The sequence below is a fragment of the Exiguobacterium sp. NPDC077395 genome, assembly GCF_050269125.1.
GTDB classification, from domain to species: Bacteria; Bacillota; Bacilli; order Exiguobacteriales; family Exiguobacteriaceae; genus Exiguobacterium; species Exiguobacterium aestuarii_A.
This window is the reverse complement of sequence record NZ_JBNNHU010000001.1, coordinates 337,588-798,960: the sequence shown is the minus strand read 5'-3', so window position 1 is coordinate 798,960 and position 461,373 is coordinate 337,588. Positions and strand designations below refer to the sequence as shown.

The 461,373-nt window shown below is 49.1% G+C and carries 437 protein-coding genes, 1 tRNA gene, 1 other RNA gene, 3 pseudogenes, 5 riboswitches and 1 other annotated feature (2 of these 448 cut by a window edge); of the genes and pseudogenes, 117 read left to right on the top strand and 325 right to left on the bottom strand.

What is annotated here, in order from left to right:
- Positions 1-501: the 3' portion of a hypothetical protein gene (locus ACQKD4_RS04070; protein WP_427372541.1), read on the top strand. The gene continues 21 nt to the left of window position 1, outside the view; 501 of the gene's 522 nt are visible here — the last part of the coding sequence; the start codon falls outside the window, past its left edge; its stop codon occupies positions 499-501.
- A gap of 43 nt (positions 502-544) precedes the next feature.
- On the opposite strand, the gene metK is transcribed toward ACQKD4_RS04070, so the two are convergent.
- Entirely contained in the window at positions 545-1,753 is a 1,209-nt protein-coding gene (metK, locus tag ACQKD4_RS04065) for a methionine adenosyltransferase (RefSeq protein WP_214746335.1), read from the bottom strand.
- Between the two features lie 132 nt (positions 1,754-1,885).
- A riboswitch (SAM riboswitch) is annotated at positions 1,886-2,005 on the bottom strand.
- Between the two features lie 322 nt (positions 2,006-2,327).
- On the opposite strand from metK, the gene pckA reads away from it, so the two are divergent.
- Positions 2,328-3,899, top strand: coding sequence for a phosphoenolpyruvate carboxykinase (ATP) (pckA, locus tag ACQKD4_RS04060; protein WP_214782095.1), 1,572 nt, complete (start codon positions 2,328-2,330; stop codon positions 3,897-3,899).
- A 23-nt stretch (positions 3,900-3,922) separates the two neighbouring features.
- Here the strand turns inward: pckA and ACQKD4_RS04055 are convergent, their stop codons facing one another.
- The 12 genes from ACQKD4_RS04055 to ACQKD4_RS04000 all read right to left on the bottom strand — a co-directional run bounded on the left by ACQKD4_RS04055 (position 3,923) and on the right by ACQKD4_RS04000 (position 13,892).
- A complete protein-coding gene (locus ACQKD4_RS04055; protein WP_074033491.1) occupies positions 3,923-4,687 on the bottom strand; it encodes an alpha/beta hydrolase family protein in 765 nt (254 codons plus the stop codon).
- Complete coding sequence (ytkD, locus tag ACQKD4_RS04050; protein WP_074033492.1) at positions 4,668-5,141, bottom strand: RNA deprotection pyrophosphohydrolase; 474 nt, start codon at positions 5,139-5,141, stop codon at positions 4,668-4,670. Before ytkD ends, ACQKD4_RS04055 begins: the two co-directional genes overlap by 20 nt.
- A gap of 99 nt (positions 5,142-5,240) precedes the next feature.
- Entirely contained in the window at positions 5,241-6,593 is a 1,353-nt protein-coding gene (locus ACQKD4_RS04045; protein WP_427372540.1) for a glucose-6-phosphate isomerase, read from the bottom strand.
- A 106-nt stretch (positions 6,594-6,699) separates the two neighbouring features.
- Complete coding sequence (locus tag ACQKD4_RS04040; protein WP_427372539.1) at positions 6,700-7,863, bottom strand: iron-containing alcohol dehydrogenase; 1,164 nt, start codon at positions 7,861-7,863, stop codon at positions 6,700-6,702.
- 74 nt (positions 7,864-7,937) lie between these two features.
- On the bottom strand, positions 7,938-8,930 hold the full coding sequence (locus ACQKD4_RS04035; protein ID WP_427372538.1) for a Gfo/Idh/MocA family protein: 993 nt from the start codon (positions 8,928-8,930) through the stop codon (positions 7,938-7,940).
- Between the two features lie 101 nt (positions 8,931-9,031).
- Positions 9,032-9,424, bottom strand: coding sequence for a S1 domain-containing post-transcriptional regulator GSP13 (yugI, locus tag ACQKD4_RS04030; protein ID WP_074033496.1), 393 nt, complete (start codon positions 9,422-9,424; stop codon positions 9,032-9,034).
- A gap of 197 nt (positions 9,425-9,621) precedes the next feature.
- Positions 9,622-10,866, bottom strand: coding sequence for a lysine N(6)-hydroxylase/L-ornithine N(5)-oxygenase family protein (locus tag ACQKD4_RS04025; RefSeq protein ID WP_427372537.1), 1,245 nt, complete (start codon positions 10,864-10,866; stop codon positions 9,622-9,624).
- Positions 10,867-10,924: 58 nt separating this feature from the next.
- Positions 10,925-12,109, bottom strand: a complete 1,185-nt coding sequence (locus tag ACQKD4_RS04020; RefSeq protein ID WP_427372536.1) for an aminotransferase — start codon at positions 12,107-12,109, stop codon at positions 10,925-10,927.
- Positions 12,106-12,600: an Lrp/AsnC family transcriptional regulator gene (locus ACQKD4_RS04015; protein WP_074033499.1), complete on the bottom strand. Its 495-nt coding sequence runs from the start codon at positions 12,598-12,600 to the stop codon at positions 12,106-12,108. The genes ACQKD4_RS04020 and ACQKD4_RS04015 overlap by 4 nt, the downstream gene beginning before the upstream one ends.
- Positions 12,601-12,602: 2 nt before the next feature.
- The gene (locus ACQKD4_RS04010) at positions 12,603-13,403 is read right to left on the bottom strand and encodes a glycosyltransferase family 2 protein (protein WP_427372535.1); all 801 of its coding nucleotides are present in this window, start codon (positions 13,401-13,403) and stop codon (positions 12,603-12,605) included.
- Entirely contained in the window at positions 13,400-13,648 is a 249-nt protein-coding gene (locus ACQKD4_RS04005) for a NifU N-terminal domain-containing protein (protein ID WP_012726804.1), read from the bottom strand. Before ACQKD4_RS04005 ends, ACQKD4_RS04010 begins: the two co-directional genes overlap by 4 nt.
- Positions 13,649-13,661: 13 nt before the next feature.
- A complete protein-coding gene (locus ACQKD4_RS04000; RefSeq protein ID WP_214693397.1) occupies positions 13,662-13,892 on the bottom strand; it encodes a DUF1871 family protein in 231 nt (76 codons plus the stop codon).
- Positions 13,893-14,438: 546 nt separating this feature from the next.
- Here ACQKD4_RS04000 and ACQKD4_RS03995 point away from each other — a divergent pair.
- The 3 genes from ACQKD4_RS03995 to ACQKD4_RS03985 are packed head-to-tail and all read left to right on the top strand — an operon-like array spanning position 14,439 to position 18,231.
- The gene (locus ACQKD4_RS03995) at positions 14,439-16,679 is read left to right on the top strand and encodes a ribonucleoside-diphosphate reductase subunit alpha (protein WP_427373265.1); all 2,241 of its coding nucleotides are present in this window, start codon (positions 14,439-14,441) and stop codon (positions 16,677-16,679) included.
- Between the two features lie 48 nt (positions 16,680-16,727).
- Positions 16,728-17,234, top strand: coding sequence for a flavodoxin domain-containing protein (locus ACQKD4_RS03990; RefSeq protein WP_427372534.1), 507 nt, complete (start codon positions 16,728-16,730; stop codon positions 17,232-17,234).
- Positions 17,191-18,231, top strand: coding sequence for a ribonucleotide-diphosphate reductase subunit beta (locus ACQKD4_RS03985; RefSeq protein ID WP_074033504.1), 1,041 nt, complete (start codon positions 17,191-17,193; stop codon positions 18,229-18,231). Before ACQKD4_RS03990 ends, ACQKD4_RS03985 begins: the two co-directional genes overlap by 44 nt.
- A gap of 85 nt (positions 18,232-18,316) precedes the next feature.
- On the opposite strand, the gene ACQKD4_RS03980 is transcribed toward ACQKD4_RS03985, so the two are convergent.
- Positions 18,317-20,230: an N-acetylmuramoyl-L-alanine amidase gene (locus ACQKD4_RS03980; protein ID WP_427372533.1), complete on the bottom strand. Its 1,914-nt coding sequence runs from the start codon at positions 20,228-20,230 to the stop codon at positions 18,317-18,319.
- A 126-nt stretch (positions 20,231-20,356) separates the two neighbouring features.
- Positions 20,357-21,139, bottom strand: a complete 783-nt coding sequence (locus tag ACQKD4_RS03975) for a MazG nucleotide pyrophosphohydrolase domain-containing protein (protein ID WP_427372532.1) — start codon at positions 21,137-21,139, stop codon at positions 20,357-20,359.
- Positions 21,140-21,224: 85 nt separating this feature from the next.
- On the opposite strand from ACQKD4_RS03975, the gene ytvI reads away from it, so the two are divergent.
- Positions 21,225-22,358 (top strand): sporulation integral membrane protein YtvI, encoded by a 1,134-nt coding sequence (gene ytvI, locus ACQKD4_RS03970; RefSeq protein ID WP_427372531.1) that lies wholly within the window; start codon positions 21,225-21,227, stop codon positions 22,356-22,358.
- A 10-nt stretch (positions 22,359-22,368) separates the two neighbouring features.
- Here ytvI and ACQKD4_RS03965 read toward each other — a convergent pair whose 3' ends face one another.
- Positions 22,369-23,028 (bottom strand): DUF429 domain-containing protein, encoded by a 660-nt coding sequence (locus tag ACQKD4_RS03965; protein WP_427372530.1) that lies wholly within the window; start codon positions 23,026-23,028, stop codon positions 22,369-22,371.
- A 132-nt stretch (positions 23,029-23,160) separates the two neighbouring features.
- Entirely contained in the window at positions 23,161-24,603 is a 1,443-nt protein-coding gene (locus tag ACQKD4_RS03960) for a leucyl aminopeptidase (RefSeq protein WP_427372529.1), read from the bottom strand.
- 325 nt (positions 24,604-24,928) lie between these two features.
- On the opposite strand from ACQKD4_RS03960, the gene ptsP reads away from it, so the two are divergent.
- Positions 24,929-26,647 carry a phosphoenolpyruvate--protein phosphotransferase gene (gene ptsP, locus ACQKD4_RS03955; protein WP_074033510.1) on the top strand — a complete coding sequence of 573 codons (1,719 nt, stop codon included), beginning with the start codon at positions 24,929-24,931 and terminating at the stop codon, positions 26,645-26,647.
- A 50-nt stretch (positions 26,648-26,697) separates the two neighbouring features.
- On the opposite strand, the gene ACQKD4_RS03950 is transcribed toward ptsP, so the two are convergent.
- From ACQKD4_RS03950 to ACQKD4_RS03925, 6 genes and pseudogenes are all read right to left on the bottom strand, one after another.
- Positions 26,698-27,531 carry an aldo/keto reductase gene (locus tag ACQKD4_RS03950; RefSeq protein WP_427372528.1) on the bottom strand — a complete coding sequence of 278 codons (834 nt, stop codon included), beginning with the start codon at positions 27,529-27,531 and terminating at the stop codon, positions 26,698-26,700.
- Between the two features lie 127 nt (positions 27,532-27,658).
- Positions 27,659-29,698: a glucose-specific PTS transporter subunit IIBC gene (gene ptsG, locus ACQKD4_RS03945; protein ID WP_427372527.1), complete on the bottom strand. Its 2,040-nt coding sequence runs from the start codon at positions 29,696-29,698 to the stop codon at positions 27,659-27,661.
- A gap of 136 nt (positions 29,699-29,834) precedes the next feature.
- A pseudogene (gene ptsG, locus ACQKD4_RS03940) lies at positions 29,835-31,334 on the bottom strand (glucose-specific PTS transporter subunit IIBC); the annotation flags it as partial.
- A gap of 221 nt (positions 31,335-31,555) precedes the next feature.
- The gene (gene glcT / locus ACQKD4_RS03935) at positions 31,556-32,401 is read right to left on the bottom strand and encodes a glucose PTS transporter transcription antiterminator GlcT (RefSeq protein WP_214746281.1); all 846 of its coding nucleotides are present in this window, start codon (positions 32,399-32,401) and stop codon (positions 31,556-31,558) included.
- 103 nt (positions 32,402-32,504) lie between these two features.
- Positions 32,505-32,822, bottom strand: coding sequence for a YuiB family protein (locus ACQKD4_RS03930; RefSeq protein ID WP_012726819.1), 318 nt, complete (start codon positions 32,820-32,822; stop codon positions 32,505-32,507).
- A 127-nt stretch (positions 32,823-32,949) separates the two neighbouring features.
- A complete protein-coding gene (locus ACQKD4_RS03925; RefSeq protein ID WP_214746276.1) occupies positions 32,950-34,161 on the bottom strand; it encodes an NAD(P)/FAD-dependent oxidoreductase in 1,212 nt (403 codons plus the stop codon).
- 263 nt (positions 34,162-34,424) lie between these two features.
- Between ACQKD4_RS03925 and ACQKD4_RS03920 the strand changes: the two genes are divergently transcribed.
- On the top strand, positions 34,425-35,402 hold the full coding sequence (locus tag ACQKD4_RS03920; protein WP_074033516.1) for an NAD(P)/FAD-dependent oxidoreductase: 978 nt from the start codon (positions 34,425-34,427) through the stop codon (positions 35,400-35,402).
- Between the two features lie 39 nt (positions 35,403-35,441).
- Here ACQKD4_RS03920 and ACQKD4_RS03915 read toward each other — a convergent pair whose 3' ends face one another.
- Together ACQKD4_RS03915 and ACQKD4_RS03910 are read right to left on the bottom strand one after the other, a co-directional pair.
- Positions 35,442-36,296, bottom strand: coding sequence for an NAD-dependent epimerase/dehydratase family protein (locus tag ACQKD4_RS03915; protein WP_214874594.1), 855 nt, complete (start codon positions 36,294-36,296; stop codon positions 35,442-35,444).
- A gap of 112 nt (positions 36,297-36,408) precedes the next feature.
- Positions 36,409-36,765, bottom strand: a complete 357-nt coding sequence (locus ACQKD4_RS03910; RefSeq protein ID WP_074033519.1) for a HesB/IscA family protein — start codon at positions 36,763-36,765, stop codon at positions 36,409-36,411.
- Between the two features lie 98 nt (positions 36,766-36,863).
- A riboswitch (FMN riboswitch) is annotated at positions 36,864-37,006 on the top strand.
- Positions 37,007-37,169: 163 nt separating this feature from the next.
- Between ACQKD4_RS03910 and ACQKD4_RS03905 the strand changes: the two genes are divergently transcribed.
- Both ACQKD4_RS03905 and ACQKD4_RS03900 read left to right on the top strand, forming a co-directional pair.
- A complete protein-coding gene (locus ACQKD4_RS03905) occupies positions 37,170-37,757 on the top strand; it encodes an ECF transporter S component (protein ID WP_214693438.1) in 588 nt (195 codons plus the stop codon).
- Positions 37,758-37,827: 70 nt separating this feature from the next.
- Positions 37,828-38,400, top strand: a complete 573-nt coding sequence (locus ACQKD4_RS03900; RefSeq protein WP_214874595.1) for a nucleotidyltransferase family protein — start codon at positions 37,828-37,830, stop codon at positions 38,398-38,400.
- Positions 38,401-38,440: 40 nt separating this feature from the next.
- On the opposite strand, the gene ACQKD4_RS03895 is transcribed toward ACQKD4_RS03900, so the two are convergent.
- Both ACQKD4_RS03895 and ACQKD4_RS03890 read right to left on the bottom strand, forming a co-directional pair.
- The gene (locus ACQKD4_RS03895; protein ID WP_427372526.1) at positions 38,441-39,652 is read right to left on the bottom strand and encodes a NupC/NupG family nucleoside CNT transporter; all 1,212 of its coding nucleotides are present in this window, start codon (positions 39,650-39,652) and stop codon (positions 38,441-38,443) included.
- A gap of 202 nt (positions 39,653-39,854) precedes the next feature.
- Complete coding sequence (locus tag ACQKD4_RS03890; RefSeq protein ID WP_074033523.1) at positions 39,855-40,091, bottom strand: YuzB family protein; 237 nt, start codon at positions 40,089-40,091, stop codon at positions 39,855-39,857.
- 98 nt (positions 40,092-40,189) lie between these two features.
- Between ACQKD4_RS03890 and ACQKD4_RS03885 the strand changes: the two genes are divergently transcribed.
- The gene (locus ACQKD4_RS03885; protein WP_427372525.1) at positions 40,190-41,245 is read left to right on the top strand and encodes an NAD(P)/FAD-dependent oxidoreductase; all 1,056 of its coding nucleotides are present in this window, start codon (positions 40,190-40,192) and stop codon (positions 41,243-41,245) included.
- A 242-nt stretch (positions 41,246-41,487) separates the two neighbouring features.
- Positions 41,488-42,918, top strand: coding sequence for a S8 family serine peptidase (locus tag ACQKD4_RS03880; protein ID WP_427372524.1), 1,431 nt, complete (start codon positions 41,488-41,490; stop codon positions 42,916-42,918).
- A gap of 226 nt (positions 42,919-43,144) precedes the next feature.
- Here the strand turns inward: ACQKD4_RS03880 and ACQKD4_RS03875 are convergent, their stop codons facing one another.
- A complete protein-coding gene (locus tag ACQKD4_RS03875) occupies positions 43,145-43,432 on the bottom strand; it encodes a YuzD family protein (protein WP_427372523.1) in 288 nt (95 codons plus the stop codon).
- A 128-nt stretch (positions 43,433-43,560) separates the two neighbouring features.
- On the opposite strand from ACQKD4_RS03875, the gene ACQKD4_RS03870 reads away from it, so the two are divergent.
- Entirely contained in the window at positions 43,561-43,788 is a 228-nt protein-coding gene (locus ACQKD4_RS03870) for a NifU family protein (RefSeq protein WP_012726833.1), read from the top strand.
- A 19-nt stretch (positions 43,789-43,807) separates the two neighbouring features.
- Here the strand turns inward: ACQKD4_RS03870 and ACQKD4_RS03865 are convergent, their stop codons facing one another.
- Positions 43,808-44,587, bottom strand: a complete 780-nt coding sequence (locus ACQKD4_RS03865) for a TIGR01457 family HAD-type hydrolase (protein WP_214693457.1) — start codon at positions 44,585-44,587, stop codon at positions 43,808-43,810.
- A gap of 4 nt (positions 44,588-44,591) precedes the next feature.
- Complete coding sequence (locus tag ACQKD4_RS03860) at positions 44,592-45,035, bottom strand: DUF86 domain-containing protein (protein WP_427372522.1); 444 nt, start codon at positions 45,033-45,035, stop codon at positions 44,592-44,594.
- Positions 45,036-45,194: 159 nt separating this feature from the next.
- On the opposite strand from ACQKD4_RS03860, the gene glpX reads away from it, so the two are divergent.
- Complete coding sequence (gene glpX, locus ACQKD4_RS03855; RefSeq protein WP_047795127.1) at positions 45,195-46,175, top strand: class II fructose-bisphosphatase; 981 nt, start codon at positions 45,195-45,197, stop codon at positions 46,173-46,175.
- A 44-nt stretch (positions 46,176-46,219) separates the two neighbouring features.
- Here glpX and ACQKD4_RS03850 read toward each other — a convergent pair whose 3' ends face one another.
- From ACQKD4_RS03850 to ACQKD4_RS03815, 8 genes are all read right to left on the bottom strand, one after another.
- The gene (locus tag ACQKD4_RS03850) at positions 46,220-46,891 is read right to left on the bottom strand and encodes a DUF975 family protein (protein WP_271304489.1); all 672 of its coding nucleotides are present in this window, start codon (positions 46,889-46,891) and stop codon (positions 46,220-46,222) included.
- A 103-nt stretch (positions 46,892-46,994) separates the two neighbouring features.
- Positions 46,995-47,300, bottom strand: a complete 306-nt coding sequence (locus tag ACQKD4_RS03845) for a hypothetical protein (protein WP_074033530.1) — start codon at positions 47,298-47,300, stop codon at positions 46,995-46,997.
- 163 nt (positions 47,301-47,463) lie between these two features.
- Positions 47,464-47,832 (bottom strand): YutD family protein, encoded by a 369-nt coding sequence (locus tag ACQKD4_RS03840; protein ID WP_074033531.1) that lies wholly within the window; start codon positions 47,830-47,832, stop codon positions 47,464-47,466.
- Between the two features lie 48 nt (positions 47,833-47,880).
- Complete coding sequence (locus ACQKD4_RS03835) at positions 47,881-49,227, bottom strand: bifunctional metallophosphatase/5'-nucleotidase (protein WP_427372521.1); 1,347 nt, start codon at positions 49,225-49,227, stop codon at positions 47,881-47,883.
- Positions 49,228-49,236: 9 nt separating this feature from the next.
- Complete coding sequence (locus tag ACQKD4_RS03830; RefSeq protein ID WP_214746239.1) at positions 49,237-50,082, bottom strand: DUF72 domain-containing protein; 846 nt, start codon at positions 50,080-50,082, stop codon at positions 49,237-49,239.
- Positions 50,083-50,093: 11 nt separating this feature from the next.
- Positions 50,094-51,275 carry an MFS transporter gene (locus ACQKD4_RS03825; protein WP_214782026.1) on the bottom strand — a complete coding sequence of 394 codons (1,182 nt, stop codon included), beginning with the start codon at positions 51,273-51,275 and terminating at the stop codon, positions 50,094-50,096.
- Between the two features lie 105 nt (positions 51,276-51,380).
- Positions 51,381-52,700, bottom strand: coding sequence for a branched-chain amino acid transport system II carrier protein (gene brnQ, locus ACQKD4_RS03820; protein ID WP_214746231.1), 1,320 nt, complete (start codon positions 52,698-52,700; stop codon positions 51,381-51,383).
- A 204-nt stretch (positions 52,701-52,904) separates the two neighbouring features.
- A complete protein-coding gene (locus tag ACQKD4_RS03815) occupies positions 52,905-53,177 on the bottom strand; it encodes an acylphosphatase (RefSeq protein ID WP_427372520.1) in 273 nt (90 codons plus the stop codon).
- Positions 53,178-53,269: 92 nt separating this feature from the next.
- On the opposite strand from ACQKD4_RS03815, the gene ACQKD4_RS03810 reads away from it, so the two are divergent.
- A complete protein-coding gene (locus ACQKD4_RS03810) occupies positions 53,270-54,652 on the top strand; it encodes an alanine/glycine:cation symporter family protein (RefSeq protein WP_214760106.1) in 1,383 nt (460 codons plus the stop codon).
- A gap of 36 nt (positions 54,653-54,688) precedes the next feature.
- On the opposite strand, the gene ACQKD4_RS03805 is transcribed toward ACQKD4_RS03810, so the two are convergent.
- From ACQKD4_RS03805 to ACQKD4_RS03745, 13 genes are all read right to left on the bottom strand, one after another.
- Complete coding sequence (locus ACQKD4_RS03805; RefSeq protein ID WP_214741547.1) at positions 54,689-55,672, bottom strand: L-lactate dehydrogenase; 984 nt, start codon at positions 55,670-55,672, stop codon at positions 54,689-54,691.
- 104 nt (positions 55,673-55,776) lie between these two features.
- Positions 55,777-56,199 carry a DUF6678 family protein gene (locus ACQKD4_RS03800; protein WP_427372519.1) on the bottom strand — a complete coding sequence of 141 codons (423 nt, stop codon included), beginning with the start codon at positions 56,197-56,199 and terminating at the stop codon, positions 55,777-55,779.
- Positions 56,196-56,630 carry a hypothetical protein gene (locus ACQKD4_RS03795; RefSeq protein WP_427372518.1) on the bottom strand — a complete coding sequence of 145 codons (435 nt, stop codon included), beginning with the start codon at positions 56,628-56,630 and terminating at the stop codon, positions 56,196-56,198. Before ACQKD4_RS03795 ends, ACQKD4_RS03800 begins: the two co-directional genes overlap by 4 nt.
- A 69-nt stretch (positions 56,631-56,699) precedes the next feature.
- On the bottom strand, positions 56,700-58,097 hold the full coding sequence (sufB, locus tag ACQKD4_RS03790; protein ID WP_047795116.1) for a Fe-S cluster assembly protein SufB: 1,398 nt from the start codon (positions 58,095-58,097) through the stop codon (positions 56,700-56,702).
- Positions 58,098-58,116: 19 nt separating this feature from the next.
- Entirely contained in the window at positions 58,117-58,551 is a 435-nt protein-coding gene (gene sufU / locus ACQKD4_RS03785) for a Fe-S cluster assembly sulfur transfer protein SufU (RefSeq protein WP_026825487.1), read from the bottom strand.
- Positions 58,541-59,761, bottom strand: a complete 1,221-nt coding sequence (locus ACQKD4_RS03780; protein ID WP_031422927.1) for a cysteine desulfurase — start codon at positions 59,759-59,761, stop codon at positions 58,541-58,543. Before ACQKD4_RS03780 ends, sufU begins: the two co-directional genes overlap by 11 nt.
- Position 59,762: 1 nt before the next feature.
- Complete coding sequence (gene sufD, locus ACQKD4_RS03775) at positions 59,763-61,031, bottom strand: Fe-S cluster assembly protein SufD (RefSeq protein WP_214693478.1); 1,269 nt, start codon at positions 61,029-61,031, stop codon at positions 59,763-59,765.
- A gap of 12 nt (positions 61,032-61,043) precedes the next feature.
- The gene (sufC, locus tag ACQKD4_RS03770; protein WP_143180266.1) at positions 61,044-61,805 is read right to left on the bottom strand and encodes a Fe-S cluster assembly ATPase SufC; all 762 of its coding nucleotides are present in this window, start codon (positions 61,803-61,805) and stop codon (positions 61,044-61,046) included.
- 178 nt (positions 61,806-61,983) lie between these two features.
- Positions 61,984-63,198, bottom strand: coding sequence for an MDR family MFS transporter (locus ACQKD4_RS03765; RefSeq protein ID WP_427372517.1), 1,215 nt, complete (start codon positions 63,196-63,198; stop codon positions 61,984-61,986).
- Positions 63,199-63,298: 100 nt separating this feature from the next.
- Positions 63,299-64,132, bottom strand: a complete 834-nt coding sequence (locus ACQKD4_RS03760) for a MetQ/NlpA family ABC transporter substrate-binding protein (protein WP_427372516.1) — start codon at positions 64,130-64,132, stop codon at positions 63,299-63,301.
- 30 nt (positions 64,133-64,162) lie between these two features.
- Entirely contained in the window at positions 64,163-64,825 is a 663-nt protein-coding gene (locus tag ACQKD4_RS03755; RefSeq protein ID WP_427372515.1) for a methionine ABC transporter permease, read from the bottom strand.
- A complete protein-coding gene (locus ACQKD4_RS03750) occupies positions 64,815-65,843 on the bottom strand; it encodes a methionine ABC transporter ATP-binding protein (RefSeq protein WP_214693486.1) in 1,029 nt (342 codons plus the stop codon). Before ACQKD4_RS03750 ends, ACQKD4_RS03755 begins: the two co-directional genes overlap by 11 nt.
- Positions 65,844-65,920: 77 nt before the next feature.
- Positions 65,921-66,027: riboswitch (SAM riboswitch) on the bottom strand.
- A 450-nt stretch (positions 66,028-66,477) separates the two neighbouring features.
- Positions 66,478-66,735, bottom strand: a complete 258-nt coding sequence (locus tag ACQKD4_RS03745; RefSeq protein ID WP_214785793.1) for a thioredoxin family protein — start codon at positions 66,733-66,735, stop codon at positions 66,478-66,480.
- A gap of 180 nt (positions 66,736-66,915) precedes the next feature.
- Here ACQKD4_RS03745 and ACQKD4_RS03740 point away from each other — a divergent pair, with 180 nt between their 5' ends.
- The gene (locus ACQKD4_RS03740) at positions 66,916-67,971 is read left to right on the top strand and encodes a PTS transporter subunit IIC (protein WP_427372514.1); all 1,056 of its coding nucleotides are present in this window, start codon (positions 66,916-66,918) and stop codon (positions 67,969-67,971) included.
- Positions 67,972-68,015: 44 nt separating this feature from the next.
- Here ACQKD4_RS03740 and gcvH read toward each other — a convergent pair whose 3' ends face one another.
- The 6 genes from gcvH to ACQKD4_RS03710 all read right to left on the bottom strand — a co-directional run bounded on the left by gcvH (position 68,016) and on the right by ACQKD4_RS03710 (position 75,070).
- Complete coding sequence (gene gcvH, locus ACQKD4_RS03735) at positions 68,016-68,399, bottom strand: glycine cleavage system protein GcvH (RefSeq protein WP_012726861.1); 384 nt, start codon at positions 68,397-68,399, stop codon at positions 68,016-68,018.
- Between the two features lie 48 nt (positions 68,400-68,447).
- On the bottom strand, positions 68,448-68,801 hold the full coding sequence (locus ACQKD4_RS03730; RefSeq protein WP_214693491.1) for an arsenate reductase family protein: 354 nt from the start codon (positions 68,799-68,801) through the stop codon (positions 68,448-68,450).
- A gap of 47 nt (positions 68,802-68,848) precedes the next feature.
- Positions 68,849-69,580, bottom strand: coding sequence for a hypothetical protein (locus ACQKD4_RS03725; RefSeq protein ID WP_427372513.1), 732 nt, complete (start codon positions 69,578-69,580; stop codon positions 68,849-68,851).
- Positions 69,581-69,669: 89 nt separating this feature from the next.
- The gene (locus ACQKD4_RS03720) at positions 69,670-71,454 is read right to left on the bottom strand and encodes an acyl-CoA dehydrogenase family protein (protein WP_427372512.1); all 1,785 of its coding nucleotides are present in this window, start codon (positions 71,452-71,454) and stop codon (positions 69,670-69,672) included.
- Positions 71,455-71,467: 13 nt separating this feature from the next.
- The gene (locus ACQKD4_RS03715; RefSeq protein ID WP_012726865.1) at positions 71,468-72,640 is read right to left on the bottom strand and encodes an acetyl-CoA C-acetyltransferase; all 1,173 of its coding nucleotides are present in this window, start codon (positions 72,638-72,640) and stop codon (positions 71,468-71,470) included.
- 18 nt (positions 72,641-72,658) lie between these two features.
- Entirely contained in the window at positions 72,659-75,070 is a 2,412-nt protein-coding gene (locus tag ACQKD4_RS03710) for a 3-hydroxyacyl-CoA dehydrogenase NAD-binding domain-containing protein (RefSeq protein ID WP_427372511.1), read from the bottom strand.
- A gap of 214 nt (positions 75,071-75,284) precedes the next feature.
- On the opposite strand from ACQKD4_RS03710, the gene ACQKD4_RS03705 reads away from it, so the two are divergent.
- From ACQKD4_RS03705 to ACQKD4_RS03695, 3 genes are all read left to right on the top strand, one after another.
- Positions 75,285-76,187 (top strand): SDR family oxidoreductase, encoded by a 903-nt coding sequence (locus ACQKD4_RS03705; RefSeq protein WP_214820570.1) that lies wholly within the window; start codon positions 75,285-75,287, stop codon positions 76,185-76,187.
- A gap of 123 nt (positions 76,188-76,310) precedes the next feature.
- The gene (locus ACQKD4_RS03700; protein WP_214760095.1) at positions 76,311-76,859 is read left to right on the top strand and encodes a YcxB family protein; all 549 of its coding nucleotides are present in this window, start codon (positions 76,311-76,313) and stop codon (positions 76,857-76,859) included.
- A gap of 70 nt (positions 76,860-76,929) precedes the next feature.
- Entirely contained in the window at positions 76,930-77,502 is a 573-nt protein-coding gene (locus ACQKD4_RS03695; protein WP_427372510.1) for a YcxB family protein, read from the top strand.
- A 15-nt stretch (positions 77,503-77,517) separates the two neighbouring features.
- Here ACQKD4_RS03695 and ACQKD4_RS03690 read toward each other — a convergent pair whose 3' ends face one another.
- From ACQKD4_RS03690 to secA2, 6 genes are all read right to left on the bottom strand, one after another.
- Complete coding sequence (locus tag ACQKD4_RS03690) at positions 77,518-78,435, bottom strand: proline dehydrogenase family protein (protein ID WP_214795503.1); 918 nt, start codon at positions 78,433-78,435, stop codon at positions 77,518-77,520.
- 157 nt (positions 78,436-78,592) lie between these two features.
- Positions 78,593-79,264 carry a PAQR family membrane homeostasis protein TrhA gene (trhA, locus tag ACQKD4_RS03685; RefSeq protein WP_051829405.1) on the bottom strand — a complete coding sequence of 224 codons (672 nt, stop codon included), beginning with the start codon at positions 79,262-79,264 and terminating at the stop codon, positions 78,593-78,595.
- A 95-nt stretch (positions 79,265-79,359) separates the two neighbouring features.
- Positions 79,360-80,802 (bottom strand): carbon starvation CstA family protein, encoded by a 1,443-nt coding sequence (locus ACQKD4_RS03680; protein ID WP_427372509.1) that lies wholly within the window; start codon positions 80,800-80,802, stop codon positions 79,360-79,362.
- A 175-nt stretch (positions 80,803-80,977) separates the two neighbouring features.
- Positions 80,978-83,263: a bifunctional 2',3'-cyclic-nucleotide 2'-phosphodiesterase/3'-nucleotidase gene (locus ACQKD4_RS03675; RefSeq protein ID WP_427372508.1), complete on the bottom strand. Its 2,286-nt coding sequence runs from the start codon at positions 83,261-83,263 to the stop codon at positions 80,978-80,980.
- A 129-nt stretch (positions 83,264-83,392) separates the two neighbouring features.
- Complete coding sequence (locus tag ACQKD4_RS03670) at positions 83,393-84,199, bottom strand: SLAP domain-containing protein (RefSeq protein ID WP_427372507.1); 807 nt, start codon at positions 84,197-84,199, stop codon at positions 83,393-83,395.
- Complete coding sequence (gene secA2 / locus ACQKD4_RS03665) at positions 84,199-86,565, bottom strand: accessory Sec system translocase SecA2 (RefSeq protein ID WP_427372506.1); 2,367 nt, start codon at positions 86,563-86,565, stop codon at positions 84,199-84,201. The genes ACQKD4_RS03670 and secA2 overlap by 1 nt, the downstream gene beginning before the upstream one ends.
- 252 nt (positions 86,566-86,817) lie before the next feature.
- Here secA2 and ACQKD4_RS03660 point away from each other — a divergent pair, with 252 nt between their 5' ends.
- Positions 86,818-88,113: a DNA polymerase thumb domain-containing protein gene (locus ACQKD4_RS03660; protein ID WP_427372505.1), complete on the top strand. Its 1,296-nt coding sequence runs from the start codon at positions 86,818-86,820 to the stop codon at positions 88,111-88,113.
- Positions 88,110-88,439, top strand: a complete 330-nt coding sequence (locus tag ACQKD4_RS03655; RefSeq protein WP_214746123.1) for a YolD-like family protein — start codon at positions 88,110-88,112, stop codon at positions 88,437-88,439. The genes ACQKD4_RS03660 and ACQKD4_RS03655 overlap by 4 nt, the downstream gene beginning before the upstream one ends.
- On the opposite strand, the gene ACQKD4_RS03650 is transcribed toward ACQKD4_RS03655, so the two are convergent.
- From ACQKD4_RS03650 to ACQKD4_RS03620, 7 genes are all read right to left on the bottom strand, one after another.
- Complete coding sequence (locus tag ACQKD4_RS03650; RefSeq protein WP_427372504.1) at positions 88,436-89,992, bottom strand: SulP family inorganic anion transporter; 1,557 nt, start codon at positions 89,990-89,992, stop codon at positions 88,436-88,438. The genes ACQKD4_RS03655 and ACQKD4_RS03650 overlap by 4 nt on opposite strands.
- A 228-nt stretch (positions 89,993-90,220) precedes the next feature.
- On the bottom strand, positions 90,221-90,862 hold the full coding sequence (locus ACQKD4_RS03645) for an ATP-binding cassette domain-containing protein (RefSeq protein WP_427372503.1): 642 nt from the start codon (positions 90,860-90,862) through the stop codon (positions 90,221-90,223).
- 11 nt (positions 90,863-90,873) lie between these two features.
- A complete protein-coding gene (locus ACQKD4_RS03640; protein ID WP_427372502.1) occupies positions 90,874-92,367 on the bottom strand; it encodes a hypothetical protein in 1,494 nt (497 codons plus the stop codon).
- Positions 92,368-92,379: 12 nt separating this feature from the next.
- Positions 92,380-93,159 (bottom strand): ABC transporter permease, encoded by a 780-nt coding sequence (locus tag ACQKD4_RS03635; RefSeq protein WP_427372501.1) that lies wholly within the window; start codon positions 93,157-93,159, stop codon positions 92,380-92,382.
- 3 nt (positions 93,160-93,162) lie between these two features.
- Positions 93,163-93,903, bottom strand: coding sequence for a permease prefix domain 1-containing protein (locus ACQKD4_RS03630; RefSeq protein ID WP_427373263.1), 741 nt, complete (start codon positions 93,901-93,903; stop codon positions 93,163-93,165).
- Positions 93,896-94,252, bottom strand: a complete 357-nt coding sequence (locus ACQKD4_RS03625) for a PadR family transcriptional regulator (RefSeq protein ID WP_427372500.1) — start codon at positions 94,250-94,252, stop codon at positions 93,896-93,898. The genes ACQKD4_RS03630 and ACQKD4_RS03625 overlap by 8 nt, the downstream gene beginning before the upstream one ends.
- Before the next feature lie 182 nt (positions 94,253-94,434).
- Entirely contained in the window at positions 94,435-95,847 is a 1,413-nt protein-coding gene (locus tag ACQKD4_RS03620; RefSeq protein WP_427372499.1) for an NAD-dependent epimerase/dehydratase family protein, read from the bottom strand.
- Positions 95,848-96,221: 374 nt separating this feature from the next.
- On the opposite strand from ACQKD4_RS03620, the gene ACQKD4_RS03615 reads away from it, so the two are divergent.
- Complete coding sequence (locus ACQKD4_RS03615) at positions 96,222-96,722, top strand: hypothetical protein (protein ID WP_427372498.1); 501 nt, start codon at positions 96,222-96,224, stop codon at positions 96,720-96,722.
- Positions 96,723-96,860: 138 nt separating this feature from the next.
- On the opposite strand, the gene ACQKD4_RS03610 is transcribed toward ACQKD4_RS03615, so the two are convergent.
- The 21 genes from ACQKD4_RS03610 to ACQKD4_RS03510 all read right to left on the bottom strand — a co-directional run bounded on the left by ACQKD4_RS03610 (position 96,861) and on the right by ACQKD4_RS03510 (position 119,553).
- Positions 96,861-97,898 (bottom strand): hypothetical protein, encoded by a 1,038-nt coding sequence (locus ACQKD4_RS03610; protein ID WP_427372497.1) that lies wholly within the window; start codon positions 97,896-97,898, stop codon positions 96,861-96,863.
- Positions 97,895-99,706 (bottom strand): AAA family ATPase, encoded by a 1,812-nt coding sequence (locus tag ACQKD4_RS03605; protein WP_427372496.1) that lies wholly within the window; start codon positions 99,704-99,706, stop codon positions 97,895-97,897. The genes ACQKD4_RS03610 and ACQKD4_RS03605 overlap by 4 nt, the downstream gene beginning before the upstream one ends.
- Before the next feature lie 854 nt (positions 99,707-100,560).
- The gene (locus ACQKD4_RS03600; RefSeq protein ID WP_427372495.1) at positions 100,561-100,704 is read right to left on the bottom strand and encodes an alcohol dehydrogenase; all 144 of its coding nucleotides are present in this window, start codon (positions 100,702-100,704) and stop codon (positions 100,561-100,563) included.
- A gap of 114 nt (positions 100,705-100,818) precedes the next feature.
- Positions 100,819-101,174, bottom strand: a transfer-messenger RNA (tmRNA) gene (ssrA, locus tag ACQKD4_RS03595).
- A gap of 49 nt (positions 101,175-101,223) precedes the next feature.
- On the bottom strand, positions 101,224-101,694 hold the full coding sequence (smpB, locus tag ACQKD4_RS03590; RefSeq protein ID WP_214693541.1) for an SsrA-binding protein SmpB: 471 nt from the start codon (positions 101,692-101,694) through the stop codon (positions 101,224-101,226).
- Positions 101,695-101,748: 54 nt separating this feature from the next.
- On the bottom strand, positions 101,749-104,154 hold the full coding sequence (rnr, locus tag ACQKD4_RS03585; RefSeq protein WP_214746085.1) for a ribonuclease R: 2,406 nt from the start codon (positions 104,152-104,154) through the stop codon (positions 101,749-101,751).
- A gap of 15 nt (positions 104,155-104,169) precedes the next feature.
- Positions 104,170-104,910 carry an alpha/beta hydrolase gene (locus ACQKD4_RS03580; protein ID WP_214746082.1) on the bottom strand — a complete coding sequence of 247 codons (741 nt, stop codon included), beginning with the start codon at positions 104,908-104,910 and terminating at the stop codon, positions 104,170-104,172.
- Positions 104,911-105,012: 102 nt separating this feature from the next.
- Complete coding sequence (secG, locus tag ACQKD4_RS03575; RefSeq protein ID WP_012726902.1) at positions 105,013-105,237, bottom strand: preprotein translocase subunit SecG; 225 nt, start codon at positions 105,235-105,237, stop codon at positions 105,013-105,015.
- 73 nt (positions 105,238-105,310) lie between these two features.
- Entirely contained in the window at positions 105,311-106,198 is an 888-nt protein-coding gene (locus ACQKD4_RS03570) for a YitT family protein (RefSeq protein ID WP_083600113.1), read from the bottom strand.
- A 48-nt stretch (positions 106,199-106,246) separates the two neighbouring features.
- The gene (locus ACQKD4_RS03565) at positions 106,247-107,587 is read right to left on the bottom strand and encodes a glycosyltransferase (RefSeq protein WP_427372494.1); all 1,341 of its coding nucleotides are present in this window, start codon (positions 107,585-107,587) and stop codon (positions 106,247-106,249) included.
- Positions 107,584-108,792: a glycosyltransferase family 4 protein gene (locus ACQKD4_RS03560; RefSeq protein ID WP_427373262.1), complete on the bottom strand. Its 1,209-nt coding sequence runs from the start codon at positions 108,790-108,792 to the stop codon at positions 107,584-107,586. Before ACQKD4_RS03560 ends, ACQKD4_RS03565 begins: the two co-directional genes overlap by 4 nt.
- A gap of 21 nt (positions 108,793-108,813) precedes the next feature.
- On the bottom strand, positions 108,814-109,695 hold the full coding sequence (galU, locus tag ACQKD4_RS03555) for a UTP--glucose-1-phosphate uridylyltransferase GalU (RefSeq protein WP_214693547.1): 882 nt from the start codon (positions 109,693-109,695) through the stop codon (positions 108,814-108,816).
- Between the two features lie 231 nt (positions 109,696-109,926).
- Complete coding sequence (locus ACQKD4_RS03550) at positions 109,927-110,724, bottom strand: phosphotransferase enzyme family protein (RefSeq protein ID WP_427372493.1); 798 nt, start codon at positions 110,722-110,724, stop codon at positions 109,927-109,929.
- A 294-nt stretch (positions 110,725-111,018) separates the two neighbouring features.
- Positions 111,019-112,311: a phosphopyruvate hydratase gene (eno, locus tag ACQKD4_RS03545; RefSeq protein ID WP_224861713.1), complete on the bottom strand. Its 1,293-nt coding sequence runs from the start codon at positions 112,309-112,311 to the stop codon at positions 111,019-111,021.
- A 33-nt stretch (positions 112,312-112,344) separates the two neighbouring features.
- Positions 112,345-113,886, bottom strand: a complete 1,542-nt coding sequence (gpmI, locus tag ACQKD4_RS03540; RefSeq protein ID WP_427372492.1) for a 2,3-bisphosphoglycerate-independent phosphoglycerate mutase — start codon at positions 113,884-113,886, stop codon at positions 112,345-112,347.
- Positions 113,887-114,639, bottom strand: a complete 753-nt coding sequence (gene tpiA, locus ACQKD4_RS03535) for a triose-phosphate isomerase (protein WP_034778525.1) — start codon at positions 114,637-114,639, stop codon at positions 113,887-113,889.
- A gap of 18 nt (positions 114,640-114,657) precedes the next feature.
- Positions 114,658-115,842 carry a phosphoglycerate kinase gene (locus ACQKD4_RS03530; protein ID WP_337874583.1) on the bottom strand — a complete coding sequence of 395 codons (1,185 nt, stop codon included), beginning with the start codon at positions 115,840-115,842 and terminating at the stop codon, positions 114,658-114,660.
- A 97-nt stretch (positions 115,843-115,939) separates the two neighbouring features.
- On the bottom strand, positions 115,940-116,947 hold the full coding sequence (gene gap, locus ACQKD4_RS03525) for a type I glyceraldehyde-3-phosphate dehydrogenase (protein ID WP_012726912.1): 1,008 nt from the start codon (positions 116,945-116,947) through the stop codon (positions 115,940-115,942).
- Positions 116,948-117,006: 59 nt separating this feature from the next.
- Positions 117,007-118,035, bottom strand: coding sequence for a sugar-binding transcriptional regulator (locus ACQKD4_RS03520; protein ID WP_012726913.1), 1,029 nt, complete (start codon positions 118,033-118,035; stop codon positions 117,007-117,009).
- A gap of 109 nt (positions 118,036-118,144) precedes the next feature.
- Entirely contained in the window at positions 118,145-118,402 is a 258-nt protein-coding gene (locus tag ACQKD4_RS03515; protein WP_074033610.1) for a glutaredoxin family protein, read from the bottom strand.
- Between the two features lie 5 nt (positions 118,403-118,407).
- A complete protein-coding gene (locus tag ACQKD4_RS03510; protein ID WP_427372491.1) occupies positions 118,408-119,553 on the bottom strand; it encodes a Fis family transcriptional regulator in 1,146 nt (381 codons plus the stop codon).
- 118 nt (positions 119,554-119,671) lie between these two features.
- Between ACQKD4_RS03510 and ACQKD4_RS03505 the strand changes: the two genes are divergently transcribed.
- Together ACQKD4_RS03505 and clpP are read left to right on the top strand one after the other, a co-directional pair.
- Positions 119,672-119,744: transfer RNA gene (locus tag ACQKD4_RS03505), tRNA-Arg, on the top strand.
- Positions 119,745-119,895: 151 nt separating this feature from the next.
- On the top strand, positions 119,896-120,471 hold the full coding sequence (gene clpP, locus ACQKD4_RS03500) for an ATP-dependent Clp endopeptidase proteolytic subunit ClpP (RefSeq protein WP_012726916.1): 576 nt from the start codon (positions 119,896-119,898) through the stop codon (positions 120,469-120,471).
- A 43-nt stretch (positions 120,472-120,514) separates the two neighbouring features.
- Here the strand turns inward: clpP and ACQKD4_RS03495 are convergent, their stop codons facing one another.
- The 13 genes from ACQKD4_RS03495 to hprK all read right to left on the bottom strand — a co-directional run bounded on the left by ACQKD4_RS03495 (position 120,515) and on the right by hprK (position 131,376).
- The gene (locus tag ACQKD4_RS03495; protein ID WP_427372490.1) at positions 120,515-121,210 is read right to left on the bottom strand and encodes a MerR family transcriptional regulator; all 696 of its coding nucleotides are present in this window, start codon (positions 121,208-121,210) and stop codon (positions 120,515-120,517) included.
- 54 nt (positions 121,211-121,264) lie between these two features.
- The gene (locus ACQKD4_RS03490; RefSeq protein ID WP_427372489.1) at positions 121,265-121,708 is read right to left on the bottom strand and encodes a hypothetical protein; all 444 of its coding nucleotides are present in this window, start codon (positions 121,706-121,708) and stop codon (positions 121,265-121,267) included.
- A gap of 89 nt (positions 121,709-121,797) precedes the next feature.
- A complete protein-coding gene (locus ACQKD4_RS03485; protein WP_074033625.1) occupies positions 121,798-122,313 on the bottom strand; it encodes a DUF2179 domain-containing protein in 516 nt (171 codons plus the stop codon).
- 90 nt (positions 122,314-122,403) lie between these two features.
- Complete coding sequence (locus ACQKD4_RS03480; protein WP_074033629.1) at positions 122,404-122,643, bottom strand: CopG family transcriptional regulator; 240 nt, start codon at positions 122,641-122,643, stop codon at positions 122,404-122,406.
- A gap of 84 nt (positions 122,644-122,727) precedes the next feature.
- Positions 122,728-123,681 carry a DNA-binding protein WhiA gene (gene whiA / locus ACQKD4_RS03475; RefSeq protein WP_074033630.1) on the bottom strand — a complete coding sequence of 318 codons (954 nt, stop codon included), beginning with the start codon at positions 123,679-123,681 and terminating at the stop codon, positions 122,728-122,730.
- Positions 123,682-123,715: 34 nt separating this feature from the next.
- Complete coding sequence (locus ACQKD4_RS03470) at positions 123,716-124,711, bottom strand: gluconeogenesis factor YvcK family protein (protein WP_224861729.1); 996 nt, start codon at positions 124,709-124,711, stop codon at positions 123,716-123,718.
- Position 124,712: 1 nt separating this feature from the next.
- On the bottom strand, positions 124,713-125,585 hold the full coding sequence (rapZ, locus tag ACQKD4_RS03465) for an RNase adapter RapZ (RefSeq protein ID WP_074033636.1): 873 nt from the start codon (positions 125,583-125,585) through the stop codon (positions 124,713-124,715).
- A 120-nt stretch (positions 125,586-125,705) separates the two neighbouring features.
- Entirely contained in the window at positions 125,706-126,659 is a 954-nt protein-coding gene (gene trxB / locus ACQKD4_RS03460) for a thioredoxin-disulfide reductase (RefSeq protein WP_074033640.1), read from the bottom strand.
- Positions 126,660-126,727: 68 nt separating this feature from the next.
- Positions 126,728-128,200 carry a tetratricopeptide repeat protein gene (locus ACQKD4_RS03455; RefSeq protein WP_427372488.1) on the bottom strand — a complete coding sequence of 491 codons (1,473 nt, stop codon included), beginning with the start codon at positions 128,198-128,200 and terminating at the stop codon, positions 126,728-126,730.
- Between the two features lie 294 nt (positions 128,201-128,494).
- Positions 128,495-128,977 (bottom strand): acyltransferase, encoded by a 483-nt coding sequence (locus ACQKD4_RS03450; protein ID WP_214746036.1) that lies wholly within the window; start codon positions 128,975-128,977, stop codon positions 128,495-128,497.
- Positions 128,970-129,620 carry a pyrophosphatase PpaX gene (gene ppaX, locus ACQKD4_RS03445; RefSeq protein ID WP_427372487.1) on the bottom strand — a complete coding sequence of 217 codons (651 nt, stop codon included), beginning with the start codon at positions 129,618-129,620 and terminating at the stop codon, positions 128,970-128,972. Before ppaX ends, ACQKD4_RS03450 begins: the two co-directional genes overlap by 8 nt.
- Positions 129,620-130,438, bottom strand: a complete 819-nt coding sequence (lgt, locus tag ACQKD4_RS03440; RefSeq protein WP_074033649.1) for a prolipoprotein diacylglyceryl transferase — start codon at positions 130,436-130,438, stop codon at positions 129,620-129,622. The genes ppaX and lgt overlap by 1 nt, the downstream gene beginning before the upstream one ends.
- 2 nt (positions 130,439-130,440) lie before the next feature.
- A complete protein-coding gene (gene hprK / locus ACQKD4_RS03435) occupies positions 130,441-131,376 on the bottom strand; it encodes an HPr(Ser) kinase/phosphatase (protein ID WP_214693573.1) in 936 nt (311 codons plus the stop codon).
- A gap of 148 nt (positions 131,377-131,524) precedes the next feature.
- Here hprK and ACQKD4_RS03430 point away from each other — a divergent pair, with 148 nt between their 5' ends.
- Positions 131,525-131,881 (top strand): hypothetical protein, encoded by a 357-nt coding sequence (locus ACQKD4_RS03430; protein ID WP_427372486.1) that lies wholly within the window; start codon positions 131,525-131,527, stop codon positions 131,879-131,881.
- Between the two features lie 36 nt (positions 131,882-131,917).
- Here ACQKD4_RS03430 and ACQKD4_RS03425 read toward each other — a convergent pair whose 3' ends face one another.
- From ACQKD4_RS03425 to uvrB, 3 genes are all read right to left on the bottom strand, one after another.
- Entirely contained in the window at positions 131,918-133,087 is a 1,170-nt protein-coding gene (locus ACQKD4_RS03425) for a DUF4097 family beta strand repeat-containing protein (protein ID WP_214693575.1), read from the bottom strand.
- Positions 133,088-133,152: 65 nt separating this feature from the next.
- Positions 133,153-136,026, bottom strand: coding sequence for an excinuclease ABC subunit UvrA (gene uvrA, locus ACQKD4_RS03420; protein ID WP_427372485.1), 2,874 nt, complete (start codon positions 136,024-136,026; stop codon positions 133,153-133,155).
- Positions 136,027-137,997: an excinuclease ABC subunit UvrB gene (gene uvrB, locus ACQKD4_RS03415; protein ID WP_214693580.1), complete on the bottom strand. Its 1,971-nt coding sequence runs from the start codon at positions 137,995-137,997 to the stop codon at positions 136,027-136,029.
- Between the two features lie 452 nt (positions 137,998-138,449).
- Between uvrB and ACQKD4_RS03410 the strand changes: the two genes are divergently transcribed.
- The gene (locus ACQKD4_RS03410; protein WP_214746002.1) at positions 138,450-139,157 is read left to right on the top strand and encodes an MIP/aquaporin family protein; all 708 of its coding nucleotides are present in this window, start codon (positions 138,450-138,452) and stop codon (positions 139,155-139,157) included.
- Between the two features lie 28 nt (positions 139,158-139,185).
- On the top strand, positions 139,186-140,703 hold the full coding sequence (gene glpK / locus ACQKD4_RS03405; RefSeq protein ID WP_214786928.1) for a glycerol kinase GlpK: 1,518 nt from the start codon (positions 139,186-139,188) through the stop codon (positions 140,701-140,703).
- A gap of 67 nt (positions 140,704-140,770) precedes the next feature.
- On the opposite strand, the gene ACQKD4_RS03400 is transcribed toward glpK, so the two are convergent.
- From ACQKD4_RS03400 to cspD, 12 genes are all read right to left on the bottom strand, one after another.
- Positions 140,771-141,910 carry a PDZ domain-containing protein gene (locus ACQKD4_RS03400; protein WP_427372484.1) on the bottom strand — a complete coding sequence of 380 codons (1,140 nt, stop codon included), beginning with the start codon at positions 141,908-141,910 and terminating at the stop codon, positions 140,771-140,773.
- 43 nt (positions 141,911-141,953) lie between these two features.
- A complete protein-coding gene (locus tag ACQKD4_RS03395; RefSeq protein ID WP_427372483.1) occupies positions 141,954-143,357 on the bottom strand; it encodes a S41 family peptidase in 1,404 nt (467 codons plus the stop codon).
- A 101-nt stretch (positions 143,358-143,458) separates the two neighbouring features.
- Entirely contained in the window at positions 143,459-144,790 is a 1,332-nt protein-coding gene (locus tag ACQKD4_RS03390) for a murein hydrolase activator EnvC family protein (protein ID WP_427372482.1), read from the bottom strand.
- A 23-nt stretch (positions 144,791-144,813) separates the two neighbouring features.
- Entirely contained in the window at positions 144,814-145,716 is a 903-nt protein-coding gene (gene ftsX, locus ACQKD4_RS03385; protein WP_214760056.1) for a permease-like cell division protein FtsX, read from the bottom strand.
- Positions 145,706-146,392 (bottom strand): cell division ATP-binding protein FtsE, encoded by a 687-nt coding sequence (ftsE, locus tag ACQKD4_RS03380; protein ID WP_427372481.1) that lies wholly within the window; start codon positions 146,390-146,392, stop codon positions 145,706-145,708. The genes ftsX and ftsE overlap by 11 nt, the downstream gene beginning before the upstream one ends.
- A gap of 353 nt (positions 146,393-146,745) precedes the next feature.
- Positions 146,746-148,353 (bottom strand): BCCT family transporter, encoded by a 1,608-nt coding sequence (locus tag ACQKD4_RS03375; protein ID WP_214693593.1) that lies wholly within the window; start codon positions 148,351-148,353, stop codon positions 146,746-146,748.
- A 113-nt stretch (positions 148,354-148,466) separates the two neighbouring features.
- Entirely contained in the window at positions 148,467-148,802 is a 336-nt protein-coding gene (cccB, locus tag ACQKD4_RS03370) for a cytochrome c551 (protein WP_012726941.1), read from the bottom strand.
- 108 nt (positions 148,803-148,910) lie between these two features.
- The gene (locus ACQKD4_RS03365) at positions 148,911-149,768 is read right to left on the bottom strand and encodes a YitT family protein (protein ID WP_214693594.1); all 858 of its coding nucleotides are present in this window, start codon (positions 149,766-149,768) and stop codon (positions 148,911-148,913) included.
- Positions 149,769-149,829: 61 nt separating this feature from the next.
- A complete protein-coding gene (gene prfB / locus ACQKD4_RS03360) occupies positions 149,830-150,930 on the bottom strand; it encodes a peptide chain release factor 2 (protein WP_214693596.1) in 1,101 nt (366 codons plus the stop codon).
- A 55-nt stretch (positions 150,931-150,985) separates the two neighbouring features.
- Entirely contained in the window at positions 150,986-153,508 is a 2,523-nt protein-coding gene (secA, locus tag ACQKD4_RS03355) for a preprotein translocase subunit SecA (protein WP_214760051.1), read from the bottom strand.
- Positions 153,509-153,647: 139 nt separating this feature from the next.
- Positions 153,648-154,211, bottom strand: coding sequence for a ribosome hibernation-promoting factor, HPF/YfiA family (gene hpf / locus ACQKD4_RS03350; protein WP_214687196.1), 564 nt, complete (start codon positions 154,209-154,211; stop codon positions 153,648-153,650).
- A 304-nt stretch (positions 154,212-154,515) separates the two neighbouring features.
- Positions 154,516-154,713, bottom strand: a complete 198-nt coding sequence (gene cspD / locus ACQKD4_RS03345) for a cold-shock protein CspD (protein WP_012726946.1) — start codon at positions 154,711-154,713, stop codon at positions 154,516-154,518.
- Positions 154,714-154,985: 272 nt separating this feature from the next.
- Between cspD and ACQKD4_RS03340 the strand changes: the two genes are divergently transcribed.
- The 9 genes from ACQKD4_RS03340 to ACQKD4_RS03300 all read left to right on the top strand — a co-directional run bounded on the left by ACQKD4_RS03340 (position 154,986) and on the right by ACQKD4_RS03300 (position 161,135).
- Complete coding sequence (locus ACQKD4_RS03340; protein WP_214745974.1) at positions 154,986-155,480, top strand: competence protein ComK; 495 nt, start codon at positions 154,986-154,988, stop codon at positions 155,478-155,480.
- A gap of 74 nt (positions 155,481-155,554) precedes the next feature.
- On the top strand, positions 155,555-157,270 hold the full coding sequence (locus ACQKD4_RS03335) for a hypothetical protein (protein ID WP_427372480.1): 1,716 nt from the start codon (positions 155,555-155,557) through the stop codon (positions 157,268-157,270).
- Positions 157,271-157,279: 9 nt separating this feature from the next.
- Positions 157,280-157,570: an EscU/YscU/HrcU family type III secretion system export apparatus switch protein gene (locus ACQKD4_RS03330; RefSeq protein WP_074033686.1), complete on the top strand. Its 291-nt coding sequence runs from the start codon at positions 157,280-157,282 to the stop codon at positions 157,568-157,570.
- Positions 157,567-157,947 (top strand): flagellar export chaperone FliS, encoded by a 381-nt coding sequence (gene fliS / locus ACQKD4_RS03325; RefSeq protein WP_224861752.1) that lies wholly within the window; start codon positions 157,567-157,569, stop codon positions 157,945-157,947. The genes ACQKD4_RS03330 and fliS (ACQKD4_RS03325) overlap by 4 nt, the downstream gene beginning before the upstream one ends.
- Positions 157,931-158,833: a flagellin gene (locus ACQKD4_RS03320; RefSeq protein ID WP_427372479.1), complete on the top strand. Its 903-nt coding sequence runs from the start codon at positions 157,931-157,933 to the stop codon at positions 158,831-158,833. The genes fliS (ACQKD4_RS03325) and ACQKD4_RS03320 overlap by 17 nt, the downstream gene beginning before the upstream one ends.
- 24 nt (positions 158,834-158,857) lie before the next feature.
- Entirely contained in the window at positions 158,858-159,301 is a 444-nt protein-coding gene (locus ACQKD4_RS03315) for a YaaR family protein (RefSeq protein ID WP_214693607.1), read from the top strand.
- A 9-nt stretch (positions 159,302-159,310) separates the two neighbouring features.
- Entirely contained in the window at positions 159,311-159,976 is a 666-nt protein-coding gene (locus tag ACQKD4_RS03310) for a DUF2225 domain-containing protein (protein WP_224861756.1), read from the top strand.
- A gap of 105 nt (positions 159,977-160,081) precedes the next feature.
- Positions 160,082-160,582, top strand: a complete 501-nt coding sequence (locus tag ACQKD4_RS03305; protein ID WP_427372478.1) for a DUF1572 family protein — start codon at positions 160,082-160,084, stop codon at positions 160,580-160,582.
- Positions 160,545-161,135 carry a DUF998 domain-containing protein gene (locus ACQKD4_RS03300; RefSeq protein WP_427372477.1) on the top strand — a complete coding sequence of 197 codons (591 nt, stop codon included), beginning with the start codon at positions 160,545-160,547 and terminating at the stop codon, positions 161,133-161,135. Before ACQKD4_RS03305 ends, ACQKD4_RS03300 begins: the two co-directional genes overlap by 38 nt.
- A gap of 104 nt (positions 161,136-161,239) precedes the next feature.
- Here the strand turns inward: ACQKD4_RS03300 and ACQKD4_RS03295 are convergent, their stop codons facing one another.
- Positions 161,240-161,860 carry a hypothetical protein gene (locus ACQKD4_RS03295; protein ID WP_427372476.1) on the bottom strand — a complete coding sequence of 207 codons (621 nt, stop codon included), beginning with the start codon at positions 161,858-161,860 and terminating at the stop codon, positions 161,240-161,242.
- 134 nt (positions 161,861-161,994) lie between these two features.
- Positions 161,995-162,180, bottom strand: coding sequence for a hypothetical protein (locus ACQKD4_RS03290; protein WP_214693614.1), 186 nt, complete (start codon positions 162,178-162,180; stop codon positions 161,995-161,997).
- Positions 162,181-162,339: 159 nt separating this feature from the next.
- Between ACQKD4_RS03290 and ACQKD4_RS03285 the strand changes: the two genes are divergently transcribed.
- Complete coding sequence (locus ACQKD4_RS03285) at positions 162,340-162,717, top strand: DUF3021 family protein (protein ID WP_427372475.1); 378 nt, start codon at positions 162,340-162,342, stop codon at positions 162,715-162,717.
- A gap of 36 nt (positions 162,718-162,753) precedes the next feature.
- Here ACQKD4_RS03285 and ACQKD4_RS03280 read toward each other — a convergent pair whose 3' ends face one another.
- Genes ACQKD4_RS03280 through ACQKD4_RS03265 form a run of 4 tightly spaced genes read right to left on the bottom strand, consistent with a single transcriptional unit; the run spans position 162,754 to position 165,556 of the window.
- Positions 162,754-163,104 carry a flagellar protein FliT gene (locus ACQKD4_RS03280; protein WP_427372474.1) on the bottom strand — a complete coding sequence of 117 codons (351 nt, stop codon included), beginning with the start codon at positions 163,102-163,104 and terminating at the stop codon, positions 162,754-162,756.
- Positions 163,104-163,478 (bottom strand): flagellar export chaperone FliS, encoded by a 375-nt coding sequence (gene fliS / locus ACQKD4_RS03275; protein ID WP_214758342.1) that lies wholly within the window; start codon positions 163,476-163,478, stop codon positions 163,104-163,106. Before fliS (ACQKD4_RS03275) ends, ACQKD4_RS03280 begins: the two co-directional genes overlap by 1 nt.
- A gap of 14 nt (positions 163,479-163,492) precedes the next feature.
- Complete coding sequence (gene fliD / locus ACQKD4_RS03270; RefSeq protein WP_427372473.1) at positions 163,493-165,187, bottom strand: flagellar filament capping protein FliD; 1,695 nt, start codon at positions 165,185-165,187, stop codon at positions 163,493-163,495.
- A gap of 12 nt (positions 165,188-165,199) precedes the next feature.
- Positions 165,200-165,556 carry a flagellar protein FlaG gene (locus ACQKD4_RS03265; RefSeq protein WP_427372472.1) on the bottom strand — a complete coding sequence of 119 codons (357 nt, stop codon included), beginning with the start codon at positions 165,554-165,556 and terminating at the stop codon, positions 165,200-165,202.
- 177 nt (positions 165,557-165,733) lie between these two features.
- Between ACQKD4_RS03265 and ACQKD4_RS03260 the strand changes: the two genes are divergently transcribed.
- Positions 165,734-166,606: a DNA endonuclease gene (locus ACQKD4_RS03260; protein ID WP_427372471.1), complete on the top strand. Its 873-nt coding sequence runs from the start codon at positions 165,734-165,736 to the stop codon at positions 166,604-166,606.
- 57 nt (positions 166,607-166,663) lie between these two features.
- On the opposite strand, the gene ACQKD4_RS03255 is transcribed toward ACQKD4_RS03260, so the two are convergent.
- From ACQKD4_RS03255 to ACQKD4_RS03235, 5 genes are all read right to left on the bottom strand, one after another.
- Positions 166,664-167,830, bottom strand: a complete 1,167-nt coding sequence (locus ACQKD4_RS03255) for a flagellin (protein ID WP_214820652.1) — start codon at positions 167,828-167,830, stop codon at positions 166,664-166,666.
- A 245-nt stretch (positions 167,831-168,075) separates the two neighbouring features.
- Entirely contained in the window at positions 168,076-169,368 is a 1,293-nt protein-coding gene (locus tag ACQKD4_RS03250) for a methyl-accepting chemotaxis protein (RefSeq protein ID WP_427372470.1), read from the bottom strand.
- A 123-nt stretch (positions 169,369-169,491) separates the two neighbouring features.
- Complete coding sequence (locus ACQKD4_RS03245; RefSeq protein WP_214760022.1) at positions 169,492-169,815, bottom strand: hypothetical protein; 324 nt, start codon at positions 169,813-169,815, stop codon at positions 169,492-169,494.
- A 10-nt stretch (positions 169,816-169,825) separates the two neighbouring features.
- Complete coding sequence (locus tag ACQKD4_RS03240; RefSeq protein WP_427372469.1) at positions 169,826-170,653, bottom strand: GNAT family N-acetyltransferase; 828 nt, start codon at positions 170,651-170,653, stop codon at positions 169,826-169,828.
- 66 nt (positions 170,654-170,719) lie between these two features.
- Positions 170,720-171,205, bottom strand: coding sequence for a hypothetical protein (locus tag ACQKD4_RS03235; protein WP_074033732.1), 486 nt, complete (start codon positions 171,203-171,205; stop codon positions 170,720-170,722).
- Positions 171,206-171,361: 156 nt separating this feature from the next.
- On the opposite strand from ACQKD4_RS03235, the gene ACQKD4_RS03230 reads away from it, so the two are divergent.
- Entirely contained in the window at positions 171,362-171,862 is a 501-nt protein-coding gene (locus ACQKD4_RS03230; RefSeq protein WP_427372468.1) for a hypothetical protein, read from the top strand.
- Between the two features lie 31 nt (positions 171,863-171,893).
- Here ACQKD4_RS03230 and ACQKD4_RS03225 read toward each other — a convergent pair whose 3' ends face one another.
- The 3 genes from ACQKD4_RS03225 to ACQKD4_RS03215 form a co-directional block, all read right to left on the bottom strand.
- The gene (locus ACQKD4_RS03225; RefSeq protein WP_427372467.1) at positions 171,894-172,829 is read right to left on the bottom strand and encodes a DMT family transporter; all 936 of its coding nucleotides are present in this window, start codon (positions 172,827-172,829) and stop codon (positions 171,894-171,896) included.
- Between the two features lie 106 nt (positions 172,830-172,935).
- Positions 172,936-173,223 carry a putative quinol monooxygenase gene (locus ACQKD4_RS03220; RefSeq protein ID WP_074033738.1) on the bottom strand — a complete coding sequence of 96 codons (288 nt, stop codon included), beginning with the start codon at positions 173,221-173,223 and terminating at the stop codon, positions 172,936-172,938.
- A 131-nt stretch (positions 173,224-173,354) separates the two neighbouring features.
- Entirely contained in the window at positions 173,355-174,215 is an 861-nt protein-coding gene (locus tag ACQKD4_RS03215) for a YitT family protein (protein WP_224861781.1), read from the bottom strand.
- Between the two features lie 179 nt (positions 174,216-174,394).
- Here ACQKD4_RS03215 and ACQKD4_RS03210 point away from each other — a divergent pair, with 179 nt between their 5' ends.
- Positions 174,395-175,309, top strand: coding sequence for a YitT family protein (locus tag ACQKD4_RS03210; protein WP_427372466.1), 915 nt, complete (start codon positions 174,395-174,397; stop codon positions 175,307-175,309).
- Between the two features lie 56 nt (positions 175,310-175,365).
- On the opposite strand, the gene ACQKD4_RS03205 is transcribed toward ACQKD4_RS03210, so the two are convergent.
- From ACQKD4_RS03205 to ACQKD4_RS03155, 11 genes are all read right to left on the bottom strand, one after another.
- Positions 175,366-176,421 carry a GGDEF domain-containing protein gene (locus tag ACQKD4_RS03205; protein WP_427372465.1) on the bottom strand — a complete coding sequence of 352 codons (1,056 nt, stop codon included), beginning with the start codon at positions 176,419-176,421 and terminating at the stop codon, positions 175,366-175,368.
- A 93-nt stretch (positions 176,422-176,514) separates the two neighbouring features.
- A complete protein-coding gene (gene csrA / locus ACQKD4_RS03200) occupies positions 176,515-176,742 on the bottom strand; it encodes a carbon storage regulator CsrA (RefSeq protein WP_214785909.1) in 228 nt (75 codons plus the stop codon).
- Positions 176,742-177,179 (bottom strand): flagellar assembly protein FliW, encoded by a 438-nt coding sequence (gene fliW, locus ACQKD4_RS03195; RefSeq protein WP_074033745.1) that lies wholly within the window; start codon positions 177,177-177,179, stop codon positions 176,742-176,744. The genes csrA and fliW overlap by 1 nt, the downstream gene beginning before the upstream one ends.
- A 15-nt stretch (positions 177,180-177,194) precedes the next feature.
- The gene (locus ACQKD4_RS03190) at positions 177,195-177,749 is read right to left on the bottom strand and encodes a DUF6470 family protein (RefSeq protein ID WP_251125723.1); all 555 of its coding nucleotides are present in this window, start codon (positions 177,747-177,749) and stop codon (positions 177,195-177,197) included.
- A 27-nt stretch (positions 177,750-177,776) separates the two neighbouring features.
- Complete coding sequence (flgL, locus tag ACQKD4_RS03185; RefSeq protein WP_427372464.1) at positions 177,777-178,712, bottom strand: flagellar hook-associated protein FlgL; 936 nt, start codon at positions 178,710-178,712, stop codon at positions 177,777-177,779.
- A 6-nt stretch (positions 178,713-178,718) separates the two neighbouring features.
- Positions 178,719-180,239 (bottom strand): flagellar hook-associated protein FlgK, encoded by a 1,521-nt coding sequence (flgK, locus tag ACQKD4_RS03180; protein ID WP_427372463.1) that lies wholly within the window; start codon positions 180,237-180,239, stop codon positions 178,719-178,721.
- Between the two features lie 14 nt (positions 180,240-180,253).
- Entirely contained in the window at positions 180,254-180,610 is a 357-nt protein-coding gene (gene flgN / locus ACQKD4_RS03175; RefSeq protein WP_074033757.1) for a flagellar export chaperone FlgN, read from the bottom strand.
- Between the two features lie 114 nt (positions 180,611-180,724).
- Positions 180,725-180,976 (bottom strand): flagellar biosynthesis anti-sigma factor FlgM, encoded by a 252-nt coding sequence (locus ACQKD4_RS03170; RefSeq protein ID WP_074033759.1) that lies wholly within the window; start codon positions 180,974-180,976, stop codon positions 180,725-180,727.
- A gap of 23 nt (positions 180,977-180,999) precedes the next feature.
- Positions 181,000-181,386, bottom strand: a complete 387-nt coding sequence (locus ACQKD4_RS03165; RefSeq protein ID WP_074033761.1) for a flagellar protein — start codon at positions 181,384-181,386, stop codon at positions 181,000-181,002.
- 18 nt (positions 181,387-181,404) lie between these two features.
- Positions 181,405-182,073, bottom strand: coding sequence for a ComF family protein (locus tag ACQKD4_RS03160; protein ID WP_427372462.1), 669 nt, complete (start codon positions 182,071-182,073; stop codon positions 181,405-181,407).
- Positions 182,070-183,227, bottom strand: coding sequence for a DEAD/DEAH box helicase family protein (locus ACQKD4_RS03155; RefSeq protein ID WP_427372461.1), 1,158 nt, complete (start codon positions 183,225-183,227; stop codon positions 182,070-182,072). Before ACQKD4_RS03155 ends, ACQKD4_RS03160 begins: the two co-directional genes overlap by 4 nt.
- A gap of 168 nt (positions 183,228-183,395) precedes the next feature.
- Between ACQKD4_RS03155 and ACQKD4_RS03150 the strand changes: the two genes are divergently transcribed.
- A complete protein-coding gene (locus ACQKD4_RS03150) occupies positions 183,396-184,130 on the top strand; it encodes a hypothetical protein (protein WP_427372460.1) in 735 nt (244 codons plus the stop codon).
- Positions 184,127-184,855 (top strand): hypothetical protein, encoded by a 729-nt coding sequence (locus tag ACQKD4_RS03145; protein ID WP_427372459.1) that lies wholly within the window; start codon positions 184,127-184,129, stop codon positions 184,853-184,855. The genes ACQKD4_RS03150 and ACQKD4_RS03145 overlap by 4 nt, the downstream gene beginning before the upstream one ends.
- A gap of 55 nt (positions 184,856-184,910) precedes the next feature.
- Here the strand turns inward: ACQKD4_RS03145 and treC are convergent, their stop codons facing one another.
- The 6 genes from treC to ACQKD4_RS03115 all read right to left on the bottom strand — a co-directional run bounded on the left by treC (position 184,911) and on the right by ACQKD4_RS03115 (position 191,821).
- Complete coding sequence (treC, locus tag ACQKD4_RS03140; RefSeq protein ID WP_271305323.1) at positions 184,911-186,545, bottom strand: alpha,alpha-phosphotrehalase; 1,635 nt, start codon at positions 186,543-186,545, stop codon at positions 184,911-184,913.
- An 82-nt stretch (positions 186,546-186,627) separates the two neighbouring features.
- Complete coding sequence (gene treP / locus ACQKD4_RS03135) at positions 186,628-188,076, bottom strand: PTS system trehalose-specific EIIBC component (RefSeq protein WP_274665489.1); 1,449 nt, start codon at positions 188,074-188,076, stop codon at positions 186,628-186,630.
- Positions 188,077-188,278: 202 nt separating this feature from the next.
- Positions 188,279-188,986, bottom strand: coding sequence for a trehalose operon repressor (gene treR, locus ACQKD4_RS03130; protein WP_214693692.1), 708 nt, complete (start codon positions 188,984-188,986; stop codon positions 188,279-188,281).
- Between the two features lie 51 nt (positions 188,987-189,037).
- Positions 189,038-189,886: a DegV family protein gene (locus ACQKD4_RS03125; RefSeq protein ID WP_427372458.1), complete on the bottom strand. Its 849-nt coding sequence runs from the start codon at positions 189,884-189,886 to the stop codon at positions 189,038-189,040.
- Between the two features lie 95 nt (positions 189,887-189,981).
- Positions 189,982-190,674, bottom strand: a complete 693-nt coding sequence (locus ACQKD4_RS03120; RefSeq protein WP_271305325.1) for a response regulator transcription factor — start codon at positions 190,672-190,674, stop codon at positions 189,982-189,984.
- Positions 190,675-190,696: 22 nt separating this feature from the next.
- Entirely contained in the window at positions 190,697-191,821 is a 1,125-nt protein-coding gene (locus ACQKD4_RS03115; RefSeq protein ID WP_427372457.1) for a sensor histidine kinase, read from the bottom strand.
- A 180-nt stretch (positions 191,822-192,001) separates the two neighbouring features.
- Between ACQKD4_RS03115 and ACQKD4_RS03110 the strand changes: the two genes are divergently transcribed.
- Together ACQKD4_RS03110 and ACQKD4_RS03105 are read left to right on the top strand one after the other, a co-directional pair.
- A complete protein-coding gene (locus tag ACQKD4_RS03110) occupies positions 192,002-192,643 on the top strand; it encodes a YigZ family protein (RefSeq protein ID WP_214693697.1) in 642 nt (213 codons plus the stop codon).
- Positions 192,644-192,684: 41 nt separating this feature from the next.
- The gene (locus ACQKD4_RS03105) at positions 192,685-193,692 is read left to right on the top strand and encodes an LCP family protein (protein WP_214693705.1); all 1,008 of its coding nucleotides are present in this window, start codon (positions 192,685-192,687) and stop codon (positions 193,690-193,692) included.
- A 40-nt stretch (positions 193,693-193,732) separates the two neighbouring features.
- On the opposite strand, the gene ACQKD4_RS03100 is transcribed toward ACQKD4_RS03105, so the two are convergent.
- The 5 genes from ACQKD4_RS03100 to ACQKD4_RS03080 form a co-directional block, all read right to left on the bottom strand.
- The gene (locus tag ACQKD4_RS03100) at positions 193,733-194,785 is read right to left on the bottom strand and encodes a glycosyltransferase family 4 protein (protein WP_214693706.1); all 1,053 of its coding nucleotides are present in this window, start codon (positions 194,783-194,785) and stop codon (positions 193,733-193,735) included.
- A gap of 123 nt (positions 194,786-194,908) precedes the next feature.
- Positions 194,909-195,316, bottom strand: coding sequence for a hypothetical protein (locus ACQKD4_RS03095; RefSeq protein ID WP_214693715.1), 408 nt, complete (start codon positions 195,314-195,316; stop codon positions 194,909-194,911).
- A 218-nt stretch (positions 195,317-195,534) separates the two neighbouring features.
- Entirely contained in the window at positions 195,535-196,200 is a 666-nt protein-coding gene (gene pgmB, locus ACQKD4_RS03090) for a beta-phosphoglucomutase (RefSeq protein WP_074033782.1), read from the bottom strand.
- 200 nt (positions 196,201-196,400) lie between these two features.
- Entirely contained in the window at positions 196,401-196,736 is a 336-nt protein-coding gene (locus tag ACQKD4_RS03085; protein ID WP_074033784.1) for an Asp23/Gls24 family envelope stress response protein, read from the bottom strand.
- A gap of 74 nt (positions 196,737-196,810) precedes the next feature.
- Positions 196,811-197,866, bottom strand: coding sequence for an acyltransferase family protein (locus ACQKD4_RS03080; protein ID WP_214693722.1), 1,056 nt, complete (start codon positions 197,864-197,866; stop codon positions 196,811-196,813).
- A gap of 329 nt (positions 197,867-198,195) precedes the next feature.
- Here ACQKD4_RS03080 and ACQKD4_RS03075 point away from each other — a divergent pair, with 329 nt between their 5' ends.
- Positions 198,196-198,684 carry a hypothetical protein gene (locus ACQKD4_RS03075; RefSeq protein ID WP_214693723.1) on the top strand — a complete coding sequence of 163 codons (489 nt, stop codon included), beginning with the start codon at positions 198,196-198,198 and terminating at the stop codon, positions 198,682-198,684.
- A 5-nt stretch (positions 198,685-198,689) separates the two neighbouring features.
- Here the strand turns inward: ACQKD4_RS03075 and ACQKD4_RS03070 are convergent, their stop codons facing one another.
- Together ACQKD4_RS03070 and ACQKD4_RS03065 are read right to left on the bottom strand one after the other, a co-directional pair.
- On the bottom strand, positions 198,690-199,289 hold the full coding sequence (locus tag ACQKD4_RS03070; RefSeq protein ID WP_214693725.1) for an alpha/beta hydrolase: 600 nt from the start codon (positions 199,287-199,289) through the stop codon (positions 198,690-198,692).
- Entirely contained in the window at positions 199,286-200,230 is a 945-nt protein-coding gene (locus ACQKD4_RS03065) for a ring-cleaving dioxygenase (protein WP_427372456.1), read from the bottom strand. Before ACQKD4_RS03065 ends, ACQKD4_RS03070 begins: the two co-directional genes overlap by 4 nt.
- A 116-nt stretch (positions 200,231-200,346) precedes the next feature.
- On the opposite strand from ACQKD4_RS03065, the gene ACQKD4_RS03060 reads away from it, so the two are divergent.
- The 3 genes from ACQKD4_RS03060 (at position 200,347) to ACQKD4_RS03050 (ending at position 202,910) form a co-directional block, all read left to right on the top strand.
- On the top strand, positions 200,347-201,237 hold the full coding sequence (locus ACQKD4_RS03060) for an ABC transporter ATP-binding protein (RefSeq protein WP_214693728.1): 891 nt from the start codon (positions 200,347-200,349) through the stop codon (positions 201,235-201,237).
- The gene (locus ACQKD4_RS03055) at positions 201,227-202,420 is read left to right on the top strand and encodes an ABC transporter permease (RefSeq protein ID WP_427372455.1); all 1,194 of its coding nucleotides are present in this window, start codon (positions 201,227-201,229) and stop codon (positions 202,418-202,420) included. Before ACQKD4_RS03060 ends, ACQKD4_RS03055 begins: the two co-directional genes overlap by 11 nt.
- Positions 202,421-202,484: 64 nt before the next feature.
- Positions 202,485-202,910: a hypothetical protein gene (locus ACQKD4_RS03050; protein ID WP_214693732.1), complete on the top strand. Its 426-nt coding sequence runs from the start codon at positions 202,485-202,487 to the stop codon at positions 202,908-202,910.
- A gap of 54 nt (positions 202,911-202,964) precedes the next feature.
- On the opposite strand, the gene ACQKD4_RS03045 is transcribed toward ACQKD4_RS03050, so the two are convergent.
- A complete protein-coding gene (locus tag ACQKD4_RS03045; RefSeq protein ID WP_427372454.1) occupies positions 202,965-203,570 on the bottom strand; it encodes a helix-turn-helix domain-containing protein in 606 nt (201 codons plus the stop codon).
- Between the two features lie 90 nt (positions 203,571-203,660).
- On the bottom strand, positions 203,661-204,161 hold the full coding sequence (locus ACQKD4_RS03040) for a PTS sugar transporter subunit IIA (RefSeq protein WP_012727005.1): 501 nt from the start codon (positions 204,159-204,161) through the stop codon (positions 203,661-203,663).
- Between the two features lie 208 nt (positions 204,162-204,369).
- Between ACQKD4_RS03040 and ACQKD4_RS03035 the strand changes: the two genes are divergently transcribed.
- On the top strand, positions 204,370-206,064 hold the full coding sequence (locus ACQKD4_RS03035) for a M3 family oligoendopeptidase (protein WP_427372453.1): 1,695 nt from the start codon (positions 204,370-204,372) through the stop codon (positions 206,062-206,064).
- A gap of 33 nt (positions 206,065-206,097) precedes the next feature.
- Here ACQKD4_RS03035 and ACQKD4_RS03030 read toward each other — a convergent pair whose 3' ends face one another.
- The 4 genes from ACQKD4_RS03030 to ACQKD4_RS03015 form a co-directional block, all read right to left on the bottom strand.
- Positions 206,098-207,165, bottom strand: coding sequence for a DUF389 domain-containing protein (locus ACQKD4_RS03030; RefSeq protein WP_427372452.1), 1,068 nt, complete (start codon positions 207,163-207,165; stop codon positions 206,098-206,100).
- A 135-nt stretch (positions 207,166-207,300) separates the two neighbouring features.
- Positions 207,301-208,194, bottom strand: coding sequence for an aldo/keto reductase (locus ACQKD4_RS03025; RefSeq protein WP_427372451.1), 894 nt, complete (start codon positions 208,192-208,194; stop codon positions 207,301-207,303).
- Positions 208,191-208,694 (bottom strand): cupin domain-containing protein, encoded by a 504-nt coding sequence (locus ACQKD4_RS03020; protein WP_427372450.1) that lies wholly within the window; start codon positions 208,692-208,694, stop codon positions 208,191-208,193. The genes ACQKD4_RS03025 and ACQKD4_RS03020 overlap by 4 nt, the downstream gene beginning before the upstream one ends.
- A gap of 82 nt (positions 208,695-208,776) precedes the next feature.
- Positions 208,777-209,103 carry a winged helix-turn-helix transcriptional regulator gene (locus ACQKD4_RS03015; RefSeq protein ID WP_012727011.1) on the bottom strand — a complete coding sequence of 109 codons (327 nt, stop codon included), beginning with the start codon at positions 209,101-209,103 and terminating at the stop codon, positions 208,777-208,779.
- Between the two features lie 264 nt (positions 209,104-209,367).
- Between ACQKD4_RS03015 and ACQKD4_RS03010 the strand changes: the two genes are divergently transcribed.
- The 3 genes from ACQKD4_RS03010 to ACQKD4_RS03000 all read left to right on the top strand — a co-directional run bounded on the left by ACQKD4_RS03010 (position 209,368) and on the right by ACQKD4_RS03000 (position 212,722).
- Positions 209,368-210,570, top strand: a complete 1,203-nt coding sequence (locus ACQKD4_RS03010; RefSeq protein WP_224861817.1) for an MFS transporter — start codon at positions 209,368-209,370, stop codon at positions 210,568-210,570.
- Positions 210,571-210,580: 10 nt separating this feature from the next.
- Positions 210,581-211,528 carry an LLM class oxidoreductase gene (locus tag ACQKD4_RS03005; RefSeq protein WP_427372449.1) on the top strand — a complete coding sequence of 316 codons (948 nt, stop codon included), beginning with the start codon at positions 210,581-210,583 and terminating at the stop codon, positions 211,526-211,528.
- 84 nt (positions 211,529-211,612) lie between these two features.
- Positions 211,613-212,722, top strand: a complete 1,110-nt coding sequence (locus ACQKD4_RS03000) for a low temperature requirement protein A (protein WP_427372448.1) — start codon at positions 211,613-211,615, stop codon at positions 212,720-212,722.
- Between the two features lie 37 nt (positions 212,723-212,759).
- Here the strand turns inward: ACQKD4_RS03000 and ACQKD4_RS02995 are convergent, their stop codons facing one another.
- The 15 genes from ACQKD4_RS02995 to ACQKD4_RS02925 form a co-directional block, all read right to left on the bottom strand.
- On the bottom strand, positions 212,760-213,188 hold the full coding sequence (locus ACQKD4_RS02995; RefSeq protein WP_074033810.1) for a CBS domain-containing protein: 429 nt from the start codon (positions 213,186-213,188) through the stop codon (positions 212,760-212,762).
- 257 nt (positions 213,189-213,445) lie between these two features.
- Positions 213,446-214,249 carry an alpha/beta fold hydrolase gene (locus tag ACQKD4_RS02990; RefSeq protein ID WP_274664509.1) on the bottom strand — a complete coding sequence of 268 codons (804 nt, stop codon included), beginning with the start codon at positions 214,247-214,249 and terminating at the stop codon, positions 213,446-213,448.
- Between the two features lie 75 nt (positions 214,250-214,324).
- Complete coding sequence (locus tag ACQKD4_RS02985) at positions 214,325-215,437, bottom strand: M14 family metallopeptidase (protein WP_427372447.1); 1,113 nt, start codon at positions 215,435-215,437, stop codon at positions 214,325-214,327.
- Positions 215,438-215,523: 86 nt separating this feature from the next.
- Positions 215,524-215,922: a hypothetical protein gene (locus ACQKD4_RS02980; RefSeq protein WP_214874696.1), complete on the bottom strand. Its 399-nt coding sequence runs from the start codon at positions 215,920-215,922 to the stop codon at positions 215,524-215,526.
- 114 nt (positions 215,923-216,036) lie between these two features.
- On the bottom strand, positions 216,037-216,504 hold the full coding sequence (locus ACQKD4_RS02975) for a flavodoxin family protein (protein WP_427372446.1): 468 nt from the start codon (positions 216,502-216,504) through the stop codon (positions 216,037-216,039).
- A 55-nt stretch (positions 216,505-216,559) separates the two neighbouring features.
- Entirely contained in the window at positions 216,560-216,988 is a 429-nt protein-coding gene (locus tag ACQKD4_RS02970; RefSeq protein WP_427372445.1) for a hypothetical protein, read from the bottom strand.
- 8 nt (positions 216,989-216,996) lie between these two features.
- Positions 216,997-217,647 carry an SIMPL domain-containing protein gene (locus ACQKD4_RS02965; RefSeq protein WP_427372444.1) on the bottom strand — a complete coding sequence of 217 codons (651 nt, stop codon included), beginning with the start codon at positions 217,645-217,647 and terminating at the stop codon, positions 216,997-216,999.
- Between the two features lie 33 nt (positions 217,648-217,680).
- Positions 217,681-218,430, bottom strand: coding sequence for a hypothetical protein (locus ACQKD4_RS02960; protein WP_427372443.1), 750 nt, complete (start codon positions 218,428-218,430; stop codon positions 217,681-217,683).
- On the bottom strand, positions 218,427-218,969 hold the full coding sequence (locus tag ACQKD4_RS02955; RefSeq protein WP_427372442.1) for an RNA polymerase sigma factor: 543 nt from the start codon (positions 218,967-218,969) through the stop codon (positions 218,427-218,429). The genes ACQKD4_RS02960 and ACQKD4_RS02955 overlap by 4 nt, the downstream gene beginning before the upstream one ends.
- 114 nt (positions 218,970-219,083) lie before the next feature.
- Complete coding sequence (locus ACQKD4_RS02950) at positions 219,084-219,254, bottom strand: hypothetical protein (RefSeq protein WP_224861835.1); 171 nt, start codon at positions 219,252-219,254, stop codon at positions 219,084-219,086.
- 23 nt (positions 219,255-219,277) lie between these two features.
- The gene (locus tag ACQKD4_RS02945; RefSeq protein WP_427372441.1) at positions 219,278-219,814 is read right to left on the bottom strand and encodes a DUF2812 domain-containing protein; all 537 of its coding nucleotides are present in this window, start codon (positions 219,812-219,814) and stop codon (positions 219,278-219,280) included.
- Entirely contained in the window at positions 219,811-220,134 is a 324-nt protein-coding gene (locus ACQKD4_RS02940) for a PadR family transcriptional regulator (protein ID WP_214745790.1), read from the bottom strand. The genes ACQKD4_RS02945 and ACQKD4_RS02940 overlap by 4 nt, the downstream gene beginning before the upstream one ends.
- Positions 220,135-220,250: 116 nt before the next feature.
- Positions 220,251-220,886 carry a GNAT family N-acetyltransferase gene (locus ACQKD4_RS02935; RefSeq protein ID WP_427372440.1) on the bottom strand — a complete coding sequence of 212 codons (636 nt, stop codon included), beginning with the start codon at positions 220,884-220,886 and terminating at the stop codon, positions 220,251-220,253.
- Positions 220,887-220,947: 61 nt separating this feature from the next.
- Complete coding sequence (locus ACQKD4_RS02930) at positions 220,948-221,940, bottom strand: tRNA dihydrouridine synthase (RefSeq protein WP_427372439.1); 993 nt, start codon at positions 221,938-221,940, stop codon at positions 220,948-220,950.
- Between the two features lie 84 nt (positions 221,941-222,024).
- On the bottom strand, positions 222,025-222,639 hold the full coding sequence (locus ACQKD4_RS02925) for a TetR/AcrR family transcriptional regulator (protein WP_214745787.1): 615 nt from the start codon (positions 222,637-222,639) through the stop codon (positions 222,025-222,027).
- A 201-nt stretch (positions 222,640-222,840) separates the two neighbouring features.
- Between ACQKD4_RS02925 and ACQKD4_RS02920 the strand changes: the two genes are divergently transcribed.
- Positions 222,841-223,785, top strand: a complete 945-nt coding sequence (locus tag ACQKD4_RS02920; protein WP_427372438.1) for a DUF5692 family protein — start codon at positions 222,841-222,843, stop codon at positions 223,783-223,785.
- A 104-nt stretch (positions 223,786-223,889) separates the two neighbouring features.
- On the top strand, positions 223,890-224,417 hold the full coding sequence (locus ACQKD4_RS02915) for an AAA family ATPase (RefSeq protein ID WP_427372437.1): 528 nt from the start codon (positions 223,890-223,892) through the stop codon (positions 224,415-224,417).
- Here the strand turns inward: ACQKD4_RS02915 and ACQKD4_RS02910 are convergent.
- From ACQKD4_RS02910 to gatC, 9 genes are all read right to left on the bottom strand, one after another.
- On the bottom strand, positions 224,409-224,849 hold the full coding sequence (locus ACQKD4_RS02910) for a hypothetical protein (protein WP_427372436.1): 441 nt from the start codon (positions 224,847-224,849) through the stop codon (positions 224,409-224,411). The genes ACQKD4_RS02915 and ACQKD4_RS02910 overlap by 9 nt on opposite strands.
- Complete coding sequence (locus tag ACQKD4_RS02905) at positions 224,850-225,467, bottom strand: hypothetical protein (RefSeq protein WP_427372435.1); 618 nt, start codon at positions 225,465-225,467, stop codon at positions 224,850-224,852.
- Between the two features lie 10 nt (positions 225,468-225,477).
- Positions 225,478-226,011 (bottom strand): GNAT family N-acetyltransferase, encoded by a 534-nt coding sequence (locus tag ACQKD4_RS02900; RefSeq protein WP_427372434.1) that lies wholly within the window; start codon positions 226,009-226,011, stop codon positions 225,478-225,480.
- Positions 226,008-226,601: a dihydrofolate reductase family protein gene (locus ACQKD4_RS02895; RefSeq protein WP_427372433.1), complete on the bottom strand. Its 594-nt coding sequence runs from the start codon at positions 226,599-226,601 to the stop codon at positions 226,008-226,010. Before ACQKD4_RS02895 ends, ACQKD4_RS02900 begins: the two co-directional genes overlap by 4 nt.
- Positions 226,602-226,673: 72 nt before the next feature.
- Positions 226,674-228,035, bottom strand: coding sequence for a 23S rRNA (uracil(1939)-C(5))-methyltransferase RlmD (gene rlmD / locus ACQKD4_RS02890; protein WP_427372432.1), 1,362 nt, complete (start codon positions 228,033-228,035; stop codon positions 226,674-226,676).
- A gap of 55 nt (positions 228,036-228,090) precedes the next feature.
- Positions 228,091-229,089, bottom strand: a complete 999-nt coding sequence (locus ACQKD4_RS02885) for a diacylglycerol kinase (protein WP_214786002.1) — start codon at positions 229,087-229,089, stop codon at positions 228,091-228,093.
- Between the two features lie 63 nt (positions 229,090-229,152).
- Positions 229,153-230,583, bottom strand: coding sequence for an Asp-tRNA(Asn)/Glu-tRNA(Gln) amidotransferase subunit GatB (gene gatB, locus ACQKD4_RS02880; RefSeq protein ID WP_214745758.1), 1,431 nt, complete (start codon positions 230,581-230,583; stop codon positions 229,153-229,155).
- Positions 230,584-230,595: 12 nt separating this feature from the next.
- Positions 230,596-232,038 carry an Asp-tRNA(Asn)/Glu-tRNA(Gln) amidotransferase subunit GatA gene (gene gatA, locus ACQKD4_RS02875; RefSeq protein ID WP_427372431.1) on the bottom strand — a complete coding sequence of 481 codons (1,443 nt, stop codon included), beginning with the start codon at positions 232,036-232,038 and terminating at the stop codon, positions 230,596-230,598.
- 11 nt (positions 232,039-232,049) lie between these two features.
- Positions 232,050-232,340 (bottom strand): Asp-tRNA(Asn)/Glu-tRNA(Gln) amidotransferase subunit GatC, encoded by a 291-nt coding sequence (gene gatC, locus ACQKD4_RS02870; RefSeq protein ID WP_012727041.1) that lies wholly within the window; start codon positions 232,338-232,340, stop codon positions 232,050-232,052.
- Between the two features lie 215 nt (positions 232,341-232,555).
- On the opposite strand from gatC, the gene ACQKD4_RS02865 reads away from it, so the two are divergent.
- On the top strand, positions 232,556-234,259 hold the full coding sequence (locus ACQKD4_RS02865) for a methyl-accepting chemotaxis protein (protein WP_427372430.1): 1,704 nt from the start codon (positions 232,556-232,558) through the stop codon (positions 234,257-234,259).
- A gap of 39 nt (positions 234,260-234,298) precedes the next feature.
- Here the strand turns inward: ACQKD4_RS02865 and ACQKD4_RS02860 are convergent, their stop codons facing one another.
- Complete coding sequence (locus ACQKD4_RS02860) at positions 234,299-235,660, bottom strand: alanine/glycine:cation symporter family protein (protein WP_427372429.1); 1,362 nt, start codon at positions 235,658-235,660, stop codon at positions 234,299-234,301.
- 1,388 nt (positions 235,661-237,048) lie between these two features.
- Here ACQKD4_RS02860 and ACQKD4_RS02855 point away from each other — a divergent pair.
- Positions 237,049-238,083: a GTP pyrophosphokinase gene (locus ACQKD4_RS02855; protein ID WP_427372428.1), complete on the top strand. Its 1,035-nt coding sequence runs from the start codon at positions 237,049-237,051 to the stop codon at positions 238,081-238,083.
- Positions 238,084-238,893: 810 nt separating this feature from the next.
- Complete coding sequence (locus ACQKD4_RS02850; RefSeq protein WP_427372427.1) at positions 238,894-240,384, top strand: PIN-like domain-containing protein; 1,491 nt, start codon at positions 238,894-238,896, stop codon at positions 240,382-240,384.
- Between the two features lie 106 nt (positions 240,385-240,490).
- Here the strand turns inward: ACQKD4_RS02850 and ACQKD4_RS02845 are convergent, their stop codons facing one another.
- The 3 genes from ACQKD4_RS02845 to ACQKD4_RS02835 all read right to left on the bottom strand — a co-directional run bounded on the left by ACQKD4_RS02845 (position 240,491) and on the right by ACQKD4_RS02835 (position 242,815).
- Positions 240,491-240,724, bottom strand: coding sequence for an IS3 family transposase (locus ACQKD4_RS02845; protein WP_427373261.1), 234 nt, complete (start codon positions 240,722-240,724; stop codon positions 240,491-240,493).
- Positions 240,725-241,560: 836 nt separating this feature from the next.
- Positions 241,561-241,998, bottom strand: coding sequence for a thioredoxin-dependent thiol peroxidase (gene bcp / locus ACQKD4_RS02840; protein WP_427372426.1), 438 nt, complete (start codon positions 241,996-241,998; stop codon positions 241,561-241,563).
- Between the two features lie 13 nt (positions 241,999-242,011).
- The gene (locus tag ACQKD4_RS02835) at positions 242,012-242,815 is read right to left on the bottom strand and encodes a hypothetical protein (RefSeq protein ID WP_427372425.1); all 804 of its coding nucleotides are present in this window, start codon (positions 242,813-242,815) and stop codon (positions 242,012-242,014) included.
- Positions 242,816-242,986: 171 nt separating this feature from the next.
- Here ACQKD4_RS02835 and pruA point away from each other — a divergent pair, with 171 nt between their 5' ends.
- Positions 242,987-244,531, top strand: coding sequence for an L-glutamate gamma-semialdehyde dehydrogenase (pruA, locus tag ACQKD4_RS02830; RefSeq protein ID WP_074036480.1), 1,545 nt, complete (start codon positions 242,987-242,989; stop codon positions 244,529-244,531).
- A 36-nt stretch (positions 244,532-244,567) separates the two neighbouring features.
- On the opposite strand, the gene ACQKD4_RS02825 is transcribed toward pruA, so the two are convergent.
- The 6 genes from ACQKD4_RS02825 to ACQKD4_RS02800 all read right to left on the bottom strand — a co-directional run bounded on the left by ACQKD4_RS02825 (position 244,568) and on the right by ACQKD4_RS02800 (position 250,468).
- Positions 244,568-245,803 (bottom strand): GAF and HD-GYP domain-containing protein, encoded by a 1,236-nt coding sequence (locus tag ACQKD4_RS02825; protein WP_214693833.1) that lies wholly within the window; start codon positions 245,801-245,803, stop codon positions 244,568-244,570.
- A gap of 126 nt (positions 245,804-245,929) precedes the next feature.
- Complete coding sequence (gene ribH, locus ACQKD4_RS02820; protein ID WP_074036560.1) at positions 245,930-246,394, bottom strand: 6,7-dimethyl-8-ribityllumazine synthase; 465 nt, start codon at positions 246,392-246,394, stop codon at positions 245,930-245,932.
- Between the two features lie 5 nt (positions 246,395-246,399).
- Positions 246,400-247,575, bottom strand: coding sequence for a 3,4-dihydroxy-2-butanone-4-phosphate synthase (ribB, locus tag ACQKD4_RS02815; protein ID WP_427372424.1), 1,176 nt, complete (start codon positions 247,573-247,575; stop codon positions 246,400-246,402).
- Positions 247,575-248,216 (bottom strand): riboflavin synthase, encoded by a 642-nt coding sequence (gene ribE, locus ACQKD4_RS02810; RefSeq protein ID WP_427372423.1) that lies wholly within the window; start codon positions 248,214-248,216, stop codon positions 247,575-247,577. Before ribE ends, ribB begins: the two co-directional genes overlap by 1 nt.
- A complete protein-coding gene (gene ribD, locus ACQKD4_RS02805; RefSeq protein ID WP_427372422.1) occupies positions 248,216-249,280 on the bottom strand; it encodes a bifunctional diaminohydroxyphosphoribosylaminopyrimidine deaminase/5-amino-6-(5-phosphoribosylamino)uracil reductase RibD in 1,065 nt (354 codons plus the stop codon). Before ribD ends, ribE begins: the two co-directional genes overlap by 1 nt.
- A gap of 153 nt (positions 249,281-249,433) precedes the next feature.
- A riboswitch (FMN riboswitch) is annotated at positions 249,434-249,575 on the bottom strand.
- 80 nt (positions 249,576-249,655) lie between these two features.
- A complete protein-coding gene (locus ACQKD4_RS02800) occupies positions 249,656-250,468 on the bottom strand; it encodes an undecaprenyl-diphosphate phosphatase (protein WP_214693843.1) in 813 nt (270 codons plus the stop codon).
- A gap of 453 nt (positions 250,469-250,921) precedes the next feature.
- On the opposite strand from ACQKD4_RS02800, the gene ACQKD4_RS02795 reads away from it, so the two are divergent.
- On the top strand, positions 250,922-251,563 hold the full coding sequence (locus tag ACQKD4_RS02795; RefSeq protein WP_074036465.1) for a homing endonuclease associated repeat-containing protein: 642 nt from the start codon (positions 250,922-250,924) through the stop codon (positions 251,561-251,563).
- A 45-nt stretch (positions 251,564-251,608) separates the two neighbouring features.
- Here the strand turns inward: ACQKD4_RS02795 and ACQKD4_RS02790 are convergent, their stop codons facing one another.
- Positions 251,609-253,288 (bottom strand): GGDEF domain-containing protein, encoded by a 1,680-nt coding sequence (locus tag ACQKD4_RS02790; protein ID WP_427372421.1) that lies wholly within the window; start codon positions 253,286-253,288, stop codon positions 251,609-251,611.
- Between the two features lie 297 nt (positions 253,289-253,585).
- Complete coding sequence (locus ACQKD4_RS02785) at positions 253,586-254,416, bottom strand: DegV family protein (protein WP_427372420.1); 831 nt, start codon at positions 254,414-254,416, stop codon at positions 253,586-253,588.
- A gap of 160 nt (positions 254,417-254,576) precedes the next feature.
- Between ACQKD4_RS02785 and ACQKD4_RS02780 the strand changes: the two genes are divergently transcribed.
- The 3 genes from ACQKD4_RS02780 (at position 254,577) to ACQKD4_RS02770 (ending at position 258,419) form a co-directional block, all read left to right on the top strand.
- Positions 254,577-255,275, top strand: a complete 699-nt coding sequence (locus ACQKD4_RS02780; protein WP_427372419.1) for an ABC transporter ATP-binding protein — start codon at positions 254,577-254,579, stop codon at positions 255,273-255,275.
- Between the two features lie 12 nt (positions 255,276-255,287).
- The gene (locus ACQKD4_RS02775; RefSeq protein ID WP_427372418.1) at positions 255,288-257,609 is read left to right on the top strand and encodes an FtsX-like permease family protein; all 2,322 of its coding nucleotides are present in this window, start codon (positions 255,288-255,290) and stop codon (positions 257,607-257,609) included.
- Between the two features lie 84 nt (positions 257,610-257,693).
- On the top strand, positions 257,694-258,419 hold the full coding sequence (locus ACQKD4_RS02770; protein WP_214693859.1) for a DUF4261 domain-containing protein: 726 nt from the start codon (positions 257,694-257,696) through the stop codon (positions 258,417-258,419).
- A 38-nt stretch (positions 258,420-258,457) separates the two neighbouring features.
- Here ACQKD4_RS02770 and ACQKD4_RS02765 read toward each other — a convergent pair whose 3' ends face one another.
- The 16 genes from ACQKD4_RS02765 to ACQKD4_RS02690 all read right to left on the bottom strand — a co-directional run bounded on the left by ACQKD4_RS02765 (position 258,458) and on the right by ACQKD4_RS02690 (position 275,487).
- Complete coding sequence (locus tag ACQKD4_RS02765; RefSeq protein ID WP_427372417.1) at positions 258,458-258,730, bottom strand: GNAT family N-acetyltransferase; 273 nt, start codon at positions 258,728-258,730, stop codon at positions 258,458-258,460.
- Complete coding sequence (locus tag ACQKD4_RS02760) at positions 258,731-259,624, bottom strand: DUF5996 family protein (RefSeq protein WP_427372416.1); 894 nt, start codon at positions 259,622-259,624, stop codon at positions 258,731-258,733.
- A 14-nt stretch (positions 259,625-259,638) separates the two neighbouring features.
- Positions 259,639-260,040, bottom strand: a complete 402-nt coding sequence (locus tag ACQKD4_RS02755; protein ID WP_214874723.1) for a (4Fe-4S)-binding protein — start codon at positions 260,038-260,040, stop codon at positions 259,639-259,641.
- Positions 260,041-260,127: 87 nt separating this feature from the next.
- A complete protein-coding gene (locus ACQKD4_RS02750) occupies positions 260,128-260,454 on the bottom strand; it encodes a thioredoxin family protein (RefSeq protein WP_074036441.1) in 327 nt (108 codons plus the stop codon).
- 19 nt (positions 260,455-260,473) lie between these two features.
- Positions 260,474-261,325, bottom strand: coding sequence for a DegV family protein (locus tag ACQKD4_RS02745; protein ID WP_427372415.1), 852 nt, complete (start codon positions 261,323-261,325; stop codon positions 260,474-260,476).
- Between the two features lie 125 nt (positions 261,326-261,450).
- A complete protein-coding gene (locus ACQKD4_RS02740) occupies positions 261,451-261,870 on the bottom strand; it encodes an RDD family protein (RefSeq protein ID WP_214693873.1) in 420 nt (139 codons plus the stop codon).
- A gap of 14 nt (positions 261,871-261,884) precedes the next feature.
- Positions 261,885-262,961, bottom strand: coding sequence for a nitric oxide synthase oxygenase (locus ACQKD4_RS02735; protein WP_427372414.1), 1,077 nt, complete (start codon positions 262,959-262,961; stop codon positions 261,885-261,887).
- A gap of 95 nt (positions 262,962-263,056) precedes the next feature.
- A complete protein-coding gene (locus ACQKD4_RS02730; RefSeq protein WP_427372413.1) occupies positions 263,057-265,888 on the bottom strand; it encodes an EAL domain-containing protein in 2,832 nt (943 codons plus the stop codon).
- 146 nt (positions 265,889-266,034) lie between these two features.
- The gene (gene pulA / locus ACQKD4_RS02725; protein WP_427372412.1) at positions 266,035-268,956 is read right to left on the bottom strand and encodes a type I pullulanase; all 2,922 of its coding nucleotides are present in this window, start codon (positions 268,954-268,956) and stop codon (positions 266,035-266,037) included.
- Between the two features lie 175 nt (positions 268,957-269,131).
- A complete protein-coding gene (locus ACQKD4_RS02720) occupies positions 269,132-269,701 on the bottom strand; it encodes a hypothetical protein (RefSeq protein ID WP_427372411.1) in 570 nt (189 codons plus the stop codon).
- A 60-nt stretch (positions 269,702-269,761) separates the two neighbouring features.
- Positions 269,762-271,420 carry an FAD-dependent oxidoreductase gene (locus tag ACQKD4_RS02715; protein ID WP_427372410.1) on the bottom strand — a complete coding sequence of 553 codons (1,659 nt, stop codon included), beginning with the start codon at positions 271,418-271,420 and terminating at the stop codon, positions 269,762-269,764.
- 12 nt (positions 271,421-271,432) lie between these two features.
- On the bottom strand, positions 271,433-272,719 hold the full coding sequence (locus tag ACQKD4_RS02710; RefSeq protein ID WP_427372409.1) for an arsenic transporter: 1,287 nt from the start codon (positions 272,717-272,719) through the stop codon (positions 271,433-271,435).
- A gap of 32 nt (positions 272,720-272,751) precedes the next feature.
- A complete protein-coding gene (locus ACQKD4_RS02705) occupies positions 272,752-273,030 on the bottom strand; it encodes a Fe-S cluster assembly protein HesB (RefSeq protein ID WP_427372408.1) in 279 nt (92 codons plus the stop codon).
- The gene (arsA, locus tag ACQKD4_RS02700) at positions 273,027-274,793 is read right to left on the bottom strand and encodes an arsenical pump-driving ATPase (RefSeq protein WP_427372407.1); all 1,767 of its coding nucleotides are present in this window, start codon (positions 274,791-274,793) and stop codon (positions 273,027-273,029) included. Before arsA ends, ACQKD4_RS02705 begins: the two co-directional genes overlap by 4 nt.
- A 4-nt stretch (positions 274,794-274,797) precedes the next feature.
- Positions 274,798-275,157 carry an arsenite efflux transporter metallochaperone ArsD gene (arsD, locus tag ACQKD4_RS02695; RefSeq protein ID WP_427372406.1) on the bottom strand — a complete coding sequence of 120 codons (360 nt, stop codon included), beginning with the start codon at positions 275,155-275,157 and terminating at the stop codon, positions 274,798-274,800.
- Positions 275,158-275,169: 12 nt separating this feature from the next.
- Positions 275,170-275,487 (bottom strand): ArsR/SmtB family transcription factor, encoded by a 318-nt coding sequence (locus tag ACQKD4_RS02690; protein ID WP_427372405.1) that lies wholly within the window; start codon positions 275,485-275,487, stop codon positions 275,170-275,172.
- Between the two features lie 199 nt (positions 275,488-275,686).
- On the opposite strand from ACQKD4_RS02690, the gene ACQKD4_RS02685 reads away from it, so the two are divergent.
- The 8 genes from ACQKD4_RS02685 to ACQKD4_RS02650 all read left to right on the top strand — a co-directional run bounded on the left by ACQKD4_RS02685 (position 275,687) and on the right by ACQKD4_RS02650 (position 283,721).
- Positions 275,687-277,168, top strand: a complete 1,482-nt coding sequence (locus tag ACQKD4_RS02685) for a SulP family inorganic anion transporter (RefSeq protein ID WP_427372404.1) — start codon at positions 275,687-275,689, stop codon at positions 277,166-277,168.
- A gap of 69 nt (positions 277,169-277,237) precedes the next feature.
- Positions 277,238-277,651, top strand: coding sequence for a universal stress protein (locus tag ACQKD4_RS02680; RefSeq protein WP_214693889.1), 414 nt, complete (start codon positions 277,238-277,240; stop codon positions 277,649-277,651).
- A 111-nt stretch (positions 277,652-277,762) separates the two neighbouring features.
- On the top strand, positions 277,763-277,969 hold the full coding sequence (locus tag ACQKD4_RS02675) for a PLD nuclease N-terminal domain-containing protein (RefSeq protein ID WP_078147432.1): 207 nt from the start codon (positions 277,763-277,765) through the stop codon (positions 277,967-277,969).
- Positions 277,966-278,814 (top strand): ABC transporter ATP-binding protein, encoded by an 849-nt coding sequence (locus ACQKD4_RS02670; protein WP_427372403.1) that lies wholly within the window; start codon positions 277,966-277,968, stop codon positions 278,812-278,814. Before ACQKD4_RS02675 ends, ACQKD4_RS02670 begins: the two co-directional genes overlap by 4 nt.
- A complete protein-coding gene (locus ACQKD4_RS02665; protein WP_427372402.1) occupies positions 278,814-279,572 on the top strand; it encodes an ABC transporter permease in 759 nt (252 codons plus the stop codon). The genes ACQKD4_RS02670 and ACQKD4_RS02665 overlap by 1 nt, the downstream gene beginning before the upstream one ends.
- A 93-nt stretch (positions 279,573-279,665) precedes the next feature.
- Positions 279,666-281,300, top strand: coding sequence for a C39 family peptidase (locus tag ACQKD4_RS02660; RefSeq protein WP_427372401.1), 1,635 nt, complete (start codon positions 279,666-279,668; stop codon positions 281,298-281,300).
- 175 nt (positions 281,301-281,475) lie between these two features.
- Entirely contained in the window at positions 281,476-282,711 is a 1,236-nt protein-coding gene (locus ACQKD4_RS02655) for an exo-beta-N-acetylmuramidase NamZ family protein (protein ID WP_427372400.1), read from the top strand.
- 110 nt (positions 282,712-282,821) lie between these two features.
- The gene (locus ACQKD4_RS02650; protein ID WP_427372399.1) at positions 282,822-283,721 is read left to right on the top strand and encodes a CAP domain-containing protein; all 900 of its coding nucleotides are present in this window, start codon (positions 282,822-282,824) and stop codon (positions 283,719-283,721) included.
- A gap of 81 nt (positions 283,722-283,802) precedes the next feature.
- Here the strand turns inward: ACQKD4_RS02650 and ACQKD4_RS02645 are convergent, their stop codons facing one another.
- Positions 283,803-284,198 carry a hypothetical protein gene (locus ACQKD4_RS02645; protein WP_214693899.1) on the bottom strand — a complete coding sequence of 132 codons (396 nt, stop codon included), beginning with the start codon at positions 284,196-284,198 and terminating at the stop codon, positions 283,803-283,805.
- A 144-nt stretch (positions 284,199-284,342) separates the two neighbouring features.
- Here ACQKD4_RS02645 and ACQKD4_RS02640 point away from each other — a divergent pair, with 144 nt between their 5' ends.
- Genes ACQKD4_RS02640 through ACQKD4_RS02630 form a run of 3 tightly spaced genes read left to right on the top strand, consistent with a single transcriptional unit; the run spans position 284,343 to position 287,507 of the window.
- A complete protein-coding gene (locus ACQKD4_RS02640) occupies positions 284,343-285,275 on the top strand; it encodes an ABC transporter ATP-binding protein (RefSeq protein WP_427372398.1) in 933 nt (310 codons plus the stop codon).
- Between the two features lie 11 nt (positions 285,276-285,286).
- Positions 285,287-286,420, top strand: coding sequence for an ABC transporter permease (locus tag ACQKD4_RS02635; protein WP_427372397.1), 1,134 nt, complete (start codon positions 285,287-285,289; stop codon positions 286,418-286,420).
- Positions 286,407-287,507 carry an ABC transporter permease gene (locus ACQKD4_RS02630; RefSeq protein WP_427372396.1) on the top strand — a complete coding sequence of 367 codons (1,101 nt, stop codon included), beginning with the start codon at positions 286,407-286,409 and terminating at the stop codon, positions 287,505-287,507. Before ACQKD4_RS02635 ends, ACQKD4_RS02630 begins: the two co-directional genes overlap by 14 nt.
- A gap of 39 nt (positions 287,508-287,546) precedes the next feature.
- On the opposite strand, the gene ACQKD4_RS02625 is transcribed toward ACQKD4_RS02630, so the two are convergent.
- Entirely contained in the window at positions 287,547-290,231 is a 2,685-nt protein-coding gene (locus ACQKD4_RS02625) for a sensor domain-containing diguanylate cyclase/phosphohydrolase (RefSeq protein WP_427372395.1), read from the bottom strand.
- Between the two features lie 200 nt (positions 290,232-290,431).
- Here ACQKD4_RS02625 and ACQKD4_RS02620 point away from each other — a divergent pair, with 200 nt between their 5' ends.
- The 3 genes from ACQKD4_RS02620 (at position 290,432) to ACQKD4_RS02610 (ending at position 293,904) form a co-directional block, all read left to right on the top strand.
- Positions 290,432-290,740, top strand: a complete 309-nt coding sequence (locus ACQKD4_RS02620; RefSeq protein WP_074036378.1) for a PadR family transcriptional regulator — start codon at positions 290,432-290,434, stop codon at positions 290,738-290,740.
- 4 nt (positions 290,741-290,744) lie between these two features.
- On the top strand, positions 290,745-291,929 hold the full coding sequence (gene chrA, locus ACQKD4_RS02615; protein WP_427372394.1) for a chromate efflux transporter: 1,185 nt from the start codon (positions 290,745-290,747) through the stop codon (positions 291,927-291,929).
- A gap of 154 nt (positions 291,930-292,083) precedes the next feature.
- Positions 292,084-293,904 carry an acyltransferase family protein gene (locus tag ACQKD4_RS02610; protein WP_427372393.1) on the top strand — a complete coding sequence of 607 codons (1,821 nt, stop codon included), beginning with the start codon at positions 292,084-292,086 and terminating at the stop codon, positions 293,902-293,904.
- Positions 293,905-293,924: 20 nt separating this feature from the next.
- Here ACQKD4_RS02610 and ACQKD4_RS02605 read toward each other — a convergent pair whose 3' ends face one another.
- Complete coding sequence (locus ACQKD4_RS02605) at positions 293,925-294,422, bottom strand: YdcF family protein (RefSeq protein ID WP_427372392.1); 498 nt, start codon at positions 294,420-294,422, stop codon at positions 293,925-293,927.
- A gap of 185 nt (positions 294,423-294,607) precedes the next feature.
- On the opposite strand from ACQKD4_RS02605, the gene ACQKD4_RS02600 reads away from it, so the two are divergent.
- Both ACQKD4_RS02600 and ACQKD4_RS02595 read left to right on the top strand, forming a co-directional pair.
- On the top strand, positions 294,608-294,901 hold the full coding sequence (locus ACQKD4_RS02600) for a hypothetical protein (protein ID WP_074036371.1): 294 nt from the start codon (positions 294,608-294,610) through the stop codon (positions 294,899-294,901).
- A gap of 134 nt (positions 294,902-295,035) precedes the next feature.
- Complete coding sequence (locus tag ACQKD4_RS02595; protein ID WP_427372391.1) at positions 295,036-296,307, top strand: DHHW family protein; 1,272 nt, start codon at positions 295,036-295,038, stop codon at positions 296,305-296,307.
- A 34-nt stretch (positions 296,308-296,341) separates the two neighbouring features.
- On the opposite strand, the gene ACQKD4_RS02590 is transcribed toward ACQKD4_RS02595, so the two are convergent.
- The 17 genes and pseudogenes from ACQKD4_RS02590 to ACQKD4_RS02510 all read right to left on the bottom strand — a co-directional run bounded on the left by ACQKD4_RS02590 (position 296,342) and on the right by ACQKD4_RS02510 (position 327,362).
- Positions 296,342-297,772, bottom strand: coding sequence for an MBOAT family O-acyltransferase (locus tag ACQKD4_RS02590; protein WP_427372390.1), 1,431 nt, complete (start codon positions 297,770-297,772; stop codon positions 296,342-296,344).
- A gap of 58 nt (positions 297,773-297,830) precedes the next feature.
- Positions 297,831-298,940 carry a non-hydrolyzing UDP-N-acetylglucosamine 2-epimerase gene (wecB, locus tag ACQKD4_RS02585; RefSeq protein WP_214874749.1) on the bottom strand — a complete coding sequence of 370 codons (1,110 nt, stop codon included), beginning with the start codon at positions 298,938-298,940 and terminating at the stop codon, positions 297,831-297,833.
- A gap of 80 nt (positions 298,941-299,020) precedes the next feature.
- Positions 299,021-299,794, bottom strand: a pseudogene (gene tagH / locus ACQKD4_RS02580) (teichoic acids export ABC transporter ATP-binding subunit TagH); the annotation flags it as partial.
- 13 nt (positions 299,795-299,807) lie between these two features.
- A complete protein-coding gene (locus tag ACQKD4_RS02575) occupies positions 299,808-300,605 on the bottom strand; it encodes an ABC transporter permease (RefSeq protein WP_427372389.1) in 798 nt (265 codons plus the stop codon).
- Positions 300,606-300,622: 17 nt separating this feature from the next.
- Positions 300,623-301,912, bottom strand: coding sequence for a nucleotide sugar dehydrogenase (locus tag ACQKD4_RS02570; protein ID WP_074036359.1), 1,290 nt, complete (start codon positions 301,910-301,912; stop codon positions 300,623-300,625).
- 145 nt (positions 301,913-302,057) lie between these two features.
- Complete coding sequence (locus ACQKD4_RS02565; protein ID WP_427372388.1) at positions 302,058-303,356, bottom strand: glycosyltransferase family 2 protein; 1,299 nt, start codon at positions 303,354-303,356, stop codon at positions 302,058-302,060.
- A complete protein-coding gene (locus ACQKD4_RS02560) occupies positions 303,353-303,706 on the bottom strand; it encodes a hypothetical protein (protein ID WP_214761556.1) in 354 nt (117 codons plus the stop codon). The genes ACQKD4_RS02565 and ACQKD4_RS02560 overlap by 4 nt, the downstream gene beginning before the upstream one ends.
- 11 nt (positions 303,707-303,717) lie before the next feature.
- Complete coding sequence (locus ACQKD4_RS02555) at positions 303,718-305,679, bottom strand: hypothetical protein (RefSeq protein ID WP_427372387.1); 1,962 nt, start codon at positions 305,677-305,679, stop codon at positions 303,718-303,720.
- A gap of 60 nt (positions 305,680-305,739) precedes the next feature.
- Positions 305,740-307,905 (bottom strand): glycosyltransferase, encoded by a 2,166-nt coding sequence (locus tag ACQKD4_RS02550; RefSeq protein WP_427372386.1) that lies wholly within the window; start codon positions 307,903-307,905, stop codon positions 305,740-305,742.
- Positions 307,902-310,985 carry a CgeB family protein gene (locus tag ACQKD4_RS02545; protein ID WP_427372385.1) on the bottom strand — a complete coding sequence of 1,028 codons (3,084 nt, stop codon included), beginning with the start codon at positions 310,983-310,985 and terminating at the stop codon, positions 307,902-307,904. The genes ACQKD4_RS02550 and ACQKD4_RS02545 overlap by 4 nt, the downstream gene beginning before the upstream one ends.
- Positions 310,986-311,540: 555 nt before the next feature.
- Positions 311,541-313,607 carry a bifunctional metallophosphatase/5'-nucleotidase gene (locus tag ACQKD4_RS02540; protein WP_427372384.1) on the bottom strand — a complete coding sequence of 689 codons (2,067 nt, stop codon included), beginning with the start codon at positions 313,605-313,607 and terminating at the stop codon, positions 311,541-311,543.
- Positions 313,608-313,848: 241 nt separating this feature from the next.
- Entirely contained in the window at positions 313,849-315,960 is a 2,112-nt protein-coding gene (locus ACQKD4_RS02535; protein ID WP_427372383.1) for a heparinase II/III family protein, read from the bottom strand.
- A gap of 171 nt (positions 315,961-316,131) precedes the next feature.
- Positions 316,132-318,696, bottom strand: coding sequence for a hypothetical protein (locus tag ACQKD4_RS02530; RefSeq protein WP_427372382.1), 2,565 nt, complete (start codon positions 318,694-318,696; stop codon positions 316,132-316,134).
- 193 nt (positions 318,697-318,889) lie between these two features.
- The gene (locus tag ACQKD4_RS02525; protein ID WP_427372381.1) at positions 318,890-321,934 is read right to left on the bottom strand and encodes a hypothetical protein; all 3,045 of its coding nucleotides are present in this window, start codon (positions 321,932-321,934) and stop codon (positions 318,890-318,892) included.
- A gap of 633 nt (positions 321,935-322,567) precedes the next feature.
- Complete coding sequence (locus ACQKD4_RS02520) at positions 322,568-323,884, bottom strand: Ig-like domain-containing protein (RefSeq protein WP_427372380.1); 1,317 nt, start codon at positions 323,882-323,884, stop codon at positions 322,568-322,570.
- Between the two features lie 215 nt (positions 323,885-324,099).
- Positions 324,100-326,829 (bottom strand): S8 family serine peptidase, encoded by a 2,730-nt coding sequence (locus tag ACQKD4_RS02515; protein ID WP_427372379.1) that lies wholly within the window; start codon positions 326,827-326,829, stop codon positions 324,100-324,102.
- A 161-nt stretch (positions 326,830-326,990) separates the two neighbouring features.
- On the bottom strand, positions 326,991-327,362 hold the full coding sequence (locus ACQKD4_RS02510) for a nuclear transport factor 2 family protein (RefSeq protein WP_427372378.1): 372 nt from the start codon (positions 327,360-327,362) through the stop codon (positions 326,991-326,993).
- Between the two features lie 118 nt (positions 327,363-327,480).
- Positions 327,481-327,712, top strand: a binding site (T-box leader).
- A gap of 54 nt (positions 327,713-327,766) precedes the next feature.
- On the opposite strand from ACQKD4_RS02510, the gene trpE reads away from it, so the two are divergent.
- The gene (gene trpE, locus ACQKD4_RS02505; RefSeq protein ID WP_427372377.1) at positions 327,767-329,098 is read left to right on the top strand and encodes an anthranilate synthase component I; all 1,332 of its coding nucleotides are present in this window, start codon (positions 327,767-327,769) and stop codon (positions 329,096-329,098) included.
- Positions 329,095-329,670 (top strand): anthranilate synthase component II, encoded by a 576-nt coding sequence (locus tag ACQKD4_RS02500; protein ID WP_427372376.1) that lies wholly within the window; start codon positions 329,095-329,097, stop codon positions 329,668-329,670. The genes trpE and ACQKD4_RS02500 overlap by 4 nt, the downstream gene beginning before the upstream one ends.
- A gap of 3 nt (positions 329,671-329,673) precedes the next feature.
- Here the strand turns inward: ACQKD4_RS02500 and ACQKD4_RS02495 are convergent, their stop codons facing one another.
- The 9 genes from ACQKD4_RS02495 to ACQKD4_RS02455 all read right to left on the bottom strand — a co-directional run bounded on the left by ACQKD4_RS02495 (position 329,674) and on the right by ACQKD4_RS02455 (position 336,882).
- Positions 329,674-330,894, bottom strand: a complete 1,221-nt coding sequence (locus tag ACQKD4_RS02495) for a hypothetical protein (RefSeq protein WP_427372375.1) — start codon at positions 330,892-330,894, stop codon at positions 329,674-329,676.
- 83 nt (positions 330,895-330,977) lie between these two features.
- A complete protein-coding gene (locus ACQKD4_RS02490; RefSeq protein WP_427372374.1) occupies positions 330,978-331,673 on the bottom strand; it encodes a ferredoxin--NADP reductase in 696 nt (231 codons plus the stop codon).
- 75 nt (positions 331,674-331,748) lie between these two features.
- Positions 331,749-332,501, bottom strand: coding sequence for an ABC transporter ATP-binding protein (locus tag ACQKD4_RS02485; RefSeq protein ID WP_427372373.1), 753 nt, complete (start codon positions 332,499-332,501; stop codon positions 331,749-331,751).
- Positions 332,498-333,556: an iron chelate uptake ABC transporter family permease subunit gene (locus ACQKD4_RS02480; protein WP_427372372.1), complete on the bottom strand. Its 1,059-nt coding sequence runs from the start codon at positions 333,554-333,556 to the stop codon at positions 332,498-332,500. Before ACQKD4_RS02480 ends, ACQKD4_RS02485 begins: the two co-directional genes overlap by 4 nt.
- Positions 333,553-334,557 carry an ABC transporter permease gene (locus tag ACQKD4_RS02475; protein ID WP_427372371.1) on the bottom strand — a complete coding sequence of 335 codons (1,005 nt, stop codon included), beginning with the start codon at positions 334,555-334,557 and terminating at the stop codon, positions 333,553-333,555. The genes ACQKD4_RS02480 and ACQKD4_RS02475 overlap by 4 nt, the downstream gene beginning before the upstream one ends.
- Before the next feature lie 9 nt (positions 334,558-334,566).
- The gene (locus tag ACQKD4_RS02470) at positions 334,567-335,577 is read right to left on the bottom strand and encodes a siderophore ABC transporter substrate-binding protein (protein WP_427372370.1); all 1,011 of its coding nucleotides are present in this window, start codon (positions 335,575-335,577) and stop codon (positions 334,567-334,569) included.
- Between the two features lie 230 nt (positions 335,578-335,807).
- A complete protein-coding gene (locus ACQKD4_RS02465; protein ID WP_427372369.1) occupies positions 335,808-336,029 on the bottom strand; it encodes a hypothetical protein in 222 nt (73 codons plus the stop codon).
- A 2-nt stretch (positions 336,030-336,031) separates the two neighbouring features.
- Positions 336,032-336,319, bottom strand: coding sequence for a hypothetical protein (locus ACQKD4_RS02460; RefSeq protein ID WP_427372368.1), 288 nt, complete (start codon positions 336,317-336,319; stop codon positions 336,032-336,034).
- Positions 336,316-336,882, bottom strand: a complete 567-nt coding sequence (locus ACQKD4_RS02455) for a zinc dependent phospholipase C family protein (protein WP_427372367.1) — start codon at positions 336,880-336,882, stop codon at positions 336,316-336,318. The genes ACQKD4_RS02460 and ACQKD4_RS02455 overlap by 4 nt, the downstream gene beginning before the upstream one ends.
- A gap of 117 nt (positions 336,883-336,999) precedes the next feature.
- Here ACQKD4_RS02455 and ACQKD4_RS02450 point away from each other — a divergent pair, with 117 nt between their 5' ends.
- The 6 genes from ACQKD4_RS02450 (at position 337,000) to ACQKD4_RS02425 (ending at position 339,478) form a co-directional block, all read left to right on the top strand.
- The gene (locus ACQKD4_RS02450) at positions 337,000-337,527 is read left to right on the top strand and encodes a TetR/AcrR family transcriptional regulator (protein ID WP_214784249.1); all 528 of its coding nucleotides are present in this window, start codon (positions 337,000-337,002) and stop codon (positions 337,525-337,527) included.
- 1 nt (position 337,528) lies between these two features.
- Positions 337,529-337,837 carry a DMT family transporter gene (locus tag ACQKD4_RS02445; RefSeq protein ID WP_214820898.1) on the top strand — a complete coding sequence of 103 codons (309 nt, stop codon included), beginning with the start codon at positions 337,529-337,531 and terminating at the stop codon, positions 337,835-337,837.
- Positions 337,838-337,848: 11 nt separating this feature from the next.
- A complete protein-coding gene (locus tag ACQKD4_RS02440) occupies positions 337,849-338,181 on the top strand; it encodes a DMT family transporter (RefSeq protein WP_427372366.1) in 333 nt (110 codons plus the stop codon).
- 118 nt (positions 338,182-338,299) lie between these two features.
- A complete protein-coding gene (locus ACQKD4_RS02435; RefSeq protein ID WP_427372365.1) occupies positions 338,300-338,899 on the top strand; it encodes a short chain dehydrogenase in 600 nt (199 codons plus the stop codon).
- Between the two features lie 119 nt (positions 338,900-339,018).
- The gene (locus ACQKD4_RS02430) at positions 339,019-339,201 is read left to right on the top strand and encodes a hypothetical protein (protein WP_427372364.1); all 183 of its coding nucleotides are present in this window, start codon (positions 339,019-339,021) and stop codon (positions 339,199-339,201) included.
- A gap of 85 nt (positions 339,202-339,286) precedes the next feature.
- Positions 339,287-339,478, top strand: a complete 192-nt coding sequence (locus ACQKD4_RS02425) for a hypothetical protein (protein ID WP_427372363.1) — start codon at positions 339,287-339,289, stop codon at positions 339,476-339,478.
- 41 nt (positions 339,479-339,519) lie between these two features.
- Here ACQKD4_RS02425 and ACQKD4_RS02420 read toward each other — a convergent pair whose 3' ends face one another.
- The 5 genes from ACQKD4_RS02420 to ACQKD4_RS02400 form a co-directional block, all read right to left on the bottom strand.
- The gene (locus ACQKD4_RS02420) at positions 339,520-339,882 is read right to left on the bottom strand and encodes a VOC family protein (protein WP_427372362.1); all 363 of its coding nucleotides are present in this window, start codon (positions 339,880-339,882) and stop codon (positions 339,520-339,522) included.
- 3 nt (positions 339,883-339,885) lie between these two features.
- Entirely contained in the window at positions 339,886-340,653 is a 768-nt protein-coding gene (locus ACQKD4_RS02415; protein ID WP_427372361.1) for an ABC transporter permease, read from the bottom strand.
- Positions 340,653-341,354: an ABC transporter ATP-binding protein gene (locus ACQKD4_RS02410; protein WP_427372360.1), complete on the bottom strand. Its 702-nt coding sequence runs from the start codon at positions 341,352-341,354 to the stop codon at positions 340,653-340,655. The genes ACQKD4_RS02415 and ACQKD4_RS02410 overlap by 1 nt, the downstream gene beginning before the upstream one ends.
- 98 nt (positions 341,355-341,452) lie before the next feature.
- The gene (locus ACQKD4_RS02405) at positions 341,453-341,608 is read right to left on the bottom strand and encodes a hypothetical protein (RefSeq protein ID WP_427372359.1); all 156 of its coding nucleotides are present in this window, start codon (positions 341,606-341,608) and stop codon (positions 341,453-341,455) included.
- A 125-nt stretch (positions 341,609-341,733) separates the two neighbouring features.
- On the bottom strand, positions 341,734-342,450 hold the full coding sequence (locus tag ACQKD4_RS02400; protein WP_214694104.1) for a GntR family transcriptional regulator: 717 nt from the start codon (positions 342,448-342,450) through the stop codon (positions 341,734-341,736).
- Between the two features lie 174 nt (positions 342,451-342,624).
- On the opposite strand from ACQKD4_RS02400, the gene ACQKD4_RS02395 reads away from it, so the two are divergent.
- The 5 genes from ACQKD4_RS02395 to ACQKD4_RS02375 are packed head-to-tail and all read left to right on the top strand — an operon-like array spanning position 342,625 to position 346,567.
- A complete protein-coding gene (locus tag ACQKD4_RS02395; RefSeq protein ID WP_427372358.1) occupies positions 342,625-343,944 on the top strand; it encodes a 6-phospho-beta-glucosidase in 1,320 nt (439 codons plus the stop codon).
- Positions 343,941-345,260, top strand: a complete 1,320-nt coding sequence (locus ACQKD4_RS02390; protein ID WP_427372357.1) for a PTS sugar transporter subunit IIC — start codon at positions 343,941-343,943, stop codon at positions 345,258-345,260. The genes ACQKD4_RS02395 and ACQKD4_RS02390 overlap by 4 nt, the downstream gene beginning before the upstream one ends.
- 29 nt (positions 345,261-345,289) lie before the next feature.
- A complete protein-coding gene (locus ACQKD4_RS02385) occupies positions 345,290-345,589 on the top strand; it encodes a PTS lactose/cellobiose transporter subunit IIA (RefSeq protein WP_427373260.1) in 300 nt (99 codons plus the stop codon).
- Positions 345,586-345,879 carry a PTS sugar transporter subunit IIB gene (locus ACQKD4_RS02380; RefSeq protein WP_214694114.1) on the top strand — a complete coding sequence of 98 codons (294 nt, stop codon included), beginning with the start codon at positions 345,586-345,588 and terminating at the stop codon, positions 345,877-345,879. Before ACQKD4_RS02385 ends, ACQKD4_RS02380 begins: the two co-directional genes overlap by 4 nt.
- Positions 345,848-346,567, top strand: a complete 720-nt coding sequence (locus ACQKD4_RS02375) for a carbohydrate deacetylase (RefSeq protein ID WP_427372356.1) — start codon at positions 345,848-345,850, stop codon at positions 346,565-346,567. The genes ACQKD4_RS02380 and ACQKD4_RS02375 overlap by 32 nt, the downstream gene beginning before the upstream one ends.
- A 34-nt stretch (positions 346,568-346,601) precedes the next feature.
- On the opposite strand, the gene ACQKD4_RS02370 is transcribed toward ACQKD4_RS02375, so the two are convergent.
- Positions 346,602-347,162: an AAA family ATPase gene (locus ACQKD4_RS02370; protein ID WP_427372355.1), complete on the bottom strand. Its 561-nt coding sequence runs from the start codon at positions 347,160-347,162 to the stop codon at positions 346,602-346,604.
- A 133-nt stretch (positions 347,163-347,295) separates the two neighbouring features.
- Between ACQKD4_RS02370 and ACQKD4_RS02365 the strand changes: the two genes are divergently transcribed.
- Entirely contained in the window at positions 347,296-348,477 is a 1,182-nt protein-coding gene (locus ACQKD4_RS02365; RefSeq protein ID WP_427372354.1) for a hypothetical protein, read from the top strand.
- A gap of 11 nt (positions 348,478-348,488) precedes the next feature.
- On the opposite strand, the gene ACQKD4_RS02360 is transcribed toward ACQKD4_RS02365, so the two are convergent.
- Together ACQKD4_RS02360 and ACQKD4_RS02355 are read right to left on the bottom strand one after the other, a co-directional pair.
- Positions 348,489-348,653: a hypothetical protein gene (locus ACQKD4_RS02360; protein ID WP_214816856.1), complete on the bottom strand. Its 165-nt coding sequence runs from the start codon at positions 348,651-348,653 to the stop codon at positions 348,489-348,491.
- A gap of 19 nt (positions 348,654-348,672) precedes the next feature.
- Positions 348,673-348,897 carry a hypothetical protein gene (locus tag ACQKD4_RS02355; protein WP_427372353.1) on the bottom strand — a complete coding sequence of 75 codons (225 nt, stop codon included), beginning with the start codon at positions 348,895-348,897 and terminating at the stop codon, positions 348,673-348,675.
- Positions 348,898-349,015: 118 nt separating this feature from the next.
- Here ACQKD4_RS02355 and ACQKD4_RS02350 point away from each other — a divergent pair, with 118 nt between their 5' ends.
- Positions 349,016-349,891, top strand: coding sequence for a tetratricopeptide repeat protein (locus ACQKD4_RS02350; protein ID WP_214759628.1), 876 nt, complete (start codon positions 349,016-349,018; stop codon positions 349,889-349,891).
- Between the two features lie 35 nt (positions 349,892-349,926).
- Here ACQKD4_RS02350 and ACQKD4_RS02345 read toward each other — a convergent pair whose 3' ends face one another.
- The 7 genes from ACQKD4_RS02345 to ACQKD4_RS02315 all read right to left on the bottom strand — a co-directional run bounded on the left by ACQKD4_RS02345 (position 349,927) and on the right by ACQKD4_RS02315 (position 355,551).
- Positions 349,927-350,676 carry an SDR family NAD(P)-dependent oxidoreductase gene (locus ACQKD4_RS02345; RefSeq protein ID WP_427372352.1) on the bottom strand — a complete coding sequence of 250 codons (750 nt, stop codon included), beginning with the start codon at positions 350,674-350,676 and terminating at the stop codon, positions 349,927-349,929.
- Positions 350,677-350,795: 119 nt separating this feature from the next.
- Positions 350,796-352,502, bottom strand: coding sequence for a methyl-accepting chemotaxis protein (locus ACQKD4_RS02340; RefSeq protein WP_427372351.1), 1,707 nt, complete (start codon positions 352,500-352,502; stop codon positions 350,796-350,798).
- A 182-nt stretch (positions 352,503-352,684) separates the two neighbouring features.
- The gene (locus ACQKD4_RS02335; protein WP_427372350.1) at positions 352,685-354,529 is read right to left on the bottom strand and encodes a methyl-accepting chemotaxis protein; all 1,845 of its coding nucleotides are present in this window, start codon (positions 354,527-354,529) and stop codon (positions 352,685-352,687) included.
- A gap of 124 nt (positions 354,530-354,653) precedes the next feature.
- Positions 354,654-354,866, bottom strand: coding sequence for a DUF2922 family protein (locus tag ACQKD4_RS02330; protein WP_074036279.1), 213 nt, complete (start codon positions 354,864-354,866; stop codon positions 354,654-354,656).
- A 26-nt stretch (positions 354,867-354,892) separates the two neighbouring features.
- Positions 354,893-355,105: a hypothetical protein gene (locus ACQKD4_RS02325; protein ID WP_074036277.1), complete on the bottom strand. Its 213-nt coding sequence runs from the start codon at positions 355,103-355,105 to the stop codon at positions 354,893-354,895.
- Between the two features lie 27 nt (positions 355,106-355,132).
- Positions 355,133-355,273: a YvrJ family protein gene (locus ACQKD4_RS02320; RefSeq protein ID WP_214694127.1), complete on the bottom strand. Its 141-nt coding sequence runs from the start codon at positions 355,271-355,273 to the stop codon at positions 355,133-355,135.
- Between the two features lie 68 nt (positions 355,274-355,341).
- Positions 355,342-355,551: a hypothetical protein gene (locus ACQKD4_RS02315; RefSeq protein ID WP_214784309.1), complete on the bottom strand. Its 210-nt coding sequence runs from the start codon at positions 355,549-355,551 to the stop codon at positions 355,342-355,344.
- Between the two features lie 317 nt (positions 355,552-355,868).
- Here ACQKD4_RS02315 and ACQKD4_RS02310 point away from each other — a divergent pair, with 317 nt between their 5' ends.
- Positions 355,869-356,312 (top strand): MerR family transcriptional regulator, encoded by a 444-nt coding sequence (locus ACQKD4_RS02310; protein WP_427372349.1) that lies wholly within the window; start codon positions 355,869-355,871, stop codon positions 356,310-356,312.
- A 48-nt stretch (positions 356,313-356,360) separates the two neighbouring features.
- Here the strand turns inward: ACQKD4_RS02310 and ACQKD4_RS02305 are convergent, their stop codons facing one another.
- Genes ACQKD4_RS02305 through ACQKD4_RS02295 form a run of 3 tightly spaced genes read right to left on the bottom strand, consistent with a single transcriptional unit; the run spans position 356,361 to position 359,299 of the window.
- Positions 356,361-356,705, bottom strand: coding sequence for a YxeA family protein (locus tag ACQKD4_RS02305; protein ID WP_427372348.1), 345 nt, complete (start codon positions 356,703-356,705; stop codon positions 356,361-356,363).
- A 13-nt stretch (positions 356,706-356,718) separates the two neighbouring features.
- Positions 356,719-358,551: an FtsX-like permease family protein gene (locus tag ACQKD4_RS02300; RefSeq protein WP_427372347.1), complete on the bottom strand. Its 1,833-nt coding sequence runs from the start codon at positions 358,549-358,551 to the stop codon at positions 356,719-356,721.
- On the bottom strand, positions 358,538-359,299 hold the full coding sequence (locus ACQKD4_RS02295; RefSeq protein WP_427372346.1) for an ABC transporter ATP-binding protein: 762 nt from the start codon (positions 359,297-359,299) through the stop codon (positions 358,538-358,540). Before ACQKD4_RS02295 ends, ACQKD4_RS02300 begins: the two co-directional genes overlap by 14 nt.
- Positions 359,300-359,406: 107 nt before the next feature.
- On the opposite strand from ACQKD4_RS02295, the gene ACQKD4_RS02290 reads away from it, so the two are divergent.
- Positions 359,407-360,093, top strand: a complete 687-nt coding sequence (locus ACQKD4_RS02290; protein ID WP_214784321.1) for a response regulator transcription factor — start codon at positions 359,407-359,409, stop codon at positions 360,091-360,093.
- A 12-nt stretch (positions 360,094-360,105) separates the two neighbouring features.
- Entirely contained in the window at positions 360,106-361,479 is a 1,374-nt protein-coding gene (locus ACQKD4_RS02285; RefSeq protein ID WP_427372345.1) for a sensor histidine kinase, read from the top strand.
- A 41-nt stretch (positions 361,480-361,520) separates the two neighbouring features.
- On the opposite strand, the gene ACQKD4_RS02280 is transcribed toward ACQKD4_RS02285, so the two are convergent.
- Both ACQKD4_RS02280 and ACQKD4_RS02275 read right to left on the bottom strand, forming a co-directional pair.
- Positions 361,521-362,894 carry an MFS transporter gene (locus tag ACQKD4_RS02280; protein WP_427372344.1) on the bottom strand — a complete coding sequence of 458 codons (1,374 nt, stop codon included), beginning with the start codon at positions 362,892-362,894 and terminating at the stop codon, positions 361,521-361,523.
- 421 nt (positions 362,895-363,315) lie between these two features.
- Positions 363,316-365,175, bottom strand: coding sequence for a sensor domain-containing phosphodiesterase (locus ACQKD4_RS02275; RefSeq protein WP_427372343.1), 1,860 nt, complete (start codon positions 365,173-365,175; stop codon positions 363,316-363,318).
- A 279-nt stretch (positions 365,176-365,454) separates the two neighbouring features.
- On the opposite strand from ACQKD4_RS02275, the gene ACQKD4_RS02270 reads away from it, so the two are divergent.
- A complete protein-coding gene (locus tag ACQKD4_RS02270; RefSeq protein ID WP_427372342.1) occupies positions 365,455-367,266 on the top strand; it encodes an SH3 domain-containing protein in 1,812 nt (603 codons plus the stop codon).
- Positions 367,267-367,377: 111 nt separating this feature from the next.
- On the top strand, positions 367,378-370,074 hold the full coding sequence (locus tag ACQKD4_RS02265; protein WP_427372341.1) for an EAL domain-containing protein: 2,697 nt from the start codon (positions 367,378-367,380) through the stop codon (positions 370,072-370,074).
- A 12-nt stretch (positions 370,075-370,086) separates the two neighbouring features.
- Here ACQKD4_RS02265 and ACQKD4_RS02260 read toward each other — a convergent pair whose 3' ends face one another.
- Positions 370,087-370,815, bottom strand: a complete 729-nt coding sequence (locus ACQKD4_RS02260; protein ID WP_427372340.1) for a DUF3784 domain-containing protein — start codon at positions 370,813-370,815, stop codon at positions 370,087-370,089.
- Positions 370,816-370,914: 99 nt separating this feature from the next.
- Positions 370,915-372,156, bottom strand: coding sequence for a UDP-glucose dehydrogenase family protein (locus ACQKD4_RS02255; RefSeq protein WP_427372339.1), 1,242 nt, complete (start codon positions 372,154-372,156; stop codon positions 370,915-370,917).
- A gap of 104 nt (positions 372,157-372,260) precedes the next feature.
- Here ACQKD4_RS02255 and ACQKD4_RS02250 point away from each other — a divergent pair, with 104 nt between their 5' ends.
- Entirely contained in the window at positions 372,261-372,521 is a 261-nt protein-coding gene (locus tag ACQKD4_RS02250) for a hypothetical protein (RefSeq protein WP_427372338.1), read from the top strand.
- A gap of 98 nt (positions 372,522-372,619) precedes the next feature.
- Here the strand turns inward: ACQKD4_RS02250 and ACQKD4_RS02245 are convergent, their stop codons facing one another.
- The 22 genes and pseudogenes from ACQKD4_RS02245 to ACQKD4_RS02140 form a co-directional block, all read right to left on the bottom strand.
- Positions 372,620-373,627 (bottom strand): WxL protein peptidoglycan domain-containing protein, encoded by a 1,008-nt coding sequence (locus tag ACQKD4_RS02245; protein ID WP_427372337.1) that lies wholly within the window; start codon positions 373,625-373,627, stop codon positions 372,620-372,622.
- 11 nt (positions 373,628-373,638) lie between these two features.
- Complete coding sequence (locus ACQKD4_RS02240) at positions 373,639-374,346, bottom strand: WxL domain-containing protein (RefSeq protein WP_427372336.1); 708 nt, start codon at positions 374,344-374,346, stop codon at positions 373,639-373,641.
- A gap of 17 nt (positions 374,347-374,363) precedes the next feature.
- Positions 374,364-375,698 carry a hypothetical protein gene (locus ACQKD4_RS02235; RefSeq protein WP_427372335.1) on the bottom strand — a complete coding sequence of 445 codons (1,335 nt, stop codon included), beginning with the start codon at positions 375,696-375,698 and terminating at the stop codon, positions 374,364-374,366.
- Positions 375,699-375,847: 149 nt separating this feature from the next.
- Positions 375,848-376,486 carry a sugar transferase gene (locus tag ACQKD4_RS02230; protein WP_427373259.1) on the bottom strand — a complete coding sequence of 213 codons (639 nt, stop codon included), beginning with the start codon at positions 376,484-376,486 and terminating at the stop codon, positions 375,848-375,850.
- Positions 376,483-377,538 carry a dTDP-glucose 4,6-dehydratase gene (gene rfbB / locus ACQKD4_RS02225; protein WP_427372334.1) on the bottom strand — a complete coding sequence of 352 codons (1,056 nt, stop codon included), beginning with the start codon at positions 377,536-377,538 and terminating at the stop codon, positions 376,483-376,485. Before rfbB ends, ACQKD4_RS02230 begins: the two co-directional genes overlap by 4 nt.
- The gene (gene rfbA / locus ACQKD4_RS02220; RefSeq protein ID WP_214874795.1) at positions 377,444-378,415 is read right to left on the bottom strand and encodes a glucose-1-phosphate thymidylyltransferase RfbA; all 972 of its coding nucleotides are present in this window, start codon (positions 378,413-378,415) and stop codon (positions 377,444-377,446) included. Before rfbA ends, rfbB begins: the two co-directional genes overlap by 95 nt.
- On the bottom strand, positions 378,412-379,569 hold the full coding sequence (locus tag ACQKD4_RS02215; RefSeq protein WP_427372333.1) for a DegT/DnrJ/EryC1/StrS family aminotransferase: 1,158 nt from the start codon (positions 379,567-379,569) through the stop codon (positions 378,412-378,414). The genes rfbA and ACQKD4_RS02215 overlap by 4 nt, the downstream gene beginning before the upstream one ends.
- A gap of 10 nt (positions 379,570-379,579) precedes the next feature.
- A complete protein-coding gene (locus ACQKD4_RS02210; protein ID WP_427372332.1) occupies positions 379,580-380,296 on the bottom strand; it encodes a WbqC family protein in 717 nt (238 codons plus the stop codon).
- A 12-nt stretch (positions 380,297-380,308) separates the two neighbouring features.
- On the bottom strand, positions 380,309-381,439 hold the full coding sequence (locus ACQKD4_RS02205; RefSeq protein WP_427372331.1) for a glycosyltransferase family 4 protein: 1,131 nt from the start codon (positions 381,437-381,439) through the stop codon (positions 380,309-380,311).
- 3 nt (positions 381,440-381,442) lie between these two features.
- Entirely contained in the window at positions 381,443-382,594 is a 1,152-nt protein-coding gene (wecB, locus tag ACQKD4_RS02200) for a non-hydrolyzing UDP-N-acetylglucosamine 2-epimerase (RefSeq protein ID WP_427372330.1), read from the bottom strand.
- Complete coding sequence (locus ACQKD4_RS02195) at positions 382,521-383,696, bottom strand: NAD-dependent epimerase/dehydratase family protein (RefSeq protein WP_427372329.1); 1,176 nt, start codon at positions 383,694-383,696, stop codon at positions 382,521-382,523. Before ACQKD4_RS02195 ends, wecB (ACQKD4_RS02200) begins: the two co-directional genes overlap by 74 nt.
- On the bottom strand, positions 383,693-384,718 hold the full coding sequence (locus tag ACQKD4_RS02190; RefSeq protein WP_214784377.1) for a polysaccharide biosynthesis protein: 1,026 nt from the start codon (positions 384,716-384,718) through the stop codon (positions 383,693-383,695). Before ACQKD4_RS02190 ends, ACQKD4_RS02195 begins: the two co-directional genes overlap by 4 nt.
- Before the next feature lie 183 nt (positions 384,719-384,901).
- Positions 384,902-386,434, bottom strand: coding sequence for an oligosaccharide flippase family protein (locus tag ACQKD4_RS02185; protein WP_427372328.1), 1,533 nt, complete (start codon positions 386,432-386,434; stop codon positions 384,902-384,904).
- A 15-nt stretch (positions 386,435-386,449) separates the two neighbouring features.
- Positions 386,450-387,514: an EpsG family protein gene (locus tag ACQKD4_RS02180; protein WP_427372327.1), complete on the bottom strand. Its 1,065-nt coding sequence runs from the start codon at positions 387,512-387,514 to the stop codon at positions 386,450-386,452.
- 17 nt (positions 387,515-387,531) lie between these two features.
- Positions 387,532-388,449 (bottom strand): glycosyltransferase family 2 protein, encoded by a 918-nt coding sequence (locus ACQKD4_RS02175; RefSeq protein WP_427372326.1) that lies wholly within the window; start codon positions 388,447-388,449, stop codon positions 387,532-387,534.
- Positions 388,392-389,663: a glycosyltransferase gene (locus tag ACQKD4_RS02170; RefSeq protein ID WP_427372325.1), complete on the bottom strand. Its 1,272-nt coding sequence runs from the start codon at positions 389,661-389,663 to the stop codon at positions 388,392-388,394. The genes ACQKD4_RS02175 and ACQKD4_RS02170 overlap by 58 nt, the downstream gene beginning before the upstream one ends.
- 23 nt (positions 389,664-389,686) lie before the next feature.
- Entirely contained in the window at positions 389,687-390,388 is a 702-nt protein-coding gene (locus tag ACQKD4_RS02165) for a CpsD/CapB family tyrosine-protein kinase (RefSeq protein ID WP_427372324.1), read from the bottom strand.
- Between the two features lie 175 nt (positions 390,389-390,563).
- Positions 390,564-391,118, bottom strand: a pseudogene (locus ACQKD4_RS02160) (YveK family protein); the annotation flags it as partial.
- A gap of 137 nt (positions 391,119-391,255) precedes the next feature.
- Entirely contained in the window at positions 391,256-392,413 is a 1,158-nt protein-coding gene (locus tag ACQKD4_RS02155) for a glycosyltransferase family 4 protein (protein ID WP_427372323.1), read from the bottom strand.
- Between the two features lie 13 nt (positions 392,414-392,426).
- Positions 392,427-393,479, bottom strand: coding sequence for a glycosyltransferase family 2 protein (locus ACQKD4_RS02150; RefSeq protein WP_427372322.1), 1,053 nt, complete (start codon positions 393,477-393,479; stop codon positions 392,427-392,429).
- Between the two features lie 189 nt (positions 393,480-393,668).
- Positions 393,669-394,580 carry an NAD(P)-dependent oxidoreductase gene (locus ACQKD4_RS02145; protein WP_427372321.1) on the bottom strand — a complete coding sequence of 304 codons (912 nt, stop codon included), beginning with the start codon at positions 394,578-394,580 and terminating at the stop codon, positions 393,669-393,671.
- Positions 394,577-395,422 (bottom strand): aldolase/citrate lyase family protein, encoded by an 846-nt coding sequence (locus ACQKD4_RS02140; protein WP_427372320.1) that lies wholly within the window; start codon positions 395,420-395,422, stop codon positions 394,577-394,579. Before ACQKD4_RS02140 ends, ACQKD4_RS02145 begins: the two co-directional genes overlap by 4 nt.
- Before the next feature lie 231 nt (positions 395,423-395,653).
- Here ACQKD4_RS02140 and ACQKD4_RS02135 point away from each other — a divergent pair, with 231 nt between their 5' ends.
- The 9 genes from ACQKD4_RS02135 (at position 395,654) to ACQKD4_RS02095 (ending at position 407,129) form a co-directional block, all read left to right on the top strand.
- Positions 395,654-396,301 (top strand): acetyltransferase, encoded by a 648-nt coding sequence (locus ACQKD4_RS02135; RefSeq protein ID WP_427372319.1) that lies wholly within the window; start codon positions 395,654-395,656, stop codon positions 396,299-396,301.
- A 230-nt stretch (positions 396,302-396,531) separates the two neighbouring features.
- Positions 396,532-398,655 carry an NAD-dependent epimerase/dehydratase family protein gene (locus ACQKD4_RS02130; protein ID WP_427372318.1) on the top strand — a complete coding sequence of 708 codons (2,124 nt, stop codon included), beginning with the start codon at positions 396,532-396,534 and terminating at the stop codon, positions 398,653-398,655.
- A complete protein-coding gene (locus ACQKD4_RS02125; protein WP_427372317.1) occupies positions 398,645-399,514 on the top strand; it encodes a hypothetical protein in 870 nt (289 codons plus the stop codon). The genes ACQKD4_RS02130 and ACQKD4_RS02125 overlap by 11 nt, the downstream gene beginning before the upstream one ends.
- A gap of 10 nt (positions 399,515-399,524) precedes the next feature.
- Entirely contained in the window at positions 399,525-401,159 is a 1,635-nt protein-coding gene (locus ACQKD4_RS02120) for a DUF2194 domain-containing protein (protein ID WP_427372316.1), read from the top strand.
- On the top strand, positions 401,159-402,598 hold the full coding sequence (gene pelF, locus ACQKD4_RS02115) for a GT4 family glycosyltransferase PelF (protein WP_427372315.1): 1,440 nt from the start codon (positions 401,159-401,161) through the stop codon (positions 402,596-402,598). The genes ACQKD4_RS02120 and pelF (ACQKD4_RS02115) overlap by 1 nt, the downstream gene beginning before the upstream one ends.
- The gene (gene pelG, locus ACQKD4_RS02110; protein ID WP_427372314.1) at positions 402,561-403,997 is read left to right on the top strand and encodes an exopolysaccharide Pel transporter PelG; all 1,437 of its coding nucleotides are present in this window, start codon (positions 402,561-402,563) and stop codon (positions 403,995-403,997) included. Before pelF (ACQKD4_RS02115) ends, pelG (ACQKD4_RS02110) begins: the two co-directional genes overlap by 38 nt.
- 15 nt (positions 403,998-404,012) lie before the next feature.
- Positions 404,013-405,740, top strand: coding sequence for a CotH kinase family protein (locus ACQKD4_RS02105; protein ID WP_427372313.1), 1,728 nt, complete (start codon positions 404,013-404,015; stop codon positions 405,738-405,740).
- Positions 405,737-406,435 (top strand): polyphosphate polymerase domain-containing protein, encoded by a 699-nt coding sequence (locus tag ACQKD4_RS02100; protein WP_214874817.1) that lies wholly within the window; start codon positions 405,737-405,739, stop codon positions 406,433-406,435. The genes ACQKD4_RS02105 and ACQKD4_RS02100 overlap by 4 nt, the downstream gene beginning before the upstream one ends.
- Positions 406,436-406,448: 13 nt before the next feature.
- Positions 406,449-407,129: a DUF4956 domain-containing protein gene (locus ACQKD4_RS02095; RefSeq protein WP_214793289.1), complete on the top strand. Its 681-nt coding sequence runs from the start codon at positions 406,449-406,451 to the stop codon at positions 407,127-407,129.
- 70 nt (positions 407,130-407,199) lie between these two features.
- Here the strand turns inward: ACQKD4_RS02095 and ACQKD4_RS02090 are convergent, their stop codons facing one another.
- Both ACQKD4_RS02090 and ACQKD4_RS02085 read right to left on the bottom strand, forming a co-directional pair.
- Complete coding sequence (locus ACQKD4_RS02090) at positions 407,200-407,397, bottom strand: hypothetical protein (protein WP_427372312.1); 198 nt, start codon at positions 407,395-407,397, stop codon at positions 407,200-407,202.
- Positions 407,398-407,514: 117 nt separating this feature from the next.
- Positions 407,515-409,641, bottom strand: coding sequence for a Mur ligase family protein (locus ACQKD4_RS02085; protein ID WP_427372311.1), 2,127 nt, complete (start codon positions 409,639-409,641; stop codon positions 407,515-407,517).
- 317 nt (positions 409,642-409,958) lie between these two features.
- Here ACQKD4_RS02085 and ACQKD4_RS02080 point away from each other — a divergent pair, with 317 nt between their 5' ends.
- The 3 genes from ACQKD4_RS02080 (at position 409,959) to ACQKD4_RS02070 (ending at position 414,778) form a co-directional block, all read left to right on the top strand.
- Positions 409,959-412,310 (top strand): adhesive domain-containing protein, encoded by a 2,352-nt coding sequence (locus ACQKD4_RS02080; protein WP_427373258.1) that lies wholly within the window; start codon positions 409,959-409,961, stop codon positions 412,308-412,310.
- 75 nt (positions 412,311-412,385) lie between these two features.
- The gene (locus ACQKD4_RS02075; protein ID WP_427372310.1) at positions 412,386-414,041 is read left to right on the top strand and encodes a hypothetical protein; all 1,656 of its coding nucleotides are present in this window, start codon (positions 412,386-412,388) and stop codon (positions 414,039-414,041) included.
- Between the two features lie 170 nt (positions 414,042-414,211).
- Positions 414,212-414,778 carry a class D sortase gene (locus ACQKD4_RS02070; RefSeq protein WP_427372309.1) on the top strand — a complete coding sequence of 189 codons (567 nt, stop codon included), beginning with the start codon at positions 414,212-414,214 and terminating at the stop codon, positions 414,776-414,778.
- A 58-nt stretch (positions 414,779-414,836) separates the two neighbouring features.
- On the opposite strand, the gene ACQKD4_RS02065 is transcribed toward ACQKD4_RS02070, so the two are convergent.
- From ACQKD4_RS02065 to ACQKD4_RS02015, 11 genes are all read right to left on the bottom strand, one after another.
- Positions 414,837-415,799 (bottom strand): aldose epimerase family protein, encoded by a 963-nt coding sequence (locus tag ACQKD4_RS02065; RefSeq protein ID WP_427372308.1) that lies wholly within the window; start codon positions 415,797-415,799, stop codon positions 414,837-414,839.
- Positions 415,800-415,813: 14 nt separating this feature from the next.
- The gene (locus tag ACQKD4_RS02060; protein WP_427372307.1) at positions 415,814-417,343 is read right to left on the bottom strand and encodes a UDP-glucose--hexose-1-phosphate uridylyltransferase; all 1,530 of its coding nucleotides are present in this window, start codon (positions 417,341-417,343) and stop codon (positions 415,814-415,816) included.
- Entirely contained in the window at positions 417,340-418,344 is a 1,005-nt protein-coding gene (galE, locus tag ACQKD4_RS02055) for a UDP-glucose 4-epimerase GalE (protein ID WP_427372306.1), read from the bottom strand. The genes ACQKD4_RS02060 and galE (ACQKD4_RS02055) overlap by 4 nt, the downstream gene beginning before the upstream one ends.
- Positions 418,341-419,525, bottom strand: coding sequence for a galactokinase (locus ACQKD4_RS02050; protein WP_427372305.1), 1,185 nt, complete (start codon positions 419,523-419,525; stop codon positions 418,341-418,343). The genes galE (ACQKD4_RS02055) and ACQKD4_RS02050 overlap by 4 nt, the downstream gene beginning before the upstream one ends.
- A gap of 22 nt (positions 419,526-419,547) precedes the next feature.
- On the bottom strand, positions 419,548-421,614 hold the full coding sequence (locus ACQKD4_RS02045; RefSeq protein WP_427372304.1) for an alpha-galactosidase: 2,067 nt from the start codon (positions 421,612-421,614) through the stop codon (positions 419,548-419,550).
- Entirely contained in the window at positions 421,611-423,599 is a 1,989-nt protein-coding gene (locus tag ACQKD4_RS02040) for a beta-galactosidase (protein ID WP_427372303.1), read from the bottom strand. Before ACQKD4_RS02040 ends, ACQKD4_RS02045 begins: the two co-directional genes overlap by 4 nt.
- 18 nt (positions 423,600-423,617) lie before the next feature.
- Positions 423,618-424,403 (bottom strand): carbohydrate ABC transporter permease, encoded by a 786-nt coding sequence (locus ACQKD4_RS02035; RefSeq protein WP_214694276.1) that lies wholly within the window; start codon positions 424,401-424,403, stop codon positions 423,618-423,620.
- A 12-nt stretch (positions 424,404-424,415) separates the two neighbouring features.
- Positions 424,416-425,369: a carbohydrate ABC transporter permease gene (locus tag ACQKD4_RS02030; protein WP_214694278.1), complete on the bottom strand. Its 954-nt coding sequence runs from the start codon at positions 425,367-425,369 to the stop codon at positions 424,416-424,418.
- 67 nt (positions 425,370-425,436) lie between these two features.
- Entirely contained in the window at positions 425,437-426,738 is a 1,302-nt protein-coding gene (locus ACQKD4_RS02025) for an ABC transporter substrate-binding protein (RefSeq protein ID WP_427372302.1), read from the bottom strand.
- Between the two features lie 24 nt (positions 426,739-426,762).
- The gene (locus ACQKD4_RS02020; RefSeq protein WP_427372301.1) at positions 426,763-427,209 is read right to left on the bottom strand and encodes a hypothetical protein; all 447 of its coding nucleotides are present in this window, start codon (positions 427,207-427,209) and stop codon (positions 426,763-426,765) included.
- Between the two features lie 166 nt (positions 427,210-427,375).
- Complete coding sequence (locus ACQKD4_RS02015) at positions 427,376-428,527, bottom strand: ROK family transcriptional regulator (RefSeq protein WP_427372300.1); 1,152 nt, start codon at positions 428,525-428,527, stop codon at positions 427,376-427,378.
- 348 nt (positions 428,528-428,875) lie between these two features.
- Between ACQKD4_RS02015 and ACQKD4_RS02010 the strand changes: the two genes are divergently transcribed.
- Positions 428,876-429,328 carry a sigma factor gene (locus ACQKD4_RS02010; protein WP_427372299.1) on the top strand — a complete coding sequence of 151 codons (453 nt, stop codon included), beginning with the start codon at positions 428,876-428,878 and terminating at the stop codon, positions 429,326-429,328.
- Positions 429,329-429,333: 5 nt separating this feature from the next.
- Positions 429,334-430,254 (top strand): tyrosine-type recombinase/integrase, encoded by a 921-nt coding sequence (locus tag ACQKD4_RS02005; protein WP_427372298.1) that lies wholly within the window; start codon positions 429,334-429,336, stop codon positions 430,252-430,254.
- 323 nt (positions 430,255-430,577) lie between these two features.
- Here the strand turns inward: ACQKD4_RS02005 and ACQKD4_RS02000 are convergent, their stop codons facing one another.
- The 14 genes from ACQKD4_RS02000 to ACQKD4_RS01935 form a co-directional block, all read right to left on the bottom strand.
- The gene (locus tag ACQKD4_RS02000; RefSeq protein ID WP_427372297.1) at positions 430,578-431,078 is read right to left on the bottom strand and encodes a serine O-acetyltransferase; all 501 of its coding nucleotides are present in this window, start codon (positions 431,076-431,078) and stop codon (positions 430,578-430,580) included.
- Positions 431,079-431,100: 22 nt separating this feature from the next.
- Positions 431,101-432,267 carry a nucleotide sugar dehydrogenase gene (locus ACQKD4_RS01995; RefSeq protein ID WP_427372296.1) on the bottom strand — a complete coding sequence of 389 codons (1,167 nt, stop codon included), beginning with the start codon at positions 432,265-432,267 and terminating at the stop codon, positions 431,101-431,103.
- Between the two features lie 62 nt (positions 432,268-432,329).
- A complete protein-coding gene (locus ACQKD4_RS01990) occupies positions 432,330-433,730 on the bottom strand; it encodes an oligosaccharide flippase family protein (protein ID WP_427372295.1) in 1,401 nt (466 codons plus the stop codon).
- Positions 433,731-433,793: 63 nt separating this feature from the next.
- Positions 433,794-435,101 (bottom strand): O-antigen polymerase, encoded by a 1,308-nt coding sequence (locus tag ACQKD4_RS01985; protein WP_427372294.1) that lies wholly within the window; start codon positions 435,099-435,101, stop codon positions 433,794-433,796.
- Positions 435,102-435,105: 4 nt separating this feature from the next.
- The gene (locus ACQKD4_RS01980) at positions 435,106-436,212 is read right to left on the bottom strand and encodes a glycosyltransferase (protein WP_427372293.1); all 1,107 of its coding nucleotides are present in this window, start codon (positions 436,210-436,212) and stop codon (positions 435,106-435,108) included.
- A gap of 354 nt (positions 436,213-436,566) precedes the next feature.
- Positions 436,567-437,733 carry a glycosyltransferase gene (locus tag ACQKD4_RS01975; RefSeq protein WP_427372292.1) on the bottom strand — a complete coding sequence of 389 codons (1,167 nt, stop codon included), beginning with the start codon at positions 437,731-437,733 and terminating at the stop codon, positions 436,567-436,569.
- Positions 437,727-438,371: an acetyltransferase gene (locus tag ACQKD4_RS01970; protein ID WP_427372291.1), complete on the bottom strand. Its 645-nt coding sequence runs from the start codon at positions 438,369-438,371 to the stop codon at positions 437,727-437,729. Before ACQKD4_RS01970 ends, ACQKD4_RS01975 begins: the two co-directional genes overlap by 7 nt.
- A 3-nt stretch (positions 438,372-438,374) precedes the next feature.
- Positions 438,375-438,998 carry a sugar transferase gene (locus ACQKD4_RS01965; RefSeq protein WP_427372290.1) on the bottom strand — a complete coding sequence of 208 codons (624 nt, stop codon included), beginning with the start codon at positions 438,996-438,998 and terminating at the stop codon, positions 438,375-438,377.
- On the bottom strand, positions 438,995-440,134 hold the full coding sequence (locus tag ACQKD4_RS01960; protein WP_427372289.1) for a DegT/DnrJ/EryC1/StrS family aminotransferase: 1,140 nt from the start codon (positions 440,132-440,134) through the stop codon (positions 438,995-438,997). The genes ACQKD4_RS01965 and ACQKD4_RS01960 overlap by 4 nt, the downstream gene beginning before the upstream one ends.
- Before the next feature lie 18 nt (positions 440,135-440,152).
- A complete protein-coding gene (locus ACQKD4_RS01955) occupies positions 440,153-442,033 on the bottom strand; it encodes a polysaccharide biosynthesis protein (RefSeq protein ID WP_427372288.1) in 1,881 nt (626 codons plus the stop codon).
- 15 nt (positions 442,034-442,048) lie between these two features.
- Complete coding sequence (galU, locus tag ACQKD4_RS01950) at positions 442,049-442,948, bottom strand: UTP--glucose-1-phosphate uridylyltransferase GalU (protein ID WP_427372287.1); 900 nt, start codon at positions 442,946-442,948, stop codon at positions 442,049-442,051.
- 211 nt (positions 442,949-443,159) lie between these two features.
- A complete protein-coding gene (locus ACQKD4_RS01945) occupies positions 443,160-443,927 on the bottom strand; it encodes a tyrosine-protein phosphatase (protein WP_427372286.1) in 768 nt (255 codons plus the stop codon).
- A 15-nt stretch (positions 443,928-443,942) separates the two neighbouring features.
- Positions 443,943-444,656, bottom strand: a complete 714-nt coding sequence (locus ACQKD4_RS01940; RefSeq protein WP_427372285.1) for a CpsD/CapB family tyrosine-protein kinase — start codon at positions 444,654-444,656, stop codon at positions 443,943-443,945.
- On the bottom strand, positions 444,649-445,371 hold the full coding sequence (locus ACQKD4_RS01935) for a YveK family protein (RefSeq protein ID WP_427372284.1): 723 nt from the start codon (positions 445,369-445,371) through the stop codon (positions 444,649-444,651). Before ACQKD4_RS01935 ends, ACQKD4_RS01940 begins: the two co-directional genes overlap by 8 nt.
- 195 nt (positions 445,372-445,566) lie before the next feature.
- On the opposite strand from ACQKD4_RS01935, the gene ACQKD4_RS01930 reads away from it, so the two are divergent.
- Positions 445,567-446,811, top strand: coding sequence for a hypothetical protein (locus ACQKD4_RS01930; RefSeq protein WP_427372283.1), 1,245 nt, complete (start codon positions 445,567-445,569; stop codon positions 446,809-446,811).
- A gap of 13 nt (positions 446,812-446,824) precedes the next feature.
- A complete protein-coding gene (gene galE / locus ACQKD4_RS01925) occupies positions 446,825-447,841 on the top strand; it encodes a UDP-glucose 4-epimerase GalE (RefSeq protein WP_427372282.1) in 1,017 nt (338 codons plus the stop codon).
- Positions 447,842-447,915: 74 nt separating this feature from the next.
- On the opposite strand, the gene ACQKD4_RS01920 is transcribed toward galE (ACQKD4_RS01925), so the two are convergent.
- The 4 genes from ACQKD4_RS01920 to ACQKD4_RS01905 all read right to left on the bottom strand — a co-directional run bounded on the left by ACQKD4_RS01920 (position 447,916) and on the right by ACQKD4_RS01905 (position 452,090).
- Positions 447,916-449,103 carry a hypothetical protein gene (locus ACQKD4_RS01920; protein ID WP_427372281.1) on the bottom strand — a complete coding sequence of 396 codons (1,188 nt, stop codon included), beginning with the start codon at positions 449,101-449,103 and terminating at the stop codon, positions 447,916-447,918.
- An 84-nt stretch (positions 449,104-449,187) separates the two neighbouring features.
- Entirely contained in the window at positions 449,188-450,111 is a 924-nt protein-coding gene (locus ACQKD4_RS01915; RefSeq protein ID WP_427372280.1) for an LCP family protein, read from the bottom strand.
- A 104-nt stretch (positions 450,112-450,215) separates the two neighbouring features.
- Positions 450,216-451,061 carry a YihY/virulence factor BrkB family protein gene (locus tag ACQKD4_RS01910; protein ID WP_427372279.1) on the bottom strand — a complete coding sequence of 282 codons (846 nt, stop codon included), beginning with the start codon at positions 451,059-451,061 and terminating at the stop codon, positions 450,216-450,218.
- 72 nt (positions 451,062-451,133) lie between these two features.
- Complete coding sequence (locus ACQKD4_RS01905; protein ID WP_427372278.1) at positions 451,134-452,090, bottom strand: LCP family protein; 957 nt, start codon at positions 452,088-452,090, stop codon at positions 451,134-451,136.
- A gap of 430 nt (positions 452,091-452,520) precedes the next feature.
- Here ACQKD4_RS01905 and ACQKD4_RS01900 point away from each other — a divergent pair, with 430 nt between their 5' ends.
- Together ACQKD4_RS01900 and gnd are read left to right on the top strand one after the other, a co-directional pair.
- Positions 452,521-452,733 carry a hypothetical protein gene (locus tag ACQKD4_RS01900; protein ID WP_427372277.1) on the top strand — a complete coding sequence of 71 codons (213 nt, stop codon included), beginning with the start codon at positions 452,521-452,523 and terminating at the stop codon, positions 452,731-452,733.
- 60 nt (positions 452,734-452,793) lie between these two features.
- A complete protein-coding gene (gnd, locus tag ACQKD4_RS01895; protein WP_427372276.1) occupies positions 452,794-453,678 on the top strand; it encodes a phosphogluconate dehydrogenase (NAD(+)-dependent, decarboxylating) in 885 nt (294 codons plus the stop codon).
- Between the two features lie 34 nt (positions 453,679-453,712).
- Here the strand turns inward: gnd and ACQKD4_RS01890 are convergent, their stop codons facing one another.
- From ACQKD4_RS01890 to ACQKD4_RS01865, 6 genes are all read right to left on the bottom strand, one after another.
- Positions 453,713-454,327 (bottom strand): flavodoxin family protein, encoded by a 615-nt coding sequence (locus ACQKD4_RS01890; protein ID WP_427372275.1) that lies wholly within the window; start codon positions 454,325-454,327, stop codon positions 453,713-453,715.
- Positions 454,328-454,435: 108 nt separating this feature from the next.
- Positions 454,436-455,899 (bottom strand): exopolysaccharide Pel transporter PelG, encoded by a 1,464-nt coding sequence (gene pelG / locus ACQKD4_RS01885; RefSeq protein ID WP_427372274.1) that lies wholly within the window; start codon positions 455,897-455,899, stop codon positions 454,436-454,438.
- Positions 455,880-457,298, bottom strand: coding sequence for a GT4 family glycosyltransferase PelF (pelF, locus tag ACQKD4_RS01880; protein WP_427372273.1), 1,419 nt, complete (start codon positions 457,296-457,298; stop codon positions 455,880-455,882). The genes pelG (ACQKD4_RS01885) and pelF (ACQKD4_RS01880) overlap by 20 nt, the downstream gene beginning before the upstream one ends.
- Positions 457,295-459,139: a DUF2194 domain-containing protein gene (locus ACQKD4_RS01875; protein WP_427372272.1), complete on the bottom strand. Its 1,845-nt coding sequence runs from the start codon at positions 459,137-459,139 to the stop codon at positions 457,295-457,297. Before ACQKD4_RS01875 ends, pelF (ACQKD4_RS01880) begins: the two co-directional genes overlap by 4 nt.
- Entirely contained in the window at positions 459,136-460,050 is a 915-nt protein-coding gene (locus ACQKD4_RS01870; protein ID WP_427372271.1) for a hypothetical protein, read from the bottom strand. The genes ACQKD4_RS01875 and ACQKD4_RS01870 overlap by 4 nt, the downstream gene beginning before the upstream one ends.
- Complete coding sequence (locus ACQKD4_RS01865) at positions 460,047-461,273, bottom strand: hypothetical protein (protein WP_427372270.1); 1,227 nt, start codon at positions 461,271-461,273, stop codon at positions 460,047-460,049. Before ACQKD4_RS01865 ends, ACQKD4_RS01870 begins: the two co-directional genes overlap by 4 nt.
- A gap of 75 nt (positions 461,274-461,348) precedes the next feature.
- Positions 461,349-461,373: riboswitch (cyclic di-GMP riboswitch) on the top strand; it runs 62 nt beyond the window's last position.

Sequence of the window (461,373 nt, the reverse complement as noted above, 5' to 3'; positions counted from 1 at the left end):
GACCCGAAAATCGAACAAACAGAGAATCCGAACCGTCAATTTGATCAATTGGATGCAGGGGGTCCAAAAATCAGCGTTGTGACCGGGATGCTACTCGGTGCCCTCGTCGGTGGTCTCCTCGCCTTACTTAGCTCCTCGAATCGGGAGCAGACGAAACAATCGCTTACGAATGCAAAATCTTCGGTCGGTGGCATCGTGAATGAAGTCAAGCAAGATCCAGCCGGGAAAGCATCTCAAGTCATTGAACAAGTAAAGACCGCTTCCGGCAAGATACAGGAAGTCTCCACAGACGTCCAAAACGTATATGAAAAAGTCGTCGGAGAAGTCGATACGGTCAAAGAAGACGTCAATAAAATCGTCGAGACGGCTCAAGAAGCCAAATCAGATTTACAAGACATCGGTGAAAAAGTCGTCGAAGCGAAGGATACCGCGCTTGGACAAGAAACCACTTCAACTGATTCGTCATCGAATGACAATAAACAGACACCACCAACGACTTGAACATAAAAAAACGACCTTTCCGCGGAAAGGTCGTTTTTGTTGATTACGCGAAACGCTTCGCGCCTTCTTCAAGAACTGCTGCTTTATCTGTTTGCTCCCATGGGAGTTCGATATCTGTACGACCGAAGTGACCGTAAGCTGCTGTTTGCTTGTAGATTGGACGACGAAGGTCAAGCATCTTGATGATGCCTGCTGGACGGAGGTCGAAGTTCTCACGAACGAGTTCAACGAGCTCTGTTTCGCTCAATTTACCAGTGCCGAACGTGTCGACAGCGATTGATACTGGATGTGCTACCCCAATCGCGTAAGCGAGTTGAACTTCTGCTTTATCCGCAAGTCCTGCTGCAACGATGTTTTTCGCTACATAACGAGCTGCGTATGCTGCTGAACGGTCAACTTTTGTAGGATCTTTACCAGAGAATGCGCCACCGCCGTGACGAGCGTATCCACCGTACGTATCGACGATGATTTTACGTCCTGTAAGACCTGCATCTCCTTGTGGTCCACCGATTACGAAGCGACCAGTCGGGTTGATGAAGTATTTTGTTTCAGCATCGATGAGTTCAGCCGGGATGACTGCTTCGATGACATACTTTTTCAAGTCTTCTTGAATTTGCTCGAGTGTGATCTCTTCTGCGTGTTGTGTCGAGATAACAATCGTGTCGATGCGAACAGGGTTGTTGTCCTCATCGTACTCAACCGTTACTTGCGTCTTACCATCCGGACGGAGGTAATCAAGCGTACCGTTCTTACGAACTTCAGCAAGACGACGTGATAATTTGTGCGCCAATGAGATTGGAAGCGGCATGAGTTCAGGTGTCTCGTTTGTCGCGTATCCGAACATGAGACCTTGGTCACCTGCTCCGATTGCATCGAGTTCCTCTTCAGTCATCTGACCTTCACGTGCTTCAAGAGCTTGGTCAACACCTTGTGCGATGTCTACTGATTGCTCGTCAATCGACGTCAAGACTGCACATGTTTCTGCATCGAAACCATATTTCGCGCGTGTGTATCCGATTTCACGGATTGTTTCACGGACAACTTTCGGGATATCCACGTAAGTTGACGTTGTGATTTCACCAGCTACGAGTACAAGACCCGTTGTGACAGACGTTTCTGCCGCAACACGGGCATTCGGGTCTTCCGCTAAAATGGCATCCAAAATCGAGTCAGAGATCTGATCACAAATTTTATCTGGATGTCCTTCAGTAACCGACTCTGAAGTAAAAAGTCGACGGTTCAATTTTGACATTCAAAAAACCTCCTATAATAAGGGTGATATGTGGACGGTACTCGTTCCCCTTACGCGTTGCTTTGGGACGGTAATGAAAAAAACCTCCCCCGATGACATACATGGGGAAAGGTTGAATCGTTCTTCCTTACCCTCTTATCGTTCGAAGCTAATGGCTTCGCTTCAGGATAGCACCTTTTCCGCACAAGACTTCATGTCGGACGGTTGCTGGGCTTCGTAGGGCCTTGTTCCCTCCACCGCTCAGAATAAGAGTATCCGTTACGAAAACCATCATATAAATGACGCTCGATTATGTCAAGGGAATCGGACGAATTCGTTAAAGTTTTCACTGACTTGCAAAACATTTCTGTTTGTGAATCGTCAAACATTTTTTAAATTCGTTTCTGTTTTTTAACACCTTGTGATAAGAGAATGTGATAAACTGTCTTTGTAAGAAAGCGCTTACTTAGAGAGAAGAAACGCTTGTGTTTAATTAGTGTGTCACATATAATTAAAAATGTCATACTGATTAATCGTAATCGCGGAAGTATGCGGATTTCATCCACATCTATTTAGGGGAAAGGTGGGATTCAGGATGGCGACAACGCTCCTGAAAATCGAAGAATTAATTAATGGTGCCGACATGAAACGGAACTTGACGGTTCCAGAACTGGTGGAAGAAGCCATTCAAAATGGGGAAGGTGTACTGACAAAAGACGGGGCTTTATCTGTCAGCACCGGTGCTTTTACCGGACGGTCACCGAAAGACAAATTCGTCGTCCAAGATGAAGTCAGCAACAACCTTGTCGATTGGGGAAAAGTGAACCAACCGATCGCGGAAGAGAAGTTTTCAGCACTTCTCGACAAAGTACTGAACCATTTAGAAAAGAAAGACAAACTTTATTACCTCGAAGCGTCTGCTGGTGCCGATGAGCACTATACGTTACCGGTCCGTGCCATTACAGAATATGCATGGCATAGTCTGTTCGCAAAACAGCTGTTTTTACGCGAATGGCCAACGAAAGGTGCGTTCGACCCGTTCACTGTGATTTATGCACCAAGTTATAAAGCAGACCCTGCAGTAGATGGCACGAACTCAGAGACATTCATTCTCGTTTCATTCGCCAAGCGCACGATTCTGATCGGGGGAACAGAATACGGTGGCGAAATTAAAAAATCAATTTTCTCCGTCATGAACTTCTTGTTACCTGAGCAAAACGTCTTATCGATGCATTGTTCGGCAAACGTCAACGATGCAAACGAAACGGCACTCTTCTTCGGGTTGTCGGGAACTGGGAAGACGACACTTTCAGCTGATCCACAGCGCCACTTAATCGGAGACGATGAGCACGGATGGTCACCGGATGGGGTCTTCAACATCGAAGGCGGTTGCTACGCGAAGACGATCAACTTGTCGCGTGAGAACGAACCACAAATCTATGATGCAATCCGTTTCGGTTCATTGATTGAAAACGTCGTATTGAATGAAGATCGTACGCCGGACTACAAGAACATTTCCTTGACTGAAAATACGCGTGCAGCATATCCGATCGAATTCATCGACAACGCGATGCTCCCATCACGTGCCGGTCATCCGAATACGATCGTCTTTTTGACGGCCGATGCATATGGTGTCTTGCCACCAATCAGCAAACTGACGAAAGAACAGGCGATGTACCACTTCTTGTCTGGTTATACGTCTAAGCTTGCCGGTACAGAGCGTGGTGTCACAGAACCACAAGCGACGTTCTCGACTTGCTTTGGTTCACCGTTCCTTCCGCTCGCTCCAGAGCGTTATGCGGATATGCTCGGTAAATTGATTGAAGAGCACGATGTAGATGTCTACCTCGTCAACACGGGCTGGACAGGTGGAGCATACGGCGAAGGTTCACGCATGAAACTCGCCTATACGCGTGCGATGGTCAATGCCGCCGTCAACGGCCAGCTCCGTGATGTCGAAACGATGAAACATGACATTTTCAATGTCGAGATTCCTGTAGCCATCGATGGTGTACCGAGCGACGTGCTCAATCCGCGAGATACGTGGAGCGACCCAGCTCGTTACGACGTCGAAGCAAAAGCACTCGCCATGAAATTTAAAGAAAACTTCACTCGCTTCACGAAAGCAAGTGAGTCCGTCATCGCAGCCGGACCACTCGTCATCTAACACAAAAGCACTGACTCGATTTTTTATCGAGTCAGTGCTTTTTCCTGTCGCAACATCCAATCCATCGCTTGTTCGGTCGTCTCCCATTTATCCCAAAACGGGAGCTGGTGACCGAACGGGAGCACCCAAAACTCTGCCTGTTCTCCTAATTTCTCGGCGACGGCTGTCGCATGACGTAAGCGAACTTGTTCATCGTCCGTACCGTGGATGAGCAGTGTCGGGGCGACCCATTCCTTGTAAAGCGGAGAACGGTCGACATACGCAGATTCTGCAGACTCGGGGTCCCCACCCGTCATCCGACGTAACATCTTCCGCATCGAACGCTGTTCTTCATACGTCCACTCGAGGTTTGTCACGCCAGCCCATGAAGTAACCGTCGTGACCGGTCGTTCGGAAGCGAGCGAGAGGGCCATCATGCCCCCTCTTGAAAAGCCGAGGACGTGAACCGGTCGTCCACTCATGTGGACACGGTCGAATAGCGAGAGCACATCCTCTAAGTCTTCTCCTCCAAAGTCTTCTTTTCCCGTCCCGCCGTGATTGCCACGATAGACCGGGGCGACGACATGAAAGCCCCGCGATGCAAACTGCATGAGACGTGGTAAACGAACATCCCCGATTCGCGCCGTTCCTCCTCGTAAGTACATCAACACTTGGCCATTTGATCGTTTCGGCTCAATCGAATACGCCACGACCTCTTCCCCATCTGTCGTCGTGTACCATCCTCGTGTCACTCGGTAACCCGCATAGGGTGGTAACACATCGATTCGGTCAAACCAGTTTTTGATCATAGAGAACCCTCATCGTTTCTGGTAGGACACGGTCTTTCATCATGAAGCTGTAGCGTGGATTGCGCAATAAGTTATCCGGCAAGGCATCGATCAGGACAGCCCCATCTGTCTCGTCAATGGCAGGATGATCCTCGAATCGCTCAATCTCCGCATAATAAATGTTTTTGATGACCGTATCACCTCTACCTAACACACGGTACTGTCCCAAATAGCGCAACGTTTTGACGACTCCACCGGTCTCTTCGTACACTTCCCGGATAGCGGCATCGTCCTCGTGTTCTCCTGGCTCGACTTTCCCTCCTGGAAACTCGAGTCCGCGCTGTTTATGCTTCGTCAATACCCACTTGTCTTCATATCGGGCGACGACCCAGACGTGGAGCGGCGTGTCTGAGAACGGATAATGGGTGAAGCTTAACTCGACTTGATTATGATAGTAATCCTTGAATGTCTTCATAGTCCATCCCTTTCTTTCCCCTGTCTACTCTCACTTTACCTTGTCTTCACCCAGTTTCAAACAAAAAAATCGATCCGACGCGCGGACCGATTCGTTTTCTTATTGATTCAAACGTTTTTCGAGCTCTGCTTTTTGTTCTTCATACCCTGGTTTACCGAGTAACGCGAACATGTTCGCTTTGTAAGCTTCGACGCCTGGCTGGTTGAACGGGTTCACCCCGAGGATGTATCCGCTCATCGCACATGCTTTTTCGAAGAAGTAGAACAAGTAGCCGAGGTGATACGGTGTCATCTCTGGCAATTCGACGACCAAGTTCGGTACATCGCCGTCAGTGTGTGCGAGAAGTGTTCCTTCTGTCGCTTTGTCGTTCACGAACTGAATCGTTTCGCCTGCGAGGAAGTTCAAACCGTCCAAATCTTGAGCGTCTTCTGGGACGTTCATCGAGTGACGGACTTCTTTCACACGAATGACCGTCTCGAACAAGTCACGACGACCTTCTTGGATGTATTGCCCCATCGAGTGGAGATCCGTCGAGAAGTCGACAGCCGCTGGGAAGATTCCTTTGTTGTCTTTTCCTTCTGACTCACCGTAAAGTTGTTTCCACCATTCTGACACGTAGTGAAGAGCTGGCTCATAGTTGACGAGCATCTCAATCGATTTGCCTTTCGCGTAAAGGGCGTTACGTACGACTGCATACTGATACGCTTCGTTTTCAGCCAATTCTGGTGAGCTGTAAGCGTTTTGCGCGTCACGTGCCCCTTCCATCAATGCATCGATATCAATTCCAGCAGCGGCAATCGGAAGAAGTCCGACTGGCGTGAGGACAGAGAAACGTCCACCGACATCATCTGGAATTACGAACGTCTCGTATCCTTCTGCGTCCGCAAATGTCTTGAGTGCACCACGGGCACGGTCTGTCGTTGCATAGATCCGCTCACGCGCTCCATCTTGACCGTACTTGTCTTCCATGAACTGCTTGAGGACACGGAATGCAATCGCAGGTTCTGTCGTCGTTCCTGATTTTGAGATGACGTTGATTGAGACCTCTTTGCCTTCAAGTACTTGAAGCAACTCTCTCATATACGTTGAAGAGATATTGTGGCCCGCATAGAATACTTGTGGTGCCTTGCGCTCTTCTTTTGACAATACGTTGAAGAACGAATGTTGAAGCATTTCGATCGCTGCACGGGCACCGAGGTAAGATCCTCCGATTCCGACGACGACGAGAACGTCTGAATTCTCGCGAATTCGTTCCGCCGCAGCTTTGATTCGTGCGAACTCATCTTGATCGTATTCGGTCGGAAGATCGACCCACCCAAGAAAATCACTTCCGGCACCGCTCCGCTCGTGAATCACCGAGTGAAGGGTTTTTACCGTTTCTTGCATTTGGTCGATTTCGTGCTTCCCTACGAATGAGAGCGCGTTTGAATAATCGAAACGTACAGTTGACATGTCATTTCCTCCTTTAAATCGCTCGTAAAAGAGCCATACATGACCCATCATAAACGGAAACGCTAGATTCGTTCAATCATTATTGCAAAATAGGCAATAAATTGCCTTATTTGCTGAGTTCGAGGATGTGCGCGACATCTTCGCGTTCGAGTGTACGGAAACGACCGAATGCGCCACGTTTCATCGCAGAATCGAGAATCGCATCGAATGTCGACTCATCGATATCGTAGTCACGGAGTGAGTTTGGCGCACCGAGTTGGTCGAAGAATGCACGAATCGCTTCGATTGTACGTTTTCCAGTCTCCAAGTCGTTTTCACCTGGCTCTACATCGAATACCTCCGTACCGAGTCGCGCGAAACGGGCAGCATTGTCTTCATCCAATACATGCTCCATCCAACGTGGGAAGAGGATCGCGAGACCACCAGCGTGCGGGATATCGTGGACAGCCGATACGGCGTGCTCGATGTTGTGCGATGCCCAGTCCCCAGCAGCACCCATTTGAAGGACGCCGTTCAACGCCATCGTACCTGAGAACAAGATGATGGCACGTAAATCGACGTTTTCCAAATCGTTCACGAGTTTCGGTGCCGATTCAACGACTGCTTTCAAGACACCTTCTGTCATGCGTTCCTGTACCGGCGCATGGTTCGGGTGGAAGTATTGTTCGAAACAGTGGCTCATCATGTCGACAATACCGTAAATCGTCTGGTTTTTTGGAACCGAGACTGTATAACGTGGGTCAAGGATTGAGAATGTTGGGAAGACGAGTGGATGACCCCAACCGAACTTCTCTTGTGTTTCCCAGTTTGTGATGACCGAGCCTGAGTTCATTTCTGATCCTGTTGCCGCGAGTGTGAGGACCGTCCCAAATGGTACCGCCTCTGTCGGGATATGTTCACGGAGCACGATGTCCCATGCATCCCCTTCATAAGGAATCGCTGCTGAAATCAGTTTCGTACAGTCGATGACGGAACCTCCACCGACTGCGAGCAACGCATCGATGTTTTCTTCACGTGCAAATTTGACCGCACGACGTACTGTCTCAATACGCGGGTTCGGTTCGACGCCAGAGAAGTCTACGTATGAGATGCCTGCCTTTTCAAGCTCAGCCACGACTTCATCGTACGTTCCGTTCTTTTTGATGCTTCCGCCACCATAGACGAGCATCACTTTCTTCGCGTCGAGCGCGTCAAGTTCTTTCGATAATGTTTCGACCTGATGTGTACCGAAGATCAGTTTCGTCGGATTTTTGTATTCAAAGTTGTGCATGATTCATCCTCCTCGTAGAAATATGTAACACCTACACTATATACCCTGTTTTCAAAGAATGAAAAGTATCGTGCTTATGCGTAAATGCGATCGATGATGCGATGTAGGATGACCGCTTCCTCTGCTTGCCGATAGTTCGGTTCCTTTCGGCACGCTTCGAGAAACAGCTGAATTTGACGTTCATACGGATCATATTCAGTCAAATAGGCAGGTCGTTCGTCAAACAGTGCCCCATGTTTTTCAGTATGGAGTGTGAGCGGGAATAGACTTGCCCCAGCGTTCGTCCCTCGGCACTCGACACGCATCGTATCTTCTGCTTCGACATTGGCCATGTAACTGACGTCGAGCAACAAAGAAGCACCCGTATCGAAGGTGATCATCGCTCTCGCCGTGTCTTCGACAGACAGCGATTCATGGTCCCATTTGCCCATCAATCCTACACCCGGACGGTTCCCTAAATATTGCCCGACGTGACCGACAACCTCTTTCGGTTCCGGATAATCCATCAAGTGAAGCGCGAGATCTAACATATGGACGCCGATATCGAGTAGTGCCCCTCCACCCTGAAGCTCTTTGTTCGTAAACACGCCCCATCCAGGAATGCCGCGTCGGCGAAGGGCAAGTGCCGTTGCCGCATAGATGTCCCCCATCTCTCCTGCGTCAATCATTCGTTTTAGGAGAACCGTGTCGGCACGATGCCGATAATGAAATCCATAATGGAGCGTCTTTCCCGCTCGTTTCGCTGCTTCTAACATCTCCACCGCTTCATTTTCCGATATGCCCGGAGGCTTCTCACAAAGCACATGGCATCCCGCTTCTAGTGCAAGAAGCACTTGCTCTTTATGTAAGGCGTTCGGCGTACAGATGCTGACCGCATCGAGCTGTTCGTGCGTGAGCATCTCGTCGACCGTTTCATAGACGTTCGGAATGTTAAACTGTCGTGCGACACGTTCACCGTTCGCCCGTGTCCGATTCATGACCGCTACCACATCCACCCCTGCTTTTACATAATTCGGAATGTGAGCACTCGTTGCAATCCCGCCTGTTCCAATGATGCCAATCTTCATCTAATCTCCCCCTATTCGAAATACAGTTTCGTCACAAGCCCCATCGATTCCTGTAAAACACAAAAAAGGTGACCCGTTTAGAACGGGTCACCTTGGAACACTTACTTCTTGAAGTTTGTGTTTTTGATCCAGTCTTCAAGTTTGTCTTTAAGGACTGTGAATCCTGGAGCTTCTTCTTGCTTGAAGTTTGAAGATGCTTCGTTGCGGCGTGGCGCACGACGAGCTGGCTTCGCAGACTTCTCGCGTTTTGGAGCTTCTTGAGTCGCTTTCATTGAAAGCTTGATCTTTTTAGAAGCTTCGTCCACTTCAAGGATTTTCACTTCAACTTCTTGACCAACTTGAACGTAATCGTTTACGTCTTTTACGTAGTCGTGTGAGATTTCTGAAATGTGTACAAGACCTTGAGTCTCGTCATCGAGTGCTACGAAAGCACCGAAAGGTTGAATTCCTGTTACTTTACCTGTTAATACTTGATCTTTTTCGTATTTTGCCATTACAAACAACTCCTATGCTAAATTCATCAACTTACTATAACATACTTTTTTCGATAAAGTGTACAAATTAGTAAAAAAGATTATTTTTGACGTGTTGATATGTTTTAAAGTCGAAGCGCGGGGTAAATACAAATCAAGCAAGACTTCAAGTATTCCCCCCTGATTCCGCTAGGCGACTCGCCTAGCCCTTTTTTTGTTCAAAAGGTCGTGAACGGCTTTTGATGGCGAATCGGATAGACCGTTTCTCCAGCCATTTCGTTCAACATCACCGCATTTCGATAGACGGCCATCCCTAGATTCGTCGCAGCGGGTCCGTGGGAATGCTCCAAATTCGTGTGCGTGAATAGTTTCCCTTTTATTGATTCGCTCATGACCACTTCGTACGTATCATGAACAGCCCACTCACTCTCTGCTTCCCAGACAATCGGGAGCTTCTCGACCCACGCCGGAATGACTGGACGATATCCCGTTGCCACGACAACAAGGTCATACTCCTTTTCGACCGCTTCGTTTGTATATTGTTGTGTCCCTTTCAAGCGATGTTTCAACCAGTCATATGAAATGGATTCCACCTCGACTTGCGTCAGCATCTCTGCTCGCTTCGGCTCACCTTCTGCAGTCCTGTGATAGAGCGCCTCATAAATCGCCGTCATCGTCTCAGGGTTGACGCCATGGCGGAAACGTTCAAATGACTGAAGCAATTTTTGACGTGCTTCGTAAGACAAACCATGAAAATATTCGACGTAGTCCACACTAAAAATCTCGTCCCCGAGCTTTCCTGCTTCTAGTGACTCGAAATGATCGGAACGTGTGATCCAGTCGACACGTTGTTCATCCGTCGCTTCACGAAACAGATCAAGAAACACTTCTGCCGCACTCTGTCCACTCCCGACGACCGCGACGCGATAACGATTTCGAAGGACGTCCCGATAGGTCAAATACTCGCTCGTATGGATCACTTGTTCAAAACCTTTTGGCACAAACGGTTCTGCCCCAGTTCCAAGTACGACATGTTTAGCTTGAACTTGAGTCGTTTCACCGTTTGATTCGACCGTCACGAGAAAACCATTTTCCTCGACCAACACATCCGTCACCTCATGATTGAAGTGGATGGTCGACAGCTGTTCGGCGACCCAACGCAAATACCGATTGTATTCCGTCCGAGGAATCTTATCCTGTTCTTGCGTGATGAACGTCTGGAGACGCCCCGTCTCACTCAAGTAGTTCAAGAAACTCGATGGGTTCGTCGGATCCGCGAGCGTGACGAGATCTTGTAAGTAATGTGTTTGCATCGTCATCCCTTCGATGAGCATCCCTTCATGCCACATCATTTCCTTCCGCTTTTCAAAGCAAATCCCGCGTAGTGATGTTTTTTCCGCGAGAATCATTAATCCAAGATTATAAGGACCACATCCGATTGCAACAAAGTCAACTTGTTTCATTTTCTTCACCTCGCCCATCTTTTCCCTTTCATTATATCGCTAAAACGGCAAAAGACTCTCACGAATGAGAGTCCTTGACCGCTGTGACTTCGAATTGCTGCATAAATCGATGGATGCGTCGAATCGCTTCTTGTAACTGTTCGAGCGACGTCGCATAGCTCGCTCGCACGAACCCTTCCCCACTCTCACCGAAGGCATTCCCCGGGACGACGGCTACCCGTTCTTCAAGCAAGAGACGTTCCGCAAATTCTTCACTCGTCAACCCCGTGTGTCGAATCGACGGGAAAGCATAGAAAGCCCCACCCGGCACGTGTGTCGGGAGACCTGCCTCGTTCAGCGCCTGAATGAAATAGTTCCGACGTTGACGATAGCTCTTCACCATGTTCGGTACGTGTTGATGACGTGAACGAAGTGCCTCGAGTCCGCCGAATTGAACGAGCGTCGGGGCACACATCATACCGTATTGATGCACCTTCAACATTTCCCGTGTCACGACTTCAGGGGCACAGGTGAAACCGAGGCGCCATCCCGTCATCGCGAACGCTTTTGAGAAACCATTAATGACGATTGTCCGATCCCGCATATCGTGAAGTGTCGCGAAACTCGTGAACGGATCGTCATAGCAAAGTTCCGCATAAATCTCGTCACTGACAACCCAAAGGTCATACTTGGTCGCGAGTTCTGCGATTTGCGCGAGCTCGTCGGCGTTCATCGTTGCTCCCGTCGGGTTGGACGGGAAGCAGAGGAGAATTGCTTTCGTCCGCTCGGTGATGACGCGCTCGACATCATCACGGTCGAGGCGAAAACCCTTTTCAGGACGACAGGCGACAGGAACAACTTTCCCACCCGCCATCTCGATGAGCGGTCCGTAAGATACGAAAGCAGGTTCGACGACGATGACTTCATCTTCTGGGTTCAGGAGGGCACGGAATGCGATATCGAGCGCCTGAGAGGCACCAGTCGTCACAATTAATTCCGATGCCGGATCGTATTTGACTGAAAATCGTTCTTTCATATAAGTAGCAATCTCTTCGCGTAACTCGATGAGTCCTGCATTGGCACTATACGCCGTATATCCTTGTTCGAGTGCGACATAGCTCGCTTCCCGAACGTTCCAAGGCGTGATGAAATCCGGTTCTCCCACCCCGAGAGAGACCACGTTTTCCATCGTTTGCGCCAAATCAAAGAAACGACGGATGCCTGATGGCTTCATCGAGACAACTTGATTGGATAATGACTTCATGGCGTGATGTTCAACCGCTTGTCTTCAGTTTGTGGGGTGAACAAAATCCCGTCGTGCTTGTACGTCTTCAATTTGAAGTGTGTCGTCGTCGATAAGACCGAGTCAAGCGGTGACAACTTGTCAGAGACGAATGAGGCCACGTCTTGGAGCGAGCTCGCTTGAATGACGACTTGGAGATCGTAGGCACCTGACATCAAATAAAGGGCCGTCACTTCCGGGAAGCGATAAATACGCTCGGCCACATCATCAAATCCACGTCCTCGTTTCGGCGCAACTTTGACATCGATAAACGCCGTGACATCATGCCGGTTGATTTTTTGCCAATTGACCATCGCCCGGAAACCAAGCAAAATCCCATCTTGTTTGAACTTCTCGAGCATCGACTCAATCGTCTCTTCATCGAGCGCCAACAAATCAGCCAACATCTTCGTCTCCAGATAGCCCTTTTCTTCTAACAACTCTAATAGTTCAAGTTCTTTTGATGAATACATACTTATTCTCCTTCCGTCCGACCAGGTAACACGCCTGTGAACGTTCTCTCTGTCTGCCTCACATATGGACGTCGTTCCTCTTGGACCATATGGAAATTCTTCATCCCCATGTCTGTCAGCCCATGCTTCTGACAAAAGCGGTCAAAGTAACGACGTCTCGTTTCGTCTTGTTTCGCTGATAAGTTGTCCGTCCCGTTGAATGCGTAGAGAACCGTTGCTCGAGCGGGGTGGGACACGGTGAACGTCTCCATGACCCTCAAGAAGAAATCCCAGTCCCAATAATTATAGACGTCTTCATCGAAGAGACCGATTGTGTCATGGATTGATTTGCGATACATCGTACCGGACGGGATGAACGTCGAGTCCTTTCGCATTCGCTCACGGTCGAAGTCATATGCGAACGGTTCCCAGTCCGTCACTACCCGACGACCGCCTTCCCATGTAAAACGGAATAGCTCGGCATCCGTATAGACGAAGTCCGCTTCTTGAAGATCGTGCAAACCGTCCTCGATGTGAGTCGGCATGAGCAAATCATCATCGTCTAACAGTAAGATGACGTCCCCTTTCGCTTCGAGTACGCCACGATTCCGCGCACGGACGTGATGGTTCTCCCCGACCTCAATGACATGCACATCCAATTGATTCAAAAAAGGCGCCAAAATATGCTGTTTTGGCGGCCCTTCATTATTCATGACCAAGACTTCGAACTGCTGAAACGTTTGGACCGTTAAGCTTTCAAGCAGCTCCGTCAATTCCGTTTCGCGCTTATACGCTGGAATGACGATTGAGACAGTCAGGGTCATCCGCGATATGCCGTCTCAACGTGTGGAAGGATTGCTTCCCAACTCACGCCATTCTCTTTTGAAACGGTTACGAAGTCGCCGTATGCGAATACACTCTCGACACCTTCAATCTCGACAAGTTTCGCAAGGAGCGGCTGATCTGTCGCTTCTCCTGCTTTCACACTTTGGCTTTTTGCGCCGAATACGTTTTCTGGAAGTGTGACTTTCATAGCATTCGGGTTTGGTGTTGGATCAATTCGTAACATTAATTCTTCCTCCTTATAGTTGGCAAGATGACGACGCGAATAGTTGCTGCGCCATCTTTATGATTTCTTCTTCAGGGGGACACTCATCGAACGCTTCAAGAAGCGTACGGCGAATCACATCGGTCAATTGTTCTGAAGATTCGACATAGGTTAATGCCACCATCACCTCATCGAACTCTGGTCCGTATGAACCTGTTCCATAACCGAGCGGGTCCCATGTTAATAATAAGTCTTCTGTACGCACTTGTTAAACCCTTCTTTTCGTTGAAATCCATGTCCTACCTCATCAATCTACCTTACTTTTTGTTCGGATACCAGCCTTGACAAATGGATTCGCCCATCACGATTTCTTGGAACACTATATCTAGTATCAATCGATTCAAGCAGGTATTTTGATAAGCGGCGTCAAATACAATACATTCGTGCCTACATATAGCATTCAAATATCCTTTTTTTGCTGATGAAGTCGAATACATTTTTTGTGAAGAAACGCGCAATTAGAATCCATAAAAATTTTTCATCTCATTTCTTCGTCTCAAATCGGGCCATAAAGCCCTTTTCGAACAAAAGCAAAAGAGCGACTCGCACATTCGCGAATGTCAAGGATTGAAAAACTAAATATAGGTGTTTTATGATTAAAAAGATTAAAATGTGTCAATATATAGTTAACAGCTATTTTGGTCGTTGACACATTATTGTGACAGGTTAGGAAGTTCTTATTATACTTTCATAACGTCTACATCTATTAAAGGAGTGATCGATTTTGACATCCCCTATCCACCACGAGACGATGTTACCAGCGGCACCAACGCTTGCTGATGTCTCTTCTCTTATTCAATCTATCCAAACACGGTATCCTCATTTAAGTGTACAGCGTTACGAGGAACGCGCGATTCGGGCGCTCGAGACGAAGACGCTGACACAAGATGTAGTATATGACTTATTGACGATGCATGCGCTCGATATGTTGAAAGCCGAAGAACCGGACTGGACGTTCGTGGCGACAGAGATGTATCTGAACCGTCTCTATCTCGAGGCGGCACGCAATCGTGGCTATGATGCGTCGATGCGCTACGGCAACTTCCATCACTTGATCGAGACGTTGACATCAAAACGCATCTTTACTTCAGCACTGATGGATACGTATTCAAAAGAAGATATGGACCACCTCGAGACGTTGATTGACCCGTCTCGCGACCGTCTCTTCACCTACATCGGACTTCGCACGTTATCGGACCGTTACCTCGGCCGCGACCATGTGAAGAATTTATACGAGCTTCCGCAAGAGCGCTTCATGGTCATCGCGATGACCCTCATGCAAAAAGAGGATGAGAAAACACGCCTCAAACTCGTCGAAGAAGCGTACTGGGCGCTCTCAAACCTTTATATGACCGTCGCGACACCGACGTTATCGAACGCCGGTAAGTCATACGGTCAGCTTAGCTCTTGCTTCATCGATACAGTCGACGACTCACTTCGCGGCATTTACGACTCTAACACCGACGTGGCGACCCTTTCAAAAGGCGGTGGCGGAATCGGTGTCTATCTCGGTAAAATCCGCTCACGCGGAAGTGACATCAAAGGATTCAAAGGCGTCTCGAGCGGTGCCCTTCCTTGGATGAAACAATTGAACAACACGGCCGTCTCTGTCGACCAACTCGGCATGCGCCAAGGTTCAATCGCCGTATATCTCGACATCTGGCATAAAGATATCTTCGAATTCTTAGATGCGAAGTTGAACAACGGGGACGAGCGTCTTCGGACACATGACTTGTTCACAGGAGTCTGTTTACCGGACCTCTTCATGCGTACGGTCGAGGCACGTGGTGAATGGCACTTATTCGACCCGCATGAGATTCGCACGGTGATGGGATATAGCCTTGAGGACTACTTCGACGAAACGGAAAACGGCGGTAGCTTCACCGAAAAATACATGGAGTGCGTCAATACACCTGAGCTATCACGTGTGACTGTACCTGCTATCGACCTCGTGAAGCGTTACATGCGCTCACAGCTTGAGACAGGTACGCCGTACATGTTCTTCCGTGACGCTGTGAACCGGGCAAACCCAAACAAACACGCCGGTATGATTTATAGCTCGAACCTCTGTTCAGAGATTGCACAAAACATGTCAGCAACGACGATTGAAGAAGAGTACACACAAGACGGAAAAATCGTCATCACGAAAACACCAGGTGATTTCGTCGTCTGTAACTTGAGCTCAATTGCACTCGCCCGTGCGGTGAAAGCAGACGTGCTCGAACGCCTCATCCCGATTCAAATGCGTATGCTCGACAACGTCATTGACTTGAACACCATTGAAGTGCCACAAGCGATGATTACGAACCAGAAGTATCGCGCGGTCGGTCTCGGCACGTTCGGATGGCATCATCTACTCGCCCTCGAAGGAATCCGCTGGGAATCGGTCGACGCCGTTCAATACGCGGAGAAACTCTACGAGAAGATTGCCTACCTCACGATCCAAGCTTCGATGGAGCTCGCGAAGGAGAAAGGCGCGTTCGGCGTCTTCGAAGGATCAGAATGGCATACAGGTGAATACTTCAAGCGCCGGAACTATCGCTCGCACGACGAGTTGGATTGGGATGGTCTTGCAGAAGCCGTCCACCAAAACGGTGTCCGTAACGCCTATATGATGGCTGTTGCACCGAACTCGTCGACTGCTATCATCGCGGGTAGTACCGCGTCGATTGACCCGGTCTATAAGAAAGTCTACTCAGAAGAGAAGAAAAACTACAAGATTCCGGTCACGGTGCCAGATTTGACACCTGAGACGAACTGGTTCTACAAATCAGCTTTCGAAGTCGATCAACTATGGAGCATCCGTCAAAACGCATCGCGCCAACGTCACATCGACCAAGCAATCAGCTTCAACTTGTACGTGAAGAACGATGTGAAAGCGACAGAGCTTCTCGCGATGCACTTAGAAGCTTGGTCTCTCGGTATGAAATCGATTTATTACACACGTTCAACGACCGTTGAAGTAGATGAATGTGAGTCTTGTGCCTCATAACTTGTTCGATTCATCATTAGTCCGTTTTAATGAAAGGTGGTTAACGACATGAACATTGCAATCATTTGTCATTCGATGAGCGGAAACACAGAAGAAGTGGCGACGCTCATCGAGTCGACCCACCATCATCGTGGTGACCACGTTGTCCGCTACGACGCGGATCGGGTCGGATATCAGGAAGCCCAGTCTCTCGCATCGTGTGACCTCGTCTATTTCGGGTCTTACACATGGGCAGATGGCATCTTGCCGGATGAAATGAAAGACACGTTCCGTCTCGTGCTAAAAGAATTGAATGTACCGATTCGTCAGGCAGCCGTATTCGGAACGGGTGACAAAATGTTTGTTCATTTCTGTCGAGCGGTCGATGAGATGGCGTACCACCTTTCAAAATACGGAATCCCACTAGCCGGTGAACTGCTTAAAATCGAGCAGTCGCCTCGCAACCAACCGTTCAACGTCCAGCACTGGGCAGAACGGATGGCTCAGAATGTAGAAGAAGGAGTCATGCACCATGTCGATTCAGAAAATCAAATTATTGTCGCCCAAACATCCTAACCGGGCAACCGCCATCATCGGTGGCGAAACAAGCTCAATCGTGAACTGGAACGATATCGCATATCCTCAGTTTTATACGATTTATAAGCAGTTGCTTTCAAACTTTTGGATCCCAGATGAGATCTCGATGTCGAAAGACATGCAACAATGGCCACAGTTAACGGAACGTGAACAAGATGCGTTCAAACGGATCATCGGGCTGTTATCGATTCTCGACTCTGTCCAGACACGATACATCCTTGAATCATCGATGTTCTCGTCAGATTCATCCGTACACGCCGTACTTGCCGTTATCGCGCAACAGGAAGTCGTACACAATCAATCGTACAGTTACGTTTTATCAAGCCTCGTCCCACTCGCTGAACAAAATCGTATTTTTGATATTGCGAAAGATGACGAGATGGTCATGAAACGTAACCAATTCATCCTGGACTTATATGAAGAGTTCCGCGACACGCCAAATGCAGAGAATTTCGCAAAATCACTTGTGGCCTCGGTCATTTTGGAAGGCATCAACTTCTATTCTGGCTTCGCCTACTTCTATAACTTGGCCCGTCATCAAAAAATGGTCGGGACGTCAACGATGATCAGTTATATCCAGCGTGACGAGATGCAACATTCTTACTTCATCAGCCAGTTGCTCCGTGCCGTATTGACTGAAAATCCAAAGATTGATGCGGACGGACAGTTCAGCCAATTCGTATACGATACGATGGCAGAGGCCGTCGACCTTGAGATCGAGTGGTGTGAATACGTCCTTCGCGATCTCGATGGACTCGACGTCAGTGAGATGCGTGACTACGTCAAATACTTGGCAAACAAACGTTTACGTGTAATCGGTCTGAACGACTTGTACGAAGGATATGACGAAGATGTCATGCCTTGGATCCGTGCATACTCAGACGATTCGCTCAACGCAACAAAATCTGATTTCTTCGAACAAAAATCGCGTTCGTATGCGAAAGTGACAGACGCGAACGGTTTCGATGACTTATAAGATTTTTGATCAACCGAACCTTCATATGGTTCGGTTTTTTATTGCATCAAAAAACCTTAGACAAAATTTGTCTAAGGTTTAAGGATTAATGATAAGTCTGTACGTATTTAGCGATTCCTTCTGCAACACCTTCTGCCATACGCTGGCGAGATGCGTCACTGCGAAGATACGTCAAATCCGTTGGAGAAGAAATGAATCCGAGCTCAACGAGAGCCGATGGCATCGTATTATACGTGATGACGTAATAGTTTGCCGTCTTCACACCTCGGTTTGACATCCCACTCATCTTCCCGACTAGGTTACTTTGAATGTTCGAAGCCAACACGCTACTACGTGCACTGTGAGCCGAACGTGTCGAATAGAATGTTTCCAATCCTTTTGCTGCTGATGAACCTGCTGCGTTGACATGCATACTGACGAACAAGTCACCACGCAACGACTTCGCTGCAGCGACACGTTGATCAAGTGTCAAGTAAACGTCTGTCGAACGTGTTAGACGAACTGTATACCCGTATTTCGAACGAAGATAAGCTTCTACACGTTGTGATACATCTAATACAATCGTCTTTTCGTAAAGCGAACCGTTCAGTGCCCCTGGGTCTTTCCCGCCATGTCCAGGATCAAGAACGATGACAGCTCCAGAAGATTCACTCGGTTTCGATGCTGTGACGAAAGCTGAAGAAACGTAAGCATCTTTTCCATTGTATTTGATTTTGTGGAAACCATTTACCGTCCCATAATGAGGGACAGCCGTGCCATGATCGAGTTTCCCTACTACGCTTGAGTTAAGACTCGCTTGAGAACGAACATTCAACACATCACCTGGCGTGTTAATATATACCGTTCCTTTCGGTGCCGCTTCAGGCTCAGCCGGAGCTTTCCCAGCAGTCAACCATGAGCTTGCCGTGTAGTAGACTTTCGACCCAATGTGAACCGTCGACCAGCTTCCATTATACGATTTGTATGATACAGCTGTGTATTTCGGAAGCACAAGTTGAACTGGCGAACTTTGGTGCGTTCTTCCGAACAAGTTGACGTTTCGGTTAGCATATCCTTGAGTCAATCCGTCGTTTGGTTCCGTTGTTGTAGGTGGTTGTGTTTCCGTTTTAGAAGTTGAGATCCAAGCTGTCGGTGTATAATATGTCGCATTCCCGATATATACGGTCGACCAACTTGAATTGTACTTACTTGAAACGACTGCAGTATTGATTGGCAATACTTTCGCTACGCTAGAACTTTGGCTTCGCATCACGAAAAGTTTTAACTCTCGGTTTGCGTATCCATTCTCTTTGACAATCTGTGGTTTGAGCGATCCAGGCGTAATCCACGCTGTCGGCGTATAGTATGTCGCGTTTCCAATATACACGGTCGACCAGCTCGAGTTGTATTTGCTAGAAGTGACGACTGTATGTTTCGGTAACACCTTCTGCACAACCGAACTTTGACTCCGCATCGCAAACAATTTCATTTCACGGTTTGCGTAACCTTCCGTTCGGTTCACTGTTGCATCTGTCAATTTTGGTGCAATGTACATCTTCGCAGCATAGTATGTCTTTCCGTTCAAATAGACTTTCGCCCACGAAGAGTTATGAACGGCATACTTGACTTCTGTCCCTTTTTTCAACGTCGTGACAATGCTGGCTGCACGATGTGATGTGACACGGATGTTTAAGTTTTCGGTTGTCACACCTGTTGAAGTTGCTGACTGAGTCGTCAACGAACTCGAAGGAGAAGAAAGTTTGCGGATGTATTGAGCCGATGCATAATATGTACGACTATCGACATACACTTTATGCCAGGACTGATTATACGTCCCGTATTTCACTTTCGTGCCTTTCGGCAATGTCTTGACGACTGTCCCGCTCAAACTTGGTGTTGAACGAATATTCAAATTCACAGTCGTCTCCCCATCGTACGTTGCGGCTTCAACTGAAGGAAGTTGCATTCCAAATAAGAGAACCGTTAAGATGAGTGCGATTTTTACAAGCTTCATTTTCATCCAAAATATTCCTTTCTTCTAGCGGCATTTCCTACTAACAACAACTTCATATTAGCATAATGCTTTTTTAAAAAAAGTAAATATTTGAAAAAAAGATGAATGTTTTTGATAAAAAGGTAAATGTTTTTATTGTTGGGGTTTGATGACTAAGAATTGATGATTTTCGTAAGTTTCTTCTACAATATGAAAGGTTTCAGGAATCCGATATTCATAACCATCTTCATATAAAAGACCATCTTTTGATTGTTGAATCACAAATCCATCAAGCCCCTCAATATGAGCAATTTTCAAAAAACGTTCTACATGTTTCTCTCTCTCCATATATCGGTCAAATCGCTCAAAAGGTTTAGGATCAATTCCACCCCAATAGCGTCCAGACTGATACGTGACATAGGTTCTGACGGAAGCTTCCGTAATCGGATCCGGTGTATGATCGAAACGCCCAAAGTCACGTGTCGATTTTTCATCAATCAATACATACAATGAGTCAAACAATTCATAGTTGCACTGTTCCCCTAAAGAAATCACAGCACGTTGCAGTTGCTCGATATGAAGCTGTAACGACTCTCCTTGGCGATTTGACTTCAGCTTTTTATCTCCTTCGTAAGCATTCAATATCCTCGCCACTTCGCCGGCCTCTTCTACGATTTGAAAATATAACTGTTCTTTCGTCACTTCTCTTACATCCGCTTCTTGTTGTTGAAGTGAAATGGCGTACTGGTTCGCGAGACACGTGGAGATGACGAGCACATCGAGCAGTTCTTCTTTTAGCTCCTCCGCTGATCCTCTCCGCATCGCCCCTCCCACTTCTCCTACTTCTTCTAACAATCGTGCCAGCCCCGATAACGGTCTCCAGTAGCCTCCCAAATGAAGAATCATCGTATCAATTTTTTGTTGAATCTCTCTCATGTTCATTCACCTATCTTTCTGCTTTATTTACCGTCTACATGATATACTATGCTCAATCTAACTGTCCGGAAAGGGTGGGTTTTTCATGTCTTCGGTAAGACTTTGGCAACTGCTTCGGTTCGTACTTGTCGTAATCGGCTTATTTTTGATCACATGGGTACTGAACATCCTCTTCGAATATACGTATCCTTTCGTGTTTGCCCTACTCTTATCACTCTTGACCGTTCCACTCGTCAATTTTTTCGAACGAAAAACCAACATGCCGCGTGCACTCGGGACGCTGATCTCGTTGTTGATCGTCCTCAGTATCGTCGTCGGCATCATCACCATCGTCATCATCCAATTGATTCATTATGCGACAATCGCAGCGGAGCGACTTCCTGAACAAATCCAAACGTTCACTGAATATGTCCAGCGCTTGTTCAACGAAAAGATTGCACCACTCGTCAACGATGCGTACGAGAGCTATCAACAATTGAATCCTGGACAGACGACTTCATTAGAAGGCGGCATCACAGAGCTCGGTGTCCAACTCGCGGCCGCAATCGGTGTTTTATCCCGTAGTGTGGCAAGTGTCCTACAAGGCATGTTGGCAGCACTCCCACTCGTCCTGCTGCTTGTCGTCGTCATTGTGCTCGCCTGGTTCTTTATTACAAAAGACTGGCCCTCTTACGTGACGTCTCTAAATCGCCTGAATAAACGCAAAGGATTTAAAGAGTTCGAGGAAGTCATGATCAACCTGAAGTCCGCTTTATTCGGTTACGTTCGAGCACAACTGACGCTCATTTCCATCACCTTCGGAATCGTACTGGTCGGTATGTTCATTCTCCGAGTCGACAATCCGCTCTCATTCGCTTTACTCGCAGGGTTCTTCGACCTTTTACCTTATTTAGGTGTCGGTACACTACTCATTCCATGGGCCGCCTATGCCGCAGTATCGGGCGATTGGTTCGTCGCCATCGGATTGATTGTCCTATACATCATCGTCATCGTTCAACGAAACTTGGCTGAACCGAAGATTGTTGGTTCCCACATCGGGTTGAATCCGCTTGCCGCACTCATTTCGATTTTCGTCGGTCTAAAACTATTCGGTGTATTCGGCTTCATCTTAGGTCCCGTACTCGCCGTTCTGCTGAAGGCTTTATACAACGCCAAAGTCTTTCACTATATGTGGCGGTTCGTCGTCGGTCCGACCGCTACGACAGCAAAAGAGCGATGAAATCAACATTTCATCGCTCTTCTTTCATTTGAGGTACAGCTACTTTCGGCTCATTCGCTTCAGCCGGGTGTAACGAAAGACCACTCGTCCCCGCTTCATAGGCGGCTACTGCTAAGATGCAAGCATCGATAATGTCATCGATTTGGACGTTCGACATTTTCCATTTCCACGGAGTGCTTTTCGAGTATTTTCGAAGTAACTCGATTCGTTCATCCTGCCCTTCGACTGTCTTTTTCGAATGACTTGCCTCATGCCCCATCATGACCGAGAAGCATACTTCTGGGTGAGATTCGTAAACGTCCTCCGCTAACACCTGCTGGAACTCACGGATACGCGGAACCAAATGCCAAGCCTGTTTGCTAATCCCTTTATCGATCAACAATCGACTTCGTTTGTTCGCTTCCTCATATGTCGCTTCATGAAGCACTTCTTGAATCGGCGGGGTGAAGACGGACGATTTCCGCTCGACGAGTTGGCTCCGCATCCACGCGTCACACGCTCGACTCGGATGGTCGACCGTCCCTAAATCTTTCGGCATATCCACGAAATGCATCGCGCCGTCAATGAGCAACTCCTCTAGCGTTTCCGAAATCGTCAAACATAAGGAAATGCTATCGTATGTGATGCGCACCCAGCCTCCGCGTGCGCCGTCAATTCCTACTCCTACCATGTCGTACCTCCTGTAACATCATCAACACGCCGAACACGGCGAAAAATACTGTACATCCTAACCAGATCCGGTTCGGCCAAACCGTGTACGCAAAGCCACACAGAATCGCCAAACCGATCAAGAGGAGTGCTCTTAGCGCTCCCACGTTTCAATCATCCGGGCAAGCGTTCGGACCATGACACCAGTCGGGCCTTTCGGGCCGAGGTCGTTCGCTGCCGCACGTTCGCTCGTTCCTGCGATATCGAGGTGAAGCCACGGTGTATCGCCGACAAACTCGCCGACAAACGCGCCACCGAAAATCATGTGACCGAACCGACCAGGTGAGTTGTTCAAGTCGGCTACTTCTGATTTTCTCACTTTGTCGATGAACACATCAAAGTATGGCATTTGCCAAACGAGCTCATTCGTCTCGCGACTCGCTTCTTCGAGTGAGCGATAGAGGGTATCATCGTTCGTCAGACAGCCCGTCACGTCCGTACCGAGCGCGACGAGTACACCACCTGTAAGTGTAGCCACATCGATGATTGCTGTTGGCTCATACGTTTTCGCGAACGTGACAGCATCCGCTAGAACGAGGCGCCCTTCCGCATCTGTGTTGAGTACTTCGATCGTTTTGCCGTTCATCGCCGTGATGACATCATCCGGCTTGAAGGCATCGCCTGAAATCATGTTGTCTGTTGCACCGATGATTCCGATGACGTTTTTATTCGGTCGTGTGCGTCCGAGTGTCTCGAATAGTCCAAGGACAGTAGCCGCACCACCCATATCGCCTTTCATTCCGACGATGCCGTCTTTCGGCTTGATTGAATAGCCACCTGTATCGAACGTGACGCCTTTTCCGACAACCGCAATCGGAGCTTCTTCCTCTGCACCACGATATTCCAACACGATCAATTTCGGCGGGATCATCGAGCCTTGGTTTACGGCGAGGAGTGCACCCATTCCGAGCCCTTCCATTTCTTCTTTTTCTAACACTCGGTATTTGAAATCATGGCGTTTCGCTAATTCTACCGCATAATCCGCCAACGTCTCTGCTGTCAAAATATTAGCCGGCATCATCGTCAACGTTCGAGCGACATTGACCCCTTTCCCATAAGCGACACCTGCATCGATGTCTTCTTGTGACACATCCCCAAGAAGTGTGATGTTTGGCTCTTCGACCGTTTGTTTCGGCTCTGACTTGTATGTAGGATGAGCATACGTCGCCATTTCAAATGCTTCTGCGAAAATGCGAGCCGCGTCGTTTGTGAACGTGTCGAGTGCGACTGCAACGTCCTTTAATCCACGCGCGTGGACGAGCTTCGCCACTTTTCCGAACCAGTTCCGTACATTCTCTGTCGTGATGTCGTTTCGTTGACCAAGTCCGACAAACAAGACGCGTGCCGTTTCCCCGGCGAACGTCGGCAATAACGTCACTTCTCCTGTTTTCGTCGAAAGGTCTCCTGATTGAATGAGTGCTTTCACTCGTCCACCGAACAATGTGTCGAGCCCTTCGTCGATTGAATCGGCCGCACCGATTCCAACGATCATCGTGTCATATGAATCTGTCCAATTTAATTGAGCAATTTGATACATCTTGCCACTTCCCTTCTTTATATATGGTAAGCATAGCGAACTTCTCCAAAATAATGAAATAGTATGCGTAAGAGTCAAGAAATCTTCGAATTCATGGGCTATCTCCTCGTTGTGACGTTGTTTTATTTTATGATAGGATAAGAAAGTACGCAATCGGGCTTCTCTTCATCGTGAAGTGAGGCCAATTTGACTGGTCGAGGCTTCCCCTAGTCGTAGACCGTTGCTACTTTAACTTTCTTCGTTCTCGTTAATTCTTTTTTCTTTTCGGGTATGAAGTAACGAGGCAGGAAAGTACACTATTTCTTTGAAAAGAGGGACTACGCTTATGTCACACATTAAAGGTATTGGTGCATCTGCAGGGATTGCAGTTGCAAAAGCATTCGTCATGGAGACACCTTCATTCGATATCCCAACACACAAGATTGAAGATGTCGCTGCAGAAAAGGCACGTTTCCAAGATGCAATCGCACAATCTAAAACGGAGCTTGAAGAAATCCGCGAGCACACGCTTCGTGAACTTGGTCCAGACAAAGCCGAGATTTTCTCAGCTCACCTTTTAATCGTTGAGGACCCAGAAATCGTTTCGCAAGTGAACGATAAAATTGAAAGCGAAAACATGAACGCGGCGAAAGCACTTGATGAAGTCGCACAGACAATGATCATGATTTTCGAATCGATGGACAACGAATACATGCGCGAACGTGCAGCTGACGTTCGTGACGTGACAAAACGTGTTTTGGCACACATTCTTGGGGTGACATTCGTGACACCTGCATCGATCTCAGAAGAAGTGATCATCATCGCTGAAGACTTGACGCCTTCAGACACGGCACAACTCAACCGTAAATACGTCAAAGGGTTCGCGACAAACATCGGTGGACGTACATCACACTCTGCCATCATGTCACGTTCACTCGAAATTCCAGCGGTCGTTGGTACGAAAGTGGCCCTTGAAGAAATCAAAAACGGTGACCTCGTCATCATCGACGGTACGGAAGGTGACGTGTTCGTCAACCCTTCTGAAGACCTCGTCAAAGAGTACGAAGGCAAACGTGCTGATTTCGAAGCTTACAAAGAAGAGTTGAAGCAACTCGTCAACGAAGAGTCTGTCACTGCTGACGGTCATAAAGTGAAGCTTGCAGCGAACATCGGAACGCCAAACGACTTAGAAGGCGTCTTGAAAAACGGTTCAGATGCAATCGGTCTTTACCGTACAGAGTTCTTGTACATGGACTCTGAAACATTCCCGACAGAAGAAGAGCAGTACACAGCATACAAAACGGTTCTTGAAGGTATGGAAGGCAAGCAAGTTGTCATCCGTACACTCGATATCGGTGGCGACAAAGAATTGTCTTACCTCGACCTCCCGAAAGAGATGAACCCGTTCCTCGGCTATCGTGCGATTCGCCTTTGCCTCGAGGAAACAGATTTGTTCCGCACACAACTTCGTGCCCTTCTCCGCGCATCAGCTCACGGTAACCTCGCGATCATGTTCCCAATGATTGCGACACTTGAGGAGTTCCGCGCAGCGAAAGCTATTCTTCTTGAAGAAGAAGCGAAGTTGAAAGAAGAAGGAATCGAAGTCGGTCAATACGAAACAGGGATGATGGTTGAAATTCCATCAACAGCTGTCATGGCTAAACAATTCGCAAAAGAAGTCGACTTCTTCTCAGTCGGTACAAACGACTTGATTCAATACACGATGGCGGCTGACCGCATGAACGAAAAAGTATCTTACTTGTACCAACCGTTCAACCCTGCCATCTTGAACCTTCTCCACAATGTCATCACAGAAGCACACAAAGCTGGCAAATGGGTCGGTATGTGTGGAGAGATGGCCGGAGAAGAGCTCGCGATTCCAATCCTTCTCGGTCTCGGACTCGATGAATTCTCGATGTCAGCTTCAAGCGTCCTCCGTGCACGTAGCCTCGTGAAACGCTTGACGAAGACAGAAACAGAATCGATCGTCAACGAAGTCCTCAACATGGACACAGCTGAAGAAGTCGTGAACTTCCTTAGCGAAAAGTTTGACATCAAAAAGTAACGTCAAAAGTCCTTCTCTCGAGCGAGAGAAGGACTTTTTTTACATACTATTTAAAAATCGAAGTCGTCCGGGTCTGGACCTACACGTTTATGTTGGTCGAGTGCATCAATTCGTTCCATTTGTTCTTTACTCAATTCAAAATCATGCAGGCTGAAGTTTTCTTCGATTCGATGCGATTTAACCGACTTCGGAATGATGACCCACCCTGTCTGAAGGTGCCAGCGCAATATCACTTGAGCGACAGAACGTTCCACTTCTTTCGCGATTGTAACTAACGTCGGATCTTCGAACAATCCACCTTGCATGAGCGGTGCCCAAGCGACCGATGCGATGCCATGCTCGGCCATATACGATGCTAATTCGGGTTGACGAAGCAACGGATGCCGCTCGACTTGGTTCACGGCTGGAACGAGTTCACTGTTTGCAGCCAATGTCTCAAGGTGATGAATCTGGAAGTTACTCACTCCGACCGCTCCGACACGTCCTTCGCGATACAATTGTTCAAGGGCGCGCCAAGAGTCAACGATTTTGTCTTCCACCGGCCAATGAATCAAATACAAATCCAATTGTTCTAAGCCGAGGCGTTCGAGTGAAGCTTCATACGCAGCGATAGCTGATTCATACCCTTGATCGGCATTCCAAAGTTTTGAGGTGATGAACAAATCATCCCGGGAAATATTCGCCATCTCCATTCCTTTTCGAATTCCGATTCCGACACCTTCCTCGTTCTCATAAACAGCTGCCGTATCGATGTGGCGGTATCCTTGACGAATCGCTTCCACGACGGCATCGATGACCGTATCTCCGTCCTCTACTTTAAAGACGCCAAGTCCGATGGTAGGAATGGCTTTCTGACCGTGATTCAACTCTATAGATTGTTTCATTTGTACCCCTTCTTTCGTGAGAATTCTTCTTCACTATAAAGGGGATTCTCACTTTCCGGAATAAGGCACATTGAAGTAACTATACAAAAAGAGCCGCCCCATTACTGGAGCGGCGTGTGAGAGTTGGTTATTCTGGACCTCTATCATCGGCTCTAAAGTCGAGCGCTTCTCCTGCGACGACCGTCTCACCGAACGGTACGACGACGACTTTTCCGTCTCCGTTCGTCCAAATGATCGGTGTGATGAGTGAAGGTACTTTATCTCGAATCGCATTGAGATCGACTTCGAGAAGTACGTCTCCCGCTTCGACTCGGGCACCTTCCTCTACTTTCGAAGTGAATCCTTCCCCTTTCAGATTAACCGTATCGAGACCGACATGAATCAATAGTTCGCGTCCATCGTCAGCCAAGATGCCGATTGCATGTTTCGTTGGGAAGAATGTCGTGATTTGACCTGTCACCGGCGAAACGACCTGACCTGAGCTTGGTTCGATTGCAAATCCTTCTCCCATCATGCGACCAGAGAAGACTTGATCTGGCACATCATCGAGTGATAACAATACACCCGACATTGGAGCGAGGAAGCGATGATCGGCTTGTTCAGCCGCTTCCGGTGTAATCACCGCTTTTTCAACTTTTTCTTTCGGTTTATACTCGCCACCTTCGATGATGGTCGCGATTTGTGATTTGAGCGTGTCCGACTTCGGTCCGAAGATGGCCTGAATGTTATCCCCTACTTCAAGGACACCGGCAGCACCGAGGTCTTTTAAGAGATCTTTGTCGACTTGTTTGACGTCATTCACGGTGACGCGAAGTCGCGTGATACAAGCATCCAAATGTTTAATGTTTTCAGGACCACCGAGTCCGACGAGCACTTCATATGGCAAGTCGTCCCCAATACCTGCTTTGTCCCCTTTCGCTCCGGTCTGAACGTCACGTCCAGGGATTTTCAGGTCGAATTTCGTAATGGCAAAGCGGAATCCGAAGTAATAGATGACCGCAAAGACGAGTCCGACCGGAATGACGAGCCACCAGGCGGTTCGGTTCGGCAAGACGCCGAAGAGAAGGTAGTCAATGAGACCGCCAGAGAATGTCATCCCGATCTTGACGTTCAGTAGATGCATCGTCATGAACGAAAGACCCGCAAAGACGGCGTGAATCCCGAAGAGAAGTGGTGCGACGAAGACGAATGAGAACTCGACTGGTTCTGTGATCCCTGTCAAGAATGACGTAAGGGCAGCTGAAAAATAGAGACCTTCGACGTCTTTTCGACGTTCTTTCGGAACCGTGTGGAACATGGCGAGACAGGCAGCAGGTAACCCGAACATCATGAACGGGAATTTCCCGGTCATGTACGTACCGGCTGTGAACTCGACGCCGTCACGTAGTTGTGCGAAGAAAATCCGTTGATCCCCTTGTACGAGATCACCGGCTTGGTTCGTATATTCCCCAAATTGGAACCAGAACGGAGAATACCAAATATGGTGAAGACCGAACGGAATCAAGGAACGTTCTACCAATCCAAAGATGAATGCTGATAAGGCAACGTTTGCCTCGATGACCGTACTTGAGAACGTATTGATCGCATTCCCAATCGGTGGCCATATATACGCGAGCGCAATCCCGATAATCAAACTGAATGCGGCCGTCGCAATCGGGACAAACCGCTTCCCGGCAAAGAATCCTAAGAAATCTGGCAACTTGATGTTGAAATACTTGTTGTACGCATAAGCTGCAACAAGACCTGCGATGATACCCCCGAATACCCCCATTTGGAGTGTCGGGATACCGAGAACAGACGCATACTGCGGATCGCCTTGAGCGATTTCCGCGGTAATCCCGTTCCACGTGCTAATAACTTTGTTCATGATCAAATAACCGACAATGGCTGCTAGACCAGCAACTCCATCCCCGTTCGCCAGGCCGATCGCGACCCCGACGGCAAACAGTAACCCTAAGTTCGCGAAGACGATGTCCCCGGCATCTGTCATGACTTGCCAAATCAGGACAAGTGAGTCATTCGCCAGAAACGGGAGCAATTCAACGAGGTCCGGGTTTTGGAATGCGGTACCAAACGCCAAGAGAAGACCGGCTGCCGGTAAGATCGCAACCGGAAGCATGAGTGCTTTCCCGACCCGTTGTAAAACGCCAAACACTTTCTTCCACATCATGGTTCCCTCCTTTGTCAGAATACTTACTTTTTCCCTCTAACGTTTGGATGAAACCGTTTCATATAAAAGAAAAAGACCAACCCCGAAGGATTGGTCTAGATGATGATTAGTTTGCTTTCTTTTCGTTACCTGAAGCGATAACCGCTTGAATCTCTGATTTCAATGCATCCGAACGTGGTCCGAAGATTGCTTGAATGTTGTTACCAACTTCAAGGACACCAGAAGCGCCAAGGCGTTTCAACTCATCTTTGTTTACGTTTGCTTTGTCTTTAACTTCTACACGAAGACGTGTGATACATGCATCGAGGTGCTTGATGTTTTGTGAGCCACCAAGACCGACGAGGATATCTTGTGCAAGTTCCGAACCAGTAGCTGTTGATTGTTCAACAACCTCATCTTCACGACCTGGTGTTTTAAGGTTGAACTTACGGATAACGAAGCGGAATCCGAAGTAGTAAACAACCGCGAACACGAGACCGACTGGAATGACGAGCCACCAAGCCGTACGACCTGGAAGAACTCCGAAGAGCAAGAAGTCGATCAAACCACCTGAGAACGTCATCCCGATCTTAACGTTCAAGATATGCATCGTCATGAACGAAAGACCTGCGAATACTGCGTGTACTGCGAAGAGAAGCGGTGCTACGAACAAGAATGAGAACTCGATTGGTTCTGTGATACCAGTCAAGAACGATGTAAGGGCAGCAGAAGCCAAGAGACCACCGACAACCGCTTTACGCTCAGGACGTGCTTCATGGTACATTGCGAGTGCTGCTGCAGGAAGACCGAACATCATGAACGGGAATTTACCAGTCATGAACGTACCTGCTGTCAATTCAGCACCGTCACGAATTTGTGCGAAGAAGATCGCTTGGTCACCACGAACGACGTTACCTGCTGCATCTGTGTATGAACCGAATTCAAACCAGAACGGTGAGTAGAAGATGTGGTGAAGACCGAATGGAATCAATGAACGTTCGATCAAACCGAAGACGAACGCTGCGAATGTACGGTTTTCTTCCAACATGATTTTTGAGAATGCGTTCAAACCATCTTGTACTGGTGGCCAGATCAAAAGCATGACGAAACCAGCAACGACTGCTGCAACTGCTGTTACGATTGGAACGAAACGTTTACCAGCGAAGAAACCGAGGAACTGTGGCAATTCGATATTGAAGTACTTATTATAGGCCCATGCGGCGATGAGACCCATGATGATTCCTCCGAATACCCCTGTTTGGAGTGTTGGGATACCGAGTACGTTCGCGTATGCTGGGTCACCTTGCGCTAACACTTCAGGTGTGAGTTCGAGCCAAACACCCATCACTTTGTTCATGATCAAGAATCCAACGATTGCTGCAAGTCCGGCTACCCCGTCACCTGCTAAACCGATGGCAACACCGACTGCGAACAAGAGCGCCAAGTTCGAGAAGATGATTCCACCTGCTTGCTCCATCAATTGAGCGAATTTCACGATACCGTCGTTTGTTAACCAATCGGCGCGTGATGTAAGTTGTGGGTTTTGCATTGCGTTACCGAATGCAAGAAGAAGACCGGCTGCCGGCAAGATCGCAACAGGAAGCATAAGTGCTTTACCGACTTTTTGAAGAACACCAAAGATCTGCTTAAACATCAACATTTCCTCCTTTTTTTAAATACGTATAAACAATATGATAGCGGTGTAGATGTCAGACAACCGACGTATCTAAACGTTTTCATAAATCACGTTTATAAAAACAGAAAAGGCATGAATAAGGATAGAACGTGGACCTCTCCCAACGGAGAAATCACATAACGTTCCACTCCTTACTCATGCCTGATCGAATCAGTAACACGTAAGACACGTGGTATCATTTATCTACTTGTTAGGCGCTGGAGATGCATCGTCAAATATGTCGCTTCACCTCGTGGGACGGGACGCTTTAATTCGCGTTCCATGATGCCCATCAGCTCCCAAGCAGTACTATAGCATAGCGGATATTCGTCGCGCAACACCTTTTCAATTTTTTGTGGTGCCTCGACCATCTCACCCGTCGCAACCCGCTCAACGGCGTACCTTAAGTGCCGAAGTAAGCGCTTATAATCGAGTGAAGTTCGGTCCAATTTTACGTTCAAACGACTCTCAATCGTCTGGACGATTTGGCCGATGATTTGGTTATGACGATTTACTTCCAGGACATTTTTGAACGTCGTCGCTGAGTGAATGTGGAGGGCAATGAATCCAGTCTCCGCATCCGGTAGGAGTACGTTCAATCGTTCGTGAAACATATCGACAATTCGTTCCGCGAGCGCAAATTCGTTTGGATAAAGTGATTCCGTCTCAAGTAAAAACGGATTCGTCACTTCCATCCCTTGCTCGATTCGTTTCATCGTGAAGAACAAATGGTCGGTCAAGCCGATATGAATGTGCTCATCGACTTTTTTACCCGTACTCGTCTCGATGAAGCCGACGATCTCTTGCATGAACGCAATAAAATCCTCATCGACATGTTTGACGAGCTCTTGATACTGCGACTGTTCTTCTTTATCTGTCAGTTGATACACTTTCTCCGGGACGCTGGCCGGGTCGACGAGGTCGCCTGGTTTTTTACCAAAGCCAATTCCCTTCCCGAGTAGAATGACTTCCGGATCCGTATCATGTTGACAAATGACAACGCTATTATTCAACACTTTTTTGATCGTATACATCGGTAATGTCATTCGCATCGCATCCCTTACTAAAATCGTTTCGCTATCTAGTATATCGGTTCATGCCCTAAAAAAGTAGGGACAAAACAAAAAAGGCGAACATTTCTGTCGCCATTTAAAACATTGAATAACCGCTCTTTCGTAAGAAACGAATCGTCACACCAGCCAAGATTGCTCCGAGCAACCCGAAACCGAGCATGAACAAATCGAGAAGTTGCAATCCGACGAGACCTTCATAGATCCCCGTGAGTGCAGTTGACGTCTCGGTCACGTAACTTGAAAGTTTGACATTATCAATCATCATGATGACAAAAATCGGATAAATGAACACGAGTGTCCATGTCTTTTTAAGTAACATATTCAAGATGAAGCCGATACTGAAAAAAATCGTCATATATAAGACGGCCCCAATGACTGCTTGGATAATATGCATGTGATGTCCCCCTTGTCCGCTCTCCATTATACAAAATTTCAACCGACGTGGTCAAAGAACTTCCTATGACAATTTCGAAAGAAAACAGCTCGTTCTGAATCAGAACGAGCCGTACGTTAATCGAAAATTAGAACTTTCCTTTTTTGAGGACGAGTCCGTATTTTTTCAATTCGATGAAGTGTTTGTTGTCGATGACTTTCTTCATGAATGAAGCGTTGCGACCGAAGATTTTTTTGCCCATGACGATTCCGATTCCATCGTTATGACCGAGCGAAGCGACTGTTCCTTTGCTCTCGTAAGTGAACTTCGAAGTCGATTTGCCATTGATAAGTGCTGCGATGTTTTTCGCAACGTTGTGCGCTTGTTGTGTTGCGATTTGTGCCGTCGGTGGGTATGGACGGTTCGAAGCAGGGTCCATGACTGCCGAGCAGTCACCGATGATGAAGACGTTGTCGTGACCTGGTGCACGGTTATCCGCTTCCACCATGACACGGTTACGAACCGCTTCAAATCCTGATTTTTCAATAATCGGGCTACCACTTACGCCACCTGTCCAGATAATCGTGTTGGCGTGGATCGTTTCCGTCGTGTCACCTTGAAGTGGACCAAACGTAACGACACCTGGCTCAACACCTTTGATTCCGTTACCGAGTTTCATCTCGACACCGTTACGCTCCAACCATTTCTGTGCGTACGTTGTGAGTTCAGGGTCGAAACCTGGAAGAACCGTTGGCGCTGCTTCAATGTTGACGATGCGAACAGCTTCGCGTGGAACGTCATATTGTTTGCAAAGCTCTGGGATTCGGTTGACGATTTCACCGAGGAATTCGATTCCTGTGAATCCAGCACCACCGACAACGATCGTTACGAACGAGCTATCAGAAGAACCGTTTGTTTTATATTGAGCGAATGAGTACTCGATGTGCTCTTTAATTTTACGAACGCTGTTCAATGAGCTGATTGTCATGGCGTTTTCTTTCAAGCCTGGGATACCGAATGTTTCCGGTACACCGCCGAGACCGATGACAACGTAGTCGTATTCGACGACGGAACCATCTTCAAGCGTAACTTGTTTCGCAGCAGTATCGACGCGATCGACGATCCCTTTGACAAGTTTCACACGTGATGGGTTCACAATATCGTTAATGTAAATGCGTGCTTGGTCTGGGTTCATCGTTCCAGCAGCTGGTTCGTGAAGCCAAGTCGTTTGGTAGTGATAATCATGCTTGTTGATGAGCGTGATATTCGCGTCACCTGCAGCGAGTGTCTTTTGAAGGTTGACGGCTGTGATGAGTCCGCCAAAGCCCGCGCCAAGAATAACAATGTTAGGTCGTTTCATGTTCATTTCCACCTTGTTTAAAGTTTTGTTTTTTTGAACAACTATGTTGTGTGTTTCTTCACATAGATGTTCACAATAAAGCCCATTCTTGTTCAACATCTGTTCACAATTGCTTCTGTTTCATTGTACGCTCTTTAATTTGAATTCTCAATGGAAAAGCTTATCTTCTTGAATTTTTTTTGAAAGTGTTGCATGTTTGTACTGAATGGATTTAATTCAATAAACTCTCTATAATAAATGTATACGCTTTGAGGAGGAATTCGATGAAGACGACGAAAGATGTAATCATCATCGGTGGAGGTCCGGTTGGACTGTTCACCGCATTTTATGCAGGCATGCGCCAACTCGATACGACGTTGATTGAAAGTTTACCGCAACTCGGCGGTCAATTGTCAACGCTCTATCCTGAAAAATATATTTATGACATCGCTGGCTTCCCGAAAGTGAAAGCACAGGATTTGATCGATCAATTAAAAGCACAGGCTGATCAATTCGAGCAAGACTACCGCCTTGGCGAAACGGTCGAAACGGTGGAACGTCTCGAGGACGGCACGTTCGTTTTGACGACGAATAAAGAAGAGTACCATACGAAAGCGGTCATTATCACTGCCGGAAACGGTGCCTTTTCGGCTCGTCCACTCGGTCTTGACGGTTGCGAAGATTACGCAAACCTTCATTACTTTGTCGATAACATGGAGAAATTCCGTGATCGCCGCGTCATGATTGCCGGTGGTGGCGACTCTGCTGTCGACTGGGCACTCATGCTCGAAGGCATCGCAAAAGAAGTACACATCGTTCACCGCCGTGACCGTTTCCGCGCTCACGAACATACGGTCGAACAAATGAAGGCATCGACGATTAATGTCCTTACGCCGTACAACATCGAGTCACTCTCAGGTGAGACACACATCGAATCTGTTGAATTGACGGATAAAGACGGCGAGTCAAAAATCGTTGAGATTGATGATTTGATTTGTAACTATGGATTCGTGTCATCTCTTGGTCCAATCAAGAATTGGGGAATGGAATTTGAGAAGAACACAATCCGTGTCGACTCACGCATGGAAACAACAGTTGCCGGGATCTTCGCTTGCGGTGATATCGCCACATATGAAGGAAAAGTGAAGCTGATCGCAACAGGTTTCGGTGAAGCACCGATTGCCATCAACCAAGTGAAGCAACTTGTGGATCCGACTGCCCGTCATCCGCAACACTCGACATCTGTATTTGCCGGGAAATAATGATCAATCCTCTGTGGACTGTGTCCACAGAGGATTTTTTCATTTCCGCATCGTTTGAATGATGACCCGGTCAATCCAGTCATCGAGTTGCGTGAACACGAAGCCCGCCTTTTTCGCTTCAGCAATCGACATGTAATAGTCGACGTCCGAATCATATGGGGACGACTCCCCATCTTTTATGATATGGACAGGTTTTCCGACATGTTGCCCGATTCGTTCCATTAAAGCACCCATGGAGATGAGACCGTCACTCGCAGCGTTGAAGGGTCCAGTCACGTTCGCACGTCCCACCCATTCTAAAAATGCTGCTGCTTCCGCGCTCGAGATGAAGCCCATTTTCGCTTCTGGACGATGCAACACAATCGGTTCCTCGTTGCGAATCGCGTCCACATAAAATTTGAGTCGATCTGTATAATCATCTGGTCCGAGGACAATCGGTAAGCGTACGGTCGCAACTGGGAACGAAGCCCGGTGGAAGAAGAACGACTCTGCCTCTCGCTTCCCTTGTCCGTAGTCATGCTCGGCTTCTAGATGATATTCATAATGGAGCGGATTAAAGTCACTCTCTTTTAAATCAGGTCCCGGCGCGTATACCGACATTGTAGACGTCAGGACATACTTTCCGACTTTGTCCATGAACGCATCCGAGGCGATTTTTGCCTGATACGGGGTAAAGCAAATATTGTCGTAGACGAGGTCATAGCGTTCTCGTGCCAAGTCTTTCATCGTCGCGACCGATTGTCGGTCTCCTTTAATGGACCGTATCCCTTCGGCTTCTGGTACTTGTAGTTGGCCTCTTGTCACAATCGTCACATCGTCCCCCGCCTCCGCGAGTCGCAAGGCAAGTCGTTTCCCGAAATAGCGCGATCCTCCAAAAATCAATACTTTCCTCATCACCCTAGCCCCCTTCAATACGATTCTCTTCCCTACATTCCCTTTCCCCGACGTTCCGTAACTGGTCGAATCGCACAAAAAAAAGACTATGGCGCTCCATAGTCTAAAATAATTAACATTCTCCTGGTGTCCCAGCGTTCGTTGCCGTACGGAAACTTGAACCGCAGCCACACGTGGCGATGGCATTCGGGTTTTTAATCGTAAATCCTCCACCGAGCATCGATTGCTTGTAGTCAATCTCGAGCCCATCGACGACCCCGTGATCGACTTCCGCAACGATGACGCGGACGCCGTGATGGTCGAATTGAATATCTTTATCCGTCTTTTCCTCATCAAAGCCCATTCCATATGAAAGTCCTGTACATCCGCCACCTTGGACCTTCACTCGCAAATATTGTGCATCCGGGCGTTCGGTCTGTTTCATCATCTCTTGTACTTGAAGTGCTGCTGATTCTGTCAAATGAATCATCTGAACTCCTCCTCATTTTATCTTCAATTCAAGTCAATTGACTTGTAGTTTTGTGCATTATCTTGTATAACTAAACTGTAACAAAAAAAATTAAATCGTTCCATCTTCGGGGCAGGGTGAAATTCCCGACCGGCGGTATTGAAGAATTTATTCTTCTCAGCCCGTGAGCGAGCAAGGCGTTGCTTGCTGATTTCGTGAGATTCGAAAGCCGACAGTACAGTCTGGATGGGAGAAGATGGCGGCATCCGACCGATATCCGGATGTTTTCTTTGACGTGGACATTTCCACCTCGGAAAACATCTATTTCGTATGCGCGTAAACTCTCCCGATTGTCTTTATTGCAATCGGGTTTTTATATGCGACGGATGCCATTCATCGAGGAGCGACCTAAAGGAGAGATTCTGATGAAAACTACGCGCAACAAACGATTGACAACTATGGTGACTTTGGCGATGCTCGGGACGATTTCGTTCGTACTCATGCTATTCAACTTCCCGCTCCCATTTTTACCGCCATTCCTCAAAGTGGATTTCAGTGACATTCCTGCACTCATTGCTGGGATCGTCTTTTCTCCACTCGCAGGTGTCGTGGTCGTCGGATTGAAAAACGTCTTGTACTATGTCTTTAACGGTGGCGGTGTCCCGGTCGGAGAGGTCGCAAACTTCTTCGCAGGTGTCGCATTCATGTACCCGGTTGCATGGTTCTACCACAAACGGAAGACGAACAAAGCACTCGCTTCTGGACTACTCGCCGGTACAATCACGATGGCACTCAGCCTCGCCATTTTAAACTATCTCGTCATCTTGCCAGCCTATGCCTTCTTCTTCGGAATGGCAGACATGGCCGACCCGGCCGTGAAGACGGACCTCGTCCTTTACGGGATCTTACCGTTCAACTTGATTAAAGCGATCTTGATCAGCGCACTCTTCGTTCCACTCTTCTTGAAATTGAAGCCGTGGATCGAACGTCAGCGCGTACAACTTCAAGCATAATCGATATACGAGCATCTAGGCGTTGCCTAGGTGCTTTTTTCAATCTGATTGATCAGGAGGAGTTTGATTGATGAAACACGAGCAGGATTTGATTGATTTCTTACAACAAGATGCAGAACTTATGAACCTTCTTCGCACCGTTGCTACCCTTCATCTGCCCGACTGGTGGATTTGCGCGGGCTATATTCGCGCAAAAATATGGGACCATCTTCATGGATACGATGCACCGACCCAAACGGACGACGTCGATGTGATTTATTTCGACCCTACTCAGTCAGAAGAATCCATCGAAAAAGAATTAGAACAGGTGTTGAATCAACTCGACCCGAGCGTACCTTGGTCTGTAAAAAACCAAGCGAGGATGCATCATGTGAACCATTTGCCACCATATACGTCATCGGTCGATGCGCTAGCGCACTTCCCCGAGACGGTGACCGCAATCGGGGTACGTCTCAATGTAGACGGTGAGCTCATTCTCTCAGCACCCTATGGCGTTCAAGACCTTCTCACACTACAAGCTAGACCTACACCATATTTTGAAACAAGCACCTCAAAACATCCAATCTACTTGAAACGAATGGCTCAAAAAAATTGGCCAGCTCAATGGCCGAACGTCAAATTGTATACATCATCCCTACACTAAAAAACGCGACCACCGAAGTGATCGCGTTTTCTTATACTAATTAGAGAAGAAGTCCAGCCAATGTAGCTGACATCAAGTTTGCAAGCGTACCTGCGAGAATTGCGAGGACACCCATACGCGCGATGTCACCACGACGGTTTGGTGCCATACCACCAAGACCACCGAGAAGGATCGCGAGTGATGAAATGTTGGCGAAACCACAAAGTGCGAATGCAATCATTGCTTCTGTACGAGCTGACAAATCACCAGAACCGATGATTGGTGCAAACTCAGAGAAGGCAACGAATTCGTTCAAGACTAGTTTTTGACCGAGGAAGCTACCAAATTGTACTGCATCTGCCCACGGAACACCGATAACGAATGCAAGTGGCGCGAACACATAACCAAGAATCAATTCGAGTGACAAGCTATCAAATCCGAAGAGTCCGCCTACTGAACCGAGGATCAAGTTGACGAGCGCAATCAATGAAACGAACGCGAGAAGCATTGCACCGACGTTCAAAGCAAGGAAGAGACCGTCAGAAGCACCACGTGCCGCTGCATCGACGAAGTTCGCCGCTCTGTCTTCTTCTTCCTCTACAATCTCGATGTCATCATCGTATTCTTCTGTTTCTGGAACGATGATTTTCGCGAACAAGAGACCAGCCGGCGCTGCCATGAAGCTCGCTGCGAGCAAGTACTCGAGTGGTACACCGAGTGCTGCGTATCCAGCAAGTACAGAACCGGCAACTGATGCGAGACCACCGACCATAACTGCGAAGAGTTCAGACTGTGTCATCGTAGGAAGGTAAGGCTTGATGACAAGCGGTGCTTCCGTTTGACCGACGAAGATGTTTGCTGTTGCTGAAAGTGACTCTTTACGTGACGTTCCTAACGCTTTTGCGAGTGCCGTACCGAGGATACGGATGACCCACTGCATGACGCCAAGGTAGTAGAGTAACGCGATTAATGATGACATGAAAACGATAATCGGAAGAACTTGGAATGCGAAGACGAAGTTATCGCCGCCGACCGCAGTTCCGAATACGAACGCGATCCCGTCATTTGCCGTGTTCAAGATTGCTTGAACCCCGCTCGAGATCCATTCAAGTGCTGCACGTCCCCAAGACGTGTACAGAACAAGGAATGCAAACGCGAATTGAACAGCGAACGCTGCCAAGACCGTGCGCCATTTGATGGCTTTACGGTTGGTAGAGAAGATGTAAGCGATTGCAATTAGTGCCAAAATACCAACCACACTCATGATTTTCATTGATGTTGTGCTCCTTTCATATTAAACAAAGCTATTATATGTGTCATACCCGAAAAGAGATGTGCCCTACCGTTTGAAACGCTTTCTTTTTCTCGTTGTTAAACGTCAGACAACCTACATTCGAACCTCTTAGAATATAACATCCCTCTTTTTAAAATGCAACGGGTGAAATAAAAAAGTTTGAGGTCATCCCTCAAACTTTTCACCATGCCATCTCTTCAATTTTTTCATACACCTTCGTCACCAACTCATCCGGCGTTTCACCGGTCACAACTTCCCCGTCGACGAGGCAAAAAAGGTCGAGGGAACAGACGCCACAGTAGCCTGTACAGCCGTATTCGACCACATCAAGATCAGGGTCAGACTCTAATTTCGCTCGGGCTACTTGTGAGCCCATCGCTAAATTCGAGGCGCAAAATTCGATGATTGGATTCATCATATATGTCACCGTCTTTCTTTACGTGAATTATCGGAAAATGGTTCTTCTACGGCAGATTATAACATGATACAGTTGAAGAGTAACAAAGGGGGATTATTATGCGCAAATTAGTCGTCTTAGGGGGCGGTTACGGGGGTATGCGTGTCATCGAAAGAGTTCTTGGACATCAGTTGAAGGACGTATCGGTCACGCTCGTCGATCGCTTACCTTATCATGGATTAAAAACAGAGTATTATGCGCTCGCTGCAGGAACGGTCTCGGACCGCGATATTCGCATCGATTTTCCGGAAGAAATTGACTACATATACGGACAGGTCACGGATATCGATACGGAAGACAAGATGGTTCTTCTCGCGAGTGGAGAAAAAGTACCTTATGATGACCTCGTCATCGGATTAGGCTGTGAAGACAAGTATCACAACGTCCAGGGGGCAGCAGAGTTCACGTACAGTATTCAAACACTTGAAGAATCACGAAAAACACAGCAAGCGATCAACGGGTTACGGCCCGGATCGGTCGTCTCGGTCGTTGGAGCCGGATTATCCGGCGTCGAACTCGCAAGCGAACTACGCGAGAGTCGTCCTGATTTGACGGTTCGATTGTTTGACCGTGGACCTTCCGTATTATCATTCTTATCCAATCGTGTCTCCATGTATGTGCAATCTTGGTTCGAAGAGCACGGAGTCGAAGTCATCAACAACGCCAATATTACGCGCGTCGATGCCGATGGATTATGGAACCATGAAGATTTGTTCCCTTCCGACTTGACCGTATGGACAGCCGGTATTCAACCGGTCGCTGTCGTACGCAATCAAGGATGGGAGCTTGATGGAGGCGGACGTGTCAAACTGACAGAGCATCATTTCGTCCCTGGCCAACCAGACGTATTCGTCGTCGGAGATAACGCGAGCTTGCCGTACGCACCTTCTGGACAACTCGCCGAAGCTCAGGCCGAACAAATCGTTCAAGTGCTCCTCTGTAAATGGAAAGGCCTTGCCTATCCAGAGTTACCAGACATCAAATTGAAAGGGACGCTCGGTTCCCTTGGGAAGAAAGCAGGCTTTGGAGTGTTCATGGGGAAACAATCACTCACCGGCAAAGTCGCCCGCTTGTTGAAGTCCGGCATTCTTTGGAAACATAAAGTCATCAAGTAAACAATTGCGAATGGACCTGACGGGTCGATTCGCTTTTTTCATGCATCGCATCACCGATTTTCTGTTACCGTTACGTCCTCTTGAGTCAAAAGTCTTGTATCTGAATCCCCTGTATCCTTATCTAAATATTCAGATTTTTAATGCCATCGACATATTCTATCTGTTGGAAATACTTGTTACTCTATGAACACGGCAGTACGACATCCTGTCATCTTGCCTACTACCTTAAAGGAGGAAACAAGTTGAAAAAAATCTGTAGCACCGTCCTTGCATCATTGCTCGTCTTATCAACCGTCCCAGGAGGCGCGGAAGCCGCCCCGAACAAGGAGAAAGAACGCGTCCTCGTCGTCTTCAAAGAATCGGCAAAGAAAATTCCGCTCTCGATTGAAGGCATGGAAGTTAAACAACAGTATTCGAATATTCCTGCAGCAGCACTTGAAGTTCCGAAAGCTGCCTTGAACGGACTGAAGAATAACCCGCATGTCGCACACGTGGAAGTCGATCAAACGGTACATATCGAGAACCAAAGCCAGGATTGGGGAATCCCTAAACTTCAAGCTCCTTCCGCTTGGCAAAGTGGGTTCACCGGGAAAGGTGTCAAAGTATCCGTCGTCGATACGGGTATCTCCGCTCATCCTGACTTAACGATTGCTGGTGGTGCCTCGTTTAGTACGGTCACGAGTTCTTACGCCGATGATAACGGTCACGGTACGCACGTCGCCGGGATTATCGGAGCCCGTAACAACAGCATTGGTACGGTCGGAATCGCTCACGAGGCAAGCATCTATGCCGTCAAAGCACTTGAGGCGAACGGTAGTGGTAGTCTATCAAGCATCATCGCCGGCATTGACTGGTCGATCACAAATGACATGGACATCATCAACTTGAGTCTTGGGACGACAAGCCCTTCGACGACACTCCAACAAGTCGTGGATCGTGCGAATAACGCAGGTATCCTCGTCGTTGCGGCAGCCGGAAACAACGGACGTACCGATGGGTCAGGCGATCTCGTCAACTACCCAGCACGTTACAGTTCGGCAATCGCCGTCGCTGCGACGGATATCAACAACAACCGTGCCTCGTTCTCAGCGACAGGTGGCACAGTCGAAGTCGCGGCACCTGGTGTCAGCATCAATTCAACCCTCTCAAATGGCGGCTACGGTCAAATGAGTGGGACATCGATGGCGACGCCTTACGTTGCAGGTAACCTTGCGCTCATGAAGCAAGCCTTCCCAACGTTATCGAGCACGCAACTCCGTACGAAATTATCGCAAGATTCGATTGACCTCGGTACGGCAGGTCGTGACACTTGGTTCGGAAATGGACTCGTCCAAGCCCCTACTTCTGGTGGTACGACACAACCGGTGCAAGCACTCACGACGACAGTATCGACTTCGAAGACATACTACTACGCGGGTGAAGTCGTCTCGATTTCTTCAACAGTTCGTAATTCGAATGGCCAAGCGGTCGCGAACGCCGATGTCCGTGTGACGGTCACACAACCGAACGGCGCGACGCTCGTCGGTACAGGCAAGACGAATGCTTCAGGAGCGATCACGTTCACACTCTCTACGAACTCTTGGTCACAGCGCGGTACGTATCAAGTGAAGTCTGACGCGACGCTTACAGGTTACACGGCTGGTTCAGCGACGTCTTCGTTCCAACTTCTTTAACCGAAAAAAATCGAGCGCTTCGCTCGACTTCACTGATTGACGAACCACGTCGCATCATACGACCTGGTTCGTCTTTTTTTGATTCCAATTCATCAGGTAAAGTGTTCAACAAGTACTCTAGTTTTGTAAAACTGATAAAACAAATCCTCATATTTCGTTTTCGGAAGAATAGGTAAACAAATAACGAACCTTGCATTCGCATGGTCCGTCTGTCGTCAATACTCATTTATGATTGCTTCGCTTCGATCGCCGCATATACTTTTCTTAACTGAACGACGCCTTCATCAATTACTTCCCCGTCTAACAAGACGAGCGGATAGAACCATTCGTCTTCTTTAAGTGCCTGTGAAAACTCGTCTTCACTCTGTTCGAAGTCGATATATTCGAACGAAAAGGATTGCTCTGGATACTTTCGTCCGAGTGCACTTTGCAACCATTCATACGTCTCGGTCGAACTCGGTGCACCGACACAACTCGCACATTGAACTTCAGCCCCATATACCGTAATTTTCATCTTCATTCCCCCTCAAAACCATTATACAAAATCCTTCCCTTACTCGATGATGAAACGCTCAGCGTAAATGATTGAGAAACACTCTCAAACTTGCTAGAATAAAGTAGAACGAGAAAGGGGTAGATACCATGGAAATGTTTGATCAAGTCCAAGAAGTGCTCGATAAATTGCGTCCGTTCTTGCTTCGTGACGGCGGAGACGTCGAACTCGTAGATGTCGAAGAAGGCATCGTCAAGCTCCGTTTGATGGGTGCTTGCGGCAGCTGCCCGTCTTCAACAATCACGCTAAAAGCCGGTATTGAGCGTGCGCTCATCGAAGAAGTACCAGGCATCGTCGAAGTAGAGCAAGTATTCTAAGCAAAAAGGGAGACATTCGTCATCCCTTTTTTTCATGCTTCCATTCATCTAAGCTCTCGACCATATAGGTCGGGAGTTTTTCTTGTTCTTGGATAAATGCCGGTCCATGTACACCTGAATTCACATGGAGTGTACGAATGCCACCATTGATTCCAAATAAAATATCTGTGTGATAGTTATCCCCTACCATGACGACATCTTCTTTATTCAACCCAATCATGTCGAGTGCGATGTCAATCATGACCGGTTCCGGCTTTCCGATGAAGAAAGGATCTTTCTCCGTCGTCACGGTCAACACGGACGTGAGTGATCCATTCCCCGGTAAAAATCCACGTTCGGTCGGAATGGCGATATCCCCATTCGTCGAGATGAATCGAGCCCCCGAGCGGATGGCGATTGCGCCTCGCGCCAACTTCTCATACGTGATGTGTCGGTCGAGTCCGATGACCACGTAGTCCGCCTTCGGTTCGTCTGTGACATGAAAACCACGAGACTCTAAAGCGAGACGGAGTCCGTCTTCCCCAATCATATAGACGGTTGCTCCTGGCGACATCTTCTCAATATAAAAAGCCGTCGCCATCGCGCTCGTCAAGACGTTCTCCGCCTTCACGTTTGCGCCCATCGCAATCAATTTATCCGCGATCTGTTGTTGTGTCATCGAAGCGTTGTTCGTGACGAACAAATACGGGACGCCCGTCGCTTCTAATTCGTTGACGAAATCAACCGCTGCCTGAACGGGTTCTGTACCGGCATACATCGTGCCGTCTAAATCAAACAAATATCCTTTAATCGGTTCCATCCAATCACTCGCTTTCTGGTAAGAATGCGGACACTGGTCCAAGCTCGACTTCTAAGTAGTGGCGAACTTGTGTGGAGAATGCCGTGAAGTCTTGTTTTGACGTCTTCACCCACTCATCAAATTTTGATGCGTCGGCGTGCACAAACTCACGAACGTAATAGGCACGTAATCCGACGAGCGCTTTCGTCGCGTTCGCCGTCGTCTCATCGAGTACGCGCTCATCCAGTAAGATGTCGACAATGTCTTCATAACTGCCCGGATCTCGCATAATGAACCCGTCAATCATCGAGTTCCCAACATCGATAACACCTTCCATAAGAAGGACGGCCATTCGCTGTTTCGCAAGTTCCACCGTGAACGCATCCCCCGTCAATTGATCGGTGTGCGCTAACATCGTCTCCATTTGTTCCAGTGTCTGATTAATCTTCTCTCTATTCACAAAATACATGATGATCCCCCCCTGCTGTTAATACTAATGCTTTTTCGGTCAGGAGAAAAGAATCTGTCCTATTTACATCATTTATAACATTGTGATACACTAATCAACGGATTTAAGCCGTAAAAAGTATAACACATTGAATAGAGATAACGTGGAGGGTACAACACTATGGAACGTGAATTAGCATTAGAAATCGTACGGGCAACAGAAGCAGCAGCACTCGCATCATCCAAATGGATTGGACGCGGTCAAAAGAACGAGGCCGATGATGCGGCAACTTCAGCGATGCGAGAAGTTCTCGGAACGGTCAACATGGATGCGACAGTTGTCATCGGAGAAGGTGAACTCGATGAGGCCCCAATGCTCTACATCGGGGAAAAACTCGGAACGACATTCGGTCCGAAAGTTGACATCGCTGTCGATCCACTCGAAGGAACATCCATTGTCGCAAAAGGCCTTGGAGATGCGATGGTCGTCATCGCCGTTGCTGATGAAGGTGCCCTCCTCCACGCACCCGATATGTACATGGACAAGCTTGTCGTCGGTCCAAACTTAAAAGGGAAAGTCTCCCTCGACGAACCGCTCGAGTCAATCATTGAAAAAGCTGCGAAATATAATAACAAGCGCATCGAAGAAGTAACGGTCATCATGCAAGACCGTGACCGCCACGAACACCTTCGTCAAGCCGTCATGAATGTCGGCGCACGCGTCAAGTTATTCGAAGATGGCGATGTGTCTGCCGGAATCGCCGCTGCCGTCAAATCGAACCCGATCGATATTTTCATCAGTACAGGTGGAGCTCCTGAAGGAGTCATCACAGCCGCTGCTGTCAAAGCGCTCGGTGGAGACATGCAGGCCCGTCTACATCCGATGAACGAAGAGGAATCAGCTCGCGTCATCTCAATGGGAATTGAAGATCCACTTCAACTTCTTACGCTCGATGACCTCGTCAAGAGCGACGACTGCATCTTTGCTGCGACAGGTGTCACGTCAGGTGAGTTGCTCGATGGCGTCAAGTTCTTGACGGATGATATCGTCGAGACGACGTCACTCGTCATGCGCTCGAAGACACGCACGATTCGTAAAGTCGTGGCTGAACATCACTTGTCATTGAAGCCATACTTACAAAAAACTGAAGTCAACGCCTAAAAAAAAACGCCTTGCTCAATAAAATGAGCGAGGCGTTTTGTTGATTAGAATCCTTGTTCCGTTCCGTGTACCGGCTCTTCCGAACCAACTTGATTGTCGCGAATCGAGTCATAGAACGTCGCATACGTTGTCGAGAAATAAGGTCCGATAAAGAAGAACCCAATCCCGAGCGTCAAAATCCCGACGAGGAACCATCCGAAGAACGACAAGAAGAGCATGAATGCTTCCATCTTGTGCCCGTCCATGAGACGACGCGATTCCGTGATCGATTCAAGTGCCGAAAGCTCAGGCTGATCGCGTAAGATATACGGCGTAAGCGAGTACGAGAATCCTTTGATGATTCCAGGTACAATCAATAACAGTGTCCATAATACGATAAAGAGGCTCATCACAAATGAAGTGATGACATGTTTCACATAACGTGTTTGGAACGGTTTGAACATTGTCGAGAGTGACGCGCCATTTCCGCGCGATACGTTAAGCGCGAGCCATGACCAACCGATGGCAAGTGGCGCAATCAAGATTTGAAGAATTGTCGACACGAAACTTAACGTGGCGTCTGTCGATGTGAACGCTTCTGGTGAGTTGGGATCCATTTCAGGAGCGAACCACTGTGGAATCCCGTTGACGATGACAAACAAAAGCGCCAATCCGGCCATGAGCCACCATTTTCCTTTCAGCGCTTGTCGTGCATGTTGTTTCCATTCAGATCTCATTGTAACCCATCCTTTTTTATAGTCTTCTCTACAGTGTACGTGAAAAGGTTGAAGGACGTTTCAAAAAAACATAAAAAAAGGGAAAGGATTTTTTCCTTTCCGCTTAACGAATCATTACGTTACCTAAAAAGAACTGAGACATCGATAAGATCAACAAGAGCACTCCGAGCGAAAATGCAAGGTGAGACGTAACTTTGAAGACGCGACTCCGTAAAAAAGAGTGGCTGTATTCAAAGCGACGGACGATCAACACATGAATGAGTTCAAAAAGAATGACTGCCGCCGTAAAATAGAAGGTCATCATGATGTGAAAGCCAAAAAAGAACATGGCCAGTATCCCTAGTCCGAGATTATGAATTCGATTATGGACGTCATCCCGATCCCCGACGGTCGTTTGTACATGTTGCATCCAATCACCTCACTCTAAAAACCAAAACTACGTAGCTATCCTTAATGACAATTTATCACATTTTTCCAACCCTTAAACTCGAAGTCATGACTTTTTACCTAAACGAAATATTTGGAAATTAACTGTAATATAGAAATATAAAAAGTGCTGATTGCTCAGCACTTTACGCATTTGTCTCTTCAGTCTTGTTGAACTTCCGCTTCAACTTCAGTTTCTGCTTCGTTCCACCAAAGACAGGACCACTCTCTTCTTCGTTAATGTCCGTCTCTTTCTTCAGAACGAAATAAGGACATCCGAAATTGCAATACTCGTATACATAGTCCATCACGTGATCAATCCGGTTCTCATACGTCGCTAACTTTGATTGTGGTTCATAGAACCCTTTCAAACGTAGCTGCCCGTGTCCCCAGTCGCCGACAATATAGTCGTATTTATCAAGCACGTCACTATACCTTGCGATAAACGCTTCTTCATCAAATCCGTCGCGCTTCTCTTCTAAAACGGTATATCCGTGGCGATTCACTCGAATCATCGCTCCCACCTCCACTCTACTATCATAGCATGTCCCGCTATGACGGCTCTATCCTTTTCGAATGACCTCATGACGAGCGACAATTGTCTCTCGCAACACATCCCTTAGTAATTCCGGCATGAAATATCGCTTCGGCTGGTCTGCTAAGTATGGAAGGAGCGGTCCAAACGTCAACATATCGACCGTCGCGACGCGATACGTCCGATTCGGTTCTAGCTTTTCTCCCATGACGTAGTACTGACCGTCCCGCTGTTCGATTTGATACAGACTCGGCTCACCGAGTACGGTGCCTCTGAATCCTAGACCTCTGACGTGCATATTCGTGAACGTTTCCTCGTTTACGTCATGTAAAAATCGTTCGAGTGTCTTACCGTCAAGCGTCAGGACACATGGATTGATTGGATGTGGGCAGATCCGATGCAACATGTTCAGCGTGACTTTTCCTGGAGCGAGACCGTCTAGGACGACTCCAGACGGAATGATTCCGACATCGGCTGCACACCATTCGACCATCCCTTCTACAAGCAACTCACTAAGCGGAGAATGCCCGAACCAATCAGATGCATATCCTTCTGTTTCTGCGATTGTGATATCAAGGAGGCGTTCGGCATCTGCCCCTTCTGTATCTAACAAAGCCAACGTATCTGGACTATCTGATTGTTGTGACAGTTCGTGGAGGCGAGCTTCTTTCGAAACGACTCCTGACTCATCGAGCGTCAGCGTCACTTCCCCGACATACTTCCCATATTTCCCGGCTTGTGCAATGAGCACTCCGTTCGTCGTCACGCCTTCATCTAAAACGTGATGCGTATGGGCCCCGAGGATGACGTCAATGTCAGGATACATGTCTGCTAATCGTTCATCCCCGAAGAAACCGAGATGACTGAGTGCGATGATGACATCACATTGTGCCAACCGCTCTAGCGCTCGCTTTGTCGCTTCATAAGGCGATTCGATTTGCCAACCAAGTTCGGGATACAACTCTTCATAAGGGGCTGTGACACCAAATAAGCCAATTTTCAACCCATCACGCTCAAGAACAAGCGTTTCTTCGACCCAATCTGGTCGCGACCCGTCTGCTTCATACACATTCCCAAGCAAAATCGGGAACGTCGCCTCTTCATATAGATCGGCTAACCAATCGTGTGGAAACGTGATGCCTTCATTGTTTCCAATCGTGACGGCCGTCGGTTGAAGTCGCTCGAGTAAGCGAACGTTCAACTTCCCACGCGTCACTTCAGTCGCCGGATGTGTGCGATCGGCATGATCCCCTAAATCAAAGTAGAGGGTATCGTCCGTGCGACGTTCTTCTAGAAATGAAACAAGTTTCGGCCATTGGTCGAACTTTGAGTGAAGATCATTGTAATGAAAAATAGTAAGTTTCGTCACGGCCATCCCTTCCTTCTAAAACAGACTAATTTGTCTAGGTGCAAGCTCGTATTCGAGCCCAAGAATTTCAATCAAACGTTTGGCGTTCGGAGCCGCGTCCCCGGCCGAGTTGTTGTTAAAGTATACATACACATCTTTCGCTTCACGGTCAATCTCGCGGAGCGAGGCGGCGAGTTCCTGAAGTTCTTCCTCACTATAGCGATACAGACAACGGACGTGCCGCCATTCTTGACTCGTCATTCCCGGTTTCTTGAGCCAACCTGACGTATTGCGTCCATGTAATCGAACGACGGCTACCTCAGGGTGCGTCACGACCGGCACGAACGGAATACTGCTCTCTTTCGTCTGTGGCTCGTCACAAATCGTATTGATGAATCGCTGTTCCTTTAAAAATTGGAGCGTACGGTCTCGGAACGCTTCAGAGAACCAAGTCGGGTTACGAAACTCGATGGCAATCTCATAATCAGAGAGTTCGGCACGGAGTGTTCGTAAATAGTCGAGATGTGGTTTCGATACGTCGAACCAAGGTGGTAGCTGGACGAGCACTGCCCGCAATTTCCCTGCCTGTTTCAATGGATCGACCGAAACACGATAACGCTCAAACAATTCAATAAGTGGTGTTTTCGGTTCACGGTCATGTCCGCTCATTTCCCGGGAAACTTTGACGACGAATTGGAAATGGTCCGGCGTCTCGGCATCCCACTTCTCGAAATTTTTCACGGGTTGTATCGCATAAAATGTCGAATCGACTTCAACGGTCGGGAAATGACCCGCGTACGTCGATAGTTTATGTTTTCGTTCCTCTGGGGTCGTGTATAACAAATCGTGGTCACCCCATCCAGTCACACCAACGTAAATCATAGCGTCCTCCTTTATGACTCCGAAATGACGGTCGCTTTCCGTTTCGACCAGTTCCATGTGCCTGTATACGTAATGAGCAACAAGACCAGCCCCATGATGAACGGATAGCGCATATCAATATCAAACGCAATACCCGCGAGTGTCGGTCCTAAAATATTTCCGATGCTCATATAGGCGTTGTTCATCCCCATCGCGAGTCCCTGCTCGTTTCCGGCAAGTTTTGAGACGAGCGTGTTCAATACTGGGCGCAAGATCGACGTTGACAAGAAAATGACGAGTGTCACTGCAAAGAACAACATATACGTTCCCGCGAAGAGCGATAATAGGAAACCAAACGCCGCGAGCGCGATGAAGGCGAGAACGACTTTGACCTCTCCCATCAACTCGACTAAACGGTCTACCGCGAACAGTTGGACGATGACACTGACAACGCCCGTTCCCGTCACCATAATCGCAATCTCTTGAGGCGTCGCGCTGAACATTTCACTGACGTATAATCCAAGCACTGATTCATACGCCATGAGTCCGAACGCCATGACTAAGTTGATCAATAACACAAAGAAGTATGGTTTACGTGTCGACATGACCAATTGTGTCGGTAATGATTCCTTTATTTTCGGTGCCACGTAAGGAGCACGGTCCGGTTCTTTTAAAAGAAGAACGGATGAAATGACAGCAATGAACGAAACGATTGCTGAGACGAGTAGTGGTGTCTTTAGCCCGAACTCGGCAAAAAATCCACCAATCCCTGGTCCGACGACAATTCCTAATGACATTGCCGCGGAAATATAACTGTTTCCTCGCGCTCGCTGTTCGAGCGTTGTGATATCCGCCACATAGGCAAAGATGGCCGGAATCAATAACGCGGCCCCGACTCCCCCAATGGCACGCGACACGAGCAGGATTGTTAAATTATCCGATAGGTAGAAGACGCCCATCGAGATGGTAAATCCGATGAGACCTAAAATAATCATCAAGCGACGACCATAAACGTCTGCCCATTTCCCCGCAATCGGTGACATGACGAGCTGAGCACCCGCGAATACGGAAATCATCAATCCGGCAGCGGTTCCCCCTTCGCCAATCATCTTTAAGTAATCCGGAATAATCGGGATGATGATCCCGAAGCCGGCGACGGCGATAAACATATTTAACATGAGGATCGCCAATTGATTTTTTTGTTTTGTTGTCAACGCATGTCACTCCCTTTTCATCTTTCCATTTTACTGTTTGAGCTCACATATGGGCAAACAATAAGACAGAAAAAAGCCCATCCTTGACCAAAGGATGGGCTAGACTTATGAGATGCGTGACTGAGCAAGTGATTCTTGCGATGCACCCTTCGGAAGAAGGAGTGTGATCGCATAGACAATCATCGTTGGAACCGCCCAAGCAAGACCGATTTCCGCCATTGGCAAGCTTGAGATCCAAGAAGTGACCGCAGACGGCTGGATGCCATTCCACGTCTCAAACAACGAAAGAACGAGTGCCGTGTAAATCGTAGCCTTCATCGCCACACCAGGGTTGCGTTGAAGTCGTTCTGTCACCGACACGAGCACGAGCGCGATCATGACCGGATAGAGAAGCGTGAGAAGCGGGACCGCGATTTGGATCAACGTGCCCAATCCGACGAGTGAGATCAAATAGCCGAACAATGTAGTCGCGATGACGACATGGTGGTATTTGAGTGAATCAAACTGGTTGCTGATGAAGCGTGAGAACTCTGAGATGAGTCCGACCGCTGTCGTCAAACAAGCGAGGAAGACCGCTAACCCGAGAGCGAGCATTCCGACTTGGCCGTATGACGTACCAGCGAACGCTTGGAGAAGGCTTGCACCACTCGTTGTTCCTTCTGCGACCGTCATATTCGCACCGATTGATCCGAGCGAGATGTAGACGAGCATCAAACAGGTAACAGCGAGCATCCCTGCAGAGCGAAGGAGTGAAGACGCTTCTTTTTGGTCACTCAATCCATTGGCTTTCAACGTGACGAGGACGATTGCCCCAAAGACGAGGGCCCCGAATACATCCATCGTCAAATAACCTTGTTGGAAACCTTGGCCAAGTGCGCCAACCCATGTCTCAAACCCTTCTGCTGGAGCTCCTGGCTCTCCGAGTGGAGCGACAAGGTTCGTGATTCCAATCGCTGCGAGCAAGAACAAGAGGATAGGTGTGATGATTCGTCCGATGACTTCAATCAACTTTTGAGCACGAAGCGTCAAGAAGAACGTCAACCCGAAAAAGACGGTCGAACTCATCGCAAGTGTCAAAGTTGAAGGTGCATCGAGAAACGGAACAAGTCCCATTTCATACGTGACAGCAGCCGTACGTGGGATTCCGAAGAATGGCCCGATGGCTACATACATCAATCCCGTCAAGACGAGCGCGAGACGTTTTGGAATATAACGAGCAATTTGGTCTGTTCCGCCGCCTACCCGAGCGACTGCGAACAAAGCAAGAAGCGGTAAACCGACACCCGTAATGACGAACCCGATCATCGCCGGTACGAGGTTTTCCCCCGCCAAGGCGCCGAGCTCTGGTGGGAACAGCAAGTTCCCGGCCCCAAAGAATAAAGCAAAAATCGTAAACGCTAACGGGAACAATGTCGATTTTTTCATACAACTACCTCCATACACTTGATATTCCGAACGACTTAACAAAAAAATAATAACTAAATTTTCTGACAATATATCGCTTGGTCTATTTCATTATACACACTTCCTATCGTTTGACCACCCCATCTCCAAAATTCGAGGTTTAATTTTTTGAAATGTAGATTTCACAAAAAAATCCCCCTTCAGCACGAAGGAGAATGTAAGCGTTTAATAACGAATGTCAAACTTCTGGAATCCTTGATCATCTGTTTTCGCTTCGTCAATTCGCTCGACGCCGACGAAACGATTTCCGTCTTTTAAAGCATTTTGAAATGACTCGATGTCTTCATTTGTGCCTTCTACATGAAGTTCGACCGTTCCGTCATTCAAGTTTCGCACCCATCCTTTAATTCCGTATTGGCGAGCTGTCTCTTGGGAAAAGTATCGAAATCCGACGCCTTGGACACGTCCAGATACAATCAAATGTTTAGCGACTCTCATTCTATATTCCTCCTTTATTTTGACAAAGATGTTTAGAGGTCCTTACTTTAGGAAACAGTATTTAAGTAAAATAATGGAATTGGAGTGGTTATATGAATGCAGTTATCGATATCGTCACGAGTTTTTCAAATTGGCTTTGGGGTGTGCCTATCATCTCGTTACTCGTCTTGTCCGGTGTGTTTCTTACTATCAAACTTGGTTTCTTTCAGTTTCGTTATCCAATCTACATATTTAAGCAAACGTTCGGCAGCATCTTTAAAAAACCAAAAGGTGAAGGCGACATAAGCCCAAGACAAGCCTTAACGTCAGCGCTTTCTTCAACAGTCGGGGCCGCGAACATCATCGGTGTACCTGCAGCGATCATGTTCGGGGGACCGGGTGCCATCTTCTGGATGTGGGTCATTGCCATCATCGGCATGGCCATCAAGTTTTCGGAGAGCGTACTGGCCGTCCACTATCGTGAAAAGAATGACGCCGGCGAATTTGTCGGTGGACCTGTTTACTACATATCAAAAGGACTTCGTTGGAAATGGCTTGCGACTTGGTTCGCCTTTGCCCTCATGATTGAACTCATCCCGAGTATCATGGTACAGGGGAACGCTGTCAGCTCCGCAGTTCGTGAGACGTTCAATGGAAACACGCTCATCACCGGCATTGTCGTTGCCGTTCTTGTCGGCATCATCGTCTTCGGTGGTTTGAAACGGATTGCGAAAGTGACCGAGATCGTCGTTCCTGGGATGGCACTCGTCTACGTCGGAGCCGGACTCATCATCGTGTTGATGAACTTGTCTGAGATTCCAAACGTGCTCAGTCTTATTTTCTCTTACGCGTTCGAGCCGATGGCCGCGTTCGGTGGTTTCGCCGGAGCCGCAGTCGCTGAGACGATTCGTTGGGGCTTCGCCCGAGGACTATACTCGAATGAAGCGGGTCTCGGGACGGCACCAATCGCTCATGCCGCTGCACAGACGGATCATCCTGTACGCCAAGGATTCTGGGCGGTCATCGGAATCGTCATCGATACGTTGATCATTTGTAGTACGACAGCCTTCGTCGTCTTGTCTTCAGGTGTTTGGACGGCTGATGGGGCAATGGAAGATCCAGCCGCGTTGACGACAATCGCCTTCCGTGAATACTTTGGGTATACGGGAAGTTTACTCGTCACGATCTCCCTCATTTTCTTCGTGCTTTCGACGATCATCGTCATCATCTTTTACGGCTCGCGTCAGGCGGAGTATTTGTTCGGTTTGACGGCAGGAAAAATCATGAAGGCCGTCTATATCGTCTCCATCGTTATCGGTTCGATCGGAGGCGCTCAAATGATTTGGAACTTCCTCGACTTGATGCTCGCGATGATTCTCATCCCGAACATGATTGCCGTATTGTTACTCAGTAGCGAAGTGAAGCGACTAACGACCGAATTCTTCACGTCCGAGAAGTACTATAAGAAAGATATCGCCGAAGAAGAGGCGTCTTAACCAACAATCCGACTGCTCACGCAGTCGGATCTTTTTTTAGGATGCTGGTTCGACTTTCTCGATTCCAGCCTTGATGGCTTGTACCGAAGCATCAAACTTCTGTTGTTCTTCGTCCGTCAATTCAATCTCGATGATCTTGCGAATGCCGCTCCGGTCAATCAAGGCCGGTACACCGATATGCACGTCACTCGCCCCATACTCGCCTTCTAAATGAGCCCCAATCGTGACGACGGAATTTTCATTTCGAACGATGGCCCGGATGATACGTAGCAAGCCGACCCCAATCGCATAATAAGCGGCACTCTTATACTCGATAATCTGATAAGCAGCATCGCGTACATCTGTATAGATGGATTCCAAGTCCTCAAACTGATACTTTTCGTTCTCTGCCAACAGTTCATCGATACTCTTTCCATAGATGCGCGCGTTGTTCCATGCGACAAATCCCGTATCGCCATGTTCCCCCATATAATAAGCGTGGCAGTTTCGTGGCGACAGTTCGAAATAGTCTCCGAGCTTGTAACGGAGTCGCGCCGTATCGAGGACGGTCCCTGACCCGATGACACGTTCTTTCGGTAGACCCGATGCTTTCCAAGCGACGTGTGCCATGACATCGACCGGGTTCGTCGCGACGACTAAGATGCCGTCAAATCCACTCTTCATCAAGTCTTGTGTCACGGTGCGGACGACTTTCGCGTTTTGCTCAACGAGGTCCATCCGCGTTTGACCGAGTTTTTGCGCCGCACCTGCCGTGATGACGACGATATCTGCGTCTTTACAATCCGAGTAATCCCCTGCCCAAATTCGGACCGGTGTCGGGGCGAACGAGATGCCATGATTCAGGTCCATTGCCTCCCCTTCTGCTTTGGCATGATTCGAGTCGATTAAGACGAGCTCTTCACAAAGGGCTGCCGTTGACAATTGATAAGCAAAACTGACCCCGACCCAGCCTGCACCGATGACGGCGATGCGAGTGATGTCTTTCGGGTCAATATCATCTTTATGTGGAATACGTGTCATGTAGATCCTTCCTTTCCATGAATCATTCTCTTATTTAGCATACCCGACTCTTCCATCTTTAACGACAAAAGCCGCATGAAAAATACATGATTACGTTAAATATCCTACTTCGATTCAAAGATTCCTGTATTCCGAACATAACCAAAAATTTGAATCGTCTCACTTTCCAGAATGAACGGAATTTTTTCTCTCTCTAAAATTGAAATGAGTTCGGTGGACATATCACAAACATCTGGGTCAAGAATCACTCCCTTGTAGAGCAGTACGCTTGGTCGCAAACGAATCCATTCGATGGAGCGTAAACGGGATTCCAGCCAAATCTCATCCCACTCTCCCCACAATATTTCATACTCGGATAACGAGTCACTTGGAAATAACGTATCCTCCCCTAAGTATTTCATTTGATACGACGGCGCATGCGTCAACGCTTCAGAAACAGCTCGATTGAGACGTTGCCATTTTGTCTCGTTCATCACCGATGTCAATTGGTGTCTCTCTATGTATTGCAGTTCTTCTCGTCGGTTCATGCTGTTGAACCTTCTATCATAAGCTCTAATTTTTCAATCGTTCGTAACACTTCTTTACGGTTCTGCTTGCTTTTCATCCAAGCGGGTAATCGACTTTCGAGACTACGGTTCGTTCCCTCGCTCGTCCGAATCTTCGCCTCGATATAATTTTTGATATAGTTGAGGTGTTCACGGTTGTAAGCCCATAACACATGACCATAGCAACTTATTTGTAAAAATAGCGGCAAACCAAAATGAACATCGATTGGTTCTCCGACGTACTTCGCACCGCTCTCCTTCATTTGCAAATGACCGCAATGAAGACAACTTAGGCGCACTTCATCATTCTTCTCCCACACATCGGCCTGTCCCCCGCAACTCGGGCAAATGACAAGCATGGAATCCATGAATGAATAAATGTCTCGGCTCTCTAATAAAAATCGGTGGGTCACATTATCGCCTCCTTATTTCATTATACAAAAAACCAGCGAAGCTAAGCTTCGCTGGTTTCAAAGTCACGATTATCCAATCGAACCTTCCATCTCGAACTTGATGAGACGGTTCATTTCGACCGCATATTCCATTGGCAATTCTTTTGTGAACGGCTCGATGAAGCCCATAACGATCATTTCTGTCGCTTCTTCTTCCGAGATTCCACGGCTCATGAGGTAGAAGAGTTGCTCTTCTGACACTTTTGAGACTTTTGCTTCGTGCTCGAGCGACACTTGGTCGTTCAAGATTTCGTTGTACGGGATTGTATCTGACGTCGACTCGTTGTCCATGATAAGCGTGTCACACTCGATGTTCGAGCGCGCGCCCTTCGCCTTACGGCCGAAGTGAACGATTCCACGGTACGATACTTTTCCGCCTTGTTTCGAAATCGATTTCGAGACGATTGAAGACGACGTGTTCGGTGCGAGGTGAATCATTTTCGCTCCAGCGTCTTGGTGCTGTCCTTTACCAGCGAGGGCAATCGAGAGTGTCATCCCACGTGCGCCTTCCCCTTTCAAAATGACGGCCGGGTATTTCATCGTGAGCTTCGATCCGATGTTTCCATCGATCCACTCCATTGATCCACCTGCTTCACAGACTGCACGTTTCGTTACCAAGTTGTAGACGTTGTTCGCCCAGTTCTGGATTGTCGTGTAACGGCAGTATGCGTCTTTGTTGACGAAAATCTCAACGACCGCTGAGTGAAGCGAGTTCGTTGTGTAAACCGGTGCTGTACATCCTTCGACGTAATGAACCGATGCGCCTTCGTCGACGATGATGAGCGTACGCTCGAACTGACCCATGTTTTCCGAGTTGATGCGGAAATAAGCTTGAAGCGGTTGCTCGAGTTTCACACCTTTTGGTACGTAGATGAACGAGCCACCCGACCAAACAGCTGAGTTGAGGGCCGCGAACTTGTTGTCCGTCGGCGGAATCAACTTCCCGAAGTACTCTTTGAAGATTTCTTCGTCTTCTTTGAGTGCAGTGTCTGTATCTTTGAAGATGACACCTTTGGCTTCGAAGTCTTCTTGCATGCTGTGGTAGACAACCTCAGACTCATACTGAGCCGAGACACCTGCCAAGTATTTTTGCTCTGCTTCTGGGATACCAAGCTTGTCAAACGTACGTTTGATTTCTTCTGGTACCTCATCCCATGAGCGTTCTGTCTTTTCAGATGGTTTGACATAGTAAGTGATTTCGTCGAAATCAAGTGCCGAGAGGTCTCCGCCCCATGTCGGCATCGCCATCTTGTTGAAGTGATCCAACGACTTCAAACGGAAGTCGAGCATCCATTGTGGCTCTTCTTTCATGCGCGAGATCGTCTCTACGATTTCTGTCGTCAAGCCGCGGCCTGAACGGAAAATCGAAACGTCCCGATCATGGAAGCCGTATTTATAATCGCCAATTTCCGGCATATTCTTTGCCATATCGGTCTCCTCCTTCTCCTTACGCGTCCTCGTCTACTCCTTTTTCAAGCGCTTTCCACGCGAGCGTGGCACACTTGATTCGAGCCGGGAATTTCGATACGCCTGAGAGCGCCTCGATATCACCGAGGTCAAACGTATCCGTGTCGTACTCTTTGCCTTGAACCATTTCAGAGAAGATGTTAGCGAGTTGAAGCGCCTCTTCTACTGTTTTTCCTTTGACGATTTGGGTCATCATCGATGCCGAGGCGAGACTGATTGAGCAGCCTTCTCCTTCAAACTTCGCATCTTTGACGATGTCGTCTTCGACTTGTAGTTGAAGACGAAGCGAATCCCCACATGTCGGGTTGTTCAAGTCCACTGTCACGCCATCTTCGATGACGCCACGGTTTCTTGGGTTTTTATAGTGATCCATGATGACCTGACGGTACAACATGTCGAGATTATTAAAACTCATAATTGAAATACTCCTTCGTTTGACGTAATCCCTCGATGAAACGGTCGACCTCTTCTTTTGTGTTGTACAAATAGAAGCTCGCCCGTGCCGTCGATGATTGCTTCAAAAGACGCATGAGTGGTTGTGCACAGTGGTGACCGGCACGAACCGCGATGCCTTGCATATCAAGAACGGTCGCGAGGTCATGTGCATGCACGTCCTTCAAGTTGAACGTGACGAGACCGACGCGATCTTCAGGACCGTAAATCTCGATCCCTTCAATCGTTTTCATCTGCTCGATTGCGTAAGACGCGAGTTCACGTTCGTGTGCTTCGACGTTCTCAAGCCCGATTTCTTCTAAGAAATCGATGGCTGCCGCAAGTCCGACCGCCCCAGCAATGATTGGTGTTCCCGCTTCGAAGCGGTACGGGATGTCTTTCCACGTCGATTCATACAAATCAACGTAGTCGATCATCTCGCCACCGAACTCGACCGGCTCCATGTTTTTGAGAAGTTGTTTCTTCCCGTATAAGACACCGATTCCAGTCGGTCCGAGCATCTTATGTCCAGAAAAGGCAAGGAAGTCACAGTCGAGCGCTTGGACGTCCAGTTTACGATGCGGTGCACTTTGTGCGGCATCGACGACCATGACGGCGCCTTTCTCATGCGCGAGTCGAGCGACTTCGGCAATCGGGTTGATCGTACCGAGCACGTTTGAGACGTGGCTCATCGCGACGATTTTCGTCCGATCCGATAAGACGGCTTGAACGGCATCCAATGTGACACGTCCGTCCGGCGTGAGTTCGACGTAACGAAGCGTCGCGCCTTTCCGCTTAGCGAGTTGTTGCCACGGAATCAAGTTCGCATGGTGTTCCATCGGGGTGAGGACGATTTCGTCGCCTTCACCGACATTCGCATCTCCGTAGCTCGACGCGACCAAGTTGATGGCCGTCGTCGTCCCACGTGTGAAAATGATTTCTTCAGGAACCGCCGCATGGATGAACGAGCGGACGCGTTCGCGTGCTCCTTCATACGCATCCGTCGCTTGCGTCCCGAGCGTATGGACGCCACGATGCACGTTCGAATGATTGCGACGATAATAGTCCTCGATCGCCTCGATGACAGCGAGCGGCTTTTGTGAGCTCGCCGCGCTATCAAGATAAACGAGCGGGTGTCCATTGATTTCCTGATCTAAAATCGGAAACTGTTCACGAATCGAGGCGTTCAACATCTTAACGTACTTTCCCTTCGATGACTTCGCGGAGACGGTCTTTGACCGAATCGATTGCGAGTTCTTCGACGACAGGCGTCAAGAATCCGTGGATGATTAAACGCTCTGCCTCTTGGCGAGACAATCCACGGCTCATCAAGTAGTACAATTGAACATCATCGACACGGCCGACTGATGCCGCGTGACCTGCCATAACATCATCTTCATCGATGAGAAGAATCGGGTTGGCATCTCCACGTGCTTTTTCAGAGAGCATCAAGACGCGCTCTGTTTGAACACCGTTCGATTTTGACGCACCGTGGTGAATCATCGATGTCCCGCTGAAGATCGCAGTAGCTGCGTCTTTTTGGACACCGTGAATCAAGATGAACCCTTCAGATGCTTTTCCGAAGTGGTCGGTACGGATGTTGAAGTTTTGTTTTTGTGCACCGCGACCGATTGTCACAGCTTTTGTATCCGAATACGTGTTGTCTCCGACGAGGTGAGTCTTCGTCTCAACGACCGAGTTCCCGTCGTTCATGTGACCGAGCGCCCAGTCAAGGCGACCGTTCGCATAGACGACACCGCGACGGTTCATGAACGTGAGTGCAGATTCAGCGAGCTGATCGACACCACCGAAGACGACTTTTGCGTTCTCTCCAGCGAATACTTCCGTCACGACGTTGACCGTGTGCGGTTCGTTCGTACCAGAAAGGAAGTTTTCGATGTATGTCACTTCACTACCTTCGTCAGCGACGAGAATCGTGTGGTGATAGAGGGCACCGTTCGCCTGTTCCATCGTAAAGATCGCTTGAAGCGGATCTTTCAACTGTGTGTTTTTCGGTACGTAGATGAACGCACCACCGTTTGTGAGAGCAGCGTTCAACGCCGAAAGACGTTCTTCATCGACACGTACGCCTTCTGTCATGAAGTATTTCTCAACGAGCTCAGGATGTTGCTCCATCGCTTCTTTGATTCCCATGAATAAGACGCCTTCTGGCATCGACAATTCGTTATAGACGACATGACCGTTGCGTTCAACGAGCACGTTTGTCCGGTGGTCTCCGAGAAGTGATTCGATGTCAGCTGTCAAACCGTCTTTCGGTTCGAGATTGACATCACCCGCTGCGAAGTCCCACTTATCAATCTTAATCTTTTCAACTTTTGGCAAAGCAAGTGTCGGCGCAAGTTCTGCTGCCTCTTTACGACGGTTGACCATCCATGCTGGTCCGCCGAGCGCTTCTGCACGTGCCGACAACGCTTGTGCATCCAATTCAAATTGTACGGTCATCGTACAGCCTCCTTACGCTTCTGTGTCTACTGTCATTCCGAGTTCTTGCTTCACCCAGTCGTAACCTTCTGCTTCGAGTCGCTGTGCGAGCTCTTTGCCACCAGACATGACGATTTTCCCGTCCATCATGATGTGTACGAAGTCTGGCTCAATATAGTTGAGGAGACGTTGGTAGTGCGTGATGATCAAGCAGCCGAACTCTTCTGAACGCATTTCGTTAACGCCTTTTGCGACAACTTTGAGCGCATCGATATCAAGACCTGAGTCGATTTCATCCAAAATGGCGATGTTCGGTTGAATCATCATCATTTGAAGAATTTCGTTACGTTTCTTCTCACCGCCTGAGAATCCTTCGTTTAAGTAACGGTGTGCCATTTCTGAAGGGATTTCGAGAAGTTCCATCTTCGCATCGAGTTCACGGATGAACTTCATGAGTGAGATTTCTTGACCTTCTTCACGACGTGAGTTGATTGCTGAACGCAAGAAGTCTGCGTTTGTCACACCGCTGATTTCAGCCGGGTACTGCATCGCAAGGAACATTCCTGCTTGTGCGCGCTCGTCGACTTCCATCTCGAGGACATCTTCGCCGTTTAATTCGACGCTTCCCCCAGTGACCTCATAAAGTGGATGACCCATGAGTGCTGATGCGAGTGTTGATTTACCAGTCCCGTTTGGACCCATGATGGCATGAATTTCGCCACCTTTAATTTCTAGGTTAAGACCTTTGACAATCTCTTTTCCTTCGATTGAGACGCGGAGGTCATCAATTTTCATTTGTGGTACGTTAGACATTCGGATACCCCTTCCGTATTTTCTCACCATAGTGAATGGCGTAGATTAGATATATTCTAATCTTAGACTAGTCATTTTTTTATTTCAAGCGACTCACCTTAGAATTCATTCTCAATAGAATGATAAAAGTTGAGAATGCTAATAGTAGGAAATCAAGACATTATCCGGCATTTTCTTCGACGAGTGCGAGAACGGCTTTCCGCTCTCGTACGGCGGCAGCGAAGAAGAAGGCACCACACCCCGTCAAGAGCGCCAAACTTCCGAACACCGGAAGCGATGATTGCCCGAATGTATCGAGTAACACCCCACCGATAATCGGACCGATTGTCTGACCGAGCGACGTCAATCCCATCGCCCCAAAATAAGTTCCCCGTAAATGTTCGGGCGCCAGTTCATCCGTCAACACGTCCGTCATCGTGAACATCAACACCTCGCCGACCGTGAAAATGGCCATCGCGACAAAGAGTACCCACTCCACCGTCGCAAATCCGATGAGCAGAAGTCCGAACGATAATGTCGAGATTCCAAAAAAGAGTGACTTGATGGGAGAGACACGAATCCCGAAACGCATAATCGGATACTGGACGATGAGCACCGTGATGGCGTTCGTCGTCAATAAGTATGCAAACAATCTCGAACCGTCTTCCAACCCGTCGCTTAATGCGATGAATTGAGGGAGCGTCGAATTGAACTGACTGTAACCGATAATTGCAAAGATCATTCCGATGATAACCGCACGGAATGTCCGGTCGTCTCGTAGGACCCGGAACGTCTCAGTCAAGCGTGGCCGTGCCTTGACCCCGTCTCCCTCTTCAAACGGATACTTATAAAACAAGATTGAGATGATGATTCCATACAATATGTATACTGCCGTCACGATAAAGAATGCGGTCTTTACACCGGTGAGTGATAGGACGACTGCCAAGAGTGGCCCGATGGCCGCGGCGATATTGATCATAAAGTAACGGACGTTATAGACGATGACCCGTTGGTCTGCCTGCGTCGTGTCACTGATGAGTGCCCGCGAAGCCGGTTCTAAGAAAGATCGCGACATGCCCATCAACATCGATAACATATAAAACCAAAACAACTCGGTCGCGAGCGCGAGACCAGCGAACGTGACCGCATTGAGCACGATGCCGATCAACATGAGCTGTTTTCGCCCATATCGGTCAGAAAGCGTCCCCCCAAAGAAGCTCATGAACAGACCCGAAAGTGCCGTCACGGCAAAAATCGTTCCAATCACACTCGCCGAAAAGCCGAGCGTGGCCAGATAGATCGCAAAAAATGGCATGACGAAAAACGTCGCCAGTCGTGCAAAAAACGTCCCGAACAGGACGCCCCACGTCAGTGGATGAATCTGTCTGAGCTTCATCCAAATCCCTCCTTTTCTTTCATATATGTAGTGTACTTCTCTTTATGAAAGAACACTAGACAAAAAAAGACTCAGGGGATGACCCCTGAGTCGAGACTGCTTATTGTTGTACCGGTACGACCGCACCTTTGTATTCGTCTAAGATCCACTGTTGTGTCTCTTCAGAAGTCAATACTTCGAGGAGTGCTTTGACACGCTCATCTTCTTCGTCTCCTTCACGTGTGACGATCAAGTTGACGTATGGTGAGTCTTCGCCTTCAAGTGCGATGGCATCTTCAAGTGGGTTAAGACCTGCGTCGATGGCATAGTTCGTGTTGATGAGGACCGCATCGCCTTCTCCGTTGTTGTAAGCTGTCGGAAGAAGTGCTGCTTCAACGTCTGTTTTGAACTTCAAGTCTTTCGGATTGTCAACGATGTCAGAGACTGTCGCATCGACCGTCTTGCCTTCAGCAAGTGTGATGAGACCTTCTGATTGGAGCATCGTGAGAATTCGTCCGTGGTCAGCGACCGATGAACTCATGATGATTTCTGCGCCTTCAGGAAGTTCGTCGAGCGATTTGTATTTTTGTGAGTACACACCGATTGGCTCAATGTGAACGCCACCCGCAGATGCGAATTTGTAGTCTTTGTTTTCAGCCATCTGTGACTCAAGGTACGGCTCATGTTGGAAGTAGTTCGCATCGAGCTCACCGCTTGCGAGCGTCTTGTTCGGAAGCACGTAGTCTTGGAACTTCTTGATTTCGAGTTTGTAGCCTTTTGCTTCATATTCTTCTTGTACGTGCTCTAAAATCTCAGCGTGCGGTACGTTCGACGCACCGACGATCAATGTTTTTTCATCGCCAGAACCTGTTTCTGCATCTTCCCCGCCGCAAGCCGCGAGAACTGTGAATGCTGATAAAGCTGTCAATCCGAGTACTGTTTTCCAAGTTTTCATTATAAATCCCTCCAAATGGTTTATGTGTAATTAAGCTGAACGTTTATCAATTTTTGTAACGAGTCGGTCACCAATGAACTGGATGACGAACACGATGAGTAAGATGAGCACCGTCGCCACGAACGTGACGTCGTTTTGTGAACGTTGGAACCCTTCCAAGAAGGCCAAGTTCCCGAGTCCGCCTCCTCCGACGACACCGGCCATCGCCGTATAACCGACGATTGCAACGATGGTCACCGTGAGTCCTGAAACGATTGCCGGAAGTGCTTCCGGAATCAACACTTTATAAATGATTTGCCATTTCGTCGCGCCCATCGATTCCGCTGCCTCGATGACACCGCGGTCGACTTCACGAAGGGCAAGTTCGACCATACGGGCGTAGAACGGTGCAGCTCCGATGATGAGTGCCGGAAGCGCCGCCGTCGAACCGAGCATGGTACCAAGCAGGAACAACGTGAACGGGATGAGTAAAATGATTAAGATGATGAACGGGATCGAACGGAACACGTTGACGATCGCGCTGACGAAGACGTAAATTGGACGATTCTTTAATAATAGCGATTCGTTTGTAATATAAAGAATCAAACCTAAAGCGAGTCCAATCACAAACGTCGCGACACCCGCGACGAGCGTCATGTATAACGTCTCCCATGTCTGTTCCATCATGATTTGCCAGTCTACGTTAGGAAACATCGCTTTCCACCTCCACTTCTACTGATTGCGAACGAATCGACGCGATGGCGCGTTCGATTTCTCGTGCTTCCCCAATCAATTGGATGAATAGCGTGCCGAGCGCACCGACTTGTGACTGAGTCACGTTCCCGCCGATGATGTTGAATCCGATGTCGTGCGTCTTAAGGACGTCAGACAAAATCGGTTGTTCTGCCGTTTCGTTCAAGAATTTCAATTTGACGATTTGTCCACTCGGATAGCGTGCTTTCAAATGTTCGAACGTGAGCGACAGATCGTCGACCGCCCCGATTTGTTTCACGAATTCTTTTGTGATCGGCTGCTCCGGATGTTGGAACACATCGGAGACTTGACCTGTCTCAACGACTTTCCCTGCCTCCATCACGGCGACGCGATGACAAATCTTTTGGATAACGTGCATCTCATGTGTGATGAGGACGATTGTCAATCCGAGTTTCTTATTGATGCTGACGAGCAGTTCAAGAATCGAATCCGTCGTCTTCGGGTCGAGCGCGCTTGTCGCTTCGTCACAGAGGAGCACCTCTGGATTTGTAGCGAGCGCGCGGGCAATCCCGACTCGCTGTTTTTGACCGCCGGATAATTGTGACGGATAGCTGTCTTCGCGACCTGATAGTCCGACGAGCTCGACGAGTTCCTGGACCCGACGCTTCCGCTCACTTGCCGGTACCCCAATCAATTCGAGTGGGAAGCTGATGTTTTCTGCGACCGTGCGCGACCACAGAAGGTTAAAGTGCTGGAAGACCATCGAGACGTTCTTGCGAACTCCTCGTAATTCTTTCGGACTGAGCTTCGTGAGCTCACTCCCGGCGACCTCGATTTCACCGCTAGACGGTGATTCGAGACGGTTGAGCAATCGGATGAGCGTCGACTTCCCCGCCCCCGAATATCCGATTATTCCAAAAATTTCACCGCGATCAATCGTTAGTGACACATCATCGACCGCCTGGACACGACCATTCTTCGTATCGAACCATTTGGCGACGTTTCGTAATTGAATCAATTCCTTTCCCTCCTGACAACAAAAAAAGCGCGCACGTTTGAGCAAACGTGCGCACTTTATCGTACGGACAACGATTGCTCTCATCTCTCAAGGTTTCTCACCTTGCTGGAATTAGCACCATTTCGGATTGCTCCGCGGTTGCTGGGCGTCATAGGGCCAGTCCCTCAGCCTCTCTTGATAAGAGTGTTGTGTATTCGATTAGCTTTATCATAGCGACAGCTTTTTCTGCTGTCAAATCATTTTTTCAAAAAAATCAAAAAAAGGTGTCGTCCGAGGACGACACAGAACGTAGCACCTTGAGTCACGGAAGGACAGCCCATAGATGAAAATCTTTTGCCCGTTCAAGATTTACATCCTTATATGGGGGAGATTCACCAATCATCACTCGATCTTGATTTGGACCGTGCGATTATACGGAACGTCTTTCTTCGCTTGATTTTTTTGGGGGACAATCGAAGGGAAGACTGACGTGTATTCGTATAAAGGTAGCAGCGGCTTCACCAAAACGTCTTGATGTCGGGAATATCGCGTCCTATTTTGTGTTCAAGTAAGATGTTGTAATGAATATACCATTCGTGAACTTTCTGTGTCAACTGATTATTTAAAATTTTCAGATTATTCTAATGTTCCTCTCTCACTTCACGAAAGAGAGGACGTGTTGAACGTTCTGAAAAGCGTAAAGACGATCCCGAACCTCGCCATTTTCAAGCTTTAACAGCGCTGGGACACTCATCACCTGATAGGCTTCAAGCTCGTTTGGGATATAGTTCGCATCGCGCTTTTCAATCTGAATTTCAGGGTCGACCGCCTCGACGACCGTCAACATTTTCTCCGCGACAGCGCATGTACCACACATCGGCGCGTATATATATAAGAATCCGTCTGTAATCATTTTTCTCACCTCTCCTGTCATTATAAAGGTCGATAAATATGTATTCAAAATTCGTGCTCTCGTGAAATTTCAGAATTTTTCAATGATTCTCTTGACTCTTCTGTCTGATAGGAATAATATGGGTTCTAACTTTATCGCTTTTGTACATAACAGTAAAAAAGAAGGACAGGTGAATGAATGATGACGGAACAAGCAACTGGTACGACAAAGCAATTTACGATGAACGTCTTAAACGGTCTCAGTATGGCGATTCTGATCGCCCTCATCCCGAGCGCATTGCTCGGAGAATTAACGAAAGCCATACTCCCTTATTTTCCGTCTCTTCAATTCATATTGGATGCGACGACGATTGCGATGCGCCTCCTCCCGGCCATTATCGGTCTTGCCGTCGCCATGCAGTTCGGACGATCGATTTTAGAGGCTGGAACGATTGCCATCGCAACCTATGTCGGCAGTGGCGCCGTTCGAATTAATGAAGGTGCGTTCGTGATGGCCGGAATCGGTGACGTGATCACAGCCGGTGTGACCGCTGCGATCGCTACGATTCTTGTCATGAAGCTCGCTCCCCACTTGAAGACGTACACGGTCATCGTCATGCCGATGACAGTCATTGTCGTCGCAGGGGGCATCGGTGCCTTCTTATTGACGTATATCTCACAGATCACGACATACATCGGATACCTCATCATGACGATGACGGCTCTTCAACCGGTTCTCATGGGCATCTTGATCGCGATGGCGTTCTCGCTCATCATCGTCTCGCCGATTTCGACTGTCGGGATCGCGACCGCGATTAGCCTATCAGGCGTTGCGGCCGGTGCGGCAAACCTCGGCGTCGTTGCCGCTGGATTCGGTCTCGCCATCGCAGGGTGGCAGGCGAACGCGACCGGGACATCGATCGCCCACTTCCTCGGGTCACCGAAGATTCAAATGGCAAACTTCGTCCGACGCCCGATTATGATGCTTCCGATTTTGGCGAATGCGGCCATCCTCGGTGCGCTCGCTGGTATATTAAGAATCGAGGGAACTCCAATCAGTGCAGGGTTTGGCGTATCTGGACTCATTGGACCGGTAAATGCGTTACATCTCATGCCGGGCGGATTCGCCTTGTTCAACGTGCTTCTTGTGATCGTCTTGTTCGGGCTTATCCCGGTCGGACTCGGAATTTTCTTCTATCGTGTGTTCGAACGGGCGACGCTCGTCAAATCGGACCACTACCGACTCGATTTCGAGTAAACATTTAAAAACCGGCTTCTCCAATTAGGAGAGGCCGGTTTTACTTATCCTTGAATCATCGCTTCATATTCTTCTGCAGACATGAGCTTGTCGAGGTCTGACTCTTCCGTCAACTCAACTTCGATCATCCATGCATTTTCAAACGGTGACTCGTTGACGAGTTCTGGAGAATCTGCAAGGTCCTCGTTTACTGCTGTGATGCGTCCTGATACTGGCGCATACAACTCAGAGACTGTCTTCACTGATTCGACTGAACCGAATGGCTCGTCGAGCAAAATCGTACCGTCAACTTCTGGGAGTTCCACAAACACGATATCCCCTAGTTCGCTTTGTGCGAAATCCGTGATGCCGATGCGGGCTTTTGTTCCGTTCACTTCTACCCACTCATGTTCTTTTGAATAACGTAAATTTGCTGGTACTTTGCTCATCCTAACTTCCCCCTCAAATAAATTAGACTCACATCTGTATTATAGCACTTAGCCCCAAACGTCCGTAAAGGACTTTTCTGAAAATCCGACCGTCGTTTTTTCACCATTTGTGACGATTGGACGCTTCAAAAGCATACCATTGCTTGATAATAGCTCGAGTTGTTCGTCTTCTGATAGATTTGGTAGCTTGTCTTTGATGCCTTCGTTCCGATAGACTTGCCCGCTCGTATTGAAGAATTTCTTAAGCGGCAAGTCCGATTGTTTCCAAAGCTCGGCGAGTTCTTCTTTCGTCGGTGTCGATTCGACGATATGAACGTATGTATACTCGACGCCTTGCTCTTTCAACCATTTTTCTGCTTTTTTACACGTACTGCATGGTGGATAGCCGTATAGTGTCACCATCTGTTCATCACCTCTCTCATCAATGTAGCACATCTAGAGAAATCAATTCACGTCTCAAGCAACCGTTCGATTTCTCGCTTCATCGTCGTATTAACCGCATGTCGCTCTTCGATAAAACGTAAGATGACCGCCGCTGCAACAGCTGACCTGCCATATCCTAATACCCCGCCCAACAAGAAAGAAATCATCTCAGGATGTCTCGTCTCGACCCGACGTGTCGGATTGAACGGGTCCCCTTGCCCACCGAGCGCCTTCAAGACGTTTTGAACGGCCGCGACTTGGACAAGTTCGAATCCGGCGAGCGTCTCGCCCCGACGTTCCCGAAGCAAGCCGACATATAGGTTCGTCAACGCTTCTTCATAGTAGTAAGCCGTCGCTTCACGCGCGATCTCGAGACGTGGTGACGCGAACACGTCGAGTGCTTCATCCCGTCGCCAGACGACCCGTCCTGGTGTATAGGCGATCGTCGCGAGTTCATGTACTTCAAAGACAGCGAACTCACCATAGATGCCGTCATGATACATGATCTTGTGCCCATCTTTCGTGTTTTGGAATTGATAATGAAGCGGCTCGACTTCAAGCCAGTCAAGTCGGTCGATAAAGCGTGCCTTCTGCCCGTCCTCGACAATCAAAAAGAAATCGAGGTCCGAGTAATCATCCAACCGCTCCGTCTCTTGTCCGATCGACCCTAATGCAAGCAGCATCAGCGTCCCTTCGTGTGCGGCAACCGATTCTCCGATTCGTTCCATTCGTTCAAGCAATCTATCGCGTGTTCTCATCGTCTCTCCCCCTCGTTTCTATTGTACGTGGCGAACAGACCAAAAAGAAAGGGCCGACCGCGTCCGGTCCACCCTTTCTGTCGATTGAATTACACGATAAACTTGTTCGCTTTGATGAGGCTCGCAGCAACTTCACGCTTCGTCCCGATCACATTGATCGGCTGGTAGCGGCTGAACTTCTTCATTGCCGAGAGAAGCATGCGCTGCTCGTCACCAGACGCCGCTGCATACAATACTTCTTTCGCCATGAGTTCGACTTGTTTGAACACTTGTTCCGCAAAGATTTCTGTGTAGCGGACTTTGAGCGTGTTCTTCTCTTCGCCTGTGCGTGCGATCGCTTTGTCTGTACGAGCGATGGCTGCTTCAAGCGCGTAGATGGCACTGATCATGTCTGCGATCTTCGCCAAGATTTCTTGTTCATTTTGAAGGTCTTGTTGATACTTCTGAACCGCTGTACCTGCGACCATCAAGTTGATCTTCTTCATGTTCGAAAGGAGCATCTTCTCGCGTGCGAGCGGTGAGCCGTCCAATTCTTGTGGCATGTAGCTCATGAGCTCTTTTTGAAGTTTTTGTGCTTCGGCGAGGAGCGGCAATTCACCTTTCATCGCTTTCTTAAGAAGCGTACCCGGAACGATCAAACGGTTGATTTCGTTCGTTCCTTCGAAGATTCGGTTGATGCGTGAATCACGATAGAGGTTTTCGACTTCATACTCTGCCATGAATCCGTATCCACCATGGATTTGGACCGCTTCATCAACAACGTAGTCAAACGTTTCAGAAGCGAATACTTTGTTGAGTGAGCATTCGATCGCATATTCAGCAATCGCTTGTGCGACTTTTGATCCGTCACGCATGTTCTCGTCACCAAGTGCGTCGAGGCTATCTTGGAACAAGCCGCCCGTGCGATACACTGAGCTTTCCATCGCATAGATGTTGGCTGCCATCGTTGCCAATTTCTCTTGGATGAGTGGGAATTGGCTAATTGGTGTCTTGAACTGCTTGCGCTCGTTCGAATATTGTACCGAAAGGTCGAACGCACGTTTTGATGAACCGACCGCACCGACTGCAAGTTTATAACGACCGACGTTCAAGATGTTGAAGGCGATGACGTGACCTTTTCCGATTTCACCGAGAAGGTTGTCGACTGGTACTTCGACGTCTTCAAGGATAAGCGTACGTGTCGACGATCCCTTGATCCCCATCTTCTGCTCTTCTGCGCCAGTTGAGACTCCTTTGAAGTCACGCTCGACGATGAAGGCACTGAACTTGTCGCCATCGATTTTCGCGTAGACGACGAAGACGTTCGCAAAGCCAGCGTTTGTGATCCATTGTTTCTCACCGTTCAAGACGTAGTGCGTGCCCGCCTCGTTCAAGACAGCCGTCGTTTTCGCACCGAGGGCGTCTGACCCTGAGCCTGGCTCTGTGAGCGCGTAAGCCGCGATCCATTCACCTGTCGCGAGTTTCGGCAAGTACTTGTGCTTTTGCTCTTCTGATCCGAAGAAGACAATCGGGAGTGTCCCGATTCCGACGTGTGCGCCGTAGCTGAGTGCGAACGAACGAGCTTTCGCGAAACGCTCCGTGATGATCGAAGAAGAGATTTTATCGAGTTGGTAGCCGCCGTACTCTTCTGGAACGTCTGCTCCGAGGAGACCGAGCTCACCTGCTTCTTTCAACAATTCGACAGAGAGGTCGAACTCGTGTTTCTCGATGCGCTCGAGAACCGGCATGACGCGGTCATCGACGAATCCCGCCGTCGTGTCCCCAATCATCTTATGCTCATCTGAGAAATCCTCTGGTGTGAAGAGACGCTCTGCGTCGAGTGCGTCAATGACAAAGCTACCGCCTTTAATCAATTCATGTTCTGTACGTTCCATATCCGATTCCCCCTTAAAGTAATTCGAAGACACCAGCCGCGCCCATTCCGCCGCCGATACACATCGTGACAACCCCATACTTCTCATTGCGTCGTTTCATCTCATGCAAAATCGAAACAGAAAGTTTTGCCCCTGTACAGCCAAGTGGGTGACCGAGGGCGATAGCGCCACCGTTCACATTCACTTTCGATGGATCGATTCCGAGTTCACGGATGACACCGAGTGATTGGCTCGCGAACGCTTCGTTCAACTCGAACAATCCGACTTCTTCTAACTTCACGCCAGCCATTTCGAGTGCTTTTGGAATGGCGACGACTGGACCGATTCCCATCACTTCCGGACGGACACCGCCGACTGCGAACGAGAGGAACTTAGCCATCGGTTGTAACCCTTGGCGTTCTGCTTCTTCACGATCCATGACGAGGACTGCTGCCGCCCCGTCTGACACTTGTGAGGCGTTACCCGCCGTGACCGAGCCTTTGATTTTGAAAGCTGGGCGAAGTTTACCGAGCGCTTCGATTGTCGAATCGGCACGGACACCTTCGTCATGCTTCACGACTTTCTCCACTTCTGCGACTTTCCCGTCTTCACCGAGTACGTGCTCGATGACCGTCACAGGAACGATTTCTTCCTGGAACTTTCCACCTGCGATCGCTGCAGCGGCTTTTTGGTGACTGTTGATGGCAAACGCATCTTGGTCTTCGCGCGAGATGTTATATTCAGCCGCGACACGCTCTGCCGTATGACCCATGCTCATGTAGTACTCTGGTGCCGTCTCCATGATGTGTGGGTTTGGACGGATGACGTGACCACCCATCGGTACTTGGCTCATCGACTCCATACCGCCGGCGATGATTGCCGTCGCTTGACCGATCATGATTTTCGCCGCCGCATCTGCGATGGCTTGAAGACCTGACGAGCAGTAGCGGTTGATGGTGATCGCTGGAACTTCGTGCGACAGTCCCCCCCGGACCGCCGCATAGCGAGCGATGTTCATCCCTTGCTCCGCTTCTGGCATCGCACAACCCATGATGACGTCATCAATCGGGCCTTTATATCCTGAACGCTCAAGCGTTGCCTTGATGGCATATCCCGCGAGCTCGTCCGAACGAACGTTACGGAACGAACCGCGTTTTGCTTTTCCGACCGGCGTCCGTGCGCCGGCTACGATGACTGCTTCCCTCATCTGTTATGTCCCCCTTTATCAGTTCCGTAGTGGTTTGCCTTTCACGAGCATATGTTGCATCCGTTGTTGTGACTTCGGCTCCCCGATGAGGCTCAAGAAGGCTTCACGCTCGATATCGAGGAAGTACTGTTCATCGACGAGCGTACCGTATGCCAAATCGCCACCACTGATGACGTGTGCGAGTTTCTTCGCAATCTTCAAATCATGCTCTGAAATATAACCGCCGTAGAACATTTCGTACGCCGCGAGTTCGAGCGTCGCTTTACCCGTTTGACCGACGACTGGCAGTTTCTCACGAACCGGTGCCGTATATCCATCGGCAAGTTCGAGTACCGTCTGTTTCGCATCGAACGTCAAATGATCACGGTTCATCGAGATCCCGTCAACCGCACGGTGGTAACCGAGTGTCTTCGCATCAAATGCCGATTTCGATACTTTCGCCATCGCGATGTTCTCGAACGTCTGTTGCGCAGCCTTCTCAATGTTTTGCATCGATTTTGGCGTCTGTTCAAGGAGTCGACGATACGTGTTGACGTTTCCGCCTCCACCCGGGATGAGACCGACACCGACTTCGACGAGACCCATGTATGTCTCAAGCGCGGCTTGCATACGTGCTGCCGGTAAGCTGATTTCTGTTCCGCCACCGAGCGTCATGCCGTATGGTGCGGCGACGACCGGACGACTTGAATAACGAATCTTTTGAACGACTTGTTGGAACTTGTTGATGATCCAATCGAGTTCGAACCAGTTCTCGTCTTCTGCTTCCATGAGCATCATCGCAAGGTTCGCACCGACACAGAAGTTCTTGCCGTCGTTCGCGAGGACCATTCCTTTGAAGTCTTGCTCGACACGATCAATCGACTGTTCGATCATCTGCATGATGTCGACACCGATTGCGTTGTTTGGTGATGTGAATTCGAGTGCGACGACGTCATCGCCGATATCGACGAGGCGTGCCCCACCGTTCTCTAAGATGATGCCGTTTGATTTTGCGAGTGGCTTGAGTTTCAATTCTTTCGGGTTGACGGTCTTCTCGACATACGCCTTCGACGCTTTATCGTAATACTGGTCTCCCTTATAGAATGACGTGTTACCTGCAGCAAGCATCTCATCGATCCATGCCGGGACTTCGTAGCCTTCCGCTTTCATACGCTCGACTGATTTTTCAACACCGAGGGCATCCCACATTTCGAACGGTCCGAATTTCCAACCGAAGCCCCACTTCATCGCATCGTCAATCGCAACGATTGTGTCTGCGATCTCTCCAGTAAGACGTCCCGAGTAAGCGAGCGTCTTCGCCGTGATTGGCCAGAGCAGTTGTCCGACGCGACCTTTGTTCAAGATGGCACCTTTCAACTTCGCTTTCGAACCAGGAAGTGATTTGATTTGATCAAGTTCAGGACCTGTAATCGCTTTCAATTGTTCGTATTCGAACGTTTGAAGATTCAATTCCTGAATGACCTTTCCTTCTTTTTTATAGAAGCCTTGACCGGCCTTTTGTCCGATCCAGCCTTTTTCCACGAGTTGCTTCATTTCTGAAGGTACGTCGAACGTGTCCTTCTCTTCCCCAGCTTCGAGCGTCTCGTAGACGTTACCCGCCACGTGAACGAATGTGTCGATTCCGACGACATCGAGTGTGCGGAACGTCGCTGATTTCGGACGACCGATGAGCGGACCTGTGATCGAATCCATCTCTCCGATTGACGCGTTTTGCTTGAGCATCTCTTCGAACGTGACGAGGAGACCGTATGTCCCGATGCGGTTACCGATGAAGTTCGGCGTGTCCTTGGCTTCGACGACACCTTTCCCGAGACGGTCTTCCGCGAAGCGTGACATGAAGTCGATGACCGGGCGTGCTGTCTTCTCCGTCGGGATGAGTTCGAGCAACTTCAAGTAGCGCGGTGGGTTGAAGAAGTGCGTTCCGAGGAAGCGTGATTTCAATCCTTCCGGAAGGGCACTTGCCATCGCTTCGATGGAGATCCCTGACGTGTTCGAGCTGAGGATCGCATCTTCACGGATGTAAGGTGCAATCTTCTCGAAGAGCTGTTGCTTCACATCGAGGCGCTCGACGACGACTTCGATGACCCAGTCCGCTTCTTTCAAACGCTCTAAATCATCTTCTAAGTTCCCGACTTCGATGAAGTTGAGATGGTCGGCTGTCGCAAGTGGTGCCGGATTTTGTTTCAATAGCTTCTGACGGTTTTCTGAGGCGATGCGATTTCGTACTTCTGGTGACTCGAGCGTCAACCCTTTCGCTTCCTCTTTTGCTGTCAATTCACGTGGTACGATGTCGAGCATGAGCGAACGAATCCCCGCGTTCGCCAAGTGAGCCGCAATCCCCGCCCCCATTACTCCTGAACCGATGACGACCGCAAAACGAATTGAGTTCGTCAAACGGAGGTCGGTTGATTGTTCGATGTGACTCGTCATAGTGTTCCCCCCTAAAATGAGAATGAATAGTGATTCATTTCACGCGTAAAAAAAATCGCAATCACCATCGTGTTTACTCTTCTATCATAAATGAATGAACATTCATTCGCAAGCGTTCATTTTTCAATTTCATTCCATTTTTTGATTGAACGATTAGTTTTCAATCGATGTGGTATAGACAAAAAGAGTCAAATTTAGAAAGGGGAATGTACGCATGCGCGATAATCGTCTGAACACTGCAGGTAGTCGAAAGGATTTTGAGTCGTTTAAAAAGGACGCACAAGAACAGGCGCATCAACCAGGAATCGATTCGAAGATGGAGCCCTTCCCCATCTATGAACGGGAAGACTATAAGGGAAGTGACAAGTTAAAAGACAAGGTCGCGATCATCACCGGTGGGGATTCCGGGATTGGGAAATCGGTCGCCATCTTCTTCGCCCATGAAGGTGCGAACTCGGTCATCGTTTATAAGGACCAAAACGAGCTCGAGGACGCGGAAGCGACGAAAGAACGGATTGAAGACTTGGGCCAAGCCTGTCTCTTGCTACAGGGAGACCTCGGGGAATCTTCCTTCTGTCAACGAATCGTCGAGGAGACGCTCGAGACGTTCGGTCACATCGACATCCTCGTCAATAACGCCGCCGAGCAGCATCCGCAGGAATCACTCCTCGACATCTCGGACGAACAGCTCGAGAAGACGTTCCGCACGAACATCTTCAGCATGTTCTACTTAACGAAAGCCGCGCTCCCCTACTTAAAAGAAGGAGCGAGCATCATCAATACAACTTCGATCACGGCATATGAAGGAAACGATCAGCTAATCGACTATGCGTCGACGAAAGGTGCCATCACCGCCTTCACTCGCTCGCTCGCCAAAAACTTGGCGGACAAAAAGATTCGCGTCAACGGGGTCGCCCCGGGACCGATTTGGACACCGCTCATCCCGTCGACATTTGACGCAGAGAAAGTGAAATCGTTCGGGGATTCTTCCGGTATGAAACGTCCGGGGCAACCGGCTGAACTCGCACCTGCATACGTCTATCTTGCAAGCGATGACTCGACGTACGTCAGTGGTCAAGTCATTCACGTCAATGGTGGTACAGTGATTAATGGATAATTTTGAAACAGGCTCAGTCATCATGTACTGAGTCTGTTTTTATGGGAAATTAATCCACTACATGATACAGTGGTTAACAGATATTACTTCGTTAATCAGATGAAAGGAAGGAGTTAATGATAGATGATTCATTATCAATTGACAAAAAATGATTTTTTCATGCTACAAAAAAATTTTATTGAAAACTCGGTTTCGGAAAAACGGAAATCTTTACTTATCACGATTGTACTCATGTTGCTGACAGCTTTTTATGGATTTGCCCTCGCAATCACCTTGTTACCTGAAACAATGTCCGCCGCCATCATCCTCATACTCGCTGTCGGTACCGCTGTTGTAGCACCGCTTCTCTTGTTCCCATTCTTCAAGAAAGTGCATTTTACAATTAGGCTGAAACTATTGCGTTCCATATTTCGACAGGAATCGAAATGGCCACGTGACTTGACATTATCAATTTATGAGAACGGAATTGAAGTCAACTCTCTCCACAACGCCGTCAATAAACAGGTTCGAGTCTCATGGAAAGCAATTGAAAGAGTAAGTGAAGACGAAACCAACTATTATCTATACATCGAAGCGACGGAAGCAATTATTATACCGAAGCGAAAGTTGCGTGAGACTAATCAAACAACCATCAATCACTTGTTACAAAAATACTTAAATATCACTCTCTAAACAACTATATTCAAGGTTCAATACTCCCTAGACATACATGCATATGACAAACTACAAAGGAGCAGATGTTATGGTCACCACGTACAAACTGACGCTTGAAGATTTTTCAGCTTTCCAAAACGACATGATTCACCATTCTGATCAACATAAACGAATTCGCAGCGTATGGTTGAAATATATGAATATTCCGCTATTCGCGCTTGGGTTCATTGCTACAATCTTATTATTTCCTAATCTCGAATCGACGATGACCAAATTGTTGATCACATTCGGAATTGGGATGTTGTTCGCCCTATTACTTAGACCGCTGTTAAAAGATTTACATGCCCCACTCTACCTTTGGCAGATCCGTCGCACCCTCAAAAAACAGAACGTTTGGCCAAAAGACATTAAGCTTCAGTTTTCTGAAACTCATGTCGAAATGCAAGCCGTTCGCGGTAGTATCCACCGTACGACACAAATTCCTTGGACATCTATTCTTCGCGTATATCAAGACGAGTCGTATCGCTTCCTTTATTATGAAGAGGATGAAGCTTTGATTATCCCGAAAATGAAAGATGGGATTACCGAAGTCGAACAAAGTGAAATCGATCGGATACTCGAAAAACATCTCCACACAGAAAAGCACACAAGTTCAACGTGAACTCGTGTGCTTATTTTATTTCTTCACCATTCCTTTTAATACGAACGCCACGTTCGCCGGACGCTCCGCGAGGCGGCGCATGAAGTAACCGTACCAGTCACGGCCGTATGGCACGTAGACGCGGACTTTATAGCCTTGGCGTACGAGCTCGAGTTGACGCTCGACGCGGATGCCGTATAACATCTGGAATTCGAACTGGTCGAGTGGGATGTTGTTTTCTTTGACGTGCTCGATGACGGCGTCAATCATATGGTCATCGTGTGTCGCGATGGATGCGTAGTTCCCGTTCGCAAGATGGAGTTTGACGAGCTTCACGTAGTTATGGTCGACGTCCTCTTTTTCAGGGAACGCGACCGTCGCCGGCTCTTTATATGCCCCTTTGACAATCCGGAGGTTCGGCTTGAGCGGTGCGAGGTGATTGATGTCATCTTCCGAGCGATACAAGTACGATTGGATGACCGTTCCGAGACCGTCAAATTCAGCTTTCAGCTTCTTGAACAACTCGAGTGTCTTCTCACAACGCTGCTCATCTTCCATATCGATGGCCACAAAGACCCCGACTCTTTGTGCGACCGTCAAAATTTGACGCATGTTGTCTTCAATCAACTCGTCCGAGATGTCGAATCCGAGTGACGTCAATTTAAGGGACATATAGGCGTCTAATTGCTCTTCTGCCATAATTTCAATCGCACGAATGATTTCGTCACGATTCGTATTCGCTTCTTCCACCGTCTTAATAAATTCCCCGAGGTGATCGACCGTGACCGACAACCCTTTCGCGTTGAGTTCGCGAATCGTCGGAACGGAAGCCTTAAAGTCTTCCCCTGCTACAAAGCGTGATGCACCAAATCGTAGGCCATATTTCTTCGCCAAACTGTTGAGTGTTTTGTTTTGTGACATGTAGATAAATCCATCGCGCAACACTTTTTCCATCTGATTTTCCCCCTTACTTTTACACCCATCTATCTCTATGATGATGTCTGCAATTATTATGACACACAAACGTCAATTCGTCTGTATTTTTGTAACCGTTTGCAGCACTTTCTTCCCAACTTTTCAAAAAAGACAGACGCCCCGTAGGACGGCTGTCTTATAGGCTTGTCGAAGGTGCGACATAGAGCAAAATACTGAGGAAGATGAACACACTTCCCGCTAGGACGAACAAGTGCCAAATCGCATGGTTGAACGGCAGTTTTTGCCACACATAAAACACGATGCCGACCGAATAGGCAATCCCTCCTGCGAGGAGAAGCATGAACCCTTGATGACCGAGTGATTCATATAACGGACGGATGGCGATGATGCAGATCCAGCCGAGTGCGAGATACGTCACATTCGACACCCACATATACTTCCCGGTCGAAAACAGTTTCCAGACGATTCCGAGAATCGCCACACCCCATACGATCCCGAACAACGTCCAGCCGAGCGTCCCGTGAAGCGTCACGAGGGCAAACGGCGTATAGCTTCCGGCGATGAGTAAGTAAATCCCCGCGTGGTCGAACACTTGTAGCACCCGCTTCGCTCGTGGATGCGGGATGGCGTGCATGAGCGTCGAGAATAAGTAGAGTAAAATCATCGATGCCCCGAACACGCTGACCGCCGTGACGTTCCACGTGCTCCCACTTTCCGTCGCACTCATGACGAGTAGGACGAGGGCGACGATGCTGAAGATGACTCCTAAGCCGTGCGTGATCGCGCTCGCGATCTCTTCCCCGAGCGTGTCGGCATGGAGCATCTCTTTGAGTTGTTCTTGTTTCATATGCTCCCACCTTCCATAACTGTTCCCTCTAGTATGGACATTTCCCGATTTGAACGCAATCAAAAACACGGGCTACCGATTAGCCCGTGTCGAGATTATGCGACTTCTTTCACCGGAATGTCACATTCCATTTGTGCAGCCCGCATCGCGCGTGCCCGTTTGTGGAACAAGACGAGCAGCGTCAACGTCCCGAGTGTCGAAATGACATACGGTAGGACCCCGTCCAGCTTGAATCCGATTGGTGCCGTCAAAATATAGAACCAGACCGCATACAACATGAACGTCCCCGGAAGGAGCGCGATGTAATGGTTCTTCCCTTTAATGTAGAGGTACATCGCCCCGACGAACAGTGCGATGACCGCCGTCGTCTGGTTCGCCCAGTTGAAGTATTGCCAGAGCATCTGGAAGTCCATGTTCGTGAGCACATATGAGATCGCGAAGAGTGGCAGTGCGATCCAGAGACGTGATGAGAACTTCTTCTGCGCGATCGACAAGTAGTCCGCGATGATCATACGGGCGCTACGGAATGCCGTGTCGCCTGATGTGATTGGTAATACGATGACACCGAGAATCGCGAGTGTCCCACCGATGCTACCGAGCATGAGTGTCGCCACTTCTTGGACGACGAGTGCCGGCGTCCCTGAGTTGATGAGTCCGAGCAATTCACCTGGCTCGAAGATGGCCATCGCAGCCCCAGCCCAAATCATGGCGATGACGGCTTCGGCAATCATCATACCGTAGAAAATTTCACGGCCGTTGCTTTCTTTCATCGTCGTCCGCGAGATGATCGGGGACTGTGTCGCATGGAAGCCTGAGAGCGCCCCACACGAAATCGTGAAGAAGAGGAGCGGCCAAATCGGCAAGCCGTCCGGATGCATGTTCGTCAATGTCATTTCTGGGATTTGGTAGCCTTGTGCGAACAAGCTGACCGCGATCCCGATAGCACTGACGACGAGTAATGCCCCGAAGAACGGGTAGATGCGTCCGATAATCTTATCGACTGGAAGGAGCGTCGCCAAGATATAGTAGGCGAATACGCCGAAGATGACGAACATGAGCGTCGATGCGTTCCCATCAAACAAGTTGTTGATCATGTTACTCGGAGACGTGACGAACACTGTTCCGACGAGTAACAGAAGTAAAAGTGCGAATCCGTTGACGATATGACGGAGCGAGCGTCCGAGGAACTTCTCCGCTAGTTGTGGCAAGTGTGCCCCGTTATTCCGAAGGGAAATCATTCCTGTCAAATAGTCGTGTACCGCCCCGGCAAAAATCGATCCGAAGACGATCCAAAGAAATGCGACCGGTCCGTAGAGCGCCCCCATGATCGGTCCAAAGATTGGTCCGACACCGGCGATGTTCAGTAATTGAATCATCGAGTTCCGCTTTTTACCCATCGGCACGTAGTCGATGCCGTCCTGGGAAGCGTAAGCGGGCGTCGTCCGCTCTTCCTTGATGCCGAACGTCTTCTCGACGTAACGACCATATACCAAATACCCGACCAAAAGTAGTGCGAGTGCGACAAAGAATGTAATCATCTGTCAGTCCCCTTTTCCGTCCATATGTAGCTGATCCCCGTCAGCTCTTCGGTTTACATGTGTCATGTAACCGATTACATGTTTGATTATACAAGAAGATTCTATGTAATGTAAGGGTTTTCATTCACATTTTTGCCACAAAAAATGAGCCCCCATTCAGGAAGCTCATTTCCAATTAACGAAGCGCTGGTTCACCGACGTGGCCGGCACCGACGACTTTCATTTCTGACTTCGTCTGACCGTCTTTTTCACTGACGACTTCGACTGTTTGGCGAAGCTTGAGCGGTTTGACAGACAGTACATATTCCCCGTTCTCATTTGCGACCGTCTCAGCCAATACGCGATTGCCGTCGCGAAGCGTCACGTCAGCCCCAGGAGCTGTCATACCCGTCACGCGTTTTGAACCTGGTTTGATCGTATCCACCGTGAGGGTTAATACGAACTCTGGTGCTGTCGGCTCGAGACCGAGCGTATATGTTCGGAAGAGTCGACCCGCTGCATCCGCACGAGTCGCGTCTGTCGCTTCGATGCCTTCGTAAAGGTTCAAGTACTGCTTGCCGGCATCTGCTGTCTCAAATGTCACAGAACGTTTCGCGTCCGCGACAATCTTCCAGTTGTTGTCGGCTTTATAGTCCAAGTTGCTGCCGCTCGACACGATATAGTCCGAGATGACGTTACGTGTCTCATACGCTGAGCGATAGACGATGTTCTTCCCGCCACCGAGACCCGGGAATGAAGACGAACCGGCACGGTAGTTGTTCGTCGCGACCAAGAACTCTTGGTCCATCGTGATCGGTTGACCGTTATACTCGACGTTCTTCACGCGGTTTGCGTTCTCGTTGACGAGCTTCCCGCCGACATCAAACTTCGCCGGACCTGTGACATCGATCTCATACGTCAAGCCGTCGAGGACGTCGAAGTTATAGCTACGGAACTGGAGGTTGAGGAGGTTTTCCCCATCTGTCTCGATTTGGTCATATGCCCCCGCTGACATCTCGAGCCAGTCCATCACATCTTTCCCTGTCACTTTGACGACTTCAAGCGTGTTCGGATAGACATATAGGTCAGCCACGTTCTTCAAGGCGATTTGACCTTTCGGGATGTTCGTATAATAGCTCGCGTCCGTCAACTCACGACCGCCCGCTTTGAACGGCGCTCCTGCCGACAAGAGTGGCAGGCCTTTGTAAGGTGAAAGCTCAGGGTTCGTCTCGAGTTCTTTCTCGACGTACCATTTCTGTGCGTTCGTCACGAACTGGACCGACGCATCGTCACGGACGAGCGCGAAGTAGCTTTGAATATCGTCTTGAATTTGACCGACCGGCTGGTTGATGTAGTCAATCGTCGCCAAGTGGTCGTCTTCGATCAACGCCTGAATTGTCGGGTCGACCGCCGTATCGGCTGTCACCGTGTCGAGCGCAGCTGATGCGTCAAGAATCTGCCATTTGCCGTCGACGAGTTCGAGTTCGAAATCGATGACGCCGAGGTCCTTCCCTTGGTTGTTCGCCATGACGACCGGTTTGCCATTGATCGTCCCTTTTGCCATATCGACGTTCGGGAACGACGCGAACGTACCTTTCGCATCCGGGAAGCGACCGTGCTGGTGCCCCGTCATAACCATATCGAGCCCATCAATCTTCGTGAGCGCATATCCGACGTTCTCTTCGCTGTCGAGTTGTTCGTCCGCAAGTGCTGCACTTTCGCCGATGCCTGAGTGCGCGAGCGCGACGACGACGTCTGCTCCTTGGTCTTTCAACTTTTGAACCGATTCACGCGCCGATGGGATGATGTCCTCTGCCGTCACGCGGCCTTGTAGGTTCCCTGAATCCCATGACATGATTTTCGGCGGCACGACACCGAACACACCGACTTTGATTGTATGTGTTTCTCCGTCTGTGTCCGTGACCGTCCGTTCGATGATTTGGACCTCTTGTCCATCCACGTTGAACTTCGAGACGATCGGGTTGCCTTCTAAGTCTTTAACGTTCGAGTTGACGAAACGGAGCTTCCCTTTCGATCCTTCCATCGCGTTGTACAAGAATTCGAGCCCGAAGTTGAACTCGTGGTTCCCGAGTGTGACGGCGTCATAGTTTAGTGCTGCCATCGCCTTATACATCGGATGTTCGAACGCTTCATTCTTGCCCGCTTGAAGCTCACGGACGTAGTCGCCAAACGGTGTCCCTTGAATCGTATCGCCGTTATCGAACAAGAACGTGTTCGCTTCCCCAGCGGCTGTACGATGTTCATTGATGAGTGTCGCGACTTTCGTCAACCCGATTGTATTGTCGACCTTGTCTTGGAAGTAGTCATAGTTCGTGATGTTCGTATGTAGGTCTGTCGTCTCCAAGAAACGGAGCTTGACGATATCCTCATCGACCTCTGCCAAAACGTTCGGTGCCTGTAGCGGTAAAACGGTTGGTAATACGAGCGCGGTCGCGATCGACCATTTCAATGCACTTTTCATGTGATTGTCCCCTTTGTCTGGTTGATAAGTGTCTAACCATACTCAATATAACACCAGCCTCGTTGACCTTCTATTAAAATTTTGTATAAAAAAGACCCAATTTCCTTTACAGAAATTAGGTCTTTCGTCTTATGAGCGTTTAATCCGTACGGTGAACGGGCCGTCCCCTTCCATGTTCTCGAATGTGACGGAAATCGGGTAGGCATGTTTGCTGTGGACCGGGTTCTCGAGACGGATTGTCGTGAGACCGACAACTTCTTCTCCACTCATGAGTTCGAGTGGGAGTTGTTCCACATTCAAATCGTGGGCATAGCCGTTTCGGAGAAGGAGTGTCGTCGTGACACGCATCTCATCTTGTTCGACGGCGACGAGCATCATGTTAAACTCGTCTTCTCCGACCGGTGGAGTCGCAACGTTCGTGCGCATCACTTGTTGCCACGCCCCTGCCGAGAACTGTTCCATCGCCTCGCGTGAGATGGCTTGGATCGCGTCGATCGGGTTCATTTGGAAGACGAGACGAAGTGGTGATGACGAATCGATTTCTCCAAACAATTCATCTTGAAGGAAATCGAGGTAGACGGGCTTACTCGTCCACGGCTCGAAGTTCGGCAGCGCCGAACGTTCCAACACTTTTCGTCCGAGCGGCATGTTGTTCGCATCGAGCAATAAGACCGGAAGTTCGTTGATTTCAAACGAACTCGGGAGCGTGTTGCGGAACAACGCGACAATCGACAAGTCCTGACCGAGCGACTCGGCGCTCAACAGTTCGATTGAGAGCTGGTTGTCGAGAAGTGCCGGGAGTCGTTTCGCATGATAACGGAAGACGTACTCATCTTCTTTCGGGATTCCCATCTCATCATCGAAGACGAGCGTCAACTGACGCCCTTCTTCCGTTTTGCCTGTCTCGATTTGTTTTCGCTTACGAAATCCTAACATTACACTTCCTCCTCTGCCGTCTCAACGAAGTAAAGGTCGAGCTGGCATAGTTCTACCGTCACGTCACGGGCGATGTTGACATACGTCTGTTCGAAGATGTCCAACCCTTCTTTGCTGAAGAGACGACTTGGATCTTCTTGGGCATAGCTCCGTAGACCGATTCCTTCTTTCAATCCGCTCATCATCGTCAAGTGGTCCGTCCATTTCGTGTCAAGGGCACGAAGGAGCGACTCTTTCGTGAATAAGACGACGTCTTCTCGCGTAAGGCGCGCTTCTGTTTTTTGGATGATTTCTTCCATCCAATCCTTCAACGCTTCTTTCAATTCATACGTATCCGCGATGTCATTCGACCAAGTCGGCTCTTGCATCGTCAAATAGCGCAAGTCTTCTTTCAATTCGGCGACTGGCCATTCTTCCGGAACAAGTTCGTCCGAGACGTGCATGTCGATACTGTTCTCAAGGGCGAGACGCATCATGCTGAGCACGTTTTTCGTGATGGCATCCGCATCAGCATTGACGGCCTGGTCGCGAATCGTATAGATGATGTTCCGTTGTTCGTTCAAGACGTCATCGAGCTTGAACAAGTAGTCGCGGATCGATACGCCGATTCCTTCAATCGTCGTCTGGGCGTATTCCACCACATCGATCGCTTCTTTTGACGAGATCTCACCGGTCGCATTCGGTTTCAGTTTCTTCTCGACGCGCTCTAGTTTTTGTGCGGCATATCGTTTCACAATTTCATCTTCGAGCGAGACGAAGAACTCGGTCTCCCCTGGGTCACCTTGGCGCCCAGAGCGTCCACGAAGCTGGTTGTCGACACGTTGCGACTCATGACGTTCCGTCCCGACGACGAATAGTCCACCTGCTGCTTTCGATTTCGCATCGAGCATGATGTCCGTTCCGCGTCCGGCCATGTTCGTCGCGATCGTCACTTTCCCGAACTGTCCGGCGTCGGCGATGATGTCGGCTTCTTGCGCGACCGTCTTCGCATTCAACACGTCGTGTTTGATCCGTTTCTTCTTCAAATGTTTGCTGATCGCCTCGGATTGCGCGATCGATGTCGTTCCGATCAAGACCGGACGTCCCATCGCATGCAATTCGTCGACTTTTTCCGTCACGGCCGCATACTTCTGTTCGATCGTCATGAAGATGCGGTCCGGATGGTCGATTCGTTTCCGTTCACGGTTCGTCGGCACTTGCACGACGTCCATGTTGTACGTCTTCAAGAACTCTTGGCGTGACGTCTGTGCCGTACCCGTCATCCCGCCGACGAGCGGATACATGCGGAAGTAATGCTGGATCGTGATCTCCGCCGTCGTCTTATTCTCCTCGGTAATCGTAACGCCTTCTTTCGCCTCAAGCGCCTGATGCAATCCTTCCGAGAGGCTACGTCCTTCCATGATACGTCCCGTGAACAAGTCGATCAGCTCGATCTTGTCGTCACGGACGATATAGTCGACATCGAGTTCGAACAACACGTTCGCACGGAGCGCCTGGACGAGATAGTGGTAGAGCACCTGATGCGACGCACTGAATAAGTTGTCGATGGCGAACAACTCTTCGACCTTAGTGATCCCCGCTTCTGTGAACGAGGCCGCCTTCGACTCCAAATCGACTTCATAGTCCGTCTCTTCAAAGTTCGAGATGACTTGTTGTGCGAGCTGTTTCAAGCGGATGTGCGAGCGGTCCTTTTGTGCGATGATGAGCGGCGTCTTCGCCTCATCGATCAAGATGCTGTCCACTTCGTCGACGAGGGCGAAATGGAACGGGCGCTGGACGCGCTCTTCCGGCTTCCCGACGAGGTGGTCACGCAAATAGTCGAAACCGAACTCGGTCCCGACCCCGTACGTGATATCTGCCTGATAAGCGGCACGCTTCTCATCCGGTTCGATGTCCGGCACGTTCAAGCCGACCGTCAAACCGAGGAAGTCATGGATTTTACCGATTTGTTCGGCGTCACGTCTCGCCAAATAATCGTTCACGGTGATGACGTGGACCCCTTTTCCTTCAAGCGCCTTGACGTAACTCGGCAAAGCGGCGACGAGCGTCTTTCCTTCCCCTGTCGGCATCTCCGAGATGTTCCCTTCGAGAAGGGCAAATCCACCGATGAGCTGGACGTCGTAATGACGCATCCCGAGCACGCGGACCGATGCTTCGCGAACGAGGGCGAACCCTTCTTCGGCGATGTCATCGACTGTCTTTCCATCTAGGAGACGTGCCTTGAGCGTCTCCGTATATGTACGCATCTCGTCATCCGAGAGTGCTTGCATCGTTGTCTCTAATTCGTTGATTCGCGCGACCCGTCGTTCGTACGCTTTCAAACGCCGGCTTTGATCATTCGTTAATTGTTTTACAAATTGGATCACACTAATAGCCTCCATCTTTCTGTCAATTCATCTGTTACATACTCGTCTATTATAACGAAAATCGAGTGAATTCGGAGATTTTTTTACGAAAAATTCCTAAAAGTTGGTTTTTGTCATGTTAAAAACCTATAAATTTTGGTTAATTTTCAAAAAGTCTTTGTAAAAATATTTTCAATTCACTATTTGAGACGGCGTGAGACCGTGTTACGATGAGAAAAACAGAACATTTGTTCGTAAAAAGGAGTGGTGACGATGCGCAGACGAATCTTTTGTATCGACAGCGTCTCGTTCTATGCCAGTTGCGAGTGTGCCGCGCACAACAAAAATCCTTACCACACGAAGCTCGTCGTCCTCTCGAACCTCCAGGATAGCGGGGCGCTCGTCCTGGCGGCGACCCCGAAGATGAAGCAGCTCGGCATCAAGACCGGGTCGCGTCGCTTCCACATCGACCGTCTTCCGTGGCACGAACGGCGGGATGTTTTGTATGCCGAGGCGCGGATGAGTCATTACTTGAACGTCTCCATCCAAATCATCCACATCCTTCATCAGTTCGCTCCGCCCGAAGCGATTCGCGTCTACTCGATTGACGAGACGCTCGTCGACATGACGGGGACGGAGCGGCTATTCGGAAGTGACGAGCACGTCGCCCACCTCATGCGTGCGACGATTTTTCGCTATACGGGCATCCCTGTGACGATTGGCATCGGACCGAACAACGTCCTCGCCAAGCTCGTCCTCGACTTGCATGCGAAAAAGAAAGGGGTCGCCACATGTTTCCTCCATGACGTCGAGCGACTGATTCACCCTGCCCCAATCGAGAAGATGTGGGGCGTCGGGACGAAGATGGCGGTTCACTTGCAACGGCTCGGCATTTTCACGATTGGTGATTTGGCCCGTTACCCCCTGGAGTCACTTCATGAAAAATTCGGCGTCATCGGTGCCGAACTCTGGCATCACGCCTGGGGCATCGACGAGTCCCCCACCATCTTGCCGGCGAGTTCCTTGTTCGGGGCGAAACGGACACGACCGAAGTCAATCGGACACGGGATCACCCTCATGAAAGATTACACGACGTACTCCTCGATCCGTCTCGTCCTACAAGCAATCGCGGTCGAAGTCGGGATGCGGACCCGGCAAGCGGGACTCGTCGGGGGTACGATTCATCTCGGGGTACGCTATACGCGGACGAGCGACCGAGGTGGGTTCAGTAAACAAAAGAAGCTCCCCCGCTTCACAGCGGACGAGCAAGAGTTTTTACCCATCTTATTGCAACTATTTTTAGACGGCTGGGAAGAGACGGAGGCCGTCCGCTACGTCTCGGTCGCCCTCGGCAAACTCGAGCCACGGAGCGACCACGTCCAATTGTCGTTCTTCGAAGACGAATGGGCGAAGGCGAAACGGCTCGACTTCCTCGATTTGATTGACGGTTTGAACGTCCGATTCGGTCGCGGCACGATCCGACCGGCGTCGAGCTTACTGAAAGACAGTCCGCTTCGGACGCGCCAACGCTTAATTGGCGGACATAAACAAGGAGGCGATTCCTCATGAGCAAGACCCGCTATCGTGACCGGGGTGAATTGAAATGGATCCCATTTCTCATGCCCGAGCACGTCGCCCTACTGAAACGTTACTATGCCCAAATCCAAAAGATCGAGCTACCCGATTTGGACGAACAGCTCCTCTATCTCTGGCAGACCGAGCTCGAACGCGCCATTCGTGAAGGCGATCAGGTCGAGGTGACCTTGTTCGTGGACGGCTTGACGAAAAGCATGCGCGGCTACGTCCACGCCATCTATTATGCCGAGCGCGAAGTCGAACTGTTCGACGGTGAAGTACGGCGCGTCCCGTTCGGTGACATCTTGTCCGTTCGTTAAGACGCCTCGATTGCCTCTTGTGTTGTCTCGAACGTCTCCATCCCGTCGAGTAGCCCATAGTGAGCAAGCGTCGCATGGACCGACGGTGACAGATGCGCGAAGATGACGTGACGGTCGGCAGCTTTCAGTTCGGTGACGACACGACGCAACTCCTCGACCGCGGTCACATCGATGACCGGGCAGCGGTGGAAGTTGAAGATGAACACGCTCGGTTCCCGATGAATGTGATGGAGGACGTGCTCGAACAGCTCGACCGCACCGAAAAAGAGGGGGCCTTCTACACTGAAGACGATTTGTCCGTCCCGCGTGACGTACCGTTCTGTCCGTTCACGCACGTCGATCGTATCCGCCATCCGCTTCGCGAAGAGCGCGAGCGCACAGATGACCCCGACCTCGACGGCGACGACCAAATCAACGAATACCGTCAATAGTAGCGTAACGAGAAGGACGAGCGATTCGGATGAACGATGTCGTAACATCGCCATCACGTGATGACGCTCGGACATGTTCCAGGCGACCCGCATCAAAATCGGAGCGAGTGCGGCGAGCGGCACGTAACTCGCGAACGGTGCGAGGATGAGCACCGCAACGAGGACCGTGATGCCGTGAATGACACCGGCGCGTCGGCTGACCGCTCCCGCCTGAATGTTTGTCGCCGTCCGAGCGATGGCACCTGTCGAAGGGATTCCGCCGAAGAACGGCGTGATCACGTTCGCGATCCCTTGTCCGAACAGTTCCTTGTCCGGCTTCATCTTCGTCCCCGCCATCCCATCGGCGACCGTTCCCGATAAGAGTGACTCGAGCGCACCGAGGAAGGCAATGGCGAACGCAGACGGAAGGAGCGTGGTGATCAAGTCGACGTCGATCGCGAGCCAGTTGAATTCCGGCAGTCCGCTCGGGATGCCGCCGTATGCACTTCCGATGGTCGCGACCTCACCCGGGATGAAGAGACTGACAAGCGTCGGGACGAGCATCGCCATGAGTAAGAGCGGTAATCGAAACGGCAGCTTCGGTACGAGCCAAAGCGTCAAAAAGCCGATTCCGGCAATGACAATCGGCCATTTCGACGCTTCAGGCAACGCTTGACCGAGACGAAACAAGTTCTCGTGAAAATGTGGCGCCTTCTCAAACGTGACCCCGAACAACTCATCGAGCTGGTCGACGAAGATGACGACGGCGATCCCGGCCGTGAAGCCGATGGTGACGGCACGGGGCATGAAGCGGATGAGCCGTCCGACCCGAAGCACACTCATGAGGAGTAGTAAGATCCCCGCAAGAACGGTCGTGACGAGCAACCCCTCATATCCGTATGCGAGAACGACACCCGAGACAATCGGGATGAACGCTCCCGTCGGTCCAGCAATTTGGAACGTCGAACCTCCGAACAGGCTGACGAGGATTCCTGCGAAGATGGACGTGTAGAGTCCATACACCGGCGGGACCCCTGAGGCGATGGCGAATGCCATGGCGAGCGGGATGGCGACGACACCGACCGTGATGCCGGCCGAGATGTCTTTTTGCCACATCTCACGTGTGGAGAGTGAGTCTTGCATCATACATTCCTTCTTTCCAATCAGTTCAAAAACGAGTTTAGTGTACGCCTGGAAAGAGGGCTTGTAAACGGGTTGAGAAAAACGTTAACAGAATGTACAAAAGAACTTTTAATCATCAGTTTAAATTGCTTTTGTTGAATACGACGTGAATAATTCTTCTCATCTATCATCAATTTGATTGAAACATACAGAAAGACGTACCTCTTAGATACATCTACACGGTACAACTTATACAATTTTCTCAAGCTTGCCACGGTTGATTCGATAGACATCCTCACATAAGTAATCGATATCCTCTTGATTGTGACTCGTCATTACAATCGTCTTCCCTTCTTCTCGGAAAGCAAGTAATAGTTCACGTAACGATTCGACACTATCATGATCTAATGCATTGAACGCTTCATCCAAAATCAAGATGTGTTGGTTTTCCATAATCGCCTGAGCGATAGCAAGTTTTTGCTTCATTCCAAGCGAATAGTTTTTCACTTTTTGTGAATTGTCTGGGTTTAATCCCAAAATCAACATTGTCTTTCGAATTCTCTCTTCATCAATCTGATTTTGAATTTGTGCCAGTTCTTTTAAGTTTTCAAATCCTGTCTTATTGGCAATATAACCTGGACGATCGATAATCATACCGACACCTTCCGGGAACCGTTGCTCTTTTCCAATTTGTTTCTCCTCAACGTAAACCTCTCCATGATCAGGGAACACAAATCCACACATCATTTTGAACAAGACGGATTTGCCAGATCCGTTCGGTCCGACAATTCCGACAATCCGCCCTTGTGGAACAGTCAAATCCACCGCATCAAATAACAAATTGCCTTTGTAGGATTTCGTTACATTTTTTAATTCGATCACTGCAGTCATATTCATCCTCCTCATACATGCAAACTTCTTCTTAACAACAACGTGATCCCGAGCATCAGTACAATAAGTGCCCCAATCAACTGTATAAAAACGGTCCACATCGAAGTAGACTCAAGAACGATTAACGCGTTCATTCCGATTGGTAACCAGTTGACATGCAGACTTGGAAATAAAAATAAAGACAACAGACCGATAACGGTCGGTACAACATATACTTCTCGAATCATCCAAGACAGCATGAAGCAGAGCAACGTATACACGAGACACTGCAAAACAGTACTCACAAACAGAAAACCTAAAACGCTCGCGAAGGTATACCCCTGATAAGTTTGATGGACGTCAAATGGTACATTCGACAGAAATGCCATCAGTAAGGTCAGTCCAATTAAACTGAGTGTAAGGATTGAGAAGAACACAGTCTCCTGAAGGAGAATATTGCGAAACCAACGATGCGGACTCTTATAACGAATCAACTTGTAATGACTAATTTCCAAAAGTTCTCGCTGCATGCGAAGTTGACTCATATAGGTCGCACCAAAAAAGAGAATCACATAGGACATAAAGGACAAATAAGAAAAATAATCTGCCCCCACTCCAATGAAGGTTGCTACGATCACTTCATCAGCCGTCGCCCCTTCTCTCCTATTCAAAATTCCGTTGTAAGAAATATGAAGGATGGCCAACCCAGCATATAAAAGGTATGCTCCGTTCCCTCTCCATTGCTTCCACTCTATTCGTTGAATTGTTGAAAGTTGACGGAACAGTAGTCCCTGACCCAAAATCATGCCTGTCAGGATGAGCGTGGCCACAATCAAATTTGAATACGAAACGGACGTCATTGAAATAGATAAATATGTTGTCGGCGATAGAAATGAGAATTGCTCGGGAAATAGTTTAAATCCAACGACCCCAAGTAAAAATGTGAAGATCGCCTGTGTGTACAACCATCCTTTTTTAACATGAAGAAGAAAAATCCCAGCTAACGAAAAATGAACTGTCGTCAGGAAAAGGAACCATAAACAAAGTTGAACGGGTAACGGGTACCAAGGAAGCGAGAAGCGACTTTGCAATACACTCGTCGCATTGACCTCGGTGACCATCTTCGTGTAATCACTCCAACCGACTTCATATGGCAGTCCAATCATCATCAGCGTACTGAGTATAAACAACACGGTAAAGAGCGGTGCGGCCTCTACAAAAAATAGTTTTAGCGTTCGGTAAATCCAAGCTTGTGGAGTCAACATTCGAATGAGTACCTCATGACGATACTCCCGAATCAAAATTCCAACTGATAAAAATAACATGACAGGAAAGACAAAGTACGTCAGAAGATACATATCCGTCATAAGGGCATAAAACCCGTCCCATACATTCACTTCGACCTGATTCAAACGTACCATGTCTAATATCTGTCGTTTTACCCTCAAACTATAGAGAAAGATGATGACCCCAACAAAGAGCCAGCTCCTTTTTGTAAATTCATTCATCAATCGATCAACGACCATCACTTCTCCTCCTCAAAAACTCCACTCCCGGCGTGACCGTAGATGGAATAAATAGATGCCGACACCAATGGAGAGAAAAAGAAGGAATGGCACGAAAATTGTCCAAATCGGTTGTGCCGTAATATTAAACGGAAATAGTGTGCTAAGCGGCGAGAATTTCGGAACCTGAAAAATCCCTGCCACAAAATTAAGAATATGGTATGCCAAAAATGGGATAGAGATGGCTACAAATAAGTTGTCGAGTGTCAAAATCAACAGATACGCCATCGTCGCATACAACGACCCGTTCACACCAATCCAAACAGCATAAGAGAATCCATAGAGCATCGGATGAATATCTTGCAAAAAGGAAAACGTCGTAGTCGGGATCACTACTCCGTCTGTCACAGCGGTGTACTCAACTAAATGGAATAGAGGTTCCACGTACATGACAAATAAAAACGTCATGAAAATCATGGAGAATAGTACGATTCCGCTCAAAATCGCATTAACCAAACCTTTCGCAACCAGATACACAGATAAATCAATACGTGTTCGTGTATACGTCAAAAAATTGTGCCGATATTCAGCCAAGATATTTGGCAAAAAGATTAAGATGGCTAGCACCGGAAACAGCATGGCAGGAATGGTAGATACACTTTCTTCAAACACCTCGATTGGGCTAAAGAACTCATACCGATCCCGAATGGTCATAAATTGCACGAACGGCACGATGAAAATGATACCGATGTATACCATGAGAGAACGAGGTGTCCATAAATTAGTGAATTCACGTCGAATAAGCTGCTTCATTCGTTAGTCCTCCTTTTCCGTGGAGACCAATTGATTGGCCATCCAATAACCGAGCACGTTCAATAACAATAAAAGCGCGAGACTCCACACGTTCAATCGTCTGTTTATATGTAGATTGATCACACCCCATACCATCGATAAGACCAGATAAATCGTCAATCCAATCAATAAAAGGAAGCTGCCGATTTTACGTGGATCAATGACATCAATGACAACCAGCAATCCGTTCTCCAAATATGAGATTTCATTCGAGATGAGTCCCACAGCACCCGACCACCGCTTAGCATCTGAGAAGACCTGTTCAGAATTGCTGTAATCTGAAATCGTCACACCATGAATCAATCGACTCGTCTTGAGAATGGCTTGACTCATTTCTTCATCTGTTGAAGATTCAACAATATTCAGGTATACGGCATCCGCAAACACCAAATCATAACGCCCACCAATGACAATCGACGTGATGAATAGGAACATCGATACAATCGCGATGCTAAATCCGATTTGAAACAGTTGTTTCGCAAAACGATTTTGTTGAATTTGCATCATATGTATGATTGATTCCGCTTGCTCAGCCCCTCCAAACCGATTGAATGCAATGCGAGTGGCGTCTGACTCTGAGTGACCTTTAATCATCAAATCATGAATCGACTGCTCTAAATGAGTTCGCGTCTCCTCTTTTAATTCAATGGTTTCTTGAAGGCGCGGGTCAGCGTTTTGATAGAGTTCGTCAATGTATTCATCCACGTGCTTCAAACGAATCACCTTCTTCATGCAAAAATAGGTCCATCAATTGTTTCACAAGACGCCATTCCACTTTCTTTCGTGCCAGGACGGCTCGTCCATCTGTCGTGATCCGATAATACTTCCGCCTTCCCCCTGACCCTTGCTCATCTCCCCAATAAGATTCCACACTCCCTTTCTTCTCAAGACGTTTTAAGGATAAGTAGAGTGTCCCTTCTTTTAATTCGAACGCTTCATCTGTACGTGTGTGTATGACTTTGGCAATTTCATAACCATACATATCCTGATTGTTGAGTAACGACAGAATCATCGTATCGATATGACCTTTCAGCATTTCTTTATCGATTTCCATAGTGCCCTCCATTCATCACCTAATTCAACTTACCTAATTTTCCCACGCTAATACCTCGTTATGCAATGTATTTTTGTTTTTGAGTCTTATGGGTACATCAACATTAAAAATCAGATGAAAATCGAGACCATTGGGCATAAAAAAAGAAGACAGGGTCACTGTCTTCCACTACTTCATCACATTTAATTCGTCGGAGCCTCTACGACTTGATCGCCGTCTTCCGCGTCTTTCGCCAGCAACTTCACGTGACGACCGAACAACCACATGACGACGAGATGGGCTTTCGCCTGCGTCTTCGTATAGAACCACCACGGAAGTGCTGGTACGAACTCATGGATGGCGACGAGTCCTTCATCCGACTCCGGTAATCGTCTAAATTCGAGACGTCCCGTCTGATCCTCTTCACTCAATTTAACGAACTTCCCCCCGTCAATCGCAAAGGATGCCATATCGTCCGTCGCTTCCTGTTCAAGTGATAGATGAAGTGCGACGAATGACGGATCGAGCAGTGCGATCTCCCAATCATCGTCTTCTTTCGTCGTCTGAATGAGCGGATACATAAAACGACCGAGCCACTCGAAGTACGTGTCCGCCATCCAAAGCGCCGACTTTTCCTCTGGCAGACCGAACCGCTGAATCGAACGGACGGTATACGATTTCGGTTGCTTTTTCTTCTTGCCGCCTGAGGATTGCTTCTCTTCTTCTTCAAGCGCATGTTCGACAGCCTGTTTAAACGGGATCTCTCCCTGTCCAATGCCTTCCACGGTATCTTCTGCCACCATCGCATGCCCCATGCTCTCGACGAGCGGATAGACGGTCGCCTTCGGTTCACCCGTGACGGCCATGACCCACAGGCGCGACAGTTTGATTGTCGGGAATGGGAAGTCGAGCAGAACGCGACGCTTGTCCATAACCTCGGCCGTCTGTTCAATCATCTTCCGATACGTCATCACCTCGGGCCCGCCGATGTCGATGTGACGGTCATAAAGCGACTCGGCACCGACGACCGAGATGAGTGCCTGAACGGCTTCACGGATGTCGATCGGATGCGTCTCCGTCTTCGTCCAACGTGGCAAGATCATCGTCGGCAACCGTTTGACGAGTTTCACTAAAATCGGGAACGATGAGCCTTCCGGACCGATAATGAGCCCCGCCCGAATCGTCGTTACCGGTACGCCTTGTCCGCCGAGGATGCGTTCGACCTCGAGTCGGCTCTTCAAGTGACGTGACAACGTCTTCTCTTGTTTCGGAATGATGCCGCTCAAATAGACGATCTGCTCGATGTCGTTCGCCTTCGTCGCCCGAGCGAAGTTATCCGCAATGAGCGCATCCATATCTTCAAACGTCGCCTGCGTCAAGCCACCGTCCGGAATCATCGAGTGGACGAGGAACATGGCGTAGTCCGCTCCCTCACACGCTTCTCTGGTTGCCTCATATGAAAATAAGTCACAGGCATGCCATGTGATATGGGCTTCATCTTCTTTATTCTTCGTCGATCGCGACAACGCGATGATATCGTACTCTTCTTTCAGCTGTTCCATCACATTCGAGCCGATATAGCCGCTCGCCCCCGCAATGACAATCGTTTTCCGCATAAAGCTCACTCCCCTTAGTGTTCACATAGAGGTAATGTACCCGTCTTTTCGAAAAAATAAATCAGTCTAAGTATGTAGAGCCTGCCCGTTCGATTCGTAATAAAATGAGAATAATTAGAAAAAGGAGGAATATTCATGGGATTCTGGTATTTTCTTTTGCTTGGATTGGGAATGATCCTCGTCGTGAATTGATCTTAATCGGGATTGTGATGATCGGAGTATCCATATTTATATTCCAAGATGGCAGCGCGGACTTGGTCGCAAGTTGGTTTGATCAAATCACGGGTCGATAGACCAGCAGTAGAATAAATCGATAGTACCCGTTATGAGATTGGTAACGAACGAACTTCAATTCATGTGGAGGGACTACGACGATGAAACAGTTCAAACGAGTAAGTGCCATGGCGTTATTCACCTTGATTGGATTTGTTCTTTTCCATTATGCGACAGAGTCAAAGACAGGATCCTCTGCATGGACGACGGAAGCTGCGACACATCACTTCAAAGACATCTTAGACGCGCAACGAGTAGCAATTGAAGCACATACCCCGCTCGAAGATATCGAGCGAACGAAACTATCGCACGAAGATGATCTCGTTCGACTCGTCCTCGGTCAGCGGGATTGGGTCGAGCAGTTCCAATATACGATTCAGGATGTGCAAGTGGAGGAAAAAGGCGGTTTCTTATATGCGAATGCATATGTGACGAGACATCTTACATTCCAAAACGGTGTAACGACTGGGCTTGGTGACGAGATGACGATTCAATTGAGATCTCCGAATGAGGCAATAGAAGAAGTCGAGCTTGATAATCATAGTGTGACACAATCGGAACAACCTTTTTTCAAACGCTGGGTCAACCGAGTGTTGGATTGAATAAATCCCACTATCCAATTGGAAGGTGGGATTATTGTTAAAAAGATAAATCGAGACCAGTAGCATCATCTAAAATTTTTCCGTTTTCCGCTGCGTAATTGACACGAATATCGGCTCACCGTAAGATTTCGTTTAAAGTTAATACATAAAATTTTTTGTTTCTTGAAGTAAAATATCTCGCAACAACTTATTTAAAATTAATTTATCATCCCATTTTTTGTTAGGCATCAATATTTGTTTCAGTTCTTCTTCACTAGAGAAAAAACCTCCAAACGCATCATATAGTTGTTTCCTATAAATATAGTTGTAAAGATAAGCTTTTTTTATAGCGTCCTGTACAGTAGTTTTATGATAAATATTATAAATGTATAAAACTTTAAATAATTCGATATTTCCTTTTATCTTCCTTGCTATATCCGATGGAACATTTGAATAATCAAGCTGAATATTAAAATCATCCCCTATACCCAAGAACATATTCACATAATCAATCTCAGTCGATTCATCATTTAAATTTAGTTCCCTTACAACTTTAGGAACTATGATTTCTTCTTTGTTTTCAACCAATTCTTTTGAAAACGAAATATTTTCGATAATTCCTTTCTCGTATGGAGAATAAAAGTTAATAACATCCATTTCTTTTCTGCCTTTAAAATCCGAGTTGCATACTTTGCAACAAGGGACTAAATTATAAATTGAAACAGAAAATATAGGATACCTAGCTTTATCGATAAAGTGATCTAATGTTCCTCGAGTTTTCCCATCGGATGACTCATATAAAAATATATATTGAGTAGCACAATATGGACAAATATTAATCTGAAGTAATTTTTGAAATTCATACGCATTAAAAACTTTATCCACATAGAATTTTAAATATTCTTCATGAAAAATATCTAATTCTTTTACAAAAACAATTTGTTTCTCCTTTGAAAGCCTATTTAACCTTTTAGAAAATTCTTCTTTTATCTCAAAAAGAGTCTTTATATTGCCAATAATAATATCCTCTAAATTTCGCAGTATGAATTTATATAGTGCCTTTTCATATTTGCTATCCTCATTTTCATACTTAAACAATAACTTTTGATATAATCTATTCTCTTTGGATTTGTTTTCACCAAAAATAAAATCCTTGTGTCTTCTAATAATTTCATCAGAAAGCGATATCTCAATCATTTTTCTACCTGAAGTTTCTTTAATTCAAATAGTTCTTTTTCTAACGATTCAATTCTTGATTCAAGGCCTTGCTCTTGAACCAGTAAAATTTTGTCATTGAAAATTTGAATTAATTTATTCTTTATAATTGGCTCTCCAACAATATCAATAAAACGCTTAATTTCTTCTTTATTCTCCTCAACTTTATTTGGCGATACAGAAATTAGAGAGCCAACAAAAGTGTTGATTTTACTTTTTGCAAACTTCCCCATCAATCCATCATTGATAAAAAATGAGTTAGTTAATAATTCATTAATATTTGCTCCAAAAGTTCTTGGACTGCCTTCTATTTCCTGATTAGAAACCGTTGATGTTTTAGATAAAAAAGTAACGTTATAATTGGGAAAATCAGATAAAATAAAAGGTGAGTGAGTAGTCAAAATAACTTGCACATTGCCCTTAAATAAAATTTCTATCATTCTTAAAAAATGGAAAAGCCAATCCTTTTGCCATTGAGGGTGAAAATATAAATCACATTCGTCTAAAATCAGTAGATAACTTATTTTTTGCTTAGATGTCTTACGACTTTCGTCAAACTCCAATTCATATAAAGCATTGTAAAAACGCCCGAAAAGATTTAACAAGCTCAATTGACCGCTACTCATTTCAGACCAATGAAAATTTAAAATCCGCTTCTCATAAAATTGTTTACGATACAAGGAAATCAAATTTTGTGAAGAAGTATCATTCTCTTTAATATAAAAGGTATTCTTGTCTTCAATAATATCGGTTGATTTAATCGCCTCAATAATATTCGAATATTTTTTGAAAACTCTAGATAATTCCAACCTGATCTTTTTATATTTTTCATCATAATTTTCTTTCAATAAATTCAGAACATTAATATATATCATTTTTAAAAAATCAGATTGTAAACGTGGTGATGAATAATAAGCGTTTCTAACATTCTCTTCACTTACATCATTATTTTCTAATACTTCAGCGATATCTAGACAATAATGTTGCAAGAATCTAACTATTATCTCTTTCTTAATTTTAACTTCTTCATTTAAATCTGGAAAATCACTAAGAAATTCTTTTTTTGATATTTCATCAATTAATGAATCTACATCCGATGCCCAATAATCATCCCGCTTTTCAAAATATTCTAGATTTAAAATTATTTTTTCTGGGAAATCAAGTAATTTTCCCATCTCTAGTTTCTCTTTAAATTCATTTACAAAAAATATTTGATGACTAGCATCTTGTTTAAGAAAAGAATTCACATTGTCATATTTACAAAGTAAAGAATTTGTAGATATGTTTTTTACATTTGAAGATTTATTTTGAAAATTATATCTAAACTCATCTGCCTTAAAGTGTTCAAAATATCTGATGTCAAATACATTTGAAAAAAATAGAGTTCGTAATTCCGAATTAATTTTATTTGATATAGTTCTCTTACCTTGATGAATTTTTAAATCACTTACTTTGTTGTCTATCTTAAGCTTATCAAGTTTACTATCAATGTAAATTTTACTATCATTTTTAAATACTAAAACGAAGTCAGAAGTAATCTTAGCCTTATTCATGTAAAGAGTAATAAAATCTAAAATAGATGATTTCCCAGTACCATTTTCTCCAACAATGGTGGACATGCTGATTGAATTTTCAAAATCACTTACTTTGAAGAAATCTTCAATGAACTGACTATTCTTTTCTAATTTTAAAGTTTTATTATTTAAAGATAATTTAAGTTCTCCACCAAAGTTGGTTTGAAAATTGGCTATTTTTTTATATTTTTCAATCCATATAAAAATTATTTCCATATCAACTTCTCCTTTTGTATAAATTCCACACTTATACCATATCATCACATTTTGAAAAAACAACCATAAAAAAACATCAACTTTAATGAAGATAAAGGTTGATGTTTACTAAATAAAGATAACTTGAATTGAACCTGCGTAAGAAGCGATTATAAAGTATGCTTCTACATGGCATTGCGTAGTTTTTTTTAAAACTCGATGATAGCGTCGTTGCCCTATTAAACAAGTTTCTTCTCGTCACCATACTATAAGACAGCGAGATTCACACTGGTGAAATTTAGTTTTTTTCTGAAATAAGATTACTTTTGAGTAGATAAATGAGTAGAATGAATGCGGAAAAAGTAGATCACGGTGCATCAAACAGGAGCAGAAAACTCTCTTTTTGATTTGTTCGATATCAATCATTGTTTTTTCATGAACGTACTGAACGAGCACATCATACTGTTCGACCGTATTCAGTTTTTTGAATTTCTCCACATCCCCTTTAAAGCCCGTGAAATAATCACTTTGATACTCCGGGTTGTTGAAAAGTCTCAAATATTTCATATAGTCTTTGATTGTTATTTGACTCACGATGTGAGATAAAATAGCCTCAACTACTCTATCGGAGTTCTATTCTGATTTTTCGGCAATAGTGTAAAATCGTATCGAGCAAAAACTGTCAACTTTATTCTAGCGTTCACATTATCCTTTGGTATGTATATTTTCATGACGATTTTCAAAAAACAACTCGTAGTTTCTATTCAACAAAGGAATGCTCAATCCTTTGAATCCATTCAAAAACCTAATAATCGGTTTCCGCTATCCATAAAAAAAGGGATTATTGAGCAGTCACTCAATAATCCTTCACCAAATCACTTCTTATCTTGTTGCTTCTGCAAATACGCTTCACGAAGCTTGTTCAATCGTTCTTTCTTGTTCGAGACAGTCGGCTTTTTCCCGTCTTGGTATTTCGCCGCAGCTACTTTGCTTCTCGTGTCTAATTGATATTTCCCCATGTTCTTCACCTTCCTTTCTTTATGACTTCAATCAAAAGCAAAGACCCTCTAATCTCAATGAAATTAGAAGGTCTTCATGAAAATCATTGATCGCACTCGTTACAGACTGCTTCAAAATGGAGACGGCGGGAGTCGAACCCGCGTCCGAAGGCATCGTAACGTATGCTTCTACGTGTGTAGTTTATCTATTGAATCTCGATGTGACACTGCCGATAAACAGGCGTTGTCGCATCCAGTCTGTTTCATCTCTTCTTCGCGCCCTCAGACGGCGAGGTTGAAGCGTAGCTTGCTTAGTTTGAGACCCTGAAAGTCATCCACACAAGCGATGGATGTCAGGATCCGCAGGGCACTTAGGCTGCTGCGAGTTGTGTGTTAGTTTTGCCAGTTATAGGCGTTTGCGTTTTAACGAGGCCGACCCCTCGACACGCCACATACGACCGACCTACCCCCGTCGAATCCATAACGTCCCCGGGGTGGTAATTGGTACTATATTTAATATACCACAATCAGGATTCGTTGTCAGTATTTTTGCCGATCGCGCATCGCACGGTCAACGTCACGTTTCGCGTCTTTCTTCTTCAAGTCCTCACGTTTGTCGTACTTCTTCTTCCCTTTTCCGACGCCGAGCAGGCACTTGGCAAACCCGTTCTTGATATACACTTTGAGCGGGATGATCGTGTAGCCGTCACGCCCCGATGCCCCGATGAGCTGATTGATTTGCTTCTTATGCAACAATAGCTTTCGGACGCGGAGTGGTTCATGGTTAAAGCGGTTCCCCTGGTCGAACGGGCTGATATGACAGTTGTGAAGCGTCGCTTCGCCCCCGTCGAACCGGACGTACGCATCCGCGATATTGATCTTCGATTGACGGACCGACTTGATCTCCGTCCCTGTGAGCACCATGCCTGCCTCAATTGTATCCTCGATCGCGTAATCAAAGGATGCCTTGCGGTTTTGGGCGAGTGCGTTCGAATCTTTCTTCTTGGCCATACACATTCAGTCCTTTATCTACAAGATACGGAGGAAGGGACGAGCCCTTCCCCGTCAGCGACGCTTCTTCGCACCTCGTTTGGCGTCGCCTTTTCGTTTATGCTTGTCTTTCTTCTTCAAGTCGAGTGCCGAACGGCCTTGGGAAGACTTCTCCCCGTCACGTTTCGGTTTCTCACCTGGTTTGCCCGGCTTCCCAGGTCTTCCTGGTTTGCCGCGCTTCTTCTTATCGTCCCGACCGCGACCGCCACGACGGTCTTTCTCGTCCTTCTTCGGACGACCGCCTTTCGCTTTGATTGTCGTCGGTTGGCGACGCGTCGACGGTTCCCGTTTCGGCATGCCGACGACCGTGAAGTCAATCGTCCGCTCGTCTAGATTGACGGCGTCGACTTTGACACGGACGGCGTCCCCGATCCGGAACTGACGTTTCGTGCGCTCTCCGAGCAACATGAGCTGTGATTCGTCGAAGTGGTAGTAGTCATCCATCGACTGAAGACGAACGAGCCCTTCAATCGTATTCGGAAGCTCGACGAACATCCCGAAGTTCGTGACGCCGGCGACGACACCATCGAACTCTTCACCGAGATGGGCTTCCATGTATTCGGCTTTCTTGAGCGCCTGTGTCTCACGCTCTGCGTCGACGGAGCGACGTTCCCGTTTCGATGCCTGTTCGGCGATCGCCCCGAGACGATCCTCGTACTTCGCAATCGTCTTCTCCGACAAGTCGTTGTTGAAGACGTATGTGCGCATGAGACGGTGGACAATCAAGTCCGGGTAACGACGGATCGGTGACGTGAAGTGCGTATAGAAGTCCGTCGCGAGTCCGAAGTGACCGAGCGATACGTCATCATATTTCGCCTGTTGCATCGAGCGAAGCATGATTGTGCTGATGACCGGCTCTTCCGGTTCTCCGTCGATCGCCTTCAAGATTTTTTGAAGCGTCTTCGGTTCGACAGTCTGTCCTTTGATGCGTTCGATGTGAACGCCGAAGTTTGCGACGAAGTCGAAGAAGAAGTCGAGCTTGTCCGGCTTCGGATTGTCGTGGACACGATAGATGAACGGCACGTCCATCTTGTGGAAGTGTTCAGCGACCGTCTCGTTGGCCGCGAGCATGAACTCCTCGATCAACTTCTCGGCGACCGAACGTGGACGAAGCACGATATCCGCCGGCTTCCCTTCCTCGTTGACGACGACTTTCGCCTCGGCGAAATCGAAGTTGATGGCACCGCGTGAGTTGCGTCGTTTCCGAAGGACTTCCGCGAGCTCGGCCATGAGGTCGAACTCACCGATGAACGGCTCATACTTTTTCAACGTCTCTTCGTCATCGCGCTCGATGATTTCACGGACGTTCGTATACGTCATCCGTTCCGTCGTCTTGATGACACTCGGGAACAAGTCATGGCTGACGACCTTCCCGTTTTGCGGGGAGATCTCCATGACACAGCTGAGCGTCAAACGGTTGACGTGCGGGTTGAGGGAACAGATTCCGTTCGAGAGTCGGTGCGGTAGCATCGGAATGACACGGTCGACGAGATACACACTCGTCCCGCGCTCAAGCGCCTCGACGTCGAGCGGCGAGCCCTCTTTCACGTAATGTGAGACGTCGGCGATATGGACACCGAGCTCGTAGTTCCCGTTATCGAGTTTTTTGACGTGGACGGCATCGTCCAAGTCTTTCGCATCTTCGCCGTCAATCGTGAAAATCGTCTCGTCACGAAGGTCGACACGACCGATGAAGTCTTTCTCATCCGCCTCGTCCGGCACCGCGTTCGCCTGCGCAATCACGTCCTCCGGGAACTCCGTCGGAATGCCGTGTTTATAGACAATCGACAAGATGTCGACACCTGGGTCGTTCTTATGCCCGATGATGCGGACGACGTCACAGGCACCGGCGAAGCGTCCGTCCGGATACTTCGTGATGCGCACGACGACTTTATGTCCGTCGACGGCACCGAGCGATTTTTCCGGGTTGACGACCGGCCAGAAGTTGATGCGCTTGTCATCCGGCTCGATGAAGGCGAACTGGTCGAGTCGACCGCTCGGGAGCGTATACGTCCCGACGAACTCCGAGAGCCCGCGCTTTAATACTTTCAATAGGATTCCTTCTGTCTTGCCACGGTTGTCCTCGCGTTTTTTGACGAGGATCGTATCGCCATGGTAGACGTCTTTCAGTTGGTCGGGCGGCAAGAACACGTCTTCCGCTTCCCCTTCGACCGACAAGAAGCCGAATCCGCGCTGGTGAATCGAGATGATCCCCGCGACTTGGCCGAGCGAGGCGAGCGTCCCGTAACGGTTCGTCCGCGTCCGGCCGATAGCACCCTCTTCCTCGAGGGCATTCAATGTGCGGATGAGTTCTTTGAAGTCATCCGTCGACGCGAGCTGTAGTCGCTCGGTCAGTTGATCGACAGAGAGCGGTTTTTCGCTCGCCTGTAAGATCTCTAGTAATTGGTCACGTAAATTCAACGTGACACCTCCTTCTTAGACTGACCAGTCTAACGTTTCGAGAAAATCGAGCACGTCCTGGTGCAGTTTCTCTTTTTCTTTGTCGAGCGTGATCACATGTCCCGAGTTCTCATAGATGAGCAACTCTTTTTGGAACGTATTGACCGCCTCGTAAATTTGATTCGCCGATTCTGGGTCGATCATGTTGTCTTTGGCGCCTTGGACGACGAGTGTCGGGACGAAGATGTCCTCGAGCTTCGACGCCGTGTCGCGGACGAAGGCACGGAGGTCTTTCAGCGTTGGCATCGGTTTGAACGCTGCCATCTCCTGCTCGATCTGTTCCGGCGACTTTTCTTCTCTACCCTTATATTCTCGGGCATATGCCTGGACTCCTTTGTACAAGCGGTCCTCGGCATCGATTCCAGTCGGCGCGCACATCGGGATGACCGCCTTGACGTCTTTCTCCTCGGCGAGACGGAGCGACATCACGCCACCTAGCGATAGTCCGCAGACGACGATCTCCTCATGGCCTTTGTCGACGAGTGTCTGGTAAGCGTTCAAGACGTCTTCCCACCAGTCTTCTGGTCCATATTGGAGTAACTCTTCCGGCGGGACGGCATGACCACGATAGATCGGTCCCATACATGTGTATCCTTCTTTTTGAAGGAAGCGACCGAGCATGCGGACATCCGCGCTCGATCCAGTGAAGCCATGTAACATCAACACGGCACGTTTTCCGCCCTCGAAGAAGAACGGTTTTGGTGCAGTCACTTTCATTTTATCTGTCATCTCCTCGTATCTACATTATTCCCAAAAAATAAATCGAAAAAACAAAAGCTGACCGCCTCACGTGAAAATCGAGAACGATCAGCCTTATCATCATAATGATGCGACTAGTAATCCTAAAATGAAAAACAAAGTGCCTAGTACAGCTGCAGTTCGGTTCAAAACAGCATCGAAGCCGCGCGCTTTCTGGCGTCCGAACAACTGCTCCGCGCCACCTGCAATCGCTCCAAGACCTTGCGACCGACCTGACATGAGCAGTACGACGACAATCAATAAGACAGCCACGACAAGTAGGCTGATTGTAGCGATCGTTTGCATAGTAGTCAGTTCCTCCTTCTATTTACACGCCTTTTATTATATAGAAGTTATCGTCAAAACACCAGCATTCAAATTATCGGGACGGGTAGCTGAATCCTTCCCCGATGACTTCCTTCACTTGGTGGATGACGACGAAGGCGCGGTCGTCCGTCACTTGGACGATTTTTTTGAGTGGTGCGATCTGACGTTTGTCGACGATCATATACAGCATGTTCTTGTCCTGCTTCGTGTAATAGCCGTGTCCATGAATGATCGTTGCCGAGCGACCGAGCGTCTCCGTCAAGACGACGGCGAGCTCTTCTTGTTTGTCGCTAATGATCGTGACGGCCTTGCGGATGTTGAGTCCTTCCGCGACGAGGTCGATGACCCACGAACCGATGATGATGGCGATGAGCGTATAGAGGACGACCTGCTCCCCTAAGAAGAAGCCCGATGTCGCGACGACGATTGCATCGATGATGAACATCGAGACGGCGACGCTCAAGTGGAGATAACGCTCCATGAGACGGGCGATGATGACGCCCCCTCCGGTCGTCCCACCGACACGGAGCACCATGCCGATCCCGACCCCGATCATGATCCCGGCGTAGACGGCCGCGAGCAGTTTGTCCTCGGCAGGGCTGCCCCAATCGTGCGTCAGACTAAGGAAGAATGACGTCGCGACGACGGCGATGACCGAATAGACCATTGTCCGGCGGTCGAGCAGTTTATAACCGACGATAAAGAGAATCCCGTTCCCGATGATCGACGTGAGCCCGAGGTCCCAGCCGAAGACGTAGTACAGGATGATCGTGACCCCGAGCAGGCCACCTTCCGAGAAATCGTTCGGTACGGTGAAGTAGTTGACCCCGAATGAGAGAATGAATGAGCCCGCGATGATCCAGGCGATGTCCTTCACCGAGATGGTTTGTAGCTTGCGCCATACTTGTTGACGCAATAGATGTTGCTGTTGACGTTTCATAAATTGTCCTCCTTCCATATAAAAAAGACCGCGGCAAAAGCCGCAGTCTTAAGATTGTACTGGCTTTGGCGCACCGTCTTTCATAATCGGCAACTTGCGCTCCGCTGCGTTCGCGTAGACATTCAAGAGTGCCTCTTTTTCCAAATCCCAGTTATATTTCTCACGCGCGGTCTTCGTGTTCTCTTTGACACGCGCATAGAGTGCTTGGTCTTCAATCATACGGTTGACGCCGTCTGCGATCGATTGTGGATCGTGCGAGTCGACGAGCACCCCGACATCGTTCCCCGCAACGACCCGTTCGATCTCAGGGAAGTCACATGAGACGACCGGTACTTCGGCCATCAAATACTCGAACAATTTGTTCGACGACGCCGAGTAGTGGTTGAAGCAGACGTTGTTCAATACTTGGAAGCCTAAGTAGGCGTTCATCGTATAGTAAGGTAACGCTTCGACCGGTACTTTGTCAATCATCTTGACACGATTGCCGACACCTTCCGTCTCAATCAACTGTTGAATCGTCGGTTTGAGCTTCCCGTCCCCAATCATGACGAGCGTACCTTCTTTGAAGTCTTTCGCCGCGAGCACGAGCTGTTCGAGACCACGACCTGCTTGAATCCCACCTTGGTACAAGAGGATCTTCTCGTCTTTCGGCAAGTCGAGGAGCGCATGCAAGTCCTTACGGAGCGAGAAGTCGAGCGGACGATAGAACGGATAGTTGTGGAGCACGTACGGGTAGAATCCGTACAACTCTTCATTGTGTGCCGCACGTGTATGGTTCTCGACCATCATCGTATCGACGAACGGCAAGAGCCATCCTTCAAGGTTACTTTGGATGTATCCGTAACCGGTACGGTCCGTCTGTACTTCGTGCGAATCGTAGACGATTCGACCTTTGTTGAACACTTTTCCGGCGAGTAGTGCCTGCGGGAGCGTGTTCAAATCGTTCGCATGATAAAAGTCGTATGACTTCTTCGTCGACGTGAACACCATCTCGAGCATCGCACTCGCGTTGACGATTTGCTTACGCACTTGCGGCAACAAGATCGTCCCGACCGCTGCCCCGAGAGCGAGCATCGTGAACGGTGCGAGTAGGAACAAGCCGGCACCGACGAGTCCGGCACCGATTTGACGGGTCCGTTTCTCGCTCACCCATTGGTATGTCTTTTTCGCGAACTTGAGCGCGTTGACAAGAATCGATGGCTGACGCTTCACGCGGATGACGCGGAAGCCTTCCGGACGCATCTCTTCTTTCGGTAACTCTTTATTTTTCGGGTCTTGGAGCGCAATCAAATCAACTTCATAACCTGCCTCGGCGAGTGCCGAGCATTCGCGAAGGACGCGCGCATCATTCGTAAAATGGTTCCATACAAACATACATACTGACTTCATTGTCTTTCCTCCATCACTAAGTGTTGTACGACTTGATCTAACACGTCGATATTCTCTTCCCAACATAAATTCTCTTTGACGTAACGAATCCCGTTCGCCCCGAGCGCCTCCCGAAGGTCCGGTCGGTCGAGGAGCTTGCGGAGAATCCGCTCGATCTCATCGATATCCCGTTTCCGAGAGACGAATCCGACTTCAGCCGCTTCAATGACATTCGCCGCATGGCCTGACACTGCTGCGACAATCGGTTTGCCGACCGCCATATAGTCAATGAGTTTCCCCGGGATGACCGTATCGAACACTTCTTGCTCGATCAGGCTGACAAAGGCGACGTCCGCATTTTTAATCGCCTGAAACGCCTCCGTCCGTGGCATCGCTTCAAGGAACAAGAAGTTTTGGAAACCACGCTCCTTGATCGTCTGCTTCAACTCTTCTTTCCGATACCCGTAGCCGATCAGTTTGAAGTGGATTCGCGGTTCGTCACGGAACCGTTCGGCGAGTTCGAGTAAGAGGGACACGTCCTGGGCAAGACCCATGTTTCCGGCGTATAAAATCTCCATCCGGTCGTCCGGTGGGATCGTCCGCTCAAGCGCTCGTTCCGATTCCCGAATCGAGTTCGGCATGTAGTGGATTTTCTCGTTCGGGACACCGCGTTGACGCAGATAGCTGCGGAAGCCTTCCGAGTTGATGATGACCTCGTCAGCTGCTCGATACAGTCGCTTTTCGAGCCAAAATGCCGGCGCGAGCACCCAGTCGTGCTTGAACACGCCGACCCCTTTCACCGATTCCGGCCAAAGGTCACGAACGTCTAAAATGAGGGGGACACGATACTTCCGTTTCGCATATACCCCGACAAACGCCATAAAAAAAGAAGGGGTCGTCGCAAATACGACGTCTGGCTTCAATTTTAACTGGCGGACGGACCCAATCCCTTTCACCATCTGTTCGAGGAACAAGAAGAGACGGCTGACCATATTGGACGTATGTTTCCGCTTCTTCGTAATGAGCCGTTTGATGAACGGTTGGTCGTTCAGCTCCCGGTCATTCCAGAAACGATCGTCCTGATACATATCAAAGCTCGGGTACGAAGGGGCGGCCGTGATGACCTCGACTTCATACCCGCGCTGCTTCATCAAATGCGTAATGTTTTGCATCCGGTTGCCGGCGCTGCCGATCTCCGGATAATAGTTTTGACACACCATGAGCATTGTTTTCAAAAATAACACACCTTACTGTTGATCAAGTTCGTCCACGAGCCGTTTTAACAAGGCATGGACGTCATCTTTTAAATCAGGATCGCTGAGCGCGTGGCAAATCGTCGTCTCGACGAATCCGATCGGCTCCCCGACGTCATAGCGTCGACCATCAAATTCGTAAGCAAAGACCGTCTGCGCTTCATTCAAGCGTGCGATCGCATCCGTCAATTGAATCTCGCCTCCTGCCCCTGCTTCTTGTCCTGACAACGCCTCAAAGACGTCCGGTGTCAGCACATAGCGACCAAGGATGGCAAAGTTCGATGGGGCCTCACCGACGGGCGGTTTCTCGACGAACGTCCGCACCGGGATGAGCTTCCCTTCGACGGCAAGCGGGTCAATTATACCATATCGGTTCGTCATTTCATACGGGACACGCTGCACACCAATGATCGAGCGTTCATGCGCCTCATATTGGTCAATCAACTGTTTCGTCGCCGGCACGTCGGATTCAATGATATCGTCCCCGAGTAAAACCGCGAACGGTTCGTCCCCAATGAATTTCCGAGCACACCAAATCGCATGACCGAGACCTTTTGGCTCCTGTTGGCGTATGTAGTGAATGTTCGCCAAGTTCGAGGAGTGTCTGACCGATTCGAGTAAGCGGGTCTTCCCTTTTGACTCCAAGTTTTGCTCCAACTCGAGCGCACGGTCAAAATGATCCTCGATGGCGCGCTTGTTCTTACCCGTGACGATGATGATGTCTTCAATCCCTGAAGCGACTGCTTCCTCGACGATGAACTGAATCGTCGGTTTATTAACGATTGGCAACATCTCTTTTGGCATGGCTTTCGTGGCTGGTAGGAAGCGGGTGCCGAGACCGGCGGCTGGGATGATGGCTTTACGTACTCGTGTCATTAGCATTGGCTCCTTTACTCGTTATGTAATGAGTATACCCAATATTTGTGTGTTCTTACACAAAATAGAGGTCATGACAAAAGAGTCATGACCAATCGTCGTCGCGCTTCGTTTTTAGATAATACCACACCCCAAATGTGATCAGACCGATGACGAGAAGAATCCCTAGCATCATCATGAGAAACGCCTCCCCATTCGTGCTTCACTAAACTATTCCCTTCCTACATCGTTTCAGAACCACTTCTGACCATGTGCTTGAATGAAACGAAATTCTTCTTGATAATGATCGTAGTGCCCCTCATCCATCATCTTTTGGAAGGCGATATCCCCTTCAGCGGCTTTCCGCTTCATCAACAGACAGAGTGCCTCGATGCGTAACTGCAACATCTCAAATAAGTCTTCCTTAGGGTTGTCCCAACCGTATGCCTTTAAGAATGATGAAACACGTTCTTGATACGACTTATCATCTCGAATCGCATCGTAATAGATGACTTCTCCTGATTCAGCTTGATGCCGGCGACTGAGCGGGACGAACGTGTAAAGCGCGTAAACGATATCCCAAGCTCTCGGACCCGGCGCAGCCAAATCAAAATCGATGACCCCTGATACTTTCCCCTCATGAAAAATCGTATTGTAGACGGCAAAGTCATTATGGCAAATGACCTCTAGCGGTTGAGGCGTGTTGTCAATCGGTGCCCACTCCGATGACCATTCAAAATCTGTCGACGCATCATGTAGACGTCTCATCAGTCGTGCAACATCTTGAATCGCCTCATCGGACCACATGTAAGACTTCAAGGGATAGTCTGCGGTTTCTCCTTCCAAGTAAGTTAACACTTCTCTTCCTCGATCATCGATTCTGATAAAGCGTGGCACTCCGGAAAGTTGCTTTGCCTCCAAGTGACGTAACCATCGATGAATACGCTCGCTGCCTTCCTTTTGAGTGCGATAGACATAATTCCCCTTTTTATAAACCGTCGATACGTTCCCGCCACTCAATCTTTTTTCTTGTTCATTCGATTGGTCCATCCAATCTCCCCCTACTCTTTATCAGTCACGTTCATTATACAACACGGCACGAGGTCTCAATGGCGGATACAGAGCGTTCGTGTCCGTCGAAGCGGTACCGTGACTCTTGCAGGAAAGCAATCTCGCGGAGACCCCGCAAGCGCATAAGCGCGAGGAGGCTCCGTGGATTGCCTGCAGAAAGCATCGGTGCCGCAAAGACGGGGTTACGACTAATTAGTCGTCCCATCCTCGAGCAAACGCCCAGTTAATCCACAAAAAAACAGGCCCGCCATTTGGCGAGCCTGAAACAATCAATTATTTTTTGAGATTGTAGAACGACTTGATGCCGTCGTATTTCGCTACATCGCCGAGCATGTCTTCGATGCGGAGAAGTTGGTTGTATTTCGCGATACGGTCTGTACGTGAAAGTGAACCAGTTTTGATTTGTCCAGCGTTTGTCGCAACAGCGATGTCCGCGATTGTCGCGTCTTCTGTTTCACCAGAACGGTGTGAGACAACTGCTGTGTAACCAGCTTTTTTAGCCATTTCGATCGCGTCGAATGTTTCTGTGAGCGTACCGATTTGGTTAACTTTGATAAGGATCGAGTTCGAGATTCCTTTTTCGATACCTTCAGCAAGTTTAGATGTGTTCGTTACGAAGAGGTCATCCCCAACGAGTTGAACTTTGTGTCCGATTTTGTCTGTGAGAAGCTTGTGGCCATCCCAGTCGTTTTCGTCACAACCATCTTCGATTGAGAGGATTGGGTACTTGTCAACGAGCTCAGCGTAGAAGTCTACAAGCTCAGCAGTTGTGAGTGACTTACCTTCGCCAGCGAGTTCGTATTTACCAGTTGACTTGTCGTAGAACTCAGAAGATGCAACGTCCATTGCGAGGTAGACGTCTTCGCCTGGTTTGTAACCAGCTTTTTCGATCGCTTCAAGGATAACTGTGATCGCTTCTTCGTTCGATTTCAAGTTTGGTGCGAAACCACCTTCGTCACCAACAGCTGTGTTAAGACCCATACCAGAAAGAACTGATTTGAGGGCGTGGAATACTTCAGCACCCATACGGAGCGCTTCACGGAATGTTGGCGCGCCAACAGGCATGATCATGAACTCTTGGAAGTCCACGTTGTTGTCCGCATGCGAACCACCGTTGATGATGTTCATCATTGGTGTTGGAAGTGTCTTCGCGTTGAATCCACCGAGGTATGTGTAAAGTGGGAGACCAAGCTCATCTGCTGCTGCGTGAGCTGCTGCCATTGACACACCGAGGATTGCGTTTGCACCAAGTTTAGCTTTGTTTGGCGTACCGTCGAGTTCGATCATTTTCGCATCGATTGCGTTTTGGTCGAAAACATCGTAGCCGATGAGTTCTGGTGCAATCGTGTCGTTTACGTTTGCAACTGCTTTCAAGACACCTTTGCCGAGGTAACGTGACTTGTCGCCATCGCGAAGCTCAACTGCTTCGTGCTCACCTGTTGATGCGCCTGATGGGACGAGGGCACGGCCAAAACCGCCGTCTTCTGTGAAGACTTCTACTTCTACTGATGGGTTACCGCGTGAATCTAAAATCTCGCGTGCGTAAATTTCTGTAATCATTGACATGAAAAATCGCTCCTTTTCGTATGAAAAATAGTTTTATGATTTTGTAACGATTGATGAACCAGTCATTTCAGCTGGTTGCTCTCCACCGAGAAGGTCGAGAAGCGTTGGGGCGAGGTCGCAAAGTGCGCCTTCGAGAACTGGTTTCAGTTCGACTCCCTCTTTTGTGATGATGCACGGAACAGGTTCCGTCGTGTGCGCCGTCATCGGCGAGCCGTCTGGGTTCGTGACGATGTCTGCGTTCCCGTGGTCTGCTGTGATGATGGCTGCGCCACCTTTAGCAAGTAATGCGTCCACTACTTTACCGAGGCATTCATCGACTGCTTCGATTGCTTTCTTCGTCGGCTCAAGCTTACCTGAGTGACCAACCATATCCGGGTTCGCGAAGTTAATGATGTATGCATCATACTTATCCGACTCGATACGCTCGAGCAAGCCGTCTGTGAGTTCGTACGCACTCATTTCTGGTTGCAAATCGTAGGTCGCGACTTTCGGTGAAGGAATGAGGAGACGATCCTCGCCTTCGAATGGTTTTTCTTTTTGTCCGTTCAAGAAGAACGTGACGTGTGGGTACTTCTCTGTTTCTGCGGCACGGAGCTGTTTGTATCCTTGCGCAGAGAGTGTTTCCCCGAGTGTGTTTTTCAAATCTTCCGGTGGGAAGACGATGTCCGTGTCGATATCATCTGAGTACTTCGTCATCGAGACGAGAAGAAGGTTCTCAGGATGGTTTTCAGAGAGTGTAAAGCCTTCGAATCCAGCTTTCTCTTTGAATACTTTCGACAACTGAATCGCTCGGTCCGGACGGAAGTTGAAGAACATGATCGCATCGTTGTCTTGAATCGTCGCGACCGGCTTGCCATCTTTTTCGATGACTGTCGGTAAGACGAACTCATCCGTCAAATCGTTCTCATACGACTTCTTGAGAACCTCGACTGGGTCCGTACCGACTTCACCTTTTCCGTTTACGAGGACGTCATATACTTTCTCGACGCGCTCCCAACGGTTGTCGCGGTCCATGGCATAGTAGCGGCCAGACACGCTAGCGACTTGACCGACACCGAGTTCAGCGAGCTTTTCTTCTGTTTCCTTGAGGAAACCAGCACCTGACTTCGGATCACAGTCACGGCCGTCCGTGAACGCGTGAATGTACACTTTTTCGATGCCGTGGAGTTTTGCGAACTCAACGACGGCATACATGTGTTTGATATGCGAGTGAATCCCGCCATCCGACACGAGGCCCATGATATGGAGGCTCGAGTCATGCTTCTTCACATGTCCTGCCAAATGGTTCATCGCTTGACGATCAAAAAGCGAACGATCTTTGATTGCGTTGTTGATGCGTGAGAGTGACTGATAGACGACTCGACCGGCACCGATATTCAAGTGACCGACTTCCGAGTTCCCCATCTGTCCTTCTGGAAGACCGACGTACTCGCCTTTTGCGTTTAAGAGCGTATGTGGATACTGCTCCCAGTAGCGATCGAAGTTCGGTTTGTCCGCAGCCATGACCGCGTTACCGAACGATTCATCACGCATCCCGAAACCATCTAAGATGATGAGTGCGACTGGTCTAGCCATTTAAATCGCCTCCAACAATTTGAGGAACGAAGCGGCTTCGAGTGAAGCACCGCCGACGAGTGCGCCGTCGATGTCTTCTTGTGCCATGTACTCTTTGATGTTCTCAGGTTTTACAGATCCACCGTATTGGATGCGTACTGCAGCCGCTACGTCTTCGCCGTAAAGACCTTTCACCACGTCACGAACATACTTACAAGAGCTTTGTGCGTCAGCTTCGTCTGCTGATTTACCTGTACCGATTGCCCAAACTGGCTCGTACGCGATGACGAGTTGTTTGACTTGGTCAGCAGAGAGGTCAGCGAGACCGCCTTCGACTTGTGTTTTGATGACTTCTTCGAACTTGTCGCCTTCGCGCTCTTCAAGTGTTTCACCAACACAAACGATTGGCGTAAGACCGTGTTCGAACGCTTTTTTCGTTTTGCTGTTGATGAACGCATCTGATTCGCCGAAGTACTCGCGACGTTCTGAGTGACCGAGGATGACGTAAGTCACGCCAAGGTCAGCGACCATAGCTGGGCTGATTTCGCCAGTGTAGGCACCGCTATCTTTGTCGTACATGTTTTGTGCACCGAGCTTCAAGTTTGACCCTTTAGCTGCTTCTACCATCGGTGCGAGGAAAAGTGCCGGAGCACCAATCGCTGCATCTACTTTGTCAGTAGACGGAATGTTGTTTTTAACTTCCTCTACGAAAGCGACAGCTTCCGAGAGTGTTTTGTTCATTTTCCAGTTACCTGCAATAATCGGTTTACGCATCGATAACCCTCCTCTAAATTACTTGTCGTTAAGCGCCTCGACACCTGGAAGTTTCTTGCCTTCCATGAATTCGAGTGACGCGCCACCACCAGTTGAAATGTGACTCATCTTGTCAGCAAGACCAAACTTGGCTGCCGCAGCGGCTGAGTCGCCACCACCGATGATTGAATATGCATCGCTATCCGCAAGTGCTTGAGCGACACCTTTCGTTCCGTTTGCGTATTTATCGAGTTCGAATACGCCCATCGGTCCGTTCCATACGACAAGTTTCGATTCGCGAATCGCATCCGCGTAAAGTTCGACTGTCTTCGGTCCGATATCAAGACTCATGTGATCCGCTGGGATCGAGTCGATATCGACTGGGCCGACATACGTTTCTTCGCCGAATTCTTTCGTGATGACGCAGTCGATTGGCATCAAGAATTTCACGCCTTTGTCTTCTGCCTTCTTCATGAATTGACGAGCGAGGTCAAGCTTATCCTCTTCAAGGAGTGACGTTCCGACTTCGTGCCCGAGTGCTTTCGAGAACGTGTACGAGAGTCCGCCACCGATGATGAGTGTGTCAACGATGTCAAGAAGGTGGTCGATGACCCCGATCTTGTCCGCTACTTTCGACCCGCCGATAATCGCCGTGAACGGACGGTCTGGGTTAGAAAGAGCTTTACCGAGAACTTCAAGTTCTTTTTCCATCAAGAGACCAGCAACGGCTGTGTCCACGTGGTGTGCAATCCCTTCAGTTGAAGCGTGTGCACGGTGAGCCGCGCCGAACGCGTCGTTGACGTATACGTCAGCAAGTGCTGCGAATCCTTTTGCAAGTTCAGCGTCGTTTTTCGTTTCACCTGGGTAGAAACGAACGTTCTCTAAAACGACGACATCGCCTTCAGAGAGGTTAGCGACCGCTTCTTCTGCGACCGGACCGTATGCTTCTTCGACGAGCGGTACATCTTTTCCGAGGAGCTCAGCGAGACGCTTCGCTACTGGAGCAAGTGAGAACTCAGGGTTCTTCTCGCCTTTTGGACGGCCGAGGTGGCTCGCAAGGACGAGTTTCGCACCACCGTCAAGCAAGTGCTTGATCGTTGGAAGTGCGGCTTGGATCCGAGTTTCGTCTTGGATGACGCCATCTTTGAGTGGAACGTTGAAGTCAACGCGGCAAAAGACGCGTTTCCCTTTTACATCGATGTCACGAATAGACTGTTTGTTCATAACTTTCGCCTCCATATGTCGTGCGTGTCATTTCATAAATAGAGCGGAGAACAATCTCTTGTTTCCGCTCCTATTTGATTCTATTTAGTTCACGAAATTACTTCGCGATGTTAGCGAAGTGCTTAACTGTGCGAACCAATTGTGCAGTGTAAGACATTTCGTTGTCGTACCAAGAAACTGTTTTAACGAGTTGCTTGTCGCCAACTGTCATAACTTTTGTTTGAGTCGCGTCGAAGAGTGAACCGTATGTGATTCCAACGATGTCAGAAGAAACGATTTCGTCTTCAGTGTAACCGAATGACTCGTTTGCTGCTGCTTTCATTGCTGCGTTTACTTCGTCAACAGATACTTGCTTGTCGAGTACAGTTACGAGCTCAGTGAGTGAACCTGTAGCAACTGGTACACGTTGTGCAGCACCGTCAAGTTTTCCTTGAAGTTCAGGGATTACGAGACCGATTGCTTTAGCAGCACCTGTTGTGTTAGGAACGATGTTCGCTGCAGCTGCACGCGCACGACGGAAGTCACCTTTCGGGTGTGGAGCGTCAAGCGTGTTTTGGTCGCCAGTGTAAGCGTGGATTGTCGTCATGAGACCTTCAACGATTCCGAACTGGTCTTGAAGTACTTTAGCCATTGGAGCCAAGCAGTTTGTTGTACAAGAAGCACCTGAGATGACTGTTTCAGTACCATCGAGGATGTCGTGGTTTGTGTTGTAAACAACAGTCTTCATGTCACCTGTAGCAGGAGCCGAGATAACAACTTTCTTCGCGCCAGCTTTCAAGTGAAGCTCAGCTTTTTCTTTAGAAGTGAAGAATCCAGTACATTCGAGAACGATGTCTACACCGAGGTCTCCCCATGGAAGTTCTTCAGGGTTACGGTTAGCGAGCGTGATAACTTTCTCTCCGTTTACGAGGAAGTGATCGTCGTGTACTTCAACTTCTCCGTCGAAACGACCTTGAGTCGTGTCATACTTGAGAAGGTGCGCAAGCATCTTCGTGTCTGTCAAGTCGTTGATTGCAACAACTTCGATTCCTTCGTTTTTGATGATCTCGCGGAATGCCAAACGACCGATACGTCCAAATCCGTTAATACCAACTTTTACTGCCATGTTAATTTCCTCCTTAGGGTAGAAGCTATTTATTGAAGAGCCAACGGGGGGTCAACTCTTTAATAACAAGTTAATAACTCTTTCGCCGCACCTTCGTCTGTGACGAGGATGATGTTCGACGTGTGTTTCGCATAAGCGGCGATCGCCTGTGCCTTCGATTTTCCTCCGGCAACCGCGATGACGGTATCCATGTCATCCAGCTCTTCGAGTTGGATCCCGACCGTCTTGACGCGATGGACAATCTCGCCTTCCGCATTGAAATAATATCCGAATGCTTCGGCGACGGCGTCATGCCGTTCAATCATCCGCAAATGCTCCGGTGATGCGTGACGGCGTTTTGCCATCGTTTCTGCCTCACCAATTCCATGTACCACAATTCGCGCCGCTCTAATCATTTCCAGTACATTTTTAATACTAGGTTCCTCCACCATCCGGTCGAACGTCTCTTGTGACACTTCATCCGGAATATGTAGAAGATGATAGTCTGCGTGGGCCCGGTCCGCCATGCGTGAACAGACGGTATTCGCTTGAAGTTCAAGCGTTTCTCCAAGACCTCCGCGTGCGGGTACAAAATGCATCGGGCGTTCTTTTTTATCGGGCGACATCATCGCCGCAACCGATGCCATCGTCGTTCCACCCGTTACCGCAATCACGTTATCATCCGGTGCGAGCCGCGCTTTTAACTGCGTAACCGCTGCCCGTCCGATATCGCGTTGGACCCAGAATGTCTCATCTGAATCACCCGGTACGATGACGACTTGGCGAACCCCTAATTTCTCTTCGAGCTCTCTTGCCACTTCTGAAATCCCGAGAAGTTCTCCCATGATCTCGTGCAAGTCCCGTAAGACGTTTCGTCCCGTCTCACTGAGGGAAATTCCTTGAGTAGCGACGTAAAGAAGACCTTGGTCTTTCAAAAAGTCGACTTCTCGTCTGAGTACCCGTTCGGTCAGTCCCAAACTCGTTGCGAGTGTCCTGCGGCCAATCGGCTGCATCAAGCGGACATAATGTAAGATATCGTAACGATGTCGGAGCGTATCGAGCAGGTCAGGGACAATTTGCTTCTGAACGTGAATCAGTTGCTGGATCATGCTCTTACCCCCTCGACTTTCAGTGTGGACAACTTTTGTCCCACTTTTTTATTTGCGTCCCACCGCTACGAGTTCATCTTATCAATCACTTTTCCGTATGGCAACCCCTTCAAACGTTTTTTTTCGATGTAAGCGTATACTTAACAAAATCTTCAACTTTGTTGTCATCATATCGCCCTTGACTGATGACTTCTCCTTCATGTATGAGAACGGGGATTTCGAAGAGGTACTTCGCCTCGAGATCCTCATCTCCCGTAATATCAATCTGTTCGAGTTCGATCGGATAATCCTCCTGTAGCCATTCGAGCATGACGAGCGCCTCGTCACAGAGCGAACAATTGTCACGTTTATATAAAGTTAGTTTCATTTTTGTCATCCCTTCCATAACTGCCGCTCACGCTCACGTGAGTTACCGAATCCAAGCTCTTCCCGATAGTTCGTCACGGTCCGTCTCGTCACTGGATAGCCATATCGGGCGAGTTCGTCCGCCAGTGCCTGATCACTTTGCGGGGCTTTCTCCCGTTGAATCAGTTCTGCGAGCGTCCGCTTAATCATGAACGGTGAATGTCCATGACTCGTCGACCTTACGAAAAAGTGTTTCCATTCCATGATCCCGCCTTCGGTCTTCGCAAACTTCCCTTGAATGGCACGTCCGACTGTTGATTCGTGCTTGCCGATTTGTTGTGCGACGGTCCGACGGGTCAGCGGATTGAGGACAAGTTCTCCTTTCAGCCACTCGGTCTGACGTGACGCGATGACAGCCCATATCTCACGTAACGTCTCGTTCCGCATCGCAAGGGACGTCATCCACCATTTTGCCTCACGGTCATTGCCGACTTTCGTCGCGTCAAGTTCCGGGCTGAGCCACGTCGTGACAAGTTTTCCATCTTCGTAACGCACTTCGACTTCGGGGAAGACGTGACCCGTTTCTTCATATAATAAAGGACGTTTTGGTAGTGTTGCGACAATTCGCTCTAAACGGGCGAGCTCTTCATCTGAAATCGCGAGTACGCTCGCCATCTGTTTTTGGCTCACGCCACTCTCGATCGCATCAAATACATCGACGACGCGCGGGTCCTCATGTTCAATCGCATGCCGATACTGACACTCTCGTTCCGTCTTCGCCCCGATTCCCGTCGGCTCAAGAAATAAGAGTGCCTGTCTCGCCTGTTCGATTTGAGTCACGTCGACACCAAACCGTTCCGCCAACACATCATTCGTATCCGGCAATAATCCTCGATGGTCTAGCAACAGGACGAGCTGCCGTCTCAGCTCTTTCTCCGACTCGCTACCGCTTCCTTCGCGAATCTGGGTGAACAGCTTCTCTTCGAACGCGCTCGCCGCATCCGCGACCCATCCGAGATCCCCACTCCCGATATGAATGTTTGGATTATGGCGCGCCAGACGTGCGAGACGATACGAGAGCGCGAGACGGTCCGCCTCGAGCACCGGTAGCCGTTGCACAAGGTCTTGCGTCATCTGTTGCTGTTGTACCTGTTTTTGTTCTTGCCGTTGCATCGTTCTCCCCCCTCTTCTCTATTGTAACGAACCCGCTCCGCTCGCGCTCAAAAAAGGATAATGAACAGGATTGCTTTTTCAATAAAACAAATGTATAATAAATTCGTGTCACACATATGCACCCGTAGCTCAGGGGATAGAGCACTGGTTTCCGGTGCCAGGTGTCGGGAGTTCGAATCTCTCCGGGTGTATCAGATGTAGAGGTCAGGCAGATTGCCTGGCCTCTTTTTCGTTTCAGGACGCGAAAATCGTGGAATAGATGAAAAACGATGACTATCGTTTGACCAACATTGACTATACAGGTATGATGAACTTACAACCTACATAAAGGAGGCAGATTCAATGTTAATTCCAACAGTTATCGAACAGACAGGCCGTGGGGAGCGCGCGTACGACATCTACTCACGCTTGCTCAAAGACCGTATCATCCTTCTCGGAAGTGCGATTGACGACAACGTCGCGAACTCAATCGTCGCACAGCTTCTCTTCCTCGCAGCTGAGGATCCAGAAAAGGACATCTCGCTCTACATCAACAGCCCAGGTGGTTCGATCACAGCGGGTATGGCGATTTACGACACGATGAACTTCATCAAGCCGAACGTGTCGACGATTTGTATCGGAATGGCTGCATCGATGGGTGCCTTCTTGCTCCAAGCCGGTGAAAAAGGAAAACGCTTCGCACTTCCGAACGCGGAAATCATGATTCACCAACCGCTCGGCGGCACACAAGGCCAAGCGTCAGACATTAAGATTCACGCAGAACGTATCATTAAAATGCGTGAGAAATTGAACCAAATCATGGCAGAGAACACTGGACAGCCACTTGAAGTCATCGAGCGCGACACAGAGCGTGACTACTTCATGGCAGCTGACCAAGCGAAAGACTACGGTCTCATCGACAAAGTCATGACTCGCTAATCATACAAAAGACGTTTCCCAATCAATCGGGAAACGTCTTTTTCTATTCGATGGGCATCCAGACTTCGATTATGTCATCCGCCCCTGCCTGACCGTGAATGTAGCGTTCAAAGTCGACCGCATCACGGAGCGTCACGTCCGGAACGTTCAACAGTTGCTCGTATGTCGTAGGAATCATCGGGATGCCCCCTTCGACTGTCGCGACGATATAGTTCCCCTCGGTCAATTCGACTTGTCGCGCCTCTTCCCCACTCACGGACTTCGTCATGCCAGCCACATACCCGTTCTCATGCGGGAGGCAGATGCCGTATGACTCGTCCGTCGTCAATTCCGGTTGGAGCCTCTCCCACACGCGCGGGATGTCCTCTAACGTACTCGCGTATCCGTAGACTGTAATCGGTTCACGCAATGTTTCGTATCGAATGTTCATGTCATTCCCTCCTGACTGCATCGACCGAATCTGTCCTTCGATTCGGTGAAGCTGTTCAATTTCCGTCCTAACTTCACATAACCGTGTTTCAAGCAACGTCTCAACAGACTGTCCAGACTGAATCTGTTCTAAACTGAGCCCGATTTGACGTAATCGTTTAATTTCACTCAAGCGTCGAATCTCTTCCATCCCGTACATCCGATACTGGTTGCCCGATCGTGTCGGTCGAATCAACCCGCGCCCTTCGTAAAATTTGATGGCTTTGACCGACAATCCGGTCACATGCGCCACTCTTCCAATCGGAATCACTGTTCCCACCTCCTATCTTCACTGTACAGCCGTCCCTAAGAGGCAGGTCAACCATTAGTTTTCGGGTACCCTAACACCGAACACGTATCGACTGTCGCCCTGCGTCCATTCCCCGCCGACCTCGTATAGATAAATGCCGGGTTCGTCTGGTACGACCGGTTCAGCCGGGACGAGCTCTCCGTCCTCAATCTGAAAGAAACTCGATTCCATCGGGTCGGCATAATAGACAACGTCAATCGCGTCACCCGGTTTGACCGTGATGAGTTGTAGGTCATCCGCTTCCGGCAAGCCATAGTCGGCGCACGTCGCACGACTGCCAGCTTCCCAACAATACGTTGATTGTTCTACTTCCGCTGTCACCGAACCGACACGAACCGTCGGGAGCGGCGGTTTGACGGGGTCGTCCCCATCACCGAACCAAGACACGGCGACATAAATCACCCCTACACCGACAAGTAACCCAATCAATACAATCCAAAAACGCCGATTACGCTTCACGGTCTCATCTCCTTTCCTAACTCATTCCCTATCGTGCAGGAAAATCCCTACTCCAACAAAAAAAGACCCACTTCCGTGAGTCTTACGCGTCATTTCGGACGACGCAGTCCTTTCATCATATAGCCGCCTTTGAAGTCGATTGGGTCAAATGCGACGAGAAACGCCTTCGGCTCATGCTTCTCGACGAGTTCACGCAATTCCTTCATCCGTGTACGGGCTGCCAAGACGTCTAGACGATAACGGACACCATCTCGACCTTGTCCTTGGTAATGCGTCACCCCGTAACCATTGTCGCGCATCTGTTGAATGAGCTCTGCCGGATATTCTTTCGTGTGAACTTGGATCATGTTGTAGCCGATGGCGAGTTTACGTTCGACATAGCCACCGAGTAAAATCCCGAGACCGAACCCGACTGCGTACACGATCATACCGAGCGTTGTCAAATCTTGGAATACGATTCCGAGTGCGAAGATGTAGATGAGTGTCTCAAGCGTCCCGAACAGACCCGCGATGACGGTCTTCCCTTTCACGAGCATGATTGTCCGGAGCGTGAGCACCGGGACGTAGATAAGTTGTAGCAATAGGATGAGTAAGATTTGACCCATTCGATCGACCTCCGTTCAAATTCATTACCACCACTATTCCAAATTTCAGAGTGAGATGCAACTAAAAAAGGCTGACCGAAGTCAACCTGATTATTTCGTATCTAGATTTTTCACGCTCGTGAGCAATTCATAGTCTTTACGAATCACTTCGTAGATCGCGTTCTTATCTCCGTTCAACAATTCTTCTGCACGAAGCTGGTTCAAGAGAAGGCTTGTTGCGAACGTGACGAGTGCACTCTTCGGAATTCCGATTTCTTTTGCGCGCTCCGTGATGACTTGGTCGAGCTTAGCGTCAATCGTGAGCGATAATCTTTTCTTTTCATTCGACATAGTGATGAAGCTCCTTTAATTCCTATTCAGTAAACCTATTCCAGTTGCTTATTATATAGGAAGAATGGTTTTGGTGCAACCGCGTCACGATGAGGCGATCTCGTCGCCGCTCCGCACACGCTCAGCAATTTGGTCAATTTTGCGAAGTCGATGGTTAATTCCAGACTTCGAAATCGGGCCAGACTCGAGCATCTCCCCGAGTTCTTGTAACGAGACGTCTTGATGCGTGACACGTAGTTCGGCGATTTCCCGAAGCTTTTTCGGCAAGACATCGAGTCCGACCGTCCGCTCCAAGAACTTGATGTTCTCGACTTGGCGCAATGCCGCCCCGACCGTCTTGTTCAAGTTGGCCGTCTCACAGTTGACGAGACGGTTGACGGAGTTGCGCATGTCCTTGATGATGCGTGCATCCTCAAATTCGAGCATTCCCCGTGTCGCACCGATCAACTTGAGGAAGTCTGAGATTTTCTCGCTCTCCTTCATATAGAGGATGTGCCCTTTTTTCCGTTCGAGCGTCTTCGCATTCAAATCGAACCGATTCGCCAGATCGCGTAGCGCCTGGTTATGGTTTTCATATAAGCTGTAGACTTCGAGGTGATACGACGACGTCTTCGGATGGTTGATCGATCCTCCGGCGAGGAAAGCCCCACGCAAGTAGGCGCGTGCCAAGTTCTCGTCTCGTGTCATATCCGAGTTCAACGTCCGAATCATCTCATAGTGCTCCCCGAGAATCTCGAGGTCACGAAGCATCGTCTCCGCGTGCTGTGACACTCGGACGATGTAGACGTTATTCTTTTTCAGACGCATTTTCTTCCGTACGAACAAATCTAATGGATGGTCGTAGAGACGTTTCATCAACGAATACATCCGACGGGCGATTGAGGCGTTTTCGGTCGAGACGTCGAGCGTCATGCCTCGTCCTAGGGCGAGCGAGATGACCCCATTCATCCGAACGAGTGCCGACAATTCCGCTTTCGCCTCGGCGTCATTCACTTCAAGTTGTGTCAATTCTTTCTTCACATCTGATGCAAAGCTCATCGAGTCCCCCTCCTTTCTGTCTTTCAAACGATTCTTATTTCAATTCTAACTGTTGGAACGAGCGTGGCTTCTTGATCCGAAGTACTCGTTGCATGACGAGTCCAGCAATGGCGTCGGAGTCATGACGGATATAATCCCGATTGTAATCGACGATATCTCCTGCCAGGACGTTCGTTCCATAGTTTCGGAGCTTCTTCCGGTCGAAGCGGACCTCTTCCGATCCGTCCTCGAGGTAACGCTCCAAATAGTCTTCATCGATCGGCTCGTTATTGACGACGATCGTATCAATCGACGCCTTCCCGAGATATGCTTCGATGGCTTTTAAATGTTTCATGGCGTCATAGCCCTTCGTCTCGCCTGGTTGTGTCATGACGTTACAAATATAGACGACCGGGACTTGTGAACGGACGATGGCTTCTCGCACGTCTGGGATGAGTAGGTTCGGGATGATGCTCGTATAGAGACTCCCTGGACCGAGCACGATGACGTCTGCCGACTCGATGGCTTCCACGACCCCTGGGGCCGGCTTGATGCCCTCTTCGAGTAAAAACAGGCGTTTGATCGGCTGCTGATGGAGCGGGATTTTCGATTCACCTTTGACGATCGTCCCATCCTCAAACTCCGCCGCGAGCGTCATGAGCGTCTCCGTCACCGGCAACACTTTCCCTTGTGCGTTCAAGAGCTGCGACATGACGTCGATCGCTTTGACGAACGAGCCTTCACAAATATGCGTCGCCGCCGTCAGCATCAAGTTCCCGAGAGAGTGACCTTCTAGGCCATACCCCGTGTCGAAACGATACTGTAAGATTTTATCCATCAACGGCTCGACTTCTGACAGGGCCAGGATGACGTTACGGATGTCGCCCGGGGGCAACATATGAAATTCGTCGCGTAGACGTCCTGAGCTTCCCCCGTCGTCCCCGACCGTGACGATGGCGGTGATGTCGAGCGGATAATGCTTCAAGCCACGGACGAGGGTGGACAATCCTGTCCCCCCACCGATGGCCACTACTTTCCGGTCTCGTCTCATATCATTTCTCCTTCGTCGCGTGGGCAAGGTCACGGTGGACCGTCTTCACGTTGTAACGCTCCGCGAAATGCTCCGACACTTTCTCAGCGAACGTGATCGAACGGTGTTTCCCACCTGTACAACCGAACGCCACGACAATCTGCGTCTTCCCTTCCCGCTTATATTGCGGAAGCAGGAATTCGAGCATATCGATCAACTTCTTATAAAACGCCCGCGCCTCCGGATGTGACATGACATAGTCTTGCACTTCCGTCGTCTGACCCGTGAGCGGTCGCAGCTCAGGGATATAGAACGGGTTCGTGATAAAGCGGACATCGAACAGTAAGTCCACATCGAGCGGGACCCCGTGTTTGAATCCGAACGACATGAAGTTGACCGTGAACGGGATGCGTTCCTCGTTGAACTGTTGCAAGATGCGGTCCTTCAACATCTGTGGTTTCAAGTCACTCGTGTCATAAAGCGTATGGGCACGGTCCCGGAACCCTTCTAACAGTTCGCGCTCCATCTGGATGCCGACGAGTGGCGCATCCTCTGGTGCGAGCGGATGTGAGCGTCGCGTCTCTTTGTAGCGACGAACGAGCACATCGTCACGCGTCTCTAAGTACAAAAGATGTGGGTGTACGTTCTTCTTTTCTAAATCGTCGATGACGATGAACAGGCTATCGATAAAATCTCTCGTACGTGTATCAATGGCGACCGCGATTTTCGGTCGGACCGAGCTGATGACATCAATCAATTGTGGCAAAAGAACCGGTGGCAAGTTATCGACACAGAAATAGCCGAGATCCTCGAAACTATTCATCGCGACCGACTTCCCAGCCCCGCTCATTCCGCTGATGATGATCAATTCTTCTAATCCTTTAAAATCTTCCATCTCGCTGACGCCCCCTTAAAATTGACAACCGAGCCGTGTGTGTAGCTCTCTCCATCTAGTATAACGAACGTCCGAAAAAAAGAGAAGGACCGCGGTTCCCCGCAGTCCTACCTTCTTGAATCATGCGTTTTGTTCTTGCAACGATTCGAGGAGCCCCTCGATGAAGTGCTGAGCGTTCTGAGCGGCAATCGATCCGTCGTTCGTCGCCGTGACGACTTGGCGGAGCGTTTTATCACGAACGTCACCGGCAGCAAAGATTCCAGGAATCTTCGTTTCCATCGCCTCGTTCGTGACGATGTAGCCTTGCTCGTTCGTGATCCCGAGGTCTTGGACGAATCCAGTAATCGGGTTCATGCCGATATAGATGAAGACGCCGTCGATTTCGTGATCTGTCTCTGTGCCGTCAACCGTGCTGACGAGACGAGCGCCACCGACTTTACCGTCTTTCTCTGTGATTTCTTTCAATGTGTGGTTCCAAATGAAATCAATTTTCTCATTATCGAACGCACGTTTTTGAAGAATTTTTTGAGCTCGGAGCTCATCACGACGGTGAACAATCGTCACCTTGTTCGCGAAACGTGTCAAGAAGACACCTTCTTCAACAGCTGAGTCGCCACCACCGATGACGAAGAGATCTTTGCCTTTGAAGAATGCTCCGTCACATACCGCACAGTACGATACGCCACGGCCGCCGAGTTCTTCTTCACCCGGTACACCGATTTTCTTATACTGAGCACCAGAGGCGAGGATGATGGCACGCGCTTTATAGTCGCGGTTGTGCGCATGCACGATTTTGTATTCTGTTTCATCCGAGATGCTTTGCACGTCCCCATACGCATACTCCGCACCAAACGCTTTCGAATGGTCGAACATTTTCTGAGACAAGTCAGGACCGAGAATACTGTCGTATCCTGGGTAGTTCTCGATGTCTTCCGTGTTGGCCATCTGACCACCCGGAATTCCGCGTTCGATCATAAGTGTTGAAAGGTTTGCACGTGAAGCATATAGCGCAGCGGTCATTCCGGCAGGGCCGGCACCGATGATAATGACGTCATAAATTTTTTCTTCTGTCATGTTGATTCCACCTCTGCAAAATATTGATTGCCTTTAGTATAAGAAACCTGTATGGGTATCGTCTATCTTTATGCTTGTTCGAGTGTCCGTTTGAACGAACGAACCGTCTCCGTCAACGTGTCGACCGGGAGATGGAAGGCGTTCGCACAGTCCTCGAGAATCAAGGCGTCTCGTTTCGTATAAAACATCCAGACGAGCGCAGCGGCCGATGCCGTTACGTCCATGAATGCTTCGTCCGATAACAGAAGCGTAGCAAATCGTTCATAAAAATCACCTTCTAGGCTCATCCGTTCCGCTTCCGAAACATGTGCTTCGGCAAGGACGAGGGTGTCAAAGGCGCGCTTGACACGAGCGTCTCCTTGGAACGGTTGCTGACAGAGGTCGGCACGACACATTTCCGCAAACGCACGGACCGTCTCGTTCTCTGTCACGGCGTTCGTCAGCGCGAGCGCTTCAAACGCCTCATCGTCTTTCAGGTTAGAAATGATTCGAATGATCTCGATCCGGGCCAAGTCCGTCTCTTGACGAAGTCCTTGGACGAGCGCCGAACGAAACTCGAGGTTTTCTCGAATATCGAAACTCTGTTTCTCTTCGAACCGTTTCATCTCATCTTTGTTCAAGTAGGTGGCCGCCTCTTCTAATCGTCCTGTCTTATAGGCAGACACGCTGAGCCAATGCCCGAACAATGCGTCACCGCGAAACCCGCGTTCTTTCAATAGACGTAACTCTTCATACGCACGGTCATAATGACCGACGAGCGCGAGTGTCGTCGCCAATTTATAACGTAAATCAAACTGGAGTGGACGAACACGTGTGAGTGGCGTCGATAATTGCATCGCCGCTTCGGATTGTCCCGCTTCATGCAATAGAAGAATCGTGTTCAAGATCGCATGCAAGTTGCCCGGATTTTGATCGAGCACGTACTCGAGCGTCCGAAACGCCGCTTGGTCGTCGCCGAGGTAAAAACTGACGACGGATAGATTGTTATAGGCCGGCCAAAACGATGGATACTGCCCGATCAAACGCTCGAGCGTCGCTTTTGCCGCAAATAGCCGTCCTTTGTCGATTTGACGCTGCGCTTCTGAATGCCATGTGATCAATTCGTCTTCTTCCTCGTCCTCGAGCTCTTGTTCGAGTTCGATTAGTTCGAGAAGGGATTGCACGGCTTCCGCGTAGTGACCTTTCGTGTCACGTGCGAGATATTCAGATGCATAGTTCGCCGCTTCTTCATATTGAGAGACATAGGCACAGTTGCTCGCTAAATGATAGAGCGCCTCTGTCGCGGTCTCGTCGAGCTCTAATACTCGTTTCCACACGTCATTGGCGTGGTAGACCTCCCCTACTTCAAATAACAGTTCTGCGTACTGTTTATGATAGTCGACGCGATGCGTGGCTGCCGCTGTCGCTTCAGCCATGAAAAAAGTCGCTTCATCTAGGCGACCTTCCCGTAACGCACGACGACCTCTATAGTAGTGGAGCTCCGCAGCGAGCGGAGATTCTGGTTCGGGTAGCGTCATTACTGCTTCATAGTTCGCTTCCATATTCTAAATCCTCCACATCATCTCTGAATCTTTTTTTAGTTGCAGGGATAAGAATACCGCACTCGAACAACGAGGGCAACTGAAAAAGTTAAAAAAAATTGCGACTATATTCCCTCTATAATGAATATTTTTTACTAGGTTCAAAAATTGTTTTTGAGCGAAAATATGATTCCTTCATTTCGGTTCATTTTCCCATTAAAAAGCGGCATCCCTTTTAAAAAAAGTGATACCGCTCAAGTATTCTTTCATGTCTCTATACAAAAGAGGCATAAAAACATTTTGCGAAAAATTGTGTCAAATATGTGTCAGCGACTGGAGTTTCGAACCGACGACCCGCTCTCCCGGCAAGACGTCGCGATGTACGACCGCACCTGCACCGACGACAGCACCGTCGCCGATCGTCACGCCCGGTAAGATGGTCACGTTCGCGCCAATCAAGACTTCATTTCCGATGACGACATCTCCGATTCGATACTCATCGACGAGATACTCATGACAGAGGATCGTCGAGTTGAATCCGATGACCGTGTTCCGACCGATGGTGATCCGTTCCGGGAACATGACGTCCGGCGTGACCATGAGGGCAAGAGCACTATACTCTCCAATGTTCATCCCGAGAAACGTCCGGTACAACCACCGCTTCGCCTTCACCGAAGGGAAGTAACGCCCGACGAGCACGACCGCTGTGTTTTTGAAGACACGTAGGAAGCGAATCGTCCGATACATCTGCCAAAGCGGGTTCGGCCCGTCGATGCGAAACCGTTTCGTCTTACGCATGGACGCTGACCTCGTCGAGCCATGCCTCGAAATGTTCCATCGAGTTGATGATGACGTCCGGCTCGAGTGATTCGAGGAATGGGCGACCTTTTAGCGCCCACCCGACAGCGACCGTCTTCGTCCCAGCGTTTTTCCCGCTGAAGATGTCCGTATCGTTGTCACCGACCATGACCGCTCGCTCCGGTGACGAGCCGAGCGCTTGCAGAGCACGTTCGACCGGTTCAGCGTGCGGCTTTTCATTCTCGACATCGTCAGCTGTCACGACGACATCAAACAAGTGGTCGATTTTGAATAACCGAAGGCCCCGTTCTACGACCGGACGGCCTTTCGATGTGACGACGCCCATCTTGTACCCTTTCGCATGAAGGCGATATAAGCCTTCGATGACACCCGGGTACTCTGCGACAAGTTGGTCGTGCATGGCGATGTTGAAACTCCGATAGAACGCCTGCATCTCTTTCCATTCTGCTTCGTTCAATTCACGGAACGACTTCTCGAGCGTCGGTCCGATGAAGCGATAGATGTCCTCATCCCGATACGTATGTTCCGGGAAATAATAGTCGAACGTATGACGGAAGCTGGCGATGATGAGCGGGTTCGTATCGAGTAACGTACCGTCTAAGTCAAATAAGAGCGTATCCATTAATCAAATAATCCTTTCTCTGATGGGTCATTGTATCGTTTCGCGTTGCGGCGAAGTACCATCATGACGATACCGAAGAGGATCAAGGCGATCGACACCATTTGGGCCGCACGCAAATCGCCTGACATGAGACTATCCGTCCGCAGTCCTTCGATATAGAAGCGACCGATCGAATACCAGACGAGATACGACAAGAAGATGTATCCGCGACGTGGGTTTCCAATCATGCGCCATGCGACGAGGAGGATGACCCCGATGATATTCCATACACTTTCATAGAGAAACGTCGGGATATAGTATGCCCCGTCAATATACATCTGATTGACGATCCAATCCGGTAGCATGAGCGTGTCTTGTAAGAAGCTACGCGTCGTTTCGCCGCCATGGGCCTCTTGGTTCATGAAGTTCCCCCAGCGCCCGATGGCTTGTCCGAGGAGAAGTGATGGTGCCAAGATATCTGTAACTTTCCAGAACGACATCGATTTTCGCATACAATAGACGATGACGACAAGGAGTGCCCCGAAGATGGCACCGTGAATGGCAATCCCGCCTTGACGGATATCGATGATCTGTCCGAGATTCTCTGAGTAGTAATCCCATTGGAACGTCACGTAGTAAATACGCGCGAAGATGATACTGATTGGAATCGACCAGATGACGACGTCAACGAGTCGTTCCGAATCATAGTTGATGCGCTTCGCCTCGTAAAGGGCAAGGACGAGTCCGAGCATTGCCCCGAAGGCGATAATCATACCATACCAGTAAATCGGCAGAGACCCGATTTCAAACGCTACACGATCAAATGTCGGTTCTACCATGATCACAAGTCTCCTTCAGTGTCCTGAATCGCGTTTGCGAGACGTTCCGCAAACTCTTCAGCTGTATTGATGCCCATGTTTTGCAGACGATAGTTCATCGCTGCGACCTCGATGATGACCGCCAAGTTTCGACCTGGGCGGACAGGGATCGTGAGGAGCGGGACTTCACTATCGATGATCTTCATCGTGTTGTGATCGAGCCCGACGCGGTCGTACACTTTTCCAGCGTCCCAGTTCTCTAAGTTGACGATGAGACTAATCTTCTTATGTGACCGGACCGCACCTGCGCCGAACAAGGTCATGACATCGATGATGCCAATTCCACGAATCTCAAGCAAGTGGCGAATCAGCTTCGGTGCTGAACCGACGAGGAGTTGGTCGCCCGTTTGACGGATCTCGACCGAGTCATCAGCGACGAGACGGTGCCCCCGTTTGACGAGTTCAAGCGCGGTCTCCGATTTCCCGACACCGCTCTGTCCTTTGATGAGAACGCCGACGCCGTAAATATCGACGAGGACGCCGTGCATCGCTGTCATCGGTGCAAGTTCCATCTCGAGGAAGTTCGTGATTTGCGACTCAATTGATGTCGTCACCGCATTCGTCCGCATGAGTGGGACGTTTGCCGCTTCCGCTTCTTCTTCGATTTCTGTCGGAATATCAAATCCACGTGTGATTAAAATCCCAGGTGTCGATTCCGTACATAAAATACGGGCACGTTCGCGACGCTTTTCTTCCGATAAGCTCGCATAGAAAGTCAATTCGGTCTTCCCAAGCACTTGAAGACGATTTTTCGCATAGTGCGTGTAATAACCGGCGAGGACGAGTCCTGGTCGACTAAGGTCAGGTGTGGCGACCGGACGATGGAGTCCCTCTTCTCCCGCAATGACTTGAAGTTTAAAACGCTCAACGACTTGAGCTGTACGTACGATATTTTGCATCAGTATCTGCCCCTTTCACGCTCATTATTGTATCATAGCTCTTTCTCGGAAGCGTTAGGGAAGTGATGAAGAACGTGTCAAAAAATTGTTGAAACTTTCATACATGGCGTTCGTAGGAAGGGTATAGGCAAATAGAGGAGGTGAAAATATGGATGCGTTGTTTTGGATTGTCGTGCTCTTCGCGCTCGTCATCGGAATCGGAACGCTCATCTACATCATCAAGTCATTGATCGATATGTGGAAAGAGTATGCGGCGACGAAAAACGAGACGGTCTTGCTCTTGTTCATTTTGAATATCATCGGATTCTTCTTATCCGGCGCGCTCATCTCGATGATTGTCGCCATCATCTTCTACTGGAATCGCTCGAAATCGATGCGACTACTCGGTATCATCTTGTTGATTGCAGGTCCCGTCCTCTTTATCGTCTTCGCAGTCAGTGCGTTCACGCTGTTTGATACACAGATGATGGATTGGCAACAGATGGAGTATGAAATGAATTTATAATCAAAAAATCCCGAAGGCGCTGCCTTCGGGATTTACTTATTGTTGATGGAACGGATTGTTCAAATCGGCTGGGTCGACGGGATCGACCGGATCCGACGGCTCCGTCTGTTCTTCCTCAAGGAAAGTCGACGGTGTATACACCGATCCATGTTCCAAATCGATCGTACCGGTACGTGTACCCGCTTCGACTTCGATGCGAGGCGTTTGACCTCGACCGGACAAGAATTCGAGACGACGCTGGGCAACGTCTTTTCGGTCACGAATGATCTCGAGTTCGTCGAGTAAGCAGTGGAGTCCACCAAAGTTCGTCTCGAGTTCGCCTTCCACCTCGACGCCGTGTGGCAACACGAGTCGAATGTTTCCGGCGAGCGAGGCAAGTTCGAACTTGGCAGGACGTGCTGTCGCGAGTTCCGCGCGGATGTTACCGTTCCCTGTTTTGAGGGATGCTTTATCGTACTTCCCTCCGACGATGACGGCCCCGTTTCCGGTACGGACGTGCACGAGTTCTGCCTCGACCCCTTCCACCTCGACTGTCCCGTTTCCGGTATTGAGAAGGAGTTCAGACGCGTGTACTTCATGTAGGACAACGCGACCGTTCGCCGTTTGCACGCGGACGTTCTCGACGTCCAAACCATCGGCACGGACTTCCCCGTTCAACGTCTGAATATGAAGATGGTTGAAATGGTGATGCGGGACGTACAGTTCCACGTGGGCCCGGACGAGCTTGTCACGCAAGGAGACGACGAGACGGTCCCCAATGACGGAATGCTTGACCGCCGATTGCAACTGTTCGAGCGCTTTGTCCGCGTCTTGTTGGCGAAGCGGACGACCGGTCACGATGAGCTCACAATCTTCCGCATCTGACGAGACGATGGTCGCCGATGCGTTGAAGAGATCGAGTGAGATGTCGCTACCTGTGAATGGGAATGATTTCGAATACGTCACTTCTGGCCCGAAGTTCGAGCTGAAGGAGAAGTCGCTGTCACGAAGCTTCGTGACGAGTCCTTCTACCGCAGACGTCAATTTCGTCGTGAGCGATTCGACCGAATAGGCATCCACCTTTTCCGTGTCTTGTCGATCTTCTAACGCCTGGACTTGTTCTGGTTCGAGGCGTTCGAGACGCTCGAGTTGCGTCATCGCCTCCTCGATTGTCAACTTGCCTTCCTTCACTTGCTGGAGAATCAGTTCACGCATTTCTTGTTTCACGTTCGTTTTCCCCCTTCAATTTGGTTGCACGTCATTTACCTTCCCGTTTCTCACCATTTCTATACTTATTTCTTTTTTCCTGCTTTTGGTTTCACGCGAGCCGCATCTCGTTCGAGTACCGGCCTCAAATACTTGCCGGTATACGAGCCTGACACTTCGGCGACTTCTTCTGGCGTTCCCGTCGCGACGATGAGTCCGCCGCCGTCCCCGCCTTCTGGTCCGAGGTCGATCAAATAATCGGCTGACTTGATGACGTCGAGGTTATGTTCGATGACGAGCACCGTGTCCCCGTTCTCGACGAGGCGCTGCAACACTTTCAACAAGCGGGCGATGTCATCGACATGAAGACCTGTCGTCGGTTCGTCCAAAATATAAATCGTCTTCCCGGTCGAACGTTTATGAAGCTCCGAGGCGAGTTTGACACGCTGGGCTTCCCCACCGGAAAGTTCCGTCGCCGGCTGACCGAGTTTCATATAGCCAAGACCGACGTCATAGATGGTCTGAATCTTCCGCTTGATTTTCGGAATTTTGTCAAAGAATTCGAGCCCTTCTTCAATCGTCATATCGAGGACATCGGCAATCGTCTTCCCTTTATATTTCACTTCGAGCGTCTCACGGTTATAACGTTTCCCGTGACAGACCTCACATGGCACGTACACGTCCGGCAAGAAATGCATCTCAATCTTGATGATCCCGTCCCCACGACACGCTTCACAGCGTCCGCCTTTCACGTTGAAACTGAAACGCCCTTTCTTATAGCCGCGCATCTTCGCTTCGTTCGTCGAGGCGAAGACGTCACGAATGTCGTCGAAGACGCCAGTATACGTCGCCGGGTTTGAACGCGGTGTACGCCCGATTGGAGATTGGTCGATGTCGATGACTTTATCGATATGCTCGAGACCTTCAATCTTCTTATGTTTCCCTGGCTTCGCTTTGGCCCGGTTCATATTGTGCGCGAGCGATTTGTAGAGAATCTCGTTGATGAGTGTCGACTTCCCAGAACCGGATACACCAGTCACGGCGACGAACATCCCGAGCGGAATCGAGACTTCGACATCTTTCAAGTTGTTCTCTTCCGCTTTGACAATCTTCAAGAATCGTTCGTCCGGCATCTTCCGTTCAGGCGGGAGCGGGATGAACTTCTTCCCGGCAAGGTATTGACCCGTGAGCGAGTTCTTGTTTTTCATCAGTTGCTTCGGCGTCCCGGCAGCGATGACTTGTCCACCGTGCTCCCCGGCACCCGGTCCGATATCGATCAAATAGTCGGCTTCCATCATCGTATCTTCATCATGTTCGACGACGATGAGCGTGTTGCCGATGTCACGCATCTGTTTGAGCGTGGCGATCAAGCGGTCGTTGTCCCGCTGATGGAGACCGATCGACGGTTCATCGAGGACGTACAAGACACCTGTGAGACGTGAACCGATTTGCGTCGCAAGTCGAATCCGCTGGGCTTCCCCACCTGAGAGAGTTCCCGCGGCACGAGACAGCGTCAAATAGTCGAGTCCGACGTTATTCAAGAAGCTGAGTCGCTCCCGAATCTCCTGCAAGATGAGGCGGGCGATGGCGATATCTTTTTCACTGAGCTGTTCGTTCAGTCCTTCGAAGAACGCGAGTGCGTTCACGACCGACTTCTCCGTCACTTGTCCGACGTGCTGGCCCGTGATTTTGACGGCGAGCGATTCTTCTTTCAAGCGATAGCCATGACATGTCGGGCAGGCGTGCGTCGCCATATACATTTCCATCTGTTCACGGATGTAGTCGGACGTCGTCTCCCGGTAACGGCGCTCGATGTTACGGAGCACCCCTTCAAAGAAGATTGTATTCGTCCGGACTTGACCGAAGTCGTTCTCGTAGCGGAAGAGGAATGACTCTTCCGAAGAACCGTTCAAAACGAGGTCTTGGTCACGTTTTGACAGACGTTCAAATGGTACATCCATATCGATATTGAAATGCTGACACATTGCCGCCAACAGTTGCGGATAGTACTGGGAACTTGTCGGTTGCCATGCAGCGACCGCCCCTTCTTTTAACGTCTTCGACGGATCAGGGATGACGAGTTCTGGGTCGACGTCTAGTTTCGTCCCAAGACCATCACATGTCGGGCAAGCCCCGAACGGTGAGTTGAAAGAGAACATACGTGGCTCGAGTTCTCCAATCGAGAATCCACAAATCGGGCAAGCGTGGTGTTCGCTGAAAAGAAGCTCGGTCCCGTCCATTTTGTCGATGATGACACGTCCGTCGGCGAGGCGTAATGCCGTCTCAAGAGAGTCGGCAAGGCGCCCTTCGACGTCAGGTCGGACGACAAGACGGTCGACGACGACTTCGATCGAGTGCTTCTTGTTTTTGTCGAGCTCGATCTCATCTGTCAATTCGATGGTCTCCCCGTTCACTCGGACACGGACGAATCCTTCTTTTTTCAACGAGTCGAACACTTTGACGTGTGTTCCTTTTCGACCCGATACGATCGGTGCCAAAATCTGAAGTCGCGTCCGTTCCGGCAATTCCATCACCTGGTCGACCATCTGCGAAATCGTCTGACTCGAGATCTCGATACCGTGGTTCGGACAGACCGGTTTCCCGATTCGTGCGAACAAGAGTCGGAGATAGTCATAAATCTCCGTTACCGTTCCGACGGTTGAGCGCGGGTTTCGGCTCGTTGTCTTCTGGTCGATCGAGATGGCCGGACTTAAGCCTTCAATCGTATCGACGTCCGGTTTGTCCATCTGTCCGAGGAACTGACGGGCGTACGCGGACAAACTTTCGACGTAGCGTCGCTGCCCTTCCGCATAAATCGTGTCGAACGCGAGCGACGACTTCCCGGAGCCGGACAAGCCCGTCAAGACGACGAGCTGGTCACGTGGGATATCGATGTCGATATTTTTTAAGTTGTTGACGCGTGCCCCTTTGATGACAATCGCATTTTTCTTTTCAGCCATTTAATTCCCTACCTTCAACTCCAAGATTAAGTCACGCAATTCGGCTGCACGTTCGAACTGGAGATCGCGCGCCGCTTGCTTCATTTCTTCTTCTAATTTGGCAATCGCCGCCTCGCGTTCGGCCGGCTTCATCGTACTAAGCGATTCGAGTGCCTCTTCTTCGGCCTCGACCGTCGCCCGGATGACACCACGGACGTCTTTTCGAATCGTCTGTGGCGTGATGCCATGTTCTTCATTATATGCTTGTTGAATCGTCCGACGACGATCCGTCTCTTCGATGGCTCGTGCCATCGAGTCGGTCATCTTATCCGCGAACAGGATGACGTGTCCGTTCGCATTACGGGCCGCCCGTCCAATCGTCTGGATGAGCGAACGGTCGGAACGAAGGAACCCTTCCTTGTCGGCATCGAGAATCGTCACGAGACTGACTTCCGGAATATCGAGCCCTTCTCGTAACAAGTTGATCCCGACGAGCACGTCATACTTCCCGAGACGAAGGTCACGGATGATTTCAATCCGTTCGAGCGTCTTGATCTCGGAGTGCATATAGTTGACCTTGATTCCTGCTTCACGCAAGTAGTCGGACAAGTCTTCTGCCATCTTCTTCGTGAGCGTCGTCACGAGGACACGCTCGTCTCGCTTGATGCGTTCGCGGATTTGGTCCATCAAGTAGTCGATTTGTCCTTTGATCGGATGAATCTCGATCGTCGGGTCGAGTAGCCCTGTCGGACGAATGATCTGCTCGATCATCTTCGGTGTATGTTCGAGCTCGTACGGACCTGGTGTCGCCGAGATGAAGATCGCTTGTGACACTTTCTTCTCGAACTCATCGAATTTGAGCGGACGGTTGTCCTTTGCAGAAGGAAGACGGAACCCATGATCGACGAGCACTTGTTTCCGCGCCTGGTCCCCGTTATACATCCCGCGTACTTGCGGGAGCGTCACGTGTGACTCATCGGCGACGAGTAAGAAGTCCTCTGGGAAGTAATCAATCAATGTATACGGGGTCGAGCCTTCTGGCATCAAGTTTAAGTGTCGCGAATAGTTCTCGATGCCTGAACAATACCCCATTTCACGCATCATCTCCAAATCGTAATGCGTTCGCTGCTCGAGACGTTGTGCCTCGAGTAGCTTCCCTTCTTCACGGAACTTCTCGAGTTGCTCCTCGAGTTCCGCTTCGATGTTGACGATTGCTTTTTGCAGTTTCTCGTCACGCGTGACGAAGTGGGATGCCGGGAAGATGGCGACGTGATCACGGTCTGCGATGATTTCACCCGTCAACGGGTCCATCTCACGGATCCGGTCGATCTCGTCCCCGAAAAATTCGATGCGCATGCAGTGTTCGTCACGTGACGCCGGGAAGATCTCGACGACGTCCCCACGTACACGGAAACGTCCACGCTGGAAGTCGATATCGTTTCGTTCATATTGAATGTCGATGAGCTTACGAAGCATCTCGTCACGCCCCATCTCTTTACCGACCCGCAGACTCAATACGAGACTGCGATATTCTTCCGGGTTACCGAGACCATATATACAGGAAACGGATGCGACGATGATGACGTCATCCCGCTCGAAGAGAGCCGACGTCGCCGAGTGACGCAGCTTATCGATTTCATCGTTGATGGACGCATCCTTCTCGATAAATGTATCGGTCGAAGGCACGTACGCTTCAGGCTGATAGTAGTCGTAATAGCTGACAAAGTACTCGACCGCGTTGTTCGGAAAGAACTCTTTGAACTCAGAATACAATTGACCAGCGAGCGTCTTGTTGTGGGCGAGGACGAGTGTCGGCTTCTTCACTTCTTGGATGACGTTCGAGACGGTGAACGTCTTCCCTGTTCCGGTCGCCCCGAGGAGTGTCTGATAACGGTCACCCCGATTGACGCCTTCGACAAGTTGTCGAATCGCTTCAGGCTGGTCACCTCCTGGTTGAAATTCAGATTGTAATGCAAACGGAATCGATTCCATAAGATACTCCTCACCTTCTCATTTCATAGTGTCTTGATTATACCATAGACACGAACAAATATTCGCTTATTAGCTTGCATACGGATTTAAGCCTTTTCTCTTATATATCATCATTTCTTTTTCCGTTACCGTCTTAAAAGAAACATCAAATCTTGTTACGTTCATCCTTCGAGAATTGCTTCACAATCGTTTTTGCAGCATAGAACACGGAAAGTCGGATCCTGGACCTTGTTCCTATTCGATTGAAATTCCCATGATTTTTAAAAAGGGATGCCAAAATCATATACTTCTCGCGCTATATCTGACTCTTTATGTGAAGTTTACAGGTGTAAATGTGAACATTTGTAGGAAAAAAGTAGGATTTTTGAAAAACACCGTTTTAAAACGCTTACATTTTGGGCATATAATGAAGTGGTAAGTCAAATTGCATAAGGGAGAAAGGGGAGTATCACATGTCAGCATTTGTAAGTGAAATTATCGGTACGATGCTATTGATTCTGCTCGGTAACGGTGTCGTCGCCGGCGTCGTCCTCCGCCATTCCAAAGCGGAAAACTCTGGATGGATTGTTATCACCATGGGTTGGGGTCTTGCCGTTATGGTCGGGGTCTACGCAGCCGGTATTTACGGAGGCGCACACATCAACCCTGCCGTCACGATTGGTCTCGCGACAGCAGGCGAATTCCCATGGGCCGATGTCCCACTCTACATCCTTGCTCAGTTTATCGGGGCGTTCATCGGGGCATGTTTGGTATATGTCCATTACAAGCCGCATTACGATGCGACGGACGATCCAGGCTTGAAACTCGCAACGTTCTCTACTGCACCAGGTATCCGAAGCACACCGTACAACTTGATTGGTGAGATTATCGGAACATTCGTCCTCTTGTTCGCGTTGTTGTCATTCGGGGCAAACACATTCGCAGACGGACTCAATCCGCTCATCGTCGGTTTCTTGATCGTCTCAATCGGTCTCTCGCTCGGTGGTACGACGGGGTATGCGATCAACCCGGCACGTGACCTTGGGCCACGTATCGCGCACGCCATTCTTCCGATTAAAGGAAAAGGCTCTTCAGACTGGGGCTATTCATGGATTCCAGTTGTCGGTCCGATTATCGGTGCTGTCATCGCCGCACTCGTTTACGGTATTCTCGTCCCTTAACACATAATTTTGAAGGAGGAAATCACATATGGCGAAAGAAAAACGTTATATTTTAGCATTGGACCAAGGAACGACAAGTTCACGGGCAATCATTTTTGATCATGATGGAAAAATCGTCACAGTCGCACAGCGCGAATTTAAACAATACTTCCCAAAACCAGGCTGGGTTGAGCATAACGCCAATGAAATCTGGGGTTCTGTCCTCGCCGTTATGGCGGAAGCGTTCGGTTCGGCGGATATCGACCCGAATGAAATCGCAGGAATCGGGATCACGAACCAACGTGAGACTGCGGTCGTTTGGGAAAAAGAAACAGGACGCCCTGTTTACAACGCGGTCGTTTGGCAATCACGTCAAACTGCTGATATCTGTGAAGAGCTAAAAGCGGCAGGTCACTCGGACATGGTTCGTGACAAAACGGGTCTTCTCATCGACGCCTACTTCTCAGGTACGAAAGTCAAATGGATCTTGGATAACGTCGAAGGTGCTCGTGAGAAAGCCGAGAACGGTGAACTTCTCTTCGGAACAATCGACACATGGCTCATCTGGAAACTCTCAGGTGGTAAAGCCCACGTGACAGATTATTCGAACGCATCACGTACACTCATGTACAACATTTACGAACAGAAGTGGGATGACGAGTTACTCGAAATCTTGACGGTACCGAAATCGATGCTTCCTGAAGTCAAGCCATCGAGTGAAGTTTATGCGAATACGATCCCGTATCACTTCTTCGGATTCGAAGTACCGATTGCCGGAGCCGCAGGTGACCAACAGGCTGCCTTGTTCGGTCAGACGTGCTTCGAAAAAGGTGAAGGAAAGAACACATACGGAACGGGTTGCTTCATGCTCATGAACACGGGCGAAGAAGCTGTCAAATCAGATCACGGTCTATTGACGACAATCGCGTGGGGCTATAACGGAAAAGTCGAATATGCGCTCGAAGGTTCAATCTTCGTCGCCGGTTCGGCAATCCAATGGCTCCGTGACGGATTACGGATGTTGAAATCAGCGAAAGACTCGGAGCAGTATGCGACACGAATCGAATCGACAGAAGGCGTCTATGTCGTACCTGCCTTCGTTGGTCTCGGTGCACCATACTGGAACTCTGACGTGCGTGGTGCCATCTTCGGTCTCACACGCGGAACGGAGAAAGAACAATTGGTCCGTGCGACGATCGAGTCACTCGCTTATCAGACACGCGACGTCCTCACATCGATGGAGAACGACTCAGGCATCAACTTGAAGACACTCCGCGTCGATGGTGGAGCCGTCAGCAACAACTTCCTCATGCAGTTCCAATCGGACATCCTCGACGTTCCGGTCGAACGTCCTGAAGTGAGTGAAACGACTGCACTCGGTGCAGCTTACTTGGCAGGTCTCGCTGTTGGTTTCTGGAAAGACCAAGCAGAGATCAAAGACCAGTGGAAACTCGATAAGAAGTTCGAGCCGAACATGGACGAGTCTCATCGCGAAGCACTCTACAAAGGTTGGCAACACGCGGTCGAAGCAACGATGGCATTCAAACCATCAAAACTTGACGTATAAGTGGCAAGGGCATCCTCACGGGTGCCCTTTTCGTATGCAAAAAAAGAGTACCCTGTGAAGGATACTCTTACAATTTACGAAGTCGGACACGCGGGCTTGTCGGCTCCCCGACGAACAAGATACCGAGTTCGTGTGGATCGGTCTCATACATCGCCCGTTGAACGAAACGGATATCTCCGTTCAGATTCAACACCTCGAGCTTGATGTACGGTTTATGTTGCTGGAGCGCCTCATAAAAACTGTGCCCTCCCGTGATGATTGTGCCATTCACTTTATAGATGGATTCACCTGGGATGAGCTGCATCGCCTCTCCTGGTGAATTCGGAAGCGTGTCCACGATGACCGCCCCACGATTTCCATTGATGAAGACAGGTGTCGTACCGCGATTCTCTCGTTTGATCCACTGAAGCCCAAGCTCATAAAGAACGAACAAGGCGAACAGCGCATAGTCGACATACGGGATCTCCCATACATACGAGAGACCGAATAGAAAGAGAGCGATCAAGGCGAGTACCCCGCGATAGTTGCTCAATCGTGCGAGAAGCGTCCCCGGTAAGGCACCGGTCGACAGTAAACTGACCCCGATCGGAATCGGAAGAATGATCGGCACCATCGGCCAGTCGAGGCCGAACGTCGGCGGCAAGAAGACGACGAGCGGGAAAAACCAAATGCGTTTGACGACATGCCCCCCGATGAACTGACCACGTTTCGATAAAATCAGTGTCGGGGACGTCTCTTTCGGCCCGTTCCAGCGTAAGAGAATCGCTTCCGCGAGTGTGACGAGTCCGAACGTGAGCGCGTAGACCGTCCAATCGACCCGAGCGAGCTCTCTCACCCAGTCACTGAGCGCCCCGTAAGAGACGACATCTCGCAACATGACGACCGCAAACAAGACAAAGAGTGGAAGCACCGGATTGAAGAATCGCGGATGCATCGTCAATACCACGAGCGTATAGAGCACCGTGAACGAGACGGCCCATTCAAACGTGATGGTCGTCTCAAGTAGAATCGTTGCGGCCGATGAGAGGACCGCTAGAAGAAGACTCGGCCAGATGAAATGCTTCCATTCCGACTTCGGCGAGCGTCGTCTCGAACGAAACATGGCTCGTTCTCGTTTGACTCGTGTCATCGATATGTATGTAAGGGCGACGAGCGTCACCCAAAACAGCGGACTACCTAACAACGTCAATAAAGCCGTAACACTCATTCGTACAACTTCCACGCGGTCCAATCCTTTCTTTCATTCAACGTTATTTTGCGGCTTCTTCGAGCGCCCGGTTCAATTGGGCATCGTTCGCCTCATCTTGAATCGCCTCGAGCAATTTCGATTCGAGCGCCGAAGCGGTCTCTTCATCGACTGTCCCAGAAGCCTCGAGACCATTGTCTGTCTGGAATGCTTTCACGGCATCTGCCATCGTGTCGCCATAGTATCCTGGTTGACCGCCCGGCTCATAACCGATTCCCGTCAAGATTTTATGCAAGTTCGAGACGGCATCGCCGTAATCTCCGACTTTTAGTGACTCTTCTTCTGTCAACACACGGGTCACATTGAAGTAATCCGGTTGTTTCACTTCGATGTCCGGCTTAATCCCTTTTTTATTGATCCAGTTCCCGTCCGGCGTGAGCCATTTGCTCGTCGTCAACTTCAAGTTGCTGCCGTCCTCCAAATCGAATGCCGTCTGGACGACGCCCTTCCCGAACGTTTTCGTCCCGATGATCGTCGCGCCTGCCCCTTCTTTCATCGCACCCGTCAAAATCTCGGATGCCGAGGCAGAGCCCTCATCCGTCAAGACGAATAACTCATACGGCTTCGCTTCGCGGGCGCGACCGTTCTGTGCGTCACGGTCCCCGTCCGCATTTTCGATTTGAACGACCGGTTTTGATGTCGGTACGAATCCTTCCGACATCTCGATGACGGCTGGCAAGAGACCTCCCGGGTTCCCACGTACGTCGATGATCAAGCTGTCGATATCTTCTGACTCGAGTTGCTCGAGTTGTTCAAGGAACTCATCGGCCGTCGGTTCTGAGAACTGCGTCACTTGCAGATAGCCGATTTTTTTACCGTCTTGCTCCTTCACTTCTGAGAACACCGTTTCGATTGGAATCGTGTCACGCGTGATCTCATAATCCGCCGTCTGACTGCCACGGCGAATCGTCAACGTGACGGTCGTTCCTTTTTCCCCACGGATGAGCTGGACGGCTTCCTGGACGTCCATCCCTTCGATTGACTCCCCGTCGACCGCCGTGATGATATCCCCAGGACGAAGGCCTGCCTCCTCAGCCGGAGCGCCTTTGATTGGAGCGACGATTAAGATGTCTTCTCCTTTCTTCTCCAAAGTCGCGCCGATTCCTTCAAAACTCGATTCAATCGAGTCGGTAAATTGCGATGTTTCTTCCGCGTCCAAGAAATCCGAATACGGGTCATTGAGTGCTGCCGTCATACCATCGAGCGCACCGGTCAATAAATCCTCTTCCGAGATGTCTTGTAACGAATGTTCCTCAATCAAATCACGCACTTGGTCGACTTTATCCCAGCCTTCCGCATTCGTCTGAATCGGAAGTGATGTGTCTGTAAACGCCATCGTCGCAAGGCCTGCACCGGCCCCAGCCACGAACGTTGTGCCAGCGAGTAGTCCTGCGGTTGAATTTTTCACGGGTTGGTCCCTCATTTCTCTTTGTAAGTCTTTTCATTAGTATAGCAAAAACGAGAGGAAAAGCGGACGCGTTCCACATATTTGGGACGCGTCCGCTTTAGTCAGTATCCAATATACGGGGCTGGGTCAATCGCATTCGGTTGTCCCGGTGCCCATTTTCCTCGATGTAGCTCAAAATGGAGATGCGGTCCAGTCGACCAGCCGGTGTTGCCGAGCGTCCCGACCGTCTGCCCTGCTGCGACTTGTTGACCGGCACCGACCGTGATCGCGTTTAGATGGGCGTATACCGTCGTCCAAATTTCTCCGTTCATGACGTGGGAGACGAAGACGACGTTCCCATATCCGGTCGCCGGCGCCGCCTTGATGACGACACCCGGTGCGCTCGCGACAATCGGTGTTCCTTGGGCGTTAACGAGGTCAATCCCCTTATGAATCTCAGGGACACCTGTCAACGGATTGTTCCGCGGTCCGAACGGGCTCGAGACGTAACCAGAAACGGGACGGACGAATCCAGTCGAAGTGGATACGTTCGTCGGTGTTTCAACAGGCGGTGGCGTCACTTCAGGTGCCGCGACCTCCGTCTCCGCTTCCCGCGCCTCTCTTTCGGCACGTGCCCGTTCTTCAGCTGCACGTGCCTCGGCTTCCCGCTTCGCACGTTCTGCCGCTTCAGCGGCTTCTCGTTCAGCAGTCGCGATCGCCTCAAGCTGTTCACTGATGATCCGGTTCTGTTCGGCCATGACGGCTTGTTCTTCGCTGCGCGTCATTTTTTCGAGTTCGAGCTGCTCGACTTGTTCGTTCAGTTCGACTAACAAGTCACGTTTCTTCTCGGCCGTCCGGTCAAGGTCTTGTTTCGTGATGACGAGTTCACGCTCTTTTTGTTTGATGAAAGAGAGCTGGGTACGCTGTGTCGTCTCTAACGACTCGAGACGTTCCATCTCACTCATATAATTATGTATGAGCTCCCGGTCCTGCTCAGCGATTGTGCGGGCCGTCATGACCCGGGTCACGAAATCGCCGAAGGAACGGGACTCAAAAATGACTTGTAAATAAGAAGAATCTTCATGCACTTGTAAGACGCGAAGGCGCTCGTTTAACAGTTCCTTCTGACTTTCCAAGTATTCTTGCTGAACGGAAAGTTGTTGGCGGGTCGCCTCAAGCTCTTCACGGGCCGTATCGACCTCGTGCTGTTGAATCGCGATTTGTTCACTCAAATCATTCAAGCGGTCATCGACGACGAGAATTTCCGTCTGCACGGCATCCCGTTCTGCCTCGGTGACCTCGAGCTCGGCATCCGTCTCGGCCTGCGCTTTTTTCGACTCCTCCAATTCATTGGACAGTCGGTCTTGTCGAGCTTTTAACGTGTCTTTCTCTGTCGCCATGACCGGCATGGCAAGTAATGATACACACAACCCTAGCGCAAGCGAACGTTTCATCCGCCAACTCCTCCTTATTTAAGTTAGATTTTCAAGAAGCGACCGAGCGATGTCGTCGATCCCCAGATCCCGATGAACGCACCGAGTGCAAGTAAGACGAGCGATACTTGTACCGTGAGCGTCGATGGATCAATCAACTTAAATATATCACTATTCAATTGATCAAGCGATGGTTGTAAAGCACTATATGCGACGTCATATCCGAAATAAATGACGAGAATCGGGACGAGAGCACCAAGCATACCGAGAAGCAGTCCTTCGATAAAGAACGGCCAGCGGATGAAGCTGTTCTTCGCTCCAACGAGTCGCATGATTTCAATCTCACGACGACGTGAGAAGATGGTCATCTTGATCGTGTTCGAGATTAAGAACATCGCCATCAATGTCAATCCGACGATCAACGCGAGTCCACCGATGCGAATCCCGTTGAAGAAAGCAAACATTTTGTCGATGTAGTCTTTTCCGTACTTCACATCGTCGACATTTTCGAGTGAACCGACCGACTTGGCCACTTCCTCTAGTTCTGTCGGGTCTTGCGCTTTGACGATATAACGGGCATGGAGAGGGTTGTCTTTCTCAACCGTTCCGTATGCTGCCGCATCGTCCCCGAGTTGGGTCTGGAACTTCTGAAGCTCATCCTCTTTCGAGCTGAACGTGACCGTCGAGACGCCCGGCACCTGTTCAATGTTCTGTCCGAGTTTCTCTACCGAGTTCTCATCCGCTGTCCGGGTGATGAACACTTGAATCTCGACATCGTTCTCGACGTTGTCCGAGATTTCATTGACGTTGAACATGACGAGTGCGAAGACACCGACAAGCAACAAGGTGATTGTCACGGCACTGATTGCCGCGAACGACATCCATCCATTACGAAGTGTTCCTTTGAACCCTTCACGCAAATGGCGCAATCCAGTCTTAAACATCATAGCCATATGCTCCTTTCTCTTCATCGCGAACTACTTTCCCATTCTCAATCGCGATGACGCGGTGACGAATCTTATCGACGATGTCACGGTTGTGCGTCGCCATGACGATTGTCGCCCCGCGGCGGTGAATTTCTTCAAACACTTCCATAATGCCCCATGCCGTTTCCGGGTCCAAGTTCCCCGTCGGCTCATCGGCGATGATGAGTTTTGGTTTATTCACAATCGCCCGTGCGATTGAGACACGTTGCTGCTCTCCACCTGAGAGTTCATCTGGATAGTTGCGTGCCTTGTTTTTCAATCCGACAAGGTTCAACACATCCATGACTTGTTTACGAATCGACGTCGCGTCTGCCCCGACGACTTCTAATGCGAACGCAACGTTCTCATAGACAGTGAGTGTCGGAAGCAACTTGAAGTCTTGGAAGATGACGCCGAGTTGGCGGCGCAGCTTCGGTACGTGCCGGTCTTTCAATTTTCCGACATCTAGTCCGTCAATCAACAATTGACCGCCTGTCGGTTTCTCCTCACGATAAATCATCTTCATGAAGGTCGACTTTCCGGCACCGGAAGGCCCGACCACATAAAGGAACTCGCCGTCGCGAATCTCTAGATCGAGGTCATCCATGGCTACGACGCCGTTTGGATATACTTTACTGACTTTTTGCATCGAGATCATAACGTATTCCCTACCCTTTTTTTAATATTTGTATGCATCTATGACGAAGTTGAATCAATTGTTTTAGTTACTGTATATTTCGCCTAGAGTCTTTTTTACAGGAAACGACTCCCGCTGTCAAGGTGTCGTTTTTTCATATTCGCCTGGTCAAAAATTCATCTAGGGCATAGTTGAAGCGACTACAATTATATCAATCCAACTTTTAAAAGACCATTACAGGATTGTTTCAGTTCGATTGAGTTCAGTGGGAAAATGTCGCGAAGAACCTCACTTTCTCTATATGTAAGAAAAAGTTGAAACCGCACTTCAAAAGGGTGCTCCCGTAGGAACACCCTTCACGATATCGTCAATAATTAGTCATGTGGTTTTTCTTTCAATGCGTCAAACGGAGACTTTTTCCGTTTCCGATATTTGATATGGATTGTCGACGATTCATAATCATCGGAGGCTCGGATATCCCGACTCGACACCCGGACGAACGACCAGGCCAGGAGGAACATGATAAAGATCAGCGGGAACCCACCGACGATACTCGCCGTCTGTAGCGTATCAAGTCCGCCGAGGAACATGAGCGTCAGCGGCATGATCGCGAGTGCGAACGCCCAGAAGAGACGGTTCCAGACGATCGGCTCGTCCTCGACATGCTTCTGTGTGACCGACGCTAAGATGTAAGACGATGAATCGAACGTCGTCGCCAAGAAGATGATGGCGAGAAGCGTGAAGACGCCGACGACAACCTTCCCGAACGGCAACTGGCTGATGATGGCGATGATCGTCGGAGCCGGTCCGTTCGCAGCCATATAGCCGACGACATCGAACGTGCCACTCAAGTGGAGGTACAGTCCGTAGTTCCCGAGAATCCCGAAGAACAGGATACAACCGAGCGTCCCGTACACCATCGTCCCGAAGATCATATTCCGAATCGTCCGGCCACGCGAGATGCGGGCGACGAACAGTCCGACGAACGGTGCGTATACGAGCCACCATGCCCAATAGAACACGGTCCAAGACTCAGGGAACCCGGTTGTCGTGAATCCGCCGAAATCACCGAACGGCTCCATCCACGTCGCCATACGGAAGAAGTTGTCCATGACAATCCCGACTCCGTTGAATGTCGTCTCCAAAATGAAGCGTGTCGGTCCAAAGATGAAGACGAACGTCAAAATCCCGAGCGCGAGCCAGATGTTCAAGTCACTTAGTACTTTGATTCCGCCCTTCAGTCCGATATACGAACTGACGGCAAAGATGACGGTACAAATCAACATGATGACGGCTTGCATGCCGAGCGTGACCGGAATCCCGGTCAGTTCGTTGACCCCTTCGGCAATCATCGGCGTCCCGAGCGCGAGCGTCGTCCCGGCACCACCTAATAACCCAAAAATAAATAAGATATCAATCAATTTGCCGAGTGGTCCGTCCGCCCATTTGCCAATCACGGGACGTACCGCTTCACTGACTTTCAGTACTGACTTTTTACGGACATAGAAGAAATAGGCGATTGGCAATGCCGGTAACGTATAGATTGCCCAGGCAATCGGACCCCAGTGGAACATGCCGTATGCCGTCGACCATTGGATCGCTTCAGGTGACTCTGGTGTCAATCCGAACGGTGGTCCCTCATAATAGTAGACCCATTCAATGACTGACCAATAAAGGATACTCGACCCGATGCCGGCAGCAAACAACATCGCTGCCCACGAGAACGTACTAAATTCGGGTTCTTCATCTTCACGACCTAACTTGATGTGGCCATTCTTACTAAAGGCAATAAAGATCAAAAATCCGAATGCACCTAATCCCATCGCTAAGTACAACATTCCGAAGTTAGAGGTCATGTATTCGTTCGCCGCCCCGACCCAGGCCTTACCGGTCTCTGGGAAGAAGATGAGCGGTAGCGTCACCCCTAACAGTAATACAAACGAGCCGATAAAAGTCGGCCAGTCAATCAGTTTCGTCTTCAATTGTCATCACTCCATTTCCATAACATCTACTACTACCCTAACAATAATTCCCCAAGCAATAACACCCCAAACAAAAAAGCATGAGGTAAATATTCACCTCATGCTTACGTGTCTTATTTTTTCTCAGCGAGCCAAGCGGCAACTGCCGTGATCTCTTCATCGTCTTCGAGGACGTTCGCAGGCATCGCGCCTTGACCGTTACGAATGACGTTTTCAATCTCTTCTGCCGACAGACGAGCACCGACTTGCTCGAGTGACGGACCACTCATTCCTTCAAGGTTTGCACCGTGACATGCCGCACAGTTTTGTGCGTATACCGCTTCCGCGTCAACCGATGCCGTGTTCGAGCCCGAATCCCCGTTGCTCGACGTGTCCTCTTCTTCGCCGCCGCCACATGCGCCGAGAGTCAGCATGGCGCCGAGGCCGATGGCCATCATCCATTTTTTCATAACCACGTTCCCCTCCTAAGTTGTAGAAATGACCTACATTTACCATTATAGCCGTTCACGTATACTTTCTAACCTAATCTCACGAAAAGTACACAAAGATTCCACAACTTACGGGACGTTGATGTAGCGTTTATCCGACGTGAACCCTTGTCCGAGAACCTCGTGCGCCTCGCTGAAGACGAGGAACGCCTCCGGGTCGATCCGACGGATGATCTCTTTCAGACGGCTCACCTCGCTCTGACGGACGACGATCATGAGCATCGGACGGTCGAGACGAGAATACGCCCCGATTGCCTGAATCTCCGTCGCGCCACGGTCGAGCTCCTCAAAGACGGCCCGGACGATGAAGTCCCGCTTCTCCGAGATGACATACGCCATTTTGTCCTGCGTGAACCCGAGCTGGACGAAGTCGATCATCTTGACCGTGATGAATAACGCGATGAGTGCATAGAGCCCGGTCGAGAACGAGAACGTGACAGCAGCGGTCAAGACGACCATACCGTCGAGGATGGCGATACAAAGATAGAGCGGGATGTGCGTGAACTTATGTAAGATCTGTGCGATCAAGTCCATCCCGCCTGTCGAGGCACGTCCTCGGAAGATGAGCCCGAGTCCGACACCGACGCCGACTCCACCGAAGATGGCGGCGAGTAACGTGTCGTTCACGGCAGCTCCCGCATCGATTGCCTCATAAAATAGGATGACACCCGGTAAAAAGATGGAGCCGACGAGCGACTTCACGCCGAAGCCGAGACCGAGGATGGCCCATCCGATGATAAGTAGCAACACGTTCGCCACGAGCTGGAACGCCCCCGGCGAGATGCCGAACAGTTCATACGTGATGACCGAAATCCCGCTCACCCCGCCCGACGCAAGGTTATTCGGCAACAGGAACAAGCTGAAGGCCGAGGCGACGAACACCGAGCCCGTCAACAAATACAGATAGTCTTTGACGATTTGCTTCATTAAAGAAATTCTCCTTTACAGACAACGTGGCCCAAAGACGGATGTCTTTGAGCCACATGCATCACATATTTGTTTTACGAAGGTAAGCATCGATGAACGGCATGACGTCGCCATCCATGACACCACTTGTGTTTCCGACCTCGTGGTTCGTACGGTGGTCTTTGACCATCGAATACGGGTGGAAGACGTATGAACGGATTTGGCTACCCCAACCGATGTCCGTTTTCTCCCCACGGATCTCGTCGAGCTTACGTTGTTGCTCGTCGAGTTCGCGTTGGTACAATTTCGCTTTCAACATCTTCATCGCCGACTCACGGTTCTTGATCTGTGAACGTTCTGTCTGACAAGAGACGACGACGCCCGTCGGCACGTGCGTGATCCGGACGGCAGAGTCTGTCGTGTTGATGTGCTGTCCGCCGGCACCTGACGCGCGGTATGTGTCGATGCGGAGGTCTTCTGTGCGTACTTCGATTTCGATGTCATCATCGAATTCTGGCATGACGTCACATGACACGAACGACGTGTGACGACGGCCTGACGAGTCGAAAGGCGAGATGCGGACCAAACGGTGAATCCCTTTCTCCGCCTTCAAGTAGCCGTACGCGTTGTGCCCGACGATGCGGAGCGTGACCGACTTGACGCCCGCTTCTTCACCAGGAAGGTAGTCGACCGTCTCGACTTTCCAACCTTGCTTGTCTGCGAAGCGCTGATACATCCGAAGGAGCATCGATGCCCAGTCCTGTGACTCGGTACCGCCCGCACCCGGGTGTAATTCCAAGATCGCGTTGTTCGCATCGTACGGTCCGTTCAAGAGGATCTCGAGTTCGAAATCGTCGAACTCTTTCTTGAGCGATTGAATCGTCTCCGCGAGCTCTTCTTGCATCTCGGCATCCGGCTCTTCTTTGATGAGTTCGAGCGTCACTTCGCCGTCCTCATGTTGTGTCGCGAGGTCTTGATACTTGTCGACCATCGCCTTGAGGCCGTTCGACTCGTCGATGACTTTTTGCGCCTTCTCTTGGTTGTCCCAAAAGTCAGGGTACGTCATCTCGTTCTCGAGCTCGGCGATGCGTGCTTCCTTCTCCGTTAAGTTGAGCGAAGCTCTGTAGTTCTCGAGGCGCTTCGCCATCGCCTCAAGTTCGTTCCGAATATCTGAAATTTCCATAGTGTTGATTCACCTTTCCGTAGGAAAGAGGCGAGCGGACCCGCCTCTTCAATAATTAAGCCTGTTGTCTACCGTGACAGTTCTTGAACTTCTTACCAGACCCACACCAGCACGGATCGTTCCGGCCGATGCTGTCTTCTTTCGAACGACGGACCGGTTTTTTCTTGACCGGTGCGTCTTCCTTGCCTGAGACGGCGACTTCTTCTTCGACGACTTTCTCGCGTCGGAGGTTGTCCCCGACTTCGGCACGGAGCACGAAGCCTGTCACTTCTTCTGAGATGGCTGCGTTCATCGCATCGAACATGTTGATCCCTTCCGCCTGATACTCGCGGAGCGGGTCGTTCTGTCCGTATGCACGGAGATGAATCCCTTGACGCAACTGATCCATGTGGTCGATGTGAGACATCCAGTGCGAGTCGACGGCACGGAGCACGATGATCTTCTCGAACTCGTTGAAGCGCTCAGGCGGTGCGAGTTGACGTTTCGCCTCGTACTGCTCGTTCACGCGCTCCATGAGGAGTTCGATGATCTCTTCGCGTTCTTTGCCGAAGAAGTCTTTGCCTTCGACCGTACGCTCGAGCGCGAGCGTCTGGTTCGCCCAGTGCGCGAGCTCGTCGATGTTCCACTCTTCTGGCACGAGTTCGATCGGCGTATATTGACCGACACCGAGTTCGACCGTCTGTGCCATCATTGAGCGGACGATGTCTGTGACCGACTCGTTCTCGAGGATGCTCGAGCGGTCTTTATACATGACCTTCCGTTGGTCAGCCATGACGTTATCGTAACCGAGAAGCTGTTTACGCGCATCGTAGTTATTTCCTTCGACGCGTTTTTGCGCCGATTCGACGGCTTTCGAGACCATACGGCTCTCGATCGGTTGCGTGTCGTCCATACCGAGACGCTCCATCATGTTCTGGAGGCTGTCCGTTCCGAAACGACGCATGAGCTCATCTTCGAGTGACAAGTAGAACTGGGATTTACCCGGGTCCCCTTGACGACCTGAACGACCACGGAGCTGGTTATCGATCCGGCGTGACTCGTGACGCTCTGTCCCGATGATATAGAGACCACCGAGGTCGATGACACCTTCGCCGAGCTTAATGTCAGTACCACGACCGGCCATGTTCGTCGCAATCGTAACCGAGCCTTTTTGACCAGCGTTCTCGATGATTTCCGCCTCACGCGCGTGGTTCTTCGCGTTCAAGACGTCGTGACGAATCTTTTTCTTCGTCAAGAGCTTGCTCAAGTATTCAGACGTTTCGACGGCGACCGTACCGACGAGGATCGGTTGACCAGTCGCGTGGACCGTCGCGATCTCCTCGACGACGGCTTTGAACTTCCCTTCCATCGACTTGAAGATGAGGTCTGAGCGGTCCTCACGAAGAATCGGTTTGTTCGTCGGAATCGTCACGACTTGCATGTTGTAAATGTTACGGAACTCTTCTTCCTCCGTCTTCGCCGTACCGGTCATCCCGGCAAGCTTCTCGTACATACGGAAGTAGTTCTGATACGTGATTGTCGCGAGCGTCATCGATTCGCGTTGAATCTCGACGCCTTCTTTCGCCTCGATCGCCTGGTGAAGGCCTTCCGAGTAGCGACGTCCGTCCATGACACGCCCGGTGAACTGGTCGATGATCATGACTTGTCCGTCACGTACCATATAGTCGATGTCGTGATGCATGACCGCGTTCGCACGAAGGGCGAGCCCGACGTGGTGGTTGACCGCGACGTGCTCGATGGCGAACAAGTTGTCGATGCCGAAGAACTTCTCGGCGAGGTCGACCCCTTGGTCCGTCAAGAGGACCGATTTCGTCTTCACGTCGACCGTGTAATCGTCTTCCTCTTTTAACGTACGGACGAATGCATCTGCACGCGTGTAGAGTTCCGTCGATTTTTGGGCCGATCCTGAGATGATGAGCGGGGTACGCGCCTCATCGACGAGGATCGAGTCGACTTCATCGACGATTGTATAGTAGAGCTCGCGTTGCACACGGTCTTCCTTATAAAGAACCATGTTGTCACGGAGGTAGTCGAATCCGAGCTCGTTGTTCGTCGAGTACGTGATATCACAATTGTAGGCCGCTTGTTTCTCGACACGGTCCATGTTCGACACGTTGAGGCCGACCGAGAGACCGAGTGCGAAATAGAGCGGCTCCATGAGTTCTTTATCTCGCTTCGCCAAGTATTCGTTGACCGTTACGACGTGTACGCCACGGCCCGTGAGCGCGTTCAAGTAGACCGGAAGTGTCGCAACGAGCGTCTTCCCTTCACCGGTTTTCATCTCGGCGATGTCACCGTTGTGGAGCACGTAACCCCCGATGAGCTGGACACGATAGTGACGCATGCCGAGCACACGCTCTGATGCCTCACGACAGACCGCGAACGCCTCTGGCAAGATATCGTCGAGCGTCTCGCCTTTCTCTAGGCGTGCACGGAACTCTTCCGTTTTCGCTTGAAGCTGTTCGTCTGACAATGCTTTGATTGGTTCGGCGAACGACTCGATCAAGTCGGCCGCTTTCTCTGCTTTTTTCAATACTCGTTTCTGTGGAGCAAATAACTCTTTCAAAAAGTTCGCCATACTCATATCTCCTCTGCACTCACTAAAAAATGCATGTTTTTTCCCTAATGTACAGTTTAACCGAAGTGGTGCCACCTTTCAAGGAAAGGCAAAACGAAACGACCCTCCGAAGCCGGAGGGTCGTGTAAGGTCAAGTATATTATTCTGGTTCGATCAAGCCATACTTCCCATCTTTACGACGGTAGACGACGTTCGTGTTGCCCGTTTCCGCGTCAGAGAAGACGAAGAAGCTGTGACCGAGCATGTCCATTTGAAGAATCGCCTCTTCCGTGTCCATCGGTTTCAATGTGAAGCGTTTCGTCCGTACGAGTTCGAGTTCTGCCTCGTCCTCATCGTAGACGGCCGGTGCATCATCAGGTCCTTCGAGGGACTTGAAGTACTCGCCGACGCCACCTTCTTTCCCGCGTCCTTTACGGTTGAGTTTCGTTTTGTGTTTACGGATTTGACGTTCCAATTTATCGACGACGAGGTCGATTGCCGCGTACATGTCGAGGTTGATGTCCTCGGCACGGAGCAACAAGTTCGGCATCGGGATCGTCACTTCCACTTTTTGTTTCTCGTTATACACTTTTAAGTTGACGTAAGCCGTCTGTGCATCCGTAGGAGTTGTGAAATACCGAGTCAACTTCTCCAGCTTTTTCTCGACATAGTCTTTGATTGCTGGTGTGACCTCAATGTTTTCGCCGCGAATGTTATAAATCATCTGAACTCCTCCTTAAAATAACCGCTTGAACCAATGATTCGTCGAACGTGACGGAATCTCCTGCTTCATTTCTAAAAAGAAAGTGGAACCAGGTGGCTCACTAATATTATACCCCGAAATCGCTATGTTTGAAAACGTTATCATCAGAAAATAATGACAATTTTGTTCCGAATTCAACATTTCCTACAACAAGCGAAAGGTATAGAAAGAAAATACCCATTCCACCCATTTTTAAACGCGTTTTTTCATTATGCAGACAAAATAAAAAGCCGACTCCCGAGGGAGCCGGCTTCACGGTTTGAAATTATAATTTTACAACGTTAGCCGCTTGTGGGCCACGCTCGCCATCAACGATTTCAAACTCTACGTCTTGACCTTCGTCAAGTGATTTGTAGCCTTCAGATTGGATTGCTGAGAAGTGTACGAACACGTCTTTGCCGCCTTCTACTTCGATGAATCCAAAACCTTTTTCTGAGTTAAACCATTTTACTTTACCTACCATGTGTAAATCCATTCCTTTCACCATTGGAGAATACAGAGGGTTGTCCTCTACGGCTAATCTTACCACCTTCTTGTAAGCGTGACAAACACTTTCTCAAATATTTGTAAACGTTTCGTCATTTGGCTTTCATTGGAATTCTATTTCCCTACTTTTCATATTGTCTTGTTGAATTTACATTTTTTGTGATATATCATTGAAGGGATGATTTAGGTTTGTGCCGTTTGTCATTTAGCCGATCCTGAAAATCTAATACGAGGAGGATGGTGCAGCGTATGCGCTCCTACTATTCTGAGGAAAAATATCGCATCACAAAGCGAACCGTGGCGATTCTCCCTTGCTTTGACATTATGAAGCAGTCACGGATCATTCTCGAGGATGGCACCGAGATTTCAACCCCGCTCCGGCCGTACCAGTTGTTGCAACTTTCTTGCCGCCAGTACAACAGCTCGATCGAGGAACGAATCTTCATCGCCAAACGCGTCGCCGGCGTAAAAGGGAAAGTCCCTGTCGTGATCGAACCGACAACCGGACTCGTCTTCTTCCCGACGAAGTCTCCGAAGCGAGACGATTGTGAATGGTATGCCTGGTCCCATATTCGAGACATACTGAACATCGAGGAGGAGCCGAACGGCCTCGTCCTCACAAAAGATGGACATCAAATCCAGACGAACGCGACACCGTACGTCCTTCGGAACCAACTGAAAGCGACAGGAGAACTCGTCGCCCGGTTCCAACAATTGAATGCGAGCCCAGCGCTTGAATCATGACACGCCTTCCGTCGAAAAGACGGAAGGTTTTTTTCGTTTGTTTCGCTTCATTTTTTGAAAAAGAGGTCGATATTATGGTCGAGGTGACAAACATGCAAATTCAAGCCCAAGCGACCGCCGTCAGTTCGGTCTTACCAGGCATCCAGACGAACCGGACCTATAAGGCCGAACTCGTCAAACAGACAGGCCCCGACTCCGCGATCGTCAAGATCAACGGCGAAGAAGTCGAGGTCACATTCAAAGACGGGCTTCCGAAGACGAACCCGTTCCACGTGACGCTTGCCGAACAGGACGGCGTCTTGCTCGCGACCGTCGTTCCACAAAAGGAAGAGACGCTTGAACCCGCACCACCTGCATCGTCAAAGCTCGACACGAAGATCCAGACGCTCCTCGCTTCCCTTCCACCCGAAGTCCGAAGCGCCGTCAGCCGTCTGCTCCAGTCCGGGCGTTTGCCGATGAACGAGGACACGGTACGCCTCCTCGAGACGGCTTTTAAAGGGGACATGCGCGACGTCATCCTTCATCTAAAGACGCTCGACACTCAAGTCGTCCCGCGTGAGATCGCACGAGAGATCGCCGTCCTTTCTTTAACTGAGGCGAGACAACTCCTCACACCACCATCACCAGACGCCCCGTATCCTCAAAAAGAGCGATACGTCGAACTCGTCAACTTATCACGTCCCGTGAGCGAACGGGTGACACCGACGCCTGAGACGATCGACCGGGTCATCCGAGACTTCCCTACCCCACCGAAGATGGAGCGCAACGAACCGTTGCCGCTCCCTCCGGTGAACGGACGACAAGTGATGGTCAAGGAAGTGACGAGCCATCTCGCGAACGTGACGAACACGTTCCGAAACGAACAGGCGACGGTGACGAAACAACTCGGACAGGTCTCCGCACTCATCGAAACGAACCCACATGCGGCACGTCCCGCGCTCGAGACTGTTTCGACACGCTTGACGCAACTCGTCCAAAAAACGGATGCGCTCCTTCACACGGATGTGACACAGGAAAAACAACTCGTCTCCATGACCGCGAAACTCGACCTCGCCTTGTCGTTACTCTCGACAAAGCCACAAGAGAGCGCGGCACTCGTCAAAGACGTACGGGCGACGTTGAACGACTTCCGCTACGCACCGAACCAGGCACGGATCGAATATATCCCTCACGGTGCGATGCGCGCCGGGGAGATCCCGAGCGTCACACCGCTAAAACTTGACGCGACACTATCCGGTCGGCACGTCCAGGAAGTGACGCAACGTGTCCAGGCACAGGCCCAGCTCGCACAGGCGAACAACACGCCGACGTCCGCATTATCGGTGCGAAGCGACACGACAAACCCTGAGGCGCAGCGACTTGCGTCATTCCTTCAGGTCCAACAGACGCTCAACCGCCTCGATGGTGGACAGCTCCACCAGCTCCTCTTCGCCCTTCCGGCGAAAGTACAGGAGATTGACACCGGGATTCACGTCCATATCCAAAACCGCGAGGCCGGTGACGTCGTCGACTGGGAGAACAGCGTCCTCTATATCCGCTTAGAAACACCTCGCCTCGGCGAGATCGGCGTCAAGCTCGAAGCGAAAGACCGGAACCTCCGCCTCACGCTCGAGCATGACGATGCGACGGTTGAACGACTCGCTCGCCCGCTCCTCGGCAAGATCGAACAGACGCTCGAGACGATCGGCTATAAGAGCGTGACGACCCAGTTCAAACCGCTCACGAAAGCCGAACGCGTCGTCGATGAGCCGAAGCCGGCCCCGACGACCGGCTATGACTTCAGAATTTAGGAGGCCACGATGTACCAACGCATGGATTTGACGAAACGAAAGACGGCCGCGGTCGTCCGCTATGACGAATCGACGGACAAAGCGCCCGTCGTCGTCGCCCGCGGAACGGGAGCCGTCGCCGAAAAAATTCTACAAGAGGCACGTGCCCGAGGCGTGGCGGTCGAGAACGACCATTCCTTGCTCGGACACCTGCTCGACCTCGACTTAGGGGACGCCATCCCCCCGCAACTGTATGACGTGATGGCGGAAGTGTTGCTGTTGATAGAAGAACTCGATTCCATTAAAGGAGAACCAAGATGAACCCAACCCAGTTATATGAAATGAGGCCTGAAGAACTGACACAGGCGATGTTACACGCACTCACGTATCATTACGAACGCGCCCAAGGCTCGACAATCGCTGAACGAAATCGTCATCTACGCCAAGCGCGCGAGCTGTTAGTCAAGCTCCATCAAGGACTTCATGACGGCGGTGGCATCATCGCGGCGCAACTTGATGAAATCTATCTCTATATGGCGAACGCCAGCGTCGAGGCAATCATCGACCAGGACCAACAAAAGATCGCCGAACTACATACACTCGCAAGCGACCTCGACAAGACGTGGAGCGAAGCGATGGAACGCGCGAAAACACAATCTGTCCCGACTGGAGGAAATCGCTATGAAAATTACCAATAACGTCCAAGCGTTAAAAGCCTATACGTCACTCTCGTTGAACCAGGCGTCGATGAAAAAGACGATGGACCGCCTCTCGAGCGGGGTGCGCATCAACAAGGCGTCAGATGATGCGGCAGGACTCGCCATCTCCGAGAAGATGCGGATGCGTCTCGACTCGCTCTCGATGGCCGAGCGCAACACGCTCGACGGCATCTCGCTCACCCAGACGCTCGAAGGCGGGCTGAACGAGACGCATTCCCTTCTCCAGCGCATGCGTGAACTGTCGGTCCAAGCGGCGAACGGGACGCTCAGCGAGGACGATGCGAAAGCCGTTCAAGAAGAGATCAACGCCTTGACGGAAGAAGTGACACGAATCGCCGAGACGACGGAGTTCAACTCGAAGAAGATCATGAACGGGGAATACATGCAGGGTGCGAGCACGCTCTTCTTCCAAATCGGAGCCGGCAATAACGAGGCTGTCATTTTGAACGTCGAAGACATGCGCGCGCACGCGCTCGATATCACGACGACGACAGCGGGTGGTGGAGCGTTATCTCCTGTCGACCATGACAATGATCAAGCGACAGCATCTGAAACTTACTATTCGCTCAGCGTATTGACGCCAGACAAAGCTGGAGAAGCGATTGCGAAGTTCGATGCAGCCATCAACCGTGTGTCACTCGAGCGCTCGAAGCTCGGGGCCATCCAAAACCGGCTTGAGGCGAACGTCAGCGTCGTCGCCATCGGTTCTGAGAACTTGACGGCGTCCGAGTCACGAATCCGTGATGCCGACATGGCCCGTGAAATGATGGACTTCGCCCGACTCAATATCTTGAATCAGTCCGGCATGGCGATGATTGCGCAGTCGAACGCATTGCCGCAAGGCGTGTTACAATTATTGAACTAACCTAAAGAAAGGACGGTTGCCCGTATGGACATTCGTCGCATCATGGAGACGCAATCGCTCCTCGGCTCAAGTAAGGCAAAACGCCCCGAAGTCGAACCCGGCGTCTCCTTCCAAAACGTCATCGGTCAAAAGCGTGAAGACCGCGAACACGAGCGGTTCCATCGCCAAATCGCCGCAATTCAGGAACAAGGAGAGCTACTCGCCGAGAGCCAGACGGTCGAGGCGCTCGCCGATTATAAGAAAATGATCAAAGACTTTATGAAAGAGGCCGTTGACGCGGCACTCCGCCTCGAGGACAAGCGCGGATTCAACCGTCGGGGACGTGCGAAGATCTACAAGGTCGTCGAACAAGTCGACCAGAAGCTCCTTGCGCTGACGGACCAGGTCATCTCAGGGGAAGCCTCTCGCCTCTCCCTCCTCGACCAGGTCGGTGAGATTCGCGGATTGCTCGTCAACGTCTATGTGTGAGGTGTCGAGATGGCAGAACATTTGTTTTTGAAGAAAGTTAAATGTCCGTATTGTTTACAGGAAAGCAAGACCCAGCGTGTGTTGTCACGTCACATCCGCCCGCTCGAGGTCGAAAAGGACGGCTATACGACGTATGACGGACCGAACCCGTATTTGTATGAGCCGACCGTCTGCGGTCACTGCCACCTCGTCTTCCATGACTCGTTCGACAAGGTGCGGAAGCATAACCGGGAAGCACTCGAGACGCATTACTTCAACCAAGTGAACCCGGATGTGCTGAAAGGTGACCGAACACATGAGCATGTCATCCTCCTTTATAAGTTTGCGGTCATGACGGCCCAGTTGAGCGGACAAAAACCGTCCGTCGTCGCCATGCTCGGGATGCGGATCGTCTGGATGTATCGATTGATGGGGGATACGGCGTCTGAGAAGGAATGGATGCAGCGCACGCTCGATAAATACAACGAGGTGCAAGAGGCGTATACGGACCCGATCCGGACCGGGCTGCCGTATGACCAGCTCATGCTACGGATTGCCGACCTCTCGGCTGCGCTCGACTATTACGAAGATGCGCGTCGCTGGTACGGGATTCTCCTCAGCAGTAAGGAAGTATCGGAGCGGATTCGGAATCAGGCACGGACGCATTGGGAAGATTTTCGGTTGGAACATGCGTAAACGAAAGCGTAGGATATTGAATCCTACGCTTTTTATGATGTCATCATTGAAGGGGTCGATGATGGGGTATAAACAAATAGCTTACATACTAAAGGAGGATTTCTTATGTTTGAAACGCAATATCTCGATACTGTACGCGCCACCTTCAAAAGCCAGAAACAACTCGCCGAGCGCGCACTCGTCCAAGTGAGTGACGAGGACCTGCATAAGACGCTTGCGCCCGATACGCTCTCCCTCACCCTCATCATCCAGCACATGGCGAACAATATGAAATCGCGCTGGACCGACTTCTTGACGACGGACGGCGAGAAGCCGGACCGGAATCGCGACGCCGAGTTCGAGGACCAACAGCTGTCCCGGGATGAACTGATGCAGGTGTGGGACGAGCGTTGGCAACTGTTAGACGACGTCTTGGCCGCTCTCACACCAGAAGACTTAGGAAAAGACGTCATGATTCGCGGGGAAGCCCACTCCGTGATTGATGCAATTGAGCGACAAGTGTCGCATTACGGCTATCACGTCGGTCAGATTGTTTACCTATCGAAACTATTTGCCGGTAGCGATTGGGATGTCTTATCGATCCCGCTACCGCATCAGCGGAAATGAGATGCGCATCTTCGTGTTCGTGACGTTCCTTCTCGTCACATCCCTTCTTCCGCTGATCAGTTTTGACGGTTATAAAATCGTTCGTCATACGACGAGTCACTTAGGATCACAAGGTGCCCCCTTTGCATGGGTGATGAATATCACTTTTGTCCTTTTAGGCTTCACGGCCATTTTGGTCACTTGGCGAACGAAAATCTGGTACCACCGAGTATGGGGTGGTGTGTTTGGGATAAGTCTCTGTTTCACAGGATTATTCCGTCACGCCCCACTTGTAGATGGAATCACGACAATCGTCTGGCAAGATACATGGCACTCCATCTTTGCGACGACGACCGGTATTGGGTTTACATTGCTGGCAGCGGGACACACCATGATGTCTCGTCGTGGTGCCCAACGGTGGGTCGCCCTCATCATGACCACCGTGGCGATCGTCATCCCCATTGCGATGTTCGGTATTCCTGAAATCATGGGATTATTGCAGCGCGTGATGTTTATTAGTGCATTTTGGTGGTTGTTCTTTTATATGAAGCCACCTAGCGAACTCTCTGTTTAATCATGGAGCGGACCCATAGAGAAAGGGGTCCGTTCGTTGTATTTCGTCTTATTTTCCAGTGACCATACAAAAAACGTGCCGACACTCGTTCGGCACGCCTCATCTTATTTCATCACGTTGATTGTATATTCGTAACGATCTTCCGCCACTTTGTCGAAGTTTTCGTTAAACGGTCCGTCGATGACGACTTTTAAGTCCGTCAGTTCTTCCGGCTTCGCCTTCACGAAGAAGAGCACGTTTCCTTCTTTCTTCACTTTCCCCATAAATTCGCCACCGACGTCATCTGAGAACCATAAGTCCGAAGACACCTGCTCCCCCGTGTTCGTCACGAGCGTCGCCTGGTTCGGATGGAAACTCATTGTCTCGTCGACCGTGTTCTCGACAATCATGTTCATCGCGACGACGGTCACCTCTTCTTGTCCATCGAATGAATCGCTATATGCTTCCGCGACCGTGAGACGTGACGTCTGCACTTTGTCGATTGCGAACTGAATCGGTCCCATCGTCTCCGTGATCGTGACTGCCTTATTCTTCAAATAAATCTTGTTCGTTCCAAGTTCACTTTCTTGGATGTCCGTCTCTTCAGCAGTCGTCTCGTCCGTCGCACTCGCTTCTGCCTCTGCCACTTCTTCCGTATCCGTCGCCGTCGTCTTCAGTTCATCTGCTTCCCCGCATCCGACGAGTAGTGCTAGCGGTACCGCCACTAGTAAGCCAAACCGTTTCATCTTCATCTCTCCCTTTTCATAATCAAAGTAATGTGGTTAAGACGAATATAACGAATTGGCAATCCATATCGTGACAAGAAAAAGTTCCAGGCAAAATAAAAGTCAAGGTCCACAATCGGACCTTGACATATACACTATCCTCTTGATTTCAGCTCTTCTTCTTCGTATGGGTCCGGACGATCTTCAAGCGGCGTATCGTCCTCGACATATGCCTCGAGTTTCGGGTCCCGTTCCACATACTCATCGTACGCTCCCTCTGGACCATAGACGAAATAACGGCGTTTCCGTGACGATACCGGTTTGGATTCTTTCTCACGCATCTCGTTTCCCTCCTCTTTCCAGAAAAGAAGCAACGGCTACAATGATGTTTACCCGATTATAGCGGAAAACAGACGTGATTTCATCTTCGCTTTTTATCCGAAACCTTTTTGCGTGATATCCGTATATATGCACAACGATTCAATGAAGGGATGGTACATATGCAATTAGTGAAGAAAGGGTTCGTACGAAGTCTCTTATGGTCGCTACCGTTCGCAATCCTCGCGCTCTACCAAGGATGGTCAGGAAATATAGGCGCTGTACACGCCATGCTCGTCTACGCCGGAGTCGCTTTCTTTCTCGGGCTCACGAGCGTCATTTATGAAGTCCGACAATGGTCGTTCAAAAAGCAGATTTTCATTCATTGGTGCGTCATGCACGTGACAATCCTACCACTCCTATGGTTCGGTGGGTCTACGCCAGTGACGTCACTTCAAGATGCCGTCTGTCTCTATTTAAACTTCACGGTAAGTGGGTTGATCTTGTTTACCGTTTCCTATTTCATCATTCGCATGCGTCGTCAAGTGAAAACCTCTTAACACAACAAAGCTCGAAGGCATATGCCCTCGAGCTTTTTACGTCTGTTGGTCGTATAGACCAGAAAAGTTGGAATCAACGTCTTCATACGGGTCGACGTACGATTTGACCGTCTTCCGTTCCATTCGGGCCGTCCCGAGCGTCATTCCGAGACGCAGGTGTTCGGCCTCAATGAGACGCGCAATTTTTTGACTGTCGTCGACGAGCTGCCTGAGAACCGTCTGATCGGCTTTCTCCAAATCAGGACCGTGCGCCGCGAGCAACTGTTCGCGGTCGTCCAAGAGCTCGTGTATTTGTTCCATCCACGTGTCGTACGTCGGCTCTTCTGGGACTTGCGCCAGCAACTCTTTCAGGCGTTGCGTCTTTAAAATGATCTCATCAATCGGCATCATGACTGTTTCGCGAGTTTCATCGCTTCCTTCCACGTGTCGCGGAGTTCCGTTGTGAAATCGAGTACCTCATCGAGGATCGTCGTGTCGTTCTTGACGTTCGCATCGACGAGACGGCGCCACATGTACTCGTAGAGCGAGTCCAAGTTCGCCGAGATGGCGATGTCTTTATTCAGTGTAAGACGAAGCTCTTGGAAGATGGCTTGCGTCTTTTGGATATTGATGTTTTTTAAATCAGGGTTACCCTGGTCGATTGCAAGCTTGGCGAGGCGCATGAACTTGAGCGCCCCGTCATAGAGCATAAGCGTCAGTTCCTGTGGGTTCGCGGTCGTGACCGCATTGTTTTGATAAGCTGCGTATGGATTGGCTACCATTTAAATTCCTCCTCTTACATGCCTCCGCCTAAAAACTGTTGAAGTGAAGCGGCTTGTGAGTTCGCCTGGTTCATCGCCGTTTCCATCGCCGCGAAGCGACGGTAGTAGGCATTTTCTTTATCGATGAGTAAATCGTTGAGTCTTTTGATTCGAGTATCCATCTGCGTCATTTCGCGACCCATTGAATACGTCGGAGCCCCCGCCCCGTCGGCACCGGCGATTCGTGTGATTGTCTCACGTGAGTCCTTCGCCGTATCACGGATTTGTGGGAGGAGTCCTGTACTTTCATCCGTGAACAGTTTATACACTTGTTCAGGGTCTTTCTCGATGGTGGCTTTTAACTTCTCTTCATTCAGCTCAATCTTTCCGCCGTTCGTGAAGTCAGATCCGGTCGAAAGACCAATCTGGAATAAACGAGACATGTCTAGGTCATTCGTGCTCGATGTCGCGCCTGACCATTTGCTACGGAGCGTGTCCATCGTTCCGCGAAGGATCGTGTCCCCACGGAGCATCCCGCTCATCGCTTTCTCTTCCCACTTCTTAATTTCGTCTTCAGACAACTCATCGCGCTGTGCCTGTGTGAGCGGTGCGAACGAACGGAATCGTTCTTCGCGTGTCTTCTTGTTCATGAGATCAATCGTCTCATTGTATTTATCGACGAATCCTTTGATGTTGTCAAAGATTTTTTTGGTGTCAGTGGCAGCGGAGAGAGTGACTGGACCTTCCGTTTCAAGGAATGACGATTTTAATGTCAATGTCATGTTGTCAATCGTCGTCGTGTTCGAAGTACGTTCGACTTCAATCCCATTCACTTTGAACTTCGCATTTTGTCCTGTCGGAACAACGGTCCCCATACTAAAGGCAGATTTGAAGTTGGTATCAAACTGAATAGTAGAAGTTACTCCAGTCTCTTTCGTCGACAAGGAAATTTTTCCGGTAGACGATTCAAAGAAAGCAGAGAGTCCTGTCTCTTTACTATTTAACTTGCTCATTAAATCTTGTACCGTCGCGTCCGCACCTAATTCTATCTTTTGATACGTCCCGGTTGTACTAGATTTGTACTGAATTTCAAAACCAGTCCCAGAGGCGAACGAAGCAGAAACATCTTTTGGAATGATTCCACCAGGATAGTTTGTTGTATTGGTGGCAGTGACTTTACCAGTCGCTGTGTCATACGCAAAGTTCGTAGAATCTAAAACGTTTCCTGCCGCATCTTTTAAGACGACTGTCGAAAAGTCCAAATCTTTCGGAATCGTTAACTCGGTTCCAGCCGTCTCTTGAATGACGCGCTTCTGACCAGCAACAAATCCATTCATGTCTGATAACTTTGTCGTACTCGTCAACTTCTGCCCATTGCGATTGACAGCATCTAAAATAGTCGTCGCCGAGCTGGCCAACTGTGTTACCGAGTCAATCCGAACCGCACTATTTCCACTTGATGGTCCGGCAGTCACGCTGATTTTTGACTCATCCGATGAACTCGACGTCTTCGCATAGAAGTTTCGGCTGAACATCAAGTCGACCGCACTGTTCCGTAGGGTCATGAGGGAGCGGTTGATTTCGCGATACGCATCGCGTTTCCATTCCGTCGTTTGTTTCTTCTGCTCGAGTTTATCGACCGGCGCACGCTCGGCCTGCATCAATTGTTTAATAATCGTATCTGTATCGATTCCACTGGCGAGTCCGCCAAATCGGATCGGTGTGGTCATGAGAATCCTCCTTTATACCCGTTCATCGAAGAGTTGATTGAACTCCATGAATGCCGCAAAGAAATCGAGTGATTTCTTGCTTGGGATTTCGCGGATGACTTCGTTGTTCGTATCCACGATTTGAATATAATAGTCGTTCAATTTTTCATGTTTCATAAATTTCAAGCCCGTACGTTGTTGTTCGAGCACTTGATTCGCCTTCTCGACGGCCGCCTCTAACTTGGTGACGTGTTGAGGCGTCGGAAGAATGACGATGCCTTCGTCGGCGAGCTTTGTTTGATTCGCTTCAACGAACACGTTTTTCGTTTGTTCATACGGCAAGACGGAAGAAGGTAGGTGAAGCCGGACTTCTGAAATGGTCGGGTTCATACGTTTCTACTCCTTATTTGTTCTTCTCTTTCTTAATATCGGCAAGTCAGGAAAGAAGTTCAATGGAAACTTGTTCAATGATTGTTCATAATTATTTTCTTTTGAATTGAAATTCGATTATTTAAATTGGGTATTCAATATAAGAACATACATTCCCTTAAGAGAGGATAAAAAGTGATGAAATGGGCAGAATTGACGACTTTTGAGAAGAGTTTATTAATGGGGACTTTATTGGGAGATGGACACATCGGAACTTCTAAAAAGAAATATCCAAACGCGAATTTAAGATATGGAGAACATTTTTCGATCAAGCAACTCGAATATCGTGAATGGAAATTAAATAGCGCTCCACGAATCTTTTCAAGTATCATCAAAAATAACAACGGGACGAGCGCTTCTCTCACCTCACGTTTTGACGAATTGTTCACCTGGCTTCGAGCAGAACTTTATATCGGAGGTAAAAAAAGCATCCCCCTTCATTTACTTGAAGAATGTACGGATCCAGTTTTTTTACTAGCCCTCTATTTAGATGACGGCAGCCTGTGTGTCACGCGCTCGACCCGTTCAAAAAAACAACAAATGATTTTAACTCCTCACATCGCACTATATTTACAAGCATTTCATCCTTCTGAATTAAATTACTTAAGTCAATTCATCGAAAAAACATTTGGACATCATTTTGTGTTAAGCCGAAGAAATGATGGTCACAATTTCATTCTCCGTATTCAAAAGACGGAAAATGCTCTAAAATTCTTAGACTTTACTGCTTCATACAGTGAGAAAATACCTTCTATGGCATGGAAGCTAGATTGGGAATATCGCTTGCAGTTGGAGAAAGAAGCGAATCCAGATATGATTGTCATCACATCGAAACCTAAAAACGATTATTCGGAGGAAGACATCGAACTGATTGTGACTTCAAAATTTAAAGGAATTTCAGATCAAGAAATTGCAGATGCACTAGGACGTAGCTATTGGTCTGTTGTATACAAGTGGCAGGATATTAAGAAAAATCGATTAAGAGAAGAGCAAGTTGTGTATGTAAGTTAAAAAACACCCGTGTCTCTTTCGAGGACACGGGTGTCAAAAAGTTTGTTATAAAGCCGATTAACGAAGCAATTGAAGAACCGCTTGCGGTTGCTGATTCGATTGCGCCATCATAGCCTGTGCAGCTTGGTTAAGGATGTTGTTCTTCGTGAAGTTCATCATCTCTTTGGCCATGTCTACGTCACGGATGCGTGATTCAGCAGCTTGAAGGTTTTCAGCTCCAACGTTCAAGTTATTGATTGTATGTTCAAGTCGGTTTTGAATAGAACCTAATTTTGAACGTTCTCCCGAAACTTTCTCAAGTGCTGTGTTAATAGTTGTAATAGCAGCCGTTGCTTTAGTTGCAGAAGTAATATCAACAGCAACGCCACCAGTACTTAATCCTAAGTCATCAGATTTCATGCTATCAATACCGATAAGAATATTTTGACCTGAGTTAGCTCCAATCTGAGTCGAAATAGCTTTAGTCACATCATTTGATGCAGCTTCCATTTTTCCAATACTAATTGTAACGCTTTCTCCAACTTTCATTGAAGCTAAATCTGTCAAAGTTATTGCAGAGCCAAATGAAGCATCCAATCCATCAATTACTCCAGCTCCTGAAGATGTTAGTGCAACACCACTGTTACTAGGATCACCAATTGTGAAATCACCAGCAACCGCTGTTGCAGAAGAGTTCGTACGTGTGATCGTAATAGTACCTGATGAAGTCAAGTCATCAGTGGCTGCAGCAGTTGCAGTAACAGATGCAATGCTACTATTATTTTGAACCGTGACCGAACCATCCACTTTATCTTTAAGTCCCACTTTTGATCCATCTAACAATTTTTGAGTGTTAAACTCAGTTGTATTTGCAATTCTATCGATTTCTGAAGTCAATTGATTTACTTCTTTTTGGATTTCTTTACGGTCTGTTGCAGTATTGGTATCGTTTGAAGATTGAACAGCGAGTTCACGCATACGTTGAAGAATTGAGTGTGTTTCATTCAACGCACCTTCAGCAGTTTGAATCAATGAGATACCGTCTTGTGAGTTACGCGATGCTTGATCAAGACCACGAATTTGCCCACGCATTTTTTCAGAGATTGCAAGACCAGCCGCATCGTCACCCGCACGGTTGATGCGAAGACCTGAAGATAACTTCTCCATTGCCTTACCAGTTTGCGTTGTGTTGAACGACATGTTACGGTGTGCGTTCATTGAGTTTAAGTTGTGGTTAATAATCATTGTAATTTCCCTCCATAGGTTAAAAGTTTTTCCGCTCTTCCAAATCCATTTGTCCGAGCATGCAAGGTTTAGGCCGGCCCCTCACCTTGCATTTTTTGGAACGTTTTATCGTTTCCATACTCTATATCGGAGTCATCCCGTATCTGTTTAGTCTTTTTTTCAACTTTCTATTCAAAACCTGTAGATTTCTACTTTTGAACAGAAAAAACGCCCCATCACTGGGACGTCTCTTCTCCTCTCACCTCTTACACTTCCACCTTCATCTGTTCCGTCTCATTCTGCAAACTCTCTGCGACGCGAACGAGCTCTGTCATCGCTCCGTTCACTTCTCCAAGACTTGCCGCTTGCTGGCTCGCCGCTGATGTCACTTCATTCGCATAACGTGATGCTTCTTCGACCATTCCGACGATGCCTGCCGAGTTTGTCACGACCGAATCGATTTGACCGCGTGATTCATCAAGCAATGAGTCGACTGAATGGACATGGCTATACACTTCATTCGCTGAATTGTGAATTGATGCGAACGCACCACCTGCTTTTTCAACCAAGCCGACACCTGTCTCCACTTCTGCTTTGACGTTGGCCATCGAAGACGATGTATCGCCAACGAGACGCTTCACATCCACGATGAGATCCGTGATTTCCTGTGTCGAGTTCGCTGTTTGTTCCGCGAGCTTCTTCACTTCTGCCGCAACGACAGCGAATCCACGTCCATGCTCTCCGGCACGTGCCGCTTCAATCGACGCGTTCAAGGCAAGCAAGTTCGTCTGTGCCGAGATGTCACTGATGACATCCGTGATGCGTGAGATCTCGCCTGTCATTTCCGTCAACTGGCTGTTAAGCGTCGATGACTGTTCGACTTTCCCAGCAATCGCATGCATCGCGTTAACGGAAGACGACGCGAGGCCTTTCCCGCTCTCCGCTTCCTGTTGCATCTCGCTTGCCGAATCAAGCGCCGATGACATCTCTTGACGGATGCTCTCCATCGTCCGCGCGACCGCTCCAAGCAAGTCCATCGAGTTGTACGTCGCACTGACGTTGTCTTCTAACATCTTGTTGAGGGAATCCATCGCGACACGAATACTTTCGCCCGCCACGTTTCCTTCTTGGACTGAAGCTGCAATTTCCTGTGCCGAACCAGTCAACTGGTCCGCCGTGTAACGCATGTTCATCCCTTGTTCCCGAAGGTGTTCGACCATGTTGTCCATCGACAAGAGCAAACGTCCCATCTCCGAACGGTCTGACGTCTTCTCGTCCGCGAAGTGAACCGTCAAATCACCGTTCCCGACTTCGACAGCTTTTTCTGAAGCCATCTCGACCGCTTTCAGTGGACGACGGGCGATCAAGTAAATGACGATCCCGCCGAGTGACGAGATAAGTAATGCCACGACCGTACCGACGAGCATGACCTGTCCTTGTTCCATCTCGAGTTCTGTCAAAAGCAATAGTGTGATGTAGCCGACCGCTCCGCCCGTGATAAAGGACGTGACCAAGATCCACGCGAGCAGTTGCGTCGTAAAGTTTTTAAATACTTTCACTGTGTTGTTCCTCCTCATTGTGTTCATCACTCCCTATATCGTCCGATTTCCAATGAATGTATAGCGTTTTCAGTTGAACGTTTGGTCAATGAAAAAACGTACCCCGTAAAGGAGTACGTTTCATCAAAATGCTTCATCGTCACGTTCGACGCGCGTCACCCGTCGCGGAGTCGTCGCAGCGTCAATCGCGAGCGTGATCGCTGCCGCCCAGTGGAGCATCATCCCGACGATTGGAATGAACCCGAGGATTGATGCCGTGATCCCGACGGCCGCGCCGTACGAGAATCGGTTCAGTCGACTGAACGAGAGAATCAACACGATGACGTGATAGACGAACATGAATCCGAGGGGCGAATAGCCCATCCCGATGATGAAAAGACCACCGAGAATCGGGATCCCGAGAAATGCTTCAAACGCCGCACCGAGCCATTTCAGATTTTTCACCATGTAGGTCACCTCATAATTCGATCATGTAAAACTCGTAGCCGCCATTTTCTGCGAAGCCTGCGCGCTTATAGATTTCGAGCGCTGCCTTGTTTTCCGTTTCGACATCGAGCTCGACTTTCGTCCGGCCCATGCGGAACAGTTGTTGCACCATCTGTTTCAACATCTTCGTGCCGTAGCCTTTACCTTGTTCTCCTGCCTTGACGCCAAACGCGTGAATGCTTGCCGCGTCGTCACCGAAGAGGAGGGCACGGATGACGCCGACCGGTTTGCCGTCGACTTCGCCGATATACGTCACGCGGTCCGGTGTGTCGATTTGCTGATAGATGTTATCCGTCACATCGACCGGGTCACCGAACGCCTCGCTGAGCGTCGCGATGATGAGCGGGCGGTCGTCTGCCGTCGCCTCACGGAGCGATACCTCGTCCGGCTTCAAGAACAGCTCCGCCTTCTTCAAGACGAGATTGTATTCCGAGAACTGATACGCAGCTTGAAGATGCTCAAGCACCGCCTTCCCAGATGCCGAGTTCCGGTCGATGACGAACGTGAACGCCTCACAGCCGTTCAGTTTCGCATCCTGTTTCGCCGTTTCGAGCAGTGCTGTAAAGACACCTTGCTTCCGGTATTCCGGATGGACGAGCGCGTTCACCTCATACTCGTTCGGGAGATACGGGAAAAGCATGAGATACCCGACGAGCGTCTCTCCGTCGTATACCGCATAGTCGTTCTGTCCGACCGACTCATGACCGACTTTGACGTCAACCTTATCGTTCGCGTTGACCGCCTGTTCTAACGTTTTCACGTCATCTGCTTGTTTGACTTCTTCTACTGTCCAATTCATATACATCACCTCATTTGTATTGTAGCACAAAGGAAAAAGCCCGCCGTAGCGAGCCCACTTAACAGATTATAACGTCCGGAACTCCAACTCAGGGAGCGTCTCGATCAATTCAGCGATTTCATCCGTATGCGCCTCCGCGCCCGGGACGGCCTCTGTCGGTTCGACCCAGAAGAACGTCTTGTCGTTCGTGCCGAGATAGTTGCCGTACCCGACCTCTGTCGCGAACGCCTCTTCCGTTAACTCACGGTCGATCAAGTCCAAGTGGAACAAGAGCTGGTCGTCCCCGTCCTCGACGTTATAGTACAAATCGAACGTGCTGTAGCTCTTCGTGTCCCCGATGTCGACGACGTCCTGTGCCTTCTCGATATAGACGTCACCGCGCTCGATCGCCGCAACGATTTTTGACGGCAAGATGATCTCGTATCCGAGTTCTCGGTCACGAATCGTCTGCGTCGTATCCTCTGTCCGTCCCCGGGACGAGACGACACCGACCGTTGCCACCAATGCACCCGTCACACCGAGCGCGAGCGCCCATTTCATCGATTTGTTCACAAGAACCACTCCCTAGTTGTTGATGTCTTCACTTGATTATCCCACAAGTTGATGACTTTTCATCAAATATTCTGAAAAAATGTTTCCCCTTACATTGACGACCGTCCGCCAATCCCATACGATGGTAATAACGTACTAGAGAAAAGAGGAACTGACATGTCTAACGAAACTACTTTGACGCGCGCTCAGCTCGACGCGCTCTTGAAAAACGTCTTCGCCCTTCAAATCCCGGTCATCGAGAAATTCATGACGGATTTGTTTAAACAATACGTCTCGACGGCTTCCACGTTCAAACAAGATATGGACACGATGAAAGCGACAGACTGGCACAAGCACTTCTTCGGTCAAAAGGTCATGCCGCACCTCTTCATCGAGAACCTCGGCTTCGGCGCATCGTTCCGCCACCAAGGTCAAGAGAAAGTCGTCAGCATCCCTGAGAACATGACGGTCGTCAAACCGGACTCAGACGCACAGATCAAAGAGATTTTAGAGAACCTTGACAAGACGCTCGTGTCGATGGACGGGATCAAAAACAAAGGACTCGTCAAAAAGTTCTATAAAGAAACGCTCGAACTCATCTGCCAGCTCGGTAGCCGTACTGGTATGATGGATGACTTCTATGACAAAGTCAAAGGCAGTTTGACGACAAGTTCATGACAATGCCTCGCTCGAAGGAGCGAGGTATTTTTTATGCCTCCTTTTCGATTGCCATCGGAAGCTCGACGAATTGGCTCCGACTATGGAAGACGACACCGATCATGACGAGCGTGATCCCTACTAAGGCGACCGGGGAAGGCATGACCGCATGGAGGAAGAGGAGCTCACCGATCAAGGCGAACAACACCTCGAGCGCCTGCGTCGCCTCGACGGACGCCAGTTTCCCCATGTCGTGCTTGACGAGGTCCGTCGCCTTGAAAAACAAAACGGTCGCGACAATTCCTGACAACAAGGCGACGAGGAACGTCTGTCCGAGCTGACTCGACGAGGGACGCCCCGTCGTCAACCCGTACCCGAACAACAAGAACCAGACCGGGAGCGACCCGAGACACATGCCGAGGATGCGTTCGAACACGTCGAGGTCCGTCTGTTGCATCATCTTGCGGTTGCCGAGAGGATACGCGAAAGCCGCGATCACGACCGGGACGACACCGAGCCAAAGGAAGCGAGGCTCGAATGATTCGAAGAACTCGACTTGCATCAAGACGACCCCGATCAAGATCAAGCTCGAGAACCGAAGTCCTCGCCACGGGATCTGTTCGCGGGAACCCTCTGCCTTCTTAAAGAATGGTGACAACAGTGCCCCGGCGACGATCGTTACTTGCCACGTACCTGCGATGAGCCATGGGGGTGCGACCTCGGCCGCGAGACAGATGGGAACGTAAAAGAACCCGAACCCGACCGTCCCCCACAATATCCAGGGGCGCGGATTGTCCGTCAGCGCCGAGATGACCCGCTTGAGTCCACCCCGTAAGGCGACGACGAGCATCAACAGTGGGATCATCCATAAAAAGCGGAGCGAGGCACTATAGGCAAAGCTACCTCCCCCGACTTGCATCACTTCGTTCAACACGAACGTGCTCGCAAAAAACAAGGCCGCGAAGACCCCGAGTATGAGTGGACGCATACGTTCCCTCCTTTCCGAATCCTGTCTTGTTCTCGGTATCCATCTCTTTCTCCTGCAAAAAAGACGGACGACACGTGGTCTTCCGCCTTTTGATTCGATGATTCCGTCACGTCCGCAGTTCGAGCGCGGCGATCCGCTCCATCCGCTCGAGGATAGGCTTCGCCTGATCGATATACGCCCTCACTTCAGCAAGCGACAACGACGCCGCATGCGCATCCTCACTCCGCCACACTTCATAGACGAACACCGTGTCCGCCTCGTCGAGCGATACGTGGACCCGATACGATTCACAATCTGACGTCGCCTCCATCTCCCGTGCCGCTTCCGATAAAATCGCCACGAGTCGGTCCCGTTGTCCCGCTTTCGTGACGAGCTTTCCGATCAGTGCGTACATGCTCCATCCTCCCCTTTCCCTTGCCTCGTCTCATTCCACTTTTTGCGTCCGATTTCCTGCCTTACGGGTTCACACATACAGAATGTTTTCACGCCACATGTATAAAAAAACGGACGGCACGTGGCCATCCGTCAGTGAATATCGCGTTTTTGGAAATTCCCGCCTTTGACCTCTGTCACCTCGTATACGACAACGAACGCTTTCGGGTCGACTTGGTCGATGATGTCCTTGATCTTTCTTTCTTCGAGCCGGTTGATGACGCAGGTGATTTCGTAATAGCTCTCTTTTGAATATGCACCTTGGATCTGATTCAACGTGGCGCTCCGCCCGAGACGGTCCCGAATCGTCTCGACCATTTCATGCGGTTCACTCGTGATGATCTTGAACGTCTTCGCCCCGCTCAATCCCTCTTCGACGATATGAATCACTTTTGAGGCGATGAAATAGGCGATCGCCGACAAGACGGCTCCTTGAAGCCCGAACACCGTCGAGACGACGATGAAGACGAACGTATTCAAAAATAGAATCAAGTCACTCGTCCCGAACGGCAGTTTACGGGACAAGAGGACGGCCAGCATATCAATCCCGTCAAGCGCACCCCCGTTACGGAGGGAAATCCCCATCCCGAACCCGAGGATGATTCCGCCGACTACGGTGATGAGGAGCGCGTCGCCCTCGATGATGGTCGGGACATGGTGCATGATCACCGTACCGACAGACAACGACGCAATCCCTGTGACGGAAAGGATGGCGAAACTTTTCCCGATCTGTTTATACCCGAGATAGATGAACGGGATATTGAGAATCCCGATAAAAATCCCGAGCGGTAACCCTGTTAGCTGCGACCCGACGATACTGATGCCGGTGACGCCCCCATCCGACACGTTGTTCGGGATGAGGACGGACTCCAACCCGTACGCCGCAATGAGTCCGCCGATGATGTTCATGATGATTTGAAACCCCATCAACCAGGTTCTATTCTCTCGTTTCATGATGCATGGACCTCCTTCTCATGTTCAACAACCTTCTTAGCCTACCACAAAATAATACTGAAATAATTTACAGGGAATCATCAATCTATTCTGAATATTCATGTCAGATTCTCTGTCGCAAAGGATTTTGTATCGGCTCGTTTTGGTATACTTAAGAAAATGGAAAGGGGGCACCACGTATGCAGCGTACACCCATGCCTTCCCCGACACCGGAGGAAGTGCAGCGCTTAAGGCGCGAACATAATCCGATCAAAGCGTCCGAACTGTTTGCAAAAGTCGTCCTCTTGCTACTCGGTTCCCTCGTCTTCGCGGTCGGCCTGGAGGCGTTCCTCGTTCCGAACCAGATTATTGACGGTGGAATTGTCGGGGTCTCGATCATCGTCTCGTATTTGACGGAGACGAAACTCGCCATCTGGCTCGTCCTCTTCAACTTGCCGTTCATCTATTTCGGGTATCGGCAAATCGGGAAGACGTTCGCTGTCGTCACGTTGACGGCGATCCTCCTCATGTCGGCGTTCACGATCGTCCTGCATGACATCAAACCGTTCACGGACGATTTGCTGTTGTCGACCGTCTTCGGGGGCTTCTTGCTCGGTGCCGGCATCGGTCTCGTCATCCGCGCCGGTGGCTCGCTCGACGGGACCGAGATTCTCGCCGTCTCCTTCACGAACCGGTTACCGTTCTCAGTCGGAGAGATCGTCATGTTCTTCAACATCTTCATCCTCGGGACAGCCGGTTTCGTCTTCAGCTGGGACCGGGCGATGTACTCGCTCCTCACGTATTTCATCGCGTTCAAGACGATCGATGTCGTCTTGGAAGGGATCGATCAGTCGAAGGCGGCGTGGATCATCACGAACGCACCGGAAGAAATCGGTCAGGCGATCATGGACCGGCTCGGTCGGGGCGTGACGTATCTCCACGGGGAAGGGGCCTACACGGGAGACGGAAAGAAAGTCGTCTTCACGGTCATCAGCCGACTCGAGGAGACGAAATTAAAAGACATCCTCGACGACTATGACGAGAAAGCGTTCCTCGCCATCGGCAACATTCACGACGTCCGGGGCGGACAGTTTAAGAAGAAAAACATTCACTAAACGTGAAATCCCCTATAACCGCTGGACACCATTTGCCAACGGTTATAGGGGATTTTTTAGGCGAAGCGGACCTGGTCCCGTCCATTCCGTTTCGCATCATATAAAGCCTCGTCCGCTCGTTCGAACACGACCATGCTCGGTTCGTGCCCGGCGACCGCGGCACCGATTGAGACGGTCATCGGGATGACCTCGCCCTGACATTCGAACGTCGTGTGGCGAACCGTCTCGACTAACGATTCGGCCACTTCTTTCGCCTGCTCACTACCCTCGATCACAAGCAAGAACTCCTCCCCGCCGTAACGACCGACGAACCCGCCTGACGGACAGTGCTGTTCGAGCGTCTGACCGATATGTCGGAGCGCGGCGTCTCCTGCCAGATGACCATATGTATCGTTCAACTGCTTGAAGTGGTCGACATCGATGACGAGTAACGTCCATGGCTTCCCGGACATCTCCAAGTCATTCATCTGTTCGAGCGTCCGGTAACGGTTCGGCAGTCCCGTCAATTCATCGACGGTCGCCCGATGCGTATGCAAAAGGAACATCCATAGATGCGTCTCGAGCTTCTTCGCCCCCCAGTAACAGAGCCACGCCCCGAGCGACAGCATAAGGAAGTATGGGATGAAGACGTTCACGAACACCATCGTATCCACACTGCCGGTCACACGAATCAAGACGAGGAGCGCACCGAATCCGACATAGACGGCATATCCTCGTGATCGATGCATCGGGACACGCGAGAGGAGAAGCGAAAAGATGTAAAAAACGACGAACATGAGAATCGAATCGACGAACGGGGCACTCATCCCATGCAAGGTCATGCGTCCGATAAAGATGAGCGCGAGGGTGACGACAGCACCGAACGGTCCGGCGTACGTCGCCGACAAGGCGATCGGGATGAGGCGGAGGTCGATCCTCGCATCGCCAAGCTCGATGGCGTTTATGGTCAACAAGATCGCCGTCAATCCGTTCGACACCCCGAACCAAAAACGGACGAACAGTGGGGAGGACGGTTGAATCGGCAAGACCGTCCGCATCACATAGAACGTGAGCGACATGAGTAAAAAGATGATACTGATATTAATAAAAAACTGGTTGATGACCGTTCCCATCGATTCCCCTCCTTCCCTTTCCGTTTCCATCCTATCCCAACCAGGTGAAAAATGTCACCCTTACATTCTATATTTACAAAAAAAGTCGAAAGCTCACGCTTCCGACTGCTTTTTGATCATCTGTTTCATCAAGTTGGCACTGTTCCGTGCCGACTCGTTCTCTTCTTGCATCTGAATGTACACTTCATGTCGATGGATATCGATATGGCGCGGGGCATCGATGCCGAGTTTCACCTGGTCACCCTCGATGGCGAGCACGGTGAGCGTCACGTCGTCCCCGATATGGATGGCCTCGCCTTGTTTTCGTTTCAATACGAGCATCAGCGCACCTCCGCCTTCGTGCCGCCGAGCGGATAACGGGCCGGGTAGGCATCATCTAAAATGACTTGCTTCCCGCGACGTTCCTTCGTCTCGATGACGATCGGTGCCTTCAAGTTGAGTGTCGACGCGTCGAACGGCTCACGGAGCGTGACGATCGAGTAGACAGAGACGTGTTCCGCTTCTGCGATCCCGAGCTGGTCCTTCGCCCCGTCCGACAGTTCGAACGCATAGTCCGACTTGTGCCAGAACGGATTCGTCACGACGAACGCGCACGCCTTCTCTTCGATCGACTGGAGCGACCAGAACGGCAGCTCTTCCCCGTACGGAATCAACACGAACGTCTTCGAGTCCGGAAATCCTGGAATCTCACTGACGAACGTGATTGTCTCCGCTTCATTTATTTCAATCTTGCCAAAGTAGTCTGTTTCAATGAACATGGATTGTCCTCACTTTCAACGCGTTTCATCATACATCCCACCGACCGGCCACATCTCGAGCGATGCCTGTTGACGGAGAGAAATGTCCGTCGTCCATGGCGTGAAAGAGATGTCCGCCGGTGTGAGCGATACATCAATCTGTGGCGGTGTGATATTCCATTCGATTTTCACATCCGCTGGCGTATACGTCAACTTGACACGGTCGATCGATTTCGGCATATAGCCCATCTCGACGATCGGATACGGGTCGTTCACTTTCTCTGCCGCCATCGAGGCAATCGGGTTGCCGTTCTCGATGCGCATCATCCGGTCCCCTTCACGAGCGATGTTCATCATCGCTTCGCGGGCCCCTTGTTCCCCCATCTGTCCGAACGACTTACCGAGTTCGAGCGCTCCTTTCAGGTTGCTCTCACTCCGTGCCACCGACGAGTCGATCTCAAGTTTCCCTTGGGTCGTCTGTTGCGTCATCTCGGCTTTCCCTTGCTGCATCGACATGTCCGCCCGACCTTGACGCATCTCGAGCACCGGTCGGTTCGAGGTCATCTGGATGGCAGCAAACGTTTGCCGCATCTCAAGTCTCGCGAGATTCATGACCGATTACCGGAGGAAGTCAAGGAGCGTCGGTTGGATGATCCGGGCTCCTGCCGAGAGTGCGGCGCGGTGTACCGTCTCATGCGACTTCAACTCCATGATGACTTTCTCGACGTCGATGTCTTCGTTGTCGGACATGATCGTCTTCGCGATGATTTCATGGTCTTGTAGACGATTGTCGACGAGCTCCAAACGGTTCGCCCGGGCACCGAGTTCAGATCGCTCCGTGATCAAGTTCTGCCCAATCGTATCAAGTGTCTCGAGTTGGGCCGATAAGTCGGCTCCTCCCGTAGTCTCATCGGCGAGCAAACCGCTCAGTTGCTTCAATCCTTCGAAGAGCTCTCGTCCGAAGACGGTCTCCGGCTGCATGTTCACTTGCATCGTGATGCCTTTTGAGACTTCAAATTCGATTTTCCCGCTCGCCGTCGGAGGACCGTCCGTTCCATAAATCGACTCGAGCGTCGCCCCTTGCGCTTCATTCAAATAGTCTTTCAGCGCCTGCATGTCAATGAGCGGTTGATCCGTTTTCGTCCCGTTATAAATATACTTCTCGCCCGCTTTCGAGTTGGCGAGTGAGCCGATATGTTCGATCAACTGGTCGACCTCACTCTTGATGATCGCACGCTGTGACGACTCGTACGTGTCGTTCGCGGCTTGCGTCGTCAATTCCCGAATCCGTTTGACGGCTTCCGTGACCTCGTTCAAGGTCGAGTCCGTCATGTCCATCCAGCTCGTCGCCTCGCTGACGTTGCGACGGAACTGGTCGACTTCCCGCACTTCGGTCCGGTACCGGATCCCTTGCATCGCGACGACCGGATCCTCTGACGCCTTTTGGATCCGTTTCCCGCTGATCAATTGTTCCTGGACGCGGGCGAGCGTGTTATAGCTACTCGATAAGTGTTTCAAGTTCGTCTGTGTGAGCATCGTCTGTGTGACACGCATCAGTCATTACCTCCCAACGACACCCATGCCGTTAATGATTTTGTCGAGCATCTCGTCAACGGCCGTGATGTTCCGTGCCGCCGCATTATATGCATGTTGATATTGGATCATCATCGTCATCTCTTCATCGAGCGACACCGCGCTCACCGACTGACGGCGCTGGTCCGAGCTACTCAAAAGGGCGAACGTGCTCTTCGCGAGGTTCGCGTTCTGGCTCGCCTCGACCGCCATGTTCCCGATGACGTTCTGATAGTACTTCCCGATCGATGTCGTCGTCGTGGCCGACCCGGCAAAGCTGAGTGCCATCTCTTTCAGACGTGCGAGTTCGAGCGCCCCGCTCCCGTCCCCGATATTGCCGTCTTTTGAAGCGGCGATCAAGTCGAGGTTACTCATGAACGTCTCGTTCACTTCGATGTTCGACGCCGTGATATCTGTGTTCGTGTTCGTCCCTGCGTTCACGAAGAAATCGTTTCGTCCGTCCGTCCCTGATGCATCTTTGTTCGTCATGTGTGCATTGTTAAATGCCGTCGCGAACACGCTCGCCATCTCGTCTAAGTCTTTGAGCATCTTCGTATACGCCCCGTCCGCCGCTTCAGGACCCGTTTGGCTTCCGTACATTTCAACGAGTGCTCGCAATTTGCCGTTCGGCATGTCTTGGAGCGTCATCGTCTCAGATGTCGCAGCATCTGCCGCGCGATACGTCGACTCGGTCATTTCCCCGACGCCACCCGTGATGCCATCGACCAATTTGATCGGATTCGGATTTCCTGGCACGGTGATTTGGATGTCGATTCGTCCTTCTGCGACACGTTGCGAGTTCCCACGCGTCTCCCCGTTCAAGTAATCGACGGGCACACGCTCGAACTCGATATATTGCGAGAGTTCGTCCATGTAACGGTCGCGCTCGTCATACAGTTCGTTCGGCAAGACGCCAAGTGGTTCCGCGTCCCCGATTTGACGGTTCACGTTATTGATCTTCGTCAACAGGTCGTTGATCTTTTTCGATACGACGCCCGCTTCCGCTTTCAAGTCGTCTTGTACTTTCGTCAGCGATGAAGACATGTAGTTGAACGTCTCGGCGAGCGTCATCGCCCGCTGGCGGACGACGCTTCGTGCGCCCGTATCGTCCGGGTTGACCGACAAGTCCTGAAGTGACGCCCAGAACAAGTCGAGCGACTTGGCAAGGCCGTTCTCAGACGGTTCGTTGATGATGTCCTCCATCCGCCCGAACGCCGCTTCTTTCGTCGCATAGAACGCATTCTTCACCGACTCGTCGCGATACTGTTGGTCGATCATGAGATCGCGAATCCGGGCGAGCGTCTCCCCGCGTACCCCGGTCCCGAATTGTCCGGCTTTCGTTCCGCCGAAGTTGACCGAGAGTTGTTCCGTCATCCCGAGGGTGAGGCGTTGGCGTGAATAGCCAGGGTTTGAGGCGTTCGCCACGTTGTTCCCCGTCGCCTGTAACGCCCATTGGTGTGTCGTCAGGCTGCGGCGCGCCGTCTCTAATCCCATAAATGTTGAACCCATTCTGTACTTCCTCCTTAAACGTCACGGCTGAACGAGCGCGTTTCAAACGCCTGTTGTCCGTATGTAAAATCATCTGCTTCTGGCAAGAGCATATCCAAGTGCCAGGTAATATAACGAAGGGACTGTTCGAGAAGCGATGCGTTCAATTCGTTCTGACGCTTCAACTCGAACAAGACCGGTCTCAGTTCCTCTATCTCTTCATCGTCCAATTCATACGTCCCTTGAAGTCGTTCCGCTTCTTTTTGTGAGATTTGTCGGACGAGTTTCGCCTCTTCTTTGACGAGCGCGCTAAAAGCGGCCATGTCATTTTGGACGAGCAGCTGTTCTTTCGTATAGGCCAATTCGAGTAAACGTTTATGTAATGTGAGCATGAGTCTCTCCTTTTTTCAAAAAAAGAGCCGACTAAAGAAAGGGGTGCCCCTTATTTAGTCAGCTTCCGTGCCGTGTTATTCAGTGCGAAGGCCTCAAACGGACCTCGCTTCCATTCATCCTTGTAGAAAGCGTTTGGCGATTTCACGCGCGTCCCGTGAATACGTGCCCGCATCAATCTCTGCTTTCAAAGCGTCGATTTTTGCGAGACGGTCCGGATGTTTCACCGGTTCTTCAAACCGGGCGCGGGCTTCCGCCGAGATTGACAATTGGTCCGTTTGGCGTGATGGCGCGGGCTTCGGCTCGACTTGCGTTTTCTTTTCATAAGTGTTCGGTAAATGTACCCACTTGGCTGAATCGATGCGCATGCGTCTTCCCCCTCTTCATGATGTTAATCCAAACGATAAGCGCGAGCACTTGACGACTTCGTCAAGCTCTCTTGTAGACTAGACAGTTCCTTCTGCATATCTCTCTGGCAGTTCGAACAGACTTTCCCTTCGTTCGTCGGTTGACCACAACGTACGCAGCCGACGAGGAGTTCCGGGTTGTCCTTGATGATCAGGCGTCCTTCATGGATATATCGCGTGATATCAAGTTCCGACACACCCGTCGCTTCGACGAGGGCGCCGATGTTCGTTGATTTGTTTTCTGGTTCACGAATGAAGTCACGGACTTTCAAGAAGTTTTGGAAGTCGACTTCACTACATGATGGGCAATAAGGCGAGCGACCTTGTTTCATAAACAAGCGTCCGCACATTTGGCAAGATGCTGCATCCATTGGTTTCACCTCTGCCTTTTATATCGGACGGGTTTTTGATTTGTTTAGCGCCCGAAATAAGCAAATCGCAGAAACTTCTGTCGCACCTGCCTGCCGCAGTGAAAATGCCGCCTGGTGGAGCGTCGTCCCTGTCGTATAAACGTCGTCTACAAGAATGATTTTCCCACATTTCACTGAAGTTGGTACAGTGAAAGGATTCGTTCGGTGTCGTCTTTCTTCTTTCCCGAGTTCGCGTTGACTCGAAACCTCGGTTTTCTCGATCAGTTGCCGGGTCGGACCAACCTTTCGTGCGAGCACCTCCGCTTGATTGAAGCGACGCGACCTGTGTCGTTCGTCACTGAGCGGGACGGGCACATATGTCGCGCCAGGTTCTCGCAGTGCCCGAAGTTTTGGTGCGACCGATGCGGCGATGACGACGTCGCCACTGAATTTGAAGCGATGTAGCCACTCGATTCCCGCCTCGTCATAGGCGTACAGGCAACGGACGGTCAAATCAGAGCCGAGCGCGAGCCAGCGGACGCAATCTGAGCACGTCTCCCCCGTCTCGTTCGGTTGACCACAGCGCGGACAGCCTGTCCCGAGCGGCGTCAGTCCGTCCTCACATGACGGGCACACCCAGTCGCGTCGCCATAACGTGGCCGGTGTCCACGGGACGGTCATCGGTTGGTGACAGAGAAGACATTTCATCGACTGTTCGCCTTCACGATCGCCCGGATGGCGAAATCTTGCCGAAACGTCCGTTCACGATAAAAGAAACAGACCTCGCCTGTCGGCGCATCCGGCTTTCGTCCGGCCCGTCCTGCCATTTGGATAAGCCCTCGTGTCGAGAAGAGCCGATGTTCGCTCTCAAGCACCCCTACCTGCACGTCCCGGACCGTCATCCCCCGCTCCCAGATCGATGTCGCGAGGACGATTCCCTTTGTCTCTTGAAGCTCGTGAAGCGCGTCGGTCCGCTCCTCGGTCTCGGCCGATACCGTCCGACATGTAAACCCTGCATCTTCTAGCATCTTACGATATCGCTCGAGGTGAGGCTTTGTCGGCACGAACAAGAGACGCGGTTTTGCGGCGTGACGTCGACAGAAGTCAAAAACCCGTTCGTCCGACTGTTTGACGAGTGTCGGCACCGGCAAATCAAATCCGTGATAGCGACGGGGCAGATGCACCGTCGACACCATCTGTTGCCAAGCGGTCGGAGTCGCCGTGATGAAGACAAACACCCCTTTCCCGACCCGATAGATGGTGCGCCATAACGTCACGTCAAAAGCGAACGGAAAAGCATCGGACTCATCGACGAGCACATAATCGAACATGTCTCGTAGATTCAACAACAACGGTGCGGTCGCCACCGTGATCATCCCGATGGAGTCTTTCTCCCCACCCCCGTACCGTCTCGTGACGGGCACGGTGAATGCTTGTTCGAGCCGTTCCACCCATTCGATGGCGACATCTTTCCTCGGGGACACGATCAATACCCGCTTCCCTTCATTGACGACCCGCTCGATCACCGGGAACGTCATCTCGGTCTTACCGGCGCCACACACCGCATGGACGAGACCGGTCTTCCGTTCGTCCCACCATGTGAGCAGTTGATTTGCGACCCGCATTTGGGCTGGTGCGAGCTCGAACGGCATCGTCAATTCGGTTCTTTCGAGTGGTGTCGTGATGTCCCGCTCTTGTAGAAAATCACATCGGCAGATACGTCCAAGATAAAGACAGTTTCGGCAGTAGGAACACGACCCGTGGTGACAGGTGAACGTCCGGACGTCCGTGCTGAGACAGCGTTGGCAGATGCCAAAACGGATGGCGCGCGTCCCGTTTGATGCGACGATGAGTTCCCCCATATCCCTTTGCTCCTTTTTTCCTTTCACGCTAACAAGACACACATGTGCGTGCGAATCATCTTGATGTACAAAACCCTTCCGCAATCGTTCTTTTGACGGATGACGCTTCCGTATTTTATCCGTTATGATTATGGGAAAAATAGACTAAATTGTGAGGACGTGGAACGGATGCGACGATTCATTGGCTCTTTGGTTGGAATAGGTTTGATCTTATACGGTAGCTTCACACTACTCTCTCATTTTTTGTTCGGTCATCCGAAAGACGAACAGTTCGTTCGCCAAGTCGCTGCCACATATCTCGAGGATCACCACCGCGATCAATCTCTCGAAATCACGAGCGCCACTATGATGATGTGGGGAAGTGACCTTTATCTCCTCACCATCGATTCCGACACGAGCATCGACACACATTTTGAATTGCACATTACGACGGATGGTGACATCACGTTCAATGATTATGCGAACGTCACCTCAGGAATGAATACGTTCGACCGGATCCATGATGCGTATCGTCGATTGGTCGGACCCGCGCTCCCAGAACATGTTCATCTGAGCGATGACGTCCTCATCCCAAAGGACGGACCCGATTCACCGAAAGAATCCTTGGACCTCCAATCTCTTCGCCTCGATCAGGACTATGACATTCAAGATATCGGTGCTAACCATGGCAGTCTATTTATTTCTGTGGATGTCCCTATCGCGACGGTCAATCGTGCAGCATTTCTATTACGAGATTTGAAGCACAACATGGACGCGGCTGGCGTTCCGTTCCGAACGATGTCCGTCACGCTTCGCGGGGAGGAGGACTGGTTTTATACGGGTAGCGTCTCACGAGAAGCAATTGACTCTTCCGAGCTCGAACAAATCATCCAGCGTCAGCACGATGAGGTGATGTCACAATGAAATGGAGGATTTTCTTTCTTCTTTGCGGTACCATCATTGTCGCCACGTTCGGGGTTCGCATCGTTTTCGGCACGGATTCCGAGAAACAGCGTGTGTCGAATAGTGCAGTAGCATATGTTCGTCACACCTATCCCGCACTTGACGTGCGTATCCAACAAGTCGACTACATGTTCCCACATAGCACACGTTATTTCGTCACATTCACTTCTCCAACGAGTCCTGATACGACGTTCACGGTCTACGTGAAACGCAATGGACAAGTCACACACGATGATTATGATCAGGTCCATCTTCGAGAAACGACTTATCAACGGTTGAATGATGGATACGCTGCATGGACAGAACGCGTCTTACGTTCTGACACGTTCCCCTACCCCATTACCTATGGACAGGGATTCATCCGTAGAGAAGAAGACGACCCAGTGGTGGAAGGCATTTCCCCGAGCGATTTAGAGCTAGACGAAGTGTTCGATCTGATTGCATATGGAACCATGTATGGTCACCTCCATCTCGACTTGTCCCAACCAACTTCAACAAACGAATCACTTTCAGATATAGCGAGAGGAACGAGACGCTATTTCGATGACCATCAAGTCCCGTTCCATACGCTATCGCTCAGCGTGACCGATCAAGACGACATCTATTTCGTCCCCTCCCTCTTTTACGATGAATTGGAATCTCCGCTCCTCGAAGACATCATCGAAAGCCGGATCCTCACCGACTGAACGAAAAAACGGATCATCCGACATGCGGGATGATCCGTTTTCGTGCAAGCTGCACTTATTTCTGTTTGTAGAACATGATCGCCTCGTACGGACGAAGGGACAACGTCGTCCCGTCGAGCTCAGGCACGTCGTAGTTGTGGCTGACGACGCTCACCCGCTCGAAACCTTCCGGGATGGTATACGTCGTTTCCGTTCCATAGAAGTTGGCGACGACGAGGAGCTCCTCGCGGTCGGTCTTCCGTGTATATGCCCAAACGTCTAACGAATCAGGTGTGAGGAGCGTGTAGTCCCCGTCCGTCAAGACGTCAAGTTCTTTTCGTAATGCAATCAAGTTCTTGTAGTGGTAGAACACCGAGTTCGGGTCATCGAGCGCCGCTTCGACGTTCACGTCCTGGTAGTTCGGTGCCACGTTGATCCACGGTGTGCCGTTCGTGAAGCCGGCATGCGTCGTCGCATCCCACTGCATCGGCGTCCGCGAGTTGTCGCGTGACTTTTGTTTGATGGCTGCCATCATGTCTTCATGCGACACACCTTCTTCGCGTTTCAACTTATAGTTGTTGAGCGTCTCGATGTCACGGTACTCGTTCAAATCATCAAAGCCAGGATTCGTCATCCCGATCTCTTCTCCTTGATAAATGTACGGTGTCCCTTGGAGTCCGTGGAGCACGGTCGCAAGCATCTTCGCACTCTCGACGCGATGGTTCGTGTCGTTCCCGAAACGGCTGACGACGCGCGGTTGGTCATGGTTGCACCAGAAGATGGCGTTCCATCCCTTCCCGTGCATCCCTTGTTGCCACGTCGACATGATGTCTTTCAACTGGATGAAGTCGAACGGGGAGGCGACGAATTTCTCGCCGTTCGGGTAGTCGACTTTCAAGTGATGGAAGCTGAACGTCATGCTGAGCTCGTTCTCGTCCGGGTTCGAATAGCGCACGCAATGGTCGAGCGTCGTCGACGACATCTCCCCGACCGTGATGACGTCATGCCCGTCAAATACTTCTCGGTTCATCTCTTTCAAATATTCGTGGATGCGTGGGCCGTCCGTGTAGAACTTCCGACCGTCAGACTCGTCTTCCGGGAAATCTTGTTCTTTTGAGATCAAGTTGATGACGTCGAGACGGAACCCTTTGATTCCTTTCTCGCGCCAGAAGCGCATCATCTCATAGACGTCTTCACGCATCTGTTCATTCTCCCAGTTCAAGTCGGCCTGGGTCACGTCGAACAAGTGGAGATAGTATTGCCCGCTCTTCTCGTCATATTCCCACGCGTTCCCACCGAACTTCGATTCCCAGTTCGTCGGCTCGTCGCGCCAGATGTAGTAGTCACGGTACCGCTCGTCTCCCGCCAATGATTTCTGGAACCATTCATGGTCTGTCGACGAGTGGTTGACGACGATGTCCATCATGAGGCCAATGCCCCGCGCCTCTGCCTCACGGATTAATTCGTCAAGGTCTTCCATCGTGCCGTAAGACGGGTCGATGGCATAGTAATCACTCACGTCATAGCCGTTGTCGTGTTGAGGTGACTGATAGACAGGCGTCATCCAAATGTATTCGATGCCGAGTTCTGCCAAGTAATCTAGCTTCGCCGTCACCCCTTTGATTGATCCGGTTGCGTTCCCTTCCGGACTGTAAAAACTTTTCGGGTAAATTTGATAGACGACTGATTTGCGCCAATTTTTCTGTGTCATCAACGACATCTCCTTTTTGTAAGAGTTTTCATTTCAATAGGAAAGAGGGAAGAACTGCCGTCCCTCCCTCCCGAGTCAATGCTTATGCGACTTTATTTTCTTCGATTTCACCTTTTTTCATGTAGCGCTTCGACAAGATGAACGTAAGCGCGAACGGTACGATAATCGCGATGACCATCCCGACGATGAAGAGAAGGATTTTGTCTGTGAAGATTGAGAGGAATCCAGGGAGTCCTCCGACACCGATTGCGATTGCTTGAACATCATTCAATGTGATGAAGATGGCTGCGATCGCTGACCCGATCATCGCAGAATAGAACGGGAATTTATTCGGCAAGTTGACCCCGAACATCGCCGGCTCCGTGATCCCGAAGTAAGCCGAGATTGCTGAAGTCGATGCCATACTCTTTTGCTTCGCGTTGTGCTTGTAGACGAAGAACATAGCGAGTGCAGCAGAACCTTGTGCGATATTTGAGAGTGCGATCATCGGCCAGATGAACGTACCGCCTGTGTCTGCGATCAACTGAAGGTCGATGGCGATGAACAAGTGATGCATCCCTGTGACGACGAGTGGTGCGTAGAACAATCCGAAGAGGAGTGCCCCGACGACCGGTACGGCTTCAAACGTGTTGACGAGTCCTGTCGCAATCACATTACCGATTCCGCGTGTGATTGGTCCAACAATTGCGAGTGCAAGGAATCCAGTGACGACGATCGTCGTGATCGGAACGACCAAAAGTTGAATCGCGTTCGGTACACGTTTTTTCAAGAACATCTCAATTTGGCTCAAAATATAAGCCGCGGCGAGAACCGGCAAGATTTGGCCTTGATATCCGACTTTCTCGATCTCGAACAATCCGAGGATATCGAATGTCGGTACTTCTCCTTCAAGTGCCGCTGTTCCGTAACCCCAAGCGTTCAAGAGGTCCGGGTGGACAAGCAAGAGACCCATGACGATCCCCAGTACTTCGCTTCCGCCGAAACGTTTCGTCGCCGACCATCCGACAAGTGCCGGTAAGAAGACGAATGACGTGTTCGCCATCATGTTGATGAGGTCCCAAAGTCCTTGTAAGTTCGGATAAGCCTCGATGAGCGTCTGCCCTTCGATGAAGAGACCTTCAGAAGCAAGTAAGTTGTTGATCCCCATGAGGAGACCGGCCACGATGATGGCTGGAATGATTGGCATAAAGACGTCAGAGAAGACTTTGACGAGTTTTTGAAGCGGATTCATTTTTTTGCCGCCTGCGGATTTGACCTCGGCGACCGTTGCCGCTTCGAGTCCTGCGAGTTTGATGAACTCGGCATAGACGCGGTCGACATCACCGGCTCCGATGACGATTTGATACACGCCCGAGTTCTCGAACGCCCCTTTGACGAGATCGACTTCTTTCACACGTGCCTCATCGACTTTTGACTGGTCTTTGAGGGAGAGACGGAGACGTGTCACACAGTGTGCGGCTTTGTCCACGTTGTCTTTGCCGCCGATTGCTTCTAAAATATCTGCGGCAATTTGACGATAATCTGCCTTCATGTTTATTGTCCTCCTTTGTTTGAAAACTTCAAATGAAAACGGTTACTTATGAGTACAAACAAAGTATAACTTATCTATATAAGTTAAGTCAACAACTTATATATATAAGTTCGAGTGAAGGTTCTGTGACCAGATTTATTGTAAAAAATTCCCTAAGTTGAGTTTACGTAAACAAAAAACCTCTTCCTGTTCGAAAGAGGTTTTAGCGCCGGGCGACGTCACTGAACTGGAATTTGTCCAACCGGTGACGCGATTCCGTATATTCGAATTGTTGTCCTTCATATAAGAACGTATCGTTCGTGATGACGATAACATATTCATAGTCGTGCAAATCAAGACGCATCCGGTCGAGCTCGGTCACGTCTTCCGCCGCAATCTTTCGTTTGGCGTAGCTGATCTGTAAGCCAAGCTCTCCTTCGATATATCCATAAATCGATCGAGCAGCGATTTCTTTTGTCAATCCAGGAACGAGGTCTTTGACGAAATAGTTGATGTCTAAGATGACGTTCTCCCCGTCAAAGTTTCGGACGCGTTCGATGCGAAACACATGCGTTCCCGGTTTCAAGTTCATCCGTTCGACGAGCCAAGGTGGGGCCTCCATCTCTTCGAACGCCGCGACGTGCGTCTGGATGGAGCGACCGAGCATGCTGGCGTACACTTCTGAGAAACTGACGATGCCGTTGAATTGAAACTCGATCTGGTCGCGCTTCAATACGAAGACGCCTTTCCCGTGATGCTTCCGGACGTACCCGTTTTCCTGCAAGAGATCGAGTGCCTTTCGGACCGTCCCCCGACTCGCCTCGAACTGATGCATCAGCTCCGTCTCCGACGGGAGTTTCGAGTCTGCAGGTCTCGTGCCGTTCCGCATCTCCTCTGCCAAGCGCTCAAATATTTGGCGATATTTCGCCATCGCATTCCCTCCTCCATTGAAAAAGACGACCAGAAACGGTCGTCTTGTGGTTTACCATTCGCGACGATACCAAGTGATGCCGATTGCACCAGGTCCGAGATGCGTTCCGATGACCGGACCGAAATGACTTCCCGAGATGTGTGCTTTCGGGAACTTCTGTTTCATCGAAGCGATTTCTTCCGCCTGACGCTCCGGGCAGTTGGCGTGAATGATTCCGATACAGTATCCCTCACCGTCATCGGCAATCGACTCGTCCATCATTTCTTCGATTCGACGTACAGCCTTCTTATACGTACGAATCTTTTCAAATGGGACGATCAACTTGTCTTGGAAGTGGAGGACCGGCTTGATTTGTAGGAACGAGCCGACGAGCGCTTGCGCGGCGCTCAATCGTCCACCACGTTGTAGATGATCGAGATCATCGACGACGAAATAGGCGCGAATCGAATCACGGACCGTCTCGAGTCGGGCGATGATTTCTTCCGGTGTGGCGCCTTTGTCACGGAGGTTTAACGCTTCTTCGACCATGAACGCTTGTGGCATACAAGAAATCTCTGAGTCAAACGCATGAACGGTCACATCGACCATATCATTTAGCGCGACCATCGACTGGTACGTTCCGCTGATGCCACTTGAGAGTGTGATGGCAATCACGTCCGTCACATCATCCGGCAAATTTTCAATCAACTCGACCGTCTCACCGATGACCGGTTGAGACGTCGTCGGTAGCTTGCCTGCCTCGATTCGCTCATAGAACGCCTCCGTCGACATATCGATCGACTCGCGGTACGACGCGCCATCGAAGATGACACTGAGTGGAGCGACATGGACGTCATGTCGTGCCAAAAAATCATCCGACAGATAGGCGGTACTGTCGGTTAAAATCGCAATGTTTCCCATACTATATCCTCACTTTACGTCGTTTCATTTTTCCAATTATGTTAGGATTCCATTCCATATTGTAACACAAAAACGAGGTAAAGCATCGGTGACGCTCAAATCTCGACCCAACCCCGGCGAATCGCATCGACGACCGCTTGTGTCCGGTCGTTCACATCCATTTTACGAAGGACAGAGGACACATGGTTTTTAACCGTTTTTTCACTGATGAACAACATGTCACTGATATCTCGGTTCGACCGACCATCTGCGAGAAGGTGCAACACCTCTACCTCGCGACGTGACAACAATTGGTACACCGGGTCATCTGTGCGACTCTCGACGCCACGACCCGCTTGTTCCCCTTTGAATTGTAAGAGACGACGGTACTCTTTCAAGACGTTCGTCGTCACTTTCGGGTGTAGGTAAGCCCCGTCCCGTGCGACGGCACGGACCGCCGAAATCAATTCAGTCGACGCCACTTCTTTTAAAAGAAAACCAGACGCGCCCGCTTCGAGCGCATGCGTGATATATGACTCATCATCATGGATCGAGAGGATGAGGACGCGTGTCTCCGGTGACAGGAGCGACAGTTGCTTCGTCGCCTCGATCCCGTTCATGTCCGGCATATTGATGTCTAAGATCATGATCTCCGGTTTTTGTTCGCCGGCGATGCGAATCGCCTCGCGACCCGTACGCCCTTCTGCGACGACCGTAAATTCATCTTCCAAATCAAAAATCCGCTTCAATCCTTCGCGGAACAGTTCGTGATCATCCACGATTGCAATGCGTGTCTGTGTCATTTCCATGTATGTCTTCCCCCTTGTTCTCTCACGGAATCGGAATCGACATGCGGACGACCGTCCCCTTGCCGACTTCCGAGTCAATGGTGATACTTCCGCTCACCAACTCAATTCGCTCACGCATCCCGACGATCCCAAACGATTCTTCGCCAATCGTACTCGGCTCGAAACCGATGCCATAGTCGCGGATGTGAAGGTGAATCACATCGCTCGCCTGTTCGACATTGACGATGATCTCTGGCGTCTTGGCATGCTTGATCGCATTTTGCACCGCTTCCTGCACGAGACGGAACACGTTGATTTCTAACTTCTCCGGCAGACGGGCACGTGACCCGCGATAGTTGAGACGCGTCTTGATGGCCGTATACTCCTCCGTTTGGTGGAGATAGCGCTCGAGCGTCGGTAAAAAGCCTAAATCGTCAAGCGACATCGGACGCAAATCGTAAATCAAGCGACGTACGTCGACGAGTGCTCCACGAATCAACTTTTTCAATTCATGTAATTCGGCAAACGCTTCATCTTTCCCTCGTTTATCAAACGTCTTTTCAATCAAGTCGGCACGAATCAAAATGTGGGCAAGCGATTGCGCCGGTCCGTCGTGCATCTCGCGAGCGAGGTGACGTCGTTCACGCTCGGCCGCTTCGAATACACCGATGGCCATCTCCTGCTTTTTCATCATGTCCGAATATTCTTGTTGCAGGTCGTCACGTAAGAAGTTCAAGACGACGCTGACACGACCAATCAGTTTTTCGGCACGTTCGATCGTGTCCTCTAGAATAAGAAGACGTCGTTCTAAATCGTTGCGACGCTGCTGGGCCGCCATCTCTTCTTTTTGAACGAGAAACCGCTCCAGTTGCATCTGATTCGCCCGTTCATAGGCGTCACGAATTTCTTGCTCACTATGTATATGAAACTTTTTGCTGACTTGAACGAGCTTGGCTTTTGCGGCTTTCACGAGTCGGTCGAGTCGATCGGACTCCTCGATGTAGAACTCGATTTTATCCGTCAATTCTTTCAACTCGTTTTGAATCGCAGAATATTCAGTTGATGAACTTTCGGTTATACGGACAATCTCCTCTTTACTTTCCGTCACCGTATCAATCATATTTGTTATGATATGTTCTAAAGCTGTCCGATCGGTAATATGATTCACGATGCCATCCCCTAATAGTTCGGTAGTTAATCCTCATCTATCCTTATATATCGTCCACTTGAAAACAGGTTTACAGTGAACATGAGAGATTTTCTATAAATTGCATTCGCCAATTGAAGCGTATGTGCCTACTTGAATTCTAAAAAAAATATTCAAAAATAGAAAGGAGAATTTTCAGAAATGTCTATTGAGTCAAATTATACTATAAAACAAAGTGGAACATACGAAGTCGTCATACAAAAGTCAAAATTTATCGCCCACTTCAAACGTGTCGAAACCGAGGAAGAGGCGCAGTCGTTTATCCAAGGCATCAAAAAAGAGCATTGGAACGCAAACCATAACTGTTCTGCCTATATCATCGGGGAACGGAATGAACACCAGAAAGCGAACGATGACGGGGAGCCAAGTGGTACAGCAGGCATGCCGATGCTCGAGGTGTTGCGGAAACGTCATCTAAAAGACACGGTCGTCGTCGTGACACGTTATTTCGGAGGCATCAAATTGGGCGGAGGTGGACTCATCCGGGCATACGGTGGGACTGTCAGTGAAGGACTCGATGCGATCGGGATTGTCGAACGCTTGCAAATGCAGCAATTGACGCTCACCGTCGACTACACATGGATCGGTAAAGTCGAGAATGAATTGCGACAGTCTACCTACTTGCTCGACGACATCTCGTACGCCGATCTTGTCACGTTCTATGTATCAGTGCCTGTCGAAGAAACCGAAGATGCAATCGCTTGGTTGACAGATATGACGAACGGTCAAGGCATGCTACAAACTCACGATATTCGCATCATCGAACGTGATTTCAAACGCTGAAACACTTATAATAAAAGAAACAACTGAAATGAGGAATCCACATGGAAACACCCCCACGCAAGAAAAAGTCACCTTGGAAAATCGTCCTCATCGTGTTGGGTGTCGTATTGCTGATCGGCGGTTCCGCTTTCGGCTATTTTGTCTTCAAAGCGAACGAGACCGCGGAGAACGCGAACAAAGAATTGGATCGTGGCGACAAGTCCGAACGTCGTGACGAAACCATCGACTTGACGAAAGATCACTTCTCCATCTTGTTAGCAGGGGTCGATGGCGGCGCCTCGCTCGAAGAAGGCCGAAGTGATTCGTTGATGGTGGCGACGTTCAACAAGGAATCGCGTCAAGTGACGCTCGTCAGCATCCCGCGCGACTCGTATGTCGATATCATCCTCGATGACGGAGAACCATTCAAAGACAAGATCAATCATGCGTATGCTTACGGCGGCATCGATACGACAATCGCAACCGTTGAAAACTTGCTCGATATCCCCATCGACTACTATGCGACCATCAACTTTGATGGAATCGAAGACCTCGTCGACGCGGTCGGTGGCATCGAAATCGACGTCCTCATCCCTATTTCCGGAAAAGCGACAGGAAACGTCGAGTTAGAGCCAGGCGTTCAAGTGTTGAACGGAAAAGAAGCACTTGCATACGCCCGCATGCGAAAACAAGACCCTGCCGGTGACATCGGTCGGGCCGGTCGACAGCAACAAGTGATCGAGGCCATCATCAACGAGGCGACCACGATCAACTCGTTCACCAAATTGAATCGGATTATGAATGCGGTCGGCGAGAACATTCGAACGAACATGTCCTTGTCAGAAGCCTCACAGCTTCAACCGTATACAAAATCCCTCAAGTCGTTCAATCGTGAAACACTTGAAGGAACCGATTTGACGTTGAACGGTGTCTATTATTATGAGCTTGACCCTGCTGACCTCCGGGACGCGCAAGCCCTTCTCCAAACGGAGCTTGGGATGCCCGTCACAGCGGACGAGCCATCAACCGATGAAACAGATGACTCGATGACCGAGACAACGATTTACTAAAGAAAACGGCCGATATCGCTAGGCGATACCGGCCGTTTGTTTATGTCCTCGGTCGACCAAGTAGTCGCCGAGACGTTCGGATGATGGGTTTATAGTTCGGATGAATGAGTTCCGTCGATTCGACAATCAATTCGATGACGATCAGGACCACGACGAACGTGATGACGGCACCGAGCATTGTCGTCTTCGCAAACAAGATGGATGAGATGCCGAAAAATAGCGTCATCCCATACATGAGCAGGACGGCTTGGCGCGTCGTGAACCCCATGTCAATCAACTGGTGGTGCATATGCGACTTGTCTGGTGACATCGGCGGTCGACCTTGGACAAGCCGGCGCACGATCGCGAAAATCGTATCCGAGATCGGCAAGCCGAGCAAAAGGACCGGGACGACGAGTGAAAACAATGTCACGTTCTTAAATCCGATCAGCGAGAAGACAGCGAGCATATAGCCGAGAAACAGCGCTCCCGTGTCCCCCATGAAAATCTTCGCTGGGTAGAAGTTGTGGACGAGAAAGCCGAGCGTGCTCGCAAGCAACAACAAAGCCATCATCGTCAAATAGACGTTCCCTTGAATGATTGCCAAGACGGCAATCGTTCCAAGGGCGATACTCGAGACACCCGCAGCAAGCCCGTCGAGTCCGTCAATCAAGTTGATCGCGTTCGTGATCCCAATCAGCCAAAGAACGGTGACCGGGATACTCCATGATCCGAGATACAGTTGCTGATCGAACGGGAGATTGACGAGCTCGATGCGCATCCCAGAGTTCAAGACGACGACCGTCGCAATCATCTGCCCCATCAACTTCACACGGGCAGAGAGCTGGAAACGGTCATCAATCAGTCCGGTCAGGAGAATCACGACGGCCCCGATCAAGATGGCGTCATTATAGCGACTCGTCGGAAGCAGCAGCGCATAGCCGATGAAGAAGGCGATGAAGATCGCCAGACCACCGATTCGTGGCATCGTCCGTATATGTACTTTTCGTGCGTTCGGATGATCGACTGCACCGATAAAGAATGCGAATCGACGAACGAGCGGTGTAATCAAGATGGCCATTACAAAACTGACCAACATGGCAATCCATAGCATGGGCCGACAGTTCCTCTCTCAAAAAAATAGACTCTGGCGAATTATATCATATTTTGAATCGATGAGTTGTTATCAGTCCGTTTACAACAAAAAGCCGATGGGGCGTTCCCCATCGGCTCAAACTTATGAAAGTGTTACGGCTACTTCTTCTGCTGGTTCATATGTATAAAGGCCGCGGCCAATCTTTTTAATCTCTGGGTTGACCCCTTCAATCTTCACCATCAATTGGTAAATATTGCTAATGTGATGGCGGTAACGAAGTTCGAGCTCCATCTGGATATCACGTACGCTCATCGTCTGACGCTCTTTCAAAAGATCCGTCACTTGATGAACATATACTTCGAGTGGATAACGCTGATTCACACGACGTGGACGTAGGCGTTTTGATGCATCAGTCGTTGAGTCTGTTTCCTCTTTGTCCCGACTCAATTCCGCAATCAAATATTCCGCACGTCGTTGCAATTGACGATAAGATTCTTCGATTTCCATCAATTCTCGATAAATGTGTTCATTCACATTCGTAGATTCCATACACAAATCCCCTTCTACATCCAATTAATTTTAGGAATTCCCTATTTTAAATCAGCAATTCCTAATAATCCCTTGATATCTTCTATAAAAGTGTAACGGATTTGTAATGTGCTTGTCATCTCTTTTTGGGCAATATTGTCTATCCGGGACTTTTGGACTATAAAAAGACGGCGACTGTTCGGGGCAGTCGCCGTCTCACGGAAGATGATTGTAGTCCATTACACGCGAGCGCGTTCGAGGATGCGATCGAGCGAAAGTTCGTCGGTAGAAGCGACGATGAGGTCTGCATGACCAAGCATCGATTCTTCCCCGACGGCGACAGCAAACATGTTTGCCGCTTTGATTGCAGTTACGCCTGCAGCCGCGTCTTCAACGCCGATGGCGAGTTCGGGTTTCACGCCAAGGGCAGAAGCGGCTTTCAAAAACACTTCGGGGTGTGGTTTTGACTGGGCGACAGTTGCTGCATCGACAATATGGTCGAAGTAATGACGGACACCTAGTGCGTCAACGACCGCAAATGCGTTCTTTGAAGCAGACGCCATTCCGATTTTAAGTCCCGCCTCTTTGATTTCATCCAGGAATGAAACGATGCCAGGAAGAAGATCGTCAGATGAGATATGTTGAATGAGTTCAACGTAATGCTCGTTTTTCTTTTGAGCGAGTTCTTCTTTCTCTTCCGGCGTAAAGTCGTTCTGTTTTCCGCCGAGCGTAAGGATCCGCTCGAGCGATTCAGTCCGACTCACCCCTTTGAGCGTTTCGTTGAATTCGCGGTCAAATGGAATTCCGAGCTCTTCACCGAGCTGCTTCCAAGCGAGGTAATGGTACTCTGCCGTGTCAGTGATGACACCGTCCAAATCGAAAATCACTGCTTCAATCGTTGACATACATGCTTTCCGCCTTTCCTTCAAATGCTTGTGTCGTCAGACTACATTTAGGGAACTTGACAAGTACCCGTCGCACGTTTGGTCAATGATGCAAACGGTTGCACTTGTTCGATTTCTATTATAAATGAAAACGTTATCTTGATGCAACCGTTTTCGCAAAAATCAAAAAAAGAGAAGAGCTCTCTGCTCTCCCCTCTCATTTACAGTTGGATCCCTACGACTTTCACGTTCACCGAACGTGGTGTCATCGCAAGCATCGTGTCCATATCTTGCGTGATTCGCTCTTGAACCGCCGTCACCGTTTTGATGATCGACTGCCCATATGCGATATAAAGTGACAAGTTGATCGTGATGCCTTCTTCTGACTCATCGACTTTCACATGCTTCATGAGCGCACGTTCTGACAATTTCGTGTCTTCTTGCGTGAACGATACGTGTTTCGTTTCTTTGACCGCGACTGCGGCGATCATTTCTACGACATGACGTGAGACGTTCACGTCACCTTCTGTGCTGTGCATTCCATTTTCGTATGGCATAGGGTCACTTCCTTAACTCTAGTTTCGTTTCCTCTTTATAAAGTGTAGCGGAAATGAAGCGTTTAGAAAAGACTTTACCCTTTCACACCCTTCGTATTTTGTACACGCCTCACGTCAATCTCGACGAGCGGACGTAAGAGACGAACCATCGGCGGACTGATAATCACGAGTACCATCACGAATGCGACACCGAACAAGACGAGCAATTGCATCCACGACGTCGGCATGAATCCAGCCGGGACGAACGCCTTCCAAGCGACGACAAAGAATACGTGAACGAGATAGACATATAAGCTATATCGACCAGCCCTCGAGAAGATTGGTAGTCTTCGTCCCGGAATGATGAGCGCGAAGCTGATCGACATGAGAAGTGACACCGTATAGACGATCAAGAATGCGAACGGTCCGCTCCACATCGCCTCCGGCACCGCCGTATCATAAGCGAAGCGGAACTTGAACAAGTTTCCGATGTGATAGAATGCGTCGGCCTGTTGGACGCGCATGGAGATCAATAGGCCAATCGTCAACGTGACAAAGACAATCGCTCCCCCAATCCGGTAACGGTTCCGTTGTTCGGCCCGTTTCGGCAGCTCGAAGAAGTTGAGTGTGTTCCGTTCGGACATCCAGTTCCCAATCAAGAAGAACGGATAGAACATGATCACTTTTCGTAACGCGAAATAACCAGTCGCCTCCGCCTGGAACCCGAACAGGAGCGCAAATAGAAGCGCGTATAGCACATACCCTTTCAGCTGCGTCACGTACGGGGTGATGATGTACCAGAAAATAATCGCCATCAAATACCAGAGTGCCCAATACGGTTTCAACAGATTCAGTCCCGGATTCTCCAACGAGAAAATCGGGATGCCTTCTGTGAAAGCGAACCATGACCCGAGAATGACTTGCCAGATGACGTAGACGACGAACAACTGGATCACACGTAAATAACGGTTCTCCCGATAGAAGTAACCGCTTAGCATAATGAATAACGGCATATGGAAGGTGTACAGGAACAAATACACCCACTTCGGAAGAATGTCGTCATAAGCGCCGCGGACGTCCGTCAACAGGTGACCGAACACGACGAGTAAGACGAGTACTCCCTTAATATTGTCATACCAATAATTTCTCATAACATTCCCTCTAGTTCTTTATGATGATTGCGATGAAGCTGACCTTCATGTTTTCACGTTCAATTCGCACACGGACTGCATGGAAGATCAGATGGAAAAATCCCTCACCTATCATAATCGATTCCCTCGCCAAGTGAAATTACGTTTCAACAAAATTTTCATGTCTTCACTGTCATCATTCCCATAATTCGCGTATTGCAAGCCGAAACGTCAAAAAATCCTCACGATTCAGCACGTTGTGGGCGTATTCAAATAGACGGGATTGGGTACAGTATAGTATAGTAGTGTTACTAAATATTCAGAATATTCTAATAAAGGAGGTGGAGAGAATGGCTTCGATCATCCGGAATCGACATCATATGGTGCACGACCCGAAACGTTCATTCTCTAACTTCGGATTCTGGTGGTTAATCAGCAGCTTTTCCGTCGGGCTACTGATGGTGGCCTTTGAGTCGGTCCGTAACGGGTTCTCTGCCATTCATCCTGTGTTGTCTAGTATGGCCTTCCTCGGTCTCACGTTCGCGCTCGGTGTCTGCGCCAAATTGGTTCGTGACGTCTGGTGGCTCAACTATCTGCTCGAGCGCACCCAAAACCGGTACTTATACATCGGTGGCGACACGCTTCAGAGCTGGCAGTATACGCTCGACTCGATCTGGTTGCTGACGCGAACCTCACAAAAAAAGCTCGGCCGATTGTATATCCAAATCGACCGAACCGTGCATGCTGAGGAAGCGAAACGTCTATTCGCCGCCTATTTGATTGACCGAGGTGTCCTCGTCGTCTATTCTCGTCCGAACAAACCGAAAAAAATGGCTTGAACGAATTAGTCGAGGTGAGCGGCGATCCATGTCCGTGCCGCCTCGACTTCTTCCATGCGCACTTCATGCCCACCCGTATGATAGAAGAGCTCGACGTCCGCTCCGGCATTCCGGAGTGTCGATGTCAGCTCTTCTGTTTCTGCTTTCGGGCAAATCGGGTCGCGCTCTCCTGCCGAGATGAATACGTTCGTACCTGACAAGTCAGGCAATGTGAGCGAACGGTCCGGGACCATCGGATGGAACAAGAGTGAAGCGGCGAATGCCGGCTGACGGTACAGTGCCGAACCGATCAAGTTGGCCCCGTTCGAATATCCGATTGGGATCATCTTGTCGCGTTTGATTCCATATTCCGCTGCCGCATCATCTAAAAACTGAAGGAAGCGTTCTGTCTGTTTCTTTAAATCTTCGAGGTCGAGCACGCCTTCCGCGTGACGACGGAAGAAGCGGGTCATCCCATTCTCAAGGACGTCCCCTCGTAGCGTCAGGACGTTCGATTCCGGTGATAACTCTTTTGCGAGCGGGATCAAGTCTTGCTCGCTCCCCCCTGTTCCGTGCAATAAGACGAGCGTCGTCTCTTTCGTTCCTTGAATGAATTGATGAATCATATCCGTTCTCCTTTCGGGATTGTAATCGTTGGTAGCGTGCGGACAATCTTGTCACGGTCCGCTTCAAGCCATGGTGGTAGGCGTAACGTCTCACCGAGCGTGTCGATGGATTCGTCCACGGTGAACCCAGGTACGTCTGTCGCGAGTTCGTGTAAGATCCGTCCGGCATCGTGGAAATAAACCGAGCGGAAATAGTTTCGTTCCTTCACTTCGGTCGGTCTAAGCCCAAGGTCAAAGATGGCATCTTGCCACGTCGGATAGTGTTCACCGTCCGCGACTCGCCAAGCGATGTGGTGAACCGTCCCCGTTCCGGGCACACCGTTCGGAAGAATCGTCTTTTTGACGTCGATGATGTTCCCATAGTCAGCCGTCCCTTTCAGACGTACCCATTCCTCGTCTTCTCCGACTCGTTCAAATCCAAACAGTTCCGTCAACAAGCGTACGGTCTCGTCTGGTGCTTTTGATAATAATGTCGCGCCCGCGAATCCGACGATCGCCTCATCCTTCGTGACGCCTGGGATGACCCAGCGCGTCTGTTTCGTCGTCGGTCGAGCGACGAGTTCGACGACGAGTCCGTCCGGGTCTTCAAACAGAAGTGACGGCTCTTCGAACCGTTCCGTGGCGACGGTCGCAATTCCATGCTGTTGTAATCTTTCTTCCCAGAACGGTAAACTTCCTGCCGGCACGAGATATGTCGTCACACCGACTTGACCGCTCCCGACCTGTCCTTTCCCTAACCCAGGGATTGGGAAGAAGGTAATGACGGTTCCCGGTGTGCCGACCTCGTCCCCAAAATAGAGATGATACGTACCCGGATCATCAAAATTGACGGTCTGCTTCACGAAACGAAGACCGAGTACTTGTCCATAAAAATCAAGTGTACGTTGCGGGTCTTGTACCATCGATGAGATGTGATGGATGCCTGTAGACTGCGTATTCATTGTCATCCTCCTTCATTATCTTGATTTCAAGATAAATCATTTGTTAGAAAAAGTGAAACTTTTTGCTCACGGTGGCGTACGATAAGAAGAGAGACATTCTAAGGAGGTATAAGAACATGGCATTACAGATTGAACGAGTCACCAAAGAATTCGGTGACTTCACCGCTGTCGACGATCTCACGTTCCGCGTGCCACAAGGAGAGATGTTTGGTCTTCTCGGAGCGAACGGTGCCGGCAAGACGACGACGTTCCGAATGATCCTCGACATTTTGAAACCGACCGATGGAAGCATCACGTGGAACGGCAAAGCGGTCGACCATCGGATTGTCGGATACTTACCCGAGGAACGAGGACTGTACCCGAAGTCACAAGTGCGCGAACAACTCGTCTTTTTAGCCAGTTTGAAAGGCATGCGTTCAAGCGATGCCAAACGTGCGGTCAAATCTTGGCTCGAACGGCTAGAGATTCCTCAGTATGAGACGATGCGCGTCGAACAACTGTCAAAAGGGAATCAGCAGAAGATTCAACTCGTTGCCGCCCTGCTCCACAACCCCGAGCTCGTCATCTTAGATGAGCCGTTCAGTGGACTCGACCCGGTCAACGTCGAGATTCTGAAACGCGAGGTGCTCGCTTTGCGTGACGCTGGAACGACCATCGTCTTCTCGAGTCACCGAATGGAACATGTCGAAGAGCTCTGTCAACATGTCGGGATCTTAAAAGGTGGACGTGCCGTCGTAAGTGGTGACGTGCCGTCCATCAAGTCGCGTTACGCCGAGCCAGCCCTCTTCATCGAGACGGACCAGATTCAAGTGCTCGAATCACTCCCGGTCATCGAGACGATCGAACCGTATAAGTCCGGTCATTTAGTACGTCTACATTCATTTGATGATAGCGACGTCGTCCTATCGACACTCGTTCGCCATCAGGCGAACGTGAAGACGTTCATGCGCCAACCGGTATCGCTCAATGACATCTTTATCAAGGAGGTCGGACAGCATGTTTCATAACTTTGGACCGCTCTATGCATTCACCCTCAAATCGAGGATCCGTTCGAAAGCGTTCGTCATTTCGACGGCGTTGACGATTCTATTCATCTTCGGATTCACGAACATCGACCGCATCATGTCCTCGTTCGAGGATTCAGAACAAGCGAGCGCCCTCGTCGTAACGGAAAACACAGCGCTCGTCGATACGATTCAGTCGCTCGGCTATGAAGACATTGCCACGAGTGACATCACCGAAGAGGAGGCACGCGCCGGAATCAATGACGGCGAATACGGAGTCGTTGCTTTTGTCGACGGTTACGACGCCCGTGTCATCTCGGAACGACCAGAGCAGGAATTCACGACCATCTTGCAAACGTCGCTTCAGCAATTGCGTAATGCGGAATTAATTGAATCAGCCGATGTCGACCCGGCCGTCATCACGGCTCTCAGTGAACCAATCCAGCTCGATGAGTCGTATCTCGGGCGCGGAGGCGAGAACTCGGATGAGCTGCTTTCGTCTTCGGCACTCGTCTATGTCATGTTGATGCTCCTTTACATCTCGATCATTACGTACGGATCGATGATTTCGACAGAAGTGACGACCGAGAAGTCGTCGCGTGTCATGGAATTGATCATCTCGACGACGCATCCGGTGACGCACATGCTCGCCAAAGTGACCGCCATCGGGACGCTCGCCCTCATCCAGATTGGGATTTTCCTTGGGTTTGGTTATGTTAGCGCGAGCGGCAGTGAGTTAGCGACGACCGTCATCGAAAACGCCGGGAATGCGCGAGCTGTCATCTACTTGCTCGTCTTCTTCCTACTCGGTTACTTGTTGTACGCGTCACTCTTCGCCGTCCTCGGCTCGCTCGTCAGCCGCGTCGAAGAATCCCAACAGATGGTCATGCCGGTCATCATGCTTCTCGTAGCAGCGTTCTTAGTGGCGATGTTCGGCTTGAACAATCCGGACGCGACCATCGTGACGATTCTCTCCTTCGTCCCGTTCTTCGCCCCGATGCTCATGTTCCTCCGGGTCATGCTCGTCGATGTGGCGGTGTGGGAGGTCGCCCTCTCGATCGGCTTACTCATCGGAACGATCGGCGTGACGCTTTGGATTGGCTCGAAATTCTATCGTGGCGGCGTCTTATTCTATGGAACGAACGCCATTAAACAATGGCGACAAATATTACAAAACCGCCAATAACGTTTACAGCAAATTCGTTTTCGTTTACTCTAAAGAATGTGCAAAATGAGGAGGAAAACGAACTATGCGATCACGATTACTCGCGGCCTTAATCTTTACGTTTATGACGACGCTCACGACGTTCATCTGTTATACCGTCTTCTTAGACGCGGATGCGTTATGGCAAATCCTGCTTGCGTATGCAGGTAGTACGTTTATCGGAACGCTCGCGTTTTGGTATCCGGTCAGCAGACGTCCACAAACGTCTCGCTTCGGTGGCGCATGGATCGGCATCATGATTACTGCAACGACACTCATTGGCTTCACCGTCATCCGCTTCACATTCCGCGGCGACGCAGCAGCTCTGCTCGACTGGCAAACGGTGCTGGCGAGTCTCGCTTACACGTTCGGGTATGTCGGATGGGTGCTCACAATCTTGAATATCGTGCTCGGCTTTTTACTTGCCGGCACTCGTCCGAAAGTACGCTACGAAGCGCGTCCGATGCGCTGATCAATGAAAAATGACCAGGAGAGTGACTCTCCTGGTCATTTTTTTCGTTCTATATCATTGCAATTTATATGATTTGTCCACGACGCCGTACTCTGCATATTGGAAGGAGTTATCCGCGAACTGGTCAGGGACGAGTCGTTCCACATAACGAGCGAACGGGACGATGTGACGATTTGGATTTGAATCATGGGACCGTCCAAGGTCAAGGACGGCGTCGACGAGTGCTTCGAGGGCGTGGTGCGACGTCGGCTCTTCGTCCTCTCCAAAGATTCGCTGCAATTCCTCTTCATGCATCAAGTCGAAGATGCGCATCCGCTCCTCGAGTTGTCGCTGCATCTCCTCGACGGACTTCCCGTGCATCGCCTCTTCATAGGCGAGCTTCATCTGTTCGATTTCGGGTACTTTCCCTCGCATCAACACTTTGAGCGACTCTCCCGTCCAAATATGACGCGCCAAATAATTGGAATCGATGCGCAGAGCTTCTGCGAGCGCCTCTATGTAAGGCATCGTCGGATAGACCTCACTCAGTTCCGTACGTCGAATAAAATATGGGGCGACGCCGATTTGTTCCGCAAGCGTCTCAATCGATAATCCAGCCCGCTCTCGCAAGATTCGAATCCGGTCCCCGTATCCCCGGTATGGCGCATTTTTACCATCCATCTCATTTCCCCCTTCCCTCTCTTTATTATAATTCCCGAATTCACAAAAAAATACTCGGAAGCATAGGCTCCCGAGTCATGAATCGTTCTCTTATTTCTTCGTCAATTCGACGACTTCTGAAGATCCAGCTGTCACCGTGTCGCCTTCTGCGACAAGTTTGTTCACGCCGAAGCTGTCATGGTTCGTGATGATGATCGGAGTGATTGTCGATGGAGCGTTCGCTTTGATGAAGTCGAGGTCAAACGTGACAAGCGGATCGCCAGCTTTGACAGATTGACCTTCTGTGACGTGTGTCTCGAAGCCTTCACCTTTAAGGTTGACCGTATCCAAACCGATGTGGATCAAGTACTCTGCACCGTTGTCCGCGTTGATACCGATCGCGTGTTTCGTCGGGAATACCGTTGCAATTGTTCCGCTAACTGGTGAAACGACTTTGCCTTCAGTCGGCTCGATCGCAATTCCGTCACCCATCATTTTTTGTGAGAATACTTGGTCAGGTACGTTCGTGATGTCGACGACCTTTCCTGTAAGCGGTGAAACCGCGTTGAGTTGTTCTTCTTTACCACCAAATAGTTTTTTAAAGAATCCCATAGCTTAATCCCTCCAACATGTTCTATTGAATCGAAGTCTTCCCTTTTATACCCGAAAAGCTAAAACTTCAATCCCTACCTTATTAACGGTATAGTAGATATAAGGTAGTGCGAAATCGTTTTACACATCGTAAGAATACGAGTGTGCAATCGCTTTTGCAAGCCCTTTTTACACTTTATAAAAATTTCACACGATGGAGGCGCTTACAATGACGACTTTCACAAAATTGTCATATGAACGGCCCGACTTGGATGCTTTGAACAGCAGATTGTCGGACTATTCTGGCGAATTACAGCAAGCGAGCACACTTGAGGAAGCGAATGAACTCATTCGTCAAATCAACAAGGAACGGAACGATTTTGAGACACAAAGTCAACTCGTCGCGATCCGACACTCGGTCGACACACGCGACGCTTTTTATGAAGAAGAACAATCTTTCTTCGACGATGCACTACCGGTCTATGAGAAAGAGATTCAAGCATACTACCGCGTCTTGACGAACCACGAGCTTCGTTCTGAACTCGAAGCGGAATGGGGTAGCCAGTTGTTCTCTCTCGCCGAGCGTGCACTCGAGACGTTCGAGGAGTCGCTCATCCCGAAATTGCAGGAAGAGAACCGCCTCGCGACGGCTTATCAAAAGGTCATGTCGGCGGCACAGATTGAATTTGACGGCAAGACACTCAACTTGTCACAGTTCGGTCCATACCTTCAGTCACCTGACCGCGATGTCCGTAAAGCCGCATCCGTCGCCCGCTATACATATCTTTCTGACAACGGTGACGAGCTCGACCGGATTTACGGGGAACTCGTACGGGTTCGGACAGAGATTGCCCATGCACTCGGCTTCCCGTCTTTCGTTGAACTCGGTTATGCCCGCATGCAACGCGTTGGATATGACGAGTCGATGGTCGACAACTTCCGCAAACAAGTCCGCGACGTCATCGTCCCGCTCGCTTCTGCGTTAAAAGAGAAGCAGGCGAAACGCATCGGTGTCGATCATCTCTACTATTACGACGAGTCATTCGTCTTCCCTGACGGTAACGCGACACCTCAAGGGGATGAGTCGTTCATCATCGAAGGCGGCAACAAGATGTACCAGGAACTCTCGAACGAGACAGACGAGTTCTTCCAGTACATGCAAGAACGCGGCGCCCTCGATTTGACGGCGAAACCAGGTAAAGCTGGCGGCGGATATTGCACGTACTTGCCTTCTGAAGGTCTCCCGTTCATCTTCTCGAACTTCAATGGGACAGCCGGAGACATCGACGTCCTCACACACGAAGTCGGTCATGCCTTCCAAGTGTACGAGAGCCGTCATTTGACGACTCCGGAATACGCCTTCCCGACGTACGAGGCATGTGAAATCCATTCGATGTCGATGGAATTCTTCTGTTGGCCATGGATGGAGCTCTTCTTCGGCGACCAAGTCGACAAGTACAAGTTCAACCACTTGGCCGGTAGCATGACGTTCCTTCCGTACGGTGTGCTCGTCGACGAGTTTCAACACGTTGTCTACCGCAATCCGGACATGACAGCTGCCGAGCGTCGTCAAGCATGGCGCGACTTGGAGAAGGTGTACCTCCCGCACCGCGATTATGAGACGAACGACTATCTCGAATCAGGTGCATGGTGGCACCAACAAGGACATATCTTCCAAAGTCCGTTCTATTATATCGACTACACGCTCGCGCAAGTGTGTGCGTTCCAGTTCTGGGTACGCATGCATGAAGACCGTGAAGCGGCATGGAGCGATTATCTCACGCTTTGTCAGGCCGGCGGAAGCCGCTCGTTCCTCGAACTCGTCGAACTCGCGGGTCTCAAATCACCATTCGCAGACGGCGTGTTGAAAGAAACGATCGATCAAATCGAAGACTATCTCTTGAAACATCCGCTCGCGAACTAACGAGAAAGACCATCGAAAAAAATCGATGGTCTTTTAGTTTGGATTGATTTCGTTCTGCAGTTCAAACGGCAAGTCTTCTAAATCAATTTGACGACTGTCGAACAGATTGAACTGCTGGAGACGACTTTCCAAATATTTTTGTAGCAGTTCAGCTACCTTCTCTCCGGACAATCCGTTCAAGTCCGGAACCTGCGTCACCGAAAGTTCAATAGTGCGAAGCCCGTAGTCCGGCAGGCGCGATTCGATTTCGGCAAGCTCTTCTTCGGTCAACCGTTTCCCTGTCGTCGTCACGAGAAGGAGATTGTCATCTTCCTGATAGTCCTGACTGATAATGATGGCATCTGAAAATTCTTCTTCGATGAAGTTATTGATTCCCGTCCGGACGATGCTGTCTTGAACGAGCGTCGCGGCTGAAAAGATACTTGGAACGACGATGAGGACAGATAAGGCGATGAGAAGTCGATTAATTTTTTTATGGTTCGCATCCTGTTTCGTCAACACTTGTGAGATGCCCATGAATTTGACCCCGATGAACGTGGCGATGGCGATGAATGCACAGTTGATGACGAACAAATAGCTCGATCCGATTAAGTAGTCGAGATTGCGTGTTGCAATCGAATAACCGACCGTACATAACGGTGGCATCAAGGCGGTCGCGATGGCGACACCTGGGACGATGTTGTTACTCATTTTCTTTTGTGCCCCGATGATCCCAGCGGTCCCCCCGGCGAAGGCGATGATGACATCCCAAATCGTCGGTTCGGTCCGAGCGATGATTTCATTACTCGCATAGGTGATTGGGGAGATAGCGAAATAGATGGTCGCGACGGTGAGACTGACCGCGACTTGGACGAGAAGCAGACGTACGCCTGCACGCAGTAATTTCATGTCATAAAGCGACAAGGCGAGACCGATACTTAAAATCGGTGTCATCAGTGGCGAAATTAACATCGCCCCGATAATGATAGGAATAGAGTTCATATTCAGTCCAATTGAAGCGATGAAGATCGAACACATTAAAATGACGGAATCACTCGGTCGTACCTTTAAATTCGTGTACATCTTGTCTTTGAATTCTTCGGCGGTGTACGTCTGTTCCATTCTGATTTTCAGCTCCCTTGTCGTATCGATATCATCCACAGAAGCAAGCCCTTCCTTTATTTACCCGCAACTCGAAAAAGACAATCGATTTCAGCAAAAGAAAAACTGGACCTTTGATTGGTCCAGTTCACATCATCAAATGACATCTAACGGTTGTTTCGTCGTCGGTGGTGGGAACGCTTCATCGAGCGCCTCGAAATCTTCTTCACTCAAATCGAGCAAGAGCGCTGCCGCATTCTCCTCGACGTGCTCGGCCTGTCCCGCTTTCGGGATGGCGATGACGTGTCCGCTCCGAATCGTCCAGGCGAGTAAGATTTGTGCGACCGAGGCGCTATACGCCTCTGCGATTTGATTGACCGTCTCGTTTTCGAAGACATCTTTTTTCACGTCGCTTCCCTCGGCGAGCGGCGCGTACGCCATGACCGGGATGCCTTGTTCTTTTAGATAAGGAAGCAGGTCATACTCGATCCCTCGACTGCCAAGATGATAGAGCACTTGATTGACCGCGCAGTTGTCTCCGTTCGGTAAGGCGAGAAGTTCTTTCATATCCTCGACATCGAAGTTCGAGACACCCCATGCCCGAATCTTGCCGTCTGCCTTGAGCTGCTCCATTCCTTGAATCGTCTCCTCGAGCGGGGCATCCCCTCGCCAATGGAGTAAGTAAAGGTCGAGATAGTCTGTCCCGAGTCGTTCGAGTGACGCGTCGCATGCTTTGACGAGTTTGTCGCCGTACGCATTGTATGGATACACTTTCGAGACGAGGAAAACGTCTTCGCGTCGGTCTTGAATGGCTTCGCCGACCAACTTTTCGGATTCCCCTTCCCCGTACATCTCAGCCGTATCGATGACATGGAGTCCGCAGTCGAGTCCTGTCCGAAGCGCTTCCACCTCAGCGTCATGCTTCGATTTCTCTTCTCCCATACGCCACGTCCCTTGCCCGAGTGCGCGCATCTCCCGTCCGTCTTTCAATTCGACAACGTTTTGTTTCAATGCCGCGAGTAATAAAGAATGTGGTAGTCGTTGATTCATATCGTTTCCTCCTTTGTCCAAGCCTCATGTAACGGTCCCGTCGTCCCGAAGACAGGGTCGTACGTCGGTTTCTCGACTTGTTCGATTCGCTTTAGGTTGTCCGGACGTTCTTCCGTCTTCCCGGTCAACGTGTCATAGTCGCGACCGTCCGGGTATGCCCCGACGACTTGAAAGTCTGCGCTCGCCTCGATGCGTCGATGTCCTGTCCCCGCCGGCAAGACGAGGACATCCCCTGCACTGACGCGTACGAGATCACCGTTCGTCCCTCCGAGTTGAAGGGTCGCCTCACCATGTAAGACGCCCAACACTTCATGCGTGTTGCTGTGATAGTGATGATAATCGAACACCCCGTTCACCCAACTGTTCGTCCATTCATTATGAGCGAACGTTTCTTGCATCCCGCTCGGGTCATCAAAGACGCTGCGATAGAGAAGCGCCGGATAATCGGGATGATTCGGGATCGAGCCGTCATCTGTAAACAAAAAAGTTTTCAAGTCCATTCTAAAAACCCTCCTTGTCTCTGTCCCTGTACCCGACTTCCCCGCACAAAAAACGGTCGCCCTCTATGGACGACCGTGAATATTATGAGATGACCTCTTCTCCTGACTGGTCGATATGGCACTCCCCCCAGGCGCACATGGCGTCTAAAATCGGTTTAAGTGACCATCCATACTCTGAGAGCGAGTAGATGACTTTCGGTGGGACTTGTTCGTACACCGTACGCACGACGACCCCGTCCGCTTCAAGCTCACGTAATTGTTGAGTGAGCATCTTCTGTGTGATGTTCGGCATGAGTTTACGCAGCTCACTCGTCCGACGCTCTCCTTTGATCAAGTGACACATGATGACGACTTTCCATTTACCACCGATGACGTCAAGTGTCGCTTCGACCGGAATGTTATATGGCATATCATTTCCTCCATTTCTTCCATAGGCACTTTTTAGTGCCTACCGCACTTGAAAGTACGTACTTCTCAAACGGTTTTCATGCCCTTATGATAACGACTATAGCAAATCAATACAAGTTCATTTCGCTCGTAGCACCCTCTTGAGACGGTAAGGTACTTTTTTGACCGTACTGAACAAATAGAGGAAAGCGAGATGTCTTTGCTATCGGGAGACGAAGGGCACTCGTCTTCCACACCATTTTTCATCAACTAGGAGGAACTACTCATGAATCAACCTATTTCACAACCTGTTGAAGAACAGGCACCTAAAAATGGAGGATTGGCGTTACTCGCCCTTGCCATTAGCGCTTTCGGCATCGGGACGACCGAGTTCGTCCCTGTCGGATTGCTCGCATCCATCGCAAGTGACTTAAACATCGGGATCACACTCGCGGGTCTCATTATTTCGGGATATGCCATTGGCGTCGCCGTCGGTGCACCGATTTTAACGGCACTGACGAACCGAATGAACCGCAAGACGTTACTCATGGCACTGATGGTCGTCTTTATCGGCGGAAACTTGGTCTCTGCCATGTCGACAAGTTTTGAACTCTTGATCGTCGCCCGCTTTATCACCGCGTTCTCGCATGGTGTCTTCTTCTCAATCGGAGCAACCATCGCCGTACAACTCGTACCACCGCATAAAAAAGCGAGTGCCATTGCACTCATGTTCACAGGTTTAACTGTCGCTACCGTCACAGGTGTCCCACTCGGTACCTTCATCGGTCAAGCCTTCGGATGGCGTGCCACATTCTTTGCTGTCGCAGCACTTGGTGTCGTTTCAATCATCGCCAGCTTCTTCTTGATTCCGAAAGATTTGAAACAGTCGCCACCGGCGAAGTTCTCAGATATGAAGAAACTGCTCACGAACGGTCGTCTCATGCTCGGATTCTTGATCACAGCACTCGGTTACGGCGGAACGTTCGTCGCGTTTACGTACTTGACTCCAATCATGCAAGACGTGACAAAAATCAGCCCGAGCTTGATCAGCGTCGTCTTACTCGTTTACGGAATCGCAGTCGCCATCGGGAACGCGGTCGGCGGAAAACTCGCCAATGAAAACCCGGCGAAAGCATTGTTCTATATGTTCATCGTTCACGCAGCGGTCATGATCATCATGTCGTTCATGATTCCGTTCAAAGTGGCTGGTCTCATTGCCATCGTCTTGATGGGACTTCTCGCCTTCATGAACGTGCCTGGACTCCAACTGTATATCGTGCAATTGGCTGAAAAATATGTACCCGCTGCTGTCGATGTCGCATCCGCACTCAACATCGCGGCCTTCAACATCGGGATCGCCCTCGGTGCGACAATCGGCGGACTCGTCGCCGATTCAATCGGACTCGTCCACACACCGTGGGTCGGTGGGATCATGGTCATCATCGCCGTCATCTTGACAGCCATCTCTCGTCGTTTGGAAGCAAACTAAGGAGGAGCTTATGTTCAACAATCATAAAAGCTACAACCGGATGTATCGGGAGGGCGAGCTTACGCTCGGCCTCCACATCCCTTTAGAAAATTTTAAAATGCGTACCCCGACACTCGAACGTCAAGTCGAACTCGCTCAAAAAGCAGACGACTACGGCTTCACAGCGCTCTGGTTACGGGATGTTCTATTAAAAGACCCGAACTTTTTAGACCCCGCCGTCGGTCAGATTTATGACATGTTGATCTACGGGACACATTTACTCGGTCAAACGAAAAACATCGCGCTCGGTACGTCCGCGCTCGTCTTACCACTCCGACATCCGCTTCGTTCAGCGAAGGAAGTCGCGACGATTGAAGCGTTATTCCCGGAACGATTGATTCTCGGAATCTCGTCAGGCGACCGTCGTGCCGACTTCAAAGGACTCGGAGTCGATCATCCGACACGCGGCGACCAGTTCAAAGAATCGCTTCGCGTCATGGAGCAGGCACTCTATTACAACTACCCAACGATTGACTCACCTTACGGGGAAGTTGAACAGGCAACGCTCGTACCACGTCCGAAGAAACGGATCCCGACAATGATCACCGGCTTCGCGCAACAGGATATGGACTGGCTCGGGGCGAACGGGGATGGATGGATGTACTATCCGCAGGCACCTTTCGCACAAAAACAAGCGCTTGACGCTTGGCGTGAAAGCGGTGAGGCACACGGTCGTGCTTTCCGTCCCTTCTCGATGCCGATGCATCTTGACTTGACGCATGACCCAGACGAGCCACCGACGCCAATTCGCCTCGGTTTCCGTCTAGGTCGCAACCACTTAATCAAATTGCTCGAAGCGTATCGTACCATCGGCGTGAACCACCTCTTCTTCGCCCTCTTCGACGGAGAACGTCCGGCTGAAGAAGTCATCGATGAATTAGGAGAATATGTGTTGCCGCATTTCCCACCCCTTGTTTGAGGTTTTCCCTTCATTTTCGAAATGAAGGGTTTTTTGTGAAGTGGAAGGGTAAATACAAATGAATCTATGAAAAGGAGTCCTCTCATGCCCTCTCATCATGAAAAGGTAGAAAAGATTGAACTGTTTTTTGACTTGGTATTTGTGTTTACGTTCATTCAACTCACATTGAAGCTCGAGCATCATCTCACATTCCATACGTTTTTAGAAGTTCTCGTCCTCATGGCCCTCATTTGGTACATCTTCGAGGGATATATTTGGTTGACGAACACGACCAAACTGACAAGAAGGAACCATCAAATCTTCATGACGCTCGGGATGATTGGCTTTATGCTCATTTCCGTCGCCATCCCAAAAGCATATGATCAAGATGGCTTCATTTTCGGACTTGGGTTTTTAGTGATTGTCGCCGTGCATTCGACACTATTCTTGTTGCACAGTAATGACGATACGAAAAAAGCGATGCTTGCCATCGTACCGTACAACGTCTCCTTTAGCATCATCATCCTCGTCGCTTCTCTGTTTGAGGGGAACGTACGCCTGATTGTATGGGGGATTGTTGCGATCGTTGCGGTATTAGGTCCTCTTGTACAGAAAAACAGAGGGCAGTTCGAAGTGTCGTCCTGGCACTTCCTTGAGCGTCATTACTTGATTCTCGTCATCGCTCTTGGCGAAACGATTGCGTCGACCGGTCGCGCTGCGATTGATGAGGATTTAACCTCGGATGTCGTTCTGACGATGATTCTTGCCCTTATGCTGACCGTTCTGCTCTGGTACTCCTACGTGAAGGACGATGAAGCAAGGGAGAATCGTTTTCAAGACATGCATACGGATAAACGAGATCAGACAGCCAAGGCCGGATTCTATTGGTCGCATCTTTCGATGTTCCTCGGCATCATCTTACTCGCCGTCGTCAAGATCACCATCGTGCACGATCCGATGCAGACACTCGATTTAGCACACCGGATCACGTTGTATGTCGCCATCGTCTTGTTTGGATATGGTGTCATTTACTTCAATCGTCTATTCTTCAAGGTGTCTTGGAAGCGACTTGCGGTTCTCGCGGTCCTACTCGTCATCCCACTCATCGCACCCTATTTACCGGCAACCCTACTCTTACTCGTGATAACCTTGATTTATTTTATCGCAATGATTGCCCCACTTCCGTTCTTGAAAACAAAGCAGAAAGAAACGTAAAACAAGCCAGAACCGGGATTCGGTTCTGGCTTGTTCGTTATCGGACTTCATTCTCCAATTGTTTCAACTTTGACGAGTAATACTCGATGATGTCACGGCGTCGGATGATGCCGATGAAGTATTTGCCGTCATCGACGACCGGCACGAAGTTTTGATCCGTGATTGCATCGACAAGTTCTTCGATTTGGGCCGTAATGGATACCGGCTTATAGCGAACGCGTTGCTTGATGTCCTTTAGACGTGTCCGGAGCACTTTTTCATAGTCTTCTTCCCCGCGAAGCTGTTCTGCGAGTGCCCAGAGTAAATCCCCCTCTGTCATCGTCCCGGCGTAAAATCCGTTCTCCGAAACGAGTGGGACAGACGTGAATCGATGATGTTTCATCTTTTCAAGTGCTTGTCGTACCGTTGATTCGGGGTCCAAATATTTGACGTCTTCTTTCGGATATAAAAAGAAAGCGATGTTCATTTAAATCTCTCCTCAATCTGTTAATCCACCCCGTTATTGTACCATGAATGGTAGGACAGGTTGAACTAAATCCATGTTCCTATTCTCTTTAATCATCCCCTTTCTCCTAAACGACACAAAAAAACATCGTGATTCTTGTCACAGCGATGTTTCGGTGCTTCAAAAAATTTGGAAGGGAACTCCAATTGATTTATACCCGTTTTAGTTGATTCTTATCCGTCCAGACACACAAAAGGCCCCCATGAGGAGGCCAAAGTTTATTGAACAAATTGCAACAGTGTATCGTTAAATTTCTCTCGTTCATCGAGTACCGTACCGTGCCCACTCTCTTCAAAACGTTCAATCCGTGCGTTTGAAATACCCTCTTCCATCTGTTCGGCAAACTCAAACGGACAGATTTTATCATGTACACCGTGAATGATTAACGTCTCTACATCAATCTTCGGCAAGGCATCGCGCAAATCTTCGTCTCGAAGCGCTTTTGCCGAGGCAATCGTCCCGTGACTCGAAGCAACGAGCGCAAGATGGTGGAACCAATTTTGCATCGGTTTCGAATGTTCTTTCTCGAAGAAGATTTCCCCGAATCCTTCGAGCATCTTCGGCCGATCGGCTCGTGTATCGTCAATCAACGCGTCGACTTCGTCCGTCGTCATCCCGTACGGATAGTCTGAACGTTGTGTGAAAATCGGTGCCGCTGCTCCCGCCAACACTAACTTTTTCAGACCATCCTCTTTATAGTCGGCCGCGTAACGAACAGCAATCGCGCCACCCATCGAGAATCCGACGAGTGTGAAGTCTTTTAAACCAAGGCCGTAGACGACCATATGCACGTCGGATGCCATCGTCTCATAGTCATACCCCGTCGCTGGCGCATCAGATTTGCCGTACCCTCTAAAGTCGATTCCGATATAGCGATAGCCTGCCTCAACGAGCGCATTCTTCTGATACTCGAACATGTTGTTGTTCGCCGGCCAACCGTGTAAGAAGACAATCGGCTCCCCAGAACCGACATCCTCCACATATAAGTTTGTCCCGTCATGTGCTGTAATATACCCCATCATCCAACCTCCACATTTTTAATTGATTGTAAATACTCACAACCTACTTGTTCCCGTTTCCAACCCTTAAAAACCTTCTCATGTGTCACGCCAGAGCGATTCTCCTTTTAAGTACCCTTCGATGGCTTTCGCCCCTTCTCGTAACACCGCTTCCCGCCAAGACGGGTCGTCTGGATAAAACATCGCCATGAACTCGTTTTGAATCCCGTTACGCGCTTCGGGATCTTTCGTCCCTTCAAAATACAGACGATTCTCTAAAATGATCGTCAAAAACTCGCGGATGGAGGCTTTCGTCGACGTTCCGAACGTCCCGAATTCGAAGAGAGCCGAGACAAGTCCTTTGTCCGGATACTCCGTGTCTCGTACATAGTAGAAGTGGTTCGTCGAGTCCCCGAGCACTTCATCTGGGTCATACACTTTCACGTTGTCGAGACCGTATGCCTGTTTCAACTCGTCTTCGGTGCGACCGTCCCGCTTACTGATGACCATCGTCACTTCGTTTGTCGGACCGAGTGCGGTATGCCAATCGAGATGGACCACTTTCTCGTAGCGTTCCAGTAGATCATGTTGAATGCCTTTCAAGAAGATGGCTGACGGTTCGTCTTCTTCTCCCCCATAGTACACACCTTTCGGGAATTGGTACTGTCCCATCCCTTTCGCTCCACTCATCGCTTTGAATCCGTCGAGCTTAATGCCAGAGCCGAGGAACGAATAAATCTGTTCACGCGCCTCATGGTAGTCGTCAATCACTCCGTCCGGTACGAAGAGATGGCGCATCAGCTCATATTCACGGTTCACGTTATATGGGACAGATTCACGATTGATCACATAGTTCCGGTTCAAATCGACATTATGCTCGTTGACCCGGCGGAAGTGTTTCATTCCCCACGGATTGACGGCATGGATGAGACAAAGGCCTGTCGTTTCATGTCGCAGTTGTGGCAATTGTGTGTGAACAAATTGATGCGTCACCGCGGCACCTGCATATCCTTCAATTCCATGTTCCCCGATGGTCATGAGAAGTATCGCTTTTCGATCTCGTTTCGGTTCGCCTAAGATGATGTCGACGCTTTCGTCCCCAATCGAATGCGTTAACAGCTCCGCTTTCGGATAAAAGCGTTTCACCTCCGGCAACAAATTGATGAACTTCTCTCGCGACTCTTCATAGGATGATGAAAAATACTGGCTCATCGCACTCTCCTCCATTCTTTTCTCTCTACTCCATTCCCATCCTACGGCAATCTAAAAACGCCTCCTGAAACAGGAGACGTTTCGAGTCAAGGTGTTCGGATTCGTTTCGTATGTTGACGCCGGAACGCCATCACGTAGAAAATCGGACCAATCAAGACGGCACCGAATAACCAATAGAGACCCGCGTTCGCATACAATCCTTCAAACGAACGGAACACCCAAGCGAGGACCGTGAACGCGACGATCAGTTCGACGGTCCACAACAATCCACGGCGAACCGCTAGGAGAATCGTATTCGTTTTTTGGAAAAAGGCTGCGACGAAAGCAATCAAAAATGCTGGGAAACTCGAGAGCCACAACATGCGATTGAGTGAGGACTCAGCAAAGTATGAGTTTCCGAGAGAGACGGTGATGAGGAAGTGCACCAATATAACGAGCAAGACGACCATCCATCCGACGAAGACATCACGTTCCATTTTTCTCATCACAACCAGCTCCCTTTCTAAAGAGTTGAATACTAAGTATTTACCCGCTTTTTCAGCCTTCTCTTCCGCTTCTATTAAAAAAACGCATCCTCATTTCAGAATGCGTTTCACGTATTATCCGACCAACTCCCGTGCCCATGCTTTTGCACGTTCGAGCTCGCCTTCTTTCAGCATCTCCGTCTCCCCATCAACCAAGAACGATTCTTTTTGAACGTTCGTCGCGCCTTTTTCAACCATTTCCCCTTCGACGCGATTGACCGCATGACCGAACCAGTCGATGATTTTACCGAGAATCGGATTCTGTTTTTCTTTGACGACACTCGTATCAAACGCAGCCGTCCGCTTCCCGCGAAGCGCATTGTCCGAGATTCCGTCTAGAAACACTTTAATGTCCTCCGTCTCATAACCCCCATGTGTTGGTGAACCGATGACGACAAGGTCGACGTGCGCCAAGTCGCCAAGACCGATATTCAACACATGTTCCATGCGCGCCTCATGCTCTTTCGAAAGTTCTTCCTGCATCGCATGGGCAATCTTTTCTGTATGACCATACAGTGAATCAAAAATAATCAAAATGTTCATCATGAATCCCCCTTTGCCGAACGTCTCTTTATCCCCTTCCCATTCCAACGTGCGTTCATGCTTCTTTTTTGTATAGTGAACTTCGCTTGAAGAGCGTCCAACTCACGATAACAATGCCGAGTACGAGCAAGATATAGCCGAAGAACGTGACAAAGTTGCGCGTGTGATAGGGTGCTTCGAATCGGTATTCCGCCCGCTTCCATTCCGAGCCGTCCTCAACCGCAATGACGTCTTCAACGGGCTCCCCGACGACTTCACGATACACCGTCCCGATTGGATATCCGTTCGAGGCATTCCCGTAGTAACGTCCCGTCTCATCGTTGACCGTTGTTTCCACTTCACCGATCACTTCACCGAGCGAATCCTCACCTATTATCGTATCAAGCACTTCATATGCATTTCGGTCGAACACGACAAATGTATATGCCCAGGAAAGGGCGGATACGGGAAGCGCAATCGATATAGCGAAAAGAGTCAGAATCATGAATCGCCTCATTTAAGACTCCAGACGAACGTCGCCGAATCACTGACATTGATGTCATCTGGTTCGAATTCGGGCATCCGCGATTCAGAATAGACGTTGTCCTGGCTATAGAGAACGTTTGTAGGCGAGAATACGTGAATCTCACCCCATGTGTAATCGATCTGAAGCAAGTCCCCTAGTTCTGCACCTGCTCCTTTCGCAAGGAGTTCCGCTCGTTTCCGCGCATTCTCCGCAGCACTCACCAATAGCTGATCTTCGATTGCATTCGGGTCTTTCATCGTGAAACGAATGGAGAGCGTCGGATTTGCCCGGGATTGACTGATTTGTTCGATGACGTCCGATAGTTTTGACGTATCGAGTGCAAATTCGAGCTTCGTCTTCTGCTTACAGACATATCCGACAAATCGCGACCGGTAATTTTCATCTCGATCACGATAGCGCTCGTATTCCGTATCGATGGAAAAGTCACTCGTTTTAAGGTCCGTTTTGTCAAAACCTGCGCGAGAGATGGCTATTTGAAGATGTGACACCGCAGTTGCCGCCTCGGTCATCGTGTCTTCGTAACGCGGTGCTTTTGAGACGAGGTCCATGTGAATCACAATCAAATCTGGTCGAGATGAGACATTCCCCGTACCTTTTACCGTAATCTTTCGTTCCATATCGTTCTCCCTCCTAATAATATGAGATGTAGATTATTCTGATACATTAAATCGTGAGATCATCCAACGTTCTATTCCATCTAAAGAATTCATATCTTGCAATGACGGATAAGCATCCCATTCAAACAACAGTCCGTCCGGGGTATCTAAAAACAGATAACGCTCCCCGTCCGGAAAACCGTAATCCGCAATATCTTTCAGTCGAAGCGTGGCCCCGTTTTGTTCCCAGATGAATTCGTCATCATATGGAATTGGCATAAAGATGCCCTCCATCCCTTGACGTACGTGTGAGATGACGCTCGTATGCTCTGTCAGTTCCATTCCTCCGATTGCATCGGCACGAACAACCAGTTCTTGCCCGACTTGCACATCCCCCCGATACACATCTGACACATGAATCGTGATGAGGGACTGATATTCGGTCTCCCCGTTGAAATCAATCTCAATTTGCTGGATGTCCGCGACTGTCCCTCTGATCACGACCGGATTCCACCGCGAAAAGAGTTCATCCTCTGTCATGTCCATCAAGTTTTCCTGGGAAGTACCTTGCCTTATTTCTGATTCATCAACGATATGAACCGAGTTTGCCGTCGAATCCGTGGATAACGGCATACGTTCATTCCAAATATTCGATGTGAAGAGCATGAATCCCGCAGCGGTGGCGAGTAATAGTCCCGCCCCCCATTTGAGTCGTTGATAAGGTCTTCGCTCTATCATCATGGATTCCTCTATAAAGCGGTCATCCACTTCCCCAAGTAGTCGAAGCAACTGTTCATTCTTCATACGCGAATCCCTTCTGCTTCAAGCGCTCGCTGTAATGCATCACGCGTTCGCTTCAGCGTCATTTTGACATGGCTCTCCCCGAGTTGATGGTTTTTCGCAATTTCTTGAATCGAGTGAAGATAAAAATAACGTTGCATGAACATCATTCTCGTCTGTCGAGGAAGGTCTGCAAGAAATACATTCAATAGGTCGACGATGTCTTCGTCTTTCATCGACACCGTGAGGACATGTTCTAGTTCTTCATAGACGAGCGGTACTTGTCCACCACCCCGTTTTTTCGCATGATTCTTCTTATAGCGTTGCAGCGAGAGATTCCGAACAATCTTCGTCAAATACGCCCCGAGTCGAAACGGACGTGTCGGCGGTATTGATTCCCATGCTTTCATATATAAATCATTCAGACACTCTTCCGTATCTTCATGATTTTGTAGAATATTGTAGGAAACACGATGACAATATCTCCCGTATTTCTTTTTCGTGGCAACAATCGCATATTCGGATCGCTCCCAGTACCAATCGATGATGACCTGGTCATCCATCTATTTACCCCCTCCTCGTAACCCTCTACCACTATAGATCCCAATCGGCTATTCTTCGTCACAACATGCTAAAAAAACCTCGTCGTTGAGACGAGGAGTCGAAGCGCTTATTCATCATTTTTTCCAAATCGATACGGCAAGTCCTCCGATATAGCCAACCATCGCTCCGCTTGCGATGCCGTATGTCAGCTGTATATCGAAGAAAAACGAGAGGATTACACCGAGTGTTGTCCCCGCAATCAATCCAAAACAAATGATACAGTCCTTCCATTCTCGTGAATCCATCTTGCTCCTCCTTACCAATCCGTTCAATCTGACGACTTCATTTCCCCTACTGCTTTAAGACCTTTCAACGTTTTCATTTTCCGTGTGTGATGCTGGACGGCATAGGCCAACACGGCGACAACAACTATATTTAATAGGATTGTCCATTTTGCAACCGGATTCGATAAGTTCGCTAAGACGACCACAAAGTTGGCGAGCAAAACGGTTCCATACAGTTGGATGATTCGATTTTCACGCTGAATCATCGAGTCAAAATCCGAATACAATTGGAACGGTCCGTCGCTCGTCCGCTTTCTTAAAAAGACCCAGCGATAGGATGTGTCGACGACCTCAATCCCAACTTCATCCAGGAATGCCATGTAAGCTTTCGAATCAGGATGAGAGGGCAGTTCTCGTAACAATTCAATTCGATATGTATACATCCCTGGTTCGACTGAACGAAAGCGATATCGCATGAAGCGAAACGACTCGAGAGCCCATCCCTTTTCTGCCATCTCATTGAGCCATTTTTCTTCTTTTTCATAGTCGAGAAATATGCGATACATGGTCTTCGTCTTCATGTTTCCAACTCCTTCGTCCACTCATGACCGTGCCGCACCAATTCTTCTAATCGTTTTAATTCGATCTGAAGTGCTTCTCGACCAGCATCGGTGATCTCGTACTCTTTTTTCCGTGCCGTTCCTTCAAGTGCTTGAATCCATCCTCTTTCAACTAAACTACTGAGAGCTCCATATAACGTACCGGGCGCGAGCTGAACTCGCCCATGACTCAACTCCTGGACAAACTGCATCATGCCGTACCCGTGCCTCGGAACTTGAAGGGACAACAATATATAATAAACCGCCTCGGTTAGTGCGCCTGTACTCGACTGTTGTGTCACGTATCCTACTCCTTTATATCGTGTTTCGTTATATCGTCATCCGATATATCAAAATTATCCTATTTTTGGTTATTAGGCAAGAGAAAATGCCAAAGAATCATTTCTTTGGCATTGCTTTATGATTCGTCGAGTTCAGTTGAAGCAAGCTCATACTCGCGTTGACTTGGTAGCACTTCTTTTTTCTTCTTCGGAAACGTAGCGTCGAACGCCTCTACCTCGGCTTCTTCTACTTCCAATCCCTCTGTAAATACGGCGAAGCCTTGAAACCCATCTAGCGCCCCTTCATATAAAGGTAATACGAGCAGTCCTTTATAATATTGTCCGTCCGGCATCGCAATACCGTATCGTTTTCCACCTACGAAACCATATGGTTCATAATGATATGGATACCCGAGTGTCAGGATTGCACGGTAACCAAGCGATTTCGCATGCTCGATCGAATGCGTAATGAGATGTCTGCCTACGCCTTGTCGATGATACTTCGGATCGATGAAAACTGGACCGAACGTGATGGTATTAACCGACTTCTCTCCATCTACAATTTTCGACTTCGAGTAAAAGATTCCGCCAGCAAGTTCCCCGTCTACCTCGATGACCCATGACAATTCAGGCAAGTAATCTTCATGTTTTCTCAATTGATGAATCGCATAATGCTCATGACATCCTGGGAAATACAAGTTCCAAAACGCTTCCCGCGCAATTTCTTCGACACGCCGCTCATCTTCCGGTCTTTCTTTTCGTATGTTGATCATTCGCCTCACTCCTCTCTCGTTTAGTATACAAAAAGGTCCAGCGTTCGCTGAACCTCATCGTTTATTCGGCAGCGAATGCTGCCTCTTCTTCATGGTATTTCTCGACGAAGGCGTCGAGCAACGCTCGTACTTCATCCGTCGATTTCGTTTCCATCAAGTTATGACGGAGCTCGCTCGCCCCGCGGAATCCTTTGACATAAATCTTGAAGAAACGGTGCAAGTTCGAGATTGAACGTGGCACGTCCTCTTGGAATTTGTCTTGAAGGTCCAGTTGCAAACGCAATAGATCGAGATGTTCTTCCATCGAGTGTTCGCGCGGCTCTTTCTCGAATGCGAACGGGTTCTTGAAAATCCCACGACCGATCATGACACCATCGACCCCGTATTTCTCAACGAGTTCGAGTCCCATTTGACGGTCGAGGATATCTCCGTTGATGGTGATGAGCGTATCCGGTGCAACCTCGTCACGAAGCTTCACGATGTCCGGAATCATTTCCCAATGAGCGTCGACTTTACTCATCTCGTTGCGCGTGCGCAAGTGAATCGACAAGTTGGCGATGTCTTGTTTCAAGAGATGCGTCAACCAGTCGCGCCACTCGTCGAGCTTCGCGAAACCGAGACGCGTCTTGACGCTGACCGGGAGTCCGCCGGCTTTCGCTGCTTGAATGAGCTCAGCCGCGACTTCCGGACGGAGAATGAGGCCACTCCCTTTCCCACGTTTTGCGACGTTCGGGACCGGGCATCCCATATTGATATCGAGTCCTTTATAGCCCATCTCGGCCATCCCGATACTCATCTGACGGAAATATTCCGGATTGTCTCCCCAGATGTGGGCGACCATCGGCTGCTCGTCTTCCGTGAATGTCAAACGGCCACGAAGGCTACCTTTCCCTTCAGGATGGCAATAACTGTCCGAGTTCGCAAATTCTGTGAAGAAGACGTCCGGGCGTCCCGCATGAGCGACGACATGACGGAAGACGACATCGGTCACATCTTCCATCGGGGCAAGTATAAAGAATGGACGCGGAAGGTCGCGCCAAAAGTTTTCTTTCATCGTAAAATCAGTTCCTTTCATCCATACAGTCCAACAAAATCACTCATCTATTCTATTATGTCTGTCGGATTGTATCAACTGACATTACTCATGATTCGTTTCTTTCGAACGAATGAGCTGAAAAAAGTGTGGGAATCCTTCGGTCAACAAATAATGAAGCACACGATTCGTGTATTCCGGTTCAATCGTTCCCGTCCGGAGTAGCGTCTGGAGGACCATTCCATCAATTCCGGCCATCGTCCACGTGGCGACCGCCCGAGTCATCGGTCCTTGTTCGACATCATAGGCTCGTACAAAAATCGCCTCAATTCGTGTGATCCAGTCTTCATACTTCTCTTTGAATTTCTGTTGAATGTCCTCATTTCCAATCATCGCTTCATGGGCGAGATAAAACTGAAGTCGGCTCTCCGCATCTTTTTGAAGGCGCTCCTGCATGCCTTCGTAGATTTCTTGGATGATCACCGCAGCTTCTTTCTGATCGTCATGAGAGACACTCTCGATTCGTTTGACCTCTCCGAGTCCTTCGTCCATCACGTCATATAGAATCGCCTCTTTGGACGTATAGTAATGATAAATCGCGCCCGTACTGAATCCGGCTCGCTCTGCGATTCCTCGAAGCGTCGTGCCTTTGATGCCTTGTTCGACGATGATTTCACGCGCGGCTTGTAAGATTTTTAACTTCCCTTCGTTCATCATCATCTAGCACCCTCCTCTGTTCTCATCGCTCATTATATCATAATGATGTGGCGAACTTTCGACACTTCCCTGTGAGCTACCAACTCAGATTGACAGCGCTTTCAATATATTGTTACACTTTTCACATAAACATAACGAACGTTCGGTATGTTTAGTCATTGCATTTATTTCTAGTCATTTCATTTCTGAAAGGAGTGTTGTTTTATGTTTTTCTTCGAGTCGATTCCTTGGTATAACGTCGTCATGTGGTTCGTCGTACTTGGTCTTTTAATGGGTTTGAACGAGTTCGTCCGCTCCGGAAAACGGGCGAGTCAACTCATGTTCATGGCGTTACCGATTGCGTTGACCCCGATCTGGTTGTTTGTCGTCGATTCCGAAATTACATCATGGTTCCACTGGGTGAAGGTATACTCGGCACTCGCCGGCGCACTCATCTACATGGTCATCCGCTTCACAAACTACCATAAGAAACATCCTTGGTATTTAGTACTCGTCCCGGCTATTCTTGCCATCAATATCATGGAGGCCGTCATTCGGGAGTTTCAAGTCGGCATCATGGGATTTGATGGAGTCGTCGATGGAATGACTTACATCTCCGGTGGTTGGAACTATATCAACGCCTTCGCCGGGATTTTGAACATCCTCACGATTTGCGGATGGTTCGGTATCTTCGCGACGTCCGGTAAGCGAGTCGATATGATTTGGCCGGACCAGACGAAACTGTGGATCATCGCCTATGGCATTTGGAACATCTCTTACGTCTACTCTTGTGCACCGGGCAATGCATTCTATTCCGGCTTCGCCTTGAACATTGCCGCAACGATTCCTGCTCTTCTTTGGGCGAAAGGGACATGGATGCAAAACCGTGCCCAGACACTATCGATTTGGATGATGTGGGTCATGACCTTCCCTTATTTCTTTGCGGTCGGCAGCACGTTCAACGTGAGTGTCTCGTATAATCCAGCAGCGAACTGGACACTCGCACTCATCAGTCTTGTCCTCAACGTCGTGCTCGCCATCATGCAGGTGTCACGTATGATCAAACGACGTCTCAACCCGCTGAAAGACGAACTGTGGACCGATACCGAAGAATACAAGCGAGTCGATGCATTACGTGAAACAGAATCGCCTAATCCAAAGTCAGCATGACAACACCCCATAGTAGATGGAATTCGAATTCCGCTACTATGGGGTGTTTTTTTATAGGACTCCTTTGTAATCGTAGAGAATATAAACACGAAAGGATGATGACAATGATTTTGTGGATCAACGGCGCATTCGGTTCGGGTAAAACCACATGTGCTAGTATACTTCAGAAACAATTACCGAACGCATTTCTCTATGACCCGGAGCAGGCTGGATTTTTCATTCGGAATCAATTACCGGAGAGCCTTCAGCAATCTGATTTTCAACATCACCCGGAATGGCGTGAGTTCAATTATCGAATGCTTTTGAAAATCGCAACGTCCTTTGATGGGGTTATCCTTGTTCCGATGACACTCATTGACGCAACGTATGTAGATGAAATCATCGGACGACTTCAACGGGAAGGCGTCGATGTACGACATATCATTCTCGAAGCAAATCGACGGACACTCGTGAAACGATTGAATAAACGTTTCGAGTGGTTCAACTCTTGGGGGAAATCTCAAATCGACCGCTGCCAATCCGCATTCGAATCTGACATCCATGCAGAAAAGATTGTAACGGATTATCAATCAAAACAAGATGTCGCGAGAGCAGTCGCTCAGCATGTAGGACTTACGCTTTCTTCAAAGTGATTCAGATTCATACATTTCTTCCACGGGTTCGTCTTCCCATTGGATGACGAGCTCGCTTGCATGGGAGAGATTCAATTCCACCGTCTCACATGTCGTATCCGTCAACCACATGCAGCGGAACAACAGCTGGCGGTAACCATACAACTCATCGACAATCTCGAACCGTCCACGTTTTACAAAGTGACTCAACTGCTCAATCGGACACACAGTATAAGTCGATTCATCAAATCGTGTAAGTGAAGAAGAATCTCGATCCACCTTCGAAATCGTCACGGTGGCACGTCCTGTCCACACCATTTCTTTCTTGAACAAATCACGGATTCCATCTGCAAATACGAGACGGATCGTCGAACCCATCACGGTCGCTTCTGTGATGACGGCATCATGTAAGGAAAGCGGGACGTTACGGTTTCGAATCGTATACTGTTTCATTCAATCCCTCCTTTTCTGAAACACATAATTCTCCACTTGTTTCGTATATTGGGGACCTTTCATCGTCTTCTTCACTTCTGCGATATCGACGACTTTCCCTTTCGGCAATTGGAAATACTCGTCGAGCCCCGTCTGAACGAGTTCATTCGCACTTCCTATAACTCCAATCAATTCGAATGCCTCATCAAATCGTGCCAATGTCGCGTCTCCGTGACTATCATTGCAAAGCAAGATGCCGCCCGGCTTCAAATAGTCCTTCGTTGCCTGACCGACAAATCCAGCATACTGGGAGATGATCAAATCGACCGGTTCAATGTCGAGCGGCTGTGTATAGTCTTGACCAAAGAATTCAATCGTACACCGCTCATCATATTCTTTTCGTTCATTCACCAATTCCTGTACCATTTCGAGGTTCTTGAAGAAACGAATCGTCCCTTTGAAACTGTCAACATAGATGACGTGAGGGATGACAAGGGACGGCGCGATATCAACGTGACTTCCAGGATATAGCGCCCTCTTCACGTCGAAGGTGCTCGCAATCGTTTCGTACACTTGTTTTCGGTCACCAATTTTTTTTGCATACGCCTCATACATGTCTGACACTTGTTCACGGTTCATCTGGACCCTCCTAGTATAAGTATCCGAGCAAGTCGAGCTTTCCATCGGTCCATCGTTTGTCTCCCACCTGACGAATCATTAATTCTTCAAAACGTGCTTCCCCAATCCCACGTGTTGTTTGATTCTCGTCATCAATTTGAAACCATGTGCATGTATTTGTTACAGCGCGAAATCCAATTCGCTCGTAAAGCTCTGGTCGGTCTGCGAACAACAGGAGAAAATCGATTGGGTACTCTTCCCCAAGGGCAATGACTTTTTCCATTAGCGCCCGTCCGACGCCACGTCCCCGAACTTCTTCCCTCACACATAAATCGATGATGCCGAGCACGTGAATCGGAGTTCCATCCATATTCATCACACGAAAATCCAAGCCGACCTGTCCGATGATTTGTTTGTCTTCATACGCAATCAGTCGGAGATGGGGCAATTGCTTGAAGTAACGACGATTCGGATAAATGGAAGGAAACGCGTGTTGCAAGAGCTCAACCAGCTCCTTATCCATCGATTCTGAAAGGGTCATCTCGAGGTGCTGCTCGATTCTCATAGCCCCTCTCCATCTTGTTGAATGCGTTCGTAGCGAACGATACTGACCCCGTTCGGCATCAACTGTTGCTCGACTACATCAAGCTGAAGTGGCAAGATGTTTCCATCTGGGAAAAGACGTTTTCCGGAACCAATGATAATCGGATACATGATCAATCGGTATTCATCGATTAGATTGTTTGCAAGTAATGTATGGACGAGTTCACTGCTACCCCATACATGTAAATCCGGTCCGTCCTCTTGTTTGAGTCGTTTCAATGATTCGACCGGTTCTGTCAGAAACGTCGTTGATTCCCATCGTGCATCCTCTGATTGCCGCGTAACTACATATTTCATCGCACGATTGGCTTCCGGCCATACATCATCGTGATTCGGCCAATAGCTCGCCCACTGGTCATACGTTTTTCGACCAAGCAACAGATCAAACTCACTGTGCATCTGCGTTCGAATCCAAATGCCAAGCTCTTGACTCGAAAACGGCTCCGTCCATCCCCCGTGCATGAAATCCCCGCTCACGTCCTCTTCTTTTCCACCCGGTGCTTGAATGACACCGTCCAATGACAGATGTTCCAGAACAATAATCTTCCTCATCTCCGACTCCCCTTTCGGCTGATTGCAAAAAAAGCCCCCGATTGAATCAATCGAAGGCATCATACATTCATCTTATTCTACTTTCTCCATCCACGCCACCGTCTCCACATGCGCCGTATGCGGGAACATGTCGACCGGTGTCACTTCCATCAAGCGATAGCCACGGTCGGCGAGGTAACGCATATCGCGCGCCTGCGTCGCAACATTACACGAAACGTATACGATTCGCTTCGGTCCCATCTCGACCATCGTCTCGAGGAACGACTCGGCACAGCCTTTTCGTGGCGGGTCGACGACAATCACGTCTGGGTTCACGCCATCTTTCTTCCACTGTGGAAGCACATCTTCCGCCGCACCACATGCGTACGTCACGTTATCGATTTCATTGACGAGCGCATTCTGTTTCGCATCCTCGATCGCTTCTGGAACGACTTCAACGCCATACACATGAGCCGCTTTCCGAGCGAGGAATAGACTGATTGTCCCGATGCCGCAATAGGCATCGACGACTTGTTCCGTACCTGACAGTTGTGCGTACTCAAGCGCCTTCCCGTACAACTTCTCCGTTTGGACCGGGTTCACTTGGAAGAACGAGTGCGGAGAAATCGTGAACGTGAGTCCTGCGATTTTGTCCTCAATCGTCTCATGACCGTAGAGCAACTTGTTCGTCGCCCCGAGGATGACGTTCGTCTTGTCCGGGTTGACGTTTTGCATGATTGACGTCACGTCCGGGAGACGCTCGACGATGTCCGCGACAATCTCATTCACACCTTTTAATTTCGTCGTCTTCGTGATGAGGACGATCATCAGTTCACCCGAGTGGTACCCGTAACGGGCCATGACGTGACGGATGACCCCACGTCCTGTCTTCTCGTCATACGCTGGCACGCCACGTGCGTCCAATACATCACGTACGACTTGGATCGCCTTGTCATTGCGCTCATCTTGAATCAAACATTCGTTCATCTCGACGATGTCATGCGAACGAGGACGATAGAAGCCCGAGACGAGACGGTCTCCTTCTTGTTTGAACGGGACTTGTGCCTTGTTGCGGTAGCGCCAAGGTTCTGGCATCCCAATCGTGTCATGGACCGGTACATCGAACTGGCCGAGACGCTTCAACGCATCGACGACGCGTTCCCGTTTTTGGCGAAGTTGTCCTTCATAGCTAAAGTGTTGCAGCTGGCAGCCGCCACATTGATAAAAGATCGGGCACGGTGGCTCGACCCGGTCGGCACTCGCTTCTTTCACATTCAACAATCGGGCGAACCCGTACTGCTTGTTCGTCTTCGTCACGACGATTTCGACCGTCTCTCCTGGCAACGCGTTCGGGACGAATAGCGTATAACCATCGACACGTGCCACACCCGCTCCTTCATGGGTCAGGTCGTGGACGTGGACATCGAGACGATCATTCTTTTTCACTGGTAGCATACGAATGCTCCTTCCATTGCAAATAGGAATGACTGATGTCGTCATTCCTATCTTTTCACTCTGCTTTATCTAGCGAAACATTGAACAATTGCTTGATCATCTGTTCGCGTTCATATTGTGCATTCAAATCTTCCATCTCGCGGATCCGAGCGTTCGGTGCGAGCACCGTCAAGTGGCGGAACAAGTTCCGCATCTCACCTGTGCACTCCCCGCCATACTCCCCGTCGATGTTCAGACTCATCGGCTCGGTCGTCTTCATCTTGACGCGGCTCGTCTTCACATGTTCGACGAGCGAGCTCGACAAATGTTCCCCGCGGAGGAGAAGACGGACGACATGGATGAATTCGAACAAATTACACTTCCGAAGGATGAACAAGTCGAACAACCCGTCATTCAACGACGCGTGCGGTGAGATTTTTTCAAATCCACCGACCGAGTTCGAGTTCGATGTGAGGAAGACCATGACTTCGCCTTGGAATGTCCCTTCATCGTGCTCGAGTTCGATGTACGTCGGTTTGATGAGTGGCAGTTTCTCCATTCCCTTCACGTAATACGCGAGCTGTCCGAGTGCCGTCTTCAACTTCGATGGCACCTCATACGAGAGCTCAGTCATGATTCCACCGCCGGCGATATTGATGAAGTAGTGGATATCACCTTTCTCGCCTTCAATCTCACCGAGGTCGACCGGCATCTCGAACCCGTCACAAATGACGTCGAGTGCGCCGACGACGCTCAGTGGAATCCGCATCGCCCGGGCAAAGTCGTTCGTCGTCCCGACCGGAATGAGACCGATTGTCGGACGATTCTCAAGCGGTGCGAGCCCTGAGATGACTTCATTCAATGTCCCGTCTCCACCTGCGGCGATGATGAGGTCGAACTCGGCCGCTGAGGCCCGTTTTGCTTCGAGCGTGGCATCACCAATCGCTTTCGTCGCATACGTCGACGTCTCATAACCCGCATCCTCGAGGCGGTTCAAAATGTACGGGAGTTCCCGTTTGATCACTTCTTTACCAGATGTCGGGTTATAAATGACCCGCGCACGTTTCCGTTGCATATTGATTCTCTCCCCTGTGCTCAACTCGAGCGAAAAGCGAGACACAAGTGTCTCGCCGCCTGCTTAGCGTTTCGCGATCTCTTCGTGGAACAAGCCATCGAGGAGTGCCGGGTTCGCCATCCCTTTCGTCTGTTTCATGATTTGCCCGATGATGAAGCCTTTCGCACGGTCTTTCCCGTTCTTGAAGTCTTCGATCATTTGCGGGTGTGCCTCGAACAATTCGAGGATGTAGCCGCGGAGCAAGTTCTCGTCCGAGATTTGGGCGAGACCGTTCGCTTCGACATACGCTTTCGGCTCTGCGCCCTCTTCCATCATCGCTGTGAAGACACGCTTCGCAATCTTCGATGAAATCGTCCCTTCCGCGATCAAGCGGATGAGTTCTGCGAGTGCTTCTGGCGTCAACTTCATCGTTTCGACCGTTTCATTCGACTTGTTCAAGTGACCGAGTACTTCACCCATGAGCCAGTTCGCTGCTGCCTTCGGTTCAGCTCCAGCCGCTGTCGTCGCTTCGAAGAAGTCCGAGAACTCACGCGTCGACGTGAGAGCTTTCGCGTCGTATGCCGAGAGACCGTATTGGCTCATGTAGCGTTCACGACGTGCTGCCGGCATCTCTGGAATCGTCGCGCGAATGCGCTCTTTCCACGCCTCATCGATTTCGAGACGGACGAGGTCCGGCTCTGGGAAGTAGCGGTAGTCCGCTGCCCCTTCTTTGACACGCATGAGAATGGTCTTTTTCGCCGCTTCGTCGTAACGGAGCGTCTCTTGACGCATGACGCCACCTGAGAGAAGCAATTTGCGATGACGCGTCTCTTCAAAGTCGAGTGCCTTCAAGACGTTCGAGAACGAGTTCAAGTTCTTGAGCTCTGTCTTCGTGCCGAACTTCTCTTGCCCGAATGGACGGACCGAGATGTTACAGTCACAGCGAAGCGACCCTTCTTCCATCTTGACGTCCGAGACGCCAGCGAACGAAAGGACCTCTTTCAAACGTTCGAGGTATGCGACCGCATCTTTTGGTGAACGCATATCTGCTTCACTGACAATCTCGATGAGCGGTGAGCCGGTCCGGTTGAAGTCGACGACCGAGTGCTTCTCACCCGTGTGGTTCATCTTCCCAGCATCTTCTTCCAAATGCACGCGCTCGATGCGGAATCGTTTCATCTCGCCATCGACTTCGACGTCGACGTGACCGTTTGAACCGATTGGCTTGTCAAACTGCGAGATTTGATACGCTTTTGGCGTGTCTGGGTAGAAGTAGTTTTTACGGTCAAATTTTGTATCTGTCGCAATCTCACAGTTGAGTGCCATCGCCGCTTTGATGGCGAGGTTGACCGCTTCTTCGTTCAATTTAGGCAAGACGCCCGGGTGTCCGAGACAAATCGGACACGTCTGTGTATTCGTTTCGGCACCGTAAGTGCGTGAGCAGCCACACCAAATCTTCGACTTTGTGCTCAGCTCGGCGTGCACCTCGATCCCGATGATCGTTTCAAAGTTCATCGTACGTCCTCCTTAGAGCTGTGGCATCTTGAAACCGCCGTTTGCTTGTTCAAAAGCATGGGCCACGCGGTAAAGTGTTGATTCATCAAAGTAGTTCCCGATAATTTGAAGACCGACCGGAAGACCTTCTGAAAGACCTGCCGGGACCGAGATCGCCGGAATACCGACCAAGTTGACCGGAATCGTCATGATATCGTTCGCATACATCGTGAGCGGATCGTCGAGCTGTTCGCCGAGTTTGAACGCTGTCGTCGGAGCTGTTGGTCCAACGATGGCATCATAATCTTCGAACACTTTCGCGAAGTCCTGCTTCATGAGGGTACGGACTTGTTGTGCTTTCTTGTAGAACGCATCGTAATAACCAGAGCTGAGCGCATATGTCCCAAGCATGATCCGGCGTTTGACCTCGTCACCGAAACCTTGTTCACGCGAATACGTGAACACTTCGTCGAGCGTGTCCGCTTCGGCACGACGTCCGTAACGGATTCCGTCGAAACGAGCCAAGTTCGAAGAGGCTTCCGATGATGCGAGCAAGTAGTAAGCCGAGAGCGCGTACTTCACGGACGGAATCGAGACCGTCTCGATCGTCGCACCGAGAGACTTGAGCGTCTCGATCGCTTTTTCAATCTGTTCACGGACGCCTGGCGCGACGCCTTCTGCCATGAACTCTTCCGGGAGGGCAAACTTCATACCCGTCAAATCCTGGTTGAGCGCTGCCGTATAGTCCGGCACCTCGACTTCGGCTGACGTCGAATCCATGTCACAGTGCCCCGCAATCGTATTCAATAAGTAAGCATTGTCTTCAACGGTACGCGTGAGCGGGCCGATTTGGTCAAGTGAAGACGCAAAGGCAACGAGGCCGAAGCGTGAGACGAGACCGTATGTCGGTTTCATCCCGACGACACCGCAATACGCGGCTGGTTGACGAATCGAACCACCCGTATCCGAACCGAGGCTAAAGAGGACTTGTCCAGCTGCGACCGATGCCGCTGAACCGCCTGAAGAACCTCCTGGTACACGTGTCGGGTCCCATGGGTTACGGACCGGTTTGAACGCCGAGTTCTCGTTCGATGAACCCATCGCAAACTCGTCCATGTTCAACTTCCCGATTGTGACGGCACCAGCGTCATGAAGACGCTCGACGACTGTCGCATCGTGGGCCGGGACGAAGTTCTCGAGGAATGTCGATGCACATGTCGTGCGCATCCCTTTTGTGACGATGTTGTCTTTCACACCGATTGGCATCCCGAAGAGCGGGTCGTCTGATGTTTTAGCGAGCTCATCCATGCGTTTCGCTTGCTCGAACGCATCTTCATTGAGCGTCAAAAACGCACCAATTTTGTCATCTGTCGCTTCGATGCGGTCGAACGACTCTTTGACGAGGTCCGTGACCGTGACTTCGCCTTCTTTTAATAGCGTATGCAGCTTCGCTACACCGTGGTCAAATAAACTCATGAAAGGCCTCCTTACTCAAAGACCGCAGGGACACGGACTTGACCGTTCTCCCAGTCAGGTGCCATCCGTTCGACTTCCTCACGTGGAAGCGATGGACGAACCTCGTCTTTGCGTAGTACGTTTTTCAAATCTAGGGCATGGGTCGTCGGTTCGACGCCCGTTGTATCCAGCTCATCGAGTTGCTCGGCGAACTCGAGAATTTTTGTCAATTGCTCCGTGAAGTGCGTCACTTCTTCATCCGTGATCGCAAGTCGGGCAAGTCCGGCAACGTGCCGAACTTCAGCTTCTGTAATACGAGCCAAAATTCCCACCTCCAACAGTTTTCAATACATCGTTCATTATCATACCACTTTTTCATAAGACAAAAAAGGAAATCTATCTCGTTCTAAATTGTCTCATTTTTATGAAACTAGGGGAATCCTTCCCGAATATTGACCCGCTTTCAAAATCAGCTATACGGTCGAAGCGCGATTCTGATTATGCTTAGGATAGAAACGATTCTTTAAGGAGGAATCATATGTCGATCCGAAATAAATTGATCACCGCTTTCAGCATCATGTTCGTTTTGCTCCTCGGTGTAAGCGGTTACTCTTGGTATGCTTTGAACTTAGAAAAGGAAGCACAACATGATATGACCGTCTCCTGGGTACCAGGGATGGACCAAATCCATCAAGTCGATAAACAATTGCTCGAACTCCGTCGTCACTTGCTTCGTCACGCCCTCGTCGACGATGCGGTGACGAAACAAAATATCGAGCGAGACATCCAAGCGTCCGTCGCGATTTTAGAACAGCGGATGGATGGTTATGAAGCGACAATTATTATGAAAGAGGATCAACAGCTCTTTGATGAAGCCAGTGCGAACTGGAACGACTTCCAGACTGTCATGAATGAACTCATCCGCATTTCCAATGAGGAAGGGACAGAAGCAGCCGAAATTTACATTCGCGATACGGCTACCGCAAGCGCGGACACCCTCTCGAACTCTCTCGGACTTCTCGTCAACTTGAACCGTGAAGAGATTCAAACGGACACGGCTGCTGCGGCTAAGATGTTTGAACAAGTCCAACTGACACTTCTGATCGTTCTCGGGGTCGCGGCCGTTATGACGATCCTCATGATGCTCTTCATCTTCCGTTCGATTTTTGAACCACTCAAAGAGTTCAAGACGAAGATGCGTGAACTCGCGACGAGCGAAGGCGATTTGACGACGTCGATTCCCGTGAAGCGTCGTGACGAGTTCGCCGGACTTGCCCGTGACTTCAATCAGTTCATCGCCAATTTACGTCAGTTGATTCTGCAAGTGAACGATGTGACAACGGGCGTGACGAAACAATCAAACCATATGTATGACGAATTGAAAGAGCTCGATACGTATATGACGACGACCGCCGCGACAACGGAAGACTTGACCGCCGGCATGCAACAGACGGCTGCGAGCGCGCAAGAGATGAACGCGTCTGCGTCGGATATGGAACGGACGATTCATCATATCGTGACGATGGCTGATGAGCGAAAAGTTGAAGCCAAACAAATCGATGAACGTGCCCTCTCTCTGAAGTCACATGCGGTGGAAGCGAAAGAGAACGCCATCAGCGTTCTGCAGTCGACACGCACGAACTTAGAGAAAGCGATGCAAGACGCCAAAGCTGTCCGTGAAATCGCAACGCTCACGAACGATATTCTCGACATCGCTGCTCAAACGAACCTCCTCTCCCTCAACGCTTCGATTGAGGCAGCACGTGCCGGTGAGGCCGGGCGTGGATTCGCCGTTGTCGCTGATGAGATTCGAAAACTTGCCGAGACAAGCCGGGCGACCGTCGAACGCATCCAGGCCATCTCGACGACCGTCCTCCATTCGGTCGATCATTTGAATGAGAGCTCAGGTCAGATGCTTCACTTCCTCGATACGAACGTGTTGAAAGACTATGACCAACTCGAGGAGGCGGCCGGCCAATATAGCGAGGACGCGGGACGTTTTGAGACGACGGCGACCGAGTTCGCCGCTGCCGCGGGTGAGCTTGAGCTATTGACGTCGAATATGATCGGCGTCATTCAAGACGTGGCAACGACCGTCAACAATGGTGCGCTCGGGACTCAGGAGATTGCTGAAAAAGTGACGATGTCCGTCGATCGCTTCGCTGAATTGAACCGTGCGACCGAACAGTCACAGCAAAAGATGGAAGAACTCGATTCATTGATTCGCCAATTCAAGGTATGACAAAAACCCGCCGACACGTGCTGTTCGGCGGGTTTCTCATTAGGCGGCAGACTGCGCCGCTTCTTTTTTTCGTTCGAGTTCGAATCGTTTTGTCTCGGCGACGACGACACCTGACAGGAACAAGAGTCCAATCAAGTTCGGAATCGCCATGAGACCGTTGAACACATCCGAGATGGACCAAATCAAGTTCAAGTTCGTCGTCATCGCACCGAGTCCTGCGACTAAAATATAGAGGACACGATACGGGACGATCACTTTTTCCCCGAGTAAATAGTACGCGGAACGTTCCCCGTAATAACACCAGCCTAGGACGGTCGAATAGGCGAAGAAGACAAGGGAGATTGTCACGATGATTTCACCAATCGGTCCTAGGAAATAGGCGAATGACGCTTGCGTCAAGGCAATCCCTTCAAGTCCTTCTGTATATTGACCACCCATGACAATCGTGAGTCCGGTGATCGAACAAACGATGAGCGTATCGATCAACACCTGTGTCATCGAGACGAGTGCTTGTCGTCCCGGGAAGTCTGTCTTCGCTGCCGCGGCCGCAATCGGTGCAGATCCGAGTCCTGCCTCGTTAGAGAACACACCGCGCGCGACCCCGTAGCGAATCGCGGCACCTAACGCACCCCCACCGATGGCTTCGGCACTGAATGTGCTCGAGAACATCGTCGATAAGGCACCCGGTACCAATTCAAGGTTCATGATGAGAATCACGAGCCCACTCCCGACATATGCAAAAATCATGAACGGGACGAAGATCCCGACGACTTTCCCGATCGATTTGACACCACCTAAGATGACAAATGCCGTGACCGCCATCATGACGATCCCTGTCACAACCATTGGGACGTTGAACGAGTTGTTCAAGGCGAGACTGATCGAGTTCGTCTGTACCCCGTTCCCAATCCCAAAGGCTGCGACCGATGCGAATAAGGCAAACAACATGCCGAGCCACTTTTTCTTTAGCCCGTGTTCTAAGTAATACATCGGTCCCCCGGCAATTTCGCCTCGTTCATCGACGACACGATATTTGACCGCCAGGATGGCCTCCGCATACTTCGTCGCCATTCCGACAAAACCGGATAACCACATCCAAACGACTGCGCCCGGTCCCCCGAGGACGATTGCCGTTGCGACACCGACCATGTTTCCGGTACCGACCGTGGCCGCTAATGCCGTCATCAATGCCTGGAAATGCGAGATGTCCCCACGTTGTTTCTTCTTCGGTTTCTCATTCTTTGGAATAAAGGCCTCTTTCAAGCCGACACCAAGCCTCGTCACTTGAATAAAGCCGAGACGGACGGTCAGGAAGATTCCTGTCCCGACGAGTAAGATTAATAAATGTGGCCCCCAGACGAGATTTGATAAACTCGACAGCCAACTTTCAATTTGATTCACTGTGTTGCTCTCCTCCTACGTTCTTGATTTGAGCGCTCTCCCTATATTTTTCAGAACATTCACAATCGAGTCAAGGTGGACTACCTAAAGAAAGCGTTTTCAAAACGTTATATAATTGTAATATTTTCCTTGAACCCTTGTTCTCATACGCTTTTTAAATTTTATTTCGAAATATGATTGTAATATACCTCAAAACAAAAAAAGACCACTCAAGGCGGTCTCGGGATGTTGACGAACCAAATCGTATTTTGAGATTTGGTTCGTTTTTTTTATGTTCAACGAACTTAAGGCACTCTGTCCGACAAAAAATTGAAGAAATGCTATGTAGGTGGCTCTTTCTGGAAAACAAGTTGACCAGCTTCTTTATGTTTTGTGCGGTGGTTGCCTCCAGATTGGCGCGCTGGACCTTCATGGCCCCCTGTACAAGGGGGCACGTGGAACTCTTTCTCGTCGTCCGATAGGTGAGGCGCTGTCGCATAAGCATCAGGTACGTTTACCGGGTCTTGCGGAACATTCCTTTCCTCCCGCCGAATCGCCTCCGGTTCGATAAAGGGAGAAACTCGCCTTATTTCCGCGTGTAGATTCGAAACAAATAGTATTAGATTTCTTCTGCATTTACCTCAAGTTATTGTTCGAGGTGATCAAAGCGGAGAACTTTTGTCTTCGTGTGATGTTGCATCGATTCATAGAGGAAAGATAAAAAATTCCTTTTGATTCGAGTGTAGCTCTATTAGAAGCTTCTATACGTGACAGATTTTTTGTATTCTAGAAGAAAGAATGTCACAGGATTGCTATAAGACATCAGTTTAAATGAACTTCGCGAAGAAAAGCGAACTATCCTACAAAAGGATGACAAAATCATTCTTTATCTAGGAAATACAAGCTAGGCTAATACATATTATTTATCAGGTTAATTTTTATCATCGTTATATAATTAAGGTATCAATTGTTGGGGGGGAGATATGTTAAAACCTTGGAATAGCCAGTAACTAGTGAATGCAATTAAGATGATACCAAGCAATATCGTTGTCAGTTTTCTTTTGAAGGGGGGATGGCGTGCGATTTGTCACATTCGTGACGTTCAATCCGAGTAAAGGAAATCAAGAACAAGAAATCCGACCTTGAAAAATTGGATCTAATACGGAAAAACGTGAGGTTACAAGGGTCTCAAAGTCGTCAACTTGTTCGCATGTATCTCGAAAGAACTCAATGATAAGATAGAGGACAATTTTAATTGCTTAAGAATTGAAACTGAAGATTTCGTCATGATTGAAAATTCTATTTATATTGAAAAAAAAAAGGGGGAAAGACGACGAATACCACAAGAACTTATTGAATTAACTTTGAAAGTTAATCATTTCAAAAGTAGAATATATGGAGGTGTAAGAATGGAAGAAGGTTTTTCTTTTACTCGAGAATACAATAGTAAATATTCTAAATATGTTGATTTAATAAATGAAGTAGAGCATATACTTGATCAAAAGTTTCGAGAAACGGAATTAAAAATTCATACTTTAACTTCGAGAATTAAAACACTAGACTCACTAGTAAAGAAAATTGAAAGAAAAAACTTAGATTCTTCTTTGGATTCTCCCTTTGAAGAGATTGAGGATATAGCTGGGATTAGGGTTGTCTGTTTATTCATTACTGATATCCAAAAAATAGGGGATATAATCAAAAAGAATTTCGAAATAGTATCTGAAGATAACAAAATAAATGAAAATAACCAAGTTAGTTCTTTCGGATATATGTCATTACATTATATTGCAAAATTAAAAAACGGATATTCTGGCGCCCGTTATGATCACATCAAAGAGTTAAAATTTGAAATTCAAGTCAGAACCATTTCAATGGATGCATGGGCTAACATATCTCATTACTTAGATTATAAGAGCGAAAATGACATACCTCAAAAATTAAAAAAAGATTTTCATGCCTTAAGCGGACTTTTTTATGTAGCTGACTCACATTTTGAGTTTTTTATGGATTCTATTAATAAAATACAACAAGAAACAGACGATGAAATCAAAGAAATACTTTCGCATGAAATTATTTCCGAAGATGAGAAGTTGAATTTTGACAAATTGAAATCTTATCTAAGTCAGAAATATAGTGATAGAGAAAGAAAAGAAAGGGAAGTAGAGACCTCTAAAGCAACTTCAGAACTATTGTATGAGCTTTTAGAGGCTGGATATGATAATCTGAAAAAACTAGATGATTCGCTTGATAAAGCCAAAGATGCGTTTTTACTATACGAAGAACTATATCCACCTTCAACACGTGATAAAAAATTTGTATCGGTCGGTGTTGTCAGAATTTCTTTGAATATTATAGATGAAAAGTTTAGGGCAAAAAATGAAAAAATTTCTTCATTATCTATCAAGAATTTTGAGGATGAGAGAGTTCAAAGTTTAATTAATTAACTCTTATAGTATACATTACGACATAAAAATTTAAGAACTCCTTTATTTCGCCAGAAGTAGTTATTGAAGTTAAGCCCCAATATCTTATATTTATGTTATTGGGGCTTTTTGCATCGATTCACTTATGATAGCGATTTTTTTTTGATTTTGCAGTCCTTTCATTTGTTCATTCTATTTCGGAAATTGTATCTAATCGTATTTTTTCGATTTCCTAAAGTGTAGAGTCAAATTGTTTCATTGCAGTGACAGTATAAGCAAGCACTTAATTATTGTATCTAGCTGTTATTAATACCGTGAATTATATTCTAATGTTTCATATTTATAGGATTGAAAATAGATAAAGAAATGATTCTTAAAGGTTGCAAAATTCATTTTCTGACACGACGAAGTGACGCGTGACATTCTTTCTAACTTTTTCTAGACCTCGGTCCTTTTTAGAAATTATTTCATCGTAACCTATACTTTAAGCACTTGTTTTGATATTTTTTAGAACTTTTGTGTACTGGATTTGGAGGAACGCCATTCATCTGAATGGTGTTTTTGTTTGGAATCAATTCAGTTATTCTTGGTAACTTCGAATCTTAAAAAGAAATCACCTCACTTTATTGCAGAAGTAGGTAAAATACTAGCCCACAATCATAATTGTTTAAGATATGAGAGCGATATCCAAAGTTTTCAACTGATTCAGCGAATTGATAGAAAATCTATAGAAAGAGTAAAATTAAAAATTATTACTAAAAAAGAATATGATATATGCGATTATTATTTATAAATGTTTAATTCTATATTTAGAAATGAGGCTGAATACAAGTGACTACCCAAGCTAATATAACTAATAAAATAATTAGTGATGCTTCTGTTAATATAGCAGAGCTTTTAGATGCAAATTATGTAATTATTTGTGATACAAATGTATTTTTAGGACCATATCGTTTTTCACCGGACTATGCAAACTTTACTATTAATTGTCTAGAAAAAATTCAAGAACATATTGTTGTTCCTTATACTGTGTTTGTCGAATTTCGAAAACATAATCGAGCTTTGTATGTTCGACGTAATGATAAGATTGAAAATTCTGTTGAGGACATAATTAAGTTAATAGATGTCCAAAAAGAGAAAATGAAGAATGGCGTTGAAACCCTAGTTAAACGTCAATTTCCAGAGGCTGAGGGTCTTCAAAATCAAATCGAAGAAAAGTACAATGATTTAAAAATGATATTCACTCAATACTTTGAAGAACGTAGTGTTTTAACTTTAGTACAAGATAACTGGAGTCAAGACATCATCGAGCATTTTATGAACAAATTGGTGAGTGCAGGGAAGGTGATGGAAGATTTCTCAAGAGAAGAAATATATAGAATTTGCGAGGAAGGAGAAAAAAGATATAAAAAACAGATTCCTCCTGGTTATAAAGACAGTAAAAATAAAGATGGTCTTCGTAAATATAGTGATTTGATTCTTTGGAGAGAAATATTAAATTTCGCCCAAAAAAATCAAAAAAATATCATTTTTGTTAGCGATGACGTAAAACCAGATTGGTGGAACGTTGAAAACAATGAAAATGAATTTTTACCAAAACTAATCGAAGAATTTTCTAAATCAACCAAAAGAGATGATTTAAGACATGAAGAATCTAGTGAAAACCCATTAAAAATTGTACCATTTGTCTCTAAAGATTTTTATGAAGCTATTTCTATTAGTATGCAAGTTGAAAAATCTGATGCTGTAGAACAAGCTTTACAAATCACGGAATCTGACTATATAGATGCTATAGAAGAGAGAGTATTTGAATCAATTATTGATAAACTAAAATACTCGGAATTGGAATATATTGATGAATCAGAAATGACTCACATAGGATCAGTGGGTATTGGTGAATGGGAAATAATTGAAAGAGAATTTGATACTTATACTATGGTTGAAAGAAGCTCTGGCCAGGTAACTTATGATTTGATATATGACGTAGTAATGGAAAGTAAATCTCATGATTATCACGGAAAAGACTCTGATACTAAAGATGTAATTTTATCTTTACCTTACAAACATCAAGTAACAGGCTCTTTAACTGTTCAAATAACTAGAACGGTAGACATTTTTACTGACTTTGAAGATTCTGATGAATTTGATTCAGTTATGATAGTTGATAGTCATTTTTTAGAATCGTCTTATCAAGACTGGTATGATGAAGAAGGTTACGACGTTCCTAATGCTTACACCACTTGTCCAGATTGTGGTAGAGCAATCAATAGTGAGAACGATGCTGGCAATGGATTTTGTTCAACATGTGGACCGCATCATTAATTTTTTTCGTTTTTTAATGTATCTGTGAGTAGGTGAAACAAAAAAAGAAATTGACTCACAATGAACTGCCCCCTGTCAAGTAGACAGTGGAAATAATAAAAATAGTTTAGGCGGCTTCAGCCCTGAATTCTAATGGGCTGAAGCCGTTTAGTCGTTCTTGGAATCGGTCTTGATTATAGAAACGTATGTATTCAGTCACTGCCTCACTGAGATTGTCATATGTACGGTATTTCCGAAGGCGATAACTCTCGCATTTGAGCGCACCGAAAAAGGACTCCATTGGCCCGTTGTCGATACACCTTCCCACCCGGGATATGCTTTGGGTGATACCGGCTCCCATCGTCATTCGGCCGAAGGCCCTCGTGGTGTACTGGAACCCTTTGTCGCTATGGAGTAGCGGCGTCGCACCTGGGTCGCCCTGCAGGGTCCGATGAAGCGTTTCGAAGACGAGGCTTGTGTTGTTCAATTTCCCGATGACGAAAGAACGGATTGAACCGTCTGCGAAGGTTCAGAACCATTCGTCGATACCCGTAGATGCCTTTGGTTTTCTTGATGTATGCTTCGCAACTCTTCGAGAACCTGGCGAGCTTCGTCTGAACCTCCCTCACGGTTTGGCGCACGGAACGGATGTTGAACAGGGGTCCGAGTAGGATGATCTCCGAATAATCGATGCCAAGCGTACCGGTGTTCGAATAGAGCGGGGCGCAGAGACGGTGAACGATCGAGAAGTCGATGTGGCGGTCGAGTCTCCGGACGAGATGATCCTGAGGGACCAGCTGGTCCAACGTGGTCTTCGACCGGATCGGTTCATGTCGTTTCCTGGGATGGGCACGATACATATCAGGTTCCTCCTTTTGATGACGGGCGGACGTGGCGTTTACCTACTTACTTCCCCGTTTTGCCTGGTTCGAAGTATGTATCGGGCTTTTTCTTCGGCCGTCGAGTCCTCAGAAAAAGACAAATGGCCGCCAAGGGTGGCGACCATTCGTGTGGCTAGTCCCACGGCGCCCCAACTCCTGCAGGAAAGCAATCCGACGGAGACCCAGCAGCGACTCATGAGTCGCGATGCGGCTCCGGGATTGCCTGCGGAAAGCGTGGGCGCCGGAAGGACGAGTTCGAACATGTTATTTGTCAACAAGCTGAAACCGCTCAAGGCGGTCTCTTCAGTTGCTCGTTTTACGAACGAATGGCAGACACGACCTCTTCAACGTGCCCCTTCACTTTGACGTTACGCCACTCTTCTTGAATGTAGCCGTCCTCGTTGATCAGGAACGTCGAACGGACGATGCCGTAGTACTCTTTCCCGTAATTCTTCTTTAGTTGCCAAACACCGTACAATTCAGAGACTTCATGATCCTCGTCGACGAGTAAGTCAAACGGCAACTCGTTCTTCGCGATAAAGTTCTGGTGCTTCTTCTGACTGTCCGCTGAAATCCCGATGACGACCGCGCCTTCCATCTTCGGCATCGCATCACGGAAATCACACGCTTCCGTCGTACAACCCGGTGTCGAGTCACGAGGATAAAAATACAAAACGACTTTCTTGCCTAAATAATCTTTCAGCGAGACCATTTCTCCATTTTGGTTTGGTAATGAAAATGTAGGTGCGAGCATCTGTTTTTCCTCCTTAACCGAACGACGGGTCGACGAGTTGTTCGTCAAAACCATCGATCGCTTCCTCTAATTTTGTCTTTAATGGATCGAGTACCTCGATATACTCGATTGGATCTTCAGTGGCGGCCGCTTGTCGAAGCGTCTCTTCATTGTCGGTGTACCATGTTTCATACGCTTTAAAGTAATCGGTCATGATGGCTTGGTTCTCTTCGACCGTCAACGTCTCTGCCATTAAGAGAAAAACGTTATTGTCCGCCTCAAGTGCCGTATAGTCGGTCTGGGCGTTGACTCGGTCATAGATCGGTCCTGCCTCATCTTCTGGAACCTCTGCAAGACGAGCGTTCGCTTCTGCGTTGACCCCATATTCGTTTGCCTGTATCCCGATGAGGAGCTCTCCGACTTCGGCGATGACGTCCTCTGGTAACGCAGTCGGCGTGATGACGAGCGACCAGTCGTCGCCTTCTTTCACAGCGACTTTACTGAGCCGGTTCGGGAGCGGATTGCCGTCTTGGTCGACCATTTCATGGACGAGAAACGCCACGTCTTCGTCCTCGTTGACCCAACTCTCATAGATGTCCCCCGGGGCAAGCTGACGCGTGACGGCACCGGTCGCCGGAATGTCAGTCAATCGACCCGCATAGTCGATGGCTGCGAGCGCCTCGGCATCGCCCGATTCAAGCGCCGTTTGATAATCCGCATACACTTCCGTGACAGAATCCGGCAATGCGCGTTTCGTTTCTTCTACAACTGCCTCTTCGTCGTTCCCACATGCCCCGAGCGTGAAGACGAGGAGGAGCGGAATGAGCCATTTTTTCATGTTGTTCGTCCTTTCTAAAGCCGTGTTCTCCCCCATCCTACCATGTCTCGAATAGTCGCTCCAATGGCATGTATTTCTGGAAAATTGTTTCACTAGGATTTCTACGATAATTTCGATACAATACAGACGTAAGCGCTTTAACGCTCAACATCACTTTAAGGGGGAACGAGAATGATTCCATACAAACATGAACCATTCACAGACTTTACACAAAAAGAGAATGCCGATGCGATCCAAGCGGCAATCGAGAAAGTGAACGGTGAGCTCGGGAAAGACTATCCGCTCGTAATCGGTGGGGAAAAGGTTACGACGGAAGGAAAAATCACGTCTTACAACCCAGCGAACAAAGAAGAAGTGATCGGTCGCGTCTCAAAAGCAAACCAAGAGCTCGCAGAACGTGCGATGCAAGAAGCACTCACAGCATTTGACTCATGGCGCCACGTCGACCCAGCCGTCCGCGCAGACGTCTTGTTCAAAGCAGCGAACATCGTCCGCAAACGCAAGCACGAGTTCTCAGCTTATCTCGTCAAAGAAGCAGGTAAGCCATGGAATGAAGCAGATGCGGACACAGCAGAAGCGATCGACTTCATGGAATACTATGCACGTCAGATGCTCGAACTCAAACCTGGTAAGAAAGTCGAGAGCCGTCCAGGCGAATACAACCGTTATGACTACATCCCACTCGGGGTCGGAATCGTCATCAGCCCATGGAACTTCCCGTTCGCAATCATGGCCGGTACAGCTGTTGCGGCAATCGTTGCCGGTAACACGATTCTCTTGAAGCCAGCTTCAACGACACCAATCGTTGCTGCGAAATTCGTGGAAGTGATGGAAGAAGCAGGTCTTCCAAAAGGTGTCCTCAACTTCATCCCAGGACCTGGTGCAGAAGTTGGAGACTACCTCGTCGACCATCCGAAAACTCGTTTCATCAGCTTCACAGGATCGCGTGATGTGGGGCTCCGCATCAACGAACGAGCTTCTAAGTTGAACGAAGGTCAAATCTGGCTCAAACGCGTCATCGCAGAGATGGGCGGAAAAGATACAATCGTCGTCGACGAGTCAGCGGATCTCGAACTCGCAGCACAATCGATCGTCAAATCGGCATTTGGTTTCTCAGGTCAGAAATGTTCGGCTTGTTCACGTGCCGTCATCGTCGACAGCGTTTATGATACGGTACTTGACCGCGTCGTCGAACTCACGAACGAACTCTCTGTCGGAAACACAGAGAAGAACGAACACTTCATGGGACCTGTCATCGACGCAGCAGCCTTCAAGAAAATCACATCGTACTTCGATGTCGCAAAAGAAGAAGGACGCATCGTCGCAGGCGGAAACGCGGATGATTCAACAGGCTACTTCATCGAGCCGACGGTCGTCGCAGATGTCGACCCGAAAGCGCGTCTCATGCAAGAAGAGATTTTCGGACCAGTCGTTGCCTTCACAAAAGCGAAAGACTTCAAAGAAGCGATCGACATCGCGAACAACACAGAATACGGCTTGACAGGTGCGGTACTCACACGTGACCGTATGAATCAAGAATACGCTCGTCAAAACTTCCACGTTGGGAACCTTTACTTCAACCGTGGATGCACAGGCGCAATCGTCGGCTATCAGCCGTTCGGTGGATTCAACATGTCAGGTACGGATTCAAAAGCAGGTGGACCGGACTACATCCAACTCCACATGCAAGCGAAGACAACATCTGAGACATTCTAATCAAAAAGAGACGTTCCCTCGAGAACGTCTCTTTTTTCAGTGTGCTTTAAATGTCTGCTCGAACATGATGGCAATCTCTTCTTGATGGAGCAAGAACAGGTCAAACAGCGTCGGATCGAACGCCCCTTTCATGTCTTTCATCGCGACAATCGTATCGTCATGGGAGAAAGCAGGTTTATACGGGCGAACCGTCCGTAACGCGTCATAGACGTCGATGATGGTGACGATTCGGGCCGCGAGTGGAATTTCCTCTCCCTTCAACCCTTTGATATATCCTGTCCCGTCCCAACGCTCATGATGATAGAGCGCGATCTGATAGGCCATTTGGATAAAGTAGTTTTGAGGGAACTGTATCTGGAGATCCTTCAACACTTCACCCCCGACGCGCACATGATCTTTCATGAAGACCCATTCTTGGTCGGATAGCTTATTCGCCTTCAATAAGATCGAATCTGGTACAGAAATCTTCCCGATGTCATGAAGCGGTGCCGCAAGTCGAATCCCTTCGATGAAGAGTGGCGACACGTCCGGGTGATGATGGTCATATAAAATCGTCGCAAAGAGCGTCGACAAATCTTGTACCCGCTCGATATGGTTCCCCGTCTCATTGTTACGGAGTGCGGACAGCCGTAACAACGTCCGGACGAGCCCCTCTTGATAATCGATCATTTCTTTTTCCCGCTCGGCGAGGATACGCTGTGCCTCTTCCCGTCCTGCCTCGATTCGGTGCCGTTCGACCGCACCGAGAAGGGCGTTACTGAAATCTTGCAGTGCCTGTTGCTCGTATTCCGTGTACGTTCGCTCCGAGACGACGGAATCAAATCCGACGAACCCTTGGCACGTCTTGCCTTGCATCATCGGGACCGCCAGCAAGCTTTGAATCGACTGCGGTTCGAGAATGCCGCGGACGACACTAGTTTCTGGTAAATCTGCCACGCGTGGAATGTACATCGTCTCGCCTGCCACGTGAGTGTTGACCCATTCAGGCAACACGTCGATTGGCACGTCTTGAAGATTGTCCATCTCGGCGGTGATGCCCTCGGCGCACCACTCGAATGTGTTGTGACAAACCTGATTCGTGAAATCGTAATCGAAGACATAGACGCGGTCGACCGCGAAATAATGTCCAAGTTCGGCTAGCGACTGGTCAACCCGCTTTTTGAAATCCGCAATCTCTGTTGTTAAAAAGCGATTGAGGAGTGACGAAAGCAGGTGATGGAGTCGCTCTTGTTGTTGTAACTGTAACGTCAATGATTCATGCGAAGTTGCCATGTGCCAAACCTCCCTTTTGTCTGGAATATATGCAATCGTTCCATGAGTTTATTTTACCCATTTTTCAGTCTTTTTACCCTGCTTATCCCAATTGAAAAACCGGGCGACGATGCACCGGGTTCTTCATCAAACTTGCTTTAACAAGTTCGCCATTTCAATGGCTGACGTTGCTGCTTCCCAGCCTTTATTCCCTGCTTTCGTACCAGCCCGTTCAATCGCCTGCTCGATCGTCTCCGTCGTCAATACGCCAAAGATGACCGGGACCTCCGATTGATAGCTCGCTTGCGCGATTCCTTTCGCCGCTTCGTTACACACGTAATCAAAGTGCGGCGTCGCGCCACGGATGACGGCCCCGAGTGTGATGACCGCATCATATTTTTGACTCATCGCCATTTTTTTCGCAACGAGTGGGAGCTCAAACGCACCCGGTACGAAAGCGAGCGACACGTCTTCTTCTTTCACGCCATGACGCTTCAATGCATCTTTCGCACCGTCTAGAAGACGCATCGTGATCAAGTCGTTGAATCGACCGACGACGATTCCAATCTTTAAGCCTTCTCCTACTAAATTACCTTCAAATGTATATATCATCTCATTTATCCTCCAATATGGTTCATTTTGAGTTGTTTCGTCATACGATATGATTCATTCGCTTCGTGCGCACCGACGTGAAGCGGGACACGCTCGACGACGATGACGCCACATGATTCTAAGGCATCGACTTTTTCAGGGTTGTTCGTCATGAGTCGGACACGGCTCACCCCAAGGTCACGGAGCATCGCCGCACTGACACGATAGTCACGCATGTCGGGATGGAATCCGAGTGCCTCGTTCGCCTCGACCGTATCCAACCCTTCCTCTTGTAAGGCATAGGCTTTCAGTTTATTCACGAGTCCGATTCCTCGCCCTTCCTGACGCATATAAAGGACAATGCCCGACTCCTGTTCGATTCTCTCGATAGCCGCATCAAGTTGCGGACCACAGTCACATCGGAACGACCCGAAGACGTCTCCCGTCAAACATTCCGAATGAATCCGAACGAGTGGGACGTCTGTAAGCGTCTCGGTCACGAGGGCCACATGCTCTTGTCGGTCGAATCGGTTCTCATATCCGATCATTCGAAACGTCCCTTTCGATGAAGGGAGTGACACGTCCGCTTCGCGCGTGACAAGACTCGTCTCCATGTACTGGGCCAATGCTTCGATTGTGATGAACGCCAATTCGTGACGTTTTGCGACTTCGACCAAGTCCGGGACGCGGGCCATTTCTCCGTCTTCTCGAATGATTTCACAGATGACGGCTACCGGCTCACTACCAGCAAGGCGTGCCAAATCGACGGATGCTTCTGTGTGACCACGACGCACCGAGACCCCTCCCTTTTTGGCGATGAGCGGGAAGAGATGTCCCGGTCGTTGAAAGTCAGAGGGACGTGACGATGGGTTCGCTAATTCACGAACGGTGTGGGAGCGCTCGCTTGCCGAGATGCCTGTCGTCGAATCGATATGATCGACACTGACCGTGAACGCCGTACCATGCGGGTCCGTGCTATTCGTCACCATTGGTTCAAGCTCAAGGCGTGCCGCCACTTCTTCGGCGACGGCCGCACAGACGAGTCCTTTCCCTTCCGTGATTAAAAAGTTCATCGTCTCGGGTGTCGTCTTGTCACCAAGCACGACAAAGTCACCTTCATTCTCACGATTCTCGTCATCGACGACGATGATCGGACGTCCGCGTCTTAATTCCTCAATGGCCCGTTCAATCGAATCAAACATTACCATCCCGCCTTCCCATAACCTTGTGATGCCAAAGATTCGAGTGTCATCTTCGACTGTCCGACTAGTTTTTCCATATATTTTGCCAACAGGTCACATTCCAAATTGACAGGTTCACCGACGTGCTTCGACCCGAGAACAGTCTCACTATACGTGTGCGGGATCAACGACAGCGTAAACCCACGTTCGGATACGTCGAATACGGTCAGACTCGTCCCGTCCACCGAAATCGATCCCTTCGGCACAATGTATGAAAGAAGCGAAGGGTCGCATTGAATGTCGACATATACGGCATTCGCGAGTGGACGCTTCTTGGTGATGCGCCCGACGCCGTCAACATGCCCGGACACGAAATGCCCGCCGAATCGTCCGTTCGCAGGCATCGCCCGTTCGAGATTGACGCGCGTCCCTGGCTTCACCCCATCTAGACTGGATGCTTTCAGTGTCTCTGGCATCACATCAACGGCGAATGTCGACGCGTCAAACGTTGTGACCGTCAAACAAATCCCATTTACCGAAATGCTGTCGCCGATTTTTACGTCATAGAGCACCTTTGCCCCCGATAGGACGAGCCGCAAGGACGGACCGTTTCGTTTCACCGCTTTGACCGAACCAATTTCTTCTACGATTCCTGTAAACATCAGAGCGCCCCCTTTCGAAGGACGACTTTCAGATCAGGTCCGATCGTCTCGACCTGCTGAATCTCAAAACGAGAAATCGTATCCAGCGAGCCTTCCTGTTGTGAACGGTAGACACCGTTTTTCCCGCCGAACACGCGCGGTGATTGATAGGCAACCCATTCATCCACATAGCCTCCGTCAAGAAGGGACGTGACAAGTGTCGGTCCCGCCTCGATCAATAAGCGTCCAACCCCGTTCGCGTAAAGTGTCTCGAGCACGTTTCCGAGCGACGTATAATCGAATAACTCGATTCCCATGGCACGTGCCTGTTCCCGTTTTTCTCTGTCGTCCGACGAGGTGAACAGAAGCACTGGGACGTCTTCGGCCGTTCGGGCAAGCGTGCTCGCGAGTGGCAAGCGAAGGTCACGGTCGAGGACGACTCGCTTCGGTTGACGTGTCTCACGGTCCAATCGAACGGTCAGTGCCGGATCATCCGCAAGCACCGTTCCAATTCCCGTTAAAATCGCATCGGTTTTGGCGCGTAGTTCATGGACGTCACGACGGGCTTCCGGGCTTGTCACCCATTGACTCTCACCAGAATCCAATGAAACTTTTCCATCGAGACTCGTCGCCGTCTTTAAGATGACGTACGGTCGCTTCGTCTCGAGCGCTCGCAAGAACGCTGGATTTAGTGCCCGTGCCTCCTCTTCAAGTAACCCGACTTCAACTTCGACGCCAGCCGATTTGAGGCGCATGATCCCTTTTCCGGCAACGAGCGGGTTCGGGTCTTTCATGGCAATGACGACTCGTTTGACTCCGGATTCAACGATCAAGTCGGCACACGGTGGTGTCTTCCCGTGATGCGAGCACGGCTCAAGCGTGACGTAAAGTGTCGCCCCGTACGCTGCCGCACCTGCCATCTTAATCGCGTGAACTTCAGCATGTGGTTCGCCCGCCTTGAGATGGGCGCCTAACCCAACGACGCGACCGTCTTTGACGAGAACGGCGCCGACAAGCGGGTTCACACCCGTCTGTCCGTCGGCAGATTTCGCCAATTGGATGGCTTGTTGCATGTACTGTTTCATCGTTCTCCCTCCTTTTTTCCGTACAAACAAAAGACCCTAAGGAACGGTCCTTAGGGTCTTGGTGGGAGGGTTTCGTCGTTTTTGGGCAAGCCAAATAAACGTTTTCTTTACAGAAAAGCGTACGACGAAGCACAGGTCACACGGACCTGTTTTTTGTTCCTTCTCCCATCCAGACTATACTGTCGGCTCTAGAGTCTCACTAGATCCACCGTTCGCACACGTGCGCCCGGGTCACGGACTTAGGGCATGGCCCATCACCGCCGGTTGGGAATTTCACCCGACCCCGAAGGAATATTTGTTTGTACAGATTTACTGTATCGCAATTGTTTTTATTTCGCAAAACAAAAAACGCTACCCGTGAGAGTAGCGCCTCGATTATGCGAGAAAGAGGACGACGAGAAGTCCGACAATCCAGCAATAATATGAGAAATACTTTAATTCGCCTTTTGCCATGATGTGCTGGAACCACTTCAACGAAATCGCAGTCAACACATAAGAAGCGATGAACGCCAAGATGAGCGGACCGAACAAGTCACGTGTTTCTGGGTTCGTAAATAACGCCGGACCGTCCAAAATCATCGTCCCGAGACTGATTGGAATGAACAAGAAGAACGAAAAGCGAAGTGCTGATTCTTGCTTGATTCCGAGCAACATTGCCATGACGATGGTTGCTCCAGAGCGACTGATCCCTGGGATGAGCGCCACCGCTTGGGCGAGTCCAATCAATACGGCGTCACGTAACGTGATCCCGCCGTCTCCTTTATTCCCGCGCATGTTTCGAATGAACCAAAGCGCAAGACCCGTGATGATGAGCGTGTATCCGACCGTCGCGACGCCACCGAGTACTTCTCCAATCCAGTCACCAAAAATGACACCGAGAACACCGGCCGGAACCGTTGCGACGAGGAGCAATCCGATAAACTTCACATCGACCATCGTCTCATCTGTCCGATCTTTCTTGAAGAGGAACGTCCATAAACTGACGATGAGGCGGACGACATCTTTACGATAGACCGTTAAGACCGCGAGGAGCGAAGCAAAATTTACGAAAACTTCAAATGACAATCCCGGCAAGTCGATGTTAAATAATTCTTGGAAGATAACAAGATGTCCGCTCGATGAAATCGGGATCGGCTCCGTGAATCCTTGGATCAATCCGAGCAACGTATAAAATAACCAAACTGTCATAATGGTAATCCTCTTTTCTGTTTTTCACTCAATGCGCCTATTTTAGCAGAATTGGACTTTCGTTGACCAGCTGTTAAAAATTTTTTGATGTAATTTCAATATTCGATTGATTAGTCTGAAAATTAAATTTATTATAGAAGGGTACTCATCTGGAGCGAAGGCGATGACCCCATTTCTCCAGTTGGGTACTTTTTTATAAAAATATGACATTTTTGGTTGATTAAAACTTTTTGTTTACATTTATCACGAAATTCGATTTAATTTGTAATAGAACTGTTACCATTTTTTGAAATGTTTTTCTGTGACTTTAGACCTATCCAATTCTTAGAAATTGTTTAATAATTTTCAAAATCACGTTAATAAATCCGAAAAACCATCCGATAGTATGATTGTAGGAGCATTTTTTTCATCTTTGTCGGTTCATATTTGAGTCCACGGAAGGAGGAACCATCATTGAGTCAAACGCTAACCACTAAATCCCATCACCTGTCCACCGAACAACAGAGGATGATCCATTGCATCCGCCTTCTCGGGGACTTGTTGAAGGAACGTCCACGCCGCTCTGTCTACCGTCGCTTTGCCATGGAACAGAATTGGCCATCTCCTGAATCCATCATCAGACAGTTCGGGTCATGGGCTGAGGCACTTGCCATCGCAGGCTATGAATGGCATGGAGAAGCAACTGTCGAATTGCCAGACAAAATGCCGAAGTATACACGCGAGGATATCATCGAGACGCTTGCACTTTATTCGCGAGACATGGGCTCGATCATTACCTTGAAGAAGTATCAGCAATGGCGAAAGCTCCATCCGAAGGCACCGAGCCATTATCATATCGTCAAGACGTTCGGTTCGTGGCATGATGCCTGTGCCGAGGCAGGACTTGAGGCGAGTGTCACCTATTCGAAAACAGAATTATCTAACGCGCTACGTGAAGCCATTCAGGAAATGGGCTTCTCCCTCTCATTCGAAGCATATCGGGAATGGGCGAAGCGTAACAACAAGCCTTCGACAAAAGCGATCCTACATCGCTATGGCTCTTGGTCAGCCGCCGTTCATGCGGTGGAATCGGAACTTTATAATACGAACTCATAATCTTTTCATACAAAAGGAGGATCCGCCATATGGTGGATCCTCCTTTCATCTGACTTCTGTGGATAGTTCTTGATAGTGGGCGACCCGGTCACGACCATTGAACTTGGCCCCGACATACATGGCTCGGTCCGCATGCCGGAGTACCGTATCCAAGTCTTCATATTCATGAATCGTCTCAATCCCAATACTCGCTGTCACCGTGATGCGTGTCCCTTCCGTACCAAAATCATGGCGTCTCAGCGCTTCCCGTATCTTTTCACCGACCAGATGGGCTGCCGCCTCATCCATTCGGGGGAACACGAAGACAAATTCTTCTCCACCATACCGCGTCACCAAATCCGTCGCCCGAACGCTGCGCGTGAACAATTGTCCGGCCTCAATCAACACTTCATCCCCGAACGCATGTCCATACGTATCGTTGATCGACTTGAAGTGATCCAAGTCGACGAGGAAAAGCGAGAGCGGATAGGATGCCACGTCATTCAATCGTTCTGTCGTCCAGCTGCGTAACGCCCGCTGATTATGTAGGCCCGTCAAAGGGTCCGTCAAACTCTCATGCTGCAGGCGGTCCCGCTCATCGATTCGCTCGATCGACCACGACAACGTTTTAAGGAGCCGGTTCACTTCGATGGCAATCGGCGTCTCATACGCGCCGTTGGCTGTCGTCGACACCATACAGCTTACCGCCGTTTCCGCTCCCCAAACGGGCTGGATGACGAGCGCTGAATGATGCAGCTCTTGCTGCTGTTGCTGTAGCTCGGGATGCCATTCATGTAACGAATCATAGACGAAACATGGCTCATCCTCGTCTTGATAACGCTCGATTGTATAGGCGTCTGGCACACTCGGGATGATGCGTCCCGTCATATCATAAAACGTCCGCTCCCCGTTTCGGTTGACCTGCAGCCAACCACGTTCGACTTCCACGACGTCACGCAGTCCGTTCCAAAACTTTTCAATCAACAGTTGTTCGCTATCGACACGGTATAGCTGTTCTTTCAACCGCTCGACCTGATCGACTTTTGTTTTCGTCTCTTCCGTCTCCGTCGCTTTCGACATCGTCATCTTTAGGACGGATAAAATGAAGAACGTGACGATGAGCCCGACGTACCCGAACACGAGATACGATTCGATGGCAATCATTGTGAACAACAATTCGAGCGACACAACGAGCCAATCAAATCGAATCAATCGCCACATGATCGGTAACGGGATTCGCTCCCCGACCATGAAGTAAGACAAGACGAAACTCATCGTCAGGACGAGGAAAAGTGTCCCTAAGAACGCCAACATCGCTACTCCCTCTTGCATCAAATGAACAGGCTCCCCGATGCGTCCACCGAGCCCGATATAGGCCAGTCCCGGTAACAGGACGAGGAGGCACTCGATCACCGTATTCAACGGATAGAAATGTAAGAAACGACGACGTCCGACCCGACGATTGAACGTCCTCGCTTGAAAGGTGAACAAAAGAAGTTGACCCATTAGGAGGGCCGGGGCGAGCCCGTAAAGGAAGAACGTGATAAAGACGAACATCTCATGAAACGTGAAATGGAGATGTCTACGCTTGAGCGGGTTCATGACGAACAAAGCGCCTAGCGTATAAATAAACCAAAACAACGGCCAGTCGAACGATTCCAAGTGGTGTAAGGTCAAATACGTCACACCTGTGAAGACGATTGCCCACGCGAGCCAGCTCCGAACTAGATACTTCCGAAATCGCATCGTCTTCTCCCCTTTTCTCGTTCATTTTTTCTAGTATGACCCGTAATGCAAAAACATTCCAGCAATTGTTTGAAAGTTGAGACAATGAAATATTGAAAAGATTCCCAATCAGAAGTTTTATAGACATGAATGTCGGCAACAGTCAATGAAAGGAGGCTATAACGATGGACCTTTCCATGTTTCTCATCATGTTCCTACTTATTTATTCGCTGACAATCACATTTCTATTTTTACGAAGGCAAAAACAGAATTGAAGCATACAAAAGGCGATTCTCTCACGAGAACCGCCTTCACGTCTTATTTCGCTTTCAAATACGAGATTCCGATCGACCCAGATCCCGTATGCGCCCCGAGGAGCGGGGCGAGTGTGTCGACCCGAATCGGAATCTTGTCACCGAGTCGCTCTTTCCACTCTTGTGCGAGTTCAGGAACGTTGCCGTGGAAAATCGAGACGTCTTTACACTCACCAGACTCAATCGCTGCACGCAACACTTCGAATAAGTGAGCCTGTGCTTTCTTATACGTGCGGACCGTCTGATATGGAACGATCAACCCGTCCTCGAATCGGAGCACTGGTTTCAATTGAAGCATGTTCCCGATTAACGCTTTCGATTTTGAGATGCGTCCGCCTTTTTGCATCTGCGTCAAGTTTTGCAGGGTCAGCTCAATCCGTACGTCTTCGACGCGTTCTTTCATGTGGGCTTCCACGTCTTCGAGCGCGTCACCTCGTTCGACACGTTCAATTAACTCTTCTAGCATGAGTCCCATCGTATAGACCCCCGCTCGTGAATCAATGGCGAGTAACTTAAATTCTGCGATTTCAGCACCTTGTACAGAAGCCGAGTACGTTCCACTCAAGTCAGACGACAGGTGAATTGCAATCCCCATGTCGTACTCTTCCTTCAACTCCTCATAGAGTGTGACAAAATCTCCGATGGCTGGCTGGCTCGTCGAAACGCGCTCCCCGGCATCAATCCATTCATAGACGGTCGTGGCATCGACTTCAATCCCGTCTTTATACGGTTGGTCCCCTTTGACGACATAGAGCGGGACGATATGAATATCTGGGTGGTTCACTAAAGCATCTGGAAGGACGATTGTACTGTCCGTGATGTATGCAATCTTCATGAAAAGTTCTCCCTTAAAAAAGTTTTTAGTACCTGGTTATATTATTTTATCACAGGTGAAGCGGTTTCACTATTTTTTCAAAACATCCTGTGTGCAACTTGTCCAATCTGACTTCGAACAGGGTACATGATACATAACGAACAAAGGAGGCGAACGAGAGATGATTCAGCTCGAGAACGTCAATAAAATCTATAAGACCGGCGACGTGGAAACGGCTGCCTTAAAAGAGATTAACCTAAGTATTCGTGACGGCGCGTTCGTCGTCATCCTCGGACCGAGCGGAAGCGGGAAAAGTACGCTACTCAACGTCATCAGCGGACTCGATACCGTGACGAGCGGCAAAATTACATTCGGAGACACGGTGCTCACCGACTTGTCCCCCGAACAGATGACGGCATTTCGGCGCGACCACCTCGGATTCATTTTTCAACAATACAATCTCCTTCAAAACTTGACCGTCTATGAGAACGTACAAATCGGGTCCGATTTGACGAAAGACCCGCTCCCCATCGATGAATTGCTCGACCAAGTCGGACTTTTGGAATCGCGTGACAAATATCCCTATCAACTATCCGGTGGTGAACAGCAACGGGTCTCTGTCGCCCGAAGTCTCGCTAAAAATCCAGCAATCGTCTTCTGTGACGAACCGACGGGCTCGCTCGACGAGGAGAATTCGAAGAAGGTGCTCGAGCTGTTGGAGCGACTGAACGAGACGTATCAGAAAACAATCGTCGTCATCACGCACAATAACGGAATCAGTGACATGGCGGACGATGTCATCAAGATGAACTCCGGTCGAATCGTCGAAGTGATCCATCACGACACCCGCGTCGCGGCACGTGACATTCGTTGGGGATAAGGAGGTGGCGACATGCTGTACAAAAATGTGTGGAAGACGCTCAGTAAGAAATGGATGCAACTGCTCGCCATCGCCATCATCATCGTCATGAGTTCACTCACGTACACGATGATGTTCTATGGAATTAGCGGAATCGAAGTTCCAACCGAAGAATACTTGGAAGAATCGAACCAGGAAGACTTCGCCGTTGAGATGCTCAACCGGGTGACGGAAGAAGAATTACGTGACCCCGATGTTGCCGCACTCGCTGAAGCCGGAACGTTCACACTAGCCGACATCAAGCAGGCAGACGAGGAAGTCTTTAATCGTTTGATTGCGTCACGCATCGATGCGGTCGAACAAGAGATGCCAGAGGCGACGATTGAACTCCGTGACTTAAAAGCGATCACGTACACACTCGGTGACGCGGAACATCGCGGTCTCTTGCTAAAAGAATCCGATTCAATCAACCGTTCCTATGTAGAGGCGGGAGCAAGACCGAGCACGAACGACGAGATCGCCCTGAACAAAAAGTATGCTGAAGAGAATGGAATTGAAATCGGGGACACAATCGATTTAGGAAGAGCGTTCACCGTCAGCGGGTTCGTCCTCTTCCCGGACTATACCCTCCCCCTCTTCGACGACAACTTTTTCAATCTAGATCCCGGCTCCCAGACGCTCTTACTCATGACCGACGAATCGTTCGAATCGACCGTCGGACAAGAATCGTTCCGCCTCTCCGGTGTGACGGAACAGACGGTCGTGACCGATCTCGACTTACCGTTTGTCGTGTCTGTCATGGAGACGGAAAATATTATCCGAAGCGGTGCGATTTATAGTGAGATCTCATCTGGAAAAGCGATGGCGCTCGGGCTTAGCCTCTTTATCGTCTCGATCGCCGTTATCATCGTCGCCATCCTGATCTCGAATATGCTTGAGGCGGAACGCGGTCAAATCGGACTGTTAAAGGCAATCGGATACAGTCGTCGACAAATCGCAGCACCTTATCTCGTCCTCATCTTAATCTTCGCTTTCTTCATGCTGATCATCGGTTATTTCCTTGGTCTTTATTTTGCAGACCCATTGAAAGAACTGTATCTCGATTTTTATCTCTTACCATCCATCACCATCGCTCAGAGTCCACTCGTCTTTTTGACGGCCGTATTTGCGCCACTACTTTTCTTTGCACTCGTCGCAGGAGCGGTCATCTACAAGATCATGGGAGAAAGCGCCCTCGCCCTCTTATCGCCTCGGGACAACGTTTCCTTGAATCGCCTGAGTCGGCTCGTTAGTCAACTATTGAAACGCGCGAGCGGCAAGACGAAGTTCAAATATTTGTATGCGGTCAAGAGCACAGGAAGCTTCCTCATTTTCTTCCTCGGCATCTTATTCTCGACCATCCTCATCGTCTTCGCCCTCATGATGAACGGAGCTGTCGATCGAATGACCGTGGGTGGTTTAAACGAAGCAGCGTATGAATACGAAGCCTATACGGACGGTTCACCGCCAATCGAAGACGGACAAGAGCCGTTCCTCACTTACCCGTTCGCATTTGTCGAAGAGAAATTGATTACGCTGAAAGGTTTAGAGATTGACAATACCTTGTTCCCGCTACGTAACGAAGATGGTGACACATTGACACTTGAACCCGACGGACTGATCGTCTCCTCGTCACTCGCCCTCAAACTCGGACTTGAAGTCGGTCAGGACATCGATGTCGAACTGAACGAGGAGACGCTGACCTATCCGATTGTCGGGATTGCCGATGAATTCTCTGGAGACTTCGCCTATTTACCCCGGGCGACGCTAAGTGAACTGCTTACCGACGGCGCGACGGACGAGTTGTTCAATGGCATTTATGCGACGGAGCGCCCGAACGACTCAGACTATCCGACCATCCTGTCCCGTCAAGGGTTGATTGAACAATCCGAGTCCATCAATCAATATATGAACTTCATGATGAACGTCTTGATTGGTGGTGCGTCTCTCATCGCCTTCAGCATTCTATTCGTCCTGACGGCGCTGACGGTCGAGAAGAACTACTACGTCATTTCGTTATTGAAAGTGATGGGATACCAAAAACGGGAAGTCCGTTCGATGATTCTAAACAGCTACTTCATCTATGCGCTCGTCTCGGCCCTCTTGAGTATTCCGATCGCCTTGTTGACGCTTCGGGTCATCATCGTCGTATTCGCAGAAGATTATGGGCTCGTCCTCCCGCTTGAATTCGAATGGATCTATATCGTCTATACGCTCGGTGCGGTCGTTCTCCTCTTCTTCCTGAGCACGTTCGTCAGCCGACGGAAGATCGATCAAATCCCACTTCAGGAAGTATTGAAGACATATCAAGAATAATTTATGCCAAAATAGGGCATAATAAGAGATAGACCAGGCCTCTCCCGAGGAGGGGCCTGATTTTTGCAGAAAAGGATGATTGACATGAATCGTACACAAGTTATGCTCGCTATTCCCGGGAACTGGTCTTCCGCGGAAGGCGTGAACGAACAAATCAGTTTACATAGTGAAGGCTACACGATGGCCGGCTTATTGCTGCTCGAAGATGAGACGGGCAAAGCGTTCACCGTAGAAGTCGTGGAACGTGACCCGGCTCTTGCCGAGGCCATGATTCACGCGAGTTCTGGTGGATTCACACCGAAAGTCGCAAAAGGAATCGCCCGTCACACGCATGTCGTCTACTTGATTGTCGACGTCAACGATTTGACAGACGTCGCCGCCGCGCGTCGTGCCGCAAACGCTGTCTTGAATGCCGGTGGGGTCGGCGTCATGGTCGAGTCGGCTGGTGTTTCCTTCTCGAAAGACGAATGGCAAGAGTCAAAAGAAGAAGACCTTGCGCTTGACTACTCGCTGTTGACGGCGATTACAGAAGAAGAGAACGCCTACATGTCGTGGGGAATGAAAGCGTTCGGACATGCGGACGTGGCCGTACCGATGACACTTGAGATCGAAGATGCCATCCACGTGATTCACTCGTTCAATTTCCACCTCATCTCAGGCGGAGCGATGTTCGGTGATGGCGACCATTTCGCATTCGAGGACGGACGTGCTTTCACGGTCGAGATGGGTGAAGACGAGCGGACGACAATCGACAACTTGTTGCACAACCCGTTCGGTTTGATCTACCTCGTCCCGCAAGCAGCAGAATAACCAAATGGAGCGCCCGATGGCGCTCCATTTTTATATATTCACGTCGCCAACACGTCGCGATACTCCTCGTGACGGTCGAACTGATTTTTCGTGAACGGACAGTGCGGGATGATTGTCTTCCCTTCTGCCCGAGCATAGTCGACGACAGCAAGGACGAGCTTCTCCCCAACCCCTTGTCCTCTCAGGTCGTCACTCACATACGTATGGTCGACAATCAGTTTGTCGGGTCCCGTCGGTACGTAATGTAATTCTGCCGATGGCTCAGCCTCGTTTCCAACATAAAACGTGTTTTCTTTTTGTTTGATGTCCATTCACTCAGCACTCTCCTCGTCTAATTTTAGTGGGATGAAGAAATGATCACGCGTCGTCCACTCCATCTCACGCATCAAAATATCAAACGAGGTGGACAAAAAGTCTTGTACGTGACCACTCGTCGCTTCATCAAGTGGCAAGAAAAATTCGCTCTTCTCCGCATCATAATATGCCGCTTCCGGTTTCAACGTTTCCGTCGGTAGCGGTCTGAACAAAAACGGATACGGCAACACGAAATAACTCGGACGATCCGTCACGTCGTCTCCGAGCCAAAATCCAAATTCGACAAATTGTTCATCAAAGGCGACACGTTCGATTATCTTATCTTCCGGAAACGGATGTTCAATCGGATAGATGACAAGAGACGAGACATCAAACGTCCCCCAAAAGAGAGCCGGTTTGATTTTCCGACATCGCAACTTCGATAAATATGTCAGTTGTTCGTGCGCCGCCCGCTGAAACAGTCTCAATCCTTTTCGGGCATACGTCGCGTCATAGGCGAGCGGTGTCTCGTCCTTATCGAGTAGCCCTTTGAAGGCCATCTCTTGTGGTTTCGGATTGATGGTGATGTGTACCCCGTGTTCACGAAGGCGCGCGAACAAGTCATCATGATAAGACTTAATCGTTTTTCCAGCTTCAATCGGAATGGCGTCCGTCTGTTCCTCGACATGGACGACGAGGCAAGACGTCAATAAGTCCACATCAATCTGTAGCGCCCGCTCTCCTTCAAATAACAACCCTGTCGTGAAACCTTGCACCGTGAGCGGCAACGAGACGTGCCCCCATTGCGGTTCCGGTGGTGCCAGTTTGAGCTTGATTTTTCCGAGAAGCTGCGAAATCAAATGTAAGGTCAATTTCGTATCGTGCCATTCTGAATGCAATGGAATGTGCATCCCCCATCATCCTCTCATCCTTTACACGCACCACTATGGTCACAAATCGGACGTTTCCCAGATTGTCCGCATCCACATAGTGTCGCTCGGTAAGTCGAAATGACCTCATCGCCTTGATTGATCTGAAGGTCACCCCGCACTTCGATTTGTTGCCAATCGTTTAATTTTACGGATGTCGGTACATCTGGTGTCTCCGCATCCCCTCCGTCTTTTCGGACGAATTGGAGGGCACCGCTCGGACAACGTTCAATTACCGTCGCGACATCTGGTGCCTCGGCACCATCCGGTAAAATCCACGGTTTTCGTTTCGTATCAAACACTTCCGGTAGCCCACGTACACATTCTGCCGCATGTACGCAGAGCGACACGTCGTAGTACACATCAATCGATTCTCCCACGTATTGCTTGCCTCGCATCGAATCACCCCTTTTGTGTTTGCGGGTCTTTACCCGTTCACCTACGAAAAAAACCCATCATCCTCTAAATCGGATGATGGGTTAATTTTAGGCTTGTCTCATTTCTTGCATGCGTTCGAGTTGATGTGTCAATTCACCGATCGGGACAAATCGCGCCCGGCGTAGCATCTCTTTCCCATTGATGAAAAAGAGGACGACCGGTACCGTGAAAATGGAGAAAGATCCCGCAACTTCCGGGACTTCGTCCGAGTCCACCGCGACCGCCTCGATGTCAGGGAATTGATGAAGCATCTCTTCGATTTGAGGTTTCAGCGCATGACAGACACTGCATCCCGGATGTGACACGTAGACGAGCAGTTGTTCCGTGCTCGCAATCCGTTCATTCAATCCAGTCAAGGTTGTCATTGCTTCCATCTTTCATTCCTCCTATTGATTAAGCGTCGAGCCACAAGACACCGACCGTCTCAAACCCGGCATGTACCGCGATAGATGGACAGAATCGTGTCCGTACCACTTCAAGACCCGGTAATTTCGACTTGATGAGCGCGACAAGGTCGTCTTGCATCTTCGGTGCGAGTGCTGTCTGGACGAACACTCGGTTATCCTTCACACCGTTCTCCGCGTGGCGACGTTCGAGTTCACCGATCATTTCCGCATAGGCTTTCTTCAACGAGCGCGCTTTTTTGAACGGGATGACTTTCCCTGTCTCATCGAGCGTGATGATCGGTTTGATGTTCAAGATGTTCGCAAGGAACAGCTCACCCGAAGAAACGCGACCGCCGCGGCGCATCGTTTCCATGTTTCCGATAATCATGAAGAAGTTTTTCTTATCGCGCCATGCCTCGAGCAAGGCGACAATCTCTTCGACGGATTTGCCTTCTTGTTCAGCAGCTTTCCCGATTCGAACGAGTTCTTGTTGCGCTTCGAGTGCGGCATGCGAGTCGATCGTATACACTTTGAAGTCAGCCGCCTCTGCCGCTGCCTTTGAGTTTTTCGCCGTACTGCTCAATCCGTTCGAACAGTGGACGGCGATGGCGCAGTCATATCCTTCTTCTTTCAAGCGCTCGTAGCGGCCGATGAAATCTCCGAAAATCGGTTGTGACGTCTTCGCTTCTTTCTTTTGGTCAATCATATACCGATGCAAGTCTTCAAGCGAGAGATTGGTTTCACTATAGCCGTTGCCATCCACAATTAATTGAATCGGGACGATATCTACACCGAGACGTGATGCCTCTTCTTGTGAGAAGTTGGCCATACTGTCGGTAATCCATGCGATTTTTGTCATAACTAAAAAGCCTCCAATGGTCGTTCATTTTGATCCAATCCCATTATACCTTATTTTCTGTCCCGATTCCTACCCGACCGAACGGGACGCAAAAACAGAGCGACACGCGGTCGCCCTGCTTCTTTTCACTTCGTCGAAATCAATTTCGTATGGGCGAACTCGTCATGCGGCAACTCGAGATCTTTATTCGACTTCATCTGTTGAAGCGCTCGAATGAGTGGAATCCCAAGCGTCGCCGGATAGACGACATCTTTATAAAGCGTCCGTTTGATGACCTGCTCAAGGGAGAGCGGGCGTCCGTCCGCACTCACGACTTTAATCCCGACGACTCGGTCTCCGAGTGTCTGACCGTTTTGATACAGCATACAGTAAACCTCTCCGGCCATCGTCACAACGGTCGGCAAGTAATACCGCTTCACTTCCTTGTCGGGCCATACCTTTTTACGGATGGCCTTTTCAATCAATTTGGCCGGCGTCTGAAAAACGACTTGGTCGATTTGACCGGCGACGGCTCGTTTCCAAAGTGGGACTGCCACAGCAATCATCCTTTCTCTCGGTTCTAGCCTTTTATTTCCTCTTTTACCGGCTGACGAAACCCTGAGAACGGACATCCGCTTCGTGCGAACAAGTTCGGCGTTTTGATGATATTGTCGTAATGTTCATGGAAGACGTGCGTCGTCGCAGGTGATAGAGGGGGGATGAGCCAGCTCCACTGCCCGGTGACGTCACGCCCCGCTTCCCGTTCGTTCTTTTCGAATCGTTTGAATTGTTTGGCGGCGGTATGATGATCAACGATCGTGACACCTGCTCGCTCGAACGACTGGAGGACGGCTACATTCAATTCAACGAGCGCGCGGTCCCGCCAGAGCGAGCGCTCTTTCGACGTGTCGAGCCCGAGTGAGCGGCCGACGAGCGGCAACAAGTCATAGCGATCGGTGTCTGCCAAATTGCGCGCACCGATTTCTGTCTCCATGTACCATCCGTTGAACGGCACTGACGTAAAACGGAGACCGCCGATTTCAAGTTCCATGTCAGCGATGGCCGGAACGGCATGCCATTTGATCGGACGACCATCAAACAAGTCAAACTCCTCGTGAACGATCTCTACTTCGAGCACGGCATCACGCGGCAAGTCGTATAGACGAACGTCCTGACCGTCCGTAATCATGAGCGGCAAAAGATCAAACGGCGTGCCGGTCCCGACCCATCCGAGTTGTTCGGCCCTTTTCGTCATCGGCACGGACATCGGGTCCCCGATGATTCCGTCCGGTGTCTCATATCCGGCATACCGAATCAATTGCGTGTTCAACAGTTTGAACTTGTTCGGAAGGACCGTCATCGTCGAACGGATTTTTCCACCGTTTGTGGCAAAATGAAGATGTTCCACAAGCCGAGTGAAGACGTCATCAAACGTTTTCGCATCCCGGGCATCAATCACATGAAGTGTCTGCCAAAACAATCGTCCGATGCAACGGTTCGAGTTTCGCCATGCCACTTTTGCGCCTTCACACAACTCCTCCGTCGTCAACGAATACGTACCCGTGCGTTCAATTTCTTGTTCGATTTCTCGCAAACGTTCGGAAGGGTCATCTTGCCACTGTCGCATCCACTCGCTCGCTTGTTCATACAAATTCATGTCTTAAGTCTCCTCATTTGTTCTCTCTTCTCCATCTTAGAGAAAAGGAGACCTTCGTTTCAACTATCCGTTCTCGCACGTGACAGGTTACGTCGTCACGAGCCATCTGCTTGATGCACAAGTTCGATGTAATCGGAGAGCGCTTCATCCCCTGTCACTTCCGTCTCTAAGGAAGTCAGTTGTGCTTCGACCGTCGGACTCGATTCGTATGCAGCGGCGTATTGGTAAACTCCATTCGTTACTTCCGTCATCCGACGCAAGCGAACGGGTAAATCCGCTCCGGACGCGAAACGAATGATAAACTCGACCTCGCCATCTAACGGAAGACGGAGCGCAGCGTAAAAATGAAGATGCTGGTCCGAACGCGATGTCAACACAATTGAAGAAATCCCCACCGATACGGGTTGCTCGCGAATCGTCGTGATGGTGATTCCTGCTTGAATGTAGCGATTTGTCGCCATCTCGTGATCATCGAGCGGGTCGGCGAGCAGTTTCCCAGTATGCATCATCTTCTCGAACACCTCTCCCCGGACAGGTGGACTGAACAGATACCCTTGAATCGTTTTGCATCCGAGTTGACGCAACAGCAATAAATCATCCATCTGTTCGATGCCTTCTACGACGACTTCGAGATCGAATTCCTTTGCCAAGACGACAAGACTATGGATGATGGCGCGGGCTTGCTTGTTCTCGGATACGCCATGACCGAAAATCCGGTCAATTTTGATCGTGTTCACTTGGAATTGTTGCAAATAGGCAAGTGACGAATATCCTTTTCCGAAGTCATCGAGAGCGAGCTGAATCCCGAGTGCTTTCAGTGAAGAAAAGACGTTCATGATATGGTGCGTTTCATCTAGTTGTGACGTCTCGGCCACTTCGATTTCAATCCAATCTAACGGGACATCATGTCGCAGACTTGCTCCTTCGAACGTATGCAGCAACTGCTCGTGATACAAGTATTTCGGGGAGACGTTCAACGAGATGGGGACCTTTTTCGGTAACATCGCCAAGAAGCGAAACACCTCATCAATCAAATAGTCCGTCAATCGAATGAACAGATTGCTCTCTTCAGCGAGAGGGATGAAGTCGAGCGGAGACACTACACCCCATGTCGGGTGATCCCACCGCATCAACGCCTCCGCCCCCGTGATTTCTCCCGTCCACGCATTCACTTTCGGTTGATATAAAAGATAGAATTCATTGCGGTCAATGGCGTTCGGTAAATCACGCAACAATTCGAACCGCTTCAACTCGTCGAGATTCATGTGGGAGGCATACAACGAAATGGGAGCCGCACCCGACTTACCGGCTCGCCCCATTGCCATATAACTACAGCGAATGAGTGTCGTCTCATCATCCGCGTCGTTCGGATAGCGACTGATTCCGACTTGCATATTCGGGTACACCGAATACGGTTCGAGTTGAAAACAGTATTTAGATAAAGTCGTGAGTCGCTTCCCGATTTGAAACAACTCTTCATCCTCGTGATGACCCGGCATGATAACGAGATACGTATCCCCGTCCAAATGACCGACGACCGCTTTGTCCGGCACACTTTGAAGCAAGCGATGACCCGTTTGGATTCGCCATTCATCGCCATATTCATAGCCGAAAGCTCGATTGATGTCCCCAATCCGATTGAACGTGACCGTGAATAAGACGAATGCGAACTCCGTCTGAATCAATCGAGTGATGGACTGAAACATCGTCTCGCGGTTCGGAAGATTCGTCATCGGGTCGAATTCAATCAGTCGAAGGACTTCCGCTTCCTGTTCTCGTACTGCCGTCAGATCGCGAATCAACGCCTGAAACCCTCGCACGCGTCCCGTCTCATCATACAGATGCTGACGGAACTCCTGAATCCACTTCTGCTTCTTCCCGACAAAAATCCGATATTCAAGCTGAACCGGGGTCTCATGACGCGTTTTCTCATTTGCGCGATTGACCTTTTCCAAGTCATCCTGATTGATGACGACTTTCCAATAATCCGGATGGGCATTGAACTGTTTCACCGAAAAACCGAAAATGGTTTGATACTGTCCTGTCGCAAACTCAATTTGGCGCGTGTCGTAACTATAATCACAAATCGCCATGTCCGAAGCCTCGCAGACGCGACGCAACAAATCATCTTTATCGGTCAATTCATGCTCGATGCGTTGCTGGTCTTTCGTCGAAAAAATAACGTACGTGAACACATTCCGTTCGAGAGACAGTGCACCCCGTACCGTTACAGGTAATTCTTCACGCGTCACCTGATGAAGAAGACGAACATCGATCGCAAAGTCTGCCCCTTCTTCGGCTGTTCGCAATGTCCGAATCGCTTGTGTGAGTCGTTCCCAGTCGTCAGAATGGACGATTTCACGAATTTCGTCTAGCGTCATATCCTTCAAGCGTCGTCTCGAAAGACCAAGGAACGATGACACTTGCGAAGAGAAAGAAAACGTATCCTCACCAAGATGTGCCTCGATCATCATGAGTCCCGGCACTTGTTCAAGCAATTCACGTCCTACTTTCATAATGGCATAACGATTTTGCGTCTCCCATTCCGCGCTCATGTCTTTGACAATCCCATATACGCCTTGAATGAGTTGATCTTTATAAAGAGGGGTACACGTGACCGCAAGCTTTCGCTTTTGCCCCTCATATGTTTTGACGAGTTCAAAATGAACCGTTTCTCCGACTAACGCCTGCCCGTGATAGGGAGCAAATTCTTCTGACTCCGCCGGAGAAAGGGCGAGATCGTCAAACAAAAGTCCCATCTTTTCGTTTGAATCAATCAAGCGACCGTTTGTATCGAGTACGTAGATGGCATCAGGATATTGCTCAATCAACAGGGAGTCCACATGAAATGCAGGGATTGCTCCTTTAGAAAGGATTTCCGTGTCGTCTCCGTTGACGCGGTGAATCCACTTCTTGAAAATCGCCATACAATCTCTCCTTCCGAAAGAGATGGAAATTCCAAACGTAAACTCTCGTGTTCATACAAAAAGACTAGCTTTTTAAACATTAATTACCAAATACCCATAATCATGCCATACGAAAACCCCACTTCTTTACAAGTGGGGTCAATGAATTAGTTACGCTCGAGGACAAACGTATGGTATGCAGGGACTGTGACTCTGCCCGTCGTACGTTTGATTGTCTTCGTTCCAGCGCGGTCCCCGTCGACAATCACGTTCCACGTTCCTTTTGGAAGTTTCACGGATACAGCGTTCGGGTTTGCGTTATGTGTGATGTACAAGTCGTTCTTTTGTCCTGGTGCGTCTTCATCAATCAAGTACGTGATGACGTTCGCCTCAGACTTGTAGAATTTCAAGAAGCGCTTCACATCAGCCGCTTTCGTCATGCGGAGACCAGGGTTGGCTTTGCGCATCTCAATCAAGCCTTTCATGTATTGGACGTCCGCCTTACGGTCGGCTGCCCGCTTCCAGTCGAGCTGATTGATTGAATCCGGTGATTTGTACGAGTTATGGTCTCCTTCTTTCGTACGCATGAACTCCTGACCAGCGTGAAGGAATGTCGTACCTTGGCTCGTCAAGAGAATGCTCGAAGCGAGGCGGTGCATGTCTGTACGCACTTCTTCAGAAGCGTCAGGATTCGTCAACTCCAACTTGTCCCAAAGCGTATGGTTATCGTGTGCTTCGACATATGTGATTGCTTGCGTCGGTTCTTTCGTGAACCCCTTGATCATGTCGTTATACGTGATTTCCCCGACGATTCCTGTCTTCACGCGGTTCTCCATGCCTTCTTTTCCATTGATGAAGCCATTGTCTTCATCATAGAAGACGCTACCTTTCAATCCATCACGGATGTTGTCATTGAAGTGCGCAACACCAGGCATGTCGTAGGCGTTCTTTTGGTTTGCTTTGAGTTCGGCGTCAAGTGGCGTGCCGAGATCCCAGCCTTCACCGAAGACGAGAATCGATTTGTCGACTTTATTCAATTCTGCACGAACTTTGTTCATCGTATCGACATCGTGGATTCCCATCAAGTCGAAGCGGAAGCCGTCCCAATGATATTCTTTTGCCCAGTAGACGACTGAATCGACGATGAGTTTTTGCATCATCGCACGCTCAGACGCCGTATCGTTCCCGACACCTGTTCCGTTTGCGAAGTCGCCACCTGCCGTATAACGGTAGTAGTAACCCGGTACGATTTTGTGAAGGTTAGATGCCTGCGCGTCGAACATGTGGTTGTAGACAACGTCCATGACGGCACGTAAGTTGTTGTCATGTAGCCCTTGAATCATTTCTTTCATCTGACTGATCCGCACTTTGGCATCGTACGGGTTTGTCGAATACGATCCTTCTGGTGCGTTGTAGTTTTTCGGGTCGTAGCCCCAGTTATATGTTGCCGTCGGTTTCGTTTCGTCGACAGAAGCCGTGTTGTAGTCATAGACCGGGATGAACTGAACGTGTGTCACGCCAAGGTCTTTGACGTGGTCGAGTCCCGTCTTCGTCGCTGTCTTCTTCCCGTTCTCAATCAAGCGAGTTCCTGGTTGAACAACACCGAGGTATTTGCCTTTATGGCGGATTCCTGAATCATATGTGTTCGATGTGACATCAAAAATCGAGAAGTCACGGACGTGTGTCTCATAGATGATGGCGTCCGTTGCGTTTTTCAACTTCGGCTTCATTGAGTTCCAACGTTTCGGATCTGTTTCTTTCAAGTCGACGATGACCCCTTGGTCACCGTTCACACCGACAGCTGTCGCATACGGATCGACCGCACGGACTTTCCCTGTCGCATGTGTCACTTGATACGTATACCCGACACCGTCGAGGTCGCCGCGTACTTCAGCCACCCACGTGCCACGTTCCCCACGTTTCATCTGGATGACTTTTTTCAAGTCTTTGTCGTTCGCTGGTCGGTCTTTCGGCATGTTCCATAGCTCGAGCTCGACTTGTTGAGCCGTCGGTGCCCAAAGAACAAATTGTGTTTTTGATTTTTGGTATGTGATGCCGAGTTTCCCATTATAGGCATACTTCGCATCAAACTCTTTCGAGCGGAGTACTTTTCCTGCTTGAAGCGTCTGTTCACCAAACTCAGGATGTGAGGCTTTGATGACTTTTGCTAAATCGATATCTTCTTTGAATTCAATTGTGACCGACTTGTCACCAGCCTTTGTGATAGCAGCGACAGTTGCACCATCTACCGTCACTTCATCGATGAACGCATCCGTAATGACGCGGTTCGTCGTGAGCGTTGCTTGACGGAACGTGTCCGCCGAGAATGAGACGAGTTTCGGTGAGCGATCGATTTCAGGCTCTGAATAGTAAATCGTTGAATCGCCTTCAACGAGCCAAATTTCTTTCGCTGAACCAAGAACGAAGCGATCTTCTCCGTCTTTCTCCGTCCATTCTCCTTTTTTCGTGATCAAGCCCATAAGTTTTTTAGACTCCGGGTTGGCGAGCTTGACGTTCGCCACGCCACCAAATGCATCTGTCTCGTCAAACGCGATGCTCTGACCGTCCCCACCGTCTGGCCAAGCCCATAGGCCCCAGTCCGTGTATGTATTGTCGTAACGGAAATAGTGAACTTTCATATCAATCTCCGTTGAAGCCGTCTCCCCGTCCGGGTTCGACGTATAAATCTTCGAATCACCTGACTTGATCCACACTTCTGCGACACCATCTTGAATCATGTCGCTCGTGATGAAGCGGTCGTTCTCTGACCCTTTATCTTTGTCCCAGTTGTCCGTTCGAACGATGAGACCAATTTTTTCAGGTGAATCGACCGGGAATTCGTAAGCCGCCACCTTTCCGAATGCATCTTCCCCATTAAACGTGAAGCCTTTGTTCGGGAAGTAATCTGGGCCATTCGCCCAAAGCCATAAGTTCCAATCCTTTTCGTTATCCGGCGCCTCTTGATAATGGACGACGACGAGTGTCGACTTCCCTTTATCCAAAGCGGACGTCGGCATCGGAAACATTGACAGAATTAGTGCAAACGTTAGCACAACTGCCCATACGGGTTTCCATTGCTTTTTGACCATGAGGGTCCCTCCTTGTAGCACTATTTTGAGAAAACGCTTACACAAAAATTGTAAACGGTTTCCTTTAGCGAAGCAACGTTATTTTAGAAAAGGGTCAATTGGCATCATTCTTTTCACAGATTGTCTAAGGACAATGAACTAAAAAGACGGATGCCGATTATCATCGCGGAATCCGTCAGAGCTTATTCCATTCCTCAAGTGACTCCAAATACCACCGATAGCTTATCTTGATTTCTTCATCTGTCAAATCGGCTGACAAAAGCGAACGTGGCACGAGACCTGTGAACTTGGCGCCTCCGACATGCGCAAAAATATAAGAGCCGACTTGCTCCGACATGTATCTCGTCAAAAAGCCGGTCACATACTTTCCATCCTTGCTCTCGAAGACGATGTCGAGTCGACGTCCTTCCTGTTCATCGATGATCAACTGGTTGTATCGCCGGTGTTCTTCGTCCTTATGCTTATACATCGTCCCACGTCTCGCATTGTCATTAATCTCCCACTGATGGTCTTCTCTCTCTTTCGCCGTGAAGATTTTCTCGAGTATTCTGGGGTCATCAATCGTTAAGCAACAAAAGATATGTTCATACGACAGTTGATCGTCGTTCACTAAGTCCATGATGTCCGTCTTCGGGATGATTCTTGCCTTATAGCGCACCATCACGCGGCGGACGACCTCTTCTTTATCAAAAATCAACCACTGCTTCCGACGTTCAAACTTTTCATGTAGCATCTTATAATTCATACGACTCACCTCACGTTTCAGCATATCAAAAAACGACGCCCGCATTGGACGTCGTCTTATTTAGTTCCCGTATTTTTTGAACAACTGATAGTTCTTGTTCCCGCCTGACAAGTTGTAGACGTCGGTGAATCCGAGGTTACGAAGCACGTTTTGCGCCGCGTTCCCTGTCACCCCGCCGTTACAATAGACGACGGTCGGCTTGTTTTTATCCATGTCTTTCGCCGCTTCACGAAGGTTACCGAGTGGGACGTTGACCGCACAATCGACACACGCCTTCTCGAACTGCGCTGCTTTCCGCGTATCAATGATTTGCATGTCTTCCCCTGCATCGATTCGTGTCTGCAGCTCGGCTGGTGTGATGAGTCGTGCCGCCTTGTCGATACTGTTCGAAAGGACCATCCCCGTATACATGACCGGATCTTTCGTCGTCGAGAACGGCGGTGCGTATGCGAGGTCAAGGTGGAACAAGTCATCCACTTTCGCCTTCAGTGTGATGGCCGTGACGAAGACGTCGATTCGTTTGTCGACTCCTTCGAACCCGACGATTTGGATGCCGAGCAATTGACGTGTCGAACGGTCCGCGATTGCTTTGATCGTCATATCTTTTCCACCCATGTAGGCAGGCTTATCCGGTTTCGTGTTATGGAGCACCTCGATGTCATATCCGTGTTCGCGCGCTTCCTTCTCGGAAAGTCCCGTCTGCGCCACCGCAAGTCCGAACACTTTGAAGATACCCGTACCGAGGATGCCGCGATGCTCGAGATGCCCACCAGTGATCACGTCTCCAGCGGTCCGCCCCATCTTGTTCGCTGTCGAACCGAGCGGGCGCCAGATCGGTTTTCCTGTCACGATGGAGAAGCTCTCCGCGACGTCTCCAGCCGCATACACGTCCGGGATGTTCGTCTCCATACGTTCATTGACGGCAATCGCTCCCGTCTCACCTAGTTCCACTCCCATGTTCATGGCAAGTTCGACGTTCGGACGGACCCCGACCGATAAGATGACGAAGTCAGTCTCGATCGTCTTGCCGCTCTCCGTGACGACACGTTCCACATGTCCATCACCGACAAGTTCCGTCACCGTCTCCCCAAGCATGAGTTCGATCCCGTTCTTCTCGAGGTGTTCCTCGACGCGGCACGCCATGTCTTTATCGAGTGGTGGCATCACCTGCGGCACGCGCTCGATGATTGTCACGTCCACACCGCGTAGCTTCAACTGTTCGGCCATCTCCAAACCGATGAAGCCGGCACCGATGATCGTCGCATGTTTCGGGTTCGTCGAATCGACGAACGACCGTGTCGCTTCGGCGTGCTGAATGTTTCGGATTGGGAAGACGTTATCCGATTTCACACCCGGAATCGGGGGAATGATGCTCGTCGCCCCTGTGGCGAGGACGAGGACGTCATACGAGTCCGTGAACGTGTCACCTGTCTCTAAGTTTTCCACCGTTACTGTCTTCGCATCCTTATCGACCGTTGTCACGTTATGACGTGTCATGACGTCGATGTTGTAACGTTTCTTGAAGAACGCTGCGTCACGAGGTGTCAAATCGTCACGTGATTCTACTTCTCCGCCAACGTAGTAAGGAATGCCACAACCTGAATACGAGATGTCATAATCCCGGTCGTAAATCGTAATCTGGGCGTCCTCGTTATTCCGACGTGTTTTCGCTGCGACTGATGTCCCGGCAGCAACAGATCCAATGATGACTAGTTTCATATAACCCACTCCTTAATAAAGTAATAAGCTGATATAGAGGCCGAGCAACGTGATGGCCAGTGTCGGAATCGTCAAGATGATCCCGACTTTGAAATACTCACCCCATCCGATCTTAAGGCCTTTCGAGCGGAGCACGTGGAGCCAAAGGAGCGTCGCAAGTGATCCGATCGGGGTGATCTTTGGTCCAAGGTCGGACCCGATAACGTTCGCATAGATTAAGGCTTCCCGAATCTGTCCTGACGTATGCGTCAAGTCGATGGCGAGCGCATCAATCATGACGGTCGGCATGTTGTTCATGACCGATGACAAGATGGCAGCCAAGAAGCCCATCCCGAACGTCGCACTGATTGCGTTCACTGCGAACCAGTCAATGAAGTTGGCAAGTACTTGTGTCAGTCCCGCGTTTTGTAATCCGTAAACGACGATATACATCCCGAGCGAGAAAAAGACGATGGCCCACGGTGCACCTTTCACGACTTGAGTCGTCTCTACCGCAGATGACCGATTCGCCATCACGAGGAAGAACAAGGCGATGACACCGGCGACGAGCGAGACCGGGATGCCGAGCAAGTCACTCGTGAAGTAGCCGATGACTAACAAAGCGAGTACGACCCACGACAAGCGGAACATCGTATGGTCTTTGATGACCGACGCCGGTTCGACCAACTGAGACGCGTCATATTGTTTCGGGATGTCTTTTTTGAAATAGAGATACAAGACGAGCAGACTACCTGCGACTGCGAACACGTTGACGAATACCATCCGCGCCGCATACTCAGCAAACCCGATACCGAAGAAGTCAGCCGAGACGATATTGACCAGGTTCGAGACGATGAACGGGAGACTTGCCGTGTCGGCGATGAAGCCAGATGCCATCACATACGCCAACACGACCGCGTCCGGAAGTTTGAGTGCCCGCACCATCGCCAAGACGATTGGTGTCAAAATGAGCGCTGCCCCGTCGTTTGCAAACAATGCTGCGACGAGCGCGCCAAGTAAGGTGATATAGACGAATAGCTTCACCCCACCGCCTTTAGCGATTCGTGCCATATGTAAAGCGGCCCATTCAAAAAATCCAATCTCATCTAAAATGAGTGAGATCAAAATCACGGCGATAAACGTGAATGTCGCGTTCCAGATGATGCCCCATACCGTTCCGACGTCATCGAGGTTAACGACGCCTGAAAGAAGGGCGATGACGGCCATCCCCATCGCCGAGTAACCGATGCCGAGGCCTTTCGGTTGCTTGATGATGAGAAAGAGCGTCACCAAAAAAATTAGACTAGCAATCCACTGCACAATGAGTTCCTCCAATATCTCTTTTTATTCTTTTAGCAAGACGGTTGTAAACCGTGCAACACGAGCGTGATGCCATCTTCTGTCGATTCGACGTCGAGTGTAACGTTTTCCGCCAACGCCTCAGCTTCCTTCGCAACAGCAAACGTGAGTGTGTCGAACTGCTTCACTTCGTCTGTCTCTTCTGGTGTCGTCACGGCTAGACCGAGCGTCGGTCCACAGCAACCTGCCTCTGTGATGATGCGGACAGATTTTGTCTCTTCCTCTTCTAATGCGGTTTGTAAAAAGTCGATTGCTTCGTTCGTGATGTTCATTGTATTTTCTCCTTTCCTAATTGAGATAGCGCCGAGTATCCGACTGGCAGTTGTTCTTGCCATTCGAGAACCGTCGGACGCGGATAGTTGTTCACGCGCTCTAGCCAAATCGCCTCGCTCGCGACTTTCGATGTCAAGAGCTTACTCGTCACATCGAGTGGCGTAAACGATTGATTGACGACCCAAGCGAACGGTTGAATCGCTGCTCGTTGTAAGTCTGTTGTGAGACGCTCCGCTTCATATACTGGCGTCGCCTCAGGCAGTGTCGTGATGATGACGTGCGTTTGTTTTGGGTCACGCAGTTTCGGTAACAACTCTTGGACCGCTTCCGGAACGACGCCGGTCGACCGTTCGAGTTCACGATGATAGCTCTCCGTCGCATCTAATAACAGAAGCGTATGTCCCGTTGGAGCTGTATCGATGACGACGAAGCGGTCTTTCGCTTTCGCCACTTGATCAGCAAAGGCACGGAAGACAGCAATCTCTTCCGTGCACGGTGAGCGCAAGTCCTCTTCGAGCATCATCCGTTGCTCTTCGTTCATGTCTCCGGCTTCCCGGAACACATCTGCCCGATACTTCTCAATCTCGGTTTTCGGATCAATGGCATCGACGGTGAACGTATCTGAAACGTCCGCTCCAATCGTAAGAGCGACATGAGCGGCTGGGTCTGTTGTCGTCAAATGGACGGCATGACCTCGCTCGTGGAGCGCTACGGCCAGAAGCGAGGCGAGTGTCGTCTTCCCGACGCCACCTTTCCCCATCGTCATGATCACGCTCGGACCGCCCGCCTCCAGTTCGTCGACGAGTTGATCGATCGAGCCGTAACGACTCGTGTCATAGCGTGCATCCGAGATCACGACCGACTCCCCGCCCACAAATCGCCGGAGCGCCGATATCCCGACGAGATTCTCGTACGCATACGGGAGCGTGAACGTATCGAGGTCGACGATACTGTCTGGGAGGTATGACAGGGCTCGTTGTTGGCGTTCGATGAACCGCTTCGTGTAACGGTCTGTCCCTTCACTTGACTCGACAACACCGTTGATGATGAGTTGCATTCGCTCGATGCCGATGGCGCGAAGTTCTGTCGCGGCTCGTGCCGCTTCGACAAGCGTCGACTTTTCGGGACGAGCGACGAGCAGTAACGTCGTTTCCTGGTCGTCAGTGAGCGTCCCGACGGCTTGTTTATACTGCACTTGCTTATCCGCGAGACCCGCAAGTGGACCGAGGCAAGACGCACCTGTCGTATTCGTCTCTAAAAATTCATTCCATGCGCTCGGTAGTGTCAGTAATCGGAGCGTATGCCCAGTCGGTGCCGTATCGAAGATGACATGGTCGTATCGGTCCCGTGCAGCCTCTGACGTCAACAGTTCCGTGAATTGGTCGAACGCCGCAATCTCGACCGTACAGGCGCCAGACAACTGTTCTTCCATTGATTGGATGGCAACGTCCGGTAAAACGCCCCGATACGGACCGACCATGCTTTCCATATACTGTTTTGCCGCCTGTTCCGGGTCAAAGTTAGCAATTTCGAGCATCGTCCCTGTGACGGATCGCGGTGTCTCATCGAGCTCCATCTCAAACACGTCTTGTAGATTACTCGCCGGGTCGGTCGAGACGAGTAAGATCTGTTTTCCACGATTGGCGAGCGTTAAGGCGAGACTCGATGCCGTCGACGTCTTCCCGACGCCACCTTTCCCGGTCAAAAACACATAGCGGGTCGGTTCAATCGTCTGAAAATCAAATGGCTTCACTGTGAGCATCTCCTTATTTTTTGAGTGAGATTCGAACTTTCGGTTTTTCCCCATCTTGTTTGGCGAATGCGGCGATTGGTAGTCCCGTCAACTTCGCCATCTCTTCATTTGACAAATAAGCGCCCCGTTTCACAATCTTCCCGTCGACGAGCGTCATCGGGAGCACGTCGAGCCCGTTCATGATTTCGGCTTGGACGATGGCATTCTCGACGAATCGGTTCGGTTCCGATGCGAGATTATAGCGCGACACATCAAAGCCGCGTTGTTGTAACACGTAATGGATGGTCGCCACCCGCGTCAGTTCCGGGTCGATGGACGGTCCGCATAATCCCGTTGAACAACACATGGCTGGTTCAAACACTTCAAGTTTCATCTTTATCTCTCCTTAAATGGCACAGTTCGGCTCACAATCACAATTCGGTTCAGTCATCTCCACATTCGCTAATAAGTCGGTGACGAGCGGATAAAACGGACTCGTCTCATTCAATCGGTAATGAATCCATTGTTTGTCCCGACGCTCGAGTAAAAGTCCCGCCTGACGCAACATCTTCAAATGGCGACTGATGGCCGGTTGCGAAATATCGAAACAATCGACGAAACTACAGGCGCACTGTTCGCCTGCTTCCATCTGCTTCAACATCGTCAATCGGGTCGGGTCACCGAGCACTTTGAGCACTTTACTCAATTCTTCCACGGTATACATGGCTACTCCCTACCCCTCATATAACTTTCTTGTTATATAACCTATACGTTATGAAATTACCATAGTTTTTCACACGAATCAATTGTCATTTTGGACTAGATTCGGTATGATGAAACACGTTGAAAATGAACGGATTCCATTATTTTGATTTTCGTGAGACTCGAAAATCAAATCATTTTATACAGAAAGGTGTGTTCTTTTGGAAAGATTGAATACGTTGAAACATGAATGGTTCGGAAATATCCGGGCCGACATTTTGGCCGGGATCGTCGTCGCCTTGGCGCTCATCCCGGAAGCCATCGCCTTCTCCCTCATCGCAGGGGTCAACCCGATGGTCGGGCTTTATGCCTCATTCATCATCGCCATGGTCATCTCGATTGCCGGAGGTCGTCCGGCCATGATCTCGGCTGCGACGGGTGCGATGGCGCTCGTCGTCGTCTCGCTCGTCGCCGACCACGGTCTGCAGTATTTGCTTGCTGCCGGTATTTTGACCGGGATCATTCAAATCGTCCTCGGTTATCTCGGCATCGCCCGCTTGATGAAATTCATTCCCCGTGCCGTCATGGTCGGTTTCGTCAACGCGCTTGCCATTTTGATTTTCCAAGCTCAGTTGTCAAACTTTGAAGGGGAAAGCTGGATCATCTGGGCAATCGTCGCGGCGTCACTCGCCATCATCTTCTTGTTCCCACGTGTCACGAAAGCAATCCCTGCACCGCTCGTCGCCATCGTCGTGATGACGATTCTCGCGATCACGCTAGGACTCGATACGAAAAACATCGGGGACATGGGAACGATCTCAGCGACACTTCCGGACTTCTTATTCCCGGATGTGCCGTTCACGCTTGAGACACTCATGATTATCTTGCCGTACTCGATCTCACTCGCGTTCGTCGGCTTGATTGAATCGCTCTTGACGGCCCAAATCGTCGATGACATGACAGGAACAGACTCGAACAAGAACCGCGAGTCGCGTGGCCAAGGGATCTCGAACATCATTGCCGGATTCTTCGGTGGGATGCCAGGATGCGCGATGATCGGTCAGTCGGTCATTAACGTCTCCTCAGGTGCACGCGGTCGTCTCTCGACATTCACGGCCGGACTCGCCCTCTTCATCATGATCATGACGATCAGTGATGTGCTCATGCTCATCCCTGTCGGCGCGCTCGTCGGTGTCATGTTCTTCGTGTCGTACGCGACGTTCGACTGGGGCTCGCTCAAAGCGATGCGTACCGCTCAAAAGTCAGACACGGTCGTCATGCTCGTCACGGTCATCGTCACGGTCTTCACGCACGACTTGTCACTCGGTGTGCTCGGTGGAATTTTGACGGCTGCGATTTTGTTCGCTGCCAAAATTTCGAAAATCGACCTCGGTCGCCACATCACGTCGCATCGCGTAGACTATACGGTAAACGGACAACTGTTCTTCGCCTCGACATCTGAATTCGTCAACCAGTTTGATGTGACAGAAGATGTGGATGCAGGTGTCAATCAAGTCACCATCGATTTTGCGAATACGCATCTCTGGGATGACTCGGCCATCGGCGCCATCGATAAGGTCGTCTTCAAATACCGTGAAGTCGGGATCGAACCTGAACTTCTCAATTTGAATAAAGACTCTGAAAAACTACTCAACACGCTCGCACTTCACTTGAAGCAACAAGACGCGAACGCGGGGCATTGATTCGGCATTCCCCCGCTTCACCAAATCACCTATACTAAATGTAGAACGTGCGAAAGAGGAGGAGTTTTCATGGGAAAGGTATTTTTAGCGGCAGATGGTTCTGCCCACTCGAAACGTGCGCTTGAAAAGGCGATTCAACTCGCAAAGGCGTCCAATGCGTCGATTGACATCGTCCATGTCATCAGTGCGAAAGAATCAAAAGAGGCCGCCCTCAACTCAACGGGCAAAATCGACTTGGAAACGAAGCGGAAGCAGATGCTCAAACCGTTGTTCGATTTGACGGAAGCTGAAGGCATCCCTTACGAGTACATCGAACTCCGTGGTGAACCGGACGTCGAGCTCGTCAAATATGCGAACCACGAACCATATGAATATGTCGTCGTCGGATCACGCGGATTGAATACGTTCCAAGAGTTCGTGCTCGGTAGCGTGAGTCATAAACTCGCCAAACGTGCACTCGCTCCTGTCATCATCGTTAAATGATTCATCATCCCCATCTCGTTGTGAGATGGGGATTTTTTGTGTCTCATACAGGGGACGCTCTGTTCGTGTAGAATGTGTAAGGACAGTATATTTCTAAAGGAGGTTTTCGCTATGGACATCGCAAACGACCCGAATACACTTTTTCTCATCCTGTTACCTGTCCTCATCCTGCAACTCATCTTGCTCGTTGTCGCTTTGATTGACTTGTTCAAACGGGACATGACGAACGGCCCGAAATGGGTATGGCTCCTCGTCATCGTCTTCATCAACATTCTCGGCCCGATTATCTACTTCTTATGGGGACGGACACCGCGATGAACGTCACACAGTTAACGAAACGATTCGGTTCCTTCACGGCACTCGATGATGTCAGCTTTGAGCTGCGCCCTGGTTGCACCTCGTTACTTGGGGAAAATGGTGCCGGGAAGACCACCTTGTTGAATTTGCTTGCCCGCGTCACGGACCCGACGAGTGGCGATATGAGCGGACATGACCAGATTCGGGTTGGCTATTTGCCACAACGCCCCGCTCTCTACCCGTCCCTCACCCCTGTCGAGACGATTCGCTACGCTGCTGAATTGACGAGAACGAAACACGTTGATCCTATCCAACTATTAAAACGCGTCGGTCTTGAGCCGGTCGACCGTCCAGCCTCGAACTTATCGGGCGGGATGCGTCAGCGTCTCGGGATCGCCCAGGCGCTCGTCCATGATCCTGAATTACTGTTACTCGACGAGCCGGTCTCAGCTTTAGATCCCCGCGGTCGCCGGGAAGTGCTCGACTTATTGAACGACTTGAAACGAGAACGAATGATCCTTTATTCGACACACGTCCTTCCGGATGCCGAAGAAGCGAGCGACTGGGTGCTCTTGCTTCGACAAGGAAAATTACTCATGGAAGGAACGGTGACGGACTTGCTCGGATCAAAATCAACGATTGAGTTGCGTCTTTTCGACGATCCGACGAGCGAGACGGACTGGAATACCCTAGCCGGTGTGCGACGCGCGACAAAGACAGGTTCGACGTGGACGTTTGAGTCGACGGACCGGGATATCGCTGAACGTGCAATTTTAAACCGAATCCTCGAACTGAATGTCACCATCCAATCGCTACACGTCGGCCATCCGTCACTCGAGTCTTTGTTTTTGGAGGTGAACGCCTGATGCGCACGGCAATCTTTAAACAAGAATGGCGGGAGTCGTGGGCGAACAAGCGACTCATCTGGATTCCTATTGCTCTCATGCTCCTCGCCTCCATGCAGCCGCTCACGCTATATTTCTTACCAGACATCCTCGCTTCCGGCGGGAACTTACCGGACGGTGCCGTCATTGAGATTCCGACACCGACACCGGAAGAAGTATTGATCTCTGTCAGCGAACAGCTTCGCCAAATCGGGCTCCTCGTCATCTTATTGTCGGCGATGCATACATTCAGCCATGAACGGACGAACGGGACCCTCGCCTGGCTCAAGTCGTTACAAATCCCGACGTCGCGCATCGTCGTCAGTAAATGGGGACATTACGCTTTACTGACCGTCGGCAGCATCTTGCTCGCACAAACGGCAGCCGCCTATTATACGGTCATTTTGTTCGACGCATTCGACTGGCTCGACTTTCTCATATCGACCACACTCCTCATCTGTCATTTCGTTGTTCAGTTATCGATTTTCTTCCTTATCGCCGCGATGTTGGAAAGTGGTGTCGTCGCGGTCGTGTTGACGCTCGGCCTCCATTTTGTCATGTCGCTCCTCATAGGTTGGGTCGACCTCGATTGGATGCCTTGGATGCTCGGGCCGCTTTCGAGCGAAGTGCTCCTAACAGAAGCAGACATCATGTGGCCGCTCGTGACCGGAATGCTCGTCGTCATCCTCTCGCTTTATGTGGCGTCGAAGCGCCTTCGGTTTATGAGTCATTCGACGTAAACGTCCGATCTTTCAATTGAATCTTTTGCCTCAGCTTCAAATTGGAATAAATATGGGTATCTCTTCTGTATTCGTATGGAGGAGGTTCAATCGATGGCATGGAAAAGGAAAATCGGCATCGGATTTTTGATGGGTGCCTTATGGGTGAGTCCCCAACTCGTTTCCGCTGAAGGGTCGTTTCAACAGACCGAAGACGGAATCGTTTACACGTCGAGTGACGGGACGGTGTTGACGGGGTGGCAACAAATTGATGGCAACATATACTATTTCGATTCGGAAGGAATCCTTCTCACTGGATGGCAACAAATCGAAGAAGCTACATATTATTTTGAAACGGATGGTCGCCTCGTCACCGGCAGCTATTCCATCGACGGAACGACTTACACCTTTGGTGAAGACGGAAAACTGCTGAGCGGATGGCAAGAACGAGATGGGCTCCTCTATTACTACAACGAGACCGGTCTGCCCGTCACGGGATTCCAGACGATTGACGGCAAGCGCTACTATTTCTCAGACAAAGGTGTTCGCCTCTCCGGTTGGCAGCAAATTGCTGGCGCAAAGCACTACATCTTTTCAGACGGAACGATTCGTACCGGCATGTATACGCTCGGTGGAAAATCGTATTTCCTTCTGAATGATGGTAAAGTCGCGACCGGATGGCAGACAATCAAAGCCCGTTCCTACTACTTTGGAAATGACGGAATCCGCCGCCAAGGCTTGGCCTGGGTTGGGAAAGACGTATATGGATTCCACCCGACTTACGGATATAGCCTAAAAGGGGCATATCGGTTGCGCGACCGCAATTACTTGTTTGATTCAAAAGGAAAGCGCCTATATGGGTTACAACGGATCAATGGAAAAACATACGGTTTTCATCCCCAGTACGGATATCGTCTAAAAGGGAAATTCAAGATGGGCAATGAAACGTACTTCTTTCATTCGACCGGCGTACAAGAGACCGGATGGAAATACTCGACACGCTATGAGTACTTCGCCCCGGCACTGACGAAGAAGACGGACTGGCAGCTGATCAAAGGACAGTGGTACTACTTCGATGCCAACGGACGCATGTATCAAAACAAACGTGTCGGCAATGCCGCGTTTGATGCGAAAGGAGTCTATTCCCCTCGTCTATCGATGTATAAGATGAGCGTTCCTCTCTATCGGCAGTTCCCGATGGGGTACCCGTCCGGTTGTGAGTTCTTCTCGCTCAAAATGGCGCTCGAAGAAAAGGGTCGTGCTGTCAGCGCATCGACCTTATACAACGAGATGCCGAAGAGTATGTGGAACGCGCGTTATGAGAATCGGTTATACCGCTGGGTCGACCCGAACGTCATGTTCACCGGCGACCCGCGCCGTACGTTAGGCAAATACAAGAACTACGGCATTTACCCGAAAGGCATGATTGGATTTTCTAGTAAATATCGCCCGGTGAAAGATTTGTCGGGGCAAGGACTCGCTTCAATCGAACGTGAGCTGTCGATGGGCAACCCCGTCATCGTCTGGGCAAGTGTCGACTTCAATAAACCTTACGGCTATTTCAATTGGTACACTGCTTCAAACAAGAAGTTCACCGGTTACGTCAACTATCATGTCATGTTGGCGACCGGTTATGACAAATCAAATCTATATATCAATGACCCATATCGCGGTCGACTCGTCGTCCCGAAATCGAAAGTGAGTGCCGTCATGAGCGCCACGGGATGGAAAGCGCTCGCGGTCAGATAAGTGGGAACGTGTCTTTCATGAGAGAGACACGTTTTTTGCTGTCTGATTAGGAGAATAGTACGAAAAACAGAAATATAAATTCCTATTTTTATTCATAAACATTGAAATTAAACTTCTTAGTGGTACACTTCCATCAAGCATTTGAAGCGCTTACATTTCCTAAGGAGGAACTCTCATGAAAAAATGGATTGGTGGTATGGCAGCATTGACGCTACTCTCGACTTCAATCGTCTTGCTGGATGCGGACGCAAAATCTGAACCGAAAAAACCTAAGGTCGAGCTTGGTGTCGACCGCTTGATGGAGAATCCGGATATCTTGAAAGGAAAACGAGTCGGGCTGATCACAAATCCGACCGGGATCAACGCGGAGCGGACAAGCATCGTCGATTTGTTCGACCAGTCCGATGACTTTGAATTGACGGCACTTTACGGACCCGAACACGGCGTTCGAGGGGATGCCCAAGCCGGCTCAACTGTCAGCTCTTACATCGATGAGGTGACGGGGTTGCCCGTATATAGTCTATATGGCGCTACGAAAAAACCGACTCCTGACATGTTAGAAGATGTGGATGTGCTCGTCTTTGACATTCAAGACGTCGGGACTCGCTATTATACGTATATTTACACGATGGCCTACGCAATGGAGGCTGCTTCTGAGAATGGGATTCCATTCGTCGTCCTCGACCGCCCGAACCCCCAAGGCGGACTTCGTGTCGATGGTCCGGTGCTCGACCCTGACTACGCCAGCTTCATCGGGCTCTATCCGATTCCTTTGAAACACGGGATGACCGTCGGCGAACTCGCGCAGTTGTTCAACAGTGAGTATCACATTCAGGCTGACCTCGAAGTCGTCAAAATGAAGGGATGGAAACGTTCGATGATGTATGAGGATACGGGGCTTCCGTTCGTCATGCCGTCCCCAAACATGCCGACGACCGACACGGTCAATGTCTATCCTGCGACCGGATTGTTTGAAGGAACGAATTTATCTGAAGGACGCGGGACGACAAAACCTTTTCAGTTGATTGGCGCCCCTTATATACAAGCACACGAGTATGCGAAAGAGCTGAACAAGCTTGACTTGCCTGGTGTCGCCTTCCGGGCCGCTTCGTTCACGCCGACATTCTCCAAACACGCGGGCAAACTGACGCACGGGGTCGAGGTCTATGTCACCGATCCGACTCGATTCGAATCAACGAAAACTGGGATTGCGATGATTCAAACGGCACACGATTTATATCCCGATGATTTCGAGTTTTTAGCGAACGACTTCATCACGAAACTGACAGGCAACGCCTATGTGAAAGATATGATTCTCGAAGGAGCTTCGCTTGATGAGATTCTGACTAAAATCGAGGACGAACGGGATGCGTTCCTCCCGATTCGTAAAGACTACTTGATGTATAAGTGACAGAAGGATGGGCTCACGAAGAGTCCATCCTTTTTGTAATGAAATGGTAAAACCAAAAATCAACCAAATAATATAGAATATAAGAAGTTCACCAAAAGGAGTCGATTCATTTGAAAAAAATCATGACTGCCTTTCTCTTGACCTTCATTGTGTCGTTATCGGCAACGTTGTCACAACAACCCATCGTTGCACATGCGTATACGGAAGTATCGGTCAATACGAAAGGGTATGTGACAAATATTAGTAAATTGTACGCGCGTCCGACACCATCGCTCGGTGCCCCACGACTGAATGCCATTCCTCGTGACGGCTCGATGCGCGTACGTACCACCTTTTTCGTGAACGGAGAGCGTTGGTACAAGATTCAATGGGGCAGCGGGTACGCCTATGTACCAGGAGACTATGTGCGTCTGTCTACAGCGGAAGTTTCATTCACGACTCCGACCTACGTCAAACCTTCGAGCGTATACGTGAAGTCCGCGCCGCTGACGACTTCGTCGAACGTCAAATTTTTACGTCAAGGCACGGCACTCGAAACGATCTCGTATCGCTATACGGGAACGTCTCGATGGTATAAAGTCCGTTACGGTTCGTACGTCGGGTATCTCCAAGCCAAGCATGTCAGCTTCACGTCGCCAGTCAACGTGTTAACAGAGACGAACAAAGAACGACAGGCAGCCGGCTTATCGCTACTCGCCGCTTCGAACGAAGCGAACCGTGTCGCACAAGTCCGAGCGGATGAAATGGCTAGGACAGGTCAGTTCTCCCATACGTTGAAGGAGAACGGTACGCCTGGTGATACATTACGTGCCTATGGCGTGTCATACCGGGGATGGGGAGAAAACATCTATAAAGGCTCGAGCGATCCAGTCCGAGCAGTGGACGCCTGGATGAACAGCAGCGGTCACCGTGCCAACATCTTGAACGCGAACTATACACATCTCGGGATTGGGAAAGCGACCGATGCCCGAGGGTCAACCATTCACGTTCAAATCTTTTTGACGAAATAATCAATGGGAACCAGTCACATCTGGGGCTGGTTTTTTCGTACAAAAAAGAGCGGGTTCGCACCCGCCCCACCTCTTATCTATTCATACCTCATGCTCTTTCACGAGAACACGAAAACGCGGTCGGACGGTCAATTCTATTGACGTCACGGTCCGCTTCCGGTCTTCCGCGAGGACGATCAACAGCTCCGCATGGTCACGTCGGTCTTCTAAGATTTCGACCTTGCTGACGGTCCGAAGTAATTGATAGTAAAGAAGTTCCCCGTCCCGGTCTTTCACATTGATTTCAAACTCGTGATAGCTCGGGGAAATTTTAAAGTAGAACGTCTCCTCTTTATTGGTGAATCGAAAAATCGACTCGTCATAGTAAAATGGTAACGTCGAATCCATCCGTTTCGGTTCGACTGTACAAAATGCAGACAGTACGATTTCGTCCGGGAATAACGCCCCCTCATGTTTATTGAATTGCCACCCTTTCATCCCAATCCCTCATTTCAACACAATAATTATCTGAATAATTAGATTATTGCACATTTTAGTTGATTCTGACAGGTATATTCGTGACAATCCACGAACACCTTTGTGTAGAATGATGAGTCTTTCACATGAGAAAGGAGTACATCTATGTCAATCATCTCGCTCGATCATGTCACGAAACGGTTCGGGGACACCATCGCCTTGAACGACCTTAGTCTGAGCGTCGAAGAAGGCGAACTGTTCGGCCTCCTCGGTCCGAACGGTGCCGGTAAGACGACGGCCATTTCCGTCATGTTGAATCTATATGAGGCGGACTCGGGAACGATTCATATCTTTGGTCAATCGATGCCAAAAGACGAACTGTCCATCAAGCGACGTGTCGGGATTGTTCCGCAACACGTCTCCGTCTATGACCAGCTGACCGTGTACGAGAACATTCAATTCTTCGCCGAATTATACGGATTCAGTCCAAAAGAAGCGAAACAAAAGACCGAGGCCGCGATTGCGTTCGTCGAACTCGATGCCCATCAAAAGAAACGCCCACCTGAACTGTCCGGCGGTCTCCTCCGCCGTCTCAACATCGCGTGCGGAATCGTCCATGAACCGGAACTCATCTTCATGGATGAGCCGACCGTCGCCATCGACCCGCAATCACGGAACACGATTTTAGAGAATATTCGTGAACTAAACCGTCGTGGTGCCACCATCATCTATACGTCACACTACATGGAAGAGGTCGAGCTGCTCTGCGACCGCATCGCCATCGTCGACGAAGGAAAAATCATCGCTGAAGGGACACAAGATGAGCTGAAAGACCGCGTCATGACGCTCGAGACAGCCCGCATCAAAGTCGATGCGCTCACCCCGAACCTGCTCGAACGGCTCGATGCACTCGACCACGTTCAAAAAGTGCAATATGAGGAACCGTATATCGAAGTGTCGCTCGATAAAGATACGCCGCTCGCTCCGCTCCTGGAGACGCTTCATCAGGAACATGTTCACTTCACGTCCATCACGGTCGATCGTCCTTCCCTCAATACCGTCTTTTTGGCATTGACCGGGAAGACGCTCCGGGAATAGGAGGTCCTTTCATGTGGACATTTATCAAATATGATGTGAAACAGCGGCTCCGAGATCGTGCGACACTTTTTTGGATGCTCCTCTTCCCGCTCATCCTCATCTTCGGACTTGGGACGATGCTATCGGCCGTCTTCAGTGACACGTTCAAACTCCCCATCACGAACGTCGCGTACGTCGAAGCATCGACCGACCAGTATCGAGAACCGCTTGAGAACTTTTTGAACGACGAAGACATTCAGGCGTTCATCCGCCTCGTCCCTTATGAAGACATCGCGTCAGCCGAGCAAGGTGTGAACGACGGGGATGCCGACGTCATCTTACGACTCGATGGCAGTGACATCACGCTGCTATACGAAGAGCCGACGACCGTCGAGTTTGATGTCCTTGAAGCCATTCTCGGTCAGTATACGGCAATCGCCAATCAACAGATCACGCTCGCAGAGTCCGGTCTATCAGCACCCTACGAGAACGAAGCATGGCTAGATACGGAGAGTGTCGATTTGGAGGGGCGGACCCCGACATCGCTTGAATACTTCACTGTCACCATCTCCATCATGACCGCACTGTTCGGGTCGTTTTATATCACGGCGATGGCAAGGGAAGAACAACCGAACACAGGTAGCTATCTACGGATTCAAGCCGCTCCTGTCCGAACGCTCCAATATCGGCTCGCACGGACGTTCAGCCGCTACGTCATTATTTTGCTTCAGCTCATTTTGTTGTTCTGGTTCAGTCATTTCGTCTATCGGACGTTTGATTTGGCGAATATCCAGTTCGGTTATTTAATTCTTGCCTGGCTCGCCTTGACCGCGTACGGGGTCGCCATCGGGTTTGTCATCGTCAACCTGCCGAAGTTGAGTACGACGACGAAAGATGCGGTCGTCAACGGCTTCGTTGCCATCATCATGATTTTATCAGGGGGCTACGTTCCCGGATTCGATCAAGTGACGCTGAACTATGCGCCATGGGCCGCATATGTGTTCATGCCGATTTTCATGCGCGACGGGATGCTCGCCGTCATGCTTCGGGGAGGCGATATGAGCGTTTATTGGGAAAGTCTCGGTCTACTCGGCATTCATTTACTTATTTTCATCGCACTCAGCTATCTTCTGTCGAAAGGGGTGAGACGTCATGGTACTCATTAGGCACGTCGCCAAACGGATGCTCCGAAAGAAAGGGCTCTGGGTGTTCACGTTTGTCTCGATGTTCGGGTTTGCGCTCATCCTCTCCTTCGTCGGGGGGACGTCGAGTCTTAATGCGTCGATCGGCATTGTCGATGAGGACGGGGACATTCTCGCCGAGCGCCTCATTGAAGAAGCCGAGCGTTTTGGTCGTGTCACCATGCTCGAGACGAGCGGCGAAGACGTTTTGTTAGAAGGAGAAGATATCGTGCTTCTCATTCCTGAAGATTTTACAGAACAATCGTTCAATGGCGATATGCCTCTCCTCTCGTTCTCCGCAATCGCCGGCAGTGACGCTTCTTTAGTCGAACAGGCATTGAACGGTCACTTGTCACGTGAACGCCAGCTTCTTGAGGCGAGTGAATATGACGAAGCCACATTCACCCAACTCGCGACCGAGGAGACAGAGAACGGGTACACGCTCTCTAGCGAACCGTTCCAAGAGAGCGTCGCGACGACCGCACGCACACAAGCGTTTTTCGGTCTCTTGTCGTTCATCATGATGTCGACGTTCCTCCAGTTCATCCCGATGTTTGTCGCGGATGACCGGGACGAGAAGATTTATGCCCGCCTGTTCGCCTCACCGGTGTCACCACGGCGGTATTTCGCATCACTTCTTCTCGCCTTCTATCTCGTCGGCTTCGTCTATGTCATGCTGTTGATTGGCGTGAGCCTCGCGCTTTACGGTCAAGACGTGTGGACCCATCTCCCGACCGTCTTCGCCTTGTTCTCGGCCTATCTGCTCGTCTGTCTGGCATTTGGTGGCCTCATCGCGGTATTTGCGACGAATCGAGAGAAGGCGAACATCTTTCAAATATCGGTCACGATGGCATCTGCCATCACCGGAGGCGCGTTCATCAGTCTGCTTTGGTTACCAGATTCATTGAAACTTGTCGGACGTTTCCTACCGACCTATTGGCTAAATAACGGGGTCATCACGATGTACGAAGGACAGTTTCCGTTCCTCTCCATTCTCGTCATGATTGGCATGACCGCCGTCGTCTTCTTGTTGACGGTTCTCGTCTTGAAGAAGCGTCCACTCACCGTTTGAAAAAGCGAGTCCTCCCAAAATAAGAGAGGACTCGCTTGTTTATTGCTGCAGTGTCGGAACGACTTTTTCAAAGAAGACATCGACGAGCGTCGGGTCGAACTGCTTGCCCGCCTCTTGTTGAATGATGGCAAGCGCCTCATCAATCGACTTCGCCTGCCGATAAGGACGACCTGTCACCATGACATCGAACGTGTCGGCGATCGAGATGATACGAGAAGCGAGCGGGATTTCGTATTCACTCATCCCTTTCGGGTATCCTTTCCCATCCCATCGTTCATGGTGTGCCAAGACAATCTCAGACAAGGCGACATATTCAGGAACCGTACTTAAAATGTTGTAACTGACCTCGGGATGTCGTTTGATTTCACGCCATTCGGGTTCAGTCAATGCACCTGGTTTATCTAAAATATCGTTACTAATCGCTACTTTTCCGATGTCATGCAAGATGGCGGCTGTTCGAATCTCATTCACTTCGGCGCTCGTGAAGCCCATTGCTTCCGCAAGCTTCCCAGACAAATTCGCGACACGCTGGGAGTGCGCCTCTTCACGGGGAATCTTTTCATATAGCGTCCGCATGATCAGTTGAATCGAGTGATGACGGCGACTTTGTTTCTCCGATACTTTATGGTGATACATCCGATCTTCGGCTAAATTGAAGACGTCCGTCAATCCGATGGACGTGTCGTGTTTGACCGCTTCACCGAATGAAGCAGAAATCGGGAGTCCTTCTACCGTTTGTCCGAGGAAGAGGCGGCTCAAACGATCAGACAAATGCTTCGCCTCGTCGAGTGTCGTGTTCGGCGAGATGACGACGAACTCATCTCCACCGATACGTGCCACTTCATCTTTCGCTCGCAACTCATTTCGTAAAATATTCGCCGCTTCGACGAGCAATCGGTCCCCAATCAAGTGTCCGAACGCATCGTTCGTCAACTTCAGCCCGTTAATATCGATGACAATCAGTGACAAAGGATAAAATGCATCGTCGTCATAACGTTCTAACGCTTCTTCAAAGTACCGACGGTTTTTTACCCCTGTCAGCTGGTCGTGATAGCTCAAATACTCGATTTCTTTCTCGTACTTTTTCTTCTCTGTGACGTCACCAATATATCCGTGCCAAAGGACATGACCGTCAGCAATCTTCTCTGGGCGGGATGATCCTAAAATCCAAATCGTTCGTCCGTCTTTGGCCAATACACGAAACTCCGCGTCCCATATCGTCAAGTTGCGATACGATTGATCAATCGACTGCATGACGTGAGGATAGTCATCGGGATGCATCCGTCGGAAGACGAGTCCGGCATCTGCCTGTACTTCTTCCGCAGAGATTCCTAACATGTCTTCAAAACCTCGGCTGAAAAACGGGAAATTGAAGCTACCATCCGGCAACAACTCGAATTGATAGATGGCACCCGGGATTTGGTCGGACAGTTTCGTCAACAAACGGTCCCGTTCGGCTAATTTTTCTTCCAACTGAACGCGGTCCGTCACATCTTTTGCGACGGCGTAAATATAGTTTCCTTGAAGTTTACAGTGCCATTCGATGGATCGATAGGTATCATCAATGGTTCGGAAGCGATTGACGAAGCGGAACAGTTCTCCCCGTTCTTCGAGTTCTGTGAAGGCAGCTTCTGTAATACCGTCATCGTCTGGGTGAATCAAACTCAGGAAATCCATATTTTCGAGTTCGTCAATCGAATATCCGAGCACTCGCTCCCATGTATCGTTCAAATGTAAGATTTGACGCGTATTGAGCGCCATGATGCACTCCAGGTCGAGTGTTGCAAACCCATCGAACATCGATTTTTTTGTTTCCCCGACTTGGTGATCCGCTTTGACCAATTGTTCGAGTACATGGACAAGATACAATTCGACAAGTCCAAGTCGATTCGCCCCTTTCCCTTCTTGCATCACAATCGTCAAATCTCCATATAGTACTCCGTTTTTCTCGATTTTAAAGAGAACGACCTCTCCGAGCGAGAAGATACGAAGTAAGTTTTTAACGAGCCGTTTCGGGAGCGCACCATCAATTAACGGATCAATCCCGTCAAAAACGAGTGGATTCGATTGACTGAATAGTTCCCGTCGTTGGTCGGTCATCGGCCACTTCTTCCCGACCGGATGAAACCCTAACACATCGAGGCTTCGTTCTAACATCTCGTCCATACCGGACAACGCGACCGTCGTATATGACTCCCCATCGCTTTCCATCAAATTGAGCGCGACCGCTTTCGCCCCAGTGAAATCACGAATCTGGTCAAGAAACTGTTGGTTCATCAATAAGTCGCTTCCCGTTGAAACAAAACGATGCGATACGTTCACGAGTTGCTTCAAAGCATTGTTTTCCTGTACATGTCGCGTAATGTCATGGAACATGACGGAGACAAAGCCTTTTCGTTCACTGAAAACGGACATTTCGAACCACGATTTGTTACGGCGAGAGAAGTGTTCAAATGTCACGGTACCGCCATCACTGACGACCCGTGCCACTTGAATCATCCACTCCCGCTCGCTATATTCAAAATCCTTAAGTGCCGTCGACACTTTCTGCCCGATAAAATGTTTCCGTTTTCCCTTCATCATCTTCTCGAAGGCGGCGTTCACTTCAAAGAATTCATAGTCAATCGGCTCCGAAGCGTCGTCGTAAATCACTTTAAACTCGACGTAGCCTTGGGGCATATGGCGCAACAATGTAGCGTATGAAGAATGAATGGGGTTTGTCACGTCACTTCCTCCTCAGCAATTAATCTCAACACCTAGTTTACCTCATTTGTGATTGATTCCCTATTTTTTCCGAACTCATTCCCTTCTTCTTGTTTTAAGTTTTCGTAAACTGCATACAGATTCCTTGTCACCTTCTCGCACATTTGTTAGACTGATTTCGAAAACCGATATCGGAATTCGATAACAAGGAGATGACACGTATGGAAGACCGCGTCCTGCGAAAGCTGTTCCTCGGATTCATCCACATTCATATTTTGCATCATGCCGCTGAACATCCGGTGTACGGAGCATGGATGGTGGATGAGCTAAGGGAGCACGGATATGAAATCAGTGCCGGTACGCTCTATCCAATTTTGCACGGGATGGAGAAGGATGGCCTCCTCGTTCGCGAAAACGAGACCGTCGACGGACACGTCCGCAAAAATTACGTGACGACCGAAAAAGGGCTCTCGGTGTTACAAGAAGCCCGCCAGAAAGCTTATGAGTTATTCAAAGAAATTAAGGAGTGAAGATATGACGATACAACGTGTGACGTTCAAGACGTTACTAGAGATTTTATTCGTTTCAACCCGGCTCGGTCTGACATCGTTCGGCGGACCGGTCGCCCACCTTGGCTATTTCCATGAGGAATATGTGAGACGGCGCAAATGGATGGATGAGAAGGCATACGCCGACCTTGTCGCCTTATGTCAATTCTTGCCCGGTCCCGCGAGTTCGCAAGTCGGGATCGGCATCGGCATCGTTCGTGGCGGGATATTAGGTGGGATCACCTCGTTCATCGGCTTCACGACCCCGTCGGTCATCGCCCTCATGTTATTTGCTTTGGCACTGTCTGGTCTCGACGTCTCCGATGCCGGTTGGTTGTACGGATTGAAAGTCGTCGCCGTCGCCATCGTCGCCCATGCGATTTTAGGCATGGCGAGTAAGCTCACACCTGATGCGAAGACGAAGACGATTGCCTTCTTCGCACTTGCCGGCGTATTGCTTTGGCAGACGACGTTCAGCCAAGTGCTCGTCATTCTCGTTGCTGCTGTCGCTGGGTTCTTGTTGTTCAAGCCAGATCGTCTCGATGCGAAATCAAGCACGTTCCCGATTTCAAAACGACTCGGTGCCGTCTTGCTGTCGGTATTCGGGGCACTTCTCATCATCTTGCCGATTTTACGGGAAACGTTTGAAAACCAGGCGATTGCCTTGTTCGATAGTTTTTATCGCGCCGGTGCGCTCGTCTTCGGTGGCGGACACGTCGTCTTGCCGCTCCTCGAGCGTGAACTCGTCCCTGCAGGTTTCTTGAGTGAAGAAGCGTTCCTTGCGGGATACGGTGCCGCCCAGGCCGTTCCGGGACCATTGTTCACGTTCGCTTCTTATCTCGGGACAGTCATCAATGGGATTCCGGGTGGGATTTTGGCGACGGTCGCTATTTTCTTACCGGCGTTCTTGCTCATTCTTGGGGCACTTCCGTTCTGGGATGCGCTTCGCCACAATCCGAAAGTCGCTGGAGCCTTGATCGGGGTGAACGCTGCGGTCGTCGGTATTTTGATTGCGGCATTTTATAGCCCAATCTTCACAAGTACCGTCAACGGTGCGGTCGACTTCGTCTTTGCCGCTTTCTTGTTCGTCATGATCGCCTACTGGAAATTACCACCTTGGGCACTTGTCATCGCCGGCGTCATCGGTGGAATGTTGATCAAAATGGTGTAATCACTAAGGGACATTGCGTCCCTTTTTTTGTGGATTTTTTTGCTCATTTGATTGTTAATCTTTTGAAACCATTCCCTCTCGCCCACTCGTTATACTGAAGAATGGATTCTAAAAAAAGGGAAATGTCCGCTTTGACTAGAAAGGAAGTGGGGGCATGAAACCGCTTAAACACACAACGTATATGCCCGGTCTGGACGGCTTACGCACGTTCGCCGTTTTAGCTGTGATTCTATATCATTTAAACGTACCTTACATATCCGGGGGATTCCTCGGTGTCGATGTCTTCTTCGTCCTGTCCGGTTATTTGATTACCGGCATCCTCATTCGAGAGTGGACGAAAACCGGCACGATCGACTTGAAAAGATTCTATATCGCCCGTTTCCGTCGACTGCTCCCGGCACTCGTCTTGATGTTGTCTCTCGTGATGACATACGTCACGCTCTTTGACCGCTCGTTGCTTGAGACGGTACGGCAAGATTCACTCGCTGCGCTCGCTTACGTGAACAACTGGTGGTACATCTTCCATGAAGTGTCATATTTCGAGAGCTTCGGGAAACCGTCACCGCTTCAAAACTTATGGTCCCTCTCCATCGAGGAACAGTTTTACGCGGTCTGGCCGCTCATTTTACTCGTCGGCCTCGCCTTCCGGAAACGGTTGCTTCAATTTGTCGCAGCACTCTTACTCGTCTCGGCGGCATGGATGGCGTTCCGCTACGTTCCAGAAGCGGACCCGAGCCGTGTCTACTACGGGACGGATACACGCCTGTTCGGTCTGCTCCTGGGTGCCATGCTCGCATTCGGCTGGCGGCCAGATACGTTCAAAGCGGTCATTCCAAACATAGGACGACATATTTTGAACGTGGCTGGTGCGATCTCTCTCGTCGTAATCGTCGGGATCATCGTCACGGTGAATGCGTATGACGCGTTCCTCTATTATGGGGGCTTCTTGCTCGTTGCCTTCTTGGCCGCAATCTTGATTGCCGCGGTCGCCCATCCGGCGACGATCTGGTCACGTCTATTTGGAAGCGCTTGGCTTCGTGTGATCGGCACGCGGACGTACGGGATTTATTTATGGCACTATCCGGTCATCATTTTGTCGACACCGCTCGAACGACTTGGAACGTTTTCACCGCTCCTTGCGGTCGGTCAGGTAGCACTCACGCTATTGATCGCCGAGTTGTCGTATCGCTATATCGAGACATCGATTCGTCGTAATGGGTTCATCGCCTCGTTCCGTCAACTCGTCTCGACACCGACGCACCCAAGTGCCCGTTTCGCGGCTACGGCTTGTACGACGGCACTCTCACTCGTACTCGTCGGCAACTTGACCATCTTGGCCTTCTCTGAATCGAAGCCGGTACAAGATGAGATTCCGATTGTGAAAGTACCGATGCCAAAAGAAGAGACACCTGACGTGCCGAAAGAACCTGAAACAGATGATTCGGAAGAAGCGACCACAGACGTGACGCCTCCACCAACTGAAACGCCAGAAGAAAAGAGTTGTCCACCAGCGCTTGCGATTGGTGATTCGGTCATGCTCGGGTTGAACGAGTACTTGGCAGATGCGTTTCCGAATATGACCATCGATGCTGAAATCGGACGGCAAGTCCGCGATGCCATTCCTGTCGCATCTCAGTATGCATCGTATAACGCGCCAGGACATGTCGTCTTCCTTCACCTTGGAACGAACGGGGCGTTCAAAATGGAACAACTCGACACGCTCCTCAAGCAGTTCGAGCGAGCGGACCATATTTATTTGATCAATACCCGCGTCCCTCGTCCGTGGGAGAGCGAGGTCAATGAGAAACTCGCTCGGGCAAGCGAACTTCACAAGAACGTTTCTCTCATCGATTGGCATGGTCAATCCGTCGGGAAAGAATCTTATTTTGAGAGCGACGGCGTCCACTTAAATGTGGAAGGCGCCGAAGCGTTCGGTGAGGTCTTAAATCAAGAAACCGGCTGTCAATCAAACTAGGCTCTTGCAGATGCAAGAGCCTAGTTTTTATCTTTGAATAGATAGCGGACGAGTAGTTTCACATAAGCCAATACTTCACGGATCACGTATCGCCCTTTTGCTAGTGGCGGAGTCGGTGCATATAGGGCATCGCTCTCGAGTTGGAAATAGAGCTTCGCAATGAGCCGGGCCCTCGGGACATGAAAGTCATTCGTCACGATGGTGAGCCCTGTCTCGCCTTGCCAAAACGATTGACTGTGCCGAAAGTTCTCGATTGTTGAGGTAGAGGTCGCTTCAACATGGATTCGGTGTGGATCAATGCCACGCGCCATCAGTTCCCGTTCAATCACAAGTGCCTCGGCCATGCCTTCGTCTGGCCCTTGTCCCCCAGTTGCAATGAGTTCTACAGTTGGATGCGCCTTCGCATAGTCAGCCGCGACGTCAATCCGATGTCGGAGCGCTCTCGATGGCGAGGTGCCGTTGACCTTTGCTCCAAGAATCAATACGAAGCGATAATCCCCCGTTGCGTTCGTTCTCATGTGGTCACCTACATTTCATACATTCTCTCCTAACCTTACTCTAAAGAAAGAAGCGAATGCACGCATTCAGCCCTTTTACAAATTTAAGTAAATGTATTGGGATTAATATGAAATAAGATTCCAAATATCCAAAAAATGTTTTATGATGAAGGTAATCAGATTTTTGGAAGGAGGACCGGTAACCCATGACAGATTCAGATAAATGGTTATCCACCCGCTTCTTATATACACGTGATGCACGACTGTTTGCAGAGATTGAAGTCATTGAGCTCGATCCGTCACACTATAAGTTCGTCATTCATCCGACACCACTCGGAGCCGATGAATCGTCTTATATGCGACAAGGTCCTCTCGACTCGGATCACCTTCCTTCTGCGTTCGCCGATGTGAGTCGTGTGTATGCAAGACAGCTTGATTGTTTACGTGCCGCAACCCGACTCGTTTCATCTATTGGGCCGGCCCGCTTTACCGCTCACTAAAAACGTTTAGAGTGACGTTATGTCACTTTAAGCGTTTTTTCATATCACTTTGCTGATACATAATTGTTACAGTTACAGAAGCAAATATATGGTAGAATGAGACTCGGATTAATCTAGTAACAAAGGAGTTCTCTATGCAAAACTTAAACGTTGATTCTCATAAACAGGACCCCCGCTCCAATCGAAAAAGACGCAATCATCCGAAAATCATCCTTCAACTCGTATTGATTTTATCCTTTGTCGCCTTTTTGGTCGGAGGTGCCTATTTAACGCTCTCTTCTGAGAAACGAGACGTGTCTGACATGGAAAACCGAAAGCTTGCACAAAGCCCGGATTCGCCTACATTTGCACACATCATGTCTGGTTCATATATGAAACAAACGGAGTCTTTCGTCACCGACCAAATCTTCAATCGCGACGCTTGGATCAGCTTAAACGCTTTTTTAAATAAAGATGTCTTTAAGCAAACCGTCAAAAACGGAATCTACGTGTCAGATGACGGAACGATGGAATCTCCGATGAAAGAGTCGATTGATACTGATACGCTCGTGAACGACTTGACGACGTTTACGTCCCGACTCGAAGAACGTGGCACCGAGGTGTATTTTGGACTCGCTCCGAACAAGGCTTCGATGGCGAGCGTCGAACCTCACATGCCTGACTATATGGGCAATGAAGCCCCTCGTATTTACAAAACGGTCCGTGATCAATTGACAACAGTACCCGGTCTGAACGTGATGGATTATCGAAAGTCATTGAACGAAGCACAACAGTTAAGTGACGTCTTCTTCAAGACCGACTATCACTGGAACATGAACGGGGCCTATGCGGCTTACGCACAGACGGTCAACACGATGTCGAAAAATCATCCTGAAATGGGTCTAACCTTAAAACCGAACCAGCTTCGGACGAAAACACACGAACAACCTTACTACGGTTCGTACGCACGAAGCACGACACTCCAATACGTGAAAGATGGTGACACGTTCGAATGGATGGTACCGAAAGAAGGCTTCACGCCGAGTTCGGTCTGCTTCAATCGGGCGACCCCTTGTAAACCGATCACGAGCATCATCAATAAAAAGCCGCTCAAATCGGAAGAAACGTATACGGAGATGTATTCGCTCTTCCTCCATCGGAACTGGCCAATCGTGACGATGGACCAGGAACAACCGGTCAATGACACACGGACGCTCATCTTGAAAGACTCGTATGCGAATCCGATGCTCACCTTGTTACCTGAGCATTTCGGACATGTATCGGTCATTGATGTCCGTCACTTCGACGAATCTTCCATCGAATCCTATGTGAATGAAAACGACATCGACGTCGTCTTGTTCATCCACAACGTCAACTTGAACGAGTTCGTGAACCTGTATCATGAAAAATTGAATGAACCCACATAAAAAGTCGTTCTCCATTGTGAGAACGACTTTTTCGTTAGAATCTGAAATAAATAAACGGGTTAAAGCTACTCGCGACGACATACGAAATCGCAAAGATAAAGATGGTTGCCAAGAATCCGATTCGCATAAAGCCAGCCGTGTAGTTGACCCATAGTTTTCTACTGTTTTGTTCAAGCAAGAGCACCTTCTCGCCGAACCATTTCGGAATCGGTGTCGCAGCAATCATCGCAATCGATAGAATCACCCCGTATTGAACGAAGTAGAACATCGCTTCCTGATCCCATACCGGTCCACCGTTCAAATGGAACATGGCCGACAAGTACGAAAGCGCGTATGGGAAGTTATCGGCTCGGAAGAAGACCCAACCGATGATGACGACAAATAGCGTGAACGCATGCGCAAGTGCCGCTGGGAGCGCTTTTAGCCAAGCACCGAGGAACGCTCGCTCCAACATGATGAATACGCCATAATAGGCGCCCCATGCGATAAAGGTCCAACTCGCACCGTGCCAGACACCGGTCAGTACCCAGACGACCGCTAAGTTACGATAGAGCTTCCACGCACTACCCCGATTCCCGCCGAGTGGGATGTATACGTAATCTCGGAACCAGCTACCGAGTGAGATATGCCAGCGCCGCCAAAATTCAGAGACGGACTTCGAGATGTACGGATAGTTGAAATTCTCGAGGAAGTGGAACCCAAACATCCGACCTAATCCGATGGCCATATCGGAATATCCGGAGAAGTCAAAGTAGATTTGGAGCGAATAGGCGATGATTCCAATCCAGGCGAGCCCCATCGACATGTTGTCTGTACTTTGTGAGAAAATCTGGTCTGCCACATATCCGGCATTGTTCGCGAGAAGCATCTTTTTCGCCAAACCGATGACAAACCGTTGCACCCCACTCGCAAAGTCATCCATCGTCTCTTTACGATCATTGATTTCATCTGCGACTGTCTGGTAACGCACAATCGGTCCGGCAATCAACTGCGGGAACAAGGAGATGTATAAAGCAAGGTCGAGAGGGTTCCGTTGAACTTTCCCATCCTTCCGGTATACATCAATCACATAACTCATCGCTTGAAAGGTGAAGAAAGACACACCGATCGGGAGCGGGATTTTCGGGTCGGTCAATTCGAGTCCCGTGATGGCATTCACGTTTTCGATGATAAAGCTCGTATATTTGAACACAGACAACAGCAATACGTTGGCCGCGACCATGAGTCCGACGATCCACTTCGCTTTCTTCTTGTCTTCCCGATAGCGGTCAACATAGATACCGAATAAATAGTTCATCACAATCGATGTCAGCATAACAGTTGTATAAATCGGTTCCCCCCAAGCGTAAAACAAGAGACTGGCAATCAGCAGAATCGTGTTTTTCAAAAAGCGTGGAGATACATAGTATAAGATCAAAACAATCGGTAAAAACCAAAATAAAAAAATCGTTGAACTGAAAAGCATGGATTCCCTCCTTTCTCAAAAAAAGAATAGACTGCCCCGAGGGACAGTCTATCATCAATCAACGTGTGAAACGTTCGACGATTGCGTCGACGATTCGGCGTGACGCCTCCCCGTCCCCGTAAGGGTTAGACGCTTTTGCCATACTTTCATATGCGGCTTGATCCGATAACAACTCATCGGCGAGTCCGAAAATGACTTCTTCCTCGACTCCAGCGAGTTTCAACGTTCCTGCTGCAACGCCTTCCGGACGTTCTGTCGTGTCACGAAGAACGAGAACCGGTACACCGAGTGACGGCGCTTCTTCTTGTACGCCGCCTGAATCCGTCAAGATGAGGTGCGAGCGTGATGCATAGTTGTGGAAATCAAAGACATCGAGCGGTTCAATCAAGTGAACGCGGTCTAAGTCATTTAAAATTTCACCAGCAAGTTCGCGTACGATCGGGTTCATGTGAACCGGGTACACGACTTCGATGTCATCATACTTTTCAATCAAACGACGAACCGCGCGGAACATGTTGCGCATCGGCTCTCCAAGGTTTTCACGACGGTGTGCCGTCAAGAGGACGAGACGCTTGTCTTGACCCGTGATCTCGTTGAGTAACTCACTGTCGTAGTCTTCTTGAACTGTCGTTTTCAAGGCATCGATTGCCGTATTCCCCGTTACGAAAATATCGGCTTCTTTCTTGTTCTCACGAAGCAAGTTTTCAGCTGATGTGTCCGTCGGAGCGAAATGAAGGTCTGCCATGACGCCTGTCAATTGACGGTTCATTTCTTCAGGGTAAGGTGAATACTTGTTGTATGTGCGAAGCCCTGCTTCTACGTGACCGATTGCAATCTGGTTATAGAATGCAGCGAGTGATGCCGCGAACGTCGTCGTCGTATCACCGTGAACGAGAACGATATCCGGTTTCGCTTCTTTCATGACTTCATCAAGTCCGTGAAGGACACGTGTCGTCACATCGAAGAGCGTTTGGTTTTTCTTCATCACGTCCAAATCATAGTCCGGTGTGATTTTGAAAAGTTGAAGGACTTGATCGAGCATCTCACGATGTTGAGCTGTGACGACGACAATCGGTTCGATCCCTTCACGTTGTTTGAGCTCTAACACGAGCGGGGCCATTTTGATAGCCTCAGGGCGTGTACCGAATACGGTCATAACTTTAATCATACAGATTCTCCTTTAAGCGTTTTTCGCGGCAAGATAATCGTCTCACCGACGTCATCCTGGTCCACAATCGTCGTACGTTGCGCCATCTTCTGTTGCTTGAATTCCGATTGACGCTTCGCATCCAACGTGCGGAACCATTTCAAGAATTTCATATACTCGTCTGCGACCTCATCCACGGGTCCATATTCGCGAATCTCTCCGTACTCGAGCCAGATGGCTTGTGTACAGAATTGACGCACTTGGGATACCGAGTGACTGATGAAGAAAATCGTCTTCCCTTGATCTTTGAACTCGTTCATCTTGACGAGACACCGATCGGTGAACGTTTGGTCCCCAACGGACAACGCTTCATCGATGACAAGGATATCAGGGTCGATGTTGATGGAGATAGCGAAGCCAAGACGTGACTTCATCCCGCTCGAGTACGTTTTAACCGGTTGATCGATGAAATCGCCGATATCGGCAAACTCGATAATTTCCGGGGTAATGTCTTTGATTTGCTGCTTGTTCATCCCGAGCATGAGACATTTCAGTTCAATGTTCTCCATCCCCGTCAAATTGCCGTTCAGTCCAGAGGAGATGGCAATCAATGACGGTTTGCCTCGAAGCTCGATTCGTCCGTGTGTCGGTGGAATCACGTCAGAGAGAAGGTTCGACATCGTCGATTTCCCAGAACCGTTAATCCCTAAAATCCCGACCACCTCTCCGGGCGGAACTTCGAACGTCACGTTACGAAGCGCATAAAACTGTTTCCCGTTCGCACGGTTGAACAAGACTTCTTTCAATTTGTCACTTTGCTTACGATACAACGTGTATCGCTTCGAGACATTTTCGAATTTGACTTGATAGCTCATACGTCACTGCTCCTTAAATATAGTCGATAAAGTAGCGACGGAAACGCACGTGAATCGCTGAACCAATGAGGAACGTCACGAGGGTGAAGCCCCAGAAGTAAAGACCATAAGTGAGATTTTGCATAATCCAATCCGTTCCGAGGAACATCGAGCGATAGCCTTCTACAAGGTAATAGAGCGGGTTGGCCATCAAAATCAATTCTAGTTTCCCGGACGGTTGCCAAAAAATCGGTAACAGATACAGCATCATCCGAATAATTTGTGACAGCAAATTTTGAAAATCTCGGATGATTGTGGCTAATGCGGAAGTCAACAATGCGAACGCATATAAAAACGCAAGCGCACTGATCAATAAGTACGGGAGGAACAAGATGTTCCATCCTTCACTGATCCCAAACGCCATCATTAAGATAAAGGCGATGACGACCATGGCCACGTGTCGGTATAGCTCCGACAAAATGACATAGGCCGGTATCGTACTGATTGGAAAACTCATCTTCGAGACGAGGGCAATCTTAGAAAAAACGGATCGAGATCCGCTGACAATGGCCGGTCCAAAGAAGAACCATGGCACAATCCCTGAGACGAGCCATGGTAAGAACGGGACATCCCCAACGTCTCGACCCGCACGTAAACCGAATCCGAAGACGAGCCAATAGATGGCGATTTGAATAATTGGTGTGATGATTTCCCACAAGTAGCCAAAATACTGCATCGAGTAACGACTTTTCGTTTCATAGACAGAGAGTCTCAAAATGAGATAGAGACTCCCCCAAAGTTCAATGAAAACTTGTTTCGATGCTTTGATCATATTGGGCACCTAACGGTTTAGGCCAACGTGACTTTCCCGTTGACGTAGTTGTAAAGGTTTCCGTAGTTTACAACGGCAAGGTCGCTGTCATCGGCCTTCACGATATTACGTGTGTCGAAGATCATTGGGCGACGCATCGCGCCGTTCAATTCTGCGAAGTCGAGTGCTTTGAACTCGTTGTGGTCAACGAGGACGAGGACGAGGTCCGCATCTTGGATCGCTTCTTCTTTCGAGACGAGGTCGAAATGTTTCGAAGAAGAGACTTCGACGTGTGGGTCGTGGACGGCTACGTTCATGCCGTCAGCGAGCATCAATTCGATGATGTCGACCGCTGGGCTTTCACGCATGTCGTCGACGTTTCCTTTGTACGTTACGCCGAACGCCGCGATTTTCGCATTGTCTTGTCCTGCGACGAGTTTCTTGACGTTCTCGACGACGTAAGCAGGCATCGATACGTTCGTGTCACGTGACAACTTGATGATCTTCGCGAGGTCTGGTTGCTTCGCGACGATGAAGTATGGGTCGACTGCGAGACAGTGGCCACCTACACCCGGTCCTGGGCTATGCAAGTTGACGCGTGGGTGTTTGTTTGCCATCTCGATGACGTCAAGCACGTTGATGTCGAGGGCGTTACATACTTTCGCGAGTTCGTTCGCGAGGGCGATGTTCACGTCACGGAATGTGTTTTCCATGAGTTTAGACATCTCTGCTGTTTTGGCATCCGTCTTGATGATTTCACCTTTAACGAACGTACCGTACACTTTTGCACCAGCTTCCGCACATGCTTCTGTGATTCCACCGACGATACGGTTGTTGTGAACGAGCTCATGCAAGATTTGTCCTGGGAGGACGCGCTCTGGGCAGTGTACGAGGAAGATATCTTCGCCGACTGTGAACCCAGCAGCTTCGACGAGCGGCTTCACATGGTCGTCCATCGTACGTGGCTCGATTGTTGATTCCACGATGATGACGTTTCCTTTTTCAACGTGTGGAAGCACGCGTTTCGTTGCTTCAAGAACGTATGTGAGGTCACATGATTTGTGCTCGTCGTCGTTGTTTGGTGTCGGTACCGCGATGATGAACGCGTCCGCTTTTTCTGGCTCGAGTGACGCACGGAATTTACCGTTTGCGACAACTTCTTTCACGACTTCACCAAGACCTGGCTCTTCGATGTGAATCTCGCCACGGTTCAATTTATCCACGACGGACTGATGAATGTCTACACCGAGTACGTCTACGCCATACTGGGCGAAAACGGCTGATGTAGGGAGTCCGATATATCCTAATCCGATTGTACAAACTTTCATAATTGAAATAACCTCCATAGATTAGTGACACGTGTCACCGAATGTTGCAAAACATTTCATATTGTTTAGGATTTCACCAAAAATCAAACCCATTATACTCCCGATACGAATTGAGAAGCAATTACATTTTCATGACAATACTGTATTAACGGGATGGGACCGAGTAAGATTTTACACCTAAATGATGTTCCGTGCATAATGCGACGGCACGCACATCCCCACTACTATAACAAACTTCAGGCAATATTGACCAATTCGGTAGCGACATATTCGCAAACGTCAGTCGCTCAAATTGTTCATCCGTCACATGGCTCCGCAGTTCCTGACGCGTATACGGCGCCATCAAATAGACACGGATGACGACGTCTTCGGGGAATTCGGCAATGAGTGTGCCGGCCCGCTCGAGGCGTTCGCCGATGACGATCCCCCGTTCCGCTGCATGTTGATTCAATATACTGAACGAGAAATAACGAAGCGCTGCTTCCCGTACCGACGCACGGATATACGCGCGTTGTTCAGGAGCCTTCTCATAAAATAAACTCATCATCGAGGTCTGAGCGTCGATTTTTCGCTCGATGAAGCGTCGAACCGAGGCTTCTTTCGTCGGAATGGCATCGAGCCGCTTGATGACGGAAAGACGTTGGTCGATCGAAAAATCTTGGCTGACCGCTTGGCGAGAGACAGAACGTTCTCGCACTTGGCGATAATAGATCGCATCCGTCTCGGAAGGCAATATCTTCACTTCAGGCGTATACGTGGAGAACAGCGTTGAGAAATAAACGACATCTTCCCCGCTCCTTAAGGTCGGTTCGTAACGCACTTGTTTCGCATAGACGGCCGGGACAAGTTTACACGCGTTGAGCGTCAAGAGTTGGGACATTTGCTCGTATGTCGTCTCTTGTCCCGTCAGGCGTTCGAACTCCCGGTGGAGCGGTGAAGAAAGTGCCTCGCCCGATGGACTTCGGTCCTGAATGTCGGCAATCACGATTCGATTCGGTAATGCTTGTTCGAATAGTCGCTCGACGTAAGTCGGGCTGAACGTATCATCCTCGTCCAAAAATGTCACATACTGCCGTGTCGACGCGTCAATGCCTTGATTGCGAGCGATGCTGACATTCGCCTCTTCGACTTCGAGACGGACGACGTCGACATCTCGACCAAACGACTCACTGACGGCTCGCAATGCCTCTCGGTTCGGACCGTTGAAGACGAGGACCCATTCAATCAATGAGGCATGGATCGTTTGGGCTTCTAGTGACGCAAGGCAAGCACGCAACAATTCTTCCGAATCATGTGAAGCGACGATGACACTGACGCCACGCTTGATGGAAGAACCGTCGAGCCAATTCGGGGTCGGCATCGTCTCAAAGTGACGATTGACGGTCTGGACCCATGCCTTTTTCTCCAATTGGATGTCGTTTAGCTGTTCCTCATACGTTTTCATGATGGATTCCCTTCACGCTCAATCTTAGTGATGAGCTTACCGGCGAGCGGGATCGCTTTCGCACGATCAATCACATGCTTCATCCGCTCCACTTCTTCCGTCATCGTCTTCACTTTGTTTTGCTCAGAAGCTGCCGTCTTCCGCCACTTTTCGGCGTTCGCTTGGGCTTGACGCAATTCTTTTTCGAGTTCTTTCATCTTTTGGACCGTGTTTTCTTTTCCTCGAATCTGTTTCGCGCCCTCTTCGAGCACTTCTTGTTTCAACGTTTCCATCTGGTCTGTCATCATTTGCAACTGCTCACGTAAAAAAGCATTCTCACGTTCTACATATTCAACTTGTTGACGTTCCATACTCGATGTCCTCAGCTTTCTATGTCCCATGCACCCATTCGGAGACGGACCGCATGTTGATCATTTTGGAATTTGATGGCGAGCTTCATATACTTGGCGTCCAACTCTTTCGGGACACGTTGTTGTAACGTGTTCACTCCCGTCCGAAGCGTTTGACCAAAGGCTGCCTTCTTCAAGTTTTTCTTCGCATCATATTGCATGATGTAGAGTTCGATCGGCGTGTCTTCGTCTGACAACAATTCAATCGTTCCCGACACTTGGATGAACGGTGCGTTCCCGAGCGTCGCGTCCTTTAAGAACTCACTCGATGGAGGTGAACTGAAGCTCTGGTTGAAGAGCTGGATATATCCATTCTCTCCATGTAACGGCTCGACGTCGACTTCTGCCTTGAATTGATTCTCTCTCAGACTGAACAACTCTGTGTTGAACGGGACGAAATAGTGATAGATGAACGGTTTGATCGTCACCGATCGCGGTTGGTGCGCTTCTGGAATCTCCAGTTCGACCTGTTCCGCTTCAATCGCCGTCTCTTCCAACAAATGCGACCAGTTTTGCGCCGTCCAGTCATTCCAAATGGACACGACCTGATGGTTCGGCTTGTCGCCCTTCGGCATCGCTTGGCGAACCGAGTCTTCCACATGAAGGAGCTCATGCATCCGTTCGACTTGGCTCGGCACGACCGCATCGAGCATCAACCGCCAGTTCAGTGGCGCCGGCGTGACGGTCGGTAAGAGCGGTGAATCGCTCCAGGCGAAACTCTCTTTGACCAGATGTGGAGGCGTAGGGCCGAACACTTCATCGAAGGCGACCTTCATGAGGTGACCTTGTCGTTTCAGTTCATATGGTGCTTCTAGAATATGGCGCAGCACGTCACGGTCGAACAGTGGTTGAACGAGCAACATCTCATCCATGAAACCTTGTCGTGCATACGCATGGAAGTGCTCCACTTTCAACTCGAACCACGCCGCCTCGAGACGTCCGCTCCAATCCCGGTCTTCGTACGTGTCAAACAATCGTTCCAGCATCGCCTCGACTTGTTCGCGCTCTGCTTCACCAAACCCTTCGAAGGGACGAATCGCCCGTCTCGAGAGCTGTTGTTTCGCCTCATGCTCATCCATCGTCTCTTTTAAGAAAATATGCTTACCGTAAAGCCAGTCTGAACCGTGTTTCCCGATTTCAACGTAGTCCGTATCACGTGCCCGTCCAGTCGGAATCGATTCATATGCGCTCAAGTTTCCTTCTGTCACATCGAACGACTGTGCTACCCGTTTCGATAGCGACAAGTGGAAATCTGTCACCGGCGGCTCCGCCTCGACAAGTTCGGCTTCCTCAAATAATTGGCGTGCCAGTTCTGCCTCGTTTCCATCTAATGAAGGAACGTGAAGGCGCACCGTCTTCCCTGCCTCGAGTGTAAGTTTCGTGAAGACGAGGTCAAACGCCGAACCCGCAAACGGAAGATTCACTGTTTGATAAGGCGGAATCGATTGACGTAACGCCTTGATCCATGTCGCATCAAAATCTTCACGTAACGTGTTCGTTCCCATCGGTAGGTCGTCCCATTTCTCGATGGTCACGTCCCCGTCTTTGACAGTGAGACGCTCGCCTGCTGCGAGTCGCTTCACGCCTTCGATCCGGGTGTTACGTCCAAAGACATGACCGACAAACCGCATTTGCGAGACAGCTTCAGACGACACTTCCGTTTTACCGGCCCGTTCTGCCACTTGACGGAGCGATGTACCGACGACGACAGGGTCCATCGTGTAGTAGACCGGAATGACGTTATTGAATGGGACCGATACGGTGAACGTCTCTTCGAATTGAAGGGAGATATAGTGACCGTGTGGCTCGTCACGTGTTGCGTCAAACCAGCCGATGCGTGCATCGAGCGGTTCTTTCGACAACACATGGGTCACCCCGTCACGCTCTGTCAACTCGACGTGTCGGGTAGTGGCTTCATACAAAAAATAACTCATGGGATGCTCCTCTTCTCTTTGTTTTCAAAAGAAGCAAACCCGCGATCGCGGGCTTGCTGATTATGAATGGACGGCATTCAGTTCTGCTAGTAAGAGCTCCTCTAATTTTGGAGCGAGCGTTTCAATCGCGAAATGGTGATGCGCATACGCTTTATAGGCCTCTGTCGCTTCCAAGAGACGCGCTGAGTCCCCTTTGAACGAACGGATGATGTCGACGCCTTCTAACACGTTTTCCATCAATACATCGTCCGGATAAATCGTCTCACTTCCCGTCCAATAACGGATGATCGGATACGTACCAGACGTCATCGCTTCAGCCGGTGCCAAGTGGAAGCTTTCCAAGTCACTCGTCGACAGCACGAAGCCGATTTTCGTCAACCATTCTGGAACGTCATCTCCGTGTCCATCGAAGCGGACGCTCTCTTTGAAGATCGGTTGCTCCAATCGTTCGAGCAAGCGGTCGTAGTAGGCACGCTCGTCTTCTCGTTTGTTGATCCAGTAGATATCATTTGGATGATGGCCTTTGATAAAGAGTTTGTATCGTGGGTCATCTTGTAACAACGTTTCGAGCATATCGAGCGCAAGGTCGAGACGCTTCAATTTCGGGTTGACCCCGATCATCCCTAAGTGGAACGTCAAGTCTTCCGTCTCTTTCGGTTGGACGAGACGCTTCCCGTCGACCGCGTTATAAATCATCGTCATCTTGTGACGCGGGATGCGGAAGAGTCGATACATCTCCTCAAGCATATACGGCGACACCAAAATGATGCGGTCGATGTTATGAAGGTTGTATTCACGTGGGAACGGTGTTTCCTTCTCTTGACGGTGGATGCGGACGATCATCGTCTGGTGCGGCTTCTTATGATGCGAATACCAGACGGCGTTCCCGAGACCCCATTCACAGAAGATGATGTCTGCTTGCTCGAGACATGCCTTACTGTGATTCACGTCATGAATCTTATGTCCTTCCCATTGGTCAATCAAGACGTTGAAGCGCGGGTTGTTCTGGAAGTAGTCCATGAACAGGCGCAAGAACTTGAAGTCATGACCGGCGAAGAGAAGATTGATCTTTTTCATCGACCAAAGCTCGCCACGCAGACGGGCATACGTGTTGCTGAACGTGTAATACTGCGACATCTCATAGAGCCGTTTCGCCGCGTCAGCGTACACCTCTTCGTCCGTGAGCGCGAGGCGCGCCTTCTCGATGAATGCTTCTTCCGAGTTGACGAAGAGCGGATAGTCTTCCCCGAGAATGAGTTCGTGCATCGGGTTGCGGTTCAAGAGGACCGGTTTACCGAGCGAACCGTATTCGAGTAATTTCGTCGAAAGCTCAAGACTCGCGTCGAGTTCAGGGTGACGCCAGGATACACCGATCGCACTACGGTCGATCAGCGTCTCGACGTCCGCTCGCGGAATGCCTTTCAACCAATGGATACCCTCTTCTGATTTCAGACGCGCTAACGTCTCTTGTTTGAAGTTCGGGTTGTTCGGGTCTTGGTTGAACTTGTCGCCCGCAATATGAAGCTCGGCCGGATACGTCTCGCGTAACTTCGCGAATGCGTCTAAAATCTCGGTCGTGTACCAAAGCGGCGCGAACTTCCCTGTATAGACGAGGCGGTCGTTCGGTTTCGTGAACGTCGGCTGCGTCCCTTTCCCGTTCGGAATCATCGGATTCAGAATCAAGAACGGGCGGTCCGTCGGCAAGAACGACTCGAAGTACGTCTTCATCGCCTCGGTTTGACAAAGCATACGAGCCGAACGCGACGCAATCTGACGAAGGCGTGCGAGTTCTTCTTCCGATGCTTGTGTATGGTCGTGCGTGAAGTCCGTGATATATGTCCACGTCTTCGCCATCGTCTGTTCATATTGAGACAGATCGTACGCCAACTGGAATCCACGGACGAACGCCAAGTCATAGCCGTCTTTTGTCATCAACTCATCGATGACTTGTGCCGCCTCATCCGCTTGAAGGACGCCACGTTCATGATAAGGCGTTCCTTTCTTCGGTGAGTTCGCTCCGAACAAGTCGATGAAGCGAACGTTCGGCAACTCTCTGATGCCCGCCGTGACTTCTGGTTTGGTGATTGAGCGTTTGAGGAGGACATCGACGTGAATCGATGGGTCCTGCTTCAACATCGAGACGACGGAAGTCAGCCAGATGGCCGACCCGTCAATCAAGTTTAAGTTGACATCCCCATAAACGAGGACGCGAAGTGGTGTCGTCATAATTGTACCTCCTGAGCGACTGCTGTCGGCATCTCGCTCCCTGCTTTTACATATTGATACGGGTCTGTACTAAAGATTCGTTCACCGGATTGAGCCAACTCTTTTAACGTCGCGTCTGTCGCGAGAACGTCAAGCGCTTCCCGGACGCTATAGAAGCGGAGAACGTCCGGCTTCATGATCGAACGTGAAGGCGTCGCGTCGAACACATAGCGATATGTGCCATCCGAATCGACCTTCTCGAGCGTATCGTTCCAAGTGAAGTAGTCCTCTTTCGTCAAAATATTCGCTTCCGCATAGCACGTCGCCAACATGTAGTCAGAGATGTAAGAAGGACCATAGTAATCCGCCGTCTGGATGTAGGCCATCCAATCAAAGCCGTCCATGATTTCAGACAAGGCGTTGTACTGCGGCAAATAGCTGAGCATGAATGTCGAGATATCCTCGGTGTTGTATGTTTCGTATACGTCTAAATGTCCTTCGAACTTGTCGAGGAAGACGACGAGATGTTTGTGCTCATAGTCCTGTGCACGGAACGTGTCGACGACACGGTTCATCTCTCCTGTCGAGCGGACGAATGCGACGAGCGCGACTTTCGGATGGTCGACGCGATACGGGAGACCGATCGTGCTGACGACTTGTGCGAGACGTTGCGTGTACGTGTGGTTCTTGAGCACGTGACGCATGCCACCCATCGCTACGTCCTCATAGAACGCATCGTCAGTGAGCAGTTTACGGAATGTCTCTTCGAGCATCTCATCGCCCTCATCGAGGAAGACATAATCGCCGAGCATCTGTTTAACACCGACCGAACGCGTACTGACGACCGGTGTCGCACACGCGAGTCCTTCAAAGACACGGCGTGAGAACATCGTCGGTGAATCGTTGACCGAGTTGACGTTCAGCATGACTTTGAAGCCTTTATACGCTTTGGCGATTTGATTATATTTCAAGCTACCGCGGATTGATTGACGGAACTGTTCAGGGAACTGAAGCTGGTCCGTCTCGCCGCGCTGGTTCATCTCGTAGTTACGGTCATAGATGACGAGACCGTACTTGTCAGCAGCTGCGAACAAACGATCCATGTCGATTCGACGCGACTCGTGACGGTTGGCATAATAAGAGCCTGCGAAACAAGCGTACGGTTCACGTGTTCCCGGAAGGCGGATCGGGTTATGCTCTTTCGGCTGTGCCGCAAACGGCAATGCGCCGACACGATCATGCCCACAGTCACGCTTATAGTTCTCGAGAATGTTCGCATCCGTCGTATAGACGAAGTCAAAGCGTTTCGCCGTCTCGATGAAGCGATCGTAGTGAATCGGATCCTCTTTGTTCCAGAAGACGGTCGGGACGTTGTTCAGACGGCACCAGTCAAGGAGTGCATCGAGGTCTTCCCACGTGTTCGTCCCATACTTGACGATCTTCTTCTCCCACGTCTTGTCGTTCCCTTTCCAAGCGGATTCGACCATGAGGAAGTCAGGCTGGCGGTCAGCCAAGACGGCTGGCCAATCGTCTGGTGAGAAGGTGATCAACTCACACTCCGGACGATACGATGCCGTCGTGAACTCATCGAAGATGGCCGCGACTTTCATCTCATGCAACTCACGTGGTGTCGTCTCAAATAGACGTGCCTCACGCGGATCCACCCATTCCGGTACTTGTGTACGGTCGGTGATAATCTCTTCACTGACGCGGATGCCTGTGACGAGTGTCTCACCTTGTCCATCCACACGAAGGGCGAAACGGAGGTAGCGGACATCTTTTCCGAACTCGAAAATCTTCTCACTACCGAGCTGGACTTGTTGCATCGACAATCGTTCCGTCAGCGAGTACGAAATGATATAAAGGACGACGCCTGTGTTCGCACCGAGCTCGCCATCGACTGTGACGCGATAGCGATGGTTCGGTCGGACCGTATACGGATTCTCTTTCGGGAGAACCGTGAAGCGGTTATTCGTCTCCATATAAGAAACATAACGGCGCACGTCCGGCTCGATGTCCAAGACGAGACGAAGACCGTTCGGATCTTGTTTCAATTTAATCGACTCCGGTGTCGGAATCGTCCAATATGTCGGATCTAAATCGAACTGCTCCGTACGACGGACGCTGTTCTCACGGATGACACCAAGCTTAAGGTCTGAGATTGCCCCATCGCCGTAGAAGCGGATGAAGTAACGGACCGACTCATGGCTAGGTGTCAGGCTCAAGACGTTACTGAAGCCGAGTGGCACTTCAATCAGTTGATCGCGCTCACCGTGTGCATACGTCGCCACAAACAATGTCGCTTTCGCCGTTTGAGACGCATCTCCTTTTAAATAGAAGCGATAGACATAGTCGTCCATATCGGCAAGCGAGAAGTCGATCCCGCGCTTCGTATCCACGTGTGGAAGAGCCGCTTCTTGCACACCGTAATGCTCGTACTGGTTTCCTTGACCTGTTACCGTGATGACATCGTCTGAAAAGTCGACGATGCGTCCGACAGGAGAAATCAATTCAAGCGTGGAGGCATCGAGCTCAATCATCGCGTCAAAGTCGGCATCGGCAACGGCACTGCCCATCCCTTCCACGTTCCATAGCGGTTGGCCATCGACGAGGAGTGATTGGATGAGGGCACGACCTTTCCCTTGCGTTTGGATGACGAAGCGTGTCTTCGTCTCGTTCTCACGAAGAGCGACCGTCGTGCGGACACCGTCACTTACACGAACGACACGTGTCCGTTCTTCATCGTTATACAACATCACGAGTAGCGTGACTTCGATGTCACCACTCTTTTCAACGTTCAAGCTCGCGTCAAATTCACGAATCGACGGATTGAGCTGGAACGAATCCGGGCCAGGGACGCCACGGAACGACGAGGCGCGTTCGCCATACGTCAAAAATTGCTTCTCAGCCATCGTTGAAACGAGCGCTGCACCATCGAGTTCGTAGTTTGCAGATGTACGTGCGTACCAAGATGGGACGACCTCGACGAACTGTCTCGTCTGGACTTGCGTCTGTGTCCCTTTCATCAACCGACGACCGATGCGTTTGCCGCGCTGCATGCCTAGATAGACACCGCGTTTCACTTTTCGTTTCCAACTCATGGGGGTTCCTCCAAATTCATTATGGCATCGTTTTCTCTTTAGCCGATGCCCTGTTATTTGAAACATCACGTTTCGACACCCATTGATTATAGCAAACGCTCAATTCAAAAGGCAAAATCAACTGAATGACAAATCGAATACAAAGAAGACATATGTTCAGAATGCTTCGATTTTGATGAATTCACTGGAACTAACCTACTTTACAAACAAAAGAAGTTTCTTTTGAAATTCCCTTCGGCACACCGCTTTCCTGGGGCGGTCAGCGAGCCGCATCGCTTTCAGCTGATGGGTCTCGCCTTGCCCGCTTTCCCCAAGGAGTCGGTGTGCCGTCGGTCATTTTCAGTCGATCATCGTCATACACCAAAATGAAATATAAAATCGCCCTCCATTTTCACTGAAAAATAGTATTGTGAGCTATTCGGTAAATACTTATCCGCAGATTCCTAGCAACCATACGTGACACTTCTTCGGAACTGATTGTGGAAAGAATGAGTAAAAATAGCTTTTCACTCAAAAAAACAGGACACCCGATAAGGATGCCCCGCCTAAAAAATCTTATTTTGCGACGTCGACGATACGACCTTCAACCGTTGGTGTGATCTCACCAAGGTCGAGCATGTGATCGCGGAGGTTTTCCCAGTCGCTAAGACCGAGGTCCGTTACACGTGCATCTTTGAATGCCGCTTCGAACTCGACATAGTTGTCGCCGCCCGTTGCTGTGTAGTAGTTCGTCGCAACTTTGTACATACCGTTCGGATCGATCGCAACATCAGTCGTTCCGTTGTTGTATGTCACTTTCACGATACGCTCGTTCGCTGGCTTCGAGCTGTCGAACTCGACTTTCAATCCTGATACTTGGAGGAAGCCGCCGCTCTCACGTGGGTAAACGCTCACGCTGCGCTCAAGTGCCGCGAGCAATTCAGAACCTTTTAGGTTCATGACAGCAAGCGTGTTACCGAACGGAAGGACTGTAATGACTTCACCTGTCGTGACAGGACCTGCATCGATGCTCGAACGAATACCGCCTGAGTTTTGAACTGCCGCGATGATGTCTGCATCGTAGTCTTTCGCTTTCGCGAGCATGCCGTCTGCAATCAAGTTACCAAGAGCCGTCTCTTGCTTACGTACACTTGTTGCTGCGATGTCGCCTTCGTCACGTGGGTTTTCAAGTGCCGCTGTCAACGTGACACCGATTGGGTCGTTGCTGATCTTGTCGACATCTTCTTTAAATGGTGCGAGAAGTGAGACCGCACGAGCGTCTGGCTCGAGCGTTTTCACGTCGATCAACTTACCAGCATGCGAAACGATTTTTCCGTCTTTGTCGAACTCGACGTCAAGCGTACCGAGGAACTCACTGTACTGGAAGGCTTGAACGATGAGTGTCGGCTCTGTTTTATTTTCTGAGATGACAACAGGTGCGCTCAAGCGTGAATGCGTGTGCCCACCGATGATGACATCGATGCCGTCAACATGTTCAGCAAGAAGCAAGTCGTTGTCGACTGTCGGGTTGTCGTTGTAACCAAGGTGTGAGACCGCGACGATTTGATGAATCCCCATGTCTTCGAACGCCTTGACCGCTTTCTTCGCCTCATCGATATAGTTTTGGAACTTGATTGGACCCGGGCTAGCGATGTCAGCCGTTTCTTCTGTCGTCAAACCGAAGAATCCGACTTTCTTCCCGTCAACCACTTTGATGACACCTTCATAGAGACGACCATTGTAAGCCTTCTCTGTCGTTTCATCGCGGTACAAGTTCTTCATGTATTGGTCGCCAGAATAATCGACGTTCGAGCTGACGAACGGGAAGTTCGCATAACGAACGAATTGTGACAACTCTTTATGTCCTTCTTCAGTTCCGAGGTCGAACTCGTGGTTACCTGGTACCATCAAGTCATACTTCATGTAGTTCATCAACTTGAGGTCAGCTTGTCCTTTGAACTCGTTGAAGTAAAGCGAACCAGAGAAGACGTCTCCCGCATCGATCAACAAGCTATCTGGTTTTTCAGCACGAACTTGTTTGACAGCTGTCGCACGGTTCGGAGCGTATTTGAGCGCCGCGTGCGTATCGTTCGTGTGCATGATTGAGAGGTCGTATCCTTCTACTTTATAAGGAACGTCAAGTGTCACAGTGCGGCCTTTATGCGTGTAAGAAGCCGTCGCCACGAACTCACCAATCTTGTCTGTCGAAAGGTTCGTCCACTTCACCGGTTGACGGAGGACACGGTCGACGAATTGGATTTGAAGCGTGTTCAACTGGCCAGTCAATTGCTCACCGTGTTTGAACGTCCAGTCCCCTTTTGGAGGAATGATTGCTTTCGGATAGTTAATGACGCGTACTTTTTTCTCGAAGTACTGATTCTTCCATTTAATGTATCCTTTAGCAACTTGATATGTACCGAGTTTGTCCATGTCGACTGTCGATTTGTACCAATAGATTTTGTTACCTTGATACGTTTTGTCGAGCGCTGCGTCAAGATCCCCGTCTGTGACGAACGCCGCCTTCAACTTGATTGTCTTTTTGGCCGGAGCCGCTTCTGTTACGACAGCCGGGGCAATCACCGATGCCGTGAGCGTTGCTGCGAGCATTCCTTGATAGAACTTGCGTGTTTTTGAGTTCAACATGCAGATATTCCTCCTTTGAGTATGTATGAGTCGACCGTACCGAAGTCACACCCTCGATTTTGACCTCCACTGACAGATGTCTGACATCAAGCCAATGGAAGCGATTACAAAACCTGTATAGACTTCATCTTTAAAGATACGCAATCTCACAAAATAACACAATTACTTTTCTGTAAATATTTCGTTATTTCTTGTCGGAATTGAAAAAGAAGATACCAATTGGCATCTCCTCCTCATTTCCTTATAGCGTCTCACTTATTTCCTCACTCACACCTTTCGGCATTTCAAAGGTGCGAGATTGCCCGTTCGACAAGGAGTAATTCACGACGTAAGCCGTCTCCGTCTCCACCACGTTCGAGAACGTGACGCGCGTCCCTGTCTTCGAAAGGTGGAACAAGGTGACAAACGAGGTGCCTTTTCCAGTTTTTGTCGAAACGACTTGGTGACGTGGCTTCCATTCAAAATCACGATAGGCGACAAAACTCGGTTCGATTCGCACCGTCCCCGTCGAAGCGATCGGCAGTTGAATCATCTGGAGCGTCCGCCCTTCCGCATCACGGAAAAGCATCTCACCTTTACGTTCTTCGACCGGTTCAAGACCGACTCCGAGATGGAACCGTTGCGTGAACGGGACGCGGGCGTCACTTTGAATCGTATCCGCGACGAGCACGGTGCCGTCTAAATCGTGTGCGATGCTTCGCGTATGATGAATCCCTTGCCCCATCAAGTCACTGAATCCACTCGCTCGTTGTAAACCATCGACTTCCTCGACCGAGGTGATCCCACTTTTCCCGATCGTGCTCGAATGGAGCGTGAGTTGACGAGATCCCATGTTCACCGTGTTGTGCGCTTCGACACGGACGGCAGTATCTCGCTCCGGTCGGTTCGTATACCCATATCGTCCCGTCTCGACGATAAAATCGCGTCCGTATCCGTACAGGTCGATGCTGAGATCATCTTGATGTTTATGGGCCGTATTATGGAACCCTGCCGTCATCATGAGCGAGACCGCATCGGCGAGAGGCTCATACTCTCCCCAATGTTCACGCAACACTGCGTATTGCGTATCAAGTTGCTTCACGCGTTCCGTCGGTCGCACCCCTTCCGCTCCTCCCGTCACCGCATAAAGTAGTTCAGGATAGTCGCGCAATGTCGAGATCATCGACGTCGTCCGCGGTTCACCCGTCGTGTCCCCGAAGAGCGGAAGCGTCCGGTTCGGTTTCATCAAATGGACGAGCGTCTCTGGCATTCGTTTGACGGCCTCTAGGCGAGGAGATGTCACGAAGCCGTTCGCCTCGATCCAGCGATTGAAGCGATATAGCATCTCATACGTATACACCTGATATCCTGGTGAATGCTCCAGATGAACGTTGTCAGGACTTAAGGAGTGATCCAACTGTGTCGTCAATCGAGTTGTCGCAAGTTCATTCCAAACACTTGATTGTTCGAGCTCAGGGAACGTCTGAGCGATATCCGTCAACGCCATGTCTTGGAAGATCCCATGATTGTGTCGTTCCCGATAAAATTTCGCGTCCGCCAAGATTTCACCGTGCCCTTCAATCGTTCGGAGCACACGAGCGCTGAATGCTGCGTCGTTATTTAAAGGAGACTTCTTGTATTGATTCCAAAAGTTGATGAGATGGAACGTACGAATCGCCGTCCCTTGTTGGTGATACGCGTTCGGATAGCGACGATACGCGTCGGTCGGATATTGCTTGACCCAGCTATCGACGAATGCCTTTCCGTAAGCTAAATAGCTCGTGTCTTTCGTGTAGTGATACGCCATCGTCAGTTGGTTCAATACCATCCAGTATTGCATTTGGAACATGAACGACGTCGAATCACCGACAGTGATGTCACGCTCCCAGTCGAATATATGAATGTCTTCCACGATTTGTTTGCCCGGGGTTGCCCCGATGCGCCACACTCCGTTCATGGCCGAGTCCGCTTGGCTGACCGCTTGCGCTTTTGTCAGAAATCCATAGTAATACGGGACCTCACGTCTTTCGACACGCGCCGTATAGTTATGAAGCAATCGTTCGTATTGTCCGTCAGAGACGACTGCTTTCGTCAGAAGTTGAGCCTTTAACGGAATCTCTTGTTTTTTGACGTACGTGCGTCGCCCGTTCACCTCCACTTGATAATAGCCACCGGACACACCGACGACTGTATATTGTTCATTCGGTATCAGTTTCCCGATCGGTTTCATCGTCTTATCCGGCAACAATCGATACACGGTTGTTTCTTTTGATACTTCTGTAAAGAACGGACGTGCCGCCTCTTCTGCCCCAGCAGAAGTTGTCGTGAGAAGTAGCGCCGTGGATAAGAGTGCACCTTTTACATATGTATTCATCCAATACCTCATTTATCTTTTTTTACCATCATACCATGATTAAAAGGGATTTTTTTCAAAAAGAAGAAAAGCGAATTTTAAATCTCACTGTGTAACAACAGCTCACAATAGCCAATCATGTAACCCATATAAAAAGCGTCTATCCCAATCGAATGGAATAGACGCTGAATGTTAGCGTACCGTGACGTAAATCGTCTGTGAACGACCTTTTGGCGTCGTCATACGGACCGTCAAACGTGTGCCTGATTTTTGAGCTGCCATCGAGACAGATGTCGATTTTGACGTCACCGTCTTCGATGTGAGGAGTGTGGACCCGCGATAGATTGTCACTTTGCCATAATCGATGTTGGCGTTCACCGTGACAGAACGTGACGAGCTCGTCGGCGTCGTCACCGTGAACTTCGGCGTAAGCCCAGCCTTCACGTAGACCGTCTGAACGAAACGATACACGCCTCTCTTGCTGACGAGTGTGACTTTCGACTTGATCGGTTGAGGCGCCAAGTTCATGACGACACGTCCTGTCGATGAACTCTTCCCGCTCGCGATTCGTGTCGAGCCGTTTTGCAACGTGACAGAGCTGTTCGGAAGCACCATACCGATCCATGTCTTCTGCTCGTCATGGAGACGGATGTTACTGAACGTGACTTTCGGTAACGCAAGACGCGTATCTAGCTTTTGACCTCCACGGACGAGACGAACGAGGACGATGTCCCCAGGTCGTGCCGGAACCGTGAATCGAGTCGAAGAGACTGGTGTCGCCGTCGTACGTTTGCCGTTGATATAGAACTGAAGGTCTGCCTTCACGTCACGACGAACGCTCACGACCGTATGTGTCGCCGTCATCGCGACATCTGTCACTTGAAGAATCGTCGGTCCGACTGCAACGACACGATGCTCCGTTGTTGTCGAGCGGTCTCCTGCCGTAGCGACAGTACGAATCACGTCACCATCTTGAAGCGCCTTCGGTAACGTCAGCGTGCGACCGTCCCCGACGAACACATCGTTGACATACGTCTTGTACGTAATGCCTTTAGCTGTAGACGCATAGGATAATGTCGTATCCCCTGCGTTTGGTGTCACCTGAAACGTGAAGGTCGGTTCAGCCCGCTCAAAGACAACGAGCTCTTTCTCCACCCCTTCCGTGCCCACTGGTGCATACGTCACGCTGACGCCTTTTGCGAGCGGATCGACTGTTCCCGTCACGCGCGCAATGCCCGAGGCGTCTGCTTGAATCGTGTCGTACCACGAATGGAACTGTTCTTTGACGAAGACGTCAATTTTCCCGTTCGGCACGGTTTTAAACATGACACCCGTTTCGACAGAGTCTCCTAACACCTCAATCGTGTTGGCTTCTGGATTCGGAACCGGTACGGTGAACGTTTGGCGATACACCGCTGTCCTGCTCGCCAGGCTCGTCACCGTGAACGTCGTCCCTGGCGCTAGTCGTTCCGTCGTCATTCGGAATTCACCAGATAACGTCGCTTTCGTTGAATATTGGATTGGTTCTTTTCCGTCTTGATGAACCCGTACCGTCACACCTGCGCGTGGTGCCGTTTGTCCAACGATTTCACCCGCAAGTCCAAATTTACGAATCGAAACATCCCCAACATTGTAGGAGAAGAGCGTCCCACTGAACGTTTTCCCCATGTACGTGAGGTCATAGTTGACGTCCGTCACGTATGAAAATACTTGTGGTGACGTGACTTCATTCGATTTATTCGCTCTTAAGCGCTCAAACGGAATCGTTTCGGTAACCCCGTCCAAATTTTTCGATTTGAACGTTATTGGATATGAGCGGTCGACATATAGGTATGGATCACCTTCTGTGTTTGCCCCTTTATCCACTACGAATTCTAGTTGAGTCGGCATTTGTTTATAAGAAGAAAGCGGAATCGTCTGATCCGAGAACGCTAAAACACCAGGGAATAGCGTCGGGTAGACGATTGGATCATACGTCTTCAATTCTCCAGATGCAGTATGTAAGACCCCATACATACCTTGCGAATACCAATGCAAGAACCCATCTTCTTCTGCATATTGTACGTCATACCACTCAGGAAGCGCGATCAGTTGTCGGGTCTCCTCAAGATAGACGTAACCTTGTTCCGGATAAGCGATGACCCCGTCAAAAGCGAGCGCTTCCTTGTCACGGCCTTGAACCTTCACATCAAAGGATTGAGTCGATTCCGTTTCTCCTGTCGCTACATTCACATGGTCAATCTTCAACAGATCATGCTGTGCGGCAATGACGGTCTGACCATCGGTAGATAACGTGACGGCAGTTCCAAGGTCGGAACGCTTCCAAAGGATATCACCTTCAAGGTTCGTCATGATCACTTCCGACCAAGTCGCCCACAGGAGTCGATCGTGCGCAACGTCAGCTCCGACGATTCGATAGTTGTCTGGTACTAGATCAATCGTAATTTGACCGTCTAAATCGATGATGTAGCGATGCATCGAACACGAGCTACACCCCGATGTAAAGACGATATGTTGATTGTCCACGCTCATCACGGCACGTTGATCGTAAGACCAGTGTAAAAATAATTCTTTCGATAACGGAGTGCGTTCTCCCGTTCCGACATGGTAAAGGTCCTTCCCGTCCATCGTAATCACATAAGGACTATTGGGGATTCGTAGATGTTTCGGAAGCGGCTCACCCGCTTCCACCGAATCAGGCAAACTGAATATAGGAAGAAAAACGGCAATCAGAAGCGCCCACAATAATTGTTTCACGTACATTTCCTCTTTTCTTTAAAAATGGTAAAAGATTAATTTGATGACAATAAAAGTATAATTTGTTTTGTAGAAAAGGGGAATTGTTTTCTGGCATAAAAGCAAAAAACCGGTAGTGCCGAGGCACTACCGATTTACAAGATGGCTCCGTCCAAAGACGTTGCTCTATTTAACCCTAAGGGAGGGTCAGCGATTAGTTAGGCGCAACTACAGAGAACGTGTTTTCAACTGGACCTTGGAACAATGATCCATCGAAAGATACGAGGTCTTTGTTTACAGTCACAACGTTAGAAGCAGCGTTCAATGTTCCGTCCGGAAGTGTGATTGTTACTGTTTCGAATCCAGCCACACTGTCGTTGTTCGCTACGCGGATAGAAGTTCCTGATGGAAGCGTCTTACCGTTAAGTGTGTATTGAGCTGGGTTCGTAGCATCACTTACACCAGAAGTGAGGACACCTTCAGTGAATTTGATAACCACTGTGTCTTCTGCCGAACCATTAAGGGCCCCAGAAACACCGTTTTGAGCGATTGCGAATGGTGTGTTTGCAGCTGGAGATTTCGCAACTGTGAACGACTTAGTAGCTGAAGCGGCTGTGTTACCAACATCGTCAGATACTGCACGAACAACGAGTGTCCATTCAGTTGATCCACCACCGTCAACAACCGCTTGTGGAGTAAGAGCTCCTGAAGCATTGCTCCATTCAACAGCAAGGACGTTGTCCATTCCGTTAGCGTTGTTAGCGTATCCTGTAACCGTACCGTTGATTGTGACAGTTTTTCCATCTTTGTCTTTACCGATGAATTGAGCTGTCGTTCCACCAAGACCAGCTTGACCTTGTGCCAATGTAGCATCTTCATCAGAAGCAGCAGCAATCTTAACTGGCTCGCTCATTGTTACAGCGAAACGGTTTGTCATTGCTACACGATCGATTTGAGAGATGATTGGGCTTGTTACATCTGGTGTGTTAAGTGGCGAACCAGAGTAGTTCAAGCTAAGTGCGAGGTCATCATTCTTAAGACCGTTAGCTACGTTTGTAACAGCTTCTTTAGCGATGAAGATACGGTACTCATCGTTGTAGTAGTTTTTGTTTGAAGCAGCAGTATCGTAGATTACCGTCCAGTCAGAAGTAAGTTCGATTACATACTCTGAAGCTGAGATACGTGTTAATTTGTGCGGCAATTGAGAAACTGGAACAGTTACGAATGATCCGTTTGAAGCTTTACGTTGAACTTGAATGTCAGCTGCTTCAAATCCAGAAACCGACTTGTCAAACTTAACGCGGAATTGTTCTGGTGATTCCACTGTTACAGTCGCGCTTGGCTTAGCCGAATCTGCAACGATGCTGAAGTACAAGTTCTGAGTAGAACCAAGGTTAGCTGTGTCAGTCAAGTAAGCAAAGTCCTTCATAGAAGAAATTTGTACAGAGTGTTGTCCAGCGCCGAAGTATCCAAGTACAGAGTTTGACTTCCCTTCGTTGTACGTTCCAGAAAGTGAAATCGTAGCAAGGTCGCGGTTATCAGCGAGTGTAACTGGGTTGAAGTCACCAAATTCAGCTGAGAAGTCAGATCCTTCTACAAAGCGACCGTCAAGAACGAATGTTGCATCAGAAATCGCTTCTGAGAACTTAACTTTCAAAGTGTTCAATCCTTCAGCCGTAGCAGAAGTTGCTTCTGGTTTACGAGCGTCAGTTACAACGAATGAAGCAGAAGATTTTGTAACTTTGTTGATTGAGTTAACTGTGTTAACTTCAACTTCTACACGAGCGTTGTCAGTGAGGACAACACCTTTGTCAAGGATAACTTCCATCGCTTTAGGGTTTCCAGCAACTGGTTTGAATCCTTTAACAGTGAATGTTTTTCCACCTTGAGTGATTTCTACAGATTTGTCTGTTCCATTTACACGGAAAGCATGGCTGTATGCTTCACCATTAGCTGCTACTGGTGAAGAAGTAGTAGTTGAGCCGTTAGTGTAGAGATATTTACCGCTTGCATCTTTTGCAACGAAGTGATCAAGTGATACTGCTTTGTCGAAGAAGAGTGTGAAACGGTCTGCTTGGTTTGATTCAGCGTTCACAAGCGTGATTGTGTCAACTGATCCTGAAGTTGAAGTTACGAATGAAACATTTGCAGTTCCAGCAACTTTACCGATAAGTGCTTTGTAATCTCCAGAAGCTTCGATGATTTGTGCATCGATTTTCGAAGTGACACCTGTGTTAGAGAACTCAGAAGTCAAGATAACAGTAGCTTTACCGTCTTGGATTGTAACACGTTTTGAAGACAACGCACCGAAAGTAGCGTTCAAGTCAAGAACGATGTTATCCGCACCAGCATCGACACGGCCAGTAGCTGCGTCAACAAGCTCAAGTGTTACTTCTGTGTTGTCTGCTCCGTTAGCAAGAAGTGAAGATGCTTTTGGAGTTACTTTAAGATTCCATACTTCGTCAACAGCAAGTGATTTGAAGGCTTTAGAACCGAAATCTTTCGCTTCACCTTTAACCATGATGTTGTTAGCAGCGAGCATGTAATCTTGTCCGTATTCAAGACCAGAAACTTCAAGTTTAACAGTCTTTTTGTCTGCTTCGAGTGTAGCACTCGTTACGTTAGCTCCAACGATCGAGAAGTTAGATGCTGAAACTGAATCAACTTCTTGGTTAAGCATTACTTCAACTGAAGTTTTACCTAATGCTTTAACAGAAGAAATCGCTCCAGCGACTGCTTTGTCTACCACTGTGTAAGACAACATTGAAGTGATGCGGTTACCGTTGTGGTTGTATGAGATAAGAACTTCTTGCTTACCTTCATCTTTAGTGTTGTAGTTCGAGCTCATTGTGTAACGCTCAGGAGCCTGAGTGTAGATTTTGCCGTCGCGGTACATAACACGGATTGATGGTTTTTCGAGTTCAGAACCAGCTTTTACTTCACCGAGATCTTGCTCGAGGATGTAAAGTGGGTAGTTACGAGCGTAAAGTTTCTTGATGTAAGTCTTTCCATCAGAACCTTGACCTTTGATTGTCTGCCATTTGTTGATTGCAGTAACGAGGTATTTACCCCATTTGATTTCAACACCTTTTGGTGTGTTGAGCGCGAGCGCTTCTTTAAACTTCCCACCGAGTACGACCTCTGGTTTGAGTTCAACTGTTGAAGTTGCTGCTTCTGCTGCCATTACTGGTGTAAGGGCTGCTGCCGTCACAGCAAGTGCTGCTGACGCTTTGACTAGCTTGAATGATTTCTTAGCCATCTTGTGTAAATCCTCCCTTTGGTTATGTTACGTGTTTGTCTCTACTCGTCTACGTTGACGCTCCCCCCGCTAAATGATCCCTTATGTATACGTCATTCATACAAATGACTTATCCAACTTAATCGTTTAGGTCTTGAGTTTCAGCGAAACAAGTAGGTATTTCTTCAAGAAGTGAATCTCTTGAACAATTTACCAAGTATGAACTTGGAAAACCTTACATCCATAATATACATAACACTTCCAGCTAGCACAAGCGTTTTTTTTCGCAAAAATGGGAATGATTTTGAATTTCTCCAATAGGAAGATAATTTAATATTAAGTTCCCCTCTTTTTAAAATGTCGAAATACGTCGAAAAAAGGCGAAATAAAGCCATTTATCAGCTACTAACTTGATTATATACAAAAAATGTAATTAATAATGAATATTATGGATTTATGTATAATTTCCATGTCTATTTTTTGATTTGACCATTTTTCGCATTAATTAAATCCTTAATTTTACATTGACCAAACTTTTAAAACCATTTAGAGGAAATCCCCACTTGTCATCACTCCTCCATTAGACCTATCCATGAACCGCAAAAAAGCCGCAGGTGAATGATTCACCTGCGGCTAGTAACATATTTCTTCTTATTAATATCCTGCGTATTGAAGCGATTGGATGAAGGCACGCTTCTCGCCTGCGATCAACGCCCACTCCACGTCATAGTCATAACCTTCGATTGTGATGACGATCCGGTTCTCTGGACGAACGTGTTGTTTGATGAAAGCAATCATCTTCGCGCTCGGGATAAACCAGTATGATTCTTCTACTGATCCGTCTTCGTACTCATAGTAATCGACATCCCACTCATCGATTGCTTCTGTGTATGTCGCATTCCCTACACGGATGCGAAGCTTATTGAATCCAACCACATCTTCATATTCTGTGTAGTTGCTTAGTAAGAACAACATATTCGATTTCGTCGGACGGTCGATAAAGAATGGTGCGAATGTTTCTGCGTAACGTGTCGATCCATCCCATGTGAATACTTCTTTATGGAAAACTGCACGGAATCCTTCATCCGTCACACGATAGAAGTTGTTGAAGAGCGCGTGTTGAACCGTCAACGTCTCAGAAGCACTATAGTTACCAGCACCATCACGTACCGCGAGGGTCATCTTCTTACCGAGTGGTTGTTTTGGAATCGGAAGCACGAACTTCCCAGTCGACATGACCGGTGCCGAGTATGCTTTTCCGTCAATCGTTACGACAACTGTCGCAAGCGGTTCTGCCGTTCCAGCAATTCCGTTCGATGTCGTCGTCACGGCTTGTGTCAAACGAGCTTTTGCAGGTGCAACTTTGTCAGCAACGACCGTTGTTTGAACGAATTCACTGAGTGCCCCACTCTTCGCTTTCGCTTGTGCTGATAAAGGCGTTCCTACTTTTTGAAGCGCAATCACGCGACGGTATTGGCCGTTCGCATCAAATGATCCGTTGAACGTGCTTCCTCCGACTGTGACCGTCACGCCTACTCCAGGTGTCCCTGTGACAACAATCGCACGTGCCGAGTTATCGACCGTGTTGATGACCGGTGCTTCCGGACGTTGTTCTGGGTCTTCTGCGACGACGACGCTCGTCTCTTCACTTACGTTTCCGCTCGCATCGACGAGACGGACTGTGATCACGTGACCGACAGGCTGTGGTGACATCGTGAAGATCGCTTCCCCAGTTGAACGTACGACACGCTCATATGTTTTGTTTGCGACGAGAATCTCCGCTTTCGTTCCGACTTCTCCTGTGATTTTTAAAGAAGTCGACGTGTGAAGTGGTGTTTCTACGACTGGTGCTTCAGGTGCCGTCGTGTCGACGACCGTTTCATTCGTCTCTGCTGCAACGAACGTTGGAGCGAAGCCGCCGAGAACAAGTGTCCCCGCTAAGAATAAAGATAAGTACTTTGGTTGTTTCATGAAAAGATGTTCCTCCTAAATAATGTTTTCTTCAGACAACATCTTTATTTTAATGGATTATTTTAAAAATAGGTACATAATTTTCTATTTTTAATCATATTTTTTAAAAACACAAAAGGACTCCTTATTTAAAAGGAATCCCATTGTGTCGCGCTGTATGCATACTCGATTACATATTGAAGAATCGCGTATGATTTTTCAGGAATTTCCTATTTTTATCGAACCGTGATCGTTGTCACCGGACTGACCTTCTTCGTCACGTCCTCCACATGAACCATGAGGCGCTCGCCTTTCTTCAACACTCGTGTCTTCACGACATATGTGCCATTCAACGTCACTTTTGATTTTCCGATGACTTGTTTCTTCTGGTCGCGAATGACGACCGTCATCCCAGCCTGAGCTTTACCTGTCACTTGTTTTGTCTTCGCACGCACGGCGTTCACCTGTGCCGTTTTCGGACGGAGTCCTTTCATGACGATGAGCCGCTCGTTCGTACTAAATTTACCATTTGTGTAGAGAGCCGTCAGTACAGACCCTTCTTGTTGAGGTGCGATCGACATTGTGACTGTACCATTTTTTGAAACGCCAGAACCGATACGCTTCGTTCCGTTATAGAGCGTGACGCGCGTCCCAGATTTGACTTTAGCCGAGAAAACTGGTGCATTGTCATAAATCCGATTCGGTTTCGGTGCGAGTTGAAGCATGGATTCAGCGCGATAGACGTCGACTTTCCCGTATCCGCTCACAACATCATAGTACGGAAGAAGTGGACGATCTAATTCATCGAGCACATACTGTAAGCCATCTTCCATTCGTGGGTCACGTGGTGCGTCGCCACCCGAGAATGCGAGAGGTTGTGCCGTACGACGAAGGATCGAACGCGCCCCTTCGACTGTCATATTCGGATGCTGTGATTTCAAGAGAGCAACAGCAGCCGCGACGTGTGGTGTCGCCATGCTCGTCCCGTCCATATAGACCACGTTTCCGTCTGGAACAAGACTCGCTACTTTAGAACCTGGTGCGACGACATCGACATCAATTCCATAGTTCGAGTAATCCGAGACGATCCCGAACGAGTTCGTTGCCCCGACTGAAATCGTGTATTTCGAAGAAGCCGGATAAGACACACGTGACTGTCCGTCATTTCCCGTCGCTGCCACGATGATGACACCACGGTCATGTGCATATTTCAACATGTATCCGAGTGTACGGCTCTCATTTCCACCGAGGCTCATGTTGATGACTTTCGCCCCAGCGTCGACTGCATACTTGATGCCCAGTGCGATTTGATCCGTATCCCCATAACCACCCGCATCGAGAACTTTCACAGGTAAGATCGAGACGTTCGGAACGATCCCACGCATCGAGATACCGTTGTCTCGGATGGCACCGATGACACCAGCGACATGCGTGCCGTGCCCATGGTCATCAATCGCGTCGCCTTCACCGTTCGGGTCGACAAAGTTCTTCGCGTTGGCGATATCGACCTTCCCTTGTAAATCGAGCAGACGATGGTCGACTCCTGTATCGAGAACGGCCACTTTCACGGCACGTCCCGGTAATCGTAACGATTCATAGCGATCAAGACCGATTCCCGCATCCTGGAACGGTTTGAGAATCGACTTCGAATTGATGGCCCATTGGTAATCGAGACTCACATCCGTTGCGAACGATTTGTACGTCTGAACCGGTTCGATGTACTCCACGTTCTGATCTGATTCGAGCGTCGACTTCGCTTGTGCCTGCATCTTCGTAGAAGCTTCCTCTACATCGACGAGCGCAAAGTAATCCGATGGCGAACCGATGGCGATTCGCTCAGCCGACACGTTATTCATCGCATTCATCTTGCCAAGGGACTTACTCGGTGACGATTTGTATTTGACGATATAACGCGGTGCGTCCTGACCGTCCGTTTGAATCGTCATGCCGATTTTTCCAAAGAGGTCGGATACAGGTGTTCCTGCGAGCGAGTCCATTTCGAGCGCCGTCGCAATTTCACCAATCTCACTTTGGAGCGCCGTCGGAACGCTTCTATCAACAAGTGCATGGAGACGTTTGATTGCCGCTGCATCTTGCGTCTTCAGCGTGTAATCTTTTTTGTCGACAAGCGCCGTCAACAATGGACGGAGTGTCTTCAAGTCTGTGAGTGCCGCTTTTCGTTTTTCTCCATCAAACGTGATCGCTTTGACGATGTAAGGCGAAGCACGGTAATAGAGAGCCGATAAGTCCCGACCTTCTTGTGATTTGCCGAGTACTTCCGATTGCACACGACGGATGAGTTTGAGCATCGAATCACGCTCCGGTGCCGGTTGTACGATTGATTCGACGGCACACATGTCACCACCTACTTCTTCGTACTTCACCGGAAGTTTAACCGGATTGACGACGAGCTTGATGTCTGAAGCGAACATCAAGAGATCAGGTGCTGGTGGCTCTTCCCCTTCTCCTGGTTCTCCTTCTGTCGGTTCCCCGCCTTTTGCTGGTTCTTCACCAACTGGCATCTCTTCTGCCGGAATATCCATCATCCCGTCACCGAGATCCATCGGCATATACTCGATCTTGATGTAGTATGGACCTTCCCAAGCGAATGGGAACAGAATCTTGGCCGTCTGTTCTCCCTCTTCTTTCGTCGCACTCGCGCGATAGCGATCGAACGTCTCATCCTTCGCCGCCATCTCGGCGCTCGGATAGATGCTGATGTTCGCGAGCTTAGAAGATTCGAACGTGACTTCCATATGTGTCATCGCTGACGCGACACGTTCCATCTTGAACCAATACGTGTTGACCGGTTCGATTTCGGTCGTGAACTCGACCGCCTCTCCTGGATTGAGTAAGGTGGCCTCCTTCATGCCTTCCCCTTTGTCGGCTGACACCGGTGGAAGGAACGACAGGACGAGGACGAGGATCGTCATCATCGCCACGAACTGCTTGAATCTCGTTTTCATAGTTTCCCCTCTTTCATTTCGTCTTGGAGTATATGCTCCAAATCGTTCTACGGAATATATCGGTTAATGTTTCAAAAGTGTAACAAAAATGTTTCGACAATGTTTCGACAAGTAAATCTGCTCAAAAAAAAGACACCTCTTTTTCAAGAAGTGTCTACCCATTATTCGTTGATCATCGTCGCTTGACCGCCTTGCCATAGCCAGTCATCGCCTTCTTTTATATACAGGTGGAGCGCCCAAAAGCGTCCTTCGTATGCATTCGTTCCTAGAATAAACCGTTCTTCGAGCAAGACTTTCACGATGGCGAGGTCCGTCGTCACGGTTTCATCGAACGTCACCGTTTCTTGGGCAATCCATTGAATCGTAGTCGGGTCGACGTATTGGTCGAGGAACGTCTCTTTATCAAACTGACGCCCGCTCGAGTCGACATACCGAAACGAGTCATGCATCAAGTCACGCATCGCGTCGAGGTCACCTGCGACTTGTTTCGTCGCGCGGTCGTCAGAAAGTTGTTTCATGTTGAGTGTCTCCATCGGTGCACCTTCCTTTCACCATCCATCATAGCATAATTTATCTATTTTCAAATGTCTGTCGCGTTTTGTGTCTTGACAAGAAAGCTTCATCCCGTTAAAGTAACGATAACATTCATACGAACTCGCGATGAGAAAGAAGAGTAGCGCGAAGGGACGTCTCCAGAAAGCCGGTGGTCGATGCGAACCGGTGTCGTGCCTTGCGTGAATGGGCTTTTGAGCGTTCAGACCGACATGTAGGCTCTGACGGGTCCTCCCGTTATCGGGGACAGCGAATGATGGTTCGCGATGAGTGGGAAGACAAGGCGTCTTTCAACGAAGGTGGCAACACGGGGAATCTCCTCGTCCTTCATGTCCAATCGGGCATGTGGGACGGGGAGATTTTTTAGTTTAAGGAGGAGATTTCGATGCAACAACTGATCATCAATGGCGACGAATTGACACCGGTGGCAATCTTCCACCGTCTGCAAGGTGAACGTAAGGTCCTGCTCGAGAGTCGGGCGGAAGGCAAGCACGGCCGCTATTCCATCATCGCAGCGAATCCGGTCGAGACAATCCGAGTCGATGGGAACAATGTGACAGATTCGACCGGCACCATCTATGCGGACGATCCGCTCCACGCCCTATCTGAACGTATCACACGTGAAGATATCACTGCACCGTATCCGTTCATCGGTGGTGCCGTCGGCTATATCGGCTACGACTTACTTCGCGTGTATGAACCAATTCCGAACACACCGACCGAGACACGTGATTTACCGGCCGCCCTCTTCCAGCGCTATGAGACGGTCGTCTTATACGACCATCTCGAAGAACAGGTCGTCTTGATCGATACGAGCGAGATGGATGCTACGATGCGACTCGAGTCAATCCGTGAACAGCTCGAGACACCGGAGACACACGCCCTCGAACCGGTCGTCCGAACGAGCGAACAGCTTTTAACGACAAAAGATGAATTTATCGACCGTGTACTCCAGGCGAAAGAAGCAATCCTCGCCGGAGAGGTGTTCCAACTCGTCTTGTCACAACGAATCGACGCGACGTTCACCGGGGACCCGTTCCACTTTTACCGGACGCTCCGCAAACAAAACCCGAGCCCGTACTTGTTCTACATCGACCTCGGGGAAGCCATCGTTCTCGGCGCCTCACCGGAGAGTCTCGTTCGTGTCGAAAACGGCAAAGTGACGACGAACCCAATCGCTGGCACACGTCCACGTGGAAAGACGGTCGAGGAAGATATGCGTCACGCGGAGTCGCTTCTTCAGGACGAGAAGGAACTCGCCGAACACCGGATGCTTCTCGACCTCGGACGGAACGATATCGGTCGTGTCGCTAAAGTCGGCACAGTCACGATCCCGAAACACATTGAGCTCGAACGGTTCAAAAATGTGATGCACCTCGTCTCCGAAGTCGAAGGTGAGCTTCGTGACGATGTGGCGCCAATCGATGCGCTCCGCGCCTGTCTTCCAGCCGGTACCGTTTCGGGTGCCCCAAAGATTCGGGCGATGCAACTCATTGACGAGCTCGAGACGGTCAAGCGCGAAGTGTATGCCGGGGCGGTCGGCTATCTCGACGTCCGAGGTGGATTCGACTTTGCTCTCGCCATCCGGACGATGGTCATCCAAGGTGACACGGCGCACGTTCAAGCTGGTGCTGGCATTGTCTATGATTCGGACCCCGTATCAGAATACGAAGAAACGCTTCATAAAGCCAAATCCCTTTTGGAGGTGTTCGCATGATTCTCCTCATCGACAACTACGATTCGTTCACGTATAACGTCTATCAGGACGTCGCCCGATTCAGTGACGTCTGCGTCATTCGGAATGATGAACATACTATAGAAGAAATCCGTCGCATGAACCCGAGTGGGATCATCCTTTCTCCGGGTCCCGGTGGTCCAAAAGATGCCGGTGTCTCGCTTGCGGTCGTTCGACAATTGTCCGGGTACGTCCCGATCCTTGGGGTCTGTCTCGGTCATCAGGTCATCGCCGAGGCGTTCGGCGGGGTCGTCGGTCGGGCGAACAAGGTCATGCATGGGAAAGTGTCGCGCATCAATACGTCACCGGGCGTCTTATTCGAAGGCTTGTCGATGGACGTCATGCGCTATCACTCGCTCGTCGTACAAGAGACGGAACTGATTGTCACAGCAGAGACGACAGATGGTGTCATCATGGCAATCGAACATCCGAATCATCCGACGTATGGCGTCCAGTTCCATCCTGAGTCGATTGGTACACCAGATGGTCGCAGTATCTTCGAGCGATTCGTCCAGCTGTGCACGAAAAAACCGGGGCGCATGTCCCCGGTTTGAGTGTCAGCCATTCGACAATGCCATTACTTTTATATCATCTCCATCAGCAACAATAAAAATCTTTTGTTGTTCGACTTCTGGTTTGAAATTCACGTCAATCGAACGAGACATCGATAATTGATTTGCTTGAATTCGTTCGTTTGAAATGAGTTGGATTTGATGTCGTTCCCGTTTTTCTAGAGCAAAACGTACTTTGAACTCTTTTTCGTAATTTTCAAGTGACAAATGAAAGTCCGATCTCTTCATTTCAAATTCTTGGCTCATCTTATTTAAATGGTTCGTTGCCTGTACGATAGCATTTTCTGGGTCACCTAACATGCGCATAGCGTGTATTGCACCTTGTGTATTTAAAAGAAACATATAAATCAATTCCTCGTATTCCTGGAATTCCGTCAACACATTTTTCAAAGCATTCAATTTATCCGCCTCTTGGAATACGAAAGTACGTTTCTTAATTTCTTTTAACGTTTTTATGGGAATCTCGATATCTTTTAAAAGTGCATAAAGCGAATCGATATCGACTTTGTAATTATACTCGAGCTGTTGCACTACTTTATGATCGATTGATTCCTCCTTGATAAATATATGAACACGATCAAGGTAATTAAATGAACTCTTCACTTGTCCATGGTAATCATTCAACTTCATAGCGACAAGATTATCTAATGTTATTTGGATTTTGTCTAACGATTTTTTGATTTCTTTTAGGTGCTCTTGTGCAATTAAAGTCGTTGCTACACTGAGTAATAACATTCGCATTTGCAAAGGGTTAATTTTCTTAAGATTTGCATGCTCCTTAATTACTCTTCCATTTTTCACAAAAGCACGATATAATCCCTCGTCTTTAGATTTACTGATCTCATATACACCCTTTTTTATAGCAGCCTCGGTTTCCGGTGAAAATACTAATTCAAATGCTTGTTTTCGATTAATCATTTGAACTGCAGCTGACACTCCGGCCGACTTGATGATTTCTCTTAATGAGTTTGTCCAATCTGAACCTAATTCAACCGGTTCTAACGCTTCAATATTCTTAATATCAACCGGCATTACATAGGCAGAATTTTCATCTTGTACTAAATGCATCATCTGATCGTCTTCATTTTGCTCCACTTCCAAAAGTGAAGTTGCTACATTTACTTCGGAATACTTACGTTTATTCATCCAGATAAGTCCAACAACAGTTATAAACAGGACAGCAAGCACTATATATATTTCTTCCACCTTAAGTCCTCCTTTATAATCACTTGATTAAAGTATAAAGGTAGACGTTAAAAAAACCGAGGGCAGACTCCTCGGTTCGAACATTATTTTAAAAAGTCTTCACGCTGAAAATCGTGCTTGTCGATTTTGATGTTGTCACAAGCTACTCCGTTCGTCCGAAGTACCTGAATCGTCTCGCGTAACAGTTCGTCACTACCGACGACATAGAATAATCCATCTTGATCGGCAGCCAACGCTTCAATTCGTTCATAGTAGTCTTTCCGACTCGGCACGAACTCGGACGTGAAGCGTTCGTTTGATTCGAAGACATCACTGAACAGATACGCCTTCGACGAATCGACGTTCAATGAATGGAGATGCGGGACACCTTCCCCGTTCGCCAAGTACTCGAGGACGATCGGACGGAATGTCGCAAGTCCGACACCGGCCGATAACAGATAGACGTTCTTTCCACTCCGTTCGAGCGGGACGTTCGAATGTGTCTTGAACAAGGCGACCTTTTCCCCAGGTACCATGTCCCGAAGAATGGATTTGAATGATGAGCATTCTGACTTGATGCGGGTCGTGATCCCGATTGCCCCTTCGTGCGGCAATGTGGAGATCGACATATGGCGGACGAGGCTTCGGTTCGGCTTGTCCCCGGCGTTAAATCCTTCGAGCGCGAGATGCGTGTGCGCCCCTTCTTGCCACGTGAACTCAGGTGGCAAGGCGAGATGGAACGTGTAAGTATCGGGTGCTTCGTTTACGACTTTTGTGATGGGTGTCCAATCAATTTTCATATGAATTCTCCTCATTTATGAAAGTCTGAAGTATTGGTAATACTGTGGGTTAAAGTTACCGTTATATAATCTGACTCAATACACCGCAATCGGCCCATACGGCCCTTCGATGATTTCGAGTTTTGTCTCAAAAATATCCGATAAAACCTTTGCGTCCATGATTTCCTCGACCGTCCCGAACGCGGCAATCTGTCCATCTTTCATCGCACAAATCCGATCCGAGTATTTCGCCGCGAAGTTGATGTCGTGAAGTACCGTGACAATCGTACGACCAAACTCGTCGGCGACGTGGCGCAAATATTCCATCATCTGTACCGAACGAGCGATATCCAAGTTATTGAGCGGCTCATCGAGGAGGACGTATTCTGTTTCCTGACAGAGTACCATCGCCACATAGGCGCGTTGACGCTGCCCACCAGACAGTTCGTCGAGGTAACGATTCTCGAGCGCGGTTAAGTCGAGGAAGTCAATATATTTTGAGATGATCGCCTCGTCCTCTTTCGTCAACCTTCCTTTTGAGTACGGGAAGCGGCCGAATCCCGCAAGTTGCCGGACCGTGAGCCGCGTCACGAAATGGTTCTCTTGACGAAGAATCGTGATGATTTTCGCCAAGTCTTTCGACTTCGTGCTCAACACGTCCATCCCGGCGACTTGAATCTGTCCCTCGTCTAAGTTGAGCAACCGTCCAATCATCATGAGCGTCGTCGACTTCCCTGCCCCGTTCGGTCCAATGAGTGAGGTGAATCCGGCTTTCGGGATGTCGAGCGTGAGCGGTCCGATGTGGACGTCATCTGTATACGATTTTTTGACTTGTTCGATTTGAATCATAGCGACCTCTTTCGTAAAATGACGACCAAGAAGATGAGTCCGCCGAACAGTTCGATGATGACGGAGACGACACTTGGCGTCTGGAATATGTGATACATAAAGAAATACGCGCTCGTCAGGACGAAGAACCCTAAGGCGAACGCCATCGGGAAAACGTATTTATGATCATACGTCGAAGCGACCTGATAGCTGAGCGTCGCGACTAAAAATCCGAAGAACGTGAGCGGCCCGATGAGCGCCGTCGACACTGACATCAAAAGTGAGATGAGAACGAGCGTATAGATGACACTTCTCCGATGATTCACGCCGAACGTCGTCGCGACATCCTTACCGAGTGCCACGATATTGAGTCGATTCGAAAACAGGAACAACAATGACCCAGCGATGACAACAATCGGAATGACGATGGGAAAGTAGGCCACGTCAGCATTCGTCACCGAACCGAACAGTCGCGCCTGAAGGATGTCGAACTCGGACGGTGCGAGCATGCGGCGCATGAATGACGACACCGAGTTCAGTCCTGTCCCGATGATAATCCCAACGAGCAACATGAGCTGAAGGTTCGCATATTTCCCCGATAAGAGCCATCCGTATAAGAGAAGACTCATCGTCACCATGAGCCCGACTTGCGTCAAGAAGGCGCCTGTTCCAGAAAATCCGATTAACGCCCCTGCCCCGAAGAAGAACACCATGCTCGTCTGGATCGTCGAATAAAGCGCATCGAATCCGAGAAGCGATGGTGTGATAATTCGGTTGTTCGTCACGGAATGGAATGCGACCGTCGCAAGACTTTGACACAGTGCCGCAATGAGCATCGTCACAATGGCGACGATTCGCCGTTCGACGACCGGCACAAATGACGGCGAGTCCATCGGGACCGGGTTGTTGTAAAGGAGAAGACCGAGCGCGCACAAGAGTCCCCCGAGAATAAACGAACTTAAAAAGAGCCAGTAGCGACGTGCCGCTCGTTTCGATTGAAACGCAGAAGCATGACGTTCTTCTGTCAATGCCCCGACTTTCACTTCAACAGCATCTCGTTCAATGACTGTACTCATCGAACCCCTCCCTTCTTACGTTGCCGCAATAGAATCATAATAAAGACGAACGCACCGACCGTTCCGAGAATAAGCGAGACGGGGAGTTCGAACGGCATGATGATTGTCCGCGAGATCAAGTCACTCACGAGAATCGCACCCATTCCGACAAGACAGACCCACGGCAGATTGCTGCGTAAATCATCTCCACGAAACATCGAAACGAGGTTCGGGACGATGAGGCCAAGGAACGGTAAATTCCCGATGACCGTCGCCACGACCCCGACCGACAAGGCGATGAGTCCGGTCGCAATCATCATCAATTGGTTATAGTTCACACCGAGACTCGTCGCGATGTCTTCCCCGAGCCCTGCTAGCGTCAAGCGGTTCGCCAGCAGAAAGATGAGCACCGTCACGACGATGATGACCCACAAATATTCATAACGCCCGATTTGTACCGAAGCGAATGACCCGACGAACCAGCCCTCGATTGCCTGACTGGCTCTGAAGAATAGACCGAGGAACGTCGAGATGGCGGAGATGACCGCCCCTAGCATGAGTCCGATAATCGGGACGATGAGTGACGAGCGGAGTTTGACCGAACGTAAGAACCAGAAGAACACCATCGTTCCGATGAAAGAAAAGACGATTGCCCCGGTCATCCGCATCATGAGACTCGGTGCCGGAACGAGCAAGTACACGGTGAGTAAGCCCAGCCCTGCCCATTCAAGCGTCCCCGTCGTCGTCGGTTCGACGAGTCGGTTTTGCGTGATGAGCTGCATGACGAGTCCCGCCATCGCCATCGCCGCTCCCGTCAGCATGAGCGCGACCGTACGAGGGACGCGGGTGATCCAAAACATATCGAAGCCGTCTGTCCGTGATAAGTCATATACGCCTGTGAAGAGCGACAGCACCGCCAAACCGAGGACGATGATCACGGTGAATACGAACGACTTCGTCCACAATTTAGAAAAGGAGGGCTGAGACATCGTCTCAACCCTGGCTGTCAACGGTTTTTGCATAATCGAACCTTACTTCGTGAGTGCTTCCGCGACGCTGTTGAAGAATTCCGAATACGTTTGAATCGATTCGTTCAAGTACGTATCTTTTGGCGCGTAAACGATTTGGTCTTCTGTCACAGCCGTCGTCTTTTGAAGTGCAGGTGCGTTATCGATGACGTCCTCTGCCGGTACTGCTCCTTCTGCGTCACCGAGTGGTGCATCACGGTCTAGGACGAACAACCAGTCCGGGTTGCTTTCTGCGATGGCTTCAACAGATACTTCATCGCCTTCATGGTCACCCGTCATCTTCTCGACTTCAAGTGCTGGTACCCATCCGAAGATATCGTACATCGGTCCGAACACGCGTCCCGTCACCGGTGCTGAGAATCCGATGTCTCCTCCTGATACGATGACAGACATGATTGTGTCTTCTCCGTTATACGCTGCTTTTGCATCTTCGATTGACTTATCGAGATCAGCGACAATTTGTGCTGCATCTTCGTTCTTGTCAAAGATTTGGCCGAGCGTGAGTGTCGTGTCTTTCAATCCTTTAACCAAGATTTCACCCGGTGTCCCTGCATCTTCTGGGATCTCAATGTTCAAGTCGATGACCGCTGCTTCTGGTACCAACTTTTTGATGTCTTCGTAGTAATCCGCGAAACGTTGACCGACGATGACGACGTCCGGGTCCACTCCCGCAATCGCCTCTAAGTTCGGTTCAAAGTGCATACCGACGTCTGCGATGTCTTTGTCTGATGCGTATGGTGACTCAGCTGGAAGGAGTCCGATTGGTGCCGCCACCAAGTCAATGTCCCATGCTGCCAATGTTTCGAATGTACGGTTATCAAGGGCAACGACTTTCTCCGGATTGACCGGTACCTCGATTGTGCCGTGCGCGTCTGTAATCTCGACTGTCTCTGTTTTTGTTGCACCGTCGACGTTTTCTTCTTGCTTCGTCTCACTCGTTCCGCCACATGCGGCGAGTACGAAGACGAGTAACGTCAACATGAGTGAAAGTTTAAATTTCCCCACTTCATCCATCTCCTCTGTATGTAAGTTTCAATGATTCTTCCACCAAAAAACGAGTCATGTTGGTTATGTATATCTCTTTTTCTTTCTCGTTATCAGTGATAATGATTATCATTGTCGTTTTCATCAAGTAGCATATCAAACAAAAAAAGGATACGCAACGTCAAATTGTAAAGATTCGGATAGGAAATTTTTTCTTTCTATAAAATGCATAAAAAAAGAAAATGGAAAGATCCATTTTCTCAAATCAAATAATAGAGTAGACCATCCATGAAATAATCAAGCGCATCAAACAAGGTGAAGACGATAGCGATCATCACATACACCCATCTGTTCTTTTGTTCGATTTTGCGCCAATAGACCAGGACGAGGGCCAGACCAATTGGTCCAAAAATCACGCAACTCAACAGAATCGGAATTGTCTGAACAAGGAACGGTGACCGTGATTTCTTTCTAGTCACCATGGTTATGCCTCCGAGATTCCGTTCGCCAACAGCAACAGGAAAATCCAAATCGAAAGCGGAATCATTAATCCGATTGTCGCAAGAATTGTGTATATTTTGACGACTGGATCTTTCCAAAACAATCCCCAAATCAATGTGACGAACAATCCGAAATCAATCACAATATACACCCAGATGACTAGCATTAACTCGAGATCTAAAAACACCCGTCCGTTCAGCGTGAAGAATGTGATGACCGTCAAGATGAAGAGTCCGAGCGTCGCATATAGCGGTGCAAATCGCTTGTTCATATGAGTATCGCCTGCTTCCGTTTCACCATCTCCAAGCAACGGCGAACACACGTATCGACATAGCCATCGAACTGGTGCGGCAAGAACATGGTGTACGTCCTCTCTTCTGTCATCACCGCGTCTCGTTCGACTTTTTCGATTAGTTCATCGAAAGCCGGATCCCCTTTTAATCGTTCGAAATCGAACTCCCCTAGTCGTCTCGACAGGCGAGCATTATAGGCATCAAAATCTGCATAGTAGGCAGCCTGCTTTGACGGGTCTTGGGTGATGACCTCTTTCAACCAGCCTTTGTAAAACCCTTGTAGCCAGATCTCATCCGCGACGAGATGCGCATAGTAACCGAGTCGAAACGAGCGGTCCTCTCCCTCGCTATCACGCCAGTACTGTTCGAGATCGAGACGACGTGATAAATCGTCGTGTCTTCCCGCATAGTAATGCGAATCTCCTTTTTCGGTCGTCGCGTCCGGCGCAAGACTTCCGAGTGTGAATGCAACCTCATCGAGTTCTGATAACCCGTTTACCATCTCGTTCGCGATAACGAGATGCATCAAATGTGAGCCCATACCGACACCCCCCTTTCCCACATTATTCCATCAGTCATTTCGCTAGACAACCTGAATCATTATTTGGTAGGATGACTTTACTAAACGGTCAGTAAAGTAAAAGTGGGGTGTGAATCGATGAGTAAAAAACAATTGTTGCTGCAGACGGCCGCCCAGATGATTCGAGAGGACGGCATTAGTCAGTTGTCACTCGAACGATTGGCGACGAAAGCAGGGATTACGAAAGCCGGTGTCCTTTATCATTTTGACAGTAAGGCCAACTTATTGCGTCAGATGAACGAGATGGCCATCGAGACGTTCGAAACACGAATCACCGACCATTTGTCGGATGGTCCGTATCCATTTACTCGTGCTTATGCCCTCGCTACATTGGATGATGTCGACCATGGAGACACGGACCTCATCGCCGTCTTCATCTCCTCACAAGAAGATGCGGCGAGCGAGTCGATTTGGAGCAACGTCTCGACCGGTTGGAACGAACGGTTCGCAGCCGACGGTCCCGACCAAGATGCGATTTTAAAACTCCGTCTCCTCTGTGACGGCTTTTGGTTCGCTGTTTTGTATGGATATAGCGAATCGTTCAAAGATCGTGCGGCGACACTCATCCGAGAGGCGTGTGATGAGTTACTTGAAGGAGGTGGCTGACATGGGATTTATCTATTTGATTGGGGCCATCGTTTCCGAACTATTCGGATCGAGCATGTTGAAAGTGAACGCCACCTCGACGAATCGACTTCCGATTCTCGGGGTCGCCGTCGGCTACGGGACGGCGTTTTATTTGTTATCACTGGCGCTCTTCACCATCCCGCTCAGCTTCGCCTATGCGTTTTGGAGCGGTGTCGGGACGGCGCTCACGGCTGTGATCGGCTTTGTCGTCTTCCACGAAAAAGTGAGTCGTCAAAAAGTGACCGGAATTGCGCTCGTGATCATCGGGCTCGTCTTTATGAAATTGTGAGGTGATTCAAGATGAAAGCTTATCTTTTACTGTTCTTTTCCATCGCATTCGAGGTACTCGGGACGTCGATGTTGAAGCTATCGGACGGATTCACGAACTTTGTGCCGAGTGTCATTCTCTTAGTTAGTTTCGCCGCCTCATTTACCCTCATGGGCATCGTCTTGAAGTCAATCCCGCTCAGTATCGCCTATAGCATCTGGGCCGGACTCGGTACGGTGGCGACGGGTCTAATCGGCGTGTTCGTATATGGAGAAGTCCTCTCCGCATTGAACGGGATTGGTTTGTTATTGATTGTCCTTGGGGTCATCGTGATGAATCAACGAGGGCAGAAAGCCGCAGCTTGAACCATCTTCGTTGTACTTGAGAAGCAGTTGCTCACTAGAAGCAACTTGATTGCCGAACGTCCTCACCTTCCGCTACTCTGAAAAGGAATCTAGGCGTGACGAAAGGGGCAATTTTCACATGAATATTTTACTCGTAGGGGCAAGCGGCACGGTCGGTCAGGCCGTCGCAAACGAATTGGAGAAAACACATACAATCATCCGAGCTGGGCGTAACGGAGCGGACGTGCAAGTCGACCTCACTTCTGAAGACAGCATCCGTCAGATGTACGAGACAGTCGGTCGCGTCGATGCGGTCATCAGTACGGCGGGCAGCACACATTTCGGTCCACTTTCCGAGATGACGCCGGCAGACAATCAGAAGAGTATCGACAGCAAAATAAAAGGGCAGGTCAATCTCGTCCTTCTCGGACTTGATTATGTGAACGATGGCGGCAGTTTCACACTGACGAGTGGGATTTTGATGGACGATCCCATCAAAGAAGGCGCATCGGCTGCACTCGCGAACGGTGCTATCAAAGGCTTTGTCACCGGTGCGGCGATCGAGATGCCACGGGGCATCCGCATCAACAACGTCAGCCCGAACGTTCTCATCGAAGCACTCGATGCGTATGGTCCTTATTTCCGTGGTTACGCGGCGGTGCCGGGTGAACGGGTCGCCCTCGCTTATGTGAAGAGCGTCGAAGGCGCTCAGACGGGACAAACGTATGAAGTATATTAACTGCAAAGCATCTCGTTGGGAGGTGCTTTTTTTCGTACCTTGAACGTTATTTTACCTACTCATCCATAAGAACTCCGCTATACTCAGGACAACTTATATGCGAGAAAGGTTGAATGTTCATGAATCACAAAACACTGCGCGATCTTTTTGACATTCCTCCACCATTCGTCCGCCACCCGTTCCCAAGTCGACTACTTCGCTTCACCGGTCGATTGAAGCGTCCAGAACAATCGTCCATTGAGGCCGTTTTTCGTGTCGGTGGCTTTGGTGTGTTTGATGTGAGTACCCTGACCTTTTTTTGAAAATGGTATCGTCCTTCGTCACGTCGATCAATCCGCCCTTTCGATATCCGAGGAATTCGAAGGCGAAGAAGCACAACAAATTCGTATGAAGTTTGAATCACTCGGAACGCATCGCTGGCCAGCCGTGTTCGAAGAACCCGAAGGCGTCATCACTGTAGATGGTACACAATGGAACCTTAGCGTATACGTTAACGGAATACTCATTCATGAACATAGCGGTAGTAACGCCTATCCAGCCCAATGGAGACAATTGACGCAGCTATTCTGTATTTCTTGACGAACGACAAAGGGAGCATCCGCGATGGATGCTCCCTTTTGTTATAATGCTTGAATCATTTCGACCCGATTGCCGAACGGGTCCCGGAACTCGAATCGATCGAACCCAGGAATCGGGATGGCTTCGGAATAAGGAATCTCATTCTTTTGAAGCGCTTCCTTCCAGTGACCTAAATCCGTCACAGCATACGCGATGTGCGCTTTGGTCTTCTGTCGTTCGACGCCGTCCTCAGTACCGACATGAACGGCACGGTCGCCGACTTGAAGCCAAAATCCACCGCGCCCTTTCAGTGAGTCCGGCTTCTCGATTTCACGTAGACCGAGAAAGTCGCAGTAAAACGCCTTCGCTTCTCGTTCCGCTCCAGTTGGAATTGTGAGCTGTACATGATGAATTCCTGTGATCATGCTTCATTTCCCCTTCCGATAGGTCAATCCGATATACTGCATCTTCTCGTTGAACAGGCGTGGATACGCCAAGTAACCAACGAGTGTCGCCGAAATGGAGGCAGTCGTCAAAATCAAGAACAGAATCAAAAGTTGGTATAGTACCGCTTCCATCGGATCTGCCCCACCGATGATGAGACCGCTCATCATACCCGGTAGCTGGACGAGTCCCATCGTCTTTTGTGCCTCCACGGTCGGAATCATGCTCGTGCGAATCGCATTCTTCAAGCTGCGGTCGATGGCCACTTTCGGTGTCCCGCCTAGCGAGAGGATGAGTTCGATGACGTCATCACTCCGCTCGACCTCGTCTTTAAACTTATTTAAGAAGAGGAGCGACAACACCATGCTGTTCCCGATGACCATCCCGCTGATTGGAATGACCTTCTCCGGTTCAAACGGGATAATGCCGAGCCCGAGCATGAGACCCATCGTCAGCGCTTCGATCGTCACAAGCGTCAGGACGATGATCCACATGATACCCGGAATCCCGTCCCCTTTCCGTCGGATATTCTGTGTCGCGGCGACAATCATGAGTAAGATCATCAACAGCATGAAAATCGGACTGTCGCTCTCAAAGACGAACGTCAAAATATAGCCGATGATCAGCAGTTGAATGATGGAACGGACGGTCGCAATGATAATATCTCGCTCGAGTCCGAGTCGTAGGACGAGCGTCAAGACAAGCGGGATGACGACGAAGATGAGCGCTGTCGCGAGTTCAATGTATGACATCAATCTTCCCCCCTGACGAATTGTTGGATGACCGGATCGTCCGATTCATCAATGAACGATGCGTCCCCATACGCAAGCAGTTCCCCGTCTTTCAAGAACCACATGTCGTCACTCACCCGTCGCGCCTGATCTAAGTCATGGGTGATCCAGATGACGGTCACGCCATACGATTGTTGCAGTTTTCGGATGAGTCGCTCGATTTCTTTCACTGTCCGATAATCGAGGCTCGCTGTGATTTCATCGAGCAAGAGTACGTCGGGTTTATTAACGAGCGTCCGGGCGATGGCGACCCGACTTCGTTCCCCGCCCGACAGTGATTTGACGGGTTGGTCAAGGAGTGCCTCACTCAAATCGACGCGATGGAGCAACTCGGTAGCCCGGTCGCGGTCGAGTGTCTCGTCAAAGATAGCTTTTGGAAGATTCAAATTATCGTACACTGTCCCTTGAATCATCGGCGCGCTTTGGAACGCCATCCCGATTTTTTTTCGTAGCTCGAGGATGTTCATCTCCGCGATGTCTTCCCCTTTGAAAAGAATCGTGCCTGTGTCTGGTGAAAGCAATCCATTGATATGCTTCAGACACGTCGTCTTGCCGGCGCCGCTCGGTCCGACGAACGTCGTGATTCGCCCTTCCCGAAACGTCCCGGACACATGGTGCAGGATGTCTTGATGACTCACATCTTTGAATTCAATAATTGACATGCTTCTCTCGCCTCCTGGTTCTAGTGTACATAAACTCAGGAATCGACTGCATCCAATATGTATGGGGAAAGTTTATGCACAATCGTTGTTGAGAAAAATTACATCCCCATCAAAAAAAGAAACGCAAGTTGTCCTACAGCAATCGCTATTGGAACAATCGAGAATATGGATAACCACCGCTTCTTCATCACAGCACCGATTCCTAACAGCAATAGTCCGAAGACCAAGACACCTAAGATTGTAAACATCGTCATGTTACTCACTCCCACCATCCAATTTGATCGTATGTATCTTCGTTTTTCTCTTCCTCATATCCTTTTTGAATCACTTCATAAAAAAGCGCCCGAACGTTTTCATACGAAACAGTCGAGCGCTTTTGTTAGTTATAATTCCGTTCGATGACGAAGCTCGTCTTGTCCCCACGGAAGTACGAGCGTGAATATTCAATCGCTCGTCCCGACTCGTCTTCTGTCACCGTCTCGATATGGAAACATGGTGACCCGAGTGGACAGTTGAGGAGCGTACTCACTTTCTCGTCGGCAAGGGCAATCTCCAATGCCTCTGTCGTCTTCGCGACATGGACATCGTGGACTTCAGCCAGTGTTCGGAAGAGTGAATGCTCTGCCTGTTCTTTCGTGATCCCCGGTGCAATCTTCCACGGGATGAATGAAACCTCATACTGTGTCGGTTCCCCGTCCGCATGACGAATCCGCTCAATCTTTTGAATCGGCGCATTGTCCTCTGCTTCAAACACTGAAGCGATTTGACCGGATGCCGAGATGACGGAGATGTCGATCAACGCGACTTGACCACGCTTCCCTTGAACGGCGAGCTGGGCCGCATAGTTGTTCGGTGTATACGACAACGTCTGTTGTACTTTCTTTCCGGCGACGAACGTGCCGCGACCTTGTTGACGGACCAAATACCCTTCCGTCGTCAACTGATTGAGGGCGCCACGCACCGTCGTTCGGCTCACATCGAACTCCTCGCAAAGCGCGTACTCGGTCGGAAATTTCTCCCCTTCTTTATAATGCCCACTTTTGATGCGGGACAACAATTCATCCTTGATTGCGGTTTGGAGCGTCGATTGCGACATATCTCCATCTCCTTTACGTTAGGTTGGTTCCTTTATTGTGATACAGCAAGCATACAATTGCAAATACAAAAAACTAATTGTATTATTTGTATTTTTTATATTGCCGAAAGTTGTACTATTTGTTATATTTGTTACGACAAAAAGAAATCGCTTTCAAAAGGAGGAGTTGACACCATGGCAGTCAAGGTCGTCATCATCGGCGGTGGGTCTAGTTACACCCCGGAAATCATCGAAGGATTGATTGATCGGCAAGCATCGTTCCCCGTTCGGGAGATCGTGCTCGTCGATATCGAAGAAGGGAGGGAGAAACTAGAGATTGTCGGTCGTCTCGCAAAACGGATGATTGAGAAGGCAAATGCCGAGATCGCACTCAGTTGGACGCTCGACCGAAAAGCCGCGCTCGTCGGCGCAGATTTTGTTTCGACACAGATTCGGGTCGGCGGACTTAAGGCACGTGCGCTCGATGAACGCATCCCGCTCAAGCATGGCTTCATCGGACAAGAGACGAACGGCGCAGGTGGATTATTCAAAGCGTTCCGCACAATCCCCGTCTTAATCGACTTGGCCAATGAAGTCGCCGAGATTTGTCCGGACGCCTGGCTCGTCAATTTCACCAATCCGGCGGGCATCGTCACCGAGGCCGTACTCAAGCACTCATCTCATAAGAAGGTCATCGGTGTCTGCAACATCCCGTTCAACATGCGGAACTCGGTCGCAGAGATTCTCGAGACGCCGGTCGAACGAGTCGCGATTGAATTTATCGGATTGAACCATTTCGTCTTCGGTCGTCATGTCTGGGTCGACGGCGTGGATCGGACAGGTGACGTCCTTTCTTCGCTCAACGCTGGGAACGATTACTCGCCAGCGAACATCGTCGGTCTCGGATGGAGCGAATCGTTCCTATCGTCACTCGGCATGTTACCAAACCCGTATCACCAGTACTATTTCCAGACGAAAGACGTGTTGAAAAAAGACCTCGAGGCGTACGAACAAAACGGCACCCGTGCCGAAGTCGTCCAACAAGTCGAGGCGCAGTTGTTCGAGAAATATAAAGACGTCGACCTCGCCGTCAAACCGGAAGAGCTTGAAAAACGTGGAGGCGCCTACTATTCAGATGCCGCCTGCAATTTGATGGACTCGATTCACAACGACCGTGGCGACATCCAGACGGTCAACACGCTCAACAACGGCACAATTCGGGATTTACCAGATGACGCAGTCATCGAAGTGAACGCCGTCATCACGAAGTCTGGTCCTCGTCCGATCACAATCGGGTCATTACCGCTCCCGATTCGTGGACTCATTACGAACTTAAAAACGTTTGAACAGCTCGCCATTCAGGCGGCTGTATCCGGTTCTTACGAGGACGCCTACCTTGCCTGCCTCATGAACCCGCTCATCCAAGACGAGAAACGGATCGATCCGCTTCTCAAGGAGCTGTTCACAGCGCACGAGGCGTACCTACCCCAATTTAAGAAGGAGGTCTATTCATGAACAAGTTTATTGAAATCGCGGGACGTATCGGGTCCCAAAGGCACTTAGTCGCCATCCGTGACGGGTTCGTCTCCGTCATGCCACTCATCATCGTCGGGTCGCTCGCCGTCCTCATTAACAACTTCCCTGCTGTCAACATCGGCAGTCTCTCGCTCGACTTCGTTGGCTCGATGAACAACATGTTCGGCGAAGGGAATTGGCAAGGACTCGGCGGAAGCATCTGGAACGCTTCGTTCGCCATACTCGGTCTACTGATCGCTTTCTCAATTGGGTATAACTTGGCCCGTTCGTACGGGATTGACGGACTTGCGGCGGGGATTTTGTCGCTCGCCTCATACATCATGCTCGTACCGGTCACTGCCGACTGGGGTCTCAGTTTCGCATGGCTCGGTGCCCAAGGGCTCTTCGTCGCCATCATCGTGTCGATTGCCGTCACGGAAATGTTCCGCTATCTCATCAATACGAAATTGACAATCAAGATGCCAGAAGGAGTACCTGGTGGGGTCACGCGTTCGTTCCAAGCGCTCATCCCATCGATGATTATCTTGACAGTCGTCGCAGGATTCCAACTTTTCATGACGCTCGTCGTCGAACTCAGTGTGTTTGAAGTCATCTTCAAAGCGATTCAACAACCGCTCCAAGGTTTCGGAGATTCGCTTCCAGCTGCCCTTGTCATCGCATTCTTGAATCACATCCTTTGGTTCTTCGGGCTTCACGGGACAAACATTATCGGTGCGGTCATTGAACCGGTTTATCTTCCACTCATCGAACAGAACTTGGCAGCTTTCCAAGCGGGAACATCAGCGTTTGATGTCCCATACACGGTCACAAAACCGTTCTTGGATGCATTCGTCTTCATGGGTGGATCCGGTACGACGTTCGCGCTCTTGCTCGCCATCTTCATCGTCGTGCGGAAACAACGGAATCACCCATATCACCAAGTGGCAAAACTCTCGACACCAGCCAGTCTCTTTAACATCAACGAACCGGTCATCTTCGGTCTTCCAATCGTCTTGAACCCGATCATGCTCGTCCCGTTCATTTTAGTGCCGGTGACACTCACGATTGTCTCTTACGTCGCCCTCTCAACAGGGATGGTTCCGAAGACGGTCGCCATCGTTCCTTGGACGACACCACCGATCATCAGCGGATATTTGGTCACTGGCGGTAGCGTCCGTGGTGTCCTGCTACAAATCGTCAACTTGTCGATTGCGACTGCGATGTATATCCCATTCGTCATGGCAGGAGCAAGAGCGATGACAGCTGAAATCAACAAAAACAAAGCTGCAACTGAGGAAGGAGAAAAGATTTCGTGAAAACCGAAACAATCCAAGAACTCTCATTTATGATTATTCTGCACGCCGGCAATGCCCGTTCGTCGGCATTCGAAGCCATCGCTGCGGCAAAACGCGGTGAAGCGGACGAGGCGACAGCCAAATTAAAAGAAGCCGATACGGCTTTTCTAGACGCACATAAATTACAGACAGAATTGTTACAAGAAGAGGCACGGGGGACGACGAGCGATATGAGCGTCCTCCTCGTCCACGCCCAAGACCATCTCATGACGGCGATGACGGTGAAAGAACTCGCTGTCGAAATGATTGACATAATCACCCGTTTGAATCGATTGGAGGAAACAACATGAACATTTTACTCGTCTGCTCGGCAGGTATGTCGACATCAATCTTAGTGGAAAAAATGCGTAAAGAAGCTGCGAACCGTGGAATCGACGCATCCATTGACGCCATCCCGGAATCTCGTTTGAAAGAACAGACGAACGTTGACGTCATCTTGATCGGACCACAAGTTCGTTACCTTGAAGGGAAAATCAAATCGTCCGTCGACGTACCGGTCGCGGTCATCGACAATATGGCGTACGGAATGATGAAAGGTGACCTCGTCCTTGATCAGGCACTCGGTCTCGTCAATGCCTAAGACATTCGTCTTGGTCAACGCCGATGATTTTGGATTGACGACTGGTGTGAACGCCGGCACCTTGGAGAGTCATCTGAATGGAATCGTGAATTCGGCGACAATGATTATGAACGGGTATGCCGTCGAGGAGGCGGTCCATCTCGCGAAACAGCATCCGTCGCTTCGCGTCGGTGTCCATCTCGTCTTGTCCTGGGGCAAACCGCTCGCCGACACGAGTGCACCCCTTACAAAAGAAGACGGCACGTTCCGCTACACGAGCCGTTTTTTGACCGAGACACCACCTGACCCGGAGCTCGTCTATCTCGAGTGGAAAGCCCAAATCGAGGCGTTTCTTGCGACAGGTCTCCCGCTCGACCATCTCGACAGTCATCACCATGTTCACGGTTGGCCGGTCCTGCATGACGTCATCATTCGTCTCGCTGAAGAATTTGACACGACGTTTCGGGCCTTAACGACGCTCGGGTCGCGCCGGGACTTGTGGGTGACCGAACGATTCAGTGATCAGTTCTACGCGGACGGTGTCTCCCCTTCGACGCTCGATGCCATCGAACCTGGAGGGTCCATCGAAGTGATGGTCCATCCGGCCGACCTCGACGATCATCTTCCGAGCATCACCTCTTACCTTGTGCCACGCCTCCTCGAAAAACAGGTGTTGGTCGACTATCAGCGCCCCGATTGGTGGGCATGATAAAAGCGGGTTCCCTTGTTGGGGACCCGCTTTTTCATAGGTCAAACGCTCGTTGAATCTGCGTCGCTGTCTCTTCCGGACTTAGATTCGTGTTATCGATACGAAGATAATGCTCGACATCCAATTCCCCTGGACGCGAGTTCAAGCGATACATCGTCGCCGTCTGTTTCAGTTCCGCCTCGGACCAGGCGATGTCACGCTTCGACGGTTTATGGGTGAGACGATTTTCGGTCGTATTGCGCGCGAGCCGCTCCTCCATCTCTGCCTCGAGCTCGACGTAGTAAATATCCGCCCCATGTGATTCGAACAAGCCCGTCACGTTTTTCACGTAGTCCCAGTCTTCCTGCATGTCAAACGCCCAGACGAACGTGAAGATCATGCCGGGTAGATCACTCTTGGCGACCGACTCGAACAGCTCTTGCCGAAACAGTTGGACGAGTCGTTTCCCTTCTGCCGTCCCGTAATTGAAGAACGGTCCGACGAGGTCGATCGTCATATGGTTATGGAATAACTTGAGCCCGGTCCGGTCGGCGAGTGCCTGTCCGACGGTCATTTTACCGACGGCTTGCGGACCGAATAAGATGATGAATTTCATTGAATCTCCCCCTGCGCTTTTGACGATTTTACCACGAACGTTCAATTGGAGAAGCCTCCTAAAATATTTGTTTACCTCTTTCCAATTGAAGGAATAAGCATAACATCGAACTTTTTAGAAAGAAGGTGCCCCCGTGACTTGTCCCCACTGCGGAAAGAAGACACGATCGAAAACGGTCTGTCCGACGTGTGGCCGCCGCTCACGTCGCACAATTTGGTTACTCGTCACCCCGCTCGCCATTGCACTCATCGCTTTTGCCGCCTTTATTGGAAACGCCTATTTCACGGATATGTTGCGTTCGACCGACTCGCTCGCCGATCAGGTCGACTTACCAGTTGGTGAGGATACCGTTTCTGCTGACGAAGCGACGACCGCCGATTTCGATACGTTACAAGACAGTCTCTTTAGCGTCAGTTATGGGACCGGCTTTTTGGTCAGTTCCCAGGACGTTGTCACTGCGGCCTCGAACGTAGCCGGCTTGACGAACATCATCATGTACCATGACGGACAGGCCGTCTCCGGAACAGTCGTCGGTCGTACGAGTTTGATTGCCGTCATTCGCATCGAAGAAACCGACAAAACCCCGTTCTTGCTGACGCAAGCTATCGCCGCAGAAGATGAAAGCCTCATCACATTGACTATGAAGGAACGCATGAATGGTACGGTCACATTCGCAGAGAACGGCTACATCCGAAACTTTGAATTGCCACGTTATGCGTATGGTAGCCCCCTCCTCTCAGCATCCGGTCGGGTCGTCGCGATTCATTTACGAGGGATTGCCTTACCGACCGCCTTATTCGAACGAGATCTCCGCACGTTGATTGATTCAGACGTAGCCGCACCGCCGCCGGTCGAACTCGCACCGGTCGAGCCGATCCGACCTGATTTGACAGAAGAACCGGTCGTCATCCCAGAAGCTCCAAGCGTTCCAGAGACAGAGCCTGAGCTACCGCCAGCGACTGAACCGGAAGCACCTGCTGAAGAGAACGTCGAGGAAGAGGTGGTAGAAGAAGAGACCGAACCGGCTACGCCTGAGGTGACACCTGAAGAACCAACAGAACCACCTACAGAACCAGCTGATCCACCGGAAACGGAAGAGCCAATCGAGGATGACCCTCCGGTGACAGAACCAGAAGTTCCTACTGAACCAGAGGAACCTGTCGAGCCTGAGGAGCCAGTTGAACCGGAGGAACCGACTACGCTTGAACCAGATGGTGAAGAGGACTCCATTGTCGAGGACGATCCGGTCACGGAAGAAGATGTGGTGGAAGAAGAGAATGTTGAAGAAAACGACACAAGCACACCATCCGAGTGATGGTGTGCTTGTCATTTGTCTCGTGTGAATCGTCTTTGCAAATTTCCGAGCACGGCCCCGAGTCCGAGGAGCAAGATGGATAATGCCCAAAATGGCAGCGCGTCTTGCAATAACCAGACGACGAGGGCACTGAATCCAATCACGGCTCCGAGCCACAAAAAGTTACGTTGTCCCATATGGTTCACCTCGTCCTCATCATAACACATCGATGCGTTGCGCCGTTGTCTGCGGCGGCAGAGATCGCGTTACCCGTTCATCGTGCTCGACTCTTACATATTGACCGACGAGAAGCGGTGTTTCTTCAGGAAATGGTTCCTCTAAATGAAACACGATGCCGTCGAATGGTTCTGACTCCCGTGACGGAGCGACCCGAACCTTCCTTTCCATCACTTCTGCGATATAACCTGTGAACGTCGCCATGTCTTCCCCTCCTTTTCACACCTTACTTTCCATTTCCCGTTTTTCAAAAAGATGCTACTCCCACGTTTCGAGAACAAGTATAATAAAGCCACACCTATATTCGTGAGGAGGAGATCACATGACACACACCATCGATTTACACAGCCCAGACTTCCAACGCACGTTTCTTGAGATGATGCTCCTCGCAGAATTAACAGACGCGTATAACACAGAAGCAATTACGGCACTTGCGACACGTGGCGAGACGGCTTTCCCAGAAGATCCATTCTTTCCCGCGATGCGCGCCTATCCGTATATTCGTGAAGGGAACACCGCAAAGGCAAAGGAGTGGCTCGATCGAGCAAGTGAACGAGGTGACCATTTCATCCTTCACATGCTGAACGGGATCGTCAGCGAAGATACGGGCTTCACGTTCGAGGCGGAGCAGCATTTCCTCCGAGGTGTCGAACGCTATCCTGACGTTCCGCTCATGCACCGTGCCATCGCCATTCATTACTTCGAGCGGAAGTTCTACGGAGAGGCCGGCCTTCACGTCATGCATTACGTCCGCCTTGCCGGACTCGGACCGGATACCGTCCCGATGCTTCTCGAGTTTTTCCAAGTATACGATGACATCCCGATTGAGATGGTGGACGAACTGATGAAAACGGCGAGCGGCTATTTGACGGCCAATCCGCATGACTCACATGCCCATTCCTTATACGCTGCCATCTGCAGTCAACGTTTCGCTTCCCTCTCCGCCGGACTTGAAGACGAGGACCCGCTCACCGAAGAGATGATTTGGATGCTCCTCGAAGTCGAGAACCACGGCATGTGGAGTGCGACTTACGATCGCAGTGAAGACCGGACGTTCCGCCACATGTTCGCCGACTATGTGAACAACGTCATTCTCCCGAACACGTCACAGTTTTATGTATTGCGTCTCCGGATGCGTTATTGGACACGCCGTCTGACACATCGCTTCACAGGTGGCTACACCGTCCCGATGTCATGAAAAAATCACGCCACACAGTGGCGTGATTTTTTAGGTTATCCAGCGTACGGTTTAATCGGTCCACGTAAACTGAACGAATAGTCCTCTGGATCGACAATCCCGACGACTTCTTCCCCTTCGAGAAGGTCATACAAGAACTCAGCCATTTCGCGTGCCGTATGATACTTCGCCACGTTCTCACTATAGTCGAATCCTTCCGTATCGCGCGCCCGGTCGGCAAAGCTCGTCTCGGTCGCGGCCGGTGCGAGCACTTTCGCCCGAAGCTTCGCGCCACTATTCATCAATTCTTGTGCGAGCCCTTCCGTATAAGCACTCACGTAAAACTTCGTCGCACAATACGTGACCGAGTTTGGCACGATGCGATAGCCACCGACAGACGACACGTTCAAGAGCTGTGCTCCCTCAACATCGTGGTAGTCGCGGACGTACAGGCTCGATAAGACCGTGAGCGCCTCAATGTTCAGGCGAATCATATTCTCAATCTTGCCTAAATCGACATCTTTGATGAGGTCTGCATCTCCGAACCCAGCATTGTTGATCCACGTCTCGATATCGAGGTCGGCGAGTGATTCATATAGACCATATACGTTCTCACTGTATGAGAGGTCCGTCGATTTGATGATGACGTCACTTTCTGACGAGATCGACTTGATTTCGTCTCGCAGCGATTCGAGCTCATCTTTTCGTCTCGCGACGAGGACGAGTGATTTCCCTTTTTCAGCGAGCAGCTTCGCTGTCTCATAGCCAATTCCTGAACTTGCTCCTGTAATGACGGTATATTTCATGTGATCCACTCCCTTTTTTTCGTTTACCCTGTTTTCATTTCCCTACTTTTTGCTTCATGAATCGTCTCGATGTGAATGAAAAAAAGTCCTGACCCCGAAGAGACAGGACTTCCCTCACATTATGTTGTGAACTTACCAATCAATGTCTGTAAGTCGCTCGTCATATTTCCGAGTGACTCGGCGACGCCGTTCAATTCTTGAATCATCGCAAGTTGTGCGTCAGAAGTTTCTCCGACCGAACGCATCGTTCCGGCCATCGCTTCACTGTCTTGTGACATTTGAAGAGAGGATGTCGCGACTTGCTTCGTCGTCTTCGCAATCTCGCTTGACGCGATGCGGATGTGCGACGTGTTATCGACCGACGTCTCGAGTTGACGGACAATCTGTTCGAACGCACGTGTCGCTTGTTCGAGTAACTGTGAGTTCGTTTCGACACGCTTCGCACTGACGACGTGTTGGTCGAGGACGGCATTCGATTGCGCCTGAATCGACTCAATCAGCCCAGCGATTTGTGTCGCCGATTGTTTCGACTGCTCCGCGAGTTTACGCACTTCTTCTGCGACGACCGCGAATCCTTTTCCTTGTTCGCCGGCACGTGCCGCTTCGATGGCTGCGTTCAGCGCCAACAAGTTCGTCTGATCGGTGATCGATTGGATGACTTCTGTGATGAGGGCGATCTCATCCGACTGTTGTTTCAAGGCCGAAATCGACTCTCCAGTGAGACGTGTCTCTCGCTCAAGCGCACGCACCTCGTCTTTCGCCTGCGTCATCGTCGCTCCACCTTCTTCAGCGAGTTTCAAACTTTGTGACACATCATCATCAATCGAACCGATTGAACCGGCGATTTGACCGATGCCTTCGTCCGCAGCTGCCACGGACCGCGCTGAATCACTCGCTTCTTTCGCCTGGGCGACCGTTTCTTCCACGACCCGGTCGATGAGGCGAGTCGTCTCTTCCGTCTGTGACGCCATCTCTTCTGTGCTCGCATACAGCTCTTCAGATTGTGCTGTGATTTCTTGTGCGTTTTGTGTGACACGGTCAATCAATTCGCGCAAGTTTCCTTTCATTCGGTTGAAGCCGGTCATCAACTGTCCGATTTCATCTTGTGTGAGTGCCTCTAGGTCTGCACGTGTCAGATCACCTTCTGCGACCACAGCCACTTCTTTCGCTAAAAAGCGTAGCGGAGCCGTCACCATTCGACTGATGGCGTATCCTGCCCCCACCATCAACACAACACTCACAATGGCGATGACAATCGAATACAAGAAAGCACGCTCGCCCGCCTGTTGGAGTTCCGCTTGCATCGTCAACATGTCTTTCTCCGTTTCGGCTTGAAGGGCCTCCCCTGTCGATGAGATCGACTTCGTGACGTCCGGCATGAGACGGAGCGTCACGCGGTCGATTGCCTCTTGGTCATTCTCATCGATTGCGGTGATTGCTTGTGACGCGAGCGCATCATACCCCGTCGCATATTCAAGCAATGCTTCAAATTCGTTCCGTTCAGCTTCATTGTCTGCCAGTTCAATCAATGATTCGATGGCCGTTTTCTTTTCTTCTCCACCTTGGATGATTTGTTGTTTGCGTTCATCATCCTGAACCAAGACATAGCCACGGACCCCATATGCTTGGCGTACCATTCCGAGCGCCAAATCGTCCGCCGCTTTCATTTTCATGACATCGTTTGAGATCATCTGTTCATACTGACTTGTCATGCGTTCGAGCGTCCAAAGGTTGTATCCCATCCCGACGAACGTCAAGATGAGGAGCAATCCGATGCTCGCCATAATTTTTTTGGACAACGTCCATTTGTTGAATACTGTTTTCACGACTTACGAGGAGTCTTCTCCTCTTCCACCTCTTTTTCTCTTTTTGTTTAAGTACTGCCTTTTTTATATCGGACATCACACCCTAATTTGTACCAACAATTTGAAATTCACAAATGCATTGACTTACCTTTCGAAAAGACAGCAAAAAAAGAACCAGACATACGCCTGGTTCTGATTACTGCTTATAGTTTAAATTGAGCGACGCGATTCGATAGTTCGCTCGCGCGTTTTTCCGTCTCACTCATCTTCGCCTGGACATCATTGAAGCGTTCGACCGAAAGTTGAACTTTCTCTGAGATCGACTGCGTTCCGTCCGCGCCTTCTGTCACGGTCGTCGCCACTTCTTGAATGACGCCGAGAATGTTGTCCGTCATATGTCGGAGTTGAAGCGCATTGCCTTCGAACGTTTTCGCCGTCTCGCCGAACACCGTTGCGTCTTGTTCATACTGCGTCGCAGCCTCTTCGAGACGATCGTAATCGGCCATGACTTTCGTGTTCAAGAACGTCAGCATGTCAGCCGAACTCGTGTTGAGGCGCTCGACCGAATCGATGACCGTGTTTGATACGTCACGAATCTCGTTCACCGTCTGACGTGAGTTTTCTGCAAGTTTACGGATTTCAGAAGCGACGACCGCAAACCCACGACCCGCTTCACCCGCTCGTGCCGCTTCAATCGATGCATTCAATGCGAGCAAGTTCGTCTGATCGGCGATGGCGAGAATGGCCGTCGTCAAGACGCGAATCTCTTCGACAGACTGTGCTCCCTTGATCGCTTCCGCGAGTTCAACTTGTTTCTTCTCGATAATCGTCACGGCCTCCGTCTTCGAGACGACAGCCTGTTCACGCATTTCGTGCGCGCGTGTCTCGACACGTGTCGCCGTTTCAGCACTATCGTTGGATAAGTCGACGATGGAATCGATCGAGCTTCCCATCTCGGTCGTCGAAGCACTCATCTCTTGCGAAGATGCTGCCGTTTCTTCCATCCCAGCCGTCAATTCTTCGACCGTCCCAGATGTTTCTTCCATATAGTGACTGAGTCGCGTCACTTCTGCAGATACATCTTTTGAAGAGGACAGGACGACTTTTGCCGTCTCATCGACATCAATCATAATTTCGCGCAGTGTCCCGAGGAACGTATTGAACGAGCGACTGACTTGGGCAATCTCATCGTTCGACGTCACCGGGATTGTCATCGTCAAATCGCCGCCTTGCGTTGCGAGCTCATCAAAGCGGGTCTGAAGCGTCTGCATCGGTCGGATAATCGAGCGTAACAAACTGAGTCCGAGGAATAATAGAATGACCACGGCTCCGACCGTCACGGCGACGAGCGCCATGAGCGACTGCATGAATTCACGTTCCATGTCCTGTCCGACACGCTGTGATCCTTCTGAGTTGTATGCGACCAGATCACTTAGTTTTTGTGTGAAGTTGTCATATGTCGACTGCGACTGAGCATCATAATATGATCGTGCCATGCCCGTGTTTCCGGTCGAGCTGAACGTTAACATGTTGTCCGAGACACGTTGATACATCTCCCATTGACGTGAGAAGTTATGGAAGAGTTCTTTGTCCTCTTCATTCACGGCTCTTTCTTCATACTTCGGCGCAATCGTATTGATTTCATCCCGAATCTCTTTCATTTGCGTCATCAATTCTTCTTTTTGCGTTGCATCCTCTGTCACGATGTGATCAAGTTCGAGCGTGCGATAGTTCGCTGCGAGCGTGTTCAGTTCATGGGCGTAGTCGAGCCCTTTGTTCCAGTTGTTGACGATATCGTCCGCTTGACGGTTCGCGTCGTTCATCGAAAATAGTGCATACCCACCGACGCCAATGACCATGACGAGTGAGATGATGACGAGTCCCCACAATTTTTGACGAATCGTCAAGTTCTTGCCGACGTTCGCCCCGAAAGATGTCGTGCGTTCACGCTTCTCTCCACGTTTTCGTTTGAGCGTCGATTTCCACGTCCGTGTCGGTTTTCGTTTGATCCGACTGAGTGTCTTAGACCAGATTGATTTCCATGCCATCTATGTATTCCCCTCTCAATCATGCAGTGTTTCCTATACTATCGACAATTTTCTGAAAATAGTGAAGGGGATTGACCAAACTTAAAAAAGGCGACCCCAATTGCAAGAGTCGCCAGCCAACAGATTATTTTGCACTCAATACTGTCTGCGTGCCTTCAATCATTTTGATTTCCGTCCATTCCATCACGTTTTTCGCAAGTGGATCGTTGGCGACCATGAAGTCCGCCAATGCTTCGATTTTTTGTGAGTCGACGGGTTGTTTCACGTTGTTGAGACGGAAACGAACGACCTTATGGAATGCGTCTAAAAATGAGATTTCAAGTTTTGTGTCAGTCATGGGTTATGTCCTCCTTAGGGTATGGGTTAGACTAAATCGTATTCGCGGATGATGCCGAGGTCTGCGTCTTCTTGAATCACTAAATCGATCAAGAGACGACCGAACGCGTTGACCGTATCGGCCGTGAGGTCGGCACGGACTGGACCGAACCGTTGTGCTTTTTTCGTCGGTTTTGCCGTTTCAATGTCGTGGTGCGTCGTCAAGACGAGTGTCGCTTTCTTTTCCGTTAAGACAGCCATAGGGGGATGGCTCCTTTCAATGGGGGATTAGGTTTCTGATAAGGTCGAATCATCCATGCGCTCGAGGAGCTGGATCATCCGATCGAGTTTCGTCTCGATTCGATGAAGCAAATAGAGCGAAACGACGATCGGGAACCCGAGATTCGAGATGAGTTCGGGCCAACTCATGTGACCACCTGCTCATCATGCCAAATGTCGGTGCCGGTACGAGTGAGGTTTTGCATAAGTCCTCCGTGTTAATACACGATCGATTCTTTAGCGACGACGTAATTGACGGATTCGACATCGATGAGTGCCGTCAGTAAATCTCCGAACTGCCGCATCAACGCCTCATCCATTTGACCGCCGAGCGGTCCGTAGCGAACGAGCTGCTTCTTCTCTTTCCCATCCACGAGTCGACGAGTGTCCAAATAAAACATCGTCGCCACTTCTTCGTAAGTTGCCATCTGTCTCACCTCCTTCGCCCTTATTAACCGCTTACAAGAAAAATGTGCTCAAACTATTTTCAAGGTGTCTTCAAGACGAAAGTCCCATATTGTCTGAATTTTTATTCATTTTTCAAATATTTACTGCGAAGCTTGAGTTTTGATACCAATTAGGGTATCTTAATGTTCGACAGACATCGTTCAAAATTACGCCAAAAGTCCCATGAATCATTTCCCCACTTTGAAAAAACTGTAAGTTAAAATCTTGAAAATGGGGTACGATACGTAAGAAGACATTTTGAAATGACCAGTCAGTCTTGAAGAAGGAGATCCATCATATGAACAGCTTAGACCTCGCACGTACTACTTCTATTCCTTCCGCTCAACACGACTTCGACCAGGCCGACCTGACGTTTTCAGCGACCGAATGGGATGCATACCGACCGGAACAAGGAAAACCAATCTCGTATAAAGAGCAACATTTGATTGTCTATCCGCTCAAAGAATTGAGCCGTGCCTTTAGTGTGGCTGGTATTCCACGCAGCCAACAACAGTTGATTAAATGGGAGACAGATGGCGTATTGCCAACTACCCCGTTCACGTTCGGCCGGAAGCGATTCTATACGGAAAATCAGATTCGTACCATTGTCGACATCGCATTAGAATGCGGATTGCGTCCACGGACACATGTCAAAAAGACAAACTTCTCTGAATTGGCGCATCATGAATTGACGTACATATTACAACTCGAACTGAACGCTTATGAAGCGCCTGTCGTCTGAGCAGGCAAAAGCCATCCGCCATGATGCTCATGACGAATGGCTTTTTTGTTACCAATATTGAATGACCGAACGCGGTACGTCCTCGCGGGAGACTTCGTCATACGAGGTGACGGTATCCCCGTCTTTAACGTATAAGCGCAAATACGCCCCTTCTCGAAGTTCTTTTCCTGCGGTAAACGTGACTTCTTTCGACTCCCCTTCTGGTGTATACGCGGGTTGCGTGTACACGTATCGTCTCATCACATCCCCATTTTCAAGTGTCGTCTCTTCCACGTCACTCGGTGTTTGAACTTCCACAAACAAGGTGTCTTTCCCAAATCGATTCCAATCCACTTGCAATAAACCCGCGAGGAGTAGGATGGCAAGTACTCCCATTCCAATCCATTTCTTCATCTTTTTTCTCTCCTTATCGAATGGCCGTCATGAACCGACGAACCGTAATCCCGTAGTAGACCGCATAAATGGACGTATAGACACCCATCCATGCGAGAACGGGCACCGTAAAATTCATACTTAACAAGTTCGAAAATGCAATGAGGGCGACCGTCGCATGCAAAATCCCGAGTGCGAACGGTGCGAGGAAGACGACGATGATCTGTTGACTCACCGTCCGTCGCACGTCCCGTTCGGATATCCCGATTTTTTGTAAGATGGCGTACTTCGCCCGGTCATCCTCAGCTTCCGTCATCGTCTTGAAGTAGATGACGCTGCCTGTCGCGACGAGGAAGACGAGTCCGAGGAACGTGCCGACGAAGAGGAGGGCCCCGTTCATCGCCATCGTTTCCGCGTATACGTCTGGCGCGCTCGAGAACGATTCGAGCCCGAGATTCGCCAAACGTTCAGATTGAACTTGTTGATCCTTGAACGACTCCATGAGGGCGACGTAATACGTCTCGCTCGGCTCCGTCATCGTTTGAAACACGTCGTCTGAGACGACGAGGAACGTGCCACCGAACGTCATGACGTTGAGTGGTGAAGTTTCGGCACGTGTCGCGACGTTAAATGTCCCTGCTGAAAGTTCGACCGATTCGATTTCCTCCGAGTAACGCTCGTCATAGAACGGGTCGACCGACAACACCTCGTCCTCCGGAAACGATACAGGCTCTTCTTGTCCGAGACCTTCGAGAAGATGACGATAGGTCGACGCATCGATGACGCCAAGTTCTCGTTCTCCGTATTGCGCTTCCATTCGGATCGTCTTTTGTTCCACGCTTGATTCGAACGTCGCCCCTTTCACATCGACCGCCTCTCCTTTCCAGGCGTACGTGTACGGTGTATAGGATGCGACATTCTCTTCCGCGTAATAGTAGACACTGAAGATGGCACCACCGGCCGTGATGGCCGTCGCACTGATGATACTGATCAGTGTGAGCGTCTTGGCATTGCCACGGATGCGATAGAGCAGTTGTGACGTCGTCAACAAGTTGAGCCGTTTCCACGACCAGCGCTCATGTTGTTTGAGCCACGCCAACGCAAAGATCAATACGCTATGGAACAGGAGCGCCGAACCGATGACGCTCAATCCAATGATGAGTAGCGGCATCGCGAGTCCGAGCGTTCTCCAAAGCGAGGACGTCATCAAGTCTTGAAGCGCGAGCCAATAGGCAACCCCGATTGTAAAGACACCCATAAGAGCGATCCATCCTCTCGCCGTCGGCACGCCTTCCCCGCTCTTATCCGCATGGAACAGCTCAATCAACTTGAAGCGATAGATGACCCGATACCCTTGGAACGAAGTAAAGAGAAAAATGGCAAGAAACACGAGGAACGTCTCCACGAGCGCCGACGCCGAGAAAGCGAACCCGATGTCGAGGTCGCTTTTCATGAGACGCATCAACAGTTGGAGAAGCGCGTTCGACCCGAAGAGCCCGAGAAGGATCCCGACAATCAACGACACCGCTCCGATGACGATATTTTCAAACAAGAGCAACAACCCGATTTGTTTCTTTCGGACCCCGAGTAGTGAATAGAGCCCGACTTCCCGCTTCCGCCCTCTCAAGAAGAAGGCGTTCGAATAGGCGATGAAGAGCGCGACGAACAACATGAGGATGAACGTCGACGTACTCATCAGCCCGCTGATCTTCTTCGATGTCTCCGCGAGCGCACTGATCTCATGGCTATGTTTGAGCGTCGCGAACGTGAAATAAATGACGATGGAGAAGATCGTCGTCCCGACGTAGAGCGCGTATCGCGACAAATTACGCGCGACGTTTTTCTTCGCGAGCTCAAATAGCGTCATCGACGGCACCGCCTTTCGCCAGTTCCTCGAGAATCGTTTGGTAGAACGCATCCCGCGAGGCGTTGCCGCGAATCAGTTCCTTATTCAAACGCCCATCCTGAATGTAGAGGACACGGCGGCAGAAACTTGCTGCAAAGGCGTCATGCGTCACCATCATGATCGTCGTCTCGGCCTCGTTCAACCGTGCGAGCGTATCCAACAAATCTGTCGCTGACTTCGAGTCGAGCGCGCCGGTCGGTTCATCGGCGAAGATGAGTTTCGGGTCCGAGATCAAGGCACGACAGACGGCCGTCCGTTGTTTCTGTCCCCCTGAGATTTGATACGGATATTGGTCGAGGATTCCTTCAAGTCCGAAACGCTTCGCCAACCGTTCGACTTTCTCTCGTGTTTCGTGAACGGGCGTCTTCGAGACGGCGAGCGGGAGCAACATGTTTTCCCGTACCGTCAACGAGTCGAGCAGGTTGTAGTCTTGGAAGATAAAGCCGAGATGGTCACGGCGGAAGTCGGCGAGGGCCTCCTCGTTCATCGACGCGATATCTTCCCCTTCTACGAGAATCTCACCGGACGTCGGTGTATCAATCGTCGCGAGGACGTTCAGTAGCGTCGATTTCCCGGCCCCGGACGGTCCCATGATTCCGACGAACTCACCGTGTTCGATGGTGAACGAGACGTCATCAAGCGCCTGAAACGTCGTATTTCCTTTTCCATATGTCTTTTGAATCGATTTCACTTGTAGTAATGTTTCCATGTTCAGCACCTCTTTCTGACTCTTACATTACGCCCCTTGTCTTAACTTCAACTCACGCGTACCTTACAAAATCCTTACGTGATATGCTTGATTAAGAGGTGATTACGATGGAACAACCACGGATTCTCATCGTGGATGATGAACAAGATTTATGTACGTTGATGCAACGGGCACTCGAAAAGGAAGGAATCACGCAAATCCGGACCGCCCACACATTGAAGGACGGGTATGACGTCTTCGAGACGTTCCATCCGCATTTGGCAATTTTGGATGTCATGTTACCGGACGGGGAAGGTTATCAACTTTGCCAACAGATTCGGGCACACTCGAACATCCCCATCCTCTTCCTATCCGCTAAATCAGAAGAGGTCGACAAACTGCTCGGGCTCGCCATCGGGGGTGACGATTACATCACGAAGCCGTTCAGTCCGAAAGAAGTAGCCTTCCGCGTCAAAGCACAACTCAGACGGCTGTCGATGATGGAAGCACCGATGGAAGAGACGACTGTCGGACCGTTCCTCATGAATGAAGATGAGACGGAAGTGTATATGAACGGCGAACGATTGGAATTGACGGCGAAAGAAGTCGGTCTCCTCGCCTGCTTTTTGCGAAACCCAAATCGGATTCTCAGCAAAGAGACCCTTTTTACACAAGTATGGGGCGAATCGTTTTTCGGTTCGGATAACACGGTCATGGTCCACATCCGACGTTTACGTGAAAAAATCGAGCCGAACCCGTCTGCCCCGACCTACATCAAGACGGTCAAAGGTCTCGGCTATCGGTTGACGGTGTAAGGAGCGATCATGATGAAATGGAAGCTGACCGGTCGCTATTTACTGTCGATTGTATTGATTGTCGCCATCGTCGTCTTTCTCAACATCACCATTCTGTTCGGACTTCTCGTCAACGACCGAACGGGCATCGACGATGTCGAAAGCAACTCAGGGGAGACGTTCACTCGCAACTTCAGCACGTACCTGTCACTTGAGGATGGAGAACCCGTCGTCTCAACTGAAGGTCAGGAGGCGCTCGAGCAGTATGGGGCGTTCATCCGCTTTTTAGATGAGACGGGACGAGTCGTCAGTGAGATTGACGCACCGAGTGGTTTACCGGATGCCTATTCGCCGATTGAGCTGATTCAAATTTATAAATACATGGATGATGAGCTTCGCCTTTACTTCATCGGAGAGTTTGACGACTATAGCTACCTCATCGGTGTTCCGGACGCCAGCGAACGCCGGGCACTCTTTATGCTGGATGAACAAGCGATCCTCTCCTATATCGCAAAGGCGTTCCTTTGGATTCTTGTCGTCGATTTGCTCGTAGCCGCCTTGATCGGTCTTTTGTTTAGCTCCAGATTGACCCGCCCTGTCTATCGACTGACCGAGCGCATCCAACAACTGAAGCAACGCGATTTTTCGACATCCGAACCGAAACGTGTCGGGATTTATCGCCCTGTCTTCCATGACTTGAATGCGGTCTCCGAGACACTGACGACGTACGAACGACAACGCGAGGAACTCGATGAGCGACGGAAAGAATGGATGAGTAACGTGTCGCATGACTTGAAGACTCCACTCGCCTCGATTCAAGGATACGCCGAACTATTGGATGACGAATCGCTAGAAGTAGCCGAGCGTAACCAATACGTACACGTGATTGAACGCCAGGCGAAATATATGAAAGAATTGCTCGATGACTTCAACTTGACGATGCGTCTGCAACACGGCGACTTCCCGCTTGCGCTAGAAGAGACCCGCCTCGAGCCGTTCGTTCGCGAAGTCATCATTGATGTGTTGAACGACCCCCGTTTCAGTGAGCGTCAGATTGAATTCGAGGCGACCACGGCAACGACCGTTTCGATTGATCGTCACTTTATGAAACGCGCTCTGCTCAACTTCCTATATAACGCCCTCCTTCATAATGATGAATCGGTCATCGTGACGGTTCAGGTCCGTGATGATGTCGTAACAATCCAGGATGACGGAAGCGGGATTGCTGAAGCCGAATTGCCGTATATATTCGAACGCTATTACCGTGGAACGAACACGGACGATGCTCGTGGGAGTGGTCTCGGAATGGCAATCTCACGGGATATCATCGAAGCACATGATGGGAAGGTCGAGGTAGAAAGTAGTCAAGGACAAGGGACGACCATCCGAATCATCTTCACACCATAGCAAAAAGGGACGCACTCAGGCGTCCCTTTGCTGTAAAAAGGTTATAACTTTGTTTGTTTCATATTGTTCAATCGAAAAAAACAAACGGTCGTAATCAACCCAATCACGCCTAAAATAAAATATAGACTGTTGAACGTTGAGTTTGCTGACGCTGACGGTAAAAGGTCAAAGCTAAATAAACCATTCATCTCAATCATTTTCGCTAGAAAAGCACTACTGAATGCGCCAGCAAAAAAGTTCGATAAATTAAACAACCCCAGTCCAGTGCCACTTTCCTGCTCGTTGAGACATTGACTGATTAGGTCTGCTGTCGCGCTTTGAATCAGTGGGAAACCGAGATAAGCGATAAATAAAGCCGTCGTGACCACCCAAACACTAGAACCGACGACGTAGGCAAGAATGAACGTCCCAAAGGTAATTAAACATAGTCCGAAAAGCGTGAACCGTTCTCCACCCTTATTTGTAATAGATTTACCGATAAACTTTCCTAACACTCCTGCAACCAGTGCTCCAGGGAACATGATGAACCCGATTTCCATTGTTGAAGAACGATACAACTCGCGTAATAATAGAGGCATCGTAAACAAAAGACCTGAAATAATAAAAGTTCCAAAAAAACTTGTCATCAAAATACGGCTATAAAAAGGATTTTTCAACATTTCAGGATTGATGAACGGATCAGGCACAACTTTTATCCTCCATACGAGTAGAGATAGGGTTACCCCTGCCATGACTAACGGTATGAACGCGAACTTCGTCAACGCAAAAAGTAAACAAGTGACGAAAAGGCCGACTAAGAGTGCACCAATGTAATCAATTTGTCTCGGTCGTCTACTTCCGACAGGCAGTGATTTTCTGAAGATTGGAATGGCTAATGCGCTCACAACAGAAATTAAAAAGATAAATCGCCAACTGAGTACTCCTCCTACTACTCCGCCGACAATCGGACCAATCCCCGAGGCAAAAGCAATGGTAGCTGCAAGATATCCAAACACTTGCCCACGATATTTAGGAAAATAGCGTACCGGAATGATGAAAGACAGAGAGGGAATGGCCGCTGCCCCCATCGCTTGAACAATCCTTCCGATTATCAACATCTCATACGAAATGGCTAAAAAACCAATTAGCCCACCAAGAGACAATAATGCGATTCCTGTTGTATAGAGAGTACGAATTGGAAAAATATCAGCAAGCCGTCCATAAATCAATGTCCCTAACGCAAAAACGGTAATAAAGCCAGTGACCATCCAGCTAACTTGAGTAGTACTTAACGCGAACGCTTCTGCGATATCAGGAAGTGCTATATTAAACATAGTTCCATTCATCACAGCAAATGCAAGCGCCAGACAAATGAGTAGAATGGTTTTAGGTGAATAGGTAAGATGTTCTGTTTTCGAGACTTGTATAATGTTCATGAAATAGGCTCTCCTTTTAGGTTCGATTACTAACTCGTTCCAAAAATTTGAGCCGGCTCAAATGAGCGCTGGTTCTGTATTCAGGCGATCACCAATGTATTCAAGTGCATAAATCATCAAAATCATCCGATACATTGCTTCGCCTCCTCACTTAAAATTATTAGATTTAGTTTACCTCATTCCAATGATAAATTCGAAAAATGAATGCTTTTCAATTTATTTCACCGCGTTTCTAAATTAAACAATTGTTTCCCTCATTTTTCTTGACTCGCAAAAAATATTGAGTCCACTCATCGATTGTACATATCTCAAAACAAACAAAGGATCACCAATTTAGGTGACCCTTGTCCTTACATGCCTATAACGACATACTCCTACGAGAGAAGAGCAATGTCAGACAGCTATCTCAATTGCTTCGCTTTTACCATTTTGAGAAGCTGTCTCTTTCATGAACTCTGTAGTCGGCAATCCACGTTTCCAGTTCTTCGAGCGGCAGCGGCTTAGAGAAGTAATACCCTTGCATCTCATCACAGCCGAGTTCGCGTAACGCATGCCATTGTTCAATCGTCTCGATCCCTTCACAGACGGTCTTCAAATTCAGTCCTCGCGCAAGGTCAACGATCGACTCGACGATGACGTTCCCGGTCGGATCGTTCTCCGTCACTTGGATGAACTGACGATCAATTTTGATCTCGTGAATCGGATAATGCTTCAAGTAGACGAACGCCGAGAATCCGGTCCCGAAGTCATCGATTGAAATCGAAAATCCTTCTTCACGGAACGCGACAAACCGGTCGATGACATGCTGTTGGTTTTCCATGCCGACACTCTCCGTGATCTCGAGCGTCAAATAGCTCGTACAAACACCCTCTTCCCGAGCAATTTGGGCGAATTTCTCGACGACTCCTTCAGACAAGAAGTGACGTGCTGATAAGTTGAGGGCAAGTGAATACCATTCTCCTCGATCATGCCATCGCTTGAGCTGACGACAGGCCGTCACGAACACCCACTCTTCTAAGTCAATAATGACTCCTGTCGATTCGGCGAGCGGGATGAAGTCGAGCGGAGGGACGAGACCTCGTTCGGGATGATTCCAACGCATCAAGCCTTCAAACCCTCTAAGCGCTCCAGTCGTCGCATCGATTTTCGGTTGATAATACAGCATGAACTCATTCCCAGCGAGCCCACTCCGTAAATTCATCTCCAAGACCAGTCGGTTCGCCGCTTTCGTTCCCATCTCTTCTTCATAAAAGACAATCGCCGCCCGTTGAAGTACCCGTTCACTCGCGGCGATGCGTGCCCGATGAACCATTTCGAGCGTCGTGATGTCCTTTTGCTCGATGGCGATAAACGCGCTCATCGTCAAGATGACTTCTAACTCATCGACAAGGAACGGATCGCGTACGAGAACTTCACACAATTCATCCGCGACGGCATTCAGTTTGATCCGATCCCCATACGGTAACCAAATCGCAAATCCTGACTGCGACATACGACTCAGATTCGACTCGTCGACATAACGACGTAGGCGATTGGCCACTTCCCGGACAATCTCATCTGATTTTTCGATTCCAATCGCATCTTCGACCGACCGAAAATCATCGACTTTCAAATAGACTAAGGCGCCCAGTTGTTGCGGTTGAAGCTGACGTTCCTCGTCCATCTTCTCGATGAAACCTGTATCTTTTAAAAGACCCGTCAATTCATCTATATAGGCTAGACGACGAATGTGTGTATCGACTGCCTGTCGATCGAGTCGGAAATAGAGAATTGAAATAAAATCCGTCAGTGTACTGACAATCAACTCTTCAAGGTATGTCCACTCCCGTAAGAAGAATGTCTCGCAACAAATCACACCTTTGGCGCGATTGTTCGCATAGATTGGGGCGTCGAGCATCGACTGGATTCGTTGTCCTTCCACGAAATAGTCGGTATATAGTTCTTTCACCCATGGATGATTGCGGACATCTTCAAATGCAAGCACTCGGTCTTTTTGCAATGCATCAAAGTAGTCCGGGGCGAGTTCGCGGTGAACCGTCAGTTTTGGATAATGTGTCCCTGATTCGTGAGAATAGGCGACTTGGCATGAAATCGACCGATAGGATGAATCAAAATGCCAAATCGACACCGTATCGACCGCCAGCATATCGGCAACGATTTCACACATGTACCGCGTTGCCTCCTGTACCGTGTCCTCTGTCACAACCGGCATGCGTACGAGCTCGAACAGTTTCTCTTGATGTTTACGATATGTTTGGCTTGAAAAGTTCTTCTCGACCATCAGTCTGCTACCTCACCACATTTGATTTGACCTTATAATAGCATGAAACCTCTTATCTCACGTTTTCCAAAATTCAACAGAAAGTCAATGCTTCCTACTTTTTTGAATCAACTGAATAGGGATTTATTCCCACTTATAAATTATTGACCTACTTTACAAGAAAGAGACCCGAATTGACCATTTGTCCCATTGCTTGCACATTTCATCTCACCGTACAATGAAATTGTATTGTTTCACTTGTTGAATGTTTCGCTCTCATTTTTGAAAGGAAGTGACGCTATGAATCCAAAGTCAGGTCTCACCTATTCATTCGCGGCTCTCGCAGCGGTCAGCGTATTGGCGCATACAGATGAAGCCGCCGCCGCAAGCACACATACGGTGCGTTCCGGTGATACGTTGTGGTCCATTAGCCGATCCTATGACCTTTCCGTTTCAGCATTAAAATCGTTGAACGGATTAACATCTGATGCGATCCGAGTCGGTCAAACCCTTCAAGTATCGGGTTCTGGGTCGACTGGCGGCTCGTCACTCTCAACGTCGAGCACGACGCCTATGGCGACGACGGATGCATTAAATTTACGCTCGGGCGCCGGGACGTCCCATCGGATCCTGTTGACGATTCCAAAAGGAAAAGTCGTCACACCGATCCAAACGAACGGCTCATGGTCAAAAGTGAGCTACGGTGGTCAAACGGGTTGGGTGCATAACGGGTATTTGAAAAAGACTTCGACGTCGACTTCTACAGCACCCGCACCGACGACACCACCTAGCGTGAAACCGAGTGCGACTACTGCGAAGACGACAGTCAACTTGAACCTCCGTGCTTCTAAGTCGACGAAAGCCAGTATCGTATTGACGATTCCAAAAGGGAAAGCCGTCACAGTGCTAAAACGAGAAGGTTCTTGGTCACAAGTCAAATATGGCTCACGTACAGGTTATGTCGCTCATACATATTTAACGACATCAGGATCCGCGACACCGTCTACACCTGTCACGACTACGCCAACTCCGAGCACACCTTCGGAAAATACGGTGAACCAGCAGTTTGTCACGACGGCGAACTTGAACGTACGCCAAGGCGCCGGCATCGGCTATGCACTCGTGACGACCATCCCAAACGGTACTGTCGTTCAAGCGACGAAACAGTCAGGTGACTGGTACTACGTCACGTATAACGGGAAATCTGGGTATGTGAGTGCCGGATATTTGAAACAGACGACGACAACCCCAAGCAACCCAACCCCGAACGAAGGCGATGCCGGTGCTGGGAATGCGGAAGTCGATTATGTCGTCAACACGCCATCCTTGAACGTTCGATCGAGCGCATCGACGAATGCGACGATTATCGGGAGCGTCAAGGCCGGACAGACACTACGTGTCGTTCAAGCGTCAAACGGCTGGCTTCAAATCTACTATGGCAATACGGTCGGGTTTGTCGCTTCAGCTTACGTCAAGACGGTCTCAAAAGGCTCGACCGGCACCGAGGGACCAACGTGGGTAGAAGGTTCGTATGATGCGAATTCATACTATACGTATTACCCGACAGCGATTCGGGCACAGGCGAACGAGTCGAGCAGTACGGTCGGTTCGACACTACGCGGGGAATTGTTGAACGTCATCGGGGAAACGACGACCCACTACAAGCTCGCGTCAGGGTTCGTCGCAAAATCAGCTGTCACCGAAATCAAAGGTCAGAACGCGCAGGCGACACGACTTGCAACGATTCAGGTGGCAAAACAATACGTCGGCACTCCTTATGTATGGGCCTCTTCTAGCCCATCAAACGGTGGTTTTGATTGTTCAGGTCTCATCTATTATGTATTCAATCAGTCAGGTGTCAGCATCCCACGTACAAACGTGGCCAATTACTGGGCTGGTGCTTACTTTGGTCCACAGTTACCGACGTCGTTCGTCCCTCAGGCGGGTGACCTCGTCTTCTTCGAGAATACGTATACCGCGGGACCTTCACACATGGGCATCATGATCAATGCCGATACATTCATTCATGCCGGATCGTTCGGCTTAGGCTACAACCAAATCAGTAAAGAACCGTATTGGCAATCACGCTTGATTGGTTATAAACGACCGTGACTTTGGTCACACCATAAAACCCGACGAAAGTCGGGTTTTTCTTTCGTTTTGCAGGATTTTCATCCAGTGAAACGGAATCGGAAGTATGATGAAGAAAAAAGGAGGTGCCAGATGGGTCAACCCCGTTTTGCTAAAATTCCATACCGTACCTACACGATGGTACTAGCAATCGCTTGTCTCATCGGTGTCTTGATGTTCGGACTCGGGACGAGTTATTACTGGCATGAAAAACAAGAGGCGATCGACGAGACGATCACGAACTTGAATCAGGCAGCAAACCTCGCTGGCGTCGAAGCCTATGTCACCTTATTCGAGGCGGCGACTCGCTATGAGGATCAATCGAATCAAACGACATCATTTCTTTCTATCCCTTATAAAGAGCGCGCGCTTCAATACAATGAACGACTGCAAAAAGACTTTGAATCAGGTGTAGACGAACAAGAACGAGAGACGCTTCAGACATTTTCGAATGACTTGGAAGGCGTTCTCGATGCAGAACAGTTCGAAGCGGTCCCGTCTGATGTCATCAGTTCAATCAATCGGCGTTGGCTCTATCAAGCGCTCGAACAAACCAATCAACCGAACGCTACATATGAGCTGACGGATGCGATGATGCGGATGCAATCGATGCTCATGCGGAATGGTGATGCATTATATCGTGAACCGATTGATGAAGAACAACTGATGAGTACCGTTGACTTAATCGTCAATGAAGCGATCATCATCCAAAAAATTATCGACCAGAACGAGGCGTTACAAACAAAAGCCGTCATCGATGTCGCGGAAAGTGGTCAATCGTTTGCGAATATGGCCAGTCGTGAAGCATCACTTGAAGCCCGTTACGTCAATTCGACGAACGTCTACGAAGATACCTACGCTGCCCTTCGCTCGATTCGTTCCACGTCCGAGACGATGTTGCAAGAGGAAAGTAAACACTTTCAAATCCTTGCCACGGCATCCTTTGTCGTGACGCTCCTCTTGTCGCTTGGACTGATTTTCCTGCTCTACTATACGCGTAACCGATACAATCACGATTTGGCGCATTTGAAAGCACGCGCCCTTGCCATCGACCCAAGTTTAGATCCGGTCGAAGCGACGTTCCCGAAAACTCATGACTTCCGTGGCATCGAGGACGAATTACGTGAGATCGCGGTGAGCGTCCATTCGACCGTCCATGAGCTCGAAAATCGCTCACAAGAACTCGTCCGCTATCACGAACGTTGGTCATCGCTCTTCTCCGAGACGGGTCTCGCTATCGCCTTGATGGACGACTCGTATAACCTGATGGAACGCAACGAGATGTTCCGTCAATTTTTCGGTGACCGAAACTTATACGAAATCAATCAACTGTTCACCGAGACGGGGCGGCGCCTGTTCGAGCAAGCACTCGAAGGCGTGACCGACCAAGGGACGAGCGCACAGTTCATCATTCATTTAAAAGGTGAACACACACGCTATTTGAACATCAAGCTCACCCCACTCAAACGGGAAGAAAAACTGACGTACTATTTGATTGTCGAAGATGAGACCGACCGGGTCGAACGGGAGCGAAAAGTCGACCGACTCGTCCGCTTCGATTTGGCGACAAATCTCTATAACGAGTATGGATTCATCAGGAAGTGGGAGCGTCAAGAGATTGACGGAGCGTTCGTCCTGATCCGACTGCACGACTACCATCATCTTGTCGACTGGTACGACCCGGCGTATGCGGACCTACTCATGACGGAGTTCGCCCGCGCTGTCGAAACCCGTCTATCGAAATATGCGCACCATCTCTTCGGTCGATATCGGGATGATATGTTCATGTTGTACGTGAAAGGTTTCACTGCCGAGGATGAACATGAACTGCTGGAATTGTTCCCGAGCGAATTGACCGTCAATCACAAGCGACAAAACGTGCATATCCAACTCGGTGCGACCGAGACGAAACCGGCGTATAACGATTGCCTATTCGAGGCGATGAAAGCCTTACAGCACGCGAAAGAAACACGTACGCCGCTCGTTTGGTATGACTCAGACATCTTAGCTCAGATGCAGCTCGCCGCCTTAATCGAACAGGCACTTCCGGATGCGATTCGAAAAGGTGACTTGACGATCGCCTATCAGCCGCAAGTCGAACTGAAAACCGGACGCGTCGTCGGTGCGGAAGTACTCGCCCGTTGGACACATCCTGAGATGGGAATCATTCCACCGAACGAATTCATCCGAATCGCCGAGCGGTCCGATCAAATCCTTTGGCTGTCGCACAACATCCTCGACCAGACGATTGAACAACTCGTCGCTTGGCAAGGAACTTCGTTTGAAGACATCTCTCTCTCGTTCAACTTGTCGGCCCACTCTGTCGACCCATCGATTGTGACAAAACTTCGGGATTCGATTGAGAAATATCCATGGTTACCGGACCGATTGAAAATCGAATTGACCGAGTCATCCGATATCATGTCGTATGCGAGCGAGCTCGAGCGGTTAGAAGATATCGCCGACCTCGGGTATTGTCTCTCGATTGATGACTTTGGGACTGGATATGCCTCATTCGAAGCGATTTGGCACTTACCGATTCAGGAAGTGAAAATCGACCGGATGTATGTGAGTGGGAAAGCGAAAGAGAGCACGTCATTCTTACGTGCCGTCTCACGCTTTGCGAACGAACAGCAGTTGACCGCTCTCGCGGAAGGGATCGAGACCGAGAGCGACCTGTCCCGTATGATTCGGGAAGGGGTCGAGCTCGGGCAAGGTTACTACTTCTCACCCGCACTCGATGCGGCTTCATTTGAATCATGGGTCAAGACGAAGGGACACTCGAATTGAGTGTCCCTTTCTTCAGCGAGAACGAATGTCCTCATATAATTGCCTCGTTGCTTCTGCCGAGGACTGATTGATGTAAATCGGTTCTTCCGACCAATCGAGTCGAATGACCGGCTCGACATCACGGTCGATAAAAAGAAGAACATCCTCCCCTGCTTTCGTCCGAAAATGTCCCGTCAGGCGTGATCCCGATTCCGCCCCGCTCGTCCGTCGCGCGATTTCGGGTAACGTCGTCCACGTCACATCATCAAGTTCATCGAACGGAATCTCACGGCTATAACTCCCTTCAATGACGATCGTCGAATCTGTCACGGTCACCTCAGTCGGTTGACTGAACCAAAACATGAGCGCTGGCACCCCGACGAGTAAGACGACGGAAACGATGACAATCGGAATGAGACGTTTTTTACCGCCCGGTCTCAAGCGCCCCGATTCGTCATAGATGTTGCCGTCATACTTTTGCATCCGCCAAAGTATCGCCACAGTGAAGATAATCATCACGATAAAGAATGGAGCGAGCGGAATGTCCAATTCAAATCCTTCGATGAGCGCGATGAGGAGAAAGATGGCGCCAATCCCGTAACACATCCACGCGACGAGACGTGCCACTTTCTGAACGTTCACCTGCTCCTTCTTCTCCTTAGACATCGTATTGTAACCCGAAATCAAATCGTGCCATCCGAGACGGTCCACTGCAAAACCGAGTGCGATGACGATGATCGCGGCCAATACAAGAATCCACATGTGCCTCACCTCCTCTTCTTTACTTTACGTCATCCGTCACGAAAAAGATTCATCCCACACAAAAACAGGACCGCTGAACGGAGCGGTCCCTCAGAAGATTTAGTTTGATGTCGGGGTGTTGGACGGACGTTGCATCCGCCCGATGCCTTCGTACGCGACGTCACCTGGGTCACGTGCGAACTTCCACGCATTCCGCGCATCAATCAACCGACGTTGACGCATGCCCGAGAAGGCTTCCGGTGCCAAGTTCACAAGCTCTTCCCATTCCGTGACGAGAATCGCATAATCTGCATCTTTCAAGGCTTCTTCTACAGACGCTGCTTGCGGGTATTCCCATGTTGCGATTGGGTCATAGCCGATGACTTCGACATCTCGTGCGACCATATGGTGTGCGAGTAGAATCGACGGGGCATCTCGCATATCATCCGTTCCTGGTTTGAATGCCAAGCCGAGAATGGCGACACGCATCTTAGGTTCTAGATGAAGTTTCGACAATACGTATGGCGCTTGTGTTTCGTTCACTTTCGCTGCCGCCTTGATGACGCGAAGATTGACGTCGTTTTCTTTTGCGACATGAAGAAGCGCATCCATATCTTTCGGGAAACAAGAGCCCCCATATCCGATTCCAGCGTTGAGGAACGAACGCCCGATCCGTGGATCGAGCCCCATCCCGTCCGCAATCGTCGTGATGTCAGCCCCTGCCTCATCGGCTAGACGAGACAAGTCGTTCATGAAGCTAATCTTTGTCGCCAAAAAGGCGTTCGAGGCGTATTTGATGAGCTCGGCATTGATTGGCGTCGTACAAATGAGCGGGACGCCAAGTCGGCCATAAATTCCTGCCAACTCTTCGCAAACCTCAAGGTCCTCACATCCGATGACGACACGATGTGGTTTCATCACATCCGCGAGGGCGCGCCCTTCCTGTAGAAACTCGGGTACGATCGCAAACGTATGAGAAGGATACATGATTTTCAATAAATCTGTCGTGCCAGGTGGGACCGAGCTACGAATGATGACCTTGTGCTTCGTCTTCAATTCAGATAGAGCTGTCTCGATATAAAAGAGGTCACAACTTCCATCGGGCTTGCTCGGTGTGCCGACCGCGAGAACCAAATAGTCGACATGATCTGCATCCGCGATTTCGTCGGTCAACGTGATTTGATCGGCGTGCTCTTGTAACACGTCCGCCATGCCCGGTTCGTGGAATGGAGGGTGACCACTCTTCAGGAGACCTAACTTCCCTTGGTGCGTCTCGACCCCGATGACTTCATGACCGGCTTTGGCCAATCCGCATAATGTTGCCAATCCAACATATCCTAAGCCTATTATTCCAAATTTCACATCAGTTCCTCCTTCAATCATCTTTCCTAAGCGTACTCAAATATGCTCGCGAAGTGAAGCTTCTAACACTCTCTCAATGTTCTTTGCTATAATGAGTCAAAATGATGGGTGAAAGGACAAACCGTATGGGCTTAATCGCTTTCTTTTTGGTGACGTTATTGATTTATTTTTGGCTGCCAGTCCGGGGGGGACTGAAAACCTTTTTACTTATCTTGATCATGGTGAGTGGTTGGCTCTCCATCTTTGAGCTCGTTTCAATCTTAGAAGCTCGACCATGGGTATTCGCTCCAATTCTGATTGTCATTGCGTCAGTGATTTGGAAAGTGCAACGCGACCGAAAACAGCAAATGAAGAAAAGTGTTTGACCTCGGTCGGGCGCTTTTTCTTTTTGTCCTATTCGAGAAAGTGTGTGAAATTCCTGCATGCATACAAAAATCCCCGTTCAATCGACGGGGATGTGGCGTTATTGTGTCTTTAACTTTCTTCTTAAATGAACGATGTACAAGAACGCTGCCGTCAACAGGAGCGCAAGCAACGACATTGTCCACGTTCCGCTAAAGAAGCTCGATTCTTCCACAATCGGTTGCTCGACACGTTCGCTAATCGTTTCCGCCTCTTCTTCAGAAACGACCAGTTCGTCTTCCCAAGTCCAAGTCGCCCCTGTACCCGATTCGGTCATCGTCATCTCGACTTGATAAGTGCCCGCACCTAGTCGTTTCGTCAGCGGGAAGCGAAAACCCGTCGATGTGTAAGGGACGAGCTTCGCCTCCATCGCATGATCGAGCTTCACATCTTGTTCATCCGATCGAATCGTCATTTGAACATCCAAGTCCCGACTGATGGAGCCCGACGTATTCATCACTTGAAACGCGATGTGCGGATAATGATGCTCTTGATTGACGTTCACGCCTTTCCATTCTGGACGAAACGGGACTTGTTTGACCGATGTTCGTAAGACGACGCCAATCACGTATTCATATCGATTTTGAAGTCCGACCTGCGCGTCTTCTTGTCGCTCCTCCGTTTCGGATACGCGAATCCCTCCTAAAATGACGCCGTTCACGTCTTCATTCACGCTCTTCAATACGAACGATATTCGCTTCGACTCGCCTGACGTAATCGTTACGTTTTCATCAAAAGTGGATACAAGTTCTGTGAAAGAGAGGTGGTCCGGAATCGCACTTTCCTGATCATACATGACGACCCCGTTCTCATTCGTATAGCCATTCCCAATCTTTACATCGAACGTTTTGTCTTCAGACGCATGGTTGTGGATGATCACCTCTAACGTCGTTTCATCATCTTGCTTCACGAGCAAGTCAAAATACCCGACACGGTCATTCGTTTGCTGAACATGTGGGACCCGTTCAACGGAAAAACCCACTTCTCCGGTTTGCGCGCTTACTGGCGTCACGGAGTTGACGAATAGACAAACGAATAAGATGGAGAGCAGTCTGTAACATATTCTCATCCTCGACCCTCTTACGGCCCTAAATCAGGACTGAGTGTCCATGTCAGAACAGACGTGTGTTCTCCGACTTGTTTCGTATTCACTGGGATATCCAAAAACACACCGACATTTTCTGGTCCAATCCAATGAGCAATCCATGTAAATGGTGCTTCTCCCGTATCAGCCGACAAGAGTGGGACTGCCCCTCCACCCGCGTCCACCCGAATCTCAGTGCCTCGTAAACCTGGTCCATCGAATCCACTGTTCGTAGCCGGACTGTCCACGACGCCGTTCGAGAATGTCAAATAGGCACCTGTCAACGTTGCGACTCCATTGCTTTCAAATGCTGAAGCCTGAACAGAAACTGTCCATTGACCCGGAATGATTCGGCGATCGGTCACTTGAAGGAATGGACCTTTCGTGAGTGAACCACCTTTGGCAGGAAGCACCGCTTCATATCGCGCCGCCAAATCATTTTCAATCTCGTTTGACCCGAAATAAAGATGCGGAACGAAATCAAGTGTCAGATCACCAGCTGTATCGTTCACGTCCCCATCCTCTTCATTCGGTTGAGGGTCCAAAACGATATCTGGATTTTCTGGATCTAAAATCTCAGGCGGCTCGAGGTCGACAAAGTCAATGATGGCGTTTGTCGTCCCTGTCGTCGCAGCATTTACTGTCATCACATTTCCAACAACCCATAATCCAATCATCCAACCCGTTACTTTATTCCATTTCATCATCGGTCATCTCCTTTTCAAGGCGCGTTGACGAGTGTCCAAGTAATCGTTGAGTAATATGGTTGTGCACGTGGTGTTTGTGTTTGTAAATCGAGAACAATCCCTTCATCAGAAGGATAAGAAAGTGTCGTCGGTTCCGTTTCCATCACGCCGGATGTGATCAGTTGTGGACCTTGTTCAAGAGGCAACAGTTGTCCATCCGTCGTCCGAAAATGGACGCTGTTTTCGAGAACATCCCCCTCACCTGTCTGTAACGGTGTTGCGTTGGCGAGGAGTCGCCACGGATAACCGAGTGCCCGTTCATGCGACACAATCAATGTCATCATCGTCTGGCGATTCACCGTTCGCCTCGCTTCGTGGAGGGGCACACTCCCAAAATCGATCGTGGAGGGCACGGTCAAATAAAACAGAGGACCGTCGAGCGTAAGCGTCCATGAATCGCTCCCGTCGGAAAGGATTTCAATGTCCACGATTTCGTTCGTCATATGGCTAAAGAACGTATATTGCTGTGGGTGCCCTATAGGTAACGAAGACAGCGTAAAGCTGATGTTGAAGCGGTACGTGGAGTTCGAAAGAAGAGAAACACTTAGTAATTCGTTGGCATTAAAAATAATTTGTCCGCTTGCAGCATCGATTAAAAAATCATCACGTGCTAGCGTTCCTGACCGTCTCCCAATTTCAATCCCGAGTAAACTGATGGAAGGCACATCATACGTGCCTGTTAAACTCGCTTGATTGACATAAGGCATCAGACTGATTGGAACTTTAAAAATGACATATCGATCTTTTAAAAGGTTCAAGTTCAGAACCCCACTTCCCGTCGCCGTGAGCGTCACACGATCAGCGTATGACCCGTTCAAGGTCAGGTTATCTAATAACGATATCCCAGCTACTCCTGATGCCTTTGCTTCATTTTCTGCCTTTTCCTCTACCGCTTTGTCCGTTGACGGAGGATCTGGAGAAGGCGTGTCTTCAACCGGCACATCTTCCGTCGGGATTTTCTGATTTGGTTCTGCAGATTCGGTGACAGGTGGGACTTCTACTGAATCGTCGAGTTCCTCCGTTTCAGGTACGATTGCATCCGAATCGTCCGGTATCGAAATCTCTTCTACCGATTCGGGATTGTCCTTTTCATCCGTATCACTTTCAGTTGACGGAGAGGCTTCTGGCGATGGCGGAAACAACTCCAACGAATCAGGTTGAATCACCTCTTCAGAGGGGGACTCTTCTGCACCTGTGTTGGGTGACGGATCATCCTCGCATGTCATACACGTCGCTTCGTAAACAATCGGATTATTTAAACATACGAATCCAATTAACATCATCACGATCAATAAGTACTTTTTCCTCATACTCCCTCCATATTTATGCGACCAAAGAAACAAGGTTCTACATACAGTATATCCATTATCAGACAATTCAAACTTTATTTATGTAAGATTTACTCTTTTATGGCTTCTTGATTGCACTAAAAAATCTCTCTGCGATGCGGAGAGATTTTTCACTGTTGCATGGTCTTATTCCCCATAAACGCTTCCATCGTCGCCGACGTGTCAGAAGAGATTCCTTCTCTTCGTAACACTTTGTAGGCGGTCCGAATCACGATCCACCAGTCGCCCCAAAAGGTCACATGTTCGACGTAACGGACATCTAGTTTAAAGCGTTCTTCCCACGATAAGCGATTGCGACCATTCACTTGAGCAAGTCCGGTCAATCCAGGTCGCACCTCATGACGTCGTTTCTGTTCCACACTATATCTAGGTAAATATTCGACAAGGAGCGGCCGGGGACCGACAATCGATAAGTCCCCTTTGATGATGTTGATCAGACTTGGTAACTCATCGATGCTAAGGGAACGTAACTTCTGACCGAATGGTGTCAAACGCTTGTCATCGGGAAGCAGTTCTCCCTGTTCATCTCGTTCCTCTGTCATCGTCCGAAACTTGATTAAATGGAATACGACGCCATCCTTACCCGGGCGTTCCTGTAGAAAGAAGATGCGGCCACCGAGCTTGATTCGAATCATCACACCGACAACGAATAAGATTGGGCTCAATACGAGTAGTGCGAGCGATGCTAAGGTGAGATCTTGCATTCGTTTAAAATGACGTTCATACATATTGAACCTTCCCCTTTCTATAGAGAAGCGTACATTTTTTCGTAGTAATCGCGATAAGCTCCCGTTACGACGTCCTCCACCCATTCTGGGTGCGTGCGATACCATTCAATCGTCTCTTCCATTCCCTGTTCAAACTGATAACGAGGTGTCCAACCGAGCTCTTCCCGCATTTTAGAGGCATCGATCGCATAACGTCGGTCATGACCAGGTCGGTCGGTGACGAACTGAATCTTATCGTCCGATAATTGAAACACTTGTAAAATCGTGCGAACGAGTTCGAGATTCGTCTTCTCGTTATGCCCACCGATGTTATACACCTCACCGAAGCGACCTTTCTCCCGAACGAGATCGATGGCTTCACAATGGTCTTGAACGTGTAGCCAATCCCGAATATGTCCACCATCCCCATACACAGGAAGCAGTTTCCCAGTCATGCAATGATGGACCATGAGCGGAATCAGTTTTTCTGGGAATTGATACGGTCCATAGTTGTTGCTACAACGTGTTGTTTTAACAGGAAGTCCGTACGTTTCATAGTACGAGCGGACAAGTAAATCCGAACTCGCTTTTGATGCTGAATACGGGCTATTCGGTGCAATCGGTGATTTTTCCGTAAAATAACCGGTCTCGCCGAGTGAGCCATACACCTCATCTGTCGAGACGTGAACGAAACAGACACCCTCTCGGTACTCCCGACTGTATTTGTCATCCGGATGCAGTTTCCAGTGACGCATAGCTACATCTAACAGCACTTGTGTCCCGAGTACGTTTGTCGATAAGAACAACTCAGGCTCGAGGATACTGCGGTCGACATGGGATTCTGCCGCAAAGTGGACGACCTCATCCACTTGGAACAATGTGAACAATTCGTCAATCGCGGGACGATCTCGGATGTCTACTTTTCGAAACACGTAGAGCGGGTCGGTCTCAAACTCCTGAATGTTATTCAGGTTGCCTGCATACGTCAGCGCGTCGACGTTAAGAATGCGGGACGTCGGATGTTTTGCCCGATAGTGTTTTATGAAATTTGAACCGATGAACCCGGCTCCGCCAGTCACTAGGATCGTATGCATTTGTCTGTTCCCCTTCCTCTACGAGTGAGATTAAATATTGACCATAGTCGGTCATTTTGAGCGTCAAGCCGATGTCCCGAAGCTGTTCACGTGTGATAAAACCACGTCGCCACGCAATTTCTTCGAGACAAGCGATATAGTAGCCTTGTCGTTCTTGCACCGTCTGGACAAAGATTGAAGCTTTGATCATGCCTTCCGGCGTCCCAGTGTCGAGCCATGCCATCCCCCGACCGAATAGGACGACGTTCAGCTCGCCCCGCTCGAGATACATATTGTTAATGGATGTGATTTCAAGTTCTCCCCGTGGTGACGGTTTGACTTGTTTTGCGAATTCGACGACTTGATTGTCATAGAAGTATAGGCCAGGTACCGCATAGTTCGATTTTGGCACGGCCGGTTTTTCTTCGATGGACACGACGCGATGATTCTCGTCAAACTCGACAACACCGAACGCCCGGGGATCTTTCACAGGATACCCGAACACCGTCGCGCCTTTCGTCTTCGCTTGGGCGTCTTTTAAGAATCGGGTCAAGTCAGGTCCGTAAAAGACGTTGTCACCTAAAATGAGACAGACCGAATCATCGCCGATGAACTCTTCTCCTAATATGAAGGCATCGGCTAAGCCGACGGGTTTCGTCTGGACTTTATACGAGACGTCAATCCCGAGCTGATGACCGTCACCGAAGAGGCGTTCATATCCTCCAATGTCTTGAGGAGTAGAGATGACGAGCACTTCTCGGATTCCTGCGAGCATTAAGACCGACATCGGATAATAGATGAGTGGCTTATCGTAAATCGGTAAGAGTTGTTTCGATACAGCTTTTGTCATCGGATAGAGGCGTGTTCCGTTCCCGCCCGCTAAAATGATTCCTTTCATCGTGTCATCATCCTTTCTCTCAAGATGTCACAAATTCGCGTGACGTCGGTCGGTGTCAAATCGGGATAAAGTGGCAACGTCAGAACGCGATTCGCGATTTGTTGGGCGACCGGCGTTCGGCGGCTCGCAAATCGATTTTCCATCCAGTCGTAGTCTGTCACGAGCGGATAAAAGTACTTTCTCGTCAACACACCTTTTGCAGCCAGTACCGCCTCCATCTCGTCTCGACGATTGATTGCATCCGTGAACACGATTGGATAGTAGGAATGATTCGGATGGACGCCTGGTTGATATTCGAGTACACGAATCCCCGGGATTCCTTTCAAAGCGGCGTCATACAGTTCTCGAACCTGCTTCCGCTTCGCCATCACTTCATCGATATGACGAAGGTTACACAGTCCCATCGCCGCTTGAAATTCATTCATTTTGGCGTTCCCACCTGGTTCTTTGACGGTTTCAGGACCGGTGACCCCAAAGTTTTTTAGTCGCTCGAAGCGTTGTTTAAATGCCGGGTCATTGAATGTGAGTGCCCCGCCCTCAATCGTATGGAAGACTTTCGTCGCATGAAAACTGAACATCGAGACATCTCCGAACGTTCCAATACCACGTTCGTTCACCGTCACACCGAACGTATGGGCTGCATCATAGATCACTTTCAACTTATGTTTTTTCGCGATTGCCTCAATGGCCTCGACATCACATACATTTCCATATACGTGCACCGGTAGAATGGCGGATGTTTTTGATGTAATCAATCGCTCGATTTTTGAAGCATCGAGCGTATAGTTGTCTGCTCGAATGTCTCCAAAGACAGGTGTCAGTCCTTTTCGAATCAATGCGTGTGTCGTCGAGGCGAACGTAAACGGTGTCGTGATGACTTCCCCTGTCAATCCGAGCGCCTCGATTGCCGCCTCTAACGCCAAGTGACCGTTCGTGAAGAGCGCTACCTGTTCGACGTTCAAATAGTCTTTCAGTGCTTGTTCGAGTTGTTGGTGCTTCGTCCCGTTGTTCGTTAGCCATTTTGACTCCCATAACGATCGAATCTCTTCCACATATTCTTCGAATGGAGGGAGTGCCGACTGAATGACCGGAATGACGGGCTCATGCGATGGTAGCGGTGGTGTACTCGACTGAAGATCAACGATGTGCAACATATGCTCCCTCCTAAGTCGGTTGATGATTGGCGACAAGTTCGTAACGATGAAGCATCTCATGAATGTGTTGAGCAGAGCAGTTCATCATGCAGTCGATGATGGACATGTAAGGCAGATACGTATCCGTTCCCTGCCTGTAAGCTGGGAGATCTGACTGTAAGAAGGATAACGCCACCCCTGATTTTTGGAACGATTCTTCATCATATAGTGCCCTACCGTTGATGGCATTAATGTAATGGGTCGCGCCGAGTTGTCTGCAATAGTCCAGGATCCGTTCCTGCCCTCTCAACGTCGGGTCTCCATTAAGATCTGACGTATAGAGAAACGTCGTGTCGATGTGGAGATAACGAGCGACTTCTTGTAGACTTTGAGCGAGATAGATCGCGACGTTTCGTTCTGGATTCGAAAGCGCGCGTTCGAGAACCGGCATCGCCTCATTGAAATAAGGTGCTTTTTGATATGCATGATGCAGCTGTTTGATTTGTCGCACAACCGTCTCTTCCGCAAGCGCTCGTTCATGTTCACAAATCAACTTGTTCTGGCTCATCTTTTGAATGGATAAGGTGAATGGATGGGGTTCACCGTCCATCACGATCTGATTCCGATGAATCCATCCCTTTTTGATAAATTGGACATCGTCGAAGATGACAAATGTATCGACGGCGTGCATCAGTTGGAAGTAGCCGATGTAGGGGAAAAAGTACGGCTGCATGATGGCGACTTTCATACGAACACTCCTTCACGAAATGATTTGCTTCTCCCGCAACGTGTCATAGTACCCTTTTGCCGTCACATCATTTCGATGGAACTTCACGAGCTCACGAGAGAGTTTGCCGTGTTCGATCAAGCGTTCGGGATGCGCCAAATATTGCTCGATTCCCGCTTCGATCGACTCCACCGTGACATCACACATGTAGCAATTCTCACCATCTACCGAATGATGGGATACGTTGTTGATCTGATTGCTGATGACGACCCCCATCCCGGAAGCCCGTGCCTCGATGATTGTCCCGTTCCCGTTCGAGTAAGTCGCCGGGAGAATCAATATATCGGCTTGTTCGTATACGATTGGCATCTCGTCCCACGCCCGAATCTCATCTAAGAAATGAACGTTCTCGAGATGGTGTTCTGCGATGTATGCTTTACAGGCTTCGAGTTGTTGACCCGAGTGGTTCAAGTAAAGCTCCAAGTTGTATCGTTTCGATAAATTGCGATACGCCTCGAGGACGAGCAGTGGTTGATACCGTTCGACCAGGCGATTCGCGAACAATAACTTGAACGTGTCCCCATGTTTCTTATGACGGAGACCATGATCGAAATAGGCATCGATGTCTTGTGCATACGTGGCATGCACGACTTTATCCGGGTCGAACTGCAGCTCCCGTTTGAACTGATCGACTGCGACCGTCCCCATGCCGAAGTATAAATCCGCATCTTTGAACATCCAGTGCAATAGCTGAGTTTTTCGAGGGTTATCAACCCGATTCATCAATCGGTCTGACGGGTCATCGTCGTTTTGAAGGGGTCGGAGCGGCTCACTCATGACGACCGTTTTGATCCCTAACCGTTTTGCCACTTTTGTGATCAATGCGTGCATCGGCATGAATCCCCCGAGCAAGATGATGTCAGGCTTGAAACGAATGAGTTCAGGAATCAATCCGAGTGAGAGATAGCTCAGTTTCGGGAACCGTTTCGAATACTTTAAAATCTTACACTTGTCTCCGAGTGGGATTTTCCACCAGTCCGGTCGATTCGCATCCAAATGTTCATAAAACCAAAACTCTGCATCGAAATATTCTTCTAAGGCGTAACAGAGCTTCACTTGGTACGGAGACGCGATATTACTGATAAAGACGAGCTTCTGTTTCATCGTTTATCCCTCCTTGACGACCTGTCTCGGGTCGACGCTACCTTTCCATACTTCACGTCGAACGTAATCCGTATAAGACAAGAGGATGCGTACGACCTTGTCTGAGACGTTCGGCATACTGTAGTCGCTGACGAGTCGTGGGCGTGGTTGTGACAAGACGACGGAGATTCCTTGGAGGATGCGCTCTTTCTCGAGCCCGACCATCAGGACGGCCCCTTCCTCCATCGCTTCGGGACGTTCATGACTCTCGCGGATATTGAGACCTCGCAACCCGAGAATCGAAGACTCTTCACTGATTGTCCCGCTATCACTGAGGACCGCCTTCGCATGGAGCTGTAAGTGATTGTAGTCGATGAAACCGAGCGGCTTGAGCAACCGGACGTGCGGATGGAACGTGATGTTCAACTCTTGGATCCGCTTCATCGTGCGTGGGTGTGTACTCACGATGACGGGAAGGTCGTACACGTCAGCTACCGTATTCAAACTGTCCACGAGCGCGATAAACAACTTGTCCGAATTGATATTCTCTTCTCGGTGAGCCGAGACGAGGAAATAGCCCTCCCGCATCAAGCCGAGTCGGTCGAGCACGTCCGACTGTTCGATGGCCTCACGCTTGGAGTGGAGCACTTCATACATCGGACTCCCTGTCTTGATCACCCGTTCTGGTGGCAGCCCTTCACGAAGCAGATATTCCCGGGCAATATCGCTATACGTCAAATTGATATCTGACGTATGGTCCACGATTTTACGGTTCGTCTCTTCTGGGACGCGCTGGTCGAAGCAGCGATTGCCCGCCTCCATATGAAAAATTGGAATCTTCCGTCGTTTGGCGGCGATGGCCGTCAAGCAAGAGTTCGTATCGCCAAGGATGAGGACCGCATCCGGACGCTCCTGTTCTAAAATCGGGTCGATATGGATCAAGATGTTGCCGATTGTCTCCATCGGACTACCTGTCGCGGCATTTAAAAAGTGATCTGGCTTTCTTAGTTCAAAGTCTTCAAAGAAGACCTCATTTAATTCGTAGTCATAGTTTTGTCCGGTATGCACAAGGATGTGCTCGATGGCTTCAGATTGTTCAAGTTTATGAAGGACGGCCGACAGACGAATGATCTCGGGTCGCGTCCCGACGATGGTCATCACTTTGAGCTGTTTCATCTTGCACCTCCATGAAATAAGTATCCGGACGATTCGGATCAAACGCTTCATTGACCCACATGACCGTCACCAAATCTACCGTTCCAACGTTTTCGATACTGTGCGTATAGCCGACCGGGATATCAATGACGCGCATCATCTCGCCCGTCACATAATACGAATGGACGACGTCCTCCCCGACTTTTCGAAAGTGAATGTTCGCTTCCCCGCTGACGACTAAAAACTTTTCGTTCTTTGTATGATGCCAGTGGTTTCCTTTCGTGATCCCGGGCTTGGCCACATTGACGGAAACTTGACCGCGGTCAGGTGTCCGAAGGAATTCGGTGAACGAGCCCCGGTGATCCTCATGCTTCCGTAAGTCATATCCGAATGCGTCGACCGGCAAGTAGCTGAGATACGTACTGTAGAGCTGCTTCGTGAAGCAATCATGGAGCGCAGGGACGGCTAGATTTTTCCGACTATCGCGGAACGTATAGAGAATGTTTGCTAAACGCTCTAGCGAAACGGGGTCATGTGTGTCAACCATCTGATAGCCAGGCTTGACCGGATGTTCCAACACGTTCACGAAAGCTTCCACGACGTCATCGATATAAGCAAGGGTGACGGTGCGATTCGGATCATGAATCTCGACTGCCTCTCCTTTGGCGACCCGGTCACAAAATGTGGCGACGACACTGTTATAATCCGGCCGACTCCATTTCCCGAACAAGTTCGGAAGTCGATAGATCATCACCTGACGTCCTGTCCGGGTCACTTCATCTAATAGCAACTGCTCGGCTTGACGCTTACTTTGTCCATATGGGTTGTCGAGCTCGGCTTGAACGGAAGACGCGTAAACGATTGGTGCCGAGTTATCGACTTGTGTCAGGACATCGAGCAGATGTTTCGTCAAGCCGACATTCCCTTCGAAAAACTCGCGCTCCTCTTTCGGACGATTCACCCCAGCTAGATGATAGATGAAGTCTGCATCACGACAGAAGTTCATGAACGTCTCTTCTTCCGTATCACGTGTTTGAGCAAACACTTCATACCCGGCCGCTTCGAGCGTCACCTTCAAATTTTTTCCGACGAACCCGTTCGCGCCTGTGATGAGAATCTTCATGAGACTTTCACCCAGCTTTTCAACTCTTGTTGGATATAAGGAAGCTTCATGAGCAGTTGTTTCACTTGTTCGACGTTCAATTGCTCGGTGTTCGCCGAGTTATATTCGCCTTCGACGGTCAATTTTTGACTGCCTTCGCTGAAATATTTTTCATAGTTCAAGTCTCGTGTATCCGCAGGTACCCGGTAAAAACCGCCCATGTCTTCGGCGACCACATTCTCTTCTCGCGTCAAAAGTGTCTCGTACTGTTTCTCCCCGTGACGTGTCCCGATGACTTTGATCGGGTTGTCGACACCGAACAGTTCGATGAGCGCCTGTGCCAACGTTCCAATCGTGGAGGCCGGTGCTTTTTGGACCATGATGTCTCCTGCGTGTGCGTTTTTGAATGCGAAGACGACGAGTTCGACGGCGTCTTCTAAACTCATCAAGAACCGTGTCATGAATGGATCCGTCACCGTCAACGGCTCACCTCGTTTGATTTGTTCGACGAAGAGAGGAATGACAGAACCGCGTGATGCCATGACGTTACCGTAGCGTGTCCCGCAGATGAGCGTCTGGTCGGGACGAACCGCTTTCGCTTTCGCCACGAACACTTTTTCCATCATCGCCTTTGAGATGCCCATCGCATTGATTGGATAGGCGGCTTTGTCCGTCGAGAGACAAATCACTTTTTTCACGTGTTGCTCAACGGCTGCCGTTAAAACGTTATCTGTCCCAAGTACGTTCGTCTTGACCGCCTCGAGCGGGAAGAATTCACAAGACGGGACTTGTTTCAATGCCGCTGCGTGAAAGACGTAGTCGACTCCGTACATGGCGTTACGAACACTGTTCACGTCACGGACGTCACCGATATAAAATTTGAGCTTATCGTCCTGATAGAGCTTACGCATATCGTCCTGTTTCTTCTCATCGCGTGAGAAGATCCGAATCTCTTTAATGTCCGTTTTGAGGAAGCGTTGCATGACCGCATGACCGAACGACCCAGTCCCTCCTGTGATGAGTAACGTCTTATCTTGAAACATTGCAGATCCTCTCCTTCATGATGTAAATGGCTTCTATCGGTGATTGGAAAACTATTGCAATGAGTGGATATTAACGTGATACCCTTCTCCTACAAGAATCTGAAAGATATGTGTATCATTTTTTTGAAAGATGGCTTAATGGCGCGTTCCCATAATTAGAAAAAGCATCCTCGATTGGGATGCTTAAGATGATCGGCGTAATAACCCGGTGATGAGCTGTTTTTCATCCTCCCGAAACGTGAAGAGCCACAAGACGAGGATGTAGGCGACCCCAAGCACCCCGGCTTTTAGCAAGAAGAGAAACAGTGAATTGACAGGGAACGTTTGCTGAATCATCCAGCCTGCCACACCTAAGACGATGAGAGCCGGCATAATCTTGAGATGACACTCTTTAAAGAAGCGCCACATGTTTAGCTGAAGAATCCGGAGATAGACCCAGTTCATAAACAAGATGGTGCCAAAGACATTCCCGATTAAGATGGCAACGGCCGCTCCAATAGCCCCATAATGCGGCGACAAGATGGAAGATAGGATGACGCTGACGAGGGCGACAATCAAAGAGGCGAACGCGCGATATTTGATTTGGTTCGTCGCAATCAATGTCGTGTAGGCAATCTCTTGGGTCAATGTGATGAACCCTGGGGCGATCAAGAAGAGCGCCACCCAGTAAGACGTATGGAACGATTCGCCGACCCACAATCGAATAAACTCTTGTCCCATCGTCATGAAGCCGACGATGATCAAACCGACAATATAGAGTTGAATCCGCCCGACACGGATGAGCAAGTTTTCTAAATCCCCGTGCCGGTTACTCGTCGTCATCCGTGTGACTTTCGGAAGAAAGAGCGAGCCGATGGCAGAGGAGATGGTCCAAACGTATCCTTCGATGACCATTCCGATGGAGAAGAGTGCAATTGAGGCACTCCCCGCGACCGCACCCAAAATGGTCGGGGTGATGTTGAGGATGAATCGCTGCGCGAGTGCAATCAACGTCGTCCAAGACGAGAAGGAGAAGATGTCCCGATACATCGTGCGGCTCGAATAGAGGAACTCGACGACGGTATCCGTCCGTCGCATCAAGTAAAGTCCTTTCCCGATGATGATGGAGAGTCCGACGAGCGCGTTGACGAACACGAGCGCATATAATCCATATCCGAGGAGGAGCGCCCCAATCATCAAGACGACCGTGAGCACTTTTTCAGATAAGTTGAACCAGTTCAAGACGACGAATCGTTCATTCGCAATCAAGATACCGTTGAACGGTTTTGTCGGAAAGAGGACGACGATATAAAAGCCGACCATGATATAGAGCGTCTTCAGTGTATCGATTTCACTCGCGGACAAGCTCGCATAAATCGTCTCGATCATGACGTATACACCGACGAGCACGAGACCGATTAAGATGGCGATTCCCGTGAACAGTTTGAAGGCGACACCTAAAAAACGAGACGCCCGCTCTTCGTCACCGAGCGCGTGATAATTGGATAAGAAGCGCGATACGGCCGCTTCAAGCCCGAAGTCGAGGGCGAACATGCTGACGAGCGAGATGGACAGCATATAGAGTCCGTAACTGGCTTGTCCGATTTCGGCGATCATCCACGGCGTATAGATCAACCCTGCTAAAATGTTGAAGCCGATGGCGGTATACGACATGAGGGCACCGATTTTGATTTGACGTGAGCTGCGTTGTTCATCGAATTCCACTTTCGTCGCCATCTCGACTTCCCTCCTTTATTTTTGCTGCCAGAAGAATAGATAAATCGGTTCGTTTCGGACGAATAGGAAGAGTAGCGCTGTGATGGCCACGTAATAGACGAGCAGGCGCTCCCTTCGGTCAAACGATCGTAAGATTTCTGGAATGAGAAGCATGATAAAGACGGAGAAATATTGAACGACGCGCATCATCGATGGGTTGATGAAGGTGAGCGGCAAGAAGCAGAGTGCGAGCAACAATGCGTTGATATAATGGACGGCATGCGGGTTGTTCGCAATCATCTCGTCTTTTCGCCAGACAGCGACGATGGTGATCAAGAGGAGGAGTAACGAAAAGTTGAGCGTCCCAGCTCCCGCGTAGTAATCATATTGATCATACCCGCTGATGATACGAAACAGTTCAAACAGGTGTCCTCTAAAGACGAATAAAAATGGGATGAGCGCCCCCATGAAAAGAAGATAACGGCTCGTCAATTGCTTGTTGGCCAAGAAATAAAACGGTATGAAGACGAGTGCGGATTTATGAATGGTCGCTGCGAGAAGGACGATGAGTAGGAATGGCCAAAACCGGCGCGCCTTCACGAACCCATAACCAATCATGACAGCGATGGCCGTCGCAATCGTCTGACGGATTCCCGTAATGGCAAAGAACGCATAGAATAAGGTCGAAAAGATGATGAAGCTAAGTAACGGTTCCGTCGAGTTGCGATAGATCCAAATCCCGAACGGTACAAGGAATAGAATCGCGACAATGAGCAAGTACCATTGATAGTTATCCGTCACGAGCTGGGTCGCTTTTTGAAGAACGAAATAGCCTGGGTCTCGATCGTCCCCACTTTCGAATAAACCTTTCATGAAGTTGTTTCCGATCTGCTCCCACGACATGACTTTCGACTGGTCGTACATCCATTTGTACTGCATCGTATCCGCCCCGACACTCAGATGCCGGAAGCCAGACAACACGATCCATTGTACGGTCGCAATGATTACGAACAACAATTTCCCGTTTCGAATGCCGTCATCGCGAAGGAGCAACGCCGCCCATGCGATGAGGAGAATGAGGTTGATCAAATAGATGAGCATGTCGCCCCTCCTTTTCGTTAGCGATAACGTAAGTCCATGACACCGCGATAGACAGATAACGCACGATGATATAGATAGGATCTACCTTGTAGCCACCTCTGCTCACGATAAGATAACAGACGATGTCCGTCGTAACGTGCCATCAACTCATCCCGCACATCGGGTGCGGCCGAGCGATAGATGGCTCGAAAGACTGTCTTTTGCTTGGAAGGTGACTCGAGTCGCTGTAGCAACTGTTCGAAGAAGCGCCGTGACTCAATTGGGGCCACATCCGAAATCCGTTTCGTCTGCTGTTTCGGATGAACGCGCGATTTGACATAAGGGTTTGTCGTCACGAGGAATTCGTATCCGGCAAGCGCCATATCGACCCAAAGCACCCAGTCCTGGATATACCGATAGTTCGTCGGGAACATCCCTGCCTCTTCAAACGCCCGTTTCGGAACGAGTAATGCACACCCGCTCAGACACGCTTCTAGCATTAAATAATCAAACATCTCATCACTCGTGTAATGGCCTTTCGTCCGCTTCCGAAGTCGCTGGATCGGTCGCCCGACTTCATCGATCAAATCGGTCCCACAGGATAGGATCGTCTTCTGTGTGGAATCCATTCGGTCGAGGAGTTTGATTTGATGTGCGATTTTCTCAGGCGTATATAAATCATCATGACTGAGCCACGAGAACCATTCTCCTCGCATCTTCTCAATCCCAAGGTTCAAGGCGGTCGATACACCACCGTTCTCCTTCTCAAAATAGCGAATGCGATCACCGAACTGTTTGGCGATGGCTGCCGTCGCCCCACCATCCGTCGACCCATCGTTCACGACGATCACTTCAATCGGTTCGTACGTTTGAGCGAGCGCACTCTCGATTGTCTCGTTCAAATAGTCCGCTCCATTGTAGACGGGGATGACGATGGAGACGAGTGGCTGTGCCATAGTGAATCCCTTCCTTTCTGATTGATTAATTCCTGATAGACGTCCAAGTAGTCTGCGACACAATCTTCCATCCGAAACGCTTGATGGGCATGGGTGACACACGCTTCTGTGTATGCCCCTTTCCCCTCTCGTTTGATTCGCTCGATCGCATCGACGAGAAGGGCCGGATGACTGCCGGATACGACAGAACCGCACGAGGTCGGGACAAGCTCTGGATTTGCTGTCCCATCTAAGACGATTGCTGGCGTACCACACGCCATCGCTTCTGCCGTCACTTTCCCGAACGACTCTTCTTCAGATAAGTTCAAAAAGACATCGGCGAGCGCATAGTATTCTGCGAGCTCTTCCGGACGGTTCGTTGACGGGATGTGGATGATCGATTTCGGTAATACAATGTCCGGCATCGCACCGACGAGTAGGATAGTGACGTCCGGTAACCGTTCTGCTAAATCCATCCACTTCGATAATCCTTTCGAGTCATCCCAAGAGCTCGCTACCCCGAGGAGCACAAAGCGATTCGTCAGTCCGAGTCTACGGCGCAACAACGCTGTATCCCGTGGACGGAAAATATCCGTGTCAATCCAGTTGTAGATTCGACGGATGATCGAAGATTGCCCGAGAAATGAAAACCGGGCCTCTGTCGTGATCCAATCCGACACCCCGATGACAGCGAGCCGTGGAATCGCTTGGAACCACATTTTCTTGTCTTTCCACATCCGCGCGGTCCGGTCGAGACCCCAACTCGGATTATCGAGGGCGAGTCGTGGACAGTTTCCGCACCCAGATTGCCAGCGGTCACATCCAGAACTCGTGTAATGCGTACATTTACCGGTATAAAACCAACAGTCATGTAACGTCAGGACGGTCGGCGTGTCGGTTTCAGCTAACCACGTCAACAGCGTCTCCAAATGCATATAGTTGGAGTGGAGGTTATGCAGATGGACGACGTCTGGTGGATTGGCTTCTAATCGACGGATCAGCTCTTCCGTCGCTCCTTTCGAGGCATACCCTTGCTTTCCGGTAAGTCTCGACAAGAAAGCATGACGCTTTTGATCGAACGGCGAGCCGATCCGAATGCCCGTCTCACTGTCCGGTCCTGTCGCATAGGCAACGATACTCTCATGACCAAACTGGTTGGCGATGGTCGAGAGCTCTTTACAAATTCGCCCCGTGCTCTTTTCTTCATTGATCGCGTTAATGTGTAAGATGCGCATCGTCCTTCGCCTCCTCTCCTGGCTCAATCGTATTTGTAGTGATAATGGCGTTCTTTTCCTTTGTCTCGCTTATTCATGACAAGACCGAGTATGTTCGCACCAGACAGTTCAAGCTGCTCTTTCGCTTTCAACACATAGTCTCGGTTCGAGTTGTCGCAACCGATGACAAGGATTGTACCGTCCGCCTCACTCGCGACAATCCGACTGTCCGCGACCTGCATGATGGGTGGCGCGTCTAAGATGATCATGTCATACGATTGCTTGATTTCTTCAAGCACCCGTTTCATCATCGGAGAAGCGAGTAATTCCGAAGGGTTCGGAGGAATCGGTCCGGCCGGAAGCATATGCAGCTTAGGCACTTGGGTAGCCTGGATGGATCGCTCGAGTGTCGTCCGTTTGGCGAGCACAGTCGAAAGGCCCAGTTGCCCTGGAAGTTGGAAAGTGAAATGAGCTGTCGGTTTTCGCATATCGCAATCGACGAGTAAGACACGTTTTCCAAGCTGTGCATACACGATGGCCAGATTGGAAGCCGTCGTCGATTTCCCCTCTCCTGGTGATGCGGAGGTGACCACAATCGTTTGTAAGTCAGCTCCAAGCGAGGTGAATTGTAAGTTCGTCCGAATCGTCCGATATTGTTCCGCAATGGGAGACTGCGGATTCACGAGCGTGATCAAGCTGCGTTTCGCTTCACGAACTTTGTCTTGTGTCTTTGGTAGGTGGAACATTTGTCTCGTCTCCTTTCGCCACTGGATTGACATCTTTTACAGGTTCCTGTTTTGACCGCTTCGCGGCCATGTCTCGCTTTTCAATCACTGGAATGTTTCCGATGACCGGTAACGCCAATAGTTTCTCTGCTTCTTTCTCATCACGGATCCGTTTGTCGAACGTGTAACGGATGAGGGCGAGCACACTTCCGATGACAAACCCGACAATCAAGCCGATGCCTGTATACATGACGGTACTCGGTGCAACGGGATCACTCGGCACGTCAGCAACCGACAAGATCCGGACGTTATCGATATTCATGAGATCCGGGATTTCATCGGCGAATACTTCCGTGATGACGTTCGCGATATTTGCGGCGACGAACGGGTCGCTATACTCGACGACGATATTGATGACTTGAGATTCTTCTTCACTCTCGACCAACAGGACTTCGCTAATATCATCCGGCGCGTTCGCCACTTGCTCCTGTACCTCGTTTAAGATGGCAGGGCTCCGCATGATGACACGATACGTATTAATCAACGAGAGCGATGACGAGACCTGGGTACTGTCGACAACGTTTGAGCCGGCTTCTTGCTTCGGTACGATCAGCACTTGGGTCGATGCTTCATACGTCGGCTCGACCACATATTGACTGAGATAATAGGCCGCTCCTCCGACGATCATGACCGTTAAAAGAATCAACAGTTTACTCTTTTTGAAGACAGCGAGTAAATCCGATAGGAGCATCGTCTGACTATTCACGGGTGAACCCTCCTTCAACTATTCAGCTGCATTTCCTAGTGTCTAGAATCTTGGTGTGCTTACTACTTACCCCCGCTCTTCTGACAAATCAAAAGAAATGATGACCATCTTTTTATAAACTATCAGGAAGGACGTCGATTCCTGAACGTATCGTAAATCTGCTTCATCTCCTCATGGGAACGCTCGACATCAAACGCCTTGGCTGATTGTGAATTATGCAACCCCATCTGATGGGATAGCTCGAAATCCAGTCGCATCGTTCGAATGGCGCGTGCGAATCCTTGAATATCATTCGGGGCACACTTGAAACCCGTCACCCCGTCGACCGAGTAGTCGTTAATCCCATGCACGTTCGAGGTGATGATCGGTAACCCTGCCGCCATCGCTTCAAGCGCCGCCATCCCGAGCCCTTCTCGTTTAGACGGGAAGACGAAACAGTCTGCCGCTTTCATCACTTCAAACACATCATCCCGAAAACCGAGGAGCTGTACTTGATTCGTGAGGTTCGTCTCTCGAATGACTCGTTCTAATTGAGGTCTCGCGTCCCCCGTCCCGGCAATCCAGTAACGGATGCTCGGTTCACCGAGTTCGGCAATCGCTCGAATGATGGTCTCGTGGTTTTTGTTCTCGTTCAGTTCTCCGACGGACAGTAAAACGAAATCGGTATCGGTGTCCACCCCGAGCGACTGACGTTTCAACGGGCGATTGATGCGAACTTGTTCGATTCGTTTCGTGTCGACCCCGATCCCTGGAATGCGGAACGTGTGCGTCGTTTTAAATGTCTGCGCTCTCGAAAAGTCTTCCTGATTGATTGTCACGATGGTATCGGTCAATCGGGCAAGTGTCCGTTCGACGGGATAATAGAGCATCCAGTTGAGAGAAGGACTGCCTTTGAAGAAGTGGAACCCGTGAGCCGTATACATGCAGGGCGTGTCTGTCTGTCTTGCGACGAGACGCCCGATGACGCCGCCAATCGGAGAGTGACAATGAATGAACGCATACGAATATGTCGTCATGACGCGTTTCAATTGTTGGAATGCCCGGACATGCCCGTTCATCTTTTTGATGTCTCGCTCGAAGTCAATTTGAAAGAGGGTGACCCCTTCCTCCCGTAAACTTTGTTTGACGCGTTCGACCTTTTCTTCGCTATACATACTTCCCCACTCAAAATTCGTGGCGACGTGCACCTCGTATCCCATGTTTTGAAGGGTCCGGATGTTATCACGGTTGAAACTTTCAATCATCGATACGACCGATGCGACCATGAGGACTCGTTTCATGTTCGCTGCCCCCTCACACGCGTTTCCGCAAGTAGTTCACACTGCGGAGCATCAAGACGAGTGGCACGGTCCGTTCGTGTTTACATAATTGGAAGAACGTCCGCCATTTCAAATCGAAGTAACGCATATCCATCTGGGAATACGCCTCTTTGTATTCTTTTTGTTGGAGCACTTGTCGCAACACCTCTGCTTGTGCGAACAGCGGTTTGTTGGAACTCAATTCGTTTAACCCAATCCCGATCATGCTGAGTGCGATCCGGTTATAGAGGGCACGTGTATAATCTTCTCCGAGATCATGTTCTTCAATGTACGTCATGAGCATATGGAAGAATTCAAGTCGTGAGTTCACGAGATTACGTTGATAAACACTCGTCTCAGACTGTCCGTTCGTCTTACGGTAGTGATAGATTGGATAATCGATGTAAATAAAGCGTTGGCAATGTTCGAGTGCCTGAATTTGAAAATAGAGGTCGACAAATGAACCGTACGGACTACGAAACGAGAGATGACGAATCAAATCACGATGGTACAAGGTGATACAATTCGAATTCAGCGCATCGACCGTCTCCGGATGTGCCAGTTCTTCCCCGACGAGTCCGAATAAACGACGATGAACGAAACGTCTCGTCTCTTCGGCGTTGTACGATAAAAAATCCGCATCAAAGATGCGCTTCGGTAAAGACCGCTCTTCATACTCACGGACGTACGTGCCCATGACGGCATCGGCACGTTCCGCTTCTGCATGTTTGACGAGAAGCCGAATCGCATCAAGATCTAACCAATCATCGCTATCGATGAACATCATGTATTCACCGGTCGCCATTTGAAGACCCCGGTCGCGGCAGAATGAACAACCACGATTCGTCTGGTCAATCAGAATGACGCGTGGGTCGTCATCAAATTCCAGCATGATGTCGAGACTTTGATCCGTACTGCCATCATTGATACAAATGATTTCAAGGTGAGGGTACGTCTGATTGACGAGGCTGTTTAAGCATTGACGTAAAAAAGTGCTCGTGTTGTAAATAGGCACGATGATACTGACGAGCGTGTCAGGACGTTGCATGTGCGTTCACTCCTTCTTCGGTGCAGAGTCATGGTGTCGGTGAGTTGCTATATCTCGTTGTTCCCATTCGATTTTTTGAATAAATACGAATTGAAATGAGTAGCGAATAATTTTTTAGTGAATTATCATAAGGGCCTCTTTTGAAGCGGCACAACAAAAAACAGACCGAAAGTTTCGGTCTGTCCGTCGTCACATGGTAGATGGTTGTTCATTCTGTAGATTCGCGAGCACGTTTTGGAAGAGTCGGTTGTTTACCTGATCCGATACGTAGGAGTTGTGTGGCGTGAGACTCACCCACGCAAACTCATACAACGGATGACTCGGTTGAATCGGCTCCGTTTCGAACACGTCGAGCGCGACGCCGAAGAATTTTCCTTCTTGGAGCGTCTCGACGAGTGCCTCCTCGTCGATAATCGCCCCGCGCGCTACATTGATGAGGATCGCATCCTCTTTCATCGCCGCAAGCGCATCCCGATCGATGAGATGATACGTCTCGTCCTTGAGCGGTAACGCCAAAATGACGACATCACTCTCTTTCAACACGTCATGGAGTTCGTCCAACAACACGTAGCGATCGACAAACGGTACGTCTTTTTCACGGTGCCCGACACCAATCAGATGCATATCAAATGCGCGCAGTCGTTTGGCGATTGCCTCACTGACGTTGCCGACCCCAAGTAACGTAACCGTCTTGCCCGTCAGTTCAAGCAGTCGCCGTTCTTTTTCCCATTGTCGGTTTTGTTGCTTCTCCCGAAATGCAGCCCCATGCTTCATAAAGTCGAGCAATTGCCAGACGACCCATTCCGCCATCGGCACGGCATATGTATCGCCGGCGTTATAGACGCGGATGTCTCTTTCTTTTAAGGCTTGAACAGGTAAACGGTCAAGACCGGCACTCACTGCTTGAACGACCTTCAATCGTGGAAAATCTTCAAGCGCCCGATTAGCAAACACGTTTTGGCAGACGAGCACCTCCACTTCAGATACATCTCGTTCTTGAATGTCTGACTCTTTTTCAAGAACGGTGACGTTGTGGCCTAACTGTTCAAGTCGTCCTTGTTGGTCGAGGGATAGACGCATCCCTGTCACCCATACGTTCATGACAACATTCCTTTCTGTTGTTGTATTTCTAATGTGATGGCTTGAACCTCGTCGACGAGCCGTAGACGATTTTGTTCAAGCCATTCTACAGGCATCGTTTCGAGTTGTTGCTCATATGCCCTAATTCTCCATACCCCTTCTTGGAACGATTGAGCCTGCTGTGACGACACTTTTGTCGCATTTCCGATATGACAGAAACTCCGAGACAAAATGACACACGACGAACCGAGGCGGACATGTTCCGGAATGATTCGCTCGGCAGGCACTCGCCCCTCCCCAATCCGGGCAATCCCACCGAAGCCATACGGAATACCAGCTTCACGGATTTGCGTGACAATTGTTTCGACGAGTCCATTCGTGAGCGGTTCAAATAGAAATGCTTGACCATAACTCAAATGAAGATCGTTCAGTCCGATATGAATCGAATCGATTCCTTGTAAACGTAATACGTCCGGCATGCACGCGACCGCTTCTCTCGTCTCACAAAGAAGAGAAACTTTGACACGCCCCTCGACCATGTCGATAAATGTCGCCACTTCAGCTACCGTTTTATAATATGGCAACATCAACATGTCCGCACCACGAAAAATCGCTTCGTTTATTTCGAAACGTGACCCTGCATGAATCGGATTGATGCGGACGAGCAGCGCGGCATGTTTCAAGACGGAACGGATGCGACTGACATCGTGCATCGAATGTCTTGAAATGACCGTGTCGAGATGTCCCTGTCGTTCCTCTTTCCCGTTCAATTCTAAATCCACAAAGATGAGATCGACTCCGTTTTGTTCAGCTAACTGTGCAACTTCTGGTTGATTCGTAATATACATGAACGCCAAAGACATCGTCCTAACCCCCTTTAACAAATTCACTACCATTTGAAATTAGCCATCGCCATAAACAATGAAACAGAAAAGAATAGCATCTTTTTGAAACGACATACGTCTTCCAAGGTGGCATTCTGAAACCATACTCGCAAATTCTTTTCCGTTTTGTTTGAAATCAAGAGATTCGGCAATAGTGTCATTACAGACAAATCATTTCGACATTTTTCGGCAAAAGGGGTGACTTCCAAAATGGATTGGATTGTGATTTTTGGTGCAGGTGGTCACGCGCAAGTATTGATTGATATATTGGAACTGACAGGAATGTATCGAATTGCAGGCATTTATGACGATAGTCCACATTTAGTAGGGAAAATGATTTATGGATATCCAATCCTCGGGGTCATCGGTTCAAACACGGCTATCCGAAAAGGAATCATCGGAATTGGAGACAATGATCAACGCGCACTGATTGCAAATCGAATACGAGAACAAATGCCAGACTTTGAATTCATCTCTGCCGTTCACCCTAGCGCCATCATCGGCAAAAACGTAACCATTGGTCCAGGTGTCGCCGTGATGGCAGGAAGTGTCGTCAACCCGAACACGCGACTCGAGGCACACAGCGTCGTCAACACGATGTCTTCTGTCGACCATGATTGTCACCTCGCTCCATTTTCATCCGTTTCACCTGGTGCTCATCTTGGTGGCAATGTTCGTCTTGGCGAACGTTCTTTCATCGGGATGGGCGCGACAGTCATCCATAATATTCACATCGGGTCCGATACCGTTGTCGGTGCCGGCGCAACCGTTGTTTCGAGTCTACCGAGCCAAGTCATCGCGTTCGGTACACCGGCAAAAGTCACAAGGAAGCGTGACATCCAAGAAAAATATTTATAGGTAAAAAGCTCCAACCGTTATCCATCAATCGGTTGGAACTTTTTACTATTCACATATATCTTTTGTCGCATTATGTCGCATCCTTTATGAAACATAAATTTTTCGACTAAAAACGACAAAATAAAAGGGGAAGTCGTTTGAATTTAGGTAAATCGAAATGACCTTATATTATAATATTTCATACATATTTTTATTTTTACTATAAAATTTTTTTGCGAAGGAGATCGCCGATGAATATTCTCATTACAGGAGGCTATGGTTTTTTAGGCAGTTCGATTGCCGAGCGGTTCTTCAAAGAAGGGCATCGTATACATATTCTCGACAATCTAATATCCGGCTCAAAAGATACAATCGACTTCAAGCATCGCCACTTATCGGCAGACGTGGCCGACCGTAAGTGTGAGACATTTTTCAAAACATATGCGTTTGATGTCGTCATCCATTGTGCGAACAGTTCAACCGAAGAGTACTCACACCCAACGACAGATGGTTTATTCAACCTGTTGTCTTTATCTGAAAAATATGGAGTCAAACAGTTTGTCTCCTTTTCATCAAGTGATGGATTTGAATTCGATGTCGATACAGATATACCTGAGACAGCCTCTCCCGTTCTACGCTCGCCTTCTGCATTAAATGAGCGACACGGCGAGGAATACTGCCTGCACTGGGGCACTCACTCTACACTCTCTACATTAGTTTTCCGTTTGTCGTCCGTGTATGGACCGAAGCAACACGTCAGTCACAAGAGTCGATGGATCCACGACCTCGTGTCGACGACCGATCCGGAACATCTCCGACCTCCTTTGTCGCATGACAGTCAAACTGATTTCATCTTTATCGGAGATGTGGTGGAAGCCGTATATCGAGGCGTCATCAGTGAGTTATCCGGACTGTATCATCTATCTTCGGGTGAATCGACTTCGATTGAATCAGTCTGCGCGCATCTAGGAATCCAACCACCACTTGGGAATCAACATGTACCGAAACACCAGCCCATCCTCGACAACCGTAAATTGAAGACAGATTTGGACTGGGTGCCTCGATTCGGTTTGGAAGAAGGGCTGCACGTAACGAAAAGTTATTATGCACAACAATCGTCATCCTCATCGCCTCATCCGATCCCAAAAGAACGTCGATTTAAGAATATACTCAGCCACCCGGTTCTACGAACGCTAGAGAACCTCACCTTGTTCTTCCTGTTCTTCATCGGCTCTCTTTTACTGACACCGATTGTGGATACGCAGGACTATTGGTTCATTTATGTCCTCTTAGCAGCACTGTTGTTCGGTAAGTCCCAATCACTCATCGCTTCCCTGCTTGCTGTCGGGGTTCATCTCTACGAGAGTGCCTCGATTGGTCGAAACGTCTTGTCTCTCTTTGTCGACAACTCGATTTTGGCCACATTTACGATGTACTTATTGATTGGACTTGTCGTCAGCTATGTGATGGAACGTCGAAACATTGAAATTCAATTTTTAAAAGATGAGTTGGCCGCAACGACCGAGCGGCATACATTCTTGAGCGAAATCTATGAAGAAACGCTCACCATCAAAAATCAGTTACAGCAACAGATTCTTCACTCAGAAGAGAGTATCGGAAGTGTGTACGAGGCGACGCGCGCTCTCGACAGTTTGGAACCGGAAGGGCTGTTCGTCGGATCGATTTCTGTTTTGGAGAAAACGTTGAAAGCGAAACATTTTGCGATTTACATGGTCAATCAGTCATCTTTCGCCCGACTCGCAGCAAAATCGGCTGATTCCACTTTCGCACCACGTAACTCGTTAGAAATCGTAGAACAGACGGTGATTCATGAAGTGGTCACTTCTTCCGATATTGTTTTCAATACATCGCTAACACCTGGTGAGCCTTTATTTGGTGCCCCGCTCATTCGTCAAGGAGAAGTAGTGGCCGTTGTCCTATGTTACGAAGTACCATTCCAGAATTTGACCTTGTCTTACCGCAATTTGATTGATGTCATGATTCGTCTCATCAACTCTTCACTCGATCGCTCGCTCGGGTACATTCATGCGATTCAATCTGATCGCTACGTCGGCAACACGAACGCATTGAAACAAGAGTACTTTGAGCGCATCCTCACTCAAAAAGAACAGGCACAACAGGAATTAAATATCCCGTATACCCTCCTGCTCATCGCAGAAGATAACAGTGAATCCGTCATTCAGAGCACGGATACGACGCTACGGACGACCGACTATTTAGGTTTCCGAACGGATGATCAATTGTATGCCATCCTGTCGAACGCGACGAAAGAAGAGTCGCAAATCGTTATCGAACGTCTCGCACGTAAGGCGATTCGTGCCGAAGTCGTGGAGGACGTCACCTATGTGGATTAACCTTTTGCTGGTTCATTATGGCGTGTCTTTACTCGTCTTGCTTCTTTTGTTCGTGAAGCGACGCGAAGACGTCATGCCAAGCTTCTTCTTGTTGTTGGCGCTCCCCTTTTTCAGTTGGGGGATCCTCTATTATTTGCAACGCTCGAAGCATAGAGATGCCGAACTGCCAGATTGGTTACTTCGAAAAGAGACGTATGACGATGTGTCGCTTCAACGACCGGACTTGATGAACGAAACGAATATGATTTCCCTACAGGATGCGCTCATCCTCAACTCCAACCAAGTGAAGCGGAAGACGCTGATGAACGTATTAAAAAATGACTTTCTTCAGCAAGCCCCGCTTCTCGCAGCAGCGCTCAAGAGTGAGGATAACGAGACGTCGCATTATGCGGCAACCGCGCTGCAACAGGCAAAATCATTGTTATCCAAACAGCTTCGACACGTGGAACGAGAGCTAGCAGAACGCCCGAACGACTTAAGTGTCATGATCGACTACTTGAACATTTTGAAGCAGATGATTGATATGGAATTTTTAGATCGACGCACACAAGTGAAATATACGTACTCTTACTTACATGCGTTAACCACCTTGATTGAACTGGGAGGGATGATCAATCCCGACTACCATGCCGAACGAATCCGGGTGGCGCTTTCTCTAGAAGAGTATGACCAGGCGCTTGCAGCGAGCGAGCTCTTTTTAAGACAGTATCCACGTCGTGAACAAGCCTACTTCGAGGCGATGCACGTTCATTATGTGATGAAGAACGTCAAACAAGTGCATCATATGGTCGATGCGCTTCGTGCATCCGACATTCGTCTCTCTCCAGAGGGACTTCAACAATTACGATTTTGGATATAGGGGATTTTTTATGAAACATACATTTAAGATTCAAAAAGGGATGTATTTAATCGGTGGCTTTATCGCGCTTTTCGGCTTCATCTTCATCCTGATTCGTTCAGATGTTGTCTTAAAGTTCCCACTGTTCTCAGAGAGTAATCCGACATCAATCCAATCACAATCCGTCTCTCGTGCAGATGGGATGCTCGATTCCAATTTAATATTGAGCAGTACGAATGATGAACAGCTTGCGGAGCGTCTCCAGGAACGTTTTCGTTCGATTGGTAAACAAAGCACTCTCATGGACATTGAACAATTGACGTCTTTGACGGATGAGAAGACGGTCATCATCGCGACGGAACATCTCGACCGTTTAAAAGACCGAAACATTCTTCTCGATTACGTCGAAAAGGGCGGGACCGTCTTGTTTGCGACACGCCCGTCGCCGAGTGATCGACTGATGGAGATGTATCGCCAAATCGGCATCATCGAAATCGGATCATTTGTCGAGACGACCGGCATTCGATTGAACTCTCCGTTTTTCGAAGAGGATGCCGCCAAGTCATTCGAGTCAGAACGTCTATTGAACTCGTCACTCGCCTTACGAGTTGACCCAGAGGCCAACTTACTCGCCACGTCTTCACAAGACTTGCCTTTACTGTGGTCAAAAACATACGGGGCAGGCCGATTCATCGTATTCAATGGCACGATGCTCTCCGAATTCAATCAGCAGGCGCTTCTATTTGTCGGTCTCGCCCAAGGGGAACCGGTGCTGCGACCGATCTTGAATGCAGAAGTCACGACGCTTCAAGGTTTCCCATTTTTAGCCTCGAACGAACGCCTTGTCACTAAATCGATGACCGACCGTGACTACTTCCGGAACGTGTTTTGGGCCGACGTACAACGCCTCGGCGCCAAATACGGGTTGAACTATGTCCTCGCCACGACGAGTCCTTCGTTGAATCCGACACCGGCAACCTCTGCATATTCGGAAGACTTAGCCCTTTATGGACGAGAGACACTACGATCCGGCGGAGAAATCGCCGTCTCAGGTTCCTCCTCCGAAGAGATTCGCGCAACGAAAACACAGTTTGATTACGCGTTACCCGGTCTCACCATTAAATCGTCTTATCTGACTGATGGAGAGACAGCTCAAGGCGTGTTTGATGATCATACGACAGAGATTGGGACGGTCAGTTTTCCAATAAAAACGGAAGCGGTCGTACAACTGCCATCGGCCCCGCTCGACTTTTCAGACCCGGACTGGACATCTTGGACGCTTTTCAACGAGCTCGTGACAAGTGGGAGTGTCTCGATGACGCTCTCCCCTCAAAGCATCACGTCACAAACAGAAGGCGAGGCGTTGGTCACAGCCTTTCAATCTGTCTTAGATGAACAACGTCACGATGTCCCGTGGATTCGCTCGATGAAAGCATCGGATGTCGCACGAAACCATCACTTTTTTGAAGGTCACGTGTATGTAAGCCAGTCAGAAAACCTGTATACCTACACGTTGGACGAAGCAGCTGGTGCGACGTACTTTTATCTTCAGTCTTCACGAGAGATTGAAGAGGTAGACCAGTGCGAAGTCGAACGAATCGGTCCTGACTTATATCTCGTCAAAACCGAAGCATTATCCTTCTCAATCCGATTGGAGGCGAAATGATGAAGATTTGCTTGATTTCAGAAGGCGCATATCCTCACGTGACGGGTGGTGTATCGAGCTGGATTCAGTCGCTCATCACCGAGATGCCTGAGCATGAGTTCATCGTTTACTCCATCTCGGCAAAAGAAGTGAAAGGAAGTAAACCGAAATATCCAATTCCTGAAAACTTGGTTGAACTGCATGAGATTCACCTCGGTGATTATGTAGATCAGAAGATTGTCAGCGGAAAACGATACAATCTGACGGACGCGGAACGTCTCGCCTTCCTGTCCCTCATGTCGGAGCGTCAGACGGACTGGGACGTGTTGTTCCAATTCTTCACGAGCGGTCGCATCGATTCGGTCATGAACTTCCTTGGCAGTAAAGATTTCTTCGATATTGTCAGCACGCTTTGCGAGAAGCGGTTCGTCCAAGTACCGTTCACCGATATGTTTTGGGCGCTCCGCTCGATGCTGTTACCGTTGTTCGTCTGTATCGATCACAAAGTACCGGAAGCGGATGTCTATCATAGCGTTTCGACCGGCTATGCGGGCGTACTCGGCGCCCTCGCAAAATATCAATACGGCAAGCCGTTACTCTTAACGGAGCACGGGATTTATACACGGGAACGTGAAGAAGAGATCATCAAAGCCTCCTGGATCAAAGGCTACTTTAAAGATGTATGGATCGATTATTTCTATAGTCTCTCCTACTGCGCTTACGGCTACGCCGATGACGTCAGCACGTTGTTCGAAGGGAACCGAGAGATTCAACTGGAGCTCGGTTGCCCGCCGGAGAAGACGTTCCTCGTCCCGAACGGCATCGATGTGTCTCGCTTCTCACCTGAAAGCCGGACGACACGTCCCGGCGTACACATTGGTGCCATCCTTCGGGTCGTCCCGATCAAAGACGTCAAGACGATGCTCCAAGCGTTCGCCATCGTTCAGGAGAAATTCGCGGAATCCCAGTTTTATCTCATCGGACCGTTGGATGAAGACGAAGAGTATTACGAGGAATGTCTCGAGCTCGTCGACATGCTCGGGCTCCAACATGTTTATTTCACGGGTCCAGCCACCGTCCAAGACTACTTATCCTTTTTAGACATCCTCGTCCTCTCGAGCATCAGTGAGGGACAACCGCTCGTCATCCTCGAAGGGCTCGCCATGGAAATCCCGTTCGTCTCTACCGACGTCGGGGCTTGCCGTGAACTGCTAGAAGGTCCGAACGACCGCTTCGGCAAAGCCGGTAGCGTCGTCCCCGTCATGCATTTTCATCTGTTGGCGCATGAGATCATCAAATTGGTCGAACAGCCTGATGTACGACAGACGTATGGGGAGAATGGACGGGCACGCGTCACGAATCACTACACCTTACCAATGATGATTGACGCATATCGTACTTATTATGAGAAAGGAGAACGTCATGGCCGGAATCGGATTTCAATTGAAACGACTGTATGACAAATCAGGATTTTTCGGGCAGCTCCGTGCGTACGGCTATTCGGCCATCACGGCGGTCGGTCCGATGTTTCTCTCCATTCTGCTGATCACCGCATCGCGTGAATGGTTGCTCTACTTGAACGTCGGCGCGAGTGAAGTGAACATCTATATGGCGGCCGTACAGTACACGTTCATCTTCTCGCAGCTATTGACGGGTGGATTTTTATTTACGATCTCACGGTTCGTGGCGGACCAGACCTTCTTAGAAAAAGAGGAAAACGTTTTGTCCTCGCTATACGGACTCATCAGTCTGATCGTCGTGATTGGTCTGGTCATCTCTGTGTTGTTTTATATGAGGTCTCCTCTCCCGTTCAGCTATAAACTCGTGACGTATCTCTATTTCACACAGCTATCTGTCATCTGGATTTTATCGATGTACGTGTCCGCCTTAAAAGACTATAAAAAAATCGTCACGAGTTATGTCCTCGGGACGTTGGTCGCGGCATTCTTCATTTGGTTGTTGACGTCCCCGCTCGGTCATCCGACGGCGACCTCGGTGTTCATCGGACTAAATCTCGGCTTCTTCGTCATTTTGATCCGATTGTTTCGCGACATCCATCATTATTTCCAAGTGAATAACCGCAACTACTTTTACTTTTTAGTATATCTCGAGAAGTATCCGCTCCTTTTCTTGATCGGAACGGCCTACTACTTCGGTTTGTATGGACATAACCTCGCCACCTGGTTCAGTGACCGAGCGATCATCGTCGGGGAGACATACTTGATGGCGCCGTATTACGACACGCCGGTCTTCTACGCCTACTTGAGCGTCCTTCCCTCGCTCGTCTTGTTCATGGTGACGCTCGAGACGACGTTTTATACGTCTTATAAAAAATATTACGGTCGGATCCTAAACGGGTATCCGTTCCAAGACATCCAGACCGCCAAGCGTGAGATGTTCCGTGTCCTCGGTTCGGAGCTTTTATTCATGGCCCAAGTTCAGATGCTCGTCACGTTCATCTTCTTGTTCCTCGGTGTCCGTCTATTGCCGTTCCTCGGCATGACGCAAAATCAGATCGACATCTTTATCATCGTCGTACTCGGCAGCTGGTTCTTGAGTCTCGTCATCACGATTTTCTTGATTCTACTGTACTTCGACGAGCGTCGCGCCGCCATCCAGCTGACAGGATTCTATGCGGTCACAAGTTTCCTCGTGACGCTCGCCCTCGTCTTGTTGTTTGATTTATACGGCGTCGGCATGTTCCTTTCTGCCATTCTCGCGTTCATGTGGGGAGCACGATTACTCATCCGGAGCTTAAACGATATCGACTATACGACGTTCTGCTCGCAGCCGATCGTCTATCAAGAAGTGACGACAAAAACGGAGATGTTCTTACGGCGCATCGGAAGTCTGTCTTAGAAGGAGTTTATATGTATGAAGCGTTTGCCTTACCCGAGAGTGATGATTGGCCTCATCATTCTCTTCTTCCTCTTGTTGGGAATACAAGCTTTATTAAAAGCACCTGAATCAGGCGCGACATCGACGGAACGTGCAGAGACGACGAACGAGGTCGCCACACTCGAATCAACATTCAAAGAAGATAAGCGTGTCTATGACAAGCATGACGGGAACAAGCTCGAGCATGTGTATGTCACCATTTTCGACCAACGTACCGTTCCTGAGAATGACTTGACGTTATATGACTTGAACGAGTCGTACAAACAGTACAGCAACCTCGAGAGCGGTCCGAAGCTATATGTGCATTTTGAAACTGGAGACGCGAAAGGACCGGACGGCATCCAACTGTTCGATGAGCAGGAAGTGAATGCGACGATTCAACTGCGAGGGCGGTCGAGCCGTCTCGAACCGCAAAAATCTTACAAGATTCGCCTTCAAGACAACGCGGGTCTTTGGTACGGTCAAAGCGTCCTCAACTTGAACAAACATGCCGACGACCGTACACGCGTCCGGAACCGACTCGCGTTCGCGTACTATGAACAGTTAGACGATATCTCTAGTCTACGCACGAACTTTGTGCAGCTACACGTCCGGGATATGACCAACCCCGAGAAAGCCGATACGTTCGAAGATTACGGGCTCTACACCCACGTCGAACAATTGAACGAAGAAGCACTCGCCGCACGCGGGCTCAACCCGGACGGCCATTTGTATAAAGCCGAGAACTTCGAGTTCTTCCGTTATCCCGACAAACTCTTGCCGACCGAAGACCCGAACTATGACAAAAAAGCCTTCGAATCGGTATTGAAGATCAACGGGTCTGACAATCATGACGAACTGTTGACGATGCTCGACGACTTGAACGACTTGTCAAAACCGTTCGATCAAGTGTTCGACAAATACTTTGATGAAGACAACTACCTGACTTGGCTCGGGACGAATATCTTGTTCGGGAACTACGACACGATGTCGACGAACTATTATCTATATAGTCCGCTCAACTCGGAGAAGTGGTATTTCATGCCGTGGGACTTCGACAAGGCACTCGGCCGGGATACGGAACGTACCGACGCCATGCCGAGTTGGCAACAAGGGATTCAGCGCTACTGGGGAACGCTCCTCCATCGTCGTTACTTAAAAGACCCGGAGAACGTCAAGTCGCTCCAAGCGAAGATGACGGAACTTCAAGAGACAATTAATCCGACTAGAACGAAACAGTTGATTGATGGATTTTACCCCGTCGTCTCACCACTCGTGACGAGCGAACCGGATTTACGTTTCATGAAGATCGAGGCGTCTTCTTATGAAGCAAATTATCGGAGATTAGAAGACATCACGGCGAAATATGCGACAGACTTTGAACGGTCGCTCGAAAATCCGATGCCGATTTTCCTACAGTACAGTCGAGATGGAAAACAAGATGTGTTCCGCTGGGATGCGTCGTACGATCTCCAGAACGAGGAACTGACGTATCACTTCGAATTGAGCACCTCGCCCGACTTCGCGACTTTACTCAAAGAAAAAGCGAACATGACGACGTTCTCTTATTCGATGCCGGCGCTCGCGCCAGGTCGCTACTATTGGCGCGTCACCGTCAAGGATGAGTCGGGCAACACGCAAATCCCGTTCGACTACTACCGCGACAATGACCGGAAGCTTCATTGGGGCATCCAACAAATCGTCATACCAGGAGAAGCATCATGAAACGATTCCGACATGAATTAAAATACTTTATCAACGAGCAAGACTATCATACGCTTCGCGAGCGCATCGCCACGATTTTGAAACAAGATGAGCATTCCGTCTCTCGTGACGGCTACTTGATCCGGAGTCTCTACTTCGACAACGTCTACGACCACGACTTGATTCAAAAAAACAGCGGCATCTTCCGCCGGAAAAAGTTCCGCATCCGCACGTATAACTATTCGGATGCCGTCATTCGACTCGAGAAGAAGAGCCGTCAAGGTGAATACATTCTCAAGTCGTCTGTCGCTATCACGCGCGAGGAATACGAACAGATTTTAGATTGGGAGTATGACTTCTTGCTCGAGAAGACCGAACCGCTCTACCATGAGTTTTATTCGTATCTCACGGGTACAATCATGCGCCCTCGTGTCATCGTCGATTACGTACGTGAGGCGTATGTCGGCAGTCTCGGTAACGTCCGGGTCACGTTTGACAAAGAACTCAGTTTCGTCACGAACAGTGTCGACCTGTTCGAACCAAACCCGGTCTCCGAAGAAGTGCTCGATTATCCGAAGACGATTCTCGAAGTGAAATATGACGAGTTTTTACCGGACTATATCCGGCAAGTGTTACAACTTCATACCCATCAACGTTCCGCCATCTCAAAATATGTGCACTGCCGGATGGCGAGCATTCAATATCATGGATTTTAGAAAGTGAGAGCCTATGGACACAACCGTAAACTTTAACGACATTATCAAAAACAGCTTTTTAAACGAGTTCAGCTTTGGCAACTTGTCAATCATCGACGTCATGCTCGGACTGCTCACGGCTTTCTTAGCGGGGAGTTTCATCTATTTCATCTATAAGACGACCTATCGCGGCGTCCTGTATAGCCCGAGCTTCAATGCGACACTGCTCGTCATGACGATGATCACGTCGCTTGTCATCATGACGATTTCGACGAATGTCGTCCTCTCGCTCGGGATGGTCGGGGCGCTCAGTATCGTCCGCTTCCGGACGGCGATCAAAGATCCGCTCGACGTCGTGTTCATGTTTTGGGCGATCGCTGCCGGTATTTCAAGTGGTGCCGGGCTCTACTTCTTGACCCTGTTCGGTGCCGCCGTCATCGGAGCCGTCATCGTCAGCCTCGCTCGCAAAAAACATACAGATACGCTTTATCTTCTTGTCATCCATTACTATGAGGACGGGAACGATGAAGTACGACGGGAGCTTCAACAACTCGACTACACGCTCAAGTCGAAGATTGTACGGAAAGACGTCGTCGAACTGACGGCTGAAGTCCGATTGAAAATCGACAACACGGCCTTTATGAACCGATTGAATGACATCGAGGAAGTGCGAGATGTTTCTCTTGTTCAATACAATGGGGATTATGCTGTTTGATGCAACGGGACCGATTCAACAATCGGTCCTTTTCGTATGCAAAAAAAGCGAAAGAGATTTCCTTTCGCTCTCACAAAGCACGATAGTAAAACAAAGCAATGTTCGAACAAATAATGATTATCAAAATCATAATCATTAGCCAGTCAAAGATTGATTGTTTAACTGAGCGGATTTCACTTTCAGCTTCACTCAATCGCAAGTCCTTTTCTGTTTCTAACAGTTCTTTTTCAATTTCACGATTGATTTGGTCCATTTCTTTTTGTGTCAAGAATCTTCCTCCTTTATTAATATGACCCAAACAACTAAATAATTGAGGAATACGTGGCTCAATCTCGGAAATGTAACGAAATCACATCACCTACTCAGGATTAGAATCATTTGATAGTCATACTCTCTGTTCCTCGATTTCTTCGCCAATCTGCACGAATAACATTCGATTTTCGATTTGAATCAACGTGCGTTTAACGTGTCCAAAAATTAGAAAAATAGAGGTTTTAGAGATTTGAGGGATGTATAGCTCTTCCCTGTTGATAGGATGAATTTGATCCAACTCTACACCAATTTTAATTAAGTCCTCTAAGGTGTAAGACTGTTGTTCCTTCACTCGATAACGTCCAGTTAAATTCAATACAGCTTGTTCGTTTAACTGTAGTTCCCTTGCATAGTTTTGAATTTCAGTTAACGCTTGATTCACGCCATTGAATACTGAATCTGCCAATTGATAAGTCGCACTCGGATGTTGTGTTGATATGAGTTCAGCAATTAACTCCCGTATTGTGAACGTCTCCCCGGTTTCAAATACTCTTTTCGTGTTGATGCGTGCTTGATTTGTGGGCCACTTTTTCAAAACGACCGCTCGATTCAGATCCACCCCTTTTTTCAAAACTAACAGGAGCAATAAAATATGACCTAACCCTTCTAAATTACTAGCATTCGACATACCGTTACGTAAAACAGATTGTTGATGTTGCAAGTGATAAATTTCAGCTCCCCAATGTGGATGTAGATGATTCGCTAAATTATGAGGAGAAAAATCGTTTAATGAATGATTCGATCTTTTTAGATATTTGGGTAGGAGATGACTAACTTCTCGAAAATCGCTTCCTGAAACCGAACCCTTTAGCATAATGAAACTATCATGTGAACAATAATAGGGAATTCGTTTTGCTAAATCATCAGCATTCATAAACCAGCCTCCGACAATCTCAGCTGGCATTTGTTTGATGACATTTCTCATATACAATCCATGTCCGAAAATAAGATCAGGCTGCGCTTCTAAAATAGAATCAATCAGAGAATCATGGAGTGATTGCGAACGCTCTCCCAAATCTGCAATTTGGCCAAGTACAAGGATTTTTTTACCGTGATAATACTTCTTTTTCTCTTTAAATGTTTGAATCGCATTGATCATTGCTGGTACCGAGGCATTATGTGAATCGTCCAATATGGAAACGTGACGGAGATCTTTTGTATGGATTTCTTTTTGTTCCATCACGCGTGGTAAAGAACGAAATTCATGCAATCTCGGTAAAATATGCGCCATTGAAAAACCTAACTCTACTAAGCAAAGAATGGCTCCGAGTGCATTGGCAATCATTCCATCGCTCGATATTTCTAGCGAAAATTGATAGATTTTCTGGTTGTACCAAAACTCTATCTTTGTATGGTCTTTATAGATTTCTTTTCTTGCCACATAAAGTGTTGCGGATGGATTATTCATACTGTACGTAACAATTCGCTTCGTTTTTTGATTCGCTTTATTCATGAGCAACTGCAAAATCGGAGGATCGATGTCTTGATTCAGTACGACCAATCCGTCATCCGTTAGACCGTCGATGATTCTACTCTTGAAACGCGCAATGTTCTCTTTCGTATTTAGAGTAGATAAATGTGCTTCACCAATTGAAGTAATCATGGCTACATCCGGACGAATCAATAGCGATTGATTCCCCCTATTATTTAGCGCATTTAAAGAAATTTCTAACACTCCAACATCTGGTTGCCTCGCTAGTTTAGCGCCATGCAACACGACACCCATTTGAGTATTATTATTCCCTCTAGTTGCCAATAAATCATGTGTTTCCCCAATCATCTGTTCAATCATCAATCGAGTTGAACTTTTTCCAACGGAACCTGTAATCGCAATGACAGGACGATTCATCTTCTCTCTAGCGACCCGGGCCAATTGAAAAACAGCTTCATAACTGTCTTTGACGATCAATTGAGGTACTTTATTTTTTAATTCAACAATAGGTGTTTCCGTAATAATAAGGGCGCATTTTTCCCAATGCGATAAAATACTCCGATTCCCATCCACCCAACTAGTCTTTTTACCCATTCTTAAATCCCATATGGACTTCGATATTGAAATAAACGCAGTGTGTTTACTACTTACCTCTTCCAAAAAAGAGGGATTTATTTCAAAATCATTAATCACCAAATTATTTTTTATGGGAATATAGAATTCTCCTTGAACAATCCGTTTGATTTCCGACATATTAATGCCTTTCAAGTTAATAACCCCCTAATTTAAAAGTTTTATTGGTATTTTATATCCATATAATAAATGGAATTCAATTATCAAAATAAGAATTTTATGGTTATTTTGATTGTATTATATATTATTTTTGTCTAAAATGTGAATTAAATATCCAGATTATACACCTATATATTTATTAAATGGATGTATAAGGGATATTAAAAATACTTTTTAGGAGGTTATTTCAAAAAGGTAAATTACGGTCGCAATGATTACTTGGTTGAAGGAGGAGAATATAGTTGAAGAATTTTGACTATAAAGCGAGATTGAAGAAAAGTAACAATTGGAATATGCGTAGGAAAAAGAAAGCCCTTGCTACAGTTGCCATCGCCTCATCTCTTGTACTTAATACTTCACCAAATGTTCCTTTAGGGAACTTACTTATTAATCCACATTATCAAGTTGAAGCAGCATCGCTAGCTGAAGTTCAGTTACTAACAGATGTTAATGTAAACGCCACCTTGACAGATTTACCTGCTGACCCAGATCATTACAACTTAAACTTAAATTTACAGGGAACCGGTTTAGCGGATGTCGAAATCGTAAACCCTGATCGAGTTGCAGTCTTTTACGCTCCAGAGCTAGCAGGTTTATTATCCGAGAACGGCCCAGCCGATGTAAGTGTGGAGATTTTACCGATTACGCTTTCAGATGTTCCGAGTCTTGAAACGGATATTGACACTGTGACAGGTACTCTTACAGACTTGGTTACCGGTTTAACGACAACTCTTGATGCAGCAATTAGCGGACAGCCAATCGATGGATTGGTTCAAGTAAATGGTCTTACTGAATTGAATGCAGCGCTCGACAACTTAAATAATTTAGATACAGCCCTAGCTAACCTCACACAGTACAATGATTCAATCCCCGTAACAATAAATCCTGACGGTTCAATCGTTATTGATTTCTCTGATGGTCTCGGCAATCACGTCGAAACCGCAGTGATTGATGTAGTTCAATCCGCCTTGAGCGATGCGCTAACTGCCGTAAATAATATTGAAGTCGTATTATTGAGTGATCTCCCACTGTTACAATCTCTTTTAACTACTTTAGTAATCGATCCAATTGTCGATCCATTAATTGCAGCCTCAACATTATCTATTAATAACTTACAAACCGAACTCACAACGGACACGGTAACTCTCAGCAACGAGTTAGCGGGTCTACAGGTACTTGGTCAGACTACTGTCGATGCCGATGTTCTAGTCGATCAACCATCAGGAATCAATGGTGATGTCACCGTTTATGGTGCAGGCATTCAGGATTCAGTGATTGACGCCGTATTGCTCAGCAGTTTGGTAAGTAGCGACGTCATCACATTTGATGAAGGTGACGATTCAGACGCTGACGCTGACGCTGATGCCGATGCCGATGCTGATGCTGACGCCGATGCGGATGCTGACGCGGATGCTGACGCGGATGCTGACGCGGATGCTGACGCGGATGCTGATGCTGACGCCGATGCCGATGCTGACGCGGATGCTGATGCTGACGCCGATGCCGATGCTGACGCCGATGCTGATGCCGATGCCGACGCCGATGCCGACGCTGACGCTGACGCCGATGCCGACGCTGATGCGGATGCCGATGCTGACGCGGATGCTGACGCCGATGCCGATGCTGACGCTGACGCGGATGCTGACGCTGATGCTGATGCTGACGCAGATGCTGACGCCGACGCTGATGCCGACGCTGACGCAGATGCAGATGCGGATGCCGATGCTGACGCCGATGCTGACGCGGATGCTGATGCTGACGCCGATGCCGATGCTGACGCCGATGCGGACGCTGACGCCGATGCCGACGCCGATGCTGACGCCGATGCTGACGCTGATGCCGACGCCGATGCCGATGCTGACGCTGATGCCGATGCTGATGCCGACGCCGATGCCGATGCTGATGCCGATGCGGACGCTGATGCCGATGCTGATGCCGATGCTGACGCGGACGCTGATGCCGACGCTGATGCCGACGCTGATGCAGATGCCGACGCGGATGCCGATGCTGACGCGGATGCCGACGCGGATGCCGATGCTGACGCGGACGCCGACGCCGATGCTGATGCCGACGCCGATGCGGACGCTGATGCCGATGCCGATGCCGATGCCGATGCCGATGCCGACGCCGATGCCGATGCCGATGCCGATGCTGATGCCGATGCTGATGCCGATGCTGATGCTGATGCTGATGCTGATGCGGACGATATAATCGCCCCAGATTCACCAACTGTTAATCCAGTCACAGTCGGAGACATGTATATCACTGGTACAGCTGAACCTGGATCAACGGTAACCGTAACTTTCCTAGATGGAACGATGGCTATGGGAATCGCGGATGCCTACGGGAATTACACAATTGAGGTTCCTGATAACGTCATATTAAATGCAGGAGATCAATTACGTGTCACTGCAACGGATGAAGCCGGCAATGAATCTGACCCTACTTTCACATACGTATTAGGTAGTAGCGGTGGTAATGGCAGTGATAATGGTCATTCAAACGGGGGATCGAGCGATGTAGAGGGAATCACGCTTCCGAATACGGCAACAAATGCATGGTCACTTGGCGCTACTGGATTAAGCGCATTACTACTTGGTTTTGTCATGAAGTTGTTCAGACGTAAGAAGCCGTTGGATCAATAATTGTAATAAAGGAACAAGTGAATCATTTGCTTGTTCCTTATTTTTCATAATGAATGTTGCGGGGTGATGAATATGATGAAATCGATGCAGTCTACCGAAATGCAATCAATGCTTGCTGATATGTCTCAACAATTCAAATCAACTACTGACTACGATCTATATTCCAAAAGTAAAACTGTCCATCTCTTTGCTACATTTGGATTTGAAGATAAGCGCGCAACTGTCGTGCATGTCAGTGCAATCGGAATCAATCAGGCGCTAAAATCATTAGAGCGAAAAGCAAAAGAATTGATCGACACTTTTCCAATGAATATAAAAATTGATGTAGTGACTGAAAAACGTTCGATTGATATTCTTTCTTTTATCGAATTAATTACACGCACGAAGAAAAATTATTTTAGGTTCGGTTTAAGCTTTGACAAGACATTGAGTCAAGCTTTCTTAGAACAAGAATTGAACGGGAACGCGATGATTCAAATTTCTCCTGAAAATAAAAGAGGATATCTTCATGAAGCAAACATTCAAACTTACATCACCATGCATCGTCCAGATATGAACCCTATTGATTTTAATAAAATTAGTGAACTCTACTTATTTTCAACGAAAGGATACTTCTTTGATGGAAAACAGTTTTTCTCTCTCCATTATGATGAGTTCAATCACGGAAGAAGAGACACACCGTTAAATCGAAAGGAAGTGTGTTACCTTGTTGACTCCGGTCAAAACTATTTAACAAGTTTGAGTAAAGAGAGTGGCCAATTCACATACGGATATTTCTCCTGTTTTGACAAAGAAATTAAATTCTACAATATGCTTCGCCATGCCAGTACGTTATTTTCAATGATTGAAGCTTATGAATTTAATCCCACGCTAGAAGCAAAAAAAACAATCGAAAATGGCTTAATTTTTTTAATCAATAACGCGTTATATGTGGATGACACAAACGACATCGCCTATATAATCGATGGTCTTGATGGAAACCAAGAAATTAAATTAGGAGCTAACGCTGCCGCGATTTTAGCTTTCACAAAGTATATGGACGTGTTCCAAGATTCCACATATCTTCAGATCAGTGTTCAGCTGGCGAATGGCATTTTACGTTTACAACATGAAAATGGGAGCTTTACTCACGTCCTTCACTATCCTTCTATGAAAGTGAAAGAACGTTTCAGGATTGTATATTATGATGGCGAAGCCGCATTTGCACTCATGCGACTGTATCGCATACAAAAAAATGAGCTATGGTTGCAAGCAGTCGAGAAGGCTTTTGATTATTTCATACAAGAACAATATTGGAAAAATCACGATCATTGGCTTAGTTACTGCACAAACGAGTTGACCATGTATCGTCCTTTAGAAAAGTATTTTCAATTCGGTCTTGATAATGCAAAAGGTAAATTACATTTCATTTATCACCGAATCACAACATATCCCACTTTCTTAGAATTGACGGTAGCCACGTATAAGATGGTACAACGCTTGAAACAAACTAACTTCGCACACCTATTAAATGATTTTGACGAAGAGTATTTGATTGAGACAATTCACACACGAGCCGAATATCAACGCAACGGATTCTTTTATCCTGAACTGGCGATGTATTATAAAAATCCAAAACGAATTACAGGTAGCTTTTTTATTCGCCACCATTCGTTTCGTACACGTATCGATGATGTCGAACATTATTTATCAGGATATATCGCCTATTGCGAAGAATTTCATCCCCAATAATCCAGCATATAAAAACTAAATAGTAGAGTACGATTTTCAATACAACTGTTATTTCGATTTGGACAGCAACGAAATCAATGAAAAGAAAGCTAATTCTCAAAATTGATGACCACGTCAGTCTTTCCTTAATTCGGAGGTATACGTTGATTAATAAAATCGGAAGTATATGTATGATTATTGGTTTATTGTTAGTGGGGTACTTCTTCTATCAATTATCCGCTCAAGAACTTGTTCAAAAAGAATCTTTAGATGAAGCAGTACGTTATATCGAAACCGTTCAAAAAGAAAGTAAAAATTCTGCTACAAAACAGCAAGAAACAGAAAAGTTCGACGCTGAATATTTAAGTACTTTTGGAACGCTCACCATTCCAAAATTGAACGAAACACTCGGTATTGTGGAAGGCGCAGACAGCGACGCTTTACACAAAGGTGTCGGTCATATGCAAGAAACCGTATACCCTGGTCAGGGGGAGCAAATCATTTTAGCGGGGCATCGCGACACCGTTTTCCGTAATTTTGACCAGTTGAAGATTGGTGATCGTTTTATCATTAACATGCCTTACGGAGAATTCTCTTACGAAATTAAACATACGAAAATCGTATCAGAACACGATACGACGATTGTTGGAAAAATGGGCCAGGAAGTTCTGTTAGTATCGACCTGTTATCCATTTAGTATGATTGGTGATTCCTCTGAGCGATTCATTGCATATGCGTATCCAATAAACGGACTCTAATAATCCGAAAAAAGAAGCAACGGATGACGAGTAATTCGTCATCCGTTGCTTCTTTTTTTCACTCCACCCCAAACCGATACACCGTCCGCGAATGATACAACTCACCCGGCTTCAGTTCGATCGAGGTCGCGATGTCTGGATGATTCGGGGCGTCTGGGAACGCCTGTGCCTCGAGACAAATCGCGCTATATTTTTGTCGGCCGTCAAGCGTTACCGGTGTCTCTTCACTGAGGAAGTTACCCGTATAGACGACCATGACGGGTTGATTCGTCTCGACCGTCATCGTCCGTCCGCTCACCGGGTCATGTAGCCTCGTCTCCCCGTCCTTCAAGATAAACGGATGATCGAGCCCACCGGCTTTTACAATGGCCTCATCTCCTGACTCGAGCGCTTCTCGAACCGCTTTCCCGTCCCGGAAATCAAACGGACTTCCGCTCACATCCCGCAACTCCCCTGTCGGCAGCGATTCCGCATCGAGCACCCCGACCGAATCCGCTGGTAGCGTCAGCTCATGGTCGTAGATGGTCGGGCGTCCCCCGAGATTGAAGTAGTTATGATGGTTCAGGTTGACCCACGTCAGTTGGTCCGTTTCCGCCGTCATCGTGACAATCAGTTCATTGTCATCTGTCAGTTCATATAACACTTTGAAGAAGACGTTTCCGGGATATCCTTCTTCCCCGTCCGGACTCATATACGTGAACTGGATACACTGCTCGTCGGCATCCATCTCCCAGTGACGGGCCGTGATGCCTTTGTCGCCTCCATGGATATGATGGGGCGCCTCGCTTGGGGTCAAGGCGACGCCATCGATTTCCGCGTCACGGATCCGTCCGGCAATCCGTCCGACGACCGATCCGAGATAGACCGGGTTTTCTAAGTATTGAGAGACGTCCCCATATTTCAAGATGACCGAGTCGAGATTGCCGTCTCGGTCTGGGGCCGTCAGTTCCATCATCGCACAACTATAGTCGATGGCGGATAGTTTCATGCCGTTGGTGTTTTGAATCGTCGCTTGTTTCACTCGTACAACCACCTTTAGTTCGTTTTCTCTCTCATTCCCGACCTTGGTGTTCCGTACTCCACTTTATCGACATGACTCAGGAGCGAACGGACGAACACATCAAACCGTTCCTGCCCCGTCTCCGTCTGTTTGAAGACACCGGCATCTTCGAGTCCTTTCACAAACTTGTCGACGACGGCCTGGTCGACGATTGTTTTCGGGTCGCCCGATTTCTTCCGTAACGTATCGGCCCATTCCTCGTGCATCGCTTCAACTTCGACATCTTCACCCGCCACATAACGGACGACTTGTTCGAGTTCCCTCTTCAGGCGCGCCGGTAAGACAGCGAGTCCCATCACTTCAATCAAGCCGATATTCTCACGCTTGATGTGATGCACGTCAGCATGGGGGTGGAAGATCCCGTCCGGATGTGCGTCGCTCGTCCGGTTGTTCCGAAGCACGAGGTCGAGCTCATAGCGCCCGTCCCGTCGTCTCGCGATCGGAGTGACCGTGTTATGCGGGACGCCGTCCGTATATGGGATAACTTCACTCGATTCGTCCTCATAGTCGCGCCAATAGCCGAGCAACTGATTCGCCAACATGACGAGCTGCTCCTTTTGACGGGAACGGAGACGAACGACCGAGAGTGGCCAGTAGAGTGTCTCAATCTCGACCTGGTCATAGCGCTCCGAGCGATACGTCGAGACGACACGCGCATCGTCCATCGCAAACCGGTAGCGGCCGGCCTGATAATGGTCGTGCGTCAAAATCGAACCGCCGACGATCGGCAAGTCCGCGTTCGACCCGGCGAAATAGTGCGGGAACTGTGTGATGAAGTCGAGCAGACGCTCGAACGCGCCTCGGTCGATGACCATGTCTCGCACCTCGTTCGACAACAAAATCGAGTGCTCGTTGTAGTAGAGGTACGGTGAATATTGGAACGACCATGGCTGTCCGCCAAGCGTGAGCGGGATGACGCGATGGTTCGCACGCGCCGGGTGTTTCAAGTGTCCGCCGTAGCCTTCGTTCTCGATTGCGAGCAATCCTTTCGGATAGTTCGACGTTGGGGTCGGCTGCGTTCGGGCGAGTGCAATCTCACGCGGGTCCTTCTCCGGTTTTGACAAGTTGATCGTGATATCGAGCGTGCCATAGCGGGTCGGTGCTTGATATGTGATGTTGTTCGCGATCCGCCGTGTCTGGATATAGTTTGACGCTTGACTCATTTTATAGAAGAAACTCGTCGCCGCCGTCACGTCCGTCGCACGAAGTTCATTGAAGCGATGCGTCACCTCGGACGGTTTCGAGACGAAGACGTTCATCACTTCAGCCATAAAGCGGTCCTTTTCTTCAAGTATCGGTTCAATCAACTCCTGTTCGATCGCATACGCGACCAACTTCTCTAACGCGTCCGGGATTGCCATCGACGGTACAGACGCCGGGACATCCATGTCGAGTTTATGAAGCGTGGCGAGCACACGGTTCCGTGAATAAATCCGGTCCTGCTCGTCAATCAATTCTGCACGAATCGCCGCCTCGACGAGCGCCTCAATCGTCACATCGATCATCGTCTCACCTCTTTCGCCTGATAACCGAACGGATGGCTCGCATGCCAGTTCCACGCGTCCGTCAAAATCGTCTCGACATTTGAGCGGGTCGGTGTCCAACCGAGGACGCGGCGAGCCTTCTCGGACGAAGCGATCAACTTCGCCGGGTCGCCGGCGCGGCGTTCGCCGAGTCGGACCGGGATGTCATGCCCCGTCACTCGACGTGCCGCTTCAACGATTTCAAGCACGGATAGTCCGTTCGCCGTCCCGAGGTTGAACACGTCGCTCGGTCCGTCTTCCCGTAAATAACGGAGTGCGAGAAGATGCGCGTCGACGAGGTCTTGGACGTGGATGTAGTCGCGGATACACGTACCGTCTTCTGTCGCATAATCATCACCGAATACGGTGATCGCATCACGCTGTCCGTTCGCCACTTGAAGGACGATCGGGATGAGGTGTGTCTCCGGGTCGTGGTCCTCCCCAATCTCACCGGTCGCGATTGCGCCAGCGACGTTGAAGTAACGGAGCGCGACCGAGCGGATACCGTGTGCTTGGTCACACCAGCGAATCATCGACTCCATCGCAAGCTTCGTCGCCCCGTATGTGTTCGTCGGATTCGTCAGCGCCGTCTCATCGATTGGCATAACGGTCTGGTCACCGTATGTCGCGGCCGTCGAGGAGAAGACGATCCGCTTCACCCCCGCGTCCCGCATCGTCTCGAGAAGCACCTGTGTCCCGAAGACGTTGTTGTCATAGTAAGCGAGCGGGTCTGTCATCGATTCACCGACGAGCGAGTTCGCAGCGAAATGAAGAACGTCCGTGATTATTTCTTTTGCGAATACCTCTTTCACAAACGAACGGTCACGTAAGTCCCCTTCATAAAAACGGACGTCTTGCGGGATCGACTCGACGTGTCCCGTCTGAAGATTGTCGAGGATGACGACGTCTTCCCCGTCTTTCAATAAGGCACGGACGGCGTGCGATCCGATATAGCCGGCACCGCCGACGACAAGTACACTCATTTCACTTCCTCCTCTACGAGTTCTCGGACGCCGTCCCCGACCGAGGCGACGTAACAAGTCGGCGCGTAACCGATCGTCTCTTCATATTTCGCAGACGTCTGTTCGATCATCGCGCCAGTATTCGTTTGTCGGACGATGGCGATGGCACAGCCACCGAATCCTGCCCCTGTCATGCGGGCACCGATGACACCGTCACAGCCTTGCGCGGCCGCGACGAGCGTGTCGAGTTCAAGCCCCGTCACTTCATAATCGTCCCGAAGCGACGCGTGTGACGCGTTCATCAACTGACCGAACGTCTCGAGTCGTCCTTCTTGTAAAGTGGTATAGGCAAGTTTCGTCCGCTCGTTCTCCGAGACAGCGTGACGTGCCCGTTTGCGGAGCGTCTCCGGCAAGTCGATTGCGACTTGTTCGAACGCCTCCATCGACAACTGCCCGAGTGACGCCACGTCGAATTTTGGTTGAATCAACCCGAGCGCCGTGTCGCATTCACGTCGACGCTCGTTATATTTCGAGTCGGCGAGCTCACGTCGTTTATTCGTATTCATGATGACGATGTCGTATCCGTCGAGGGAGATTGGTGCGTAGTCATGATGGAGCGTCTCACAATCGAGGAGCATCGCCTGCCCGGCTTTGCCCATCCCAATCGCAAACTGATCCATGATACCGCTGTTGACGCCGATGAACGTGTTCTCAACACGTTGTCCGAGTCGGACGAGGTCAAGCCGTTCGAGACCGAGACCGTACACTTCATTCAACATGAACGCCGTCACGAGTTCGAGGGAGGCCGATGACGAGAGACCCGCCCCGTTCGGGATATTGCCCGCGAGAAGGAAGTCGAACCCGTGGATGTCGTGCCCGTCTTGTCGAAGGAGCGTGACGACACCTTTCACGTAGTTCGCCCAGTCGTGGCTCGCCTCGTATGTTTCGTCCGTCACCGGGAACGACACGATGCCGACGTCCTCAAAGTTGCGTGAGTAGACACGAATCAAATCGTCCTCCCGCTTCTTCACGAGTCCATACGTCCCAAACGTGATCGCACATGGGAAGACGTGCCCTCCGTTATAGTCGGTGTGCTCACCGATCAAGTTGATGCGACCCGGTGCGAAGAACGACCGGTCCGCTGATGCGGTGAACACCTCCTCGAATTGTTGTTTCAGCTGTTCCATATCAAATGAAAGCATACGGCTTCATCCCTTCCATCGCTCATGCCGGGTGGATGACCAGGCAATACGCGTCATAGTCTGTTTGTTGTGTGAGGTTTATGCCTTGTTCCATCAAATAGCGTCCGCTCACGCGACGCCCTTCTAGTTCGTACGTCCGTTCCGGGTCGAGTCCACGTAGCTTCACGCGTAAGCGGTTCTTCCCGTATTGGCGTCGGTCGGCGTTGACGAGGACGACATAGTCTTCTCCGTCCGTATAGCCGACGGCGTGGAAGCCGTCCCGTTTGAGCGAGGCGAGACGATGACTCGTCCCGTGCTGTACGAGCGGGCGGATCGTCTTATATGTCTCGATCCATTTTTTCGCTTCTGCCAATTCCTCTTTCGTCCATTCAAGCAGGTTGCCGCCGATGCCGAGCGTCCCTTGCATGGCGCTGACGAACCGGTATCCGAGCGGCAACGAACGATTGTTCAACCAGTTCGGCGCGTCCGTCACCCAGCAGCTCATCATCTTGGCGTTATAGGCGTATGAGAAGCCTTCCTGGATCGCGAGACGGTCGAGTGCGTCCGTGTTGTCGCTCGTCCAAACCTGTTCGACGCGCGAGAGGACGCCGAGGTCGATCCGCCCACCGCCACCGGCACATGACTCGAACGCGACATTCGGGTGTCTTTCCCGTAACGTGTCGAGGATGCGATACACCGCTTCCGCGTGACGGAGCCATAATTCCTTCGCGTCACGTAGGCGTGGGCTGTCCGGCTCGGAGAAGGCACGGTTCATGTCCCACTTGATATAACGAATGTCGTGGCGTCCGAGCAACTCGTCGAGCCAAGACGTCACGTGCGCCTCGACTTCAGGCAAGGCGAGGTTCAAGACGAACTGGTTCCGCGACGTCGTCGACGGGCGTCCGTCCGTATAGTAGATCCATTCCGGGTGAGCCCGGTACAGGTCGGAATCTGGATTAACCATCTCCGGTTCGACCCATAAACCGAACTGGAGACCTTTTTCCTTGACGTAACGGACGAGCGGGTCGAGCCCGTTCGGGAACTTCGTCTCGTTGACATGCCAATCCCCGAGTCCGGCTGCGTCCGAGTGACGTTCACCGAACCAGCCGTCATCGACGACGAACAACTCACAGCCGATGGCGGCCGCCTCGTCGACGAGACGTTTCTGTCCGTCCTCGCTGACATCGAAATAGGTCGCCTCCCACGAGTTGTAGAGGACCGGGCGCAACACGTCACGTGTCGCTTCCGGCATGATGACGTCGCGTTCGAAGTCGTGGGCGTTCTGGCTCATGCCACCGAATCCGCTCTGCGTATAGCCGATATAGCCAGGTGGCGTCGTGAACGACTCCCCCGCTTGAAGCGTCTTCGCAAAGTCGAACGAATTGATCCCGCCCGTCACTTGCGTGAAACCGAACTGGTCTTTCTCAAAATGGATCGCCCAGTTGCCGGAATGTCCGAGGAAGCCGTAGACGACTTCCCCATGTGTCTCCGTCGCGTCGCTGTCGAGTGCGAACCACGGGTTGCTTTGATGGCTCGTCAACCCGCGACGGCTCTCGATCGTCTTCTTACCTGGGAGGAGCGGCCCATCTTGAAGCTGGAACTCGCTCGTCCACGCCCCGCTGAAATGATGGAGTCGCATGTCGCGCTCGATGAGTCCGAGGCTGAATGACTGTGCGCTCTCGAGCGTGACCGTCTCTCCTGCTTTGACGGTCATGCGGCGGGCGATGATGTCGTACGCCGGATAAAGCGTGAACTGAAGCGTCACATGAAGGGACTGAATCGAGTCGAACAAATCGATTTCGAGCGTCTCTCCATCGATCCGTGCATCACGGAGTGCGAACGCATGCAGCCGTTCCGTCTCGGTGTGACTCTTCAACGTCGGTTCCGTATAGACGAGGTCGCCGAACGAGGTGAACTCGTAAGCCGCCACCCCTTCCGGTGTCTCGAACGACGAATGCAACACGCGCGCGTCCGGTAGTTCTTTGATGTCCGACTCATGCAGCCGTCCACCGAGATACTGATGGACGAGACGACCGCGTGCATCGACATCAAATACGTACGTGAGATTCGTCCCGATGAGTGCGAACCGATTGTCGTGACGAACGATCATGCCTCCACCTCCCGTTTGAGTAGGACGACCGCGAGCGGTTCGAGTTCGAGCGTGCCCGTCATCGTCTCCCCGTCGAGCGTCTGCCACGTGCCGTCGAGTTCGACGGATGACGTGACCTCGGTCGAATGGTTCAAATAGAAGCGGATCAACTGCCCGTCCCCATGACGATCGACTTTCTCGACATCGTCCGGGAGTCGTTGTGCGTCGATGCCGGCACGCGTGAGTGCCTCGTGATAGACCGTGTCGAGCATCGCATCGTCGACCGATGAGCCGATGTACGTGACGTCGCCTTTATACGTGTGACGCGTGATGGCCGCCGTTCCTTTATAGAACGCCTGCCCGTAAGTCGCTAACACCTCGGCGCCTTTTGGTGTGATCAAGTCGCACCAGATGTTCGCCTCAGACACTTGGTCGCCGAGGCGGACCTCGTTCGACTGGACGGCTTGTAAGCTCTCGTACTCATCAATCTCAATCCCGGCATATTCGGCGAATTTTCCAGGGAGCGTCAAGTTATGGCAACGGTTAATCGGGTCTTTCACCCCAGTGCGATACGTGAAGATGACGTTCCCACCGTTCTCGATATAGTCGATGAGCGTCTCGTCGAACACGTCATTCCCGAGGAAATAGAGCGGGACGATGACGAGTTTATACGAGTCGAGCGCGTCACCCGGGAAGACGATATCCGTATTGACGCCTTGACGGACGGCCGAACCATAGAAGCGGACGAACTCTTGTTTGAAGTTGAACGCGTCCGAGTGCGGCTGGTGCGCCCACGCCCATAAGTTCTCTTGGTCGAAATAGACTGCGACGTCTGACTTGTATGCAGCCGCGTTGATCATGTCTCCATGCGCGTGAAGCTCTGACATGACGTGCTTCACTTCCTCGAACTTCCGTTTCGGCTTCCCATCATGGTCGATGATGCCGTGACAGAACTCTTCTGTCCCGAAGTCAGCGGCACGGAATCGGAAGTAGACGATTGCCTCGGCGCCTCGGGCGACAGCTTGATGTGTCCAGAGGCGGATATGTCCTGGTCGTGGCAAGTAGCCGATACGGCTCCATCCTTGTGCCCCACTGAGCTGCTCCATCACCCAGAACCCTTTTCCTTGTTTCGACGAGCGGCACAGGTCGTGGTCGTGCGCCGTCTTCTCAAAACGGTTCGGCTCCGGCAATCCACCCCAGACCGGGTAGTTGTCGAATGAGACGTAGTCGAGATCTTGGGCCATCTGCTGCTGGTTGATCGCCATGTCGCTATACACCAAGTTATGCGTGATGAACGCGTCCTCGTGGATGAGCGGACGGAGCGTGTCGACTTGGAGTTTGTTGAACGAGCGATACGCGTCCGAACAGAAGCGGTCGAAATCGACGAGAAGTGACGGGTTGTGTTCTTGGAACACGGTGCGAGGAACCGGAATCTGTGTCCATGCCGTATATGTATGGCTCCAGAAGACGGTCCCCCAAGCCGCGTTGAGCGCGTCGAGCGTCTCGTAACGTTCTTTCAGCCATTTCTGGAACGCCACTTGATCGACGTCGCCGTACGAGCGGTCCGACTGTTCATGTCCATATTCGTTGTCCGTCTGCCAGCCGATCACGCGTGGATGACGACCGTACCGTTCCGCCATTTTGCGGGTAATGCGTTCGCAGTACTCGCGATAGACGGGGCTGTTGACCGTATAATGACGACGGGCACCGAAACTGATGCGGACGCCGTCTTTCGTCACCGGGAGGATGTCCGGATATTTCTCGATGAGCCATGCGGGCGGTGTCGCCGTCGGCGTGCCGAGGACGATGTCAAAGTGTTCGCCGAACGTCTCGACGACCTCGTCCCAAAACGAGAAGTCGAACTCACCGTCTGCAGGTTCCATCATCGTCCAGGCGAATTCGGCCATACGAATGACGTTGACGCCGAGCTCTTTCATCAATCGGACGTCCTCGTCCCAAAGCGCACGGTCCGTCTGTTCTGGATAGTAATCTACTCCTAAATACATATTGTTCACCTCAATCGATTATTTGACCGCTCCCGAAGTCATGCCTTTTTGTAAGAAGCGTTGGAAGAAGATATAAAACACCATCGTCGGCAAGCTGATCAAGACGAGCGAGGCGTACAGTTTACCAGGGTCCCCGCCGAGCGCTTCCGTGAAGAAAGTCGGTGCCATCGTCACCGTCTGCTTGGCCGGGTCCGTCATGAATGTGAGGACCATCAAGTACTCGTTCCACGAGTTGAGGAACGCGTAGATCGTCGCTGTCGCGAGCGCTGGCTTGGCGAGCGGCATCATGACTTTATAGAAGATTTGGAACGTCGACGCCCCGTCGATATGCGCCGCTTCCATCAATTCGTTCGGCAGTTCGTCGAAGTAGCTCTTGATGAGCATGAGCCCGAACGGAAGGAAGAAGGCGATCTCGGCACCGATCAATCCCCAATAGCTGTTGAGCCCGTCAAGCGTACGTAGCGTGAAGAAGAGCGGCACGATGAGCGAGGCGACCGGTAGCATCAACCCTGCCAAGACGAGATTGAACAACAGGCGCTTCCCAGCAAACTGGAGCTTCGAGAATCCGAACGCCGCAAAGGCGAGAAGCGAGATCGAAATGAGAATCATGAAGAACGCGACGATGAAACTGTTGATGACGAACTGTGGAAAGTTCGGGTTTTGAAGCGTCGCGATATAGTTTTCAAAGCCGTTGACACGTAAGCTTTCCTTGAACATGACGAAGATCGGGAACAACCAGAGGACCGCCATGAGCGAGAGACCGATATTGGTGAACCATCTTCCTTTTTTCGTTTGCAGTTCCATAGCTACTCCCCCTTAGTCCATTTTCTTCTGTACACGCATCTGGAAGTACGTGATACCGAGTGCGATCGCAAGCAAGATGATGGCGACGGCACTGGCATAACCGACCTCTTGATGAAGCATCGACTTCCGGAACAGGTATGTCGAGATGACCTCGGTCGAGTTACCCGGTCCACCTTGCGTCGAAATCCAGACGATATCGAACGTCTTCAGACCACCGATGACCCCGAGAATCGTCAATGTGAACGTCGTCCCTTTCAAGTTCGGGAAGACGACACTCCAAAGCGTGCGCCAGAAGCCGGCACCGTCAATATTGGCCGCCTCGAACACTTCCCGTTCGATGGCGAGCATCGCCATGTAGTACATGATCATCGACGAGCCTGTCCATTGGAAGATGTTGATCAAGATGATGGCATAGAGTGCGACATCCTGGTCACCGAGCCAGTTCTGCTCAAGGGCACCGAGTCCGATCATGCGAAGGAATTCGTTGATGTAACCGAACTGGAAGTCAAAGATTTGTGTGAACGCCGCCCCGAGGACGACCGGGCTCAAGACGACCGGGAAGAAGAACACCGATTTGAAGAACGTCCGGCCCGCGCCTTTCGTGTGAAGCAAATAGGCCAACACGAGCCCGAGACCCGCCTGAATCGTGACCGTCAAGATCGTGAAGATGCCCGTATTCTTGAGCGCGTTATAAAATTCTGGGTCTTGGAACATGCGTGCGAAGTTCTCGAAGCCGACATACACTTTCTCAAACGAGATCCCGTCCCACGAGAAGAGCGAGTGATAGGCGTTATAGAAGATGCCATAATAGATGAAAGCGATGACGAACAGGACGGTCGGGGCGACGAACGCCCAGCCGATCAAGTTTTGCTTCATCCGCTCTTTCTTCCGGATCGGGTTCGGCGCGCTCGGCGGCACCGACGCGAGCTTCGGCTTGGACTTGTTCAAATCGGTTGCTTGTTGCATAAGGTTCCCTCACTTTCAGATTCAAAAAATCGAGCGCCAGTCAGTCTGGCTACTGGCGCTCGTTCGATTATTTACCTTGGTCCGCAATCGCCTGGATGCGTGCGAGTGCTTCTTTCGCATCTTGTCCGGCAGCAATGTTTTGAAGTTCTTTCCCGAGTGCGTCGTACACTTTCGGGTCACGGATTCCGCGTCCCGCGACAGCGTTCTTCACTGTTTCATTCAAAATTTCGTACGACTGACGCTCGACGTCGTTCGTGAACTTGTCTTCGTATGCGACTTCGATGTCTTTGACAGCTGGTGCCATCTCAAACTTCTCCATATAGAGCGCTTGGCCTTCGCCTTGCGTCATGTAGGCGATGAAGGCAGCCGCACCGTCTTGTTGTTTCGACTCTTTGTTGACACCGAGTGCCATGTCAATTGAAGCGATGACCGGTTGTTCTGTGCCACCTGCGAGGTTAGGCATCGGGACGAAGCCGATCTCGTCTTCGAAGTTGTTCCACTTGTCACGCTTCTCGACCGTCGTCATCGAGTGGGCTTCCCATGAACCGATGATCCACATTGCGGCTTTCTTGTCGAAGAAGTTGTTCATGCCGTCCATGTATGTCGCGAGACCCAATGCCCCTTCTTGGAACACTTTGTCTTCGTACAGTTGTTGCCAAAGTTCAGCCGTCTCGACCATCTCTTTGTCCGTCCACTTCGCGTCACCCGCGAGTACGTCCTGGATGTAGCCTGGTGCGACCTGGTGGCTCAAGACGTTGAAGACGTCGACGCCGACCCATGCGTCTTTCGCACCGAGTTGCATCGGGATGACCTTGTCGCCTGACGCGTTGATCTTATCGATTGCTGCGACCGTCTCGTCATACGTCTTCGGTGGCGTCACGCCGTATTTGTCAAGAAGCGTCTTATTGTACATGAGGTATGCCTGTCCTGTGAAGCCGACCGGTACCGCGTACTGTTCGCCGTCGACCGTCGTCTGTTCGACGCCGAGCTCGATCAATTTTTCTTTCCAGCCTTCGCCGGCCGCTTTGTCCATGTAGTCTTTCGCTGGTACGAGGCGATCCTTGTATTGCGGGATCATCGGTTCCTTGAGACCGATGACGTCCGGACCGTCTCCCCCGAGCATCGCGACTTGGAGCTGTTGCTCGTAGTCCTCGAGACGCTTGAATTTGACGACGTAGTCGTCTTGCGATTCGTTGAACGCCTTCGCCATTTCTTCCCCGACTTCAGGTTGTGGCGCCCAGCCCCACCATGTGATGACCGGCTTGCCGTCTTCCGTTGTCGCCGCCGCTTGTTCGTCATCGCCGCACGCAGCGAGTAAAGATGAGAGCATTAAGACAGATGATGCGAGTGCAATCGTCGTTTTTTTCATGTTCATTCTCCTTTGAATGTGTTGTCACGCCACGATACGATGGCATAACTCCCGAATAAGATGGTCTGGCATCGGGCGATCCCCGAGCCGTGTCAACGTGTACGTGATCAGTTCCAAATCAAGCTTCGGTCCGTCTATGTATGGGCCGACGACGTAAAGGTCCGCCCCGAACGGCAATGCGTCCTGTTCTTTCAATCGCCAGAGCAACAGCTCGAACAAGCCGTCCATGTCGTCGAACGACACGTCGCGAGAGAGCGTCGATGCCCGGAACAATCGGATGTCACGCGTCTCCTCGTCATAGAGACGAAAGATGCCGTCGCGTCTAGAGCGCGTGATGATCATGCTCGTCTCCTTGCCTGTGAACGCTTCCATTTCGTCGAAGGCGAAGTCGTGTCGTGCGAACAATCGGGTCGCCCCGTAGCGACCGAAGATCGCGTGGAACTGGTCTTTCAATGGTGTCTCTTTTTGCATCGCTACCCCTCCAAACGTGTCGTTGAGAGTGTCACCCCTTACTTAGTAAATTAAATTTATTATCTAACTACACATAGACTATAGCACGCCCTCATTCATCTTGTAAACGCTTTCTTATAAAGAAATGAAAAATCGCCTTTCTGTAAAAGAAAGACGACTCGTTGTTTCATTGGATTTCACCGAACATCTCGTTCGTGATGAGGGCCGCGGCCCCGAGCGCGCCTTGGCTAACGTTCCACGGGACGACACGGATGTCGGTCTGACGGGCGTCGAGGGTGAGCGCCGTCTGGGCGACACGATCCTGGATGTTCGTCACGACGTCTGGCGCATAGTTGAAGAGTGGTCCCCCGAGAAGAATACGGCCCGGGTTTAACAGATGGATCATATTCAATGTCGCGATGCCGATATATTCACCGGCCCGTTCATATAGCTTTTGAACGTCTTGATTCGAGCTTACGGAATCACGGAGGTCGTCGAGCGTCAGGTCATGCGCGAGTTGACGGGCCTCGTTCAAGATGGCACGCTCACCTGCGACCGCCTCTAAACAGCCACGGTTGCCGCATGAACAAATCGGTCCGTCGAGCATGATGCGCATATGCCCAATCTCACCGGCGATGTGATGCTCCCCATCGATCAATTCGCCTGCGTGGACATACGCTCCCCCAATTCCGTACCCGGCATACACATAAAAGAACTCCTCGATGCCGATGGCTTCCCCAAAATACAGTTCGCCAAGAGCGAGCGTCCGCACGTCGTTTTCGACGAAGACGTGTTGACCGAGTCGCTTTTCGAGTTCGCGTTTGAGCGGAATGTCGTGCAAGTGGAAACGTGGTGCGAACAAGACGACCCCGTCACCCGCCTCGACCATCCCGTGCACAGAGACGCCGAGTCCGATGACATCGCCTTCCGTGCGCTCGTTCAATGTTATGTATAGCGCGACGATGGCGTCGATGAACTCCTCGTTTGTATCGAACCGTTCGTCATGCCATGCCTCGTCAAGCAGTTCCCCGTGGATGTTCGTGACGACCCCGTGCAGCTTTCGCTGCGTCGCATCGATGCCGATGACGAAACGGTCGCTCGCCGCGAGCTCGAGCATGATTGGGCGTCGTCCCCCACTCGAGACGCCGAGCTCCCGCTCATTGATCAATCCTTCTTCTTTCAGTTCATTGACGATGTTTGAGATTGTCGGTTTCGTCAAACTCGTCTTCTTAGCGAGCTCGACGCGCGATACCGGCTGATGGAGCCGGATGAGCCGAAGGATGAGCGCCCGATTATAGGTCCTCATCCATTTGGAGTTGCGTGGTGTTGTGTTCCCCATGACCATTCCACCTATTCCTGTCATTTTCTTTTAGTATAGCATGTCCAGGAAAGCGGTCAGCGGTTGACTGAAACATTCTTTCATCAAGAAATGATGGATTATTTCTCTCATATCGGTCAAATCAAATGATTCGACTGGTTAATACAACGCCATCAGGAAAGAAACGCTATTCTTCTCCTTTCTGTCATTGTTACACCAATGCCTAACGCCTCTGTCACCTTAATCCCAATGTTATCGGAGATATCCCCTGGGCTTATGTGTGATAAGGGCGGTCGCTAGGCGGGGGGAATAGCGTTTATACTCGCTCTAACCTAGGAATACGAAAGAGCGCTCGGAAAAGAACGGAACATGAAAACGATTGACGAACAAATCGCAGAATGGGAGCCGATGATCCATTACGTCATCCGCCACTTGAACATCCACCCGAACGAGCAGGACGACTGTGTCCAAATTGCCCGCATCGCCTTATGGGAAGCCTTGAACCGGGGGTGTACGCTATCGAAGACGTATTGCTTCCAGCGCATCCGTGGGGCGATTCTGAATCATCAACAAAAGAACGCACGGCATTTGAAACATGAGGTCGCAGCTGAACGGCTCCCCGAACAATGTATGACATCCGAGCGCCATCTGTTTGACTGGCTCGACGAACAACGAAAAAATCTATCCCCACGCCACTTCGAACTTCTCTGTCACCTGATTGACGGCACAGAACAGACGCTCGACTACTCCGCAAGCCGATTGCGGGCGTATAAGGCCGACGTTCAACGTGAGTTGCGAGAAGAGTTATATTCGAAGGAGTGAAAACAATGGAACCGATTCAAATCAAAGAAGCGATCACGCGTTACTTGGAAGATGTAGAGATGCGACAACAACGCTCATCGGAGACGGTGAAGACGTACCGGAACACGCTACGCCGATTTGAGCAGATGATGAACCAGTCGAATGTAGTGTATCTGAAAGACGTGGATGAAACTGATCACGCGTTTCCTTACCGAGACAAACTAGTAGATGAAGAGCTTGCGTTCAATACGATTAAAAAATATGTGAGTGTACTCAAGTCGTTCATGTCCTACTCGGTCAAACGAGGATGGATTACACGTAATCCGTTTGTACTCGTCAATGTACCTGGTGCCGAAGCAAAGCGGCAATCCATCATTTTAAGCCGGGAACAAGTGAATCAGCTGCTGCATCATGCACACAATGCGACACTCTATAACATCTTTTTAATTGGCTGCGATGCCGGTTTCCGAATCAGTGAGACGTTAGATTTAAAACTCGAGGATGTATCGTTTAAGACGAACGACTTGACCATTCGACATGGGAAAGGGAATAAAATGCGAGAAGTGCCGATGACCGAACGCATCCGAAAATCGTTGGAGCGTTATATTCAGGTCGAACGGCCAAAATCAGACAAGGACTCACGATACTTGTTCATCATGCCGAACGGCTCAAAAGTCCGCGCGAACTATGTGAATGAATATCTTTTAGAAGTATCAAAAGAACAGCTCGGATTCGGAATTACGAGTCATGTTCTTCGTCACAGCTTCGCAACCGAGCTCTATAACGCCGATGTCAAAATCACGAAAATCAGTCGATTACTCGGGCATGCTTCAACTGAAACGACCGAGTTGTATCTGCACATCTCGAAAGAACAGAATCATGAAACGATTGAAGTGTTGAATGCGAAGAATCGGGAGGTGAGTAACTTCTTAAAGACTAAGAAATGATGAACCAAAAGAGCGAACATCCATCATAGGGTGTTCGCTCTCATCTATAAAAACATTTATCACGCGGAAGTTTTTCATGTCACTCCCTAGCAGTATCACACCGCCAGACACCATCTGTGAATGAGTTGTTAATGAACCATGAGAGGTCTCGTCTCACCCGAAAATGCGTACTTATCCCCAAGCCATCCAAGACTCAATTAACCAGCTACTCACACGTAGCATGTAACAACTTTCATTAACTTTAGAACAGTTTGATGGATTTTTTGTGACACCTTCAACTTTATCCTGTCTTAAAAGGACTTAATTGACCGAAATAATTTGAATCAATTGGAAATAATTTTAGCCGGAATACCTACTGCAGTTGAGTGTGGAGGAACGTCAGTGAGTACCACAGCATTTGCCCCTATCGATGATCCGTCTCCGATTGTAATATCTCCAAGTATTTTTGCTCCGGCCCCGATAAACACATTGTTTCCTATTATTGGAGCTTTTCCTTCAGAAACTCTTGTACCAATTGTTACTTGATGAAAAATAATCACATCATCTCCAATAGTTGATTTACCACTTATAATAATACCCATACCACCATGAGGCAACCCTAGCCTCTTTCCTATCTTAGTTGTATATGGTACTTCACTATTAGCAAATATTCTTATAAAAACGATATCAAGTATACGATAAATCAACATAAGAACTTGCTTCAAAATTGGGATTTTTATTTTTGAATGAATGAAATTACCCATTTTATATATAATGATAGTTAAATTACCATAACCTGCTTTTCTCCATTTTTTTTTAAGTATTGATAAGTATTTATTTGTCAATTTTTCTAATCTCCCTATTATATTAATCTCGGGTATACAAGTCTCTCGTGTAAACTTTATAAGAAACATCTTCAAGTTCTGAATACAAGCGATTTGTGACTATAATATCTGCAGAAGATTTGAAAGCCTCTAAATCATTTATAACTGCCGAATTATAAAATAACTCTTCTTTTAACACTGGTTCATAAACGATAACTTCAACACCTTTAGCTTTTATACGTTTCATAATCCCTTGAATTGAAGACGCGCGATAATTGTCAGAATTAGTTTTCATAGTCAATCGGAAAATACCAACTCGTTTTGGGTTTCTTTTTAAAATAGATTCTGCGATATAATCTTTTCTTGTTCTATTAGCGTCCACAATTGCAGCGATAATATTGTTAGGAATACTTTCATAATTAGCTAACAATTGTTTAGTATCTTTAGGTAAACAATATCCACCATACCCGAAAGAAGGATTATTATAGTGAGAACCAATACGTGGATCTAAACCCACACCTTCAATTATTTGTTTGGAATCGAGTTTCCGCACCTCGGCATATGTATCTAGTTCATTAAAGAATGCGACCCTCATTGCTAAATAAGTATTTGAAAACAACTTAATGGCTTCAGCTTCAGTTGAATCAGTTAATAAAATCGGTACTTCTGAAGACTTAGAGGCTTGTTTCAGTAATTCAGCAAAAAGTTTCGCTCGTTTACTACTTCCACCTACAATTATTCTGGATGGGTATAGATTATCATAAAGAGCTTTACCTTCTCGAAGAAATTCCGGAGAAAAAAGAATTTTATTATTATTGAATTTCGCTCGAATTTCTTCAGTAAACCCTACAGGTACAGTAGATTTAATAACAATCGTTGCATCAGAATTACGCATAACTATAGATGATATTACGTTCTCAACACTTTCTGTATTAAAAGAATTTTTATCATGATCATAATCAGTAGGTGTTGCAATTACAATATAGTCTGCATCTTTATATGCTAAATCGCTATCGATTGTTGCAGTTAAATTTAACTCTTTATTTTTCAAATAGTACTCTATTTCTGAATCTACTATAGGCGACTCCAAATTATTTATTTTGTCCACTTTTTCTTTTGCAATATCTAAGGCTATAACTTTATTGTATTGTGAAAGTAATACGGCCATCGATAATCCGACATATCCTGTACCTACTACAGTAATTTTCATAAAAGCCCTCCGTATTTAATATATCTAATTTCATTATTCATCCGAAACAACCTAATCGACGTTCACATGTTTTTAAAACTTACAACTCTCAGACACAAAATTGATATTACATAAATCGACATTCCAATTACAATTTTAAAAAAAAGCTCTAAAATTCCATCAACTGGAATGGATATGTTTCTTAAAACTAATAACATTATTGCTGTAGCAACCAAAATTTTTCCCGCCTCAATAAATGGAAACCCTAATCTAAAAACTTTCCTTCCGATATACGCACTTAGAACAATTGAACAAAAATAAGCAATAATCGTCGCGTAGGCAGCTCCTATAACTGAATACTTAGGGATAAAAAGTATATTAAGAAGTATGTTAACTATAACAGCAATAACTACAGGAATATTTTGCTTCTTTGTATTCTCTCCTAATTGAAATGCCAAATCAAAATAGAATAGTTTAAACCCTTGCATAAATATAGCAATTGATATTAAACCAAAAATTTGTGCTGCATTATTTCTAAATTCTTCACCTAATAAATTATCAGTTATTGGACCTCTCAAAACAATTAAGGCTGCAACAGCGGGTAATGATATTAGAAGTAGGTAGGTCGTGTTTATTTTCATTTGTTTTTTACATGCCTCTATACCTTTTTCTTCGAGTGCTTTTACCACAAGTGGATATGAAGCTAAATTAATTATAAGCATTAGCATCATTAAAATTTGTTTAGATAAGTCGTATGATACAGCGTATACACCCGTTTCTGCAGTTCCATGATACCAACTTATTAAGAATCGATCAGAGCTAAACATAATTGCTTCCATAGAAAGCATAACAATAAATGGAAGTGAATATTTTATTACTTCTTTGACAATATTCCAATCAACATTCGAAAATTTAAATGTAGCGTCTTTTATAGGAAAAATTAATAACAGTGAAAATATAATTCCAAAAGAAATCCCTAAAATTATACCCTCGCCATCCATACCACTATGTATAAAAAGTATTGAAAATATAAAAGAAGATATTGTTTTTATTCCAGTAATAACTCCAAAACGTTTTGAGAGAAGCTCTGCTCTCAAATACTCCGTGAATAAGTCAAATGTACTTTGCAATATTAAAAGTATAGCTGCAAAAATCCAGATTATTATATAACTGCTTTTAAACGGGATTAGAAAATAAACAACCACAGCTAATATAATAAAAATCACTAATAATATTACAAATATAAAAAATATAGAACTCAAAAATGCTTTTTTATTCTTGTTATATTTGTTTGTATATCTTAATACTCCTAGCCTAAGCCATGAAAAAAACATGGTATTTATTAACGTAACCGTTGTTAATACAATCGCATAAATACCATATTCGTTTGGTGATAATATTCTCGTATAGACAGCTATTGCTATAAAATTTATAATCCCGGGTAACCCTTTTCCCAAGAAATAGTTTAAAGTATGCTTCAGCACAATATTTCCGTCCTTTATTAGATAAACTAGTTAAACTAGTAATATGGATTGATTGTTGATGATTTAATTATATTTAAGTTTTGATTTCATACTTAGTTGACTTAAGTAATATAATAAAAATAGTAACAAAGCTCCTTGAATACCAATAAATACACCATTATAGACAGATCCTCTTCCAATAATCACAAACATCGTACCAAAAAGAGACAAAAGCATATTTCTCATAACAAAGTTATTTCTTTTTGCTAATTTTGTCACCGCATAAGTGAATATTGCCCAAAAAATAGCTAAAAGAATGCCGAACCACCACAAATTAGCAAATACATCTCCATAAAGTGTTGGATGCATTGAATATCTTGTATTATTTAAGTTGTTAGTATAAGCACTTCCCATAGTAATTGCAAAATCAGGTGGTTTGATATTCTCAATTAATCGAGTCGGAATCCCAATTAGTAATATACGTATATATGTTGCAGCTTCATTAAATCCTGGAAAGTTATTATTTATACTTATGAAGTAATAAAAGGCATTTCTCAAGCCCAGTTCACCATCTCCATTTAATAACATTTCGGAGATCGTACTATTAATATCTTTAAAGTGAAATTCTTTAAAAAAATTCGTTACTCCTCCAGCAATCCTTACTAATCTGAGAAAATAAACTGAATAAACTGCTAAAAAGCCAATTAATGAAAAATATAAAATCTTCTTTATTGAAACCCTTTTAGATTGGCTAAAAATTATCGGGATAATTATAGCCATAAAGGCTGGAAGAATTGTAATCCTATTGCTTGTAACAATTGAATAAGTAATTATCAATCCCGCTGTAAAAAGAAACATATACTTATTTTTATTTGATCTTAAAACCAATGCTACACCTGCTACTGTGAAAAAAATAATATCAGCATATTTGATTGGACTGTTAAATCCCAATTCTACATTTAACATATAGAATTTGCCCCAGGAGCTGTTCTCTATGCCTCCGAAATAAACTATACTCACATATAAAATAATGAGTAGAGATATACAAAGTAAGATTATAAAAGTGTTTACCAATTTTTTATCTCTATTCGAAAAATGATTATTGACTTTCGAAAAAAAAACCGGTTCATTATTTTCAGATTTAAGCACTAAATCAATGAAAATTTTGGTAGTTAAGTAAACAATATTAAAACCTATAACAAAGGCTGAAGCTTGATACAGTATTTGATCATTAAATGTTGAATAGTTAAATACCACTGAAATTAAGTGTGGTAATCCAAACATTATTAAAAGAGTAGCCCACATAAAAATTGAAATTTGTTGCTTCTTATATTCATAAATACAAATTATTAAAATAGTAATTAGCTGTATTAATGATAAAATTATCCCCATAAAATTATCCTCCAACTAAAGCTTTAAATAATCTTACTTCAGTTTCAATAGTAGTTTTAGTAAAGTATTTATCTGATTTTGAGTAGGCTTTGTTATAGTTGGTCAACAATTTATTATAAATTGGTTCAATATTCACTTCAAAATCATCATTTTCAAGATACTCTACATTTGAGAAATCTTGAAAAACCTCTTTACAGACATCGATATTAGAAGTTATCAAAGGAATCCCAAATGTCGCCATTTCACAAGCCATAACTCCTTGTGCATCTGCTCTTGTAGGCATTAATGCTACTTTAGATTTATTTAAAAATGTCGTCACATCTTCATGATTTAAATGTGTATCTATCCAAATTAAATTTTTAGGCTTTGATCTTTTATTGTAATATTCGCCTTTTCCAATTACACAAAAAGTATATTTAGGATTATTTTTTGCAATCGCTGTGATTAAATCAATTGAATATTTTGATTCATCAAGTAAATTTCTTATTGTGATAAAATCGTATTCTTTTTTCGATTGAGGGGTATAATTTGTTTTTTCAAATATATCACCTACACAATTATAGATAATGTGTTTTTTATTATCTAAAACACGATGATCTATTTTAGTAAAATTAACAAACATATCATACATCCAATTACTAACGAAAACAAATTCAGACTTATATGAAATTTTAGTAAATATATTTTTCCACACTTTAAGCTTGAAAGTATCATAAATATCTCGAATTAGTGCAGACCCAAAAGTACTTTTTTTATTAAAGTCATATGGCTTCGGATAAATTTTTGAATATTTTAAAACCTCGTGTCCATGGAAGAAGAATACAATTTTATCGAATTTTGTGTTGAATTTTTTAATGAAATGATAATGGTGTTTTATGTTAGGGGCATGCGAAATCAATAAACTATAGTTATTATTTATGAGCAACGATTTGTAGGTATCTAAAGTGAAAACTTTTACACCTTCAAATACATAATTCTCTTTCGCAGCAAAAGATATAACAGATACGTCAATACCCTTCTGAACGTATATCTTATTTCTACTATGAATATACTGCGAAGAAACATATCCGTCCGGTCTAGAATAATCAGTTGCCAACACTAATATTTCCAATTTATTACACCTCAACTTATTTTTGTTTCAAAATTAGAATATCACTATATAAATTCCTAATTCTAGCTATAAGACGTAAAATAGAACGATTGCCTCGTCCAGCTATACCTTTTTAGTGTCTCAATTATTTTTATATTGCGTTTCTGCGTATATATGTAGTCTTATTCATTAACCACTTAATCTTTCTAAAATATCTAAAGATTAAAATTCCCAAGAAAGGTTCTAATCTCTAAATGTTCGAACTCCAAATAATGAGTGTAAATGAATCATATAGATTATCAGTACTATATGGTCTTTTTACACTCACTTTTATTTTTTTAGATAATATTGAAATTCATTACTCTACAATAATTTTCATCTTGTACTCTCGGCTTTTTCCCAAAATGGTTTTGACTTCCCAGAAATAACATTTGAAATACCCATCCATTGAGCTAATAGTGTCGCACAATAATAATAAATAAGTGTAATTAATTTATTATCAATATTAAACGCTAGCTTTACTAAAGCTAATACATAAAAAGTATTCTGAGATATAAATAGAAGTGAATATATCAATGATTCGTTTATAAGTAATGCATTTGATATATACACACCTAAATGTGCAATCCATAATAAATATCTACAGGTTCTATGACCAAAATAGAAATATGAAAACCATCTATATTTAATTGGATTTAGTATTTTTAGCGATGGTAATATATGATCAAGCAATACTCTGTTCATTCTTACTTTCCTATTAAACTCATCTTCAATAACTTCTCCAGCTTTTTCATATGCAATTGCATCATGGTTTGCTATAGCTCTCTTCCCAAGGAGTGCGTAATGTATTGGCATTGAGCTATCGTGAGATTTAATTGGATCAAAATCAACGTAATCTTTGTTCCGACATGCATAAAGTGCGCCATTACCTGCAGTAATTGTTTGAAAAGCACTTTCAATTTCTCTTATTTCTAAATCTTTTTCCCAATAGGTGTTTTCAGATTTACTCACTTCATTAGATTTTGAGTTCACAATTTCAAGTTTACCTGTAACATATGAAATATCTTCGGAAGTAAATGAGGCCATTAATTCTCTAACGGATTCCGAATCTAAAATAGAATTAGCATCTGTCATCACAATGAATTCTGTGTGAATTGTTTTTTGAGCTTCATTTTGTGCGTTAGTCTTTCCTTTTCTTTCCTTAACTTCAAACAATTCTATTGGTTCAGAAGGGTGATTTTTAATGAACGATTTTACTATTTCATTTGTTCTATCCGTACTGTTATCAGATGCAACTAAATATTTTATTTTATCTTTTGGATAATTTAGAGTAACTATATTTTTTAGTTTATCAAAAATCACTTTTTCTTCATTATGCGCTACAATCATTAAAGTAACCGTAGGATAGTAAGTATAGTTTTTAGGGGGATTTTTTGGCTTAAATACTCTATTTAAGATTTTTAGTGAAAATGGATATCCAATCATCGCCCAAAATATTATAAATAGACTTGCGAAAAAAACAGACTCAAATATGATTAACACGAATATATCACTTCCTTAAATAGTTTTGCTGGTACACCAATATAAACACCACTAGTTAGCAAATCTTTCACTACTACTGCTCCTGCACCAACTTTACAATCATTTGTAATAGATATGTTATTTATAACAATCGTTCCGGTGCCTAGCCATGTTCTATAGCCTATTTTAACTGTGCCCGAAATTTTAACACCCGGAGATAAATGTACAAATGATTCTATATAACAATCATGATCTATTGTTGAACCTGTGTTAACTATACATCCTTCACCAATTGTGGTTGAACAATTAATTACGCAATTTGGCATTATAACTGTCCCTCTTCCAATTTCAACATCTAATCCAATTACCACTGATGGATGTATAATCGTAGCCAAAATAGCTCCTTTTCCCAATAATATTTTTGTGATTTTTTCTCTAATGTATACATCACCAATACCCACTATAAAGGAATATTCTTTTAAATATGGTTCTAATGTTTGAGTATTGTCTATCACTTTAAATCGACCTAAAACTGAAGTTCCTATCTTTTGAGGATCATCATCTAAAAATGAAATTTCATCCCATTCCTCACAATCTGCTGCAATATTTGCAACAACTTTCCCGTGACCGCTTGCACCAATAATGAGTAACTTATCCATTTTTCACTTCCTTGACCCTTTAAACGGTTCGACTGTGACGTGATTTGATGAACTAATACCTTCGCGTATTAAAACTTTTTTAATTGTTAAAAGGAATAACTTAATATCAGTGGTGAAAGAAACGTTTTTAACATACTCTAAATCAAGTAAAAACTTTTCTTCCCAAGTTAATAAATTCCGCCCGCTCACTTGTGCTAACCCTGATAGTCCTGGACGAACATTATGTCGTTTCTTTTGATCAGGGGAATAAAGTTCAAGATACTCTACTAGAAGTGGTCTAGGACCAATAAACGACATATCCCCTTTTAGGATGTTGAATAGCTCTGGCAACTCATCTAATGATGTTGCTCTTAAAAAACTCCCGATTTTTGTTAAGCGAAGATGATCTGCTAATAGATCACCTTTACTGTCTCGTTCATTCGTCATTGTTCGAAATTTATACATTTTAAAAACTTTTTCGTTTAAGCCTGGTCTTGCTTGAGTAAATAATATTGGGCGTCCAATTTTCATAGCTACTATCACCGCAGTCATAATAAAGATTGGACTAAAAATAACAATTGCAATTAAAGCTAACAGAAAATCCATCACACGCTTAAGTTTATGTTCGTATATTTTATCTAGTTTCATTTTTCCCATAACCCTTTTATGATTGAAACCACTTGTGTTAAGTCTTCGTCAGTCATTTTTGTATCTGAAGGCAAACATATTCCCGTCATAAATAGTTTTTCAGAAACCTCATTACCCACGAAATCATAGTTTTCGAAGTATGGTTGGAGATGCATCGGTTTCCACACCGGACGGGATTCAATATTATATTGTTCGAGTTCATTCATCACATCTATTGAAGATATATCACCTTCGATAGTCGCACATGATAACCAATAGTTTGGCGAGTCCCATTCATTTACAGGCATAAATGTAATGTCTTCGATTTCAGATAATTTTGTTCGATAAAACTTAAAGATTTCTTTTTTCCGCTGAACGCGCTTCTTAAGTACTTTTAGCTGACCTCTCCCAATTCCGGCGACCACATTACTCATACGATAATTAAATCCAAGTTCGCTATGTTGATAATGTCTTGCCTGATCCCGAGACTGCGTAGCCCAAAAACGTGATTTCGTAATAGCCTGCTCGTTATTTGAAATCAACATTCCGCCGCCAGAAGTCGTGATGATTTTATTTCCGTTAAAGGAATATACGCCATAGTCGCCGATTGTGCCAGTTGGTCGTCCCTTATAAAAACTTCCTAAGCTTTCAGCAGCATCCTCAATTACAGTCACTTGATACTTACTACAAATCTCCATAATTCGATCCATATCTGCAGACAGTCCATATAAGTGAACTACTAGGACCGCTTTAACGTCTGGATACTTCTCAAATGCCTGCTCTAGAGCATCGGGATCCATGTTCCAGGTTTTATAATCACTATCTATGAAAACTGGGATAGCATTTTGGTAAATAATCGGATTGGCCGTCGCTGAAAATGTTAGAGTAGGACAAAAAACGATATCACCTTCTCCAACTCCTGCAGCTTTTAAAGCCAAATGTATTGCTGCGGTACCTGAGCTTAGCGCTGCTGCCGCATTAACCCCAACCATTTTTGCCAATTCATTTTCAAACCCATCGACATTAGAACCTAAAGGAGCAATCCAGTTTGAATCAAATGCCTCTTTTACATATTCTTGTTCGTATCCTTCATCACTCATATGAGGCGAAGCTAAGAAAATGCGTTTTGCAGTCTTTAGTTGTTTTTTTATAGTCATTTAATGAAACTCCTCATGTCATATGGTTTGTTTATATGTTGCATCAGTCGAAACCAATTGATCATTCGCCCAGTTCACAAGATAAAGACTAAGCGCTTCGTCCGTCATCAATTGATTCATATTTTCTAGTTTGCCACGTAAATCTGGCTCTTCTGTGACAATTCCTGTGAAGATTTTCGGATAGACTGCTTCTGGATGAACTTCGCCTTCCTTCAACAATTCTTCATACATCTTCTCACCAGGACGAATACCACTAAATTGAATCCCAATCTGTTCTTCTGTGAAGCCACTTAGTTGAATCATATTCCTTGCCAAATCCACAATCTTAACTGGTTCACCCATGTCGAGAACAAATACTTCTCCACCATTTGCGAGTGTTCCCGCTTGAATGACGAGTCGACTTGCTTCTGGAATGGTCATGAAGTAACGCGTCATATCTGGATGCGTCACCGTAACTGGACCGCCTTTCGCAATCTGTGACTTGAATAACGGGATGACCGATCCCCGGCTCCCTAGTACGTTACCGAAACGGACAATCGCATACTTCGTTTCACTTGATTTCGCTAGGTGTTGGACGACCATCTCGGCAATCCGTTTCGTCGAACCCATGACATTCGTCGGGTTGACGGCTTTATCCGTAGAAATCATGACAAAGCGTGCGGCACCATATTCATCCGCCATCTCCGCCACATTCTTCGTTCCATAAATATTGTTTTTCACCGCTTCATGCGGGTTTGCTTCCATTAACGGGACATGTTTATGTGCTGCAGCGTGGAAGACGAGATGTGGCGTATAGGTCATAAACACTTCTCGTAGACGTTCCACGTCTTGAATATCAGCAATGACTGGAATGAGTTCAGCTTCAATCTTCGCTTCACGTAGTTCACGTTCAATGAGATAAATACTATTCTCACCATGACCAAGCAATAACAATCGGTCAGGGTTGAACTTTAAGATTTGGCGACAGATTTCGGATCCAATCGATCCACCAGCACCTGTCACCAAAACCGTCTTCCCTTCGACCTCTGCCTGAATCCCTGTAATATCTAATTCGACCGGTTCGCGGCCGAGGAGGTCTTCGATGGATACTTCACGCATTTGATTGACCGAGATTTTCCCAGCTGCCACTTCTTCAATCATCGGGAGAGTATGGACGTTCGTACATACCTTTTTCGCACGTTGAATCAGTGCAACTCGTTCTTGATAACTCATCGAAGGAATCGCAAACACGATTTTATCGATGGCTTCATTCTCGACAACTTCTTCAAGTTGTTCGAGCGTCCCAAGCACTTTTACGTCGTTCACTGTTAATGTTTGAAGATGCTTATTGTCATCTATAAACCCAATCGGATTCATCCGATGACTGTCAGAATGCTTCATTTGACGCACTAACATTCGACCAGCTTGCCCGGCTCCGATGATGAGCGTTCGTTTCTCATCTTTTCTGCGTTTCATCTTCCGTCCACGCAATATGGACATCTGATCTTGCTTCCATGTCACATAAATTCGTGAACCGAGACGAATGCCACCTAACATGAGTAACGAGAGACAAAAACTTAAAAACAGCATTCGCTCCATCGCTTCACCGTAAACAGCGAATTGAAGTATGTATAAAAAAATCGTGCTAGAGGCAAGTGTCATCGCCAAACGAACTGCTTCCGTCATGCTGGCGAATCGCCAAGCGACTCGATACAGCCGACTGATGGCTGCCATGATGATGAAGATGGCACTATACGAAATAGCTGTTTCGATGAAATGATTGCGATCGATATTTTGAATAAATTCTAAAGGATATAAGAAAAAGTAGGAAACGAACATCGCTGATAGAATAGCAATGATATCTAAACTAACGAGCACCCCTGCACGTAACGATTTTCGACCTAAATCGGGTATCGACAATGCTTATCCCTCCTTTCACAAAGTAGTTTCTAATGTAGTTTGCTCTTCAACTAATTGCGTCATCATCTTCAGTACGTCTTCACGCAAGTCTGAGCGATTCAATGCAAACTCAAGCGTCGTCTGAATAAATCCTAGTTTTTCACCAACATCATAGCGCTTGCCACCAAATTCATAAGCGAATACGCGTTGCATCTCATTCAACCGAGTGATGGCATCTGTTAGCTGAATTTCGCCACCTGTACCAGCTTCTTGGGTCTCTAAATACTTGAAGATTTGAGGCGTGAATAAATAACGTCCGAGGATGGCCAAGTTTGATGGTTCAGTTCCCGGAGCTGGTTTCTCGATAAACGAAGCTACTTTATGTAAACCGCCCTCTAACGATTCTTGTGGGTCTACGATGCCATAACGATGTGTGACTTCACTTGGTACTGGTTGAACACCAATGATTGAACTCTCAGTTTTTTCGTATTGTTCAATTAGTTGACGTGTACAAGGTACTTCCGCCTGAACGATATCGTCTCCAAGCATGACCACGAACGGCTCTTCCCCAACAAACGCTTTCGCCTGAAGCACGGCATGACCGAGTCCCATCGGCTTTGATTGACGAATAAAGTGAATATTGATATTTGTCGTCTCTTCGACGAGTGCCAAAAATTCTGATTTCCCTTTTTCGATAAGTGTTTGCTCGAGTTCCGGCACCGAATCGAAGTGATCCTCAATCGCTCGTTTTCCTTTCCCCGTGACGATTAAAATATCTTCAATTCCTGAAGCGACCGCTTCTTCAATAATGTATTGGATGGTCGGCTTATCGACGATGGGTAACATCTCTTTTGGCATCGCCTTTGTCGCCGGTAAGAAACGTGTACCAAGACCCGCTGCCGGGATGACTGCCTTTTTCACTTGTTTATGTACCATGATGCCCCTCCCATGAATGGATCTGTATGTTTTAGATAATTATAGAAAAAAGGATGCATTTAACATCCTTACAAAAATATATTCTAAGGTTAACACTTTTGACTTAATGAAAAAACCAAGGAAAGGGAATTAAAACCTAATTTCGTTCGACAAGTGTCGACAAAAATCATATTGGTTATTAATTGTCAATGATTTATGTAAAATTAAGGATTTACTTCTTCCATTTACCTCTCCAATTCTTTGTCGGAAGAATCGGTGGATCAATGAAAACGAACTCATCTTTCACAATCGCCGTTGCGTTTTCTTTTAACGTTTCCCAGCGATCCGCTCCCAACTCCTCTGTCACAGCTTGTTCGGCTGCTTCCCAGTAAAACGTACGCCGTCCTGTACTATGTGCATCTGAGGCAACGAGTTGACTCAAGCCGTTTCGTAAGAAAACGAATGCAATCTCTTTCACGTTTTGACCGAACTCGCCTGTCAGGCTGCTCGTCGTCACTTGTGACAAGGCACCTGATGAGACAAAGTCCATCAATCGCTTCGGATTCGTTGCGAGTTCCTTGTTCCGTTCTGGGTGAGCGATGACCGGCGTGTACCCTTCCGTCTGTAGTCGGAAGAACAATTGCTCGGCATATGCGGGCACCGTATCACTCGGGAACTCGACGAGGACGTAGCGTGACCCAGCAAGAGAAAGCGCCTTCCCGTCTTCTAAAGCCTGTACGAGATCACCGAACACACGAATCTCTTGTCCCGAATAAATGTCGAGCTTGATTCCTTCTTGATGTAAGACATTTTGCAGCGTTGCTGCGGCTTCTTGGACGTTCAAGTCTTCTGTTTCAAATTGAGGGTGAAACGCATGGGGGGTGACCACGATTGCGGTCACCCCTTCCTCTACGGCGCGTTTCGCCATCTCGATTGTTTGTTCGACCGTTCCCGGACCGTCATCAACAGCCGGGAGAAGATGACAATGGATATCAATCATGACGTGTTTCTCCTTTTATTCGTACGCGTAGTAATAGTAGTGATCATCGCTGCCTTGTGGCTCGCGCTTGTTAAGGACGACACCAAGAATGTGCGCATCCGCAAGGACTAACTGTTCTTTCGCTTTGACGACCATCTGACGGTCTGACTTGTCACATCCGACAACAAGCACGACTCCGTCCACCTTTCGTGCTAAAACACGCGTATCCGCGACCTGCATCATCGGCGGGGCATCCAAAATGATTATATCGTAATGCTCTTTTAATTCTTCAAGCAAACGATCCATCATCTTCGAAGACAACAGTTCAGATGGGTTCGGCGGAATCGGTCCCGCCGCTAGTAATTGCAAATTCTCAACTTGCGTTGTATGAACAGCTTTCTCTAACGTAGTTTTTTTTGCAAGGACCGTCGATAACCCGATTCCGTTCGAGAGGCGGAACGTGAAATGTGCTGTCGGGCGACGCATGTCACAGTCGACAAGAATGACACGTTTCCCTTGCTGGGCATAGACGACAGCAAGGTTGGAAGACGTTGTCGACTTCCCTTCACCTGAAGAGGATGACGTGATTACCATCGTTTGTAGCTCATTATCTACGGCCGTAAATTCAAGGTTTGTCCGGATCGTTCGATACTGCTCCGAAATGGGTGACTTTGGTTTTGCGAGTGTAATTAAGTCACGACCTGTTTTGTCATATTGAACATGCTTTGCTTTCTTCCCAAACTTAAACACGGACTTCCTCTCCTTTCGGACGCGCCTGACGCTGATGTTTCATATCTACTTTCTGAATAACTGGAATCGACCCGAGTACCGGGAGTTCGAGAATTGTCTCGACGTCTTGTTCTGTCTTGATACGACGATCGAGTACGACTTTGAGGAAAGCGACAGCGACTCCGACCATCATCCCAAGTACGGCTGCGATTGCTGTATTGAGTAGAATGTTTGGTTTGACTGGTAATACTGGTACGTTCGCATCCGATAACACTTTGACGTTATCAACGTTCATCAATTCAGGTACTTCTTTTGAGAAAACGCGGCTGATCTCGTTGGCGATATCTGCTGCGATAACTGGGCTCGTATGTTGGACGGCGATGTTGATGACTTGTGAGTTTTGTTCGCTGTTCACGGTGATCAAGTTACTAATGTTGTCAGGTGCCCCGACGACATTCTCTTGGACTTGTTCAAGGATGGCTGGACTCTGAATGATGACACGATACGTATTAACGAGTGTGACAGATGATTGGATTTGACTATTATCAATCATGTTGTTCTGTGATTCTTTTGGTGCGACGAGTACTTGTGTTGATGCCTCATATGTAGGGCTGATCACAAATGAGCTCACTAGAAAGGCAATGAGTGCTGCGAGGATGGTTAAACTTGCGATGAGCCACTTGCTCCGCTTTAAGATGGAGAATAATTCTCCAAGGGAAATCGTTTCTTCGTTCATATTCTGTCCTTCTCTCCTTTGTTCCAATAAATTCACTGCTGGAAAATTCCCGCAGATAATATTTAAAATGACAATACCAGAACAGTATAGCAAAATTTTCATCGGTTGATGACCCGTTTTTAAAAAAATGGGTTTTTTGACATGTAAATCTGCTAAACTTTGAAAGGAAGAACTTAACAAAGGAGGAGACCCCTAGTGCATGTAAGTGAGCGCCTACTCCAGCTGTACGCCACACTCGACCGACAAACACGAGACATCGTCCAGCAACGTATTGAGACAAATTTAGCAGACGGCAAATCGCTTGCCGCCTCTTATCATGAACTGACTGGAGAGATGAACGATTCACTCTCCGCTGAAGAAAAGTCAGCTACCGATTTTTCGAATTGGTTGAAAGAAGGAAAGACGGATATAGACCTTTTGACCTATTATGTCGCTGTGTTAGAAAAGAGCGAGAAGCTTCAATCTAAGGGAGTCATGCCACAGACTTTGGAGCCAACACCACAGTCCATTGTTGAACCGGTCGTCCCTAAGGCGGTAGTTGAGCCATCTCCCGAAGAAACGATGGAATCAGAAGCCGAGACACCCGTTGATCCGACACCGACGAAACCACGTTACGTCCCGGAGTCGACGATCCCTTCACGGACAGAACGTATGAAATCACATCGTGAGATCAAACCGGCACGTCCACGCCGCAATAAAGGTCGTGGCTGGTTGATCGGTCTAGTTGCCATCATTCTTTTATCCGTCGGTGGTTATGCGGCTTATCCGATGATTTCAGACTTATTCGATCCGCCATCGACACCGACTGTGACGGAAGAACTCGCAACACCAGAACCTGAACCGGTCGCTGAAACGAAGGCACTTGAGGAAATATGGATTGGTGTCAAAAATGCCCCGCTCGTAAGCGAACCGGACAGTGAAAACGTCGTCTACGTCGCCGACATCGGGGACCGTTATGACGTCATCGAAGAACGCGACGATGCGCTCTTACTCGACCTCGGATTGAACGAATTGACAGGTTGGGTATCACGCGATGAAGTCGTCACCGAATGGACGGCTACCTTCATCAATGACGCTGACGTATTGGACTGGTTATCGACTTCCGTCAACCAGACATTGTTTGATGAATCACCGGAAGCTTACTTCGGGATGGATGAGAATGGATTGGTCGGAAATGTCGGTGCCGCAAGTGGCTTCGACTCAGACGCCTTACACGAGTATCTCGTCTACCCTGGTCTTTTCTTCACAATGAAAAATGAGCAAGTTGAGGCAATCGACTGGTCAAACACGGACCAGACGAAAGAAACGTTCCTTGAGCTCGGTGAACCGACGTATGAGACAGAGGACGGGGTCGTCTATGAAAGTGAAACCTATTCATTACGTCTCTTCGTGGGAGAAAACGACTCGACACGCATCCGTCTGACGAAACTCAAACAATAAAGGAGTATTTCATATGAACCAAACGATTCTCGTGACGGGTGGTGCCGGCTATATCGGTACGCATACCGTCATCCAACTACTTGAAGCCGGACACGAGGTGATTGTGCTCGACAACTTGTCGAACAGTAGCCGCGAGGCATTGAACCGAGTCGAGGCGATGACCGGAAAAGAAGTCACCTTTTATCTCGGCGATATTCTCGACCGTGCATTACTCGAACAGATTTTCCTGACGCATACAATCGATGCCGTCATTCATTTCGCCGGGCTGAAAGCTGTCGGTGAGTCGGTGAAAGAGCCGCTCCGATACTATGAGAACAACGTCGTCGGTACGACCGTCTTGTTAGAAGTTATGCAGGCGTTCGATGTGAAACGCATCGTTTTCAGCTCATCGGCGACCGTGTATGGGATGCCGGAACGGACACCAATCGACGAGTCGTTCCCGCTCAGCGCAACGAACCCGTACGGCCGTTCGAAACTCATGATCGAAGACATCTTACGTGACGTCGCCGTCGCTGATTCTGACTGGAGCATCGCCCTCCTTCGTTACTTCAACCCGATCGGAGCCCATCCGTCTGGTCAGATCGGTGAAGACCCGTTCGACGTTCCGAACAACTTGATGCCGTATATCACGCAAGTCGCTGTCGGCAAGTTGGACGAATTGAGCGTATTCGGTAATGACTATGACACACCGGACGGGACGGGCGTCCGTGACTACATCCACGTCGTCGATCTCGCATCAGGTCACTTGCAGGCGCTTGACTACGTGATGGACCAAACGGGTGTCGAGGCGTTCAATCTCGGGACAGGGACAGGCTATAGTGTCCTCGACCTCGTCCGCGCGTTCGAACAAGAGAGCGGCAAGACGGTACCGTACAACGTGACGGACCGCCGCCCTGGTGACATCGCCACGTGTTTCGCGGACCCGACGAAATCGAAACAGATGCTCGGCTTCGAAGCGAAGCATGACATTCGTGACATGTGCCGTGACGCTTGGAACTGGCAATCAAACAACCCGAACGGATATAACTAAAAAACGAGCTGGTGTGAGAACAATCGTTCTTCTACCAGCTCGTTTTTGATTAGGTTTCTTTATTCGTATCAGGCTTACACACTGACCCACACATACCCGAATGGCTGAAGTCGCGCGACATTTATCGGTTCACCCGTAAACAAGTTCGTGCCTTGAACATCTAATTCGACCTCGTTCGCGCTCACGTTCGTATAAAGACGCAACGTACGTCCTTCCCTTTCCCGTTCGACGGCGAACACGTGCGGATCGACATCTATGATATGTTGTGCGGCATAAGGTGACAATGCTAGCTCTGTCCGTTTCACGTTGAGTTGTCCCATAATCCCCGAGAAGCGATTCAGTCGTGTCTCGTCTTTCTTCAGCGACTGAACGAGTTCTTCCTCGTCCGTCGGTCCGCTCACACCGAAAAGTGTCCGATAGTCGATGGACGGGATGCCTTGGAGCGAGAACAAGATACTATGTGCCGCAAGGAGCATCGCCTCATGATCGTCCAATAGATTCTTCTCGAATGGGTCGCGTTCGGCGCTCGATAAAAAGTGGAAATATGTCTTCCCTTCAGGTGGTGCCGCAATCTTCCGTGCCCATTCAGTCAGTCGTGTCGCTTTCCCTTGTGCGAGGGCGAGGGTCACGTGACTCGCAAGATCAAAGTGACAGACAGCGTCCACGACATCGAGATATGATCCAGCCTCGTCAAGCGCATCTTCCGCGAGAATGAGTTGACCGTGCGGTTTATAATGGTGCAAGACGATATGCCAGAGTCTAAGTACGTCCTTCACCTCTTCACGCGTCATCCCACGGAACGATTGCGCATGAACACGAACCTTCGTCGCCCCATAAGCAATGCGCTCGATGAGTGCATCCGTCTCAGCAAGCAGGTCGAATTGCTCCGCATTGTAGGCGATCGGGTCGAGTTCATACATGAGTTGGAAGTCGTCGCTCAATTCCCCTAAGTCCTCATACAATCGGATGCGCGGGTCGACGGCCGTGTCCGTCTGACGCCCGATATAAGGAAAGAGCGACACGAGATGCAAGTCGCTGATCGTACCTGCGACATGCTTGGCGAGGACGTCATGGAGTGCCCCCATGTCAGGCTTCCCTTCTGTTGTGATGAAACTCGCATCTACAAGTAGAACGTTCGTCTTCTCGCTCGGTGCCTCATGGTCATGCCAGGCGTGACTCTCCCACTTGTCAAACAGACGATGCCATGCTCCGTCATCACTATCCCATTTATGCAAAATCGGTTCGATTTGTTGCCAATCCATACAATTCCCTCCTTCTGTTGTCTCTCTACCTTTTTTCACTTCTCACTCATTTCAAAACAAAAAAGCCGTCCAACATTGGACGACTCATTCCATCAAGCGTTTCAATTCGGTCTGGATCCCATCGAGTGACGCCGGGTCCGGATTCCAATAGTAGATACCGTCCGACTCCAGTCCGCCCCCACCTTCGATGCGAAGTGTGCTTGCGTTGCGGAACGCACCCATGTAGTCGGTCGAGAGCGTCACGAGCTCGTTGAACTCGATGTTCGTCTTCGCCCGATTGCCGACGACGTCTAACAGGTTCGACACCTTGTCGAGCGAGAAGTCAGAACGCCCTTTCTCGATGATGGCCGCAACGACATCGCGTTGCCGTTCTTGGCGACCGAAGTCCCCGTTCGGATCATCGTAACGCATCCGTGTATACGCGAGCGCCTTATCTCCATTAAGCGTTACTTCTCCAACAGGAAACGTATAGTTGTCCGAACTAAACGCAAACTTGTTCATCACGGTGACACCACCGAGCGCATCGACGACTTCCGTGAACGCCTCCATGTCCGCTTCGACGACATAATCAATCGGGATATCTAAGAAGTTCTCGACCGTGTCCATCGCCATCTCGGCACCACCGAACGCATAGGCGTGGTTAATCTTATCGCGATACCCGCGACCGACAATCTCCGTCTTCGTGTCACGCGGGATACTGAGCATCGCCCCTTCGTTTGTATCCGGGTTCAGTGTCAGGACGATGATCGAGTCACTTCGTCCTTGCTCCGTTCCTCGTCGGTCGATTCCGAGTAAGAGCACGGACACTGAGCGCTTCTCTTCGATCGTCTCGACCTGTTTTCGTTCTGGACTAATCTGTAAGTTGTCATTCACTTTCGTCACCGTGTCATTGACCTCATCGACCATCGACCAGACGAATAGGCCACCTGCGACAAGCATGAGTGTCAGTACGCCCGCTGTGATGCCAAGTATCCATTTCCACCTTGATTTCTTTTGATGTTTCGCCATATCGGGCCACCCTCTTCCGTAAATTAAGTTTGTATATCTTTTCCCAGACTGCACATTGGATTATAGCATGTCTCCAAAAAATGCTAATCATTTCTTTCCAGTTATCACGGAAAATGTGTCTTTGTCGGTGTTCGGTACATATGATGTGGCCAGGCGGCATTGATTTCTGCCCCAATCAGCATCGTCGCCGCCGTCAAGTAGAGCCAGATTTGAAGTAAGATGACGACCCCGATTGTGCCATACGTATCCCCAAGAATCGAGAATCGCTCGACATAGACACTATAGCCTGTCGAAATGAGTTGCCACGAGATGACGGCAAAAACAGCACCCGGTAACGTTTCAAAAAAGCGCACGCGTTGCTGTGGGGCAATCATATAGAAGAATGAGAACGCAAAAACTAAGATGACTGTTGAGACTGTATAGCGCGTGAGCGTCGAGAGACGATCAAACTCCTCCACCTGAGGATAGAGCGCATACAACAAGTCGATAAATTCCTGTCCAAACACATGAAAGACGACGAGGATGACGGCGCCGATGCTGCCGGCAAGGATTGTTAAGAGTCCAATCAGGCGACGCCATACATAGCCACGCGCCTCCGTCTCCCCGTAAGCGAAGACGGTTAGTTTGACGAGACGGGCCGTCCCGTTCGAGGCCGACCAGAAGGCGATGATGGCACTGACCGAGACGAGACCGCTATTCAAGTTCCCACTGACGTCATAGACAATCGACAATAGCTCTCGCACGCTCGAACCAGGGACGAGCGTCTCAATCTGCTCGATCAACAGCGCCTGGTCGATTTTGAACCACGCCATGACCGCGAACAGGACGAAGAACATTGGGAAGATGGCGAGAAACCAAAAGAAGGCGAGCGTGGCGCTATAGTCGTTAATATGATGGTCCTTGAAGCGATGTCTCACATCGATAGCGAGTCGGGTCAGTCGATCAAGCACGGCCGTCACTCCTTTTTCTTTTTATTATGCCACAAAGGAAAGCACCCGATTCATCCGAATCGAGTGCCGCTGTCATTGTTCCATCAATTGTCCGAGGTACGACTTCACTTCGTCGAGTGATGCCTCATCCGGGTTCCAATAGTAGATGCCGTCGCTCTCTTTGCCGCCGCTTCCTTCGAGACGAAGAACGCTTTGGTTTTTGAAAGCTGTCATGTAGTCGCTCGAGAGCGTTCGAATGTCTTTGAACGTCACGTTTGTCTTGGCGTTATTGCCAAGGACGTCGAGCATGTTGTTGAATCTTGAAATCGAAAAACTGTCCGTTCCTTTGTCGACGAGCGCCGTGATGACGTCACGTTGACGCTCCTGACGACCAAAGTCTCCGTTTGGGTCATCGTAGCGCATCCGTGTATATGCGAGCGCTTCTGCCCCGTCGAGGTTAACCGTTCCCGGTTCGAACGAATACTCTCCTGACGTGAAGGCAAACTTGTTCGTCACTTCGACGCCGCCGAATAAGTTGACCGCATCCTGGAAACCTTTCATGTCGACTTCCGCGACATAATCGATTGGGATGCCGAGGAAGTTCTCGACCGTATCCATCGCCATTTCAGCACCGCCGAATGCGTAGGCGTGGTTGATTTTGTCCATCGTCCCTTTGCCGACGATTTCCGTCTTCGTATCACGCGGGATGCTGAGCATCGCGCTCTCGTCCGAGTTCGGGTTGAGCGTCATGACGATGATCGAGTCGCTACGTCCTTGTTCATCCGCACGACGGTCAACGCCGAGCAATAACACAGAGACCGGCTTCTTATCAGAAATCGTTTGTTGATTCATCCGATCCGGGCTAAGCCCAGCCGATTCATTCAAACGGTCGACCGTTGTATCGACTTGATTATATAAATAATAGGCCATCCCAGCTCCGATGAGCAGGAACACTCCGATGACAGCACCTGCGATGATGGCGATGCGCTTCGCGGGTGACACTTTACGACGACGTTTCTTGACTCTCTTCTTTGACTGATTCTCTTCCATGACATTGCACCTTTCTATTTCTAATTGACCGTAATTAACACAGGTTTAATTTTATCATGCTCATTCGGAAAAATTTTCCGATTCTTTATAAAAAAGGTGAATATTTGTCGGACATTGTCGCTTGCTTATATTGTAAATATCGACATGGTGTTTTGAAAGTTTAGCTAACGGTGTCCATCATAACATATGCTTTTCAGAAGTCTTCTTTCGGTTCATACAACGCTACTATATCATTGGTCACAGTTTCTGAATCTCATCTGATTTTTGATACTAGTATTGAAGGAATGTTAACGACTCATCAGTTTTTATAAGACTATTTCCTTATTTTAAGAAATCGAAATGGTACGTTTATTTTATTTTTTGTAAAATACATATGAAACATTAACAAAAAATGTAATAGAACCCAATTTACTTGTGAGGGGAATAGTAGATGCGCTTCATCGTGACATGTTTTTTAGACCAAGAACAAACTTGTGAGTTTATCGTCTATGGCAGTTCCGAGTACGATGCTTACCGAACATTTGAACAGACTCTCCAATCCCTAAATTCATTGACTGGACAAATCACATTATCAGACGGTGAAGCAATCCCGGTATCACGCATCCTCGCTTATCGCGTCAATCCGATCAAACCGCTCTTTTGAATCTCAAGTGTTTCGGGTAACCCTATTAGGAGAACAAATCTGATAAATGGGGTGGAACGAATGGAAATCGGAATGATCGGGCTCGGGAAGATGGGACTGAACTTGGCACTGAATTTGACGGACAATGGACATCGCGTCTATGGCTATGACCCTGGGAACGTCTCGACGAGTCAGTTTGAGACGAAACAGTCATTGGATGAAGTCGTCGCTGCACTGAAGGCGCCACGAGTTGTTTGGGTGATGGTACCGGCAGGAGACGTGACCGAGCATGTGTTGGACGACTTATATGAATCGCTCTCCCCTGGTGACATCGTCATCGACGGAGGCAATTCGAACTATAAGGAGTCGATGCGACGCGCTGACCGCTTCAAAGAAAAGCTCATCTATTTCTTTGACGTCGGGACGAGTGGCGGCATGGACGGAGCACGGAACGGGGCCTGTACGATGATCGGTGGGGATTTGGAGGCGTTCGGGAAAATCGAGCAACTGTTCCAAGACGTCTCGACCGACAACGGTTATTTGTACGCCGGACCGAGTGGAAGTGGTCATTTCCTAAAGATGGTCCATAACGGGATCGAGTACGGGATGATGCAGGCGATCGCTGAAGGATTCGAGGTGCTCGAGAAGAGCCCGTTCGACTATGAATATGAGGACGTCGCTCGTGTCTGGAATCATGGCTCCGTCATTCGCTCATGGCTCATGGAGCTGACCGAGAGCGCCTTCTCCAAAGACGCGAAGCTCGATGACATCCGCGGTGTCATGCATGCGTCAGGAGAAGGAAAATGGACGGTCGAGACGGCGCTCGAATACGACGTGCCGACACCGGTCATCGCTCTCTCGCTCATGATGCGGCAGCGCTCGCTTCAAGACGATACGTTCTCTGGTAAAGTCGTCGCAGCGCTCCGGAATGAGTTCGGGGGACATGCGGTGGAGAAGAAAGAGTAATGAGAATGGCCTCGGCATGTGCCGAAGCCATTCTTCATTCCATCGTATTTCCTTCTGCCGGAATCGGGTGTGCTTTCAACATACGCGCAAAATGGACGAGATTGTACGCCATCGTCTTCCCATGTGACTTCGTGAACTCATTATCGCGCCCGGCATCGATGTACGAATCGCCTGGTCCCGCTTCCCCGACCCAGTACGTGTCGACGTTCGGCGGCACGGTGAAACCGATATGGGATAAGGCATAAAGGATTCCGGCACATGCGTGTTTCGCCCCGTCCTCATTCCCGGTGACGACGACCCCGCCGACTTTGTTGTAGTAGATGGCCTGACCAGACTTGTTCGTCAAACCACTGCCCCCGTATAACCGCTCGACCACTTGCGTCGCGACACTACTCTTCTCGCCAAGCCAGAGTGGCGTCCCGATGACAACGATGTCTGCACCTTTCACTTTCTCGAAAATCTGTGGCCATTCATCTCCGTTCCCTTCATCTTCTGTCACCCCAAACGCGATCTTATAGTCGACAATCCGGACGATTTCCGACTCGACCCCGAGCGCTTCGAAATGCGGCAAGATGTCGCGAATCAGTCCTTCCGTATGCGACGTCGTGTCGCCACCCTTTAACGTGCAGTTCAAAAATAGTGCTTTCATGGAATCCCTCCTCCAATAATCTCCAACAGTTACGTGTTCCCGTTCACTCTACTTCTTAATACTATAAACATGACAAAGCCGCCCTCTCACTTGAGAAGGCGGCTTGTCTTATGATGCTGAGCGTTCGTTGAGCCATTCCCCGACACGACGGAACGTATCCGTCCGAGGAGGCGCTTCACTTCGGCTGAACGTATGGTAATCAATCTCCGACACATATCGAATCAATCGGATGAGCGAGAAGGCGAAGGCAATCGTACAGCCAATCGCAAAACTGAGCCCATAACTGTCCGGTCCGAGTGGAAGGAGCAAATAAGTCAGTCCCGCGTTCATCGTGATGAAGAGAGCCGATGTATACGCCGCTCCCTTATGGTCTTCAAAATACAGCAACACGAGCGTGAGGACGAGGACCATCGCGTTCGAGAAGGCCCCGATCGTCGTCATTTGGAAGACGTCCCGAATCTCAGGCGAGAGCCCAAGTAACGGAAACAAGACGGCTGCGAAGATGACGAAAAGAAGCGAGACGAGTCCCTGGTTTCGGAACAAGCGTTGCAGCTCCTGTCGTAAGACGAGTAACATCGCCGCCTTCGACCGTTGAATCTGTTGATACGTCCCGCCTTCATTCACGTACCCGTAAAATACGCGATAGCGCTCATAAAAGCGCGTCTCGACCGATACGACGAAAATCGTCATCGTCGGGATGATCGTCAAATACGACAAGAATATGGCCGTGTCATAGATCGGATGGTAACGGAACGTATCGAGATGCACGCTCCCTCCTTCGGCGAACCAGATGATCCACGTCCCGACCCAGATCCCGATGTTGTACAGGAAGCTCGTCCAAAACAGCGCAGGATATCGGTCGAAATACCGATAGAACGAGAACTGTCCGACCGTGCTCCGATTCGGGAACGTGAGGAGCATCGACGTGAACAAGCCGAATAGCGTGACGACAAGTCCGAGCGTCATGCTCGCCGTCAAGGCGAAACTCTTCATGTAAGACTCCGTCAAATACGACATCAAGAACTGATCGGTGATAATGATCGCCGCGACCGCGACGACCCCACCGGCGACAAAGCTATAGGCGACCGCCTGATAAAATTTCGCCGCGCTGAGGAATAAGAAATGTACCCAAATCAAGTTGACCGTCATGAACAAGACGAACGCCAACGCGTTCAATAAAGCCGGTAGCTCGGAGAACGAGAGGAAGACGGCGAACAACACCGAGGCGATGGCGACGGTCGTCTTCATCATCCCGATGAACGCCGGAAAGATGTCCTCATACCGTTTCTCATAGAAACAGTCTGCCAAATAGCGCGTGACGACGAGCTGCTGCACGCCGAGCACGACTTGGGAAAAAATGAAGCTATACGAGACGATCAAGTTGAACGTCGTCCGTTCCTCAAGCGTGGCAATCGACAAATAACTCGTCAGCCACTGCATAAGCGCGATTGTGACGATGACGATCAGCCACGGGCCAGACGTGACGAGACCGGCAAAGGCGTACGCTTTAATGCGTGAAGAAAAATAATCTTCTTGGAACAGCTGTTGTAACTTAAACCCGATGCCCGCCATATGCCGCTCTCCTTTCTTCATATAGATTTAAGTACGCATCGATGAACTGATCGGTGCGATAGTATGTCTCGACGCGCTGCTGCCCGTTTCGCCCGAGTCGGCGCGCGTCTTCACGATTCTGATAGAACCAGACGCAACGTTCCGCGATTCGTCGCGGATTGACCGGTGGGACGACGAAGCCTGCCGGACCGAACGGTTCATCCGGTCGCCCGTTCACGAGCTCCGCACAGGCCCCGACGTCCGTCACGATCCACGGAACGCCTGCGGCCATCCCTTCGAGTACGGCGAGGGGTTGTCCTTCCGAGATACTCGTCAACAGACAGACGTCGAACTCTGGAAGGTGTTTGCGGATATCGACTCTCCCGACCAAGAAGACGGCTTGTTCAAGCTCGAGTTGTTGGATGAGCGCCTCACACTCAGCCGCATATTCTTTGTCCTCGTCGAGTGGTCCCATAATGGTCAACTCGAACGGGATGAGCATGTCCTGTAATAGCTTCGCCGCATAAATCATCGTCTTGATGTCTTTGATGGGGACGACGCGGACGATAGCGCCGATGCGTAGCTTCTCTCCCCCTGGTACGTGACCGAGTGCCGACAAGCCCGTCACGTCGATCCCGTTCGGAATGATACTCAACTTTTCGACCGGTGCCCCGAGCTGACGTTGCAACTCGCCGTTTCGTTCAAACAGTGTGATGACGTCGTCCGCTTTCCGATATGCTTCCCGGGAAATATGGTGGAAGAACTGAATCCAGTGAGAACGGAACTCCGGTGGAATCCACACCGCCTGTAACAGTTCCTCTTCCCGCTCCCGCGAGTAGATGCCGTGCTCGGTCAACAAGAACGGGATGTTTTGACGCTCTTTTATCGCACTCGCGATCAACCCCGCATAGCCTGTCGACACAGAATGAATGAGGTCGACTTGTGGCAGGTCCGCCTGGAGAAGATCGAGGACGGGTGCATACATACTGCGCCACATCCAGAAGTAATCGATGAACGAACCGGCCTGCCCTTCTTCTTGATAGCTCTCCGTCACAAGTTGATAGAAGAGACGGCTCGAGAAGAACTGTTCCGGTGTCCCGATTTGTGATGCTAACATCGGGTAGATGGACGATTCGACTTGACCGAATGTCATCCACGTCTTGATGCGGTCACGCTCTTCTTGCGTCAACGTTTCCGGACGACGTTTCCGTGTCGCGCGCTGATTGAGGGCGAGCGTGGTCACACCCGTGACGTTCTCCGGTAACGTATATTTATAATCCGTCTCAGACTTCGGGTTTGGCATGATCGAGATGATTTCAAACTCATGCATCGGCATTTGTTGCATCAGCATGTGCACCCAACTCGACACGCCTCCGCTCACATACGGATAACTCCCTTCGACGACAATTCCAATCTTCATGGGCGCGCTCCTTCCAATATCGGGAGACGAACAGACGTCTCTTTCAATTCGACTTGATATAACGTACCGCTCTCATCGAACGGTCTGACAGCACCAAACGCGAAACTTCCTGTGTCTAATCGTTTCCCCGGCTCGACTCGGACGAGTAGCGTCGATGGGACGGGCAGTTGCTGGGCGTTGATGTCAATCGCGTCGTTCGTGTAGGCGACGTCGATTTGCGCATCTTGATACAGTTCATACTTCCGATATGCGTCATATTGACTCAACCCTTCGAGGTGCGGATATTTGGCATAGAGCGTCTGGAATAGACCACCGAACGACTCTTTCATGACGCCCCATCCTTTCCCTTTCGAACGATATTCATCCAACACGTCATCCGGGTGAATGAAATGCGAGACGAGACCGAAGTTGGCGACGGCGTCGATGACGACGAACAGATCATCCGGCGTCTCGTTGTATCCGCTCGACACGCGTGGGAAGTCATACAAATTCGGATAGACCGGGTCCGGTCCGAATTCCTGGATATAACTTCCCTTACTCGCATCCCCGCTATAGAGTCCGGCGACGATCAATCCGTCCTCGAACTTCTCGTTCAGGACGCTCAGTCCGGACTGTCCGATGATGTTCGATGGTGGGACGTAGCTACGAATGCGTTCATTCGGCAAGTAATAATCGAACGCCTCAACGACACGGTCGACGGCGGTACGCATCGCGTCCTGACTTTCCCACTTCGCATAGCCAAGGTCAGGGTCCATCACCTCGTCTCCCATGACGAGTGGCTGGTGGTTGAAACCGTGGAGTCCGACTTCTCCGTTCGTCTGGAGCAACCCACGCCCGTATTCGAGCATCGGTGCCCGAATTTTCTCGATGAGTTGTTCGGTCGTCTCTTCGTTTGTCGCTTTATAACTGCCAATCAAGAAGCCCGAATACGTGACGTCGTAATCCTCACCGATTTGTTTCATATCTTTCCACCATACTTCGGAGAAGAATTCTTTAATTGAGAGGTCATACTCTTCCGTGATGACGGGATTCGAGTTGCTCGGCACCGGTGCCGGGAAGTCGTCGAGATGGACGATTTTGATGCCCGCTTGCGGCATGACGAACGCCGGGAACAGCATCGACAACGACTGCACCATGAGTCCACGTGAGTTCTTATCGGTCAGGGACGTCGTATTCCAAAACATGACCTCTCCCTGACCGTACGAGGACTGCCATAAAATCGGTTCGTCTTTTGCCGAGATGAGGACGTCCGTCTCCTCTTTCAATTCGACGTCGGCGATACTATGGACGAAGAGACCTGAGTCTTGCGGTAAATCGACATAACCGGGGAAGATTTCTTTTTCAAAGATCAATCCGTTGATGCCATCCTTGAAGTCCCCGAAATCAGTGACGCCGATGAGGTCGGCCCACTCCTGGTCGATGAAGCGACCGGCGACATAAAGGCGTCCCCCGTTCTCGACGAACGACCGAATCGTCTCGTATGGCCATGATTTTGTATTTTCCCCACTGACGACGAGGACGTGCTGTGGCGAAGGCTCAATTGAGGCAATCTCGTCTGCCTCGATGGATGTGTACGGCAACTTCGCGTAGTCGAGCGCATATTTCAAGTTGTTCAAGACGGACGTCGACAAGTCGTCCTCGTTTTGATGGATATAGATTTGAGCCTGCTTCCCTTCCACTGCTCTCACCTCGCCTGCGAGTGTGGTAAATGTCGTCGGCTCATGTGCTTCATTCGGGATGAGCCGGTGACCGTAGTCGAGCCGTAAAAACTGGACGACGACAATCATCGCGATGATTAAAGAGAACAAGGACGCGAGATACGTCGTAATCGATTTATTCATGATTTTGCACCTTCTAACTGTTGAATGACAAAGCGATAATCTTCTGGAACGTCTCGTAGGTCGAGGTGTTGTTGGAGCCGGTCGAGGATTGGACGTAACGATGCCCAGTCCCCATTCGTCATATGATGTTCAATCAATAGGATATAGCCGTCCGGCACTTCCGGATGATACAACGTGAGCGCTTCGGCCAACCGTTCCCCCGTCTCGACGTCACCTGCTTGGAACGACAATCGGGCTTTCGTACGTAAATAAGTCTCGTCTGTCGCATCGTGTTCCCCTAGTTGTTCAAGATGGAACATGGTCCGTTGCTGGATGCGGGCTTTCATATCCTGATCCAAGAGACCACTCTCTAAAAAGGAGACGCCTGTCTCGATGACGGGATAAATCGTCTCCGGCCGTTCCGGGTTCACTTGCGCGATCCGCTGCTTAAGCATCAAATCATAACGGTCAAACAACGTGTTACGGACGGTCGCCGCATAGTGGACCGTTTCCGTATCTTCATGCTCGAGACCTAAATGTAAGTATTCTTCTGTGTTCATAAGCGGTGTCGACATGAGTTGCGTGATCGACTGTTTCCGTTTCTTCCCGTCCATCTGCAAAGCTTCCGCTAATGGGACGAGGTCTAAATCTTCTTTTGCCTGTTGCTGCAAGCGCTCCAAGTTGACCGTGTCGAAGTTGATATATTCGTCATAATCAAGAAGCGTCTTCGATGAAGCAAAACGACGGGCAACCCCGTATGCGATTAAACCGAACAGTTCTCCGATGATCGGGACGACGGCACTGACTAGAAAAATCGAGAGCCAGACGCCCTTCTCGGCCGCATCCACTCTCGGGCGAACGACGAGTCGGTAGATGACGAAAAGAACTCCGGCGTGAAGCAGAAAGAACAAGAGTATCATCCATCCGCTCATAGGCGTTTCCCACCTTTCACATAGAACACATGCTCGATCCGCTCTTTGAATCGTTCCGCCGACTCAACCGGAGTACCCGGGAGAAGGAAGTGAAGGACATGTTCCTCTTCGTCGTATCCGATGACGTCAATCTCCCGCATCGATTGTCGAAGGATGAGCTCCATCTCGATGAGTGACAAGTCGACGCCTTCGATCGGAATTGTGACCGTGCTATACGGCTGGTCATACTGTTCATGGCGCAACACTTGCTGCGCAACTTTTTGTTCGAATGCGTCCATGCGGAACATCCGCGTACCCTCGACGAGCTGATCGCTGACGAGCATCCACTCGAGCGCATCCGCCTTCTCGATCCGCGTACCGGCCCAGTCGAGGACGAGCTTCATCATGTTCATCTCGTGACTGCGCAACCGAAGAATATCAATCTCATGGACGATCAACACTTCTTTCACCGTTCCCTCATAACAAATCGGGGCGACGAGAAGGGGTCCTTCGAGCTCATCGGCCAGACGAATCGTTGGTTTTTGGGATTGGAACATCCGTGCGAAAATGCCTTGCTCCGAATCAATGAAGAGTGTCTGTGGCAAACGTTCGACACCCCCCGAACGAACGTGAAGACGAAGCGTCCGGCGAGACGTATCGACGTGATAGAGGGCGAGCTGCCGTGCCCGGAACACGCGTGTAAACGTCCCAATCAAATGGTCACGCACCAAGTCTGTCGCGTCCTGGTCGAGTTGAAGACCAACCTCATAGATTCTTGAGAGCGTATACGTCGAGTCGAGCACCCGCTTCCGCATCTCTCCTTGTGATTCCTGGAGTTGCTGCACCGTCTGTTTCAACTGTTCGTTCTCGTCGACCACCTCTTCCTGACGGATATGGAGCGACTGATAACGCTCACGGTAAGACGTGCTGAAGACACCGGCGCTCAAGGCGACGAAGAAGTGAAGTAAAATCCACGCGAGTTCGTTCGTATCGTAAAGGAATAAGAGCAAATCTGTCCCTTCCATCAAGAGGAAAGAGAAATGATAGAGACTCGTCAATGCAAAACTGACGAACGCCCCGAGTAGGCCGTAGCGAAGCGAGAAGAGAAGGATATAAAAAATTAACGGGTCAATCGCCCATTCTGACAAAGAAAGACTAAACGTATAGTCCAAAATGCCGATAAGTAAAATAGTCACAATCATTTCAATCCATTTGATTGATGTGCGATGTTGGGTATAAATCATAGTGTCACTCATTCCTTTACGTGGTATTTTATTAAGTAGTAGGACATTCGATGGATTGTTCGACCAAAAATTTCATATCGAGACGGGCAAACTTACTGAA

What these genes read in the sequence shown, in the direction of transcription:
- rfbA (WP_214874795.1), bottom strand. Translation starts at nt 378,415, where the DNA reads ATGAAAGGAATCATTTTAGCGGGCGGGAACGGAACACGCCTCTATCCG.
- gap (WP_012726912.1), bottom strand. Translation starts at nt 116,947, where the DNA reads ATGGCAGTAAAAGTTGGTATTAACGGATTTGGACGTATCGGTCGTTTG.
- ACQKD4_RS02095 (WP_214793289.1), top strand. Translation starts at nt 406,449, where the DNA reads ATGGACACAACCGTAAACTTTAACGACATTATCAAAAACAGCTTTTTA.
- ACQKD4_RS03950 (WP_427372528.1), bottom strand. Translation starts at nt 27,531, where the DNA reads ATGAAACAATCTATAGAGTTGAATCACGGTCAGAAAGCCATTCCTACC.
- ACQKD4_RS02300 (WP_427372347.1), bottom strand. Translation starts at nt 358,551, where the DNA reads ATGACGCTATTTGAGCTCGCGAAGAAAAACGTCGCGCGTAATTTGTCG.
- ACQKD4_RS01920 (WP_427372281.1), bottom strand. Translation starts at nt 449,103, where the DNA reads ATGGATTGGCAACAAATCGAACCGATTTTGCATAAATGGGATAGTGAT.
- gpmI (WP_427372492.1), bottom strand. Translation starts at nt 113,886, where the DNA reads ATGGCTAGACCAGTCGCACTCATCATCTTAGATGGTTTCGGGATGCGT.
- ACQKD4_RS03485 (WP_074033625.1), bottom strand. Translation starts at nt 122,313, where the DNA reads ATGGGTCAAATCTTACTCATCCTATTGCTACAACTTATCTACGTCCCG.
- ACQKD4_RS03995 (WP_427373265.1), top strand. Translation starts at nt 14,439, where the DNA reads ATGTTACCAGCGGCACCAACGCTTGCTGATGTCTCTTCTCTTATTCAA.
- ACQKD4_RS03850 (WP_271304489.1), bottom strand. Translation starts at nt 46,891, where the DNA reads ATGAGATCTGAATGGAAACAACATGCACGACAAGCGCTGAAAGGAAAA.
- ACQKD4_RS03530 (WP_337874583.1), bottom strand. Translation starts at nt 115,842, where the DNA reads ATGAACAAACAGTCTATTCGTGACATCGATGTAAAAGGGAAACGCGTC.
- ACQKD4_RS02025 (WP_427372302.1), bottom strand. Translation starts at nt 426,738, where the DNA reads ATGAAAAAAACGACGATTGCACTCGCATCATCTGTCTTAATGCTCTCA.
- ACQKD4_RS02390 (WP_427372357.1), top strand. Translation starts at nt 343,941, where the DNA reads ATGAACAAGTTTATTGAAATCGCGGGACGTATCGGGTCCCAAAGGCAC.
- ACQKD4_RS03980 (WP_427372533.1), bottom strand. Translation starts at nt 20,230, where the DNA reads ATGAAAATGAAGCTTGTAAAAATCGCACTCATCTTAACGGTTCTCTTA.
- ACQKD4_RS02485 (WP_427372373.1), bottom strand. Translation starts at nt 332,501, where the DNA reads ATGATTCAAATCGAACAAGTCAAAAAATCGTATACAGATGACGTCCAC.
- ACQKD4_RS03985 (WP_074033504.1), top strand. Translation starts at nt 17,191, where the DNA reads ATGTCGATTCAGAAAATCAAATTATTGTCGCCCAAACATCCTAACCGG.
- ACQKD4_RS02235 (WP_427372335.1), bottom strand. Translation starts at nt 375,698, where the DNA reads ATGAGGAAAAAGTACTTATTGATCGTGATGATGTTAATTGGATTCGTA.
- ACQKD4_RS02280 (WP_427372344.1), bottom strand. Translation starts at nt 362,894, where the DNA reads ATGAACATTATACAAGTCTCGAAAACAGAACATCTTACCTATTCACCT.
- ACQKD4_RS03765 (WP_427372517.1), bottom strand. Translation starts at nt 63,198, where the DNA reads ATGAAGCTCAGACAGATTCATCCACTGACGTGGGGCGTCCTGTTCGGG.
- ACQKD4_RS02425 (WP_427372363.1), top strand. Translation starts at nt 339,287, where the DNA reads ATGAAGTTTGAATCACTCGGAACGCATCGCTGGCCAGCCGTGTTCGAA.
- ACQKD4_RS02865 (WP_427372430.1), top strand. Translation starts at nt 232,556, where the DNA reads ATGTCGATCCGAAATAAATTGATCACCGCTTTCAGCATCATGTTCGTT.
- ACQKD4_RS02640 (WP_427372398.1), top strand. Translation starts at nt 284,343, where the DNA reads ATGTCAATCATCTCGCTCGATCATGTCACGAAACGGTTCGGGGACACC.
- ACQKD4_RS02525 (WP_427372381.1), bottom strand. Translation starts at nt 321,934, where the DNA reads ATGGCTAAGAAATCATTCAAGCTAGTCAAAGCGTCAGCAGCACTTGCT.
- ACQKD4_RS02930 (WP_427372439.1), bottom strand. Translation starts at nt 221,940, where the DNA reads ATGAAAGAAAACTTTTGGCGCGACCTTCCGCGTCCATTCTTTATACTT.
- ACQKD4_RS02760 (WP_427372416.1), bottom strand. Translation starts at nt 259,624, where the DNA reads ATGCACATTCCATTGCATTCAGAATGGCACGATACGAAATTGACCTTA.
- ACQKD4_RS02535 (WP_427372383.1), bottom strand. Translation starts at nt 315,960, where the DNA reads ATGAATACATATGTAAAAGGTGCACTCTTATCCACGGCGCTACTTCTC.
- ACQKD4_RS03070 (WP_214693725.1), bottom strand. Translation starts at nt 199,289, where the DNA reads ATGATTCATCAATTCATTCAAGGAACGAAAGAGACGACGCTCGTCTTA.
- ACQKD4_RS02990 (WP_274664509.1), bottom strand. Translation starts at nt 214,249, where the DNA reads ATGATGGGGTATATTACAGCACATGACGGGACAAACTTATATGTGGAG.
- ACQKD4_RS02945 (WP_427372441.1), bottom strand. Translation starts at nt 219,814, where the DNA reads ATGAAGACGAAGACCATGTATCGCATATTTCTCGACTATGAAAAAGAA.
- ACQKD4_RS02100 (WP_214874817.1), top strand. Translation starts at nt 405,737, where the DNA reads ATGAAACGATTCCGACATGAATTAAAATACTTTATCAACGAGCAAGAC.
- glcT (WP_214746281.1), bottom strand. Translation starts at nt 32,401, where the DNA reads ATGACATTACCGATGTATACGATCAAAAAAGTGTTGAATAATAGCGTT.
- ACQKD4_RS03960 (WP_427372529.1), bottom strand. Translation starts at nt 24,603, where the DNA reads ATGTATCAAATTGCTCAATTAAATTGGACAGATTCATATGACACGATG.
- ACQKD4_RS03065 (WP_427372456.1), bottom strand. Translation starts at nt 200,230, where the DNA reads ATGAATACGCAGTCTACAGGCATCCATCACATCTCATCGATGGTACAA.
- ACQKD4_RS04020 (WP_427372536.1), bottom strand. Translation starts at nt 12,109, where the DNA reads ATGAAGTCATTATCCAATCAAGTTGTCTCGATGAAGCCATCAGGCATC.
- ACQKD4_RS02435 (WP_427372365.1), top strand. Translation starts at nt 338,300, where the DNA reads ATGAATATTTTACTCGTAGGGGCAAGCGGCACGGTCGGTCAGGCCGTC.
- ACQKD4_RS03800 (WP_427372519.1), bottom strand. Translation starts at nt 56,199, where the DNA reads ATGAACCGACGAGAAGAACTGCAATACATAGAGAGACACCAATTGACA.
- ACQKD4_RS03915 (WP_214874594.1), bottom strand. Translation starts at nt 36,296, where the DNA reads ATGAGGAAAGTATTGATTTTTGGAGGATCGCGCTATTTCGGGAAACGA.
- ACQKD4_RS02970 (WP_427372445.1), bottom strand. Translation starts at nt 216,988, where the DNA reads ATGATTCTGACTCTTTTCGCTATATCGATTGCGCTTCCCGTATCCGCC.
- ACQKD4_RS02275 (WP_427372343.1), bottom strand. Translation starts at nt 365,175, where the DNA reads ATGGTCGAGAAGAACTTTTCAAGCCAAACATATCGTAAACATCAAGAG.
- ACQKD4_RS03640 (WP_427372502.1), bottom strand. Translation starts at nt 92,367, where the DNA reads ATGGTCGTTGATCGATTGATGAATGAATTTACAAAAAGGAGCTGGCTC.
- metK (WP_214746335.1), bottom strand. Translation starts at nt 1,753, where the DNA reads ATGTCAAAATTGAACCGTCGACTTTTTACTTCAGAGTCGGTTACTGAA.
- ACQKD4_RS03870 (WP_012726833.1), top strand. Translation starts at nt 43,561, where the DNA reads ATGGAAATGTTTGATCAAGTCCAAGAAGTGCTCGATAAATTGCGTCCG.
- ACQKD4_RS02050 (WP_427372305.1), bottom strand. Translation starts at nt 419,525, where the DNA reads ATGCTTTCATTTGATATGGAACAGCTGAAACAACAATTCGAGGAGGTG.
- treC (WP_271305323.1), bottom strand. Translation starts at nt 186,545, where the DNA reads ATGACACAGAAAAATTGGCGCAAATCAGTCGTCTATCAAATTTACCCG.
- ACQKD4_RS02775 (WP_427372418.1), top strand. Translation starts at nt 255,288, where the DNA reads ATGCTGTACAAAAATGTGTGGAAGACGCTCAGTAAGAAATGGATGCAA.
- ACQKD4_RS01900 (WP_427372277.1), top strand. Translation starts at nt 452,521, where the DNA reads ATGCGCTTCATCGTGACATGTTTTTTAGACCAAGAACAAACTTGTGAG.
- ACQKD4_RS02305 (WP_427372348.1), bottom strand. Translation starts at nt 356,705, where the DNA reads ATGAAGAAATGGATTGGAATGGGAGTACTTGCCATCCTACTCCTCGCG.
- ACQKD4_RS03280 (WP_427372474.1), bottom strand. Translation starts at nt 163,104, where the DNA reads ATGCCGATTGATGAGATCATTTTAAAGACGCAACGCCTGAAAGAGTTG.
- ACQKD4_RS03015 (WP_012727011.1), bottom strand. Translation starts at nt 209,103, where the DNA reads ATGCCATATAACATTCCGGTCGAAGCGACACTTGACGTCATCGGTGGT.
- ACQKD4_RS02380 (WP_214694114.1), top strand. Translation starts at nt 345,586, where the DNA reads ATGAACATTTTACTCGTCTGCTCGGCAGGTATGTCGACATCAATCTTA.
- ACQKD4_RS02800 (WP_214693843.1), bottom strand. Translation starts at nt 250,468, where the DNA reads ATGACAGTTTGGTTATTTTATACGTTGCTCGGATTGATCCAAGGATTC.
- ACQKD4_RS03000 (WP_427372448.1), top strand. Translation starts at nt 211,613, where the DNA reads ATGCCCTCTCATCATGAAAAGGTAGAAAAGATTGAACTGTTTTTTGAC.
- ACQKD4_RS02330 (WP_074036279.1), bottom strand. Translation starts at nt 354,866, where the DNA reads ATGACTGACACAAAACTTGAAATCTCATTTTTAGACGCATTCCATAAG.
- ACQKD4_RS02515 (WP_427372379.1), bottom strand. Translation starts at nt 326,829, where the DNA reads ATGAAAACGAGATTCAAGCAGTTCGTGGCGATGATGACGATCCTCGTC.
- ACQKD4_RS01945 (WP_427372286.1), bottom strand. Translation starts at nt 443,927, where the DNA reads ATGATTGATATCCATTGTCATCTTCTCCCGGCTGTTGATGACGGTCCG.
- ACQKD4_RS03835 (WP_427372521.1), bottom strand. Translation starts at nt 49,227, where the DNA reads ATGGCCGTGACGAAACTTACTATTTTTCATTACAATGATCTTCACTCA.
- ACQKD4_RS03860 (WP_427372522.1), bottom strand. Translation starts at nt 45,035, where the DNA reads ATGTATTTTGTGAATAGAGAGAAGATTAATCAGACACTGGAACAAATG.
- treP (WP_274665489.1), bottom strand. Translation starts at nt 188,076, where the DNA reads ATGAAGGCAGATTATCGTCAAATTGCCGCAGATATTTTAGAAGCAATC.
- uvrA (WP_427372485.1), bottom strand. Translation starts at nt 136,026, where the DNA reads ATGGCTGAAAAGAAAAATGCGATTGTCATCAAAGGGGCACGCGTCAAC.
- ACQKD4_RS03885 (WP_427372525.1), top strand. Translation starts at nt 40,190, where the DNA reads ATGCGCAAATTAGTCGTCTTAGGGGGCGGTTACGGGGGTATGCGTGTC.
- ACQKD4_RS02125 (WP_427372317.1), top strand. Translation starts at nt 398,645, where the DNA reads ATGTGGATTAACCTTTTGCTGGTTCATTATGGCGTGTCTTTACTCGTC.
- ACQKD4_RS03025 (WP_427372451.1), bottom strand. Translation starts at nt 208,194, where the DNA reads ATGAATCAACGACTACCACATTCTTTATTACTCGCGGCATTGAAACAA.
- ACQKD4_RS03550 (WP_427372493.1), bottom strand. Translation starts at nt 110,724, where the DNA reads ATGGACCAATCGAATGAACAAGAAAAAAGATTGAGTGGCGGGAACGTA.
- ACQKD4_RS04015 (WP_074033499.1), bottom strand. Translation starts at nt 12,600, where the DNA reads ATGTATTCATCAAAAGAACTTGAACTATTAGAGTTGTTAGAAGAAAAG.
- ACQKD4_RS02210 (WP_427372332.1), bottom strand. Translation starts at nt 380,296, where the DNA reads ATGAAAGTCGCCATCATGCAGCCGTACTTTTTCCCCTACATCGGCTAC.
- fliS (WP_224861752.1), top strand. Translation starts at nt 157,567, where the DNA reads ATGAACCCAACCCAGTTATATGAAATGAGGCCTGAAGAACTGACACAG.
- ACQKD4_RS03010 (WP_224861817.1), top strand. Translation starts at nt 209,368, where the DNA reads ATGAATCAACCTATTTCACAACCTGTTGAAGAACAGGCACCTAAAAAT.
- ACQKD4_RS02070 (WP_427372309.1), top strand. Translation starts at nt 414,212, where the DNA reads ATGATTATTGGTTTATTGTTAGTGGGGTACTTCTTCTATCAATTATCC.
- ACQKD4_RS02605 (WP_427372392.1), bottom strand. Translation starts at nt 294,422, where the DNA reads ATGAGAACGAACGCAACGGGGGATTATCGCTTCGTATTGATTCTTGGA.
- ACQKD4_RS03040 (WP_012727005.1), bottom strand. Translation starts at nt 204,161, where the DNA reads ATGGGATTCTTTAAAAAACTATTTGGTGGTAAAGAAGAACAACTCAAC.
- ACQKD4_RS03310 (WP_224861756.1), top strand. Translation starts at nt 159,311, where the DNA reads ATGGCAGAACATTTGTTTTTGAAGAAAGTTAAATGTCCGTATTGTTTA.
- ACQKD4_RS02140 (WP_427372320.1), bottom strand. Translation starts at nt 395,422, where the DNA reads ATGTCTTTGGCGTTCATGTATATTACGAATCAACCAGAAGTTGCACAG.
- trxB (WP_074033640.1), bottom strand. Translation starts at nt 126,659, where the DNA reads ATGACAGAAGAAAAAATTTATGACGTCATTATCATCGGTGCCGGCCCT.
- ACQKD4_RS01890 (WP_427372275.1), bottom strand. Translation starts at nt 454,327, where the DNA reads ATGAAAGCACTATTTTTGAACTGCACGTTAAAGGGTGGCGACACGACG.
- lgt (WP_074033649.1), bottom strand. Translation starts at nt 130,438, where the DNA reads ATGGTAGAACCGACATTTGATCGTGTAGCGTTTGAAATCGGGTCTCTG.
- hprK (WP_214693573.1), bottom strand. Translation starts at nt 131,376, where the DNA reads ATGCAAAATATCGTACGTACAGCTCAAGTCGTTGAGCGTTTTAAACTT.
- ACQKD4_RS01870 (WP_427372271.1), bottom strand. Translation starts at nt 460,050, where the DNA reads ATGAGCGGATGGATGATACTCTTGTTCTTTCTGCTTCACGCCGGAGTT.
- ACQKD4_RS02955 (WP_427372442.1), bottom strand. Translation starts at nt 218,969, where the DNA reads ATGGATGACCAGGTCATCATCGATTGGTACTGGGAGCGATCCGAATAT.
- prfB (WP_214693596.1), bottom strand. Translation starts at nt 150,930, where the DNA reads ATGGAAATTTCAGATATTCGGAACGAACTTGAGGCGATGGCGAAGCGC.
- ACQKD4_RS02205 (WP_427372331.1), bottom strand. Translation starts at nt 381,439, where the DNA reads ATGAAACAGAAGCTCGTCTTTATCAGTAATATCGCGTCTCCGTACCAA.
- ACQKD4_RS03760 (WP_427372516.1), bottom strand. Translation starts at nt 64,132, where the DNA reads ATGAAAACTTGGAAAACAGTACTCGGATTGACAGCTTTATCAGCATTC.
- ACQKD4_RS03035 (WP_427372453.1), top strand. Translation starts at nt 204,370, where the DNA reads ATGACGACTTTCACAAAATTGTCATATGAACGGCCCGACTTGGATGCT.
- ACQKD4_RS03470 (WP_224861729.1), bottom strand. Translation starts at nt 124,711, where the DNA reads ATGAGACGAGACCGGAAAGTAGTGGCCATCGGTGGGGGGACAGGATTG.
- ACQKD4_RS02240 (WP_427372336.1), bottom strand. Translation starts at nt 374,346, where the DNA reads ATGAAATGGAATAAAGTAACGGGTTGGATGATTGGATTATGGGTTGTT.
- pulA (WP_427372412.1), bottom strand. Translation starts at nt 268,956, where the DNA reads ATGGTCAAAAAGCAATGGAAACCCGTATGGGCAGTTGTGCTAACGTTT.
- ACQKD4_RS01875 (WP_427372272.1), bottom strand. Translation starts at nt 459,139, where the DNA reads ATGAATAAATCGATTACGACGTATCTCGCGTCCTTGTTCTCTTTAATC.
- ACQKD4_RS02925 (WP_214745787.1), bottom strand. Translation starts at nt 222,639, where the DNA reads ATGATGATGAACGAAGGGAAGTTAAAAATCTTACAAGCCGCGCGTGAA.
- ACQKD4_RS03605 (WP_427372496.1), bottom strand. Translation starts at nt 99,706, where the DNA reads ATGGAAATAATTTTTATATGGATTGAAAAATATAAAAAAATAGCCAAT.
- pckA (WP_214782095.1), top strand. Translation starts at nt 2,328, where the DNA reads ATGGCGACAACGCTCCTGAAAATCGAAGAATTAATTAATGGTGCCGAC.
- ACQKD4_RS03965 (WP_427372530.1), bottom strand. Translation starts at nt 23,028, where the DNA reads ATGGTAGGAGTAGGAATTGACGGCGCACGCGGAGGCTGGGTGCGCATC.
- ACQKD4_RS03285 (WP_427372475.1), top strand. Translation starts at nt 162,340, where the DNA reads ATGCAATTAGTGAAGAAAGGGTTCGTACGAAGTCTCTTATGGTCGCTA.
- ACQKD4_RS02165 (WP_427372324.1), bottom strand. Translation starts at nt 390,388, where the DNA reads ATGTTCCACCTACCAAAGACACAAGACAAAGTTCGTGAAGCGAAACGC.
- ACQKD4_RS02590 (WP_427372390.1), bottom strand. Translation starts at nt 297,772, where the DNA reads ATGCTTTTCAGTTCAACGATTTTTTTATTTTGGTTTTTACCGATTGTT.
- galE (WP_427372282.1), top strand. Translation starts at nt 446,825, where the DNA reads ATGAACCAAACGATTCTCGTGACGGGTGGTGCCGGCTATATCGGTACG.
- ACQKD4_RS03210 (WP_427372466.1), top strand. Translation starts at nt 174,395, where the DNA reads ATGCAGCGTACACCCATGCCTTCCCCGACACCGGAGGAAGTGCAGCGC.
- ACQKD4_RS03690 (WP_214795503.1), bottom strand. Translation starts at nt 78,435, where the DNA reads ATGGAAAAAGTGTTGCGCGATGGATTTATCTACATGTCACAAAACAAA.
- ACQKD4_RS02395 (WP_427372358.1), top strand. Translation starts at nt 342,625, where the DNA reads ATGGCAGTCAAGGTCGTCATCATCGGCGGTGGGTCTAGTTACACCCCG.
- ACQKD4_RS02910 (WP_427372436.1), bottom strand. Translation starts at nt 224,849, where the DNA reads ATGAAACAGTATACGATTCGAAACCGTAACGTCCCGCTTTCCTTACAT.
- ACQKD4_RS02405 (WP_427372359.1), bottom strand. Translation starts at nt 341,608, where the DNA reads ATGACGATGTTTACAATCTTAGGTGTCTTGGTCTTCGGACTATTGCTG.
- ACQKD4_RS02900 (WP_427372434.1), bottom strand. Translation starts at nt 226,011, where the DNA reads ATGAGAATCGAGCAGCACCTCGAGATGACCCTTTCAGAATCGATGGAT.
- ACQKD4_RS03330 (WP_074033686.1), top strand. Translation starts at nt 157,280, where the DNA reads ATGTACCAACGCATGGATTTGACGAAACGAAAGACGGCCGCGGTCGTC.
- ACQKD4_RS03600 (WP_427372495.1), bottom strand. Translation starts at nt 100,704, where the DNA reads ATGGGGAAATATCAATTAGACACGAGAAGCAAAGTAGCTGCGGCGAAA.
- ACQKD4_RS01960 (WP_427372289.1), bottom strand. Translation starts at nt 440,134, where the DNA reads ATGACTATAAAAAAACAACTAAAGACTGCAAAACGCATTTTCTTAGCT.
- ytkD (WP_074033492.1), bottom strand. Translation starts at nt 5,141, where the DNA reads ATGAAGACATTCAAGGATTACTATCATAATCAAGTCGAGTTAAGCTTC.
- ACQKD4_RS02715 (WP_427372410.1), bottom strand. Translation starts at nt 271,420, where the DNA reads ATGAAACTAGTCATCATTGGATCTGTTGCTGCCGGGACATCAGTCGCA.
- ACQKD4_RS02550 (WP_427372386.1), bottom strand. Translation starts at nt 307,905, where the DNA reads ATGACGACACCACTTCGCGTCCTCGTTTATGGGGATGTCAACTTAAAC.
- ACQKD4_RS02045 (WP_427372304.1), bottom strand. Translation starts at nt 421,614, where the DNA reads ATGATCGTTCGTCACGACAATCGGTTCGCACTCATCGGGACGAATCTC.
- ACQKD4_RS02655 (WP_427372400.1), top strand. Translation starts at nt 281,476, where the DNA reads ATGAAAAAATGGATTGGTGGTATGGCAGCATTGACGCTACTCTCGACT.
- ACQKD4_RS02570 (WP_074036359.1), bottom strand. Translation starts at nt 301,912, where the DNA reads ATGAAAGTTTGTACAATCGGATTAGGATATATCGGACTCCCTACATCA.
- ACQKD4_RS02250 (WP_427372338.1), top strand. Translation starts at nt 372,261, where the DNA reads ATGGGTGAAAGGACAAACCGTATGGGCTTAATCGCTTTCTTTTTGGTG.
- ACQKD4_RS01970 (WP_427372291.1), bottom strand. Translation starts at nt 438,371, where the DNA reads ATGGATAAGTTACTCATTATTGGTGCAAGCGGTCACGGGAAAGTTGTT.
- rfbB (WP_427372334.1), bottom strand. Translation starts at nt 377,538, where the DNA reads ATGCATACGATCCTAGTGACTGGCGGAGCCGGGTTCATCGGTTCAAAT.
- ACQKD4_RS01965 (WP_427372290.1), bottom strand. Translation starts at nt 438,998, where the DNA reads ATGAAACTAGATAAAATATACGAACATAAACTTAAGCGTGTGATGGAT.
- ACQKD4_RS03715 (WP_012726865.1), bottom strand. Translation starts at nt 72,640, where the DNA reads ATGAGGGAAGCAGTCATCGTAGCCGGCGCACGGACGCCGGTCGGAAAA.
- ACQKD4_RS03675 (WP_427372508.1), bottom strand. Translation starts at nt 83,263, where the DNA reads ATGAAAAGTGCATTGAAATGGTCGATCGCGACCGCGCTCGTATTACCA.
- ACQKD4_RS02015 (WP_427372300.1), bottom strand. Translation starts at nt 428,527, where the DNA reads ATGGGGAACACAACACCACGCAACTCCAAATGGATGAGGACCTATAAT.
- ACQKD4_RS02660 (WP_427372401.1), top strand. Translation starts at nt 279,666, where the DNA reads ATGGCATGGAAAAGGAAAATCGGCATCGGATTTTTGATGGGTGCCTTA.
- csrA (WP_214785909.1), bottom strand. Translation starts at nt 176,742, where the DNA reads ATGCTCGTATTGAAACGAAAACAAGGCGAGGCCATCCATATCGGGGAC.
- smpB (WP_214693541.1), bottom strand. Translation starts at nt 101,694, where the DNA reads ATGGCCAAGAAGAAAGATTCGAACGCACTCGCCCAAAACCGCAAGGCA.
- ACQKD4_RS02565 (WP_427372388.1), bottom strand. Translation starts at nt 303,356, where the DNA reads ATGAAAACGTATGAGGAACAGCTAAACGACATCCAATTGGAGAAAAAG.
- ACQKD4_RS03255 (WP_214820652.1), bottom strand. Translation starts at nt 167,830, where the DNA reads ATGATTATTAACCACAACTTAAACTCAATGAACGCACACCGTAACATG.
- ACQKD4_RS03920 (WP_074033516.1), top strand. Translation starts at nt 34,425, where the DNA reads ATGAAGACGACGAAAGATGTAATCATCATCGGTGGAGGTCCGGTTGGA.
- ACQKD4_RS03890 (WP_074033523.1), bottom strand. Translation starts at nt 40,091, where the DNA reads ATGATGAATCCAATCATCGAATTTTGCGCCTCGAATTTAGCGATGGGC.
- ACQKD4_RS02835 (WP_427372425.1), bottom strand. Translation starts at nt 242,815, where the DNA reads ATGAAAAAATGGCTCATTCCGCTCCTCCTCGTCTTCACGCTCGGGGCA.
- ACQKD4_RS02855 (WP_427372428.1), top strand. Translation starts at nt 237,049, where the DNA reads ATGGAAGAAGGTTTTTCTTTTACTCGAGAATACAATAGTAAATATTCT.
- ftsE (WP_427372481.1), bottom strand. Translation starts at nt 146,392, where the DNA reads ATGATCTCGATGCAAAAAGTCAGTAAAGTATATCCAAACGGCGTCGTA.
- secG (WP_012726902.1), bottom strand. Translation starts at nt 105,237, where the DNA reads ATGCAAACGATCGCTACAATCAGCCTACTTGTCGTGGCTGTCTTATTG.
- gcvH (WP_012726861.1), bottom strand. Translation starts at nt 68,399, where the DNA reads ATGAGCAAAGTACCAGCAAATTTACGTTATTCAAAAGAACATGAGTGG.
- ACQKD4_RS02130 (WP_427372318.1), top strand. Translation starts at nt 396,532, where the DNA reads ATGAATATTCTCATTACAGGAGGCTATGGTTTTTTAGGCAGTTCGATT.
- secA (WP_214760051.1), bottom strand. Translation starts at nt 153,508, where the DNA reads ATGGCGAACTTTTTGAAAGAGTTATTTGCTCCACAGAAACGAGTATTG.
- ACQKD4_RS02995 (WP_074033810.1), bottom strand. Translation starts at nt 213,188, where the DNA reads ATGAACATCGCTTTCTTTTTATATCCGAAAGAAGACGTCAAATATTTG.
- gatB (WP_214745758.1), bottom strand. Translation starts at nt 230,583, where the DNA reads ATGAACTTTGAAACGATCATCGGGATCGAGGTGCACGCCGAGCTGAGC.
- arsA (WP_427372407.1), bottom strand. Translation starts at nt 274,793, where the DNA reads ATGCTCACAGTGAAGCCATTTGATTTTCAGACGATTGAACCGACCCGC.
- ACQKD4_RS04035 (WP_427372538.1), bottom strand. Translation starts at nt 8,930, where the DNA reads ATGAAGATTGGCATCATTGGAACAGGCGGGATTGCAACGAGTGCTCAC.
- ACQKD4_RS03410 (WP_214746002.1), top strand. Translation starts at nt 138,450, where the DNA reads ATGTCAGCATTTGTAAGTGAAATTATCGGTACGATGCTATTGATTCTG.
- cccB (WP_012726941.1), bottom strand. Translation starts at nt 148,802, where the DNA reads ATGAAAAAATGGATGATGGCCATCGGCCTCGGCGCCATGCTGACTCTC.
- pgmB (WP_074033782.1), bottom strand. Translation starts at nt 196,200, where the DNA reads ATGTCAACGATTGAAGCAGTGATTTTCGATTTGGACGGTGTCATCACT.
- ACQKD4_RS03625 (WP_427372500.1), bottom strand. Translation starts at nt 94,252, where the DNA reads ATGGAAATCGATAAAGAAATGCTGAAAGGTCATATCGATACGATGATT.
- ACQKD4_RS02500 (WP_427372376.1), top strand. Translation starts at nt 329,095, where the DNA reads ATGATTCTCCTCATCGACAACTACGATTCGTTCACGTATAACGTCTAT.
- ACQKD4_RS02455 (WP_427372367.1), bottom strand. Translation starts at nt 336,882, where the DNA reads ATGGGCTCACATTTGATGCATCTCGTTATCGCGAACGAGATGGTAAAC.
- ACQKD4_RS03220 (WP_074033738.1), bottom strand. Translation starts at nt 173,223, where the DNA reads ATGTACGCACTGATCGGAAAGCTCGTCACGAAAGCGGGACAACGGGAC.
- ACQKD4_RS02185 (WP_427372328.1), bottom strand. Translation starts at nt 386,434, where the DNA reads ATGGCGACGAAAGTGGAATTCGATGAACAACGCAGCTCACGTCAAATC.
- ACQKD4_RS02915 (WP_427372437.1), top strand. Translation starts at nt 223,890, where the DNA reads ATGATTTTGTGGATCAACGGCGCATTCGGTTCGGGTAAAACCACATGT.
- ACQKD4_RS03515 (WP_074033610.1), bottom strand. Translation starts at nt 118,402, where the DNA reads ATGAAACTAACTTTATATAAACGTGACAATTGTTCGCTCTGTGACGAG.
- ACQKD4_RS03305 (WP_427372478.1), top strand. Translation starts at nt 160,082, where the DNA reads ATGTTTGAAACGCAATATCTCGATACTGTACGCGCCACCTTCAAAAGC.
- ACQKD4_RS03615 (WP_427372498.1), top strand. Translation starts at nt 96,222, where the DNA reads ATGAAACAGTTCAAACGAGTAAGTGCCATGGCGTTATTCACCTTGATT.
- ACQKD4_RS02475 (WP_427372371.1), bottom strand. Translation starts at nt 334,557, where the DNA reads ATGCAAAAACCGTTGACAGCCAGGGTTGAGACGATGTCTCAGCCCTCC.
- ACQKD4_RS03730 (WP_214693491.1), bottom strand. Translation starts at nt 68,801, where the DNA reads ATGGTGACACTATACGGCTATCCACCATGCAGTACGTGTAAAAAAGCA.
- ACQKD4_RS02030 (WP_214694278.1), bottom strand. Translation starts at nt 425,369, where the DNA reads ATGCAACAAGCAACCGATTTGAACAAGTCCAAGCCGAAGCTCGCGTCG.
- ACQKD4_RS03045 (WP_427372454.1), bottom strand. Translation starts at nt 203,570, where the DNA reads ATGGATGGTAAAAATGCGCCATACCGGGGATACGGGGACCGGATTCGA.
- ACQKD4_RS02755 (WP_214874723.1), bottom strand. Translation starts at nt 260,040, where the DNA reads ATGCGAGGCAAGCAATACGTGGGAGAATCGATTGATGTGTACTACGAC.
- ACQKD4_RS03105 (WP_214693705.1), top strand. Translation starts at nt 192,685, where the DNA reads ATGGAAACACCCCCACGCAAGAAAAAGTCACCTTGGAAAATCGTCCTC.
- brnQ (WP_214746231.1), bottom strand. Translation starts at nt 52,700, where the DNA reads ATGAAAAAATCGACATTGTTCCCGTTAGCGTTTACGATTTTTGCTTTA.
- fliS (WP_214758342.1), bottom strand. Translation starts at nt 163,478, where the DNA reads ATGGTAGCCAATCCATACGCAGCTTATCAAAACAATGCGGTCACGACC.
- ACQKD4_RS03695 (WP_427372510.1), top strand. Translation starts at nt 76,930, where the DNA reads ATGGTCACCACGTACAAACTGACGCTTGAAGATTTTTCAGCTTTCCAA.
- ACQKD4_RS03830 (WP_214746239.1), bottom strand. Translation starts at nt 50,082, where the DNA reads ATGATTTACGTTGGTGTGACTGGATGGGGTGACCACGATTTGTTATAC.
- ACQKD4_RS02790 (WP_427372421.1), bottom strand. Translation starts at nt 253,288, where the DNA reads ATGCGATTTCGGAAGTATCTAGTTCGGAGCTGGCTCGCGTGGGCAATC.
- ACQKD4_RS03240 (WP_427372469.1), bottom strand. Translation starts at nt 170,653, where the DNA reads ATGAATTGGACAGTAGAAGAAGTCAAACAAGCAGATGACGTGAAAACG.
- ACQKD4_RS02355 (WP_427372353.1), bottom strand. Translation starts at nt 348,897, where the DNA reads ATGGCGACGTTCACAGGTTATATCGCAGAAGTGATGGAAAGGAAGGTT.
- ACQKD4_RS03810 (WP_214760106.1), top strand. Translation starts at nt 53,270, where the DNA reads ATGAATGCAGTTATCGATATCGTCACGAGTTTTTCAAATTGGCTTTGG.
- ACQKD4_RS02950 (WP_224861835.1), bottom strand. Translation starts at nt 219,254, where the DNA reads ATGGATTCACGAGAATGGAAGGACTGTATCATTTGTTTTGGATTGATT.
- ACQKD4_RS02410 (WP_427372360.1), bottom strand. Translation starts at nt 341,354, where the DNA reads ATGTCAATTATTGAATTCAAAGATGTGAGTCATCAAGACATCCTGCAC.
- flgL (WP_427372464.1), bottom strand. Translation starts at nt 178,712, where the DNA reads ATGCGTGTCACACAGACGATGCTCACACAGACGAACTTGAAACACTTA.
- ACQKD4_RS01985 (WP_427372294.1), bottom strand. Translation starts at nt 435,101, where the DNA reads ATGGGGATAATTTTATCATTAATACAGCTAATTACTATTTTAATAATT.
- ACQKD4_RS03635 (WP_427372501.1), bottom strand. Translation starts at nt 93,159, where the DNA reads ATGAAGCAGCTTATTCGACGTGAATTCACTAATTTATGGACACCTCGT.
- ACQKD4_RS02295 (WP_427372346.1), bottom strand. Translation starts at nt 359,299, where the DNA reads ATGGAAACATTACTACAAGTGAAATCGATTCAAAAGACATATGGAAAA.
- ACQKD4_RS02290 (WP_214784321.1), top strand. Translation starts at nt 359,407, where the DNA reads ATGGAACAACCACGGATTCTCATCGTGGATGATGAACAAGATTTATGT.
- ACQKD4_RS02445 (WP_214820898.1), top strand. Translation starts at nt 337,529, where the DNA reads ATGGGATTTATCTATTTGATTGGGGCCATCGTTTCCGAACTATTCGGA.
- ACQKD4_RS03925 (WP_214746276.1), bottom strand. Translation starts at nt 34,161, where the DNA reads ATGAAACGACCTAACATTGTTATTCTTGGCGCGGGCTTTGGCGGACTC.
- ACQKD4_RS02150 (WP_427372322.1), bottom strand. Translation starts at nt 393,479, where the DNA reads ATGCAACGTCCTGACACGCTCGTCAGTATCATCGTGCCTATTTACAAC.
- ACQKD4_RS03365 (WP_214693594.1), bottom strand. Translation starts at nt 149,768, where the DNA reads ATGAAGCAAATCGTCAAAGACTATCTGTATTTGTTGACGGGCTCGGTG.
- ACQKD4_RS03125 (WP_427372458.1), bottom strand. Translation starts at nt 189,886, where the DNA reads ATGGGAAACATTGCGATTTTAACCGACAGTACCGCCTATCTGTCGGAT.
- ACQKD4_RS03315 (WP_214693607.1), top strand. Translation starts at nt 158,858, where the DNA reads ATGGACATTCGTCGCATCATGGAGACGCAATCGCTCCTCGGCTCAAGT.
- ptsP (WP_074033510.1), top strand. Translation starts at nt 24,929, where the DNA reads ATGTCACACATTAAAGGTATTGGTGCATCTGCAGGGATTGCAGTTGCA.
- ACQKD4_RS02600 (WP_074036371.1), top strand. Translation starts at nt 294,608, where the DNA reads ATGACAGATTCAGATAAATGGTTATCCACCCGCTTCTTATATACACGT.
- ACQKD4_RS03805 (WP_214741547.1), bottom strand. Translation starts at nt 55,672, where the DNA reads ATGACACGTATTCCACATAAAGATGATATTGACCCGAAAGACATCACT.
- arsD (WP_427372406.1), bottom strand. Translation starts at nt 275,157, where the DNA reads ATGAAACTTGAAGTGTTTGAACCAGCCATGTGTTGTTCAACGGGATTA.
- ACQKD4_RS02460 (WP_427372368.1), bottom strand. Translation starts at nt 336,319, where the DNA reads ATGAACAAGCGATTTGCACCGCTATATGCGACGCTCGGACTCTTCATC.
- ACQKD4_RS02040 (WP_427372303.1), bottom strand. Translation starts at nt 423,599, where the DNA reads ATGTATTTAGGAGTAGATTACTATCCAGAACAGACGGACCGTGCGCTT.
- ACQKD4_RS02645 (WP_214693899.1), bottom strand. Translation starts at nt 284,198, where the DNA reads ATGAAAGGGTGGCAATTCAATAAACATGAGGGGGCGTTATTCCCGGAC.
- ACQKD4_RS03095 (WP_214693715.1), bottom strand. Translation starts at nt 195,316, where the DNA reads ATGGAATCTACGAATGTGAATGAACACATTTATCGAGAATTGATGGAA.
- pelF (WP_427372273.1), bottom strand. Translation starts at nt 457,298, where the DNA reads ATGAAGATTGGAATTGTCGTCGAAGGGAGTTATCCGTATGTGAGCGGA.
- ACQKD4_RS03145 (WP_427372459.1), top strand. Translation starts at nt 184,127, where the DNA reads ATGAAATGGAGGATTTTCTTTCTTCTTTGCGGTACCATCATTGTCGCC.
- ACQKD4_RS03900 (WP_214874595.1), top strand. Translation starts at nt 37,828, where the DNA reads ATGAAACACGAGCAGGATTTGATTGATTTCTTACAACAAGATGCAGAA.
- ACQKD4_RS02520 (WP_427372380.1), bottom strand. Translation starts at nt 323,884, where the DNA reads ATGAAACAACCAAAGTACTTATCTTTATTCTTAGCGGGGACACTTGTT.
- ACQKD4_RS02145 (WP_427372321.1), bottom strand. Translation starts at nt 394,580, where the DNA reads ATGAACGTATGGGTGACAGGGATGCGTCTATCCCTCGACCAACAAGGA.
- sufD (WP_214693478.1), bottom strand. Translation starts at nt 61,031, where the DNA reads ATGACCGTACAATTTGAATTGGATGCACAAGCGTTGTCGGCACGTGCA.
- glpK (WP_214786928.1), top strand. Translation starts at nt 139,186, where the DNA reads ATGGCGAAAGAAAAACGTTATATTTTAGCATTGGACCAAGGAACGACA.
- ribB (WP_427372424.1), bottom strand. Translation starts at nt 247,575, where the DNA reads ATGTTTGATTCGATTGAACGGGCCATTGAGGAATTAAGACGCGGACGT.
- ACQKD4_RS03610 (WP_427372497.1), bottom strand. Translation starts at nt 97,898, where the DNA reads ATGATTGAGATATCGCTTTCTGATGAAATTATTAGAAGACACAAGGAT.
- ACQKD4_RS03340 (WP_214745974.1), top strand. Translation starts at nt 154,986, where the DNA reads ATGCGCTCCTACTATTCTGAGGAAAAATATCGCATCACAAAGCGAACC.
- ACQKD4_RS02825 (WP_214693833.1), bottom strand. Translation starts at nt 245,803, where the DNA reads ATGGCAACTTCGCATGAATCATTGACGTTACAGTTACAACAACAAGAG.
- ACQKD4_RS01935 (WP_427372284.1), bottom strand. Translation starts at nt 445,371, where the DNA reads ATGAACGAAGAAACGATTTCCCTTGGAGAATTATTCTCCATCTTAAAG.
- ACQKD4_RS02020 (WP_427372301.1), bottom strand. Translation starts at nt 427,209, where the DNA reads ATGCAAAAAGAGACACCATTGAAAGACCAGTTCCACGCGATCTTCGGT.
- ACQKD4_RS02360 (WP_214816856.1), bottom strand. Translation starts at nt 348,653, where the DNA reads ATGGGACAACGTAACTTTTTGTGGCTCGGAGCCGTGATTGGATTCAGT.
- chrA (WP_427372394.1), top strand. Translation starts at nt 290,745, where the DNA reads ATGACGATACAACGTGTGACGTTCAAGACGTTACTAGAGATTTTATTC.
- ACQKD4_RS03780 (WP_031422927.1), bottom strand. Translation starts at nt 59,761, where the DNA reads ATGTTGAACGCCTCGATTCGTGAACAGTTTCCGATTTTAGATCAGGAA.
- ACQKD4_RS04040 (WP_427372539.1), bottom strand. Translation starts at nt 7,863, where the DNA reads ATGCACAACTTTGAATACAAAAATCCGACGAAACTGATCTTCGGTACA.
- wecB (WP_214874749.1), bottom strand. Translation starts at nt 298,940, where the DNA reads ATGATTAAAGTTATGACCGTATTCGGTACACGCCCTGAGGCTATCAAA.
- ACQKD4_RS03560 (WP_427373262.1), bottom strand. Translation starts at nt 108,792, where the DNA reads ATGCTCATGGTGTGTCAAAACTATTATCCGGAGATCGGCAGCGCCGGC.
- ACQKD4_RS02675 (WP_078147432.1), top strand. Translation starts at nt 277,763, where the DNA reads ATGGACATCGCAAACGACCCGAATACACTTTTTCTCATCCTGTTACCT.
- ACQKD4_RS03650 (WP_427372504.1), bottom strand. Translation starts at nt 89,992, where the DNA reads ATGCAAGACTCACTCTCCACACGTGAGATGTGGCAAAAAGACATCTCG.
- ACQKD4_RS02310 (WP_427372349.1), top strand. Translation starts at nt 355,869, where the DNA reads ATGAACAGCTTAGACCTCGCACGTACTACTTCTATTCCTTCCGCTCAA.
- ACQKD4_RS02960 (WP_427372443.1), bottom strand. Translation starts at nt 218,430, where the DNA reads ATGAAGAATGAACAGTTGCTTCGACTACTTGGGGAAGTGGATGACCGC.
- sufB (WP_047795116.1), bottom strand. Translation starts at nt 58,097, where the DNA reads ATGGCAAAGAATATGCCGGAAATTGGCGATTATAAATACGGCTTCCAT.
- trpE (WP_427372377.1), top strand. Translation starts at nt 327,767, where the DNA reads ATGCAACAACTGATCATCAATGGCGACGAATTGACACCGGTGGCAATC.
- ACQKD4_RS02320 (WP_214694127.1), bottom strand. Translation starts at nt 355,273, where the DNA reads ATGAGTTGGCCCGAACTCATCTCGAATCTCGGGTTCCCGATCGTCGTT.
- ACQKD4_RS02545 (WP_427372385.1), bottom strand. Translation starts at nt 310,985, where the DNA reads ATGAGTTGGAAACGAAAAGTGAAACGCGGTGTCTATCTAGGCATGCAG.
- ACQKD4_RS02670 (WP_427372403.1), top strand. Translation starts at nt 277,966, where the DNA reads ATGAACGTCACACAGTTAACGAAACGATTCGGTTCCTTCACGGCACTC.
- ACQKD4_RS02195 (WP_427372329.1), bottom strand. Translation starts at nt 383,696, where the DNA reads ATGAAGATTCTCATCACAGGCGCGAACGGGTTCGTCGGAAAAAATTTG.
- ACQKD4_RS03260 (WP_427372471.1), top strand. Translation starts at nt 165,734, where the DNA reads ATGAAATGGGCAGAATTGACGACTTTTGAGAAGAGTTTATTAATGGGG.
- ACQKD4_RS03030 (WP_427372452.1), bottom strand. Translation starts at nt 207,165, where the DNA reads ATGGAACAGACGTACACCGCCGAAGAATTCAAAGACAAGATGTACACG.
- pruA (WP_074036480.1), top strand. Translation starts at nt 242,987, where the DNA reads ATGATTCCATACAAACATGAACCATTCACAGACTTTACACAAAAAGAG.
- ACQKD4_RS02440 (WP_427372366.1), top strand. Translation starts at nt 337,849, where the DNA reads ATGAAAGCTTATCTTTTACTGTTCTTTTCCATCGCATTCGAGGTACTC.
- ACQKD4_RS03075 (WP_214693723.1), top strand. Translation starts at nt 198,196, where the DNA reads ATGGCTTCGATCATCCGGAATCGACATCATATGGTGCACGACCCGAAA.
- ACQKD4_RS03060 (WP_214693728.1), top strand. Translation starts at nt 200,347, where the DNA reads ATGGCATTACAGATTGAACGAGTCACCAAAGAATTCGGTGACTTCACC.
- trhA (WP_051829405.1), bottom strand. Translation starts at nt 79,264, where the DNA reads ATGAAACAAGAACAACTCAAAGAGATGCTCCATGCCGACACGCTCGGG.
- ACQKD4_RS03335 (WP_427372480.1), top strand. Translation starts at nt 155,555, where the DNA reads ATGGTCGAGGTGACAAACATGCAAATTCAAGCCCAAGCGACCGCCGTC.
- ribD (WP_427372422.1), bottom strand. Translation starts at nt 249,280, where the DNA reads ATGAAACAGTACATGCAACAAGCCATCCAATTGGCGAAATCTGCCGAC.
- ACQKD4_RS03480 (WP_074033629.1), bottom strand. Translation starts at nt 122,643, where the DNA reads ATGTCGAATGAAAAGAAAAGATTATCGCTCACGATTGACGCTAAGCTC.
- ACQKD4_RS02315 (WP_214784309.1), bottom strand. Translation starts at nt 355,551, where the DNA reads ATGGCAACTTACGAAGAAGTGGCGACGATGTTTTATTTGGACACTCGT.
- ACQKD4_RS02080 (WP_427373258.1), top strand. Translation starts at nt 409,959, where the DNA reads ATGCGTAGGAAAAAGAAAGCCCTTGCTACAGTTGCCATCGCCTCATCT.
- ACQKD4_RS03565 (WP_427372494.1), bottom strand. Translation starts at nt 107,587, where the DNA reads ATGAAGTCAGTATGTATGTTTGTATGGAACCATTTTACGAATGATGCG.
- ACQKD4_RS03400 (WP_427372484.1), bottom strand. Translation starts at nt 141,910, where the DNA reads ATGAGTGTTACGGCTTTATTGACGTTGTTAGGTAGTCCGCTGTTTTGG.
- ACQKD4_RS02470 (WP_427372370.1), bottom strand. Translation starts at nt 335,577, where the DNA reads ATGGATGAAGTGGGGAAATTTAAACTTTCACTCATGTTGACGTTACTC.
- ACQKD4_RS02480 (WP_427372372.1), bottom strand. Translation starts at nt 333,556, where the DNA reads ATGAGTACAGTCATTGAACGAGATGCTGTTGAAGTGAAAGTCGGGGCA.
- ACQKD4_RS03005 (WP_427372449.1), top strand. Translation starts at nt 210,581, where the DNA reads ATGTTCAACAATCATAAAAGCTACAACCGGATGTATCGGGAGGGCGAG.
- ACQKD4_RS02965 (WP_427372444.1), bottom strand. Translation starts at nt 217,647, where the DNA reads ATGGAACGAAAGATTACGGTAAAAGGTACGGGGAATGTCTCATCTCGA.
- ACQKD4_RS02190 (WP_214784377.1), bottom strand. Translation starts at nt 384,718, where the DNA reads ATGTTTCAAGATAAGACGTTACTCATCACAGGAGGGACTGGGTCGTTC.
- glpX (WP_047795127.1), top strand. Translation starts at nt 45,195, where the DNA reads ATGGAACGTGAATTAGCATTAGAAATCGTACGGGCAACAGAAGCAGCA.
- ACQKD4_RS02920 (WP_427372438.1), top strand. Translation starts at nt 222,841, where the DNA reads ATGTTTTTCTTCGAGTCGATTCCTTGGTATAACGTCGTCATGTGGTTC.
- ACQKD4_RS02120 (WP_427372316.1), top strand. Translation starts at nt 399,525, where the DNA reads ATGAAACATACATTTAAGATTCAAAAAGGGATGTATTTAATCGGTGGC.
- ACQKD4_RS02750 (WP_074036441.1), bottom strand. Translation starts at nt 260,454, where the DNA reads ATGGAAGCAATGACAACCTTGACTGGATTGAATGAACGGATTGCGAGC.
- tpiA (WP_034778525.1), bottom strand. Translation starts at nt 114,639, where the DNA reads ATGCGTAAACCGATTATTGCAGGTAACTGGAAAATGAACAAAACACTC.
- ACQKD4_RS02845 (WP_427373261.1), bottom strand. Translation starts at nt 240,724, where the DNA reads ATGGGAGCCGGTATCACCCAAAGCATATCCCGGGTGGGAAGGTGTATC.
- yugI (WP_074033496.1), bottom strand. Translation starts at nt 9,424, where the DNA reads ATGGCAAAATACGAAAAAGATCAAGTATTAACAGGTAAAGTAACAGGA.
- ACQKD4_RS03865 (WP_214693457.1), bottom strand. Translation starts at nt 44,587, where the DNA reads ATGGAACCGATTAAAGGATATTTGTTTGATTTAGACGGCACGATGTAT.
- ACQKD4_RS02905 (WP_427372435.1), bottom strand. Translation starts at nt 225,467, where the DNA reads ATGAACCGTGAACAAGTGTCAGACATGTATGAGGCGTATGCAAAAAAA.
- ACQKD4_RS02610 (WP_427372393.1), top strand. Translation starts at nt 292,084, where the DNA reads ATGAAACCGCTTAAACACACAACGTATATGCCCGGTCTGGACGGCTTA.
- ACQKD4_RS03895 (WP_427372526.1), bottom strand. Translation starts at nt 39,652, where the DNA reads ATGAAAATCATGAGTGTGGTTGGTATTTTGGCACTAATTGCAATCGCT.
- ACQKD4_RS02265 (WP_427372341.1), top strand. Translation starts at nt 367,378, where the DNA reads ATGGGTCAACCCCGTTTTGCTAAAATTCCATACCGTACCTACACGATG.
- hpf (WP_214687196.1), bottom strand. Translation starts at nt 154,211, where the DNA reads ATGATTTATAACATTCGCGGCGAAAACATTGAGGTCACACCAGCAATC.
- ACQKD4_RS02400 (WP_214694104.1), bottom strand. Translation starts at nt 342,450, where the DNA reads ATGTCGCAATCGACGCTCCAAACCGCAATCAAGGATGAATTGTTGTCC.
- ACQKD4_RS02935 (WP_427372440.1), bottom strand. Translation starts at nt 220,886, where the DNA reads ATGATCAACATACGAAAAGAAAGACCGGAAGATGAGCGGCGTGTCGAA.
- treR (WP_214693692.1), bottom strand. Translation starts at nt 188,986, where the DNA reads ATGGCGAAATATCGCCAAATATTTGAGCGCTTGGCAGAGGAGATGCGG.
- ACQKD4_RS03450 (WP_214746036.1), bottom strand. Translation starts at nt 128,977, where the DNA reads ATGCGTAAGACGAAACGGTTTCGCATCGACGGGCCGAACCCGCTTTGG.
- ACQKD4_RS03745 (WP_214785793.1), bottom strand. Translation starts at nt 66,735, where the DNA reads ATGATTACAGACGGATTCTTATATATATACGCGCCGATGTGTGGTACA.
- ACQKD4_RS02785 (WP_427372420.1), bottom strand. Translation starts at nt 254,416, where the DNA reads ATGAAGATTGCATACATCACGGACAGTACAATCGTCCTTCCAGATGCT.
- ACQKD4_RS03295 (WP_427372476.1), bottom strand. Translation starts at nt 161,860, where the DNA reads ATGAAACGGTTTGGCTTACTAGTGGCGGTACCGCTAGCACTACTCGTC.
- whiA (WP_074033630.1), bottom strand. Translation starts at nt 123,681, where the DNA reads ATGAGCTTTGCATCAGATGTGAAGAAAGAATTGACACAACTTGAAGTG.
- ACQKD4_RS02895 (WP_427372433.1), bottom strand. Translation starts at nt 226,601, where the DNA reads ATGAGGAAGATTATTGTTCTGGAACATCTGTCATTGGACGGTGTCATT.
- ACQKD4_RS02170 (WP_427372325.1), bottom strand. Translation starts at nt 389,663, where the DNA reads ATGCGCATCTTACACATTAACGCGATCAATGAAGAAAAGAGCACGGGG.
- uvrB (WP_214693580.1), bottom strand. Translation starts at nt 137,997, where the DNA reads ATGGAATCGATTCCGTTTGCATTACAATCTGAATTTCAACCAGGAGGT.
- eno (WP_224861713.1), bottom strand. Translation starts at nt 112,311, where the DNA reads ATGTCAATGATTACAGAAATTTACGCACGCGAGATTTTAGATTCACGC.
- ACQKD4_RS02765 (WP_427372417.1), bottom strand. Translation starts at nt 258,730, where the DNA reads ATGGACATCAAACAAAAAGAAAACACGTTTTATGTTGGAAACGAGGCT.
- ACQKD4_RS03905 (WP_214693438.1), top strand. Translation starts at nt 37,170, where the DNA reads ATGAAAACTACGCGCAACAAACGATTGACAACTATGGTGACTTTGGCG.
- ACQKD4_RS03660 (WP_427372505.1), top strand. Translation starts at nt 86,818, where the DNA reads ATGCGCAGACGAATCTTTTGTATCGACAGCGTCTCGTTCTATGCCAGT.
- ACQKD4_RS02270 (WP_427372342.1), top strand. Translation starts at nt 365,455, where the DNA reads ATGAATCCAAAGTCAGGTCTCACCTATTCATTCGCGGCTCTCGCAGCG.
- ACQKD4_RS03720 (WP_427372512.1), bottom strand. Translation starts at nt 71,454, where the DNA reads ATGGAACGTACAGAACATGAATTGATTAAAGGCGGTAGCTTTGTCATT.
- ACQKD4_RS02705 (WP_427372408.1), bottom strand. Translation starts at nt 273,030, where the DNA reads ATGAACATCACGAACGAAGCAATCGACTTTTTACAAACCGCATTAGAA.
- ACQKD4_RS02215 (WP_427372333.1), bottom strand. Translation starts at nt 379,569, where the DNA reads ATGTTGCACATCGTTGATCTTCAGTCGAGTACACCACCGCTACCATCG.
- ACQKD4_RS03815 (WP_427372520.1), bottom strand. Translation starts at nt 53,177, where the DNA reads ATGAGAGTCGCTAAACATTTGATTGTATCTGGACGTGTCCAAGGCGTC.
- ACQKD4_RS02060 (WP_427372307.1), bottom strand. Translation starts at nt 417,343, where the DNA reads ATGATCGATGTGACGATTGAGGCGCTCGTCGAGGCGGCGATTCGTGCA.
- ACQKD4_RS02335 (WP_427372350.1), bottom strand. Translation starts at nt 354,529, where the DNA reads ATGGCATGGAAATCAATCTGGTCTAAGACACTCAGTCGGATCAAACGA.
- ACQKD4_RS03230 (WP_427372468.1), top strand. Translation starts at nt 171,362, where the DNA reads ATGTCTAACGAAACTACTTTGACGCGCGCTCAGCTCGACGCGCTCTTG.
- ACQKD4_RS03055 (WP_427372455.1), top strand. Translation starts at nt 201,227, where the DNA reads ATGTTTCATAACTTTGGACCGCTCTATGCATTCACCCTCAAATCGAGG.
- ACQKD4_RS03840 (WP_074033531.1), bottom strand. Translation starts at nt 47,832, where the DNA reads ATGATTCGAGTGAATCGCCACGGATATACCGTTTTAGAAGAGAAGCGC.
- pelG (WP_427372314.1), top strand. Translation starts at nt 402,561, where the DNA reads ATGGCCGGAATCGGATTTCAATTGAAACGACTGTATGACAAATCAGGA.
- ACQKD4_RS02620 (WP_074036378.1), top strand. Translation starts at nt 290,432, where the DNA reads ATGGAAGACCGCGTCCTGCGAAAGCTGTTCCTCGGATTCATCCACATT.
- ACQKD4_RS03645 (WP_427372503.1), bottom strand. Translation starts at nt 90,862, where the DNA reads ATGACTGCAGTGATCGAATTAAAAAATGTAACGAAATCCTACAAAGGC.
- ACQKD4_RS02510 (WP_427372378.1), bottom strand. Translation starts at nt 327,362, where the DNA reads ATGGAGACACTCAACATGAAACAACTTTCTGACGACCGCGCGACGAAA.
- rapZ (WP_074033636.1), bottom strand. Translation starts at nt 125,585, where the DNA reads ATGGAAGATTTTAAAGGATTAGAAGAATTGATCATCATCAGCGGAATG.
- ACQKD4_RS02180 (WP_427372327.1), bottom strand. Translation starts at nt 387,514, where the DNA reads ATGCTCATCTATTTGATCAACCTCATTCTCCTCATCGCATGGGCGGCG.
- ACQKD4_RS03300 (WP_427372477.1), top strand. Translation starts at nt 160,545, where the DNA reads ATGTCTTATCGATCCCGCTACCGCATCAGCGGAAATGAGATGCGCATC.
- ACQKD4_RS03245 (WP_214760022.1), bottom strand. Translation starts at nt 169,815, where the DNA reads ATGGTGAAAAATCTGAAATGGCTCGGTGCGGCGTTTGAAGCATTTCTC.
- ACQKD4_RS02430 (WP_427372364.1), top strand. Translation starts at nt 339,019, where the DNA reads ATGAATCACAAAACACTGCGCGATCTTTTTGACATTCCTCCACCATTC.
- fliW (WP_074033745.1), bottom strand. Translation starts at nt 177,179, where the DNA reads ATGTTCATTGAAACAGACTACTTTGGCAAGATTGAAATAAATGAAGCG.
- ACQKD4_RS03910 (WP_074033519.1), bottom strand. Translation starts at nt 36,765, where the DNA reads ATGATTCATTTGACAGAATCAGCAGCACTTCAAGTACAAGAGATGATG.
- flgN (WP_074033757.1), bottom strand. Translation starts at nt 180,610, where the DNA reads ATGCTCACATTACATAAACGTTTACTCGAATTGGCCTATACGAAAGAA.
- ACQKD4_RS02450 (WP_214784249.1), top strand. Translation starts at nt 337,000, where the DNA reads ATGAGTAAAAAACAATTGTTGCTGCAGACGGCCGCCCAGATGATTCGA.
- ACQKD4_RS03165 (WP_074033761.1), bottom strand. Translation starts at nt 181,386, where the DNA reads ATGGATGCAGCATCTTGCCAAATGTGCGGACGCTTGTTTATGAAACAA.
- ACQKD4_RS02665 (WP_427372402.1), top strand. Translation starts at nt 278,814, where the DNA reads ATGCGCACGGCAATCTTTAAACAAGAATGGCGGGAGTCGTGGGCGAAC.
- ACQKD4_RS01915 (WP_427372280.1), bottom strand. Translation starts at nt 450,111, where the DNA reads ATGGCGAAACATCAAAAGAAATCAAGGTGGAAATGGATACTTGGCATC.
- fliD (WP_427372473.1), bottom strand. Translation starts at nt 165,187, where the DNA reads ATGACCACACCGATCCGATTTGGCGGACTCGCCAGTGGAATCGATACA.
- galE (WP_427372306.1), bottom strand. Translation starts at nt 418,344, where the DNA reads ATGAGTGTACTTGTCGTCGGCGGTGCCGGCTATATCGGATCGCACGCC.
- ACQKD4_RS03265 (WP_427372472.1), bottom strand. Translation starts at nt 165,556, where the DNA reads ATGAACCCGACCATTTCAGAAGTCCGGCTTCACCTACCTTCTTCCGTC.
- ACQKD4_RS03875 (WP_427372523.1), bottom strand. Translation starts at nt 43,432, where the DNA reads ATGAAAATTACGGTATATGGGGCTGAAGTTCAATGTGCGAGTTGTGTC.
- ACQKD4_RS02980 (WP_214874696.1), bottom strand. Translation starts at nt 215,922, where the DNA reads ATGAGAAAAATGGAACGTGATGTCTTCGTCGGATGGATGGTCGTCTTG.
- bcp (WP_427372426.1), bottom strand. Translation starts at nt 241,998, where the DNA reads ATGCTCGCACCTACATTTTCATTACCAAACCAAAATGGAGAAATGGTC.
- ACQKD4_RS03390 (WP_427372482.1), bottom strand. Translation starts at nt 144,790, where the DNA reads ATGAAACGTTCGCTTGCGCTAGGGTTGTGTGTATCATTACTTGCCATG.
- ACQKD4_RS02345 (WP_427372352.1), bottom strand. Translation starts at nt 350,676, where the DNA reads ATGAAATATACCGTCATTACAGGAGCAAGTTCAGGAATTGGCTATGAG.
- ACQKD4_RS03520 (WP_012726913.1), bottom strand. Translation starts at nt 118,035, where the DNA reads ATGATCCAGCAACTGATTCACGTTCAGAAGCAAATTGTCCCTGACCTG.
- ACQKD4_RS03975 (WP_427372532.1), bottom strand. Translation starts at nt 21,139, where the DNA reads ATGAGAGAGATTCAACAAAAAATTGATACGATGATTCTTCATTTGGGA.
- ACQKD4_RS03680 (WP_427372509.1), bottom strand. Translation starts at nt 80,802, where the DNA reads ATGATTACATTCTTTGTCGCACTCGCACTACTTTTGGTCGGGTATTTG.
- ftsX (WP_214760056.1), bottom strand. Translation starts at nt 145,716, where the DNA reads ATGATGTTTAAGACTGGATTGCGCCATTTGCGTGAAGGGTTCAAAGGA.
- ACQKD4_RS02465 (WP_427372369.1), bottom strand. Translation starts at nt 336,029, where the DNA reads ATGGTGACTAGAAAGAAATCACGGTCACCGTTCCTTGTTCAGACAATT.
- ACQKD4_RS02105 (WP_427372313.1), top strand. Translation starts at nt 404,013, where the DNA reads ATGAAGCGTTTGCCTTACCCGAGAGTGATGATTGGCCTCATCATTCTC.
- ACQKD4_RS02595 (WP_427372391.1), top strand. Translation starts at nt 295,036, where the DNA reads ATGCAAAACTTAAACGTTGATTCTCATAAACAGGACCCCCGCTCCAAT.
- ACQKD4_RS04055 (WP_074033491.1), bottom strand. Translation starts at nt 4,687, where the DNA reads ATGATCAAAAACTGGTTTGACCGAATCGATGTGTTACCACCCTATGCG.
- ACQKD4_RS02010 (WP_427372299.1), top strand. Translation starts at nt 428,876, where the DNA reads ATGAAAACGATTGACGAACAAATCGCAGAATGGGAGCCGATGATCCAT.
- ACQKD4_RS03120 (WP_271305325.1), bottom strand. Translation starts at nt 190,674, where the DNA reads ATGGAAATGACACAGACACGCATTGCAATCGTGGATGATCACGAACTG.
- ACQKD4_RS03670 (WP_427372507.1), bottom strand. Translation starts at nt 84,199, where the DNA reads ATGTTAGGATTTCGTAAGCGAAAACAAATCGAGACAGGCAAAACGGAA.
- ACQKD4_RS02630 (WP_427372396.1), top strand. Translation starts at nt 286,407, where the DNA reads ATGGTACTCATTAGGCACGTCGCCAAACGGATGCTCCGAAAGAAAGGG.
- ACQKD4_RS03050 (WP_214693732.1), top strand. Translation starts at nt 202,485, where the DNA reads ATGCGATCACGATTACTCGCGGCCTTAATCTTTACGTTTATGACGACG.
- ACQKD4_RS02560 (WP_214761556.1), bottom strand. Translation starts at nt 303,706, where the DNA reads ATGGAACGTCAACAAGTTGAATATGTAGAACGTGAGAATGCTTTTTTA.
- ACQKD4_RS03320 (WP_427372479.1), top strand. Translation starts at nt 157,931, where the DNA reads ATGAAAATTACCAATAACGTCCAAGCGTTAAAAGCCTATACGTCACTC.
- wecB (WP_427372330.1), bottom strand. Translation starts at nt 382,594, where the DNA reads ATGAAACAGCTCAAAGTGATGACCATCGTCGGGACGCGACCCGAGATC.
- ACQKD4_RS02135 (WP_427372319.1), top strand. Translation starts at nt 395,654, where the DNA reads ATGGATTGGATTGTGATTTTTGGTGCAGGTGGTCACGCGCAAGTATTG.
- ACQKD4_RS03225 (WP_427372467.1), bottom strand. Translation starts at nt 172,829, where the DNA reads ATGCGTCCACTCATACTCGGGGTCTTCGCGGCCTTGTTTTTTGCGAGC.
- ACQKD4_RS03740 (WP_427372514.1), top strand. Translation starts at nt 66,916, where the DNA reads ATGACGGAACAAGCAACTGGTACGACAAAGCAATTTACGATGAACGTC.
- ACQKD4_RS03930 (WP_012726819.1), bottom strand. Translation starts at nt 32,822, where the DNA reads ATGCATATTATCCAAGCAGTCATTGGGGCCGTCTTATATATGACGATT.
- ACQKD4_RS02720 (WP_427372411.1), bottom strand. Translation starts at nt 269,701, where the DNA reads ATGAATTATAAGATGCTACATGAAAAGTTTGAACGTCGGAAGCAGTGG.
- ACQKD4_RS02325 (WP_074036277.1), bottom strand. Translation starts at nt 355,105, where the DNA reads ATGGCTGTCTTAACGGAAAAGAAAGCGACACTCGTCTTGACGACGCAC.
- ACQKD4_RS03020 (WP_427372450.1), bottom strand. Translation starts at nt 208,694, where the DNA reads ATGGACTTGAAAACTTTTTTGTTTACAGATGACGGCTCGATCCCGAAT.
- ACQKD4_RS02680 (WP_214693889.1), top strand. Translation starts at nt 277,238, where the DNA reads ATGGGAAAGGTATTTTTAGCGGCAGATGGTTCTGCCCACTCGAAACGT.
- ACQKD4_RS03570 (WP_083600113.1), bottom strand. Translation starts at nt 106,198, where the DNA reads ATGAAACGTCAACAGCAACATCTATTGCGTCAACAAGTATGGCGCAAG.
- ACQKD4_RS02245 (WP_427372337.1), bottom strand. Translation starts at nt 373,627, where the DNA reads ATGAGAATATGTTACAGACTGCTCTCCATCTTATTCGTTTGTCTATTC.
- ACQKD4_RS03110 (WP_214693697.1), top strand. Translation starts at nt 192,002, where the DNA reads ATGTCTATTGAGTCAAATTATACTATAAAACAAAGTGGAACATACGAA.
- ACQKD4_RS03155 (WP_427372461.1), bottom strand. Translation starts at nt 183,227, where the DNA reads ATGGGGGAACTCATCGTCGCATCAAACGGGACGCGCGCCATCCGTTTT.
- gatA (WP_427372431.1), bottom strand. Translation starts at nt 232,038, where the DNA reads ATGAGTTTATTTGACCACGGTGTAGCGAAGCTGCATACGCTATTAAAA.
- ACQKD4_RS02175 (WP_427372326.1), bottom strand. Translation starts at nt 388,449, where the DNA reads ATGGCACAGCCACTCGTCTCCATCGTCATCCCCGTCTACAATGGAGCG.
- ACQKD4_RS02540 (WP_427372384.1), bottom strand. Translation starts at nt 313,607, where the DNA reads ATGTTGAACTCAAAAACACGCAAGTTCTATCAAGGAATGCTCGCAGCA.
- pelF (WP_427372315.1), top strand. Translation starts at nt 401,159, where the DNA reads ATGAAGATTTGCTTGATTTCAGAAGGCGCATATCCTCACGTGACGGGT.
- ACQKD4_RS03290 (WP_214693614.1), bottom strand. Translation starts at nt 162,180, where the DNA reads ATGCGTGAGAAAGAATCCAAACCGGTATCGTCACGGAAACGCCGTTAT.
- ACQKD4_RS02735 (WP_427372414.1), bottom strand. Translation starts at nt 262,961, where the DNA reads ATGAATTTGTATGAACAAGCGAGCGAGTGGATGCGACAGTGGCAAGAT.
- ACQKD4_RS03100 (WP_214693706.1), bottom strand. Translation starts at nt 194,785, where the DNA reads ATGCTATGGATTGCCATGTTGGTCAGTTTTGTAATGGCCATCTTGATT.
- ACQKD4_RS02260 (WP_427372340.1), bottom strand. Translation starts at nt 370,815, where the DNA reads ATGTGGATTCTTGTATTGGCCGCGATCATCGTCATCGCACTCGGTTTT.
- pelG (WP_427372274.1), bottom strand. Translation starts at nt 455,899, where the DNA reads ATGGCGGGCATCGGGTTTAAGTTACAACAGCTGTTCCAAGAAGATTAT.
- ACQKD4_RS03710 (WP_427372511.1), bottom strand. Translation starts at nt 75,070, where the DNA reads ATGACGAGTCACATCGAACAATCAACCGACCTCCGTTTGACGAACTCA.
- ACQKD4_RS02555 (WP_427372387.1), bottom strand. Translation starts at nt 305,679, where the DNA reads ATGAGTTATTTTTTGTATGAAGCCACTACCCGACACGTCGAGTTGACA.
- ACQKD4_RS02350 (WP_214759628.1), top strand. Translation starts at nt 349,016, where the DNA reads ATGACACACACCATCGATTTACACAGCCCAGACTTCCAACGCACGTTT.
- ACQKD4_RS04025 (WP_427372537.1), bottom strand. Translation starts at nt 10,866, where the DNA reads ATGAAACAAGTTGACTTTGTTGCAATCGGATGTGGTCCTTATAATCTT.
- ACQKD4_RS04010 (WP_427372535.1), bottom strand. Translation starts at nt 13,403, where the DNA reads ATGACCCTGACTGTCTCAATCGTCATTCCAGCGTATAAGCGCGAAACG.
- galU (WP_214693547.1), bottom strand. Translation starts at nt 109,695, where the DNA reads ATGACACGAGTACGTAAAGCCATCATCCCAGCCGCCGGTCTCGGCACC.
- ACQKD4_RS03755 (WP_427372515.1), bottom strand. Translation starts at nt 64,825, where the DNA reads ATGTTTCCTAACGTAGACTGGCAAATCATGATGGAACAGACATGGGAG.
- gnd (WP_427372276.1), top strand. Translation starts at nt 452,794, where the DNA reads ATGGAAATCGGAATGATCGGGCTCGGGAAGATGGGACTGAACTTGGCA.
- ACQKD4_RS01905 (WP_427372278.1), bottom strand. Translation starts at nt 452,090, where the DNA reads ATGGAAGAGAATCAGTCAAAGAAGAGAGTCAAGAAACGTCGTCGTAAA.
- ACQKD4_RS02745 (WP_427372415.1), bottom strand. Translation starts at nt 261,325, where the DNA reads ATGACAAAAATCGCATGGATTACCGACAGTATGGCCAACTTCTCACAA.
- ACQKD4_RS03080 (WP_214693722.1), bottom strand. Translation starts at nt 197,866, where the DNA reads ATGAGAAATTATTGGTATGACAATATTAAGGGAGTACTCGTCTTACTC.
- ACQKD4_RS03160 (WP_427372462.1), bottom strand. Translation starts at nt 182,073, where the DNA reads ATGAAATGTCTTCTCTGTCACCAACCGATGACCGTCCCGTGGACACCG.
- ACQKD4_RS03205 (WP_427372465.1), bottom strand. Translation starts at nt 176,421, where the DNA reads ATGGGAACGGTCATCAACCAGTTTTTTATTAATATCAGTATCATCTTT.
- ACQKD4_RS02385 (WP_427373260.1), top strand. Translation starts at nt 345,290, where the DNA reads ATGATTATTCTGCACGCCGGCAATGCCCGTTCGTCGGCATTCGAAGCC.
- ACQKD4_RS03430 (WP_427372486.1), top strand. Translation starts at nt 131,525, where the DNA reads ATGGATGCGTTGTTTTGGATTGTCGTGCTCTTCGCGCTCGTCATCGGA.
- ACQKD4_RS02035 (WP_214694276.1), bottom strand. Translation starts at nt 424,403, where the DNA reads ATGGAACTGCAAACGAAAAAAGGAAGATGGTTCACCAATATCGGTCTC.
- ACQKD4_RS02575 (WP_427372389.1), bottom strand. Translation starts at nt 300,605, where the DNA reads ATGATCAAAGCATCGAAACAAGTTTTCATTGAACTTTGGGGGAGTCTC.
- ytvI (WP_427372531.1), top strand. Translation starts at nt 21,225, where the DNA reads ATGTCTTCGGTAAGACTTTGGCAACTGCTTCGGTTCGTACTTGTCGTA.
- cspD (WP_012726946.1), bottom strand. Translation starts at nt 154,713, where the DNA reads ATGGTAGGTAAAGTAAAATGGTTTAACTCAGAAAAAGGTTTTGGATTC.
- ACQKD4_RS02370 (WP_427372355.1), bottom strand. Translation starts at nt 347,162, where the DNA reads ATGAAATTCATCATCTTATTCGGTCCGCAAGCCGTCGGTAAAATGACC.
- ACQKD4_RS02740 (WP_214693873.1), bottom strand. Translation starts at nt 261,870, where the DNA reads ATGATTGCTGTGGCAGTCCCACTTTGGAAACGAGCCGTCGCCGGTCAA.
- ACQKD4_RS03510 (WP_427372491.1), bottom strand. Translation starts at nt 119,553, where the DNA reads ATGCAACGGCAAGAACAAAAACAGGTACAACAGCAACAGATGACGCAA.
- ACQKD4_RS02975 (WP_427372446.1), bottom strand. Translation starts at nt 216,504, where the DNA reads ATGAACATTTTGATTATTTTTGATTCACTGTATGGTCATACAGAAAAG.
- ACQKD4_RS03190 (WP_251125723.1), bottom strand. Translation starts at nt 177,749, where the DNA reads ATGCGGCAAACGTTTGCTGCCATCCAGATGACCTCGAACCGACCGGTG.
- ACQKD4_RS04045 (WP_427372540.1), bottom strand. Translation starts at nt 6,593, where the DNA reads ATGTCAACTGTACGTTTCGATTATTCAAACGCGCTCTCATTCGTAGGG.
- ribH (WP_074036560.1), bottom strand. Translation starts at nt 246,394, where the DNA reads ATGATATATACATTTGAAGGTAATTTAGTAGGAGAAGGCTTAAAGATT.
- ACQKD4_RS03655 (WP_214746123.1), top strand. Translation starts at nt 88,110, where the DNA reads ATGAGCAAGACCCGCTATCGTGACCGGGGTGAATTGAAATGGATCCCA.
- ACQKD4_RS02770 (WP_214693859.1), top strand. Translation starts at nt 257,694, where the DNA reads ATGAATCGTACACAAGTTATGCTCGCTATTCCCGGGAACTGGTCTTCC.
- ACQKD4_RS02075 (WP_427372310.1), top strand. Translation starts at nt 412,386, where the DNA reads ATGAAATCGATGCAGTCTACCGAAATGCAATCAATGCTTGCTGATATG.
- sufC (WP_143180266.1), bottom strand. Translation starts at nt 61,805, where the DNA reads ATGAAAATTGATGACCTCCGCGTCTCAATCGAAGGAAAAGAGATTGTC.
- flgK (WP_427372463.1), bottom strand. Translation starts at nt 180,239, where the DNA reads ATGGGTTCAACATTTATGGGATTAGAGACGGCGCGCCGCAGCCTGACG.
- ribE (WP_427372423.1), bottom strand. Translation starts at nt 248,216, where the DNA reads ATGTTTACAGGAATCGTAGAAGAAATTGGTTCGGTCAAAGCGGTGAAA.
- clpP (WP_012726916.1), top strand. Translation starts at nt 119,896, where the DNA reads ATGTTAATTCCAACAGTTATCGAACAGACAGGCCGTGGGGAGCGCGCG.
- rlmD (WP_427372432.1), bottom strand. Translation starts at nt 228,035, where the DNA reads ATGCTACCAGTGAAAAAGAATGATCGTCTCGATGTCCACGTCCACGAC.
- ACQKD4_RS03150 (WP_427372460.1), top strand. Translation starts at nt 183,396, where the DNA reads ATGCGACGATTCATTGGCTCTTTGGTTGGAATAGGTTTGATCTTATAC.
- ACQKD4_RS02985 (WP_427372447.1), bottom strand. Translation starts at nt 215,437, where the DNA reads ATGAGCCAGTATTTTTCATCATCCTATGAAGAGTCGCGAGAGAAGTTC.
- ACQKD4_RS03215 (WP_224861781.1), bottom strand. Translation starts at nt 174,215, where the DNA reads ATGAAACGAGAGAATAGAACCTGGTTGATGGGGTTTCAAATCATCATG.
- ACQKD4_RS02885 (WP_214786002.1), bottom strand. Translation starts at nt 229,089, where the DNA reads ATGCAACGGAAACGTGCGCGGGTCATTTATAACCCGACATCTGGTAAA.
- ACQKD4_RS03085 (WP_074033784.1), bottom strand. Translation starts at nt 196,736, where the DNA reads ATGCCATACGAAAATGGAATGCACAGCACAGAAGGTGACGTGAACGTC.
- ptsG (WP_427372527.1), bottom strand. Translation starts at nt 29,698, where the DNA reads ATGTGGAAGAAAGTGTTTGGCGTTTTACAACGGGTCGGGAAAGCACTC.
- ACQKD4_RS03455 (WP_427372488.1), bottom strand. Translation starts at nt 128,200, where the DNA reads ATGGAAGCGAACTATGAAGCAGTAATGACGCTACCCGAACCAGAATCT.
- ACQKD4_RS02005 (WP_427372298.1), top strand. Translation starts at nt 429,334, where the DNA reads ATGGAACCGATTCAAATCAAAGAAGCGATCACGCGTTACTTGGAAGAT.
- ppaX (WP_427372487.1), bottom strand. Translation starts at nt 129,620, where the DNA reads ATGGATACGCTCTTATTTGACTTAGACGGTACGTTACTCGATACGAAC.
- ACQKD4_RS02730 (WP_427372413.1), bottom strand. Translation starts at nt 265,888, where the DNA reads ATGGCGATTTTCAAGAAGTGGATTCACCGCGTCAACGGAGACGACACG.
- ACQKD4_RS01995 (WP_427372296.1), bottom strand. Translation starts at nt 432,267, where the DNA reads ATGAAAATTACTGTAGTAGGTACAGGATATGTCGGATTATCGATGGCC.
- ACQKD4_RS03700 (WP_214760095.1), top strand. Translation starts at nt 76,311, where the DNA reads ATGATTCATTATCAATTGACAAAAAATGATTTTTTCATGCTACAAAAA.
- ACQKD4_RS03170 (WP_074033759.1), bottom strand. Translation starts at nt 180,976, where the DNA reads ATGCGCATCGATTCAGCCAAGTGGGTACATTTACCGAACACTTATGAA.
- galU (WP_427372287.1), bottom strand. Translation starts at nt 442,948, where the DNA reads ATGGTACATAAACAAGTGAAAAAGGCAGTCATCCCGGCAGCGGGTCTT.
- ACQKD4_RS02635 (WP_427372397.1), top strand. Translation starts at nt 285,287, where the DNA reads ATGTGGACATTTATCAAATATGATGTGAAACAGCGGCTCCGAGATCGT.
- ACQKD4_RS03845 (WP_074033530.1), bottom strand. Translation starts at nt 47,300, where the DNA reads ATGCAACATGTACAAACGACCGTCGGGGATCGGGATGACGTCCATAAT.
- ACQKD4_RS02155 (WP_427372323.1), bottom strand. Translation starts at nt 392,413, where the DNA reads ATGAAACGAGTCCTCATGGTCGCATCGGTCGTATCGATGATTGAAAGT.
- ACQKD4_RS02420 (WP_427372362.1), bottom strand. Translation starts at nt 339,882, where the DNA reads ATGATCACAGGAATTCATCATGTACAGCTCACAATTCCAACTGGAGCG.
- ACQKD4_RS02415 (WP_427372361.1), bottom strand. Translation starts at nt 340,653, where the DNA reads ATGTCATACATTGAACTCGCGACAGCGCTCATCTTCGTCGTCATCCCG.
- ACQKD4_RS02490 (WP_427372374.1), bottom strand. Translation starts at nt 331,673, where the DNA reads ATGAAAATTGATTGGACACCCATCACAAAAGTCGTAAACGAAGCACCC.
- ACQKD4_RS04005 (WP_012726804.1), bottom strand. Translation starts at nt 13,648, where the DNA reads ATGTTACGAATTGATCCAACACCAAACCCGAATGCTATGAAAGTCACA.
- ACQKD4_RS02780 (WP_427372419.1), top strand. Translation starts at nt 254,577, where the DNA reads ATGATTCAGCTCGAGAACGTCAATAAAATCTATAAGACCGGCGACGTG.
- ACQKD4_RS01865 (WP_427372270.1), bottom strand. Translation starts at nt 461,273, where the DNA reads ATGATTTATACCCAACATCGCACATCAATCAAATGGATTGAAATGATT.
- ACQKD4_RS03620 (WP_427372499.1), bottom strand. Translation starts at nt 95,847, where the DNA reads ATGCGGAAAACGATTGTCATTGCGGGGGCGAGCGGCTATATCGGCTCG.
- ACQKD4_RS02690 (WP_427372405.1), bottom strand. Translation starts at nt 275,487, where the DNA reads ATGTATACCGTGGAAGAATTGAGTAAAGTGCTCAAAGTGCTCGGTGAC.
- ACQKD4_RS03705 (WP_214820570.1), top strand. Translation starts at nt 75,285, where the DNA reads ATGCGCGATAATCGTCTGAACACTGCAGGTAGTCGAAAGGATTTTGAG.
- ACQKD4_RS03580 (WP_214746082.1), bottom strand. Translation starts at nt 104,910, where the DNA reads ATGAAAGTGACTGCACCAAAACCGTTCTTCTTCGAGGGCGGAAAACGT.
- ACQKD4_RS03990 (WP_427372534.1), top strand. Translation starts at nt 16,728, where the DNA reads ATGAACATTGCAATCATTTGTCATTCGATGAGCGGAAACACAGAAGAA.
- ACQKD4_RS03725 (WP_427372513.1), bottom strand. Translation starts at nt 69,580, where the DNA reads ATGAGAACACGCGATAGATTGCTTGAACGAATGGAACGAATCGGAGAA.
- sufU (WP_026825487.1), bottom strand. Translation starts at nt 58,551, where the DNA reads ATGAGTTTTAATAATCTCGACATGTTGTACCGTCAGGTCATCATGGAT.
- ACQKD4_RS02285 (WP_427372345.1), top strand. Translation starts at nt 360,106, where the DNA reads ATGAAATGGAAGCTGACCGGTCGCTATTTACTGTCGATTGTATTGATT.